We start from the raw sequence: 417,434 nt of genomic DNA, 5'->3' as shown, positions 1-417,434 counted from the left end.
ACAGATATCAATGGGGATTAAAAAAGATGACCCCTGTTCAATACAGGAATCATCTTTTGTCGGCGGCTTAACCCTTTTTTTCAAAGTGTCCTTGACGTAGGGTCCAGTTTACTGGCGGGGTCCTTTTTATTTTCCGAAAAATAAGGGTTGATGTAGGTATGAATTTGATTAATAATGAAGATTAGACGATTTTTATAGATACAAAATATGTATATTTATGCATACAATCTATTCTGAAAAGGATTATTACCATGAATTCTCGAAGGCAACTGCTTTTTTTAGTAACTTCCTTTAGTATATTGAGTATTTTAACATGCTCAAAGCTCGTTCTAACCTACTACTCGACGGGAAACGCAACGCAGACGACGTTGGCCAAGCAGTATATTACCATTGCGAAAGATATGGCTGACGGACTTGATAAATCCGCGTACGAACGTTTCCTGCAAACCAAGCAGCCGGATTCCGCCATCATTCAGTATCTCGAGGAGTACCGCTCCCGGATCCATGCTTTGTACGTCTATACCCTGCTTCTGGATGACACGGATGTAGCCAAGGTGATGCTGTCGGCGGTTCCTACTTCGTCCGAGCTGCTGCCGATTGGCTCCGCTTGCACCGTGCCGCCCAAACAGGTCAATCAGGCGAAAGACGGCTTGGTGTATTATACCGACATCATCAAGGATGAGTCGCATGGCGTCTATTTGTCAATTGGCGTGCCTATTGTCAGCGAGTCCGGGAAGCTGCTTGGCGTCATGGCCATCGATATTGATGCCAGCCAGCTGGAATCCATCAGCCAAGAGGTTATTAACAGCAACAAGGTCGTCTTCACCATCGACATTCTTTTTGCCGTCATTTTGCTGCTCGCCTTTTTCGTCCTTAGAAAATGGCACAAAACCCGGTTGAAGCAGGATCTTTACGAATCCGAGCAAATATATATTTCCGAAATGGGAAAAGTCATCGATTCCATCAAGTCCAGCCGTCATGACCGGATGAACCATCTTCAGGTTCTTCACGGCTTATTAACCTTGAAGAAGTATGACAGAGCTACGGAATATTTGAAGCAGATGGCTGCCGACTCCAGGGCTCTTGATCTATCGATGAAAATCAATAATCCCGTTGTTCTGATCTTGTTCCAGAGCAAATGGGAGCTGGCTCAATCCAAAGGCATTGAGATGCAGTTTGAGACCGATACCGATGAATTCAGCAAAATCGAATCGATGGATCTGGTCAAAATATTCTCGAACCTGCTCGACAATGCCATTGAAGCTACAGATGTTTACGAAGGCAAGCTGCCGCGGCGTATTTTAGTGACCTCCCGCTCCAAGGGCGTAAAAACCGTCTATACGGTAGAAAATCCGGCAATCTTAAACGCGAAGGATCAGAAGAACTTGTTCCACACGGACGGATATACGACTAAAGCGAATCCAAACGCGATGCGTGGCAACGGGCTGTCGATTATCGCAAAGACGGTTCATAAATATAACGGCGATATCCGCTTCCGTTATGAGAACGAAACCGTAAAGATTCAAATTACGCTCTAATAAAAAAAGGACCTTCCGTCGGAAGGTCCTTTCCTATTATTTTTTCCGCTGCCGAAGCTCCTGGTTCTGGCGTATTTTCCCTTCCATCCCCTGCTCGGTCGCTTTGTAGATCGTTACACCCTTTAAGTTGTCCGGCAAATATTGCTGACTCACGTAATGGCCGGGGTAATCATGCGGATACTTGTAACCCTCGTGACCAAGCTGCTGGGCGCCTTTGTAATGCGTATCCCGCAGATGAAGCGGCACTTCGGCTTGTCCCGCCCCCTCGATCACGGACATCGCTTTACCGATCGCAATCGCTGCCGCATTCGACTTTGGACTCTCGACCGCAAACAATATGGCCTGGGCAATATTGTATTTCGCCTCCGGCCAGCCGATCTTATGGTATGCATCCATAGCCGTTACCGCCTGCACCATCGCCTGCGGATTGGCAAGACCGATATCCTCGCTGCAGGCCACGATAAGCCGCCTGAGGAAAGTCATCGGATCCATGCCAAGCTTTTCGACCGCATAAAGAAACCAGAACAAGGCGGCATCGCTCGAGCCCCGGATACTCTTGTGGAACGCCGACAGAACATCATACTGCGTAGACGTATCCGCCCTGACGGTTGGCTTCCGGATCGATTCCTGCGCAACCTCCATCGTAATCCGGACCGAACCGTCCGGCTCCGAAGGCGTTGTTACCGCTGCGAGCTCCAGCGCATTCAGCGCGCGGCGGATATCGCCGCCCGCCATCGCCGCGATGTGCTGAAGTACCTCTTCCTCGGCATGAAGCGTCATAAAGCCAAGCCCGCGGTCCTTGTCCGTCAAAGCCCGCTTCATGGCCTCCAGCGCATGCTTCTCATTAAGCGGTTCCAGCTGGAACAGCGTTGAGCGGGACAGCAGCGCCCCGTTCACATGATGGAACGGATTCTCCGTCGTTGCCCCGATAAATATAATGATCCCCTGCTCAACGGCCGGCAGCAGCGCGTCCTGCCTAGACGTGTTAAACCGGTGTACCTCATCGAGGAACAAAATCGTTTTTTTGCCGTACATCAGCTTGTTTGTCTTCGCCGTGTCAATGACTTCCCTGACGTCCTTCACCGACGCGTCTACCGCGTTTAGCTTGACGAACTCCCCTGCCGTACGTTTCGATATAATATTCGCGAGCGTCGTTTTGCCGCAGCCCGGAGGGCCGTACAACAGGATCGACGATACCTGGTCGCCTTCTATCGCCCGGCGCAGCAGCTTGCCCGCTCCAATGATATGCTCTTGCCCGATATAGTCATCCAGCGTCTCCGGCCGCATTCGATCGGCAAGCAGTCTTGCCCGCGGCGTCTCCGCCTCCTGATAGGAGAATAAGTCCATTATGAAGTCACAACCTTTTTACCTGCATAAATACGTTACTATGATGATAGCATACTCGCACATACGTTCGCTACCACCCGGAAATGGGACTGTTGCCATATTTTTTTGTTAAAACCTAGTTAATTTGTAGGTATTACTATAATATTTCACTACTAAAGAGCCGATATAAATTACAGGAATATATTTCCTTTGTCATGCCGTGCAAAATGGATGGCAAGCCACGAGAGGGAACTTAAAGAGATAAAAAACATTAGACAGAGAGAGAGGATAAGGAGAGTTGTGTTTTGTTCAAATCTGTGAAGAGCGAATGGGAATTAGCGGTGTTCAACAGCATTTGGGTCTCTGTATGGGAGGAAAAGGGCTATGAGCTCGAGCATGCGGCACAGGTCGTCGAACGGTACCTGGCTGTAGCCGAGGATGGACAATGCGTAGGAACGTCCGAAATTAAGCCTTACCTGCCCGGCCTTAACGAGATCGATACGGTCGCTCCTTTCCATCAGCATGACAAAATCACCGAAGATCCCACCCGCGTAGCGGAAATCGATAAAATCGCAGTCTTGCAGCATCATAGAGGACAACAGCCGATCTCGGATTTATTATCTTCCGCCGTATACTGTGCCGAGAAGTACAATTTCCGCTACTTTATATCGCTGCTGGAGCCCGTATTCTACCGTGCTTTACGAATTACTTTCCGTGTTCCGATGGAAAAGGTTGGCGGCAAAACGTTCTACAAAGGAGATGACGTCATTCCCGTTATTTTCGACATGGAATCGATCTACCGAAATAAAGAACAATACAACTGGCTGGACTATCCGTCCGCCTCGCATACCAGATCTGCCAGCAGAGCCATGTAAGCATTATAAAACCACTGTGTAAAGGTAGAGATCACGACTATGACCAAAGATCAGCTTATACTCGACAAACGGAATCGTTTATTTGTAAAAATTTTATGGGGACTGCTTGCCCTGGGCCTTCTCGCCGATCTAGGTGCGGGTCTCGGGACGGATATGATTGTTCTGCTGGCTGTCGTTGGCCTTATCAGCTGCGGCCTGGCAACCTTTATGACTTACAAACGGATTATGGTCCAGTACATCATGTACGTCGTTCCGGTCATTCTAACCGCCTTAACGGTGCTGCTGATCGTATCCGATCCGCATCCGATTATAAGTACATATTTCCTCGTCTACGTTAATATTGCCGTCATGACGCTCTATGCGGATTATAAACCCATCATTTTCACAGGCGTTCTCGGCATGGGCGTCAGCACGTACATTTTCCTGGATCCCGATTTGCAGCAGCAGTTGTTCCCGAATGATTCCCTGCTCTATCTGTTCCTATATCTGATCTTTGCGACGGTCGCGCTCTCCTTCTCCGCGAAATTCAGTCAACGCCTGCAGTCCGATGTTACAAGCGAGCGGCGCGAAGCGCTGGAAGCGAAGGAGCTTACCGAAAAGGTCGTCGAGAAGCTCAAATCGATGATTCTTATTCTTGGCGAATTCAGTAACGAACAGAAAGGCACCGTCGAATCGACCGGTCAGATCTCGCGCGAGGTCACTACTACCTTTGCGGAAATGTCCGCCTCCATTGAGAAGCAGACTAGCATGGTGCTTAACGTCAGCGATTCTGCCCACACGATTGAAACGGCCGTCTCCCAGCTTCGCGAAGGCTCAACGCAATTGCAGCAATATTCCGCGGATACGGCCGTGCTTACCGTAGAAGGCAATGAGCTGATCCAGACCTTAACAACGGATGTGAACAGCGTCAAGGCGATTATCGCCCAGACCGTTTCCCTGATGGAGCAGTTGATTGAGCAGAACGAGCAAGTAAGCTCGATCGTTGGCTCGATCCGGGAGATTTCCGAGCAGACGAATCTTCTGTCCCTGAATGCGGCAATCGAAGCTGCCCGCGCCGGCGAGCATGGCCGAGGTTTTGCCGTTGTTGCCGGCGAGGTTCGCAAGCTCGCTGATAACGCGCATATTGCAGCCGGAGAGATTACGAGCATTCTGAGCACCATCCATACGTCGGTTACAGCCGTAAGCGAGCAGGTGCATCTCGGTCAGCAGGCTGTGGATACCAGCTACGAAGCATCGCAAAAGGTAGAGAGCATTATCAAGCGGATCAACAGCAATACCGAGCAGGTTAAGCAGCAATCCGATACCGTTGGCGAATCCTCTAAACAGTTGTATGACCAGTATTCCTCCATCTCAGACGAGATGACGGGCATGGCCTCCATAACCGAGCAGAATATGGCATCCGTTGAAGAGGTTTGCGCCAGCATGGAAACGCAGGATGTGAAGATCGGCCATCTCGTGGAAGGTTACGCGCAGCTCGATGTCTTGATCTCCGAGCTTAAGCAATTAGTTGAACCAACAACCAAATAACGTGAACAACAAAACCGCGAGCGGATTCCGCTTGCGGTTTTTGTTCGATTAACAGCCCCGTCCATTAATGACTTCTCATAGTAAATCGACAAAAAAATACAAAGCTTGATATAATGATTCAACATACATAGTTGCAGGTGGGCGGAATACTTATATGAGTTTATTTAAGCTGGATTTCTTGAAGAAAAATAAGAGACAAGAGGATATCCCGATTCTTTCCGAGTTGTTTAATACGTCCTTGTTTGATCATCGGTCAGACATCTTTCTGCTATTCGATCATAACGGACGGCTGACCGAAGCGAATCAGGCCTTTACGAATACATTAGGTTACACCCTGGAAGAGTTCAAGCCTATGACTTACGGTTCCCTTTTACCGGGCAATCAGCATCAACGGGCAAAGGAGCATTTCGAAAAGCTGCTGCATGGCGAAATTCAAATTTTCGAAATCCGCGTTCTTCATAAAACGGGCCAATTCATCGACTTGACGGTTACCGCTTTCCCAAGAAAGATGAACGATCAAATCGATGGTTTCTACGCCATTGCGAAGGATCTGTCGGAAATCAAATTAATGGAGCAGAGATACATTTCCCTGTTAAAAAATATGTTCAGCGCTGCCTTTATCATCGATTTGCAAGGCAACGTCCTTGACGTGAACGATGCGGCCGTTAAATTAACCGGCTACGGCAAAGAGGAGCATGTCCACTTTAGTCAATTCATTAAGCCTGGGGACCTTGAGCAAACGATGGCTTATAACCAGAGGGCTCTTGAAGGCGAAACTCTGTCTTTTCAAATTGCCATTCTTCACAAAAACGGGCATAGCGTTGATGTCATCACGACCCTCTCCCCCATTTTTATGCATGAGCAAATTACGGGCATCATTGGAATAAGCAACGATATCTCGGACGAAACAAAAAACAAGCAATTATTTCAGATTAACAAACAACGCTACGAATCCCTGTTTGAACAGAACCCCGATGCGATCTCTTATTTTGATTTGAACGGCAACTTTATGGATTGCAACTCCGCGCTTGAAAATATATTAGGCTACTCCAGAGAGGAATTATTGTATTCCAACTATAGTCACTTGATTGCCGAATATGAAAGGGATAAAGCCCAATTCTATTTCGATCAGGCACTGCAGGGCACGGTCCAGAGCTACGAACTGGAATGCCTGCATAAGCAAGGTCATCTCGTTTACATGAAACTGACAAAGCTTCCTATCAAGGTTGACAACCGTATTGTCGGGATTTATTCCATCGCCAAAGACGTCACAACAAGAAAACAAGCCGAGAACGCCCTCATCGAAGCCGAATCCAAATACCGCAGCCTGGTGGAAAAATCGATTGTTGGCGTCTACATTATTCAAAAAAATATCATCTTGTATGCCAATCCCCATCTGATAGACATGCTTGGTTATAAAGAAGCGATTATCGGAATGAGCATTTGGGACATTGTGTATCCGGACGACTACTCGTTTGTAAAACGAAACATTCAAATCCTGTATAACGAATCGGATGCCATCCGGCATCCTCTCCGCGTGTTAACGGCGGAAGGGAAAATGCTTGATGTCGAAATGTATTCCAACCGGATCATGTATCAAGGCTCCCCTGCCGTCATTGGTACCATCCTTGATGTAACGGAGCGGAAACGGGCCGAGGAATTGAATGCTTTTCTCGCCTATCACGACTCCTTAACCGAGCTGCCTAACCGTAGAAAGTTCGAAGAGATACTGGAGAATACCTTGGAGACAGCCAAGATAACCCGCCGTCATTTCGCGGTCATGTATCTCGACATGGACCGCTTCAAATATATCAATGACTCATTAGGGCATGCCGTTGGAGACCAGCTGTTGATTGCCTTTGCCAAACGGCTGCAGGAGCAGATCAGGGAGAACGATTTTGCGGCAAGAATGGGCGGGGATGAATTTACCGTCATTCTTCCGCATATCCGGGACAATAACAGCGCGATCGAGGTCGCGAGGCGTATTATCGAGAAGACCCGAGAGCCCTTTTATATCGAAGATCACGAGCTCTTTATTACAACGAGCGTAGGAATCAGCATCTATCCTAACGACGGGGACGATTCCTCTACTCTGATGAAAAAAGCCGACTCCGCTCTTTATCGGGCTAAAGACCTTGGTAAAAACGGTTATCAGATTTTCACCTCCTCGATGAACGTGCAGACCTACAAAATCTTTACGCTCGAGAAGGATCTCCGCAAGGCTATTCAACGTGACGAGCTGGTGATGTATTATCAGCCCAAGGTGAATATCCATACGGGCGAAATCGTTGGCGCGGAGGCGTTAATTAGGTGGAATCATCCTGAGTGGGGACTGATAGCACCAAATGAGTTTATACCGATATCGGAAGAAACCGGATTAATCGTGTCGCTTGGAAATTGGGTTAAGCGTACGGTATGCCGGCAAAACAAAGAGTGGCAGCTTGCGGGTCTAAAACCTATTCCGATCTCGATTAACGTAACGGCAAAACGGTTTCTATCCAAAGATATTTTGGATGCCACCCGGCAGATTTTGGCCGAGACCGAGCTGGAACCCCGTTACCTGGAGATTGAAATTACGGAATCCTCGCTGCTTGAAAATGCGGAAACGGTCATGCATACCCTTGATGCGCTGAACAAGCTTGGCGTTACCATCTCGCTTGACGACTTTGGAACGGGCTACTCTTCCTTATCCTATCTGAAACGATTCAAGCATGCGATCAACATTCTGAAGATTGACCGGTCGTTTATTCATGACCTGCATCAAGGCAGCGACGATAATGCTATTATTAGCACGATTATTCAACTCGCCCAGCATATGAACATGTCGGTTGTCGCGGAAGGGGTAGAGACCGAGGAACAGCTTCATATTCTCAAACTTCTGAAATGCGATCTGGTTCAAGGCTATCTGTTCAGCAGACCCGTGCAAGCCGAAGCGTTTGCCGAATTGCTAAAGCGCAGATTCCTGACTCCCCTTATCAAAGGAGCCGATGCCCCATTCGAGAACAGACGGGCTTATTTCCGGGTTCATCTCCCTCACCCTATCAGTGCTTTAATGACCGTCATCGAGATAAACGGCAGAAGCATTGAGCTTGGCAAAACGGAAATCGTCATCGAAAATATAGGAGCGGGAGGCTTGCGATTCTTATCTTCCATCCAGCTTGCCGTCCATCCCGGAATTCTGTTAGAGATAGAAGCTCAGCTTCTCTACAAAACCTTTAAGCTATACGGCAAGGTTGTCTGGCTAAAGGAGCCGGAACCCGGCATTTATCAATACGGCTTGGAATTCCAGATCGATGGCCATGAACGAACGCCGTTAACCCGTGTTCTCCACGCGTTATCCGTGCAGCTTATGAAGAACCCGATTGTTCCCGGCTGCAGATTCATAAAAGAAGACAGCATTCCATATCTTCGTGCCTTCTCCGACCATCGCTCCTCCCTCTAATCTCAAAAAGAACCGCAAGCGAATCCCCCGCTTGCGGTTTTCTTTCTGCCCCTCCCCCGCAGGATCTATTGGCATTGTGATTGCTTGCTATTGTTTTGGTTCGTGTGGGAATGGATTGGAAGGTAAGTATCTCCTGGAGGAGCGCAGCGTTTGCCTTTGCTGGTGATTTGCTACCTTAGACATTGTTCATGCAAATCACCAGCAACAGCAGCCGGAAGGAGATACTTTCCTGTAAATCCATCATCCCCATGCTACAAAAATAAAAAGGCTGCCCAAAAGGACAGCCTTCCCTCTATACTTCAATTCCATGCTTCGCCAAAAGATCCTGCACCACTACGCTTACCATGATAAGTCCGGCAACCGGAGGCACAAAGGCGTTGCTCGCAGGCGGCTGCTTCGCTTTGCGGATCTCCGGAGCATTCTCCGGCACGATGCGCTGCGTCACGTCTTCGCGAGGCTTCTTGGGCAGCTCGTCGGAGAAGACCACCTTCACGCCTTTCTTAATGCCGTCCTTACGCAGCTTCGTGCGTACGACGCGCGCGATTGGATCCGTATGCGTCTTCGAGATGTCCGCAACCGTGAATCTAGTCGGATCCATCTTGTTGGCGGCACCCATGCTGGAGATGATCGGAATTTTCCGCTCCAGGCATTCCTTGATCAGATGGACTTTATACGAGATCGTGTCCGAAGCATCCACGACATAATCAAGCTCATAAGCAAACAGCTGCTCATACGTCTCTTCCGTATAGAACATCCGCAGGGAGATGACATCGCATTCCGGATTAATCAGCTTAATCCGGTCGCGCATCAGATCAGCCTTCGGTTGTCCCACCGTTGTGGTGAGCGCATGAATCTGGCGGTTCACGTTTGTAATATCCACAACATCCTTATCAATCAGGATGATTCGGCCTACGCCGGTCCGGGCAAGAGCCTCGGCCGCGATGGAGCCTACGCCGCCGATGCCAAGCACGGCGACGGTACTCCCTCTCATCACGTCGAGGCCTTCCGGGCCAATCGCAAGCTCGGTACGAGAAAATTGATGCAGCATAATTCGTTGCCGCCTCCTAAAAAGAATTGTCACCTAAACAGCCTTATGGCTGTTCGTGATGATTCTTACATCGAAAGCATAAGCTTAAGCTTGCTTATTGCCTGCAGCAGCCGCTTCCGGCTTAGGCTTCAGAACAGTACGGATATGAAGCTGCTCAAGCTGCGACAGCTCGACCGGAGACGGTGCATCGCAGAGCAGGTCGGTTGCGCTTGCCGTTTTCGGGAATGCGATGGTCTCGCGCAGGTTCGTGCGGCCTGTCAGCAGCATAACGAGACGGTCGAAGCCAAATGCGATACCGCCGTGCGGAGGCGTACCGTAGTCGAATGCGTCAAGCAGGAAGCCAAACTTTTCATGCGCTTCTTCCATGTTGAAGCCAAGCGCACCGAACATTTTTTCCTGAATATCGCGCTTGTAGATACGCATCGAACCGCCGCCAACTTCGTAGCCGTTCAGAACGATATCGTACGCTTGCGCGCGGATTTGTCCCGGATCCGTCTCGAACAGGTGAAGGTCTTCTTCCTTCGGACGCGTGAACGGATGGTGAACCGCTACGTAACGTTTTGTTTCCTCGTCCCACTCGAGCATAGGGAAGTCAACCACCCACACGAACTTGAACTTGGAGTCGTCGATCAGACCCAGCTCACGGCCGACTTTCAGACGCAGGTTGCCAAGAACGTCGGCAACAACTTTTGCTTTATCGGCGGAGAATGTCAAGAGGTCGCCCTCTTCAACGTTCAGACGTTCAGTCAATGCCGCGATTTCTTCCGGCTTCAAGAATTTAACGATTGGACCTTTCCACTCGCCGTCTTTAATCGTGATCCATGCCAGGCCTTTACCGCCGTAACGGGCAGCGAACGGCTGCAGATCGTCAAGCTCTTTGCGGCTCCAATGGCCGCAGCCTTTTGCGTTGAACGCCTTCACGACGCCGCCGCCTGCCGCAACGCTTGCGAACACTTTAACGTCGCTTGTCGCAACGATATCGGTAATATCTTCGATTTCCATGCCGAAACGAAGGTCCGGCTTGTCGGAGCCGTATTTGTTCATTGCATCCGCATAAGTAATGCGTTGGATCGGAAGCTCAACCTCTACTCCAATCGTTTCGCGGAACAGGCGTGCAATCAGCTGCTCCATCATGCCGAGCAATTGATCTTGCGTCAGGAACGAAGTCTCGATGTCGACTTGCGTGAATTCCGGTTGACGGTCTGCGCGAAGGTCTTCGTCACGGAAGCAGCGAGCGATTTGGTAGTAGCGCTCAATACCGCCGACCATCAGCAATTGCTTGAAGATTTGCGGCGATTGCGGTAATGCAAAGAATTCGCCTTCGTGAACGCGGCTTGGTACCAGGTAATCACGAGCGCCTTCAGGCGTGCTTTTCGTCAGGATTGGCGTTTCAACGTCGATAAAGCCTTCACCGTCAAGGAAGTCGCGGAATACTTTTGCCGCTTTCGAACGAAGCAAGAGTGTTTTATGCATTTCCGGACGGCGCAGGTCAAGGTAACGGTATTTAAGGCGAAGCGATTCGTCTACTTCAACGCCGTCTTCAATTGGGAATGGAGGCGTCTTTGCCGCGTTGATTACTTCGATCTCCGTAACGCGGATCTCGATTTCGCCTGTTGCCAGGTTTTTGTTAACTGTTTCAGCATCACGTTCTACAACCGTACCTTTAACAGCCAGTACGAATTCGTTACGTGCACGATCAGCGATTGCCAGGGCTTCGCCGGAGAAATCAGGGTTAAATACGGTTTGCACGATACCTGTACGGTCGCGCAGGTCGATGAACAAGACACCGCCAAGGTCACGGCGGCGTTGTACCCAGCCGTTCAATGTTACTTCTTCGCCAATGTTGGCTTTTGTTAAGGTGCCGCACTGATGAGTTTTCAGCATCATAATGGATGTAACTCCCCTTTGTTATTAGTTGGATTTCAGTTCAGAAGCAAGGCTTGCAAGCGCCACAACGCGTTGCTCGCCAGTTGCCATTTCCTTCAAGGCAATCTCGCCGCGCGCAAGTTCGTCATCGCCGAGGATAGCCGTATACCGGGCTTGCAGACGGTCTGCCGATTTCATCTGCGCCTTCATTTTACGGCCCAGATAGTCCCGTTCCGCGCGGATACCGGAGGTGCGCAGCTCGTAGACCAGTCTTGTTACTTCCCGTTCTGCCGCTTCGCCCAGCGCTACCACGTACACGTCAATCTGATGAGCGTTGTCCAGCTCGGCTTGTTGATGCTCAAGCAGCATAATCGTGCGTTCAAGGCCAAGACCAAGTCCTACGCCCGGTTGATCCGGTCCGCCGATCTCGGCTACAAGTCCGTTATAACGGCCGCCGCCGCCAATCGTATCGATTGCGCCGATCCCCTCCGCTTTGTATTCGAAAGCGGTGTGCGTGTAATAATCAAGGCCGCGAACAAGTCTTGGATTAATCGAGAATGGAATGCCCATATCCGACAGGTACGTTTTTACCTTGTCAAAGTGGGTATTGCATTCCTCGTCCAAGCTGTCGAGAATCGATGGCGCCTCTTCAAAGCGGGCCTGATCGGTCTTGCAGTCGAGTACGCGAAGCGGATTACGCTCCATACGGGACTGGCAGTCCTTGCAGAGCTGCTCGCGCATCGGCATAAGGAAAGCAAGCAGCTTCTCCCGGAAGGCTGCGCGAACCGCGGGCGTGCCAACGGAGTTAATCTCCACGCGTACGCCCTTTAGACCTACCTCCGTGTAGAAGGTATACCCGAGCGCAATAACCTCCGCGTCAATCGCCGGCTCCACCGATCCAAGCGCTTCGATCCCGAATTGGTGGAACTGGCGGTATCGGCCGGCCTGCTGGCGCTCATAACGGAACATCGGGCCGATATAATACAGCTTCGAAACATCCGGTTCGCCGTACAATTTGTTCTCGACGTACGAACGGACAACGCCCGCCGTTCCTTCCGGACGTAGCGTAATGCTGCGATCGCCGCGGTCCGTGAAGGTGTACATCTCTTTCTCCACGATATCCGTCGTTTCGCCTACGCCGCGTTGGAACAGCTCCGTAGCTTCAAAGATCGGCGTACGAATCTCACGGAAATTAAAGCGTCGGCAAATGTCGCGGGCTTTCTGCTCCGCATACTGCCAGCGCTCAACTACTCCAGGCAATATATCCTGCGTGCCCGGTGACTTTTGAAAAGCCATTGCAAACCCTCCTATAAAGAATTGTCGCGTCTTTTTGCGATGATTCTTGCCTCGTAAGCGTAATCCTAAAAAGAATTGTCGCGTTTTTTGCGATGATTCTTGCTTCGTAAGCATAATCCTTAAAAAAACAACTCTTAATCACGCAAAAAACTCCCGCCCCTAACGACATGCCGTTAAAGGCTAATCGTTAGGGACGAGAGTTGAACTCCCGTGGTGCCACCCATATTCCGGACAATCCAGTCCGCTCATTAACGGTTAACGCCCGTTACACGCAGATCGGCTATTGGCAATGATCCTGCGGATCATCCGTTCACCGTCTGTTCTCCGGAAGGTCTATTCATCCTGTCACCATAAAGACGCTTGCAGCCTAGGCGCCTCTCTCTGGGTACGTGCACGGGATTACTTTGTTCCATCAACGAATCAGAATTTTATATACTGAGTCCTAATTCTAACCGTGTCGACAAAATAAGTCAATAGTCAATCACATTTCCTCAGTATGCCTCTTTTTGGACAAAAAAAAACCTGCAGCCATCGTTGCAGGTCCAGAAATTATATTTTTAAAAAGGGGGTCGAGATTTATTATAGGATAGCGATGTTAAAAAACCGTTATAAACTCATTACAGTAATATTACAAAATAGAAAGCGGTTCATTTGCGAACATTCGACTTTGAAGCAAAAAAGCTGCCCGGCAAGAGCAGCCCTTCGCTTATGTTCGACTTACATGCGTCCGCCGGGCTCTCGCCGGTTCGAAGGGAATGCGAAAAATTCCTCCGCCGTCTCCACTTGCTCCTCCAGCCTCGACATCACGATCGCTTCGCGGCGATCCGTATGAAGAAGTCTGCGGGAGGCCCGCTCCACGCCTTGTTCCTTGCGGGATTGATGCATAAGATAAGCTCCTTCTGCCAACAGATACTTGAGGCCGATTAAGCCATGCCTGTCTCTATTGTTGCCAGCCTGAGCCTATCTTACCCGCTATTTACTGCTTGCTGTCGATAATTAATGTCACGGGTCCCGAGTTTACGAGAGCAACATCCATCATCGCGCCGAAACGGCCCGTCTCAACAATCAAGCCAGCCGCACGAAGCTGCTCGTTGAACCGATTGTAGAGCGGTTCTGCCAACTCCGGACGTGCGGCAGCCATAAAGTTCGGGCGCCGCCCTTTCCTGCTGTCCCCGTACAACGTGAACTGCGAAATCGATAGAATCTGTCCGCCGACGTCAACGACGGAGAAGTTCATTTTCTCATTCTCGTCCTCGAAGATCCGCAGACCCGCTACCTTATCCGCCATCCAGCGGATATCCTCTTCCGTGTCTTCATGCGTGATTCCGACGAGAAGCACGAGACCGTTATCGATTGCCCCAACGACTTCCCCGTCGATGGTTACGCTTGCCTGCTTGCTGCGTTGCACAACTACCTTCACTGCGGGTAAACCTCCAACTAGCTGTTCATAATGCGCTGAACGGAGTAAACATCCTGAACGCGTTTGATTTTCTCTACTACAGAGGACAAATGATCAATATTACGGATAAGCACGGTCATATGAATCATGGCCATTTTGTTTTTTACCGAACGGCCCGTAACCGCCGAGATATTCGTTTTGCTCTCGGACACGGCCTGCAGAACTTCGTTCAGAAGTCCCGAACGGTCATGACCGGTGATCTCGATATCTACGCTATAGTTGGATTCAATCGAATCCTCCCACTCCACCTCGATGACGCGGTCTGCCTCTTCGCCCTCCGAATTAAACGGAATGTTCTGGCAGTCCATCCGGTGAACCGACACGCCTCTGCCGCGGGTGATATAACCGATAATCGTATCGCCCGGAACCGGGTTGCAGCATCGCGCAAAGCGGACCAGCAAGTTGTCGATTCCTTTTACCGTTACGCCATTGGTCGGTCGGTTCTTGCGGTGGCCCGGAGATTTCATCTCCTTCGGCTCGGAGGTCAGCTCAATCAGATTGGATTTCTCCGCTTCCTTGCGAAGCTTCTCCGTCAGACGCGTACAGATCTGGGCAGCTGTAATGCCGCCGAATCCGATTGCCGACATCATATCTTCAATATCGTTGAAATTGAACTTGTTCGCCACTTCCTGCAGCTTGTCGTCGCTCATCCAGGCAGACGGCTCAACGCCCAGGCGCTTCAGCTCGCGCTCGAGCAGATCGCGGCCTTTGGCCACGTTCTCCTCCCGCTTCTCGCGCTTGAACCATTGGCGGATCTTGCTGCGCGCGTGGGAAGATTGTGCAATCTTCACCCAGTCCTGACTAGGACCGTAGGAATGCTTCGACGTTAAAATCTCGATAATGTCGCCGGTCTTCAGCTTGTGGTCAAGCGGTACAATCCTTCCGTTAACCTTCGCGCCGATCGTCCGGTTGCCGACCTCCGTATGGATCCGGTATGCAAAGTCCAGCGGTACCGAGCCGGCAGGCAGCTCAATAACTTCGCCGCTTGGCGTAAATACAAATACAAGATCGGCGAAAAAGTCCATCTTGAGCGATTCCATAAATTCCGAGGCGTCGCGCGCTTCGTTCTGGAGCTCCATAATTTCGCGGAGCCAGGACATTTTGTCCTCGAAATTGTTGTTTGGCACAATCGTGCCTTCCTTGTAAGCCCAATGGGCTGCGATACCGTATTCGGAGGTACGGTGCATATCCCAGGTACGGATCTGCACTTCCGTCGGCTCCCCGTTTGGTCCGATTACCGTCGTATGCAAGGACTGGTACATGTTAGCCTTCGGCATCGCGATATAGTCCTTGAACCGACCCGGCATCGGCTTCCACAGCGTATGAATAATGCCAAGCGTGGCATAACAATCTTTAATGTTGTCTACGATAATCCGGATGGCCATCAAATCGTAAATCTCGTTAAACTGTTTGTTTTTGACGGTCATTTTCTTATAGATGCTGTATATATGCTTCGGACGGCCCGAAATATCCCCATCGATGCCCATCTCTTCGAGCTTCTCTTTAATCCGGCCGATGACATCGGAAATAAACAGCTCGCGCTCCGCCCGCTTCTTCTTCATCAGATTCGCGATCCGGTAGTATTGCTGCGGATTCAAATACCGCAGAGCGATATCTTCCATTTCCCATTTAATCGCGGAAATACCGAGCCGGTGAGCAATCGGGCAAAAGATTTCCAGAGTCTCGTAGGCGATACGCCGCTGTGCTTCCTCGGACTGGAACTTCAGCGTGCGCATATTGTGAAGGCGGTCCGCCAGCTTGATCAGAATAACCCGGATATCCTGCGCCATCGCCAGGAACATCTTCCGGTAATTCTCATTCTGCTGCTCTTCCTTCGAACGGAACTTGATCTTCTCGAGCTTCGTAAGTCCGTCGACCAGCATCGCGCAGGTTTCGCCAAAATTCGCGCGGATGACCTCAAGGTCAACTGTCGTATCCTCTACCACATCATGCAGCAGCGCTGCAATAATCGACAGTACGTCCATTTGCATATCCACGATAATTTCCGCAACGGCAACAGGGTGAAGAATGTAAGGCTCCCCTGATTTGCGCACTTGTCCGTGGTGGGCTTGGTCCGCAAATTCATAGGCTTCCCTGATGCGTACAAGATCCTGTTCTTTTATATAGGCCGACGCCTTTTCGATTAACTGCTCTATGCCCATGAATTGTCCTTTCCGAACGCTTGACTCCGATTCGCGCATTTTCCGAGTTTTCTTAATATTATGCTGGAAGTAGGCATCCGCGTCAACCTGCATCCCTCACCAAATTTCGCGCAAGGAAGCTAAACGGATTCGGCCGGAATGCGAATATGAACACGTGTACCTTCTCCTTCCGCACTCTCAATCGCCACGCCAAAATCTTTGCCGTAATAAAGCTGGATCCTCTCATGTACATTACGGATTCCGTAGCCTACGCGTTCCACACCTTCTCCGCTAAATATATGGAAAATCGTCTCCTGAGGCATGCCGTTGCCGTTGTCCGCAACGAGCAAATGGACAACCTCCCCTTCCAGATAGCCGCTCACCCGTATATCAATCTGGTCTCCGCGCCAAGCATGCTCGAGGACATTCTCTACAAAAGGCTGTACGATCAGCTTGACGGTCGTGAGTTCGACAATTTCCGGGGAAATATTATAGTCGATTCGGACCCGGTCGCCGTATTTAATCTGCTGGATGTCCATGTAAGCCCGGACCTGCTCGATTTCCTTGCCGATCGGAATAATGGTCTGACCTTCATTCAGGGACAAGCGGTAAAACTTAGCCAGGTTCATGACCATCTGATGCTGCTTTTCAACCTGCCCGAATTTGGCCAGCCGGCTGATCGAGGATAACGTATTATATAAAAAATGCGGATTGATCTGCGCTTGAAGCGTTTCCAGCTCCGCCTCTTTCTTTTTCAAATTTGTCGTATAGACCTCTTCAATCAGGTTTTGCGTTCGTTTGCCCAGCTCATTAAGCGAAGATGCAATCGTCGTAAATTCATCGTTGCCGCTGTAATGAATCCGCCGCTGGAAGTCTCCTTGACGGAAGGATTGAAGTACGGACATCACTTTTAATACCCGCCGTGAAAACGTTCTCGAGACAAAAGTCGCCATTAGCAAAATCAGTACGCAGCTCGCACTGCAAATAATCAACGTCAGCAGCTTGACCTTTTGCGTATCCTTCTCTAACACCGAGGATGGCACCATAGCCGTGAGACTCCAGTTCAGACCGGGAAGCGGTTGCCGGATAACGAGATAGTTTTTGCCTCTCCCCTCATCCCACAATTGCTCCGTCGACTGCTCTGTTGCTCCCGATGCATACAAAATATTCCGGCTGCCATCGGTAATAAACAAGGTGCTGCCTACGCCAATCTTGCGGGAATCTACGCTCTGGAACAAATCGGACAAATAGACGCTGATCCGCATAAAGCCGATCTCTTTCGGCTTTGCCGACTCCAGATCAACTAACCGCCGGAGCAGCGATATCCGTTTGTAGCGGCCGTCATCCTCAATCTGCTTCCACTGCAGCGTTTCGCCGTATTGCTCGGCCGGATATGATTTATACCAGGGCTTCTGCGTAATCCGGTTCAAATGAAGCAGATCAAAGAACTTGCCCTTCATGGCAAGAGGATCGATATTTTTGGTGTCGTAGTAAACTTCCGGCAATGTCTCGTTGCGCAAATAAACGCTCAGCCACATGCTGCGGTTCGTCGATTCGATGGTCTGCCGGAACTTCGGAAGCAGCAGCTTGGTTGTTGCTTCATAGCTTACCCAGCCCTCCTCGTAGTGGAGCAGCTGCTTCGACAAGGTTGTATCATAATAGAGAAGATCGGATAAGCGGACCGTATCCTCCAATTTATAGACGACGTTATCTTCGATTTGCTTCAATGTTCCTTTAATGGTATTCGTCGTGTTCGAACGGATCGAATCCGTCATGATGTCGCTTGCGAAATAACCAAGCAGAAAGATCGGTATAATGATCAGCATCATATAAGAGATCAGCAGCTTGATGCCAAACGGAATAAATTTGCGGGGATGATTAGTGCCAGTAAGCGGCGATTGCAACATATTAGCAGTGTCTCCTGAATTCGATTGGCGTCATTCCAAAGGTCTCTTTAAACTGCCGGCTGAAGTAAGGCATGTAGCGGTAACCCACCTGGTCAGCCACCTCATATATTTTCACCTTCGGATCCTTCAGCAGCTCTCCCGCCCTTTCCATCCGCATCGTGATGACATATTCACTGAAGCCTACACCCATCTCTTCCTTGAACATCAGACCCAAATAGTTAGGGGAAAAAGCAAACCGGTCCGCCACTTCCTTCAGCGTCAGGGAACGGTTCAGATGTTCCTTCATATAGGCGGTGACTTCTTGAATGAGCTTCGTATGCTTGCCGGGTTCAACGGAAGCGGTCTCCGGCAGCAGCTGATAACGGGGAACCGTACGTTTGGCAGCCTCCCGCCATTGCCTTTCTTCCTCTTGCTTTCTCGATACTTCATCCAGCTCCTTGGTCACATGAACCAGCGCGTCAACAAGTTCGGAGTCGTCCATCGGCTTCAGCACATAACTGTACGCCCGAAGAGACAAAGCTTGCTTAACGTAATGGAAATCCTGATACCCGCTGACGAATATCACTCTAAGTCCCGAGCAGCATTCAGTCTCCTGCGCCTTGCGCGCAAGCTCCAGTCCGGACATGCTGGGCATATGTACATCCGTAACGAGAATATCGATCTTCCCGCCCTTCAACACCTCATAAGCATCAAAGCCGTTGTTGACGGCTGCCACAACCTCAAGTCCAAGCTCTGTCCAGGGAATAAACAAACGCATGCCTTCCAGATCAAGCACTTCGTCATCCGCAATCAACACCTTATACATGAGGCATCTTCCCCCGTTCCCGCAGAGTGGTTAAGCCGTGAAACGGCAGAACCGCCCCTATGCATAGGGACGGCGCCGACCGCTTGACCAAATTATACTCCAGCATTAGCCTGGATGTTAATTGCCTTTTATGCTTTTTAAATTTTCCTGCCATTTCGTTGTCTTGTAAGCAAGCAGCTTGTCATAGCCAATCGCTCCGGCATCCTTCTGCGCTTTGTCGAGGATTGCAAGAACTTCTTCATCGCTCTTCGCGTACAGCGCTTTTGCTCTAGCTTCTTTATATAGCTCCTCGAAGGTTTGAGCGATAATGCCTTCCTCGGAATCCGGAGCCGGCGCAAGGTTGATGAATTCCGTAGCGTTCTTCTGCGTTTTCCACGTAATCGCATTTTGCCAGCGCGCTTCCCAAGATTGCTGCTCTTCAGGCAAGGTCAGCTCGAATTTCATTTTGGACGTATCGATAAAGACGGTGTTGCCGTTCCATTGGAAGTTAACCGTTGCATCCATCATTTTCGTGCGGCCTTCCACGTCGGAGGTGTAAGCATCCGTAAAGATTGGGGAACCGTCCGCGTCCGTGCCTTTCCAGTAGATGCCTTCAGGACCCCAGAACAAGGTGCGCGTGCCTTCAGGACCAGTCAGGTAATCGAGGAAAGCGAAAATTTTCTCCGGATCTTTAGCCGATTTGGTAATAACGCTTACGTTCCAGCCGAGCTGCGTGTAAGTGCCTGCCCAAATTTTATTCTTATCGAGTCCTGCTTTATGAACCGGCCATACCATCATGTAACCGGAATTCGGATCTTTCTTCTTCAGCTCGGCATCGCCAACCGCGCCGTATTCCGTTGGGCTGGCACCGGCAAATACCGCGGCCGTGCCGTTATAGGCCTGCTCCTTCACTTGATCCTTCGTTTGCGTCAGGGCATCCGGAGACATCAGCTTCTCGCGGAACAGCTTGCTTGCGAATTGCATCGACTCACGGAAGACGGGGTCAAGGAACAGCGAAGTAAGCTTATCGCCGTTAGGCACGGCACGGTTCGAAACATACGCCGGCGAGTAATCCTCTCCGAAGGCCGAATACAATACGTCTAGTCCTTGGCCGTCAATCGCCAAATCCGGGTTAAACGGCGTTACGTTCGGATATTTTTCTTTGACCATTTTCAGATAGTTGTAGAAATCATCCGTTGTTTCGAGAGCCGGCTTGCCGAGCTCCTCATAGATCTTTTTATTCAATAGATAGCCGGCGTTGCCGTTAGGCTGAGACGTATACCAGTTCGGGAACTGATAGATCTTGCCGTCTTTCGAACGCAGCATATTGATTGCTTCTTCGCCGACCCATTTCTTGAAGTTCGGATATTTATCGAGATAATCGTCAAAAGGAACCAGCATGCCCGCTTCGCGCAGCTTCTCTACATCCGCTCCGCGGTCCATCCAGATGACATCCGGAAGGTCTCCGGAAGCAATCATGGTGTTCAGCTTCTGTGCGGCATTGCCGCCCGATTGAACCGGCGTAATATCGACCTTCATATTGTCCTTAATCCATTTGGTTGCTTCATCCCCGCCCCAGGCAGGCATCGAATACCAATCGTAATGCCCGTAAAAAGAGAACTTCAGCGGCTCGCTGCCAAGCTTCCATGCTCCCGAATCGCCAGCCGTGTTCGCGGGCGACTCGCTTTCAGCCGGCTTTTGGCTGTTTGTCGCTGCCGGTTCGTTATTTGTCTTGTTTCCGTTACCGCTGGAGCATCCCGTCATTGCCAAAGTGATAGCCATTACGCTTGCTAGTCCAATCGTTGCCGATTTCCTCCATCTGCTCATCTTCATAATACCCCTCTCTCCCATGCTTTTAATTATGTTCAGCGGAAGCGGATTTGTCGATCCATGCTGCCCGGCAAGCGTATCCGTTTCACGTTGAAAACGCTGGTTGGACGCAAGCTCCCTACTCCTTCAAAGAGCCTACCAATACCCCTTTTACGAAATACTTCTGCACGAACGGATACACGGCGATAATCGGAATGGTAGCCACCATCATCGTAGCCATCGAGAGCGACTTGCTGGTCACGCTTTTCATCGAGCTGAGCCTGCTCTGGGAAGCGGAATCCAGCTGCGAGAACTGCTCGCTCATAATATTGGAATTCAGAATCTGCTGAAGCATCGTCTGAATGGGAATAAGCTTTTCCTTCGTAATGTAGAGACTTGGGTAAAACCAATCGTTCCAGTGCCCCACCGCCGTAAATAAGGCGAGCGTAGCGATAACGGGACCGGATAGCGGCAGAATAATGCGGAAGAACGTTGCCCAATAGCCGCAGCCGTCGATTTGCGCCGATTCCTCGAGACCTTTGGGAAGCCCCTGGAAGAAAGTCCGGAATATAATCATGTTCCATACGCTGATCAAACCCGGAATGATAAAGACAAGAAAGTTATCCATAAGGCCGAGACCGCGGATTAACAGGAAAGTCGGGATAATGCCGCCGCTGAAGTAGAGCGTAACAATGCAGGCGATCATATAAAACTTGCGGCCGATCAGCTCTCGCTTGGTCATGCCGTAAGCGAATATGGCGGTGAACAGAATAGAGCAGGCTGTGCCAATCACCGTCCGCATGACGGAAATATAAAATCCGTTGATAATCCGTTTGTCCTGGAAAACGATTTCGTAATTATCGACCGTAAATGCCCTCGGCCAGAAGGTAACGCCCCCAAGCGCCGTATCCATACCTTTGTTAAACGAGATTACCGCGGCGTTCCAGAACGGATAAAAGGTAAAGAAGGCGATAACGGTCAGGCTGATATAGACAAAGATCGATAAGCTTTTATCGCTTAAGCTGGATTTGATTCTCATACGCGGGCGGTCCTCCTTATGCGATTATGTGCTTGCCTTACCATAAGCTGTTGCCGGTTCTTCTTGCCAGCAGATTGGCGAACGTGAGCAAGCCAACGCTGATAACGGCCTTGAACAATCCAACCGCCGTCGCATAGGAGAAGCGCTGTCCCGTTATTCCCGTTCTGTACACGTACGTATCCAGCACATCCGATACGTCTCTTAGAACCGGATTAACGCCGAGCAGGAGCAGATCCTCAAAGCCAGCGCTAAGCAAGTTGCCGATTGCGAGAATAAGGAAGATGATGACGACCGGCATGATCGTTGGAATCGTAATCATAAATATTTGCTTGAACCGGCTTGCTCCGTCGATGGAAGCCGCTTCATACATGTTTGGGTCAATGCCGGCAATCGCGGCCAGGTAGACGATAGAGCTGAAGCCGATCTCCTTCCAGACCCCCGTCGTTACGATAATCGTCCAGAAGTATTCCGGAATGGACAGGAAGCTGATCGGTTCTTTTATGAGATGCACGGACTGGAGCAGGATATTCAGGCTGCCGTTTTCCACCGACAGGATCGACATCGCAAAGCCCGACACGATAACCCACGATAGGAAATGCGGCAAATAACTCACTGTCTGTACAACGCGCTTGAAGTACATATTCTTTACCTCGTTCAGCATAAGCGCCAGAAGGATTGGCGCCGGGAAGCCGAATAAGAGCTTCAATACGCTGATGATGATCGTATTTCGCATCACCCGCTCAAACTCAGGCGCATGGAAGAACATTTCGAAATGCTTAAGCCCCGCCCAAGGGCTGTCCAGAAACCCTTTAAAGATGCTGTAATCCTGGAAAGCGGTCAATACGCCGTACATTGGTATGTAACTGAATACGAAAATGAGCAGAAGAGCCGGAATAACCATCAACTGCAAATCCCATTGCTTAACGAACCGTACCAGCTTGGATTTGCGCTTTAGCGCTTGCTCTTTCTCTGCAACGGCTGCGGTGATCTCTGTCATTCGTTGTCCCCCTAAAAAGAATGGCAACACGTTTTTGGTTGCGTTTCTTGCTTCGCAAGCTTCAGCTAGAAGCGAGTGCCTTGCTTATATTTTAGAATCAGAGAGGGTTCGTTTCTATTTGCCGGACCAACGAAAAATGATACATTTCAATTGATTTATGTTATTTTTCATAACACTCCATTCCGATGTATGCGGTTGCAATTTAAGTCCGGAAAATGAATCCGTTTCCACCTTACATCTCTTGAAAGGTGTATGAAAACAAAAAACTGCCCCTTTCGCTCACGCGTCAGGGACAGTTAAGGTAAAGACTTGATCTTAGTAGGTTACGAGGGAGAACACTTCCACGCCTTCGAGCTTCTCGCGGCCCGTCAGGTAGGACAACTCGATCAGGAATGCGGCGCCAACCACTTCGCCGCCCAGCTGGCGGACAAGGTTCATCGATGTTGCGATCGTACCGCCTGTAGCAAGCAGGTCATCCGCAATAAGCACGCGTTGGCCTGGAGAAATCGCGTCTTTATGCATCGCCAGGCTGTCATTGCCGTATTCCAGGTCGTAGCTAGCCTGAATCGTCTCGCCAGGCAGCTTGCCGCTTTTGCGGATCGGCGCAAAACCAACGCCAAGCGCCGTTGCAAGCGGAGCGCCAACAACAAAGCCGCGCGCTTCCGGTCCTGCGATAATGTCGATTTTCAGATGTTCAACCGCTTTACGGATATCCTCGATAGCAGCACGGTATACGTCGCCATCCTTCAGAAGGGTTGTAATATCTTTGAATCTAATGCCTGGCTGCGGAAAATCGGGAATCACCCGGATGTAGTCTTTGAAATTAATATCGCTCATTCTTTTGTTCAATCCTTTCTCTACTTCCCATATCAATTATGCCATTACTTCATTTGGAACATACGGCGAACGCAGCCTTTCGGCTTCGCGTTTTGCCTCTTGATACCTCTGAGACGTACCAAGATCACGCTTTTGCGGTGCCTCAGCAACAACGAAATGAGTGCCGTCTACCGCAATAAAACCAAGCTCGAGGAATACCTCCAGCATGACGGTTATCATCTGCTCCGGCCAGCCGCATTGCCCGGATAGATAGGCCTCGATTCCTTTTGCCGGAATACGTTGTTTTCTCCTAAGCAGCTGGTATACCTGTCCGAAGTGCTCCCGTTCAGGGAATCTGGCAAGAGCTCCTCCGAAATACAGATCATGAATATGCAGCTGGGCTTTGCGCTGGCCGTTCCATTCGTTAACCGACAGCTCGCCAACGAGATCGATAGGCAGGCCTGCCTGCAGCTGATTCGACAGCTCTCCCAATCCGAACCCTACCGCATCCAGGGAAGCACGCCCGCTGCGCAGCGAGAGCTTCAAATGTCTGGCATCCTTGCCCATCGTTCGATAGTCAGACAACTCGGCGGATTGCAGCAGCAGCCTAGGAGACGGATTGCCCGCCCCAAACGGCTCGAGCAAAGCAAGCTGACCTATCGTATGCACGCTTGCGTCCCCAACCGGACAGACTAGATCAATAGCAGTCTTCGGAATCCAATCCTGCTCCGTGAGCCATTCCATTGCCAGCTCGCCAAGCTTCTCTTCGAATGCAGGCAGCTGATCGCGGTGAAGGCTCATGCCGGCCGCTGCCTGATGACCGCCGTAATGGTCCAGCAGCTCGTCGCATTCGGTTAACGCGGCATGAAGATCATAGCCTTCGATGGATCTCGCCGACCCTTTGCACATTCCGCTGTCCGGATCGATACCAAGGATAATAACCGGCTTGTAATAACGCTCCAGAATCTTGGAAGCAACAATTCCGATTACGCCAACATTCCAGCCTTCGCCAGCAAGAACGATGACGGCAGGCTCTGGTCTGCCAGCCGTCTGTGCAGCGTCCCTTTTCCCCTGCCACTGCAGTTCGGCTTCCTTCACAATCCCGTCTACGATTCGTTGTCTTTCCTTGTTAAGCACGTCCAGGGAAGAAGCTGCCCTGATGGCCTCATCGTAATCACCGGTCGTCAGCAGCTCTACCGCACGCTTCGCATGATCGAGCCGCCCCGCTGCGTTAATACGCGGCGCCATGCCAAAAGCAACGGTCGTGGACGTCACTTGGTCCAGCTCTATCCCGCATGCTTCCGATAATGCCCGGAAACCGGTATTGCCCGTATTTTGCAGCCGGGCGAGTCCAGCCCGGACCAATACCCGGTTCTCATCCGTAAGCGGCATGATGTCCGCAATCGTGCCAAGGCTGACAATATCCGTCCATTCCATTGGAGGACGCCCCATAAGAGCCGTCGCCAACTTGAAGGCTACGCCAACACCGGCTAAGCCTTTGAACGGATAAGGACAATCCTCCCGTTTCGGATTAACAACGGCAACCGCATCCGGAATCCGCTCCGGCGGTTCATGATGGTCGGTTACGACCATATCAATGCCCAGCGACTTCGCATATTCCACTTGCTCGTAAGCGCTGATGCCCGTATCAACCGTGACGATAAGACGGACGCCGTCAGCCGCGGCCAAATCAATCGCCCCGGTATTCAGGCCATAGCCTTCCAAGGCGCGATGCGGAATATAATAATCAAAGGTATAACCTAGTTCGCGGAATACATGGATCAGCAGCGACGTACTGGATACACCGTCCGCATCGTAATCCCCGTAAATACGAATGAATTCGCCATTATCCGCCGCCTGCCGAATCCGGGCAACGGCTTCCGTCATCCCAATCAGCAGATACGGATCATGCAGCCGGTCTTCCCCTCCCCGCAGGAAGGTTTCTGCCGCTTCCTTATCCTTATAGCCTCTCTGGACAAGAAGCTTGGCAACAAGAGGAGGAATTCCAAGCTGTACCGACAACCGTTCCGCCTGCTTCTCATCCTCTTTATTCCAAGGCGCCAAATTCCAGCGTGTTTTTGCCTGTATCACGCTAAAGTTTCACCCCTTTCCATTCTATTGCAGAAGCGTTGGCATTTGCTCCTGGTTCGGGTCATGATTCGATTTGTAAGGATAACCGGGATCATAAGGCTCCACATGGATCGTTACGTCCGTAACATGGCCGAACCGGGTAAGCAGCAGCTGCTTCGTCCGCTTTGCAATTTCATGGCCTTCCAATACGGAAATACGCGGATTTACACTGATCACAATATCAGCAACAACATAGTGCCCTTGCTCCTTGGCCTGAATCGATTCTACGGTAATAACCCCTTCTACCCGCTGAATCAGCTGCATCAGTATTTCCGTGTCCTCATTTTGGATCTCAGCCTTTGCATCTTTTCTTACAAATCCGGCGATCGTGCGATATCCGCTTAACATGACAATGACTGCAATTACAATTGCAGCCGCAGGATCCAAATAATACAAAGCCGGCAGCGCCGCAGCCTTCCCAAGCATAGCTCCCCCTGCTCCAACAAGCGCCGCAAGCGAGCAATACAAGCTTGAGCCGCGTTCCTTCTGGGAGAAGAACATCTCCCGTACAAGCAAACTAAGGAGAATTGCGGCAAGCGCGGTCCAGTGCGGCGGATTATCGACCCCTTCCGCAATGGAACGAATGGCTGAAATGCCAATCTCCAGGCTCGTAATCAGAAAAAACACGGCCAGGAAAACATTCGTCAGCGCTTCAGTCCGCAGCACCGCAGCCGTTTTTTTGCTTCCCTCCTGCTTACCGGACAACAAAGCAAAAGCGGCGGCACATTCTGCCGCCGTACGGAAGGCATCGGCGAGCAGCGATTTGCTGCCCGCGAGTCCGCCTACTATGCCTTTAAACAACGCCAGCGCCGCAGTTCCCCATAAGCCTGCCTGTTCAGCCGGCTTTGCCTTCGCATATCGTTGTTCGGTTGACATTTATGCCTCCAGCGTGGAATGGACGCCGGTTATGGAACAAGTCCAGCTCCCATTCCACTTTTTCATAGAGTATTTTTCTATATTTGACGTTAATGCTTATACCGCTTTTTTGGCCGCTGCTTTCGTAGACGGCTTTTGCTTGCTCTTCATAACCATCCACAGTGGAGCTGCGATACAGATCGAAGAATAAGCGCCGCTCGCAAGACCAATCATCTTCGCGAGAGCGAACAGCTTAATCGATTCGCTGCCGAAGATGAACAGACACGTCGCGATAATGAGAACGGCGAGTACCGTGTAAATGTTACGCGCCATGGTTTGCCACAAGCTTTGGTTAACAAGATCGCCGATTTGATCGGCATTTTTTGTTTTTGCAAAACGAAGATTTTCGCGGATCCGGTCGAAGATAACGATCTTATCGTTAATCGAGTAACCAATCGTTGTCAATACGGCCGCGATAAACGGCAGGTCAACCTGAAGACGGAAAATCGAGAACATGGTAATAACGACAAAGGCATCATACAAAATCGCAATGTTGGCTGCAAGCGCCATACGCCATTCGAAACGGATCATAACATAGAGCATAATCGCTACGCTCGCGATAATAACAGCGTAAATCGCTTTAACGCCAAGCTCCTGCGCGATATCCGGCGATACAACGTTTACCTCCGAAGATACATTATCACCGTATTTTGCTTTAAAAGCATCCTCGATAGCCTGTACCTTCGGCTGATCGAGAACATCGTCAAACCGAGCCGAGACCCGGTCGCCGTTTGTCCCTCCAACCGTAGGCGTAATGTCGGAATAGCCTTGCTCGGACAAAATATCTTTGGCTTCCGCCTGGGTTATCTTCTTGCCTACGAGAATATCCATGTTGGTACCGGCCTTGAAGTCAACCCCGAAGTTCAAATGGAAGATGCTGACCATCAAGATGCCGACAATCGTCAATATAGCCGAGAATAAGAAAAACTTGTTGCGGTGTTTAATAAAGTCAAACCGAACCTTTGCATTATAGAGCACGGATTTCTGCCTCCTTCACGCCGTAGTAGCCAGGTTTAGTAAAGAGGTTACTGCGGATTAGCAAGTGAATCAGCAGACGCGCCAAGAAGATGTTGGTCACGATACTTACGAGAATACTGAAAATCATCGTCAGGGCGAAGCCGCGGATGGCGCCGTTACCGATAAAGTACAATACGACGCAAGAGATGATATTCGTTACGTTCGCATCCATAATGGTACGGAACGAGTTTTTCGAACCGGCCTTCAGGGAAGACAGCAGGCTCTTGCCGCTGCGAATCTCTTCTTTGATCCGCTCGTACATAATGATGTTGGCGTCAACCGCCATACCTATACCGAGTACAAACGCCGCGATGCCCGGCAAGGTTAGCGTAGCGTTCATCAGTTCAAACACAACAACGAGCAGCCAAGTGTAGGTAATGACCGTAATACCGGCTACAAAACCAGGAACACGGAACAAGACGATCAGCAAAATCAAAATGATGATTGTGCCGATAATACCAGCGCCAACCGTATCTTCAAGCGATTTTTGTCCAAGTTTCGCGCCTACGCTTTGCGTATAGATCTCGGTCAGCTTCAGCGGCAAAGCACCGAGGTTGATCGTATCTTTCAGCTTGTTCGCTTCATCAAGGGAATAATTACCCGAGATTTGGGCCGAACCGCCTGTAATCGGATAGTTAACAGAAGGGCTGGACAGCAATTCATCATCCAAATAAATCGACAAAGTTTTGCCCGTCAGCTTTGTTGTAACGTCTTCGAACTTCTTCGCGTCTTTCAGTTTAATGGTGATCATCGGTTTGCCCAATTGGTCAAACTCGACTTTCGCACCGTTTTGCACGAAATCATTGCCTTGCAGCTCAACCGTGCCGTCCGGACCGCGGAATGTCAGATTAACCGGCTTTTTCAGCATTTCTCTGATTGCCGTTTCATCCGTGACACCAGGAATTTTCACCCGAATCCGGTTGCTGCCCTCACGGGTAATTTCAGGCTCCGTCGTACCCGTGGAGTCAATACGCTGCTCCAGGCTATGCGCCGTTTCTTTGAGCGACTCGGACGTTACCTGTTCGCCGCCTTCAAGTGGTGAGGCTTCGTACAATACCTCGAATCCGCCCTTCAAGTCAAGACCGAGCCGGATATCTTTGACAAGAGCCGGGCTCGTCCATGCGATAGCGCCAAACATGATGACAACGACCGCAAGGAAGGCAGTTAATCTCTTCCAGTTCATACGTACATAGTCCCCCTTAAGATCTCAATATTCCTATTATACTTAGGTTGTACTTGCGTGTAAAATTGCACGAAAAAAAAAGAAAACCCTTCCGTTAGAAATGGTTTCCCCGAAAAGCGCTCAGCGTCATAAAATTCATAAATTTTGTCACTTTTAAGGACAAGATATCGTTTACGATCTGATGAAGCTCCGGCTGACCGGTCTTGCTATACTTCTCGCTTACGCATTCCCAAATCTCTTTCCCCGTTACATGTTCATATCCGATGAGATGAAATTCTTCCGCCTTGCTGTTGCACAGCTGTTCGATCGCGCTGTTCAGATCCTCATCTCCCACGGCTGTCTCCTCCTTCTGGCCTTGCAAATGCCCTATTCCGATAGTGGTAACTGTCCTCCTACCTATTCGATACTGCTTGTCGATTTTCCTGCTGAATCTTTTGAATTGATAAATTTGGATGATTCATGATTCGGACATGCCGCGCATAAAGATGTACGGATACAGTAGGTGGGATTATTGAAGAGATGAGGGCGACGAATGACGAAGCAAACGTTTATAAAAGGGGCTATGATTCTGCTGGCCGCCGGCATCATTAACCGGCTGCTCGGTTTTGTTCCGCGTATTGCTCTCCCGAGAATCATCGGAGCGGAGGGCGTCGGGCTGTACCAGCTCAGCTACCCGTTCTTGACGGTTATGCTGACCGTTATAACAGGCGGCATTCCGCTGGCCATTACCAAATGGACGGCTGAAGCCGTATCTCGCGGCGACTCTACGCGGGTCAAACAAATTTTCCGGACAGCAATGGGCCTTACTATCGTACTAGCTATCGTGATGACGGCTGCGCTGCTCCTCTTCGCGAAATGGATTACGACCCATCTGCTAACCGACTCCAGGGTCTATCAGACGTTTATGGTAATGACGCCCCTGATGCTTATCATAGGAGTTTCCTCCGTCTATCGGGGCTACTTCCAAGGCATGCAAAATATGATACCTTCCGCTGCCTCGCAAATCGTTGAAACCATCATCCGCATTATCGGCTCCTTGACCTTTGCTTCCCTGCTGCTTCCGAGGGGGATCGAATGGGCTGCTGCCGGTGCCATGCTTGGGGTTGTCGCGGGAGAGATTGGCGCTCTTGCCGTTCTGCTCTGGACGTATGCGAAGGAACGCGGGAAGCCTAAGCCCGCTCCAAAACGCACATCCGCTGATCCGCCCGAAGAAAATACCCCTGTGCTTCGCCGCTTGCTTGGCTTGTCCATTCCGGTGACCGGAAGCCGGATGGTCGGATCCTTGTCTTATTTGCTGGAATCGATTCTAACCGCCCGAAGCCTCGCTGCCGCTGGGATTGCAACCGGCGTAGCCACTGCCCAATACGGCGCGCTGCAAGGGATGATCATTCCGCTGCTGCTCCTGCCAACGGCCTTAACCTTCTCGCTTGCTTCCTCCCTGGTTCCTTCTTTGTCTGAAGCGGCGGCAAAGGGAGACAAAGCGACGATCCATATCCGCATGCATCAGTCGATGCGCCTTGCTCTAGTTGCCGGAGCTCCGTTTGTTGTTGTGATGTGGCTGTTCGCCGAACCGATCTGCCGTCTGCTCTACAATCAAGCAGATATTGCCCCGATGCTCCAGCTGATAGCTCCAATCGGCATATTCATTTATTTGCAAGCTCCCTTGCAGGCTGCTCTTCAAGCGTTGAACAAGCCCGGCACAGCGCTAATGAACACCTTTGTCGGGGCTGCCGTCAAACTCGTTCTGATCGTTATGCTTGCCTCAAAGCCCGAGCTGGGCATATACGGTGCGCTTATTGCCATTAACGTCAATATCGTGCTCGTTACGGTCCTCCATGGCATCAGCGTATTGCGCTTTATTGGCTTCCATATGCAGGTGCTGGATTTCGTAAAGGTTGGAGCAGCCATGATCGTTATGGGCGCCGCCGCAAGATGGATGATGAATACCCAGCCGTTATCGCTGGAATGGATCAATCTGATGCTGGCATGCATGATCAGCGTAATCCTGTATCTGCTCTTAATGGTCTGGATGAAAATAATCGACCGTTACGATATTGCCCGCATCCCGGTTCTGGGACAATGGTTTAAATGAGAACCAACGCAAGAAAAAGCCGTGCTTCCTTGTCCGGAAGCGACCCCCTGTTCAAATAGTGGCAGGGGGTCGTTCCAGCTAGTAGCGCGGCTTTTTGTCGGTATCGATAAACAGCTTTCCTTTATGGTCAATCGTGCAAAGAAATACTTCCTTGAAATCGTGCACGCCCTGTTCCTGCAGCACATTTTTCAGCCAGAATCTGGTTTTGTCCATCTTGGCCAAATTCTCATCCTGAACTTTGCCGTCCATGATCACAGGGATCGGCAGCATTTCGAACCGGAATCGCCCCTGCGTCTGGGACTGCGGCTTTAGGATCGTTTTCTCGGCAGCTTGGTCCTTTGGTTCCTCTTGTGCCTTGTTTTCTTCTTTTTCTTTCTCTACAACCGATAATTTCCCTGTTGTCTCGAGAATGGCAAACTCAACATCAGCAACCGTGCTGATCTTGTTTTCCCTTAATTGGAGCAGCAGATCATCAAGATTATAGCGCTGCTTCCGCATAACATCACGGTTCAGCTTCCCTTTTGCAATGATGACACTTGGTTTCCCGTCAAACCATAACCGCACGGTTCGATTCTTAAGGGCGATGAAGGCGATGCCGATCTGAATGATAAGCAGAACAACCATGGGCAAAATGCCTTCCCACATCGAACGCTCTACATCCTCGATAACGATAACGGCAATTTCAGCAATCATTACGGAGATAACCAGGTCAAATACGGATAGCTTGCCAATTTCCCTTTTTCCCATAAAACGCATGATCAGAAATACGACGAAGTAAATCAATACGGTTCGGAGCAGCATGCTCCCATATTCCATCCTAACCGCCTCCTCGTTTTTGTCATGCCAGCTTCGGAACAGCACGTAAAGCTATTCTGGCCTACAGCCTGACACATCATGCGATTATCGGAGTAACGAATTTATGGGTAAATAACCTATGGTAATACAATAAAATAGATATATATGGTGGAAATAACAAGAGCAAGCAGCGTTAACGGCGCTCCGATTTTCAAGTAATCCAAGTAGCTGAAGCCTTTGCCTTCCCGCATCGCAAGTCCCGCTACGACCACATTGGCCGATGCGCCGATCAACGTTCCGTTGCCGCCCAGACAGGCTCCAAGCGACAAAGACCACCATAAAGGATTAAGATCATCGGGATTTGCAATGTTCATCTGAACTCCAAGATCCTGAATAAGCGGAATCATCGTCGCCACAAACGGGATATTGTCTATAGTCGCGGAAGCAATACCCGACACCCATAAGATCAGCATGGAGGTCTTGGTCATATCGCCGGAAGTGATCTGCAATGTGACATTTGCCAGATCCGAAATGATGTTTGTCTCCACCAGACCGCCAACAAGCATAAACAATCCGATAAAGAAAAAGATCGTTTCCCATTCCACCATGTCAAAGGCAGCCTCAGCGTCCTCCCGCTTCACCCCAATCAGCATAAGAAGCGTGGCACCGCCCAGGGCAATCGCAGCCGCTTCAACATGAATAACCGAGTGTAGAACAAAGCCGGCAATCGTCAGCAGCAGGATCGTTAAAGACTTCGCCATCAGATTACGGTCCGTGATGTTGTCCTCCGCTTTTAAGTCCATAAGCTCCTTCTTTGATTCGTCGGTTACAATCAGCTTTTTCCGGTAAATCCAGACAAGCAAAGCGATTGTAACAACCAGGATAACAAGAATTACAGGAGCCAGGTTTACAAGAAAGTCATTAAACGTTAAATTCTCGTTGGCCGAGCCAATCATGATATTAGGCGGATCACCAATTAAGGTAGCCGTTCCTCCGATATTGCTCGACAAGATTTCAGCCAGCAGGAAAGGTACCGGCGTGATTTTCAGTATCCGGGTAATCGAGAACGTAATCGGAACGATCAGAAGCACGGTCGTTACATTATCAAGAAAAGCGGAACCAACCCCCGTAAGCAAAGACAGGATAATAAAAATTTTAACCGGATCGCCTTTTGCGGTCTGCGCTGCTTTTACGGCAGCATACTGGAACACGCCTGTCTTATTCGTAATGCCAACCAGGATCATCATCCCGATCAGCAAGAAAATTGTTCCCCATTCGATGTGTTCGGTAAAAGCCAGCTTCATATCCAATACGCCAAGCACAATCATGACAACCGCACCAAATAAAGCAATGACGGTACGGTTTATTTTTTCCGTAATGATAATGGCATACGTCGTGAGGAAAATAACGACAGCAGCCGTTACCTGCCACGCAGCAGGATGGTAAATCTGTTCCAAACTAACAACTCCTTGTTTCAGCAATTCAAACAGCAAAGCACATTATACAAAAAAGTTGTAAATAACGTCCAGTCCGAGTCAAACGACAGGTCTAATCCGACCAGCTTGACCATAAGGTGTACTAATAGTCTTGTACAAGGGGGGAATAAGATGAATTCGATCAAATCGATCGCCAAGCCGCCGCGTATCGGCTCTCCGCTAATTGCAGGCGTTATATATTCGATTATTTGGCTTGCTATAGGCGCACTGTTGCTTTCGTGTTTGCTTTACTTCAGCAATATGAAGGAAAACAACCTGCCTCAGTACTCGCTTGCCGTCCATGGCTTCTCCGCTCTAGCCGGAGGTTTCGTGTCGGGTAAACGCTCCGGTATGAAAGGCTGGTATCACGGAGCCCTGCTTGGTCTCATTTACGGCATTACCGTGCTGACCATCGGTTTCCTGGCAGCGAACAGCGGATTGACCGGCAAAAGCGCCATTATGCTGCTTGCCGCTATGCTGGCTGGAGCCTTTGGCGGAATGATCGGGGTTAACCTTAAGAAATAACGGTAATGAATAATTATGCCTCTGCACATACTACACTCATGAAAAAGAAGCTGACCCTAAGGATCAGCTTCTTTTCATTTGGCATTATTCCGTTGCTGCCGGCGCGCTGTTCAGTACGGAGCTGATTGCGCTACGGTCGAACGTCATCTTAGTTGTATCGTTTACGCGAAGAACAACGATGTCGTCCGTCAGCTCAACGATTGTGCCTTGAAGGCCGCCAATCGTTTGAATTTTATCGCCCTTCTTCAGCTGGCTGAGAAGCGAGTTACGCTGTTTTGTTTTCTTCTGTTGCGGACGAATAAGCAAGAAATAGAACACCGCAAACATCAGAATAAAAGGCCAGATCATTTGGAAAATATTCGTGCTGCCTGCCTCACCTGCTGCTAAAAATGTCGTCATGGAAATTCCCCCCTTTCCCTAAAATCTAAGCTTAAAAGCCCTTCTCGTTATCGAACAGTCCATACTTGGTGAAAAATTCGTCGCGGAAATCAAGAAGCCTGTCTTCCATAATCGCCTGACGCACATCACGCATGAGCTGTAATAAGAAATGTAAGTTGTGATAGGTCGTAAGCCGGATGCCAAACGTTTCGTCTGCTTTGAGCAAATGCCGGATATACGCTCGCGAGTAGTTTTGGCAGGTGTAGCAGGAGCATTCCGGATCAAGCGGACCGAAATCCTCAGCGAATTTCGCGTTGCGTACAACAAGACGGCCTTGGCTTGTCATCGTTGTCCCGTTGCGGGCAATACGCGTCGGCAATACGCAGTCGAACATATCCACACCGCGGATCGAGCCCTCGATCAATGCGTCCGGCGAACCAACGCCCATCAAATATCTTGGTTTGGTTGTTGGCAGCTCAGGTACCGTGTAATCAAGCACTTCATACATCAAATGCTTAGGCTCGCCTACACTCAGTCCACCAATAGCATACCCCGGGAAATCCATGGAAGTCAAATCCTTCGCGCTCTGGATCCGCAGGTCTTTGTACATGCCGCCCTGCACGATTGCAAACAATCCTTGGTCATGTTTGCGGGCATGGGAGTTAAGGCATCTCTCCGCCCAACGCGTAGTGCGCTCAAGCGATTGCTTCACGTAATCATAATCAGCCGGATATGGCGGGCATTCGTCAAAGGCCATCATAATATCCGAGCCAAGCGCGTTCTGAATCTCCATCGCCTTCTCCGGAGAAATAAACAGCTTGTCCCCGTTCAGATGGGAGCGGAATTGTACGCCTTCTTCCGTAATTTTACGCATGTCGCTTAAGCTGAATACTTGAAAGCCGCCGCTGTCGGTAAGAATCGGACGGTCCCAGTTCATGAATTTGTGAAGGCCTCCTGCCCGGCCGACAATGTCATGGCCAGGGCGAAGGAACAAATGGTACGTGTTGCTCAAAATAATTTGAGCATCCATCGTTTTTAATTCTTCCGGACTCATCGTCTTAACGGTTGCCTGAGTCCCTACCGGCATAAACGTTGGCGTCTCGATAACGCCGTGCGGAGTGTGGACCCGTCCAAGACGCGCGCCGGACTGTTTGCAAACTTTAATTAATTCGTATTTTACAGCCACTAGTCATTCTTCCTGTCTACTTGGAATTATCGTGCTTGCGTAAGCTGGTGCTAATAGATAAACATGGCGTCGCCGAAGCTGAAGAACCTGTATTCTTCACGGACAGCTTCCCCGTAAGCCTTCATAATCGCATCCCGTCCGGCCAGTGCGCTGACCAGCATAACAAGCGTCGATTTCGGCAAATGGAAGTTTGTCAGCAGGGCATCTACCAGCTTAAAGTCGTATCCCGGGAAAATAAAAATATCCGTCCAGCCGTTGCAAGCCTTAATAGGTCCGCCTTCAAATCTAGCGGCTACCGTCTCGAGCGTTCTCGAGGAGGTTGTGCCCACAGCTATAATACGGGCTCCCGACGATTTGGCTTCATTTATTATTGCGGCATTTTCTTCATCCAGCTCGTAGTACTCCGAATGCATCTCATGCTCTTCAACTTTATCAACGGACATCGGCCGGAAGGTGCCCAAACCGACATGCAGGGTAATGTAGGCAAGCTTAACCCCTTTGTCGACCAGCTGCTGCAGAAACTCCTTCGTAAAATGAAGCCCTGCCGTTGGAGCTGCCGCAGAGCCCTCGTGCTTGGCGTATACGGTCTGGTAGCGTTCTCTCTCCTCCAGCCTCTCCTTGATATAAGGAGGCAGAGGCATTTCCCCCAGACGGTCGAGCAGCTCCTGGAAGATGCCCTCGTACTGGAAGCGGATCGTCCGCCCCCCCATATCGCCTTCATCCTCTACAAACGCGCGGAGAAGAGGCTCACCGCTTCCGTTGTCGCCGAACCACAACTCGGAGCCTACCTTTATACGCTTGGCCGGCTTGGCTAAAGTCTCCCAGCGGTCGCCCTCCAGCTGTTTCAGAAGCAGCAGCTCGATCTTCGCGCCTGTATCGGGCTTTACTCCTGTGAGACGAGCCGGAATGACGCGCGTGTTGTTCAGAACAAGCACATCTCCCGCTTTCATATATTCGGCGAGATCCGTAAAGGTACGGTGGGCGATTTCGCCCGTCTCTTTGTTAAGCGCCAGAAGTCTGGATGCCGTACGGTCCGCAAGAGGCGTTTGGGCAATCAGATGCTCGGGCAGTTCAAAATCAAACCAATCTACGTTCATAAATCAATCATTCCTTAGCGATGGTTACATCTTTATAGTAGTATTGCAAGATATAAGAGTAGTCATACCCTTGCTGCGCCAGACCTAACGCTCCGTATTGGGATAATCCGATTCCGTGGCCGTTCCCCGATCCGACAAAACGGAAGGAAGGATCCTTGGTTGTCGCGCGGATCTGGCTGTCTCCGTTCATAACCATAACGTTGCCGTCCGCCTGCGTGACCTTGCCGCCTGCTTGAATCATATAAACGGGCTGCGCGGAAGAAGTCTTCGTGCGGGTCGAGCCGTTAGCTCCAAGCATAGTCACCTTCGCCGTTTCGTCTACCTTAAACAACGTGCTAGGCAAACCGCCAAGCGCCGAACGAAGCACATCTGGATATTTTACATTGTAAGCCTGTCCATTGACAAGCAATTGCGTAACGCGGCCGGATGGACCTGTTGTCCCGACCTGCAAGGAAGTAATCGGACCCGTAACGCTCGCCTGCTTCGTCATCGTAGCGAGAAGCTCCGAGGACGTAAACGGACCTTTCACCCAGGACATCGCATTATTCTCGACCGCTTTGTCCAGAACGGCGACAACCGTTCCTTTATTCACTTGTCCGACTAACGTAACGGAATCTTCTACCTTCGGATTTTTCCGCACCTTGGAGCCGTCCGTATTCACGGTCATCAGCTTAACGCCAGCCGCATTCGTCTGACCCGAATCGGTCAGCAGATCCTCGCGGATATAACCGGTATCGTTATTCGGAAGAACAACGCGGTACCAGGTATACAAGCCCTTCTCCGAAGAGCTGTCCGCCGGGCTGGAAACGCTCTTCAGGTAGGCAACGGAATTGCCCCAAATTTCCGAAGCATCAGCCGTTCTGCCGCCGCCGTTCGACGAGAACAAAGCCTCAATCAGCTTGCCGTTGTACAGCATCACTTCGCCGGCCGTCTCGTCTACCGCTTGAATGGTAGAAGGCTTCTCGGTTACAGTTCCTTGATATTCCTGGCTACTTACCGTATCCACCACATTGGCGATTTGGAAGCCTGCGCCCTGGTACAACGCATACGTGCGTGCCGCTACCGCCTGTGCTTTAAGCGCTTCAAGCGGCCACGACGCGATCATCTCTCCGCCTACTACCGAATACAAATATTGCTCGAACGGCAGCTCGTTAACGACAGCCAGCTTGCCGTTAAATTCGCTAACCTCGAATTGCCCCCGGTAAGTCCGGCTGCTTCGCTCCGTCAGCTTGATCGTGCTGTCGCCGGCTGGCATAATTCGCACCTTCGCATTATTAACCGGGAACGCGTAAAGCGTAACCGGGCTGTCAGCTTTGCCGCTTAAAGTATGGTCGTTGCGTTCCAGAAGATAAGCGGAATCGTCCGCCGTCTTCAGCCCGCTGCCCGCTGCGCCGGCAGCCGTCTTAACCACATTAAGCTCAGCCGTGCTGGCGGCCGCGCCAACAAACACGGAATAACGCGCATTTGCGCTTCCGTCAGCCTTGCGTACGCCTACGAACGCATCCACACCCGCTGCGCTAAAGGCATCGGAAGCTTTTACCGCCTCCGCTTCGGAGGCGTAAGTTGTTGCGCTTTCCAGGTGGAACGGCCCTTGAATAGCCGCTTTAGCGCTGCCGATTAGCTTACTGATTGTGCTGTCCGCCGACCATTTGGTCATGGCCGCCGTAGCATCTGCCGCATTGCCGTATGTACCTTCCGCTACCTGATAGACCGTCTTACCTTTTTTCTTCAGGGACGTGATAAAGCCGCTCCCCGACAAGGCCTGCAGCCGTTTATAAACGGCAAGCGCCGTATCAAAGCTTTCCGTCTCGATTACTTTTACCTTGTAGTCGTCCTTCGCAATCCGGGATTGCACATTCGCCCCGGTATTGATCCACGGTACCGTACCCGAAGGATCGCTCATGCCTATAGTTAAACCTCCGGCAGAAGAAAATGTAGCCGCTGCCGTATTTGCCTGATATTTCCCCGGCAATTGCAGATAGATGGCAACACGAATCGTATCAAGCTGCGGAACGGCGCCAAGCGAAGGCTTGGCCCACCAAGTCGATACAAACAACAGTCCGGCGATCGTAAGCAGGGATAACCGCTTGAACGACCATCGTTGAAAATTCATCAATGATTCCCCTTTCCCTTCTCATGCTGCGGTGGCAAGTTGCATCCATTCACGGAGCAGCTTTGCTCCGTACGTCCAAACCAGTCGTATCGGCGTTTCGCGATATAACGGTACAACAAATCGCCAATCCGGCCTAAGCCGGGCAAGCGGTAAAGCGAAGCAAGCAGGCGAAAGCCTTTTATGGTGCGCAAAATCCGGACAACACCGTCAGCGCCGGCATACAGCCGGCCCTTTCCGTCTGCCACATGCATCTTCTCGTATAAGTCCGCTTCCGCAGCCTTCTCGATTCCGGGAACACGGATTTCCGCATCACCAAGCGATTGAATAGGCACAAAAATCATATCGGCGTTGGAACGGAGCTCTTGCAGCTTCTTTACCGTTCCCATGCACAAATTGCAAGTTCCGTCGTATACGACATACAGCTTTTCCCGCTCGCTCTTCATCTTCCTCACCTTTCCGGTATAGGCATGCCGAGATGACGGTAGGCCTGATCCGTTGCGATCCGGCCGCGAGGCGTCCTCTGCAGAAAGCCGATCTGCATTAGGTAAGGCTCGTAGACATCCTCAATCGTCTGGCTCTCTTCACCTATCGACGCGGCAATCGTGTCCAGGCCGACCGGACGGCCGGCAAACGTCGTCATCATAGCCAGCAGCATCTTGTGGTCGATACTATCAAGCCCTACCGGATCGACTTGCTGCAGCTCCAGCGCGGACTTCGCAATCTCGTGCGTAATGATGCCGTCTCCGCGCACCTGCGCGTAATCGCGTACCCGCTTCAATAGGCGGTTCGCAATACGCGGCGTTCCCCGGGAACGCATCGCGATTTCTTCGGATGCTTCACCGATAATGGCAATGTCAAAAATTTCAGCCGAACGGGATACGATGTAAGCCAGCTCATCCACCGTATAGAACTCCAATCGGCTGATTACGCCAAACCGGTCGCGCAGCGGCGCCGACAGGAGGCCCGCTCTCGTCGTCGCTCCAATAAGCGTAAACGGCGGCAGGTCGAGGCGGACGGATCTGGCGCTTGGCCCTTTGCCGATCATAATGTCCAGCGCGAAATCCTCCATCGCCGGATAGAGCACTTCCTCTACCGTCCGGTGAAGTCGATGGATCTCGTCAATAAACAGCACATCGCCCTCCTGCAGATTGGTCAGCAGGGCGGCAAGATCGCCGGGACGTTCGATTGCCGGACCCGACGTTGTGCGCAAGTTAACGCCAAGTTCATTGGCGATAATGTTCGACAGCGTTGTTTTCCCGAGCCCGGGAGGCCCGTACAGCAGAACATGGTCCAGCGCTTCCTTCCGCATCTTGGCTGCGTCTATATAAATCTTTAAATTTTCTTTCGCTTTGGACTGCCCGATATATTCAGCCAGATACCGGGGGCGCAGGCTTAACTCCATGGCCTGCTCATCCATCATCAGGTTAGCGGATATAATCCGATCTTCCACCCTCGCTCAGCTCCTTTGTATTAGCCTTTAAACAGCTGCTGCAAGGCACGTTTCATTAATGAATCCACCGTTTCGTCCGCGGTTACCGAAGGTGCCAGGGCGTTCCACGCCTTATCCAGCTCGGCAGCCGTATAACCAAGCGCGGAAAGCCCGTCGCGCGCTTCTTCCCAGGCAGTTCCGGCGCCTTGCTGCGCGCTTGCCGCGGAGACAGGCTGATGAGGCGCAAGCCCCGCTGCGGCAAGAAGCCCAGCATCCGTGGCAAATCCGGCCAGTTTGTCCTTAAGGTCGAGAATCATGCGCTGAGCCGTCTTTTTCCCAATGCCCGGAAGTCTCGTCAGGAACGCGATATTTTCCTGCTGAATCGCCCCGATTACGGCATCCGGGCGACCGCCGGCCAGAATGCCAAGCGCCACTCTCGGACCGATGCCCGAAACTTCGAGCAGCTTGCGGAACAAGGTCTGCTCCTCTCTCGACTCAAACCCGTACAGAAGGATCGCATCCTCGCGGACATGATGGTGAATATAAATGGTGACGGCTTCTTCCTTGCCCGCAAAGGCATACGGATTAGGCGTAAACACCCGGTAGCCGACATCCCTGACATCTAAAACGACATATTCGGATTCTACATGAGAAATAAGTCCGCGTAAAAAATCGATCATCGAAGCACCTCGTTAATTTTTTGCGACAACCCCGAAGAATGGGCATGACAGATCGCTACAGCTAGCGCATCCGCCACATCATCCGGCTTCGGTATGGCCGACAGCTTAAGAAACATTTTGACCATTTCCTGCACCTGGCGCTTCTCTGCTTTGCCATAACCTACAACGGCCTGCTTCACCTGAAGCGGCGTATATTCCGCTACCGGCAGTCCCCGCTGGGCAGCGGCCAGAATAATAACCCCTCTCGCCTGCCCTACGGCAAACGCCGTGGTTACGTTACGGTTGAAGAACAGCTTCTCCACCGCGACGGTATCCGGCTTATACTTATCCATGAGCGCAACCGCCGAGTCATAAATCTGTACAAGCCTCTCCTCTTGAGGCGTATGGGCAGCCGTCTGAATACAGCCGTATTGGACCGGCTTCAGCTTATGGCCGTCCTTATCAATAAAACCAAATCCCGCGATCGCAATGCCGGGGTCTATACCAAGAACGCGCAATCCGCCAACTCCTTTGCGGCAGTCATTACCGCTTCTTATCCGTCCATTATAGCAAAAGATGGACCATATGAGAACACGCGTTTGAGATCACAGCATGGAGGCGGAATAGCTCCGTCTATGAAAAAACCTTCCGCTGGAGAACGCGGAAGGTCAACATCCGATCAATAAGTCGGCTTCATCACTTTTTGGTTGGCGGGTATGGCAAAGTCGCTGTAGGTGGACAAAACGCTGTTATATTCATCCATATCGCCTATCTTAATACCTTCGGACAGACGGTCTACCTTATCCTGCGGCAGACTGCTCTCCATATATTTCACGTCCAACTGAAAAAAGGTCTTCACGACCTTCTCTTTTTTGGGAGCTCCTTCAAAGAGAGACAGGTAGCCTTGTTTATCCAGCCCGATATAGATATTGCCTTTGCAGGATTGCGAGAAATCTTCAATCTCCTGCTCTAGCAGCACGGTCTGACCGTCCTGCGACAGCATCGCCGTCCATTCCGGATGAGACACCAGCATACGTATCACTTCAGCGGAGGTCAATTGACCAAGCGGCTGCGTTTCCTCTCCGCAAATGTACTGGCGGTGCAGCTGAACGGCGAGCGGCTCCTCATGCTCCTGTAAAATACGGATTAGACCGGGATTGCCTTCTCCCGGTTCCTTAACAGCAGCCCCTGCCGCAGCGGCAGCCGGCGTAACGTAAAAAGCTTGTACGAGCACTGTCACTCCAATCAAGAATGATCCTAAAGTCCACATCGGACGCCGCCCCCGTCGCAGTCTTTTTTTCAATTGTTTCCATAAGCTGAACCTCATCATCATAATAATAGCCCCTTGTATTTCTTTTTGACCTAGTTTAACTCAATGCTTCCAATAATATGTACGCATAAAGCGAAACGGCTACAGCCGCACCATTTTTCGAAAAAAGCAAACAGCCCCCGCCTAAAAGAAAGGCAAGGGGCTGTTACCGGATTATGCATTAGCGGTTAATCCAAGGTTTGCTGTTGCGGTCTGTTCTTTTCGACGATTTCGGAGCAACCGAACGGATTTTAGCTATTTTGCGCGGCTTTGTTTTTTTGATTACCGCTTCGGTTACCGCTTCAATCAACTCTTCTTCCGTGCGTTTGCCTCCGCAACCGCATGGATCATTCTGCGCGCCAGCCGTTTGACCAGGCCAGTAGGAATAAGGACTAAAGCCTTGAGCGCCGGCTACTTGATTGCCGTAATAGCCGTAGCCGACAGGTCCCATGCTGGCTGGGGATACATTCGGGGCGGCATTTGGTCCAAGCGCAAGCGGCGATACATTAGATCCAAGCGCGGCTGGAGATACGTTCGAGCCTAACGCTTCAGGCGATACATTAGATCCAAGCGCAGCCGGAGATACGTTCGAGCCTAATGCTTCTGGCGAAAAATTAGATCCAAGCGCAGCTGGAGATACGTTCGAGCCTAGCGCTGCAGGAGATACATTCGGTCCCATTTCCGCCGGAGATACCATGCCCGGATGACCGTAGCCGTACCCATAATCCGGGCCAACGTTAACCGGAGATACCATTCCGCCGTAACCATAGCCATATTCCGGCCCCATGTTTGCCGGAGAAACAGCTCCCGGCCAGCCATAACCATGACCGCCTGCAGGACCAGTCATTTCAGGGCTGACGGCTGTTGGGGCGCTATTTTCACCCAGAGCTGCCGGCGATACATTCTCTGGACCAAAGCTAGCTGGCGATACCGCACCAGGCCAGCCGTAACCTGGGCCCATTTCTGCTGGCGATACTGCCGTTGGGCCGTAGCCGTAACCTGGGCCCATCTCTGCTGGAGACACCGCACCTGGCCAGCCGTAACCATGCCCCATCTCCGCTGGTGATACTGCTGTTGGACCATAGCCGTAACCTGGGCCCATCTCTGCTGGAGACACCGCACCTGGCCAGCCGTGACCTGGTCCCATCTCTGCTGGAGACACCGCACCTGGCCAGCCGTGACCTGGTCCCATCTCTGCTGGAGACACCGCACCTGGCCAGCCGTGACCCGGGCCCATCTCTGCTGGAGACACCGCACCTGGCCAGCCGTAACCCGGGCCCATCTCTGCTGGAGACACCGCACCTGGCCAGCCGTAACCCGGGCCCATCTCTGCTGGCGATACCGCCCCTGGCCAGCCGTAACCATGCCCCATCTCTGCTGGCGATACTGCCCCTGGCCAGCCGTAACCAGGCCCCATCTCTGCTGGCGATACTGCCCCTGGCCAGCCGTAACCTGGCCCCATCTCTGCTGGGGACACTGCTGTTGGGCCGTAGCCATAACCATGCTCTGGGCCGACATTTGCCGGAGATACAAAGCCGTAGCCTTGTGTTGGACTAACTGCAGCAGGGCTTACATTAGTTGGAGCTGCATTGTTGCCTAGAGCCGCGGGAGCTGCATTATTTCCAGTCGCTGCCGGGCTTACATTTTCCGCGCCAAGTACTGGAGACGCATTCTCGGAACCAAATACAGCCGGCGATACGTTACCCATGCCGTAACCGTAGCCAGGACCAGCGGCGATAGGCATTGTTCCTGGAGGGCACCATGGCCCTTCGCTTGCAGGGCTTACATTGGATCCTGGCCATCCGCCATGACCGTAACCGAAGCCAGGGCCAACTTGCATCGGAGATACCATCGGCGCCATATTGCCGTAGCCATGGTGCTGGTGGGAAGCCGCTTCTACTGCAGGAATGCCGTATTGCTTGAACAAATCCACGCTTGGCTGCAGATTAGGCTCAGCGTTGGATTGCATGATTGGCGAAACGTTTGGCTTCATATTTGGTTGAACGTTAGCTTCCATAGCAGGCTTCATATTTGGTTTCATATTCGGCTTCACGTTTGCCGCTTCTTCCGCATGCTTCGCTTTTTTACCCGGCGATTTTTGAATAGGCAGAGCTTTCTTTGCAGGCTGCTCTTTGGCTGCCGGAGCTACAGGAGTAACAATTGGCGCCGTTGGCGTTTTCTCGATCGGAGCTACCGGAGCAATAGGAGCGGTAGGCGTTTTTTGAACCGGAGCTTGAGCTGCCGGCATCTGGCCTGTTGGCTTCTTGCCAACCCAATTCTGTACGCCATGCATCAGCGACATCGGATGAAGCGGATGATGCGCATTTCCTGTACCTTGCGCGGTTACGCCGCCGCCGTTACCCTGTACTTCTGTTGGAGTAGCTGTTTTAGGTATGTTGACAATTTCGCCTGTCAGGAGCACATTCGGATTCTTAAGCTGCGGATTCGCTTTAATCATGTCTGCCAGGGGCACTCCCCAGGCTTTCGACAGCTTCCAAAGCGTATCCCCTTGTTTCACTACATGCTGATGCATAATGTCCAGTCCTCCTGTTCCGCCGCCAACCTCGTTTGCCGATGGAACCTTCAGCTTCATTCCGACATCCAGCAGATCCGGGTTCGTAATGGAAGGGTTCAGCTTTAAAATGTCTTCAATCGATACATTATGTTTCTGGGCAATGAAATACAATGTATCGCCTTTCTTTACAACGTGGATTTTCACTAGCAAAAAACCTCCTGTCACGTTCTTTGTATAACGGCACGGCGAATGCCTGCTATCAATCATTACATCCTATGCAGAACATAGGCTGGTGTCTCCACCTTCACGCAAAAAAAATAGCGCTGCCCACAAAAGGGCAACGCTATGGCTCGTCATATCGTTACAGAAGCTGCTCGTAAGTAAAGCTTGGATAGCTGCCAAGAATCCGCACCTGGCATCCAAGCGCTTCAATCTCTTCCAACGCCGAAGGCAAAAGCACCGTATCCAGCGCCATGTCGATATCGATATAAAAATAATAATTGCCCAGCTTTTTCTTCGTCGGGCGGGATTCGATCTTCGACAGGTTGATCTTCCGCCAGGCAAACGCGGCAAGCACTTGATGCAAGGCGCCCGGGTAGTCCTCAGGGAGCGTAATCAAAATACTCGTCTTCTGCTTAGCGGATTGACGTGCCGTAAACGGCTCGCTCCCAACCAGCAGGAAACGGGTAAAGTTATTATCGTGGTCCGTGATTCCCTGGCTCAGCACATCAAGCCCATTGTTGCCGGCAGCGGTCATCGTACCAATCGCCGCCCAGCCTTGGCCGGGATTTTCCTTCACGATCTTGACGCCTTCCGACGTGCTGCCAGCCGTCTCAATCTCGGCATGCGGGAGCTCGCTCCGCAAAAACTGGAGGCATTGCGCAATCGCTACCGGATGGCTGATCACTTTCTTGATTTTGCTGAAATCAACCGTACCGCCTTCTCCGGCTGCTTCGGAGCTGCGTCCGATCAAATTCTGGATCGAAGGGTATACCCATTCCGCCTGGATGGGCAGATCCACTTCATGAACCAGCCAGTCCACATGCAGATTAACGGAGCCTTCAATCGTATTCTCTATGGGAACAACGCTATAATCGCTTACACCGTTTACGGTCGACATGAACACGTCCGCAATCAGGCGATGATGCTTCCAATTCATGGATTCTCCGGCAAACAGCCGCTTCACTGCTTCATCCGATACGGAGCCCGCCGGAAGTACTGCAATCGTCTTCATCGAACAACTTCTCCTTTGATCCGTTCCATAAGACCTGGAGCAGGGGCTGCCGCATCCTCGACCGTAATCACCGGGCCTTCTCCGCCCGGCTTCAACCACATGGTCTCTGCTTCGATGCCCTCCTGCTTCAATGTGGCAAGCAGGAATTGCTCCAGCTCGGATTTGCTCTTGCTGCCAGCATCAACAAACGCGATAAGCGTAGGACCCGCTCCGCTAAGCGCAGCTCCAAGCGCGCCGTATTCAACGGCCTGCTCCAGAATGGCCGACATGCCGGGAATAAGAGGTGCCCGGTACGGCTGGTGGAGCCGGTCGCGCATCGCATGGCGGATCAGCCCAAGCTCACCGCTAGCCAGCGCCGCAACAAGAAGGGAGCTGCGTCCGACGTTAAATACGGCGTCAGCCATGCTGATTTGCGAAGGCAGGGCATGACGGGCTTTTTCCGTTGCCAGCTGGAAAGCCGGGATCGCAACAAGCGTCTCCAGCTTTGCATGCGGCGCAAGTCTTACGTAATCCGCACGTTCCCCGTCCCAGGCGGATACTACGATGCCGCCAAACAAGGATGCTCCGACATTGTCCGGATGTCCCTCCAGCTTGGTCGCAAGCTGGAACAGCTTATGATCCGTCAGAGGACTTCCGATCAGCGCATTTGCCGCAACCAGCGCGCCAACGATAGCGGAAGCGCTGCTTCCGAGGCCTCTCGCAAGCGGAATGTCGCTGTACATCGCAACATCCAGCTCCGGAACGCTTACGCCCGCTTCTTCAAATACAAGCCGAGCCACTTTATACAACAGATTCGATTTATCGGTTGGGATGCCTTGCATTTGATCGCCGTACAGCCGGAAGGTTGTAGTCTCCGCTGCCGACATCTCGATCCACGCATAGAGCGAAAGCGCCATGCCAAGCGTATCAAAGCCAGGACCCAAATTCGCCGTGCTGGCCGGCACTTTCACAATTACTCGACGATTATTCATGACGGATAAAGCTCCTTTGTTTGCTTTTGCATTAAATCCTGCCTACGAAAAGACGCCTTAGCCTTCTACACGGTATACGCTTTTCACTTTGCGGATAACGTCCAGCGACTCAAATTTCTGCAGAACTTTTTGGATTGCGGCTTTATTCGCATCATGCGTAATCACGATAATTTCGGCATCCGGATTATTCGGATTTGGCTGCTGGAGCACCGATTCCAGGCTGACTTCATACTCGGCGAAAATTTGCGTAATTTGCGCCAGTACGCCTGCGCGGTCATCCACATGCAGGAGCAGGAAATATTTCGAAGAGATTTGCTCGTCGGATTTGAGCTTCTTCTCTTTATAAGTAAGTACGCTTTGCTTGCCGTTAACGCCAAGCTTCAGGTTTTTCACTACCGCCACAAGATCGGAAACGATCGAAGTTGCAGTTGGCAGCTCGCCCGCGCCAGGACCGTAGAACATGGTCTCGCCTACCGCTTCGCCATACACGTAAACCGCGTTATATACGCCGTTAACCGATGCGATCGGATGCGATTTCTTCACCATTGTCGGCTGTACGCTGATGCTGAACTGGTCATCTTGACGCTCGGCGATGCCAAGCAGCTTCACTTCGTAGCCAAGACGCTTCGCATACAGGATATCCTCTTTCGATACCTTCGACATGCCTTGTACGGATACATCGTCAAGCGCTACCTTCGCGCGGAAGCCAAGCGTTGCGAGAATCGTCATCTTGCGCGCCGCATCCAGACCTTCTACGTCGGAGGTTGGATCCGCTTCAGCATAACCAAGCTCTTGGGCTTCTTTAAGCACATCGCCATAGGAAGCACCCTCAAGGCTCATCTTGGACAAAATGTAGTTCGTCGTCCCGTTCACGATACCCATAATCTTCGTAATCCGGTCGGAAGAGAAGCCTTCCACCAGCGTACGGATAATCGGAATACCGCCGGCAACGCTTGCTTCGTACAGGACGTCACAGCCGTGCTCCTGCGCTTTTGCCAGAATCTCCGGGCCGTGCAGCGCCATCAGATCCTTATTTGCGGTTACGACATGCTTGCCGCGGGTGAGAGCTTCCATAATGTATTCTTTCGTAGATCCAATGCCGCCCATCACTTCAACGATAACGTCGATATCCGGATTGCTGATAATCTCCCAAGGATCTTCCGTCAGCTTGTTTGCATCAATCGAAATGCTGCGGGCTTTGCTTTTATTTTGCACGAGAATTTTCTCGATAACGATCGGGGAGCCGACCTGGCTTTGCAAATCTTCCTGATGTCCTTCAACAATACGCACTACGCCAGTCCCGACTGTACCGAGACCAAGCAAACCTACCTTCACTGGCTTCATACAATTCCCTCCATCTAATCAACCTTGTCCGATAACGGCAGCTTTACGCACGCCTTCCTGGCTGCGAATGACTTCAATCAGCGTTGTTAGTTCCTCATTCAGCTGTGAAATATCTACGGATATAACGACATTGGCTAAACCCTGCAGCGGAATGCTCTGGTTCATCGTCAGCACATTCCCTTCAAGGCTTGCCACAAGAGCCAATACCTTTGATAATACACCGGATCGATGCTCCAAATCCATCGATATTGTCACGATCCGTTCTCTTTCCAGCTCCTGAAGCGCATATACGCCGTCTTTATACTTATAAAAGGCGCTTCGGCTAAGTCCTACCTTCTCTACCGCCTCATGCACCGTGGACGCCTCGCCCCGGCCAAGCATCTCTTTGACCTGGATCGTCTTTACGATGGCTTCCGGGAGCATATCCTCACGAACGACATAATAACGTTGCGTCACTATTTCGTCCTCCCTACAAAGACAGATGTTCTTCTATAATGGACATTATATAGGAATATAAGAAATGCGGCAATAGGTAACTGCGATGCTTTTCAACAAAAAAAAGACGGCCATTGGCCGTCTTTCCGCTTTTTTGCTTTATTTCATTAACCGTTATAGTCGCTGCCTTCGAAGAATTCGAACGTAAAGTCGGCAATCTGAACCGTATCTCCGTCTCTTGCGCCTTCGCGGCGAAGCGCTGCGTCAACGCCCATTTTGCGCATCATTTGCGCAAAACGCATAATCGCGTCGTACGAGTTCATGTTCATGCGCTTCAGATAATTCTCGATTCTCGCGCCCTGCACGACAAAGATCTCGTCTTCGCGGTGAATCGTAAAGCTGTCATCCTCACGCTTCTCGAAGGTGAATACTTTACGTTCCGCGACATCCTTCACTTCTTCTACGGATACTTCTTCCGGAACCGAATCCAGCGTATCAGCCGCTTTGTACAGAAGCTCCTGCACGCCTTGCTTGGTCAGCGACGAGATCGGCACGATCAGATATTCCCGGTCGCCGCGAACCTCGTCCAGCTGCTGCTTGAACAGTTCCAGATTGTCGGCCGCCTCCGGCATATCCATCTTGTTCGCCGCAATGATCTGCGGACGTTCCGACAGCTTCTCGTTGTATTTCACGAGCTCTTCGTTAATTTTGACCCAATCCTCAAACGGATCGCGGCCTTCCGTGCCTGCCATGTCCACGACATGCACGATAACCCTTGTCCGTTCAACATGCCGCAGGAATTCATGGCCAAGCCCTACGCCTTCATGAGCGCCTTCGATCAAGCCTGGAAGATCGGCCATAACAAAGCTGCGTCCGTCGCCAACGTCTACGACACCAAGGTTAGGCGTAATCGTTGTGAAATGGTACGCTCCAATCTTGGGCTTGGCACCGGACACAACCGAGAGAAGCGTCGATTTGCCTACGCTCGGGAAGCCTACAAGACCCACGTCCGCCATCACTTTGAGCTCCAGCGTTACCCAGCGCTCCTGTCCTTCTTCGCCGTTCTCGCAAATATCCGGAGCAGGATTGTTAATCGTTGCGAACCGGATATTGCCGCGGCCGCCGCGCCCGCCGCGCGCAACGACAACTTCTTGCCCGTGGCGCGTCATATCGGCGATAATTTCCTGCGTATCGTCATCCACGATGACAGTTCCAGGTGGGATACGGATGATCATATCGTCCGCGCTAGCGCCATGCATCGATTTTACTTTGCCGCGCTCGCCTGCCGGTCCTTTGAAGTGCTTCTGGTAACGGAAGTCCATCAGCGTTCTGAGGCCCTCGTCCACTCGGAAAATAACGTCGCCGCCATTTCCGCCGTCGCCGCCTGCAGGTCCGCCTTCAGGTACGTATTTCTCGCGGCGGTAAGACACGATCCCGTTGCCCCCGTTGCCGCCTTTTACAAATATCTTCGCTTTATCGACAAACATGTTTTGCCCCCGTTCAAGCGCGCCATTCCGCTTTTAATACCAATTTCCGCTGCGGATGCTCCACATCGACCGGCAATAAAGACGCGCCTTCCAACTGCTGTTTTATTTTATCCGCAAGCTGCTGCTCGCTGGTTAAGTCGCCATCGTAATAAAAAGCCATCATCAGCATCTCCTCTTCGCGGGAGAGCTGCACAGTAAGCACTGCCGGATCGCCGTATCCTGTCTTCACCGAAAATCTGTAGGCGTTGATCAGATTGATCAAGGCTTCCGCAATAGGCTTACCCCCATCCTCCAGCTCATTCAGGTAAATGCCTTCGTCCAGCTTTACCTGAAGCTGCATGGCATTAGTGAGGGTACGAAAAGATTGTATATAGCTGATCAGCGACGGAGCACCAAGCTTTGCGATTTGGCTCTCTTCCGTCATTCTAGCCCTTATTTTCTCCACGTATTCCACGGTTTTATCCAGCTTGTTCATCCGTATGTAACCAAACAATACTTGGAGATCGTTCATCCAATCGTGCCGGTGGTGATTCAGCGTCTTTACGCTGGCCGTTTGCAGCATATAGACGGTCCGTGCCAGCCTTTGTTCCTGTTCCTTGCGTTCTGTCCTGATCCAAAATACCGCAGCTGCTATTGTCCATAAGAGAAAAAGTGCAACCAGCCATACCGAAGAAGGCCAAATGAGCGCAGCCGCACCGGGCAGCACAACGGAAGCCGCTGCCGACTGTCTCGCCATTCTAATGCGATCCATCCTGATCGTTCCCACTTTCTGCTTGATTCCTAGCTAAACCAGTATAGCATGCGAATTCGGTAGCCGAAAGATCTAAAACCAAGGTGAAACGTCCTAGCTATCATAAAACTCTTGGAATTAAACAAAAGCCCCGGCCTGTTCATCAGGCCGGGGCACTTGGTGCTATTAAGCTTCTACTGCTGCGGCTACCGGAGCCAGATCAACAGGGTACACGCTCACTTTTTTGCGATCGCGTCCCAGACGTTCGAACTTCACTACGCCTTCAACCAGTGCGAACAGCGTGTCGTCTTTACCGATACCCACGTTAGTACCTGGGTGAATCTTAGTACCGCGTTGGCGGAACAAGATGCTGCCAGCGGATACGACTTGACCGTCAGCGCGTTTAGCGCCAAGACGTTTCGAATGGCTGTCGCGGCCGTTCTTAGTAGAACCTACACCTTTCTTCGATGCGAAAAGCTGAAGATCTAATTTCAACATGGTGTTTCCCTCCTTCGTTAAAGAAGTTGATCATGAATTACGACGTATTTGCCGTAAGTTTTTGCGATTGTGCCGAGCATAACGACCATCGATTCGAGCAACAACTGCACTTTGTCGTCAATTTCCTTATCCGGCTGCTCCGGAATGTCTGACGATAGCCAGCCACCCTTCATCTTAGAAGGTAATTCCACTGTCGCCAAAGCTTCGATAGCATTGACGGTTCCGACCGATACGGCCGACACCCCGGCGCAGATAATATCCTTGCCGCGGTCTGCATATTTAGCGTGTCCGGAGATCGCAAAAGATACAATCCGTCTGTCAGCGGCTCTTCGTTTCACTGTAACGGAAATCATAAGAAAGTCCTCTTACGCTTGGATTTTCTCGATTGTTACTTTAGTGAACGGTTGACGATGACCTTGCTTGCGGCGGTAGTTCTTTTTGGCTTTGTATTTGTAAACGATGATCTTTTGGCCTTTACCTTGTTTCTCGACTTTGCCGGAAACCGTAGCGCCGGAAACAACTGGAGTACCAGTTACGAGACCTTCGCCGTTAGATACTGCCAATACGCGATCAAACGTTACGCTTTCGCCTTCAGTTACGTTCAGTTTTTCGATGTAGATTACATCGCCCTCTTGAACTTTGTATTGCTTGCCGCCAGTTTCGATAATTGCGAACATGTGTTGCACCTCCTTATTGTCGAAGACTCGCCTAACCCAGGTGGCTGCAGCAAGAAGCTGCCGCGCTTAAACCCGATTGGAGCGGTTCATGCATGTCCACACAGTTATAGGATGAGACATACTAGAACATTCTATCACACTATGCCTAACCAATCAACTATTACCTAGAAATGAATCGAAGATTTCTTTCCCGTGCCGCCGCATGCCGGGCATCGCTCGTTTAACTGCCGCGCGGCGTTGTCCCTGGCCTTTCGTCTCGTTAATTCAAGAAGTCCAAGTCTTGTCCAGCCAAACACCGTGCATTTGGTCCGGTCCTTTTTCGCCCATTCCGACAATCTGGCCATAACCTTCTCCCGGTTGGACTCATTCTCCATATCAATAAAATCAATTACGATAATGCCGCCTACGTCACGAATCCGAAGCAGCCTTGCTATCTCATCCGCCGCTTCCATGTTTGTCTTGAAAACCGTATCCTCAAGTCCTGTAGCTCCAATGTATTTCGCCGTATTTACGTCAATTACGGTTAAGGCCTCCGTCTCATCCCAGACAAGTGAGCCGCCGCTCTCCAGCCGGATACGGGACGAGAAAGCCGCCTCAATCTGATCGGTTACCCCAAACCGGTCGAATAAAGAAACCTTTTCCTTCCGTGCTTCAAACAGCTTCAACCGTCCGGCAAGATGCGGTGTCATCTCCTTCAAAAGGGAGACCGCTTCGCTGTAACGGGAAGGATCGTCCAGCCATACCTCATCCATATCGTCCGTCAGCGTATCTCTTACCGCCCGCCGCAGCAGTCCCGCTTCGCGGTGCAGCTCCGCAGGCGCCTTGGCATGTTCGGCTCGCTGCAGCACGCTTGTCCACAGCTGACGCAGCTGATCAACGTCGGCCCCAAGCGATTCCTCGCATTCGCCTTCCGCCGCGGTACGCATAATGATGCCTTCTTCGCCTTGCCTCAGCCGCTCGCCAATCATCCGGATCCGCGATCTTTCGCTTTCGGCCATAATCTTCTTCGATACTCCGACATAACCGGCAATCGGCATATAGACCAGCCAACGGCCAGGCAGCGTAAAATGCGTCGTTACGCGGGCGCCTTTGCTGCCCATCGGTTCTTTCATCACTTGCACAACAAGCTCTTGACCGGGCTTTACCAGCTCCGTAATGGAGGGTTTGTGCTCCGGCTGTTTCTCCAAATGGGGATGCAGCAGATCATCTATGTATAGAAACGCGTTTTTTCCCAGACCAATATCTACGAAAGCGGCCTGCATGCCTGGCAGAACATTGACTACTCGTCCCTTGTATACATTACCGACTAATCCGCTGCTCTCTGACTGCTCCATGAAAAAATCGATAAGCCGACCGTCCATCAGCACGGCGGTCTGCAGCAGCTCGCCGTGTCCGTGCATTAACATCCGCTTCATTCCCGAATATCAACCGCCTTACTTTTTGTCATCTACTCTATTCTACACCAAGGCTCCTAAGCGAAAAAGTGGTCTATTTTACCTCTATCGAAAAAGTTCGATAACAGCCCGGTTCGGATCCGGCTCGGCCAAATAGCGGTCAACGATTTCTTTCTCGGGCACAACCTTGACGACTCGGCCTTCCAGTTCCATCAAATAAAAGAGATGGTACTGTTCACGCCATAATAGACGAACAACACCAATAATTGGTTGCTTTAAATTTACAATTATTGGTCGAGCCAGCGTGCCACGCGAGATAGCGCGGACGGCAACCCTGTCGCGGTGCATCAGGAAACGGACAAACAAAAACGGCATATTGCGGTAGTACGTCCAATTCGTCATCAGCAGGAACAAGCCAACTACAAGCAGATTAAGCTGGATGCCGGCATCCGGCCGGATTGCGGTAGACAATGCATAGCCAATCATCAGTATACTAAGGCCAATGCTGATCCACGAGGTCCATTTCATCATGGAATAGTAGTTAAAGCCATAGCTGAAGGCAGCCTGCATCAGCTTGCCTCCATCCAGGGGATAAATAGGCAGCAGGTTAAATAAGCCGATCATGAGATTTGCCTGCCACACGTAAGCAGCCCACTCCGGATCCCACCAGCCCAACTGGCCGCAGCCCCAGGCGGCTAGTCCCATCCATACATTTTGAAGAGGACCCGCGATGGCGATCAACGCATCCTGCTTGGCCGGAATGCTGCCCGCATCTTCGATCTCCGCAACGCCGCCAAAGGGAAGCAGCCTCACTTCCCGCACCGTCAAATCAAAGCCTCTTGCAACCACGACATGCCCAATCTCATGGACTAGCACGATCAGAAATAAAGTGAAGAGCTCGGCGAAATAACCGGTCACAACAGAACCAATCATGACAAGCACAAACAGCGGATGAACGGACCAGCGGATGCCCTTCCATTTAATCAATCGGAATCACGCCCACGGGATCGACGTATTGGTTATTTTGCCGCACGGCAAAATAAAGAAGACTTGGCTCCTCGCTTGTCGTTTCTTTCAGTGTCCCAATTCCGTCGCCCGCTTCGACCCAATCATTTTGTTTAACGGTTGCAGCCCCCAGCTTGCCATACACCGAATCACGGCCGTTTGCATGCTCGATCACAACCGTAACGCCGCTGCCGTTCTCCGCCTTGGATACAACCAGGACTCTGCCGGTCTCGATGGCCGATACCTGTTCCTTGGACGTGCCCGCCAGCTCAACTCCGTTCAAGAGCTCGGCAAAGGTGCGGACGATGGCACCGTCCGGAAGCGGAGACACAACAGGCAATTCCACTGCACCGTTAGCGGATTCGGCTTCTTTCGCATTATGGTTGAATATCGGAATAAAAGAAGGCGCGCCGGCAAAAGTCTCCTTATACCACGTAGCGACCGCCGTAAAATCCATCTCGTCCGTTAAAGCATTTTTGACGATGGCTTGCCCCTTCTGCGCAAGCGGCGATTCATTGTGAAAGACGCCCCAGACCGCGGCAAACAATAGAGCGGCTATAATAACTTTCCATTTCAGTTCACTGCGGAAAAACGGCCTCTTGCCGTCTCCGTTATTCGACTCGTATATCGAAGCGAAGTCTCGTCCATAGCGGCCGCCTTTTCCGTCTCCGGACTCCCAGCCCAGCCACGGATGCGGATTTGTTTTCCACAGCTTCTCCGGATCAAGCTCGTCCCCGCCGCCCGTATCCATGTGATAGGGTACTGGTAAAAAGGACTCCTCCTCGTACCTCGGAATTTGTTTTTCCTTATTCGGCCGTGCCTTGGTTGGCGCGACCAGCTGCTCTTGCCTACGCTCCTGCTGCTGCCACAGCTTGGCCTGCTTTTCCTGCTGCTCCAGCAGCTGTCTGATTTTCTCCTGACGCCGCTCTCTGATACCGTCTTTTTTACTCATCGAATAGCCTCCCTCTCGCAAGACAAGCCGGCTGCCATTGGCGCAGCCCACATTTCCTTTCTACATAAATATGTGGCCAAGCTGACAAGTATGCGAGGGGCGGCATAATCCAAAATGGCCCGAGCTTTGTCATTGCGCATTCGAATGTTCTTCCGATCGCTGTTGTCCCCGAATTTCTTCATTTTAATCCGCTTTAGCGGATGAAATTCGGGGACAAAGGCGAACGTTTCACTTCTCCAGAATCATTCGAGCTGCTCCATTTCGGCTTAGCCTAAAAAAGGAGAAAAAAAGACCGAGCAGGTTTATGTCTGCTCGGACATGGCGGTTTCTTCACGAGCTGGGCGAAAGGCTTCAGCTCTTTTTGAGATGCGGGTTAAGGCAAGGGCGGAGCATCAAATGATTCTGTAGAAGCGTAGTGGTCGCTTTTGCGAGGGGATTCCAGTCCTATTGGAATCGTTCAAGGAATCCCCGAGCAATGGCGATCGGAAGAACATTTGATGCGCAGCCCTGCCCATTAACCTGTAAAACAAAAAAGCTGGCCTATTCGGCCAGCTCGTATTTCTCTTGGTGGGCGTTAATGCTAAACAAAATACCGATACACAGCATATTGAGCAGCAGCGAGGTACCGCCGTAGCTGATGAATGGCAGCGTAATACCGGTGATCGGCATCAGCCCAATCATCATGCCGATATTTTGGAAGATCTGAAAGACGTACATGGAGGCGATCCCGATTACGATAAACGCAGCCCGATTATCGTAACATCGGAAGGCGATAAGTATCATCCTGTATATCAATAGGAAGTACAGTAATAGCAGGATCGCCGAACCTTGGAAGCCAAACTCCTCCCCGATTACGACAAAGATCGAATCGGAATAAGGATAGGGAATGAACTTCCCGTTAATCATATCGCCCTTCATATACCCGTCGCCGCTGAGACCGCCGGAACCGATCGCTATCTTGGCGTTTTCCGACTGATGCTTGTCATCGGACGATGCCTGGCTTGGGTCCAGGAACGTATTGATCCGTTTGTACCAGTGTTCCTTGTGATGGTCCTTCAGGTAAGTCTCGATCTCGGTGTTGAACATCGTAAACAAAGAGATAGACAACACGACCGCCGCAACAACCGCGGTCAAACCAACCAGCACATGGGTATACTTGACGTTCCCGATCCAGAGCATCCCCAAGACGATAACGATATAAATAATCGCGTTGCCAAGGTCAGGCTGAATCATGACGAGAAGGAACGGCAGAAACGCAAAGGCTGCAATCGGAAGCAAGTCCTCGATAAAGGTTAGCCGATCACCCTGCCTGCGGCCCATAATATAAGCAATACCGATAATGATAATGATCTTCATAATCTCGGCAGGCTGAAACAAGAAGCCGCCCGGCAGTTTGAACCAACCGGACGCGCCGTTAATGTTTGCCCCAAAGAAGAAGACCGCTATAAGCAGCGCCACTCCGATACCGTATAAAACGTACCAGCTTTTCAGTAATATGCGATAATCAAAGACGGTAGCCATAATAGCTACAAAAAAACCGGCTATATAAAAGAAGACTGTTTTCAGATCATAGTTGTGATAAAGCGGGTTGTTATGCGTAGCGCTTCTAACCAAAATGGTGCTAATGCCCATTAGGCAGAGCAGAATGGCTACGATGCCCCAGTCTATCTTTTTCAGCTTGTTTAGCACAAGGCAATCATCCTATTCCAAGAAACTTGCGGAAGCGTTTGAAGGCACCGGCCTTCTCGTCGAGCAGCATAAGCGGAACCATATCCCCCAGAATCCGGCGCGCAATATTGCGGTAAGCGATAGCGGCACGCGAAGAGGGATCCATAACCGTTGGTTCTCCGGAATTGGCAGCCTTGATAACCTTCTCGTCATCAGGGACAATACCAAGCAGATCAACGGCAAGCACTTGGCAAATTTCATCAATATCAAGCATTTCGCCGTTCTTCACCATGTTCTGGCGAATCCGGTTAATAATAATTTTGGACGGTATCTGCTCTTTCTCGAGCAATCCGATAACACGGTCAGCATCCCGAACCGCGGCATTCTCCGGCGTTGTTACAACGATCGCGCGATCCGCGCCTGCAATCGCATTGCGGAAGCCATGCTCGATGCCTGCCGGACAGTCAATAATCACGTAATCGAAATCCTTCTTAAGCTCAAGCACCATATCCCGGACTTGATCCGGCGATACGTCCTGCTTATCCTTGGTTTGGGCAGCAGGCAGCATGTACAGCTCTTCAAAGCGCTTGTCTTTAATCAAAGCTTGATTAAGCCGGCAGCGTCCTTCGGCTACATCAATCAGGTCGTAAATAATTCGATTCTCAAGTCCCATTACAACATCCAAATTACGCAATCCGATGTCGGTATCGACCATACAAACCTTTTTGCCAAGCAAAGCAAGTGCCGTACCTAAATTAGCCGAGGTCGTCGTTTTACCGACTCCACCTTTGCCTGATGTTACAACAATCGCCTCTCCCATGCATGAACACCCCTTATACCTTAATCGGATTATTGCGTAAACGGAATAATTGCGTCATTTTGTCAATCTGCATGATTCCCTCATACAAATAAGCGAATTCCATGGCTGCATCCCCGGACATCCATTCCTCCGGAGGACGGCTGATGACATCGGCAATTCGAAGCTGTGTTGGACGCATAAGCGAAGCGGCGATAATGACATCCGTTCGGCCGTTTACGCCTGCATGGGCGACACCTCTCAGTGCGCCCATTACGTATATATCTCCGCTGCACAGGATTGTACCGCCCGGATTCACATCCCCAGCTAGCAGCAGGTCACCGTCATGCTCAATTGTTTGGCCGGAACGGACAATTCCCGTTATAACATGAGGACCGGCGGGAGCCGTATTGGCCCCATCCTGCACCGCAGAGGACGATTCAATCGACTGAACCATTAAATTGCCCTGCGAGCGAATGACCGATTTGATCCGTTCCTTATCATCCTCGCCAAGCTGCCTTGTCCCAAGTTTCACATGCACGTGAACGAGCGGGCCGGTCAGCAGCTGCTGATGCGTTTTCTCCAACTTATACTGCAGCTCGTCGAGCAAAACTGCGAATTCGCACTTATCGTCGAGAAGGAACACGAGACCTTCCTTGACACCTTTTATCATAATATGCTGCTTCTCGGTCACGTCTGTCCCTCCCCAACGTAATCCATTCTTTTCGCGGTGTGCAAATTCCTGCTTTCTGCCTATAAATTATTCTTCATCCGAATCCGGATTCAGCTTCAAATGGCTTTCGAAAAGACGCCTTGCCGGTACGTAAACCGCCAGCGCAAAGACCAGTTGAAGGAACAGGCTTGGCAAAATATGTTCCATCAGCGCCCAGGCATACGTTTCTTTCGTAATCCGGAAGACCATATTTACGAAATACACAATCGTGTCGTACAAAATAGAGCCGAGGCCAACCACGGACAACGCCGTGAGCAGCGTGCTGCGCCGGCGCTCCAGCAGTACGCCGGTATAGTATCCGATAAGTCCCATGGAAAAGGCGTTAACACCCATTAAATGTCCGAAGTAGACGATATCCTGCAGAAAACCAAAGCTTATTCCGAAAAATAAAGCCCGGTGCCGCCCGCTGTATAAGGCAGCAAAAACAACGAAAACGAACATAAAATGAGGTACGATTCTTCCTGTCAGCTCAACCGGAATAAGCCAAGGCATTATGGCGCCCTCTACGATAAACAAGAGCAGCATGACTAGAATAAGACGGTTGATGCCTTTATCGCCCATCTTATTCATCTCCCGATTCCGTCGGCTGAACGACAAACACTTCGGTCAGATGATCGAATTTGGCTGCCATTTTAATCGTAGCGGTATGGGTAAGGCCAAAATCGCCGACCTGTCTGGTTTCTACCGTACCGATCACTAGACCGCGAGGGTAAACATTGCCGAGACCGGATGTAATAACCGTATCGTCAACAATCATTTTGTCGTTTTCGGCAATTTTTGTCATAATGAGGCGATCTGTTTCCTTATCATAGCTGCCTACAATACCAAACGACTCGTTCTCCCTGCCGAGAACCGTTGCCGCAATGGCGTTTGACGTTGGCGAGGTGTCATCGAGTTCCGTAAGCGGAGTTACCGTTGCCGTGTACGGACGGACATTGCTGACAAGACCAACAAGTCCGTCAATTGTCGTTACGGCCATATTGGGCTTGATTCCGTTCTTTGAACCTAGGTTTATAACCATCGTATGATTGTATGGATCGTTATCAATTGCAATAACTTGGGCAATCAAATAATTGTATTTGTACATATTCTTCTGGCGTTCCGTAAAATGAAGCTCTTCCTGCAGCCGCTCGTTCTCCTTCTGGACAAAATTGTAATTAATTTTGTCCCGCGCATAAGCAGCAGCCGTCAGCTTCAGCTGTTCATTCTCCTCATGCAGCGTCTTGAGTTCGCGAATGTCCTCAAAGAAGCCCGCTACTAATCCAGCGGGCTTGTAGAACCATTGCTGCGCGAATCCAACAGAATCGCCGAGAAACTTCTCGGGCCAAGTCAGCTCCTTGCGGTCGCTTAGTGAGAAACCGATAACCGCAATGAACAGGATTAATCCGATCATAAGCATAAACAACCGCTTATTTCTTAGCAGCTTAAACAGTTTTAATCACCTGCCCGTTCCATATCCTAACCGCTCCGGTTCTCTTATCGTTTCGAGCGGGAAGATCCGCCTTTTTTGAACAAGTGAATGTGGTCAAGCGAACGGCCTGTACCAATAGCTACGCAATCAAGCGGATTATCCGCTACAATGACAGGCATTCCTGTCTCGCGTGCCAACAGCTTGTCCAGGTTGCGAAGCAACGCTCCGCCGCCGGTAAGCACAATACCGCGGTCCATAATGTCGGCAGACAATTCAGGCGGGCATTTTTCCAGCGTAATTTTTACCGCGTCTACAATCGAATTTACCGTGTCCATCAGCGCTTCCGTAACTTCTTCCGAAGTAATAGGCAGCGTCTTAGGCAGACCCGTTACGAGGTCGCGGCCGCGAATTTCGATCGACTCGGAAACATCAAACGGAAGTGCCGTACCAATCTCCATCTTCAGCTGCTCGGCTGTTCTTTCGCCGATCATAAGATTATAGAAACGTTTGATATATTGGATAATCGCTTCATCCATCTCGTCGCCTGCTACGCGGATCGAACGGCTTGTAACGATACCGCCAAGCGAAATAACGGCAACTTCCGTTGTGCCGCCGCCGATATCAACAACCATGCTGCCTGTTGGCTCCCATACGGGAAGATCGGCACCGATTGCAGCCGCAAACGGTTCTTCGATCGTATACGCTTCGCGAGCGCCCGCTTGCTTGGCCGCATCCTCAACAGCGCGTTTTTCTACCGCGGTAATACCGGACGGTACGCAAACCATAACGTTAGGATGCTTAGGAAACAGCGATTTTTGTTTTTGCGCGGAACGGATAAAATATTTGATCATTGTTGCGGTTGTTTCGAAATCGGCGATAACGCCATCTTTCATCGGACGAACGGCACGAATGTTGCCAGGTGTTCTGCCGATCATTTTTTTCGCTTGTTCACCAACCGCTTCAATCGTTTTTGTGTCAGTACGCAGAGCTACAACAGACGGCTCTCTTACAACAATACCTTTTCCTTTTACAAATACGAGCGTGTTTGCAGTACCCAAATCAATTCCCAAATCTTTCGAAAAACCACCAAACATGTTAATGCTCCCTTCTAATTGCGACAATCCTACTTATTATATTACATGTAACCATGTTCCTTCAAACTGATAAACCTTCCATCCCCGATGACCAAATGGTCCAGCACTTCAATCCCCATCAGTTCACCAGCCTCCACAAGGCGCTTCGTTAATGTGACGTCTTCCGGGCTTGGCATAGGGTCTCCGCTCGGATGATTATGAACACAAATAATTGAAGCACTGCCGGCTTTCACGGCCGCTCGAAAAACTTCTCTTGGATGAACAAGAGACGCGTTAAGCGTACCAACCGATAACGTTTCCCGGGCAATAATATGGTTCTTCGTATTCAGAAACAGGCAGACGAAGTGCTCCTTTTTCAGGTAGCGCATCTCTTCCATCACATAGTTCGCAGCATCCTGCGGTTTACGTACCGTCACAATCTCGCCTTGTCCGCTCCGTACGATACGGCGTCCAAGCTCGATTCCGGCCCGCAGCTGGACCGCTTTTGCCGGTCCAATCCCTTTTATTGCCGTCAGCTCGCTCATGCTCATATCAAGCAAATTGCGCAAGCTTCCGCATTCTTTTAATATTTTACCAGCCAAATGCACAGCCGATTCTTGCTTTGTACCCGTACGCAGCAGAATCGCAAGCAATTCGGTATGGCTTAGCGCTTCGGCCCCATATTGCATCATGCGTTCTCTTGGTCGCTCTTCATGGGGGACATTTCGTAACAGATTGCCTTGCTCCATGTCCGTCCCTGCCTCTTCTTCCAGCTAAAATGATATGGCATTACTTGGTGTTATGTCCAAATCAAGGTCACTTCATGAAAAGTTAATCTAGAAAACCTGAATTTCATATTGAGCAAGCATGTCCGACAACAGAGACACCGGCAGGCCAACGACATTAAAATAACAGCCGTCAATCTTCTCGACCAGCGTTGCGCCAAGCCCCTGAATCCCGTAAGCACCTGCTTTATCATCGGGTTCGCCCGTTGCGATATAACGCTTCAGCACTTCATCTCGCATCGGCTTCATATAAACCTTCGTCATCCGATGCGCGGAAGTCTCGGCACCGGTCTCCGCAACCACGCAAGCCACTCCCGTATAAACTTCATGCTCCCGACCTTGAAGGCTCCGCAGCATGGACAATGCATCTTCATGGTCCTTTGGCTTGCCAAGCACCCGGCCGTCTACAACAACAATCGTGTCTGCTCCAACTACGAGAGAATGATTCTCTTCCCGGCGTTCCTTCAGAATTGCTGCGGTCGCATGCGCCTTACGAAGAGCGAGCTGCTCGACAATATGCGCAGGCGCCCAATCGGAAGGTACCGACTCGTCGGCATCAGAGGACAAAATATAAACCGGCAAGGAAAGGCCCAGCGATGCGACCAGTTCCTTCCGGCGCGGAGACGACGATGCCAGCACAAGCTGGCTGATCGGTTTAGTCGATTCATACTTGCTCAAAGTCCCACTTGCTCCTTCATTTCCGGCAGATTAACCGGTTTACATTTTACGATATAACCAAATAGCGGCTAAAGCGCCAATAATACTGAATAAACTAATTTGAACATGTACATTCAGATCCAGGCTGAGCACATACAGATCAACGGCGGGAGACCAGGTTGTATCGATTGTTTTGGTCAAAAAAGAGATTCCGGATACCGGCTCCAGCCATCGCGCAACAAGTGCGCCGGCCACTAAGCCCAGCACGAGGAAAAGCAATAAAATCCAGCCGTTTTTCTTCATTATTCAACGCCTCTCGCCATTTATTGACACCTGTTCCCTATTATACTTAGGTTCGATTTCGTTTACAATGCGTTGATCGCTTCATACCATTGTTTTTGCGTGACGACCGCGTCCATCAGCGCGTCCTGGACAGCCCACAAATGCGATTGCGACGGCTTTTTATCGTACTCCTCTAGCGATTTGGCCGCCGTATTCATAGATTGAATTAATTTTATGAGAAATGCTTTTCCGGACTCATCCGTTACGCCTGCCTGCATCGCTTTGACGCTTCCCGTCCACTTCTGATACTCTGTCTGCCAGGATTCGGCAGCGGCAGAGCTAAGCGGCGACAAGCTTGGCTGTTCAAGCTGGGTTAAGGCTAGTTCATCGAGCATGCCGATCAGGCCGATTGTGTTGTTCATAAATGCCGTTGCCGCTTTGGCGTCTCCCGCAAACGGGAACTGTTCGGGCACTTGAACGTCGATCTGCTTGATATAGACGGGAACGTCTTCGCCAAGATCATTGCTGAGGGCAAGCGCACGCCCCTTATCTATCGCCATTCCCGCATATACCCGGTAGTCGTTAGCCGTTTGCAGTCCGGCAGCAGCCAGCCCTTTATCAGACAGTTCCTTAATGGCAGCGTCTCTGCCTTCCGTGTTGCTGAATACCCCGTATTGGAGCAGCTGATACGATTGCAGCGGTATGTCCAGCTTCACCCGGCCCGCTGTCTGACTAACCGCAGGACTGGACGCGCCGCCATTCGAATTCGTTTTATCCCCGTTTGGCGACGCGCTTGGATTCGTTACGGATCCGTTAACGGGATTGGCCAGCTTATCGGAACCGGACTGATCCGGCGTATTCGTAAACAGGGATAGCAGCAAATAGCCGAACAACGCACCTGTTGCCAGCGCTCCAGCTACCGATAGAAACACTTTGATCCAGGATGGGGGCGCGGAATAATTAAGAACGGGACCGGACCAGCGGTTTGCCTTCTGTCCATTGTTATTCAGGCTCAAGTCCACGTCCAGCTCCGGATAATGCTCCAGCTCGCCCCAAGGATCGGACTGCTTCGGCATAGGCACGGCATGCGGTTCCGGCTGCACGGACTTTGGTTCGGACAGCGGGATTGACTCCGGTAATGCCGCCGGCTGCGCCTTTTGACGGGGATGCCACTGCGCGGGTCGCTGCGCCTGCTTGGCCGACGGTCCGGGCTCCGGTTGAGAATCAAGAACAACCGGGTCCTGAACATACTTAGGCTTTTTTACCGGTAGAGCGGCGGGAGCTGCCTGCATCTTCTCCGCTGCTTGAGCCGGTTTTGGTTCCGTCTCGCGAATCAGATCCTCAAGCGCGCCGACATCCTCTTGGAACGGACTCATCCATGGACTAAACGGGCTTTCCGCAGTCTCGTATTCGGTTTTGGCATAGAGAGGCACAATATTCGAAGGCTTGCCCTGTTCCCGTTCCGGGGCTTGCTGAGGCTTAGCGCTAATTTCCTTTCGGCCGTTATCTTCAACACTCTGGCCGGTGCGGTCAAATCGGTAAGTGATCCGGTTATTCTTGTTCATGTCATTCTCTCCTTGTCCCGTTCTTCTAATGCTACTCTATGAGATTCGATTGAGAATTATGATAGATTTGCCGGACTCGCTTACTAAAAAACGCCCCAAAAAACCTCGTTAGAGGCTTTCGGGGCGTTCTTCGCCATATTTGACTTATGATTTACGCTTATGATTTACGCTTTTGCTTTCAGCGTCTTCGCAAGCGCATCCGCTGTTTTCCAAATGTCGCCTGCACCCATCGTAATAACAAGATCGCCTGGAGCAACCTTGGCGGTCAAATGCTCCAATACCTCTTCTTTCGTCGGGATATAAGACGTGTTCGCATTGCTGTTTGTCTTAATCATCTCAACCAGCTTCCGGGAATGAACCCCTTCAATCTGCTGTTCGCCTGCCGGCGAGTAGATATCCGTAATGATAACCTCATCAGCCTCCGGGAATGCCCGGCTGAACTGCTCCAGCAGGAAGAAGGTGCGCGTGTAGCGCTGAGGCTGGAATACCGCAATAATACGCTTACCCGTTGCTTTTGCTGCGCTTATCGTTGCCTGAATCTCCGTCGGATGATGGGCGTAGTCGTCAATGACCAGAATGTCATTCACTTCGCCAAGCACCTGGAAACGGCGTTTCGCGCCGATAAATTCGTGAATGGCTTCAGCGACCTTATCGAATGAAAGCCCTGCCTCGAGACAGGTAATGACCGTTGCCATTGCGTTGTACACATTATGACGGCCCGGAACGGATAATTCGAGGGTGCCAAGCGTCGTACCGCGATGCGTCATTTCAAACGATACCTTGCGGTCGCCAAGGCTGATATTTTCCGCTTTATACTCGGCATCGCTGTCGATACCGTAAGTAATCAGCTTCGAGGCTGTGTCCGCATCAAGCTTCGGAAGCAGCTCGGTGATCGTCTCATCGTCCGCGCATACAATCGCCTTGCCGTCTGTCTTCACCTGGGACAGGAATTTGACATACGCTGCTTTCAGCTTGCCGAAATCACCGTCGTAGTTCTCCAGATGGTCAGGCTCAATATTAGTTACAATAGCAATGCTTGGGTGATACTGCAAGAATGAACCGTCGCTTTCATCCGCTTCCGCAACGACGTATTCGCCTTTGCCGGCTTTTGCGTTCGTTCCCACATTGACGATCTCGCCGCCGATAATATAAGTTGGATCGGCATCGCACTTTTCCATAACAAGCGCGATCATGGAGGAAGTAGTCGTCTTCCCATGCGCTCCGGCTACGGCCACGCCTTTGCCGGCATTCATGAGCCGCGCAAGCATTTGCGCACGGTGAAGCACCGGAATATTCAGCTCCTCCGCTGCCATCCGCTCCACGTTGTCTTTCGAGAGCGCTGTCGAATAAACGACAAGATCGGCGCCTTTGACGTGCTCCGCCTCATGGCCGATATAGATTTGCGCGCCTTTCGCCGCAAGCTTCTCCGTCAATTCCTGACGAGCTACATCGGAACCGGTAATTTTATATCCCATTTCTAGCATAACGCGGGCGATTGCGCTCATGCCGTAACCGCCGATTCCGATGAAATGAACATGTTCTGCCGTATTCAAAGACGGTTCACCAACCTTTTTCAGAATCCGAGTTGTACAATATGCGGGAGCGAACGTCACCTATCAAATAAAGCGTACCAGTCACAACCCCAAGGTCTGTTTCCCCGGTTAATTGTTGCAATTTGCGAAGGCCTTCGCGCCAATCCTTCTCCACGATAAGCTCAAAGGAAGACTCCGCAGGCTTCACATCGCGGACAAGATCGGCGAGAAGTTCCGCATCAAACTTGCTGCGAAAATCAGGCTCGGTCACGATAAGCGTATCCACTATTGGTAGTATATGCTTTAGAACATCCCGATGATTCTTATTCTCTACCATCGCCATCATGACATGAAGACGGTCATACCGGTAAGTCGAGCGAAGCGCCTGCACAAGCGATTCGGCGCCTTCCGGATTATGCGCTCCGTCAATCAAAATGCGCGGCGAACGGGATACCATTTCGAGACGTCCCGGCCATTTCGCCTCGCGCAGCCCGTCTGCGAGCGCGTCGTCTTCTACGATCAATGCGTAATATTGACGAAGCACTTCAAGCGTCATGACCGCAACGGCGGCATTCGTCCGCTGATGCGCGCCATTAAGCGTAATCGTGAGCGGTTCAATCGAACGGAACATGCCTTCGAAACGGAAGGTTTGCTCATCCTCTTCGCTGGACATTTCCTTGATGTTGAACTGCTCGCCTAACAGATACAGCGTACTCTTCTTCTCCGTAGCTGTCCGCTTCACAACCTCAACGACTTCAGGCTGATCCACTGCGCTTACTACCGGAACGCCAGCTTTAATAATGCCGGCTTTCTCGGAGGCTACGGCCTCAAGCGTGTTGCCAAGCCGGTCCATATGGTCATGGCCGACATTCGTAATGACGGAGATGATAGGCGTAACGATATTCGTAACGTCCATTCTTCCGCCGAGCCCTGTTTCCCAAACGACGTAATCCGGATAAGTAACGGTCGCATAGAACAGAATGGCAAGAGCCGTAGATACTTCGAACATCGTAGGCGAGCCGAACTCCGTCTCTGCCAGTTCCTCTACATGCGGCTTAAGCACATTGGCCAGACGAAGGAGAGTCTCTTCCTCAATATCCTGGCCGTTATATTGGAACCGGTTTGTGAACTTCGTAATATAAGGCGAAGTAAATGTCCCTACATCATATCCGCATTTCATCAATACGCTTGTTAAGTACGCGCAGGTTGAACCTTTGCCGTTAGTACCCGCAATATGAATAAATTTGAGCCTGCGGTGAGGGTTATTCAGTCTCTCCAGCAGCTGCTCAATACGGTCAAGACCCGGGCGGATTCCGAACGGAATAAGCCCGTTGATCCAATCGACCGCTTCCTTATAGGAACGAAGCATGCCGCTTCGTTCCGTTTCCGTTCCGTTTTCGATCATCGTAAACGTCCTTCTTCCATCAGATCATTAGCTGCGCAGCTCTTCGATACGCGCAAGAACCTTATCGCGTTTGCTTGCGTAGTCCGCCATTTTGGCGCGTTCTTCTTCAATGACTTTTGCCGGAGCCTTCGCAACGAAACCTTCGTTACCAAGCTTTTTCTCTACGCGCTCCACTTCGGAGCTCAGTGTTGCCAGCTCTTTCTCGAGACGGGCGATCTCCTGCGAGATATCGATCAGGCCCGCAAGAGGCAGGTAAAGCTCCGCACCGGTTACGATTGCCGTCATTGCTTTATCCGGAGCTGCCAGGCCAAGACCGGTCTCAAACGACGAAGTACCGCAGAAACGTCTGATAAATTCTTCGTTGCGGCTCACAATCGCCGCCTCCGCTTCGCCGGAAGGCTTAATCATCAGCTCAACCTTCTTGCTCATCGGTACATTCACTTCCGCGCGAACGTTACGAACCGCACGGATAATGTCCATGAGAAGCTCCATCTCTTTTACCGCTTCAGGCGCTTCAAGAGCTTCGTCGTATACCGGCCATGCGGCTACGGTAATCGACTCGCCTTCATGCGGCAGATGCTGCCAGATCTCTTCGCTGATGTAAGGCATAAACGGATGAATCAGGCGCTGCGTACGGTCAAGCACATAGGCCAGTACCGACTGCGTCGCGCGTTTTGCCTGCTCGTCAGTGCCGTACAGATTAAGCTTGGCAAATTCGATGTACCAGTCGCACAGATCGTCCCAGATGAAGTTGTACAAAATACGGCCGGTTTCGCCGAACTCGTAACTGTCGATCAGACGGGTCGCTTCGCGCACCGTTTCGTTCAGACGATGCAGAATCCAGCGCTCAGCCGTACCGAGATTGCTCTTAATATCGATATCGGAAGCCGTAAAGCCTTCAAGGTTCATCAGAGCGAAACGGGATGCGTTCCAAATCTTGTTCGCAAAGTTGCGGGCCTGCTCGACCTTCTCGATCCGGAAGCGCAGATCCTGACCCGGCGTGCTGCTTGTCGAGATCATGTAACGCATCGCATCGGCACCGTAGTTCTCGATTACATCAAGCGGGTCAACGCCGTTGCCAAGCGATTTGGACATTTTGCGTCCTTCCGCGTCGCGAACGAGACCATGCATCAGTACGTCCTTGAACGGAATTTGATCCGTGAATTCAAGGGCGGTAAAGATCATGCGCGCAACCCAGAAATAAACGATGTCATAACCCGTTACAAGAACATCCGTCGGGTAGTAACGTTTGAAGTCTTCCGTTTCTTCCGGCCAGCCGAGCGTGGAGAACGGCCAGAGCCCCGAGCTGAACCAGGTATCCAGAACGTCTTCGTCCTGGCGAAGCGATGTGCTGCCGCAAGCCGCGCAGGCTGTTACGTCCTCGCGGGCAACATGCATCTCGCCGCAGGACTCGCAGTACCATGCCGGAATGCGATGACCCCACCACAGTTGGCGGGAAATACACCAATCGCGGACATTTTCGATCCAGTTCAAATAAATTTTCTCGAAGCGGTCCGGTACAAAATTAACGCCGTTGCCGGATTTTTGCGCTTCGATCGCGCGTTCAGCCAGCGGCTTCATCGCTACGAACCATTGCGTCGACAAATACGGCTCAACAACCGCACCGCTGCGCTCGCTGTGGCCAACCTGATGCACGTGGTCCTCGATGCGGATGCAAACGCCTTGCTCCTGCAGATCCTTCACCAGCTTCTTGCGGCAGTCCGCACGGTCGAGACCTTGATAAGGACCCGCATGCTCGTTCATGGTGCCAGTCTCATCCATGACGATGATTTGCGGTAGGTCATGGCGCAGGCCAACCTCGAAATCATTCGGGTCATGCGCTGGCGTAATTTTTACCGCGCCGGATCCAAAATCCTTCTCTACGTATTCGTCGGCAATAATCGGAATTTCGCGGCCAACTACCGGCAGTACGATCATTTGGCCAATCAGATGCTTGTAACGCTCGTCTTCCGGATGGACCGCTACGGCCGTATCGCCAAGCATCGTCTCCGGACGCGTTGTTGCTACGGTAATATAACCGCTGCCGTTCTTGAGCGGATATTGGAGATGGTACAGATGGCCGTTCAGCTCTTTGTACTCTACTTCAATATCGGACAAAGCCGTGCGGGCAGCCGGGTCCCAGTTAATAATCTTTTTGCCGCGGTAGATAAGGCCCTTCTCATGCAAACGGACGAATACTTCGCGTACCGCTTTGGACAAACCCTCGTCCAATGTAAAACGTTCGCGGGAATAGTCCAGAGACAGTCCCATTTTGCCCCATTGCTCGCGAATCGTGCCCGCATAAAGCTCTTTCCAGTCCCACACCTGCTCCAGGAATTTCTCGCGGCCAAGGTCGTAGCGGCTCAGTCCCTGCTCGCGCAGCTTCTGTTCTACCTTGGTTTGAGTAGCAATACCCGCATGGTCGGTGCCAGGCAGCCACAGCGTGTCGAAGCCCTGCATCCGTTTGGTGCGGATAATGATATCTTGAAGGGTGAAATCGAGCGCATGCCCGATATGAAGCATCCCCGTAACGTTTGGCGGCGGAATTACGATCGTAAAAGGCTTTGCTTCCGGGCGCTGGCCCGCCTTGAAAAATTGACCCTGCTGCCAGAAGTCGTACCATTTCTGCTCAGCTGCCTTCGGATCATAAGTCGTCGGCATTGTTGTCTTGTCTGACATCTTTACATCCTCCTAAAATGAATTGCCAAACTAGGTTGTTCATCAACCGTTTGTGGTGATTCATACTTCGAAAGCATAAACCAAATGAATTGCCAAACTAGGTTGTTCATCAACCGTTTGTGGTGATTCATACTTCGAAAGCATTACCATTCCTGTCATTGCATGGATAGAAATACAAAAAAACCTTCCGCCCTTATAGCAAAGGACGAAAGGTTATCTTCCGTGGTACCACCTTTGTTCCGCACCCCTGAAAAGCAAGCACGGCACTCAAACAGATAACGGCTGCGGCCGGCTTGAAATAACGGATGAACCCGCTTCATTCAAGCAACTCCGGGGCGACAAGCGAAGCAGTAAATTCCTGCGGTACCTTTCAGCGTTACAGTCCCGCTCTCTGAAGGCTTGGCTGCTTACTCTTCCCCTTCAACGTCAATATATGTTGAAAAAAATCAGATATAGCATATTTTATCCAAGATGTCCCCGAAAGTCAACTTGCGTCTACGCCTAATTAGTGACCCATCATCATTGGCATATCGGCTTTTTCCGCGCTTGCGCCTTCCGCGCGTTTCGGTTTCGACAGCAGGAAACCTACCAATGTACCTACAACACCAACAATCGTTAGGATCAGGAATGTGTCTCCATAAGAAGCAGAAGCAACATGGGATGCAATAGCCGGTGTAATATCAGCAGGATTCTTAATTCCTTCCGCAGCCATATAATGCTCGGTGCGTCTAGCGAGAATCGTCGCAAGACCCGCTACCGCAAAGGAGGTCATTACCTGCTGGGCTGCACTTGTAAGCGAAGTTACGCGGCCAACCAGTTCAGGAGGTGCTGCTTGAATAATATGCGTATTAAGCGGCATCATCGAGAGGCCCATACCCGCTCCGAGTAAAATGAGCGGAAGAATATAAGTGCCTACCGTTGCATCGGCTGAAATGTTAGAGAGCAAGAATGCGCCAATCGTAACAATCCCAAGACCGCTCATAACAAGCGGACGGGCTCCAATCTTATCAAAGAGCTTCCCGCCGATCGGCATAAAGATCGCAGCAGCTAGCGCTTGCGGCAGCAGGATCAAGCCAGTATCAAGAGCGGAGTAGCCTTTAGCTGTTTGCAGGAACAACGGGAACAAGAACAAGGTGCCAAAGAGTGCAATTTGAGATACCCACTGAACAATGATACCTTTGGAGAAATCCGCAGACTTGAATACACGAAGTTCCAACAAAGGCTGCTTACGGTTCAATTCAACAATAATAAAGATAATGAGCGAAATGCCGCCAACAATTAGACCGGTCAAAGTTTTGGTAGAGCCCCAGTCCGTACCGCCTTCGCTGACGCCGTACGCTAGGCCTGCAAAGGCAAGCGGCGCAAAGATCATACCAAGTAGATCAAGCTGCGGAACGGATTGGCGTGCCAATGCCGGCAGTGTACGAAGACCAAGGAGTACGGCTACCGCCCCAACAGGGATATTGATAATAAAAATCCAATGCCAAGTTACATAATCAACGAGCCAGCCGGCAAGTACCGGACCAAGAGCAGGTGCGAGCAGCATCGGAATACCGATCATACCCATTACTGCGCCTTGTTTGCCCGGAGGGCTTAAGCGATAAGTAAACGCCATTGCAATCGGGGCAACCATACCGCCGCCCAGTCCTTGAATAATACGATAAATAATCAATTGCTCGGCAGTTGTCGCAAAAGCGCACAAAGCAGAGCCGATTGTGAACAATACGATCGAAGTAAGGTAAATCTGCTTCGCTCCGAAACGGTCGGACAACCATCCAGCCAGCGGAATAACAGCAGCTTGCGCCAATGCATAACCGGTAACGGTCCATTGTACAAGTGACAGCGATGCCCCGCCAAAGTCCTCACGCAATTTCGGAATTGCCACATTCATGGCTGTACCGTCAAGAATTACCATGAACATCCCCACAATGATAGCCAGAAGCGGCACCATAATGGATTTAATAGACATGGAGCTGTTTGTTGCATTTGCTTCAGTCATTATATTTCTCTCCTCCTAAATATCTTTCTCTATATATCTTTCTTGCAAAACTGCTGACGCCTTGACCTCTTCATGATCCAGCAGTAAAATGGGTAAGGCGTAAAACGACTGCGGACAATTGTCCGCTAACGTATGATACCGGACAATTGTCCGGTTGTCAATACAGCCTTGCTTTATTTATTTTTTGTTAAATTGGAGGGTGCTCGCATGAACGATAAAAAGAAGGACTCGCAAGAGGTAAGCAAGATGATCCTGCAAGCCGCCAGGTCCCTTTTCGCCGAACACGGTGTTGAAGCCGTCAGCATGCACCAGATTGCTAAATCAATTCAGATTGGACAAGGCACGTTGTACAGGCGTTATGCGAATAAATCCGACTTATGCATGGACTTAATGAATGATACCTTCGAGAGTCTGATGGAGGAAATCCGCCAGCTGCTCGAGCCGCTCGCCGATAAGCCTGTTCATGACAGACTGACGGCTGTTTTCCGTCGTCTGCTCTACTTTTCTAATGATCAGCTGGAATGGCTGAATGTGATTAAGGTCAGCAGACCTTGCAAGCCGGATGATATGGATTTCTTTGAAAGTCCGAGCTACAGGAAATTAAACCATTTGTTTTTGTCTCTCCTCCGGGAGGCACAGAGCAAGGACGAGATTATTGCACTCGTCCCCGAGTTTACGGCCCATATGATGATTAGTGCCATGGCTCCCGAATCTCTTATCTATTATTCGAAAGTGCTGGGCTATTCGATCGAACAGATTGCGGACAACTTCTGCATCACCATGCTTGATCCGCTGTTTAAATCTAATTAAAAAAGCTCCACCGTCAGCCCCGGGAGGGCTAACGGAGGAGCTTTTTTAATTATGGGATATAAAGCAGCTGACCCTCCGCAACGGAGGATTCGTTCAAGCCGTTATACAGCAGAATTTCACGGGGATTCAGGCTGTATCTGACTGCAATCGACTCCAGAGTCTCATCTCTTTGCACGATGCAGACACGGATTTTGCGGAACTCATTCTCCTCCGATTGCTTGCCAAGGAAAAGTGTTTTCCACTCGATATCGTCACCGGATGAGCGGTTTTTTGCCTGTTCGGCCTGTTTGGCTGCGACCTCGTCTGCAGCGGCCTGGCGGGCTGCCTGCTCCCGCTTGCTCGTCTGCAGCAACGTCATCAGTCCGACGTTTGGCGCCTGTTCCGGATTTTGTTCCGGCTGCTTGCTGCCTACGCCTATCCGGATCTCCTGTTTCTCGTTGTCCGGCACGCGGGGAGCCTCGGGCTGCGCCTGCCATTCCGCTTCGCCGGCCGATTCTCCGCCAAAGGATGCAAAAGCCTCCTCGTTAGGTTCATCGGCTTGCCCGGCAACCGACTCTTCCTGCCAGTCCTCTTCGCTTTCTTGCTCGAAATCGTAAGTATCTTCCCTCTTCGAAGGCGGAGGAGCCTGTGGAGGAACCATTGGCTGATAGAACGAAGCATTCTGTTGATTTACAGGTTGATAGGACTGCGGGTCAGGCTGGCTCACAGGCTGATTGACCGGCTGGCTCGATTGGAACCACTGCGAAGCAGACCAGCCGCTGTCCCTCGGCGAAGCCGAGATCGTGACGGAAGCATCCGCTTCGTCTATCTCTTCTTCCTGCTCCTCTTCTTCGAATGCCTCGAAGCTTTCTTCTTCCTCTTCTTCCTCAAACTCTTCTTCCTGTGCTCTTTGCGTTCCCGGCAGCTGGCCTGCATAGCCTGTAAAATAAGGCTGCTGGGTCACGGACTGCCATGTTTCCTGAGGCTGGGCCTCAATGTCCGATTGCGCCTCTGCCTCGAAATCGGATTCCTCATTCGAAGCCTCGCGCTCATGCACGACCGTTATCGGCTCCTCCCGCCATGCCTCTTCCGCATCGGGAAGCGGTTCAACGAGTATACCTCTAAGCGATAACACGCCGGTCACGTTAAGCGTCCGCGCGGATAATAAATCTACGTCAAAATTATCGATTTCTACCGAAATGTCGTCAAGCCGAGATACCCGGTTGAGCGGCAGCGTAATTTCGACCGGAATCCAGTGCTCCAGCGTCTGCAGGCTTCCTCCGTCCGATTGGCCGCGATACACGCCGTTTAAGAGCAGCTGCCCTTTCAGCACAGCATGATCACCCTGCTCAATCACCTGAATACGCGGGGATAGCTCAATTTCCTCCAATTCGTCAATCGCCGCTACCTCATCCGGCAAATGAATACGCTCATACAAATCAAATCGCAAGCCTTTGGATTGATCTGTCACGCGATATCCTCCCTCCCAATACCATAAATGAAAAGCAAATGCCTAAAGCTTGGGCTAAAGTTACATTCACTACTATCTATATGGCGCGGAAATAAGGCGCATGACTATCAATTTGTCCGTGCGCCTAGCTTGTCAAGAAGATTCGCAAGCCATTCGGGCTCCGCCGCGGCCGCTTCTACTGAATCACCCGTCCATGGATGAGGAAAAAGCAGCCGTTCGCCATGGAGTGCCTGATGCTGCAGCAGCCTCGTATCCCCGCCGTATAGCTTGTCGCCAAGCAAGGGATGGCCAAGATGGCTCATATGCACGCGAATTTGATGGGTTCTGCCGGTTTCCAGCTGCAAACGGACAAGAGTAGCATCCGAAAAAACGCGAATGGTTTCATAGTGGGTAATCGCCAAATCGCCGCCAGGCGTTACGCGCCTTCTTGAAGAATGATGACGGTCTTTGCCGATGGGGGCATTAATCGTACCGAAAGGCTTTTTCACCTTCCCCTGGACAACCGCAAGATAACGCCGGTCAATGCGTTTCTCGCGCATGGCTTCATCCAGCACCCATTGGGCAAGATCATTTTTCGAATACAGCACCGGACCGGACGTATCGTCATCCAGGCGGTGGATATGCCGCACGGGGAGCGGATCGCCTTGCTCAAGCAGCCATCGCGCTGCCGCTTCATCCAGTGTACCGGTCTGACCGGCATGGGACTCGTGAACCGGCATACCCGCCGGCTTGTTAAGTACAAGGCAGAAGTCATCCTCGTAGAGGACCTCTGTTGCCTGTTCCAGCAAGGAATGGCCGCTGCTGCTCTTTGCTTTGCGGTATAACGGATCCGAGACGGGGGCTATCGGCGGGAAGGCCAGGAGGCGAATTCTCTCTCCCTCCCAACCGATACCGCCAACCGAGAACAGACGGTTAATCCATTTTGCCGGAAATAAAGAACAGGCCAGCAGCCATTGCCGCACAAGATGCGGATGACTGCCGGCCTCCGGAATGGAAAGCTGCTCCGTTTGCTGCCCGGAAGCCGAATCCTTGCCTGTCGTCTCCCCGGCCAAATCCGTCGGCAGAAGCGACAGCCATTGCCCCTCGCGTCGATAAGGACGTTTATGCATGGATATCGAACCTTCCTGTTCTACGTTTTATAAGCTTGCAAGCGCCTGATCATGGACGGCAATCGTTGCGTCGATATCTTCGTCCGAATGGACGGCGGATACGAACATGCCTTCAAACTGCGAAGGAGCAATACTTACGCCCAGATCAAGCACAGCAGAAAAGTATGCTCTGAATTGTTCAAGATTAGAGGTCTTGGCGGTCTCGAAGTTAATGACATGCGTATCCGTGAAGAACGGGCATACCATCGAACCAACCCGGTTAATCGTTGTTGCAATGCCATGCTTAGCGGCATTTTTCTCAAAGCCGAGCTGCAGACGGACTGCTTGACGCTCCAGCAGCTCGTAAGTTTCTTTCGTCAGCAGCTTCAACGTTGTATAGCCGGCTGCCATCGCAAGCGGATTGCCGGACAAGGTCCCCGCTTGATAGATCGGACCGCTTGGCGCGATCATTTCCATGATCTCGCGTTTGCCGCCGTAAGCGCCGACAGGCAGGCCGCCGCCGATGACTTTGCCGAAGCAGGTCAAGTCCGGCGTAACGCCGTACAGACCTTGCGCACAGCTGTAATTGACGCGGAAGCCGGTCATGACTTCGTCAAAGATGAGCAGGCTGCCGTATTGCTCCGTCAGCTCGCGGAGCCCCTGCAGGAAGCCCGGCAGCGGGGGGACAACTCCCATATTTCCCGCTACGGGCTCGACAATAATGCAGGCAATCTCTTCGCCGAATTTTTCGAAGGCAAGCCTCACCGATTCCAGATCGTTATAAGGAACGGTAATCGTTTGGGAGGCCACGCCTTCCGGAACGCCTGGGCTGTCAGGCAGGCCAAGCGTTGCTACGCCGGAACCGGCTTTAATAAGCAGGCTGTCGGCATGTCCATGATAGGAGCCTTCAAATTTCAAAATTTTGCTGCGCTTCGTATAACCGCGCGCAAGACGCAGCGCACTCATCGTCGCTTCCGTACCGGAGTTAACCATACGGACGATATCAACGGAAGGAACGCGTTCAACGACCAGCTCGGCCATCAGCGTCTCCAGCTCGGTTGGTGCGCCAAAGCTTGTTCCTTTTTCCGCGGTTTTCTTAATCGCTTCGATAACTTCGGGATGGGCATGCCCCATGATGAGCGGTCCCCAGGAACCTACGTAGTCAATGTAGCTGTTGCCATCGATATCATAAACACGGCTGCCTTTGCCGTGATCCATATAGACGGGGTTAAGACCTACGGATTTGAAAGCACGTACCGGGCTGTTCACTCCGCCGGGAAGCACTTGCTTCGCACGGGCGAAAGCCTCTCTCGAACGGTCGTCGCGTCTGTTGCCAATCGTTTTGCTCATCCCTCGTTACTCTCCTCTCAGCCAGCGCGAAGCATCCTTCGCATGGTAAGTAATGATCAGATCCGCACCGGCGCGCTTCATGCTGATCAGCTTCTCAAGCACGATCGCCTTTTCGTCAATCCAACCGTTGGCCGCAGCGGCTTTCACCATGGCATACTCACCGCTTACGTTGTAAGCGACGATCGGGAGATCAAAGCTGTCGCGAAGCTGGCGAACGATATCGAGGTAAGAAAGGGCAGGCTTGACCATCAGCATATCCGCGCCTTCGAGCACGTCGGAATCCGCTTCGCGCAAAGCTTCACGGGCGTTAGCCGGGTCCATCTGGTACGTTTTGCGGTCGCCGAACTGCGGCGCGGACTTCGCTGCGTCCCGGAAAGGTCCGTAGAAGGCGGAAGCGTATTTAACGGAATACGACAAAATCGGAACATGGCTGAAGCCCGCTTCATCAAGTCCTTCGCGGATAGCCGATACAAAACCGTCCATCATGTTCGATGGAGCAATCACGTCCGCACCCGCTTCCGCCTGGGAAACGGCTGTACGAACGAGCAGCGACAACGAAGGATCGTTATCCACAACCGCCGTTCCCGTAGCTTCATCCAAATGCACCATGCCGCAATGTCCGTGATCGGTAAATTGGCAGAGACAAGTATCCGCCATAACGATCAGCTCAGGCGCCCATTTCTTGATCAGGCGCGTAGCTTCCTGTACGATACCGTTCGGATCATAGGCCGAAGTACCTTCAGCATCCTTATGGTCGGGCAGACCGAAGAGCATAATCGCTTGAATGCCAAGGGAAGTAATCTCGCGGATCTCCGCTTCCAGAAGATCAAGGGAGAAGCGGTATACACCCGGCATCGAGCTGATCTCTTCCTTGATGTTCGTTCCGTATTTCACGTAGATGGGGTATATAAAATCATTCGCCGTCAGAACGGTTTCGCGTACGATATTGCGCATAGCGGCCGATTGACGCAATCTGCGGTGTCTCACAATGGGAAATGCCATTTCAAATTCCTCCTTTAATTCCTGCTGGCGATGGGTATGCGATAATTGCCGATAATCAAGACGGATCTGCCTTCGAACGTTTGGTTATCTGATGTTGAACCAGCGCTTCAACCAAAGCTTCGATTGTAGCATCCTCCGGTTCAATCGTTACGGAGAGTCCGGCTTCGGAAGCCGTCTTCGAGGTTACGGGGCCAATGCTGGCCACATCGATGCCTGCCAGCTGCGCCACCGGATCCTCGAATCCGTTCCTGCGAAGCACCTCAAGCAAATTCGTTACCGTCGAAGAGCTGGTGAACGTAATCGCATGAATCTCCCGGTTGCGGATCCATTCAAACGCCTGCTCATCCTGCGAATCCGCAATCACCGTCTCGTAGACATCCAGCTCAACCGGGACAAGTCCCTTAGCCTTCAGCTCACGCGGCAAAATCTCGCGCGCGAGATCGCCTCGCGGAAGAAGAACTTTCTCCCCGGGTTTCAGCTGGCCTTCCAGCTGTTCGATTAGTCCTTCCGCCTGAAACTTGGCCGGCAGTTGATTCGCAATCAAGCCACGCTTCCGCAGAGCTTCCGCGGTCCGGGGACCAACTGCCGCAATACGGGCAGCATGGAAGCGCCGGATATCCACGTTAAACCGATCCAGCCAGTTGAAGAAATACTCCACCCCGTTCACGCTCGTAAACATGATCCAATTATAGGAAGCTGCATCCGCAAGAGCAGTACGAATCGCTTCGACAGCAGCAGCCTCCCGGGGCTCGCGCGTCTCAATCACCGGCAGCTCGCAAGGCTCGCCGCCAAGCTCTTCAATCCTGTCGGCCAGGTCGCTGGCTTGGGCCCTAGCCCGCGTGACAAGCACGCGTACGCCAAAGAGCGGCTTTTGCTCGTACCATTTCAGCTTGTCCCGCTGCAGAACTACATCGCCAACAACAATAACCGCCGGCGGCTGGAAGTTCGCCTCTTTCACGATCCGTTCAATCGACTCCAGCGTGCCGACAATCGTCTGCTGCTCCACGCGGGTCCCCCAGCGGATAAGGGCAACCGGCGTTGTTGCCGGCTTGCCGTGACGGATAAGCTGCTCGGCGATATAACCAATCTTGGCTACGCCCATCAAGAAAATAAGGGTGCCCGTCGCATTGGTCACCTTGTCCCAATGGATGGAGCGGTCGAGTTTCTCCGGACTCTCATGCCCCGTAACAATGGATAAGGAAGAAGCCAGGTCCCTGTGAGTCACCGGAATACCGGCATAAGCGGGCACCGCGATTGCCGACGTAATGCCCGGAACAATCTCGAACGAAACGCCATTCTCCTGCAGCAATTCCGCTTCTTCGCCGACACGGCCGAAGATCGTTGGATCCCCGCCTTTCAGTCTTGTTACCGTATGCCCTTCCAAAGCCAGATCAACAAGCAGCTGGTTGATCTCTTCCTGCTTCATCGTATGGCGGTCCGGAAGTTTGCCGACGTAAATTTTACGGGCCCCTTCCTTCATATATCTCAGCAGCCTTGGGCTCGCCAGGCGGTCATAAACAACAACGTCGCTTCGTCTCAGACATTCGAGTCCGCGAACCGTAATAAGCTTTGGGTCTCCCGGTCCGGCGCCTACGAGATAGACAACTCCTTTATTCATCACGTTATCCCCCGTATTCCGCCAATATGCGATCCGCACCTCTTGCTGTCAATGCCGCCGCAACATCGCGGCCCAGCTGCTCCGGATCGGTTCCCTTCCGGATTTCCTTCAGCATCACTTCTCCGTCAGGAGAGCCAACCATGCCGGTTAGCGTAAGCTCCGCGTTATCGAAGCTGTCTTCCCCAGCCTTCTTGTGCACCACGGCAAAAGCGCCGATCGGAACCTGGCACCCGCCGTTTAGCGCGCCCAGGAAGCTTCTCTCCGCGCGAACGGACAGCGAGGTTTCCGTGTCATTCAGCAAATCGAGTAGCTGGCGTACGCCAGCGTCGTCCGTACGGCACTCAATGCCAAGCGCCCCTTGTCCAACTGCCGGGATCGACAGCTCAACGGGGATAAACGCCGAGATCCGGTCCTGCCAGCCCATGCGGGTAAGACCTGCTGCAGCCAGTACAACCGCGTCAAAGCCTTCCGTCTCAAGCTTCCGGATCCTCGAATCGATATTGCCGCGGATGGAATCAAGCTCAAGATCCGGACGTATATTTTTAAGCTGGCTGGAGCGGCGCAGACTGCTTGTTCCGACACGCGCGCCGGCCGGCAGATCATCAAGCGAGCTCCCCTGCTTCATAATCAGGCAATCGCGAGGATCAACCCGTTTCGGAGTTGCGCCATTCATCAGTCCTTCCGGCAGCTCATAAGGCATATCCTTCATGCTGTGGACAGCCATGTCGATCTCGCCGTCAAGAAGGGCTTGCTCGATCTCTTTTACAAACAAGCCTTTTCCGCCAACCTTGGACAACGTGACATCCAGAATACGGTCACCCTTCGTCACGATTTTCCGAATTTCAAAATGGTAACCAAACCCGTGTCTCTCGCTGATGCGCTTCAACTCGTCAATGACTTGCCCCGTCTGCGTCAGCGCAAGCGCGCTCTGGCGTGTCCCTACCACGATTGTACGCGGTCCATTATCATGAGCTCCCATTATTGTCTTCCTCCCGTCGTCAATCCAAGGGCCTCTTTGCCCGAAGTCGTTCTACCCAAGCTTTCAGCTCAATGTCCGCATGATCCCGGAGCGGCACCTCTTCGGCGGCTAGCCTTAGAAGTGTTTCCCTCTCGCCAGGTTCAGAGACATCAGCCTTCACATAATCGCGCAGCCGTCTGAGCTGCTCCACGCTATATCCGTATTCTTCGCCGTATTGCCTTTCCAGCTCCCGTTTAAGCTTTGCAGAAAGGGCCGGACTTGCACCTGTTGCAGAGACGGCAATCAGCAGATCTCCGCGGCGTATAACCGAAGGGTTCAGAAACCCTCTTCCGGCTGCCTCATCAACCGTATTAACCAAAGCACCGGCCCGCCTGCCGTCATCCGCGATTCGTCGGTTAAGCCCGGAATCATCCGTTGCGGCAAACAGCAGGCGGGCATCTGTCGCATCTTCCGGCTCATAGGTCCGGCATTGCCACTGAAGAGATCCGCGTGCAACAAGCTCCTGCAGCCGGGCAGTAATCTGCGGACTGACAAGAATGACCGTATCCGCTCCCGCTTCCATTAGGCCTAACGCCTTGCGCTCGGCAATCCGTCCGCCGCCTATGATGACGCAGCGTTCGCCGCGAAGCTGAAGCATTACCGGGTAGTAGCCGTTCATGCGCATCCCCTCTTTTAGTGAAACGTCGACAAATAACTGGATAACAGATTAATAATCAACATAACAAATGCAATCAGATGAAGTCTTGCAAGCTGCGTGCCGGGCCGCCTTAGCATCGCCCTTTGAATGATATAATTGACGTAAAAGATCAAAGTCGCAAACGAGGTCAGCACCTTCCAGTCAAGCAGCAGCTGCGGGCGTCCTTCCGCAAGCAGCACGGTAACCGCAACCGATAAGGACATCGCAAGCAGCGGCACCCCGATTATAATCGCCCTATCCGAGAAACGTTCGATCCTATCGAGGCTTGGCAGCCTCCGCGTGAACGGGGTCCATCTTTTCCCTTTCAGCTGCTTGTGCAGGAACAGGTACATCCCCGCGAAGATGGATCCAATCGTAAGCGATGCATAAGCGCATAGCACCAAACTAATATGTACAAGGAGCAAGTCGCGCATCGCCTGCGAAACTCCAAACTGCTCATCCATTCCAGGCCGGCTGTACAAGTTAAGAGCCAGCACGGAGAAGCTGATGATGTTGACCAGAAAGACGAGAAACTCGATTTTGAAAAACTGGCTGATAACCAGGGATATCGTAACTAGCAGCCACGAAAAGCCTAGCCAATATTCAAAGGATGAAATTGCCGTTATCTCGAAATGGGTCACGAGCCGGCTCACCAGAATGACGGTTTGCAATATCCATACAAAAATAAGGAGCCCTGTTCCAATCCGCTTCGCTCTCCGGTTCGCATCCATGAAATCGGAGAAGTAAAACAGAAGGCTCAGGGCGTAAATATAAAGTATCGCGTCGTAAAGCCACTTTTGCGTAAAAAACATAAGCTTCCACCTTGCCGCCCTTCGCGATTATTCGGGTAGCGCGCTTTTATCGAAGGATGGACGCCAGTGCCGAAGCTGCCGGACGTGCAGGCATCGTTTTCTTTTTCGCTGCAGACGCCGTGTCTGCTTCAGCTTGTTTCGACTGGGCCAGCTCATCTTCAAGCGCAAACAACTTAACGAACATATCCATTGCTTCCTCGGAATGTTTCTCCCCGGCCATTTCTTTAATCCGCAGGATCGGATCTTGCATCATCTGGTTCACAATGCTCTTCGTCAGCTTGCGGATTACCTTCAGTTCATGCTCGTCCAGATCCGGCAGCTTGTTCGTCAGGCTGTTAAGCGTCTCTTCATGAATGTGGGCAGCCTTTGTCTGGAGCGCACGGATTAAAGGAACAACGCCAAGCGTCTTGTACCATTGCTCGAACTGCTCCGACTCTTGTTCAATCATCGTTTCGATCTTCTCCGCTTCCTTCCGGCGCTGCTCGAGATTGCTCGCTACAATACCTTCCAAATCGTCAATGTCGTACAGGAACACGTTCTCGACCGCGGCAATTCCCGGATCGAGGTCGCGCGGAACGGCGATATCGATCATGAACAAAGGCTTCGACTTCCGGCGCTTCATCGCCTCGGCTACCGCTTGGCGTTCCAGCACATAACCGTCCGCTCCCGTAGAGCTGATCACAATGTCCGCTTCGTGAAGCTTGCTTGCCGCGTCTTCCATCGAGCAGGCAATGCCGTTAAACTTCTCTGCCAGCTGGGTCGCGCGCTCGTACGTCCGGTTCACCACAATAACGCGGTCAGCGCCGTTCGCGTACAAATGCTTCGCCGTAAGCTCGCCAGTCTCGCCGGCGCCGATGACCATAACCGTCTTCTTGCTGAACTGGCCAAAAATCCGCTTTCCAAGCTCAACAGCCGCATAGCTGACCGATACCGCCGATTCTCCAATCGTTGTCTCCGAATGAGCACGCTTGGCCATCGTAACCGCTTGTTTGAACAGCATGTTGAACAGGGTGCCTGTCGACTTCTGCTGCTGCGCAAGCGCAAAAGCATCCTTTACTTGTCCCAGAATTTGCGTCTCGCCGATCACCATCGAATCAAGCCCGCTTGTTACCCGGAATAGATGCTCGATAGCCCTGTCATCCTCATGCATATATAAATGGCTAGTGAACTGCTCTCTAGGCAGCTTGAACCACTGCTCCATAAAGCTGCGGATATAATGCCCGCATAGATGGTGTCTGTCCACTACCGCATACAGCTCGGTACGATTGCAGGTCGCAACAATGACACATTCCATAATGCTGCTCGTGTTCATCAGCTGTTTCAATGCTTCCGGCAATTCTTTCTCGGCAATCGCAAACCGTTCTCTTACTTCAACGGGAGCCGTCCGGTAGTTCAAGCCGACTACGATAATGTGCATGCGCGTTCACCTGCCTTTCTTCAAAATTAACTTTAGAATGATTATAACATAGTTCGACAAGCCGTACGGCTTCATATTGGCTTCATTTATGAATAATGTTTGAAAACCCTCATTGCCATTATTCCCTGTTTATGCAAAGAAAATAACCATGGACCGAGGTCTATGGTTATCTCTATATCTTTTCAATTTAAAAGCTTAAACAAGCTCAACTTGTTGCATTTTTGGTTCTTCTACTTTCAACTCGCCCATGCCGCGAACAAGCTTCTTAGCATGAGTAGTCGTTGGCTTCAGTACAGCGATCATGTAGTCAATCGCAAGCTGTGGATCCACAGTTTCACCGCATGTGTAGCAGTCGAGAGCGGCGAATCCCTTCTCAGGATACGTATGAATCGAGAGATGACTCTCCGACAGCAATACAAGTACTGTTGCTCCTTGAGGCTCAAATTGTTTCGATTGCACCGATAATACGGTAGCGCCGCATGCTTCAGCAGCCTCCACCATTTGGGCTTGCAAAAATTCAGCGTTGTTCAGCAGATCAAAGTCTACTCCCCAAGTATCAACAGCAACGTGTCTTCCGAAAGTTGAATATTCCATCTTCCGGTTCCCCCTTCCTAGGAATAAAATGTTTAAAAAAATTTCATCCGCTAGGACCTACGTCATTCACTTCCCGAGGGAATAATCTCTCGCAACATAACCATGTCCTGAGTGAATCCTGGTTCCTATTTTGTTTAGACCAATGTTTTCAACGAGATTAAAAATAACATCTATTGGGCAGAATTGCAACCCTTTTTTTCGGGAAGAAACGAAAACTTTTTTCCGCTTTAATCCCGTATACACAGTATGTAGGTGAAGCGGTTTCGGTACCTTGCGAGGCGTCCATTCCGATATCATTTTTTTGTGAACAAAAGCAAAAAAAGAAGCCGCATTCAGCGGCTCCCAGGTTCAAGGCTTATCGGTTAAGCTTCAAATACAAACAACTTCTTGGTCAGCATCGCTAGTCTTTCGTCGATGCCGGCAATTTGCAGACGGTCCTTCGTTTGATTGCGCAGGTCAAGCAACTCGTTAATCGCGTTGTTGACCAGCTCGATTTCACGTTCGATCAAGCGGCTCTTGAACACACGCTCCAACTGGCCGACCGTATCCTTGTATTCGAATACGACCCGTGTGCCCGACGATGTGCTTTCAACGATTTTGCGGACGCTGCCATTTGTATAATGGTAGATCATCGTATAATGGCTGTAGATACGATTAACAACTGCGTCTCCACGGAAAGCCGTCACGGCTTTGCGCATGGCGTTGGTCAGCTTGGGGTGAATCAGGCGGCAAGAGAGTTCACATACATAGTGGTCTTGCTGACGTTCAAACGTCAGTGTGACCTCTTCCTTCCCTGCTACGTCTTCGAGAACCAGCTCCTGGTTTCCGTTATCGAGGACCTTCACGTTCATGCATACCTGCTGGTCATCGAAAAACCGAATAAATTGCTTCATCTCATCGCTCGTCAATTGCAGTTTGGCACTTACATACTCTGTGGCTAGCCGCTGAGCCATAAAAATCTCCTCAATTCTTTAAACTTGCGCTTTTGTTCTTAATGCCTAAGTATATTATACGTGATCAGAGCTTTTTATTCCTGCCGTTCAGCCTCGATATTCTCGCATATTTCTGAAAAATCCCGTAGATTTCACGAGGAACGCTGTATTTCTTGCTGTATCCTCTGCATTATAGAGGAAGTTATTGATCTATCTCCGTTATATGCCCAATCGCTCCATTAATGACCTCCCACAGCTTCTCGCGGCCAAGCCCCGTCTCCGAAGAAAACATGACCAGCGAGTCGCGCGGATCCGCCTCAAGCGTTTCTTTGATTACCTTTACATGCTTGTCCCATTTGCCTTTCGGGATTTTGTCCGCTTTCGTGCAGACGATGCAGGTCGGCACATTGTAATGCTTAAGCCAATGATACATAAGTACATCGTCCTTTGATGGAGCATGACGCATATCGATAACAAGAAGCTGCAGCTTCAGTTCCTTGCGGTCGCGAATATAAGTCTCGATCATTTGCCCGAAAAGCTCTCGCTGCGTTTTTGATACTTTCGCATAGCCATAGCCGGGAAAATCGACGAAATAGACCATGTCATTCACGCGATAATAGTTAAGCTGCTGCGTCTTGCCGGGCTGCGAGCTTGTTCTTGCCAGGTTTTTACGCAAGATCAATTTGTTAATGAGCGACGATTTACCGACATTGGAACGCCCTGCCAGAGCAATCTCTGGCAAGGCGTCAACTGGATATTGCGAAGGTCTTACTGCACTTATGATAAATTCTGATTGAGTAATTTTCATCCGATTACTGTTCCTGCTTTCTCTTCGGTGTTAGCCGGCAGCAGCGCATGCTGCAGAACTTCGTCCATATGGCTGACAGGAACAAAAGTCATTTCACTGCGTACGCTGTCCGGAATATCGCTTAAGTCGCGTTCGTTATCCTTCGGCAGAAGCACCTTTCGGATGCCTGCCCGATGAGCGGCGAGCGATTTTTCCTTCAAGCCGCCAATCGGAAGCACGCGGCCGCGCAGCGTAATCTCGCCAGTCATCGCCACTTCCTTCGATACATACCGGTTCGTCAGGGCGGAGATTAAAGCGGTTGCCATCGTTATGCCGGCAGATGGTCCGTCTTTAGGTATCGCGCCCTCCGGAATATGAATATGGATATCCTTGTTTACATGGAATTCGGGATCGATACCAAGCTCAATGGCCTTGGACCGCGTATAACTGAATGCGGCCTGCGCCGATTCTTTCATCACGTCGCCAAGCTTGCCGGTCAAGGTAAGCTTGCCGCTGCCCGGCATAACCGTTACCTCGATCACCAGCGTATCGCCGCCTACCTCGGTCCAAGCGAGGCCTGTTACGGCACCGATCTGATTCTCGACCTCGGCCGTGCCATGACGGAACTTCGCAGGTCCAAGCCATTCCTTCAGCAGCTGAGGCGTAACCGTCAACGTCGCTGCCGAAACCTCCGCGTGGGCTTGCTTTTCCTCCGTTGCTGCAGCATTATCGTCTCCACCAAAAGCCGCCTCCAGCGTATTCAGCTCGGGAGCTTCATACGGCTGACCGGCCAAATCGCCTTCGGTCCGCTCCTTGCTGCCAGCCTGCGGCTTGGAACCCTCGGATACAATATGCTTCGCGGCTTTCCGGCTCAAAGCGGCAATTTGCTGCTCCAGATTCCGCACGCCGGATTCACGCGTATATTCGCGGATCAGCTGCAGGATAACCTCGTCCTCGACGACTAGCTGATTTTCCGCCAGTCCATGCTCCCTGCGCTGCTTCGGCAGAAGGTAGCGTTCCGCGATCTGCTGCTTCTCCAGCTCCGTATAGCCCGGAATGTAGAGCACTTCCATCCGGTCTAGCAGCGGACGCGGAATATTATGCAGCGAGTTGGCCGTTGTGACAAACATCACGTTAGACAAATCGAACGGCACCTCGATGAAGTGGTCGCTAAACGTATTGTTCTGCTCCGGATCAAGCACCTCAAGCAATGCGGATGAAGGATCACCGCGGAAATCGCTTGCCATCTTGTCGATCTCGTCGAGCAGGAAGACCGGATTATAGGATCCTGCGGTCTTCATCCCCTGAATGATCCGTCCGGGCATAGCGCCTACATACGTGCGGCGATGACCGCGGATTTCCGCTTCGTCGCGAACGCCGCCCAGCGAGATTCGAACGAATTTGCGGTCAAGCGATTTGGCAATCGAACGGGCAAGAGAGGTTTTGCCGACACCAGGAGGCCCTACAAGGCAAAGGATCGGTCCTTTCATCTTCTTCACCAGCTGCTGTACCGCCAAATATTCAAGCACGCGTTCCTTCGGCTTCTCCAGGCCGTAGTGATCGTTGTTTAGGATCTCTTCCGCCTTGCTTAGGGATAAGTCGTCTTCCGTATGCTTGCTCCAAGGCAATGCTAATAACCAATCGATATAATTGCGGATCACGCCGCCCTCGGCGGAGGTTGCGGGCATTTTTTCCAGACGGTCGATTTCCTTCTCGACTTTCTCCCGCACATTGTCAGGAACTCCCGCTTCATTCAGCTGATTGCGAAGCTCCTCGACCTCGCCGGCGCGTCCTTCCTTCTCGCCAAGCTCCTTCTGGATCGCTTTCATCTGCTCGCGCAAATAATATTCCTTCTGCGTCTTCTCCATCTGCTTTTTGACGCGCTGGTTAATTTTGCGTTCGAGCTCAAGCACCTCGCGCTCATTATTCAGGATATCAAGCAGACGCTCCAGACGCTCCCGGACATCGATGGTCTCGAGAATATCCTGCTTATCCTTGATCTTCAGCGACAAATGGCTTGTAATGACATCGGCAAGCCTGCCCGGCTCATCGATATCCGATACCGCCGCAAGCGTTTCCGGCGTGACCTTCTTCGATAGCGAAATATAATGCTCGAACTGGCTGAGTACCGACCGCATAAGCGCATCCACTTCGGGATCGTCAGTCTCCGGCTCAGGAAGCTCGAGCACCGTTACTTCGTAAAACTGTTCATTAGGTACATAATCCACAACCTCTGCCCTTACAACGCCTTCAACAAGCACGCGGATCGTACCGTTTGGCAGCTTAAGCATCTGTCTGACCTTCGCAATGGTGCCGACGCGGTAAATATCGTCTTCTGTAGGCTCTTCAATATTGACTTCGGATTGCGAGCACAGAAGAATCATATGATCGTCGATCATGCATTTCTCCAGCGCCCGCACCGATTTGTCCCTTCCCACATCAAGGTGGAGCACCATGCTGGGATATACAAGCAGCCCCCTTAAAGGAAGCAGGGGAAGCCGACGGCCTTTTGTTTTTCCGGATCCCACACCAGCACCTCCAATTGTTTCGAATACCCTATTTTATCATTCCACGGAATCCGCCTGCAAATAGGGAACCCCCGAAGCGATAAAAAGATCGGAACCGACATGGTTTTCAACCTCTGCGACGACGGTTTCGCCAATTGGGAAGACATATCTGAACACCTCGTCAACCCGGTCAACCGGTATGACTTTCAGCCCTTCCAGATTCGCGAAAATCACCTGCCAGTTCTCGCGCGGAATAATGACCGTCTCCGCGCCAGCCTGGAACGCCGCTTCTACCTTCGCAAGCACGCCGCCTACCGGCTTCACGTTGCCGTGTATGCCAATCTCGCCGGTCATCGCCAGCTTGTTGTCAATCGGCACCTCTTTGATTGCGGAGGCAATTGCCGTTGCCATGGCAATACCGGCGGATGGTCCGTCGATTGGCGTGCCGCCAGGGAAGTTGATATGCAGGTCATAATCCTGCGGGTTCAGTCCGTAACGGCGGAGCATCGTCAGCACGTTTTCAACCGAACCCTTCGCCATGCTTTTCCGTCTAAGTGTCCGGGAACCGCCTCCCAGCTCTTCCTCGTCGACAACGCCGGTAATCGTATATTGGCCTTTGCCGGCAGCCGCCGGAATAGCGCTGACTTCGATTTCAAGCAATGTCCCCATATTAGGACCATACACCGCTAAGCCGTTAACGAAACCGATCTGTGGCGCTTCCGGCACTTTGCGGTCCGGACGAGGCGGAATTTGGCTGCTGTTCACAACCCATTCCACATCCGCTGCCGTGATGGCATCCCGTTTCTCGGATAAAGCGATACCGGCGGCAAGCTGAATAACGTTAACCGCTTCGCGTCCGTTCGTCGCATATTTCTTCACTACGTCCACGGCATCCGGACATGGAGCAAAGCCGATTTTTTTAACGGCGTTCTCGGCAATAGAAGCAATCTCGCTTGCGAGCAGCGGACGGAAATAAATCTCCATGCAGCGCGAGCGGATAGCCGGAGGCAGATCCTGCGGCGAACGCGTTGTAGCACCCACAAGACGGAAGTCGGCAGGCAGACCGTTTTGGAAAATATCGTGGATATAAATCGGGATATTCGCATCCTCCGAATTATAATAAGCACTCTCCAGGAATACCTTGCGGTCTTCCAGTACTTTTAACAGCTTATTCATCTGGATGGGATGCAATTCACCGATTTCGTCGATAAAAAGGATCCCGCCATGCGCCTTTGTCACCGCACCCGGCTTCGGCTGCGGAATGCCGGCTACGCCCATCGCCCCGGCTCCTTGATAAATAGGGTCGTGAACGGAGCCGATCAGCGGATCGGCAATTCCGCGTTCATCGAACCGGGCCGTAGTTGCGTCAATCTCGGTAAACTTTGCTTCGTTCAGAAACGGCGAGGAAGGATTCTTCTTCGCTTCCTCCAATACTACGCGGGCAGCCGCCGTCTTACCGACACCCGGAGGTCCGTAAATAATGACATGCTGCGGATTGGCGCTGCAAAGCGCCGCCTTAAGCGCGCGCAGACCGTCTGTCTGCCCCACGATGTCCTGCATCGCCTGCGGCCGTGTTTTCTCCGCAAGCGGCTTGGTCAGCGAGATGGAACGCAGCTTGCGCAGCTTATCCATCTCCTTGCGCGATTCCCGATCGACCGCAGAGCGGTTCGTCTTTTGATTGCGCAGCAGATTCCAGAAATATAAACCAATAACCACAGCAAAAAAGACTTGGATCAGCATCAAAACCATACTTAAACTCATTAATATCTTCTCCTCTCAAAGCGAACTATTCCGGCAAAAGAGTACGTAATTGGTAGTATTGCCCCTTGCTGCAGGGAATAATCGCTTCCGGAAGAAAAAAGAGGCATTCCTCGTCAACCGCCGATTGGGGTTGCTTCAGAATGCCTCTTTTATTAGATGGCAGAGAGTTCGTTATGCATGCGCATGATTTTTGCGTCCCGGAATTTCGCCAGTCGCTTCGAAAACGCGTACGATCTCGTCGATTTCTTTCTTAAGCTCGTTAAGAAGCTCTGCTTCCGGCACTTTGCGGATCATCTCTCCGTAACGGAACAGCATGCCTTCGCCTCGTGCACCCGCAATGCCGATATCCGCCTCGCGTGCTTCACCGGGGCCGTTAACGGCGCAACCAAGAACGGACACCTTGATTGGCACCTTCACCTTGGAGATATACTCCTCCACCTCGTTCGCGATCGAGAAGAGATCGATATCCAGGCGTCCGCAAGTCGGACAGGAAATCAGGGTTGCCGCGTTCGTAATCAGGCCAAAGGTCTTGAGCAGCTCGCGGGCTACCTTAACCTCTTCTACCGGATCCGCACTCAAGCTGATACGCACCGTGTTGCCGATTCCCATCGCGAGCAATGCGCCGATACCAGCGGAGCTCTTGATTGTCCCGGAATGAAGCGTACCGGCTTCGGTAATGCCAAGATGCAGCGGATACTTGATTTTCTCCGCAGCCATGCTGTAAGCCGCAATCGCCATCGGCACGTCGGACGCTTTCAGCGATACGATAATATCATGGAAATCCAGCTCCTCCAGAATGCCGATATGGAAGAGCGCGCTCTCCACCATCGCTTCCGGCGTAGGGTAGCCGTATTTCTCCAGCAGATGGTTCTCAAGCGAGCCGGCATTAACGCCGATCCGGATTGGAATGTTGCGTTCCTTGCAAGCCTTCACGACAGCTTCAATCTTCTCGCGGCGACCGATGTTGCCCGGGTTAATCCGGACTTTATCAATGCCGTTCTCAATCGCCAGAAGGGCAAGACGATAGTCGAAATGAATATCGGCAACAAGAGGGATATGAATCCGTTTCTTAATTTCCTTAATCGCATCAGCAGCTTCCTTATTGTTGACGGTAACCCGCACAATCTGGCAGCCTGCTTCTTCCAGTCGCAAAATCTCGGCTACTGTAGCCTCTACATCAGCCGTCTTTGTTGTACACATACTCTGAATGATGACTTCATTGCTGCCGCCAATCGTCAGGTTGCCGACTTTGACCGGCACAGTATCCTTGCGCAAATACATAAAATGATCTCTCCCATGAACGTCAAAAGTCCACCCTTTGACGAGCGAAAAAAATCCGCAGCCAAAGGGTGGAGGCGATGACGGTAATGAACTTAGGCGCTTTCTTCCTTCTTCTTGCCCTTCTTCGCAGTCAACTCCGGCATGATTTTGTCTTTTACGTTTTTCTCCGTAATAAGACAAGTGCTCACGTCGTCGCGCGAAGGGACTTCGTACATCACTTCAAGCATAATACCCTCGATAATGGCACGCAAGCCGCGGGCACCCGTGTTCCGTTTGATCGCTTCTTTGGCGATTGCTTCCAGAGCAGCAGGTTCAAAGTCCAGCTTCACGTTATCCATCTCAAGCAGCTTCTGGTACTGCTTCACCAAAGCATTCTTCGGCTCGGACAAAATACGCATCAGGGCTGCTTCATCAAGCGGCTCCAAAGTCGAAATAACCGGCAAACGGCCTACGAACTCAGGGATCAAGCCGAATTTAAGCAAGTCTTCCGGCAGAACCATGGACAGGTATTCGCCCGGCTTCAGGTCCTTTTGAACCTCGCCGGTCGAGCTGAAACCGATCACTTTTTTGCCGATACGGCGTTTGATCAGCGATTCCAGACCGTCAAATGCGCCGCCGCAAATGAACAGGATGTTCGTTGTATCGATTTGGATAAACTCTTGGTGCGGGTGCTTGCGTCCGCCTTGCGGTGGTACGGATGCAACCGTGCCTTCGAGAATTTTGAGCAATGCCTGCTGCACGCCTTCGCCGGATACGTCGCGAGTAATCGACGGATTCTCGGATTTGCGCGCTACTTTATCAATCTCATCGATATAGATAATGCCGCGTTCGGCCTTCTCCACATCGTAATCCGCAGCTTGAATGAGCTTCAGCAAAATGTTCTCAACGTCTTCGCCGACATAGCCGGCTTCCGTCAGCGAAGTTGCGTCCGCAATCGCAAACGGTACGTTCAGGATTTTTGCCATCGTTTGAGCAAGCAGCGTTTTACCCGAACCTGTAGGACCTACAAGCAGGATATTGGATTTTTGAAGCTCAACGTCTTCAATCTTGCTTTGCGAGTTGATCCGTTTGTAATGGTTGTATACCGCAACGGAAAGGGATTTCTTCGCAAATTCCTGACCGATTACGTACGAATCAAGAATAGCACGGATATCCTTTGGTTTCGGAATGTCCTTCAGATCAAGCTCTTCCTCATGTCCAAGCTCCTCTTCCACGATTTCCGTGCAGAGCTCGATGCATTCGTCGCATATATAAACGCCGGGACCGGCTACCAGTTTACGTACTTGCTCCTGGGATTTTCCGCAGAACGAGCATTTCAGCTGGCCCTTCTCATCATTGAATTTAAACATGCCTTTTCACCCCTTCGATTAAATCCTTAGGATACCGGAGTTGTTATTACTTTGTCAATCAAACCATAATTCAGAGCGTCTTCCGCGCTCATGAAATTATCGCGATCCGTATCGCGGTCGATTTTCTCGTAAGGCTGACCGGTACGCTCCACATAGATTTGATTCAGCTTTTGCTTCGTCTTCAGGATCCAGTCCGCATGGATTTTAATATCCGATGCCTGGCCGCGAACGCCGCCAAGCGGCTGATGAATCATAACTTCCGCATTCGGAAGGGCGAAACGTTTGCCTTTCGCGCCGGCTGTAAGGAGGAGCGAGCCCATGCTTGCCGCCATGCCCATACAAATCGTAGATACGTCAGGCTTAATATATTGCATTGTATCATAAATCGCCATACCGGCCGTTACCGAGCCGCCAGGCGAATTAATGTACAAATGGATGTCTTTCTCCGGGTCGTCGGCCGCCAGAAAAAGCAGCTGTGCGATAACAGAGTTTGCTACATCATCATCGATAGCGCTCCCGAGAAAAATGATTCTGTCCTTGAGCAAGCGCGAGTAAATATCGTAAGACCGTTCTCCGCGATTCGTTTGTTCAACTACGATAGGTACCAGATTCATGCGACCAACCTCTTTTCTATTATGGCTTTTTGGTTCATGTTTTCTATTGTATCACGTCAAATGATCAATGTCATTTTTCCATAATACAGTATACGGTGAGCATCGCTCGATATGTACTGAAGATCATTCTTCAGGTAAGGCTATTGCATTATGTAGGGTGAAAAGAAGGCACGTATCTGACGATGACGTGCCTTTTTTCCTATTTATTCAATTGATCTATTACGCTCCAGCAACTTCAGCTGTTTTGCTGTTTTCAACGAGGAATTCAATCGTTTTGCGAAGCTCGATGTCTTCTTTCAAGCTGTCGATTTGACCGTTTTTCTCGAAGATGTCGCGAAGCTCAGCCGCAGGACGGTTGTAAGCTTTCGACAGGGATTCGAGTTCTTCGTTTACGTCTTCTTCGGAAACCTGAATGTTTTCCGCTTTAGCGATCGCGTTCAGAACCAGGTTGTTGCGAACGCGTTTCTGTGCGTCTTCTTTCATTTGATCGCGCAGAACTTGCTCGCTTTGGCCGGAGAACTGATAGTACAGGTCGATGTTCATGCCTTGCATGCGAAGACGGTTCTCGAAATCGCGGAGCATAAAGTCAACTTCAGTGTTAATCATTGGTTCCGGCACTTCTACTTCAGCAGCTTCAGCCGCTTTTTCGATTACAGCGTTTTGCAGGTTGCGTTCCGCTTCGCCCTCTTTGTTTTCTTTCAGCTTGGAGACAAGATCCTGCTTGTACTCTTCAAGAGTGTCGAATTCGCTGATGTCTTTTGCGAACTCATCGTCAAGAGCCGGCAGATTTTTGCGTTTGATTTCATGCAGTTTTACTTTGAACACAGCTGGTTTGCCAGCCAGGTTCTCAGCATGGTAGGACTCAGGGAATGTTACTTCAACATCCTTGAAGTCGCCTGTTTGCATGCCAACAACTTGATCTTCAAAGCCTGGGATGAAAGAGTTGGAACCCAGTTCAAGGGAATAGCTTTCCGCTTTGCCGCCGTCGAATGCTTCGCCGTCTACATAACCGTCGAAGTCGATTACAGTGATATCGCCGATTTGAGCAGCACCTTCTTCAACAACAGTCAGCTCAGCGTGGCGTTGTTGCAGGCGCTCCAGTTCAGTGTTAACTTCTTCGTCGCTAACTGTCGCCTCAAAGGATGGAACTTCCAGACCTTTGTATTCGCCGAGAGTTACTTCAGGGCGAACGATAACTTTCGCTTTGAATTTGAACGATTGGCCTTTAGCGAATTGTTCAACGTCGATTTCCGGACGGTCAACAGGACGTTGCTCCGTCACTTTTACTGCTTCTTCGTAAGCTTGCGGCAACAGGATGTCAATTGCATCCTGGTACAGGCTTTCCACGCCGAAACGGGATTCGAACATTCCACGAGGCACTTTACCTTTACGGAAGCCAGGTACGTTTACCTTTTGAACGACTTTCTTAAATGCTTGATCAAGTGCTGCAGCGACTTTCTCAGCATCAACCTCAACGTCGATCGACACGAGGTTCTTGTCTATTTTTTCCCAAGTTGCTTTCATTTTATGCTTTCCCCTCCAAAATTACGCATCACGCCAATTAGTATTCGCTTCATAAACCACTCTATTATAATCAACCTTGGCCATCATTTCAAGGCTGATGATCATCTTCGTTAGATTGCTGCATGGCAGCTACCTGCCGAAGAGTCCTGCATGCCTGCTCGTAACGGAACCTCAATGGTTCGGTTATGCCATACGCCTCGCGGATATCGTCATCGTTCGCGGAGCCGTAAACCGTAAGCAGCAAGGTCAAATGGAGCGCAGCCGCATAGCTGTCGACCGTCTCGTCATCCTCCCTCTGCATCCACTGGTAGGCCGAAGTTCCATACAGAAATTGGAGACTTTCCTTCCACAGTTCCCTGGCAAAATGAGGAAGAGTCGGATCGTCCGCTTCCGTCACGGCTTCCACCCGCTCCAGAATCCGGATGACGGGCTGCGGAAAATCATCCAGCGCCAGCGGTGTCGCCTCTATATCAAGCTCCACCTTCTCGCCCATCCGGTCAAGCATGACCGAACCGGATATCTCTCGCTTCTTCAGGCATTGCAAAGCCTTGAATTGCACAGCTGGGTGAATGGTCTTGCCGCTCGAGCTCGTGAGCCAGTCCAACATGACCTGGTCCACCTCCGGCGAGTGTATGTATGCCGCGCGTTCCAGCGCCAGGATCTGCTGATCGATCATCGGATGATGCTCCATAATATAGAGCACTTGCTTGATATAAGCTTCATCCTGCTCCGGCGGGTTCAAGAGCTGCTCGCGAAAGCTCTCTTCGCTCTCTCCCTCTTCTTCGTCCGCGCCGCTTGGCATACCGGCGCCTTCGGAGCCCGGAAACGCCATTTCCAGCCAGGTAAGGAGGCTGCCCCATTCCTCGTAATGCCGTTCATCCTCACCGCGGCACTGCAGCAGGAAGCGGAGCAGATTTTTGGCTTCGCTGTATTGCTCGGATTCCAGCATGCGGGTGAGCTGAATTTGATAATGATCCAGCATCTTCGGAAATAAATATACGTTGTCTGGTGTAGTTATGGTATCACCGCCTTATCGGTCAAACCGCATCATTCGTCTGCCTGTTGCTTGCGTTCGATTATATCACGGAACCTATAAATATAAAAACTCACTTCCCTTTAGTCTTGATTTTCTATTCGCGCCTATGCTATATTTACCAAGCGAATTTGATTCACCAGTATGGTTTAAGACATTTTTAAAAAATACCACTTGCCAAGCCAATCAACTACATGCTATACTCACTCTTACGTGTCCCAGTAGCTCAGCCGGATAGAGCACACGCCTTCTAAGCGTGCGGTCGGGGGTTCGAATCCCTCCTGGGACGCCAGTTAAACAAATTACGTCGCGATTGATGACGATTTAAAACCCGCAAAAATCTTGTTAATTCAAGTGTTTGCGGGTTTTTTGTTGTCTTCGTATATACATCAAGAATACGATTGAAGTAGATAAGTTTTGAATTTATTTTGCACATTTTTTACACATGTCTACTTTGCATTTTTAGTTACTTCTATATAAGTGAGATGATCTTTAACACTTCATTCAATGGCATTCCACTCTTAACAGCTAACTCTTCACAAAAACAGCAGCAGATACATACCGGCTGCTGGCGTGCTGTTTTTAACTAACTTCCCCCGTTGACCCGTAAATAAAAAAAGCTCAAACGGAAATTATAGTTTTGAGGTGAATTCAAATAAAAAAACACTTAAAGTGTCTAACACTTTCCATTGCAGTGCTTGTCTGTTACGCGGTCATTCAAACATCTCCAACTAATGCACAACCAAAAGAGGACAAGGTTTATAAAACAACGTATGCAACAACTGAAGACATTTTCCTAGACACCATATATCCTGAACTAAATAAGTTTGTGTTAGGCCAGTATGACGCACAAGTGCATTAGTCAGAGCTCAAAATTATAGAAATTAGTCGACTAGTGAGCCCCAGCAAATTTACTAATCAAGCAAAGATAATGATTAAAGTAAATGGAGAAGATGTCCATCACTGGGGTTTAGACACAATCACTCTAAATTACGACTCCCATTATCACAACAGTGAAGTAAATAATACTAAGTACTAGGTATCTCTTGTTGCTAGCCCTAACAACCGGCATGCGATTTGCTGAATTGGTTGGTTTGACAAGGGATGATTTTGATTTCAAACGTAATGAGATCAGGATTAATAAGACTTGGGGATATACAAATACAATGCACGAGGGTTTTGGGGCAACAAAGAACGAACAATCTGTTCGTGCCATTAAAGTGGACAGCCATACTATGGAAGTCTTTAATACGTGGTTTGATCAAACACGAAACAATATTCATGGACTTGTATTCTTTAGCCCACAATCTAAATATAAGGTTATTAGCAATAATGCTGCTAACAAGGAACTTGAGAATTTGTTAATTGAACTCGGAATCGAGCCAATCAGCGTGCACGGACTAAGGCATACGCATGCCAGTGTGATGTTATATAAAGGTATTTCCATCTACTATGTGAGTGAGCGTTTGGGACATGGCGATATTGAAACAACGCTGTCTCACTATGCACATATTGTTAAAGAACTGCGGGAAAAAGATGAAAACACAACAACATCATTGTTCGAGAGAATGGCAAATTAATAAAACAAGGCAGCCGATTATGCTCAGCTGCCTTATTTTCATTCTTACTTGAATGGCATTTCTAGTTCTTTAAGTTCACTCGTAACCTGTTCTGCTTCTTCCAAATTCTTAGCAGGCGAACTTATAACAAGTTTAGACGCCCCGTCATAATTCTTAGATGTAAGTTGTTTATATAGATCAGGATCATCTACTTCAAAAGTTATTCTTTCATCTTTAGGATCAAAGAAAACCTGACCTATATACATTGCTTTACTACCCACATAGTATTTTATTCCGAATGAACTCACAAATCGTACATTATCAAACTTGATGTCACCTATTGTTAATGAACCACTAAAATTATAGTTCTTTTTATTGTAAGTCCCTTCTAGGATAATCTCTGTTTCTTTATTAAAATTATCGCCATAGATATATGCTGGACTATCCATTTTTATTTTCTGATTTGGATTTGAACAACCTATACACATTGCGGAAAGAATAGCAACCATTAATAAACTAAATATTGTTCTCACTAAAACCACTTCCTTTGTTTAAATAAAATTAAGAACAGGATTAGACCCTGTTCTTAATTTTAATTTTACTAATAATAAATTGAAAATTTAAAAAGCAACTTCCCCCCAGCGTTACGCTATAAAAGAGGATAATGAGTAAATTTTTTATTCCTATCTTAAAAGTTGAATGCTTATATCCGGATTTTCTTTTTGAATTACCTTAAGAGACGCTTAAACAATTATCATTGTTTCACCATTTAGGGAATCATTACTATTGGACCATTAGAATTAATGACTATTTATCTATTGTTAACCGTTTGTAAACATGCTGTCTTTAACTTCAGTTATTGAGAAAGTATATTTTTTTCGTATCTAGAATTAATTCAAAGGGTTAGTTTATTTTTGTCGTTTTACACACTTTTTACACATTAATTCGAAAAAACCTTGCAATTTAAAGGATAAGTTAGGCTTATCTACGTCCTCCTGGGACGCCATTTTTATGCCTATTCATAACCCGCAACACCTTGTTCATCAAGGGATTGCGGGTTTTTTGCGTTATTTTCGGACACAGCCCAATAGGAAATCCCCGTCAAGCTATATCTTCCGTTACGCTTCTACTCCACAGCTGCTAATTGAAGAGCTATTCCTTGCCATTACGTTGTTGGTTTCACGATTGGTCAGAACGGTTTTCTCATGGGTCACGCCCCAGTCCCTCATCAGTACGATAAGCGGCCTTAACGATTCGCCAAACTCGGTTAGCGAGTACTCCACCCTTGGCGGAATCTCCTTATAAATTTCCCTGTGGATGACGCCGTCGCTTTCCAATTCCCTCAATTGCAGCGTAAGCATACGCTGCGTGATCCGGGGAAACAGTCTGCGCAGCTCGTTAAAGCGTTTAGGTCCTTCCGTCAAATGGTACAGAATAACGCCTTTCCACTTGCCGCCGATGACGTCTACCGTAACGGTAACCGGGCATCCGAAATTAATGATATCCGTTTTATTATCCATGATTAAAACCCCTTTGCTTTGAAACTTGTAAGCTGTTTTCCTTGCCAGTCCTTTAGTATCTTTTTTAATACTATCACACAATATTGATATTATCCTACAAAAATGTGCGTACTTGTTGCCATGCATACGGGAATGTAAGATCTAATTTATCAACGCGTTGATCAATAACCGGATACATGGAAGGAAGGCACTAATAATGAATAACGTAAAAATAATGAATAACGTACAAAAAAAGAAAGAAATTTTGGATGCATACGCATTCCGGCATGCCACCAAGCAATTTGATCCCGACCGGAAAATCTCCGACGAGGATTTTCGGTTTATTTTGGAAACGGGAAGACTATCTCCGAGCTCCGTCGGGTTTGAGGGATGGAAATTCCTCGTCGTTCAGAACGAAGAGCTCCGGATGAAGATCCGCGAAGTTTCATTTGGCGGACAAGGACAGCTCCCTACCGCAAGCCACTTTGTCATTCTTCTTGCCCGCAAGGATGTAAGATACGATTCCAAATACGTCGAGTACATCTACAAGAATATCAAGGGCTTATCGGATGAGGCATTCAAGGCTATTCCCTCGGCGTACAAGAACTTCCAAGAGAATGATCTTCACATCCTTGATAACGAAAGAACGCTAATTGACTGGGCATCCAAGCAAACGTATATTCCGCTCGCCAACATGATGACGGCCGCTGCGCAAATCGGCATCGATTCATGCCCGATGGAAGGATACAACAAAGATAAGGTTACGGCTATTTTGAAGGATGCTGGCATCCTGGATGAGGAAGTATACGATCTGTCGGTCATGGTAACCTTCGGATATCGCGCGTCTGAGCCAAAACATCCGCAAGCCCGGCGTCCAATAGACGAAGTTGTCGAGTGGGTACATTAAGCAAGAGACCCGCAGGCGCCTTATTCTGCAAGGCGCCTGCGGGTCTCTGGTTGATTTATACGATAGCTGCGGATTTGTTCGCAACAAATTGATAAAGCTTCTCTACATGCTCGTCCGTCATTTCGCAGCTGTTGTCGTAAACAAGGATGGACGATTGCGGAATTTCCCAATGAATATCCGGTACGAAGGCTACGCGTTTCTCGAATTGCGACCAGTTATCCAGCTTCCATTGATCGCGTTCGGTCTGACGCCCGATAATGCGATTCTTCTGAAGCTCGATGTTCTCCAGCGTGACCACGATTACTTTTACGTCCACTTGCTCTCTTGTCAGACCCGCGCCCGAGATGACTTCTTCAATCCAAGCATTATTTTTAAGCTCCGCCGTAAAAGGAGAGATCATAAATACGTTTTGGCCGGCAGCCAGATTCTCGATGCAAATATCCTTGGTCGTATCGTATTCCAAATCGCGAAGGTTTTGTTTGTAGAAATCCGAATCGCGGTCGTTCTTGTCGAGCCCGTTACGTTCCAGCATCGCCTCAACGAAACGTCCCCCTACCGTATCGCGGTCCAGAAAAGCAGCCGGAATGCGTTCCGAAATTTTTCTGGCTACGGTTGTCTTGCCTGTACCTGCTACTCCTACGAAAAACACTAACTTTTGCAATGCTTGATGCCTCCACTTTAAAACTAGTTTTATCCTCCTATTGTACCACCCCTTGCCCAATAAAGGTATCACAAAGGTAACAAAATCCGTCAATTACGGACATTGCACTTACAAAAAAAAGGATAATGTTCTCCTGAGAGCGTCATTATCCCTTGTTGGTCTATTTTATAGACGGCCCGGATCCAAAATTCCCATCGCTTCTACATGCTTCCTGGTGGTCTCGGTTCCATGCTCATGTATAAACAGATAAATATCGCGGAGAATGGCATCGTAACCCGCATTCATCCGTTTATCGCTTGGAAGGTCCTGCAGCGTTCCTACCGCGTAATTGTAATGCCCGGTTATCGCCTCATCCATGCTGGATAAATCCTCGAACATCACCTGCAGCTGATTAAATTCCTCATCGTTTGCCAAAATCTCCAGCTCGTAGGAGGCCGCTCCCTGATCCCGCAAAATTTGCCCGGCCTGGACCGAGACATAATATTTTTTACGCTCATCGCCTGACATAGGTGAATACTCAGCTCCTTTTCACAAACATGCTCTTTTAGCATCCCCCGGCGGACAGACATTTTATCCCTTTTTTCCGCATATAACGGATATTATCTCTACAGGAGTCCAGCAGAAGAGAGGAATGAGATTATGTGTGGAATAACCGGCTGGATCGATTGGACCCGGGATTTAACCCAGGACAGCATCAGCCTGATCAAGATGACCGAGACATTAGCGCTGCGCGGTCCTGATGCATCGGGTACATGGATTTCATCCCACTGCGCGCTTGGCCACCGCAGGCTTAGCGTTATAGATCCCGAGAATGGCGCTCAGCCGATGATTCGGCGCTCGGGCGATGACACATATGTCGTTGTCTATAACGGCGAGCTTTACAACGCGCTTGAGCTGAGGAAAGAACTGGAGGACCGCGGTAGAACCTTTACGACCCACTGCGATACCGAAGTTCTTCTGGTGGCTTATATGGAATGGGGCAAGGCCTGCGTCGAACGGTTCAACGGCATTTTTGCCTTTGCGATTTGGGATGTTACCGAACAGGAGATGTTCCTGGCCCGCGACAGACTAGGCGTCAAACCGTTGTTCATCAGCTTTGCGGATGGACTTTTTATTTTTGGTTCCGAGCCAAAAGCCATTCTGGCCCATCCGGCTGTCAAAGCGGAGGTAGGAGCTGAGGGGTTGGCGGAAATCTTCATCATCGGTCCTGCCCGCACGCCGGGCCAAGGCGTATACAAAGATATTACGGAGCTGCTGCCGGGGCAATGCATGACGGTTACCCGTTCAGGCGTCCGCAAGACAAAATATTGGAGCCTTGAGACCATCCCCCACGAAGAGGATGTGGAAGCAACCGCCGAGCATGTCCGCGAGCTCCTGAAGGATACAACCGAACGCCAGCTTGTATCGGACGTGCCGGTTGGGACACTGCTCTCCGGCGGTCTCGACTCCAGCGCATTGACGGCGTTAGCCGTAAGTTATTACGAGCAGACCGGCCAAGGCAATGTAAACACGTATTCCGTGGATTACCGGGATAACGACAAGCATTTCAAGGCGCATGCCTTCCAGCCGAACAGCGACGCTCCATGGATTGAACGAATGGTTTCCCATCTGGATACGATTCATCATCCGATCCAGTTCGATACGCCGGAGCTGGTTGGCGCGCTGCGCGATGCGACGCTGGCACGCGATTTGCCGGGCATGGCGGACGTCGACGCTTCCCTCCTGCTGTTCTGCCGCGAGATTAAAAAAGGCGCTACCGTTGCCATTTCCGGTGAAGCGGCGGACGAAATCTTCGGCGGTTATCCGTGGTTCCACCGCGAGGAAGCGCTAAGCGCCAATACGTTCCCTTGGTCCCTTGCTTCTTCGATGCGGGCTGATCTTCTTGCGCCGGATGTTGCTTCATGGATCAAGCCGATTGATTATATTAACGACCGTTATGCGCAGGCGATTGCCGAGGTGCCTCATCTGGACGGAGAGTCCGAGACGGTACGCAAAATGCGCAAAATGTCGTACCTGAACATTACCCGTTTCATGCCTACTCTGCTCGATCGCAAGGACCGAATGAGCATGGCTGCCGGACTGGAGGTGCGGGTACCGTTCTGCGATCACCGGCTCGTGCAGTATGTCTGGAATATCCCTTGGGAGATCAAAACAGCCGGCGACCGCGAGAAGGGTATCCTTCGCCGGGCGTTACGCGGCGTGCTGCCCGAAGACGTGCTGACGCGCAAGAAAAGCCCGTATCCAAAAACGCATAATCCGAATTATCTGGCGGCCGTTAAAGGCCTGGTGCTCGATATATTAAACGATCCTTCCTCTCCGCTGCTCCCTCTCATTAATGTGAGCAAGATCAGAGAGCTCGCTGAGTCGGATTCGGCAAAATCGAATATACCGTGGTTTGGTCAGCTGATGTCCGGACCGCAGCTGTTTGCTTATTTGTATCAGGTGAATACTTGGTTGAAGGAGTATGGAGTTAGCGTGAAGTGAGTGTGAAGTGATCGTGAAGTGATAATCGCTGCGCATTCGAATGTTCTTCCGATCGCCATTGCTCGTGGATTCCTCTGATTAAATGGAATAGAGGTAGGAATCCCCTCACAAAAGCGAACACTTCGTTTCTCCAGAATCATTCGATCGCTCCGCTCACCAAACCTTTTGGGGAATAAAAAAAACGTCACCGGTTTAATCCGGTGACGTTTTTTGCATGGTTACTTATTGGAAAGCTTTTCAATCAGCTTTGCGAGAGCATTGCCGCGATGACTGATCGCCTGCTTCTCTTCCTTGGACAGCTCCGCCATCGAGCGGTTGAGCTTCGGAAGCCAGAATAACGGATCGTAGCCGAATCCGCCTTCACCGCGAGGCTTCTCGGCAATATAGCCGTCAACCGTGCCTTCCGTCTCGACAAACTCTCTGGTTGCCGGATCGTATAAAGCAAGTACGCAGACGAATTGCGCGGGGCTTAACAGCCGAGTGCCGTCCGCAAGAGGTTCGGCTGCATCCGGCGCATTCAGGCGCCTCAGCTCTTCCAGCAGCTTGGCGTTATTTGAAGCATCCGTAGCGCCTTCACCTGAATATCGAGCCGAATAGACTCCCGGTGCTCCGCCAAGCGCCGTTACACGCAAGCCGGAATCGTCGGCGAGCACGGGTACGTTAAATGCGTCTCCTGCCGCTTTCGCTTTAATCCGGGCATTGGCGGAGAACGTATCGCCGTCTTCCACGATATCCGGAAAATCCGGATATTCGTTCAGGCTGACAACCGTTCGTCCAAGCTTCGCGAAAGCATGGGCGAATTCTCTCACCTTGCCCTCGTTTTTCGTCGCGATCAATATAGGCTGTGCCACTTCGTTACCCTCCGATCCGGTCCGCGATCTCTCCCAGTACCGCACGCTGCCTCTCGATCAATTCCTCGATCCCGCCTTCTGCCAGCTCGAGCAGCTTGTTCAGCTCTTCGCGCGAGAAAGGCGAGTCTTCCCCCGTGCCCTGCAGCTCGACGAATTTGCCTTCTCCTGTCATGACCACATTCATGTCGACCTTCGCTTTGGAATCCTCGTCGTAGTTCAGATCCAGCAGCTCGCGCTCCTGGATAACGCCAACGCTAACCGAGGCGAGAAAAGCCGTAATCGGGTATTTGGCAAACTGCGTTGTTTTCGACAGCTTGTTAACGGCGAGACACAGCGCTACGAAAGCGCCCGTAATCGACGTTGTGCGCGTACCTCCGTCCGCCTGAATAACATCGCAGTCAAGGGTAATCGTCCGTTCGCCCAGCGCCTGCAGATCCACGACAGAGCGCAGCGCGCGTCCGATCAGACGCTGAATTTCCATCGTACGGCCCGACAGCTTGCCTTTTGCCGACTCCCGATGATTACGGGAATGGGTAGCGCGCGGCAGCATCGAATATTCGGCCGTAATCCAGCCCTTGCCTTGTCCCTTCATGAAAGGCGGAACCCGTTCTTCAACGCTGGCGGTACAAATGACCTTTGTCTCGCCAACCTCAATCAGAACGGAGCCTTCCGCGTATTTGTTAACACCTGTCGTTATCGTAACGGGCCGAAGCTGGTTCGGTTGCCGACCGTCTGTCCGCATTCTTTTGTTCCTCCTGAATCATTCGCTTTTGCTTATGTACTAGCCATGCAATCTATCCTATTTTACCAAAGCAGTCTGCGAAAAGCATCTTTTCCGACAAAAAACAGTCCCGACCGGTCTGAGCGACCAGTACGGGACTGCTTTTAAACTCGATGCTTTCTTAGCTTTTTATCGCATTGACATGATGCGGACGGGATACCGGCTTGCTGTAATCCACATTATTTTCGTCGGTTACCGTCTGGCCGTTCAGCGTAATTTGGACTTGGGCGGCACCGGTGTTCTCCGTAATCGACAAGACGATGGCTTCGAGCATCTCGGCCGGAGCAGGGAGACCCGTCTCAAACGCCTGATCCTTCAGATCTACCGTTACCGTATCATCCTTCTGTTTGATGCTGTTCACTTCAACATCGTTAGTAAGAACGGCCGTCAGATTCTTAGCGTTCAGCGGACCGGTAATAAGCTGTTCCATTGCCGCTTGCGCAGAGGACTCATCGGAACGGTTAATCAAACGCGTAACTGGGACATAATACTGTTCGTCATTGGCGGTTTGCGACGAGAAGTAAAGAGTTACCGGCGTGGAGTTCAAATAGTTGACTCCGTCAGCAGCCTCAAGGTTGATCCCCACGGAACGCGTAAGCGGCTCGTCAAGCGGGAAGCCGCCCTGCGGCATTTCCGGCAGCTTGGCGCCGTCGTACATCACTTCAACGCCCTTTGCTCCCATTGCCGTCAATGTCCAAGTAATGGCTTCAACGATTGTACGCTCGTCCGTTGCAGGATAATCCGTAAACGTTCCGCCAAAATCAACCGTAGCGACCTGCGTTTTTTGATCGATGTGAAGCGACTTCACTTCCGTGCCTTTTGGCAGTACCGCACGGAAATCTTCCGGCAGCTGGCTTGCGAAGCTTCCGCCGTCCACCATAATTTCGAGAGCCTTCTTGCCGGCTTCCTCTACCGCATTCTGTGTAAGCGATGCTTTCAGCGACACCGGCGCGAGGTAACCGTTGCGGTCTTCCAGATACACGGTCAGGTTGGAGTCGTCATCTTGTCCAGGCATAACAGCCTGTCCCGTATTTGTGCCGTCTACGTTACCTGTTGATGCGGTTTGCTGCGGCGGGTCGATTTCCCCTTTTGTATCCTGCGAAATCAAGCCGCATCCTGTTGCAAGAATGGGAAAAACCAGCACACCGCAAATTGCTGCACGGCGAATCCATCTTGTTTGAGTCATTGAACTTTCCTCCCAAATTAAGTTATTGCCTGCTCGGCGACTTTGTACATTTGTTGATTTGTAGTACTATGTATACGAGCCCTTCCCTTTTTTAGACCAGTTTTGTCCACAAAATCTGAGGGGGTTAACGAAATTGTTCAAACAAGTCACTTACAGCTTAAACAGCCGCGAAGTCGCGGAAGCCACCAACCAATGGCTCGACAAACGCGGGGTATCCAAAACATCTATTGCACAGCTCGTGCATTTTCTTCAGAAGGATTATTATCCCGAACTGACGTTGGACGAGTGCATCACTAACGTGGAAGCCGTTCTGTCCAAAAGAGAAGTGCAGAATGCCGTATTAACCGGCATCCAGCTCGATCTTCTGGCAGAAGAAGGCAAGCTGATGGCTCCGCTGCAAGAGATGGTTCGAAATGACGAAGGCCTGTACGGATGCGATGAAATATTGGCTCTTTCCATCGTTAACGTATACGGCAGCATCGGGTTTACTAACTTTGGCTATATCGACAAGCTGAAGCCGGGTATTCTGAAAAAGCTGAATGACAAGAACGACGGTCAAATCCATACTTTCCTGGATGATATCGTTGGAGCAATTGCCGCTGCAGCCGCAAGCCGTCTGGCTCACCGCAAGCAAGCCGGACGCGAAGAAGAAGCGGAAAGATTAAAGGAATAGAAACTGGCGAAAAAGCTGTCCTGCATTTGCGGGACAGCTTTTTCTATGACGCGGCTCCTCTCTGAACCTTTTCTATAATTTGGAATAGTTTAGTAGTAAAAGCAAAATGCGAGAGGAGTGAACAGGCAGGATGAAAGAGGAGAACGAGAAACATATCGCATGGCATAGCTCCTATATAACCCGGGAAGACAGAGAGCGCTCGAATGGTCACCGGAGCTGTATCCTTTGGCTGACCGGCTTGTCCGGTTCCGGCAAATCCACCTTAGCCGCGGCTATAGAAAAAGAACTGTATAGACAACAGTGCCGCTCTTATATTCTGGACGGCGACAATCTGCGGCACGGAATAAACCGGGACCTGGGTTTTGACCCGGAGGATCGGTCGGAGAATATCCGCAGGATTGGCGAATTAGCGAAGCTGCTTGCCGATGCAGGCATGATAACGATTGTGGCCGCGATCTCCCCCTACAGACAAGACCGGGACAACGTACGGGCAGTATGTAAACCGGGCGATTTTGTAGAGGTGTACGTGCAATGCACGGTTGAGGAATGTGAGCGAAGAGATCCAAAAGGATTGTACAAAAAAGTACGATCAGGGGAAATCAAGCATTTTACAGGCATTTCAGCGCCTTATGAGCCGCCGCTTCAGGCAGAGCTTGTACTTAGGACGGATGAACTCACCGTTTCCGACTCGGTTATCGAAGTGATGTCCTACATTCGGAGCCGGCAGCTTGATCGTGCAAGCCTGGAAAAGGAGATGGAATCATGACAAACAAGCAGCTGCTTTATTTGCATATTCCAAAAACGGCCGGTTCCTCTTTTACCCAGGCGATCACCGATAATTGTCCGAACACCGTTCATTTCCATACGCTGAAAGACGGTTTGCAATTAAGCGAACAGCTTATCGACGCGGATGCCTTATGCGGACATTTCATTTACGGCATTCATCATTTCACGAAGCGGCCTTACCGGTATATTACCATGCTCCGACATCCTCTTGAACGGACCCTCTCCCATTTTTACTTCAAATACAAAAATCCTGCATACGAAATCTCTTATGATGAAGAGCTTACCTTCGAGGAGTACGTTCTTAACCCTTACTACGATGCGGAGTACTGTAATCTTCAAGCTAGAATGATATCAGGCGAGCTCAATAACCCGTATCCGAATTTCAAAAAAGCCCGCGCTCACTTAGACAAACATTTCGCTTTTGTCGGCCTTACGGAGCAATATGACATTTCGTTATTTCTGCTTGCGCAGATCATGAACTGGAAACCGCAGTATTATCCTAAAGTCAATGTCACGCCTAACCGCCCGGCATACAGCACCTTATCCAGCGATGCCATCAAAAACGTCATTCTAAAAAACGAGATTGACCGGAAGCTGTATGAGCATGCCTGCAACCGATTTAACGAAAGCGTATTGGACTTGTCATCCGAACAAACGAATCAGCTCAAAGCCTATTTAAGAGCGGCCAGAAGTTAAAATAAAAAAGGCCTCACAACCGTGAAGCCTTCCCCTATTCCTTTATTCGGCAGTCCGGAACATGACCGTATCCGGCGTACCTGTCCGAATCACTTTCCCCCGCTTCTCCAAATAATGGAGATGGGCAATCGTCTCCGACATGGCAAAGCGCAAATTATGGGGATTCGTCCTCAAATGACCGCCAAATTGATGCTCGCATACTTCAAAAGCACTGCTTGGCTCCCTAAGCATATCCCACATTTTACTCAGCCGACGTTTATGATGCTCTTTTATTTCAAAGATCCGGTTGATAAAATCGTCAAACGGCTCCCGATGGCCGGGGAAAGCCAGCTTCACCTTGTAGCCTAACAACTCGTCCAGACTGTTTAGGAAACAGCCAAGCGGATCCTCTTCCTCACCCGGATTAAAAGCAATATTCGGCGTGATATGGGGCAATACCTGATCTCCGCATATCATGATTTCCTTATTGGGCTCGTAGAAGCACAGCTGCCCGAAAGCATGCCCCGGAGCATCAATCATCTGCCACTCCGTTCCGCCAAGCCGTATCGTTCCGCCGGCTTTCAGGTAGGTCACTTCGGGCTGCGGCGATACTTGCCGGACAAAGCCTTCCAAATTGTTCTTAATGTCGAGCGTCAGCTCATCCGGCATCCCGTGGATGGCGAAATGCGCGCGGAGCTCGTCCGCGTAAGTACTGCTCTCTCCCCACAAACGACGCGTATAACCGTGGGAACGCTCCGAGATATATACAGGCGCGCCCGTCCGCTTTTGGAAATACCCGGCAAGACCGTAATGGTCCGGATGCTGGTGCGTAAGCACAATGCGTTTGATTTGCTCCATGGTTAAACCATGGTTAAGGAATACCTCCTCCCAGGCCGCAAGCGCGTCATCCGTATGCAGACCGGGATCAATAACGGTATATGCCCCGCCGTCCTCGGGAATCAAATAGCTGTTAACCCATTTTAATGAAAAAGGAAGCGGAATTTTCGCTTGAATCCATCCGCCGTCCCATACCTTTGTCTCCACCGTCATGGATGCTGTGCCCTCCCTATACGCCATTCAACCATCGTAAACCCTGCCGACAGTCTAGTATTCGCTTAACTCCCCATGCTTACTTGTTTATCTGGCTGGAATAAGCCGGGTTGTATGATGAAGCTCGGAAATCGCCGCGGCGCCGATTCCGAACATGGCCGCACGCAATTCAAATTCAATACGTTCGAATTGTTCAATCAGCTGCTCCACGGAAACCCGGGTCTCCCCGTTTGCCGCACGGGGAAGAAGCGCCCGTCCAAAGCCGGCAATATCGGCTCCAAGCGCCATCGACTTCGCCGCGTCTACGCCATGCTGAAGACCGCCGCTTGCAATTACCGTCGTATTCGGCAGCCGGCTTTTCACTTCCCTGATGCTCTCGGCAGTCGGAATTCCCCAACCTGCGAAAGCTTCGGCCGCAAGCCTTCGCATCGGGTCATTCTGGCGGTATTTTTCTACCTGGCTCCAGGACGTGCCGCCCGCTCCAGCTACATCTATAAAGGCAGCGCCTGCCGAAGCAAGGGCTGCAGCCGTATCGGCGTCAATTCCCCAGCCTACTTCCTTAATTCCCACAGGCACGGACAATGCTCGGCATACCTCCTCAATGCGGGGCAGCAACGTGCTAAAGTTCGTATCCCCCTCCGGCTGAAACACTTCCTGCATGCTGTTCAGATGAAGGACAAGCGCATCGGCTTCCGCAATTTCCACCGCCCTGCGGCAGGCATCGACCCCATATCCGTAATTAAGCTGAACGGCGCCCAGATTTGCGATCACAGGAACGGAAGGCGCGATATCTCTTATATAAAAGGAAGCCGCCAATTCCTCTTGTTCAATTGCGGCCCTCATCGATCCCAAGCCAATCGCCCAGCCTCTTGTTTCCGCTGCTTCAGCCAGACGCCGGTTAATCGCACCTGCTTCGTTTGTGCCTCCAGTCATCGAACTGACCAGCAGCGGCGTACGCATACGGCGCCCCAGCCATTCCGTATCCAGCCTGATATCGTCAAACGCAATCTCGGGAAGGGCATTATGACGGAAACGAAATTGGTCAAATCCCGTTTGAATCCCTTCACCCGCTACGTTCTCCTGCAGGCAGATGCGGATATGCTCGCTTTTGCGTTTCGATGTGGAAGCGCTTGCCCCCGATATTTGCTCTACTGTCATATAGGGCAATCCTCCTATTTGTATAGCCAACCTCCGCTTATGCATAAATGCTAAGCATAAGCTTTAAGCTTTGCGAGAATACTTTTGTTCATCATAACCCAGCGATCAGGAGCGGAGCAAGGATAGGACAAGGTCTGATTATGTTTTTGGCGTTTGCAATCATAAAAATGAATTTTACAATCAATTTTGTTGTTAAAATGAATAATATAATTTAGAATAGAGTCAAATGAGTTAGAGGGGGCATCTTCCATGAACGTACGAATTTTTGACACGCAATTAGAGCTGGACGCCTTTGCGGCCGAGCTATTTATCGATATCGTTAAATCGAAGCCAAACGCGGTACTAGGACTTGCAACAGGATCGACACCCGTAGGCATTTATGCCAAAATGGTAGAGAAATACCGCAAAGGCGATGTATCCTTCGCCGATGTTACGACGTTTAACCTAGACGAATATGTCGGGTTGAAGCCTTACAATGATCAAAGCTACGCTTATTATATGAACAAGCATTTATTCGCTCATATCGATATACCGGATACGCAGACTTTCCTTCCAAACGGCATGGCGGAGGATCTTGATGCCGAATGCGCGCAGTATGACAGCATGCTGCTGGAACGGCAGATTGATGTCCAGCTTCTGGGGATCGGTCATAACGGCCATATCGGCTTTAACGAGCCGGATCATGCTTTATCGGGCGAAACTCACGTCGTGAAGCTGAAGGATGAGACGCGGGAAGCGAATGCGAGATTTTTCGCAAGCATGGACGAAGTGCCGGAGTACGCGATTACGATGGGCGTTGGCTCCATTCTGAAAGCAAATTCGATTGTTCTCGTGGTACGCGGCGCGGATAAAGCGGATATCGTCAAACAAGCGTTGACCGGCCCCATTACGACGGAGGTACCGGCATCCTTGCTCCAGACGCATCCTCGCGTAACCGTGCTTCTTGACCGCGAGGCGGGAAGGATGTTGGGATAATGACACAACAAGGCGGCAATTCGCTGCTCATTCATAACGTAAAGATCGTTCTGGAAGATCGGGTGACAGAAGGCAGCGTAAGCATCAAGGATGGTATTATCGCTAGCGTTAATGAAGGCAAGGAAGAGACAACGGGCTTTGAGCATGTCCTGGACGGACAAGGCGCTTGGCTGCTGCCGGGCTTCATCGATGTCCACGTACACGGCGGATTTGGCGGAGATTTCATGGATGCCAATGAAGAAAGCTATGACACGATCACGAAGTTCCATGCTTCCCAAGGAACGACCGGGATGTTGGCTACAACGGTAACGGCCTCCCAAGAAGCCATTGAAGAGGTATTCCGGGCAACCAGCGCGTATATGAAAAAAGATATGCCGTACGCCCCGCTGCTTGGCGTCCATCTGGAAGGGCCTTTTATCAGCCTCAAGTGGATTGGAGCCCAGAACCCGGCATTCCTGTCGCCGCCGCGAATAGACTGGCTGGAGGATTGGACGGCGCGTTATCCGGGCATTCTCAAGCTGCTGACGCTTGCCCCCGAGAATGAAGGCGCCATCGAAGCGATCAAATGGCTGTCCGACCATAACGTCGTTGTCGCTTGCGGTCATACCGATGCAACCTTTGAAGTGATGACGCTAGCGGCAAAAGCCGGACTTACGCATGCCGTTCATACTTATAACGCCATGCGCCCGCTTCATCATCGCGAGCCGGGTACCGTAGGCGCTGTGCTGACCGACGACCGGATTTACGCGGAGCTTATCGCTGACGGTCATCACGTGCATCCGGGAGCGATCAAGCTGCTTGCTTCCTCCAAGCCGGAGGATAAGCTTATTCTTATTACCGATGCGATCTCCGCAGCCGGAAGACCGGATGGCTTGTATGACCTTGGAGGATTGCCCGTTATCGTTCAGGATGGCGTAGCAAGACTGCAGGAAGGCAATCTGGCCGGCAGCAGCTTGACGATGATTAACGCTTTCCGCTATATGCTGGAAAATTCCGGGTTAACCGTTAATGAGATCAGCCGTTATGCCAGCGCCAACCCGGCAAGACAGCTTGGCTTGTTCGAGCGAACCGGCTCCATCGCGGTTGGTAAACAGGCAGACCTGGTGCTTGCCGAACCCGATTTCGGCAAAGTACGATCGACATGGGTAAACGGCAGACAGGTCTATTCGGCCGAGTAAGCAAAAAACAAAGAGCGGTTGAAGGAGTATGATTTCTCCTTCAACCGCTCTTTCTATTCCTGCTCTGCTGCCACATGGACAACGATCTGATGTTGCCCGGCCTTGTCCGCCAGATCTCCCGTTAACGGCACATCGGTAATAAAAGCCTGCAGCTCAGGCAGCGCAGCGATCGAGAACAACGAGGTCTTGCCAACCTTTGTCTGGTCAAACACCGCATACGTGGTATGGGAACGCTTGATAAGCGCCTTTGCAATCTGAGCTTCCTGTTCGGAATAGGTCGTAATCCCGCCGGCAGCGGATATGCCGTCCACTCCGATGAACATTTTTCCGATATTCAGATGCGCGACCATTCCTTCGCCAAGCGGCCCGCATAGCTCAAAGCTGTTATGCCGCATAATGCCGCCGGTTACGACAACCTGAACGCTGCTGCCCGCAAGCTCCATCGCGATATTGACGGCGTTCGTAACAACGGTTATCCCGCTTCTCAGCTTAAGCAGCTTTGCAATCAGATAATTCGTTGTTCCGCCCGACAAGCCAATCACATCGCCCTCTTCGATAAGCGAGGCCGCTTTGGCAGCGATACGCTCCTTCTCCAGATACGACAGCCCTTCCCTCTCCGCAAACGCCGTGTCGCGGACCGTATTCATGCCGTCATACATCGCACCGCCGATGGTTCGAATGATCGGATAAGTCGCTTCCATTTGCTCCAGATCGCGTCTAGCCGTCGCCTCCGAGCAATCAAAGCGTTCCACCAGCTCTTGAATCGTAATGCGTCCTTGCTGCTTGAGCAGCTGCAATATCGCTTCGCGGCGGCGCTGACCCTTGGATCCAGAAACGTTCGAATCTACCATTATTATCGCTCCACCCAAGCTTTGGAGGACATGCGCTGCTCAACGGCGCTCCACTCCGGAAGAGCTTCCCAGTCACCGCGCATTTGCACGACAAGCGATCCGTTGATGCTGGCCAGACCAACCGCTTCCACCGGCGTCATGCCTTTCATCACGCCAGCGAGGAAGCCCGCGCAGAAGCCGTCCCCTGCTCCAACGGTATCGACTACCTTCTCGGCCGGATAGAACGGAACGCTTACTTCTTCGCCGTTATCAAGCACGACCGTCGTGTCGCCAAGTCCTTTAATAACCGTAACCGCTTTGAGCTGTTTCAGCTTTGCCTTCACTTCTTCAAAATCATCTGTCTGGTACAGAAGCTTCAGCTCATCCCAACCTGGCAGGAAGTAATCCGCTTCTTCAGCAAGAGGGAGCAGCACTTCGCGCGCTTCTTCAATCGACCAAAGCTTAAGGCGCAGATTCGGGTCAAAACAAATCTTGATGCCGGCCTCTTTCGCAATCTGTACGGCCCGAAGCACCGTTTGCTTCGCGCTTTCGCTAAGAGCTGTTGTAATGCCCGTAATATGCAGCAGCTTGGCTCCGCGGATATAATCCGCATCCAGCTCTTCCGGAGTCATCCGGCTAGCCGCGGAATGCTTGCGGTAGTAATGAACGGCAAGACGGCCCGCCACCTGCTCGCGGAACATCATGCCGGTTGGAGCTTCATCGCTGAATTTTACGCGCGATACGTCAACGCCTTCTCCGCGAAGCGTTTTCACAATCATGCGGGCGAAAGGATCGTTGCCAAGCGCCCCGAACCAGCCTACGGAGCACCCGAGTCTTGCAAGTCCGATTGCCACGTTGCTTTCCGCGCCTCCGAAGCCTTGCTCCAGCGTTGTTGCCCGTTCCAAAGCCTTATGCTCTTGCGGCATAAACAATGCCATCGATTCCCCAAAGGTTACTACGTCTGGTGATGACTGTTGCACGATTTCTCCTCCTAAAAAGAATTACTACACAAGTAGTCCATTATAGTGACTACTGTAGTAATTCTTACTTCGTAAGCATTGACCTAAAGAATTACTACACAAATAGTCATAAAAGTGACTATTGTAGTAATTCTTACTTCGTAAGCATTGACTTAAAGAATTACTACACAAGTAGTCGTTCTCTGACTGCTGTGGTAATTCTTACTTCGTAAGCGTTGATTGTTACTTGTACATAGGGAAAGCCATGAAATAAATGACAACCACGTAAAGAACCAATACGATCAAGCTAAACGTGCGTGCTTTCGCGATATGACCCGTCGCGCTTTGTCCGTCCTGAATCGAGGATACGATACGCTTAAGCGGCTTCGACATAATGCCGGAGATAGCTGCGATAGCAAGGAACAGGATCGTTACGATAATCATCCAGGCAACGGAATAATCCGCCTGGGACATCATGTAGCCACCCGTCAGCAGCTGAATAATAAGCGCATATTGCACAATCCGGTTTGCAGATACAAGGCCGTCAGCCAGTCCGCCTTGTCCGAGGCCGGCAAGCTTTGTCGCTTTGCCAATCATGATCGGAAGGACGATATAAAAGCCCATCCCGACTGCCCCTAGCAAGTGTAAAAAGAAAAACACATCATTCATGAAATACCCTCCTGCATATGCGTAATCTACCAATAAGTATACTAAATGCCTGTCTGAAACACAAAGCCGAGCCTTAAGGAATACGGCATTTCCCAAGCATTTTCGGCAATGTTCAAGATTTCGTCTTAAAGCCGTGTTTGGCGATTACTCCATGAATGGCGAAATAGTCGACTTCCTCCGGCAGAGTATCTTTAAGAGGCCTCAGCTTGTCCCAGCCCAGCTCCCCGATGACCTGCACAATCTGGTCCTCGTACTGCTCCGGAATGATACGGCTCCACTCGAGCTCATGCCCTTCTTCCGCACAGCGGATCAAATGGCCCTCTATCGTTACCCGGCTGAGTCCACGCTCTTCCGCAATAGCCGCAGTCTCCAGACCGGCATTAAACCGCTCCAGTGTCTGAACATGGCTTGGCGTTTCCTCCGAGGATGCGGGAGGACTTGCTGCTGGCTGCCGTCTTGACGCTGCGCTAATGCTCGCCGTAGCGGTACCTTCCTCGCTTCCGGCATGCGCCTGGATAATAGCGAGCACTTCCTCGCCGTATTTGCTTGCTTTGGCCGCGCCAATCCCTTTCGTCTGCATCAGCTGCTCTTCCGTAACGGGGCGGACATCGGCCAGCTCCTTCAGCGTCGCATCAAAGAACAGCATAAACGGAGGCACATTCTCTCTTGCCGCCGCTTCCTTACGCCACTGCTTGAGGGCATCGAACAGAGGAGAAGAAGCTGCTCCTCCACCTCCCAAGGCGCTTCTGCGAACGCTGGTCCGCAGGCGCTGCATCACGGTCTCTTTGCCTTCCAGGATTGGCAGGGCGCTTGCCGTGAGCGATACGGTAGGATACTGCCCTTCGCTCATCCGGAGATAGCCTTCCGCCACCAGCCAATAGAGCCAATCGGCAATTTCCTTCTCCGGCCAATTGCTGAAAAGTCCGTAAGTTGTCAGACGATCCAGACCAAATTCAAGCAGACGTTTGTCACGCGAGCCTTTGAGCACCTTGGCCGCCATCGTAACGCCAAACCGCCCTTTCATCCGGCCTACGCAGGATAAGGCCTTCTGGGCTTCGGCTGTCCGGTCAACCAGCTCGCTTTTATCAAGACAGTTGCTGCATTTTCCGCAAGGCTCCACGCCCTTCTCGCCGAAATAATCGACAATGTATTGCTGAAGGCAGCGCTGCGTTCTGCTGTAGTTCATCATGTTATGAAGCTTGGACAGCTGGACCGATTTCCGGTATTCGTCGCCCATTCCCTGTTCAATCAGGAAACGCTGTACCTGCACATCCTGCGGTTCGAACAGCAGCACGCATTCGCTCTCCTCGCCGTCACGGCCGGCACGTCCCGCCTCCTGATAGTAGGACTCGATATCGCCGGGCATTTGCCAGTGAATCACGTAACGAACGTTGGGCTTGTCGATCCCCATTCCGAAAGCGTTGGTTGCTACCATAATGCGGAGCTCGTCAAACCGGAAACGCTCCTGCGTCTCCGCACGCTCCGTATCGGACAGCCCGCCATGATATTTACCCGCCGCAATCCCTTTTCGAACCAGCAGCTCCTGCACCTGCTCCGCTTCTTTCCTTGTAGCTGTATAGATAATGCCGGATTGATCCTCCCGCTCGCGCAAAAACTGCTGCAGGAAGTTTTTCTTGTCCCCTCCGCTTACGACCGAGAGAGACAGATTAGGCCTTGCAAAGCCGGTCACAAAAACATTCGGCTCACGCAAACCAAGCATCGCCGTAATGTCTGCGGCTACCTCCTGCGTCGCTGTTGCCGTAAATGCCGAAACAAGCGGACGGTTAGGCATCTTGCCGATCCAGCCGGCCAGCTGCCGGTAGCTTGGACGGAAATCATGTCCCCACTGCGACACGCAGTGTGCCTCGTCGATCGCAATCATCGGGATGTGAAGCTGCTCGGACAAGGTCGTAAACATAGGAGCATCGAGCCGCTCCGGAGCCACATACAGCATCTTGTACTCGCCTCGAAGCGCATTGCGCAGGATGGTCCGGTATTCCTCCGCTCCAAGAGAGCTGTTCAGAAACGCAGCTGGCACGCCAAGCCGGTTTAAAGCATCAACCTGATCCTTCATTAACGAAATGAGCGGCGAAATAACGATAGAGGTCCCGGGCATAAGCAACGACGGAATCTGATAACAGATCGACTTTCCTCCGCCTGTTGGCAGAATGGCAAGCGTATCGCGTCCCTCCAAAATCCCTTCGATAATATCCTCTTGGCCTGGACGAAACGTATCGTATCCGTAGACCTTTTTAAGCTCGCTCCGTGCCTGCTGAAGCACGTCGATTCCCCCTTCCGTAATCACAATAAGGACCCTGGCAGCTAAGTGTCAGGGTCCTCCCAAACGAAACTTTATAAGTGTATGGCCAATCGGTTAGCCCGTCACTACTTTAATTACATTTTGAACGGATTCGGCCGATTTGTCCAGAGCCGCTTTTTCCTCCGCGGTCAGTTCAAGCTCAATAACCTTCTCGATACCGTCCCCGCCGATGATCGTAGGCACGCCCATAAACAAATTGTTATAACCGTACTCGCCTTCTAGCAGGGCAATAACCGGCAGAATGCGTTTCTTATCCTTCAGGATCGCTTCCGTCATTTGAACAAGCGATGCCGCAGGCGCATAGTAGGCCGAACCGTTACCGAGCAGGTTAACAATCTCGCCGCCTCCAACGCGGGAGCGCTGTACAATCGCTTCGATACGGTCAGCCGGGATCAGCTTCTCGATCGGAATACCGCCGACATTGGAGTAACGAACGAGCGGCACCATATCGTCGCCATGTCCGCCAAGCACAAAGCCGCGCACATCTTCTACCGATACGTTCAGCTCCTGCGCGATAAAGGTGCAATAACGCGCGGTATCCAGAACGCCGGATTGGCCAATCACGCGATTTTTAGGAAAACCAAGCGTCTGGTAAGCCACATAAGTCATGGCGTCCACCGGGTTAGAGAGAATAATGACATAAGCATTGGGACTTGTAGCCTTTACGCTTTCGCATACCGAACGGACGATTCCGGCATTGGTGTTAACCAGGTCATCGCGGCTCATGCCGGGCTTGCGGGCAACGCCGGCCGTGATAATAACAACGTCGGAGTCCTTCGTGTCGTCGTAATTGGATGTCCCCGTTATGTTGGCGTCGAGACCTTGAACAGGCGTTGATTCCAGCATATCAAGCGCTTTGCCTTTTGTCGGATTCTCCAGTTGCGGAATGTCGACCAGCACGATATCGCCAAGTTCCTTCTGAGCGGCCATCAGAGCCGTGGTTGCGCCTGTAAAACCTGCGCCTACAACTGTAATTTTTCTGCGTTTAATAGCCATTAATTTAACCCTCCTATACTTGTATTAACATCTGCAATATTGCGAAAAGTCATCCAAATTAGATAGAAGATAAATGCAAAAGGCTGGTTTTATGGCAAAAAAAGAGGGGGCAAAAATGCCCCCCGCTTTTTATAAACTACATGTTTTTAATTACTTCGTCAGCAAAGGCCGAGCATTTCACTTCAGTAGCGCCTTCCATCAGGCGTGCGAAGTCATAAGTAACGGTTTTGTTGTTGATCGAAGTTTCCATACCTTTATAGATAAGGTCAGCCGCTTCTTGCCAGCCCAGATGCTCAAGCATCATAACGCCGGACAGGATAACGGAACCTGGGTTAACTACGTCTTTGTCCGCATATTTAGGCGCAGTACCATGAGTAGCTTCGAAGATCGCATGGCCAGTCAGGTAGTTGATGTTAGCGCCCGGAGCGATACCGATACCGCCAACTTGTGCAGCCAGAGCGTCGGACAGGTAGTCGCCGTTCAGGTTGAGCGTAGCGATTACGTCGAAGTCAGTAGGACGAGTCAGAACTTGTTGCAGAGCGATGTCGGCAATCGCGTCTTTTACGACGATTTTGCCAGCAGCTTCAGCTTCCGCTTGTGCTTTGTTCGCAGCGTCAGTGCCTTCAGCTTCTTTGATGCGGTCATATTGACCCCAAGTGAAAGTTTTGTCCGCGAACTCTTGCTCAGCCACTTCGTAGCCCCAGTTCTTGAACGCGCCTTCTGTATATTTCATGATGTTGCCTTTGTGAACCAGAGTAACTGTTTTCTTGCCATGCTTGATCGCGTATTCGATTGCAGCGCGAGCAAGACGTTGGGAGCCTTCTTTGGATACTGGCTTAATGCCGATACCGGAAGTTTCAGGGAAACGGATTTTGTTAACGCCCATTTCGTTTTGCAGGAACGCGATAACTTTCTTCACTTGCTCGGAGCCTTCTTGGTACTCGATACCAGCATAGATGTCTTCCGTGTTCTCGCGGAAGATAACCATGTCAACCAGCTCAGGGCGTTTAACCGGGGATGGCACGCCAGCGAAGTAACGAACAGGACGAAGGCAAGTGTACAGGTCAAGCTCTTGGCGAAGCGCTACGTTCAGGGAACGGATACCGCCGCCGATTGGCGTAGTCAAAGGACCTTTGATCGCAACGATGTATTCGCGGATTGCAGTCAGCGTATCAGCTGGCAGCCATTCGCCGAACTCGTTGAATGCTTTTTCGCCTGCGAACACTTCGTACCAAGCGATTTTTTTGCTACCGCCGTAGGCTTTCTCTACAGCTGCGTCAAGCACGCGTTTCGATGCGCGCCAGATGTCGCGGCCTGTGCCGTCGCCTTCGATGAAAGGAATGATTGGGTTGTTAGGTACTTGGAGAGTACCGTTATCAATTGTAATTTGCTCGCCTTCTGTTGGAAGGGCGTATTTCTCGAATTGTGCCATTAGAATAAATCCTCCTTAAGGGTATGTAAGCTGCGCCTTGTAATTAGCGCTGCTCGATTGGAATATATTTCGCGTTAACCGGGCCGACATAATCAGCGCGAGGGCGAATCAGACGGTTGTTTTCGTATTGCTCAAGGATATGCGCGCTCCATCCCGAAACGCGGCTGATTGCAAAGATCGGCGTGAACAGGTCGCGAGGAATACCCAATGTAGTGTAAACCGATGCCGAGTAGAAATCAACATTTGGTTTCAGACCTTTTTGGCCGGTAACCATGTCTTCGATCTTAATGGACATCTCGTACAGCTCCATGTTGCCTGTCAGTTTGCCCAGCTCGCGGGACATTTTTTGCAGGTGCTTCGCGCGCGGGTCGCCGTCTTTGTAGACGCGGTGGCCGAAGCCCATGATTTTTTGTTTGTTCGCAAGCGCGTTGTTGATATAGCTTTCAACGTTCTCCATCGAACCGATTTCTTCGAGCATCACCATTACCGCTTCGTTAGCGCCGCCATGCAGAGGGCCTTTCAGTGCGCCGATTGCGGAAGTTACGCCGGAATAGATATCGGACAATGTCGCAACGGTTACGCGTGCTGCAAATGTCGAAGCGTTAAGCTCGTGGTCAGCATGCAGGACCAATGCTTGATCCAAGGCTTTAATCGCTACTTCAGCCGGCTCTTCGCCAGTAAGCATGTACAGGAAGTTATAAGCGATCGATACGCCTTTTTTAGGAGCAATAGGCTCTTTGCCTTCGCGGATGCGGGCGAAAGCGGCAACAACTGTCGGAAGCTGAGCTTGCAGCTTGATTGCTTTCAGCTGATTCGCTTCAGGAGACATGTCGTTTGCGGATTCGTCGTACAGAGCAAGGCTCGAGACCGCTGTGCGAAGCGCTGCCATCGAGTTAGTGCCTTGCGGATACAATTTTATTTGTTCGATCACTTGCGCAGGGATAGCCGCGTATTGATCCAGCTTTTGCTGCAAGCCTTCGAGCTCGGAACGATTAGGAAGCTTGCCGTACCACAGCAGGTAGGCAACCTCTTCAAATGTCGCATTTTCTGCAAGATCATCAATATTAATACCGCGATATGTCAAGACTCCATCAATAATGGAGCTGATCGACGAAGAAGCGGCCACAATTCCTTCAAGACCTTTAGTTGCTGTCATTCGTTCTCTCTCCTCTAACTTGAAAAGTTATTCGCCAAAAATAGTAAACCTCTCGTCGCTATTAATCATAAATGATTTTATCAGCGAAGTGAACAAAACCGGACATAGAAATGCTTTATCAGCGCTATAAAGTTTTTTTTCATTCCCTTTCTTCCACAAATTTCGCACGAATTGCTCCAGACGCATTTTTCCCTATTCCACGCAAAAATACTCGCTTTCCGTAATCATATTTCAATGTGATAGAATAGAAGAAATAACTAGCACGGAGGACCACGATGACAGAACAACGAATTGGCATCATTGATATCGGCTCGAACTCAGTCCGCCTTGTCGTCTATGAGCGGACCGCCAGCGGCGCGCATCGCGTCATCGACGGAGGCAAGCGTCCTGCCCGCCTCGCAGAACGGGTTGATGACAACGGCATTCTGGCAACGGATGCGATTGCCGAGCTGCTTGGCACGCTAAACCATTTTACGATGATCTGCGCACATAACCGGACCGGACAAATCCGCGCGGTGGCGACTGCCGCTATCCGCAATGCGGCAAACCAGGCAGAAATTTTGGAAACGATTAAATCCGAAACCGGCCTTACGATAGAATTGCTAAGCGGTGAAGGGGAAGCTTCCTACGGCTTTCTTGGCATGATTAACGCCATGGATGTGCAGGACGGCTTTCTTGTTGATATCGGCGGGGGAAGCACGGAAGTATCCCTCTTTCGCGGCCGCCAGCTTGTCCAATCGGTCTCCTTCCCGTTTGGCTGCGTCAGCCTGAACCGGAAATATGCGGTAAAAGGGATGCTGAGCGAGGATGGACTTAAACGCATTGAAGCGCTGGTCGCCGAGGCCGTCAAAAACGAACCTTGGCTGACGAAATCCCCATCCCTGCCGCTGATCGGAGTTGGCGGAACCGCACGCGCTATGGGCAAAATTCATCAAGCAGTGACGAAGTACCCTTTTACCCAAACTCATAACTATCCGATGACGGGACCAGATGCGGATGCCCTGTTCCAGGAGCTGTACCAGACGCCGCTCGACAGACGCAAGAAATTCCCGGGTCTGTCCAAGGACCGCGTAGACGTCATAGTGCCTGGCATTGCGGTGCTGCGCACCTTGTTCCGCCTGCTAAAGACCAGCCATTACCGCATCTGCGGCTCCGGCCTTCGCGACGGTCTGTTCTATGCGACCCGCTTCCCCGGTCGTCCCCTTCATCAGGACGTGCTCGCATTCAGCCTGCAAAACGTAAGCGCTTTGCATCCGGCTGCGCCTAAACAGCATGTGATGCAGGTTAACCGTCTGGCACTGCAGCTCTACGATGAGCTTAGACCCGTGCATCTGCTTCCGAACCGGGCCAAAGTGCTGCTTGATGCTGCCTCCACCTTGTTCCGGATCGGCGCTTCCATTGATTATTATGAATATGCGAAGCATACGTTCTATCTCATCGTGAACTCCCATCTAAACGGGCTTGCCCACAGGGAAATCCTTATGATTGCGGCAATTGCTTCTTATAAGAGCAAAAACCGGACCCGCCAGCAGCTTCTTGAGTACAAGGAACTGTTGAGCGAATCCGATTTCGATAGTATCCAAAAGCTTGGCATTCTTCTACAGCTCGCGGCAGCGCTAGACCGCAGCGAGACGCAAGCCATCGGCCGATTGGAAGCGGTCCGGTCCGGCAGCCAGCTTTTGCTTAATCCGGTGCGTTCCGAAGGAACATTAGCGGTTGAAGCCCGGGAAGTCGAGGAGCTATCCTCCGATTTCAAAAAACTATGGGGACTAACTCCCGTCCTGGCCCTTCCCGACTATACGTAATTTTTCCACTGCGGAATTGATCTGGCTTCGAATTGACTGCGGAACGGCATCATATCGTTCTTCACATGAACGTAGGTGCCGTTTGCCTGCAGCTCGCGGGCTTTCACGTTATCGTCCAAATTAAGCTGCAGCATATTGATCAAGGTTTTGCGAAGGTTCTCGTCAAATACCGGACTCATCAGCTCGATCCGGCGCGTCAAATTCCTCGTCATCCAGTCCGCACTCGATAAGTAAACTTCTTCGTCTCCACCGTTATGGAAGTACATTACCCTTGCATGCTCCAGGAACCGGTCCACGATACTGATTACGCGAATATTATCGCTGCGTCCGGCTACGCCCGGTCTCAAGCAGCACACTCCCCGGACGATCAGGTCAATCTTGACCCCGGCTCGCGAAGCTTCGTACAGCTTATCGATCATTTCCTGATTGGACAAGGAGTTCATCTTGGCAATAATATGCGCTCCCTTGCCCTGTTCGGCGTTAACAATCTCACGGTCAATTAACCGGAACAGCTTCTCCTTCAAGTCTGTCGGAGCAACGCCAAACGCCTTCCATTCATATGGCGATGAGTACCCGGTTACCTCATTAAACAAGGCGGAGGCATCGCTGCCAATAATCGGATGGGAAGTGAATAGACCGATATCCGTGTATAAGGTTGCCGTGCTGTCGTTATAGTTGCCTGTTCCGACATGGACGTAACGGCGCAGCGTGCCCATCTCCCTGCGGACAACGAGACAAATCTTTGCATGCGTCTTGAGGCCAACAAGGCCGTAGACGACATGGCAGCCCGATTTCTCCAGCTGGCGTGCCCAGGCGATATTCCGCTCCTCGTCAAACCTTGCCTTAAGCTCCACAACCACCGTTATCTGCTTGCCGGCTTCCGCTGCCTTGGACAAAGCCTGTACAAGCGCAGATTGACCGCTGACACGGTATAAAGTCATCTTGATAGCCAGTACGTTAGGATCTTCCGCAGCCTGATCGATAAAATCATTTACCGCTTCAAACGATTCGTAGGGGTGATACATCAGCACATCGCGCTGGCGGATCACTTCGAACATATCATCCGTCTCGTCGAATTCATGCGGATACACCGGCTCAAGACGGCTGTAGCGAAGGTTGTCATAACCCGGCAGCGAGTTAGCAAATTTCATCAGGAAGCTGAGATCTAGAGGCCCGTCAATCTCAATCAAGTTATCTTCAATCTCCAGCTCTTCCTTCAACATCTCAAGCGCCATCGGATGCATGCCTCTTGCGACTTCCAGCCGCACCGGAATGCCCCAGCGTCTTCTGCGCAGCTCCTTCTCAATCTCCTCCAGAAGGTCTTCCGCCCCGTCTTCATTTAGCGTAAGATCGGCATTGCGCGTAAGGCGGAACGCATGAACGGCAAACGGAATGTAGCCGTTAAACAGGGTCGTAATATGATTTTCGATAAGATCCTCGAGCAGCACAAACTCCATCTTCTTGCTGTTTGTCCGGCCTGGCACAGGCACAAAACGCTGCAGAATAGATGGAACCTGTACGATTGCGAACAGCGGCTCATCATCCCTATCCGAATCCTCCCGCTGCAAAAGCACCGCCAAGTATAGCTCCTTCGTATGTACGAGGGGGAACGGGCGGCTCTGGTCAACGGCCATCGGCGTTAACACAGGGAAAACAATTTCCTGAAAATATTCCGACACCGCCTTGGATTGACTGGCATTCAGTTCCTTGACGGATGAAATAATAATGCCTTCCCGACCGAGACAACGGAATACTTCCCGGTATGTTTTGTATTGATCATAGACCATCTGGGTCGTCCGTTTGATCAGCCTTTTCCACAATCCGGCAGGCGTATAGCCCGTAAAATCCATCTTCGTATAGCCCGCGCGGATCTGATCCTGGATGCCGGCTACCCTAACACTCATGAATTCATCCAGGTTGCTGGATACAATGGATAAAAATTTGGCGCGTTCAAGCAGTGGATTATTCGATTCCTGTGCTTCCTGGAGCACTCTGCGGTTAAACTCAATCCAGCTCAAATCCCGGTTCACATAGTGGGACAATTGTCTTGTCATTCCTCACGCCTCCCCAATTATGCCCCTATTATGACTGATGACTATTATAGGAATATTAACGATTTGTAAAGATCAAGTTAAAGCTCCGGTTGACGCTCCGGTTGTTTCGGTCGATTGCTCCTTGCGGTTTGTTTCTTGATCAACCTCCTGAAGGTTGAAACAAACGCGCAATAGTCGCACTCGACTCGAAACAACCTCCGCTTACAGCGTAAAGATCAAACAATAAAGAGAAGAAAAGCAATTACGCCATGGACTGCAGCAAAGCATACAATTCAGGCAGACCCTTGTCCAGTCTTGCAGGCCGCCACTTCTCGTTTACCCAGACATGCTTCGTTCCGCCGGCTACAAGCCGCTCCCCCGGAAGATCCTCGTATTGATTAACAATAGCAGTATGGAATTGATCCAGACTTACCTTGCGGATTTCCGATTCAAAGGAAAGGCGCACAGGCGAAAAATCCGAAATACGCGTGCAAATCAGCACCGTATCGTCATAACGGGCCGGCAGCTCGTACCGGCACTGAAGATCCACCACCGGAAGCAGCAAGCCTTGCTGCTCGATGGTTTTATAATCATACCCCGCTGAGCGGATTAGCTCGGTACGGCCGATTTCAAACCAGGTTATGTAATTGCCATGAAAAACAACCCCCATTTGATCCGTTTCCTGATAACGAACGCGCAGAGGATGAAGGAACCATTGCTGTGACGGCATGATGAAGCTACCCCCTATATTATTACGAACTTGAGGACGAAAAAATTAGCTTTGTTTACAAAACGCAAACATAAATCGAGTATATGTATATGTATTTCCCTATACGTGAAACAAAAGCGACGGTGAATGGCTCACCCTCGCTTCTGTTCTTCTCTGCTTCTAAAGAGAAATATGAAATTCGTTCTTACAGGACTTTAGCTTGTCCGGAGTACACAACGCCAGTCTCGCCGTAGACTGTTACTTCAGTACCATCCATCAGCAATTCCGTTGCATTCGAGATGCCCAGAATAACCGGAATACCCAGGTTAATGCCGCATACAGCCGCATGGCTTGTAATGCCGCCTTGCTCTGTAATAACGGCAGCCGCTTTTTCGAAAGCAGGCATATATTCTTTATCCGTCGATACCGTAACCAGGATCGAACCCGATGTTACGCGTGCGTTTGCTTCTTCAGGCGTGCGGGCAACAACGATGCGGCCTGTAGCCGTTTGACTGCCGATGCCTTGTCCTTGAGCCAGAAGCTCGCCAACATGGTGAATCTTGATCAGGTTTGTTGTACCTGCGCGGCCAACCGGAACACCTGCCGTAATAACGATTGTGTCGCCAAGGCTGATCAAGCCAGTGCTTCTTGCGCCATCAACCGCGTTCTCGAACATAGCGTCCGTCGTTTCAGCGATTTCGCCAAGAACCGGTTTAACGCCCCAGATCAGAGCCAGACGACGCATAACCTTCTCATCGTTAGTTACCGCGATGATCGGTGCTTTCGGACGGTATTTGGATACCATGCGAGCTGTGAAACCGCTTTGTGTCGAAGTCACGATTGCTGCAGCGTTCAGGTCCAGAGCGGATACTGCAACCGCTTGGCTGATTGCTTCCGTTACGGAAGTTTTTTGAGCGTTAGCTTGTTTCGTGAAGATTTCACGGTATTCCAGAGCCGCTTCCGCACGCTCGGCAATACGGGACATTGTAGTTACCGCTTCAACCGGGTATTTACCGGCAGCTGTTTCGCCGGAGAGCATGATTGCATCCGTACCGTCGAAGATTGCGTTCGCTACGTCACTTGCTTCAGCGCGTGTAGGACGCGGGTTGCGCTGCATCGAATCCAGCATTTGTGTAGCCGTGATAACCGGTTTACCGGCACGGTTACATTTTTCGATCATTGTTTTTTGTACTAGCGGTACTTCTTCAGCCGGGATCTCAACGCCAAGGTCGCCACGGGCAACCATCAGGCCGTCGGAAACTTCCAGAATCTCATCGAGATTGTCAACGCCTTGTTGGTTCTCGATTTTGGAGATGATTTGGATGTGGCTTGCATTGTGGCGCTCAAGCAACTCGCGAATTTCAAGCACGTCGCTTGCTTTACGAACGAACGATGCCGCTACGAAGTCAATGCCCATTTCGATACCGAAGATGATATCGTTTGCGTCTTTTTCCGTGATGCCCGGAAGGGAAATCGCAACGCCGGGAACGTTAACGCCTTTTTTGCTCTTGATTTGACCGCTGTTGTTGATGCGGCAAATAATTTCAGTGCCTTGAACTTCTTCAACCGTCAGGCCGATCAGGCCGTCATCGATCAGAATAGTCGAACCTACGGAAACGTCGTTAGGAAGGTTGTCGTAAGTAATAGGCACACGGTTAATGTCGCCCAGAATCTCTTCCGTTGTCAGAGCAACGCGCTCGCCTGCTACCAGCTCAATCGGCTCTTCTTTCAGCTTGCCGAGACGAATCTCAGGACCTTTGGTGTCGAGCAGAATCGCTACGCTAGTTCCAAGCTCTTTGTTTGCGATACCGATGTTTTTAATTCGGTTGCCATGCTCTTCGAAATCGCCGTGGGAGAAGTTCAGACGTGCAACGTTCATACCCGCTTTAATCAGTTTTTTCGTGTTTTCCAACGATTCGCTGGAAGGTCCAATCGTACATACAATCTTAGCTTTACGCATGTTTAAGTATCCTCCGTTTAATGCCTGCTATAGTCATTATAGTCAATAATCAAGATCTTGAGCCGCAGCTTGTACGACAGTTTAAAACTTTTATACCTTTGCCGATTCCGTCATTTCGGGAGCTTCAGCCTCTTGCGGGGCTTGCGCAGCTTCTTGCGCTGCGGCTTCCGCTACTTGGAATTCGCCAATCTTGCGGAATTTATGGTAACGGTCTTCAATGAGTTGCTCAGGTGTCATCGGCAGAAGTTCCACCAAATGCTTCCACAGTTTCTCTTTCATCCGTTCCGCCGTGAACGCTAGATCCCGATGCGCGCCGCCTTGCGGCTCTTCTATGATGTCCTCGATCACTTCGAACTCGAGCAAATCCTTCGCCGTAATTTTCATCGCTTCGGCCGCAATATCCGCTTTGGATGCGTCCTTCCACAGAATGGAAGCCGCGCCGTTAGGGGAAATCGCGGAGTAAATTGCATTCTCCAGCATGAGTACCCGGTTGCCTACGCCAAGGGCTAGAGCCCCGCCGCTGCCGCCTTCACCGATAACGATGCAGACGATTGGCACGCCAAATCCGGCCATCTCTCTTAAGTTGCGGGCAATCGCTTCCGATTGGCCACGCTCCTCGGCCGTGTTGCCTGGATAAGCGCCCTTTGTATCGATTAAAGTAATGATTGGGCGTTTGAATTTGTTCGCTTGCTGCATAAGACGCAGCGCTTTCCGGAATCCTTCCGGATGGGGGCTGCCAAAGAAACGGGCAATATTATCCTTCGTATCTTTGCCGCGCTGATGGCCGATTACCGTGACCGGCAAGCCGTTCAGCTTCGCCAGGCCGCCGACAATCGCCAGATCATCGGCAAACAAACGGTCGCCATGCAGCTCGATAAAGTCCGTGAAGACCGCCTGAATGAAATCAAGCGAAGTCGGACGCTGGTGAAGACGCGCGATGTGCATCTTCTGCGCCGGGGTCATTTCGTTGTACAACTCTTCTTCCATCTGCTTGCACTTCTCTTCAAGACGCGTTATCTCTTCGGAAAAGTCCATGCCGTTGCTCTCAGCCAGCGTCTTCAGCGTTGCGATCTTCTCGCGCAAATCGCTGATCGGCTTCTCGAACGGAAGCATCTGTTCAGCCGCCATGGGATAATCCCTCCCTTACGGTATGCATATCCAGCAGCTTGCCAAGCGTTGTCTTCATATCCTTGCGGTGAACAACCAGGTCAAGCTGTCCATGCTGCATGTTGAACTCCGCTGTCTGGAAGTTGTCCGGCAGCTTCTGGCGAATCGTCTGCTCGATTACGATACGGCCGGCAAAGCCCACAAGCGCGCCGGGCTCGGCCAAATTGTAGTCGCCAAGACTCGCAAAGCTCGCGGAAACCCCACCCATCGTAGGATCTGTAAACACCGAAATGAACAAGCCTCCAGCCCCTTGAAACATGGAAAGAGCGGCGCTTGTCTTCGCCATTTGCATTAAGCTAAGTATACTTTCCTGCATACGGGCGCCGCCCGATGTCGAGAAAATAAGAAGGGGCAGCTTCTTCTCATGCGCCGCTTCGATTGCTCTTGTTATTTTCTCGCCAACGACAGACCCCATGCTTCCGCTGAAGAAGTCAAAGCTCATGACCGCAACAACAACCGGATGGCCGTTAATGGTGCCCTCGCCCGTTACAACGGCTTCGCGCAAATTCGGATTCTTCTGCCGCTGCTGCTCGAGCTTCCCTTTGTACCCGGGGAATTCGAGCGGGTCGACAGATTCCATATCCGCATCGTATTCAAACAAACGCCCGTCATCAAGCGTCATTCCAATCCGTTCCCAAGCACTCAGACGGTAATGATGCCCGCATGACGAGCATACCTTCAAATTCTTATCCAATTCTTTGCTGTACTGAATGGTGCCGCATTTGGAGCACTTATTCATTAGACCTTCCGGTATGTCGCGTTTAGGCCGCTCAGAAGGGATGGTCGCATACTTCTTCTTTGAAAATAAGTCCTTAATTTGCAATGTGTGACACCTCTCAAGGCGCAATAGTATAAGGTATTACGGCTGCATAATGGAGTTAAATACTTCCTGTACTTCCTCCAATTCACCCGAAGGAACCAAAATCTCATATTGCTGTTTAGACAGATTAACTGGACGGACTTTTACGAGAAAGCCTTCTTCCGTAAGCCGCTTCTTGATGTTGTCCGCGATTCTAGCGGTTGGAGCGATGTAAATGACCGTCCACATTATGGTACCTCCTGAAAACTTTGCCCGCAGCAAAGTTCGCATCTTCAAACAAGTCAATCCCGTTAAAGGCCATATGATGTCATAATGATACCACAGTCATGGCGAATCGGGCAAATGGTATCGGATGGCTTTTGGGTCCTGATGCGCGATCCTTGCTGATGCCGCCGCCGCCAGTCCTGCGACAAGATCGTCGAGAAACACGTGAATTTTCTCGCCTTTCAGATTCAGCTGACGAATAATGCCGGGCTTTACTTTATCCAAATATCCGAAACTCGTCAAGCCAATCATCCCATAAACATTCGTTATTCCTAGTGCCAAAGTCTCATCTACGCCATACAAGGACTCGTCTGTTTCCATGATAGCCTGTAGAGGTTCCGGCAGCAAACGGCGTTCGGCCAGCTCGTCAAGAGCGATCCCGGTATACAGCACATACTGCACTTCGCGTTTTTCCAAAACGGCTCTTACGCTCTCTTCGCATTCGGCCACGGTCAAATCCGCATTGTAAGGACGCTGCAGCGTATATACAATTTCCGCAATATCATCAACACTTACTCCACGCTTTTGCAACCACTTTTCGATTCCGGACGTCATGTCCATCCCTCCCGCATATGCTTGTACGTTTTCATGCAACGTAAGCCGGGAAAAAGCAGCGGCAAGCAGCCGCTTAATCCCACTTGTAACATTAATTGTATGCGGGAAGTGATAGAGTTGTGCATAAATTATCTGACAATTACGGCTCCTTGCCCAAGAAGCTGCTCAATGGCGCTGAATAATTGCGGAGAAGGCTTGGTGCGGTACGTTTCGCTTAGAGCAAGCGAACGCTGCTCCCGTTCATAGAACAGCACCGTATCCAGCTGGCCGTGATGGTCGGTCAATAGCTTCTTCAACTGCTCCAGCACGTCGGGATGCTCGCGCGAAGCGATGATCTTGATATAGACGCGCTGGCGCTTCTTCTCGCCAGCCGGGTTCGTACTGCCGGCTGGCACCGCGGGCCTTGCAGGCTGCGGTTTTCGGGTGGCCGATTCCCCCGGTGCAGCTTGAGCCTGAGCCATTCTTGCTACTGCCGGAGAAGTCTGTGCGGGAGGCGGATTGGCGCCTCCTGCCGGTCTCGAAGCACGGGAGCTCGCATGCTTCCGCATCCGCCTGACATGCTCGGCCAGCTGCTCCGCCGTTGCCGTTCCTTCCTGAATCGGCACAACATCTTCTATGATCAGCTTAAAGTCCTCGTCCTGATGCTGGACGGTAGCGTGAATAATCGCGAGACCGCCTTTCGCCAGACGATCCCCGCAGCGCTTCCATACAGCCGGGAATACAACGCCCTCAGCACGCATAACCCTGTCCTCTATTTCAATAAAGCCCATCGCATTTCCTTTTTTATTTGTAAACGGTTTAAGAGAAACCACTCTAGCTCCGATAACGGCAGCTGCTCCTTCCGCCGCTTCCCCGAGCTCTACGAACCGGTCAAGGCCAAGCGGCTCCAGCTGCTCCTCTACCGCATCCAGCGGATGGCCGGACAAGTAGAGGCCAAGAAGCTCCCGTTCCAGCTCCAGCTGCTCGCCCGTCGAATACGGCCTGATATCCGGCAGCTCGACATCCCAGTTCTGTACTTCGTCGAAGCCGAACAGCTCGATCTGCAGCTCCTCGCGTTCCTTGCGCCACTTCAAAGCGGCATCAACGGTCTCCTCGAGGGCGGCAAGCTGCTGCGCGCGGTGACCGGGCAGCGATTCAAGCGCTCCGGCTTGAATAAGCGACTCCAGCACCCGCTTGTTGACGACGCGCAGATCCACCCGGCGGCATAGGTCAAGCAGGCTGTCGAAAGGCCGTTCCCGGCGCTCTTTCTCGATAGCCTCGATAGCTTGAGTACCGACGTTTTTGATAGCCGCAAGGCCAAAACGAACGGCTCCCTCCACCGGCGTAAACGTAACGCCGCTTTCGTTCACGTCGGGAGGCAGCACCTCAATGCCCATCCGTCTGCATTCGTCAACGTATTCGGCCGTTTTCCGCTGATTGCCGGTAACGGAAGCAAGCATCGACGCCATAAACGGAATGGGATAATGCGCCTTCAGCCATGCCGTCTGAAAAGCAAGTACGCCGTAGGCTGCGGCATGGGCGCGCGGGAAGCCGTAGTCCGCAAACCGGACGATCATATCGTACACCAGATTGGCATCCTCGCTGCTATAGCCTTCGCTTACGCTGCCTTTTACGAAATGCGCGCGCTGCTCGTCGAGCACCTCCCGCTTCTTCTTCGAAACGGCGCGGCGCAGCAAATCCGCTTCGCCAAGCGAGAAGCCTGCCATGGCGGAAGCAATCTGCATAATCTGCTCCTGATAGACAATAATGCCGTACGTATCCGATAAAATCGGCTCGAGAGAGGGATGCGGATATTTGACGGGCGCAAGCCCGTGCTTGCCCTGAATGTAATTCGGAATAAACTCCATCGGACCCGGACGGTACAATGCGAGCACCGATACGATGTCTTCGAATTCGCTTGGCTTCATCTCCTTCAGTACGCGCCTGACTCCGGACGACTCCAGCTGAAAAATCCCCATCGTCTCGCCGCGCCCGAGCATCACATAGGTATCCGGATCGTTATCCGGCACTTTGCGGAAATCAATCTCCTTGCCGTATAAGCCTTTCACCCAGGAAAGCGAACGCTCCACGATGGATAGCGTTCTTAGGCCGAGGAAGTCCATTTTCAAAAGGCCAACCGCTTCGAGATGCTCCATCGAATATTGGGTCAGCGCCGTCCGCTCGCTTCCCGCCTGCAGCGGGACGTAATCGGTTAACGGACCGCCGGAGATAACAACGCCGGCCGCATGGGTAGAAGCGTGGCGCGGCATGCCTTCCACCTTCAGCGCCATCTTGATCATGGCATCGGTCCTCGGCTGCCGCTGGCAGGCTTCGCGCAGGCCTTCGCTGATCCGAAGAGCTTCCTCGAGCGTAATGTGGAGCTGATTCGGGATCATTTTCGCCGCTCGGTCCACCTCCGCGAACGGCACATTCATTGCCCGCCCTACGTCCCTGACTGCGGCTTTGGCGGCCATCGTACCAAAGGTAATGATCTGCGCCACATGCTCATCCCCGTATTTGGCCGAGACATAAGCGATTACCTCATCTCGGCGTTCGTCGTTGAAGTCGATATCGATATCGGGCATCGTAATCCGTTCCGGATTCAGAAACCGCTCGAAGAGCAGCTTGTACTTCAGCGGATCCACGTCGGTAATTCGGAGCACGTAAGCAACCAGGCTTCCCGCTGACGAGCCCCGCCCCGGACCGGTCCGGATGCTTTGCTCATGGGCAAAGCGGACGAAATCCCATACGATCAGGAAATAATCGCTGAAGCCCATATTTTCAATTACGGACAGCTCGTAAGCAAGCCTTGCCTCCGCCCGTTCCCGGAAAGCCGGATCCTCCGACCATTGCGGCAGGCCCGCATAACGGGAAGCAAGCCCGGTTCTGCAAAGCTCGGCCAAATACGCCGACGAAGTCATGCCTTCCGGCACCGGACGGAAGACCGGCAGCGCTGCCCGCCCAAACGTCAGCTCCAGCGAGCATTTGTCCGCAATTTCGGCTGTATGGCGAATCGCTTCCGGCACGTGGCGGTACAAGAGTCCCATCTCTTCTCCGCTTTTCATATACAGCTGATCCGTCCCTATCTTCATCCGGTCCGTATCGTCCACCGACTTGCCCGTTCCGATGCAAATCAGAACATCCTGCACGGCGGCATCCTCCGGCGTCAAATAATGAACGTCGTTCGTAGCCGTAAGCTTGATGCCTGTTTCCCGGGCCAATTCGATCATGGCTGCCGCGACTTTTTTCTGATCCAGCATGCCGTGATCCTGCAGCTCCAGATAGAAGTCGTCCCCGAAAATCCGCTTGTAGCGCAAAGCTGCCGCCAGCGCTTCCTCCCGGCGGTCGTGAAGCAGATGCTGCGAGATCTCCCCATGCAGACAAGAGCTCAAGCAGACCAGTCCTTCGGAATGGGCTTCCAGCACTTCCGGGTCGATCCGCGGCTTATAGTGAAAGCCTTCCAGATGGCCAATCGAGACCAGCTTCATCAGATTGCGGTAACCGGTCTCGTTTTTCGCTAGAAGAATTAAATGATAGATCGGATTGTCCTTGCGCGACCCCTTCTCGAAACGGGAACCCGCCGTAAAATACATCTCGCACCCAATAATCGGCTTGATGCCCTGTGCCAGGCAAGCTCTATAAAAAGGAATAGCTCCGTACATGACTCCGTGATCGGTAAGGGCAAGCGACTTCATCCCTAGCTCGGCAGCCCTTGCCACCAAATCGCGGATCCGGGCTGCGCCGTCAAGCAAGCTGTATTCGCTATGCACGTGCAAATGCACAAACGAGGAATCTATGTTGTTCATCCGCTGGCACCCTCTTTCGGTTCTTATTCCTTCTATTTTATCATAATAGACCGCACAGCGCCCATAGAATGGTAGTGAGGCAGCCGGACAGGCTGGACTATGCGCTAAAAGGCAGGTGTACGTTGTGAACGTCATTTTATCCAAGGCCGGGCTTGATTTTTTTATCGCCTTTGGCGTTGTTGTCGGAGGATCCATGCTGGCTGGAATCGGCTCGGTTTTTCTTCTGTTGCCCCCTACTTCCATGATGCTGAGTACGGCCGGCAATCTCAAAATATGGGCGATTGTCGCAGCCGTCGGAGGCTCTATCGATCCGATGCGCGTTATCGAAAGTAATATCGTAGAAGGGCATTTGTCGCCGGCCGTCCTTCAGATTGCTTATATTGCCATCGCTTTTCTAGGCGCCCATATGGGAACGGAATTGGTCAAGCTCATTTGCAAGGGGGCGGCTTGATGCATGCGCGTACCTCAGTTTGAGCGGTATGTCAAAGGGGTGCAGATGCTTGGCGTATTGCTGCTTGGCATGCTGCTTGGCGCAATCATCTACAACTCCATGTACCACGCCCAATTCGAGGCGTTAGTGAATCTGAAGAGCGATCTGGAGGTTAAGCTGGAGCAATCTGAAACGGAAATAAAAGGCTTAACGCAATTCAAAAATCAACATACCGTCATTAAGAGCGTCCTGCCTCGAATCGAAGAGGAAGCCGGCCAAAATACCGACCGCCCCAAGCTTGATAAAGTAACGGAAGCGGAATTAATCAAGCGGATCAAAGCGGATCTTTCCGTTTTTCTCGGGCAAAGCATTTATGAGATCGACACGGACGCCCAGCTTGCGCGCAGACTATTAAGCAACAAGATTTATACCAATGTCCTTGAAAAAGACTATTCCATCGACATCACGACAATTCTGGTCGTGGAAAACAAGCTGCAAGTATGGGTGAAAGTCCGTTTATACGCGAGACCACCTTCTTAAACGCATTTATTTCCGGTTTTGGGTGAATTCATGCTACAATAACGCCATTGAGACTACAAAAGGAGCTGTAGCAAACATGGACTCCCTCCTGCAATGGGTGTTTGCGCCGGGCATTATGATCACGCTCGCGCTTACCGTCTATTTCAGCTTTAGATCCCGCCGCTCGACGGACACGCGCGCGCGCGGCCTTCATGCATCCCGGATGAACATCAGCATGGGCTTTATGCTTATGTTTATCGCCGGCGTTCAGCTGTTCCTCTCCGGCACTTCGACGGCGCGTATCGTGATCGGGGCGATTTTCCTCGTTATCGGATTTTTCAATTTGTTTGCGGGGCTGCGTAACCATAGTATTTTTCGGACGATGCAGCAGTAGAGCGCGTTATGAAAATGGATGGCACTGCGTGGGGCGAATATTTCTTCGATCGCTGTTGGTTCCGGATTCCTCTTTGGAAGTTGTATTTGGTAAGAATCCGGTAACCAAAGGCGAGCGCTCCGCTTCTCAGAAACATTCGCCCACTCCGTGCTCTCATTTTCATAAAAGTCTACTGCTGTCCGTCCTTTGGGGCAGCAGATTGAGCCGACCTGGCATTTCGCCGGTCGGCTTTTTGGCTTGGCAGCCACTATAATGAGGATACTCATTAAATCGTGAGGTTTTTCTACGTGTAAATAAGGAGGAGAAACTCACTATTGCCTCCTTCTCTCTCAAAAGTTGGATAGAACTCCGCGGCAAGGTTCACTATTAATGAACCTTACCGACATCTGACCGCGTTATATACGGCTACAACTAGCAAAGGCATGGCAAGCCAAAGGATATCTCATCACCGACCGTGAAGGTCTCCAAGCAGAGCAGGCATTGGACAGCCTAGCAGCGAAAATGCCGTAGACAACCGCGGTACGGACGCGGAAAGTTTTCTTTTACTCAAAGTTGGCCTAGAGATTATGGTCTTCTTTTGCATATACTAAGCACATCTTACTACAGGAGGCTGATGTCAAATGATGAACCTACCGATTGTTTGTCCCATTCATTTCTCTCGGCCTATACGGAGCGCCTTCTAACCTTTTAGTTTTGGAGACGAGCCGCGGGACCGGGAGGTCCTGCGGTTTTTTTTGTGCCTTCCGCAGGGGAATCCCTGCGGTTTTTTGTTGTTTCGAAAGTCCAATAAAACGAATAAAGAGGAGCATCCGATTTGAAAAATACCGATACCTTGCAGCATCATCAACAACTTCTGGCCTACGGCTGGAATACCGATTGGAACAATAAAATGGAGCAAATGCCGGCAAGCGCGAGACAGCTGGTTCCCGCGCGCGTGATCGCCCAGCATTCCCATTCTTATCAAATCATGACGCCAGGCGGCGAGCATACGGCTACCGTTACCGGCAAATACGAATTTAATGCGGCGCTAAAAAGCGATTTTCCCGCCGTGGGCGACTGGGTTATGGCCGAAAAACTTCCGGGCGAGACACGCTCGGTTATTCATAACCTTCTGCCGCGCCAAAGCGCAATGATCCGCAAAGCAGCCGGGAGTACGGTGGATGATCAGGTCGTTGGCGCCAATATGGATTATTTGTTTATTACAAACGCACTGAATCAGGATTTTAACGTCCGCAAAATGGAACGTTACCTGATTGCCGCATGGGAAAGCGGTGCTTCACCGGTTATCCTGCTGACCAAAGCCGATCTATGCGATGATCCGGAAGCCTTTGCCGCACAGATGGAAAGCGCCGCCCCCGGCGTACCGGTGCACCTGATCAGCGCCTTGCAGAACCAGGGCAAAGAGCAGCTCCTTCCTTATCTGCAGCCGGGCAAAACCATTGCCGTCACTGGCTCGTCCGGTGTAGGCAAGTCTACTCTGCTGAACTGGCTCGCGGATGATAACATCATGGAGACTCAGGGCATCCGCGAAAACGATGCCCGCGGCCGGCATACGACAACGCATCGGGAGCTGTTCCTTCTGCCGAACGGAACGCTTGTCATGGATACGCCGGGCATGCGAGAGCTTCAGCTATGGGATGCGCAGGACGGCTTGGAGCAGGCTTTCTCCGATATCGAAGCTCTGGCTGCCAAATGCCGTTACCGGGATTGCCGTCATGAGTCAGACCCCGGCTGCGCGGTCTTGCAAGCGATTGAGGACGGAACGCTTGAAGCGAAGCGGCTTCACAACTATAGGAAGACGGCCAAAGAGCTCTCCCATCTTGCGCGCAAAGAAAACAGCCTTGCCAAAAAGGCAAAAAAAGCAGCCGGCTCCTCCTCCCGCAAGAGCGAGCGCAGAACAAAAGCGGGCGCTTGGGATTACGATTAACTTGCTGCCCCCCCTTCAGGTGTATCAAAATGAAATATACTGCATGAAGTGCAGTATATTAGCTATTTTGGAAGGTAGCTGAAGAGTTATAATGCATAGAATGCAGGATATTGTACCGATTTGAACCAATAGGGGCTGTTTTCCTTCAATATGCTGCATTCTGTGCAGGATATTCGGAACCATTGGACAGATTCGTCCCTTTATAGTGTATTTGGTGCAACGTAGCCGAAAGACAGAGCAGAACCAAAGTGAAGAGTCCAGATGAAGACTTACAAATTAAAAAGGGCTGCCAAACGAATGGCAGCCCTTTAACCTGTCTCCCTAAAGTATTAGGGAGTTTGAAAGTGGGGATGGAGGGAATGTGTCTCCTGAAGAGCGTAGCGCCTGCCTTTGTGAATCGTGAATTCTCGCATACGCGAGTTGATTCAAAAATTCACGATCACAACAGCAGCGGAAGGAGAGACATTCCTGAAATCCCCATGCCCTCCCTAATACGAATCAATCATCTGCGCCGTCATCATGGCCTTAGCCGCCAACCCCGTCTGATCGATAAGCTCGATTTCGAGCTTGGTCGCTTTGCGGCTCATCTCGAGCGCGCGGGGAACGATCGTAATCTGGCTGTCGATTTGGACCGGTTTAACGAAGAAAGCGGTCATCCCGTCAATCAGATAGTCCCGCTTGCCCGCGTCCCGGATCATCTGCCTTCCGGCCAAGGTCATCAGCGTGACTAATATCCCTTCGGACACCATGCCGAGAGATCCGGACATTTGAGGCGTAATGGCTCCTTTGTAGAGCGGAACGCCATCCACCTCATCCGCATCAAAGCCGGACCAGATGAGATCGTCGAAGGTCTCTCCGATCTCCTGCTGCTTGCCTGCAAAACGGAGAGCGTCCAGCAGCTGCTGGCGAGTGACGACCCCTAGCAGCTTACGGTGACGGTCCACAATCGGCAGCAGATCAATCCCTTCCGCCGCCATCGTATGCGCAGCTGAAGTTACCGCAATGTTAGGCGCGGCCGTGATCGGATGTCGGGTCATCAGCTTGTCGATCGAACTATCATCCGCTGAACCGGTTGCATCCTTTGAGGTCATCATGCCGACAACCCTGCCTCGGTCATCAATAACCGGGAATCGGTAATTGCCGGTCTCCCGGCTCAGCTTATGAAAGTCGAGCAGCGTATTGCCGGACCTAAGCACATCCGCCGGCCTGCTAAACGTCATCAGATCCTCAATAAGCATAATCTTGCGTTTGATAAGCCGGTCATACATTGCCCGATTAATCATCGAAGCTACGGTAAACGTATCATGCCGGGATGAAATGATCGGCAGTCCGTTCTCGTCGGCCAGCGCTTTCACTTCCTCGCTTGGCTCGAATCCGCCCGTAATCAGAACGCCTGCTCCCTGCTCCAGGGCACAGCGATGCGCGCCGCTCCGATTTCCTACAATAAGCAGGCTGCCTTCATCGATGTAGCGGAGCATCGCATCCAGCTCCATCGCACCGATTACAAATTTGTGGAGCGACTTGTCCAGCCCCGAGGTGCCGCCGAATATATGCCCTTCGACAATCTCCGCCACTTCGCCGAAGGTGAGCTGATCCAGCGCCTCGCGCCTTCTCCGGTCAATGCGGACCGTCCCGATTCTTTCCTTCGTGCTTACAAGGCCGGAAGCTTCCGCTTCCTTAATCGCTTTATAAGCGGTTCCTTCGCTGACGCCAAGCGCCTTGGCGATTGCCCTTACCGAGATTTTCTCGCCTATATCGAGCGTCTCTATATATTGCAGAATTTGTTCGCGCTTCGTGCTTGTATCCATTCCGGAAACGGATGCCACCGGCACCGCCCTCCCCCAATTAAACCTTCGTTCGTTTCATTCCATTATACCAGTCGATAGAGACGGCTGCGACCTTTAGTCCTGCATCCACATCTTCCCCGTCTGCTCCGGTACAACGATATTTGTCGAACACCTGCTGGAGGGACTGCACCGTAAATGCTTCTTGCGTTCCTTTAAATATAAAGGAGTACCAATCATAATTGATAGGTACGGGATACTTCAGCTTCAATATCGGATAATTCTCAAGGACGACCGATTGAGGAGGGATCTCCGGATATTGGCTGGAAAACAAGAAGGATCCTTTCTCGCTAAATGGCCTTGCGATCGTCTCCGACCGCAGGCTCATCTGATATTCCACATGCTGCGTACGGGGATTCACCCTGCAATTAAAGCTGCCGTGCGCCTTTGCCGATTTATTGGTCTTATGTAAAATGCGGTACGTGAACTGCACCTGAAACCGCATATGCTGATAGTAAGTCTGCACGTTTCGAAAAAACTCAAACTCATCAACCATAAGCGTTGCTCCTTGTTAAAAAGTTCCTATTTAGGAAATGATGTTAATAGGTAGAACCTTTTTACACAATTATAATAAAAAGCATAACCTTTGGTCAATGACTATAGGCACTATTTTCAATAAGGACTATAAGACGTTGTTGCCGGGATGGGAAAGCTCTATCTTAAGGCTGAGGTGACGAATGTGAACGAAATCAGCCGAAATATCGGTGAGAATATACGGGCAATACGCAAACAAAAGGGCTTCAGCCAAGAGCAGCTGGCTCTGCGGGCCGAAATAAACGGCTCTTATATGGGGCAGGTGGAACGCGGCGAGAAGAGTCCTACGGTCGACGTCTTGAGCAAAATTGCCCACGCTCTCCAATGCCCGCTTGAGCAGCTGGTCCATATGCCCGGGACACCTCACGAAGAAAGCACCTATGCGGAGAAAATCGCATCTCAGCTTCAGGGTTTATCCGTCAAGGAACAGGAAGCGGTATATAAATTCGTCAAGCAGCTTGTTCAGTTCAAAGATATCGATTAACAGACATACCCGATTACCCCATCCTCAAAAAAGCTTAGCAAATGAAAAAGCCCCCTTACGGGGGCACGCGCCTTGCCTCTATTCCTTAACCTCTTGCCCTTCGGTTCGAACCCCTGTCCACCGCCTGCTGCAGCCTGCGCTCCCAGGTATTTCTCTTCATCCGCTTGATGCGGTCCAGTTCCTTTTTCCTCTGCTCGTTCATCCAGAGCAGCGCATTCAAGTGAGCGGCAATGACGAGCAGCGCAAACAAAGTCCACACTACACCGAATATCGTCACTGCATTCCAAGGACCCGTAAGATCCAGCTTTGGCACCCCGTAGAACAGCATCGCCAAAGCAACTGCCAGATACATAATATGCCGGGCTTTTCCCCTCATTCATCTCAACTCCCGCTTCAATAGCTTTTGCTTGTCCGCACCACTATCCTATGAAGACAAACCCCCGGATATGACCGCCCCACTAATTTCTTTGGCCAATCACCAAGGAATAGATGTCCTCATATGATGAAGTAATTCGTGTAAAACACCTATGGGCCTTTATCCGCTTTTCGTCATCCTCCTGCTTGGAAGGAGATTTACACAATGCAAAAATCGAAAGTAGCCGTTCAGCTTATCAGCTCCGGCATGCTTCCGGAAGATACGATTATGCTGGGTGAAGCCTACCTGAAGCAATGGCATATTTCTCACAGCGTGTCGATCGTATTGCGGTTCGGAACATTCAAGAAGACGGTAAAGGTCATTCCGGTACTGAAGTACGACGGAATGCGCATGAACCAATCGCTTGCCAGACAGATGGGCATTCTTAGCAGCACCGCCCTTCGCCTGAGCTACGATTCCTCGTCTTCCACGCTTAGGCTTGGGCCTCTGATCGGCGTTCTGATTAGCCGTGATTATCCGAGTACGCCCGACAAACCGTTTGGCACGATTACGATGTTCTGCAAGGAATTGGTCGACGGCTGCGCGAATCAGGGGGCGCATGTTTACTTTTTCACTCCGAACCATATCTCGGGAAGCAGCGACAAGCAAATCGAAGGCTGGACCTTTTCAAACGGTTGGAAACGGGCAAAGCTTCCGCTGCCGGATGTCGTGAACAACCGCCTGACGTCCCGCAAGCTGGAAAGCCGTACTCTTGTACAGCAGTTTTTCAAAGAAATAAAGAACACTCATCATGTCAGCGTGTTTAACGAAAAGTTCCTGGACAAAATGGAAGTCTTCGATGCGCTAAAAAAAGACGATAGTGTCCGGCGCTATCTGCCGGAATCCCACTTTCTCCGCAACTATACCACGTTGAAATCGATGTGTTCCCGTTACAGCAACGTATTCCTCAAGCCGTCCAAAGGCAGTCTCGGCAAAGGCATTATCCGTGTGACAAGGCTCGAGGGAGACAGCTATCAGGCGCATTTCACAACCGGCACCGGAACAAGGCGGCAGGTATACCCGAACCTTGAGAAGCTGTTCTCGAGCATTTCGACCAAGATGAAAACCATTAAATATCAAGCCCAGCAAGGACTCAATCTAATTGAGATCCAGAAGCGGCCGGTCGACTTCCGCGCTGTGGTGCAGAAGAACGCAACAGGCAAATGGACGCTGACCTCCGTAGTGGCGCGTACCGCGAGCAGCCAGCATTTCGTCTCCAATCTCGCACGCGGGGGAACGCTCAGTACCGTTAGCGAGGCTGTCGCGCGTTCCAATATTTTCGCCGGCAAGGAAGGGGCCTCCAAACGCCTCCGAACGGCCGCTCTGACGATTGCCGAAGGAATCGATAAGCATATTCCGGCGCATTTCGGCGAGCTTGGAATCGATTTGGCGCTGGACACCAATGGCCGCGTATGGCTGCTGGAGGTTAACTCCAAGCCTTCGAAAAGCGACAACACGCCTCTCAATCAGGAAAATGACAACAAGATCCGTCCATCGGTCCGAAATGTCATACAATACTCCCGCTTCCTGTCGGGATTCTAACCGGAGGCCCTTATGAAGGCTGCGCTTGTGAGAGTAGGACTGTATGTCGCTTCCATAGAGGCCGGCGCAGGTCCGGAGAACGGCATTAAACTGCCGGAGCCGGCATTTGCGCAAATGCTCAGCGAAGCGGCCGGCCCTCTCGCCATTGACCTGTATGTCTTCTCCCCAGCCGAATACGAGGAAAAAAACGGACAGCTGAATGCCTTCCGGCTTCGCCATGGCAGCTGGGTAAAGGAACCCTGCCCGCTTCCGGATATCCTCTACGACCGCTGCTTCTATCGAACGGCTGAAGAACGCATGCTCTGCAAAGCGGTACTTGCGGCCATCCGGGAACAAAAGCCCGTGACGATCTTAAACGGAAGTCTTCCCGGCAAATGGGAGGTATACGGTACGCTTCGCCAGGACGCTCTTCTGGCGCTGCTTCTTCCTTCCACAACCAGGCTGGAACGCCCGGATACCCTATTGCGCCTTCTAACAAGCAATAACGGGGAATTGTTCCTAAAGCCATCGGCGGGCATGCAAGGCAAAGGGGCTATTCATCTGAAGCAGTCCCCTTTAACCCGCGAATGGGTTGCTGCCGGGCGGACCGGAAGCAATCTCCCGTTCCGGCTTCGCTTCAACCACTATTCTTCGTTGTCGCAATGGATCACTAGATTTATGGGGAATGCGTCTTATATCGCTCAGCCTTATCTGCAGCTGACAGACCCGGAAGGCAATCCGTTTGACCTTCGCGTGCTTGCGCAGAAAAACGGCAAGGGACGCTGGGGCGTCACCGGCTCCGCCGTCCGTGCCGGAAGCTCCGGAACCGTCACATCCAATCTTCATGGCGGCGGCACGGCAAGCCAGCCATCCGATTACTTGTCCCGTCTGTTTGGCGAAGCAAAAGCCAAGCGGATGATGAATAAAATAACAGATGCCAGCCTGCAGGCAGCAGAGAAGCTGGAAAACAACTACGGACGATTAGCCGAGCTGGGCATTGATTTCGGAATCGAACCGGACGGACGGATATGGCTACTGGAAGTAAACTCCAGGCCAGGACGTTCCTCCTTCCGGCTGTCCGGCGACAACCAGGCAGAGCGGATGTCCGTCGAGCTGCCGCTCCGATATGCCCGCCTGCTTACGCAGCGGCTTAACAAACCTTTGATCATAAACGACTCCGCAACAGGTCGGATCCAAGACAGTCAGGCAGACAAAAGGATCCGGTCTGATAACGTTCAGGAGGTTCACCCATGAGCTTGACAACTTGTAACGTCCATTTCTCGCAACAATCGGATAAAGTCATTTATTTATCCAACACGCTTCTCAAGGAGCTGAAGCTGTCCGGCAAAAAAACCGTTCATTTGAAGCTCGGCAAAGAAGTGGTAACAACAGCCATCAGGCCTGTCAGGCGCCAAGGCAATCATCTTTATCTGTCCGCCGGGGTCAGGCAATACATCCGGGTACCCAAAACCGGCAGCATCTTCGTCCATAAAAACGGCGAAAATGAAGTTCAAATCGGACCGCTCATCGGCGTATTAAGCGATTCGGGCTATAGCGAGTCGGATCGCCAGCCCTTTGGCATGAGAACAAACTTTATCAAGCAGATTATCCGGTCGGGGGACCGGAAAGCTTTCCTGTTCGGTTTTACTCCGCAGGATATCAACTGGCAGCAGGAGACGGTGCTCGGCTACTTCCTCAACTCGCAGGGCGGCTGGTACCGCAAGACCGTTCCGCTCCCCGATGTTATCTATAACCGGCTCCGGAGCCGCAAAGCGGAAACGTCCAATTATATCGGTTCGCTCCGCGAAAGGCTGCTTCGCAAGAAAATTCCTTTTTTCAACTGGGGCTTCTTTAATAAATCGGATGTGTATAAGCTGCTGGATAACGATCCTGAGGCTCTTCAACATTTGCCGGAATCCGTAGCCGCGCCAACAAGCGAGAAGCTGAAGCAGCTTTTGGAGAAGCATCATTTTGTCTATTTCAAACCAACGGCAGGCAGCCTTGGCGTCGGCATCTACCGGCTCACCTACCATCCGAAGCGCGGTTATTTCGCCCGCTATCGGAAGAGCGGAAAAAACGTCCTGCTGCGCTTCTCTTCCTTTAACAGCCTGTATAAGATGCTGCAAGCGCGTCATGGCGCAACTCTGAGCAGCTATGTCGCTCAGCAGGGCATCAGGCTAGTGGAGATTGACGGCTGCCCTCTCGACTTCCGCTTTCATATGCACAAGAACGGCAAAAACGAATGGGTACCGGCAGGCATCGGCGCGAAAAAAGCCGGCAAAGGCAGCGTAACGACCCATGTGAAAAACGGCGGTTCGCTTATGACGCCTGAGCAAGCGTTGAGCCGCGCATTTGGCGCAAAGGGCAAAGAAATCTTGGAGAATGCGAAAAAGGTCTCCATCAAAATGGCTGAGGCGATTGAGCGTAATTATCCGCACCGGCTTGGCGAGCTGGGCCTCGATATCGGCATCGACAAAGATAACGACATCTGGATGTTTGAAGCCAATGCAAAGCCGGGACGCTCAATCTTCAAGCACCCTTCCCTTGAAGCGGAAGGCCGTGCATCCGTGGAATGCATCGTTGATCATTGCTTGTACCTCAGCAAGTTTCAAGGAGGGAACAGCTAATGGAGCTAAGAGCATCGAAGAAAGAAGAGGTGTATGATCGGCCGGCTGGACGCCTGGTACTCGCCATACTGACGATTGAGAACGACGAACAGTTATTCCGGGGCAACCGGAATAACTTCGCTGACATTATAAAAACGGGCCAAGAAAAAGGATTCCTTGTCTATGTGCTCACCGTAAAAAACCTGGTCTTGAACCGTTCCACACTGCGGGGATTTGTCTATATTGAACAGAAGGATACATGGCAGCAGCGCTTGCTGCCTTTCCCGGATATAATCTACAACCGGATTCCGCAGCGCGAAGACGAAATGCTGCCTGCCGTCCGGAACAAAATCGCCGCTTGCATGCGGGATCCGCGGATCAAATTGTTCAATCCTTCCTTCTTCAACAAATGGTATTTGTTCGAATGGCTGCGCGGCAGCAAGTCGACCAAACCTTTTATCCCGGCAACCCGCAAGCTGCTAACGGCTGCAAGGCTGGAGAGAATGCTGCAAAAGCATCCCTTTCTCTACCTGAAGCCGGAGAGCGGCAAAGCCGGCAAAGGCATTATGACCGTCATGGTGCAGCCCGACAAGCCGCTTCCGTATCTGCTTAAGGTGCAGGAGAACAAAAAAAGCTCTACCTTTAGCTGCGCGGATTTTCAAAAGCTGTGGAACCGCATCAAGAAGGAATGCGGCAGCGAGCCTTATATCGCCCAGCAAGGCATTCAGCTTGCTTCCTTTAACGACCGCCGGTTCGATCTCAGGGCTCTCGTGCAAAAAAACGATCGCGGCAAATGGGATTTGACCGGCATTGGCGCAAGGGTTGCCGGCTCCTCCAGCATTACGACCCATGTCCCAAGGGGCGGTTCCATCGAAGATCCCGAGAAGCTGCTGAAAAGCTCCTTCAACGCCGATCAGGCAAGAAGGATTCTGATTAAAGCGAAGCAAACCTCGATTATGATCGCCAGACAGATCGAGAAGGGCTCCGGCTTTATGCTCGGCGAAATGTCCATGGATCTAGGCATCGATAGTCAGGGACATATCTGGTTTTTCGAAGCCAACTCGAAGCCGATGAAGTTCGACGAGCCGCATATCCGGCAGAAGTCGCTTGAGCGGATATTCCAATACAGCACCTATCTGGCCAGAATGAGAAACGAACGAATAAGGCAGGAGGCGACGAGATAATGGAACTGCAGCTGCTTACTCCCGAACAATGGGCGATAGAACGTAAGAGACTAATTGATTTTGCCGTCCGTTTCGGGGAGAAGCGACTGACGGTTGCAGCCATCCATTCCCTTCGTCGCCTGCCCCCCGAGCTGCTCTCGGAGAAGGACAGCGAGACCGTTATGGCGGTCGCGCGGATTGGCAGCCGAATAGTAGGACTTGGTTATGCCGAGGAAGCAGGCGAAACATGCTGCATCATCGTAACCCATCCCGAGGCTCGCGGCCTTGGGATCGGGTACGCGGTGATGGACGCCATTATGAAGAAGCTGGGGAAATTGACCTGTCAGGTTGCGCTCGACAACGTGCCTAGCCTGACTCTCTTCTTCCGCCTTGGCATGAAGGCGGTCTCCATGTCGACCGGACCAACCGGCAAGCCAACGCTGCGTTTCGAGTGGTCACAAGAAGAGACAAAAGGGGCTATCCCGCCGTCACTAAAATGACGTTGGGATAGCCCCTTTTGTATTCGGACTTCACCGTCCATTAATTCGAGCTTAGCTTCACGTTGCTTGCCGTTGCCCAGCTTCCGACAGGAGTTACTTCATATTGAACGCCGGCCCCAAGCTTGCCGTTATTCTGAAGCTCAAATACGCCAACGGCGCCTTTACGGGTCTGCACTTTGTATTGCGCGGTCAAGGTGGTCCCGTCAGAGCCTTTAAGGGCAATGGAACGGTAAGCGAACAGCTCGTCGCCGGGATCTGCCGTCAACGTTACGTTCAGCGTTGTATCGTTTACCTTATCGACGGCTGCGATCTCAAGCGGCTCGATGCTTTGCGCGGTAAACGTATTGTTCTTCACGGCGAACCAATCGGAAGTGACCGTATATTTCACGCCTGGCTGCAAAGTTTTGCCCGCCGGCAGACGGAATTTAGGCTCTTGCTTGCCGTCGGTCGATTGCGTAAAACCAACGTAGTTAACCGTCGTCTGCTCTCCGGTCTCGGATGTGAGGACAGCTTGTCTTGTTGCAAGCGACGAGATTATTTGCATCTGCTGGCCGTTAAGCTTATTGTTGTCATCCAACACAACGGCATCGGCACCGCGGCCGCCGGCATAAGCGGAAATAAGATAGCCGTAATCGATAACACCGCCCGAACGGAACGACTCGACTTCAAACGTATCGGAAGTAACCTGGCGTGCATTTTGAAGCTGGATCATCTCATCGCTTGCCAGAGCCGTAAAGTCCTGCTTGCCTTTATAGTTCAAGGAATACGTTGAGCCCGGCTTCATCGTCTGCACGGGAATAATATATGTCGCGATAGCTCCGGTCTTCAGGCGAGGCTGGTTAACCAGCTTAATGCCGTCGCTAAAGGTGAAATTGGCATTGGCCTGATCCGTTGTTTCGTCCGTTAGGGTAAGAGGAGCCGTGAAGGTAACCTCGAATGTGATTTTATTAAGAGCCTTGATGGATACAATCTCCGCATTAGAGGAACGGATCGCTTGTTCCGACAGGACGAGAAGCTTCGCCGCATCGCCCCGGTTCAACTCTTTGCCGTCAATCTTCATGCCAGACATCCAGTATTGGACCGATTTCGTATCCCGCTGCAGCGCTTTGGCAATATACTGGGCAGCGTCCGCGCTGGATGCCGGCTGATTAGGCCGGAAGCCTTGCGCGCTTTCGATTAGTCCGGCAGCTACAGCCGCGTCGACATAAGGGGTATACCATTTGTTACTAACGGCCTTGGAATCCGAAGCCGTCTCCAGATCAAGCGCAAGCACAATCATCTTAATAAGCTCGGCATTCGTTATTTTCTTTTCCGCGCGAATCGTTCCGTCTTCATAGCCTTGAAGCACCTTTTGGCTGACTAGCTGCTGGATCACTTGCTCTACCGATTGATCAAAGTAAGCCGAAGCGCTGGCGACCGGACCCGCAGCAGCCGCTTTCGCCTGGACGGGCAGGAGTGCTCCTCCTCCAATTAGTACCGTTAAAGCCGCGATTGCCGCCTTTTGCTGGATCTTCTTCATCATTCATCTTTCCTTTCCCGTTTAAAGTGAGTGCCTGTTCCTGAATCTATCTTAGGCCGCCGCTCTAAATTCGCTGAAAAGAAAGTATAAACAAACTATAAATTGTTCGATAACTTTTACAAAACGGCGTTAGACCGTAAAGCGGTACCCCGCTCCCCAAACGGTCTCGATAAACTGGGGATTGGACGGATCAGCCTCAAGCTTTTCCCGGATCCTTGATATATGAACGGTCACCGTCGCAATATCCCCGTTCGAATCCAGCCCCCAAATCTTCTCGAATAGCTGATCCTTGCTGAATACCCGGTTCGGATTCGTCGCCATAAAGACGAGAACTTCAAATTCCTTCGCCGTAAGAAATATCTCCTGATCATGCACAAAAACACGATGGGAGGATGGATTAATCGTCAGCTCGCGGATGCGCAGGCTGTCGTCGGGACTACTCTTCTGCCCGCTCTTAAACCGTTCGTAGCGCGCCAGATGGGCCTTGGCCCTTGCTACCAGCTCGTTGGGACTAAAAGGCTTAGTCACAAAATCGTCCGCGCCAAAGCCAAAGCCGCGGATCTTATCCAGCTCTTCGTTTTTGGCGGACACGATAAGAATCGGCACATCCAGCCGCTCCCGGATCGTCTTGCAAATCTCGAACCCGCTTATGCCCGGAAGCTGAATATCCAGTATAATCAAATCGTAATCCCCGCTTAATGCCTGCTTGAGTCCGCCCTGCCCGTCATGGCAAATCTCCGCCTCATACCCGTGCAGCGCAAAATAGTCCTTCTGTAGCTCCGCGATATAGGGATCGTCTTCCACAATTAAAATGCGCGTCATGCCGTCACCGCCTGTTATCGTTATCGCACTCGTTTGAGCGTAAAGGAAATACTCGTCCCCCGGCCAAGCTCGCTGCTCGCCCGAATCTTGCCGCCATGTCCTTCTATAATTTGCTGGGCAATGGCAAGGCCAAGCCCGCTCCCTCCGGCAACCGTCTGATTGCGCGACGGCTCCACCCTGTAGAAGCGTTCAAAAATATGAGGAATGGCTTCCTCGGGAATGCCGGGGCCATTATCCGTTATCGTAATAACCGCATCGTCCTCATCGCGATTAACCGCAATCGTAATACGCTTGGGCGGCTGATTCATATACTTGAGGCAATTATCAAACAGATTGATCAGAACCCGCTTCAGCTTCTCGCGGTCTGCAAGCACGAACAGTGGCTGCTCCGGCATGTTCTCCCAGCTTACATCCACATGCTGATTATGGAATTCGATCGACATATCATCCGCCGTATTATAGAGGAAGGAGCTTAGCTCCAGCTTCTGGAACGAAAAAGGCTCCTTCTTCAAATCCAGCTTGGAGAAGTACAGCAGCTCATTTACAAGCCGTTCCATGTCCGAAGCGCGGGTATGAATCGCCGACACGTATTTGTTCAACTTCTCTTCCGTGTTGGTGACGCCGTCCCGGATCCCTTCGGCATAACCTTTAATCGTTGTAATCGGCGTTCTCAAATCATGAGAAATGTTCGAGATCAGCTGTTTGCGGTTCTCTTCGTAATGGAGCTGCAGTTGAATCGATTCGTACAGCCTTTGCCGCATCTGATCAAAGGTTTGGACCAGCTGCCCCACCTCATCCTTCGAGGCCGCCTTCAGCTCAAACGTCAAATCCCCGTCCTTGATATGCTCGGCTGACCGTCTAAGCTGATCCAGCGGCTTAATGATTTTCCGGGTGACATAGCGGTACAGCAGAACACCTGTCAGCAATAAGATAACCGCAAACAAACCGATCAGAATCGGAAGCATTCTGCGGATGACCTGGGCGAACGGACTCCTCTCATGGATGACAAAGATGCTGCCCTTCTCCTTCGTTTCGGACGAAAAATAAAAATCAAACTTGGAATAGGAGAAAAACCGGCTTCCTGCGTTAAGCGTATTTCGGATCACGTTGTTTCCCATATCGTATTCCGGCAGGATAGACGGAAAATCAACGCCGCTAAGCGAAGGCGCCGCGTATAGAATCGAATCGTTTACGCGAACGACAAGCGCCGCCTTTTCCATCTTCAGATCGGTATTGTATTTCTCCAGCAGCTTTATGTTCTTTAATTGCTCCGGATCGTTTTTCGCCAAATACTTCAGGTCAAGAAAGAGACTCTCCTCTTCTTCGGACAGCGGATGGAGCGAATAATGAATTTTGTAAAAGTTATTGAAGCTGCGCACATCTCCCGTTACGGCAACGGACAGCAAATAGGACGACAAGACAAATAAAATAACCGATACAATTACGACCGAGGTAAACGATAGCAACAATCTGAATCGCAAGGACAATGTACATCACCGCACTCTGTATTATTTTTGCTAAGTGTAAGCTATTTCGGCATAACCTAAACGCGATTTTCAGGAATGGTGCCCATTAAAGCATAACAGAAAGGTGTAACAAGTCCCCAAACAACATCTAAACAATTTATAAACGGCAATAATCAGAAAAATGGCGTCACAGTACTTATTTCCTGTGACGCCATCTTATTCGTTATTTTAATAATGCTAAAAGTTCCGGCATGGCCTGAATGCACGCGTCCGCATCTGCCAGCTCGGAGTCGCGTCCGTATCCGGCATACGCGCAGCCGATTGCGACAAGGCCGTTGCCTTTGGCCGCTTCCACGTCCGAGGAACGGTCGCCTACCATCCAGGCCGTCTTGACCTGATGATCGCCGAGCAGCTTGGCGACGAGGTCAACCTTGCTCGCCGTCTGAAATTCGCCTGCGCTATAAAGGCCGTCGAACAGCTCCGCAATGCCTTGGAAACGCGCCACTTCTTTGACGTAAGCTTCCAGCCCATTGCTGGCCACAAACAGCTTGATGCCTTGCTCCTTCAGGCTCTTCAGCGTTTCCGCGGTTTGAGGGTACAATCTGCCTCTTCCCGCTTCCAGCTCCTCCAGCTCATATTGCACCATCAGCTCATCGGCGCGAAGACGCGCGGCTTCCGAGCTGCCCGGCATCAGCTTCCGCCAAATATCCTCGAGCAGCATGCCGAGGCAGCCAAGCAAATCATCGAGCGGAGGAGTCCGGTCGTAAAGGCCTTCTTCGCGCAAGGTACGGAACAAACGCTCGTGTACCGTTTCCAGAAGGGTTGCTGTTTCAAACAAGGTGCCGTCCATATCAAAGATTACCGCTTCCGGCCGGTCAAATTGAATCGCCATGACATTTTCCCCCTTTGAAGTCTGCCATTATCATAATGGATAGGGGGGCAAGCCGCAACCATGCAGCCAAGATTACTTCAAGCCTTCCAGCCACTTGTCGACTTGATCCGAATGGCTGTCGGCCCAGGCTTTCGCTGCCTCTTCCGGCGACTGCCCTTCCTGGATCGCAACCATGACCTCTGCCATATCGTCCGCCGTCCACGTGAATTGGTCGAGCAGCTTATAAGCATCGGACTTATCCGATTTGAGATCTTTACGGGCAACGGTATGGATGCTTTCCTCACCGCCGTACACGCCTTTTGGATCCTCCAAATATTTCAGGTCCATGTTGGCGAACATCCAATGCGGCGTCCAACCCGTCACGATAATCGGTTTCTTCGCTTCATAAGCCTTCTGCAGCTCCGTCGCCATAGCGGCCGAGGAGCTTTCGATTAGCTTCCATTTACCGTCAAGACCATAATCCTTCAGCGCTTTTTCAGTCGATTGCATAATACCGGCACCAGGCTCAATCCCGATGATCTGATAATCAACCGATTTGCCGGTGGCATCGTTGTTGAGATCTTTTATCGAGTTTTCCTTCATATAAGAAGGAATAACAAGCCCTGTTTTTGTTCCTTCCAGGTTAGGACCAAGATCCTCTACGCTGCTTCCGTACTTCTCCAAATACGAGGCATGCGTTGTCGGAAGCCAAGCCGCTACCATGGCATCGGCGCTGCCATCCGAAACTCCCGCCCACATTGGGCCCGCATCTACCTGAAGGAGCTCAACGGAATAATCCAATTTCGATTCCAGAACGTATTTGACGACATTCGTGCTTGCAATCTCCGAATCCCAAGCCACGTAAGCCAATTTAATCTTTTTCGAGTCCGTTTTCTGTGAGCAGCCTGCCAGCGCAGCCGCCAATACAATTACCGCAGTTAATGCCAATCCCCATTTTTTCTTCAACATGCTTCACCTCTAGCGTTTATTTTTTTTCACGATATGGTTAGACATCCGGTCAAGTAAAATGGCCAATACAACAATGGAAATCCCCGCTTCAAAGCCGATTCCGGTTTTCGTCTGGGTAACCGCGCGGTATACGTCGGCCCCTAGTCCTTGCGCCCCGATCATGGAAGAAATAACGACCATGGACAGCGACAGCATAATCGTCTGATTAATTCCCGCCATCATGGTAGGAAGCGCCATAGGCAGCTGGAGCTTGAACAGCTTCTGGTTAGGCGTGGAGCCAAACGCATCGGCTGCTTCCACCAGTTCAACAGGTACCTGCCGGATACCGAGATTCGTCAGGCGAATCGTTGGCGGTACCGCAAAAATAATCGATGCAATGACGCCGGGCACTACCCCAAGCGAAAAGAACGATACGGCCGGCAGCAAATACACGAATGCGGGCATCGTCTGCATTAAATCAAGCAAAGGAGTTATAATACCTTGCAAGAATGAACTTCTCGCGCACAAAATACCGGTTGGCACGCCAATGATAATGGAGAGCAAAGATGCTGTAAGCACGATGGATAACGTCTCCATGGCATGCTCCCAATAGCCTAGATTATCAATCAGCAGCAGTCCGATAAGCGCAAATGCGGCAACCTTCCATTTTCCGAGGAACCAGGCTAATGCCGTAATAATCAGAATCATAAGGATTGAAGGACTGAAGAGAAGAACATTTTGCAGAAAATCAACGATGGAGCCTATAATCAGGCGGATGAAGTCAAACAAAGGGGTAAAATGATTTTCTAACCAGCTTTCCAACGATTCAATCCAATTGCCTAACGGAAGCTTCGGAATATTATTCATCTTGCACCACCTGCCTCTGGTATTGCGTTTCCGGCAAGTGCGGCGAACACGGCTCCGCGAATGACGATGCCAAGCAGCCGGTTCGTGTCATCCGTTACCGCGAGCGGAATGCTCGAGGCTGCCATCGGTTCAAACAATTCATTAATCGGTGTTGCCGAGTCTATAGTTGGTACTTCCTTAATCAGGATATCTCCTATCGACAAATTCTCTTTCAGTGCCGCGGAAGCAAGCTCTGCCGTGATGACGCCAAGAAGCTTCTTCCCTTTATCGGTCACGTACAAGCTCGATACCCCTTGCTCCTTCATAAGCTGAAGCGCAACACGCGGACCGCGTTCTAAAGTAATCGTTGCAGGCTTCTTCATGACATGAGCAGCGGTCAACACTTTGGAGAGATCTACATCCTCTATAAATTTTTCAACGTACGGGGTAGCCGGCTTGATTAAGATCTCGTCAGGCGTACCAATCTGAACGATAACGCCGTCTTTCATTAACGCAATCTTGTCCCCGATGCGCAGCGCCTCGTCAAGATCGTGGGTAATGAAGATGATCGTTTTCTTCATGGTGGATTGCAGCTGCAATAATTCATCCTGCATGTCTTTGCGGATCAGCGGATCAAGCGCGCTAAATGCTTCGTCCATAAGCAGAATGTCCGGATCGTTGGCCAGCCCTCTGGCCAAGCCGACACGCTGCTGCATGCCTCCGCTTAATTGATCCGGATAGCTGTTTTCCCATCCGCTTAGGCCTACCAGCTGCAAAGCTTGCTCGGCCATTTGCCTTCGCGATTGCTTCTCGATTCCTTGAATCTCAAGGCCGTATTCTACGTTTTGCAGAACCGTCCGGTGAGGAAACAGAGCAAACTTCTGAAAGACCATTCCCATTTTTTTACGGCGGAATTGCCTGAGCTCTTTGGCGCTCATCTGAACGATATCCCGCCCTTCAAACAAGAGTTGACCAGACGTAGGCTCAATCAATCGATTCAACAAGCGGATTAAGGTAGACTTGCCGCTTCCGGATAAACCCATGATGACAAAGATCTGGCCTGCTTCAATCGAGAAGCTAGCCTGGTTTACCCCTACTGTCATTCTTGTTTCTTTTAGAATTCGTTCTTTCGTCCATCCCTGCTTGAGGAACTGCATCGCTTGCTCCGGATGACTCCCGAATATTTTAGTCAGTTGTTTGGCTTCGATGATGGACATACTTTCCCTCCCTATTGCTTCGTAAGCATAAGCTCACTTTATTTGGTCTGACGCCAGTTTAGGCTTTTTTACCTTAATTAGTCAACACTAATATCCGTACGTAATTTACGTACAGTTTAAACTTTACGATATAAATACTCCTGATCCCTTCCATTTCCTCCATAATGCATATGGAAATGAAAGCTTTACATTTAAATTCAGATCGGCTTACAATAACAATTGAAGTGTGACAAGGTGAGCCAGGAGGCAATTATGGACGAAAACATGGGCGGCTTAACGCCCGAGCAATCACGGTCGCTGCACGTAACCCGCCAGCGTGTGATTGACTCGATCGGAAAAAACATGGATCTTTATGGCATAACTTTATCAATTGGCCATCTGTATGGTTATATGTATTTTCAAAACGATCCCATCACTCTGGATGAAATGAGCCAGGAGATGGGAATGAGCAAAACATCGATGAGTACGGGCGTACGAACACTGATGGATTTGAAGATGATCGATAAGGTTTGGGGCAAAGGCTCGAGGAAAGACTTTTACGAGGTGGTTCCCGACTGGTACCAGAACTTTACGGACTTCTTCTCGATTAAATGGCGGAAAGCCGTGGAAAGCAACATGGTCTCTCTGCAAAAGTCATTAAAAGAGATTCACGCGCTTCAAGCATCAGATCCCGATAACAACACCTTGCAGGAAATCACTTCAGTGGACGAGCAGAAAATTAACGAAGCTCTCAAATACTACCGCTGGCTGCACCGTTTAATCGATTCGTTCGAATCCGGTGAAATATTCGATTTTATCCCGAAGGAAGACTAAATAAGAGAACCCTTTAGCGATGGGCTAAAGGGTTCTTATTCGTTTGTCGTAAGACTAAATATTTATCGTGCCTTCGATACAGGTAACGGCATAGCCGCCGATTAATATTTTTCCGTTATCCTTGAATTGAACTTCTACTCTTCCGTCCCGGCCTACGCAGCTTCCCTGAGCTGCAACATAGTTCTGAACGTTTAACAACCCGAGATTTCTAATTAACGTTGCCACGCACCCGTTACCGCTGCCGCACACGGGATCTTCATTAATTCCTTCGTTAGGGGCAAACGACCTCACTTCAAGATCAGCATTGGCCTCTTCGGTCACCAGCCCAAATACGGTTACGCCAGTTACCCCTGAAGGAATCAGCGTTGCCAGTCTCGCCATGTCAGGACGCAAGCATCGCACCTCATTGGCATCGGAAAGCTGAAGCGTAATCCAGACGGCACCAACGTCAATTTTTGCGCTTGCTTGTATGCTAGAGGCTGGAATTCCCAAGGCCTTTGAAAGCTCCGCTAAGTCACATGATTGTACGCTCTGTACATGGGGCTCCGGCAAGGAGAGGAACAGCTTGTTTTCATCAATAACTATGTGAACCAGCCCGCTCCCGCATTCCTGCACCAGGCGTCCCTCCGTGTTTGGTTTGCGGCCGCTTTGGAGCACGGCAAAGGCCGAACCGATAGTCGGATGTCCCGCAAAAGGAAGCTCGCTGTTCGGGGAAAAAATGCGCAGCCGATAGTCAGCCCGCGGGTCTGTCGGCGTGCAAACAAAGGTAGTCTCGGACAGATTCGTCCAGTTTGCGATAGCCTGCATCTCTTCCGATGACAATCCATCCCCTTCCATCACTACGGCAACAGGGTTTCCTTTAAAGCGCCTATCCGTAAACACATCCACTTGTTGAAATGGAATTGCATGGTTCATTTCTATTCTCCTCCTCATCCTATATAGATAATGACATTGGAGAGGAGAGGAATAAAGAACCATCATTCCGGATTTTTCGGCATACGGTGGTTTCTTCTAGCCGATGAGCAATTTCGCTTCAATTACATCCGCCGTCTTCTCCATCGGATAAAGGGCAGGTACATCAAGGCGAATAGGACAAGCGCAATCCCCTCTTCCGCTACCAAATAATACGGATACGGCCCCAATAAGTCTAATAGGGATGCTCCTTCAGGCTTTTCCCTAAGGAACATGTAGTTGGCGCCCAGCCAGTAATCCGTACCCCCCACCACAACGAGAAGAATGTTCAGAAAAATCATCGTAATCCAAACGGATTTCCATGTTGGCCGGAAGCTCTCAATCCATGTCATATAAAGAGGGGCAAGGATAATGGCGATATGGACAATAAAGAAGTGAAAAAAACGGAAATGCGGATACGGATAATCCAAATCCGGCGTCAACATCGCTTGCATCGCACCGCCAATACCGGCGAAAAATACAATCTGATATAGCAGTTTGCTTCGCGTAAACAACATAATAATCGCAAGCATTTGCGATATACTGCAGAGCTCAAGCGGAAGCGTATATTTAACGCTCCAAAGCCCCACGATGGCGTACCAATAATAAAGAAGAATTTGAGGTGCTAGAAGACCAAAGAGGATACTATACCGGATCATGGTTTTTACTGCAGTATTGCTCCTGATTCGGGTCCGAAAGCCATAAAGAAGAAGAGCCAGCACAACCAATGCGGCAAGCATAACGATGTGCGAGCTTGAGTAGGGAATAAATTCTTCTTCCACGTACCGTGCAAAAAACGAAGTCAAAGCTTCCCTCTCCCTTCTTGGATTACGGCTTTACTTTTGAGCAATAGGAATGGCTATCTTTGTATTATACTCCTTAATGTAATGGAATCCCTCTAACAGCAGAAATTCCGGTTTGTCCTCAGTCTGAACGGAGTAAGTCTGCTCTCTTAGAATATTCCCGTTCCCGAGATCCCATGGACGGGAGGCGGATACCGAAGCGATTGGGACTTTTTTGCCGCCAGCCTGCACAAATAAATTAGTGGTGTCCAGTATTGTGAATTCTTTTCTGGCAATGACGATATCATAGCCGCTTCCGGTTTGCGTTACGCTGCGAATCCATATCTTCTCGTTGTTGATTTTAATGGAACGGTCGGAAGGTGAAGTTAGCGGAATCGGCTTCGTTATCTTCTCGTAACCGCTGAATTTATCGAGTACGATTTCAAGCGATTCAATCTTATCCGTTGGGAGCACATCGTAACTAAACTCGAATGTAGGGCTGTTTTTTCCGTCTAACCCGCCCGACCGGTAGCCGAAGTATTCCACCTCGGTGCCATTAACAAAAAGCTTTGTTTTCCCCGGGAACATCGGGTGCCCTCCGTTATTATTCAGTTCGTAATGTCCTCTAATGACCGTTGAAGTCGGAGAAGCTATGACGGAGTCGTAATGAACCGTTCCTGTATCAACAGGCACCGCTCTCGAGACTTTCTCGTTAATGATGCTTTTCATAGCCTTGTTGGCCTCAAACTTGAAGGAGATCAGTTGTTTTTCTTGTTCGCCGCTATCCAGCCGCTCACTGAAGCTCGCTGTTAATGTTCGGGAAAACGGATTTACGGGCTCGAATTTATAAACCCCTTGGAACTGTGTTTTATCCTTGCTATAATTACCTCCGCCTTCCGTCACATTGGAATTCGTCAAAAATCCTTTTACTTTGGTTACGCCGTAACGGATAAATTCATCAGCCTTAAATGTTAAGCCCTCCGGCAGCTTGATGGTGTAATACATTAGAAAGGCATTATCGTCAGCAATAACTCCGTTTATCGTAATGACGGTGCCATCCTTGAACGTTTTGCTCTTATTAACGCTCTGTCCGTAACCCTGCTCTGCGACTTCGGAGAAGCTGAGCGAGGTTAACTCCATTCGGTTAAGCAGCTTACCTCCAATGTATGCGAATGCCGGGTATTGATACGTGGATACGATAATCAGCAGAGCCGCTGCTGCGGAAATGCTCCACATAAGAACCTTGTTATTCCTGCGTTTTTTCTCGGGAATCCGGTGGAGAGCCCGCCGCAACCGATCCTCCAATTCATCTGGAGCCTGGATCTGAATCAAATTTTGTTTGTGCCTTTGGATTTTATCCTCAATCGCTTTCATAACGATCACCTCCGATAATCCCCTTTAATTTCTCTATGCCCTGCGAAATTCTTGATTTAATTGTTCCGAGCGGAGCCCCCGTCATATCGGCAATCGTCTGATAAGGAAAGTCATGGACATAACGGAGTTCTATAGCTTCCCGCTGATGGGCATTCAGATGGGAAAGCAGCGTCTGCATATCGATCTCGGCTTCCGTGCCGCGATACGGGTTTTCTTCCGTTAACCCATTAACGGCTGCTTCCTGCTCGTCCTCAAGCGGCGTGAACTTTCCGTTCTTGCGAAGCATCGCCTTGCATCGATTAACCAGAATCGTTTTGCTCCAGCTGTAAAAAGCATCTCTCTTTTGGAGCTGATCAATCTTCTCGTATAAAGTGACAATCATATCCTCCATAGCATCCATCGCATCATGCTCGTTCCCCATGTAGGTATAGGCAAGGCGATAATATGCGTCCTGGTCGGCCATAATTAGCTGCAATAAAGCTTCTTTATTGCCATTCTGGGCTTGTCTGACTAACCGGCTTACCCTCAATGTTCTCTCCCCTTTCATAGATAAGAGCAAGCTGAGGCTTAAAAAGTTCATTTTATTTAAAAATGTTTAGGAATGAATCCGGTACATGGGGACACTGCCCTTGCATGAATCCACATTGGCATACGCTGCGGCAAAAGCAGCCGCCCCGGAATACCGGAGGAAGTAGCTGAGCTCGCTGCATTCCGGACTCCGGACTGCACTGCCGCTATTCACGGCAGCGAATATGTCATAGACGGAGGCACGATACCAACCGTTTAATTTTTACTGAGAATGTGCAATGACCGCTCGCCTACAGACGAGCGGTCCTATATTGCTAACAGTTAGTTTTGGGAAATGATAATGACCATGATGCATCATCCCTTATTTCGCTGGCTCATAATGCACGTGTACTTCAAGAACTTCCGAAGTTTTTTCAACTCATTCTCTACCTCTGTTGCTACATCATGCGCTTTATGGAAATCGAGGTTCTTATCGATTGACAGAACCACGTCAATCACAGCGTTACTCCCATAGTTCCTAGCCTTCAGATCTTTTACATCCTCAACTCCTTCAACTTGCTTCGCCGTTTCTCTAAAGTCCTGTAGAGCTGCCTCATCAAAACCGTCCGATAAATGGTGGGAGGCTTCACGGAAAATATCCCATGCCGTTTTAAGAATAAGGAGTCCAACCGCGAAAGCTGTAACGGGATCAAGCCAAGGCAGTTTGAACTGAGAACCAACAATGCCAATTACTGCGCCTATACTCACCAAAGCATCCGAGATATTGTCCTTGGCAGCAGCCATGACCGATTGGCTTTTAATTTTTCTAGCCAGACTGATATTGTAACGATAAACAACGTACATAACCGCCGCACAAAATAACCCTATCCAAACCGCAATGAAATCCGGGGATTGCTCGCTGCCTCTAAATACGGATGAAACAGCATTGATTAACACCTCTATGCCAACCGCCATCATAATAAAAGAAGCGATTAAGGAGGCGATCGTCTCCGATTTCCAGTGGCCGTACGGATGATCCTCATCAGCCGGCTTTTGAGCTAGTTTTAGACCGATAAGCACCGCTATAGAGGCTACGATATCCGTTGCATTGTTTAATCCGTATGCTTTTAATGCTTCCGATCCCGATATATTTCCTATAATCAATTTGAGCGCAGATAAACAGATGTAGGCAATAATGCTGACAATAGCTCCGCGTTCGCCTAATTTAAGGTTTTCATAACGTTGTTGCTGCTCCATGCTTCTCTAAAAACTCCCTTCGACTCATCAATGACTTTTTCAATCGTACCAGCCAAAGTTGAAGTGGGTCTAGAGAAACGTTTTTTCAATAAGCGAACATTGTAAACCGGGACAAACTATGTTTACTGGAGCAATTTTTATTGCGGTAAGGCAACATATATATATAAATGGCAGCGGATTCTGAGTCCCGCTGCCATTCTCGTATTTCAATCATCAATTCGGAAGTTCGGAAGGCACGACAAAGCCGCATATTTCAAGCCCCTGTTCATTCCGTTGCTTTAGATCCCGCAGGAAATCGATAAATCCGATACGAGGCTGCCACCCCATAACCCGTTTTGCTTCGGATAAATCATGCTGCTCAACTTCCTTAGGCAATTCGATGCCATAGCTATCCAGCAATTGGGCGCTGCCCGGAACTTGCTGTTCGCACCACTCCGCCCCTAATCGAGCAAAATCGGACCGAACATGCTCGGGCATGCCATGGCTCGTATGGATAATCGTCCGGAACAGTCCGAATTTTTCCGCAGCCGCGGCTTCGAGCGCCTTAACCGTCGCCGAAGCAATGTCCCTCCGGTCAACGCCGTTGCGCAGCAGTCTGGCTCCGAATTCCAGATACGGTCTAGGGATAAATTCATGGTAACGGAGCATTGCGATGGAGGCCCCTGTCATCTCATGATAAGCCCGGCATAGATCTTCGCCTATTACCTTGCTGACGCCATAGACAGACCCCCAGCCATAAGCCATAGATGACGCGTAAACAATAGAATTAATACCTTCTTTTCTGCATGCCTCCAATACATTGTAGGTACCGTCCACGTTAACCGCAAAAATCGTATCGTCGCTGACAGGCGGTTGATGAGCGCAATGCCAAGCTGCTAAATGAATAACTCCGTCCATCCCCCGTACGGCCTGCTGAACATCCGAGACCGTCCGCGTATCGCAACGGACAAATTCGGCTTCCCCCTCATTTATTGCCCTGGAAGGCATGACATCCGCCATTCTCACTTGATGTCCCGCTTGCAGCAGCTCCCGGCATACCGCTTGTCCCGCATTGCCGGATGCGCCAGTTACAAGTACTTTCATCGTTTGCGCCCCTCCCTATGAAATGACTAAATTTGCTCGTTTATCTTCAAATCATCCTCAGACAACAATGGCCGAACGGAGGCGGATACATTTTGAGCTGCTTGTTCCGCTGTCTTTGCTCCTGGAATCGCAACGGAAACCGCCGGATGGTTCAGCACGTAGCGGAGCGCTACCTGCGACAAGGTACGTTCATCATTCGCAAGTCCCTTAAGCGTTTCCACTTTGGCAAGGCTATCAACAAACCAAGCTTCCTTCGGCCAATTCTTCCGGATGTCGCCGTCAACAAATGTCGTTTCTCCATTAAATTTCCCCGTTAGAATTCCCATCCGCAACGGACCTCTAAGCCACCGATTGCCCATGCTCCGAAACCGATCTCAGACACTTCAATTCCCGTTTTGCCCAGCTTTCTCGTATACATAACGAACCTCCTTAGGATAGCGTTCTGCCCTATCTTAATCGAACTTGAACGATTCCGTAAGTACGCACTTTAACCATAGTTTGTTACCTTGCGGTGACTATTGGAAGGAAAATCGACTCCCTTCTTCGAATACTATTCGAAGAAATGTTCACCTAAGCATAGGAGGCAATCAGCAATGGGAAACCCTGAAATCTATGAGTGCGAGATAGAGAAGTCATTACGAATCATTGGCGGCAAATGGTCGTTTCTCGTCATTCGCGAGCTATTCTTTCATGGAACCAAAAGATTCACCGAGCTTAAGAGCGCCATTCATGGGATCAGCTCTAAATCCCTCACGGAGACGCTTCGACATCTGGAGGAAAATCAGGTCGTCATTCGCTCGATCCATGCCACCGTCCCGCCAACCGTTGAATACCGGCTGACAGCTAAAGGAGAAGCATTCAGCGGTATTTTGCTCGAGATGAAAAAGTGGGTCCGAGACTGGGCTTAATCAACCTGCCATGCAGCAGCGAGGAATACAAAAAAAGCGGCCGGCTTTTCCCGGCTGCTGTCGTGTCCCAAACCTTATTTACCCATGCGAATATTTTTGACCGTTTTTCGTTCAATGGTCAGATTCTCGTAAATTCTTTTGCCGCCGTTTCCTAACGGTGCTTGTGCCAATAAACCAACTTTGACGGTCTCATCCGCAGGCAAGGCGAAAAATCTCATCATATAGTAATTCTCGCCATCCGTGGAATAGTGGAAAGCAAAGGAATTCCCGCTCCTGCAAACTTGCAGCCAGACCGTGTTATCATCGATATTGCAGCCGTTCGCATCATCTGATTCTTCCTTCGTAACAACGCTAACAACCGCGTGAGTATCAAAATCAGTTAATTCAAAGCAAGCCTTTGCCCAATGCGTGAGATCCTTCATGACCATAATGGAAGAAGAATCGTATGTATCTTTAAATTCATGCGACACCTTCACCCGCATAACAAAATCCCCGGATATATCCGTATAGTAAAAAGGCGCATTGCATAGGGATTCCGGCGTGATCCCTTCATCTGCTACTGCTCCAGGGTTAATGAAAAAGTCGCTCTTCTCTGTTGCAAGTATCTCTATTCGGCCATCCGTTTCAATAATTTCGCTTTTGTTCATCCATTCAAAATTCATCGTTCTACCTCCAATTCATTAATGGAAATTACTTATAAAAGTAACACATTTAGTAATTAAGGGCACTATAAAAATATGAACGGTTGGTAGAGCTAAGCTTTTCCTGCAAACCGTTTGAGAACAGTAAATAACCGGGTAAGCATTCCTATAAACGATGGGAGGTGACAGCGATGAATCCATTCGAACGAAGCGCCGACCGCCGGCGCAAACAGCAGGGGAAGCGCGACAATCCGGAGGGCGTTCCAACGGAGAAAGAGTGTCTGTTCGACAAGTTTGCCAGCGAACGCACCGTTGATCCGATTCCGGTCGAGGACCAGACTATTGAGCAGCAGGACGAGAAGGAGAAAGACCGCACGAAACGGGATTCCTCCAGCGAACGCAAGTATCGTACAGGGATATGACCGGACCCGTTATCCTGACCCGTTCAGCAGTTATCGTCAGCAGGAATCCAGCCCGAGAGAAGGGCCCCTCCTGCTGGATGATTGCTAGCAGCTAACTCGCCTCCATGCTGGCGAATGATTCGCCGTGATATGGTGAGCCCTAAGCCGGCTCCTCCGGTCGAGCGATTCCTTGACTTCTCTCCCCTGTATAGCGGTTCAAACACCTGCTCCTGCTCTTCCGTTGAAAAGCCCTGCCCGGAATCGTGGATCGAAAAAGACAATCGATCCCTCTCTCTCCAATATTGAACGTAAATACGTCCGCAATCCGGTGTATGCCGAACGGCATTGTCCAGTAGATTACTTATTGCTCGCTCAAGCAGATGCGAATCTCCATGGATTACGCAGTCGTCCGGCATGGAATGGAGAAGAATGGAGATTTGCTTGGCTTCCGCTTGCGGCTCCAAGCTCTCTTTCGATTTTTGAATGATATCTCTAAAGTCCACCCGTTTTTTATTTAACTCTGCCTCCTGGTATTCCATCTTCGTAAAAGTGAAGAGATCCTCAACCAACCGATCCAATTGCGCCGATTTTTGCTTGCACACGGCTACGTATTTTGAAATTTGTTCCGGTGTTTGCGCTATGCCTTGCTCAAGTCCGTCCAAATATCCGCGTAAGGCAAATAACGGCGTCCGCAAGTCATGCGCGACGGCAGCGATGATGAACCGACGCTCTTCCTCCAGCTTCGCTTGTTTCAAATGCGAATCCTGAAGCCCGTTCACCATTATCTCAAAGCCATTCCGAACTTCGTTTATTTCCCTAATGGCCGATTGGGGCAGCTCTATGTTCCAATCGCTTCCTGCTATCTTGCGTGCTGCCAAGCCTAAGCCCTCAAGAGGCTTAAGCAGGAGCCTCCGCATTTGCATGCCCACGATAAAGAAAGCGGTCAGCAGCCCCACGAAAGCAGCTATCATGGGAACCGCATAGGAATCCGGCCGGTCCTCTCTAATATGCATGGAATTAGTAGTAATAAAAAATACTACGGCAAAGAAAATCCAAGGCAGCAGCAGAAGTAATCCTAAGCTGAGCAAGGAATGCGTACGAAGACGAAGTTTTTGCATCTTACACACCCTCGAAGCGATAGCCAACGCCCCAAATATTCATAAGCTGCTGCTGATCGGAATCAAGCTCGATCTTCTCGCGAAGACGGCTCAAATGAACGCGTACGGTTTGTTTATCCCCGATGCCCTCCCAGAACCTCTCCAGCAGCTGGTCATAAGTAAACACCTGCTTCGGGTTCTCCAAGAACAATCGTAACAGCTCGTATTCCTTCGGCGTCAGCGAGACATTCGCATGATCCACGAACACTTCTCTCGTCCTCGTATCGAGCTTAATGTAACCAAATTCGAGCACCTGATTCTTATTGGATTGGGGCTCTCCCGTACGCCGCAGAACCGCTTTTACCCGGGCAACAATCTCACCGGGCGAAGCGGTTTTGACAATATAATCGTCCCCGCCAAGCGTAAGACCGCGAATCTTATCGACATCTTCGCTGCGGGCGCTCAAAAACAATAGAGGAATGCTGCTCTCCGCCCGTATTTGCCGGCAAAGATCAAATCCATTTTGTCCCGGCATCATAATGTCCAGGATTATGCAATGAACGGTATTTTGCTGAAGGATGGTCCATGCCTCCATGGCATCGTTTGCCGTCAAAACCCGGAAATGATCATTCTCCAAAAAGTCCCTCAATAATTCAACGATACTCTGATCATCATCCACGACCAAGATGATCGGTTCTTCCTTATTCATGTTCATCCCGCCTTCACTCCAAGTATGCCCATGAACAAAAGTGTACCACCTTCGTCCCAGAAAAAACGAGCTCATCGCATATTGTGACGGTTTGTTTATTGTTTTGTGATTATTTGTGCGCCTAATTCGAGAGATTCTCCTGTTATCCTTCGGATTAGTGGCTTATACAAGGGAGGTTACGAGAAGTATTGATTAAGAATCTATCTTTCTACAAGCTGGTTGCGTGCGTTTGTACCATTTACATCCTCTATACGCTGTCCAAAAGTTACCTGATTAACCCCGGTGCGGAGACGTTCCTCATTCACAAGACGGATTTAACACGGGAGCTTAGAACGCCAGCTTGGCTAATGGTCATGTATGTTCATATCGCATTCGCCTGCATCGCAATGGCGTCGGGACTACTCAATTTCTGGTCCGGCAGTTATAAGAAATACCCCCGGTTACATCGCTTGAACGGCTACGTCTATATATCGTCTGTGTTGCTGGTAGTACTAAGCTCCGGATACATGGCCCCTTATGCCACAGGAGGAAAAATAAGCAGCATGGGCTTCAATCTGCTTAATCTGATTTGGCTGGCCGTAACAACAGCAGCGATTGTCCACATCCGGAAAAAACGGATTCCTCAGCATCGCCGGTGGATGCTCCGGAGCTACGCCTTCTGCTTTACGAATTTGCTCATTCACCTGTTCACCTTCATCCTGAACAAGATGATTGGCATAACCTATGTAACCAGCTATACGATTGGACTTTACGGGGCAATGGCATGCATTCTTGTCGCTCCGGAAGTGATTTTGAGAATCGGGAAAAGCCTATTTGAGGAGGTTTCAATAATGAATACCGCAACAAAGCGTCGGAACGATTAGCTCAGTCGCATGACAAGGTGTTTAATTTTAAGGGCGGAATGGCACAGTGGCAGGGTGAAATAGAATCGGAGAATATGGGCGGCAAATGGAGTGCGGAGAGGATTTATCACTTCATCCTAGTTTTTTTACTGCTGCTGTTTTTGCCCATTGCGTTCTTCCGTCCTTACTTCGGCTAAGCGATGAGAGGCTGGATGAAATACGGAAAGATCCCGGCATCCCCTCTCCAGGCTTAGTCCGAATTAGTTTAAGCTTTTACAATACATTTGCCGAAGTTGATCGACTAATAGTAGCGTTGCACCAAATAACCTCTAACAAGGAATACTATACGGATAAGTATGCGGATGTGCCAAAAGGAATTTGCGGCGGGCACTAATCGCTCAAGCGAGTCGATTGGCAGCCGCTTGCGGGCTCTCCTGCATCCTCGCGGCAGCACCGCCCCGAAAGGCAACTAGAATCACTATGGCAATGAGCAATACCAGACTTACAGCTCCTTTGCTATACCCCACTCCTCCAGCGGCATGCGCTGCAGAGAACCAATCCGCAAACGAAGCGCCAACAGGACGAGTCAAGATATAGGCAAACCAAAAGGCCATTACTTCCTTCATATTAAATAGCCAATAACATAATGCAGGTATAAGTAATAAGGCGAAGAACATGATTCCGGAAGCCAAATATCCTAAATGCAAGCTGGAGGCCGTTAGGTCCCCCGCAGAGGTACCCAAGGCGAATGTGGTTAGAACAGTCAACCAATAAAAAACTTCTCTCCTCCGGGTATTTATGCTGTGTATGGATAAGCTTTTTTCTTTGACATACCAGGTTAGAAGTACCGCGGCCAGCATGATAACGAAAAAGAAGGTAGAAGCCATATAGGGGATTCCAAGCCCCACTCGAACAACATCAGCTGCCGTTGTTCCAAATATGCTAACCATAATGACTACGAGCCAATACAAGCTGGCGATATACCTTTGCGCCTTGAATTAAAGAAGCATGGCTGCAATAAAAACGACTACACTTATGGGTAATGAGACTATCGGATTTAATCGTTCGAATAAATAATCGGAAGCTACTTCTCCCAATGCCGTTGTAAGGAGCTTTGTTATCCAGAAGTATAACGTGATCTCAGATACTTTCGCTAACATTTCTGCTGACTTGGATTTAAATGAGTCTTTGTACATGTACATCGATGTTTGCTCCTGTCGAAATTATAGATTGGAAGATTGTAATACATGCAAGGAATCGGTTAAAACAGTATGGCACTTTTCAGTATCCTGATTCTTACTTCGGACGGCAGCTAAAACGTTATCGATAGTGCCATCAATTTGGGTCCATGTTTTTCGAACCATTTTTCTTAGCTTAGGTTCTGAATTATCCCAACTATGTTCCAGGTCATCGGCTTCGGACTTTGCTGACTTCCGGTCATTGCTGGTGATGCTATTCTGAATGTCGTTTTCGATTTGTATAAAATCATTTAGCTGTCCACTCAAGGTTGTTTGCGAAGAATCAACTTGCGGTACAAGATTACGATTGCACCAGCTGTATCCGCCAATTCCTACAACTAACAATACAACGATTGTCGTAATGGACTGCAACCAGACCTTTTTGATACCCATACGGTGACCACCGTTCTTAACTTCCTCGGATCTCGGGATTAAATCAAGCTTAGTTACGGCCAGTAAAAGGATAACCGCCAATATAGCTATAAGAAATATTACGCTTGTTGCTGTAGCGCCGAGCTCCAAGCCGCCATTCTTCTTCGACTGGGACAATAATCTCCTAATGAAGCTCCAAGCGGCCTGGTCAAAATATACGCAATCCAAAATAACCCGAACAAAAATAAAAGAGCCGGACTTTTGTCCGCCCCTCAAATCTTAAAAAAATATTAATTCAATCATTCCGTTCATCTTTTTGGGAAAATACAAGTTATGATAGTAAAATTCAAGACAAATTGAGTACCAAAAAGAGAGGGCTTAGTATGAAAATAAAGAAAATTGGAATGGTTAGCGTTATGCTTGTTGTAATGAGTTTCGCAATGGATCCATTTTTAAAAGAAAGCTTTAAAACGGTTCATGCCTCCAGCCGAGCAACGCAAACCCGTTTAGCACCAAATCATATCGTCATTGTTGTAGAAGAGAACCACTCCTACAAGGAGATTATCGGAAATAAAAATGCCCCTTATATCAATCAACTTGTCAAAAACGGCGCCAATTTAACTAATCATTATGCGATTGAACACCCTAGTCAGCCGAACTATATTGATCTTTTCTCTGGTTCAAATCAAGGTGTAACCGATGATAAGCCATCCCATACTTTTAAAACGGATAATTTAGCTAATGAGCTTATAAAACATGGCTACACATTTGGCGGTTATTCTGAAGGATTGCCAAGTGTAGGTTTTACCGGCCCCTACGACCTTAAAACCCTGTATGCTCGAAAACATAACCCTTGGGCTGATTTCACTAACGTTTCTGCAAAAGTAAATATGCCGTTTACCTCTTTTCCAAAGGACTACAGTAAACTTCCAACTGTTTCCTTTGTTGTTCCAAATCTAAAACATGACATTCATGATGGAACAATTAAAGAAGCGGACGATTGGTTAAAGAATAACATGGCGGGCTATATTGAATGGGCAAAAAAACATAATAGCATCTTTATTCTGACCTGGGACGAAGACGATAGGAGTGCTAAGAATAAAATCCCCACTATTATGATCGGCCAAAAAATTAAACCGCAAGCCTATATAACCAAAACAAATCATTATAATATGCTGCGTACAATCGAAGACTTCTATGGATTGCCGGCACTGGGAAATAGCAAAAACGTTAAGCCCATAAATGTATGGAAGTAAAATTTAAAACAAGAAAATCTATTCGATATCAAAAAAGGCCCCGAACATGGGGGCCTTTTTCATTTGAGTGGTATTAATCCTCGTCATCATGCTCTTCATGTTCTTGGTGTTTACCATGATCGCCGTCATGGTCGTGGCCCTCGCCTTGATCATCCTCGTCTTCGTCACCTTTTTGACCTTTATTCTGGCCGTGATCCCGATCGCTGCGATTCAATTGCTTTTGCTGTTTCTTCTTTTCTTGCTCCTCTTTATGAGCCTTCTGCCACGCTTGCTGCAGTGCTTTTTTCTGTGCAATCAAAGCTTTTTTCTGCTCTTGCTTCGCGGATTGATCATTAGCTGCAAGCTGTGCCTTCTGATTATCTTGCACAGTTGATTTTACGGTTTGAGCTTTCGCATCGTCCTTTTCGGCTTCATCGTCATCTTCGAATTCAGCGTCGTCGTCTTTCTCGTCCTTAAATTTAAGTTCTTCCGGACGATCCTTCCATTTAATATCGATGTTCATTTCGACTTTAGCCGGCTCGACAGCAAAATGAGTGAACAACGCATCCATGACTTGCTGCTTATCCATGTCTGCTTGCAGCTTGAGTACTGCAAGCAGCTGCTGAATAAATTGAGTCGCTTCATTTCCCGTCAAATATTTTTTCTGATCTTCGCCGATTTTAATTTCTACCTTGGAGTCGGTCTTTGCTTCTTCCGTATCGAGCTCGATCTTAACTTTCACGTTATTGCCATCGATTTTCAACTCCAATGCTTTCAACTGTTCAAGCTGAATTGGAGCTTCACTGGTGCTCGGTTGGGCTGAAGCAGGCTTAATAACCGCAGCCGCAGCCGTCTTTGACGGGACAACGTATGTATCGCTTGCTGCCCGGTTGACCTCTTTTGTTGCGGAAGAGTCATAGTCTGCGTAGGCAACAACGCCGTAAGAAAGCATAATTGTGCTTAGTGCACCGATTAATATATAGGAAATTTTCTTCTTCAAAATGTACCTCCTCAGATTAGAACATGCATGTTTTGGTTCTTGGCAGCCAATATAGGGTTTCGTTGGATAGGCATCCTTTTTAGTCCGTATTTTAGAAAAGTCCAATAAACCGAATTTTAGCAACACAAAAAAGCCGCGATTTTCGCGGCCTTCGTGAATTCATATTTTTCTAAACATATAAGAAAATCGAAAAGAAATGACAAATCGATCCGGCGATAACAAAGAGATGCCATACCGCATGATGGTAAAGGAATCCTCTCCATACATAAAAGACGCTGCCGACGGTATAACAAACGCCGCCGATGACCAAAAACACAAGACCGCCATAGGCTAAATGATCAACTAAAGCCCCCCATGCAAAGACGATCATCCACCCCATAATGACATAACCAAGCGTAGATAGGAATAGAAACCTCTTCACAAAGAAACATTTAAACACCACGCCGCAGATCGCAAGGCCCCATACAATGCCAAACAAACTCCAACCGAGCGGACTTCTTATCGTAACGAGCAGATACGGTGTGTATGTACCGGCAATAAACAAATAAATCGATCCATGATCGAAAATTTCAAACAGATCCTTTACTTTTCCTTCCGGAAAGCTATGTAAAAGAGTTGACGACATATATAAAATAAACATACAAAACCCAAACAGCACAAACGATACGATATGCCAGGCTTCACCAATGTAACTTGCCCTGACAATAAGCAGTACCAATGCGGCAATACTCAATCCGGCACCAATGCCATGGGTGATCGCGTTAGCTGCTTCTTCTTTTTTCGAATAGACATGCGTATTAGCCATAGACTCCTCCTATTCAACTACTATAAGTTAGCTATACTATAAAAAAGAGCATTCGTCAAAAAATAAAGGCTGCCGAGCTTATCGGCAACCGTTATCCTGTTATAGCCACGTCTAAGCCTTTATGGTCCCAGAGTATATCAGGGCAACTCCTAATTCAAGCTGATATTAATTCTTCTAACAATCTTAATTTTCTCAACCACACTCCTAAATCTAACCGCATCCCAACTTAAACTAATTATGATATAGTTCTGTAAACAAATTGAACAAGGTGGTTAAAAGATTGTTAGTCAATACCGATTCTTATTACTGCATGCATTGCAAGATTATCCATTTCCGCCGACAAGGGGACCTCGTTATGACGACCGGTTGGGTATATATCGGCAGCGTCACGCACGCAGTTGGTGTTTGCAGCACCTATAAGCCGTTGCTGCCTAGCCAAGTTCATAAGTCTCACTTCGGGTTATAACAATTTTCTTAAATGATTGCCTAATCTTATCGCATCATTTGCGGCTTCCCCTCTCCTATACGGCCAAGAAAAAGCCGGTTCAGCGCATGCTGACCGGCTTCTTTTCATCTACTGAATTTTATCCGCGTAGGTTTTTAAATTTTTAATCAGATCGTCGCAGAAAGCCGCAACGTCACTACCCGTCACTTCGAGCACGCCTTTCCCCAAGGCCGCACCCTCTTCGAAAAGATCGATAATCCCGGAGAGCACTCCCATCCAGTCGGTGAGTTCGACAGGACCAACCTTGAAGAAATATTTTTGGATCTCTTTATAAACGATCTGATAATCCCGCGGGAGGGCTTTGACACGCGCCACGTGCGCACGCCATTCTTTTTTGCCTTCGATGATATCTCGTATGCTCATTTTACCCTCCTATTTACCTAGTTTTTTCGCGATACTATTGTTAAGCTGCTCACGCCATTTGTCACGGAAAGACTTTGCCCCTTCTTCGCCGGCTAGCGCCGAACAGAAGCCTTTGATATCGTCACCCAAAACCTCTCGGACACTCTGACCGTCCGCAGCTGTTTCTTCAAGCAGCCCCAGAACACCGTCAAGAATCGGCATGAGGTTGCGACCGGTAAAATCTGAATACTGGAAAAGATTAGAGTAAATTTCCTTCCATGCCGCTTGATAATCAGCCGGCAGCTTTTTGGCGCGCAATTCATAGGCTTTAAATTCTTTAGTCATGTCGCTGCCAGTGATTTTTTCCCAGAAGTTCATGGCTTCTCCTCCTTTAACTCGTTCATTTTTAATGATATGAACTCCCATTTTTCCCAGAACCTTCGCAATTCCACGCGCCCCGCGTCATTGATCGCGAAAAATTTCCGCGGCGGTCCCATGTCGGAGGGTTTCTTCGTGATCTCCACCAGCTTGTTTTTTTCAAGCCGAACAAGGATGGTGTACACCGTCCCCTCCACAACATCCGTGAAGCCAAGGGCGTTCAGCCGCCGCGTGATTTCATAGCCGTAAGTTTCTTTGCGGCTTATAATTTCAAGGATAGAGCCCTCAAGCACACCTTTAAGCATTTCCGTTAGATTTTCCAGCACAATCACTCCTTGCTATTCTGTATCACTGGTATTCAGTAACACTGACTACAACTATAAAGTAACACGCAGTAGTGGAGATGTCAATGGTCTACTGGAGGATATCCCCTTATAATGTAATTACGGTGAGCATAGCTTCTTCCCTGTCTTTGGCGGAAAATTAAAGTAAACCTAAAGAAAACGGCAGCCGTTAAGCTGCCGTTTTCTTCTTCAATGCACAGAACGGTACCGAAGGATAGAACGGAGGCCTATTCCGAATATAACGCCGGCACCGATTCCTAATAGCCCAAGCCAGACCGCTCCCAAAAAATCCTTTGAAAAAACAACGCCAATCGTCCCAATAAATGCTCCGAAAGAGAAAGGAAGTGAAGCATTTGGTTTTAGCTCTTCCCCGGCATCCTTATAGGCGTCCCAGATACCGAACATGTAGACGCAAGGGTAGAACATAAGCCACTCCATTTTTGTTTGATCAATCGTTGGAATATCTCCGTGAAAGCTCGTTATAATAACCCAGTTCAAATCCGACTTTAAGTTAATAAGAAATTCCAAGGTGATCAGCAGAATACCCTTTATATATTTACCATTAAGGAGCTGACCGAACCCTGGTAAAGCGACACTCCACAATAACGCCTCGGTGCGGGACGCTTTGGCCATTTCCTACTCCTTAATAAGCGCATTACGATCCGCTGCTTGCGGGGGCTGTTCCATCCAGTCCAAATCGATCATGGTATTGGCTCCATCCTCTACGTAATTTCCTACTTCCACGATGAATCTTGCGAATGTAGCCGCCACGTCATGTCTTGCGCTGAAGGCTAAAGAATTGCCATATGTTCGGACCCGCATGGCGAACATATCTATTTTATGGAAAAGCATTAATTTATCCGAAAATGGCGATACGGTTGAATCGGTTACGAGATGATTCATGAGCGGATGAGTCGGCAAATCGTCTTTGTGCAGTAACCTGGACAAAATATCGTATTGTTTCAGTGCGATTTCCTTCCCTCTCTTAAAGTAATTCCTAACTTGCTCCAGCTTGGCCGCTTGACAGAAGCCTACCAATACGGCACAACTGGTCGCGTTATTTTGAACGTTATCGTAAATATGGGTAATTTCCAGCGATTGAAGCGGTCGCACATCTCCGAAGAAACCGTCTAAATACCGCTGTTTTTTAACAAAATCGATTCTGTCCGGAACGGGGATATAAGGCGGTTTAATTAAAAGTCCTTTCGCATCAAGCAAATCGTTCACGTCATTAACCAATTTGATTGTTAGTGTGAGGCAATCGGTAAAAAATTCGCGGACGTCCGGCCGGCTCATTAACGGTACAGCGATGCCGTAAATACTAATCCCTGCTTTGCAGGTATACTTCAAGTAATGCAAATAAAATTCATCGGCATACAACCGGGGAGCTTCTAAATTCACGTCTTCTTCCGTGTAGCCGACCGGTACCGGATGACCCTCCCGGGTGAAAATTTCCGCTACCGTATTCGTGAAACGGTCAGCTATCTGAAGCGCTTCATTCAGAACGTTGCGAATATCCGCATCGTCCACATTTTGCAAAAAATAGCGCAGCACGCACCGGGCCATACTGTTCCCCATAAAAGTCGCCCATAACTTTCCGATTTCAGCTGAAGTTAGTTTATTCGAGCTATTTCCTTCTGTTTGGCTTTTGTTTTCGTCTTGCAGTATTTTTTGCATGGGCCACCTCTTACATGTATTAAATTTCTTATATTATTCGATTTTGAGCCGCATTAAATACGTGGGCGAGTGCATCGTTTGATTCAACCCCATACCGTCGATAAAACTACCTAATATGCGACAACGGAAAGTGACATCATTTATCCGTCGCCTTTCATATAATCTAATAGCGGCAAAAACTATGAATTACCTGAAATGATAGCTAAGGTAGAGCGAGTATAGAGAGTTGCCGTCACTAATAAGAGACACAGGAAAGGTGGAACTACATGTACGTAAGTCAAACGATGCAGCAGGTGAAAGAAGAAATGTTAAATGGAGAATGGGTGGGTAAGCTCATTCATTTGCGTGACACCACTAAAACGATTAAAGTAATACTTGAACCTATACAAGCGGGAATTGGTTTTTTAGAGTTCTATGAGGGGCTGGGGTACGGCTTTTTCAAATGGAGTCAAGGCGTAAGTGCATAGCAAACAAATCTAACTGTCAATTAAAAATAAGATGACCAAACAGGCAAGCGATCCTGATGATCGCTTGCACAACTTGCATATAAAACAAAAAGCCGCATGACTGCGGCTTTTTGTTTTATACAGACAAGCAGTTCTAAACATGTGCGGCGAGTAGGCTGTTTAAGATTTACAATGGGTCTGAAAACTTGCCTTTCCCTCTAACACATCCATTAAAAATATTTTTGATGATTCCAACTTTGCTTTTTGCTCCTGGATATGTTGAATTTTCTCCAGAACCAAGGCTTTTTTCTCCGTATAAGAATGTTCGCCTTCATTGATGAGTAGGATTAATTCCTGAATAGTAAAACCTAAGGAGAGCAGCGTTCTTACATCTTCGAGAAAGCCCACCACTTCTTTAGCATAGACGCGATAATTATTATCATCCCTCGATACAAATTGCACCGGAATCACCTGCTTGCGTTCATAGAAGCGCAAAGTGGATATTGGGAGCCCCGTCAACTTGGACACTTCACTCGCTTTCATAACCTATTTCCCTCTGAACATGAAAATAAATTTACACTTGCTATAAACCATGGTTCATAGTTCACAATAAGCACATGTTAACCAGCGACATCACAAAAGTCAAATAATCTGGTCCATCAAAAGGAGCGATCTCATGCCGAAACCTATCCCAAACAACGATTTTAACAACATCATTACTGGCCGGCGGTCCGTACGACATTATGATGAGAGCATTAAGATTTCAAAGGAAGAAATGCAGGATATCATCAAAGAAGCAAGCTTGGCGCCTTCTTCAGCAAATATGCAGCCATGGCGCGTTATCGTCGTTAATACCCCTGAAGGGAAAAATAAGCTTCAGCCACTCGTGCAATTCAATACGCGGCAAAATGATACTTCAGCCGCTATGCTTATTATTTTGGGCGATACTCAAAGCGAACGGTATGTTGAAGAAATATATAATTCAGCCGTAGAACAAGGGAAAATGCCGAAGGATTTACGCGATAAGCAAGTCACGCAAATTATGGACATGTTCCCTCTGCTGCCTAGAGAAATTAAAATCGAGATAGCCAAAATCGATGCAAGTTTATTTGCCATGCAACTGATGCTGGTTGCCCGCGCGCACGGTTATGATACCAATCCTATGGCAGGCTTTGAACGCGATAAGGTTGTCAGCGCATTCGATCTGGACGATGAACGTTATGTACCGGTCATGATTATCTCAATCGGCAAAGCCGCACAAGAGGGACATGAATCTGTGCGTTTGGATAGCGAGCAGATTACTTTCTGGCGCTGATTATAATTTGCAAGTTCAACTAGGAGCAGCCAATTTCATATAATCGGCTGTTCCTAACTAATTATTAATCACTATTAAAGGTGCTGGCGGATGCAGAACGCATTTTTGCTCCAACGTGTTTGTATCCCAGTCGTTATCAGGGACAGTTATTTTAACGATCTTTTCTCCCCAGGTTCTCGCTGCTCATACCCAGTCGGAACAAGTTCGCTTCTGCCGTTACTTCAAATTTAATTTTTGGAAATACTTCGTCCCAATCTTTTCGATATTTTTTGGTCCATATTTGTGGGTAAGCAAGATACGCTTTTAACCCAAAGCCGATAGCATCACTATTATTTTGCTGCATCTCTTTTATAGCAAGATTAATATTATCGACAATATTTTGTGCGATGCTTTGCTCAATTCGTTTTCGTTGCCCCGAATAATCATAATTTCTTTCCTGATTTTTATCTTCGCTAATACTCGCCTTTACCTTGGAGTGAATACGATAGGACAATTCACCATTCTTCACAATCGGCTTAATGCTTATATCCGCATGATTAATCGTTACGGTTAAATAGCCCCCATCTAGATGAAGGGTCTCATCATAATCACGAACCGACTGATTTAGAAGCCGGAAACCTATAGCGGATCTCCCTTCTAATTTCCCAGTCATTTTCCCATTATGAAATAGGGCAAAACTTTCGCTTCGAATATCTTCAGATTCCTGGCCTTCTATGTTTGTTTTTACCTTCTGTACATAAGGAAGAAAGACATCTTCGCCTACAGTGATTAATTTACAGACGGCTTCCTTTAGATTGATGCGTGCAGTAGCTTCAGATTGTAGTTGCTCTCTGATCGATTCTGCAGAGAAACGCTCAATACGTGTATTCGCGCTAAGCAAATCAATCGCTTTTCCTTCAGAAACGGCTATAAAAGTGGACAGTCTCTTTTCTGGTGTACGGGTAATAGCATCTATAACGGTTTCAATTCCTTCCGTTCTTACCAGTTCCTCTCCAATGATTATTACACGTCGGTGGCCGAAGAACAGATGTCGCGGGAGACTAAATTGAAGCTTGGAAACGGCATCGCTAACGGTCTTGCCTGTCTCAGTCTTAATGGTGAAAGGTTTCTGTCCACCGGATCCGCCCCCGCCACCCGTGTTCCCCATATTACCCGTAAGCGGAATAAGGACGCTGATACGAATATGATCTCCTTCTTTATCAGCCCCACCTGCCAGCACAAATGCAACGTCATTTATCTCACGGCGATCCCAGCAACCGGTCAGCAAGAGAAGCACTGCCAAACATATGCTAACAGACAACACACGTTTTAAAGTGTTTATCGTCATAACTGTATTGGTCAATCCTCCTTGCCAGCATCGGACATACCGTGAATTGGAAATCACATGGATATAATCCCCTATATACTCTAAATTATAACTTTTGCATCCCGCTCCGCGATTCCCATTACAGCATGAGTTGCTTATACAAAAAATAAAAAGCCGCGGTATAAGCGGCTTCACCTTCCTAAGACATCAGCAATCGACTATGTAGCAGTGATGCACGTCTCATGCAAGGTATTCTGTTCGAATAGTGACTGGACTAACTTATAATGAACCTGTGAAATCATTTCTTGTTGAGATACAACTCATATATGGATGTCAGTTTTCTCGCGGTTTGTCTCCAACTGAACTGCCGAATGGCATCCCGTCTGGCTTGAGTGGCAAGCTTGCGTCTGAAAATCGGTTGCGATGCTAACTTAAGAATTTGTTTTGCAAATGCTTGCGGACTACGATAGTCACTAACAAGCAGACCGTTTCGTCCATCTTTTACAATTTCAGGTATCCCGCCAATGCGTGAGGCTACAACAGGCAAGCCAGAGGCCATCGCCTCAATATTGACCAAACCAAACGCCTCATGCTGTTGAGAAGGACAAACAAAGCAACTACCCGTCCGATAAAAACCGGGCATTTGTCCACGCGTAAGATAGCCTTTGAATGCAACCGGAATACCAAGTGAATTTGCCGTCCGCTTTAAATAAGCTTTATAGGAGACTGTACCCGACCCTCCTGCAATCGATAATCGTATCGGTACTGAATTACGAGCGATCTTTACGGCTTGCATGAGTGCCGGAATACCTTTACGCGGGATCATTCTTCCTGCAAAAAGGACGTGAAACGATTTCGGTTCACCTTTAGCATTCGGAAAGTATTGATTATGGTCTACTCCAAGATAAACATATTTCATTTTATTTTTATAGGCAGGGAAAGTACGGCCTAACATCTTCATTAAGGATTTACTATTCCCTATAATTAAGCTCGCTCTTTTTAAATCTGCTTCCGCCTTCTTGCTCGTGGTCATCGGGGGAGATACAAACGTCATCGAATGCATAAATACAGAAACCGGCGTACTAGGAAACACCTTTTTTACCCTATTAACAAAGCTTGGTCTATTATCAATTTGGATGAGGTCATAATCATTATTTTTTACGCGTTGAAGTGCATTTTGAAGATAGGTTTGTTTCGAACCTCCGTCCACTCGTAAAATCGTTATATTTCCTATCACCGATTTACGCGCCATTTGCTTCCTTTTTAGACTTACTATCGTGATCTGGTGATTCGAACTGAAGTTTTTGGCAATTTGATAAATACAATGTTCTACCGATCCGCCCACCGGCGGCGGCACTGGAATTTGTTCAGGTGCAATAATCAACAGCTTCACATTTCCAACCTCCATCAAATATGACTAATCGTATTGTATGTTTACGTATCGCCATGGTTGATAGACTGTTGACCGCTGTGACTTCAATTATTTCAACTAACGGTATAAACCATGCCGCCGCGCACAAGGACGATATAGATTTAAAGATTCTCTTTGAGCCAACCGGAAACATTGGAGTTGATATTGATCCCTCTAAAAAATTAATCATTAGCTTCATAATCCTATTCTTTTTCACTACCCCAGCGAGCGCATCAAATAAGCTGAAAGAGATTAAAGCCTATGTAGATCCAGATGTTTCCGTTGCTTTAAACGGGCAATTAGTTGTTAGTAAACCAATTATATATAACAACTCCACATATGTTCCGCTTAGAGAAGTGGCGACTGCATTCGATGCAGAATTACTTTATGCTGATAAGAACAAGAAAGATATCTCTGTTGAGCGAGTCCCTGAACCAGTTGTTGAGGATAATCCGGTTCCCAACGATGATGTACAAGTTACTTTTTACAGTGGATTTGGAAGCCCACAACTATTTCATAAAGACATCCAATTTACTGTTGAATCGGTTAAGAAGGAAACCATAGAGGGTAAAATAGCTGCTTCTTTAACGATTAGCGTATTGAACAAGTCCGCTAAGGATTTTAACTTTAGCCCGAATTTGTATATAGAATTAGAAGACACCGTTGAAGAGTTTGATTTTAATAATTAGAAGTTCGAAATCGTTGGGCCAGATGCTGTGCTGCCCTCTAGCCTATCAAAGATAGTAGCCGGCAAATAGCCGGCAACTGTCGTGTTTGTTCAGAACTTCAAGTATCTGCAAAGGATGAAAGACGATTGCTTGCTTTCCCCGATCCGTCATGCCATCATCTAGAAAAGAACTATTGGCTAGCATACAGTGAAGGGGTATGGAGTCTCATATGATTCATTTCAATTCGGATACTTATCAAGTCGTATATGCGGGAGAACTCGTGCAGCTTCTGCCCAAAGAATTCGCGCTCTTCCGCTTTCTCTATGAGCATGCCGGACGCTCGTTCACCCGGGAAGCCTTGCTTGATGCCGTATGGCCGTTGGAAGCCCCGACCGACCGAACCGTGGACGACCACATCTACCGCGTTCGGAGAAAATTAGCGGGCTGGAACCATCTGCTCCGCGTGGAGACCGTCCGGGGCCAGGGCTACAAGCTCGTGCGCAGCACTCACGAGTCGAACGATAATCCTCTAAGCTACGACGAACAGTTCGCGGTGGACGTGAGGCGTTTGTTTTCCAGGTATCACAGCCTTGGCATGGGAGCGGCCATGCAGTTGTTATCGGCGAACCGTGAAGTTCTAAGCTTGCCCGGCGACCCTTATAATGACGCCTATCTGCGTTTTATTCGCGGCGATTTCGAATGGCTTCTGACGACGGACAGCGTTTCCCTCTGGCAGAAGCTTACATATGCCGTATATATCCACTCTATCATTCACCCGGAGCCCGCAGCTACGCTCCCTTACATCGTAAAGCTTCTTGGCAAAGACAACGCCAATACATTGGCATGGCGGTATGACTTGCAGCTAAGCCTCGTTCTCCTCCATACGCAAGCCGGCAGGCCGGATAATGCGCGGAAAGTTCTCGAAGCGATCCGGCAGGAGATTGAAGCGCTTGATTCCCCTAGCTTCACGGGGCTCTATCTGCTAAAGGAGACGTATCTGGCGATATGGACGGGGAAGCTCGAGACTGCGGACGCCAAGCTGCGCGAATGCGACGAGCTCCTGCTGCGTCATCCGATCAAGCGCGAGCGGGGGGCTTACCTCGTTGCAATGGCACTGTTCCTGTATAGGCAAAGCAACATTCCCGCCGCGAGACTTGCGCTGGATGAAGGGATGGAGACGCTCCGCCATACGGAGTTCCTCCCCCATCTGCTATTTAACTTAAGTACAATGCTGCGATTTCTCTCCATCCACCAATGCGATGAAGCGTATCGGCTAGCCTATCAACGGCAGTGGGACCAGCTTGCTGACCGTTACCGCTTTGAAGAGTTGCTGCCTCGAACGGAGCAGTTGCTTAAAAAGCATCTCTGATCATTCTCTGACATTTCCCTGCTAGGATTGGAATCATAACGATTTCATTCATGGGGGGTGCATCCAATGTTAAGAAAAAACCGATCGTTCGCCAAAATGTTTGCCGCCTACGGCCTCTCGGCTTTTGGCGATTATTTCGACTTTATGGCTGTTACCATTCTTCTCGGCTTCATCTGGAAGGAGGACGCGATGACAATTGCGATGCTGCCTCTATGTTTTGCCGTGCCCGGCATTGCGTTCAGCCAGTTGGCCGGAATTTTGGCGGATCGCTGGAACAAACGGAACCTGATGATCGCCACCGATCTCCTGCGCTCGGGATTAACCGTCATGCTCATCTTCGCCCCTAACGCGGGAGTTCTGCTCGGCTTGATCGCAATCCGATCGACCGCCCGCGTCTTCCACTTTCCCGCACAACAATCGATGACTCGGGCCGTTGTTGAGCCGGATCAGCTCTTGCAGGCAACCTCTATTAACGGGGCTGTGTTCCAGCTGTCCAAAATACTCGGGCCTCTGCTTGGCGCCTCCGCGGCGTCTGCATTCTCCCCTTCCGTCAGCATGGCGGTGAACGCGGTCTGCTACGTCGTGTCCGCCTTCTTGCTCCTGCTTGTCCCCGCCATGGATGGGCGGCGCGTACCGGTCGCAGCATCCGTAACCGGGAAGAAGGGAAGCTTGCGGGGCGAATGGCGAGATGGTTGGCGCCTTCTCTGGCACAGCCGCACCTTGCGAATGAGTCTTCTCTTCAGCTTGATCGGGCTGGCCGGCATCCAAATGATCGACGCCCAATTCGCGGTTCTCTTCCGCGAGATTGCCCCGGAACAACCCGATTTGATGGGCTGGCTTGTGACCGCGATCGGCGCTGGCGGACTCGCGAGTGTAACGTGGCTTCGCCGGTACCAGGAGTTTACGAGGTACGGATGGCTGCTCGGAGGAGGCGTGGCACTGATCGGCCTAATGTTCGCGGCGGCCGGCGCTTTCCGGCAAGACAGTACATTGTGGCTCATGCTGCTGGTATTTTTCATTGGAGGAATCGGTACCGGCTTTACCTCCTCGGGCATGAACTACATTCTGCAGAAAGAAACGCCACCCGAGGCCGTAGGCCGCGTCAGCGGCATATTTGATTCTTTGAGCAGCGTCATCTTCGTCATAGCTCCGCTCAGCGGGGGCGCGCTGATCGGTCTAATGGGAGCGAGCCGCACGTTCTTGACTGTCGGGCTAGCGGTTGGGATAATCGGTTTCGTCGGGATTGTGCTGCGTCGGCAGATATGGGGAATCTCGGATACTCGGAAGTCGGAGGTTTCGCACAATGCTTAAATTGATGTGTAATGTATTAAGTCAAACGGAAGTCAAAAGTGGCAAAGCCAAATTTACGCTTCCGGATCCATTGAGACCGATGAATTCCCGGATCGGCTGTCGTCTATATATACGAAGGCATAAATGAACACAAACTAATTTGACGAAGAGGTGTTTTGAAAATGGCATTAACGTCCGCATTCACGAGCTTCAACCTGCCTGTAAAAAACGTAGAACAATCGAAAACGTTCTTCACCGGACTCGGATTCGAGCTCAACCCGCAATTCCCCGAGAACGAGAATTCGGTTGCCATCGTAATCGGTGACAACCTGCAGGTCATGCTGATCAATCAAGCATTCTTTAATACGCTCACGGAGAAGGAGTCCGTCGATACGAGCAAGTATGCGCAAATGACGATCGCATTAGCCTTCGAGAGCCGGGAAAAGGTCGATGAAATCGTGAATACCGCGGTCTCCTTGGGCGGGAAATTGCACGCTGAGCCTGAAGATCATGGGTTCATGTATCATTGGGGCTTCGTGGACTTGGACGGCCATCTGTGGGCCATTAACTACATGAACATGGATGCGGCACAAGGTTAAGGTTAACGGAGAGCACGCTCGTACTAGGGTTCAAAAAGAAGACGCCGGGCATCTTCCCCGGCGTCTTATTCGCGATGATTAGTTTTGTTCGGTATAGGCTTTGAAATTGTCCATGATCGCTTGCCAGCCTGCTTGCTGGAACTCGACGGGATTGGAGCTTTCCGCGTCGAACGTTTCAATGACCTTCGTCTCATTTCCTTGATCGACGAAAGCAATATCCACTCTTCTTGCGTCTTCCATGGTGTAGCCGATCGCTTCATGCCGATTCACGACATCGTAGACGCCGCCAAAATCAAAGCCCATGCTGCCATCCTTCGCTTCCATCCGTGTCAAAAACTTGCCTCCGACCCGCAGATCGTTTTCGGCTCTCGACGCATGCCAGTCCTCGGACGCCTGATTCCATCTCGTGATGTGATCCGCCTCGGTCCAATAGCGCCCGTGAGCGTAATAAAAAAGCAGTCGATATCGGCTGCTTTCAAACTATTTCTCGGTTAATTCCAACCTTATACCTTAAATACTTTCTTGTAGCCCAGTCGGACTTGATCATCTCCACCGCTTCTCTAAACCGCAGAGAATGAATGATCTCACGCTCGCGAAGGAACTTTAAGCTGTCCTGTAAATCCACATCATCCGTCATATCGATTAGCCATTGATACGTGGCACGGGCTTTTTCTTCGGCGGCAATATCCTCATAGAGGTCCGCGATTGGATCCCCTTTTGCTGTAATATAGGATGCCGTCCAAGGTACCCCAGATGCATTAGCATAATACAAGGCACTGTCGTAATTGACATAATGCTGTCCAAGCCCCGCTTCTTCCAGCTGCCTCGGCGTTGCGTCCTTCGTCAGCTTATAGACCATCGTCGCAATCATCTCGAGATGCGCGAATTCTTAAGTACACTATAGATATAGGTAATTAAAGTCTTGTTGTTTGAAACAAGGAGGTAAGAGTATGATCACTTTCTTAATAGTAATTCAGAGATGGACAGGGAAGGGAAACCCTCTGTGTTAATGTATATTGAGATAGATGCACTGAACTCTAGGAAAAATCTTGTATAGTGTCATATATCGAATTGTTCGACGGAATTTCTTCGATAGAATTAAAAATTACGATCAACGTTGAAAATGGCCAAAAATATAACTAGTCCAACTTCTATTCTGAAGTCTTCGAATAGTAAACCAACAAGCCTGCTAATTATTACGGTCTGCGCCTTCATCCAATTATTTTCTATCCACGCAATTAATAATCTCATCTGTTTCAATCCACGCCCCTGCACGGGGAGCGACTGTTGACAAAATCGCCATAGTTATCACCAAAGCATTTTTATTCCTCCGGTATTACTGTAATACAATGTTATCGATTAACATCAAAACGCCTATGAGTCCCAGTAAAACGCCCGGTGCCTTTTCTGCCCATTCACCAAGGTAGCGCTTTAGTCTGGCTCCGAAAGTAACGCCAATTATGGTAAATGCAAAGGATTGGATAGCAATCATTATTATAGTGAGCACAATCGGTAATTGTATCAATCCGGCGGTAAAACCAACCGTTAATTCATCTAGACCGATGCCGATTGCCACCGCTATTAAGGTCCAGTTGGCTAGCGGCTGCTCGAATGCCTTACTTTGACTTTGATCCTCGTCTTTGTCGAACATAAGAAAATAGATCGCCAATACAATCAATATTAACGCACCTATTGCCGATAGTGTGCCCTTAAAATATTGTCCGAAGGCTTCTCCTATAATCATACCGGCAATCGGCATAAGGGATTCAGCCATAGCGAAAAAAAGCGCGATTTTCATCTTGTTATTTGGCTTATTTCTAAGTCCCAAAGACGAGGAAATGATTAAAGCATCGAAGCCAAGCGAGAATGTTATGACCCAAGCGAAAAACGATTCCATGATCATGCTCCTTCTTGCTTTCTTTTTACCCAATATATACATATCAGCAACCTTGTAGTACAAGCATTGAATAAGAACGCCATCGTCGTGAGAATCTAACAAAAAGATACAAAAAAAACGTCCTACAAAGGCTGGTGTTGCACAATGTTAAATAAAACCTTATGCGGAATAAGTATTGCGCTGATCACTTTGTTACTTGCCTCTCCTGTAACTGCTGATGCCTATACGGGGACTGCAAATGGAGGAAACGGCGGGCTCGGAAGTGGAATGGGAATCGAGTCGCAAGGCACACAAAATGAAATGTCCGCAAAGAGCTACGAGCTTGGTCATTCGGATCATATAAGAACAAATGCAAGGTCCAATTATGACGTCAGCGTCTACGGAACAGGTACTGGCAGCCAGTTCAGGTATATTAATGCGAACGCTGTCGGCTCAACAAATCAAATAAATACACAATCAGGCGACAGATATCATGCAACCGCAGTAACTACGACGACGAAAAATACAAGTTGGGGTTGGCTCGGATTACTGGGACTGCTGGGGCTTTTCGGAATTCGGAGCCGAAATCCAGAGCGCAACAACAGATAAGGTAGTGAAATAAGTGAGATAACGATACAGATTTCGCTCTGGCAACCGCAGGGGGATATTCGTATCGTTATTTTTTTATTCTTGGACATCCCGATGCTTACATACAATGAATCATGTTGCCTTGCCTGCCGCTATCCACCGAAAGGAGGTATGAACATGTGGGTTAAGCCCGAATTTAAAATTATTGAGATTTGTGCTGAAGTGACGGCTTATGCTTATCGGAAATAACTTGTTATGCCGGAGAAATCCGGCATCTCTTCTATAGAGGGGAGAATAGTTATGATCATTAAACTGCTAGGTTCCGCTGCAGGAGGAGGATTTCCGCAATGGAATTGCGCTTGTCCAAACTGCATAAGAGTAAGATCCGGCGATCCATTCGTAAAAGCACGAAGAAATGACTCATTGGCTATAAGCCCAGATGGTATTCATTGGGTACTGCTGAACGCAAGCCCGGATATTTGTATTCAACTGGAAGCGCACGCCTGTCTTCACCCTGGCCCTTCCTTACGTGATTCCCCGATCCAAGCAGTTCTTCTTACCGATTCGGAACTGGATCATACGACCGGGCTGCTCCAGCTCAGACAAGGGGCTTCTATTAAGGTATATGCTCCCCGCCCCGTTCTCTTCGCACTTGAAGAGGACTTTCCGGTCCGTCGAATAGTTGAGCCTTTCGCAAGCTATCAATGGGTAGAAACCATACCGGAGGAATCTTTCCCACTTTTTGGGGGACAATTAACGGTATGTCCGTTTTTTTTGAGCGACAAGCCCCCTCGATTCATCGGTGATAAACGTTCTCCGCAACAGGAACATCAAGAACGTGAAGCTTGGGTGATCGGCTATCGTATAACGGATCATGCGACTGGAGGCGTCGCCGTTTACGCGCCAGGAATCGAGACATGGTCACAGACGCTGGAGCGCCATTTGGAAGATGCCGATTGTCTTTTCCTTGACGGTACCTTCTGGCAGGGTGACGAACTTCGATCATTAGGGATATCAGAACGGGATGCATCCGATATGGGGCATCTGCCAGTTGCCGGAGCTAACGGAAGCTCTAAGCAGCTTGCACGTTTATCCGCGCGTCACAAGATCTATATTCACATTAATAACACGAATCCAATGCTGATCGAAGCTTCGCCAGAACGACGAGTGTTGACAGCTCTTGGAATTGAAGTCGGGTTTGACGGAATGGAGATGGAGGTTTGATGTTGGAATCGTATTTGTTGTCGGACGAACAATTTGTGGCCCGTTTGCGCCAGATTGGAGAGGAACACTATCATGACAAGCACCCCTATCATGTAGCTATGCATGAAGGGAAGCTATCCCCCATTCAACTCCGGGCTTGGATTGCCAATCGGTTTTACTATCAGAAAAATATTCCGATTAAAGATGCGCTAATCCTGTCCAAGCTGCCCTTCAGAGAAGACCGCCGCGAATGGATTCAGCGGATTATCGACCATGACGGCCGGGAAGACGGTGAAGGTGGAATTGAAGCTTGGATTCGCCTAGGTGAAGCCGCGGGTATACCCCGGGAAGAAATGCTGGATGAGCGCCATGTGCTGCCTGCTGTCCGGTTTGCAGTTGACGCTTATGTGAACTTTTGCCGGCTGGAGCCATGGCCCATAGCGGTTGCTTCCTCTTTGACAGAACTGTTCGCTCCTACTCTCGTCTCTAAGCGTATTGGTGTATTTGAGCAGTTGTATCCATGGATTCGATCTGAGGGGCTGGCTTATTTTCAGGCAAGGCTTCACCAAGCTCCACGTGATGCGGATCATGGACTCAAGATCGTTTTGCGTGAATGCAGAGATCGCAGTGAGCAGGAACAAGCAATTAGTGCTTTGCTCTTTAAATGTAAAGTCCTGTGGGCGTTACTTGACGCGTTAAGCTTGGCATATCCTATTGGAGAAAACCGTCTATGAGCTTATGGGCGCTGTCGGAACGTCCAAGGCTGCGTAGTCCGGGTCGCCTAAAGTACGATAAAGTCCGTCAAATAGAGCTTTTGCTGCAGCCGGAGAGGATCGTCGAGCTTAATGAAGCGGCGGGAGCGATTCTCCGGCTCTGCGACGGGCAGCGCACAATCGAGCAAATCATCGAGGAACTTGAAGCGAAGTATGGTCAATCGGGTCTTAAGGATGATATAGTCGAATTTTTCGCCGTGGCTGACGAGAAAGGATGGTTAGAGCTATGTCGGTGAGCTTTCCTTATGCCTTGACCGCGGAACTCACACATCGCTGCCCCCTTCACTGCCCCTACTGCTCTAATCCCGTTGAACTTCAGAAGAGAGAAAGCGAGCTGTCCACTAACGAATGGCTAAGCGTATTGGAACAGGCTAGCGATCTTGGGGTCGTACAGGTTCATTTCACGGGCGGTGAACCGCTGTTGCGCTCGGATTTGGAACTGCTCATCCGCCACGCCAGGGATTTAGGTCTATTTGTAAATCTCATCACAAGTGGTGTTGGATTGACGAAAGAGCGAATCCGGAAGCTATCGGAGGCTGGAATCGACAGCATCCAGTTAAGTCTGCAGGCTGCAACGGAGGAGCTTGCCGATTCGATCGCCGGTTTCAAGGCTTACGAACTGAAACGTCAGGCTGCACAGTGGATTCGAGAAAGCGGTCTTACCCTAAATATGAACGTTGTCCTTCATAGTAGTAATCTTCATCAGATCGAAGAGATTATTGAGCTTTGTGTGGCATGGGGTGCACAACGGCTTGAATTAGCAAATGCCCAATATTACGGCTGGGCTTTGCGAAATATTCATCAATTGCTACCGCGAAGCGAGCAGCTTAAGAAAGCTGAAAGAGTTTATATTCAGGCAAACGAGCGATATGGTCAACAAATAGAACTTTTATGGATCTTACCCGATTATTACGAGGATTTCCCAAAGCCCTGTATGGGCGGATGGGCTAAACTTTCTTTAACGGTTGCTCCGAACGGACGGGTTCTGCCCTGCACGGTCGCATCGGAGATTCAAAGCTTAACTTTCGAGAATGTGAAGGAACGGGAATTGGCTTGGATATGGAAGGAATCCCCCTCTTTTAACGCTTATCGAGGCTATGATTGGATGGCGGAACCTTGCAGGAGCTGCGATCGACGTGAACTGGATTATGGAGGGTGCCGATGCCAGGCCTTTTTGTTAACTGGCGACGCGCAGGCAACGGATCCTGTATGTATCCTGTCTCCTCATCGGAGAGTGATTATGGATCGAGTCGAATCAATCGAGAACGGCGAATATGAAATTCCTAACTATGCTTACCGCGGCAGGTGATCGATAGTTGAAAATATTTGATGCACACTGTGACGTTCTCAGCAAACTGCTAGAGAATCCTGAGCTTGATTTTGTCAGTGGCCAGGCAGGTCTGGACGTTACACTCGAAAGAATGCTCTCATCAGGCATCGGTGTTCAAAATTTTGCCGTGTATTTGCCCCAGCGATGGTCTGGAGAATTTAAGTATGTCTTGGAAAGCATCGACTTGTTCCACGAACGTATTCTAACCCTTCCGCAAATGCAGTTTATACGTACGAAGTCAGAGCTGCAACACTGCTTGAGTGGAGATCGAATCGGAGCGCTGCTGTCTCTCGAAGGAGTAGATGCACTTCATGGGAACTTCGCTTATCTCCGTATTCTTTACCATCTCGGCGTAAGGACTGTCGGCATAACCTGGAACCGTGCCAACTGGGCAGCGGACGGCGTGCTGGAACCAAGAAAAGGCGGATTTACTGCGGCGGGGATGGAGTTGATTAAAGAATGCAACCGTTTAGGGTTGATAATGGATGTCTCTCATCTTTCGGAGAAAGGCTTTTGGGAACTTATCGAAGCATCCCGCGCTCCCGTTATCGCTTCCCACTCTAATGCATGTGCGATTAGCCCTCGTCTTAGGAATCTGTCGGACGATCAGATTGGCTCTCTCGTACAAACAGGAGGCGTTATGGGAATCACATTTGTTCCCCCATTCGTGAGCTCAGAACAAACGGTTTCGATAGATCAAATCCTGCTTCACATCGACCACGTATGCGCGTTGGGCGGGAAGCACAATATCGGCTTCGGTTCCGATTTTGACGGAATTCAGGAATGGATCGTCGGATTAGAGCACGCGGGACACTACGAACAGCTAGTTAATCTACTATTGAAACATTATCGGGAGGAAGATGTAGAGCTCTTCGTATACGGCAACTGGTACCGATTCTATATGGAACATTTGCCGGACGATTAACTATTCACTCAGGATACTGTGGCATTCACTCTCGGGTCTGTTGGGTTCGGATGTACGAAATCGATTGGCAGCTCGTCCCCGGCCTTTAGGATCTTCTCCTGCCCGACGAATTTTGTCAGTCTAGTCTCGAAAAAGTACGGATGCTTATCCCATACATCCTTAGGCACCGTCAAAACGAACCGTCCATGCTGGTCGGGTATCGTCAAGGAATAAGGAGTCCCGGGGGGCACGTCAATTCCGGCAAGCAGGCCGGAATACGTCGCTCCCTTCGTGGTCGTGCAGACAAGCATAGGTGGCTTGTCATCAATCACCGAGCCTTCCCTAGGGAGACGAATGCTAATATCCACACTAGTATTCCGAGGAAGGATAAACACCTTGCCATCAGGCAGTACATATCGCCGGGTGCCGAGCATTACGGTAAGGTTGGTTCCCTCGTCCTCTGGCCAGTAATACATCTCGTATTTCCCTTCCGTATTAGTAGGAGTAGATTTGGCAAAGCCTTCACCTCTCTCCCGATCAATCCATACGACTGCATCCTTAATTGGATTGCCGTCGGCATCCCCCACTTGACCCGAAATCCGATACTTGTCTGCCTGGAAGAATGAAATCTTGTCCCCGGTCTCGCTCAAGATCCGAGCGTATACTTTGACCTTGTTTGGATCATTATCCGATGGTTCCACATTCATTACTTCAATCGGATGGTAAACATTGATCACGGTAGATGCTGACAAGATGGATTCCTCTTCTTTGCTCCCGATAGGCTTGTCATCGACCGTTGCCCCCTGGAGTGACGTAACACGAATGGGCGTGTTGGCGATCAGGCTAAGGTCCAATAGCAGCTCGAAAGAGCCGTCCTGGCTGGTACGTATGTTTCTTCCTCGGGTACCGGTTTGCAGGAGGGCATTCACGACTGGACGCTCACCCAAAGTCAGCTTTCCCTTGACTGCGGTTAAGTGTGAGCCGTCGCTCCTCCATGCCTTGACGACAAATGCACTCTGATCAAGCTCCATTCGAGCTTGACGGTCATTTGCATTCGCGTACGCTTCCGGACGTGAATCTATCAAGCTCAACGTTACGGCGGCCATGAGCATGCACAATAATGCTTTGGTAACTTTTTTCATATATGTAGTCTCCTATGAGGAGGCGGTCAAGCCAAGGAGCTACTCTTCCTGACTTGACCGCCAAAGTTTACTCTCGGTTATTGAGCGGAATGCCCCCCGCCTGTTTCGGCTTTGCCAGCCTGACCTTGCGTCTTATCGCCTCCAAGCCCAAATACATGAACTTTCGGCTTCGTTCCGCCGGTGGTAAAGGCAATATATTCTTTGTCATCAACTGTGAAGATAGATGGAGCAGCCTGCACGTTATCCCCGGAAGTTTGGAACGTCCAAATCACTTTACCCGCCTTAATATCGAGTGCATTGATCTTACCGTCCAGCTCGCCGAAGAATGCAATTCCCGAATCTGTGCTCGTTAAGCCTCCACGCTGTTGATCCGTTGTTTTAATCTGATAAGCTTGCTTGCCGGTATCCACGTTGATAGCTGTAACCGTTCCATATCCTTTAACGTTAGGTACGGCTTCATATGTGGTGCCGAACGCCGCCGCACCAGGAAAATCCGGAGTCCCGGCTTCTGCTTCGGACTTCGCTGATTTGTATAGTGAGGGCTCTTCAATGCCCGGTATCAAGACGTAATTCGTCGCTGGATCGTAGGATTCAGGTGCATAATTTTCCCCGCCGAGCACACCAGGATAACTGATCGTGCCTTCTGGCGTTACTTCTTTTTTATCGATCTTGGCAAAAGGAATACCATTCCAAATCGGATCTCCCGTAGCGGCATCCCAGGCGAACCATAAGCCGGATTTGCCCCCTTGTACAACCAGTTTCTTCTTCGCACCCTTTACCGTGGCGTTGATTATCATCGGAGAAGCAGCAGCGTCGTAATCCCACATGTCATGACTTACTTCCTGTTTGGCCCAGATAAGCTTTCCGGTTAACGCATTAACTGCCACGACCGAGTCGGTGTTCGGATTATCTCCTGGGCGGTTAGCACCATAGAAATCCGGAGCCGGATTTCCCGTCGCGAAGTACATCATATCGGTTTCTTCATCGATCGCAACGGGATTCCACACCGCTCCTCCTCCTTGAAACTTACTGTTCGCTAGCCAATCCTGGCCCTTCGGCGGTACAGTCCAGAATGGGGAATCCCATGCCGGCGTCAAATCGCTTGCCTTGAATGCAGCTACGAAACCTCGAATGCCGTTATCGCTACCGCTGCTGCCGATATAGATATTGCCCTTGTAGTATTGGGGAGCTGTTGTCTCATAGTATCCGTTCTCGATCGTAACCCCGTCAATATAGTCGGAAAGCTTGGTCATTTTCACTAGTTCGCCGGTCTTCTGATCTAAGGAGACGAGAGAATTATCAACGGCAAGCATAAATACTTTACCTTCACCTACGGCTACGCCGCGGTTCGCAATGATCCCTGCTTTCGAGAAACCTGCTGCTTGTTCTGCTGACGGTTTCCAATGCCATATGGTATTCCCTGTCAATGCATCTAACGCGAACACCTGGTTACCTGCTGTTGTTATGTAGATAACACCATCGATTACGACCGGATACGATTGATTTCCGTTTTTGACATCTGGGTCAAGCGTCTTCAGGTCAGCAGACCAGATGACGCCAAGATCCTTGACATTGTCGGCGGTGATTTCCTTGAACGGAACATGGCGGTTATTGGCAAGTGTATAGCCATAGGACCCCCAATTTTCAAAGGATTTACCGTGCGCGCTGGTTTCGGAAGGTGATTCCGAGGGAGTAGTGTTGTTATTGTTATTGTTGTTGTTTCCGGAACAAGCGGTTAGAACAAGCAATAATGCCAACGCCGCTCCGCTCATGGCATTCATATTTTTCACGGTTGTAACCTCCAAGTTGTGAATGTGTGATTTCGTGATTCTTAGAAATATCCAGTTTCACGCAATCTTCATTAAATATGGTATTTCCTAATTGACGTAAATTATGTAAAGGAACCAACAGAAAGAAGGTCCCTCCAAATATGAAGAGACCTTCTTTTGTAATAACTACTTTTGAGGTGTTAGGAGAATTAGCTGCTGCCCTTCTCAGGTCGTAATTCGTAGGTTGGTGCGTTCTTGGTATCTAATTCGACAACCTTTTCCTTTTCATTCTGTGTGTTATAGAACTTCCCTAGCCTCCAGCCGATCCCAACATTCACTACTGCCATCGCCGCAAATAATACAAAGTCTCCCCATGGCTCTGGAAGCATAAGATCTGCCAGTAGCCAGCCTCCGGTCACCGAGATCCCCATCAATACGCCTTTTACTTGCGATTTCATTCTAGCCATCGTATACCCTCCTCTTGAGATGTTTATGAAGCGGACCCTGAACAAGAGCTAACGTAGAGCAGGCATATTAATTCCTTTACTTGGATCTTATGTAGAGGACAAGAGCGATTATGCGGTAAATTGCAGTTCCTAAGCGACAAAATGATCTAGAATATTTCTGAGAAATAACGGACATAATTGTGACGAATAACTTCTAGGAGGAATCGTGCTCGTGAAATTAAAATCTGTAACGCTATGGATTTTTGTGCTAATTACCATAATCGCACTTAGCGCATGCTCCAAGTCGAACAACAACACCAATAATCAGAACTCCCCTGAATCATCTCAAGCACCGGCAACTAGCGGAGGAGCTACGAAGGAAATCACTGTGAATGCAGTAGACTGGTCGTTCAGCGAACCCGAAATCAAAGCTAATGTAGGCGATACATTAAAAGTCACCTTACATAACGAAAAAGGTGTACATGGGTTTCAGAGTGATGATCTTGGAGTTAGTATTAAGGACGGCGAAACAGCAACAATTAAGTTAGATAAAGCTGGGACCTATGAATTTCATTGTAGTGTCCAGTGCGGACAAGGACACGACAATATGGTTGGGACGATTATTGTCCAATAGTTTGCTCTTAATAATGGGCAGTTGATTTCTCATCAACTGCCCTTTCCTTTTACTGAATAAAATAGCCATTTGACTGTCTAAGTAGACTTCGTATATGTCGTTACATAGTATTTTATACAGATGTCTGTATGAAGACTAAAAGTCTTTTGTATCAAGACTTCTTATATGATGTGCCACATTATATAGGTTTGTTAATGAGTTGTTCTCCTCGCTTGAAATACTAAGTTGTACTTATTGATGGCTACTGTCGTGTTGTATTGAACTATCATGCCCGTTCGTAACAAAAAAGCAGCCGATATCGGCTGCTTTCAAACTATTACTCGGTTAATTCCAACCTTATACCTTAAATACTTTCTTCGTGCCCCAGTCGGACTTGATCATCTCCACCGCTTCTCTAAACCGCAGAGAATGAATGATCTCACGCTCGCGAAGGAACTTTAAGCTGTCCTGTAGATCCACATCATCCGTCATATGGATTAGCCATTGATACGTGGCACGCGCTTTCTCTTCGGCGGCAATGTCCTCATAGAGGTCTGCGATTGGATCCCCTTTTGCTGTAATATAGGATGCCGTCCAAGGAACCCCGGATGCATTAGCATAATACAAGGCACTGTCGTGATTGACATAATGCTGTCCAAGCCCCGCTTCTTCCAGCTGCCTCGCGTTGCGTCGTCGTAAATCAATAATTAATTCAACCATGCACGCAGTTTTGAAATGCGCTGCACGATAAGCCAATCCAAGATTAGCGCAGCTAGGAAGGTAACGCCTACCGGAGGGATTAACAACGCCAATACGATGACAATGACGGCGACTCCGCTCTGCAGCTTTGCATTTACCGGCTTTGTTGGTGCTCCGATTCCGGAACCTTTCGGACGGCGGCGCCACCACATGATCACACCAAGTATCGAGGAACCGGCAATTGCAATACATGCAAGAAGACATATTATTAGATTCGCAACTCCAAAGTATTTTCCTTCATGTAATGAAATCCCGATCTCAATCCATTTTGCCATTGTGCCATAATCCTTATATCGTAATGCCGAAAGCACATCGCCGCTGTACTGATCAACATGAATAGTAGCTTCATCATTAACGTTTTTAGGCCATACAGAGATCGTATAGACCCCCTTATCGTCTTGAGGAAGAGCAACGCTATAACCATCAACGATTTTTCCCTTCTGTGCAATCGCCAGTATATTTTCAATCGGCAATGCAGGAACGCCGCTCTCGCTTGAACGCGGAACAGGCAAGTTCTCCGCAGCCCATGGTACCTGCATGATGTCTTTGGTCGGAATCGTTGATTCCGGACCGCCCCACCATACGCCTGCCGGGTAGTTGCTATTAAAGGATGTTGCCGCCTTGTCGACGTATTTCCCGGTGAAGCCGGACCAAGGCAGTCCTGTGATAACAAGCATAATGATCACAAGGCTAAGCCAAAACATTGGCACTGCGTGGAGATCTCTAATCGTGGTTTTCCGACCTTTGCGGAACCGCGGAAGCAATACCCCCCATATTTTGCTCGCGCCTCTCGGCCACCACAAATAGAGGCCCGTTACAATCAGTACAATTGCCCAGCAAGCCGACAATTCGATAAGCTTATCGCCAATGGAGTTGTCTCCGGCCATCAGGCTGCCATGGAAGTCCCTAATACGCTGGGTAAAGGTTTTCGACGGGTCCAAGGATCCAATAATGGAACCGTCATAAGGATTTACGAAGACGGTAAGGTCGCCTTCGACACCGGAAATGCCGACCTCGGCGGTTCGGTCTTTGGCGAAGGAAGGCTTATAAGAGGTCAGTACGGCATCAGGATACTCCTTCTTCACTGCCTCGAGTTGGTAGGAAGGAGATATCTGGGGGGTTTGCTGTGCCTTAATGTGATATAAATGATGATACATCGCATCGTCAATTTGATCTTTGAATAAGTAAGCTCCGCCTGTAATGGCCAGAATGATAAGAAACGGCATAAAAATAATGCCGGCATAGAAGTGCCAGCGCCATATTCTGGCATACAATCCTCTACGCGCCGGCAGCTTCACAGGCGAACTCTGTTCTTTCGTTGCAAGTTCCATATGAAATACTCCCCTATTTTATTATTCTCTGTAAAATTGGTTAAAGCCGCAGGCTAATCTTTCTCTCGTGATTATCTTTTTTCAGCGAAACAATCGCTTTCCAATCTCCATTCATTGGAAGATAAACTTTGGTACGGTATTCGCCTAATCTGCTCCTCTCCATTTGCTCTTTCATTTTATGGTTCATCCCGTGCATCGACATGGAAAGATGAATTCGAACATGGTCGACATCTACCAGGTTGCCGGCTGAATCTTTAATCTCCATTTTATATTCATGGGCGGTAGTGTCGCCGCTGTTTGGAGTGTCCTTAATCGCGATGGTCAGATCATCCAGGAACGGACTTGATGAAAGCTTTGTACTGCATCCTGCTAGCACGAATACCAACAAGGAGAAGATTACTGCTGCGTGCAGCTTTATACGCTTATTCTTCATGATTTGAACCGTGGCTAATTATTTCTGCATGAATCATTCCAGTTAACCCCTAACACCTAGATTTGAAAACAGTCTAGCATGGGGACAATCTTTCACACATGACTAGAAAGAGCTATATTCAGGTAAGCCATGTCCAAAATTTGAACGGCTGTATTTAAAATAAAAAGACCGCCCGAGAGCGGTTAATCTTCTTTCAACGTTATTGAAATGTCTCTTGTACTGAGAACTTCTTGCTCTATTCCTTTATAAAGCAAGCTCATGCTAATGATAAGGATCATGTCCATAAACAAAATCGACTGGGCAGGATATTCCGCAATAACCATAACACCAAGCATGGCGCCCATCATCCCGCCCATCACGCCGGACAACAGGCCGTCCATTGAGGCAAGTGTACTGTAACTGAGTCCAGAAATATAACCTGCAAGCATTCCGAAGAGCACACCAATAATTGTCGAGTAGAACAAGTGGTTCATTAATATCCCAGCTATTGTTCCAATCACGAGACTGGAACTCATAGTGACCGTCATCGCTGCCATCATGCCCATCATTTTACTTACATGGGTTCCATTTTCACGGGCTTGTATGACGAAAGCTATCAGTACCAGCAAAACAAAAACAATGGAGGATATGCCCGTATTGATTGTGAAAGAAGTTACCCCTGAGGTACCGGCTGCCGTATCGCCGTGCTCATGTGCAAATACGGGCATTGCCGGGAACATCGTGGCGAAGCCTGCTATTCCCGCTAACCCTTTCCTCAACCATGATTTCACTATCCTTACACGCCTCCTTATAGTCATCGTATCCTTATCTGCCTGACACCGAACCATTATATTGTTCATTGCATTCATCTAGAATGACTCGAAAGAGTCACTTCAAACCACATTAATTACAATAATAACAGCCGGTCATAATGAGCGGCTGTCAGTTTCTTCGTTATTTATATCCTTGCTCGTAAGCGTATCTTGCCAATTGAACCCGATTATCCATCTGCAGCTTTTGCAATATATTTTTTAAATGATTTTTTACGGTATGTTCGGAGATCGTTAAGTTGTCTGCTATCTCTCGATTGGAAGCTCCGCGAGCAACCCAGCTTAATATTTCTTGTTCCCTAGGAGTTAATGGATCACTATAGACCTTGGGAGTCCCTTTTTGCGCGAATTCTTGCAGAATACGCAGCGCCAGCTCTTTGGATAAAGGTGCTTCATCAAAAATAACCGCTTTTAAATATTCATGCCAGGCACCGGGATTTAAATTTTTCAGGAGATATCCTTGCGCCCCTTTCTTCAAAGCTTCAAATAAGTGCGTGATATCGTCGGATACCGTAACCATAACAATCTTAACGTAAGGGAATCGAGATTTAATGAGTTTGGTTGCCTCTAAACCATCCATCCCTTTCATATTAATGTCCATCAGAATTAAATCCGGCATCCATTTCTCCGTGAGCTGAATCGCTTCCCTGCCATTCTCCGCCTCACCAACCAACTCAAAGATAGGATTTGAACTGAGAATAACCTTCATTCCCTCGCGTGCATGCATATGATCATCTACGATTAATACCCGTATTGGCTGCGTCATGGCATGGTGAGCCTCCGAACTTCGTTTCTGTATGTACTATTATTGTGCCTTAACCCAAACTGCCTAACATGACTCTTTAGAGCTAAAGACGGCATTAAATCTAGATCGTGTTCAAATGTCTGTAACATCGCTCCGTACATCTAGCTCCATAGAGCCATTATTTAGTACAGACGGGTTTTGCATAATAGATCATGAGGACAAACATTTAGGGGAATCGGATATATCCTAAGAGGCGTTATAAATAACTTATTGAGAGGAGATTTGGAATGATTTATTGGTTTGTCTTGGGAGGTTTATTTTTACTAGGCGGCACTTACGTTATGCTAAACGGCGCAAAGCTTGTGCGAGAGGATAATGAAATTCAAGACCAGCTGTCGACTGCTCAGAAACGGATTGAACAACATGAATAACATTGCAGGGGCTGTCCTTAGGACAGCCCCTTTTACTTAAATGATTCACTTAATATCACAGACTTCTAGCGTTGTTCGGCCGGAATCCCTTCGTAAATCTATGCTCCAACCCAATTCCAACGCCCTTTGTTCTAAAAAATTGAGACCGTAACTACCTTCCTTCCGGATTACCGGTAAATCCTTTTCCATTATCCGAAATCATGCACTTCCAGCCCGTTTCCAATGCATCTAATCGTATGCGAATATGATTGGCATCAACCGCATGTTTTCGAATATTATGAATGCCTTCCCGCACAAACTCAAACAATCCCGTTTGCTCTTTAATAGACAGATTGTCACCTTTGTTCAGACAGCCATTGCGATAATTTCAGAATTTCTTCGTTTGACAATCTGCTTTCAAATTTGGGCATGCCTCGCCGACCATTGGAGACAATTTGAGCAATTTCTTCCTGAGTTAACTGGTTACCAACTGTTTGCAGGTTTGGACCAGCCTTGCCCTGAAGCTCGGTACCGTGGCATGACATGCATTTTTGTTTGTAAACGACGCCTGCACCTGTATTTGGAATGATTATCCCATCACGAGGTGAACTGGCATCGGATGCTCGCCCGCATGATCCCAATAGTAAACCGGTTAAGAGGACGAGAAGAACAATACCGAATTTGAATTTACTCAACGAATGATTCCCCCCTATAGTTATTCAATTGATTCAACTGCTATTGAAGAACTCTCCTTCAAAAAAGCCCGATGAGGTCATAGAGCCATTTCAAGCTAACATGTTAAAATATCCGCGTAAAGGTTGGCAAGGGAGAGCTGGACGAATGAAAAAGAACGTAAAAATACTTGTATTGGAGAACGATCCACGTATTCGTGATATCATACAGCTGTACATGGCTCTTGAGGGTTGGTTGATGGAGGAAGCTGCTGACTGGCATGAAGCTGTCGAAAAAGCCGGTCAATCGAGCTATGACTTGGTTATTATGGAGGAAGAAACCTTCTTCAGAGAAACTACGAATAATAACATTCCCGTGAAATACGCCTTCTCTATGCCGATGCTTGTCCTGCATCCAACAAATGAGCAAGAATCCATTATTGAAGGATTTCGTTTAGGCGCTGATGATTGTCTGGCAAAACCGTTTGCTCCCATCGAGCTCATCTGCCGAATTCACGCCTTATTAAGGAGACAATCGCCAAAATCCTATTTCTCTATGTCGATGAAAATCCCATACTCCTATAAATGGAGCCTTTTGCGCGTAGTCCCCGCTGTGCATCAAATGCAATTAGGCGATCGAATTATTCCGCTTACCAAGAGGGAATTTAGTTTAATCAGCTACATGCATCGGCATATGAATCGCTTCATAAGCAGATCGGAGCTATTGGAGCAGGTCTGGGGCGAACAACAAGTAGGCTATTACCGAACTGTTGATGCCAATATTAGACGATTGCGTCACAAAATTCAGGGGATCATACCTGAATCAGGTTCATTAATTCAGACAGTCAGAGGCTCCGGTAATTGTTTATTAGCTCCATTTACAGCATTGAAATAGCATTAAGGGCCACTTTAAAAATTATGAATAAAAGAGGGATCAATCTCACTCGAAGGGGCTCTTTTATATCGCAAACAACCGCCCTTTGGTTACGGGCGGTTGTTGTAAAGATTATTCAGTTGAAATCTACATTTACTCCTTTAAAGATTTCGTTAACGCATCCAGATTGCTGTACATGATATCGATGTAATCAATGCCTTGCTTGATATCTTCCTCCGTTAATCCTTCAATCGGATTCAAAACGTCCGTCTCCGCTCCCAATTCCTTGGCAATCGTATCCGCAACCTTTGGACTTACAAGCGTCTCGAAAAAGATCGTATGAACGTTGTTCTGTTTGGCGAATTCCACGACTTTAGCCATCTCTTCGGCGCTAGGCTCTTGCTCGGGCGATAAGCCCGCAATCGGAACCTGAGTTAGGCCATATTGCTTGGCCAGATAACCAAAAGCGGCATGCTGCGTAATGAAGTCTTTTCTTTTCACTTCCGCCAGCTTCGTTTTATAAGCCTCGTCGAGCTCTTTCAATTTGGCAATGAATGCATTTGCATTGTTTTCATAATCTGTTTTATTAGCCGGATCTGCCTTGACAAGTGCATCTTTTATCGATTTCACTTCATCTTGAGCAAGTACAGGGCTTAACCACACATGGGGATCCAACGTCGATTCATGATCATGCCCTTCTGCCGCTTCGCCTTCATGCCCATGCTCACCCTCTTCTTCTACGCCTTCCATCAGGGAAATGCCGGCACTAGCTTGAACATCGACTCGATCCGGATTCGCGGTGCTTTTTAGCGCGGAGTCCACCCATTCTTCAACAATACCGTTATATACGAATACATTGGCATCCTGAATAGCGGCCATATCCTTAGCGCTTGGCTCCCAGTCGTGAGGCTCCACGCCCGAAGGCACAAGTCCTACCACATCCGCATGATCCCCCGCTATTTGCTTCGTAAATTCAACCATCGGGTAAAAGGTAGCGACTACCTTCAGCTTCTCTCCGGAGGCCGCCGCCGACTCAACAGGCGTAGCCGATGCGTTATCCGCATTTGCCGCAGTATTCGCAGCTTGGTTTGAGTTTCCGCAGCCCGACAACAGCAAGGCAGGAAAGGCCGAAATGACTAATGTTTTTTTCATCCAATTTTTCATGATTATAACTCTCCTTTTTTCTAAATAAATTTATTGATAAGTGTAAAATTTACGCTTTGATTCCGTATTTCTCACCCGGTTTCGAGCACGCAGCGTTGTCTTTTGCGCCAGTACTCCCACACCTAGAATGATAAGCAGAATAATGGCGATCGTGCCTCCCGGAGGCGTGTTTAAATGATAGGATGCCGTAAGGCCCGAGAATACGCCTACAAGCCCGGCTGCGCATGCAATTCCGATTGCGGCGCTAAAGCTTACCGCTATTCGGACAGCAAACGCCGCAGGGAGAACAACAAGCGCCGAAACAAGCAATACCCCTACAATCGGCATGGCGGAAGATACGATCATGCCGGTCATGATGCTGAATAATAACGAAATCCATTTCACCGGCAGCCCATCGGTTTTGGCCGTTTCTTCATCGAAAGAAATCTGATAAAGCGGTCGCCGGAAAAAAAAGAAGAAGATTGCTCCGACCACCGCGACGCCTATCATCTGCCATAAATCCGCCGTATTAACCGCAACAACGGATCCGAATAGGTAAGAGGATAAGCTTTTGCTTGTTCCTTTGATCAAGCTCATAAGTACAACGGCGCTTGCCAGACCGCTGACCATAATAATGGCGACGGAAACTTCGCTGAAGGATTTATAGGAACGTCGAACATATTCAACCGCAATTGCGCCCAGCATAGCAACAATAAAGCCAGCAATGGAGGGGTTTATATGCAGATAGGTTCCTGCAGCGACACCGGCAAGCGAAACATGAGACAGCATATCGGCAATTAAAGCTTGACGGCGGAGCATGAGATATACGCCTAAAGTCGACGCGAGAATAGCGATTATTCCGCCAGCCCAAAATGCCCGCTGCATAAAGTCGTAGTGCAGCATTTCCATGCGCCTTCCTCCTTTCTCGTCAGTTCAATCGTCCGATCAAGGAAGGAGCCCGCTTCGGACAACTCATGCGTCACAATAATGACCGTACGGTTGTACTGCGTAACTTGACGACGCATTTGTGTATAAAAGGACGTGCGGCTCTGCAGATCCATTCCGGCAGTCGGCTCATCCATAACAAGCAGTTCCGGCTCTCTTGCCATAGCTCGCGCGATGCAGATCCGCTGCTTCTGCCCGCCTGACAGTTCGCCAATCTTGCGTCCCCTCATCTCCCACATTCCGACATCTCGCAGCGATTTTTCCACGATATCATGATCTCTTGGTTTCAATCTCCTCAGCCAGGACCCCTCTGCATACCTACCGGATCTAACAAATTCATGCACCCTGCTTGGGAAGCCGCTATTAAATGCGACGATATGCTGCGGGACGTAACCAATCTTTAGCTTGCTTCCATCCGGGTTGTGGCCTTGAAGTTTAACCTCTCCTTTTTGTGGACGAAGCAAGCCTAAGGCCAATTTTAGCAAAGTGGATTTAGAAGAGCCGTTTGGCCCTGTAACCGCAACAAATTCACCTGCAGAGACCTGAAAGGAGACATCCTCCAGACAAGGCACGTCCGTATAACCAAATTCAACCTTATCCATCGTTAACAGAACCATGATCTTTCATTCCTTCCTTGTATTATTGCTGCACGATCTGCAATACCCATAGTATCTGATGCTGATGGTTTCAAACCCGTTAGGCATACCTGAAACTAAAGGTACATTTCCCTCTTCGAATGGGATGATTTGACCACAATGCAAGCAAATGACCTGCCGTTCAACTTCTCCTGCCCGGTTTAAGCAGGCTTTAAATCTAGCACCATCCTGCAAATAAATTTGGTCCAATATACCAAGTGCAAGCAACATCTTCAGATTCCGATACACCGTATCATAACTAATGTCCGGATGCGCGGACATTAGTTTCAAATAGATCTCTTTAGCGGAGCAATAGTGACCCGTGCTGGCAAAAATTCTTGCAATAGACTTTCTTTGTTCCGTTAAACGTAATCCTTGGCGGTTCATTGCTTCAATAATATGTTCGTAAGAATTATGCAACAACAACCCGCCCCTTATAAGTAATAATTACAGTTAACAAACAAAAAAATAAAATACTCTAAATCGTAATGTTTACGTTTTGTAGTATAGCAGGTAAACAAACAAGTATCAATATGTTCTTCGAATCTTTTAATGAATTTTGCCTCTGCCATGTCACGGATGGCAAAGGCAATAGACGTTTACTTCTTTTCCAATTCGGTAATATCCCCAAAATAGGGGTAGACGTACGGATCTTTTGGAGCATGAATCGTAGTTACTTTTCGGGTGTTTAACACAATAATTTCATTTCCATTGTATTCCTTCAGGCCAATGTTGCCAGTCAAGGTTATCCAGGTATCCTTGCTTAGGTCAGCCGCTTTGCTCCATTCTGCCATTATTCCGTAAGGCTCTGCATCCGCCGTACAGCAGGATACGGCCATACGGGAAACGGCAAACTGGTTGGCGGCCATGTTTTCTTCCCGATAAACAAAACCGCTCAAGACAACGGTTTTCCCAATAAAATTATGCCTGTACAAATCTAGGGTTGAGATATATTCAAGAAATCCTTCATCCTTCACTGTAATTATATCTTTGGTGTAAAATATTTTACCGAGATCCGAAAAGTCCTTTGTATATTCATCATACGGAAATAGATCGTCAAGGCTCGGCTTGGACGTTGTATCAGCTGTAGAAGATCCCATGCCTGATGTATTCTGAACGGATTGAGTCTTTTCAGTTGCAGCCTTCGCAGAGGGTACTGAAGCCTTCTTGATTGGCTGCTGTACGTTTTTGACAGTCAGGTTCATTCCCTTCACCGACGCTACATCGCTTCCCATAATTTTGTCGGGAAATAGAAACCCGAACAAAAGCGGAAGCAGAAACACGCTGTAAATAGCCATATTTTTCGGTAAAGAACGGGGTGGCTCATGTCCACAGTCGCAGTCTGCGTCATGCTCGTGCTTATGGTCAGAGCTTTGTAATGCCATATATACATAATAAGCGGCCAGCAGAAACAACGCGACTGCCGAATATTTAATATAAGGCATCATTCTGGGCGCCAAGTAATATTGCAGCTTATCCATTTTGACCAAATGAACGACATAGAAAGAAAATCCTCCAAGAATAACCGCGCGAATGATATGATGCACAGCTATATGCCTCTGTTCCTCCATAAACAGTTCCTCCAATTCTAATCCTGTAAGACAGACGTTACCAAAAAAGCTTCTGAACAAGCATGGAACCAACCGGAACAATAATGACGAGCAAAGCAATAATCAGCACGACAAACCTCGCCTTAAATATAGAAAGCAGCATCAAGGTTCCCTTCATATCAATCATTGGCCCGAATACCATAAACGTTAAAAGCGAGCTTGCTGAAAATGTGCCAAGGAACGAAGAAGCGACAAATGCATCAGATGTTGAACACAAGGAAAGGAAGAAGGCAAAGCCCATCATAAACAGATGGGATGTATACTCTCCTTGGCCAACGACTAGCAGCTCCGAACGTGGGATAAAGCTTTGAATAAGCGCTGCAAGTATAGAGCCGAATATGACATACTTACCCATATCGAAAAACTCGCCGCCCGCATGTCGTATCGCTTCACTAAACTTTCCGGTCTTTTTCGTGACTCGAAGTACTTTTAGAGGATTTGAAGCATTCATCGTATCCTCCGCCGTTTTCATTGGATTGCTCTTTACAAAGAAGTAGACAATAAGAGCAATAATTAAGGCTACAACCACCGCTAATCCCATTCGGGCATTTACCATCTCAAGTCTGTTGCGAAAGGCGACATAAGTAGCCGAGTAGACGATTGGATTTACGATTGGACCTGCAAGTATAAAAGCAACTCCCACATATAACGGCATTCCTTTGGCCATCAGTCTTCTGACTACCGGGATGAGACCGCACTCACAGACGGGAAACAGAATCCCCAGCAAGCAGGCGATTAGAATTCCCAGCAGCGGATTTTTAGGTATGAAGCGGCGAATCCAAGCTTCTGGTATAAATACGTGCATCAGAGAGGATACGGCTACGCCAAGGAGCAGAAAAGGCAGCGTCTCAAGAACGATGCTGATTAGCATCGTTTTAAAAGTGCTAATTCTTGCTGAGTTAAACCAAACTTCCGTACTTAACCATTCCGGATGAAGTCCAATTCCCACAATAAGCGCTAATGCGATAATATAAGTATATTCCATTCTCCAGGACAACAAGGATTTCTGATTCAAGAGAACCTCCGACTATTCGTAATGATTACGTAGTACAATTATAAAGTGCAGATAAGACCTTGACAATCTTCTTTTTCGTAATCTTTCAGAATAAAAAACGACAAAAAAATCATGGCCGCTTTACGCGCAGCCATGATTTTCGGTTAACGTGTTTCTCGATGAATCGTGTACTTTTTTAGACGCGGAGAATACTTTCTAAGTTCAATTCTTTCGGGAGTCGTACGTTTGTTTTTGCTTGTTGTGTAATTGCGATCTCCACATTCCGTGCAGGCAAGCGTAACCGTTACTCGCATATACAGTTCCCTCCTTTCCATAAGATCCGGCCTACATTATTTAAACTGCTCTTCCATTTGCACGTCCGAATGATCAGGGAACTCGTCATGCAGCAAATTCCAATCCGTCATTAATTCATCACCAGTCAATAAACATTGATCTAATTCGTTTGTGATAACCGAGCGGTTCAGATCAAGACCGATAAATACAATTTTGTTCACTCTATCGCCGTATGGCTCGTTCCAGGATTCAGCAATGGATGGATCCTCAAGCAATAGCTCCTTCTGCTCCGCTTCCGAAAGCGCCGCAACCCATTTACCTGCCGGTCCGAACTGGATAGATGGCCCCGCCTGGCTGATGTTCTGTGCCATATCGTTGCGCGTGGCGAGCCATACGATTCCTTTCGCACGTACAATTTCTTCCGGCCATTCACTCATCCAGTTCATTAATCTTTCCGGATGGAACGGCTGTGCCCGTTCGTATACAAAGGAGGAAATGCCATACTCTTCCGTCTCCGGCGTATGATGCTCCTTCGCCATTTCCTGCATCCAGCCTGCTGATTGGCTGGCCTCATCGAAATTGAACAAGCCGGTATTTAATATCTCAGCCGGATTAACTTGTCCACGGTTGGAACGAATAAATTTGGCACGAGGCTGGAGGCTCCGAAGCACCGTTTCCAGCTCCTCCAGCTCTTTCTCTTCAACCAAATCGCATTTATTCAGAATCAATACATCACAGAATTCGATCTGATCAATAAGCAGATCAACGACTTCTCGAGTATCATCCTCAGCAACCTCCTGCTTCCGGTCGAGCAATGTTTCGCCGGAGGAGAAATCACTCCAGAAACGATAAGCATCTACAACGGTAACCATGCAATCGAGCTTGCAGAATTGGGTAAGATCAATGCCCTGCTCCTCATCAATGTAAGAGAATGTCTGCGCCACTGGCACTGGCTCACCTACACCAGTCGATTCGATTAGAATATAATCAAAGCGCTGCTCCATAGCCAATCGCTCCACCTCTCGAAGGAGATCCTCCCGAAGCGTACAGCAGATACAGCCATTGGACATCTCAACCAACTTCTCGTCGGTGCGCGATAGTCCCCCTCCACCTTGAATCAAATCCGCATCAATGTTAACCTCGCTCAGATCATTCACGATTACAGCAACTCTCATGCCATCCCGGTTATTCAAAATATGATTTAAGATCGTTGTTTTTCCCGCTCCTAAATATCCGCTTAATACGGTTACAGGCAGCTTTTTTTCAAAACTCACTATAGACACCTCGTTGTTTAATTGTAATATTTACTTTTAATTAATTGTAACAATTACTATTAATTAAGTCAACACTTCTGAACTGCATAAAAAAATGGAGAGCGCATATGCTCCCCATTTCCTTTATTGACACTCTTCGCAAAGGCCATAAACTTCAAAACGATGACGCAATATTTTAAAGCTGCCGGGTAATTTGACACCAAGATCCATTGGACAATCGTCAAATGCAAGTGTTTTTTCACAATTGACACATATTAAATGATGATGGTGATGGGCATTACAGCTTTCCCTAAATTTGAGTCCGCCATCTATAAAATAAAAATGCTCAAGTACACCCATCTCGCTTAACATGCGAAGATTCCGATAAACCGTGTCGAAACTGACATTAGGATAATATTGAGATAATTGGTCATATACATCTTTCGGCGACAAATAACCGTCATGGTCGACAAATATTTGAGCTAATCTTTTTCGCTGCTCTGTAATTCTCCAGCCATTCCTAGACATCGTGTTGACCATTTCCAGTACTTTGCTGTGTTTATCCATAAGATTCTGTCCTTTCGCCTGACTTATCTATTCCTTAAGCATACCAAAAAAACAGAAAAAGTTTCAATACAATAACAGAAGCAGTCCAAAACCTGTTGAACAGATTCCGAACTGCTTTCTTGTTTTGCTATGGCTTCTGAGCGCTTATAAATAAAGGCTCACATTGCAGCTTTGCCTCTTGCAATCCATGCATCAATTTGGTTTCTTTGTCACATGCTGTCATATTAATGAAACCAGCTGCCTCCAACTCCAACGCCACATCGTTATACAGCAAACTTGAATATGGATTTCGTTTGATTATCCCTTGACGCTTGATTTTAGCCTGACGATGAGGTTTTCTCCCACTTGAAAGCTGAGATTGAGCGAAAGGGAATAAATTTCTGGCAGTCCAGTCGCCGTCCCAGATCAAAACCCGTCCACCAGATTTCAACACTCGTCGCCATTCCATAAATACAGCTTGCCGACTATCACTTAAGCTGCCCAACAGGTTGCGGCAAACCATTACATCAAATTGTTCTGCATGAAAAGGAAGATCCTCGGCGAATCCGTAAACAAAAGAGCAATCAAGACCCATTGATTTTGCTCTAAGCTCTGCAATGCGAAGCATTTCCTCTGAGAAATCAAGTCCCGTTACCCGATGTCCTAATTGTGCCAGATGAATAGCCAAAAAACCGGAACCGGTTGCTGCGTCGAGTATTTGAAGCTCCTGCTTATTACCAAGCAGAGCTTGCAGCTTTTGTTGCCACTGCTGCTGATACTCTAAAGCATTCATTAGTTTATCCATTCGTCTCGCATACTGCTGAGCACGATTATTCCAGCTTTCCCGCATTATCGTATTCATCTCTATTAGAACCCTGGCAATGGATCCTTTAATAATCGCCAGTTGCTTTCCATTTCTTCCTCAGACAACAGGGCTGCATCCAACGAACTTGTAATGGCATCTTTATCCAGCGCAATACCAATAAATACAAGCTTGGTCACCCGATCTCCCCATTTATCGTCCCAGTCCGGAGATTTGGGATACTCTTCTCCGAAATAAACACGTCGTTCATCCTCTGATAGCGAAGCAACCCATAAGCCAGCTGGCGACAACTGCCTCGATACGCCAGCTTGACTGAAGGATATGGCCATATTATTACGAGTCGCCAGCCACAAAAGCCCCTTGGACCGCACGATCTCCTTAGGCCATTTCGCCATCCATTTCAGCAGACGCTCTGGATGGAACGGGATTTTACGGTGATACACAAAGGAAGAGATTCCATATTCTTCTGTTTCTGGCGTGTGATGCTCCTTCTGAAGCTCTTGAATCCAGCCGGCGGATTGGCTTGCTTTCTCAAAATCAAAAAGCCGGGTATTAAGAATTTCCTTGGGATCGATCTTCCCATGGCTGGAACGAATCATTTTCGCCCCTGGCTGGAGTCCCCTAAGAGCAGTCTCAAGCCTAACGAGCTCTCCCTCGCTGACCATATCGCATTTATTAATAATTAATACATCACAAAATTCGACCTGGTCGGTAAGCAGATGCACGACATTTCTTGTATCTCCTTCTCCTGCCTCTTGATTGCGATCTGCCAAAGATTCTCGAGATTGGAAATCCTGCCAGAAATGATAGGCATCAACTACCGTTACCATGCAATCGAGCCGTGTATACTTCGAAAGATCAATGTTCTGGTCCTCATCTACATACGTAAAGGTTTGAGCAACCGGCAATGGCTCGCCAATCCCTGTCGATTCGATCAGGATATAATCAAATCTCTTCTCCAGTACAAGGCGTTCCACCTCCTGAAGCAGATCATCCCGCAGCGTGCAGCAAATACAACCATTGGACATTTCCACCAGACTCTCTTCTGTCCGGCTTAGGCCGCCGCCGTCTCGAATAAGATCGGCATCAATATTGACTTCACTCAGATCGTTCACAATAACCGCTACCCTCAATCCTTCTCTATTATTAAGAACATGATTAAGGATGGTTGTCTTGCCGGCACCTAGATAACCGCTTAGAACCGTTACCGGAATTTTGTCATCATGAGATTGTAAGCTCGTATCCATATTGTTGTCCTCCTTGAATTAATGCTGCCAACCGACAAGCAGCATAATGATGATTGATGATACCATTGAGGTGACCATTTGTTTTCCGGCTAGAGAGAAAGCAAACGTAAAGCCAAATTCTTTGCGTACGGTCCACAAAGTAACGAGACATGCGGTGAGCGTGGAAGCCAAATAGACGAGCACAAACAATTGTCCTGCGCTCATGGCATCCAGAAGTGCTCCTTCGCTGTGATTCAATACAAGCAGACCGTCTTTTCGAAGAATCGAGAAGATAATCGCGCTTGCTGCTTCCTCGGGAAAATGAAGCCATTGCATAGCTGGCGCTGCTAATTTAGAGAGCCCGTTCATCCATCCTGCCATTTGCAGCACGGTTGCAATGAAACAAATAAGCAGAAAGATCGGCATCGCTTGCAAGATAAATTGTTTGACAACCGTATGGACTCTCCAGCTAACTGCACGCCACTGAGGTTTTTGAAGAAAGGTTTTGGATAAATAGTACTCGCTTGGCTGCAACGTAGACTTCCGGTTCCAAATACGGTTATGTATGACGCCTACGATTCCTAATGCGAAAATATAAGGCAAGAACAGCAAAGGATAACCGGCCGAACTAAAGATAGACAATGACGCCCCGATCTGATAGCTGCAAGCTGAACCAAAGGTAATCATGGTTACGCATGATTTGCGCGTGCAGGCGCTGCAGGCACGGCTTTGGAAAACCGCAACGACATTACAGCCAAAGCCGGTTAGTATAGGAAGCAGATCACGGCCATTAAGACCAACCTTCCGCATCCAGCCATCAAGAGAGTCGGTAATGCGATCCTTTATCCCGCTCTCCTCTGTAAGAGCCGTGCTTATCCCGAGAAAAATAACGACGGGGAATGCCCACAGAAAGGAATACCACCCCAGAGTGACTATCCCGTAATCACCAATTAAAAGGGTTTGAAGCGGCGGCGGCGAATTCGCAAGCAGAGCTTTAACGGGCTCGATCACATTCCTGTCAATTACAGGTTGTAACCATGCGGACAGCAGGTACGCCAGTAATACCGGCAGAGCAAATAATAGAACGACTCCGATCAGTGAAAACGGCCGCCCCCATAGCGGGTGTTCAAGCACAGTCGTCTGCGGCTGTATGACAGGGTGCATAGGCAAAAGGCGCATTGCTTTCCGGCGTATCGCCTTGGCACTTGCTGCCGCTTGTTGAAGCTTTGTCTTGTCTAAGTCCTGCAGGCTTCTTGCATTTACCACACTGACCGGAATACCAAGCCAATCCTCATAATAACTAGCCAGTTCCGACAGACCGATCCGCGTTTTATCTGCAAAAGTTAAAATCAAAAATACCTTTTTATTCGTCAAATTCACTTCTTCAAGCAGCAATGGCAGCTCTACCTTGACATGTGTCGCTCTAACCACTAAAGCTACGATATCCGCATCGTATATGGCATTAATGGCCTCACGCGTTGTTTCGCTGTCATCTTTCATCCGAATGCCGGGCACATCAACGAGTTCAAAAGAGGAAGAAGCCCACATCCCTTTCCGAGTCATAACGGTGGACCCGCGAAAATTGCTCTCCTCTCCAGTCTCGTGACCCGTAAGTCCACGAAACAATGCGGATTTGCCGGATGATTCGAAGCCGATAAGGAGGACGGCTCTTTCTGCTTCATGAGTATGAATCAGCATTTACAGTCCTCTCCACAGCACGACAGATCGGACAGCATCATTCCTTGATCCCGATATTGCTGCAGCACGGTCGTATCGACATCCATTCGGGCAGCTATGGCTTCGGCAATGACACCAAATCTTTGGCGGAATTTATAGATGAAGCAAAACAGTAGCTGACCGTGGCTAACCGATGGTCCCGACACAAACAAACCTGGCGTAAGCGTTGATTCATCCTTTTCAGTAAGCAGCACTCCTCCTTGCGGATTCTGCTCGAACATATGCTTGATCATGGTCAAGCTGCCTTGGAAGCCGGTTGCGAGAATAGGCGGATGAGCCGTCTTCACAAAACGCTCCCCTCCTTCGATGTTCTCGCAAAAGAGAAGATAACCTCCATCCTCTGTTCGTTCGATCCAATGCACCTCATGTCCCGGGAGAAGTTGAATCTGTCCATCTTCTACGCGATTAAGCCTATCCTTCGTAAACGGTGAGAGCTCAACGCTGGGATCGCTGTTGCCTTTCTCTAACCAACGGCCATTCCGATCTATGATGGTTACCTTTTTGCCTAGCTTAGCAAGGTGTATGGCAGCATCCGCACCACTCTCATAGCCGCCAATAATGACGGTCTCATCACCGGCTATTTCAGACCACTCCCGTATGAAGCTGTTATGCAGCGCATATTCGGCTCCAGGGAAACCATCCAATCGTGGATATTGGAATTCGCCAGCAGCCCAGATCACAAATCGGCTTCGCATAACGCCGGCCGAGGTATTCAGCTCAAATCCTCCTTCCTCCAGCCGGCGCACTTCAATAACATCTACTCCTGTCTGGACCGGCAGCTCCTTGTACGCTGCCACAGCCTGCAAATAATCAGCGTAGTCTTCTCCGGAAGGATGCTCCGTACCAAGGGTATAAGCCGGCGAGGTATGAATCGCAATGGCGTTTAGATCGAGCATTCCGTACGCATTGCTAGTAAAGGACGGAGTGATCATCCGCATTTCTTTTGGCCACTGCAAGAAGGAAGAACCAATCTCTCCTCTTTCCAGAATCGTGAAATTCACCGCTCCTAGATCTTGCAGCACACAGCCCATTCCAATGCCGGCAGCGCCTCCTCCTACGATGACACAATCATAATGGTTCATTCCTGGCACCTCTTTAATTGTAATTTTTACGATTATAGATCGGAACATGTTATGAAGGCAGCAAAAATACTATCCGCCCTTGCGAGCGTAGCCATGACAGCCACCTCTTATTCGTAATTATTACACATTACACCAATACGTAACGATATGCAAGACTAACCATAATCCAAAACGAACTTGCGACGCTAAAGACCTTTTTGGGTTATGGTTATCTGCATTTTTATTTGCCACTAACTAGCTAGTACCGGTTGATACTTCGCCTCGCCGATTATACGCAACAGCAATCATGAGAGCCCCTAGAATCGAGCAAATCAAATACATATACGAATAAGAGGTCAGGTCAACGAGCGGCCCCATTGCGGCGCTTCCAAGCGATACTCCCATATCTGCCATTGCGATAAATAACCCTAGAAGCACATTTCGTTTCGCCTGTGGAAGTACAAAGGATAAATAGGTGGTTAGTGTAGGATACAGAAGCGCTTGCGAGATGCCCATCACACAAGCGCTAACATAAAACAAGATAACTCCGAAAGAGACAGAGCTGCTCATGCTTACGCCTAATGAGGAAGCGGCAACCAACAGCATGATGAGCATCATATAACCGGAATGCCACTTTCCGTCTGACGGGATTTTTTTTCTCAAGTAAAATCGGGCCGCAACAATGGTGCCTGCCTGCAGCATCAGATAAACGGCAGCGTTGCCGCTTGGAATCTCCGCTGCATACAAGGGAATAAAGGTCGTAATGGCTCCAAATATGACGGATGCGATCAACATGAGGATACTGCTTCTGAATAGATAGGGATTGCTAAACAGCTCGGCGAAGGATCGGAAAAAGGGCTGCCTCTGTACCGCCGGTTTGGAGTCAGCTCCTTGGGATCGATCTATTCGAATACTGAAGCCCGCAGCCCCGGTAAAGACAACAATAGCCAGCATCGTCCATGTGAAGGAAGACATGTTCCCTGACTGCCATATTCCCACCGCTAATAAGGGACCTATTACATTAGGTATGGAAGCGAATAAGGAATAAAGCGATATCCCCTGCGAACGCTCCTTCTCCGGCAATGCATCGATGATGCCTAGCTGAAGCGCCATCGAGAAAAAGGCTGTACAGGTTCCTTGCAGCACACGAGCGATAAAGTAGCCTTCCAGTCCGGTAAAGGTATATAGGATGAGAGCTATTCCGTTAATGATGAGGATTGCCCGCAGCACATGTACGGGTCCTCTTTGCCCAATGATGTGGCCCGCCCACGGCCGGAACAGCATCGTTGTGAACAGGTACGCTCCCATGATGATCCCGATCTCCGTGTTGCTTGCTCCCAAGGAATCGCCTTTTAAAGGAATAATAACGTTTAGAATCGAATTTGCGCTAAAATATAATACCGTTAATCCGTATAAACGCAAAAACGGCCAAGACAATGCTCCTCTCAATGCCCTGCTCCTTTCTCTCTAAGCTTATGCCATCATCATTTGCAGCATTTTCTTCGCGTACGGCGATTGAACGTCCTTCAAGTGTTCAACGCTGACGATCTCTTCGATCTGTCCTTCTTTCATGATCATCACTCGATCACAAAGAAAAGCAGCTGCCCGGATATCATGCGTAATAAAAATGTAGCCTAGCTTATCGGTTTCCTTTAGCTTCTTCAACAATTCCAATACTTGCATTTGAACAGATCCATCCAATGAGCTAATCGCTTCATCCAATACGATGCACGGGGCTTCCGTCGCGATCGCTCTTGCGATGCATACTCTCTGAATCTGACCTCCGGATAATTCATGCGGGTACTTGCTCCGGCAAGCGGGATCTAGGCCCACATGCTCCAAGAGATTATTGATTTTGCTATCGTTTGCACGGCGCCTGCCTGTTTTCGTTTGGAGCGACTCCATAATCGCCTCTTCAACCGTAAAATAAGGGTTAATGGATGACGTATAGTCCTGGAATACCGCGCTTATGGATCCCTCGAGCTGGACAAAGCCGCTGTCCGGCTTCTCCAAGCCTAACAATAATCTCCCTAATGTGGACTTGCCGCATCCGCTCTCCCCGATAATGCCCAGACATTCTCCTTGCTTGTATTGGAAGCTGATATTTTGCAAGACTTGCTGCCTTTCGCGAGAGAATAAGCCGCCCTTCTTATAGGACTTACCGACCTGATTAACCTTAATCATATGCGGGCCCTCCAACAACATTCTGGAAATGCTCATCCAGCTTCAGCTGCGAGGATACGAGAAACCGCGTATATTCATGCTTGGCTTCCGTGAACAGGATAGAGGCATCCCCCCGTTCGACAATGATGCCGTTTCTCATCACGAGAACCACATCTGCCAGCTTTCTGACCACACCCAAATCATGGGATACAAAGATCATGGAGCACCCCTTTCGCTCGCGCAATTGAGCGAGCTGTTCCATAACCTCGTATTTGGACACCGTATCTAGAGCCGATGTTGGTTCATCCGCGATAATCAGATCAGGTCCCAATACGATCGCAAGGCTAATCATGACCCGCTGAAGCATTCCCCCTGACAGCTGGTGAGGGTACTTGTTCATGACTTCCACCGGATTTTGCAGTCTTACGCTTAGCATCGCCTGCTTCATTTTCTCAACGATTTGAGCTTGGCTCCAGCCATAATGATGTTTCAGCGTATCTCTTAGATGTACGCCGATGACACTTGTCGGATCAAATGCACGCATGCCATTCTGCAAAATCATATAGATCTGCTTGCCTCTTTTCCGTCTCATCTCCGCTTCGCTAAGCTGATTTAAGCGAATCCCTTTGAACACAATCTCGCCGGATTGGCGGATCGTTTTTTTGTTGAGATTCATAATAGCCCTGCAGGTAAGAGACTTTCCGCTGCCGCTTTCGCCGACGATCGCCATGCAGCTCCCTTCCTTCATTTCAAACGAGCTGCTTGGGACTAATACTTTGTTTGTTATGGCATCCCATAGGCGTAAATTCGTTACTTGCAGAAGACTCATCTAGGTCACCTCTTTCCCTTGCAGAATCGTCTTCGCAACTCTTTGCTTTTTGTTTGCGGTAGACATTAATCTTGGGTTTAAAGCAACTTGAAGCGCATCGGTAAGGAAATTAACCGCGGATACAAATAGGATGGTCGCAATACCGGGGGCCAGCAGCAATTCAGGCCGTGAGAACATCACTTCTCTTGCCTCGTTCAACATCATTCCCCACTCCGCGGTTGGAGCTTGAACGCCTAAACCAAGAAAGGAAAAGCCGGATAACTGCAAAATCATTGAACCGAAGGCGCTGCTGGACGCTACGGCAATGTCCGGAAGCGAGACGGGGACGATATGCTTCCACATGATCCTGAAGTTGCCCCTTCCAAGCGTCCTGGAGAACTTCACGTAATCCGCATCGGCATATTGCATTACCGAGGTTCGGATGATACGCGCAAACCATGCCCATTTCATGAGGATAAAGGCGAGGAGAATATTTGTGAGACCTACCCCGAGAATGCCGATAATCGCCAAGGTGATGACATAGCCGGGGAAAGACAGAATAATATCGCAGACTCTCATCAGGAAAGCATCGATATTACCTCTGAAATAACCCGCTATAAATCCTATGATGCAGCCAATTCCTACTGTAAGACCAAGCGTAACCAATACCCAAAGAACGCTGGGCCGGATTCCGTAGATTAACCGGGATAAAATGCAGCGTCCCAAATGATCGTTTCCAAGCAAATATTCCCACGAAACAGAAGCGAATCTCAGATTCATATGAACCTCTTCCGGATCGTTTGGCGCTACCCAAGGAGCGAGTACTCCGGCTAGAATCGTGCTCGTAATGATAAACAAAGACAGACAGCCCAACTTATCCTTCAATAGATAATGAATTCGTTTCATCAGACATGTTCCCTTATTTTAGGATTTATGAACGCGTTAATGATATCTGAGAAGGTATTAACGACAACAAAGGATGCAGCTAATAGTAGAACGTAGGCTTGGATGATTGGGAAGTCTCTGCTCAAAATGGATTTGACGCTTAACATTCCAAGTCCCGGCCAAGCGAAGATATTCTCAATCACAACCGTACTTCCCAACATGATGGGAATAGCCATGCAAAACACCGAGACGGCTACCTGCAAGGAATTTCTTAAGATTCGAATCCGGATCCGGCTTTCAGGCAACCCGCATGCCCTGCCGAACAGCACATAATCTTCGTTCATATTCGTAAGCATAGAGCTCCTTACGATCCGGAAATAAATCCCGGCGTAGCTGATCGTAATAACGCTGACTGGAAGAAGATAGCTTTGAACCGAATCCATGCCATTAGTCGGGAGCCAGTCGAGCTTGACGGAGAAGTACCAGACTAACAGCGCTGCAAGCAAGTAAGAAGGCATGGACGTCAAGAAGAACGCAGCACCTCTAATGGTTCGATCGATCGTTCGCCCTTCCGTCAGTGCGCAAAGGATGCCTACTCCAATGGATACAGCAACAACCGCCACTACTGAAATCATCGTCAACTGTAAAGTGTTCCAAAAAGCCGGCGCGAGCATGGACCACACCGATTTGCCGGTGACATAGGAATCGCCGAAATCAAGCTGCAAGCAAGAGAAGAGCCAATCGAAATACCGGATAAGAAAGGGCTGATCCATTCCAAGTGCCGTTCTTGTTTCCTCAAGCAATTCCTCGGTTATTCGGGGAACGCCTTGCGCATGCAGCACAACCTCGGCCGGATCCATTGGAGAAAGCGCGTTTAACACAAAGGTGATGAAAGAAATAATGAGCAGCATCGGAAACACAAGCATGGATCTCCTAAAGATATAACGCCCCATTTGTTAACCTCCTTTCGTTTGATGAGCGACCGCGTTTAATAAAAGAAAGGGGGATTTCCCCCTTTCTAGATGGTAGATTTATTTTAAATGCATTTTTTCAAAAGGCAGCTCGTATTGGGTTTGCTTGAAAGAGATCCCTTGCAGAGCAGCAGGCGCGACGACCGTCACGCTGCCGTTTGTAATCGGAATAAACACCGCTTCGTCATGAACAATCGTTAGAATGTCCTTATACAGCGATTGGCGAGTTTCTTCATCGGTAGAGACCATCACTTCGTCGATTTTTTTGTAAAGCTCATCGGCTTGTGCGATTCCGCTTGTCGTATGTTTATAGGCTGCATCTGAAGTAAAGGATGCAATCGTGCTTTGCGGATCGTAGGCAAGCCCCCATGTCTGATTAAACAGCAAATCATATTCCCCGGTTGATCTTCGGTTAGCGATAGAGCTGGACTCTTCACCGAGTAGCTCCAATTGAACGCCAATCCCCTTCAACGTGTTCTGAAGCAGCTCGGCTTCTGCCTTTTGAGAGGAAGAGCTTGCGTCATAGTAGAGGTTTAAGATCAATTCTTTTCCGTCTTTCTTTCGAATCTGATCTCCGCCTTGCAAGCTCCAGCCCGCTTCGTCCAGCAGCTTTGCAGCCGTCTCTGTGTTATAGCCCCGTGCCTTCAGCTCAACATTGGCGTAATTGACGTTTGATGAGAACAAGGTTTCGGCAGGAGCTTCTACACCATCGAAGAGCTCTTTGCTAATTGTCTCTCTGTCAATGGAATACCAGATCGCTTCGCGAACGGCCCGATCTGCTGCTGGACTATCTTTTTTGCTGCTATTGGCCACGATCATTTTCGTATTCATCGGTTCGCTGCGTACAATCTGAAATTTTCCTGAATCTGCCAGCGTGTTCATGGCTTCAACGTCAATGCTGTCGGTTCCGCGGTCATCCGTAAATACGAAGTCGACTTCCCCTTTTTGCAGTGCCAGGAATGTTGTCTCGCCTGCCGGCAGCACTTTAGCCGTCAATTTCTTGATGGCTGGCGCGCCATTCCAATATTGCTCATTCGCTTCGAAGACAGCGTATTGATCGGTCTTGTGATCGGTAAGCTTATATGGGCCCGTACCGTTAAAACCGTTAATGCCGTCCTTCGTCCCGCCATTCATGAAATCATTCGGCGAAATAAATACATACGGTCTTGTCATGGACAATTCAAGCAAGGTGGGATAATAAGGCTCCGATAATACGAGCTCTACGGTATGCTCATCGATAACCTTGGTTTCCACGAGCTTAGCAGACAGTTTAATCCAAGCGTGTTTAGCTGCATTGCTCTGCACCGCATCGATATTTTTCTTCACGGCCTCCGCGTTAAACGGCGCCCCGTCATGGAAGGTTACGTTCTTCCGCAGATGGAAGGTGTATACTTTGCCATCCATGGAGATTTCCCACGATTCCGCCAGCAAGGGTTTAATGCCTTCCGGCGTATTCTCTACCAACGATTCGTATACAATGCCTTGCGCCCACATGGAGCCTGGATAGAGGTGAGGGTTCATGTCGTTGATGTCTTTCGCTGTAGCAAATACCAGCTCTTGTGGTGCTTCATTCTTGGTATTTTCGGTGCTGTTAGTAATGTTGTTGGAGCTGCAGCCCGCTAATAAAACTGTCACAAGCAATAAATAAATGAGAATAAACCGTTTCTTAACCATTTCCTATTCCTCCAGATCTACTTGTCAGCGAATGTCTAGCGAATTGCTCGCCGATTCTTAGCCATTCCTCTTCAAAGCTTTGAATGATGAAAGCATCTGATAATCGTTCGTCTTTTAACCTTTGAAAGGTATCCCTTACTTTGCTTTCATAGGTTGCAATAAAATTATCGAGCGTCGGAGTGCTCGACCCTGTTATTCTTGCCATACCCTGTATCATTTTGATTCTGTAATAATCTTCTTTGGGCATGCGGGGGATGTCCCAATTCCCTTCCTTGTTCACAAAGATCTGTTTAATAGGAACGGCCGAGAAATCGAAATATCTCCCCTCATGATCCGGCTCGGAGAACGGGTCAATTAATAAGGAGGCATAACGAACATATAACAAATATTCCTGATGGATGGGAGGCAAGCTCGTGAAATGATCGATCTCATGCCGGGACAAGCTCTCCAATCGTACCGGGTAGTTATCATCCGTCATAAATTTCAGAAGATTTACGGGGCTTAATTCCATCTTCTCCAGCATGATAGAGATCTCTTTCCAGTAACAGCGCATATCCCGTATGAGCTGGGAGGTGATTGGCCCTTCAGGGTAAAGCTTGTAAACGTATTTCTTCACCTCTTCTTCTTTAAAAACAACACGTAAGGAGAAATCATTCATGAACAGCGGCGGGTGAACGTACAAGGAAATATTTCTCGATTCCGCTTCGATGGGAGAACCCAGGACATCTAAGACAATGCCTATATAGCCATATAATTCACGGAATTTTCCAAGGTTGGCTGAAGCGGTCCGGGAAGATCCCGCATAGATCTTTTTCTTAACCCCGGTCGTCTTCACTTCATTGGTCGGTAGGTTCGAAGTCCAACGCGTATCGCCTAAGTACGTAGAAAAGCTGATGACTTCCGCTTCCGGTTGAATGTCCTTTACATAATGTCTCACTAAGCTATTTGATCCGAGAGTAGGCGAGATCAGCACGATGCACTTAACAGACATCAGTATCTGATCGTCGATTTGTTTGAGAGCCTCTATATAAGCATCCGTTGTTACCGTCAATATAACGGTATCCCACCTGCCCGTTACAGCTGCTAAACCATGAAAGACTTCATCAACCCGGCACCTTCCGGCCAGCTTCCGATGCTTCTCATTTTGAACGGCAACATCAATCCATTGATCGCTCTTGCTTAATGAGGAGAATAGGGAGGCGGAACGAACCGATTCCCGGCCTGCGATTGCCACCCTGCTCTTTGCATAGGTTTTTAACAAAAGGGCAGTTTGAATGCTCACTGGTCCCGTTCCTACTACCAAAACCCGATCGAGATCACTCATACAGCCCTCCTGTAGATGGCGATATCAAACACATGCTTCGGATGAAGAATGGTGCCCGTAAGCACCCACTTACGAGGATCCGTGTCTTGCTTCGGATAATTGAATAACGATTTCAATTGATTGCCATATCTCATTGCCACAACGACATGCTCATTAGTCAAGGAGTGCAGTTCGTCGAGCAGGTCGTACTTAAGGGCTACCGTTGAACTGAAGATGATATGGGTCACTTCCTTCATGTCCTCAAGCTGCGCAAGGAATTTGTTCTCCAATCGAACGTTTAAGCCATTCCCCAGCCTGTCGATCACCTTTCTGCCCAATTTAATGGCCTCCGCATCAATATCGATGCCAATCACTTCAGCCCCGGTCTGCTTAGCAATATAGAGCGGAGTCATCGGGAATGAACCGGAGCCCACTAATAAAACCTTCGAATCCGAGCTAATCTGGACTCCTCCGAATTCCTCTCTGATACTGGACTCGATATTACTGAAATATTCGGTCCCGTCGGCTTCGCCGCTTAGCAATCTGAGCGCCCGAACCTTTTCCATCATAGCAACGCATAGGGCAGAGGAATCTCTTAATTCCATGGCTAGAGATGAAAACTCGGCGATGGACTGCTGCTCAAGCCGTTCCCATTCCAGGTGGTTGTTCTCGTTAAGGATAAAAGCCGAATAGTCGTTAATCGTCTTCTCTAATTCCGAGCTATCCGGAAGTGATCCCCCGTATGACTTTGCCAGAGCAACAAACTTTCTATGGAAATCAACTAAGCATTGCTGAAATTTCGTGACTGTTTGCATCCCTTCCACTCCCTCCGGATTCGATAAAGGCTTTTCCTAACGCGACAATCCCGACAGCACCTTCTATTGCAAGACTTGTTATTCCTTGCTCGCTGTATTCAGCCGAGACAAAAATAGTACCGCCAGGCTGCGCGATATCACAAGCGACAGCGGCCTTCCTTTTCCAAGATAAATAGGAACCTATTGAAGCCGTTCCGGAGCCGCATCCTTTCTCCCATACCATGCTGTCAAGTTCCGGCAAATAAATGAGCGGATTCATCCTGCTGGATTGTGGCTCGAACAATAAGACGCCGATTAAATTAGTCCCTGGCGTTATTCCCAGCAGTCTTGCTAATCCTTCAGCTTTTTCCCTCCAGCCCAGGCTGAAGGACTCCACTTCAATGACGATATGGAAAAAGCTTTCGTACCTTACAATCGCAATGCTCAAATCCTCGCCTTCGTAATAAACCGATTTTTGCTCCACCTTGCCCGGGAGAGGCATGGTTACCCGACAAAAATACGTTTCATTCACCTTGCTCACGCGGCATGGGACTAAATGTTCCGATCCTGAGCTTTCCAATGAAAGCTCCATTATGCCGCTCGTTTGAAGTCCGTTCTCTATGGCCAAATATGCAGCCATAGCCATGCATGCATTACCGCAAAACTCACCTCCTGCCATTTGCAAGCTGCCATGGGCTCCCTGTTTGGTTGGCCTGCAAATAAAACCAACTTGTTCCGCATGAACGCTGTCGTAAGACATTAATCGTGAAGCAATGGGTATGTAGTCGTTCCTGGGATGACTTGTCGTTACAAGAATAGTCATATTTTGTGTGGGACTGACTTTCACAAAATCGATCTCCTGTTTCATTTCACCATTCCCTTTGTTTAATTGTAATAATTACGATATAAAAACATGCAATTGCTTTCCCTAACAAGGATTCCTCAATGCGAGATGAAATTCTGACTGCAATTATTTTAATTGTAATTATTACGATATGAGAATAACAGGGAATGATTATCTTTGTCAATTCATTCTTTTCAACGGAATAACCCACTTGCTCAGACCAATATAACAGGCCTCATCAACAAATACACGAACTACAAATGGGGCTAAGGCAACGGAAAACCCCAATGTATCTTAATTAAGTATCAGTTTGAACAAAAAGTGGTGTGGGATTGTTTCACTTCCCACACCACTTTTTAATTAATTTTTTATTTATGAGGGAGCTGCTGCACGTAGCTGTCGGATAAATGGAGCAGCTCAAGCGCTCTGTCGTACTCGTCCTTGGTTACGCCGCCATCCTTTGTTTCAGTTCCGTCAGAGATTTTATGATTGGTGCCGTCATCAAAGCTAATACCCGGGATATACAGGTTCTTGTTATCAATAACCGATCCGCTTGGCAGGAAGTGACGCATCGGAAGCAGCTCGGAACTTTGGTTCAGAAGGTCTTCGCCAAAGTGAATCTGATTTTGCAGGGATGCCCCCACCAAGTTCGCAACCGTAGGAAGAATATCTATTTGACCGCCAACTTGATCAATTTCGGATGGTTGAGTTACACCCGGAACGTGCATAATAAGCGGGATGTTGAACATTTCGGTATGACCGTAGTCCGTACCGAGCATTTCTTTCATCAAAGCTTTCTCGTTATCATCCAGGGAATACAGCGGCAAGCCTTGATGGTCACCGTACATGAGGACAATGCTGTCATCCCACAAACCGCTCGATTTCAGACCGTCGATAAATTGGCCAAGTGCATAGTCGGCATAATTCTGTGCTTTCAGATACCGGGTTACGAGCATGTCATCCTTGAATTCCGCCGGAAGCTCAATCCGATACTTTGAAGTAGGAATGTTGTACGGATGATGCGCACTCATTGAGATAACTTGCGCGTAGAAGGGCTTATCGGCTTGATCCATCTTCTCAAGTTCAGGAAGTGTCTTCTTATACAGCACTTCGTCCGAAGCCCCGAAGGCTACATGATCTTCATCGCCATAAAAGGCTTGATCATAAAATTTGTCCCAACCGATTGCCGAGTAGAGCTCTCTACGATTCCAGAAATCAACGGCATTCGTATGGAATGTAGCCGTTGCATAACCGTTCTCTTTCATTAGCTTTGGCAAGCTTGGCAAGGCCTTATCAACGTTTACGTCAGTTGCTGCTTTATGCTTCGGAACATACAGCGATGTGTTCACCACATATTCCGCATCGGAAGTTGTTCCTTGACCAACCATCGTATAGAAATTTTTATAGTGGGCTGTTTCTTGAACCAGCTTATTCATGTTTGGCGTAATTTCTACGCCGCCTACTTTAAGGCCAATCAGGAAGTCCTGGTAGGATTCCATTTGCAGAATAATAACGTTTTTGCCTTTTGCGGCGCCAAAGTATTTCGGTGCTGCAGGCTCTGTAATACCTTTGAGTTCATTAATCTTCGCCTGCGTGATTTGATTCATCGGGGTAAGATCTTCGTTTTCCATCATTTTGTCAACAATGTTGTATACTTCATAATCAAGCAAACCCATCTCTTCGGCCTGCTTATTCTCGTTCATGCTGGCTCGGTTAGGCCATACGTTCACAAGACATACCGTAATAGACAACGCAAATGCGGCCATCCAAAGCTTGCTTTTTTTCGGACGCATATCTACGATTTGCCGAGCTTTTTTGAATTTTGGAAGGACTAATACAACAGCAATCACAACAATATCCAGGAAAATCAGCAAATAATAAGGGTCTAACAGGGAATAAGTGCTTTCACCCACTTGGGTGACTTTATTTGCTTGTGTTAGAGCATCAGCCGTCACGATAATACCGTAATACTTATAGTACATGAGAATAGAGAAATATAAGACCGTAAACAGCAGATTAACAATCAGGTAGTAGATCATCTTGCGTTTGCTTGCGAAAAATTCGATCAAACAGAATACCGCAAAGAAGAACGGTAATTCGGTTAGAAGCGTCAGCCAAGAGAATCCATTCCCGAATACGACGTCTCGGGCCACGATACTCTTGATCAACAGGATAAGCGTGAAATAATAGAATCTTCTATTTAGAAATCTAGTTATTAAAGACACCCTTTTCATCCCCTTTCTTTTTCCTATCTGTTGCAGTTCAAGGTGCTTTCCATAGATCTATAGTAAAATCCACGTTTTCTTCCATGTATTTATAAACATCCGGTTCGTTAAGAAGCTGCATGCCAACCGACTTGCTCATAATCGCATGTAAGCTTGCGGACAAGAATTGTCTGGATGCTATCCGGAAATCGAGGTCGCGAATCTCGCCTCTCTTGTGCCTGTTCTTAAGAAATTTCTCGAATATTTCGCTCTGCTCGCGGAGCAGCATAGTTAATTGCTCGGCTTCCTCAAACCCCAGAATATCATTCTCGCGAAACAAAATCCTTGTTAAATCCATGTCTGCCGTGAACAGCTCATACAAACGACGCTTGATCGTAATCATTGCATCTCTCAAATCGAGGTCTTCGATGACGAGGCTGATTTGTTGTATTTCATTTCTGCGATGCTCAAAGCTCTCACGCAGCAGTACCGCCATGATCTCTCGCTTACCGCCCGGAAAATAATGATAAAGGATACCGTCGCCCATCCCGATCTTCCTCGTAATTTCTCTTACCGGGGTGCCATGGTATCCTTTCCTCGCAAATAGTAATTTTGCAGCCTCTAGTATTTTTTCACGTGTTTCAGCCGCTTGCTCTTTTCGGATGTTGCGAGACATCGTCGCCACCTCCAATTTCACTGAACGATCGCACAGCGGAATTTTAGCTTAATACTTGTCTGATGTCAATCGATCTGCCAAAACATCACAGAATCTCCTATCTTATTCCCTTATCCGATTTCCTATGACAGATCGTTCCGATGTAATTATTGGGGAGTATTTCAGTTGTCTTGCATTTCATTATAGCAATGCGTATATTGTTAATAGTAATGATTACTAGCTGAAGTCATGAGCTATTATTGGAGGTTTGCGTGAAAACTCTACTACAATTAAATACGATATTTCTGAGTATGATTATGGAAGCCATTCCGTTCATCCTGCTTGGCGTTATTGTCTCCGGCCTTATCCAGACCTTTGTTACCGAACGCTGGATCGCTAGAGTCATGCCAAGAAATCGATTTGCATCCACGCTTGTCGGTTGCGGAGTTGGCGTTTTTTTTCCTGCCTGCGAATGCGGGATCGTTCCTATTACGAGGCGTTTGCTAGGTAAAGGCGTCCCTCTTCATGCGGGCATCGCCTTTATGCTAACCGGGCCGATTATTAATCCTATTGTGTTATTTGCCACTTTTATGGCATTTGGGAACAGCTGGAGAATGGCATTGATCCGGGCCGGATCGGCTGTCGTAGTCGCATTTATCGTTTCTATAGTCATTTCTTATTTGTTCCCTCAGCTCCCTTTTCGCGCCTCGCATGCGAATGGCATGCAGGAAGCCGCTGCTGCGCTTGAGCCGGCGGCAGCACCAGCTGCTGCAAAACCGCCGCTCCGCACGCAATTGCTAGGTGTCATGACACACAGCATTGAAGAGTTTTTCTCGGTCGGCAAATATCTGGTGCTTGGAGCACTTATTGCCGCCGCGATGCAGACCTATATTCCAACAGCGTCGCTCATCCATCTGGGCAGCAATGCCGTAACGTCATCGCTGGTTATGATCGGGATGGCTTTTGTCATGTCGCTCTGCTCGGAAGCGGATGCCTTCATTGCTTCCTCCTTCCAGGGAAGCTTCTCCGTTGGAGCCATCTCGGCCTTCCTTGTTTTTGGCCCAATGATTGACATTAAGAACACGCTGATGTTGCTTGGTGTTTTCAAAGGCAAGTTTGTGGTGACCTTGATTGCTCTCGTCGCGACCTGCACATTGTTGGTATCGTTGCTTGTGGGGAGGTTATTCGGATGATCCGATTGTATATTTTAGGCGGTTTTGCTTTCATGCTTCTTGAAATGCATATAAGGGGCGATTTAAATAAGTATATAAACATGAGGTACTCGTATTTATCCACGAGTGCGATCATCCTGCTAACCGTTCTTTTCGCATTCGAATTCATTCGGATTTACCGCAAAGAACGCGCCGATAAGGCCGCAGCCGAGCTGAGACAACATCATCACCATCATCATCACGATCATCATGACCATCATCATGATCATAGCCATAATCACGAGCACGGACATGCTTGCGCCTGCCAAGATCATGACCATCATGACCATCACGGACATCATGGGCACGACCATCATCATTCCAAGGTCGGACAATGGTTTAGTTACGTCTTTTTGCTGATACCGATTCTGACCGGATTGTTCCTTCCTGTGCAAACGCTGGATTCCAGCTTTCTGAAGGCGAAGGGATTTTCTTTTCCGAATATTGATTACTCCGCGGACAATCCGGGCAATCATCAGTTTCTGAAGCCGGATACCAGCATTTTCTATGGGGAAGACGGTTACAAGAAAATCGCTAACAAAGAACTGGCTCAATTTACTGGCAAGGAGCAGCTGATTTTTAACGATAATGACTATTTGAAAGGATTAGAAGCCGTCTATAATCACCCTCAGGACTTTATGGGGAAAACACTCGGATTTGATGGCTTTGTCTACAAAGGAGAACAAATCGACGATACGCACTATTTTGTGTTCCGTTACGGCTTTATTCACTGTGCTGCTGACTCAGGCGTATTCGGCATGCTGGTGGAATTCCCAAAAGGCACCGATCTGAAGAATGATGACTGGGTTCATGTCGTGGGCACTTTGAGCTCTGAATTGTATCAGCCTTTCAAACAAACGATTCCCGTACTGAAGGCATCCGCATGGAATCCTATCGACTCACCTTCTGATCCGTATGTTTATCGTAATTTTTGATCTTAACTGAAAGGGAGACGATTGGTTTTGCATAACGGATATAGATGGAGATCATTTCTGGGCAAGCCCTTCTTGATTTTTTCCATCATTATGATTTTCAAAATGCTGCTCGTCTGGTTTATTGTATTTAACGGTGGAACAAAAGATTTATTTAAAATGCTTCTGACTGGCATTGCCTCCATTGGGTTTATTTTCTGCCTGATTGAATCTTTCGCTTACCGAAAAAAGCTTCTCACCTATTTGATCAGCGATCTGATTCTTACCGGCATTTACTTTGCCATTATTATGTATTACAAATATTTTGGCGTGATTGTTACTTATCACGAGCTTCGCCAGGTCAACCAGGTATCCGAAGTTAACAGCAGCGTCATTTCGCTGATGGATCCCTATTTCCTGTTTATCTTTACGGATATTGTAGCCGCCTTCGCGCTGATGGCATTCAGCCGCCGATTTCGTGCCTGGGGCAAAACGTTATCCTTCCGCGAAGGACGCAGCTGGTTTGCTGCCGGTCAGGTGCTTGCGCTTGCTGCATGCACTGCCGCCATCCTTCCGTACCGGCAGGATATGAATGAATTTCAGCAGGCTAAGAACATGGGTATCCTGAATTATGAGGTCTATGCCACCTTTGCCTCCTCCAAGGACCTGCCAATAGGCGCGGAGAAGGTTACTCCGGCGATGGTCGAACAGGAAAAAGGCAGCGCTGAGCCAGCTCAGCCTGCCTATTGGGAAGCGGCCAAAGGGAAGAATGTCATTATTATTCAGTTGGAAGCTTTCCAGAATTTCTTAATTAATCTTAAGATAGACGGCAAGGAAATTACCCCCAACATGAATAAGCTCGCGGCGGAAGGTTTCTACTTCCCGCATTTCTTCCAACAAGTTGGACAAGGCAATACGGCCGATGCCGAATACGTGGTGAACACTTCGCTGTACGTACCGCCAAATGGCGCGGCTTCCGAGGTATATGCCAATAAAGAGCTGCCAAGCATGCCGAAAGCTTTTGCCGCAAACGGCTACCAAACGGCTACCTTTCATACAAATAACGTTGTGTTCTGGAACCGTGACCAGCTTTATAAAGCTCTTGGCTGGGAGAAATATTATGATGACGGGTTCTTTGGCAAAGAAGATCCTGTGGCTTTTGGCCCATCCGATGAAGTACTGTATGCCAAGACAGTCGATGAGCTGGCACGGATGCAGCAAACCGGCAAGCCGTTCTATGTGCAATTGATCTCTATGTCCGGGCATCATCCTTTCCGGATACCGGAAAGCAAGTATAAGATGGAGCTCCCGGCCCGTTATAAAAACACGCTGGTCGGCGACTATATCGAAGCTCAGAATTATGCGGATTACGCACTTGGCCAATTTATCAATGAACTGAAGCAAAAAGGCATCTGGGACAACAGCGTTATCGTTTTATACGGTGACCATCAAGGTCTGCCGATCTATTCGTTGAACAATAACGAGAAAAAGCTGATGAAAGAAATCTATGGTCGCGACTATGCGCTGCCGGATATGATGAATATTCCGCTTATTATGTCCGTACCAAACGAAAAGTCTCAAGTATTCCCGCAGGTCGGCGGACAATCGGATATATTCCCGACGGTGTCCAACCTAATTGGCGTATCGCTCAAAGACCAGGTACATTTCGGCCAGGATCTGCTGAACCATACAACAAACATTCTGCCTGAACGTTATTACCTGCCATCCGGTTCATTCATATCTGATAAAGGTGCTTTTGTACCGGGCTCCGATTATACCGACGGCATCACGTATCCGCTCGAAGGCGGTCCGGTTACTTCGCCGCTTGATAGTAAAGCAACCTATACAGCAGCTCATCGATTGATCAGTATGTCTGACGAATATGTCGCATCGCTTCCGAAAATAAGCGATAAGGACGTCAACCCGCAGAATAACAACAAAACGGTTGAGGTAACGAAATAAAGATTTATTCAAGAAAAATGTTCATGCAGGGGCACCTGCATGAACATTTTTTTAGTGTCGTTTCAGTCGTCAAGGTACTGATTGAATAGAGCGTTAACCAACACTAGCAGCCGGGAATCAATCACATCGACAGACTTTTTATATTTATCTGTTATTTATTGATCTCTTCTCCCCAGGTTCTCACTACTCATACCAACTCGGAACAAGTTCGCCTCGGCCGTTACTTCAAATTTTATTTTTGGGAATATTTCATTCCATTCATTTCGGTATTTTTTAGTCCAGATTTGTAATTCTTCCATAAACAGCCTATTTATTAACCAATCATTAACTTTTCCTCTGGATGCCGGTAATACTGTTTGTTCGACGAGCGTGTCATAGCATATGCCATTGTAAGCGGTCCAAGACGACCTATAAACATGGTAGCAATAATGACCAGCTTTCCGGCAAAAGTAAGCTTGCTTGTTAAACCAAGCGTCATGCCCACCGTCCCAAATGCGGAAGTGGACTCGAACAAAATATCCATAAAATTGTGATCGGTATGCCGCTCAGTGATTGTAAGCAGGATTGCGCAAACAAGAACAACGCCAAGCGAAATGATGATTACAGCCAATGCTCGCAAAATAAAATCGGTCACTAATCGTCTTTTATAAATCACGACATCTTCTCTGCCCCTGACAATAGCAATGACGCTCATAATGAGAACAGCAAACGTATTCGTCTTGATACCCCCTGCTGTCGAACCCGATGAACCGCCTATAAACATCAGAATAATCATAAACAACTGTGAGGTGGGAAGCATGGCAGCAGGATCGATCGAATTGAATCCAGCTGTTCGCGTGACAACGGCTTGAAAGTAACTGGCCCATAAGCGCTCCGGCCATGATAAAAACCCGAAAGTTTCCGGATTGAGCAGCTCCATGCTTAAAATCAATACCGTTCCGCTTACGATAAGGATCGCATTAGTAGTAATTACGATTTTGCTATGCAGGGACAGATCCCTCCAATTTCTTTTTTTCAGGAGATCAAGGATTACGGTAAATCCTAGTCCACCGAAAATAAACAAAAGAGTAATAACGATATTAACCGTCGGATCGCCTACGTACCGCATCAGACTGTCCGACCATAAGGAGAAGCCGGCATTATTGAACGCCGATATGGCATGAAAAACTCCATAATAGATGGCTCTTGCTGTTCCATACTCCCCCGACCATCGCACTGCTAACACAAGCGCAGCCATGGACTCGATAACGAGCGCAATAAGAAATATGTTTACGGCTAGTCTGACCACGCCTTGCGGAGAATAGGAGTTGATGGACTGTTGAATGAGCAACCGCTCTCTTAACCCAATCTTCTTGCCGATAAGGATCGCAAACAGAACACCAAAAACCATAAACCCGAGACCGCCGATTTGAACCAGCACCAGGATGACCAACTCTCCAAAGGTTGTAAACGTTGACGGAACATCCACGACGGATAAACCCGTTACGCATACCGCAGAGGTAGCCACAAATAAGGCATCGATCCATCCGATGCTGTTACCCGAAGCCGACGATACGGGTAGAGCAAGAAGGATCGTACCGACGAAGATCAATACTGCAAAGCCAATAATAATGATTCTTGGCGCTGATATTCTTTTTCGTTTTATTAAGTCTGTCGATAAAGGAACGCTTGCTTCTTTTCCAGCCATAGTACACTCCTTACATTCATTAGCCAACCCATTCAACCTGCATCAACAACTTATGCTTCATTAGCTGCAGGACAAAATCGTTATAAAACTCTGGACGCACAATTGCACTGTACCGATGATTCGGGTATGTATAGAACAAGACATCGGTATACACGTCATCGCTTTCAAAAAAAGCTCGCACCGCCTTTAATTTCGGCAAGATTTCCTCTACATGATCAATCACTTGAAGATGAAACTCGATATCCTCGCCATTTTTGGATTCCACAATTTCAATATCCTTGTTGTTGTATTGATAAGCCAGCATAGCAAACACCTCTTTATATAAGATATCTTAAATAGACATACGCGCTGGATAATACGATAGATAAAAGCATTAACGGAAAAGCTATTTTCAAGTACGCCAGAAACTTAATCGGATAGCCTTCTTTGCCTGACATCCCTGCAGCAATCAGATTTGCGCTTGCACCAATTAGAGTTCCATTCCCGCCGAGGCAGGCCCCGAGGGCAAGACTCCACCACAATGGCTCCAAATTTTGCACACCCATACTTCCCATTTCCTGAATCATTGGGATCATAGTTGCGACAAACGGGATATTGTCCAGAAAGGCCGACGCAACTGCACTGAGCCAAAGAATCAACATGGAGGTTGCTACGGGATCGCCATGTGTCAAATTAATCGCCCTAGCAGCCAAATCCGCAATAACTCCGGTCTCCACAAGCCCGGATACAAGAGCAAACAAGCCAATAAAGAAAAAGATTGTGGTCCATTCTACCTTGCTGAAGGCATCCTCCATCCGATGTTCTCCGGTTAACAAAAGCAGAATAAAAGCTCCGGATAAGGCAACGGCCGCGGATTCAAGATGAAGAATTTGATGAAGGAAAAAGGCCAAAATCGTTAATCCCAGAATAACCAAGCTTTTTATCAAAAGTTTTTTATCCGTTATGATACCGGAGAGCTCAAGGTCCATAATATTTTGTGTCCGTTCAGGCGTCGTTTGAATCTGCTTTCGGAACAGCAAAACAAACAACAGCACGTAAACCACCATTATAATAATAATAATTGGGGTTAAATTTAAGATAAATGCACTAAAGGTAAGCTCCTTCACCGCGCTTCCGATCATGATGTTCGGAGGATCCCCAATCAACGTAGCGGTTCCGCCAACATTGGAAGCAATGATTTGAGTGATGAGAAATGGAATAGGAGTTACTCTCAATTGTCTTGTTATACTGAAGGTTACAGGGACCATCAAAAGAATGGTCGTAACATTATCCAGGAATGCTGAGCCCACCGCAGTGATTAGCGACAATACGATCATGATCCGAACGGGCTGGCCCTTCGCCATTTTTGAAGCCCATATGGCAATGTACTTAAACAGACCCGTATCTGCTGTAATCGATACGATAATCATCATGCCGATCAGCAGGCCCAGCGTATTGAAATCAATATGATGCAGCACCGTTTCCTGGTCGACGATCCCTGCCGCGACAATCACTAGTCCTCCCAGCATGGCGATGATCGTCCGATGGATTTTCTCCGTAATAATAAGTGCGTAGGCCACCGAAAAAATGACAATGGCCCAAATGGCTTGTTGTTCCATGTTGCCCTCCCATATGTGCTATTAAATAAGTATCTCCAAAAAAGACAAAAGGAGCCCACAATTGACAGGCTCCACCGGAAATTACTTATTAAATTCAGTATTTATCAAGTCTACCTAATGAATGTTATACTTGTAAAGCATTTTAGGAAACCTCATTTTCCGCCGTTGGTTTTTTCGTTTCCCCAATCCCAAGCTTTAATACAAGCGGTTTGATGGTTAAGCCCTGAACAAGCAGCGAGAATAGGACCACACTAAATGCAAGTACAAGCACATCGTCTTTCCCTGCGAACGAGTCCGGCAAGCTTAACGCCAACGCAATCGACAAGCTCCCTTTCAATCCCCCCCAGTTCAGAATGGACTTCCACGCTCTTGGAAACTCACGCAGCATCGCAACACTCGCATAAAGAGCTATGGTTCTTCCGGCCAGTACAATCAAGATGGCTCCTGCAATGATTAACCATTTATCCGAGAAGTCGACGTTCTTGATTTCAAGACCAATCATAAGGAAAATCAGAGAGTTTGCAACAAGCGTAATCACGTCCCAGAACGAATCGATATTCATTCTGGTTGTTGCAGACATCCCGATGCGTGCACCATAGCTGCCAAAGATTAGACCGCTTACGACAACCGCGATAACGCCGGAAACATGGAAATGCTCCGCGATAAAAAAGCTGCCAAAAAATAAGAGCATGGAAAAGCCGATTTCGAGCGGATAATCATCGTAAAACCGAATCAACTGCGAAAAGATCCACCCCATTACCGCTCCGATTGCAATTCCACCAAGCGCAAATTTCAGAAACAGCCATACACCGCTTCCAACCCCGGCAAAGCCCATATCGATGTAGGAAAGAAGATAAATGGATGAAATCTGAAATAGAACGACTGCGATACCGTCATTAAATAATGATTCGCCTTCTATAATCGTAACGAGTGATTTCGGCACGCCTAGCGATTTGAATATGGAAATAACGCTGATCGGATCAGTTGCGCTCATCAGAGAGGCGAAGGTAAATGCCACAACAACCGGCAGCCCAAGCCAATAATAAGAACCGGCGGCAACAAGAAGAAATGATAGTAACGTTCCTCCGAACGCTAATGCCAGCACTGGCTTACTGTGCTTCTTGAGCTGGTCAACCGGCAGCTTAAGCGTTGCGTCGCCAAGCAGAATTGGTAAAAAGAGCGAAATAATAACCGATTGAAAGACGTGAGACTGCGTAATAAAGGACTCCGCTTCCTCCAATACCGGAATATGAGTTATGCCAAGAATGAGCCCTACAATCACAAGTGCGATGGAATACGGCTGGTTTATTTTCTTCGCAATGGCAATAACAAACATGGATACGGCCAGCAGGATAAGCAGCTGAATAAGCGTTTCATTAAATAACTCCATAGGGATATCCTCCGTTTCTAACAACAACATCCATTTCAGTGTTCCTAAAGCCCTCTTTCGTCATTCACCTCTTTAGACAGGATAAATAGACAAAAGGAGCCCGCTGTTGGCAGGCTCCTCCAAACGTTCCGTTATTAATTTATCCATAATCTAACATGAACAATTGTCGGTTGTAAAGAGTTATTACAGCTCATTGATAGAAATAATGGCTTCATTTTATAGGGCTGGCCCTTTTATTCGCTGTGGTCAGCATCATACTCCTCCGGCTGGTCGGACGCAAATCGATCTCTTAAATGAACATGCCACAGTTAGATGTTTTACTATCGGTTGGTTCAATCATCGGTTCAGAGGTTAGCGGCTACCGCATGCTGACAAACCTTCACAGGGTAGATTAATTGTCAATAACAATTAAGTAACTCACGAAAGCCTCGCGCATTAGACTACTTGCCTCGCCTATGGATTGATTGCAGCTAATGGCCAGGGGCGAGCTGCATACTATCTCCTTAATGGTTTTATCATCAAGACTTGAGTTCCCAATAACCTGCAATGAATCTCTTGAAACAGCACCAACGATACCTCCATTTTCACGTTAAGACGACTCACTTTCCCTCCATATGCCCTCACCATTTACACTGGAATGTCCGTGTAATGTATCTGACTTTACTTTGTTGTGCAAGCTTATCCCATTCCTTGTGCCTGTTGGAGTTCGTGTTCCTCTGGCCGGAAATTTGTCTCCCAATTCCTTCAGATTCCGCCTCACGATGGACACCCTTGCTCTTGGCTAGTGGTTGGCCACTGCAAGCCCCCACAGCGGACTTTCACCGCCTAGTTAGTCGTCATGCGTGGTACACACAAAAACAGCAGCCGGTATCGGCTGCTGTTTGATATTCCCCGGTAATCTTAATTTCTAAACTACACCTTAAATACTTTCTTCGTCCCCCAGTCTGACTTAATCATCTCAACCGCTTCTCTAAACCTCAATGAATGAATAATCTCTCGCTCACGAAGAAACTTTAAGCCATCCTGTAAATCCACATCATCCGTCATATCAATCAGCCATTGATAGGTTGCTCGTGCTTTCTCTTCTGCTGCAATATCCTCGTACAAATCTGCTATTGGGTCACCTTTAGCCTGGATATAAGCTGCGGTCCACGGAACTCCCGAAGCATTTACATACATCATTCCATTATCATGGTTGACAAAGTTCTCTCCTAGCCCCGCTTCATCCAATTGCCTTGGCGTGGCATCCTTTGTTAGCTTGTAGACCATTGTGGCAATCATTTCCAAATGGGCAAATTCTTCCGTTCCTATATCCGTTAATAATCCTATCACTTTATCCGGAATCGAATACCGTTGATTTAAATACCGCAGCGCAGCAGATAATTCGCCATCTGCCCCGCCGTATTGCTCGATTAAGTATCTGGCCATCCTAGGGTCACATTTACTTACCTTTACGGGGTATTGCAGCTTCTTCTCATATAACCACATCCGTTAGACACGTCCCCTTTCTCAAGTGGAAATACAGGCTTAATCCGGTTTTACACTTGCCACGGCCATGGGCTTTGAGACCACTGCCAAGGATAATTCGAGAAGCTGTTCCCGAATTGAAGCATAGGCCCGTAGAGGCTTTCAAACACCTGCCTGCATTGATGCTGCTGCATCGCAAGCTGATTAAACTGCTGGATCGCCTGCGCATCATGTGGATGGGTATCCAAATATAAGGTCAATTCTACCAAGGCAAAACTTATCGCCTGAAGCTCTTCCAGCTTGCTGTAGTATTGTTCGTCCAGAACAATGCTCAAGAAAATCAACCTCCTCCAAAGAATTGCGAAGCAATTCTTACTTCGTAAGGATAAACCAAAGAATTGTCACACATTTGGCCATTTTCTTGGCCATTTGTGATAATTCTTACTTCGTAAGGATAAGCTTACAAGTAAAATTTGGATTGATAGGAGCTGTACAAAGCCGGCCAGAGCGTTCCCCGCCTTAGTGCTTCATGAATAGGGTACTGAGGCAGCCCCTGCGGCTGATACGGGATAAACAGGTTTGGCGGTAAAACATAGGTTTTTAGTTTCATCGGCGGACATGGATCACATGGACCAATAAAAGGCTCATACACATGGACCTGATTAAGCGGGTTCGTATTATTGGCGGTCTTGTACCCCTTATTTTCCTTACCCATTGCCACGTTCTCCACAGCCGCCATGTTTGCGACAGGGGCATTATTGGCTGCAGCCGCAACATTCTCTGCGTTGGCTGCATTTACTGCTGCATTAGATGCGTTTGGAGCGTTTGCAGCATTCGCTGCATTTGGAGCATTTACAGCTTGCGCAGCCAAATTGGCATTGCTCTCCACGCGGTCATTGCTCTCGGTGGTCATCCGGATATCCCTCCCTGACAATTAGACATCTCCTAAACACTGTATGCCAACAGGGCTTTTCCCCATTATTACAATTAAAAAAAATCCGGCAGAAAATGCCGGATATCTTATAATTTAATGTTTAAAATTCAACAAACATGAGCACATATTAATATCACCAAATTTGATCACAGGTATCGTAAATTCGCAAAGCACGCTTTAAGTACCCCCGAGGGTTTTCCAAAACAAATAATTTTAGCGGTGTGAGCCGATTGTTTTGTAATTAAGCAGAGAGCGGTGAATTTAATGTACGATAACAGCTATATAAGAGTGATGACATATAATATAAGACACGGAAAAGGCATGGATGGGAAAACAAGTTTGCGCCGCATAGCAGATCAAATTGCGAAAGCGCGTGCGGATATTGTTGCATTGCAGGGTGTTGACCGATTTTTACCTCGCAGCGGTTTTAAAGATCAATTGAACTGGCTGGCAAAACAGCTCGGGATGTATTTCTGCTTCTCCCCCAGTGTGAACCTCCTCATCGTCCAATATGGTAATGCCATTCTAAGCCGCTATCCGATTATTTCTAAAGATATTCAGTACATTGGCGGATCCAAAGAGCGAAGGAGCATCCTAACGGCGAGACTGCAAATAGGAGAGGAAATAGTCAGCGTACTTAATACCCATTTGGGGGTACATACCAAGGAACGGCTAAAACAGATTCCGATTCTTTTGGATGCCTTAATCAAACTAAGAAAGCCTGCGATCTTAGCTGGTGATTTTAATATGGAGATGGACGATCCTTTGATGGAACGTTTGAATTATCATTGGCAAAAAATCGCATTACAAAACAAGCTCCCTACCGCCCAGAATGGCGGAGAGGTTGACCATATCTTTGTAAACATGCCGACAGAACACGTCTCAGCCAGGATACAGTCTTCCGCCGCTTCGGATCATTATCCGGTCATTGCTGAGCTTCGCTGGAGATTAGATAATCAGGAATAGGCTTAAGCGTTCCATCATTTCGGATTGTTTTACAATAAAGAATTTTTTAACCAGGTCGGGGAAAGATATGATAAGAATGTTGTTACTGTGTAGCTTCATTCCAAAAATCATAGGAGGTGTGATATATGACTAATCACAATGACCGCGATCTACACGATTCTGACCACAACGATACGGCTGGAGTTGGAAAAGCAGCAGGAACAGTGGGCGGTGGTGTTGTTGGTGCTGTTGTGGGTTCTGCTTTAGGACCTGTAGGAACGGTTGTAGGCGGTATCGTCGGTGCAGCATTGGGCAATAAAGCTGGGGATGCCGTTGAAGATAGTGGCGAAGAAGATTCACACCGAGATTAATATCCATATACTACCCATCTATTAGATAGGTGAAAGCAGGGCGTAGAGAAATTCTTCGCCCTTTTAATGTGTTACTCTTTGCCTTTATCTTCGGCGTACTCCCCAATAAAAAAACCGGCAGAATCTGCCGGATCACTTACAGCTTAATATTAATTTTGAACAAACCTGCTTTACGGATTGCCATATAGATAATGACAACCAGCGGTCCAAGAAAGACCCCGATGACGCCCACCAGCTTAAAACCAACATACAAGCTGATCAATGCGGACAAGGAGCCAATCCCTACCGAATCGCCCAAAATCTTCGGCTCTACAATACGGCGGAATACCGTCATAAACAAGAACAGGACATAAAGTCCAATCCCGGCATACAAGTCACCGGTTATCACCAGATAAGTTCCCCATGGGACAAGCACCGTACCCGTACCCAAGATTGGCATAATATCCACGATTACGATAAGAAGGGCAATCGCAAGCGGATACTTGACATCCAGGATAATCAGACCGATTAACGAGAGGATGTAAGTTAGAGCACTCAGAATAATTTGCGAGCGAAGGAAGCCAAAGATCGACTTTTTCAAATTTTCCAGTACCTCATTGACTTGAGGCCTTGATTTCTCCTCAAACAGCGTCAGGAACGTATCTTTCATCGTATTTAGGCTAAAGCCGAACATGTATACCGCAACCAGAAAGACGATAAAGAAAATGAACATGCTCGGAATCCCGGAAGCAAAAGAAATAACGGAGGAAGACAATGAGCCTACCATACCTGTGAGCGACTTGCTCATATCGGTCAGCCAATTCTCGATTTGGCCTACGGTATCCGGCGAGAAGTTCGCATAAAGCGATCTTGCATTCTCGACCAGGTCGGTTACGTATGTACTGGCATCCCCAACATAGTTGGGTACTTTCTGCGCAAAAGCGATAAGCTCCGCGACCACCTTGACACCCAATAGCGCCATGAGTCCAATTAGGATAACCGTAAACAGGCTGCTTGAAATCGTCGAGGCTACGAGACGGTTGGTTTTAAGCCGGCGGATCAGGAACTGAGTCAGCGGCTCCAGGAAAATAGCGACAACCAGCGCAAGCAGGAACGGCGCCCCAACCGTAAACAGCAGATACAACAGGAACAACCCAAACGCAACCATGACTAACGTTTTTATCGACACTCTAACGATACCCTCCTTTCCTCCGGAAAAGTTTACGAGCCGTTATGTAAGCGGGGCTATGACTTTCGTATGAGCTTCGTCCACTATCAGCATACGCCCATTATTGAAAGTAATGTCCCCTTTTCCGCGCGGAAGCTTAAAGAATTGCTTTCTTCTGGTGGAAATCCTCATCCTTGTAATACATGTCTTTCACCAGCAGATTTGGACCGCAGCAAGCGGCCGCCGGACAATGGCAGTTCACGCTTTTGGCGAGTTTATGGTCAAGCCAGCGATCAAACAATTGGTCCAACTGCTCATCATTAATATTGCCAAATGCAGGCACATCCGAGAAGTCGGTTACAAATACTTCACCGGTAAAAAGATTCACATTCAGACGGTTGCGGCCGTCCGGATCATTACGCACCGTTACGTTCGGCTCCGAAGCCAGTCTCGACAAGAGCTTCCGTTCCTCAGGATTGTCGCTGCATTGATAGAACGGCAAGGTCCCGAACAGCATCCACACGTTCTTGTCCCTTGTATCGAGCAGTCTGCTGATCGCCCGCTGCATATCTTCCTTGGATAAGACCGGAAGATCCTTCGCGAACGAGCTAGGATACATCGGATGCACCTCATGGCGCTGACAGCCCATCTCGATAATTAACCGGTGAATCTCTTCAATCTGATGATGAGTCCGGTAATTAATCATCGATTCGGCGGATACAAGCACGCCCGCATCGCTTAAACGCTTGGCATTATCAATCATCCGGTCATACAGCTTGGCAGCCGCTTCGCGGGATACCGCATGGCCGGCCTTCGCGAAGCCAATCTGATGGAAGTCGTCCGCATTCGTGTAATTAAACGATATATGCATGACATCGAGATAAGGAGCGAGCTGCTCATAACGGCTGTACGGCAGCGTGACATTCGAGTTGATCTGCGAACGGATGCCTCGGCTTCTCGCATATTGAAGAAGCGGAACCATATACTCTTTCACGGTACGATCCGAGAAAGACGGCTCACCGCCCGTAATACTTATCGTCTCCAAATGCTTCACTTCATCCAGGCGTTTGATCATCAGCTCCAGAGGAAGCTTAGCCGGCTCCGACATCACAAGCGTATCGCCTACGGCGCAATGCTCGCAGCGCATATTACACAGGTTGGATACAGTCATCTCGACACTGGTCAAGGTATGGCGTCCATATTGCTGCAAGGATCGGATCGGATCCCAAGGATCATTAAGGGGAGATAAGGGCGTGAGGGTATTCTTTTTCAAAGCAAAATCTATCGTATTCATTAATATCAGCACCTGACTTACATGGTTAAATTGGGTATAGCTTATACCATTGTAATGTTCGAAGGGGAATGAAGCAAATGGAAATAGGTATAAAAAACGAAAAAGGAGGCCGAGCAGCCTCCTTTTCTCCTATTATATTCCCGAGGCTAAACCTACATTCGACTGCTCGCCGTTTACGCTGACAATCATCGTGCTGAGCTGCTTCGATAAATCGACCTCGTAAGGCACAGCCAGCTCTTCCCCCGCTTCGTTATAGAGCAGCCGGATAATAGGCCGGTGCGGATACGAATGGTTGAAATCGACGACAACTCCGGTCTCGCCCGTATGGATTTTGACCGTTATCCCGATCGGATAAATAGCCACCTTGTCTCTGAAGAGCTGCACCATATGCTGTTCGTATAAGGTGCCGGTGCCGGCATACAGCAATTCGATTGCTTGATGAGGCAGCATAGGCGCACGGTATACGCGGTTTGTCGTCATGGCGTCATAGGAATCAACAAGGCCGATCCACTTGGCAAAATCATGGATTTCGTCCCCTTTAATCCCGCGCGGATAACCGCTGCCGTCAACCCGTTCATGGTGCTGGAAAGCGCAATGCGCGACAATTAGCGGCATATTGGGCTCATCCTTCAGAAGCTCGAATCCGATTTTGGCGTGATTGCGCATCATCTTGAATTCATGATCGGTCAAAGAGCCCGGCTTCTTCAGCACGTCCATCGGAATTTGCGTCTTCCCTATATCATGAAGCAATGCGCCCATTCCGAGCTTCATCAATTCATCCCTTGTATATCCGTGGGCAGAGCCAAGCAATGTCGTATATACGCAGACATTCAGCGAATGCTGATAGAGATATTCGTCGACAATCCCCATGTTCATCAGCATAATCATCGCATCTTTATGATTGGACAAATCATCGATAATCATATTCATGATCTGTTTAAAAGGCTGCGCGATGTACGGGTAAGTAGCGCCTTTTTTCTGCTTCGGCAGCTCCATCATCGCGCGGAAATTCGTCTTGATCTCCTTTAAGGCGAGACTGATCGTATTTTCGCTTATAATTTCCGGAACAACGATATCATCCGTCCTCGGATCCTTAATAAACACATAATGAATACCATATTGTTCCAGACGGAAAATATGGCGACTCGTTAATTCCATGTTTTCTCCCAAGAGGACTAATCCGTCGCCCGAGAAAATCTTTTTGGCAAGTCTCATGCCAGGCTGGCATTGCGATATGGGTACCAAGCGCATGTTCCTGATCCTTCCCCTTAACAAAACGGTGTCTATACTAACAGAAAAGACTTATACATTCTTATATTCGGTCAAAACTAGCCGTATTGTTAATGTAAGGTATAAATTCGCGCTTGGCAACCATTTTATACTAAAAATTCGACAATATTCTCCATCTTTCTTGGTGGCAATCCTTAATTCCATGCCCTTCCATCAGTTCTTCGGCAAGAAGATCCCGGATAAATTCGGGCAGATAGTAGGATACCTCCGTCGCCCGTCCAAGCGACAAATAGCCGATATGGAACGTAAACATATCGATGCAGCCAACCGCGTATTCCCGCTCGTCGGAGAGCGGCTCGCCGTTAACATGAATCGACACGATTCGATGCAGCTCCGGAAGGGACGGATCATATTCGACCTCCATGCCGTCAATCGCAAGCGTCCCGAGCACCTCGCCGCGGAAGCCGTAGCCTTTGATCGGCATGCCCGTGAAGGAGGGCAGCAGCGCCTCTTCCAGCGCTGCCCGGATATTCGCGCCGCTGAGCAGCATGCGGCATGGATTAATCGGCGACGGACAGAGGGCATGCAGCTGCCCCTCCGTCACGTCGCCCTGCTGCAGGCCGCCTAGCAGCTGCCCCGTGTTCACGATGCCGATCTCGGCATCGGCATGGCGGCGCAGGCCGGCGGCCAGCAGGTTCCCGAGCGGCGATTCCCGCTCGGGGAGGGCGGGCAGCGGCGCATCCAGCCGGGCGATAACCCGGCTGAGGCGCCGCTCGCCCGCCTCGCGGTAGCCGCCGATAATCGCGGCGGCTGCGGGATGCTCCGCACAGGCGGCCATCGGCACGCATGCTGCGCGGATAATGGGGCGCTTCGTGCTCTCGTCAAGCTCGAGCTCGACGCGTCCGATCTGCTCGCCGTATTTCCCGGCGGCGCAGATTGAGGTGCCGCCGATAACAAGCGGCTCCTCGAGCAAATGATGCGTATGTCCGCCCATGATCAGATCGATGCCCGGTATTTTTTCCGCCATCTGCTTATCGACGTTAATCCCAAGGTGAGACATCACGGCTATCACGTCAACCTGCTCTCTAAGCCTCTTCACTTCTTCCCCAATGGCTTCAAGCGGATCGATCAGATCCCAGCCAAGCAACTCGTAAAAATCCGTATAACGGGCCGTAGCGGCGATGAGACCAATCCGAATGCCATTCTTCTCCGTAACCGTGCTGGGCAGCAGCCATTCCGGCAGCTTTCCGGTATCAAGCTCGCGCATATTGGCGCCAAGAATCGTAAACTTGGCCTCGCGGTATACACGCTCAAGAGTATCCTTCGAATACGTTAAGCCTTCGTTATTGCCAAGCGTCACCGCATCATAGCCGGCCGCATTCAGCAGCTCGACATTCACCATGCCGTCGCTGCCCTCGGTTTCCAATCGGATGCGGTCCATATGATCGCCGATATCCAGGCAGAGAATACGTTCGCTGCCATAGGCAGCACGCTGCTCCTCCATATAAGACATTATTCTTGCTGCATTCTCGAGACGGCTATGAATATCGTTGCTGTGCAAAATGAGAATTGATCGATTTGTGAATGTCATGCCAGCCTCCTCCGGTTCGTTACCCGCCAATTTGAGACATCCGGCGGTCGGTTGGCGTATGGGACAACGCCTCATTCGCCAGCTTAGCCGCCATTTCATGATTTTCAGGCTTCAGATCCATCGCCTTGTAGAAAATATCGCGCATCGCTTCCGGATCGCCAAGCGCCGCTTTCACATTCAGCTCATCCACCCAATACAAACAGGGCTTCATCGAACCGTCTGCCGTCAGGCGAAGCCGGTTGCAGCTCTTGCAGAAATGATCGCTGACCGGATGAATAAGGCCAAAGGATCCCTTGCCGCCTTCCATCTGCCAATCATCGGACGGGCCGTTTCCTTTTACGTTCGTACGTCTTGTAATCGCGTAGCCTTCGCGCTGTGCCGTATCCAGCACATGCGATAGCGGCAAATAATGGTTCCGCCAATTATCGTCCGCATGGCCAATCGGCATATATTCAATAAATCGGACATGCATCGGCTGCTCGTAAGCCAGCTTCAGGAACGAAGCGATTTCGTCCTCGTTAATTCCTTTGAGCAATACGCAATTCAGCTTAATCGGCGCAAGGCCAGCCCTGCCGGCTGCTTCAATGCCTTCAATTACCCGTTTCAGCTCGCCGCGGCGGGCAATAAACTTGAACCTCGCGGGATCAAGCGTATCGAGGCTTATATTGACGCGGTTTAAACCCGCAGCCTTTAAAGCTTCGGCATATTTGCCAAGCAGCATGCCGTTTGTCGTCAAAGCGATGTCCTCAATGCCCGGAATCGCCTTCAGCCTGCGGATCAGACTATCCAGATCCGGGCGGACAAGCGGTTCGCCGCCTGTAATCCGAAGCTTGGTAATGCCAAGCTCCGCTGCGGTCTGAACGACCTCCACAATATGATCGTAGCTGAGCAGATGACTCGCATCAGCGAATTCCATACCTTCCTCAGGCATGCAGTACAAACAACGCAAATTGCATCTATCCGTAACCGAAATGCGCAAATAATCGTGTTCTCTCCCGAAACGGTCCAACAATGGGGGCATGCCTCTCACTCCTTTTCTCTTCTACTAGAATAACATTTTTCACATGATTATGGTATGCTAATACGGAGTTCACCCTTAAGCGATGAGAGGTTATGTAACATGACATATACTTGGAAAATCCAATTGTTCGCCGGGCTTTCCGACCGATTCGGAAGCCCGGTTATTCAAATAGAGACAGACACTCCCTCGATGACGGTAGCGGCCCTCAAGCAGGAGCTCGCCAGCCGTTTTCCGGAGCAGGCGGATCTTGTGCGTATTTCCTTTGTGGCTTGCAATCAAACCTATGCTTCCGACGATACCGTTATTCAAGCATCGGACGAGCTTGCGGTCCTCCCTCCCGTCTCGGGCGGAGAACCGGAGCAGAATGAAGCAGACGAATCGGAATGCTCTTCTGCGGACGGCCGTTACGTCATTACGAAGCAGCCGCTGACTTCGGATGAAGTACTTGCAAAAGTTATTGTTCCCGAGCATGGCGCAGCGATTGCGTTTGTAGGAACGACGCGCGAATGGACCAATGGACAGCGCACGGTCCGTCTGGAATACGAAGCATATGCGCCTATGGCCGTACGTACGATGGAACAGGTTGGGGCGGAGATTAGTGAACGCTGGCCGGGCACGCTAACGGCGATTTCCCACCGGATCGGCGTTGTTGACCTGGCAGAGACAAGTGTCGTTATCGCTGTCTCCTCCCCCCATAGAGATGCCTGCTATGAAGCAAGCCGTTATGCCATTGAAAGACTGAAGCAGATCGTTCCGATTTGGAAAAAGGAAATTTGGGAGGACGGTTCCGAATGGAAAGGGCATCAGCAGGGCAGCCCTTGGAATCCGATCGAGCCCTTATCCAATAAATGGATGCAAATCTGAAGAGTGGTGCTAAAAGTATAGGACAATAGTCATGTTTTCACATCCCTCTTATTGCCATTACATTCATTCATTGTTACTATTATTTCATATATTCTGTACATAATTTACTATAGAGGTGCAACGATGAGGCTGCATATTTCAGATTTAAAAGAGGGAGATATCCTGCTTAAGGACACCTTTAACGGATACGGCCTGCACGTTTTGTCCAAGGGTACCGTCCTAGCGCAGAAGGATATTGCGAAGCTGTTTCAGCATCAAGTTGACTATGTTGACATTGAGGAACTGCGGACTACAGAACAACCGGTTCATCGTACGCTTGAGACTACCGTAAACCCCAAGTGGCTGCCCAATGTGCGGCCCGATTATGAGAATGCCGTCAAAGGCTTCCAGGATTTGTTCCAGAAAGCAACGGACGGTGGGGTCGTCAAGCAGGACGAGGTCGCAGCCGCCTTCCAGCCTCTTCTTAAAAATTTCCAAATGGAGCGCGATGTTGTCTCCATGCTTCTTCTGTTAAATACGGCTGATGATTATACGTATCAGCATTCTGTGCAAGTGGGCATGTTATCTTATTACTTGGCCTCATGGCTTGGTTACACGGAAATGGAAGCGCTTGAAATTTCGAAATCCGGCTATCTCCATGATATCGGCAAGAGCAGAATTCCTTCCAGCGTTCTGAACAAGCCCGCTAAACTAACCGACGAGGAATTTGAGGAAGTAAAGAAGCATACGCTTTACGGCTATGATATTATTCAACAATCGTTTGAGGACAATTCGGAGATCATGGCGGTCAGCGCTCTTCAGCATCATGAACGCAATGACGGCAGCGGATATCCGCACGGGCTGCGCGGTGACGAGATCCATCCGGTAGCCAAGCTTATTGCAGTCGTTGATATTTACAGCGCGATGATCTCCGAACGCGTCTACAAGAAAAAGCGCGACTTGTTCTTTGTTTTGAAGGAACTGTACAAGATGAGCTTCAACGAGCTGGATGCGCATACGACCCATACGTTTATCAAGCATATGATCCCTAACTTTATCGGCAAAAAAGCCGTCCTTGAATCCGGCGAGGTGGGTACCATCATTATGACCCACCCAACCGAATTTTTCCGCCCGCTTATTCAAACGGGTGAACGGTTTATCGATCTTACCGTTGACCGTGAATATGAGATCAAGGAAATTATTTTCTAAAGGATTAACTGTACGTTGAAAACGCCCGTCCATATTGGACAGGCGTTTTCTTTTTTGCATATTTTCACACAAGGCAAGATCACTAACAATTCCGCCTTCCCTCAAAAAAATACGTGCCCGGGAATCTCGGACACGTATCCTAACCATTTATTAACCGATCGAGCCTTCCATCTCAAACTTGATGAGACGGTTCATCTCAACCGCATATTCCATCGGGAGCTCTTTCGTGAACGGCTCGATGAAGCCCATTACGATCATTTGCGTCGCTTCCGCTTCGGACAATCCGCGGCTCATCAGGTAGAACAGCTGATCCTCGGATACTTTCGATACGGTTGCTTCATGCTCAAGCGTAATGTTGTCGTTCATAATCTCGTTGTAAGGAATCGTATCGGATGTCGATTCGTTATCGAGAATGAGCGTATCGCATTTAATGTTGGATTTCGATCCTTCGGAGTTGCGTCCGAACGATGCGAGACCGCGATAAGTTACTTTACCGCCATGCTTACTGATCGACTTCGATACAATCGTCGAAGTTGTGTCAGGAGCCAGGTGAAGCATTTTCGCGCCTGCATCCTGATGCTGGCCTTTGCCTGCAACGGCGATGGAAAGCACCATGCCTTTTGCGCCGCGGCCTTTCAGGATAACCGCAGGATATTTCATCGTCAGCTTGGAGCCGATGTTGCCGTCAACCCATTCCATAGTCGCATTCTCTTCCGCAACCGCACGTTTTGTAACGAGGTTGTAGATGTTTGGCGCCCAGTTCTGGATCGTTGTATAACGGCAGCGAGCGTTCTTCTTAACGAGAATCTCTACAACCGCGCTATGCAGCGAGTTCGTGCTGTAGATTGGAGCCGTACAGCCTTCTACGTAGTGTACGAAGCTGTCTTCGTCGGCGATGATCAGCGTACGCTCGAATTGGCCCATGTTCTCGGAGTTGATACGGAAGTAAGCTTGCAGCGGAACTTCGCATTTCACGCCTTTCGGAACATAGATAAAGCTGCCGCCGGACCATACCGCGCTGTTCAGAGCGGCAAATTTGTTGTCCGTACGAGGAATGATCGTGCTGAAGTATTCTTTTACAAGATCCGGATATTCGCGAAGCGCGGTATCCATGTCGGTGAAGATAACGCCTTGCTTCTCCAGATCTTCCTGCATGCTGTGATAGACAACCTCGGATTCGTATTGCGCGGATACGCCGGCAAGGAACTTTTGCTCCGCTTCAGGAATACCCAGCTTATCGAAGGTTTCTTTAATTTCTTGCGGCACTTCTTCCCATGTCTTGCCTTGTTTCTCGGACGGCTTAACATAGTATTGGATATCGCTGAAATCAAGATCAGCCATGTCTCCGCCCCAGTTAGGCATTGGCATTTTGTTGAATTGCTCCAGCGATTTCAGACGGAATTCGAGCATCCAGTCCGGCTCGCCTTTCATCTCGGAAATCGTGCGTACGATTTCCTCCGTCAATCCCTTACCGGATTGGAAGACCGCTTTATGCTCGTCACGGAAACCATACTTATAATCTTCCATTTCAGGCATTGTTCCTGGCATGGTATTCACACTCCTTCAAGTATTCGATTCGTTCTATACGTGCTTCTGCTCGATTCCTTTGCGCAATGCGTTCCACGCCAGTGTCGCGCATTTGATCCGTGCAGGGAACTTATTAACCCCGGACAAGGCTTCGATGTCTTCGTTCTCCTCGAACTCCACATCTTCGCCTTTCATCAATCCGGAGAAACGTTCGGCAAGCTCCATAGCTTCATCATAAGTTTTGCCTTTAACAGCTTCCGTCATCATAGAGGCGGAGCTTAAGCTGATGGAGCAGCCTTCTCCGCTGAATTTCGCATCGATTACTTTGCCATCCTCTACTTGAAGCTGAAGCGAGATGCGGTCGCCGCAAGTCGGGTTGTTCAAGTTGATGGTGACGGCATCAGTATCCAATGTTCCGCGGTTGCGTGGATTTTTATAATGATCCATGATGACTCGACGATATAAATCATCCAATTGCATGACCGAAGAACTCCTTTGTCCGGATGAGGCCGTCCACCAAGCGGTCGATCTCTTCCTCGTTATTGTATAGATAAAAGCTTGCTCTCGCCGTAGCCGATACATTCAGCCAGCGCATCAGCGGCTGGGCGCAATGATGGCCTGCGCGAATCGCAATGCCGTAAGAATCAAGCACGGTCGATACGTCATGAGGATGAATATCGCCCAGATTGAACGTTACAAGACCAACGCGGTTCGTTTTTGGTCCGTAGATCGTAACGTCTTCAATCGTGGACAGTTTGTCGTAGGCGTAGGCAGCCAGCTTCTTCTCATGCTTATCGATCTCGTCAAGTCCGATCTGCTCCAGGAAGTCAATCGCGGCGCCAAGTCCTACGGCTCCCGCAATAATCGGCGTACCGCCTTCGAAGCGATACGGGGATTCCTTCCAAGTTGATTCATACAAATCAACAAAGTCGATCATCTCGCCGCCGTATTCGATCGGCTCCATGTTCGACAAAAGCTCCTTCTTGCCGTACAACGCGCCGATACCGGTAGGCCCGCACATTTTATGACCAGAGAAAGCGTAGAAATCGCAATCTAAATCCTGTACGTCAACCTTCATATGCGGCGTGCTTTGCGCTCCGTCAACGACCATTACCGCACCGTTCTTGTGCGCGATAGCCGTAACTTCCTTGATAGGATTAACAACGCCAAGCACGTTCGATACGTGAGTCATCGCAACGACTTTTGTATTCGGCGTAACCGCCTGTTCCACGTCCGCCAAGGAAATCGTGCCGTCCGGCTGAAGAGGAATATACTTCAGCATCGCTCCCGTCGCTTTCGCTGCCTGCTGCCACGGAATAAGGTTGGCATGATGCTCCATCGGCGTAATGACGATCTCGTCGCCTTCCTTGCACACGGTGCGGGCATAGCTCGATGCGACTAGGTTAAGCGCCGTCGTCGTACCGCGCGTGAACACGATTTCTTCCGCCGACTTCGCATTCAGAAACTTGGCTACCTTCTCCCGTGCACCTTCGTAAGCATCCGTCGCCCGGGAACCAAGCGTGTGGACGCCGCGGTGCACATTGGAGTGATCCAGTTCGTAATAACGACTAACCGCATCAATGACGGAACGCGGCTTCTGGGAAGACGCCGCGCTGTCGAGGTAAACGAGCGGATGCCCGTTTACCTGCTGATGCAGTATCGGGAATTGCTCCCTTACCGCTTCTATATTCATCCTTCAAGCTTCCTTTCGAGCAAACGCTGAAGCTGCTCGCGTACCGCATCAATCGGAATTTCCGATACGACAGGCGCCAAGAATCCGTAAATAATCAAACGTTCAGCGTCTTGCTTGCTGATTCCGCGGGACATCAGGTAATAAACCTGCTCCGGGTTAACCTGGCCTACGCTTGCCGCGTGGCCTGCTTTAACATCATCCTCGTCGATCAGAAGGATCGGATTGGCGTCACCGCGCGCTTTCGGGCTGAGCATCAGAACTTTTTCCGTTTGCACGCCGTTAGCTTTCGTAGCGCCCTTCTCAATCTTCGTGATGCCGTTGATGATAGCCGTAGCGTTGTCTCTCATAACCGCGCGGGTTACCATGTTGGACTCCGAGCTGCGGCCGAAGTGCGTCGCTTGCGTCGTGAGGCTCATCTTCATCTCGTTGCCGCCGATGCTGATGACTTTCGCATCGGAGTTCGATCCATTGCCTTTCAGCAAGGATACCGTATCGGATACCGTGTAGCCGTCGTTCAAGTCGCCAACAACCCACTCCATTTGCCCGTCATTCTCGATAACGGAGCGGCGGAGCGTCATATCAACGCCATTCTCGGCCATATGGTGAATGGAACCGAAACGAACATGCGCGCCTGGCTTCACGAATACTTCAACAACCGAGTGATGAACGAATGGCGCATCGATCGAACCCGGTTCGGATACAACATAATCCACGTAAGTAACCGAGCTGTTGCTTTCCGCAACGATGAGAATGTGCGGAGCAAATGCAGCGTCCGCCTTGTTGTTGAACAGCACCGCTTGGAGCGGAAGCTCAACTTCAACATTCTTAGGCACGTATACGAATACGCCGCCGTTCCACAATGCTGCGTGCATGGCGGTCAGCTTGTTCTCGCCCGCGGATACCGCTTGGAACAAATATGGTTTAACGAGATCCGCATGCTCTTTGCATGCTGTCTCTAGATCTGTGAAAATAACGCCTTTAGCGGCAAGCTCTGCAGACAATTGCTTCAGAACCGCGCTCGAGTTGTGCTGAACGACGATATTCTCCGTACCTTCAGCGACCAGCTCGCGGACTACTTCCGGCAGCTCGGTAACCGAACCTACCGCTTTACCTTGCTCATATGCTCCGACAGCTGTCAGATTCCAGCGGTCGATACGCATTTTCTCCGGTTTCGGCCATTCCAATGTGCCAGCCAGCTCAGCCGCTTCACCGCGAAGATCGACGAGCCATTGCGGTTCGCCTTTGCTGCGTGCAAGCGCTTCGGCCGATTGACGGTCCGTCGGAGTCGTTAATTGTGTACTCATCCCGTTATGCTCCCTTCTCCGCCGATTAAGCTTGGCCTACTGTTTCGTCAACAATGCCGAGCTCTTCTTTAACCCAATCATAGCCTTCGTTTTCAAGACGCTCTGCAAGCTCAGGGCCGCCGGATTTCACGATGCGTCCTTGCATCATAACGTGTACGAAGTCAGGCGTGATGTAGTTCAGCAAACGTTGGTAGTGAGTAATGATCAGGAATCCGCGGTCTTCGGAACGCATAGCGTTAACACCGTTGGAAACGATTTTCAGAGCGTCAATGTCAAGGCCGGAGTCAATTTCGTCAAGAACAACGATTTTTGGCTCAAGCATAGCCATTTGAAGAATTTCGTTACGTTTTTTCTCGCCGCCGGAGAAGCCTTCGTTCAGGTAACGGTGAGCGAACTCAGGGTTCATCTCAAGCTCCTTCATTTTCTTTTCCATTTGACGGATGAATTTGATAAGCGAAATTTCGCTGCCTTCCTCACGGCGTGCGTTGATTGCGCTGCGCAGGAAGTCGGAGTTCGTTACGCCGGGAATCTCGCTAGGATATTGCATAGCAAGGAACAGGCCGGCGCGTGCTCTCTCGTCAACGCTCATCTCCAGCAGGTCTTCGCCGTCAATCGTAGCGGAGCCTTCCGTTACTTCGTATTTCGGGTGACCCATCAGCGCGGAAGCGAGAGTACTTTTACCCGTACCGTTAGGACCCATGATCGCATGGATTTCTCCGCCTTTGATTTCAAGGTTAATGCCTTTCAAAATCTCTTTTCCTTCGATCTCTGCTTTCAGGCCATCGATGACAAAATGCGTTGCCATAATATACTTATCCCTCCAAGGTTGGTAATCGGTTTTTAGGCTCATCCCTATAAAAGCTTTCCAAATGGGAATATTATAGAGTGATGAGTGATTCTCATTGATTCTCAATAATTATTTTATTATAAGTTTTGTTATTAATCAATGCGGGAACGTCCAGTGGCTAGAATTAGACGCCCTCCGAGATATCTCTTCCTATTAATGCTTGTTTGATTAATTCCACTTGCTTCTTGAATTCTTCATCCGACATAACGGGTGTCATAATCGGCTGCGGCATTCCCTCATCCAGTTTTACCCAGGATTTGCATCCGTTATAAGCAGGCTGCATCGGCAGCTCTACCGGCTCCTCCAGACGGTACACTCTCAGCAATAGCAGATGCAGCGGCTTCGTGCGCTTCCATTTGAGCCGCTCCTCGGCGAACGTATCCGTCCATATGTGGAAATCCCGGATCCGGTCCAAGGTCTCCTGGTCCGTAATCTCGATATCCTCTACCGCTTCCGCGTAGGCGTTCAGCCCCATGGACGGCATGTCGGGCGACCACCCCTGCATGGTACCCTGGATCTGCCCTTGATAAGCATCCTTCAGCAAATGCTCCTTCTGATGCTCGTATGCGGGCATTAAATAAAAGCCTTTGCTCACCAGCTGAAAATCCCGCGTCTCCTCGACAATCCCGCCCTTGCGCATAACAAGAATAAGATGCCCTTCCTGCAGCGCTTTTACCGTTACTGCCCATTCCTTGAGCGCAACCGGCTCCCGTTCGTTATTCGGCATTACACGACCCCCTTCGAATAAAAATGTGGATGATTCATGCTCCATAGAGCTTCCACGCATTGCCCGCTTGTCCTTAATCATGTAACATTATATCATTTGGAGGTATTCCAAGGCGAAATAATATCCGCTATACTATGTTGAGGAGTTTACTGGGCATTAAGACGCCTTTTCAAATACGAAACCGGAGGTGGACGAACCATGTCTGCTTATCATGCATTAACCGAACAAGAAGCGATTGAAATCGCAGGCGGCATCGAAGGCTTTTTCCCTGCAGGTGCTGAGCTTAACTGCCGTGAAATCGGCGACGGCAACTTAAATCTCGTCTTCCATATCACCGACCCGGCAAGCGGCAAAAGCCTCATTATGAAGCAGGCTCTTCCTTATGCGAAGGTTGTCGGCGAATCCTGGCCGCTGTCGCTCGACCGCGCCCGGATCGAGAGCGAGTCCCTGATTCTTCAGAACAAGCTTGCACCCGGCCTTGTGCCCGTTGTATACCGGTATGACGCCGAGCTTGCGCTTACGGTCATGGAGGATCTGAGCGATCACCTGATTATGCGCCAAGGTCTTGTCAAAGGCATCCGTTATCCGAAATTCGCGGAAGATATTTCGACCTTTATGGCAAATACATTGTTCTACACTTCGGATCTCGGCATGAACCAGCAGGATAAAAAGCAACGGGTTAAAGAGTTCATCAATCCGGATTTGTGCAAAATAACGGAAGATCTTATTTTCGACGATCCGTATACGGTGTCTTCCAATAATAATATAGAACCCGCCATCGAGGATGCCGCCGCAGCGCTCCGCGAGGATAAAGCTCTTCATCTCGAAGTTGCTCTGCTCCGCGAGAAGTTCCTGACAAGCGCGCAAGCCTTGCTGCATGGCGATCTGCATACCGGAAGCGTCTTCGCTACACCGGAATCAACAAAAGTCATTGACCCTGAATTTGCTTATTATGGCCCTATCGGCTTCGATATCGGCGCGGTTATCGCTAACCTCCTGCTGAACTATGCGGGACAAGGCCACTGGATTGCCGATGAGAAAGAGCTTGCCGATTTCCGCGGCTACCTGCTCGATACTATCCGCGATACATGGACGAAGTTCGACCGGAAATTCCGCGCTTTGTGGAACGAGCATGGCGTAGACCGTATGGCGAACGAAACGCCGGGCTATCAGGATCTGTACATGAGCCGTCTGCTTCAGGATGCGATCGGTTATGCCGGTTGCAAGGTTGTACGCCGCATTGTAGGCCTGGCTCATGTTGCCGATATCGATACCATTCCGGATGCGGCCGCACGCGAGCGCGCGCAGCGTCTTGCCCTGGAAATCGGCACTTCCCTCATTCATTTGAACCGCCGCGCGGTATCCATTGAACAAGCCATTGATGTTGTTCTGACTGCCGAAGCTAAGCAGTAACAGCCATATTGAATCAGGAGAGGAATTACAACATGACTACAGAAAATTATGCTGGCCTGCAATCCGTCATCTGGCATGACGATAAGCTGGATCTGCTCGACCAACGGCTGCTGCCGGAAGAAATCGTTTATTTGCCGCTTGTAACGCAAGAAGACGTATGGGAAGCCATTCGCCATCTGAAGGTTAGAGGCGCGCCTGCTATCGGAATTTCGGCCGCTTATGGCGTAGTGTTGGGAAGCCGCAATGCGAATTCCGCCGAGGATTGGCTTGCGGATGTGCGCAAAGCAGCTGAGTATCTGGCTACTTCGCGTCCTACTGCCGTTAATCTGTTCTGGGCGCTGGACCGGATGAAAGCCCGCGCCGAAGCTCTTGCTTCCGAAGGCCATTCGCTTGAAGCCTTGAAGCAGGCGCTGCTTGATGAAGCCATCGCCATTCAAAGCGAAGACGAAGAGACAAACCGCCTGATTGGCGAGCATGCGTTGTCCCTGTTCCAGGACGATATCGGCGTGCTCACGCATTGCAACGCGGGCGGACTCGCTACGGCGAAATACGGTACTGCGCTTGCCCCATTCTATCTGGCCAAGGAGCGCGGCATGAACATCCGCGTATTTGCCGACGAGACTCGTCCGGTTCTGCAAGGCGCGCGCCTCACGGCGTTCGAGCTGCAGCAAGCAGGCATTGACGTTACTCTCATTTGCGACAACATGGCCGGTCATGTCATGTCCAAAGGCTGGGTAAACGCCGTAATCGTAGGCACGGACCGTGTTGCCGCCAACGGAGACGTGGCGAACAAGATCGGTACGTACAGCGTGGCGGTGCTGGCGAAAGCTCATGGCATTCCGTTCTATGTAGCCTGCCCGCTCTCGACCATCGATTTGAATACCCCTACCGGGGCCGAGATTCCGATCGAAGAACGCAATGCGGAGGAGATTACGGAAGGCTTCGGCAAACGTACGGCTCCGCAAGGCGTGAAGGTCTACAACCCGGCTTTCGATATTACGCCTAACGAATACGTGACGGCCATTATCACGGAGAAGGGCATCATCGAAGCGCCATTTGACGTCAATCTTAAAAAGCTGTTCGAGTAATAACACAATAAGAGGCAGTCTCCTTGGGCGGGAGGCTGCCTCTTCGTTCATGCACTCGAGTGCTATATCATTAAGCGGAGCGCATCTGCGCCATTCATCCCGACAGTGATGCCAAGCGATTCCGCAGTAGTTGTTACGGATTCAAGAGGCGCCGCAAGCAGTTCCTCCAATGTTTTTACGCCAACTGCTCTACCCGCGATTATTTCTCTATCTTTCAGCCGATCGTTAAGCAGCCCCACATCAAGCGCTCCGCACATGATACTTTAATGAAGAAACCCGTTGGTATTACTGCGTTTTTAGCTGTTTTCTTTTTACCGAGTCACACAGAGGTCACAAACTGAGCAGACTAAATCGCTATAATTTGATCGAGCTGGCTGGCTACTTCATGCTGCATGTTTGGGGTCACGTGGCTATAGACATCAAGCGTGACCGCGATCTTGGAGTGACCAAGTCGTTCTGAGATCAGCTTCACATTCACATTCTGCTCGATCAGCATCGTTGCATGTGTATGTCTCAAGCTATGGAACGGAATGTGTGGAAGTCCACTGCCCTTAACGTCTTTGATGTATGTCTTCGTAAGGTTAGAAGGGAAGACTGTCCCGCCTGTGCTGTAATTAAAAACAACTAAATCATAGTCAACGAAGTCTTTGCCCAACTGGTTCTTAATCTCATTGATGGTCTCTTCGTAGAACTTACGATGCTCTAGAAGGAATTCTATGAGTTTATCGGGCAGCGATATTGTTCTTACGCCGGAAACCGTCTTTGCTCCGAACTTGAGTGACTTGCCATAGTTAGTTAATGTTTGATTGACCTGTAGTGTTTTCTTTTCAAAATCAATGTCTTGCCAACGTAAGCCTAATATCTCCCCTTGCCGCATTCCAGTGAACAAAGCTAGCGCATATACGATGAAATACCTGGCTTGTCGGGTGAAGGATAAGAACTCTGTTGCTTGAGCTGCTGTCCAATATTTTTGCTCGAGTTTAACCCTTTTAGGTAGCTTTGTCTTCCGCATAACGTTCTCTTTGATTATTCTATAATCAATTGCCCGGTCGAACGCTTTTTTCAGTATCGTCGTTACACGGTCGATGGTATTTCTAGCATAATTCTCCCGATGCATCGCGTTGATGAACTCTTGGCAAATAAACGCATCGAGCTTTTGCATTTTGTAATGTCCTATGCGAGGAATGATGTGATTCTTGAAATAAAGCATATTGTTGTAATGAGTTGTCTCATCAACTTCAAATTTTCTTTCAGTTTCTAACCATCTACGTAGAAAGGTCTCCACAGTAATTTTATCTAAGTTCACAAACTGGTCATCTTGGATCTCCTTCAAAAGCTTCGTCTTAGCTGCATTAGCTTCTCGTTTAGTGCTGAAGCCTTTACGCCGGACTTGCTTTCTTTTACCGTTCACGTAATGGTCGACTACAAATTCCCATTTACCTGTTTTTTCATTTAATTTAGGCTCTGCCATTTGCCGTCTCCTCCATTTTCAGTCCCTTTTAAAGAAAATGTGGAGATTCAATGTGACTTAAAAATCGTATCACATATTATCTCCACTCAATAGGACAAATTTTCGCTATTTTTTTCCTTTAAGCCAGTTTTCGAAAACTTCCGGATGTATATAGATCCTCTTGCCAAGTTGAATCACATGAAATTCTCCACTCTCAATAATTTCATAAGCTTTGTTTCGCCCGATCTTCATTCGGTTCATGATGTCTTTAACGCCCAATAATGTTTGTTCTTCACTCTTCGTTTCCATAATTAATTCACCTCACTTATCAATATTCGCTTTGAACTTGTTCTCATTCCGTGGTTTTCTCAATAGCAACAGCTATATCAAGAGCAAGAGCTAGTTTATAAAACGCCTTCCACCGAATCTTTGTATAAGTTCCCTGACTCACTTCAAGCAGTTGGTAAACCGCAAAATCCTTGACGTAATCATCTTTCATATATCGTTCTACGATTAGCATCCGTTCTTTATGGGGCAATTTCTTAACATGGCGCTCGATCCATTCGCAATAAGCTCGCCGCTGCGCTGGTTTGTCCACATTATGAACTGCAATGTTAGCCGTCTGATCACTGGTCGTACCAGTGTAACTGCGAGGCATGTCACTGTAAGATTGAGTGGTGCTGGCCTCACGCTCTTCAAAAGTAATTGTCTTGCAAATTCGATACTTCTCCAGCGCTTCCTCAACAGCTGCCTGCGTACGCCTCCGGTCCAGCCCCTCCAATTCGAAGTCGAGTTGCATAAATCACCTCATATGCGCTTCTTGTTTTAACAAATGCCATCAATGATATCTTGCTTCAATGCCATCGAATTGCAGAGGATGCGGGCGTATTCCTTAATTTCATCATACATACGATCTGACTCCGCCCGCGATTCTCTATCTTCTTTTCTAATAGCTGCAAGTTCATCTTTTATCCTGTCGATATTGGACTGTAGCTCTTCAATTTCTTGTTCTTTCTCCGTCACAATGCTGTTGGTCAATTGCCACTTAGGAATAAGTTCCGTATGGCGGTCGTGAATCATTCGCCGCAATTCATCGATCTTGCTCATGGTAGTTTCGATGATGTTACTGACAATTGGTTCGGGGAAAGGCAATGAGATGCGATAACAAGTAATGAGCCTCTTAATATTGACGTCGGTAACCATGATAATATCTTGGTACAGGTAGTAGTTCGTTTTTGAAGTAACCGTATCTGTTAAAGCGTCTTGTACAATGAGCTGGGACTGCTCAAACGCATTTGCTATCTCTATCGTTAACTCCGTATTAATCTGGTCGATGTCCTTTCGGGATGCGAAATTCAACCCCCTCACCCTCGTCATCCATCGTTCTTTAAAGTGGTTCGTAATTTCAGGTGTTTTCAATTACACAACCTCCTTGTATCTCAATATTCATTATGATTCTTCGGGAAATATCGTATATGATCTCGTTAAGCCCCATTCCTCGATAATAGATATTTCCTTACCCTCTCCCGATTCATTGTCAAAAATATCAATGTCATAATCTTGGTGCAAATTTTGAAGCCAAGATATTAATTCGGAAACCCTCACCATGCACACCGCCTATTCATTTTGTTTCCTCATCCTCAAAACCGCCCTGTTCTAACCAACAGTTTTCGCAAATATCGTCACCGCATTTTAAATCGACATACTCAAGTTGCTGACCGCATGTGTCACATTTTCCATTCAAACACCCCATGATCATGAACACCGCCTATTCATTCAGATACTAAAGCCCCGATCCGGATGAACCGGGGCCGCTTTGTCATCCCTTAATTAGAAACCACAGTCCTGCAAACGTAAGAGCCCAACATGCTAAACTGAAGAGAATCGCACCGATAAATCCCCAGTTCCAGTTTTTCATATATCAAGGGCAGCCTGGTTCTTATCGTCTTCCTTAGATTTTTCTTCCGGCGATTCGCGATGGAACTCCTCCAGACTCATTTGGGATTCAGTAATGGTGAGAAGTACATCGGAACCGGCCAGCTTGTAGAACTGGAAAGTCTCCATTGCCGAAGCATCCCCTTTAACGATGAACTCCAGAATCGTCTTCTTACCGTCCTTAGTGCTTTTTGCAAATTCAGCAGTCAGTTCAGTGTAAACGCCATCGATTTCAAGAATGACCACTGAACGTGTCATTTGGTTAAGCTCCGGACGCTTCTCGTCATCGCCCTTTACGTAGAACTGAACCAACTCCTTTTTGCTGTCCTTCGTTTGCTTATTAAAATGAGCTCTCACTTGAATTTGCATGGATAATTGCTCCTTTATATTTGGATTATTACTTACCAGGTGTTCATAACTTTCCGCTCGTAATTTAGCCATTTCTCTCGAATCTCGTTCACCTGCGCTCCAATGCGTTGGTAGCTTACGCTGAGTTGTGCGCCGATCTCACGCAATGTCAGATCCTCAAGCAGCCCTCTAACAATTTGCTGCTCTCTCGGCTTCAAAGTTACAATGAAGTCTTCGACGTATGGGATTGTTGTATCTATGGCTGGCGACCCTATGGTATCGATCAGTGTTGTCTCATCGTCATGGCTGAGTAGAGTGTTGGCCGAAAGTACATGCCATCTGTTGTATTCCAGAGCGCTCTCAGCTCTTGATAGAGGAACTTGAAACATTTCTGCAATTTCCTCTGCTGTCGCGTTTTCCACTCCTGCTCTCGCCATCCTGGTGCATAATTCCTTAACATGCACCGGAACGCGAATGGTAGTGACTTGGTTTTTATGACGGTTAATTAGGCCGACGATGCAACGCGTGGCATATGTCGAGAACTTCAGGCCGCTCGATTCTTCGAACCGTGCAGCTGCGTGTATAAGTCCCATACAGCCGGCAGAATAGAAGTCTTCATAATCAAGTGCAGGATCCCGGTTTACAAGTGCCATTCTTCTTGCATACTTGTTAACCAGCCCCATGTTCTCGGTTACTAAGTGATGGCGATCTTCCTGTAATCTCACCTTGGATACACCTTCTTTATAGTTTGCTGCACCACCGGGAAGGTTGGCAGCTTGCCGTATTTTCGTTCGTATATATCCCTTGCAAATACGATGTCCGACAGTCTCGAGGTTTGATCATGAGCGATGATAGTTAATAATTCAGATTGATTTGCGTTGTTCAGATTAATAACAACCGCCTCCTATGAAGCCTTTTCCGCAATCTTGTGGAGAACTTCTAGTTGATAGGGCTTGTATTCATCCAGCGGGAGCCCCGATTTAAGTCTGTATAAACCGAGCGAGATCTGAGCGAGCACATAAGCATCAGCGATGTTATCGGTCTTCGGATTAAATCCCCAATGTTCGGTAACAGCAGCTTTAACTAGTTCCTTGACCTGCTTGCCCTTTAGGCGCTTTTTACTTCCTTTAACGCCTGTCCATTCTGAAACATTGACGAATTTCTTGAGTTGGGTTGTCTCTGCGACATTAAAGCCTCCAACCTTCCGATCCGCAGCCAACCTAGCTGCCCAGTTACATCCACTTGAGACCTTGTTGGTATCCGCAGCCTCAAGCGCAAAGCCTTCTATTGCAACCTGGTCATCAGCATGAAGGTGTAAAAGGATTTCATCATGGAGCGTTCTGATCTTACGGGGTGTTTCTGAACCAACTCCAGTTAGCTCTTTCGCCTTAACCCAAGCTCCGGTTATGTCCAATGCAACGAATCCAGTAGTAGAGGCTGGATCAATACCTACAAACCTCATTTCTGCGCCTCCTTTGCTTTTTCTATCTCCATGATTGCTGCAAAGATTGGATATATCTGCTGCGGCACTACTGCGTTTCCGAGTGATTTAAGTCTGTCCACCCGGTTGGGAACCCCATTAGCCACTCGACCCACTTCGGGTTCAGCTGACCACTGGTTTCTGACACGCACATCGAGAGATTCACTTGCTTCCCAGATGCGATCCGTTTTTGTATCGAAGGATTGGATAAGTTCCCTCTGTCTCTGTTGTCTGAAGCTTGGGGAGTCGGGAACATCTTCACTGCTGCTGGAAGGCCATTCCTCGGTTCGTTGAGGTTGATATTCCCCCTCTTTTCTGCATCGTTGGCTCTCGGCGTTGGCCACATCTTCACTACATCGTTCAGGTTCGGACTCCAGCCTTGCTCGCGTTTTCTCTGAGCCCTCGGTCCATTCGGATCGTCCCCCGATCGATAATCCCGTGCTTGAGGCGTCGGGAGAAGTTGTACTAATCTCCCCAGCCCCACTGATCCGTCCGTCCCATTCTGATTCACTTTCCGCGGCATCCCAGTTGATGTCACCCTGAATGTATCGTTCTTCCCGATTATGGCTCCTGTTGTTCCATCCGATGCCACTGGAGTAGGCCACAATGAAAACCCTGTCTCTTCTGTGCGGGGCGTTGACGGCACAAGCCGGAATAACGAACGGCTGCGCGGTGTAACCGAGCTCTCCCAAGTCAGAAAGCACATCGTCGAGCCCCAGTGTGACGTGCCCAGCAACATTTTCACCAACAAACCAACGGGGTCTAATGGTTTCAATAAGTCGGCGTACCTCCGGCCAGAGGTGACGGTCATCTTCTTTGCCTTTTCGCTTCCCGGCATGACTAAAAGGCTGGCAAGGGTATCCTCCGTGAATAAGCTCAATTGATCCGATTCCATCAGCTTCTAACCTCTCTTTCGTTAACGTGCATACATCATCGTAAATTGGGATGTCCGGCCAATGCTTTCTCAGCACCTTCTGAGGGAATGGCTCCCGCTCGCAGAAGGCTACTGTTTCGATTCCAGCCCACTCACAGGCAAGATCGATGCCGCCGATCCCACTGAATAAACTTAATGCCTTCATATTTCCACCTTCCTCAGAACTGCCCAATGCTGTACGTCATGCGTCTTTCCGGCGTACTTGTACGGGACAAGAGATGAAGGTCGATATTTCTTCTCCATCCTATCGATGCTTGAAGCCCCTTGCTTAACCAGCGTATAGCCTCGCTTTTCTAGGTCCCTGATAGCAGCTTTCAATTCAGCTTCAGCCACCCTACGTATTGTTACCGTAAATATCTGCTGTTTGGCTGTCAGCTGTTCCGGCAGCGTGAAGACCTCGGCAAGCACTTCGCCATTATCGCCTTTGATGATTTCCTCCGGCACTGCTTGAAATATCGGGTCCGGCCGGGTCATTCGGGCTTACCCATCCGCGCCTGGCTCCACGGGATCAGCATTTCAATCTTCCGGTATTCCGGCCGTGTCTCAGCCAGCTTGGTGTTTTGCTTCTTGGTGTAGTAGAGGGCTGTTTCCTTACGGATCAACTCGTTATGTTCGTTGCACAGCGGCACAAGGGCAAAAGTAGTATGAGAGCGAAGCTTGCAACCGGGATGCTTGCACAACGGCCGAGGGGAGAGATTGTTCATTGCTTACACCTCACTTTTCCTATATTCACGTGCCACATGGCACATCTTGTCATAGAACCACATCAGCTTATCGCGCTTCTCCGGGTCGATCAGGGGATCACCGATCACGACAGCTGCGTCAGTGATTCGTTTTAGTAAATCGTTGTATTCCTCATCATTGTTTACTTGGTCAGGTATTGCCTTCGCCATCAGGCAGCACTCCGTTCCAGGTCAACGAACTTGCCATATTGCTTGAGGAAAGCCATTTCTATGGTGAAAGTGCCGACGTTCCGGCCCTTAGCGATGATAAGCTCGATGATGTTCTTCTTCTCGGTGTTCTTGTCGTAGTAGTCCTCGCGGTGCAGGAACGTAATGATGTCCGCGTCCTGCTCGATACCACCAGCTTCCTTGATGTCGGAAAGCATTGGGCGCTTGTCCTGCCGCTGTTCGACTCCCCGGCTTAGCTGGGCGAGAGCGACGATTGTAATGTCGCATTCGCGGGCCAGCAGCTTGAGGGATTTCGATACATACTCGACCTCTTCACGTTTGTCCTTGAACTTCCGGCCACCACCGATAAGTTGGATATAGTCGATGTAAACGATCAGATTCGGTTGATCCTTAACGAGCTTTTTAACCTCGCGACGGATATGCTGGATAGTCATGCCGGGCTCATCGTCGATGAAGATTGGCAGCTGGTCTAGCTCGTCACGTGCAAATGAATATTTAAGCCAGTCATCATCGTCGAAGGAGCCGCTTCGGAGTTTCGAGTGGTCAATGTTAGCCATGGTGCAGATCATCCGCTCCGTCACCTGTAACTCTGGCATTTCTCCAGAGAAGATGGCTGCTGCATAACCGTCCTTAGCCGCCTGAAGTGCGTCTCCGTTCATGTAAGCCGTCTTGCCAACAGATGGCCGCGCTGCGACGATCTCAAGCTCTTGCCGTTGATGCCCACCTGTTATCGCGTCGAGCTTCTTGCTTATGGTTCGAGCACCGGTCATACCTCGCTTCTTCTGCCGCTCTTCGATGACTTCCTCATGACCGTTCAGTACGCCGCCCATTTTCTTGAGCCCGCCGCTACTGCCCGGACGCTTCTGCATTTCCTGAAGCTCCTCGATCTTGGCAGCAGCTTTACTCAGATCAATCCTTTCAGATCCGGCATAACTCGCAAAGGAGGCGGATGCTTCACGGTTGATAAATGTCTCTCTCACGATGTATTGATAGCTCATAAAGTTGTTGGCCGTTGGGACTGAAGCTGCAAGCTCGCTGAGATAAGACATGCCGCCGATTTTCATAACATTGGAGCCCGCTCGCTGGACCAGCATAACAAGGTCTACCGTGCCCTCAATTTCATAACAGTACTGGAGGGTTTCAAGGATAAGTGCATGCCGATCGTCTGCGATGAATTCCTCCGGTTTGAGGTAGCAGTCATCCATTAGGTCCGGCTGTTTGATTAATGCGCCGAGGACGGAAGCTTCTGCTTCGTAGCTCATTCTCCAGCACCACGCTTCAGTTGCAACGGCATTGGCGTTGCTTTGTGCTCCCATTCAGCCAGAAGTCGGAACCTTTCCTGCGTCTCTTCCCTGATGAGGTTGGTCACTTCGTTCGAGGTCAATCTCACGATGTCCGCTATATCCGGGAAGAAATTGCTTGAGTCGATATGCCGGTTGAGATTCGCCAGCCCTATGGCCGCATCTACGCTTGCCAAGCGCTCCACCCATAATTCAAGAATTTGCGGATTGCGTCTGAAGTCCGGAGCTTTATTCGGGTAGGCTGCGGATGCCTTCGCCAAGAGCAGTAAAACTTGATCCCTGGTCAGCGCCGCCACCCCCTAATTGGTTTTTAAAGAAATCTAGGTTGGAATCGAATTTATTACCGGATGATTTAGCTAACCCTTCCGGATCCACTGTTGGGTAGTCCTCATAACGCTTCTGGTTTAAAAAAGTGGAAGGGTGAGGAATGTATCTCGCTTCCGTATTAAGCAGCTCGCATGTCTTTGCGAAATTAATCGTATTAGTGATGATTGCTGTATGATCGAAGTCTTCTTCCTTGGATAATTTCTTCCAAGCTTTTAATGCTGCTTGTTTCGAAATCTTTCTTGGGTAGTAAGAATAGAAATCCTCAAACTCCACATTTTCTTTAAAAGATTTCTTTAAAGAACTTTCTTTCTTTGGGGGAGGATTTTTGCCCCTCATAGTAATTACTTGAGGGGAGATTTCTTGCCCCTCATGAGGGGAGGAATCTTGCACCTCATTTTCTTCTATAGGAGGGGAGATTTCTTGCCCCTCATGAGGGGAGGAATCTTGCACCTCATTTTCTTCTATAGGAGGGGAGATTTCTTGCCCCTCATCGTAAATGTCATTCATCGAATCACCGCCTCGAGGAACATCCCATTCCTCGTAATTTTTATTGAATGCAAGCCTTCGAGCGCTCGTCTTCGTGGCAGCCTTGGTCTCGATCAGAACGTTTGCTTTAATCAGTCCGGAAACCACATGTTTGACAGTGCGCTCCGGGATCCCGGTCCTTTCATGGAGAAAGGTCAGCGACAAGTCGTGATCCTTCCGTTTCCAGCCGTAGGTGTTCCGCCAGACAACCATGATTATTCGAAATTGAGCACCGTTAAATTTGAAGTATGGTATCTGCTCCATAAGCTCGTTTGCTATACCGGTGTATTTATCAGGCTGCGGACTTGCCATCGTGCCTCACCTTCTTAGAATGGCAGCCGTTCAACCGCCCGCATCTTTTCTAGGAGGTCGGTCTTGCCAGGCGCCAATATCTCGATTGCCTTGAGCATGGCTTCTGCTGCATCAACCATCCCGTTGTCGCAGAACTGAACGTATTGCTCGAAAATGTGATCATCAGGGGTTTTCTCAGGTTGTTCGGCCGTGTAGCCGTACCGGATCGCGTCCACCAGCTTGATAGAGCCGCCTCTGCCTGCTGCATACTGTTGCAGCTTCGACAAGAAGGGAAATCCGCCGGATGGATCATTGTGTTGTAACACTCTCCAAGCGATATATGCCTTGTCGTCATTGAATGGGCTCTTAGCCAAGTATTCATCCAATGCCGCCGCAATCTCTTTAGGCAATACAACCGGTGCGGGCTGTGCTTTCTGTTCCATTTCGGCAATCTTCAGGCGTAGTCCATCCCGTTCTTTCACAACAGCAGCCAGCTCCAGCCCGGCCGCGCCAAGATCGCCAACCGCTTTTTCTTCCGTCTTTTTGGATACAGACAGGTCGGATTCCAGTTTGTAAATGTAATTGCTGATAGTAATTGCATAAGGGCTATATATGGTGTTGCTGAGCTTCAGCAATGCGTGGCAAACCAAATCTTTGATTGTCGTAGACACATGCAAAACCTCCGTTTAATAAAGTTCTAATTCCCGGTAATGCTTGATGTGCTTGATCTTCTTCGTTGACCGGCAGTAGTCGCAGGACTCGCATCTTTCTGGTTCTGCTTGTCCGCTCTTTACAGCCTTCACTCGCTCTATATGTCGCTCCACGATACCGAGCTGCTGCTCAATCGCTTCATAATCGAAATAGATGATTTCATGGTCGGGTGGGTCTTGCTTCGTCACGACAACCAAGTGAGGGATCAGCCAAACATCGCGGCCAGTAGCAAGCCGTTCAATCTCTGCATAAACCGCCATCTGCAAGGTGTAGCCATAATGGTCGAGGAAGTTCTCATACCGGTTTGCTTCCTTGTTCCAAAACTTGCCGTCAATCTCTTTCAGGGCTTTAAGATCCCCGAACATCCCGACTCCCGGCTGATAGCTGTCGATCATGATTTTCCACTGGATCCCGAATAACTCGGCTGTGAAGATGACTTCCTTTTGCCCGGCCAGCGCCTTTATTGCAGTTGGGTCGGACTCAAGGGTCTGGATCATCTTGTCACAATGCTTGAAGTTCGACTTGAGTTGCCCGGCTGTCGCTCCTCGACTGCTGTATAAGTCCGGATTGGCATCCTTGAATTCATCAAGCGTCCCCTGGTTCCATGCGTGAACGTAGTGCCCCTCGTCAAATGCCGTCTTATCAGGCCGTTCGTACAGTCCGGCGAGCTCTGCCATACTCTTTGCTTCGCAGCCGCCGTATGCGGGCAGGAAGCCTTTGAACTGGCTGACGCTCATGTATCGAAGATTAGCGGCCCGACTGAAGTAGTTATTCGGATTGAGCTTCAGTTGTGGAACCATCGTTGACCACCTCGTACTCCGCATCTACAACGTTCAGCGGGCTTGTCTGCTGTGGCGCAGTTTTTTTGTTGAAGTCAACATCTGCAGCATCCTCGAATGCTCTTGCCTGTTCGATCGTATCGAAGTCCAGTTCAATGTTTTTGCACAGCCGGCGAAGAACCGTCTTCTTATACATCTCTCCGGTGCTTACTTCCCAGGCTTTAGAGAATTTGCCGGTATCCTTGGATTTCTTGGAATAGTTCTCTTTGACATGCTCCATTTCAGCGATGCTCATTGTCTCGTAAAGCATCCCGCCATCATGGAACAAAACTACAGCGAATGCGCCGACAATGTCGCCATTGTTGAATGGAACCGGTGCAAACTGGATTGTTTGCTGACCATCCGTAATGTTTTCCTCGAAGACATCACCCGCCCGCACGAGCTTGGCATAAATGTCTTTCACCTTGCGGACGCTGTACTTTTTAGCAAGCTTGCGTTCGCCTTTGTAGTCGGTTTGGAAGTTCATCGAAGCGCCGTACGGAATCGCGTAGCATTCTTTATTAAAGAAATCGAGCCCTAGGAATGCGCCCTTCAACAGCGTCCTAGCAACGGTTGTCGGCTCGCACTTCTCGATTCCGTAAGTATCTTGGAGCACCGTCATACAGTTTTGAATGAACCGTGTTTTATTAAAGCCTTGCGGCATTGCGTCTTTCTTAGAATCAATCAGTTTTTCTAAGTTGTTGTGGATCGTAATAAGCTGGGTATTAGCGGCCATGTTAGACCTCCTCGATAATTTGGTGACAGTTCCAGCAGGTCAGAGCGTCGTATGTTCTTTGCTGTATAAAGTCCTGAACCGTCTGGATGTATACATCTGCCTGGCAGCAGGGAGAAATTTGTTCTTCCTCTTTCGCCAGCTCCGTGTTAAACTGACTTTGAATTTTTGTTGTCGTGTGGACTGCATTGGGGTAGGAGCCAATCGCAGTCTTTTTTATTGCAACGAGCTCGTCCCATGTTGGGCGGCGTTCTTGCCGTTCGCCCCATAGAGGCCGGCTGAATCGGTCAAGGTTTGGCTCATTCATTGCCGGACCCTTTATAAATGATCAAGGCAGCATGCCAGCCAACCCCATCTTCGTCTGAAAAGGACGTGAATTTGATGTCAATAATTTCAATATCAGCGATACCTGAAAGCTCTTCTAACTGCTCGTTGATCACAGTCCCAAGATCTGCTGAAGGCTTCTCCTGAACAAAGATCGTCCTAATATTCGATGCATTCCCCATTGTCATGCTTCATTCTCCTCTCTTGTGTAATAAGCAGCCGCCTCTTCCACGGTGTTCAGAAGCATCAAGCTAACATTGGAGAAGTCGAGGTTGCCCAACACCGTGCGGAAGTCTGCGTCGCAAATGGCTTCGACCCAAGACCCGCTCATTGTGCAAGAACCTTTGCATGTCCTTCGCGGATCGTCTCTTGCGCCTTGAAGTCCGCCACCATGCGAGCTGCTTCATGACCTTTCAGGATTCCAGTAGCGTAGACCGGGCCGGATGTAAGACCTTTTTCGTTGAGCATTTGAATAAGCGTCATACCCTTCATGCCCCCTTCAGTTTGTTGACGAAGTATACTTGCCCCTTGCCAGTAACCTTTGGCGTCTTGCTCACCGATACATGTCCGTCCGAATGGTTTATAGCCGTTTCCTTAATCTCGAACAGTTCAAGTTCCATTGAGCGCTGCGTCGGCATGTTGTAGTCTGTGCCCTTACGGTTGATCAGGTAGCCATTCTCACGCAACCACTCGAAGAAACGATTCTGACCGATGTCAATGCCGTTTTGCTTAAGTATCTTCGCCAGCTCGCCAACGAGGATGCTTGTCTTACTCGCGGTCACCGCTTCTGCGAACAGTACCTTTGGTTTGTCTTGGGCGGCTTGGAGCATAAGAGCTTCTTTCTCTTCTGCAAGGGTCGCTGCTAGACGTAATGCTTCAGGTAATGATTGTGGGACCAGTGGTCCGCTCAACTGCTGCCGCATCCGGTTAAACTCGCCAATGTACATTTCCTTGAAGCGAGCTGCTTCTTTGCCGGTGTATCCCATGACAAGGAAGGAGAAACCGTCTTGCGTGATGAGGTATTTTTGGTAAGTTCGGCCTCCAACGTCCTTGTAATCGATCGGCGCAAAATTGCGCTGATTAAATTCCTCACTACAATCAAGATTCCGGATGTCGCGAAGTACATCTTTATGGTTTTTGCCGAATGTCTCAGCCACTGTAAGGCTGTCAGTAACTGCTTGTCCGTTTTCGATAAACACAACTGGATTCATTTGATGACATCCTCCTCGCTAAGGTACTTTTTCAATAATTCAATTTCTTCTGAATCTAAAACATCGTTCATAATGAGGTTTTCTTTCTCAGTCATTGACTGCAGCCTCCGTTTCTTCTTTAGATGGCTCATGCGTGAGATTAATCTTGATGTTTAAAGCTGCACTGACTTTATTAATTGATACTTCATTCCAGCGACGATCACCCGATAATAGATCTGAAATATACTGGTGACTGTAACCTGATGCTTTAGCAACATCTGACCTTTTTATGCCTTGTGCTTCCATAGCCTCTTTAACCGCTTTTGAGAAATCCATGTGTTGTTCTCACCTCCATGTCCCACATTATCAAGCCATTAGCTTTATTTGCCAACACTTAAATATCCTTGATTTGCCAATAAAATCGCCTATATGCAACTATATGCTTGATTATGCTTGAATTTTCTAACTATTTTGCAACTAATAGCTGTACTCTTTCGCAAAAATAAAGCTATTAGTTTGATGTAATTTTGTGGCAAAATGTATAGCATAATACCGCAAATAGCTGTATAATATCTTAGAAATCAAATGACCAATAACAACATATAGCTTGATTAATAATTTAGAGAAGTTGAGGTGTATTTATGGAGAACCTTAATAGGATCAGGGAAATTAGAAAATCGAAGAATATATCAGGAGTAGAAGTAGCGAATAAATTAGGTATTTCAACTCAATATTTGTATGATATCGAGAAATATAAAAGAGGTTTAAGTTCAGAGATAATTAGTCAACTTTGCGATATCTTCAAAGTAACTAGTGATTATTTAATTGGAAAATCAGATGTAAATTTATACGAGGAACAAAAAAACCTCTCTTCAGATAAAGAAGAAAGGCTTCGATCCATTTTGCAATTAACAGACAAAGAAATATCAGATAAGTTTCAAGTTATTTTAGATGGAAGAGAATTAACCGATAGTGAGATCAGAATGGCCGTTGCTTTTCTTAGAACCAATCGCCAAATGAGCAATGGTAGTAGTGACAACAGTAACTCTTAATAATTCACGTATTTTTTCGATTTCTTCGTTTGTAATTTCGGAATGTGTATTCAAATTAAGTATATTTTTATCTCTAATTATCATCACCTGCCTTACAAGGAAATGCGAATTTTCGCTAATCAAATTATAGCACAAAAAATGCGAACAGTATGCGAACAAAATAGCGTACATAATATTAAATTTTACGACATTCCTCGACAAAGAAAGGGGACGTTTTGTCGATGCACTTCTCTCGAGGGGAGTGCCTGCTACAGTATTGGCTCGACAAAAGGAAACTTTCCCAGGTAGAGTTTGGAAGGCGATCAGGATGGTCTCAACGCATGATATCGCACTGGTGCAACGATGAACGGAAGATGAGTGTCGAAGCTATGTACACAGCTGCAACGATTCTCGAGATCAGAATGGACCAGCTTTACCGATGGAGGTTAGAAGCTAACGATAGCAGGCCGCGGTTAAAATAAACCGCGCTCTATCGAGCGATATAGAACTTATGAGTTCTAAAATAACCAACTTGTCGAATTTACTCGCATTTTTTTTGGAGACACAAATAGGTAAATTGTTCTATAATAAATTTTATGCTGTACTAATTTTGAGGAGGGGTGTTTCAGGGAGGTGGAAAAGTACATATGGAGGAGAACAAGGGCAGCGGTGATAACCGCACCGAAAAGTTAGATTTAGATGCTGACTTGGATCCTCAAGAACGCGCCGATCTAATTGCACTTATTAATGCAATGATGAAGAAAGACTAAAAGCGAAATTATCCAATTGATCTGCGCCCTACGATGAGGGTTAGGGCGCAGAAGGGTTAATATATAGAAGGTATAGTTTGTTAATGTAAAATATCGGATTTTTGATTCAGAATTAGTCGATGTTACATAAAATCTATGAGGGAAGGAAAGTAACAAATTAACAATCGACTATATGGACAAAGAAAATATTGTTTTGGTCATTTGAAATTTTTTTTGGGATTGTTGTATAAATAAACAAATGGTAATTGGGAATGTATTTTTGGACTTTGTGTTGACTATAGTCAAGAGTATTTTTTATAAATATTGAGCACCGATGGTCTTTGAACTAATGCAATGAAATATAGAATGCCAAATAAAGTGTTAAGTGTTCCCTCAAGCGTTATATAAAATAAAATGCTAGATAAATTGATTTTGTTTGTAGTGTCTTTCATTTTATTAATGGTTTTTTACGCTTTATTATGTGGCATAACATTATATTACGTATTAAGTATTAGCGTTATTTGCCTGGGGTCTTTCCATCAGAGTTTTCTTGGATTTAATTTAGTCGCGTTTCTAATAGATACATTAGAAAAACCCACTCATAATTTGAGTGGGTTTTCTTTTTCATTTGTAGACTTTTTTATTTTGACCATCGAATTCCGAAAAACTAAAATATTGAAATTCAAAAAGAATTGTTTAGCATTACATATTTCTATAGAGATTTTAGATTTATGATTTTGAATTAAAAGAATTTTGGATTTCTAATTTTTCATTTTGATCTATTTTCTCTTAAGTACATCCTCGATGCTCCCCTGTAGCACTCTGAACGATCTCACTCCAATATTGTAACGCCCTGCTCCGTAGATCCATACAATTGGGGCTATCTTCTTGTCACGGGGCTGCCATTCCGCCTGTTCCCACGCGCTGCTGAGGTAGTACTGTTCATAGCGGTTCAGCTTTTCGGCCATCTCCTTAGCGCTGTACACCTTGTTCTGAATCTCCACATAGAAGGGAGCGCCTTTCCAGATCATGAAGATGTCGGGCTCCGGCAGCCCCTTTCCGCCCAGTTTTGGCTCCACTTCGAATTGACGCGGTTGCTCAACACGGTGAGCCTTCTTATAGAAGTCGGCAATAGCCAAGAAGTGGCCGATCTTAGCGGAATCTTTCTTCATGCTAGCCGGCTTGGGAAAATAGAGGTACATCCTGCGCTCTTTGGATACTTCAATCTCTCCAGTTCTTCGGAGCCGCAGCAGGGCTTTATTGGCCTCCGTAACCGGGTTCTTGAGCCCGGCGAAGTGGATCTCCGCTATATCGTCCCGGGTAAGGCACCGGAAGCGCTGGAGGTTCGATATGATCGCCTTATCACGTTCTGTCATTGTAAGCCACCCCATTCAATCGGTTGTTCTTCTGGTGTCTCCTCTACAGGCGGAGAAGGCGGCAACGCCTCCGTATGGCGCTTATACGGCGCGAGGAGTGTCTTTGCCTTGGATAGTTCAAGGTAAGGCGACTGAACAAATTTAAGGCCGTCTAATTTGAACACCATTCGCCCGCGCTGGCTGTTCAGTATCTCCGCTGCCTCCCCGCTGCCAATGGTGATTTGACTGTTTATTTTGTCTTGATGCCGCAGAGCCATCCGGACTGTGAGGTTATTCTTCAGCTTGCCGTCAAGAACCTGGGCGTCCGGACGTTGCATTGAAAGGATCAGGAATACGCCGAGGGCGCGGCCGATAGCGCTGATGTCTTCGATAATGCTCATGATGTCTTTCTCCTTCTTGAGCAGCGCTACCTCGTCAATAGCCAGCACAATAAAGGGGGGCCGCTCTTTCTCCGGCAGGTCCAGGACATTCGCCAGCTCCGCTTTATCGAGCAGCTTGCCACGGTTAATTAGCTCCTTTTGGATCTTCAGCAGCATGGTATGGAGCTTTGGAGCGTCATTAACCACTTCTTCTGCAATGCCCCGGAATAAATGGAACTCTGAGCGTTTTAGATCGGCGCAGTAGAGCTTCATTCGCTCTCCTGCAGTCTTGATAAGGGTGGCGAGAATAGAGCGCACAGTGGCAGATTTTCCGCCGCCAGTCTCCCCGGCAATGAGAAGGTGCGGGAACTCAACCATGTCGTAGAATTCATCGCCGTGCCGGCTGCGGCCAACGTAGATCGGCAGGTGCAGTCCTTTCAGTTTGGGACTGATTTGCTCATAGTCGTAGTCGAACGTCACCATGTCTTGACGGTAGATGGTAAGCACAAAAGTCTTAACCTCTCCCTCGATCTCTACAAGCTCTCCAAAGGCCTGTTTGAACAGCCATAGGTGTTTATGAACATCCTCCGGATTTACGCCTTGTGGGACCGTAAAGACGGCCTGAATACGGTCCTGATATATGCTGACCCGCTGAATCTTAGGCGGAATGATGATGTCTTTCAGCTTGGTTCCAGGTGGTCGTTTGATCGTTTTAACGAGCTGCCCATCCTTGAAAACCTTCATCAACTTGCGGCGGATCACGCTGTCTGGCATCGTCCGCCAGGCCGTCCACGCGGTGTAGAGACTAGCTGCAATCCCGGCTATTTTAGCTCCAGCAATTACTCCAGTAATGCTCATGAGATCGACTCCCTTAGATGCTCGATTAGATGCCTGAGTAACAACAGCACTAGCTGCTCGAGTTTTGTTACTCCAGTAATACAAGCAGTTTTTTAATTCTAGGTTGAATTTTTGATTTTCCTAACAGGCTATTTTGAATAATGCTTATTCATTATTGCCTTATATTCACTCCAACAGATTGAGCCGTCTTCATTGGACCGGCTGTCGACCTCAGCTCGAAATGCTGCGCTTTTCCTGTCCCACTTCCGGTTAATAAGATGAATGTCCAGCTTTGCAAGTGAGTACCCGGCCAGAGCAGCGCCAGCTAAAATGAACAAGCCGCCCATTAGATATGCACCCCAAACATGTGAGCCACATAACGGACACCTTGCCACCAATAATCAAGTGCGATGTACGCCCCGGCCACATAAGAGATGACCTTCACAAATACGACTTTCCCGCCGTGACCCATTTCCTCCATCAATTTAGAAATCACTTCACTACCTAAAGCAATACCTGCGATTTGTAAAACTGGTCCAAGCACTCCCATTATTGTTCGCCTCCTGTTCTACTCCAGCAACTAGTGGAGCAGCTTTTGAAAACAGCATATGGGCACTGCTTGGTCAAATTGCTGGTTTATATCATTAGGGCTTGTATCTTTTTTAATAGATTTGTCCATCCTTGTAGAAACCAGTAATTTGGACAAGGAGCTGATGAATATGTTTAGGTTAGGAAAAACAAGGAGCCGGTTCGGCGAATTCCTAGATCAGAATGGAATAAAACAAGAAGCGATATTAAAGGAGAGTGGGCTAAACCGCGAAACAGTAACTAAGGCATGCAGGGAAGCAGATCCGAAATTGCGAGGCATAACGAAGCAGGCGCTTGTAGATGCAATAAAAAAGTTAACGGGGAAATCGGTAACACAGAAAGATTTCTGGACTTAACGGTGATGGAATAATATAGTAAACTTGTGGAAGCTCAGATAATAAATAGGGAGAGTGTACTAAATGAAAATGGGGAAAAAGTTGGTTGCCACAGGAGCAGTTGCTGCCCTGGTAGTAGCTTCGTTTGGAGCAGGTGCATATGCAGCTACTCAAAAAATCACTTTAATTGTAAATGGCACAGTCGCGAAGGCTGACCCTATTACACAGAACAACACTACTTACGTTCCACTTCGGGCAGCTGCTGAAATGCTCGGTGCTTCAATTGGTTTTGATTCCAAGACAAATACCGTCACAGTAACGAGCAAGGGGAATATTACTGTAGATCGGTATAACGTAGATGACTTTGTTGTTACGCAGTTACAAGCAAAAAATACTGAATACCTAGGTTGGGATGTTTCTGCTGAAGTGGCGAACATAAACGCCAAAACGGTATCATCCGCAACTCTCACAGCTGTTTTTTATGATGGATCTGGAAAACGTATTGGCTCCGCAGTAGCTCCCGTTTCTGATCTTAAATCAAAAGATACGAAACTAATTAACTTCTTGACCACCGACGACCTCACGGGTTATAAGACAGTGAAGTTCCAAACAAACTACGTTTTTTATAAATGATAACTGGGGTGCGATTGTGTGAGAGCAGAACTAAAACACTTTCAATCTGGTCATGTCATATATAGTGAAAAGGGATTTTCTTGGACGACTTTGTTTTTCGGTCCATTCGTCCCTTTGTTTAGAGGGGATTTAAAGTGGTTTGCTGTTATGGTGATAACTGATTTATTACTCGGAATTTTCACTGCGGGTTTTGGCCTCATTATTTCTTGGATTGCATTCGCATGCATATATAACGGTAGCCATATAAGGGATTTAGGGAAGAAAGGATATATCGAAGTTCCGTACCACAGAAATCGAAATCATAATTATCCGATGTAAACGAAAAAAGCCCACCGACCGCATAGGCCAGTGGGCTTTTCTTATTTCCTCGTTAGATCTACTCGTTTGGCTTCCTCATTCCAATTCACGCCTGCTCCTAACGCGTTCGCGACCGAGCGGACCGGAACATAGGTGATACCCGCCTTGCCGTCGTACAGGCCGTCTATGAGCTTCACACCATCAACATAGACGTCGATCTTCTCCATGGTGTACTGTTCCTTCACGGCTGCTGGAGGTTTGGTGTATTTGTCGTAGAAGGCCTTCTCCATCGCGTTGATGTCGACGTTCCCGGTAATGCCCTTTACAGCCCCGCTGGACGTGTACTGGAAGACAGACCACTTATCCCATGTGCTGTTCGCCATCGGCGTTGTTGCTCCGTAATGAGCGACCCACAGCGGCCATGAAGCGAGCTGCTTGCCGAGGTAAGTCTTTGCGAAATTGGCACCGGTATAAATCATCGTTGGATGCCCGGTAAGCCGCTCGACCTCCTGCAGCCAAGCGAAGCACCATGCGGACAGCTTGCCTGCTCCTACCTTCTCCGCATCGCCCTCTACATCGAGAACATGCGGGAAGTCGGCTTTGTAGCCCTTGACTGTATTGGCGAATTTAGTTGCCTCAGCTAAGGCGTCGTTATTCTCCGGATGCGCGTAATGGTAGTAGCCGACTGCAAGGCCGGCCGCCGCGGCTCCTTTGGCGTTCACATCGAACTTTTCGTCGAGCACTGTCTTGCCTTCAGTCGCTTTAATGAACACCCCTTGTACGCCGTCTGCTTTAACAGAAGCCCAGTTAATCGATGTTTGGTGATGAGAAACGTCAATCACCTTAACATTACTTGCCGACTTGGCTTGCATCCTTATCACCATCACCTTTCAGTTGATTGAGACGGTCTTTAATAGCCTGCGGAACCAGGATGTTGAGCTTGCCTAGATTTTCTACGATCGATAAACCTTCGCGGCCCAGGTAAAAGTAAAAGGCGATTGTCCTGAGTACCGGCTCCTGGTAGCCGAAGAGCACATCAAATTTAACGGTTAGAGCGATAACCCCGAGCACGACAATCTTCCGGACGCCGCCCCAAAGCATTGCATCGCTGTCGACCCGCTTGTCCTTGATAGCAGCAAGCAAACCAGTTACATAATCAAAAGCCATAGCGAAAAGCAATGCTTGCAAAGCAACATCCCACCCTCCTAGTGCTGCGGTAATAGTCGTCACCACAATTGCAAATATACCGCCTAATAATGATTCTTTTGGGCCCGATCCTACCGCTGCTGTCGAGATGTTAAGCAAAAGTTGTTTGATCATCAGGTTATTTCCTCCTTATAGGAAGAGCCCCGCTTAGGCAGCAGGGCTCTCATATGCCTCGTTTGTTATTGTCTGAAACTGCTCCGGCGTAATTTTTCCTGCTTCTACAAACACCCGGACCTGAGCGATAGTGTAGAATCCTCGATCGTAGTAGTTCTTGATTAATGGGTACCAGTTCACCTACAGCACTCCCTTCAGAACAAGGTTGAGAATAAGATCGGCCTGCGCCTGCTCCGCCATCTGGAGACGAAGCTGCGTGTTAGCCAACTCAAGCGTTAGCATTGCATTGGCTTCCTCTAAGGTGGGTAGCGGCGCTGGAGGCTCAAAAGGAGCGATGTCGGCCGTCATGCCGTCATCCGTGATCGTAATCGTGACCGCGCCGCCGTTGCTGTGAGACTGCCATATTTGCTCGGACAAATCCTCGTCTTCTATAATGCAGTTCCCGGAGGTTTCCGGCAGTTCATCAACAAAGGCGACCCCATTAGGAGTCGCCCCGAGCAGTTTGCCAGTTTCTTTGTCGTACTCAATTAATAATCTCAATTAGTCCACCCCGCTCAATGTGTTCGGATTGCCAACAACCAGATCACCGCAAACCGTTACGTTCCGGATATATCCGTAAGGTGTGAGGGTGTTGTAGAGTTGAATGACGCTGTTCTCCGGAAGGTATGGAGTGTCAATCGAAACAGCTACATACGTGGCCGAAGATGTGCCCAAGGACAACTCCGGATTTGATTGAACCGCGTCCGAAAGCGTGATGCCGATCCGGCCGCTAACCTGCGCTGAGTTGCCTGCGGTTGGTGAACGCACTTCTGCTTTAATCCGATACCGTCCGCCATACTTGAGCTTGATGACCTTCAATTCCATTGCGGACCCGCCGCGCTCCGTAGGCAAGGAGAGCAGCACATTGTCGCTCACATTTACGTAGTACGAGAGAGGGTCGAGATATCCCTTCGTTGCAGCGTGAGAGTTCGCTGTCGGCGTCGAGAAGTTAGCCTGCCCTGCTGCATCACGTTGGACAATCGCGTTCGCCGTAGCGGCGCTTGTTGACCCGTGAACGCTGGTCGTCTTCGCAGCATGCCCGTCATAGTCAATCCGCAGATTGTCCGCCTTGGCTTCGATGTAATCCAGCCCGAAGTCCTGAATGCCGTTACGGGTTCTAACGTCCGCGATGTCTTGCGTGTTCTGCGCTACCGTGCCACCTAGCGTTGTCTGGTATTCGACTTTGGCGTCCGTGGCGTTCGCGGTGTAGAGGTATTTGTCGAGCAGGATGTAGGTGACGAAGTAGTCGGCGGTCGGATCGTAGTTCACCTCGTCAATTGATGCGCGTTGTTTACCATTTGCCCAACTGTCAGAAACGATCTTCCAGTTGTCTTTCACTCGGTCACGGTAGGCGCCGATAATTTGGCTTGCCGTATTCTTTAATGGCGCTTTCCCGACTCCACCAGTAACAGAATTGTTTGTGTTAATTTCGTATGTTTTATAAAGCGTCGAGTACGCCGGAGTGATCTTTTCCCGCACAACCACGCCCTCAAGCAATTCGATTTGGTTGCCACCCGGAGCCAGCGCGATAGAACCCACATCGCCGGAGATGACTTCCTCGACCGAAGTAGCCAGCACGTAATCGAGCGAGTAAGGCGTGAAGCCTGCTGCCAGCGTTGACGGAACCGTTGTGACTGCGCCCGTGTTGTTCGTTGCGTTCCAGAGCGTCCATGTCTTTGTCCCGGTTCCGTCGTATGGCGTACCGAACGTGCCGTTGTTCATCTTGTAGCCGTAGAAGTATGCCTTTATCTCGCTTGTCGATGGAGTATATGACTCGCCCCAACCTGTGTCGGAATCGTTCACCGATAAAAGTACGGATGCACTAGTGTTATTGTCAACCGACACGCTATTTGCCTCTGTCCCACGGTTTAACCAAGACAATGGTTTGAAGAGTTGGCCGTTAGGCGCTTGTAAATTGACTATAGCCGGTACGGAAGTATTCGACGCGCTGATGCCGGTTAGTGGGAATGCCACTCTTTTGTAACCTGTCATATCTCCGTTCCAACCCCAAGATAACAAACCATCCAACTGCATTCCCGTTACCCAACGCTTAAGCTTGACCAACTGGCCGTCGCGGACATAAGCGGAATCCCGAATAGTGCCGTCAAGGTTAGACGCGAGGATCGCAGGCACATTGAAGTAATCGGCGTTGTATGGCTGGAATGGTGTGGCTACGCTACCTAGTTCAAGTTGCATGTTTGTGAAGGTAAACGTACCAACTCCCGTATTGCTCAAAACAATTTCAATGGATACGGTCCCGGCTGGCGTTGTAAACGTTCTGTTGCTATAGTTTCCGTTTTGGATGTTGCCTATCTGAGTACCATTAGAATCATAAAAATTGATCCTTGGGTAAACCGCTCCAGCCGTCGCAGTCGTAACTACATTCAAAATATATTGTGTAGAAGGAAGTGCGGGAACGCGGATAAAAGATGCTTGATAATCCCCGGTTGAATTTAACGTTAATTTGTACGGTTCGGTTATAGCGGCGTTAGCATGGAATGTCCATCCACCTTCCGTAAATGACGGCAAAAGATTCTTCCCAACCTTCCGCACCGCAGCGCCTTGCAGATGCTTCACGCTGTCCACGTACGGGAATTTGTCCGCCAGCTTGTCGCCGGTGTACTCGGGATCGACTCCAATCTTGTTGTATGTTGTTACATCGACTTCATAGACACGAGCCCCATCAATTAAAAAATCCAAATCGTTATTTGCGGCATTTCCAACAAAAACCCTCAGCACACTTCTGCCTGTGAATTTAACATATTTTGTTTGCCACTGATTCAACAGACTTGCATCCGCATCGGTTACAAGTGGGTTGTTCCAACCACCGCTATCTGAAATCCCCATTCGCATTGGCCCGGATACATATCTAACAGAGTTAAGGCTGATTAAGTAAACGTAATATTTGCTTGAATCAACAGTAAATCCGTCTTTTATGATATTGCCATTTTGTGTTGAAAAGGAAAGCTTTTGAGAGTATGTTCCATTTGCGGCTGTTGTGCTTATTGTACGTGTACCTTGCCCGAAGTTTGTCCATCCATCAGCAAGGCCATCACTGTTGCTATCCTTTTCAAAATTCCCATCATACCCCAGCAGATTAACCAACGTCCGCCCGTAAATCGTAACGTTCCCCGGACTCGGCCCCGTAGTACTCGCGATGTTAAGCCCGCGCTTAAGCACAAACGGGAGCGTCCCGGCAGCCGCCAGCATGTCGTGCGCGTCCGCGATGCCTTGCTCGATCTTGTTCAGGTTGCCCGCGCTCAACGGGGTGCCCACCTGCGTGACCACGCCGGGATTCGCTACTAAATCGACGCTGGAAGATGTCTCATTGCTCTTCGTAAAACGGTTGGCAAACTGTACGATCCGGTCAACCCAATTCGTCTTTTGATATACCACGTTAGACCGCCCTCCTTACATAAAATTCAACTTGCTCGTACGCTTTGAAGACCGTGCTGTCCGGCAACGTGATAACGATGTCCGCGCGGTAAAGGTGATCGCCCTTGGTCAATTCCTCCGGCCCAAGCCAGACGCTCACAATGGCAGCCGCCGCGTCCTCGATGTCACATGCCTTGGCGAAGGTGTCCCCCTTGAGCTCAACAGTCGCGCCGGTCAGGTTGATCGGATTGCCATTCTGATCGTTTATGGTAAAGCGGAACTCCATGTCCGCGCCTTGTACGATATAAGTTCCCGCCATGATTCCCGCCCCCTTATATGAAAGTGTCAACGCCGCAGGTCGCCGCGTATAACGGCTGGCCATCCCCGGCGTTGCGGTACGTGTGAAGCCAGTAAGTCACAGTAGCTTTAATCACAAGCCCCGCGACGTTGACGGCCTCGATAGTCTCGGGCACCGGGGCTCTAATGGCCTTGCTGACCAGTGTCGGGACCGCAAGCGTCTGGTTGTGCTGTGTGATGCAGGTTATCCGTCTCATGCCCGATGCACCTCAATGGTGACTGCTACGGTTAGGCTCTGCGATGCTGTCTTATTGATGATCGCGTCTGAGCTGATAAGCCCGGCATCCCCGATCAGGCCAATAGAGCGGATAGCTCCATTGCCTTCGGCTTCGGAGAAGATGGTCGTCTTCGTCAGCTGATTTCCTGCGATAACAGCCGCCGTGTCTTTCCGGGCCATTTCTCCGCTCAAGCTGGCCGCTCCCGCTGCAGGTTGCGCTCCGCTCGCAACCGCTATGCTCCCAAGGTTTGCCGCGAGATAGGATAGGACGGAATTGATTGTGCTGTCATGCACCTGTCCTGGCATATAGGCCGCCTCCTAACTGTTTGGATATAGAACGAATGTTTCTCCGCATATCGCGGCTCCGCAGTACCGGAAGCTCTGGTAAACCAGCACACCAAAATCCATCAGTAGCTTGACGTTCGTCTCCAGCCGGATGGCGTCTTCCCAATTGAACCGGACGCCTGGCGCCCATGTTTTCGTGCCGGGGTAGCCAGAAGGTGTGATGAACGCCGCCCGGATCGCCTCAAGATTCTGCTCAATCCGCTTGATGCTGGAGAGGTAATCGACGTATGTCTGCGTCCGGTTAGTTACTGATGTCAGCGACGGAATGCTGTATTGAATCGAGTTAAGGTAGGCCGCAACTTCCTTGATGTTATTCTCGATTCGATTGAAGTCCTCTGCATTGATGGAGTCGGTAGAGAGCCAGTCTAATTTAGGAGTAATCCACGCCATTAGCTGACCGCCCCCTTAGCCTCTGTCTGCGCCGTGAGGTAGCCTTGGTAGGTAATGCTATTCTTCGTGATGCGCGCCTTCAGATCGTCTCCGTAGCTGTTCTCGATGGCGATAACGTCGCCCAACTCATGTGCCGGATTCCCGCGCCAGTTGATGCTCGACTTCGCCCGGAACTGTGTCTGAGCGAGAATCCAATCCGCAACCGCCGTCGCTCCGGCAGCCGTGTTTATGAGCGTGTTCTTCTCAAGCTTCAGCGTATCTCCGCTATCCACTCCTGCGGCGCTTACGGAGCTCACGGCGGACGTATCAAGGTCCGTCCAGTAAGAGACATCTACCTGCTTAACGATGCTTTCCAGCACGAACTCAGGCTCGTCATAGGCGTTATCGAAATCAACGCGGTCAGCGACGGTAAAGTCCGTCAATCGTTTTAGCGTGATGGTGCCGCCCCGGGTGATATACACGTTACAACGACCGGCAATAGCCACCATCTGCAGCATGGTCTTGCAGTCCGTTTTCTCTGCCATCGAATTAGTGGAGACGCCGTTTAGCGAAGGATCCAGACTGTAATTCGTTATGCCGCAGGTGGCGAACAATTGAGAGGCCAGCGCGAACAGTGTTTTATCGCTTGGAGCAAGCTGTTCATAATCGTAATTCGCCATAAGGTCCAATGTGGTCCGGGCTGTGAAGGAGGCTGTCAACGCGCCTGCATCGCTGGTCCAGTCGACAAGAAAGTACCTGCCGACCGGTACATATTCGATAAGCCCGCCTTCGACCGGGACGCCGAACTCCGCATCAATTTGTTGCCGTTGCTGCAGGTATTTATAAAATCCGGTAGGAGTCAGGATGTTAAAAGCCCTGTCGCTGTTATCAACGGTGAACCGGAACTCCGGCGAAGGGAGCTGGCCACTTGTCATATCCATCTCCTCTATCAAATCGAAGGAGATAAGGGAATCGTCGGTGTACACTTCGACAATTCCGAAATCGATCTCCAGCACCCGGACACGGCGGTTGCCGACATTCCACTTGGTGATGGTGACCACAATCTTTTTATAATCCAGCAACTCGCCGTGCAGCGGAACGAGTGGAGTTGTGTTGCCTGTCATATCCACACTTGCGATTAGCGCTCCGCCCGCATCATAGGCGCTGACGTTGAAATCGACCGCGTATTCATTGTTGAACGGGTCAAAAGTGATTGATGTGCCCGCGCTCCTGTGCGTCGAATTGAAGGTAATCTCGATGGTCTGAGGAGTAGTGAACACGCCGTCCGCGCCGCAGAGCAACGTACCTACATAACCGACCTCGCCGTTGTTGGCTGGAGTCGTGTCATCGGGAAAAGAAAAAGAACCGTCTAGCCGGAAGCGGTCCTTTTCGAGTGTTGCCAGGTTCCATGTAGCGTCTCGCTTGTTGTCGATAAGCTGCGTGGTGCTGCTGATCAATGTAAGACCGCCGTTCGCCACAATGCTGCTGACGTCGCCTGCTGCAGTGATGTCTACGATATTGAAGGTGACCTTGCCGGTGACGCGTCTGGTAGGCGCGTAGATCGCTTCTTGAAAGCCTGCTGTTACTGGATACATAGCGCCTACCTACCTTTCAATAAGATTGAACTTAACGTCTTTGTAGCGGATGATTCCGTTAATATAGTCCATTGCCGGAGCCGAACGGTCGCCCGCGTAGAAGGAGGCCGTCCGGAATTGCCCGGTCTGCGGATTAAGGTACTTCACATCGAAGAAGTTTCCGGAGACGGCTTGCAGCAGCTTAGCTAGATCTGCCGCGCTCAGGTAAACCCATTGCAGATCGATTTTATCCTTGGTGGCTATGAGCTCTTTAATCATAGTCCCGCGCGCGTTCCGGTTCGATTTTACAAGGTCCTGCTTTGTCACGGTGTACCCGCCTGGAGAAGGAGTCGGCATTACGACTCCGTTTATGGTTAATAGAGGCTGGCTCAATTACCTCACCCCCCTGTTGCTACGATCATGGAGCCGCCGATTCGGCTGCTCTCTTTTTGTGTGTATGGTTGAATAACCCGGGCGAGCTCCGTGCCGCCAACCTGGATGACAATGTCTCCACCGCCACGGCTTCCGCCTTGCCCCATCTGCATAGCCGTCATGACTGCGGTGCCGAGTGCGCTGGCGATCTTGTCCGTAAACGAGGTGTTCTCGAGAGGGACAATCATCTCTGCACCAGCCTCGCCGGCAATGTAGTTGCCCATATTCGTTTTACCATCCACGATGCCACCGCGAGCGAGTTTCGGGATCTTAGGAATATGGAAGCCAAAAGACGTATATCCGAAGAGCTTTGTCACCCATTCAGGCACATCAAGCTTTATTGAGTTAATCCCTTCTATCATGGTGTTGATGCCATCAATGATCATATTAAGCGGGAATTTGACAATGCCCCACAGAGACTCAAAAACTCCCTTGAATATCGTTTGAACGCCTTCCCACGCCGTTTTCCAATCTCCCGTAAATACACCAGTGATGAAGTTCATGAGGCCAATGAAGATGTCCTTAGCGCCTTTTATTATGGTGCCGATGGATCTGAACGTGTTGTCAAACACGCTAAAGAAGACATCCCCGATATATGAAGCAAGTGGCTTCAGCACAGTATTCCAGACAGTAGTCAGCACATCGCCGAATACGTTGAATGCGGGCGCTGCATTGTTGACAATGAAGTCGCGCAGTGGCTGCATTACCTTTTGCCAAAGGAAAGTAAGGACGGCGGATACCGCTTCTACAGCCGGTCCAAACATTTCCTTCAATGCTTTGCCTAGCGGCACGAGGACGTTCTCCCAAAGGGATTTAGCTGTCCTTGACACAACGTCAAACGCGATAGCCAATTCGTCGGCAAGGACGCTGGATAACGGTCGCAGCACCCCTTCCCACAACGCCTGCATGAACTCCCCGAATGGCACAAGGACGTTCTTCCAAAGCCATTCAGCGGCAGTCTGTACGGCTTGCCAAGCTTTAGGCAGTACGTCCATAAGCCACGCCCCGAAAGGCTTCAGAATGTTGTTCCAAAGGTCTTTCATTGCGTCCGCGAACTTGTTCCAGTATTCAACGCCCTTTGTCGCCAGCCAGTCGCCCATAGGAACGAGAGCTTTCTCCCATAACCACTGAGCAGCCTCGCCGATTGCCTTAAGGATCCCGTCTACAAAGCCTTTGAATTTATCATTCGTTCGGTAGAAATAAACGAATGCCGCGACGGCAGCTGCGATTGCGATTGCGATTAGGCCGATTGGTGACATAAGAAGCGCGAATGCCGACCCGATGCTGGACATCGCGCTTGTTACACCTTTAACGATGGCTCCCCACTTGCTGATCAGGAATGCTGCCGCGAGAGCTGCACCAATGCCCGACAGTGCCGCGATAATGATGTCTTTGTGCTCCTTGATGAAGTCGGACATACTGCCGATAGCCGCCTTGACTTTGTCAGCCATAGCTTTAATCTTTTCGGATACCGCGACAGTAGATTCGGCAAACCCGCCCATATCGAGTGGAGGAATCGTTGTAGCGCCTAAGCCGCCGTCCGCAGCACCAACCCCATTATCCCCTCCACCGGTGTCGCCGGAGTTATCGTCGAGGTTGTGAGTCTCGTCAAAGCTTGCCAGATTGCTCGCGGCTTTCTTAGCGGCCTTACCGGCTGCTTTATAGGCGTCGCCGAGATCCCCGACGGCGGCGGTTTGTGCTCCTGTCACTTGCGTCTGAGCCTGTGTCTGCTTCGCCGCGCTCTTGCCGAACAGGGCTTGCGAGAACTGCGCCACAATGTTCATGACGTATAATAGCCCCTGCGCCAGCTTCGTCAGGATTGGAAGAACTACGTTCAGGATTGGTAAAAAGACTTGCCCCAGCGCCGTCTTTACGTCCTTCAAGGTTTCGGTGAACATCAGCAGTTTGGTGCTTGTATTGTCTGCCACTGTGTCTCCGTATTTCCTCGATGCTTGCTCAAGGATTGCAAAATACAGAATCTGCTGCTGCGTTTGGAAACTCAACTGAGACCACGACTTATCGCCGGCAAACCGCTTGAATGCTGCCGTAGACGTCAGCATGGATTGATTGATGTTAATGCCCAGGTCTTCAATTGCGTCCGTCTCGCCCAACAGGCCGGAACGAATGCGCTCTGTTACGTCTTGCATGCTGCGCCCCTTTGCTGATGCGACGACGCCGGCAGCCTTCAGAAGGTCTTGAGTTTTCCTCATCACATCATCCGTGCCGCTTGCAAAGCTGCTGATTAGGTTGCCAAATGTCGCTCCGTATTGAATCGCGCTCGTCCGGCCTAGCCCGAATGCCCTTGCTCCGCTCTTGGCCCAATCATCAAACGCCTTCGCGCTGGTTCCCATTTGCCGGTTAATCTGCTGGACCGCTGCTTCATAGGTCATGGCTTGCTTGGCTGCATCCTTAAACACAGCCCCGATGCCGACAGCCGCCAATGTCGCGGTGATTGCCTTCATCGCTCCGGAAACCTTGTTCTTGAAATCAGCTATGTTTTGTTGAGCCTTTTTCATTTCGTTCCGCATACCGGAGAAGTCCGCCCCGGCGCGGATCATTAGGTTTTTTACTACTGCCAAAGCGCCTACCTCCTTTCGTAGACAAATAAAAAAGGCGCTCGATTGAGCACCTAGTAAGTCGTGCCGCCGAGAGCCTCGTTTAGTCGTTTCACCTCCGCCAGCATATCTGCAGCGGTTTGTTTCTTCGCTTGTTCTTTCTTGTCTGTGCCGAACACCTTGTCCGCAGAAGGGAACTTCTTAACACGGTTGTAAAGTGCACTAAGGTAAGCACCTTCGACGTGTCGGCGGTCTTCTTTCTTCTCCCGGGCGACCCATTCCTCAATCATCATATTGAGCTCATGAGGGGTCATCTCGTCATACTCATGCACTTTTAGGCCGATCCGGAATGCCGCCCGCATCGATTCCTGCCAGTCGAAAGGGGTATCTTCAGGCGGTTCGTCGCCGTCTACTTCCCCGCCAGCTGCTCGTTTCCCTCAGTGGAAAAATCACCAAACGCATTGGAGAACGCTTTTTGCATCGCTTCGATGATATCGGAGAACTTAGGAGCTTCGTCGAGCAGGTCTTCCATTTGGTCGAGCTTAAGATCCTCGCCATTCTTTTGTGCGTCAGACAGCAGGCCGCAGTAAAGGAATTTCTCGACTTCCTCCAGATCGAAGCTGTTAGCCTCCAGGTCCTCGATGCTCTTACCTGTGATTGCGGAAAGGCGTTTCAAAGCCTTGTGGCCGTACCGCAACTCGCGAGGACGATCCAGATGGATAATGACAACATCGTTATTGTTCTTGTTTTCGCTTGGCATGAATGTTCCTCCTCAAATATATAAAAGCCGGAGCAGAAGCCCCGGCAATGGATTAGGCCGTCTTAACGACTACGACTTCGTATACTTTCGTTGTCTTGCCGGACTCTGTAGCCAAGATCGTGAGCTTTTTGCCGGCGTTCAATGTGACAGGGATTGCAGCGGACGCAGCAGCGCTGGTAAGAGTCTGCGAGAGTACACCATCAATATACAGGGTCAATGTGTGGTTAGCTGCTGTAGCAGTCACTGTAACGCTTGTTGCGGTCACGCCGCTGAATGTGTAGCTGTAGTTGCCGTTCGCAAATGCCGGTGTCAGAGCGCCCCCTGCACCTACGAGAGACAATGCTGTCAAACCGCCGGAAGGTGTAAGGCCGAGTGATGGGGCTCCAGATACTTTGATCGTTGCCTCGAAGCTGACTGCCTCCTCAAGATCGGCGCTTGTGGAGAAGCCTGTTACGACTCCATTGAACGACCAGGATGCGCCAAGGGAAGCGAATAGGATAGTATAAGTATCCGTTGTTCCGTTCTGAAAAGCTGTGTAAAGCGCGGATTGACCGCTGTCGCCGGGGTTAAAGAAACCGGAAAGACTAACTTCGCCAGCGTCCTTGAATCCTCCGATAAATTCGCGGTAACCGCCATTGCTATCCAGTGATGTTACGTCAATCGTATCTGCGGATAATTCGAGACCGCCGATAGATGTGAGCTCGGCAACATAATTGGAGCCGATTTGAATTTTTGTACCAACTGCTCTTTTTGCCACTTGGGTTCCCCCTTAATAGTAAACTTGAAATTCAATAACGCACCGGTGCAACTTCGGCGCTGATTCGTATAGCTCGACAGGCGTTTCGTATGTTAACTCCTGGATATATGGACCATCTGAACCGATCTGCCGTTGCTCAAATGATTCAAGGACTGCAATGACGGCTGCTGTAACTTGTTTCATGCTGCCGTATGTTGGGCAGATGATATTTAACTCAACTGGAACGTTTTTGCCCCCGATATACCCGTTCATGCTCTTCGTCGGCACTCCATAACTCGATTCATAGACCACGTATGGAGCCTTAGGAGCGTTCGTGGCATCAAGTGGGTATATCTTATCAGCCAGCTCAGGAACAGCGCTCAATTCGGCTGTCAGAGCCTCTTCGAATGTCATAAAATCACCCCCCTCTCATTACCTTCATGACTTCTTTGCCGGCAACCTCGACTACCTTGGCCTCAATCGCTTTAACGTTGTTTGTTATGGCATTTCGCAAGTAGCGGTAACCGGGGATGTAGCGGCCGTTTTCAGTCATGAATCCGTACTCCTGGGAGGCCGGATAGTAATAGCGGGTGCCGTCTTTGGCGTACTTCACGAATAAATCATTCTTGGCCGGATCCATCATGATGTCATAAACCTTCTTGCCAATCTTCGTCCGGCGCTCAGCCTTGAGCACAATGCCCTTTTTCAATTCGCCTGTATCTTCTGGCGCGTTCTTCCGGGCTGCTTTCAACGGAATTGTCGCGCCCGCCCGGGCTGCCTTTGTGACAACCTTCTGCGGGACGCGTTCCAATTTGTTCATCATCTTGACGAGGTCGTCCATACCATCAATCTTGAAGCCCTTGTCCTTAGCCACCGTCTACGCCTCCATTGGGAAGCGAGAGCAGATAAGCTCCAGTTTCTCACCAGTCTTCGAAAAGGTTCGGATGATGTGATAGACATTTCCCTCGTAGCACAATTGGGGCTGGTCAGCATATTCCTCCGCCCGCACTTCGAATACGATTTCCGGCTTCATGCCGGCCGCTGCAGCTTGGTAGAATTCCGACTGCCGAACTGATTTCTTATTAGCGAGTATGGGTCCAGACTTAATCGGTTCGCCTTCAACAACTTCGCCATAGCCGTTGCGCCCCTCAGTTGGCTGTAGGAGCTCGACAACATCCTTCCACATCATGACGGTGTCACCTCGACCGTATACTCCTGTGAAAGCGTCAGGTGAGCCTTCAGGGAGTCGTAGGAGGCTTGGAGCCGTTCTGAATCTGGATTGTCGAAGCCAAAGTTAGCCTTGCAGTAGACCGTCACCGCCCGCTTAATCAACGGATCGGTTAAGTCTTCTGTTTTGGCCGGGGATGCGCCAGATAAGCGCAAGTCGTTTTTAGCCGCCTCGATAAGGTCGTTAATCTCGCCATCAAATACCGTGTTGCCCCTGCTGATTCGCAGCGCCGCTTTCATTTCGTCCAGTATCGCCACGATCATCCCTCCAAGGAGAAGGGGCTGCAGCCGTTACCTGCAACCCCTAAGTCAATTAGGCGCCCTTCTTGATGATCAGCACGCCGTCAGAATCGACCAGCTTGCCGTCAGCAATGAGGATGGCCTTGTCTACCCATTGGTTAGTGTCGTGATCCAACCAGCGGTACATTTGAAGCTGCATATTGCTGTTCACGGCGTAGTCGGAAAGCTTGCAGAAGATAGCGATAACGTCGCCAGTTGCAGCGGCGTCGTACGGCTTGATAACGTCGTCTTCGACCAAGATAACCTCTTTGCCGCCGAAGCGCTCCTGTGGGCCGTCTGTGATGCCGTAATTAACGCGACCAATCGGCTGTCCGTCAGTTCCTACCATGCCGTTGATATAGCCGTCGAACGTGCCGGATGCCATGATAAACGAGCCGCCAGCGCGGTAGGAGAGAGGGATCTTCGCAAAGACTTGCTTCTGCCATGCATCCCATTTGCCGATGTCGGTCGAAGCAACAGTGATCTTTTGACCAGCAGCAACGCGAGTATCGACGGTGATACCGAGCGGCTGACCGGAGCCTGTACCTTTGATGATAGCCAAGTCCATAGCTTTGGACATTGCTTCTGCGATGAGATCGATGATTGTTGCTTCGAAGCTTTGCAAAGTAACCGTCTCAGCAAGCAGGGACGTTGCGACTTTGCACTCGAGGCCGAAATAAGTAAACGTGATGGAAGTGTTCGCAGTAACCTTCTGACGGTCAGAAGTAGCAGCTTCTGTAATCCAGGAAGCGGCAGGCTTGAGCGACAGAATAGGAATTTGTACGCCGCCTTTTACATTCAGCTTGCGGACGCGGCTGAAGATATGTCCGGTTGTGTAAAGCTTTTTGAGAATTTCGTCCAGAATTGTAGTAGGGACGACCGCCGTAGCATCAGCTACAGTTGTTTGGGCATTAGCGCGGTATTCATGACCTTGGAATTCAGGAGCCATAACACCCGTCTTGGCGTATTGCATGAAAGCATTACGGTATTCCATAGTGTTAAAGCGATCAGATACAGCAGCAGGTGCGCCAGCCGCAGCAGGGTTAGGAATCGGCGCTGCGCCAGCAGGCAGTCCCGCCATCAAGGCGTTACGAGCTTCGATTTGCGCTTTCTCAGCGTTCAATTGATCAACTTCAGTCTGCAATGCCGCGATGTCTACTTGTCCATCACCCGCCAGCAAGGAGCGGATTTCTGTCATACGAGCAAGGATTTGTTCAAGACGATTCATGGATAATTTCCTCTTTTCGTTTTAGAGTGTGTTCAAAAATAAAAGCAGCCTTTGACGTTGTTCAGCGTCACGGGCTGCTTGTTTTTCTTTTTCGACTTCCGCTTCAAAGAAGCTGCGAGCCGATATATTGGTGTCATCGTAAGCCGGAATCGAAACGGCGGATACGTCATAAACCTTTTGAATTTTCGTGATGGTACGTGTTCTGGTTGCCTGATCGTACTTATCGCCGCCGGGCGCTACCTTGAAGCGGAAGCTCATTTTGTCGACATATCCGTCATGGATCTCTTGGTGAAGTGTTCGTCCCTCAGCCGTACCACCGAGTCGCGCCTCAATCTTCAAGCCGGTATTATCAACCGCCAACTGCAAGGTGTTGTTCTTGGTGCGGGCCATTACTTTACCTTTGTGGTCGTATTGGAAAATCACATCCGACATATCAGCGCCGTCAAATGCGCGGGCGTCAATGACTTCCTTGTATTGCACGCCGGCGTGTTCGAATAGTACAGTCGGAGAATTGAATTTTGCTGCGTAACCATCAGCAATGTATCCAGGTTCTCCCTCAACCAATGCCCGCGCTTCAACGTTAAACGTTCGGATTAGGCGGTTGTCCACCATCGTCATTTTTGTCTTCACCCCCTTTCGGTGCCGTTGCCGGCTGTTTATTCACCTTGCCAAGCTGGTACTCACTGGCCTTGTCGGCGTCAATGAAGTTGAGGCTCATGATGCGCTTCTCGCCATCTTCAATCGGAGGAAGGTTGAATACTTCAAGCCCCTGATTAATCGACATCATGCCACGGTCGACCAGCGTCTCGATGATTTTAACCTTCGTGTCGTTGCTGGCGTACTGGAGTCTGTTGGCTTCGAACACGATCTCATTTCCGTGACCTTGCTCTCGTTCGCTGAACACCTTAGCGGTAAACTCAAGGCCCATCTGCAGGGCAAATGGCTCGATCATGGACTCGTAGAAGGCTCCCCACTCTGCCTCGTTGTACTTGGATTGGACGATTTTATCGTTGGTACCGAAGTAGCTGTTAACCTTGTTCTCCATCGCCATCATTTGCTTGTCATCAATCATTTTCGGATCGTTTTTAAGCTCTTGATATTCGGCTTTTGAATCAGTCGCAGCAATACCGCCATTATTGGCAGCTGACAAATAATCAGCCTGGAACTTATCGGTCTGAGCCTTCATATCTTCTGGTTTTAACATGCTGGTAAACTTCAAAATGCCCCGAATAAACGCCGATGACTTAACCGCGTTGGCTATGCCTTGATTCGTGACTGCGATAAGGTTAAGGACCGGATTCAAAGCCTTTTTATTCGATTCGCCCCACATATCGTCGTTGAAGAAGAACCGTCTCAAATGGATGATATCGAAATAAGGCGCGACGTACTGCTTGCCGTCATAAAACCGGAATCTTACATACATTTCGCCTTGGTATTCCAGCAGCTCTACGCCAGCCGAATTAAGCGGATAGAACCCCTCAATTTTGTTCATGGCATCACGGCGAACCCACACAAACACGTTGTTGCTCATTAAAAACTGAGTTGCTAACCGGTAGTAGAAGATATAGGCGTTCATGAACCGATTCGGCCTTACTTGTAGCAGCCATTCAATATTAGAATTGGTTGGCGGGCCGATCTGACCGTTTATTTTTCGAATGTGTTTCGCCTTGAGCTTGCCGACATTCCTCGCAAACGCATCGACCGTCGACCGAACCGTATCGCTGTCATACCCATCCCCGGCGAAGTCGTAGAAGGTCGGCGAGCTGTTAAGCATCTGCATCTGCGTGTACTGCTGTGGCGGCGGCTGCCTGTTTGTGCCAAATACCATCTGGAAGAATGATCGTTTCTCTTTCAATGTCTCACCTCCTTCCTAACCAAAAGCGCTTTAACCAATCTCACCCTTTTCATACTGTTGGGCAAACTGCTCAATAGGTCCGATAATTAAGCATTCCTGAATAAACTCAGGCGTTAATTCGCCAGTTACGCCAATATCAGAACCGCTATCGAATACGATAACAAAAGCATTAGATTCAATTTCTTCGATTTCCCCGTTATCGTTTGTGATTGTGATTCTAGCCACAAAAAGCCTCCTTTCTAAATTAGTGCTTTGAAGTCCGTCATCTTGTTGAACAGAACCGTATAAGCGATCAGCAGCGAGACAGTACCGTCAATCCGCGCCCTCTGGTTCTTGCCTTTAATCGGCCTGACGTTATCATTGTCATCAGACTTAACAACCGTGTTCGTCAAACACCAAAGAAGTAGTTGGTTCTTGTTGTAGTTAACCCGATTGGCACCAAGATCAGCGGCAAGCTCCTTCATTGGCTGTGATAGCGTCTGATAGCCTTGGCGGACAACCTCCATATTAAAGCCAACTTCACTCATTTCATCGACCCAATACTTGCTATTCCACGGGTCGTAACCAATCCACACCGGTGTTATGTCATATTCCTGGTGCATTCGTTGGAACCAGGCTGTCACATCCTTATAGTTAACCTTGTTGCCTTCGCAAATCGTCAGCCAGCCGCGTTCCAGATAAAGATCATAAGGGATCTTGTCCTCCGTGACCTTCTTCTCAAGCAGTTCCTCTGGAAGGAAGTATTGCTGTATGGTGTATATGGTCGGATCGTCTGGCCGCATAACGAGCAATGTGGCACAGGTAAGGTCCGTTGTACTGGATAAGTCGGCGCCGCCTACAGCGTAAGAGCCACGCAGCATCTCGATGTCATAGAGCGCATCGTTTCGAGCTTCTTCATATGTCAACCAAGCCTCAGCCGAGGTCTCAGGAATATTAAAATCTTTAGTCAGAAGGTTCTTAACCAGCATCGGGTTGGCTTTTGCCTTGGCAACCTTCGTAGCTAACTGATCGGCCTTCTTGATAGTTCCAAGCCCCGGGTTCGCCTTAGACCAGCATGCCGGGTCCTTCCATTCTTCACGGTCATCTAGCTCGTAAATGATGGGCAGGAATCGCTCATGCGGGTCTTCTTCAGGCGGATCGTCTAGCCGGTCAATCTTCTCTTTGGCTTCGTCATATTTTTGATCGTAGACGCTGCCCCGGACCGTGCCTGCCGTCGTGATCATTACAATAAGCGGTTGCTCCCGGGACGTCGTACCATCGACGATAACGTCATACAGGTTCTTGTCTTTCCATGCGTGAATCTCGTCCATCATCGCGCCGTGTACGTTCAGGCCGTCCAGCGTCTCGCTGTCGCTTCCGAGCGGCTTGAATGAGCTATCGTTGGACAGTCCGACAAGCTCGCTCACAAGAGGCTTTATGCGCTTCCTGAGCGATGGGGATTTATTGACCATACGCTTCGCTTCAAGCCAAACGAGCTTGGCCTGGTCTTTCTTCGTTGCGCAGGCGTAGACTTCCGCGCCCGCTTCCTGGTCCGCAACCTGCAGGTACAAACCGATACCGGAAGCAATCGTCGACTTGCCATTTTTCCGACCAACGACAAGAAGCACCTCGCGGTATTTGCGGGTGCCGTCAATTTTATGGATGAAGCCGAATGTCGCGGCGATAAACGCCTGCTGCCACGTCTCCAGCTCGATGGATCTGCCGCCCCATTTGCCTTTCGAGTGCTTGCAGAAGTTCTCGATAAACTCAATGGCGTGATTGGCATGCCTGGCGCTGTATTCGTAAACGGAAGCGTCGTCGTAGACGTCGGAGGCGAGCTTGCTATACATTCGGCGGACCTTCTCGCCAACCATTACCTTGCCGGCCTCAATTTGAGCCCAGTAATCAAGGATCGGGTTATGTTCAAGCGGGTAAAGCTTAAGTGCTGCGGTCATCGGCTATCAACCCATTCGTCATATCCATCGCCCTTACCATTACCAGTGCCGCCCCCACCGGCGTCCGGATCAGGCTTCGGTAAAAGGTCAGATAATTGCTTGATTATGCTCTGATAGTTCTTGTTGAGAGAGTTGTACAACTGTGCTACTGGCCGGACACGTTCGAATGATGGCGCGCCTTCCTTTTGCTTGAATTGTTCTACCGATCCGCCCTCGTTGATGTCCTGCTCGTAATCCTCAAGCGTAACGCGCATGTAGGCAGCCCGACGTATGAGCCCGGCAGCGACTATTTTCGCATCACTCGATAACTTATCGAATATCACCTTAAGTCTTTTCTCCTCGAGGGTAACTCTGGCTTTCTTCGCGCCAATCTCTTTATTCTTCTGTTTTTCCTCATCCGTCAATTTTTGCTTAGGCATTTTTTCACCTCCAATTAGACCCCCTCCCCCTCGCGCGTGACCTGTGTGTTGTTTGAATGGGGCACATCGGTCTTAGCCATCGCCTGTTCGCTTTTTCGAAAGGGGGGGTCTTGCCCTAAAATTTCGAAACGCTTTAGCTGAATGAAGTGGCGAAAAGTCAACAATTATTTTTCTTTTTTCGAAAGTTTTTTGGAATATTTTCGATTAATTCCTGAACACACCGATGATGTAGTGCATCAATAATCGTCCATTGGGATAGGTGAAGTAGGCAGCTCTATTCTCCCTTTGTGCAACCCACTTTGTAATTAAATCGTTCTCGCCTTCTGCTTCTTCAACAGTTGCATGAACATACATAGGCATTGCATTACCTGCTGCAATCATAATCGTGTAGTTTCTAAGCACGACTGAATCCTCTCCCAACAAGTATTAGGTTGCCTTGCTCATCAAACGCTGTGCCCTGTGCTGTAATAGGCTCAGTACTGCCATGGTGCTCAGTGTTGTGGCATAGCTGGCACACGTACTCCAGCAGGTCATGATTGAGCGATACGCTCGGATCGTTAATGTTCTGAGGTGTAAGGTAAACCGTGTGATGGACAATGTAGCCGGCCTCACCACACCGTTCACATAAGCCGTGTACAGATTCGATATAAGCAGCTCTACATATCCGCCATGCTTTGCTGTTATAGAACTTACGAGCCCATGGCTTCATTTGCCTTACCTAAAAGCTCAACCAACTTCTCAGCCTTAGCTAGAGCGACATCAAGCTCTGATGTATCCACGCTAATCTTGATCTCAAGCGGCGGTCTTTTTACTGCTGAACTGCAATTAGGCGGACCGAACAATTTCCCGGGTTCAAGTTCAGACAGAGGAACGATCACTTCTCTCTCCCCATTACCAATCGTTTGCAATGCTTCTTTCGAAACGATTCCTCCTGGATGCATTTTAGCCACTGAAGCGACTGCTTTTAGCAAAATTCCGCACTTAACACATGCACGTCCTTCTAAATAAGGAAGCACCCACTCGCCGCCGCATTCTATACATTCGTAGCGGATAAAAGACATAAATCCAACCCCTTTCTCAGGCAATAAAAAAAGCCACTCCGCAATGTGAGTGACTTCAAAGGATATAAAGGATATAAGGCATGACGTGCGCTTTGCTCGTCACATAAGGCATGGTAGCGCGTAGAACGCGCATTTATATTAAAAGCATACGCTCCTTTGTAACTTTGGAGATAAGAAGACAAGACCATTTTACACATGCCCCAAAATGGCGGTCAATGGGTTTTGCACAAGTTCTCCACAAACGCCGTGGAGTTTTTTATTGAGCATGCCAATTACTGAATTCCAGGAACATCAAGTTGTAATGCTTCTGCTTAATTCGAGCGCTTTTGGTTCGTTTGTAAATAACTGCGCTTCTCCTCAATTTTGGATCATTGCTTTGTTCACAGAATAAAATCACAGATTTCTTAAACTCCTTGAGAAATGTATTTGCTGCACCTGCAATAGATTCAACAATTGGCCGGAACGTAACGGTTAATTGCTCAACGACTCTTTTCAAATCTTCTTCTAAAGACATTTGCATCACCGCCTACAATGAATTTTCGTTGACCATATTGATCTAAATATCTTATAATCAAATCAAATCCGGAAGCACCGGTAATTAAGACAAAGAGCCAGCGGGAAAGCATCCAGCGTGGCTCTTTTTATTTGAAATCCACTCTTGCTATATAAGCATCCCGCATCGTCGCCATTTCACGCTTAGCCACATGCCGCTGCAACGTGATGTTATGAACGTACCCCCGCAGCCGGACCTCGTACTCTTCGCTGTCGTCGTTCTGCTTGACCTTGGTGATTTGCATCTTCAGCCGGCCAACGTTCCTGCGGCTAAGGTTGATATCATCCTCAATCAGCTCCAGAGCCCTTTTACTGGATTTGACGAATAGCTCGCTGAGCGTCATGCCCTCCGCTTTGATCTTATCCATGTTGTTCTTAACCATGTTCTTCACAAAGGGCAAAATGATGTAATCCCTGATCAAGCTGTATTCCTCGTCAGACATTGACTGGCCGTTCATTTACAATCACCTCAAAAGCGATTATATACGAACGGTTGTTTGTTGTTCAAGAATAAATGCCGATAAACTCAGACGAAGTAAGACTCAGTCATTACAAACTCGGCAAGTTTATTTTTTCCGTTACCTTTGATAAGCCTCGCAAGTTGTGTCACTAGGTTGAAGGAATTTCACCTCACAAGCCAAGGTCGGTTGCCACCCGCACGAGCAAGGCTGGCTGATCCGAGACGTTGAGCACCCACGCCGATGCTCGATTCTCAATTTAGGCATAAGAAAAGCGGCACTGGTTACTAAACAGCGCCGCCCGTTTCTCAATTTCCTATGATACAAATATACCACGGTTAAAAGCCAATGGAGCACAATTCACAAGTAATTTCAAAGCATTTTAGAAGCATTTAAAATTTAATGATCAATTACAAGAAACTTAAGCGATTTTATCTAAACCTGAAAGGGACTTTTCAAAGTTGGCAATCACACTGAATCTCGAGTCACAAGGTCACAAAAAAGGTCACAATTTTTAATCACGGTCAGATATTGTTAGTCATCCACAGAAACTTTTAAGCACGATCAAAAACGAGCGGAACGCTTGTCCATACTGGGTTTTTCAGCATTACCAACACAATAATTCTGACATGCAGATTACACATAAAAATGTGCTCCGCACATGATATATCCTCTATCCGTGGAGATGGAGAGCAGGGTTGTTTTCGGCAGCTTCACCTCAACGCCAAGCGCGGTAATACCGTCCCCGAGAGGTATAGGAACCATTCTCATCATTTTGGACACCTCCTTTACTACAGGCCATGACAGGTCAGTTCGAACCGCAACAACATTATATGCAGAAGCTGCAAAGCAGTGTTGGTTTACTTGCTTATTTTTAGGACTATGTGTCCAACCTTTTTGATGATATATTTATAAAGACATTATTAATTTTTAGTCCGGAGGAACTATGAAACCAACACAACCGGCCCGCACAAACTCATACGTATTCCAGGTTGAATTGCTCGTTGAAGGGGACAGCAACGCTGCTGCCTTGGAGAAGCTTTTGAAATCGCTTAACCAAGGCGCTTATGCCGACTATCGCATACTTAACGGAATTCAGCTCGGACAGCTTATCGATCAACGTAAAACGGAACTGCCCGGCAGCCAGCCGGTTCCCGTACCTCTGGCCGCGAAGTCAGCTGCCCAAGCAAATCCGGCTCCTGTACCTCCCGCCGCTTCCGTCGCTTCTGCCGTTCCCTCATCCGGCAATGGACTCGATTCCATCCGGGCATTTATGAAAAGCAATAAATTGATTCGCCTCATAGTGAACAAAGGACTTGGAATCAAGCTCAGCATCCCTTGCCGCATTCTAAACATAGACGAGGAAGGAAATCTGATTACGGTCTATCACGTGGACGAAAAGCAGGTCTATACGTTCAGGCTTAATGAGATCGAGGATTTCCAAGATTAATAAAAAGAAGCTGCCCTCTCGTATTGGACGAAAGGACAGCTTTTTTGTTCGTTAGAAAAATTATTGAATGTAGGCCGCTCCAAGCATTTGCTCGATGTCAGCGCTTGACACCGGAGGACTCCAGAAATAGCCCTGCATCTCATCGCAGTTATGTTTCCGTAAAAACTCCATCTGTTCTTCGTTCTCGACGCCCTCGGCAATGACCTGAATGTTCAGGTTATGCGCCATTGCGATAATAGCCGCAACAATCTCCGCGTCGCTAGGATCCTGTTGAATATCCCTTACGAAGGAGCGGTCGATCTTCAATCGGTCAATCGGGAAGTTCTTTAAGTAATGGAAGGAGCTGTAGCCCGTACCGAAATCGTCTACGCTAATGCCGACTCCCATATCCGTAAGCTCGAGCAGGCAACGGGATACGTGGCCGGTATCCATCGTCATCGATTCGGTGATTTCCAGATCAAGATATTCCGGCTTTAGCCCGGTCTTCTCCAGCACCGAAGCGACCTTAGTCGCCAGATCCTGCTGCACGAACTGACGGATCGAGAGATTGACCGATACCGGCATCGGCGGAAGGCCGGCATCCTGCCACTCTTTGTTCTGCCGGCAGGCTTCCTCCAGCACCCAGTCGCCGATCTGGACGATCATCCCGCTCTCTTCCGCGAGTGGAATAAATTCACCCGGCGGAATCATCCCTTTCGCCGGATGTCTCCAGCGGACAAGCGCTTCGACGCCTACCATCATGCCCGACACCAGATCGTATTGCGGCTGGTAGAGCAAAATAAATTCTTTGCGCTGAATGGCGCGGTACATCTCGTGCTGAAGCGTCAGCCGCTCGAAGGAAGAGTTACTCCAGCTCTCTGAGTAGAGCATGCAGTCGTTCTTGCCGCTCTCCTTCACCTTGACCAGGGCAATATCGGCTTTCTTCAGAAGCGAGTAGCCTTCATCCTCTTTGACAAGGCTGGTTACCGCTCCAAGACTGCCGGTAATATGCAGCGGGAAGCCCTTCAGCTCAAACGGCTCGTCAATGGCGTGCAGCAAGCCGCGTGACAATTCGATCAGCTGCTCTTCCGATTCGATGTCATGGAGCAGCAAGGCGAATTCATCGCCCTCCATCCGGGCTACGATTCCCTGTTCGCCGATCGCACTCGTAAGACGCTCCGCTACCTGCAAGAGCAGCATATCGCCGAATTCGCGTCCAAACGAGGCGTTAACCAGCTTAAACCGGTCCAGATCCAAATAACAAAGGCCAATCATCCGGTCATGCTCTCTGGCAAAAGCAAGGCTTTCATTCAGCCGAATATGGAATAAGGTACGGTTAGGCAGGCCAGTCATATCGTCGTAATAAGCCATGTATCGAATCCGCTCGATATTCCGCTTCCGGTCGCTCAAATCCTGGCTGACGATGACGGTTCCGATCACCTCGTCGTCTCTCAGCATTGGAGAACTGATGATTTGCAGCTCCAGCGGAAAGCCCGAACGATGCGTAATATTAATATTGCGCTGCTCCGATTTTCCTTGGAGCGCATGAGCCAGCATCTCCTGCAGGCTGCTCCTGCTTCCCGGCTCCAGCAGCGGAGCAAGCGGCTTGCCAAGCAGGTCCTGGCGTAAATAGCCCAGCGTATTGCTGGAGGCAACGTTCATCTCCATGATGACGCCATCCCGATCCAAAATCGCCAAGGGAACAGCTTCCGACTGAAGCAGTGTCTCTACGATTGGCGTATGGAAATTCCGGAATCCGATCATTTGCCCGTTCCTGGCAAACAAGATTGCCGTTATTGCAATCGCCAATACGGCAATTATTGACGAAGTCCATTCCAACACGGGGTCGGCATTCCTATACAAGGCCGCTGCACAGAATAGCACAGCCACAATAGCTATCGCAAGAGCGGCTGTCCGCAGCATGACTTGTGGCTGCGAAGCCCGATACCGTCTATTAGGCGAACCGTCCATCCGTTTCGTCACGCACCAACTTCCTTCCTCTTGTCAGGTCAAGCAAGGTTAGATTCATTATAAACGATATGGTCTGTGCGGTATAGAAATATTTACTAAAACAATAAATAATTCTTGTAGAATAAAGGCGTTTTATGTCGAAAAACAAGGCATTTCGCCATGTACGGCATGAATCTTGTAGCATTACAGACCTATATTTGACAAGTAGCATTCCTATTTCGACACAATGCGAAACGGCTGTCGCCGTCCTTGGCGGAGCGAGAGAATTTCAAAAAATAAAGGCCGCTCCATTCATCCTTGAGCGGCCTTGCCTATTCATTTGCTATGCTTTTTTTCCGGCACGCAGCGCCGCGGCCGCTATGCAGCCCCAGCCGGCCAAGAAGGCAACACCGCCAAGAGGGGTGATGGCGCCTAATATTTTAACATCGCTTAACGCGAGGACGTACAGGCTGCCGCTGAACAAAATGATCCCTGCAATAAGCAGGCGCGCTCCCACTCTCACAAGCTTGACGTCGCCAATCCGGTCGGCCAGCAAAGCGACCAGCATCAAGCCAATCGCGTGATACATATGATAGCGGACGCCGGTTTCATAGACCTCCAGCATATCCTCGGACAAAGTATCCTTCAGGCCGTGAGCGCCAAACGCCCCAAGAGCTACCGCTAATGCAGCGCCTATCGCGCCGTAAGCGAAATATTTATTAGACATCTTGTTTTCATCCCTTTCTCGTTTGTGTATAATCTTACAAGTAAATCCACTTATTACAAAGGAGTCGATCATTCTTGGAAGAACCGCGCAATCCTTCGCAGCCAGATCCGCAAACCGGCTCATCCGTAAATCCCGAGCAGCCTTATGATAATCCCTACGCATCAAGGCCTTCCCATCCTTTTGCTCCGGTCAGGGAGAATGGACCGTTGAAGCAATCGGGACTTGGCATCGCTTCCTTCATATTGGCACTCGTTACGTTATTACTTGTCGTTGGATGCGTGATCAGCGCTACTATGTTTGTGAGCAATGTAACCGGTGATGCTCAAGGGTTCCTGAATGAAGTCGAGAATATGGAAAGCGAAGGTACGCTTCCGTCTGACTTGGTACCGATTATGATCGCCGGACTATGTATTATCGCATCCATCGGCGTTGCCATTATCGGCCTGATCCTCGGCATTGTTGGCGCCGTTCAGAAAAACCGCCGCAAAGTATTTGCCATTATCGGTATCGTGCTGAACGGCCTGATCGTGCTTGGAACAGCCGGCCTTGTCATTATAGGCCTTGTCTCCGCTGCCGCGCAATCGACAATTTAGCAACAAATAAGCTGCCTTCTAAAAAAGAGGCTGTTCCCTGGGGAACAGCCTCTTCTCGTATTTCCGCTCTAATTCAGCTGGGCAGCAACGGTCTTGTTAATATCTGCAATCTTCTTCTCATAGCCCTCTATCTTCACCTGTTGATCCGTTATTTGCTTCACGACCGTGGTCAGCGTAGTAAGCGAACGAATGGAAGTTTTACCGTCATAGCCTCGCAGCGCGTACAGCAAATCGCTCCACTCCGCCGATTTTTGCTTGTTCAGCTGACTGATCGCGGACTTCGCTACGGCGATTTTCCGTTCCTCTTCGGTAATGGCGTCAAGCTGGCCGCGCAGCCGCTTCATTTTGTCGTTTGCCGATGATTTGGCCGAGCTTAACGCGCTTTGCGCGGCGCGAATCTCCTCTTTGGCGCTTTTCACCGAAATCTCCAGCAGGTCTACCTTCAGCTGTACGGCCGCGGTAAGCTCCTTGATGCCGAACTTTCGTGCCGCCTTCAGCTCCGCTTGGGCAGCTTCGTATTGATTAAACAAAGGTTGATAATAGTTCTTTAATTGCGTTACCTTCTTGTCCAGCGTATCCAGCTTTGCCTTGTCGATCAGCCGGATTTTCTGCCTAAGCTCTGACTCCTTGTCATCATTTGTTTTGGCAGTGGTCTTGAGCCGCGTATCCTTGTCTCCAATAGCGTTCTGCTGCTGGACAAAGCTTTGATACAGCGACTGGAGCTTCGCCGCGTCCGTTGACGGCAGCCCGGCTTTAGTCTTGTCGAGCTGCTTCTGCGCCGTTGCGGACAAGGAATGAACGGCCGCCTCCGCAACCGCCGCCGGGAGAATGGCAGACAGCAGCAGGGCTAACAGCAAGGCCGTGGCCGGCATTCGAAATGTCATGCGTGTAAATCCTCCTTGTGGAATATTCATAGCGGCAGCCGAAAACAAAAAAAGCACCCTTCAAACCAAGCCCAAAGGCTGGTTCGAAGGGTGCTTCCCGTTCGAATTCAAAATGGCGTTTCCGCATATGTCTTTTCACTATACGGCTTGACCGGCAAAAGTGTCAACCCATTATTTTACATCGATCGGCAAAAGCCGACTCACCTTACAGCAATGGATGTCCGGCTGTAGCCTTCCTTCGTCTTGTACACTTCGAGTGTAGCCGGGAAGGCTGCTTTAAGCTCCTGCACGTGGGAGATGACGCCAATCATCCGGCCTGAACGCTGCAGATCCACCAACGCCTCAATCGCTTTGTTGAGAGAATCCTCATCCAGCGAGCCAAAGCCTTCGTCAATAAACATCATTTCGATGGAGACGCCGCCTTGGAACGATTGAATGACATCGGTCATGCCAAGCGCAAGGCATAACGAAGCATTAAACTTCTCGCCGCCCGACATCGTCTTCACATCCCGGTTCTGGCCGGTATAGGCATCGTAGACGTCAAGGCCAAGCCCGCTTTGTTTGCCTCGCGTCTCGAGCCGGTCGCTCCGCTGCAGAACGAACTGGCCGCCGGACAAATGACGGAGCCGGACGTTTGCGGCATGCAAAATCTGTTCCAGATATTCGATAAGAATATAACGTTCGAATGAAATTTTGAGTGCGTTGTCGCCTTTAAGCATCTGGTACAGATCCAGCACCTGCTCAAGCTTCGCTTCCAGCTCCTTAACCTTAGCCGCTGCCTGATCAATAGCCGTCCTTAGCTTGCTTGCGTCCTCGGCGAACCGGGAAGCAATCTGCAGCTCATTCGCTGCTGCCTCAATCCGCACTTTCAGCTCGGCAATAGCCGTCTTCAGCGCTTCGGTGTCTGCCTGCTGCTTGCCCGATAGCTCCTGCTCCAGCTCTTCAATCCGCTTTCCAGCGGCTGCAAGGGCCGTCTTGTACGCCTCGAGCTGCTCCTTCAGCGCCCGTCTATCTTGATCCGGCAGATGAGCCTTGCGGAATGTTTCCGCGGAGCTAAACTCCGCCTTCGCAAGCTCTTCCTCAAACCGTGCGGCAGCGAGCGCCGCATTGTCCCGGGCTTCAACAAGCTGCTGCCCGGTCTGCTCCGCATGAGCCTGCTCTTCGGCAAACTTCGCGCGCATCCGCAGCAATCCATCCTGCGCCTCTTTCCAAGCTGCGGCAAGAGACTCCGCTAAGCTGCGCTGCTGTCTCAGCCGCAGCTCCATCTCTTTCGGAGAGCGGAGCTCCTCCGGAATACGCTCAAGCTCCTTCTCGAGCGCCGACTGCTTGGCGCCGCGCTCGACCGCAATCCGCTGCTGCTCCGCCTGCAGCTTATCCTTCGCTTGTTGAAGCTGCTCCAAATTCAACTCAATTTCTTCTGCACGCTGTTTCAACAGCTTGCCTTGCTCAACCTGCGCGCCTAGCCGTTCCGCTTCCTCATTCAGCTGCTTCCAGCGTTTCCGAAGCTCGGCTTGCTGCTCGGCAAGCCCCGAGGCTTCCGCCCCGTATTCCGCAAGCTCCGCCGCGCTTCCTTCCCAGCTCGAACGCGTCGCCGCCGCCTGGAGCTTCGCTTCGTTCAGCTCGCGTTCGTAACGGGATAGCTGCTCCTTCGCCTGCTGGAGCTGCTCCCTGGACGGCACGGCTTCCGCCGCAACCGCTTTTCCCGGATGCTCCTGACTGCCGCAGACCGGACAAGGCTGACCGTCATGAAGATGGGCGGCCAGCAGGCTCGCTTGCCCCTCAATCCAATTGCGTTCCAGCCGGTCATGCTCCTCGCGGATTTGGGCAAGCGATAAAGCCCGCTCTTCAATCACGGATGCATGGGAGACAAGGTCCTTCTCCAGCTCAATTAACTTGGAAATATATTTGCCTGTCTGTAGGACCTGATTTCTTTGTTCAACAACGCCCGGAAGCGCCTCGACCGCACCTTCAATCGCCTTGAGCTGCGTTGCCAGCGTCAGCTTGGCTTCCTTCGCTTCGGCGATCAGCGCCTCCGCCGACGTCAGCTTTGCCGCGCCGCTTTTCTCAGAAGCCGCCAATTGCTCGACGGCTAAGCGCTGCGCCTCCAGCGTCTGCACCGCCGGCGCCAGCTCCGCGAGGCGGTGCAGCTCGCGCTCCGCCGCCTGCCGCTCCGCGCCGCGCTCCTCCTCGCGGCGATGCCGCTCCTCGGCTGCCGCGAGCGCCTCCTTCGCGGCCTCCGCCGCCTGGAGCCGCATATCGCGGGCCTGCTGCTTCGCCGCAGCATCGCGCTCCGCGCGGACCGCCTGCTCCGCGTACGGCGCCAACTGCGCCGCGCGCTCCGCGAGCAGCAGCCGGCGCTCCCGCTCCGCATGCTCGCCGCTTTGCGCCGCGAGCCGCTCCTGCTTCGCCCGCTCGCTTGCCAGCTCCGCGAAGCGCGCGTGCAGCGCCAGCTCGCTTTGCAGCGCCCCTTCCTGCTCGCCGAGCTGCCGCTGCAGCTCTCGCTTGCCCGATTCGCCTTCCGCCATGAGCTGGCGGTAGTATGCAATCTCCTGCTCCAGCGCTTCCGACAGCTGCGCCGCATTGTACAGCTCCTGCGCCAGCGTCTGCGCAAGCTGGCTGTCTTCTCTGCGCGGCAAGTTATCCGCCGCCTGCTTCATGAAGTGGTCCACGCGGATCCTCGCTTCCTTCAGCTGGTCCCCAAGCTCCCGGTTCTGCTGCTGGAAGCGCGTCTCGAGCCGCTGGTACAGCTCCGTCCGGAATATCCGGCGCAAAATCTCTTCTTTATTATCCGTATCCGAAGTGAGCAGCTTGCGGAACTCGCCCTGCGGAAGCATCACGATCTGGTTGAACTGCTCCTTGGTTAGGCCAATAATCGTCTCCAGCTTGGCGTTGACGTCGCCGACCATAAACCGGTCCACCGCCGGTACGGCTTCGCCGCCTGTCAGCTCGTACAGCTCGGCTTTGCCGCCCGTCTCGCTTTTGTTCGTGCCCTTCCGGTGAGGAAGCTGACGGAATACCCGGTACATCCGGCGCCCCACGGCAAAATCCAGCTCAACGGCCGTATGCTTCTCGTCATCGGCGAAATGGCTCCGCAGCATGCGGGGCTCCGAACGGTCCTCGCCGCTTGCGGTACCGTATAGAGCAAAACAAATCGCGTCAAATATCGTTGTTTTGCCGGCACCGGTACTGCCCGAAATAACAAACAGGCGATGCTCCCCAAGCTCGCTAAAATCCACGGTCTCCGCATCGCGGTACGGGCCAAAGGCCGTCATCGTAATTTTGAGAGGTCTCACCTTGCTTCTCCCTCCTCTCGCAGCAATCCGCCAAACGTATCGGCGAACAGCCGTTTCTTCGGCTCATCTAGCGCTACACCCTTCACTTCGAGATAAAAGGATTCGAACAAGCTTACCGGATCGGCTTCGCTCCTCCGCACCGCCATCTCCGGGGAATCGCCGTCCTTGCCAATGCCGCGAACGGCCGTTACCCTGCGCTCCACATGGAGGGCATTCGGGTAAACCGCCCGAACCTTCTCCATCGGGAACAGGACGGGGTTGTCGTTCAGCAGCGTAACAAAGACATAATCCTCGTTCACCGGATGGGTCTCGATCTCTTCAATCGGACCGGCAATCCGCCGCATATCGCGCAGCGGCTTCAGCTCTCTTTTCTCAATCGCCACGTTGCCGTCCGCGTCCATCTCCACCACGAGGTAGCCTTTATTGTGATGCTCCTCGGAGATCGAATACTTGAGGGGGGAACCCGCGTAACGGATTTTTTCGCTTCCGACAAAATGCGCCTGATGCAAATGCCCAAGAGCGGTATAATGGAACGGTGCAAAATAGTCCGCCCGCACATGCTCGGCTCCGCCAATCGAAAGCGGGCGTTCCGAGTCGCTTGTATTAGGCTCCGCCGCACCCGTTGCCGTGACGAAAGCATGTCCCACGACAATATGTCTCGCAGCCGGATCCATATGCGAAGCAATCCGCCCCGTGATTGCGCGCATGGCTTCATCATGCGTCCGGATATTCTCGTCTTCGTAAGTAATCCGTACTTGGGCCGGGTCGGCATAAGGCACCAGATGCACATGCACCTCGCCAAACGCGTCCTTGAGCACAACCGGCTTATGTTCCGTTCTTAATCTTCCGGCGATATGAAGCCCGCGGCTTTCCATCATAGCCGTTCCGAAGTCAATCCTGTCCGGACTGTCATGGTTGCCCGAGATCGCAAGCACCGGCGTATCCAGCCCAACAACGATCCGCTCCAGCAGCTCGTCAAGCAGATCCACTGCTTCCGTCGGAGGGATAGCCCTGTCGTACAAATCGCCTGCGATAATAACGGCATCCGGCCGTTCCAGCTCTACCGCGCTTACAAATTGCTCCAGCACATACCGCTGGTCTTCCGTCATATATACACCCTGCACAAGCTTGCCTAAATGCCAGTCTGCAGTATGAAAAAATTTCACTCTATGAACATTCCCTTCCGCTACTCATGTACCTTCCGTTTTCGACACCCGTAACCGTACATATATTCGCTTTTTTCTCTCGATTTCCTTCCTGAAAATATTTCCCCCAGGCCCTATCAATGGTACATTAGTAGACGGACTTCATAGATTCAAATAGAGACGCAAAATAGGAGGATAACATGCAAACCGAACTAGAAGCACGGTCAAAACGGTCCTTGTTCAGCAACTATACGCTGCTCTTGGCCATTGTATTTGGCGGCTTTCTCATATTTGGCTTTTCGGAAAATATTAAAGGTCCCGCCATCCCGCGCATGCAGGCCGATTTCTCGCTGAACGAAGCGCAGATCGGCATGCTGCTTGCCCTTAATTCCCTCGGCTATCTGATCGCGTGCAGCTTTACGGGCTGGCTGGTAAAAAAAATCGGCATCAAGCTGACGACCCTTATCGCCTTTGGCTCAATGGTTATATCCGGCTTCTGCCTGTATTTCTCTATCAGCTATTCCACGATGGTATTGTCCTACTTCTTCATGTATATCGGCAACGGCCTGCTAGAGATCGCGCTTGCGATTCTGGCCGCGCAGATCTTTACACGAAACACCGGCACAATGATGAATCTGGCCCATTTCTTTTATGGGCTCAGCTCGATTGTCGCCCCGCTTCTGGCCGCTAATCTGATGGGAATTCATCTGTTCGGCGCAAGCTCCGAGCTTGGCTGGCGGGGCATGTACTGCTTGATGCTTTCTCTGACTTTGCTGCCGATGATTCCTACCATCTTCGCCAAAGCGCCGAAGCAGGAAGAGAAGCAAGGCGAGCGTCTGTCTCTGTGGGAATATGTACGGGATAAAGCGGCGTGGCTGCTTGTAGGCGTTCTCTCCCTTGGCGTTGTCTCCGAGATGTCCATCGGGAGCTGGCTCGTCAACTTTCTGGAGAAGGCCTATGACTGGAGCAGCGATACGTCCGCGGCTATGCTATCCGCCTTTTTCCTCTGTTTTACATTTGCGAGACTCGTGTTAGGTCCGGTCACCGATAAAATCGGTTATACGATGTCGCTCATCGTGCTGTCGGCCTTCTCCGGTCTTTGCTCGATTGCGGCTGTTATTCTTGGGGAGCCTGGGGCCTTCCTGTTTGCGGCAGCCGGCATCGGCATCGCGCCGATCTATCCGACGGTTATGGCCTTGATTGCCAGACGTTATTCGAAGGAAAGCGATACGGCTATTACGTTTACTGTGACTTTGATGGGAATTGCAACGGTTGCGGGGAACTATCTGATCGGGCTTATTATCGAGCTGTTCAAGGACGGCTTTGCGGAAGAGGCTCATCCGAAGGCGGGTCTCATTGCCGGCCTGCAAGCCGGTTATATTTTCATCGGGACATGCGCCCTGTTGTGCTCGGTCATGTCGATTGCGTTATACCGTCATTTAAAAAAACGCGGTGCCCTGCTATGAGAAAGGATAGGGTTAAACAAAAAAGATGCTGCTCCCTTCGCTGGAGCAGCATCTCTTTTTGCTTACTTTTCGGAAGCCACGGTGAAACGTTCATTTACATGAGCGGCATTCTCGGCTTCATCCACAATGGCAATCGCAAAGTCCGCGTAGCTGACATAGCTGTGGCCTTTCGAATTCACAAGCAGATGGTCTTTGCCTTGCGTATAGGAACCCGTACGCTTGCCTTCCGGATCAAAGAAAGCGGACGGGCTGACAAAGGTCCATTTCAGACCTGTCGATTGCTTCAGATCCTCAAGGTTTTGTCCTTGGTTCTTCGCCGTAGCAAGGAACATCTCAGGGAAATCAGGCGTGTTAAAGAGCTGAACCGTCTTGGCTTCGTCCACGTACAAGCTGCCTGCTCCGCCAATTACGATCAGGCGTGTATCCGTTCCCGACAATGCATCGATCAAAGCTTTGCCTGCTGTTACGTGCAGATGTTCCTGGCCAAGCGGAGCGCCAAAAGCGTTCACGACGACGTCAAAGCCTTGCAGGTCGGCTGCTGTCAGATCGAAAACTTCTTTCTCGATCACTTGAACGCCTTCCTCCGTTACCTTGGCACGGTTCCGTACAACCGCCGTTACTTCATGTCCGCGGCTAAGCGCTTCCTTCACTATAAATTGACCTGCTTTGCCTGTAGCGCCTACGACTGCAATTTTCATATAAAAAACCTCCTAAATAGAATGAAATTATTTGTTTTGATTCGTCCTTATCAGATCTGCGACCAGTTCCTCCAGGGTAATCTGCGCGAGAACACTCTCCATGGCATCCTGCGACTTCTTCAGCACAAGCTCCAGCACAACCTGAATGCTTGCTCCAACCGGACAGTCGGGATTCGGCCCTTCATGTATATGAAAAAGCTGTCCCTCCTCGACGACGTCTACCGCCCGGAAAATATCCAGCAATGTAATCTCGCTCATTTCCTTGGTCAGATACGCACCGCCGGTACCGGCCCGGACTTGAACGAGACCAGCCTTCTTCAGCTGTCCCAACAACCGTCGGATAATAACCGGGTTCGTGTTGACGCTGCCGGCAATCCATTCGGAAGTGTTGTGAGCGTCCTTGGAAATCTCCAGCAGCGATAAAATATGGACCGCTATGGAGAAGCGGCTGCTGATTTTCATGTTTGTTCCCCCTAATGCTACGATTGTTTCGGTTGACTGCTCCATGTAGTTTGTTCCTCGAATTATCATTTTCAATGGTTGGAACAAACGTACAAAGTCGCATTCAACTCGAAACAATCTCCGCCTGCCGTTTAAGCACTATTGTTGTGACAATTGTAGTTACAACTGGGGTAGAAGTCAAGGACGCTCCGCGTTGGGGCTACGTATTGTTTCGGTTGATTGCTCCATGTAGTTTGTTCCTCGGATTATAATTTTCAATGGTTGGAACAAACGTACAAAGTCGCACTTGGGCTCGAAACAACACTCCGCTGGCCGGTTTAAGAGCACGAGACCTAGCAATAAACCAAGCATACAGCCGAGACAAACCTGGCATACAACCGAAAAATAACCTTCGCTGGCCGGATCTGAATGATCGGTCGTTGTAACAATTGTAGTTACAACAAAAAGAAAAGTCAAGCAACTTATAGCAAACTGCAGTAAACTGACCATATCGTTCAGTTATACTGTATCGATTCCAACGTATATCTCTAACGACTGGCCTCATATATCCGTCCCACCAAACCAGAATTAGAGTATTGACAAAAATATTTTTATATGTTATAATAATATATTTTGCTATTTACACAATTCCCGAGAGTCTGTAATATAGTCACATGACCTCGGCCGGGTCCCCTTCATTTTGTACGAGGAGTGTGACCTTTATGCAAGCCCAACTTGCCATACTGTCCATAAGCGCCCCCGTGATGGGCGCTATCGATACCGTTTATCCGGTTCTGATCTGGGACGATCAGCATCAAATTTTGCTGGATACCGGTTATCCCGCCCAGCTACCGCAGCTCCAAGCAGCGATTGAAGCTGCTGGAGGCAGTCCAGACAAGCTTACACATATTATTCTTACCCATCAGGATATCGATCATATCGGAAATTTGCCGGAGTTAGCCTCCGGAGCAGGGATCGAAGTATGGGCACATCCGCTCGAGAAACCGTACATCCAAGGAGACAAAAGGCTTATCCGTTTCACGGACGAAGCTATCGCAAGCATCGACAGGATGCCGGACTCCGTGCCCGAATCGTTCCGCAACGGTTTAAAACGGATGATGCTGAATCCGCCTAAGGCCCATGTTGACCGGGTAGTGATCGGCGGCGAGCTTCTTCCGCTAGGCGGAGGAATTACCGTCATTGATACCCCGGGACACACGCCGGGACATATCAGTCTTTACCACGAGCCTTCCCGTACGCTAATTGCCGGAGATGCTCTGATGGTAAGAGACGGCGAGCTATATGGAGCTGACCCCGCTACCACATTAGACCCGTTAACCGCCCAAGCTTCCATCGCCGGACTGCTGGATTTTGATATTCAAACCGTTGTCTGTTACCATGGCGGACTATATAATCAGCGGGTTATGGAGCGTCTCTCCGAGCTTGCGGCACAAAAATAAAGATTACTGGCTGACCGATAGGTCGGCCTTTTTTTTACTGTGCAAAAGGATCTAGTCTTTATAATGGAGAATACTTCCAGAAACACATAGAAAGGATGTTCCAGGATGTCATACAAACCTTCATTTCTGGAGATGCTTTTGTCGCTTCTCCTTCTCATACTGGGTTTCGGCAGATAAGGGACAATCACGCTCATGAATCGTCGTTTCCTTATCGGACAGTATGGACAATTCGACTACAACAAATATGACAAGGACTATAAACACGATTTTTACGGCATTGAAGCTTGTCTATTCCAGAGCGAGCAGGATATTGAGAATCTGATCCGGGAATCTCATGCTGAAGGCTTTCGGATCGGCATTCATTTTCCTCTGCGGGCTGGGATTTCTCCCCTTAGGGATCCATTGCTTATCGCCAGGGAGGATAACGTAAGATCGGATGCTTACTCCATAGCGGAGCAAGAGCTTGCTTACATCCATTCGCGAATGCAGCCGGACTATGTGCTTTTTCATTATCCAAAGCCCGTTATTCTGGACGATCGCGCGGATTGGTCTAACTGGCGATTCGATAACCGCATGGAATACGAATTCGAAAGCGAATATGCCTTTGATGAATTTCGGAAGCATAGCGATGCTTTGTTCGAATGGTTATCCATTATGGGCGCCAAGTATGGATTTACGCCTGTCTTGGAATTTGATGCCGTGAACAGCTATGTCTATGACGACGACTATTTGCAGCGCAAGCTGGAGGAATATAGCAGCATCAAGCTTTGTCTCGATACCGCAAGACTGTACATCCAGGACCGGATTGATCCTTTTTTCCATGCCGATACCATTCTTCGCCGATACGCCAAATATGCCGCAACCATTCATTTGTCCAATGTGCAGATTGTCGAGGGACAAATTACGCAGAGCCGGACGCCCGTCCTTCCCGTTCAGCAGCCAAGCGATGGTTGGGCTCCCATTGAACGGTATTTACGGATAATCTCCAGCGAAAATCCGGATGTCAAAATCATGTTCGAGCATCGCTCGGAGCAGGTATCCGAAGAACAGCTTGAGCAGTGTTACCGCTGGGCGGGCCAGCTATTAGCGCATTGCAGCTTAACGGGGAGTCTTAATATCCCTGAAGGACCTTATGAGGCTATTTCGTCCCCCTTCAGCTGCCGTTAAGGTCCCGCAGGGACCTTAACCTGGCTCGCTTCAACTCATTTATACCTATTCGGTGCGTCTCGGCGTAACTTAAGGTCTCTGAAGGACCTTAAGTGCCTGCTTCGCTCCCCTCCAGTGGCCGTTAAGGTCCCTCAGGGACCTTAACCTGGCTCGCTTCAACTCATTTATGCCTATTCGGTGCGTCTCGGCGTAACTTAAGGTCCCTGAAGGACCTTAAGTGCCTGCTTCGCTCCCCTCCAGTGGCCGTTAAGGTCCCTTAGGGACCTTAATCTGGCTCGCTCAATGGCCTAGGCGAGGAATCTCTTCCCCGTTTATTCTCGCGACCGATTGCCCCGGGCTTGCGACAATCAGCTCAAGCAGCTCCTGATGGCTGATGCCGGTATAGATAAGCTTGCCGCCAAGTCTAGATGCCTGCTGCAAGATGAATTCTACCCCGCTCATCCGCTCAGCGAACGCAGCCAGGCTGCCGATTGCAAGCTTTTCCGCTTCATCCTGCCCCAATATTTCTACCGCTGCCGCAGCAGGCTCTCCTTGCAGACGAACCAAATTGTATTCCTCAAGCTCCTCGAAGGTATAATGTCCATGCAGCAGAATAGAAACACAAACATTTTGCACCTGACCATACAAGCCCGCTTCTTGCCTAATCCAAGTCCCTTTCGGAAGTACACCGATAATCTCTTGCTGCTCGGCATGCTCCGGGACAGGGAATAACGTCAGAATCCGGTTCTTGTCGTACAGCACCTCAGCATACTTGCTTTGATGCCGCGGATCTCCCTCCCTCCAGCCTTCCCCCGGATGGAAGAAGTAAAGCTGATTTACGCCAATCTCTCCCGTAACCGGGAACGAGACCATCCACCGGATTTGCTCGTTATCAAACTCTTTTACCCGCTCCCAAATGCCGCCGGCCGCATAGTCCTTCGTCACATAAGTATAGGAATGCAGCGGAATTTCTTCCCCGGTATCAATCTTGATGATTTGTTTGGCGACAACTTCAGGCTGGTCCCGCTCTAGCGCCCTCCGAAGAGCATCCTCCGGGGCAGTATAGCAAAGGAAGCCCGCATACTCCGTACGAGTCATACGATCCCCCAGCGGAAAATCTCCAAATTGCACATAATCATGCAAGACGTTGCGGTCAGCAGGCGCGTCATGCGGCCAGCCCCGGGAATGGGCACCAACCCAGGCGCCCTTCAGGTAAAACAGTGCTCTTTCCCGCCATAGGTAATCGAGCATCTCGGCAAGCTGCTGCTTTAACGCCGGCTCTGCCGTCTGCTCCCACGCGCAAGTAAACGCCTGAACCCAATGCCAGAACCATGGCAAAGCCCCATACTCCGGCATTCCTTGGGCCGTTACCCGCTCCATGGTGCGCTTCAGGGAAGCGATACCGTCTTCGAGCAGCTCCTGGTCCTCATAGCGCTGTCCGAATATGATCTTGGCCGCGGTATATTTTGCCTCATGGTGATGAAACAGCTGCAGCGGCTTTCTATAGAAGCCTCCTTCATAAATATGTTGGAGCGCATGCTCGAAGCCTTCCTGCAATTCCGCACTCATGCGTTGTCCATAACGCGTAAAGAAATAAACCATTAAGCTGCCCATCAGCTCAACCGGGAGCTCGTGGGCTTTCGCCAGCTCAGGGGAAGGATTCAAATTCAATGAAAAATGACCATACAGCGGCTCAGCCGGATCCTTTTGCTGAAGCTGCAGCACCCGTGCAAGCACGCCTTCCGCTTTCTTTTTCGAGTCGGCGGGGTTGTCCAATACGGATTGAATTTCTTCGTCTACCGCTGCCGCAAATAAGTAAGAGGCATAATAGAAGTTATCCCGAATATCGTGATGGAACCATAATCCGCTAGCAAGCATAGGCAAGCTCTGTGCGGATAAGGCTACAGCCTGAATGATCTCTATTTGACGCTGCTGTTGTCCGTTCATGGCTATCGTTTACTCCTCTCTATCTTACAAATATTCATTTATGTTTATTTTAGTTCATTTAATAGAAATAATCATTAGTAAAATTATATATGAACCTAATTAAACATCTCGTGACTATGGACGAGACGAGAGGCTAAGTATAGAATATTAGCAATACCAATGAGAACGGATGAACATGAAATGAACCATTTACGCCGATACGAGAGTATTATGGAGGTTCTGCTGACGCAGAAGGAAGTAACGGTTGCGGAGCTCAGCGAGCGGCTGAACGTTACGGGCAAGACGATCCGGGAGGATCTGACGAAGCTGGAGGAGCAGGGCCTGGTAAAACGGATTCATGGCGGCGCCGTACTGGCAAACAGCGATCAATTCGGCATTCTTCCGGTGAAGGAGCCGCTCGCGAAGCATGCCGACGAGAAAACGGACATCGCGGATACGGCGATGAGGTTCATCTCGAGCAATGACATTATTGCGCTGGACGGCGGAAGCACAACCCTTGAGATCGCAAAGCGGCTGAACGATTTTCCGGTAACCGTCATTACCAACGATGTCTACATCATCAGCGAGCTGGCGGGAAAAGAAAACGTCCGGCTCGTTGTCCCCGGCGGATACCGCGTCCGCAATGTTCTTGCGGGTCCGGAAGCTGTCGCTTATGTCCGTAACCTGAACATTAATAAAGCGTTTATTTCCGCCACAGGCGTTCATCTCGAGCATGGCTTGTCCGTCTATACCGGCGACTTGATCGATTTCAAGCAGGCATTGATGACAACCGCCCGCGAATGCTACGGGGTTGCCGACCATCATAAGTTTGGCCATAGCGCGCTTCGTACGTTTGCGAGGTTATCCGAATTGACAGCTCTCCTTACCGATAAAGGAATTCCGGAAGATATGGCTGCCGCATTCCGGGCAGCGGGTGTACGGGTGGAGATTTGAGAGCATCATAGCAACTTCCATTACCATCACTGTTACAATCACCGTTATCTCCTCCACTGTCAGTCATCGTACGTTGGAATTGCTCCAACGAAAGCAAGCTAAATGGAAGGCTTTGAAAGGCTGCAATGGATTTACTCCAATGAAAATGAAGAAATTCAAACAGCATAGCTCTTATGAGCTGATTTTACTGTAGTGAATCCAACGTAGAACGCATACTTAGGCAAAAATGCCTCCTTTTAATGGACTAAATCCAACGCGGCTTTGAGTCATTCATCTGTGCCATAACCACAAATAAAAAATCGCCAGCCAAATGCTCAACAGCAGCAGGCTGGCGATTTTTTATTAGTTGAATCCGCCGTTCACGCGAAGCGTCTGTCCGGTAATCCAGCGGGCTTTATCGCTGACGAGCAGCTCTACGGCATTGGCGATATCATCAGGCTCCCCAAGGCGTCCAAACGCGTTCATGCGGCGGAACGAATCCACAAGCTCCTCGGATTTGCCGTTCAGGAACAGCTCGGTCGACACCTGCCCAGGCGCGATGCAGTTGATGATAATATCCTTTGGACCAAATTCCTTTGCCAGTTGACGGGTTAACTGTTCAACAGCACCTTTAGTTGCGGCGTAGACGCTGTAAGTCGGAAGCATCGCGCCGGATACGGAGGTCGAGAAATTAATAATCGTCCCGCCGCTTGCCATATGCTTCATCGCTTGCTGGCAGGCGAAATACGTCCCTTTTACATTGATCATGAACTGCCGGTCGAACATCTCCTCCGTTACGTTCATAATCGGCGCCAGATCCATAATCCCAGCGTTATTCACGAGAATATCCACGCGTCCGAACCGCTCGAGCGTCTCCGAGAACAGTCCCTCCACATCGCTGACCTTGCCGATATCTCCGCGGATGGCAGCTGCTTCACCGCCCGCTTGCTCGATTAATTGAACAACCTCAATAGCTTTCTCTTGGTTTGAGGAATAATTAACAACGACCTTCGCGCCGGCTTCGCCGAGCTGAATAGCGATTTGACGTCCAATTCCTCTCGAAGCACCGGTGACAATTGCGACTTTTCCTTGTAAACTCATGATTCATTCTCTCCTTTATGTTTTGGTTATTTAATTGGCGTGGCTACAACATTGATTATAGGGAATGCAAGGGAAAAACCGTTAGAACAGAACCGTTCATTCCTTGCCTATTTCTCTTCGCGGATGAAAGATAAGCATAGTATAGTGAAACTCGCGCATTTATATTTTAAAATAAAAGCAATCACCTCTTCGGAAAGGAATTCACAAGCCATGGACGAAACCTTGCGAATGGAGCAGGCTTTACGGCACTTAGCGGACTTGATCCTGCGCCATGCTCCGTCAAGCGGCACATTTCCTACGACTGTTCCTAATCTGTCATTGATGCATGCCACCCATTTGTCGGAGCCGCTGGAATCCGTATATAAGCCATCCCTTTGTCTTGTAGCGCAAGGCGCAAAGACGGCTGCTTTGGGAGACGAGACTTACCGGTACGACCCGATGACTTTTGTTGTGATTGCTGCCGAATTGCCGATAATAAGCAAAATCGTGGAGGCTTCGCCCGAGGTCCCCTATTTAAGCCTGAAGCTAAGCTTCGATCCCGATGTCATTCTCGATATTGTAAAAGAAAGCAGCAGCGCCTCTGCCTCACCTTCGGATGCCTCACCGGGCATAACGATGAACCGCACGTCTCCGGGCTTGCTCGAAGCTGCCGTCAGGCTTGTTCAGCTGCTGGATACGCCGGAGGACATTCCCGTTCTCGCACCGCTTATTGTCCGCGAGATCCTGTACCGCGTACTTCAAAGCGAGCATGGCTCGCTTATCCACTCCTTTGCCATGGTCGGCAGCCATTCGCATAACATTGCGCAAGCGATTCGGATGATTAACCGGCAATATGCGGAGCCAATTGTCATCGAGCAGCTGGCCAAGAAAGCAAGCCTCAGCACTTCGGCTTTTCATAAGCATTTCAAACGCGTAACGTCGATGAGCCCGCTGCAATATCAGAAAACGCTGCGCCTGCAGGAGGCAAGACGCTTAATGCTGACGGAAACGGTGCATGCTTCGGAAGCCGCCTTCCGCGTTGGATACGAAAGCCCGTCCCAGTTCAGCCGCGAATACGCCCGGATGTATGGACGGCCGCCGATGCTGGATATACAAGAGCAACGTGCTTCAGCAATAACAGGGCCATGACGATCGATCGTCATGGCCCTGTTATTCTTGGGGATAATAGTATTTAATTTGCTTTCGTTTTCTGCAGCATTTCGTTCAGCACATCTTCCCAATACAGCTTCATCTGCTCCCGCGTAGCCGCATGGTCCAGGTTTTCCTGATGGAAGCTGACCGTTGTTTTCTCCGGATGGCCGGAGATGAGCCGGATTTGCAAGGTCGAAGGCTTCTCCCAGCCGGGTTTTGTCCACTTCAGGCGTAGCTGCTGTAAAGGCTTCACAATTCTCCATTCTCCCGCTATCCCTTCGGCGCTATGAAACGTCTCGCCCACTTCTATCGCTAAGTTCTTGACGTTGCCGATCCATAACCTCAAGCCTTCGGCCGAAGTGAGAAATGTCCAAGCTTTTTCGGGAGAAATAGGCAGCGTCCTGCGAACCCCGATTTGAAAACCGGCCGAGGCCGTTTTACCAACGATTTTCTCGGAATATCCCATTCTTCATCCTCCTCGAATTTATCGGCTTAAAGCCCGCACAAACAAATCAACGCTGGATTCCGCAAATTGCTCTCTCGTAACCTTTGTAACAGCCTCAGTCGTATACAAACGCGAGATAAAAGCCCCGTAATTCATCCACATAAACGTGATGGCCTGCGTCTCCGCATCCGTGTCGATCATTTTGCGTTGTCTTTGCATTTCCGTAAAATAATTCATCAGAAGCTCGAGCAAGACCCGGGGATGCTTCTGCGCTTTCTGCCTGATTTCAGCCAAATCATTGTCCGCCAGAACGATAAGAAACAGCTTGCGGTTGCGCTCCATCACCTCATGATACATTTCGCTTATAAGCAGCAGATCTGACCGCATATCCCATACCACTTTTTCTTGAAAGATCAGCGTCATTTCCACCGAATAATGAAAATGCTCAACAGCCTTTTCGAGCAGATTTTGCTTATTGGCGAAGTTCCGGAATAACGTCATCTCGCTAACGCCTGCCACCGCGGCAATCTCCTTGGTGGATACGCCTTTATACCCCTTCTCCGCCATCAAATCAATCGCCGCTTGCATGAGTTTTATCTTATTATCCAAAACAGCTCACCCTTACTCGCCTGTATGTTAGTACTCACTAACATTTGTTATAAGAATAGTCTCTTTGGAAAGAGATGTCAACATTTGGACCGGCAATCGCTACAACAAAAAAAGCTGTTGTTCCAACCGCTCGAGGCAGCTGGAGCAACGGCTTTTTGTGCTGTTCTTATTTGCCCTTCGCAGCCAGGAAGGCGTCGAACTGCTTCTGCTTCTCGGCGATGACCTTCTCGACGCCGGCGGATTTCAGCGCCGCGATATATTCGGGCAAGACCTTGTCGGTGTCGACCGAGCCGGTCTCCAGCGCCTTCTGGTACTGCTTGATGACGTTCGCGAGCGCGCCGACCTCCGCCTTTACGGAATCGCTGTTGAAGACGAAGCCGAGACCCGGCGACGGTTTGGCTCCCTCGTTGAACGCCTTGAACTGCTCCCATTTGTCTGGCGCCTCGGTGTTCCACACATGGTTGAGGAACTGGTTGCCGAGTTCCCAAGCGACGCCGGGGGCGTATTGGCCGGATTTATCGGTAGGCGTCATGACGTCGCCGCTGAGCGTATAATGCACGCCTTCGATGCCGAAGTTCAGCAGGTTGACGATATCCTTGTCGGTGTGAAGCAGGTTAATGAACATCATTGCCCGCTCAGGATTCTTGGACGTCGTCGAGACCGCCAGCATGGCACCCGCCGTCTCGGAGGTAGAGACCGTTTTACCGGTCAGGTAGATTTGGTCCAGCTTCCCTCCGATGCCGGCCGCATTGGCGATTTCCGCCGCCTTGCCGGGCTTGAGCGGCTCAATCGTCGAGAAGACGTTGCCGCCCTTATAGGCGTCGCCGCTCGAGAGCTGCGTGGTCGCGGCGTCCTTGTTGATATAGCCTTTCTGGAAGAAGTCGCGGGCGAGCTTCAGATAACGCTTGTAAATATCGAAGTCCTCCATCATCTTTACCGTCGTGTCGCTGTCTTCCTTCGAGATGACGCCGGGAATCGTGCCGTCGCCTAAGGAGTCGAATTCGGTCAGCTGCCCGAACGACCCGCCTTGCATATAGAGAGGAGTCATATCCGGCTTCTTCTCCTTCACCACCTTGTAGATGGCGTCCAGATCCTCCGCCGTCTTCACCGTGCTCATGTCAAGGCCCAGCTCATCGGCAATATCCTTGCGGTAGACGACTCCTCCTGCGAACGCGAGCTCCTTGTTCGTCGGTATGCCGTAGTTTTTACCGTTGATTTTGGAGCCCTCGAGGAACGATGGATCAAGCGAGCTGATAATCCCTTGGCCGTATTTGCTCAGCAGATCGCCGAGCTCCTTATAGGCGCCCTTGGCGACATTCTTCGAATAGCCGTTCCACTGCGCCGTGAATAGAATGTCTACGGGCTCGCGGGAGGCAATCATCAGGTTCACCTTGTCGTCCCATGCCCCCCAGTCGATCGGAGCGATGTCGATGGTAGCGTTGATTTTATCCGTCAAAATTTTGTTCAAAGCATCCTCCACCATCGCCTCGTCCGCCTGCGGCGGCCCTTCGTACACCAGCTTCAGCTTGTAGGGCTTTAGATCGGCCGGAGCGTCCGCGCCGTCATTCGCCGCTGCGCTGGCTCCGGCGTTGCCGGCAGACGTTTCATTGCCGCCGGAACCGGATGGCTGGTTTTTGCTGCATGCGGACATGAAGAGGGTGATAACGAGCAGGAGCAGGACAACCAGCGAAATTGTTTTTTTCGTCTGCTTCATAAAGAGATGGACCTCCCAATAGTCGATTTGTATGCTTAACCGGATTGCCGGTTACAGCCAAATGCAAGGCAGATCGTTCCGGCGGGATAGCCGGGAAGGGATTAGCCCTTCACCGCGCCGACCGTCAGGCCGCGGACGAAATATTTCTGGAAGAACGGGTAGGCGAACACGATCGGGCCGATACCAACCACGACGAGGGCCATCCGCACGGTTTCGCTGGGAAAGTTGAACATGCCGCCCGCCCTGGCAATCTCGGCCGCAGCCGTCGGATTGCTGGAGAGATACTGAATATTTGCCAGCATTTTATAGAGCAGGTATTGAACCGAGATGTTGTGATCGTTGGTGATGAAGACGAGGCTTAGAAACCAGTCGTTCCAATACGTCAGCGTCTGGAAGAGCGCCACCGTCGCCAGCACCGGCATGGAGAGCGGAAGAACGATGCGGATGAAGATCCGCAGCTCGCCGGCTCCGTCGATCTTCGCCGACTCCAGTACCGCAGCGGGTATGGTCTCCTTGAAAAAAGTCCTTACGATCAGAACCCAGAAGGAGGACACCAGAAGCGGCATAATGAGCGCCCAGAGCGTATCCTTCAGATTCAGCATCTGCACGTAGACGAGATACCAGGGAACAAGCCCCCCGGAGAAGAGCATCGTAAAGAAGACGAAGAAGGTAAAGAATCGGGCGTGCGGAAATTGGCTGCGCGATATCGGATAGGCGTAAAGCGCGATGATCAGCATGCTGAGCACCGTACCGACGACCGTAACCGTAATAGAGATTCCGTAGGAATACGCGATCTGTCCTATGTCCTTGTACAGGAAGGCATAGGCGGCTAGATTGAACTTCTCCGGGATGAATCGGTAGCCGTGCGTCAGGACGGATTTCTCGTCGGAAAACGATACGGAGAGCAGGAGCAGCAGCGGGATGACGCACAGGGCGGAATAGATGATGAAGAAGATATTGATGCCGCTTGAAGCTGCGGCGGACAACCGGTTTTTCGGATTTGAGCCCGCAGTGTTTTTATCGGAGATGGCAGCCATCCGGTTCCCTCCTAGAATAGGGCGTTGTCGCTGTTAATACGGCGAACGACCCAGTTGGATAGAAAGACGAGCGTGAAGCCTACAACGGATTGGAACAGCCCGGCGGCAGACGAGAGGCCGATGTCGCCTACGGTAAGGAACGTACGGTAAACGTAGGTGTCGATGACGTTAGTCACGGGGAACAAAGTGCCGGATTCACGCGGAACCTGGAAGAACAGTCCGAAGTCGGCGTTGAATATCCGGCCGATTTGCAGCAGGGTCATGATGGTAATAACCGGCATAATGAGAGGGATAGTAATACTCGTCATTTGCTGCCATTTGCTGGCTCCGTCGATCGTCGCCGCCTCGTAATATTCGTCGTCGATGCCGATAATCGCCGCCATATAAACGACCGTATAGTAGCCCATGCTCTTCCAGGTATTAATGAGCGGCAGGACGAACGGCCATACCTCCTTCGTGAAGTACCAGCGGACCGAGTCAAGACCGAGGGCGGGCAGAAGCGTGCCATTCAGATAGCCGTGCTCATCGCTCATGAAGCCGTAAACGAGGTAAGCGATGACCGTCATCGAGAGGAAGTACGGCAGGAACATGATCGTCTGATGCAGCTTGGACAGAAACCGGTTCTTCATCTCGTTCAACATAAGGGCGAAAGCCAGCGGGAAAATCAAATTAAGCACGATGAACGCTGAATTGTACAGCAGCGTGTTGCGTATGATGATGTACGAGTCGCTGGATTGAAACAGAAATTTGAAGTTGGAAAGGCCCGCCCAGGGGCTGTTCAGAATACCGATATCGAACCGGACCGACTTGAATGCGATTACAATACCGAGCATAGGGATGTAATTGTTGAAAATGAGCAGCAGCACCCCGGGAAGCAGCATTAAATAGAACATCCAATAGTTTCGGATCAGGTAGGTGAGCGTCCTTTTCCGCGTTCCTTTCCGCGTCTTGGCTCCCGTCGCTTGCAGCGGGGCCGCTTCCGCATTGGCCATGTTAGGTCCTCCTTGTCTATCGACTATGGGTATAATCGTACACAAAAAAAGACACCGCACTCTAGCGGCGTCGTTACCACCTTATTGCTCCGGTGACATTTTTACCTAACATTCTGGTATTTCTTGCGGTAATCTTGCGGCGTCATTCCTGTCGATCGCTTGAACTGCTTGGAGAAGTGGGAGAAGCTCGCATATCCGACAGATATCGCAATATCGCTGATTTTATGGTTCGTCAGCTTGAGCTCGGATATTGATCTTAGCATGCGCCGATCAACCATGTAGTCGGTAAGCGACTTTCCCGTCTCCTTGCGGAAAAGCCGCGACAGATAGGCAGGGTTCAAATAAACATGCCTCGCGATCTCCTCCCGGTTCAGGTCGTGCTGCAGGTTCTCTTCGATGTACGCTTGTACCTTGGCGATCGTATTGGACACGTCCTTTCCCTGTTTAACCAGGCAGTCCGATGCTTTGGCGGCAAACTGGATCGTCCATGCCTTCATGGCGCCGAGCGACTTCATCGCGTTCTCGCCGCTGTGCCATTCCTCTTCTGCATACACCGTTTCCACGGGTACGGAGCGCCGCTGCAGCACCTGAAAGACCGTGTGGACAAGCCCGAAATAGTAGCTGACCATATAGGGATGGTCGACCTGACCGAACTGGAGGCGATCGAACAAATCCTCAATGTGGCGCTTCAGCTCGCATGTCTTGCCCTGCTCGATGAGGGCCGACCATTCCTGAAAATTCGGCTGGGCGGTAATTGATTTCTTCTCCCGCTTATAGTCTGATAGACGGAATACCCGGCCGGTCTGGCAGACATTGGAGCGTTCCAGCTCGCCGAGGCTCTGAGCCCCGAAACGCAGCGAGGCGACGGGAGCTGCCTCGCCAATGTAGCAGGAGACGACGGCGTACAGGTATTCCGAGCATTTGCGGATATATTCCGTGCACCGCTCCTCAAGGGTACTCTCGTCTTCCACCGACGGCTCGTAGAGGAGGGCGAAGAGTATGCCGCCTGCGTCTTGAATAACGTGGCCGGAGCGGTCTCTCAGCAAAATGTCCGCCGCGGCGTTCTTCAGCGCGTAGGTCATAATTTCTTCGTCGCGCGCGTTCCAATCCTGCGTCCACTGCTCCACGCTGATCAGGAGCGGCTGTACGCGCTTGCCGATATCAAGCGGAATGCCGTACAGCTCGAACAGCGGCTCGAGCTTGTCCGCTGAGGCCGGGATGCGCAGTCCCAGCACGTCCTGCCACAGGCGCTCGACGAGCAGCGGAAGCTGGCGGTTCCACTGGTCGAAATAGTAGGCGTACGTCTTGAGATACGCCTCGTCCTGCTCGCGCCGGCGGACCGCTTCGACGGCTTTCTCCACGCAGCTCTTCAGCACGTCATGATCGACCGGCTTGAGCAGATAGTCGAAGCTGCCGAGCTGGACGGCCTGCTGAGCGAAATTGAAGTTGGCGTGGCCGGTCAGGAAAATGGTCTCCGTTTGAGGCGAAGTCTCGTTGACCCAGGTGAGCAGAGCGATGCCGTTCTCCTGCGGGATGTCGATGTCGGAGATCAGGACATGAATGGGGTGCCCCCTGAACACCTGCCGCGCCTCCTCGGCATCGTATGCGGTAAAAATATTCGCTAAGGGGAGGGACGACCAGTCGATCCCCTCGACAATGCCGCGGATGGCTATATCCTCGTCGTCCACTACAAGCAGGTTGTACATCGTCATTCTCCTTTCGCTTCCGGAAGCTCGGGCTCTGTCGATACCGGCAGTTTGATCGCGACGGCCGCTCCGCCGCCGTCTGTATTTCGGAAATCGATACGCGCGGCAGCGTCGTACCGCAGCTTGAGCCGCTGGATGACGTTGGCAATGCCGAGCCGGCTCGAATCCGCGGAAGGGAGACCTTGTCCCTCATTCAGCCGCTGCAGAACCTCCAAGGGAAAGCCAACACCGTTGTCCTCCACGGTAATCTGCATAAAAGGCCCGTCCTTCTCCTCGAGCAGCTCGCCGCGGACCCTGATCTCAAAAGGCTTGCGATGATTGACGAAGCCGTGGATGATCGCATTTTCCACGAACGGCTGGATCGACAGGGCGGGCATCAGACTGCCGTTCATGCAGTCGGGAATGTCATAGACGCAGCCAAGTTTGCGCGGAAAACGGAACTTCTGAATCTCGAGATAGTTCGCGATATGCTTCAGCTCCTCCTCAAGAGTGATCAGCTCCCGGTTGCTCCGCATGATGAAGCGGAAATAATCCCCCAGATGGAGCGCCATCTTTTTCACCGAATCGGTATCCTTCAGTGCCGCGAAATTATAGATGATGTTCAGGCTGTTCATATAAAAATGCGGGTTGATCTGCGCCTGCAGCTGCTTCAGCTCGATCTTCTGGGCCCTCAGCTGCTCCTCGTACATCCCGATTCGCAGGCTCTTGATCTGCTCCGCCATGTTATTGAAGGTGTTCGCGAGAAAGACGAACTCCAGCGTGTTGTTCGTCTGCAGCCGAACGTCGAGCATGCCGAGCGAAATTTTCTTCATGCCGCTGATCAGCTGCTGCAGCGGCTTGAACAGCGCGCGTCGGATAAAGAAGAGGTAGAGAGAGAAGATGAAGATGACGCCGACCGCCATCGCGTACGTCAGCAATTGGAAATAGGGAAGACCTTGCAAAATATAACTCTCGGGAATAAGGATGCTGGTCGTCATGTCGGCCACCTCGCTGGGCCGGTTCATCACCAAGTACCGCTTTCCGGTCTCCCCGTCTTTCACGAACCGGTACGGCGCGTTCTCGCGAATCAGGTCTGTCCGATTCAATTGCACATGGCTGTCCGTTCCCTGCCCGCCTAGACGGGTGCCATCCGAGCGGTAGATGGCTGCTTCTCCGATATCGCCGTGCGACCATTGAATGGACAGCTGATTGGCGATTTCCGACATGCGAATAATCGCGCCGACGTACAGTCCGGTATCAGGGACCTCGGTTACCTGCACGAGAAAATTGCCGCCCTCGATTCTTCGGTCGTACCATAGCAGCCAGCGGCCCGGCGTGCTCTCGTCCACGATGCGCCGGACGTTATCATTTAAGACGTTCTGGAGGATGCCGTACTGATTCTGGGAGCTGGTGCTCAGGATGAGTTCGTTGGAGTTAAAGAGAAAAATGGTGTCGATCACATTGTATAAGCCAATGTCGCGGTTGATTTTAAGCTGGATGCGAACCTTGGTCAGGACGTAGTTGTCGCTGCCCGGAGGGAAGGAATTGAGCACGCCTACGTCAGTATCGTAGACGCCAAGCTTGTTTAAATAGTTCGTAATGTCGTTCAGCGTCCGGTCCGTATGGTCGGCGAAGATATCCAGCGTATTCCGGTAGGTCTCGGTAACCTTGTCGCGGACGACGTTTTTTGCGTACAGATTATTGCCGATGAAGAACAGCACGCCGGGGATCATAACGACAAAAAAGCTGATGATCAGTTGGGTCTTAATCGATAGCTTCAGTACGCCTCTCCTCCTGCTCGGAAAGATATGTTCAGTCTATCAAGCGAAAGCGTTTTCAGCAAGGTGGCATTAGGCCTGTACCCATTCGCCCATTGATCCTCCTTAACGTCCTTATAAAAAAAGACAGCCAAGCATCCAAAAGATGCATGACTGTCTCTATCGATATTATTAAGGCGTCACCGGAAGCCCCTTGCTCTCCCTCATCAGCTGGAAGTAAACATCCGGCCGGACAAATACAACATCAGCGTTATCCTTGTATAGGTTCATCGCATTGACGAAGTTCTGATAGCTGACCTGCCAAGGGTTCGCCTGAATGGAGACAAAAGATGGCAACTTGCCGTCCCATTTCTTGAGACCGTCGGCAATGCCGCTTGTCAGGTCGCTCTCCGCGCTGCCGTAGGCCACGTTTAGCTCCTGGCCCGGCATCGAGTTGCCGTAGACCCCGATCGTACCGGTACCGAACTGCGAAGTAAATCCGAGCAGCGACGGGGCATGCTTGGCGAGCTTTTCAGCCACCTCCGGCTTAATCTCGCCTTTCACGTAATTCCACACGGTCAGTACGTTTAGACCCGCCTGCTTCATATAATCGTTCGTACGCTCGATAAAGCGGTCGAGCCCGTCTTCCTTCTCCCAGAAGTTCGGGTACGTGTAACCCACGCCGGACGGGCCGGAAACAAAAGCATCATTAGGCGTAGCGTTTTTGTACAAATAATTCAGCAGGCCCGGCATCGTATCGACCATCAGCGGCGAGATCGTCCAGCCAAGCGGCACCTCTCCGCGGTTCGGCGTATTCCACACGTTCCAGAAGGCATGCTCCATGTACTGCAGGTTGTCCCCGTCGCTCAAAATAAACGAGACATACACTTTATTCTCGAGCTTTGGCTTCTCCGGCGCCTTCGGCATCGCAATCGACCGCGAAGTACCGCTGAGCACGCTAAGGTTCGAGGAGAAGTCGCTGGCCACCGTCGCAAGCCCGTAATCCGACGTCTTCTTGACGCCCATCCCTTCATCCGGCCACCAGCCGAGATACAGCCCCGTCCCGTAAGGCATATCCTGCAGGAACTTATCCAGCAGCGCCGACTCACCCTCATCCGCCGGATTCAACCAGACCACTGCGGCGTCCATTCCCATTGCATAATCGCGAAGATAGGATTGGATGCCCGGGTCCAGGCCAACAATCGCTTTATGCGTCGTCTGCTTCCAATAGCGGTCATACAGATAACCGTAGACCTCCAGCTTGGAGCTGAATTTGCCGCGCAGGTCCTCGATTACTGGCAGGTTATACGGCGCTCCTGTCAGCTTATCTACGAGGGATGGCGGAGCGACAATCGCATTTTTCAGCCCTGCAATCGTAGTTGCCAGATTAATGGTATCCGGCTGCTGATCATCGTAGACGATGAGCCCCTTCAGCTCGGAACGGTATTTGTTCAGCAGCTCCCAGTTATCCTTCACCTCGGCATATTTCAGCCCCAAGTCATCAAGCAGGGCCGTACCTGTAGAGCCCCGGACATTGTCCGTATACGAATAGATGCGAGGCTTCGTCTGATTCACGACGCCTTTCAAAGAGGTGAACAATAAGTTCTCGTCTTTGCGGAGCGGCCAGAACACACCAACATCAAACAGCTTCATCGTGGATTTGCTGGTCCATAACACCTTGAATTCCAGCTCATGCCCTTCTCCCGGCGCGTTAAAAGAAAGCTCAAAGCTTTGCGACGCATTCGGCAGCCGGAAATCCCAGTTGCGGACTTCCATCGAAGCAAGAACGGCATCCGCCGTCTGGTCCCGAACCTCGAGCGTGGCGACAACGCCGTCCTCATCCGCAAAGTTATCGACCTGCATATTAAACGCAGCTTTTGTTTCTCCCGCCGGTATTTCCTTGCGCCCCGTTACGTCCAAAATCGCCTTGCCGGCAGCATCGCTTCCCGCTTCCGCCAACCAGCCGTCGCCGTCCGCTTTGCCCGTGTCATGCCCAAACGCTTCGTTCTCGGCCTGATAGTAATAGCTGTCTGTCGTATAAATGAGATCAAGTGTTTCGGCTGGGGCCTGAAACGTCGGCAAAGCCTGCTTGCTTGGCCAGCTGACCCCTTCCTTCTTCTCCGGCCATGCCAGATACGAGGATACGGCTGCAACGAGGATAACGCCCAGGGAAATGCTAATGATTTTACCTTTGCCCTTCACTCGATCTTCCTCCCCCTTGAAAATAGCCCGTTACCAAATCACCTTTACCGACACGCCGGCCGGATCATTCTCGTAACGGAAAAGCAACGTCGAGCTTCCTTCGTCCCACTTGAACTCCAGCGGCATCCGAATGGAGGTCCCCGCCGCACTAAAAGCCACGGTTCTGGGCTTGCGCGGGCATTGGAATCTGGCGGCAGCCTGAATGCCTTCAGGTCCGTAAGCCGCAAAGCTAAACCCTTCAGCGTTCTCTTCCACCCTGTCAATACGGGAAGCTGCCGCGATCAGCTGTACGCCTTCTCCCGCTTGGCTCAGGTCATAGAGCAGCGCTTGCTCGCCTGCGTGAACCGTAACCTCATCCACAACAGGAAGGCTGGCATCCAGCAGATCAACCAGCTTGCCGTAAATTTTATAAGGCTCTTCGCTCACGGACTCATCCAGCACGGCTGCAATAATGTAAGGGCCTCTGCGCAGCGCCATGCCGTTCTTTTTCTCCCAACGAAGAGAGCTCTCTGCTTTTGCAATAGCGGAGGCTACCGTCTGTCTCAGCTGCTCGCCAGCTTCCGGCAGGACTGCGCATTGCGACGGATGCAGAGGCAGGTAAGCCAGACAGCCTTTGCCCACGGCATATTCTCCCGGAGCCAGCGACGTCTCCAGACCAAGACTTGCGAATAGATGCTCCATCGGAGAAGCGAACTTCTTGCTTCCTTGATTCCACCATTCGCGGACGGTATGGAAGTCGTCGCTGCCGTCTCCGACGTAGATCAGCGTGCCGCCTTCCTTCACCCATTCCGCCAACACATTATGCAGACCGGACGATTCCGGCTTCATATATTCATAGCTGAGCAGCAGGACGCGGTAATCGTCCAGATACCCCGGGAATCTTCCCGCATTGTCGAGCTGAACCGGACGGACGGCTGCGCCATGCTTGAGGAGCGGCAGAGCAAGGCCATAAAACGGCGACCAGTCCAGCAGCTCCATAAACTCGCTGCCAAGCGCCGACGCAACCTCCGTGCCGTCGTATTTGAAGGAAGTAGCTTCCTCGCTCCAATCCGGGTGATTACGCTGATACATCGCTGAATCGGCAAGCAGCAGACCTACCTGCAAGCTGTCCGTCAGCCATTCCGCGTCCTGCCCATCCATGGTTCCAAGCACGTTTAACACCGTTTGCAGCTCCGTTGCGTAAGCAGCCGGAATTCTCTCCTTGCCGTTCCCGCCTTCTCTCGGGTACTGCCCTTGATAAATCCTTCTCGGCCAAGGACATACTTCGTAACGGCTCACATGCGGATGCAGCAGAGAAGCGACCAGCGTACGGATATAATTGCTTCGGTAATCCTTCCACGTATGCTTCGGATCGTCGGCAATCGGATCATGCAGGAACCACATTCTGCGGTCGGTGCCGCGGACAAGCTCCTGCATAATGCCGTATTCCAGATAGGCCGTCTCAAAGGTACGCTCCTTGCGGACGCCGTTGTACACATTTGGCGTTTGCGCCGTACCCGTCCATACCTGCGCGATATAGCCGTCTACCCCCGGCAGCTCAAGCAGCTTCGATTCCGGGCTGACGATCCGCCATTGCGTATAGTTGATAAGGCTATGCGTCGGCACGTAAAACCGGATCCGGCGACCGTATTTCTGCATCGCATATTCCTTGAGGGTGCTGCAGATCCGGTCAAGCGCGCGGGTATACAGATAAGCCTTCAGCTTCGAAGCGCGGTACTGCGCATCTACCGAAGCATGCGGAGCCTGCCAAGGCTCGCGGTAATAGATCTCCCATTCGCGCTTGAACGCATCCGAATAACCGCCCTCCACCCAGAACTCCGGCTCCTCCAGGTGAATCGCCTCTACGCCGGCGTCTACGGCGATCCGGATTCGTTCGGTCAGAAAATCGGCGTAAGCGATCGTTGGAACCATATAAGGGATATCCACGGAGGTGCCGTGAATGATATTTTCGTATTTTCGGTTTTTCTGCGCTTCGTCCCAATGCGGCCGGCCGTCGACCTTACCGTTCAGGTAGTCCTGATAGCCGCCCCAGGACACGCCCGTCATGAGATGAACAACATAGCCTTTTTCCTTCCACGTCCGGATCCGTTCCTGAAAATCCCCATGGATGCCATAGACCATAACGAAGTCTGTCTGCAAATCATAGGACGGATGGTAGGGTCCACCCTCCTGAAAGCCCGTTAACTCTTCCTGCCGATTCTTTCTGATCATGACTGCAACAGCCTCCTCTATCCATTCGCCTATTAGCCGAAAATAAAACAGGAGGGGGCTGTTACGCCTTCCCCCCTGATTGATTAACCGTTACTAGAGCTTCACGCGAAGCGACTTGATCTCGAACGGTTGGAACGACAGCTTCGCTCCAGCCTCACCGATCGTATTTTCCATTAGATCCACTTCCTCGACGAGCGAGACCGGAATTCCGAAACCAACCGATGTTTCGGCAAACGTTCCGGACACCTCGTACAGACGGATAATGAGATCATCCGAATCCTCGGCTTTTTTCACCGCTTCGATCATGACATGCGGATGATTCACCTGAACAAGAGAGGCAAAGGAAGCCATGCGTGCTGCTGAGGAAGAAGCCTGAGAAGGCTCGGCCACCGTCAGCGGCGTATTCAGCTCATACCCTTTGCGGTATACCTCCGCTTGGATAAAGTCTCCGCGATGCGGATAAACCGCATAGACGAATTGATGTTCCGCGCGGTCGGCCACCGGATCCGGATAGCTTGGGCTGCGAAGCAGATTGATGTCCAGCACGTTCCGTTCCGCGCTGTAGCCGTATTTGCTGTCGCTGAGCAGAGCTACGCCGTAGTCCGGCTGCGACAGGTCGATATATTGATGCGCGCATATTTCATCGCGGACAAATTCGATCATCGTATTCCTTGTTGTCGGGCGCTTCAAATAACCAAATTGAATCTCGCAGTTCACATGGTCGGACATGACCTGAACCGGGAAGGAGACGCGAAGCATCTTCTCCGATTCCTTCCAATCCGCCTTGGATTCAAATCTTACGGTTGTTGCTTCTTCATCCAGCACAATCCGCTGTACCAGCGAGGATTCCCCGAACCGGTAATGCTGCTCCAGCACCGCCTGGCCTTGCTCAACCGAGAAGGAGCTTTTTTCCAGCTTCATGCAGCCTGCCACCGTCTCCCGGTAATCCCGAGGGAAATCCCAGGCATCGCCTCTGTCGTGATACACGGTCAGCACGTTGGCCTTCTGGCCCGGCATAATCGCTTCCCGGCCTGCTGCTTTGTCGTACATCGACTCGATACTTCCGTCCTGTCCAAAACTAATTCGCAGATTCTTGTTCTCGAGAAGCTGCTCGCCTGCGAAGAGCCCGGATTGTTCCGTCCGCTCCTGGCGAAGCCCCGCCTCTGCAAGAGACGCAAAGCCCATTGCCGGCACTTTCACGGCATAACGGCTGCCCTTATGCTCTACAACCTCCTCGCGTTCCCACGGCAAAGAGTTAAAGACAACGGCTTGACCTTCACGGGCTCCCGCGAGCTCCGCAACTCTTGAATAGGTTTGCGCAATCAGCTCCAGCGTACGGCCATGCATCGCGGCATAACGCTCCAACGATTCTTCAAAGACGCGAGTAATCGATGAACCCGGCAAAATATCATGGAACTGATAGAGCAGCGTTTCCTTCCAAATTCCTTCAAGCTCCTCGGACGGGTACGCATTCTCTCCCATTGCGAGCAATAGGGAAGCCGCAAATTCAAGCTCGCGGAGCGATTTCTCCATCTTGCGGTTATACCATTTGTTCCGAGCCTGCGAGGTCAGCGTACCTTGATGCTTCTCCAGGTACAGCTCTCCGCGGTACGTCTGGAAGCGCGCTCTCTCTTCCTCAAGCTTATGGAAGAAAGACAAGGAAGACTCTTGAACAACCGGCGGCAGTCCAAGAAGATTATGTTCGCGCGACAGCCGTTCCAGATGCTCCTCGCCCGGTCCCCCGCCGCCGTCGCCGATCCCAAACAGCATCAAGGCATGCTCGGATACGTTGCGGTCGAGATAGCTGTTCTCAATCTTGGCAAGCGATCTTGGCGCGCCCGGGCTGTTGTACGTATCCTCCGGCGGAAGATGCGCCAGAACCTTGCTTCCGTCAATACCCTCCCATTCAAAGCTGTGATGAGGATGCGTGTTATACACGTTCCACGACAATTTCTGGGTCATCATATAATCGACGCCCGACTTTCTGAGCAGCTGAGGCAAGCTGGCCGCATAGCCAAATACATCCGGCAGCCACAGCACCTTCATCTCCTGACCGAATTCCTGCTGGAAGAACCGTTTGCCGTACAGGATCTGACGAACCAATGCTTCGCCGCCGGAAATATTCGTATCCGGCTCCACCCACATCGCGCCTTGTACTTCCCAACGTCCTTCCTCAATACGCTTCTTGATCCGGTCGTACAGCTTCGGATAATACTCTTTCATCCATTGATAGAGCTGCGGCTGGCTTGCGCCAAATACGTAATCCGGGTATTTCTCCATGTTCGTAAGTACGGTAGAGAAAGTGCGTGCGCCCTTCCGGATCGTCTCGCGGATGGGCCACAGCCACGCAAGGTCGATATGCGCATGGCCGATCGCGCTGACCGTCACAACGGGATCGCCGCCTTTTTTGGCAAGCTCCTTGGCCAGAATTTCTCTCGCCTGCTGAGCAGTCTCCTCATTAATCACTTGCAGCTTATGCGCCGCGTCATAGAGGCTTTGAATCAGGCGTTCTCTTCGTGCACCGTTCTCCGGCGTATGCTCGGCGAGCTCGAGAAGCACCTCGTAATCGTAATAGAGCTGCCGGATTTCCTCGTAACAGATCGCGATATCGGCTTCCTTCAAGGTGCCGCTGCGGTATCTGCCGAACAGGTCGTTGCAGCCGGCATCCGCCCACAGATCAATCTGCTGGCCTGCGGCTTCGTAGCCAAGATCAACGACGCGCTTGCCCGGCAGGCCAAGGCTGAAATCGAATTCGGAGTTGATGTTGGTTAAGCCCTGCATCGGCGAGCCTTCCTTATCGACGAGGCACAACTCACCGTTGACGTCGATTAACAATACGGCCTTTTTCCCGCTAAGAGCCTCAGGCACAATTCCTTCAAACCGGAACCAGGCGCAATCCCACAGGTTGCCCCATTTCGCGCCGGGCGTAAGCTCGACAAGCTCGCCGGAGGTCCGCTCCGCGTAAGGCACCGGCTCCTTCGTTACCCAGGCTGTTACTTTCAGCGCGGAGACAGGTTGGTAGATCGCTTCACGTATGCGGGGAAGGAGCTCCTTCGCTTTCTGCAGCTTGATTCGTTTCGTTTCGTATGGCATAAAGTCACTCCTGTGAAAAAAAGAGGACTGATTAACAGTCCTGTGGCCGGAAAACAATTAGCGTTATTGAGCATTTTCGGGAGAGTGGTATCTCTTTACGCCGCTGTTGCCCTCTGGAAATTCTGATTAGGTTTAGTTAATGGAAATTTCCTTCAGGCAAAGGCGGACGCTCCGCTCTTAAAAGAGATACCACAACTCCTTTTCTGCTCAACGATAATTTTTTTCTGGCCGTACAGGACGTGTTAAGAAAGTCCTCTTTTTAGATTTTTATTTGGTGATTTGTTCGGCTTTCTTTTGGGCGTCGTCGAGAATGGCCTTTACGTCGCCTTTGGTCATCAGCGATTTTACCACCGCGTCGCCCCATACTTGCCATACCTTGGAGTTGTCTTTCGCAAAGGTAGGAAGACCTTGGACGTTGCCGTTCATCGCTTGGTAATGCAAGTACATTTCCGGATGCTTTTGTTGATACTCAGGAGACTCGGCAACTTCCTTCAGAATCGGGGAACGAACGTTGGAGTCCGCAATCAGCTGCTGAATTTCTTTGCTGTACATTGCTTTGATATATTCGAATGCCGCATCCTTGTTCTTCGCGTCTTTCGGTACCGAGTGGAAAGCTGCGCCAATCGTTACGTTGGCAGCCGCTCCGTTAGGCGACAGAGGAATCGGCGACATGCCGCATTCCAGCTTGTTGTCTTTACACTGCTGTACTTGCCAAGGACCATCGATCAGATAAGCAATCTGGCCTTTGTTCCATGCGTCGAAATACGTGCCTTCCGTATTGTTAACCATCAGACCGGCCGGATGATCCGCGTTCAGCTCGCGGAGCAAATTAACCGTCTCTACGTTTGCATCGGAGTTGAAGGTCGGTTGGCCGTTCGCATCGGCATAAGAACCGCCGTTAATTCCGATCAGAGCGCCGTAGCGCAGGTATCCGCCGAAGTTAGGACCGGCGTAAACGCCGCCGCCATAGAACTTGCCTTTGCCCGCTTCCGTTACTTTCTTCGCATTGTCAGCCAGCTCTTGCCAGGAAGTAATCGGCTTCTCCGGGTCGATGCCGGCTTCTTTCACCAGCTTCTTATTCCAATACAGGCTGCTTACGCCAGGCTGCGAAGCAAGACCGTAAATTTTGCCGTCGTATTCCATTGGCTTCCATGCCGCAGGCGATACATGCTCACGGATATCCGCAGCCATATCGTCCGGGAACGGCTCAAGCAGCCCTTGCTGAGCGAAGCCGGGCATTTGCGTTTCGCCCACGATAATGTCCGGAACGTTTTTAGCCAGGAAGCCTGCCGTCTCTTTCTGGATCAGCGGCTCGCCCCAGCCCCAGTCTTCGGTTTTAACGCTGATATTTTTCTCATGCAGTTTGCCTGCGATAATTTTCTGGTAATGAAGCGGGAATGCCGCTACCGGATTGCCAGGCGTATAAGTAACATCAATGCCTTTGCCTTTCAATTCCTTCTCTTTCGGCGCGAACAGATCGTCCAGCTTGCCAACCCCGATCCCTACGGCCCCTTCGTTCAGAACCGTAATCGTTACCGGATTTCCCGCCGATGTGTCCGTGCTTTCCGATGGAGACGGGGAAGCAGATGCGGATTCCGCCGGCGTTGCCGAATTTTGCGGCGAGTTGGTAGCTGCCGAATTATTGCCGTTATTGTTGCCGCCGCAAGCTGATAATGAGACCGTTAATAGTGCAGTTACAAGCAAGGATGTGATCTTTTTCCTTTTCACATTGAACCCCTCCAAATTAGGATAACTGACTTCTTGGCATTAATATATCATGACTATTTGTTATATTCAATATGTTATAACAAATATTTTCTCTTAACCCTTTATACCGGTATTGGCGAGACCCTGCACAATATACTTCTGGAAGAAGAAGAAAATAAGCAGCGCGGGAACCGTCATGCCTAGACCAAGCGTAATGATAAGCGGCCAGTTCGGAATCGCCCCCGGACTTACGGCGGCCGAGGACAGCCTTGTTATCGCGGCAGGCAGCGTCTGAAGCTTATCCGAAGAGGTATAGAAGAACGGCGTTGCAAAGTCATTCCATGTCCCAAGCGCCGTTGTGATCGCAATAAACGCCATAATCGGCAGCTGCAGCGGCAGCATGATTTGAAAGATTATGCGCATGGTCCCCGCACCGTCCACCTTAGCAGCTTCATCGAGCTCGAACGGAATTTTCTCAATGGACTGCTTAACGAGGAATGCCCCCATAATATTCAAGCTTGGTCCGCCGATGAAGTATACCCACCACGTGTCGAGAATGCCGGAGCCTCCCGTAAAAATATGGTTGCCCCCTGCAAATGGAAACCGCGCAAATTCCAGATAAGTTGGAATGAGGGCAATGGTTCCCGGAATCATTTGCGTCCCCAGCAGGACAAGAAAAAGCTGGTCTTTCCCTTTGAAACGAAGCCTTGCGAACACGTATCCGGCCAGCAAAGAAGTCAGAAGCGCCCAGAAGGTGTTGTAAATCGTGCGGTAGCCGGAATTAATGAAATATTTCTGTATGCCTGCATCGGCAGAGCCGTAGAACAGAACTAAAAAGTTCTGAAGGGTTGGCGCTTTGGCAATCGGTAACAACCCGATAATGGAGCTTGTAAACTCGTCTTTCGTGAAGAAGCCGGCCAGGATCATAAAGACCAAAGGGTATAACAGGACAAGTCCGATACCCAGCAAAACCAGATGGGCAAACAGATTGCCAGGCTTCAATTGAAACGCCAGCTTTTTGGATAAGGAATCTTTCATGCTTTAGGACCTCCTTTAACCCCTTTGATCTTAATCGTTGTGCTTCTGTCCGAATTCGTCGACCAGCGGTAATAAGCGATGGTGACCGCAAAAACGATAACCGCCATAATAAGCGAGGAGGCTCCCGCCATGCCAAGGTTGAAGTCCCAGAATGCGTCGCGGTAGATGCGGAATACAAGCACTTCCGTTTTCCCGTAAGGACCGCCGCCCGTCATGAACAGCACCTGCTCGTAGATCTGAATCGCGCCAATCAAGCTTGTAATGACAATGTAAGTTGCAATCGGCTTCAAGCCCGGCAGCGTCACGTTCCAAAGCTTGCCCCAGCGCCCCGCTCCGTCGATCTCCGCCGCTTCGTACAAGGAGACGTCAACGGACTGCAGACCCGCAAGCCAGATGAGCGCCGCGCCCCCAACGCCCTTCCATACCGAGTAGACGACGATCCAGAACACGCCCCAGAAGACGGAATATTGCCACACGATGGGTTCCTTGCCGATCGATTTCAGAAAGTTATTAATAACGCCATTGTTGGTATCGAGGAGGAGATTAAAAATTTGCGTTGTCGCAACCGTTGACGTAACCGCTGGAATGTACCAGATGGACCGGTAGATTCCTTTGCCGAACAGCGGCATATTCATCAGCAAGGCTGCTCCAAAGCCGGCAATCAGGGTAATTGCGGTAACAAGTCCCCCAAGCCAGATCGATCTCCATAAGGCTTCGTAGTATAGCGGATCGTGGAAAAATCGAACGTAGTTATCAAACCAGACAAATTTCGGATGGGCCGCAATGCCGATCCAATCAAAAAATCCAAGGAAAAAGCCAAATAGCGTCGGGAACCCCGATAGGACAAGCCACCATAGAATCATTGGACTCAAGATGGCTGTCGCGATTAATGCATCTTTGTGTCTGACCGCAAACTTTTTGAGAGAGGACTTTGTTGATGCGTTTTGGACTGGCAGATGCAAAGATGCGGTTTCTACAACTTTCCTGTCGTTCATAATCATCTTCCTCCTTGCTTGTTTTAGACTTACTCAAATGCTATAAAACCTCTATACAATTAATTATATTTGTTATATCAAATTAGTCAAACAAAAAAAAGAAAACCCGCCCCCCTTGAAGTGCAAGGGAAACGGGTTTTCTCGTATGTCTCGTATGTTTTGCATGTACAGCGGCTTATGCTTTCGCTTTAGCCGTTGTTTTGCGTTCAATCAGGGTTGGCTTCAAGATTTTCTTCTCGAATTTGATCGGCTGCTTGCCTTTATTCTCGATGACTTGAAGCAGCAGCTGCACCGCTTCGGCCCCCATTTGATATTCCGACTGGTCGATATGCGTCAGCAGGCTGAACTCCTCGAGCAGCGGCGTCGGGTTGTCAAACGTCACGATGGAAATATCCTCCGGAACGCGAAGGCCAACCTCCTTGGCAATCGATAAGATCTGAACGCCAAGCGAGCAGTTAAGCGCGATATAGGCGGTCGCCATCTGATTTTTGACGAAGCGGTAGAACGGATGCTCGGCACTCATGCCTCCGCCGTTAATATGAATGTCATTCAGAATGAGCGACGGGTTAATCAACGCTTCCTTCTGTTTCATGGCTTCCTGGTAGCCTTGGATCCGTTCGTCTACGGATACCGTCATAAGCGGCGAGTCGGAGCAGATCGCAATATTGCGATGTCCCAGCTCCCACAGATGGTCAACCGCCAGCATCGTGGCCAGCGCGCTGTCCGATGCAACAACATTTGTCTCCACGCCCGGCAGGTACCGGTCAATCAAGACAAACGGGTAGTTCTGCATTTTGAGCGCGATAATCTCTTCGTTATAGACCTCGGCGTCGACAGGGAAAATAATAAGCCCGTCAACGGTGTTCTTCATCTCCCGGATAACTTCCTTCTCTTTCTCCTTGGAGTTGTTGGTCAGCATAATAACAAGCGAATAACCTTTGGCTTTAAGGCCGTCCGTTATCCCAGCTATTAAGCGAATGGCAAAATAGTCGGCAAGCACCGGGAACACGAGACCAATTTTCACTTTAGGTTCCGACTGCTCTCCGCGCGCTTCGCTTATCGGGCTGACTGCCATCTGCTTTTCCGGGATGCCTTTGACGAAGCTGCCTCTTCCCGGAATCCTGTAGATCCAACCATCCTTCGCTAGTTCAGCAAGTGCATTCACAACCGTAATCCGACTAACGTCGAATTCGTCCATCAGATCTTTTTCCGTCGGGATTTTATCGTCCTCTACGAGCTCCCTGGAGATGATCAGATCTTTGAAATGATTCTGTATTTTGATATACAGAGGCTCTCTATCTTGACTCACGCTTAATCCTCCTATCCGGACCGCAATTCATTGGTTATAACAAATATACCATGATCGGGTTTGTTAACAAAGCAGTTATTTAAACAATTGTCTATTTTCCTGTGTAGAGCAAAAACAAGGGCGCACTCCACATGCGCCCCTGTCCGTCACAGGATCTTAAATTTACTTTCCTCCGTTGACGGAAGAAACCGCTTGGAAGGCCTTCATAATGCCTTTGTCCTTCAGCACCTTCATAAAGATGCCGCCAACGACCGTCCGGTGCTGGAAGCCGATTTGACGCGCGGTAACCGTATCCGTCCAGTCGGAGAACTGTACGCGGTCTTCCGTCTCGTTCAGCATATCCCAGATCGGACTGACCAGCTCTTCGAAGTCGTTCCGGTTATCCGACAGCGCGGCCGACCAGACAAGCCAGTCGTTCTTCGTATAGTTGGCGCGGTTGTCGAGCGGCGTGCCGTAATCGTTGCTCATTTTTTTATACCAGCTAATCTCATTGTCAATCATCTCTTTGGAGAACAGCTCCGTGCCGAACAGCACATCCCAGATCAGGTTGTACTTGAGGCTCCACGTGCCTTCCGAGCCAAAAGCCAGCTTCGTATGGTCGCCATCCGCCGCAAGCTGCTCCCATTGCACGGCCATTTCCTTCGCCTTGGCCATGTAACGGCCTGCCGTTTCTTCATCGCCTTGCAGTTTCTTCAGGATCGAATAGCTTGCTACGCCCATAACCGCCTTCACGGACAGGTTCGCGTTGCGCGCAAGGTGGCCGGCGAAGTCATCCGTGCACAGCTGGTTTTCAGGATCCAGACCGAACTCGGTCAAGTAGTCCGCCCACTCGCCCAAAATATCGATATGGCTGAACAGGTAGTCGCGGTTGCCGCCGGCAATAGCAACGGAAGCCGCCATGCAAAGCATGTTGCCGCATTCCTCAACCGGCATTTGTCCCTCGCGCTGGTTCTCGCTGTATACCTGGCCGTTGCCGATCGGGTATTGGCCGATATCATGCGGCGCGAATTCGAAGGTCCAAGCATCGCTCTCCGCATATTTCAGAATCGGGCGAATCATCCCTTCCACCAGCTCCGGTGCGTACAGCAGGAACATCGGAACGGATGGGTAGCTGACGTCAACCGTAGCCATGCAGCCGTTGCTGTAGCATTCCTTGGACAGGAACAGGATCTCGCCTTCCGTATCGAGGACAAGCTTATGCGCAGCGATAGCCTGGCGATAGGATAATGCCAGCAGATCCGCATAACGGCTTCCGCCGGATTGTTCACCTTCGGCAATGATTTGTTTATCGAAAGCAGCGCAGCGCTCGAGCAGGCTCTCGTATTCCGAGAATGCGGCCGCAATCATTTCCTGCGTGCTTTGTCCGTTACGTTTCCAATAAGCTTGCAGCTTCTCGCCGAAATATTCAATCGCAATCACATCGTCGTAAGCGAGCACGGCCAGGTGTTTTTCCGTTACGGAGCCAACGCTGCCGATATTGTAGACAAGCGCCATTACCGGCTGTACGTCCGCAACAACCTGAGCTTCCGTCTGTGCCGGAGATTCGGCCAATTTCTCGTTGCGAACAAAGTTTTTGCGGATATGCGCAGGCGCTATGTAGCCGCTCACTTGATCGGATTTCTCCGCGTTCAGGTAGAAGTAACCCCAGTCAATGCGGTGGTCGTCGCCGGAACGGTTCACGGGCTCTTGCGTCTCATGAGCAATCTGCAGCGAAATCAAGCCGTCCGTTTCCTCTTTCTTGCTGATAACGGCTTGCTTGGATTGATCCACGCACCATTCGCCGGTAACGTCGAAGTAAATCTGCACGTCATGCTCCTCGCCGTCGGTCGAGCGTACTTCAAAGGCTACGTAAGAAGCCGGTCTCGACAACACGTCCAGGTCATTCAGAAGCAGCGGAGAAGTAAAGCGGACCGTCAATTCGATTCCTGCCGATTGGAACGTATAAACCGTGCTGAGCGGAGATACGGATACGCTCTTCTGCTCCATCGCCTGCGGTTCCGTGTAGTAGCGCTCAGCGTTAGGCTCTACCAGCCCTGCAAAACGTTGAACCATTCCGTCAATTCGGATCAGGCCGGTCATGCCATGCCGTTGTCCCGTCCAATGGCGGGTAAAGTCATCCGTAAGACGGTCCGCTTGGGACCATACACTGAAATAAGGATCTACCGTTACGAGAGGGACTGCAGGAGGACGAATTGCGCTCATGAAAACAACTCCTTTATCATATTAACATTTGTTATAATGGATATATTATAATGCTATATTAAATTTTATGTCAATGAGCAAAACGGGCGATGTACAGGTTTTTCTCCCTAGTGGTCTTACACACAATCCAATTCCAAGCTTGGTTCATATTCATACCTTAACACTAAGAATGAAAAGGACTGTGATTATGCCCAATCTAGCAGCTGAGATGTATTTGGAATTATTGAAGAAAACGATTCTATTTGAAATCTGGCTGGAGCATGAGCCCGGCGCCACGAAGGAGAACCGCCTTCAAGGCCTCGATTGGCCCATTATTGCGCATAGCATGATCGGCCGGATCCGGATGAACAACCTTCATATGCTGATGAACGACGTCATCGCCAACAACGTTCAGGGGGACTTTATTGAAACCGGCGTCTGGCGCGGCGGAGCATGCATCTTTATGGCGGGTTATTTGAAAGCGCATGGCGTACGGAACCGCAAGGTGCTTGTGGCCGATTCCTTCGAAGGATTGCCGAAGCCCGACCCGCAATATCCGATCGACGCAACCTCCAAGTTTCACGAACAGGACTTTTTGCGCGTTTCCTTGCCCGAGGTACAGGGTAATTTCAAAAAATATGACTTGCTGGACGACAGCGTTGTCTTCCTGAAAGGCTGGTTCAAGGACACGCTGCCTACGGCGCCAACGGAAAAAATCGCCATTGCCCGCCTCGACGGCGACATGTACTCCTCGACAATGGATGCGCTGAACAACCTCTATCCGAAAGTATCCGTCGGCGGCTACGTCATCATTGACGACTACTCCATCGGCTATTGCGCCGCAGCCGTGCATGATTTCCGCGCTGCCCATAACATCACGGACCCGCTCGTGACCATCGATATTACCGGCGTGTATTGGAAAAAGACGAAGTAAGCTGGAGGAGCAAAAAGGAGCAACCGGCGGTTGCTCCTTTTTGCTGCGACCAAAGCATATTTAGTGGACCAAATCCAACGTAGAGAGACATAGCAACAAAAAAGAGTAAATTTACTGGAGGAAATCCAATCTGCCGAGAGTCGCCCCTTACTACCTGCTTCAAGCAACTGATCTTTTCAAATAAAAAGAGGCTCCCCAGGTCATCTTAGATGACTTCGGGCAGCCCCTTTATCATGCCGCTATCTATCGTCTACAGCCTCTCACTTTTTCGCAAAGCGAGAAGTGCGTCTCCCAGCTCTACGAGCTCCTGTCTGAGCAGGATTTTATCCGTATACTTGGACGGGATCCCGTCGTATCCCCAGTAGATGCCGGCAAGTCCGCCTGCGATGGCGCCAATCGTATCGGAATCGCCGCCTTTGTTCGCCGCACGCTGCACCACATCCTCGAAGTTCTCAGCCGTAAGCAGATGATGGACAACCCATTCCATCGTGTGAACAACAAACCCGTCCGGCGGAGATGCCGACGCGGCACCGTTCAGCAGTTGTTCATAACGGGTTCCGGTTATTTCGGCTCGGATAGCAGCAGCCAGCTGTTCCCCTTCCAGCAGTCGAGCGGCAATCCGGTTATAGATGAGACAAGCTTCCGCCGCCAGCGGATCCTCATGCGTCATTTCCGATTGACGTCTCGTTACCTCTTCGATCAATGCCGCATCCCCATAAGCAAGAGCAACAGGCAAACAACGCATCAACGTTCCGTTCCCCGCCGTTTTTCCGCCGAGCAACATACCAGCCTTTCTCGCCGCCTCCGTCCAGCTTCCGTCATAGAGACCAAATACCGTCCGAATAATGTTTCCGATATCCTTCGGATGGGTAGCCTTCCACGCCATAAAATACTCACCGATCGCCTCGATCGGATCCTGCGGATTGCGCAATATCCCTTTTGCTACCGCTATCGTCATCGCCGTATCGTCCGTAATCTCTCCGGCTTCAAGCTGCCAGACGCCTCCGCCAACGATCTCCTCCAGCCAGCCATACTTGCGCCGGATTTCCGCTTCGCTCATAAACTCCGTTGTTCCGCCCAGCGCATCGCCAACCGCAACCCCAAACAAACCGCCCAGAATTCGGTTTCTCATCACCGTAACACCCCCGTCCATTCATATGGATTTCTGTATTTCTCGTATCGCCCGAGAACGGCTTTGACCTGCTGCACCCTCTCCTCCAGGCTGCCGCGAAGCGGAATAAAAGGAATCTTGCGCTCAATAAGATCTGCCACAATCTGCTTCTGGAAAGTAGACCTGTTGACCTCACCCGAGCGGTCCGGCGTATCGTCATACGGAATATCATCCTCGCAAAGGAAGACGAGGTCATATCGCGAAGCGCAGCGAACCGCCAGCTCCCCCAGCTTGGGATGAGCTTCGCCATGATAGTAGAGCGAAAACATATAAGTCGTAATCGCATTCGTATCGACAAACAGCACATCCCTTGCCTCAAGCAGCAAACGCTCCTCCCGCTCCAGATGGCCCTCCGCAATCTCGACCAGCTGTTCCAGCGTCAAGCGGCGTTCGATCTGATGCACCTCCCAATATTCCCGGCCATACTCCGGCATCCAGACGGTCTTCAGCTCTTCGGCCAAACGGGCGGCAAGCGTTGTTTTGCCGGTAGAAGGGGCTCCGAGGAATACGACATTCGTAATAAGATCCCGGTAAACGACCGGATCCACCAAGCTTTTATTTTCAAACAAACCCTCTCTCACCTTCGTGCCGGATACGGGAAACGTCTCCCGCAGCGGATCGACCTGACGATTAACCGCCCCAAGCGCTTCGCTCATATGCTCGCCGTAGAATTCGCTGGAATAGAAATGAGTAATTTTCCTGCCTCCAAGCAAACCCAAGATATAATTCTCCTGTACACGCTTGATCTCGGGCGTATCCCCGCTGTCCGACGGACCGTCCCAAGCTTCCAGCACTTCCACGGTTGGATACAGCTTGCGAATCCAGCGAGCCCGAACCGATAATGGCACCGGGGTCACCTCCGGACTGTCGTAAATAACGACAATCAGATGGTCGACTTCGCGCAGCGCCGTCTCCAACACATGCTGATGGCCGCGGTGAAACGGAGCAAATTTGCCCAGCGTCAACCCGACTTTTTCACCCGACATAGGTGTTCACCTCATCCTGCTGAGCCTGTATAGCTGAGGCTCTCCGCGCATATTCCCGCTTCCACTCCACAAGCCCCATAATCGCAATGCCGAGAAAAATAACATATAAGAACGATGTCGCGTACAGCTCCTTGTAGTAATACATCCCAATCGAAAGAACGTCTACGACGATCCAGAAATACCAGCTTTGCAGGATTTTGTACGAGAGCAGGAACTGGGCGACCAAGCTTAGTGTAGCGATAAAAGCATCCAGATAAGGAATAGACGCATCGGTATAACGCTCAAGAATGTAACCCCACGCCACTGTGAACACAACCAGGAACGCAAGTAACAGCGAAGCCATTCGCGGAGTCCAGGTTCTTGTTGGCCGAACGGCCGCCCCTTCTCGTTTAGTCATCCATACGGCCCAGCCATAAAGGCTAAGCACGAAAAAGAATACCTGCAGCGTCATATCCGCATAAAGCTTCACGTCCAGGAACATATAGAAAAAGCAGGCTACGTTGACCAAGCTAATCGGCCAGGTCCACAGCTTCTCCTTCGCGGTCAGCCATACGGCCGCCAGCCCGGTTGTTGTAGCCGCAATCTCGATGGCGCTCGACGATGTAAAATAAGCGACCGCCAGGATCGCCGCAAGCAGTCCCAGCATCGATAGATTTTGTTTCATTATGTTAATCTCCTCCTAAAATGAATGATCACCGAAATGGCCATTTTCTGGCCTATTGTGATGATTCATACCTCGTAAGCATTCGCTCATTAGCTATAAATCGAAAGCTCCGGCACAAAGCCGGTAAAACGGTACAGCTGCGCCGCACGCTGCGAATACTGATTGGATTGCTTCAAGCTTCCGTCCGCGTGGCGGACTTCTTCAATTAGACCCTTGCGGCTTTGCGTGGAGGTCACTTTGCGGATAAAATTCTTCTCTTCAAACGCCGGTACAACCGTCTGAATGATCTGATACAGTTCTCCGATCGTAAATTCCTCCGGTAAAAACTCCTTGGCGATTGGCTCAGTCACCATCTGCTGCTGAATCCGCCGGTAAGCGTCACGTATAATGTCATGATGGTCAAAAGCCAGCTCCATCTCGAGCGCTTCGCTTAGCGAGAATAGCTGCACATCCTCCGCATCGTCCGATGCCCGCCGGTCTCGCAGGTAACGTTCATTGACGAGCGCGCAAAATGCATGGTTGATCATCCAGCCCCGAGGGTCGCGACCGGGCTTGCTGTACACCTTGAGAAATTCCATGTGCACCTGTTCGACACCGGCCTCCTCCTTCAGCTCCCGGATCGCGCATTCCTCAACGGTCTCCGTCTCGCGGGTAAATCCGCCAGGCAACGCCCATTGCCCTTCAAAAGGCCATGCCTTCCGCCGAATCAGCAGCACCTGCAGCTCCCTGTTAGGAAGAGCTTTCTTTGCCGTCTCTTTCTCCTGCGAGGTAATCGTAAAGATAACAATATCCGTAGGCGCACCATCGGGAGTCCGGTAGTTGCTGGCGGAATAATTCGTTTCGTTTTCGTTCAGGTTCAAGGGTACTGGGCCTCCTCCGCAACTCATATTATCAATTTGATAATATCAATATGACATAATGATAAGAGATGTTCAAGTACTTTCTGGAAAAAAGAAATGACCGCATACGCGAAGTATGCGGTCATTTCCATTTCTTTTATTTCAAAACAATCCGTTCCTGCTCATCGGATTGCACGTAATCCAGCTCAATGGCTTTTTGAATGCCGCCGCGAATCACCCGGTCAAGCGCATTGCCAGATCGTGCGTAGCCGAGCAATTTCACAACCTGCTTGATCAAATCCTCCTGCGGCAGGCTGATTTGCGCAGCAAGGACGGCCTTCACCGCGGCTGCGACTTCCTCAAGCGGCAGCTCCTCTGCCGCCCGCCTTGCTTCTTCGGTTGCAACCCTGTACCGGTCGTAACCTGACGGTTCGCTGCCCTCCGGCCAGTAGAATACAGCTCCATCTGTGACCGTCTCCACAGGCTTAAGCCGTACAATCAGGTCGGCGAGACGTTGGTCAAGCTTAGCTCCTAGACGGGTAATTCCCCATGCCTGCAGCACCCGCTTCGCCAGCAGACTGCGGCTGATTGGTCCTTCCTCGCGGATGACCTGCCTGATCTGTCCAAGGATCAGCTCCGTCGATGCGGGAGAATAGAAGAGGTCTGTTCCAAGCGTAACCGGTTCAAGCTGGCAAGGGATATACGAAAGCGATGAATCCTGCTTACCCGTGGCTTCAACCGCTGCGGGTTCTTCCGAAGCTTCCTCAACATCCGCATCCGCAGCAGTAGAAGAAGCGGTCGCCGAATGAATCGTTACAACCGGTTCAGGAGGAGCAACCGGCACTGCCACAGGCGTTCTTTCCTTGGCTTGCTCAATAGCTCCGACCACCTGCCGGATTACATTCCCCTTGTTCTCCCACCATTCCGGACTCCATACGCGAATTAGGTTCCAGCCAAGCTGCTCCAGCACCTGCTCGCGTAAAATATCCCGGTCGCGGGCAGCCTCCGCATCCCGGTACATCGGTCCGTCAAGCAATATCCCAAGCACATATTGCCCTTTATTCACCGGATCAAGTACCCCGAGATCAATCCGGTAGCCCGACGCGCCTACATGCTGCTCCGTTTCATAACCAAGAGCCTTCAGCTCTTCGGCTAGACTGCGGTGCAGATTGGACACCAGCGAAATTTGCTCGGCAGCTGAGCTAGCCGGCAGCGCGCGCTGGCCTTTTTCCGCGTAATCCAGGAAGGCTTTGAGGCCAAGAACGCCAGGCGAGCTGATCCGGCTCGCGTTCAAATGATGCGACATTAACGTCGAGTAGACCAGCATCTCATATCTGGCACGGGATACGGCGACGTTCAGACGGCGCCAGCCGCCCTGCCGGTTCAGCGGTCCAAAGTTCAGATTCACTTTGCCGGCTGAATCCGGTCCGTACCCAACGGAGAACAGGATCACATCCCGCTCATCGCCCTGCACATTCTCCAGGTTTTTCACAAAGATGGGCTCCGGAAGCTTCGCAAATAACAGATCCAGCTCCTGATCCTGCTTCATTGCCTCCTCGAGCAGATCCTCGATCAAGGTCTGCTGCACGGAGCTAAATGTTACCACCCCAATACTGTGCTGGCGCAAGACCGGATCCTTCACTCTGCGGATCATCTCCGCCACAACCGCTTCGCCCTCCGCCCGGTTCTGCTTCGAACGTCCACGGTCGTAATAACCTTCGATGGGAATAAGAGTCACGCTGGAAACCGGCTCATCCGGAGACGGGAAGGTCATCAGCTTGTTCTCGTAATAATGCGCGTTGCTGAAGGCAATCAGGCTCTCATGCCGGCTTCGGTAATGCCAAGTGAGATGCCGCTCCGGCATGCCAAGCGCCAGACAGTCGTCCAAGATGCTTTCCATATCCTGCAGCGCTTCTTCCTCATCCGCCTCGCTTGAGTTCTTCGAGAAGAAGCTTGTTGGCGGCAGCTGCTTCGGATCGCCTACGATAACGGCTTGATGCCCTCTGGCGAGCGCTCCAACCGCTTGAGCCGTCGGCACCTGGGACGCTTCGTCAAAGATAACCAGATCAAACTTGGCGCCATTCGTATCCAAATACTGCGCAACCGAAATCGGACTCATCAGCATGCAAGGCGTCAGCCTTGGAAGTAAATTCGGGATTGTCTCGAACAGCTTGCGAATCGAGAGATTCCGTCCCCCGCTGCGAATAGCTCGCTGCAAAATACCCGCCTCGGAGCTTTGCGCGGCTTCTACCGTCATTTGCGGGATTTTGGCCGATAAGCGTGCCGCAATCTCCTGCTGAGTTAAGCTCAAATATTGCTGATCCGCGGCTCTGAACCGCTCGATCGTATCCTCGAATAATTTGCCCGAGAAGGCTTGCAGACTTTGATCTCTTGCAATCATATAGTTGGCAATGGATTTGTACAGTCCTCTCTCATAGGCGGCAATCAACTGGGCATTAGCGACCTGACCTTCCTCATACGGCGTAATAAGAGACAACAAGCCTGCTTCTACCGCTTCCGTGCGGACCCTGCGCCAAGTCGTCCATTCGCGCAGCCTCTCGATATGAGCGGACCAAAGCTTCGCTTTGTCAGCGATATAGACCAGCCACTCCCCTGCGGTCTCTGATGTCCGCAGCTTCTCGAACGGAATGCTGAGCAGCCGGGCAAGCTCCAGCTCATCCGCCTTAATCCGTTGATCAAGGCTTCCTGCTCCTTGCAGGAGGGTAATCTGAGCCTGGTCATGACGGCTATCCAGAAGGACATCCGTCATTTGCTGTCTCAAGGAATTCGCAGCAGTCCGGCTGCCGGACCATTGAACAAGCGTTGCTTGCAGCTTTTCTACCCAATCGCAGGCTGCAGCAAGCTCCTCCCATTTGCCATCCTCCGCATCCGCCCATGCCTGACCAAGATAAGGCGCCACAGCTGTCTTCATCGTCTTCAGCTTCAACTCTTCTTCCTGCCAGGCGGTTAGTTCCACGAGAGCGGGCTTAACCTGATCCTTAGCGAAGGAAGAGGAATTAGCTGCCAGGCCTTTTAGTCGTTTAAAAATACGCTTTTGCCCCGACCACTTCGGCAGGAACCATTGAAGCTCCGTCCGATCCCATTCCGCCAGTACCGACTTTGCGTCCAGCGTGGTGACTTCAGGAGTGAATCTAGCGAACACCTTCGCCCGGAGCTGATCTCTGCGCTTGCCTTGCTCGGCCGTTGCCCTCACTTGTGCCACTGCCTCTTCGACATCGGCAGCCTGAAGGAAGGCCGGCTTGATCTCGGGAACTCGGCTCGCCAGCTCGCAGAGCTGCACCAGCACCTGAAGACGCTGATAACTGAGACTATCCGCATCCACAATCAGCTTAAGGCGTTCCACAGCCTGGCTCACGGCTTCACGCAGCTGGCCCAGCAGCGGAATATACCGCTTCAGCACCTGATCGGCTTCCGATTTGATCGCTTGCGAGTAGGTAGTAAGCTCGGCATCTCTTAATGGATGAAGATGCGGCTCTCCGCAATCCGCTCCCGCGATTTGCAGGCGTGCCGCGAGATCCTTCCAGAGGATCAGCTTTCCCGGGGTTAAAGCTTCTATGGAAGCATCGTCGAAACGGACGACATCCGGAGCTTCTCCCGCCTGCTCGTACCCGGCTATCGCTTCGAATAAAGTCAGGCCGAAGGGATACTTGCGGTGAAGAGCCGATACATAACCGTTCAGCTCGTTCCTGAGCTGGAACAGACGGTCCGCTTGGCTGCTCCAGGAATCCGGTGCCGGGATCTTTTTCGCCTCAATAGCGGCAGCTAATTGATCCAGAACGGATTTTTTCGTGCTCTTATTCGAATGCAGCTCCAGGCAAAATGGACCAAGCCCAATCTGCTCCAAACGGCGCTGCACGACGGATAAGGCCGCCATTTTCTCCGCGACGAACAAGACCCGCTTCCCTTGCGCCAGCGCATTAGCAATCATGTTCGTAATGGTCTGCGATTTGCCCGTTCCCGGAGGACCATGAAGGACAAAGCTTTGACCGCCTGCCGCCGCGCGCACCGCCGATAACTGCGAGGAATCCGCGCTGATCGGAATCGATAACCGAGTCGGATGATCCAGATCAAGCGGAGTTGTCTCCTCCGGCTGCTCCGCCCATTTCAACTGGCCTTCCATCAGACTAGCCACGATTTTATTGCGGGCAAGCTTATCGGCATGCGTGCGGATATCATTCCACATGACGAATTGGCCGAAAGAGAACAAGCCCAGGTAAGCGGTCTCCTCCACATCCCATCTCGGAACCTGAATAAGCGCATGGCGGAACACATGGAATACCTGCTTCAGGGCAATGCCCTTCTCATCTCTAGGCAGAGGGTCGAGCCCGTCAATGCCGATGCCGTAATCCTGCTTCAGCATTTCCAGCAGCGTGATGTTCATCTGCGGCTCTTCGTCTCTGGCCCGGATGACATAACCTTGCCGCGAGGACTTCCGGATAATATCAACCGGAATCAAAGCAATTGGCGCATAACGAGGCAGCTCGCTGACCGGAGTCTCATACCATTTCAGAAGGCCAAGCGCCAAATACAGCGTGTTGGCCCCATTTTCCTCAAGGGAGACTCTGGCCGAACGGTACAGATGCACCATTCTTCTCTCCAGCTCCACCGCTTCCAGATCGACGCGCAGACGCTTCCGGTTGAACTCCTCTCTCAGAAGCTGAGCCAGCGGGTGATCGTTATTAATGCTCTGGTACAAATCCGCATTCCGGCCGTTGTTCTGCCAGTCGTTCGGCTTGGCAAGCAGCTGGAATTCCTCTCCGTCCGCCAGCGCGTCCTCCAAGTCACCTAATTGAGCGGTAATGACCGGAATACTCGACTTAGACAAACGGAAGTTAAGAAGCGAATTACGGAGCGTCAGATCCAGCAGCCTGCGTTCCCATAACTTCTGGCGAGGGGATTGCGACAAAGCTTCCACTTCGAGCGGTTTTTCCAAAACATCAACCAGCCCAGGCGCAGCGGCATCCGTCTCGCCGGGTGTTACCGCTTGAGGCTCCAAAATCCAGCCTTCCGGCGTAGCCGTACGAATCGGCAGCGGGCGTACCGCCGCAGACCGGGCTCTTCGAATATCCAGCACGCAGTCGAACTGGTCGGGATCCTGGAGATGTTTTTCGGCTAAGCCAACCGCTTGATCAAAGCTTGCCGTCTCTCCTTCCACGAAAGCCGTCGCTTCCACCACGCAGATCTGGTTCATACCCGAAGCGATCCGCTTCGTTAAGACGGAGATATCATCCTGCACGCTTTCCGCAAAGGTCTCCTCCTCCAGCCATAAGCCGGAGAACGCATGCCCTTTCGTGAAGACGAGCAGCGGATGCAGCCCAACCGCCTCCAGACAAGCCGTGTAGAGAAGAGACAGGTCCAGACAATTGCCCATGCGGTGCGTAAAGATCGTCTCCGGCAGACGTACGCGCTGACCAATAACTTCAAAGCTTGGAGGCGCTACGTTATACGCGATTTTCCGGTTCTGCAAAGCTGCGTAGATGGCAGCCGCTTGCGTGCGCACCTTATTCGGGTCCTTGCTCTGGTAAGCGGTGAACGAGGAGCTTCCGGTCCATTTGGCCAAAATATCTGCGGCTTCCCGGACGACCTGCGCAATATGATGATGATTCGGCATGACAAAAGCCGCCGTCAGCTCCGGCAGCACGGCAAGCCCGCTCCACTCATCGAAGGCTAATACGGCTATCGCCCCGCGTTCGCGGTAGACTTCCGAATCCCCTTGCAGAATCTGCAAAGTAAGCGTCCCAGTTAACCGTTCTGACAAATTAGCCAGAAAAGACGCCGACATCTGAAGGTTAACCGTTCCGAGATTAAGCGATTGGCCGGCAGGCAGCAGGCTGTAGCTTTTGCTCCACTCGTAAGCAAACTCCGGCTCGGCTGTAAGCCGCACCGTAAAGTTAATTAGATCCTCATCCGTATGATTATGTATTTCTATCGATCTGACGACCGGTACGTGATTTTGCTGAATGCCGTAATTGACAATCTCGCTGTAGGACCAGTCGCAGGATATACGTTTGTTATCCAAAGGCTTCGAACCTCCTTGCTCTATCAAATGATGTCAGTAGATTTACTATAGCACTTAAGAATTATTATTTCTGCTAAATTCGACATGAAAAAAGAGAGAGGTAAACTGGACCCTACAGTCTTTAGGCTGTAAGAACAGTTTTGTTCCTCTCTCTTTTTTAAACAGATCGCTCCACTATTATACTGTTACATCCCGACAATCATGTCTATAGATAAAAAATGGCAACTACAGCGTCATCGCCTGCCCGTAACGGGCCAAATACGCTTCCTTATCCTTGTAATCGGGCATGATGCTTCCGACCAGTCGCCAGAAGGATCGGTCATGGTTCATATGCGTAAGATGGCAGAGCTCATGGATAATGACATAATCGATCACTTCAACCGGTGCCATCGCGAGGCGGTAGTTGAAGGTCAGCTTTTTGCTGGAGCTGCAGCTTCCCCACTTAGTCGCCGATTCGACAATATCAATCGACTTAGGTCTGACCTTCAGCTTCTCCTGGTACAGTTTAATCCGCTCCGCTACAACCTTCTTGCAGCTTGCAAAATAAAACTTCCGAAGATTCAGCCTCAGCTCCTCTTCCGTTAAGCCTTCCGTCTCGATCAATTCATGGAGAGAATAGTATTTGCCGAGGTGAAGGAATCTCCCTTCGTCCTCATACTCCCTGGTCTTAGGCGCTGCAGCTTGCGCCTTAGCAATGGTCTGCAGCCTGCTTACGATTTCTTTTTCATGCTGCTTCACAGCCTGCCGGATCACTTCATCGCTTGTATCGTTAGGAGCCTTCACCGTAATATGCCCCATGGAATCCATCTGGAGATACAGCTTCTTCCTGACGCCATAGAGGACGTTCACGTCTATCGTGTAATTATCTAACTGAACCTTCATAGTCACCATCGTTCCTAGTCATTGTATAGGTATACAATAACACAAAGACACCCTATCAGCCGCTGTTCTTCCCGAACTTCGCTTCCGATAGGGTGTGCTTTTTACAATAATGCCTGTGTACGTGGCCACCGTTTACTCCCCGCGAACCAGTCGAAAGCCTTGATCCGGTCCAAAGCCGTTAGGCTCGAACTTGCCGCGGAAGGCCGATTCGGCGCTGCCGATATCGCCAATCCAGCCGCCGCCTTTGACGACTCGCATCGCACCTTGCGGTACATCCTGCCCGACGTACCAGTCCCAGCACCATTCCCGTACATTCCCCGTCATATCGTATAAGCCTAATTCGTTAGGCTTCTTGATGCCGATCGTTTTGGTCGTATCGTGGTTGTTCTCGATCGCAGGCCAGGTCCAGTCTCCCTCTAGATACTTGTCCCCGGCATTTCTCCAATACCAGGCGACTTCGTTCACATTATTGCTGCCGCTGTAGGTAAAGCTCTTGCTCTGCTGTCCGCCGCTTGCGGCATATTCCCATTCCGCCTCCGTCGGTAGCCGGTACCCGTTAGCTCCCTCATTGATCGTAACCGTCCATTTGAGCTGATCGTGCTCGCTCTTGTTATTCAGATCCTTCGTGTTCTTGTCTATGCTGTAATAAGGCTTAAGCCCTTCCTTCGTGCTTCTCGCATTGCAATATTCAATCACGTCGTACCAGCTGACCATCTCGACCGGCAGCTTGGCGCCGCTGAACTGGGAGGGGTTGCTTCCCATCACGTTAACCCACTCTTCCTGCGTGACCTCGTATTTGCCGATATAGAAGTCCGGGAGCTTGATGTCTTTCCCATAATAGCTCGACTTCTTATTCGCGAAAGCTCCGCCCTTCACCAGCACAAAGCTATCATCCTTGTTATTCTCCGACTTGGCGGAAGACTGAACCACGGCCTCCGCTTGAGCAGGCTGTTTCTGCGCACTCTTGTCCGGCTGCGGCTCCTCCGAGCAAGCGCTAACCAAGATTAATGCTGCTAATAGAGAGCAGGTTAAAAGCTTTCTCATCGGTTATTCTCCTTTGAGCATTCGAAATAGAGAAGGCCGCCGTCAGGGAGACCGGCCGGCCTTGGCTCTTTTTTTTTCCTATGGTAAAAAGCAATCAGGCTCTCTTAGTAACTGATCAGATTACCATACCGTTACGTTCGAGCTGCCGCTGCTTTGATAGCCTTCCGTCGCGAGGACCTGGTAGGACCAGCTGCTGCCCAGGTTCATGCCTTTGCTTGCCCAAGCGTTAACATGGTTGCTGAAGGTGATGGCGACGTTGCTGCCAGTTGCTCTCTTCGATTGACGGACGCTCCAGTATTGCGTGAAAGTAGCCGTTCCATCAATGGATGGAGCGTTGACGCGTTGTGCCGTGTAGATATCGTAAGTGCCGCCGTCGCTGCTCACCGTCCCTTTATAAGTACCGGTAGGCCGGTATGTACCCCAGCTGTCCACCACGTAGTATTCGATCAGGGAATTTCTAGTCCATCCGTAGAGAGTCAGATAACCGTTGCCGTTAGGCGCCCATACGCCTGCGTTGTAGTTAATAACACGGGAAGCAGAGCCGGTAGTCCAGCCTTTACCTACAACGAAGTTGCCGGTATTCGACCAATTCACGCTATAGTTGCCGCCGGAACCGTTAACCGCGTTCACCGTTCCGCCGCCATCCGTCCAGTTCTGCCAGTAGTCTGTTGCCGCATTTGCCGTTGCCGCGAATAAACCAATACTCATGGATGCTGCCAGTACTGCTGTCATAACCTTCTTTTTCAACTTAAACATAATCTACCTCCTGGGATTTTGATATGGCTTGTCACAACATTGTACCTACGACTTAACGTGAATCATCTCTGCGCGCTGATACTCTATGAAGTAGATTGTTATTGTGTCTGACCCTCTCTGCTAAGCTTGGCGGCCACCTCCTTCTGAACAAGATTATAAAAGGAAAACGCTTTCATTATAAGGATCAAATTAAAGGGTTATCCCCCTAGAATTTAGGCTATGTTTAAATTCTTGGGATACTAATTGAAACATATAAAAGATAAGTGTATCTTCCCGATGAAAAAATACTACAATTATTAATTGTTATTACATTTAGATTACTCGCTCATTTCCACCTTAAGAATTGCTCCAATGCATCTTCGTGTGTGGCTAGATTCTTTAAAATTTTAAAGGATTGTTGTAAATCAAAAAAACTCCATATCAATTTTAAATAGATACTGAAAAACCTATTGGATCCCAATTTCCTGTACAAACTTCCAAATCGTAGAATGTCTATATCATCAACATTTTGTAGTATCTTAACGTAAAAATTAACTGGATTAAGCATTTTCGCCTTGATAAAAATCTTAAATCCAGTAAGAAAACAACGATTAGTGTAGTACAAAAGCCCGCAAATTGATAAACACAATAATAAAAAATATGAAAATAGCCGTGGTTTAGGCCACGACTGGATCCCTAATATTCCACTTAATCAATCGCTTTTTTCTCAATTAAATCCTCATTATCATATTCACTGACGCAATCACAAGCGATGGCTTGTTCTAAACATCTAGGACATTGCTCAACATCACATCCTGGAACGTGATAATCGCCTTTCTCCCCCAAACATTCAGAACAACGTTTCCGGTTGATTTCCACCTTTCTGCCGTTATTAATTTCTTCGCCAAATCTAATCCTAGGGTAAACAGAGCCGTCTGCAAACTCATAATCTGTTATATCTCTGGATTCGATATAATTTCTTGGAAATTTCTTATGTACTTCTTGTGAGAAGTACACTATAAAGTCCGTTTGAAAAAATTCCATAAGAGATGCTTCTTCAAACCAGTATTCTTCGTCAATGCAACTATGCAATTCACAATCAAGAAACCTGAAATGAAATGATGTAATAAACTCAAACAGTACAGAGTATTTAGCCTTCAATTCATGCAGAGAGAGATCAACTTCGAAGTGCATCATTTGATTCCTTATTTCAATTGCTTTTCTTAAGGTCAAAATATCATCTTTATTTAAATCAAGTTCCATAATATTAAGCAATCTCTCAATAGCCAAAGAAAGAGAAATTGTATTTTTCGGTTTATCTATATTTTCGTATATAAGATACTTATTAGTTTGCCTGATCTTTTCTTTAACTAATAATTCAATGGCTTGGACTAAATTGATAAAAGTCATTTTCCAATTTCTATAATCAATCTCGGTAAGACGATAAAAAAGCAATGATGAGTTAATGAAATCATAGGCATTTTCAAGTAAATTCATTTTCAATCGCATCTGTACATATCTCCTATATGTTTTTACGAGATGTATTACTGTATGAGCTTACCATTTGCAAACCAAACTAATTGTGGTTTATGGGGGTTGAGTGTTTTTGTGGGAAATTCAATAAATAAACCATGTGTATAATTCAACATATTATTATGGGCAATTGTTGTGTAGCACTCCAGCTTTAAGTAATCAAAGCTCCTGTCTACTTGACTGGTTGACTTTTTAATTTCAATTATTAAAAGGTTACTTTGATTTCCCCCCCGCTTATGGATAACAATATCAGGATATACTGTCAGAACGGTGAGTTCACTATCATCAGCATATTCTTTCTTCTTGCTTATGATTTCATTCTTCATGGCAGTAACCTTATCAATCCTTATATTCTTTGAATCACGTTCTTCATCAATGTTTTTGTTATATTCACAATCAACATCCATTTCTTTAAATTCAGTTTGGAGATATAAACCAAGCCTGTGTGCAATTGTTCTTTCATTTAAATTGTGTATTAGTAGGTATACGTCACGCTCATATAGAATATCAATCGCTCTCATAACCTTTTTCTCAATAAATTTCACATTCCTTCACCTTTCATAGAGCAGAATTTTGAATTAGTTCTTTTATCCATTTGCGCAATTCTGTTAACCTCTTAACCATCTTTTTAAAGTAAATAATTAGCTTTCTACGTGTGGCGATGTTCTCTATATCGTATCATTTTCTCGGCTCGCAAATAACACCGCTGATCTTTCTTTAGTCAAGGAGCTGTTGAGAAGGGTGTTATACTTGTCCGACTCCTTCCTCCATTCTTATTATCGTTGGAATCAAGGTCAGTATCAGCTGTTCAAGTGATGAACATACCCTCTTTCTTATCTCTTATTTCATACTCAACCGCCATTTCGGTTAATGCCTTTTCTCAAGCAGCTTTATATGTGAAGTCAAATGAACAGATACGTATTATGGATAGCTATGTGTTAAGGAAATCTCGTATCAAACCAACACCTCACCTCTTTGCTCTTTCCTCACGAAGAACTCGATCAGTTGTGAATCTGAATTTGTTTTTAGCAATTGGCGTTCGTAGTTTCATTCGAATTTATCTCTTTGATGCTGAATTATATTTCTCAATTCCACTATGGAATAGGCGGGCTTACGTTTATGAAGCATTGCATGACAGTTGGGACAAACAGGCCTTAGGTCTCTAATAGGGTCAATTACATATTCACTACCAATAAGATGTAGTTCCGTTAGGTGATGAACATGAATGAAGTCCTTTCCTAAATAACCAAACACGCTTTTAAAGTTAAAACCGCAAACCATACAATTTAAGCCATAGTGTTCAATACATCTTTTTCTCGCCAAAGGGTTTCGTTCATAAACGTTGACATGTACTTGTTTTAACGCACCCTCATAATACTTTTCGGGTTCATTCACTTCCTCGGAAAGTCTCTCAGGATGATTTTCACTTAAATCATCGAAACTCCATTTGATTCTGACTTTACCGATCTCGCTGTCTTCATATTCCTTAGCAGTCCCCTTACCTAAGAAGAGAAAATTAGTATCACTACTGTCTTCTCTGACAAAAATGTAAACTGATTTATTCTGAGAGTTGATCATAGATTGTATTGATGCGTGCCTTAACTTTGAGCCATCTTTTCCAAACCAAATCAGATCATCCCCATCAAATGCATTCGGATGATCATGACCTGTTCTACCTGCGGTTCCCACGTTGGCAAATATAAAACTGTTACCGTTATAGCGTGTGTATCCAGTGTCCCAATTCCCTCCTTGTTGGGCTTCTGGAACTTTTACGATACGGTAGATGTCTTTTCTTGAGTAGTACTGACCTACTACAAGCTCATATGAATCATGTGTATTATTTTCATTTTCTACAACGGTAAAGCCTAGCCTTATAAGGAAACCGTTTGCTTCGTCACCGCCGCTAAATTCTGATGGAGCAAGTTCACTTCCATTCGCATAGAAATTTGCAATACTAAGTACATATTTAGGTGGATATTGTTGTTCCTGGTATACCAAATTAAATTTTCTAGATTCTCTTCCATCTGGAATCCCAACTTGGTCTATCTGTTCAATCGCTGAGAGTATATGATGTTGAAGTATGTTCTTTGGGATTGGCATATGAGTTTAGCCCCTTTTTTGTTGTCTGTGGTTCTTTTGCATTCAGGAAGGACCTCCCTCCCCTCCTATAATTATCAACGAAGATATATTGATTCTACTTGTCAGTTTCATATTCGGAGGTAAAATTAAGCACTGATAAACCGTTGGGCAGTTTGCCAAATTATTTACAAAATGCCTCAACGTAGTTAACCCTACCTCCTTAAACTTTATAGGCGGTACTTAAGTTTATGATTTGGGTGTATTCCTAATTAATTTTCTTTGAGCAACAGCAAAAGTATTATTAATGGAAATTTTATAAGACTAGAGGCTCAGTCACTGAGCATAGACAATCCATTTTATTTATTTTATAAGATGAAAATTCATATCAACTATTTTCAAGATACAATACTTTCTTACTATATAGTTATCATTGATTTTTACTGTTTCTCCATTAAAAGAATCTATTGTTCCTACTTCAGTTATATCTCCATCAAACCACACTTCTATCTTGCTTTGTAAATAGATACACTTTGCAATTTCTGAATCAGAGCCTATTATCCTCGGTTTCATTGTACCCTCCTATAATAAAAAAGGTGTTGCATACTACACAGCAACACCTTTAATGATATTAATTCACAACATCAAGTTCATCTAGTGAGATTACTTTGAAGCACTCTTCTATATCTCGATAGGTAAGACTTTCTTCGCTTAGGGTATTACCAATATGTTCCTTTGTAAATAAATCGAAGCCTTGGTCTTTTACTAATACTGCTCTTATTTTTCTAAGCACTCCTGCTGTCTTTAAAGCCAATTCACGAATAGAAGCGCAGTTAATATGATATAGCTCTCTTGAATGTGGCAATGCATCTTTACGAATTGAACTTTTATGACTGATTAAAATGGCATCTACGTTCGAATCTTCTGATATATTACAATTTTCTATTATCCATTTTTTATGTCCACTTGTTTGTCTACATGCATCTATATAGACCGGGTCTTTCTCATTTTCTTCAGTTTTTGCTTCAAATCCTAAGAATCTATTCCTTAATGACCATATACCATCAGGTGTTCCATCGCCAATAGGTTTACCAGAGTCAAATCCTAAATACTGTCCGAGCAGTCCCAAACCTTGCTCAAACTTCTTAGATTCATCACTCTTTATTAAATCTATAAATTGTTTCATGTTTTTTTCAAATTTTTGACCATGAAGCCCTAGCCCGCTGAGTACTGAATCAATATTTTCAATCTGAGTAGATAAATAAGGATCTACTCTAGGGACATCTTTCTCAGCAGGAATATGATGAATTAATTCTGATAGCCACGAAACTGCATTTGTGCTTCTAAGTGCTGTTGAATAATATTGTTTATCTAAGTTTGAATCAATGGGAAGGATCCCCTTGGCTAAATACGCCGCATTTCCAGCCAAATAATTCCACCAGGCACGGTAACCATCTAGTTCTCTTCCACCACTTAAATTTTCAATAACCACTTTAACTTTCTCAAGAGCACGACTTAACTCTTTCTTCCATAGCGCATATACAAAATCAACTTCATTTTCAACACTTAACACAAGCTTTTTAACCTCTGCTTTAGGCTTCTTCTCATACTCTTCACGTATTTCTGTTATTGCATCGTTAATTGAATTATAGTAGTCCTCATCAGTAATAAAATCGTTCATGAAATCAACCATTTCATCTACTGTTTCGATTTTTTCTGAGTTTTCCAAGCCGAAATCTAATTCAGCTTGGATTTCAGGATGGAATCCTACTCGATTTTCAACCTTTGCACAAAACTTCATTAATTTTGAATCAATCATTAGAACGTTTGCGAAATCATCACTTGAACGTGTACAACGACCAAGCGCTTGTGTTATTCTTGTCTTCACTAATTCGTTTAATACGGAATTAGCATTTAATCTATTCCACATAAATGCCTCTTGTAAATTAGTCGCCTCCGGCATTCCGAACACAATCTGCAATCGACAAATATCTCCCGAAAGGTCGATTCCATCATATCTATTTGTTAAGATAAGAACTGCCTTTTTTTTGGAGATGAACGAATCCAAACTATCTTCAATATCTGTAGATTGAAGAATATTAAAGCTTGGTAATTCTTTTTCAACTCTTGATTTAAAAAATTGAGCCGCTCTATTATCTGGGCATAACACCAATGCTCTGCCATGATTTTTTATTGCCTTCAATGCAACTTCAATCGACTCATCCGGATTAAACACCCTATTTGGGAATAAAATCAATCTGCGACCATTACTATACTTATCCCAACCTTTTGGGATTGGAATTTTATCAATTTTTCTTACTCCTGTAATTCTTTCAAGTTCTCCACCTTCGCCAAGAGTAGCAGACATATAGATTCTTTGTTTAGCTCTGCTAAAAGCCGAATGTGTCTGAGTTGGCGAAATAAGTGGTCTTATATTAATTTCTCCCCAAGAAAAGTACATCTGGCAGGATTCTAAATTTTCATTTATCATTGACCAAGCGTATTTAGCACTTTTCCCACAGTTTGAAATATTAGCTTCAAGAAGCTCTATTAATTGAGGAAGTTTCTCTAAGTATTTGGGATATGGAATTAGGTCATATATAGGTTTATAAAATTCCATGTCGTCATTCATAATTCTGTTGTAATGATAATCATTAATATCGTTTCTGAATAAGTCAATAATACTCTCGAAAACTTCTTTATTCTCTTTCCTCTTTATCTCAGTTGTCCAAAGAGAAGAAATATAGTTTTCAGCAGAATGAGCGTCATCAAATATAATTGTATCTGCATCGTTCAACTTTGGATTAGTATTATAAACTGCACTATATGTGGTTATAGCAATTGCCTTGTTTGTTACATAATCTCCGTATTCATCATCAGGATAGCTATTTTGTGGCCCTATTAATAAACTTGCGTTAATTCCATATTCTTTCGCTTTTGCGTAAACTTGACTTGCAAGTTGACGAGTAGGACATAAATAAAGGACTTGCTCTTGATTACATCTTCTCCGATACTCCGCAATAAGTAGACCTATTAACGTTTTACCTGTACCAGTCGGTAACTCAATTGCAATATCCTGTTTATTTTTAAAATTATTATAGTAATCACGTAAAATATCCGCTTGTTGAGACCATAGACCTTTCACATTTGGAATTTGTAGTTCTCTAAATATGGACTCAGGGTCTTTTTCTATAATTTTTCCTACTTTAGGCTTAACAAACTCGAATTTCTTCTTCTCCGTCAACAAAAACTCCCCTTTTAAATTCAAAAAGATTTGATTTACTTTGATATAATCCTATTCTATTCGACCAGAAACGAAAAGTATGTCGAAATTTGTAAACTGATAGTTTGTTTTTATTGGTTTTCAGTTATAATATGCAGGTAAGTATTGCCATTAAAAGTTATCTAATATCATTCATTACAATCAGGGAGGTACAAATCTAATGAAAAAAAAAGCCAAATCTACTTCAATCATGTATGATATTGAAGGGAATATCGTTGAATACCACAATCTTCAAGATAAAGGTCCTTGGTATCAACACGGTATAGAAAAAGAAAATGTTTTTGTCAGCAAATTTGGAGAGCAGCTTAATATTGGAATTAATCCAGAAAAAGAGCATAACGTATATGCACCTGACCTAATTCAAGGTACTAGTATTGGCGATTTAAAGACAGTAAACACACCTTTCTTTGCCGCATCACTTTATAAACTTGATCCACAATTCACTGTTACATTTAATACTACAGACCGTAGAGATTATAAAGGAAAAGAATTAGATATATATTTTTGGGTTGAATGGCTTCCAATACGCCGTGTTACTACCTATGAAGATGGGCGAGAATATGTTACAAGGGTAAATCCTATGCATGGTGTATGGTATATTCCATTTTCTCAATTAGATAAGATTTTAGAATCTGCTGATATACATGAATATAAAGAGAGAGTAGGAGATACTAACGGAAATGCAACTCATAGCTATGTGTTAGATTTACGAAACCCTGCATTTCAACAAATACTTTAGAATTACCTTACTTGATGAAATAATCAAATGATAATAAAAAATACCCTTCTCACCATAGTGAGTTGGGTATTTTCCTAGTTTCGTCCACTATTAAACCGAACGAGTTTTTCCCAATCAATATTCCCTTCGACGTCACAGAAGCCCTTAATAAATTCTAATGTGAAACGGTTAACGGCTGCATCCCAATGTTGCTTATATGACAGTAAATGCTCTTGAGGTTTATTTTTCATTAATCGAATAATTTTAAGATAAAATTCTGAATCTCCTGTTATCTCTTCCCAAAAATCTTGACCGGCCAACTCCCGGAACGCAGCAGTCTCTACATTTTTTTGTTTTTTCTTCCCGTAGCTATATCCAACTATCGGGTCAAAATGCTTCTGCAATTTACGCAATCGATTCCCAAGCGCTTTAAAATCATCTACTTGCCGCCTTTTACTTTGTGCATTAAATACACTAGTACCACTTTTTACAGCGATTGCTCTATATGTAGTTTTTGTTTCAATAGCAACATCCACACCTTCTGATGGAGAAACCACTCCACCAGAAACAAACTTAGCAAGAGGCTCAAAGAATGCATCACCGAAGATACCTTCATCACTACTGGACATGTAGGCACTCAAGAGACCTTCAACGATTTCAGATGCTTTTTGAACTCCAATTGCACGATATAAATATGGATTTTTTCTTTTTAGCGTCTGTTTTAGTTTTAGCCCTGTAATTTTATCTGTTCGCCTTTTATAAAATTCATCAAGAAGCTCTCCTATTTTCTCTTCTAATTGATGGGCATCAATCATCAATATCCCCCCACACTTCTTCTAAAAGCCAATTACTAATATACCTTTTATTGGCAGGATAAGTCTAGCACTTACGTAAAGATACTTTTTCAAAATCCTTATTTGTTAAATACACATTTCGAACAGCGATAACCAAATACCAACACTGTTCATCATACAAGCTTGAAATAAATCTTTTAGAAATTGATAATTTGTTGCAGCACGTCCTGCTTCAATTTCTAACACAGTTTCAAATTCCTTATTATAAGCATCAGCTTCAAAGGCGGTAGGCACTTATTACTGATAATACTCCGTTACTTGTTTATAAATTTATCAACGTATGCCATCAATTGTTGTGGTATAACTTAAGATTTGGGGTAAAAATGCCAGCTAATCAACTTTATGTTATCCCCTAACGTTAATTTATTCAGCCTTACCAACTGCAATTTGTTCAACAGCACTATGGTGAATTTCATTCATATTTTGATGGACGGACGTTCCACGTAGTCTTCGTGTTTTAATCATTGCTTCATTATTAGCAACTGCAATTAGCATTTGTCCAATTGCCTTACCTAGACCAATTGGCACTGCATTTCCAATCTGCCTATAACAATCACTTATACCGCCCTCTATTTTCCAATCTTCTGGAAATTGTTGAATACGTGCATACTCTCGTACCGAAAGCGGACGGTCTTGTGTTGGATGACAGAGCATGGTCGCTTTTTGCACAGGACTAGTAACTAGCGTAGGAGCTGGTTGATTGTAGTCTAAACGCCGATAAAAGCCAACTTTACCTCCACCGCTTTGATACGCGCCGCCCATTGCAATTGGTATTAGTTCTTCCGGTAAATGTCTCCAATTCCCTCCCATTGGAACTTCACGAAGAAATTTAATTCTTTCAGGCGAGAAACTTGCACAAGGGCCCACCGGTTCATTCTCCAATACCTCAATTGCATCTCGTAAAGTATTCCATCTACTAGCCGGGTCTTGGTGAATTTGAAAATGTGTTGGCTTAGGTAAGAATATATCTTCATTGTCACGAGAACCAATAATAACCAAACGCTCCCTAAATTGAGGCACTCCATAATGTGCAGCATCTAAAACACCATAAACAATTCTGTAACCTAGTTCTGTAAATGTTTCTTTGATTATCTCAAACGCAGAGCCTGGTAATTCTTCAGGTTCAAGATGCTTGTCCTCTCTATCTTTTAACGGTTTGTGTTTTAAGGGAACTGATAATAATCCTTTGACGTTTTCCATTACGAAAAATCTTGGACGAATTACCCTAATAGCCTGGATAAACTCCATAAATAAGCTGCCACGCGGGTCATTAGTCCCTAGTCGCTTTCCTGCTGTACTAAATGGTTGACAAGGTGGCCCACCAACAACTGCGAATGCTTCCCCTGGGACAAGCCCAGCTGGTTCAAGTAAAAATCGACATTCTGGGTCTTCTGAGATTAACTTTCTAATATCACCAGGTATACTTTTATGACCATTAGCTTCCGCTGTCTTAACACACCAAGGGTCGAAATCTTGCGAAATTTTTATATCCAGGCCTGCTTCACGAAGTCCTAAATCTAAGCCCATAGCTCCGCTGAACAATGATATTACGGGGTATGACATTATAAAATCTCCTTTCGAAAAAACATAAATTTTGTTGGTAGTAGTTGTTATGTTTGTTTGTCTTCACTAACGAGTTGTTATTCTATTAGTTAGTATGCATTCATTTCACTTCATTATAACGTTTCAACAAAGGAAAGCATTCGAAGATACTTTTCATCTGTGCTATCGTTGTACCAATCAGTCAGCACAGAAATAACATATTGTTTATCGAATGTTGAATCCCCTTGTTGGATTTCATCGTACCATTCATTCCACATACCGTTCTTATCATTGTATTGCATAAATGAAAGCACCGTTTTTAGATTTTTCATTCAAGTGGCACACTCCTTCACTTATTGCAGTATCCCAATATTAACTCAATGATATAAATTCGTTAGGCACTAGATTTTAAAGGCTAAATTCATCCATTGCTGAATCCATTTGGTCTTGCGTAATTCCAATGTAGCGTAATGTGATACTTGGACTAGAATGATTAAATAATTGCTGTAGCATAGCAACGTCTTTTGTTTGCTTGTAAAAGAAGTATCCAAACGTCTTACGCAATGTATGTGTTCCAATTCCCTCTGCAATACCAACCTTATTCGCAGCTTCATTGAGAATTTTATATGCTTGAACACGCCCGATTCCTTCTCTAGTTTTCCTAGATGCAAATAAACAATCATCATTATCTAACGTCTTAATGTAATCCTTAATTACTAACTGTAGGTTAGCATTAATCTTAAACCGCTTTTCCTTACCAGTCTTCTTCTCTAGAATTGTGATATGTGTCTTATCCTTGACATCACTGACTTTAAGATTAAGAATATCGCTAATTCTAAGACCCGTGTTAATTCCAAATACAAACAAGAACCAATCACGATATGAACTTTTCATTAACACATCTTTCATGTTTTCAATAATAACTCTGTCTCTAATCGGTTGAACAAATTCCATACATCAACCTCCCTTCAAACGGAACACGTTATGTATCATTAAACATAACAGTATCATACAATATGTTTCTTTATAGAGTCAATTTGATATTAAATGCATAATCCTATATAATTCAAGCTTCGCTAAGAAACATAATGATTTGCTTGTCCTCTAATGTGTATAATACAAACTAACTTACTTTTTCAATCACTTGTGTGATATATGTAGTTAATTTTCCGCTGATTGGATTTAAAAAGAAAAGATGAGGGAAGAGAAGTAGAGATTGATGAAAAAGTTTTTACGGATTTGCTCCAGTTCAACGAAAAAAACTCCTTCTCAGAATCTGATTTAGTCAGATACTGTAAAGGAGGTATTACTAGCTTTTCATGAATCCTGTGTAGCTTAACTAAGTACACAAGATTACAATCTTCAATAAAAGTATGTACATCTTTAAAAACCTATAAGAGCAAGGTTTAAAAAATGGTGCCGAGGACGGAACGAATTACGGTGTCACCCACCGCAGGATCTTAAAGTTCTGTGCTTCTGCCAGTTCCGCTAGACCCATATGAATACTACATTTGCAGCATTTGAGTTGCTTACAAGATCACAGGATCTTATAACAATTATTTATACAGTCGGTACAATCCTGTACCTTGTCAACTGTTATCAGTATACTATGACTATACCAGTATTAGTTATGCAAACGAACTTAATACCATTGCCCTTATAATCTGGCATTTATTCATGTATTCAAACAAATTACAATCGTATCGTAATACTCAACCTGATTGAGTAAACAAACCTCTTATCTGCTCGATAAGTAATAGCAATCCTCTAAGAACCTTTTCAACACTATTACTTCAACCTTATACGGGCGTCCATCATCCAAATAATATCTTCGGTACGGTGAATCTTCATTAGGTGCATTCGATTGAAATGTATAAACTTTGTGTTGAATATCAGATACTTTATCTCCATCATTCAAAGGGGTTTCCCAACATATGATTTGATGCAAATATGTTAATGAATGATTGAAGTCTTCTCCATCTGTCAATCGATACTTACATTCAACAAATCTATGTTCTATGTTATTTGTTAAATAATGAGGTTGTTCAATTAAAAGATCGTAGCCAAAGTGGGAATTTACATCAATAGCTCTCCATGTAAAAATGTTTGGCCAAACTGTAAGAAGTTGTGCTAATAACCAGATTACCGCTTGTTCACTTGTAGGTTCAGAAAATTGAAGGCTCTTTCCATCTCTTTGAACATTATAGAAAAGCTGACTTCTGGCTTTACTTACCCTTCGCTTAACGCTTATCTTTTCAAGTTCTGCTTTACGCCTACCAGCTTCTAGTTTTGCCTTCTCAGCAAACTCAAAGTATTCGTCTGTTGATAATATCTCTTCCAATAAAATTTGTTGTGCTGTTTCGATTATTTTGTTTAACAATTTTTTTTGAGTATTTTCAATCGTCGCACGATTTGCAGTTAACTCAAAAGCTTGGCAGTTTACAAAAGCATGCCATTTTGTCCATTCTGACTTTTCAGCGAATTCTTCATTCTTTCGCTGAATTGGAATAAAATCCTTACAAAGATAAATTCCATATCTATCCGACACAGTATATTGATCTCTTCCATTGTAACGACCTGGTTTGGGACGACCCGGCCATTTTAACATTTCGTTATGGATTCTTTTTGCTCCATCACCTTCTATATAGAAAACAACATCTACCTTATGTTGGGGATAGTCAATAACTGGAGCAGATTTAACCCATTTACGAACATAATGATTCTCCGGTCTGCGGTCGTCAATTAATCTTAACTCAGAGAAGTCATAACACTCATTAGGAAAAGAGTGTCCATACGGAATTTGGTCATATGTATCTTTATTAACACCTTTTAAGAACAGTTTGCAGTCAGGGATGCTGGATTTAGGTATTTGGTTCTTTATGCTGCCCCAAGCAGTAAACCATCTTATGTAATCTGTCAAGAATTCTTGCCCGAATGTGGCCGTATTATTACGATCGTATCCCCTAACAATGATAAAAGTTCCGGAGTGTAAATCATCAAGATAGTTATCTGCTTTATCTAATTGTTCTATAGTAATCTCAGGTGGTTCATCAACTCCCCGGTTTACAGCTATATTTAATTGCCGAAAAGGATCTTTTAGAGTTGCCTTATATATCTCTCCGTTTTCAAGATACTTGGTAAATACAATTACTTCAGAACTATTATAAAAAATCTTAGTTCCATGCCCTTTTTCACCGATTGCCTCTTTGTTTCCTCGCTTATTACTTCTGCCTAAATCAAAAAATAATTTCAAATCATCCAATGTCATACCCGTTCCATCATCTTTTATCTCAACAACTAACTCTTCCTCACCATATGTCATATCTGTATATGCATAAATATGAATCTGACTTGCTTTTGCATCAAGTGAGTTTGAGATAGCCTCCCGTATCATTTCCTCAGGCCGGGTAAAGTCCCTTGAGATTTCTCTAAGTTCTTTAGATACAAAGACTTGCGGTGTATAAGTAATAGTCGTCTGGATAGCCACTAATACTCTCCTCTCCACTAAACCAAATATAACATTTCCAATAAATTGATTATAATTATAATTACATTTACTTAACAAGCATAGAGTCCTAAATATTTTTAACCATTAAAGTTTATTTATCGTGAATCAAGCGATAGAATAGCACACGAGCATGCCACAATCAATTAATGGCAAGTTACTTGCCTCCCTAACTTACCGACTTTCTTTTGACCTCTCCAAAAACCTCAAAATAGTCACAATCAAATACCACAAAAAAGCAAGTAGAATATATAATTATTCCACTTGCATAATTTTTAGAAAACTGTTCAGTTTTCAATTTTATATGCTTCCTTAATGTATTTGGATCCCTATGCTTTCCAAACTCTTTTTCAGTTGAGATTCTTCTTTCATAAAACTAAAATAATCATCTAAATATAGATGCGCTTCACCTAATTCTTCTGAGAGCTTAAGCTCACCGATAATTAAACCGCTTATGACACGATGAGTTGACCAACGACCTGATGTAGGTTTTGCATTCAACAATTCTGTTGTGAACCCTATTTCTTTTAGTTCCGTTAAGTATTCATCTTCGCTTTTCATTTTCATCCCCCTCTTACATTTTTTTCTTTTAGACAATAACCCTTTTAAAGATATCACAATTCTATTTCTAAAATAAACTAAACTGTTATAAAATCTTTATATTTTGACCCGTTTTACCACTATTATTTTTCTCACGATTATACTTCATTAACGGACTGCATTAACGGAATAGCTAAATCTAATACTGAGACTAACCAGTATATCTCTGTGTCATTGAAACTCCACTTAGCATTATGGAGTTTGATGTTATTATTTAAATGCTACAGATAATAGTTCTTCGGATATTGCCTCTAAATAAAACAATTACTAAATTTACTAATTTGTAAAAAGCCAATTTTTAAAAGATCAAAAAACTCTCTCAAGTTTGAGCGAGTTTTTTGAAATGTACATAATATTAATGCGCAGCCGCCGGCCGCTCCTTCGCCTTATCCGACTCAATCGCGTTGCGAGTCGCAGCCTCTTTATCCTGGCTGAGCTCCTCGATCGACTTCGTCTTCAGGCGCGCAGCGCCCTGATAATTCTCCCGCGTTGGCAACAAGTTGCCGCTTGCCAACCGCTCCTCCGCTGCCGCGATAGCTTCCGTATACTGCGGCAGCCATTTCGCCTGCGCGACGAGCATCTCATCGGCCATCTGCCAGATCTCCTTCGGATTGCACACCGCGCCGGTGAGCGGATCCATCATCATCGCTTGGCGGAGCAGCTTGTCGTCGCCGTGGACGGCGGCTTCTACGGCCATGCGTTGGACGGAGATGCTGACGTTGCAGACGGCTGCTGGGCCGAGCGGCAGGTCGCCAACAACCGGCATGTTGATGCCGTTACGGTCGACATAACCCGGCGCTTCGATGATGGCATCGTCCGGCAGGTTGGTAATAACGCCGTTATTCACGACGTTGAAGTGACCGCGGTAGACTCGGCCAGTCTCGAGGCCTTCAATAATGTAGGAGCCATGCTCTTCGCCGCGGTTCTCAGCCGTATACTTGAACGGCTCTGCCTTCATCCAGTTCGGGAAGTCGGTCTCGAACCAGTTGCGGCCTTCGGTGCAGACGCGCAGGTAGCCGCCGGTCTCGCCGTTGATCCATACGCCAAGATCGATCCAGTCCTTGATCTCATCAGCGCGTTTGCGGTACCAAGGCACGTATTCGCTTAAGTGACCATTGGATTCGGTGGAATAGTAACCGAAGCGGCGCAGCATGTCGATGCGGACCTTTTCGGTCTGGGCGAATTCCGGCACCGATTCGAATGCCTCCAAGAGATCCCCCGTACGATCTACGCCATCCGTCTTAACCGAGATATACCACGTCTGATGGTTGATGCCCGCGCAGATGATGTCGACGTCCTTCTTCTCACGTCCCAGCGCACGAGCGATTTGGTGATGCCCGCCTTGTACGCCATGGCAGAGGCCGATGGTCCGTACACCGCCGTACTTGTTGCAAGCCCAAGTCAGCATGGCCATCGGGTTCGCATAGTTGAGAAGCAACGCATTGGGCTCTGCTACCTCGCGAATGTCCTTGCAGATGTTCAGCATCTCGGCAATGCCGCGCTGGCCGTACATGATGCCGCCCGCGCAGAGCGTATCGCCGACGCATTGGTCAATACCGTATTTTAACGGAATGTCGATATCGTACTGGAACGCTTCAAGTCCGCCAATCCGCACCACGCAGAACACGTAACGCGCATCATTAAGCGCCTCTCTGCGGTTGGTTGTGGCTTGAATCTCGATAGACAAGCCATTTTCGCTGATGTCTCTTTGGACGAGCTGCGTCACCATGTCGAGATTATGTTCGTTAATGTCTGTAAAAGCAACCTGAATATCCTTAAACTCCGGCACGGCGAGCAAGTCTCTCATCAAGCCGCGCGTGAACCCGATACTTCCCGCACCTACAAATGCCACCTTAAAACTCATAAAAAACGCCTCCTCTTCGCCTATAAGGGTGTTGTCTTTCGTTACCCTTATTCTAACAGGCGGAAAAAGAAGGCGTTTCCACATTCGCAACAGCTTGCGTTAGATGTTGTCAACTATTTCAACTTCATAATCGTTCCAGCTGGAGATCGTATTCTTGGATTTGCGGTATTCAGCAGGCGATATGCCCGTCATTTTCTTGAACAGCATGCTGAAATATTGGCGGCTGTTCAGCCCGATATGATCCGCCACCTCGATGATGGGCACATCCGTACGTGCGAGCAGCATTTTGGCTTTATCTATACGCAAGTCCACCAGATATTCATTGATGGTCTTGTTCATATTCGATTTGAAAATACGCTGGAGATACACGGGGTGAAGATTAACGGCAGCCGCAATATCCTTGGCTTGGATCGCCGTATCGTAATATTGATGAATGTATTCCGTTGCTTGCCGCACGTAATGATGGATTTGGCGCTCCGTACTATTTTTCGCCTCAACGGTAACTAACCTTCCAACGCGGACGAGCAGCTGGGACATCAGAAGATTGGTCATCATCTCGCGCCCCTGCTCCTTACCTTCCCCACCTAGATCCAGCTCAAACACGAGATTCCGCAGGTTCACCTGAATATCTTCATAGTCTCTCAGCACAATGGTATCGAGTCGCTGCTCCAGCAGTTTGGAGAACATCGGATTATGATTAGCCAGTTGGCTCATCGAGGGATAGATGCCATCGCAGGGCTGAAAACCAAACTCTACGTTCAGCATCCGGCACGGACTCCCGCTCTCGACGATCAGCCTATGCGGCACGCCGGCGTCCAGCATAATAAGATCGCCTTTGCGCATCGCGATAACGTCCTTATTCGTCTCCACCGTGCAGTTTCCGGAAATGACGTACATGAACTCCGTCCAGTCGTGCTGATGGAAGCCCATATGGAAATCCTCCCACTGCTTGTAGTAATACGCCATGATCTTGGGCCGGAAATCCCCGTCTCTCCACTTCGCCTCATAAAAGCTGTTCGTATTCATGCTTTTCCCACCTTTGCAACCGGTATAGCCTCTAAGGTCAGCATATACCTGCCGGCAAGGAAGGTCAACGCTCCCGGGTCTCCTCGCCCCATTGCTCCGGATAAATGACGAAATATCTAGTCCCCGGCTTCACGGTATAATGCTCGGTTGTAATCCCGTACAGCTTCAATCGTTCCTTCAACCTTCTATAGTAGCTGTCGAGTCTTCCTCTATCCTTCTTGTTACCGGGCTCAAGCTCCTGATGGTACCTAGCCGTAAAGATCATTTCGGAGGTACAGGACAAGCCTTCGGTAACCATTCGGAATAACACACAGACATCTCCGGCAGACATCTCCATGGCCTCGCCCCTAGCAAGCCACTCCTCTTTGCTAAAGTCCAAATAAAGATCGTAATGCAGCGGACGATGCTGATCATACACCTGCTGGAGCTGCTGCGCCGTCTTGGCCTCTTGCCAGCCGTCCGCATCCGAATGGATGTAAGCCATCACCTCGTTCCGTCCTGCCTCTATCGCTTCTATCTCGCATCTCTCTTCCGTCATATTCATGTTGCTGCTACCTCCTAGCCCTCTCCTGACTAAATCGCCTTCCGATGCAAATACCCCGCTAACCATAAGCGAGGTACTATCAATATTTAACACTTATTTCGCGAAAAAGGCTGCAGCCTTATCCCGGTGCTCGTCCGTAATATGCGAGCTGATCGCTTTATACGCAACGAAAATCGCCGTAGCATCATCCCCGTAACCGATAACCGGGAAAATATCCGGTACAAGATCGATCGGCAGAATCCAGTAAGCTAGCGCGCTGATTGCGGTAACCTTTACTTTTACCGGGGTATTGGGGTCCATCGCGCAATAGTACATCGCCACTGCTTCATGGGAGAAAGGCACCTTGCCCGCATATTTTCTAACCTTGGACCAGAAGCCTTTGTTTACGTATTTCACTTGCTCCTCGAAGTCGCCAATCTTGGCGGCCCAGGAGTCGGTGTCGACTTCTTCCTCCTGCCTTTCCGAAGGAGGTGATTCTACGCTGCTTGCAATCTCCTCATCCGACATCTCTGCAGGAAGGACATCCTCCTGAATAAGGCTTTCGTGGCATGCTTCGCATTTGGCCTGCCTGAGCTTCAAAGCTTCAACCTGATTTTTGTGCCCGCAATTTGGACATTCAACCGTAATTTCCGACATAGAGAGCCACCCTCCTATTTCAAAATAGTTCTATATTCGCTTCCCGATATACAGCTGGATTGGATGTAAGCCGGGCTGTACAAGCCCTCTTATATAATTAAACAGAAAAACCAATCTTTAGACAATTAACTTTCGTTTATTTTTGCATAAAAAATCCAGCCTTTGGGCCACAATAGCTTTTGGGTGCTAAGCGGTGCCCGACTACCAACACGAATAAAGGAGAGGTATACGTATGGCAAAGCCGGACAATCGCGCGGACAATGCAGAACATCTGCAGGAGCATATCGCTAACACGCAGCAAAATATCCAGGAGACTGAACAGTATTTGAACGAGTTCAGCTCGGAGATCAGCGGCACGGAACAAAACCAGCTCGAAGAAAAGAACGAGCGCCGGAGAGAAAGTGTTGCAGGCTTCAAAGAAGAACTGCAAGACGAACAAGGCTAAAAGGCAAAGCAAAGATGACTTCTGCATTCGTCGGAAGTCATCTTTTTCATGCTCTCAACCTATGCTATACTGTCGCTAATCCGCTATGAATCACGCATTGGCAAAGGAGCAGGCCTACATGAACTTCGATCAATGGATCGCACCCGAACAATTTAACATCAGCTCTGAGATTGAGCGCCACAAGTCGGACAAGCTTGCGCTCCGCTTGCTGGACGATCAGGGCCATACAACGCCAATTACATATAACGACCTGCTGAAGCAGGTAAACCAGCTGGCGGGCGGCTTGAACGGGCTTGGCTTGGCAAAAGGTGACCGCGTCCTCGTCATGGTCCCAAGAACTATCGAAGCGTATATGATCTACGTAGCCTGCTTGAAGCTTGGCCTTGTCATTATTCCATCCTCCGAAATGCTCCGGGCGAAGGATCTGTCCTACCGCCTCCAGCATTCCGAAGCGCGTGCGGTTATCGCATGGGCCGAAGGTGCCGCTGAAGTAGACAATATTACGGAAGAGCTGCCAGCGCTGCAGTTCCGTATTGACGCAAGCGGCGGACAATCGGGCGGCTGGATCACTCTTGGCTCTTTAATGGAAGGACAGCCCGAGGAACGCGAAGCCGAGGCTACCCACCGCGATGATATGGCGATTCTCGCTTATACGTCGGGGACAACCGGCAATCCGAAGGGCGTCGTTCACAGCCACGGCTGGGGCTACGCGCATCTGCGCATTACCGCTTCATGGCTTGGCATCCAAAGCTCCGATCTCGTCTGGGCAACCGCTGCGCCGGGCTGGCAGAAATGGATTTGGACGCCGTTCTTATCCGTGCTGGGCAGCGGCGCAACCGGCTTGATCTATAACGGTTCGTTCAGCGCAGAGCGTTATTTGCAGATCATTCAGGAGAATCAGGTTCAGGTGCTATGCTGCACGCCAACCGAATATCGCATTATGGCGAAGACGGATGGCTTATCCGATTACGATCTGTCGTCGATCCGCAGCGCCGTATCGGCCGGCGAGCCGCTTAACCAGGCCGTGATCAAGCAGTTCGAGGAGCTTTTCCGCTTCATCATTCGCGACGGCTACGGCCAGACGGAAAATACACTGCTGATCGGCAATCTGAAGGATTCCCCTATTAAGATTGGCTCCATGGGCAAGTCTATCGTTCCGGGTCTCGTCGAGATTATTGATGACGAGGGCCGTCCGCAGCCGATGGGAGAGGTCGGCAGCATTGCCGTTCATACCGACATGCCTGCCCTGTTCAAGTCATATTACAAGGATCCCGAACGTAAAGGAGCAAACATCGTTGGTTCCTACTTCATCACCGGCGACCGCGCAAGCAAAGATGAGGAAGGTTATCTCTGGTTCGAAGGCCGCGGGGACGATATTATTATCAGCTCCGGCTATACGATTGGACCGTTTGAGGTCGAGGAAGCCTTGCTCCGCCATCCATCCGTCAAGGAATGTGCGGCTGTTGCAAGTCCGGATGAAATCCGCGGCCATATCGTGAAGGCGTTTATCGTCCTGAAGGACGGCGTCACCGGCTCTCCCGAGCTGGTCAAAGAGCTGCAGAATCACGTCAAATCCGTAACGGCTCCCTACAAATATCCGCGTAAAATCGAATTCATTAACGAGCTGCCAAAAACCAACTCCGGCAAAATCCGCCGGATCGAGCTTCGCCAACGCGAGGCGTTCTTGAACTCTTAAGCTAAATAACAGCCGCTATTCAAGCCAAGCTTTTACTAAGACTTAGTTTTGAATAGCGGCTTGTTTATTACGATAGTTATTTCGCTCTTTCGCTGCAGTAAATAACGTATTCTAGGCAATCATCTATCGCACTGGTATAATTAACCTATTAAAGGACATATTCTCTACTAGCACGTTTGTAGAGGAGGACTGTTCTTGGAGGGCAAAGAGGAGGAGAAGGATGTGGCTAATAAACAAGAAACTATCAAAACAACCGTTGCCAGTGATCGTGTCGTTGAAGAAGCTATGAAAAAAGGCATGAAAAAATACGACAAGACCCTTAAAAGGTTGTCGAAAAGTTAATGTATGTACAACTTACCGCAGAGCAGATTATTCAAATTCATGATGAACAATTAAAAGTATACGGCGGCCTACCTGGTATTAAGGATAGAGGAAGACTTGATTTCATTGCTGAACAACCCTTCATGGAATCATTCTCACAAGAACTCTATCCCGGATTATTTAGGAAGGCCTCTGTTTATTTTTATACATTAGCCACCGCTCACGCATTTAACGATGCAAATAAACGCACTGCCGTCTTAACTTGTTATGTTTTTCTTACAATCCACAACCAAGAGCTAATCGCCAATGATGATGAGTTGTATGAAGTAGCTATAAAAGTCGCTACTAAAACAATGAATATAGATGAATTGAGTATTTGGCTTCAAAATAATTGCGAATGAACAAAGCCCCCAATCCTTCGAAAGGATTGGGGGCTTTGTTTTTACTGCCTTATACTTTTAACGAAAATGCCGCATTATCGAAGTTGCCGATGTATTTCTTGCCTGTCTCGCCATTGCCAGCCGAGCCGGTAAGCACCAGGTATACATCTTGGATGCCTGTCAGCTTTTGCGTCAAGGCACCACTCTCTATTTTGTACGTTCCCCAACTGCCTGCAGTTGGAGGAACGGAGATGGTACCCACGAGCGTTCCTGTCGGACTGCCGAGGCGTACTTCAACCGCAGAGTTTGCAAAGCAGTTACTCGAGTTGCTCGCATACTCAAATGCGAATGTATTAACACCTTCCGTGCCGAAGTCCATTCGTTTGTAGGCCAGCCATGCGCCGTTGAACGTGTTCTTCACTTGCAGGCCAACTCCGCCTTTACCCGGTTCCGTTCCGAGAGCAGTGCTGTTCGCCGGATTCAATGCCGTCGTCCACGCATCGTACGATTCCAGCTCCAGCTTTGCGTAATCGCTGCGAACCGGCTTGTAGCCAAAGGTTAAGCTGTCATAGTTGCCCACGTATAGGAGACTTGCAGTGGTGCTGCCCGTCAATACGATGTACAGATCCTGCTTGCCTTTGATCGTCGTATTCAGATCCGCCGTCGCCGTATTGTATTGTCCCCATGTACTACCTGTATTAGGGATCGCTACCGTCCCGACCAAGGTACCTGTTGGGCTGCCAAGCCTGATCTCTGCTTTTACATCCGCAGGAGTTCTATTGGTTGGCGCATCGTAGACGACGGATACTTGGTTCTTGCCTTTCTCCGAGCCAAAATCAACGTCTTTGAAGCCCAGCCATGCGCCTGTGTACGTATTGCCGACTGTCTGGCCGCCATTGTTGTTCTCGATCTTCATGGCTTGATTGTTAAACGTGTTCAGAGCGGTATTCCATTCGGTCTTATTCTCGAATTGAACGGTAATTTGCTCTTGCTCCGGCTGTTCCGGCTCTTCCGGCTCCTGCACGCTCAAGGAGAAGGAAGCATTATCGAAGTTGCCGATATATTTCTTGCCGGTCTCTCCGTTTGCTGCTGATCCGGTAAACACCAGATATACATCTTGAAGACCAGTCAGCTTCTGCGTCAAGCTGCCGCTTACCGTAGCATACGTTCCCCAAGCAGCCGCAGTTGGCGGTGTTGCTACCGTTCCAACCAGAGTGCCTGCCGGGCTGCCAAGACGAACCTCTACCGCAGAGTTGTTGAAGGTGTTGGTAGAGTTGCCCGCGTATTCGATCGAGAACTTATCTGCACCCTCACTGCCAAAGTCCATACGCTTGTAAGCCAGCCATGCACCGTTAAACGTATTAGCCACTTGCTGGCCAACTCCGCCTTTGCCCGCTTCCGTCTTAAGCGGCGTGTTGTTATTGCCTGTATTTACATCCGTCGTCCACTCGTCATAGCTCTCAAGCTCAAGCTTGGCGTAGTCCGTTCTAATCTTCTCATAATCGAACTTGAACCAATCGAAGTTGCCGATATACGGAAGATTGTTAGGCGTTCCCGCCACCATCACCACATAAAGCTTCTGCTGTCCGGTAAGGGTTCTCGTCAGGTTAGCTTTGGCGGTGATATAGCTGCCCCAGCCTGCATTCTTGTCTTCCATATTAACCGTACCCACGAGCTCGCCAGTCACGCTGCCGAGTCGGAACTCCAGCTTGGAGCCAGCCGGCACCTTATCCGTCGGAGCATCGTATTGGACGGTTACGTTATTGAAGCCAGTTGTGCCGAAATCAACGTTGTAAGCAAGCCATGCGCCGCCAAACGTATGGGCAACAACCGTTCCGCCGTTGCCGGCTTCCGTCTGCAGACCGCCGCCTCCGTTCGGATGGGCAGCCGAGGTCCATTCCGCACGGTCCTCGAACTGAATCTTCATTCCCGTCTCCGGCACTTCCGGTTCTTCCGGCTCATCCGGCTTCGGATCCGGCAGCGGAATCGGTTCCGGCAGCGGCTCTTCCGTTACAGGCGGCCCTTCCGGATCCGGAAGCGAACCCGGCTCCGACTGCTGCACGATTGGATCGGCCAGCCAGAGCGGCGATTCGTAGATATCTCCGTTAAATTCGTTCACAAGGTATACGTTCACCTTGTATTTGCTAGCATCTACGTTATAGATTTGCGAGATGTCGAAGCTTCCGGTCTGAACCGGTACCGCGCTGGATACCCAAGCATGTTCCTTGACGTCCATCAACTGGAAGACAACAACCGCCGAATCGGTATAATCGCCTTTAAGCGTACCTGTAACGTCTACAGCCATGTTGCCGTCTTGATGAATATCGGCATCCAGGTCATAAACATCCCACTTCACGTCCGAGGTATAAGCCTCGGTGGACAGAAGGGCTTCGCCTGCCGCGCGATTGGCCGCCGCGTTCGCTATGACTCTGACCCGAACAATGCCAGGGGCATAGTTCAGCGGTCCAACGGTTTGCGGGTTAGCCTTCGCTTGCTTCCAGGACTTGCCGCCATCGGTACTGAACTCGTAATCCGATGCGTTGTTGATGCCTTCCACAGGCGACCATCCAATCGTATTGGCTTTGTCATCAACAACCGGATGGGTTGGAGCAGCCGGAATGTTCAGCTTGCGTACCGCTTCGAGACTAAATTCGAACGCGATATCCGAGCTGGTTGCGTTAACCTGATGCACCTCTGCCGTCAATACGTTGGTACCGTCAACCAGATAAGATGGGTCGATAATAAAGCCATTCTTATCCCGCTCATCGCCAACCGTCGCATTGGCAAACGTGCTGTAGTTTACGGCGCCTGTAGGCATATTGGTACGGAAAATCTCATGTCCGTTCAAGTATAAGATTGCGCCGTCGTCGCGGATCAGGCTGCCATCCAGCTCAAGGATGCCGTCCAGATCCTTCGCGTCGAACGTTTTGCGGAAATACGTGGTTACGTACTTATTGTTGGCATTAGGTCCGTAGCTGACCGTCGTTGCCGGTTTGCCGTAGCTGTCATAGCCCAGCATCGCTTTGCCGGAGCTCCAGCTGCTGTCGTCGAAATCAACTTGCGACCAGCCTTCGCCGGCTTCCTTGCCTTTGTCGTAATAGCTCCAGGTTGATTTCTCAGGGATCAGCTGCTCATGGTTGAAGTCATTGTCCATGTCCGCGCTGTAATCAACCGTTGGAGGAGCAGCGCTGGCCTTCGCGCCCCAGCTCATGTTCGGCGTGCTGCTCATATGGAATTCAAGCGTGCCGCCAGCCATCAGATCATCGTATTTAATCCAGGACTGATTGAAGTCTTTGCCGTTCAGCTCTGCCGATTGGATAAAGCGGTTCTCGCTCGACACGTTATCCGCCTTGATCACAAGCGTCTTCCCGCTGCCCATATGCAGCTTCACTTCGGAGAAGATCGGCGAGCCGATCAGGAAATAAGCTTCGCCCGGGTTACCGGGGAATAAGCCAAGCGCGCTGAAGACGTACCAGGAGGACATGCCGCCTGCGTCATCGTCCATCGAAGACAGGTAGCCTTCCGGATCGTCGCGGTATACGCGGGATTTAAGCGGATAGGCGTAAGCCCCGTGGTTATGGTATTTCTGCGTCACGACTTCCGTCGTAAATTCTCTTGCATAGTATTGCGTCAGGTATGGATAACCCAGGTAGTTGAACAGATACGGCGCCGAGATATCTTCCTCGTTAATCGCCATATACTCGTCGATCTCGAAGAAATGCTTCAGCTGCTTCGCCATCTCGGTATTGCCGCCCATCAGCTCGGCGAGGCCGTTGATATCCTGCGGCGCGGACCAGCGGTATTGCCACAGGTTGCCCTGATAAGCATAGCGGTCAACCGCCTGAATGTCGCCGGCTCCAACCGTCGTTCCGTTAGGCGTAAAGAAGCCGGTAGGAACGCCTTTTTCATCCACCTGCGTGTGATTCCACAGCTTTTTATAAGAAAGAGCTAGCTCTTTGTACTTCTCGAACGTAGCTTTATCGCCGATCAGCTGAGCCAGCTTCATCGGGAACGATGCGCTGTTCGCTTTCTCCAGCTTGCCGGAGATCTCTCCGTCGCTGATGGAGAAGTTGTCCGCGTCAACCGCCATGCCCTTTAACGCCTTATAGACGTCAAAGTCCTGGAAGCCTTTTGCGTAAGCATCAAGAATAACTTGTCCGTTGAATTCGTTCCGGACCGTTGGACTTGGCCAGTAACCGTCACCCCATTGGGTATACGTGCCACGGGTACTGTACAGATCCACAAGCGATTTCACCATGTTGTTGTAGCGCTGCGGCTCGAACAAGGAGAACATCGCGTATTTGCGGAAGTCGTCCCAGGTCGTCCAGCCGTTGTAGTACTCGAAATCATCGCCCAGCTCGGAAGCTTGGCGGATCGTATTCTCGTCTCTGCCCGCTTTGAACGTGCCGGCCGAGCTTGTTACGTTCTTCGGGCTCAGATACGAATGGTACATTTGCGTATAGAATACGCGCTTGTTCTGCTCATCCGCATCCGTAATTTCAACCTTGTTAAGGACGTTGCTCCAAGCGGCTCTCGCTTCCTCGTGACGGGCGTCGAAATTCCAGTCCGAGTACAAGCCGCGCTCCGCTTGCGCCTGCTCCACGCTGATCGTGGACAGACCTACCTTGGCTTGAACCGTTTTGCTCTCCGCCGTGTTGAAGTTCAGCCATACGCCGCTGTTCGAGCCGCTGCGCTGAGCTACCGCGCCTACGGAATCGCCTTGCCACGAGCTGTAGGAATCAAAGTTATGATCGAATTGAATCGAGTAATAGATTGTGTAATAGCCATGTCCGCAGACGTTCTGGGACTTGATCATCCCCGTAATTTCGTTGCTGCCCGTTACCTTCAGGTTCGCATCCACCATACCCGCGTACGAGTTCGACAGATCGACCAGAACGGAGCCGGTATTGGCCGTATCCGGGAACGTATACTTGTGGAAGCCTACGTTATCGGAAGAAGTCAGCTGCACGTTAATGCCGGAGGCAAGCGTTACGCCGTAAAAGCCCGCGGAAGCCTGCTCGCTGCTTTTGTCGTATTTCTGCTTGTATTCCGCTACGTTCTTCGTGAAATCGCGCGTCTCCGGCATCATCAGGATGTTGCCGCCTCCGCCGCTGCAGCCTACGCCGCTGAAGCGAAGATGGGAGAAGCCCTTCAAGTTTTTGTTCTCGTAATAATAACCGCTGAACGCACCGCCGTCGCTGTCCGGACCAAGCGATACCAGACCAAACGGCGTTGTAGGGCCAGGGTTGGTCTGACCGTTATCGCCGAGCGTATTAATGAAAGGATCTACGTAATCGATCGGAGCCAGATTCGTCTCCGGTTCAGCCGGAATCTGATCGGCTTCAACCCCGTATACTTCCAGCTCATAGATCCGGGCGATGTTGCTGTCATACGCCGCTTTGTCGATGTAGAGACGGATGTACCGCGTAGTGAACGGAGTAACAAACCGGTCAACAATCGTCTGAGCGTTGTTCGTCACGACGTCAACGTCCGTCCATGTCTCGCCGTCGTCGCTTTTTTGAAGTCTGAAGTTTTTCGTATTCCAGAACGGGCTGTTGCCCGACTCGTTAATTGCCGCGTTCTGCAGCACCCATTCGTTAACCAAATATTCTTTGCCCAAATCAAGCTTGAGCCATTTCTTCTGGGCGGAAGTGTTATCGCACCATTTCGTATCGGTCTTTCCGTCCACGGCGTTGCTGGCGATTTCGTTCGCGTTGCACTGGCCGGAAGCCGTCGCCGTCGCGTTCATGGCCACGTTCCTGGTCGTAATTCCTTCGGCCGCAGCCGCAAATGCGGCATTTGATCCGACTGGCACCAGAATGCCGGTCAAGCACAGAACGGTCATCGCCACCGCAAAAAGCTTTTTAAACATTTGCCGGTCCTCCCTCTATCGTCTTCCTTACGGCATCAGCCGGTTGATCATAACGGCGATTTCCGCGCGTGTCAGAGCCGCTTTCGGATGGAACTGCTTGCCGTCGCCTTCGATTAAACCAAGCTTCCAAGCCTGATCGACAGCGGCGCTGGCCCAGGCTGAGATTTGTTTCTTATCCGCGAATGCCGGCGCACCTTTGCCGGTATCTTTTACCTCAAAATACGGAACGGTCCGTACAAGCGTAACGACCGCTTCTTCGCGCGTAATCGGATCATTTGGTCTAAACGATCCGCCGTAGCCCGACATGATGCCAAGCGAAGCCGCGCGCGTTACCGCATCGGTGTAATATTGGCCAGCCGGTACATCCTTGAACGAATTGGCTGCCGCCGCGTCTGCCGCTTTACCCGTGTAATCCACCGCGCGCATCATCATAGTCGCGAACTCCGCGCGCGTAATGTTGCGGTTAGGCGCATAATGCTGCTGGTCCACGCCGGAAACAATGTGCTTCGCGCTCAAGGATTTCACAGCCGCTTCCGCCCAATGGCCAGCCGGCACGTCCATGAATGTCTTGCTGTATTCCAGAATGGTATACGTCGAGAAATGACGGGCATTAAACTTGAACGTATTGCCTTCAAGCTTGCCGCCGACATAGTCAAGCTGCTTGCCGTTCACATAATAAACGCCAGCCAGACCGGAATGGATCTGCTTCGCTTGGTCGTCCGTCAGCTTAAGCGTTACTTGGGCAGGCTTGTCCAGATTATGAATCTCCGTGACGCTGCTGCCGTTGATTACTTGAATCGTTGCCGTAAGCACAACGCCCGTGGACACGTAGTCCGGGTTCGATTGAAGCGCTTGGTTAACGGCGTTCTTCGCATCGCTTGTCAGAACCGTATTTACGACAAGGCGAACCTGCGAGCTCGCCGACGTATCGGATGTCCCGATTGAACCTGCAGAGAATCGGATGGTCGAACTGCCCGAAGTCACAATCAGATCCAGATTCTTATCCTTCAGCGTCTTCAAGGTCTCAGCCGGGAAGTTCAGAGCGCTGCCCGCATCGCCAGTCGCTGCAGGCAATTCCACCGTAATGGAGCCTTGCGCGCTGTTAGCGGCGGAAGCTAAAGTGCCGCTGCCGAACATATAGCCGTCTTTGCCAAGCTCCGGCATGATGGTAGAGCCAGTCGAGTCGCCGGCATCGGCAGGAATGGTTGTTGCAGGAGGAGTCACTGTACCTCCGTTTCCATTGCCGTTACCCGGATTGGAAGGCTCCTCCGGATCCGTGCCGCCTTCGCCCAGCTTCTCTACAACCGAGAAGATCTTATTCACCGTAGATGAGCCGCTGGTTGCCGCTACTTTATAAACGCCCCAAGGAGCGAAATCCTGCGTCTCGGGAATGGTAATCGTTGCGGTATAAGTGCCGTTAGCTGGCTCAATAACATCCATATAAAAAGTTGTCTGATTCGGACGGATGATCTTCAGGACGACATCGTCCTCTGCCGTTCCGGAGAACGTAATTTCTCCGCCGCGCAGCACTTCCTTCGCGCTTATATTAAGCGCGAAGGCTGCTGCAGCCGCATAGCCGGTTGCCGGCAGGACAACAATACACAACGCCAGTAGGGCTGCCAAAACTTTTTTCACTTCACATGATCCTCTCTTTCCAGCCGTTATTGGAACAGCATCGGTCTTGCCAATTGAACCGGAGTCTCGTTCTTGCTGTCGAACTTGTTCACGACGAATACCTTAACCTTGTAATCTTCACCGGTTTCGTTAAAGTACTGCGTGATGGCAAGCTTGGTCTTCTTGAGCGGTACGGCGCTGACGAGAATCGGCTGCGGACTCTTACCCTTCATCAGCTGGAACACCACATAAACATCATCCTCATAGTCCTTCAGCTGCTCGACATTCACGCTGACCTTCAACTGCTCCTTGCGATCGATTGTTCCCGTAAGCAGGAAGGTATCCCGGGTATCGTTCTTGGTGAATGCCTTCGTCGATACGAGCGGCGTACCGGCAATAATGCCAAGCGATTCATTGGCCGCGACGCGGACCTGCACCGCTCCGGCAGCAAAGTCGCTATCGGCAATTGGCTGAGGGTTAGCCGTAGCCGGGCTCCAGGTTTTGCCGTTGTCTATGCTGTATTCGTAGTTGGTTACGGCATCGTAGCCTTTTACGTTAATCCAGCCAAAGGTGTTATGCGAATCGTCCACGACCGGAGCTGTAGGAGCAGCCGGTTGATTGCCAACGCTTGTTGCGATTTTCGCTTCGGAGTTATCGCGTTTGTTAACGGCCTTCACGACGAATTGGTAGGACTGGTCAAGGTTTGTTTTGTCTACCACGTACTGGTAGCTGTCTTGGCCTACAACCGTTGGAATGTACACGTTCCAGTTCATCCCAAGCTTGTCGTTCTTCTCGTAGATCCGGAAGCCTCTGACTCCCTCATCCTCCGGCTTGTTCCAGGTAATGGTCCGTTTGCCGTCCTCCGATTTGCTTACTTCCAACTGTTCAACCGGCTTCGGCTTCTCGTCCTCGCGTACAATCGTGTACGTATCGAACGGATCCGTCTCGCCCGTCATAAAGGAATCGATGGTGAAGCTGCTGTCCGTCATGCTGACGCCGGAGAAAATCGCCTTCTTCGGCTGCTTGAACACCGCGGCGTAGAAGCGGTCGACACCGTCTTTGACATCGTAGAACTTCGTAGCTGCCGAGTTGTTGATCATGTAGAGCGTACCGTCCGGATTCAGGGCTCTGCCTTGCCCATCCGTCTCTACGTTCTGAACCGGCTTGTTATCGTACATTTGATACGAACGCATAAACGTATGGTCATGACCTTGCAGGACAACGTCGATTCCGAGCTCGTCAAAGATCGGATACATCTTCTGACGGAGGGCCAGAATATCGCTGTCTAGCGCATGGTTGCCCACGGAATAGATCGCTTTGTGGAACGCTACGATCTTCCACTTCTTGTCCGTCTCCGCAACCTCGTGCTTCAGCCATTCAATCTCCTGCTCGAAGGATTCCTTCTGCGCATCGTCCCAGCCGATATCCATCGTGTTAAGCACCATGATGTGCGCATCGCCGTAGTCGTACGCGTACACGCTGCCCGGCGGCAGCGGATTCTTGATCGAATTGTTCGGATAGTTGAAATGGTAGTAATAGTTGTCGTTGTATGGACCTTCATGGTTGCCGACAGCTGCCATGAGCGGCAGATTCATCAGAATCGACTGCGGCTTCTTGAAGTAATCCAGCCACTGCGATTCGAGTGCGCCAGCATCCACCTGGTCGCCGGTCATCAGCAGGAACTTCGAATTCGGGAACTTCGTGATGGCTTGCTGCATCGTGTTGCCCCACACATCGTAATCCTGCGAATTGGAGCCTTGCGAGTCGGTCAGATACAAGAAGTTGAAGTTGTTCTCGTTATCGCTCTCCGTTGTAAAAGAACCCGTCTCGCTCCAGTAGCCGTCTACGCCAAGGCGGTACTTGTACGCCGTGCCCGGCGTTAATCCTTCAACCAGCACTTTATGGCTGATGAACGAGCCAGTCGTGCTGCTTGTAATTTTCAAATTCGTGAGTACCCGCGTATCCTCCGGCTTGCCCGTTACGCGGATTTTATTCGGCGAATCAAATCCTTCCGCCGCAGGCACGATCTCAACGATGCTGTCCTTCATGTTCGTTGGCGCGCTTTGCGGACGGTCGTAAGGGGTATACCAGGCAAAGGAACGGTTCGTCTTCGCGCTGCCGTAGAGCGACATTGCGATTGCGATTGGCGAGTAGTCCACGACCTCGGAGAAGTTGGAAGGACTAAACGCAAAAGCCTTAACGGCTGTTCCGTCCGCATAGTTCAAATTGCTTTGACCGTCATAAGCAAGGGAGACCGTTTGACCAGGCAGAACGATCTTCGCCAGGCTAACCGTCAAGCTTGCGGAATCCTCGCCTGCTGCAATCTGCTGTACGGATACCGGCCCGCCGTTCGCCATAACGGTAAGATGATTATTCAGGTCAGCCGGCAGCTCGCCAAGCCCGGAGAGCATATTAAGCGATACGGTTTTTCCGTCTGCGGCAACGCTTGCCGCCTTAGGACCTGTATAATCTACCGGGAGATAGAAGGCATTGCCCGGAATAATTTCCTTGGCGAGTGTTGGTGTCGACCAGCGCAGATACAGGTTGGAACCGCCAAAGTCCTCGAAATATTCGATCTTGATATCGTACTTGCGGTTGCCCTCGAGCGTAACCGGGGTGCTTGTCTGCTCTTTATCCCAATCATTCACCCAATGGTCGATCACAAGCTGGTTGTCAATCCATACCCGGAAGCCGTTGTCGCCCATCATGTAGAAGGTATAGTCACCGGACTCCGGCGGCATGATTTGGCCGGTCCAGCGCACGTTGGCGTTGTCCTCGACGCCTGTCCATCCCTTTAACACTGGATTGAGGTCCGTGAAATTAATAAGCGGATCAACGGTAGTCGCTTTATAATCGCCATAAGCAAAATTGTTGCCCGAGCCTGAGTTCAGGTAATATTCGCCGAGCAAGCCCTGGGCATCGCCCGCTGCTGCTGCCGAATCGGAGGTAGTCCCTTGATTCGTATTTTCCGGCGTTTCCGGAGCTGCTTCGCTTCGATCGAAGCCAATCGCTTCAAATTCGTAAATCCGTGCGGCGTAAAAGCCGGTATCGGCATCCACATCTCCCGGATTCGTAATGTTAAGCTTGAAGTATCTTGCCGTCACCGGCGTGTCCAGCTCATGCGTCGTTGTGTCCTCGGTGTTGCCGGCTACCGTTACGACAGGAGTCCAATTGACATTGTCATCGCTTGTCTCAATGGTAAAATCCTTCGTGTTGTACGGCTTCTCTTGGCCGCCTGCTCCGGCATGTCCAACGATAAACTTCTCTACGCTGACCTCCGTGCCGGCATCCACCTCCAGCCAATACGGATTGTCCGTCGTTGGCAGACCGTCGTTTCCTTGGAATACCCATTCACCGCTCTCTCTGTGTCCGTCAATGGCCAAGGAAGGCGCAAAAGCATCCGATACATAACCGTTTGCCGTGGCGGTTACTCCCGCTCTTGCAAACACGTTCTCGGCGGATGTTCCGGCATTAGCCTGCTGCACCATGAAATAACCGCCGGACGCTGCTACGGATGTCCACAGCGTCACGACGGCCAACATACGGTTTGTCAGCTTATAACTTCTCTTCACTCCCGATTCCTCCTACTCTACCTCATGCTTCTGCATCATAATAGAGTAGAATAATTTGGCGAATGTAAAAAACGTTTAAATAAATAGTAAATGTAAGTTATTTTCATTGATGTTTTCGGATTGTTATTCTAAAATATTTATTTGTTAATCGTTTGTATTACATATTTCATATAATTTTAGGCAGTAATATTTATTTATGAATTTAATTATCAATACTACTGTATTATATGAATCGTTTGCTTTTGGATTGAAGATACGACTTGTTCGGATAGCTATAGTCTTGGTATTTAAACATTCGATCTATAAATCACCCTATAAAATGGGATATTCCCTACTAGATGACAGGCTATAAAGGGATAGGTTTTCATCGAAAAAGGAGGCTATAAGAGGAAAAAGCCGCTGTTCAAGCGGGGCTTTAACAAGCTCCGGCTCAAACAGCGGCCTTTTGTTTATACAATGGCGTGAACGCCAAGTTTACGGTCAATCATATTTTTAATGTCTTTCACCAGCTGCACCGAAGCTTCAATCTCCACTTTACGCGTCGATACGCTTTCGATACTGCAGCCAATCGGGATGCCCTTCTCGATGCCGAATTCAAACAGCTCTTCGAAGATTTTCAGCGACAGCGCAACCGACTTGTCCAAAATATCGGTGGACTTGATCAGGTCGTTCTCCAGCCACTTCGGAATGCTGATGCCCAGCCACTTCATGAACTCGAGCGTTTTCTGCGAACCGCATGGTGCCAAGTTGAACAGAATCGGCACGGTCTCAATGCCTTGCTCTTGGCAATAATAGTAGTAGTCGGACAACATATTCTTGGATGCTTCCACATTAAAGGTGGCCTGCGAAATAAAGAACTTGCATCCGCCGTCTACCTTATCCCTGATGCGGAGATGCTCGTCGTTCTTCTTCATATGGCGCTCGGGAATAACGACACCGCCCAGCGTTAAGCGGTCGTTCAGCTTTTTGCTGAGCTCATAGGCTTCCGGCAGCTTCATCGTAGTCTGCTGCTTGCTCGAGGAAGTACCGACAAAGACCGAGAACCGGTCTTCTTCGGCATCCTGCTTCAGCCATTCCGCGAAGCTTTCTTCCGAGTTGTTGCCAACTACGCGGTAAATGATTTTAGGAACCTTCCAGTAATTCAGGTAGTTCTTGCTGTACGAAGTTGGATCCAGCGCTTCCAGGTACGGGAAAGGTCTCTCCTCATCCGTCCGGTCCGCTTCATCCTGAACGTCGTATAGGATCAGGCCGTCAATATCGAGATTTTTTAGACGCTCGTATTGCTTTTCCGATATTTCTGCCAGCTTCTCCGGGGTATGGCTTGATTTGGGCGGAGTCATGCCGTAAGTAATAATGCCCGCCTGTCTGTTCAAAATTTTATCCTTAAGCATCGTTCTTCATCCTTAACGTCCATAGTAGTAGTGGAATAATTTCTAGAATACTTCTACACTCCGCGCTAAATTCCTTCTTAAACAGTCGGATTTGTAACATTTGCTTGCTGATCCGGAATTCTGGCCATTAATCGTTCAATCGTTCCGTCAAAAGGGAACTGCCGCTCCGCAACACGCGTCTGAAGTCCGGCCAGCTCTTCCCTGACCTGCTTCATCAGCTGCTCCGAATATCCGAACTTAATCGCATTGTCGGCAAATTCGTCCTCATCTATAACCATCCATTCGCCGCCGCGCTGAACAAGGTCCAGATCGTAATCAACAAAGGATATTTCGCTGCTGTTAATTAAGGCAGGTTGGTTAATGTTGCAATAATATTCATTAATCCGGCCGTCTACAACAGCGGCGCTGACGGTAAACCAATGCTTGCTCGAGAAAAACTCGATCGACCAGTTGTTTACGGTAAACACGGATTTTTTCGTATGATGCTGAAGCTTCCTGCCGTAACGGCCAAGGACAAATACATAGCCGTCCCCTTCCTCCAGCAGATCGGTGTTCCATTCGTAATGCAGGAGATCACCATGTTTCAACGCTTTTATTTGAACCGAATTATTCACGGAACCGTCTTCCCTTCAACAATCGTTAGGTTAGGAAAGTATATCATACTTTCCGCCTATTCGTCGTTACTCATCAGCTTCCTCATATTGCCCGGTCACCTGCATTTTTCCGTTAATTAGCTCGTTGATCGTTTCATGCCACAGTACTAGATCGTCATCGAATTTGTGTATCAGGCTTAATACAACTACAGGCGAGCCCTCAATATAACGATAATAACCATCCGAATACTCGGCACCATTATCCCGATTAAAAGAATGAATGGTTTGCGTGGATGGATCAAACTCTGGATCCGTAATTTCCTCCAATTCCTGATTAGCCTCTAACATAGATGTTTCCGGATTCCACAACCAATACAAATAAGGCGTATTTGGCCCTGCTGGAATAAACGATTGAATCCGAAGATCCAAGTAGCCGTCAAAATTCATGTCTTCGACCTCTGCTCCGAGATTCATACCATCCCAGGTATCGGTTGTCTCTAGCGGAATCGATTGCACTAAGCGGTCCCCGTCGTACAGCTCTATTTTATTGGCATGATAAGTTTGGTCTTCAATATGCTCCCCTTCGGCACGGCCGTATATCTTCAGCAAATATTCCGGCATGTCCGGATGAATGCGGATATACTGATAGCGTATAACGGCTTGGGGATCTGAGGTAAAAGCATCATCAATCTCATGATCGGAAAAATAATTAATAACAGCCCGGCCTCCAAAACCGTTATGATCACGAATTTCACCTATCTGAAAATAAACCATCTGCGTACCGGTACCTTTATAACCGTCTACGAAATTTAATTCCATGCCGTATTGTCGAAGCGGATCTTCTTTAACCGTTTTGGCGGTGATGGTAACCTCCTCACCAGTCCTGCGAAACCAGCTGATCAGCTTTTTCTGCTGTTCGAATACGGTAACGCTGCCGGAAATACGCCGAATATCCGTTAAATCCAGCGTACGGATGGCTTTCTCAAGAATAGCAGGGTAATTGTCAAAGAGCATCTCCGCATAATAGCCGTCCGTTTTTACGGCGCCGCTCCTCTGCCCCATATCCTGATCGTAAGTCTTCCATTCTTTTAGCCCGCTAAGCTTAAGCTTGCCATTCACTTGCTTTGCGGTATAGAGCCAATTGAAGTCTTGCACTCTTGCCCCTTTGTCCGGGTAATCAATCTTCACCTTCTCGGTTACCTCGATCTGAATTTCATTCCCTTTGTCCGTATAGCCATAGATCGTAGAGGAAATCAGACTTTCCTTGATTTGACGCGAATACAGATCCGCAACAAGCTTGCTCTGTGCTTCGTAAAGACTGCTGCCCGGGGCCAGATAGGGCTCAACCTCGGAAAATGTATTTGTATCAATCGCCTGGACCAGCTTCTGCTGATATTGGCGAATCAAACTGTCGATTTGATCGAAGGCAGAATCCGGTGGATCTTCCTTAAATGCTATAGGTTCAGCGGTTTGTTCAGCTGCTGCCGAGGAAACCGGCACCGGCATTGATGTTGTCTCCGCATCTGCCTGATTGAAAGGACGGCTTTGACAGCCTGCAAGCAACACGCTTATTGCAATAGCCGCTGCTAATATTCTGGACATCATTAGAAAACAACTCCTATTCCGTAATCCTGCTCATCATACTACCATATAAAACCAAAAAACAGCCCCCCGTCTTAGACGAGGGGCTGGCTTATAAAGTTCCTTTAAATAAAATCTACGTACTCGAGCAGTCGCTTCAGCATAACGGTTGCTTCCGCACGGGTAGCTTTGCTGTCCGGAGCAAAATTGCCGCCCGTTTTGCCTTCGATAATCTTCGCTTCAACCGCTTGCGCGACTGCCTGCTTCGCCCAAGCTTCGATAGAAGCTTTGTCCTTGAAGGCATTCAGCTGCGAGGCAGCGCCGGCTGGTTGTTTGCCTGCAAAGACGAGAGCACGGGAGATTATAACCGCCATCTCTTCGCGGGTGATTGGAGCATTCGGCTTGAAGCTATTGCCATCGTAGCCTTTTACGATACCTGCTTTCACTGCTGCGCCTACCGCGCCCGCGAACCAATTCTTGCTGCTTACATCCTTGAAGGATGCTGCTGCTTGATCTTCGGAGATACCAAGCGCACGAACGACCATAGCCGCAAATTCAGCGCGCGTTACAACGGCATTAGGAGCAAACTTCGTATTGCTGGTGCCTTTGACAATCAGCTTGGAGGCCATCAGCTCGATATCCGTTTTCGCCCAATGCTTGCTCAGGTCGCTGAAGGTTTTGTTAAGCTGCACAACCGCATAAATACTGTTGCCATTGCGTTGAATGGTTACAATCGTATGCCCGTTCACTTTCTTAAAGGTTGCCGGTACGAATGTAAACGTGCCAGTCGCCTCGTTATACATCACGGCTGTGGAATGCGAAGCATCCAAAGTCTGGTTGATGTCGAGCGTACGGGATACGTACGTTTTGCCAAAATCATGAATTTCTTTTGTATTGCCGTTGGCTTGAAGGATGACGCTAAACTCAACCGGATTACCAATCAGCTTAACGCCGGCTTTTGCTGCCTTGTCCTTCATCGTGCCCGACAATATGCTGTCCGCTTGATTAATCTTGATTACGATCGAAGCGTCAGTGCCAATAGTCGTTGGCAGGTTAAGAGCACGAATCGGCAGATCATAGCTTGCGTTACCCATGATAACCGAAATCGTCAGATTTGGAGCTTGCTTGAGCGCGTCGAGCAGCACTCGTGCCGGCAGTTCCGCGCTTACGGCTTGCTTGGAATCTGCTTTAATGGTAACCGTCTGGCCTTTTTGTCCCGCAATCATTTTGATCGCTTCGTTCAAGGATTTAGCCGATACGGTTAACGTTTGACCGGCTGTTGTGCCGTCAATGCTGACTCCGTTGTCTGTTTGCTCCGGTTTCTTCCCTCCGTTACCGGATCCGCTAGGCACTTCCACAGGCGGCGGGGTTGTACCGGTATCGCCATTGGAACCTGTATTAAAGCTCCAAATGTCGGACAATGTCTTGCCAGAGTAAGCATCTTCGGCTGCCGCATACCATTGGTATTTGGTATTCGCCTTCAAACCGCTCCACTTCGCGGACGCCTGTTCTCCGCTTGTTACCTGATCCACCTTGCCGATCGGCTGATCGGAGTAGACGTTAACGCCCATGTAGTCGGTCGAAACCTCTTTTACCTGCGGCTTTAGATCCACATCAAGCGTAAATTCTTCTTGTTTAGTCGCATCGCTTGGATCGTAGAAGTTATAGTCGTCCATGTACGGCGAGTACGTTTTTACATACATCTTGCTATTCGCGATATCGAACTGCAGCAGCTTGATATAGCCTTGACCGCCTTCCGGACCACCTTGGTAGTCGGACAGCATTTGATAAACCTTGCGGTCTGTCTTGCCGTCGCCATTGTCATCCAGTTCGCTTACAAGAAGCTTGGAGTCATGGTAATGGCCGGAAAGGACGGCAAATACGTTTTTGTTCTTTTGTACGACTTCTTCAAAAATCTTATCCGCAATCGGAGCACGGTTGCCGGATACAAGCAGGAATTCATGGAAGTTCAGGATCGCTTTGCGGTCCGGATATTTCGCCAGCACCTCATTCATCCAGTCGATATCCGAATCGCGGATACCCCAACCCATGTATACCATAATAAAGTCATTGCCGTTTGAGGATACAAGGTCATAGTGACCGCGGTTGTTATCCAGGGAACCGCCGTAAGTCGGCTGATCCTTGAACCGGTCTTCCCCGAAGTAGTTCCAGTAGTAATCATAAGCGCCAAGCTGATGGTCAACGTCATGGTTACCGGCAAGCACGCCATAAGGAACGTTGGCGTCTTCCAGCACCTTCATGTCAGCGGAAGCACGCATCCATTGGAATTCTTGATCCGCGTCGTCGACAATGTCGCCGGTATGGATTACGTATTTGATTTTGTTCTTCTCTTTATTGTCGGCAATCCAATTCACGACATCTTCGTAAATATGCGGATAGCTTTCCGAGTAATACTGCGTATCTGACATCCAGGCAAACGAGAAATCATAGTTTTCCTGCGATACCGGCAGCTCGTCCTGCACCATTACCTGAAGCGTATGATTATCCGCGTATTCGCCTGCTGTAACCCATGCGCCAAGCGTAAAGTCTGTTGCGCCAGCTACTTTGTAATCGACGCTAATCCATTGCTGTTTGGACGGGCTCCATACATACATGCTGACTTTACGGCCTTCCAGCGACTTGCCTTTCCAGCTCAATTCAATCTGATCCGTATTCTTCACGGAAGGATCAAGCTGTACCTGGAACCGTTGATAAGGGAACTGGTCCGTGGCATCATCGGTCAAGTATTTACCGTCAGCAGCGCCGATCAGCGCATAATCTTCCGCGCTCATTGCTTTTTCACCGGCAGGAGCTACTTCCTTCGGAGGCTCGACATCCGCTGCATTGCGGAAGCCCTGGAAGCCGTCCTTATTTGCTCCGTCATACTTAAAGCCGCGGTAGAAGGAAACATCCATTTTGTCATTCGTAGGGTCCTTCACCTTTACAGCCAGAACGGGATTGATGCCTGTACCGGATGCTCCATTAGCAGGAGATACCAGTTCCGGCTTAAGCGGATTCTCGTCCGGTACGGAGAAGGTAACTTCCTTCACCGCAACATTGCCGACTTTATCGGTTGCCTGAACCTTGAATACATGCTCTCCGCCCGTAAAATCCTTGGATGCCGTTGCATACGGGATTGCGATTGGCGTCTCGTCGAGCCACACCTGCACTTCATCCACGCCGGACAACGCATCATTAGCGGTAGCGTCAATGGTGAATGCACCACGGTATTCTTTTCCGTTTTGAATCGTTGTTTTAACGGCTGGCGCGGTATTATCCACTTTCACAACCGCAGCCTTTTCTCCGTACTGGGAGTGGCTCACTTTTACGGTATGATCACCGTCAGTCAGCTTAGTTGTATCAAGAGCATAGGCCTTCGATGCAAGCAGCTCATCCGGAATAACGAAGTTGAAGTCCATAACCGGGAATTTACCGGTGCTATCGCCCATCGAGATAACGGTATCCCGATTTTTGTAACGCTCGTCGAAAATTTCCGTACCGTCCGCAAATACAAGCCTTACGTTACGTACGGTAAAATCATCCTTGTTCTCTTCCGGACGGTCATCAAACGGCGATGCCTTAGTACCTGCACGGATGGAGATAACGTTGCTTCCGCCCTTCAGGCGTTCCGCCGCGATTGGCACCGTCAGCGTTGTATAAGTATTGATCGGATCCAGGAAGATCGACAGAATTTCGTCTCCCATCGTAACGCCGTTCTTAAAGTAGTAGTTAACGCCATTCGCTTCGAAAGCGAAGTACGCATCCTGCTCAACCGCGCTGTACGTTCCATCTGTCGCTTCGTTCTGGTCAACGGACAAATGAAGCTCGGAAGCCGGCGCGTTCTCCGCAGTTGCCTTCAGCACCTTTGTCCCGGCAAGGAAATCGCCGTCCTTCACGTTAAGGCGCAGCGGCGAATGGTCCGTATTGCCAGTTACGTTCGTACGGTATTTCTCCGATGTCACTTCGTTCTGGCCGTCCGAGATCACGTAATAGTACTCAATGTAATCGCGGCCGATCAGTTCCGGCGAGTAAATCGTGTAGTGATACAGCGTATCGTCAAAGCTTTCCGCCAGGTAACGCTTTGTATATTGCGTATCCAGGTTGCTCTTGTAATAGAGAGCTACGGATTTAACGTTGTTCTCGTCATTTGCTTCCGCAACGATCGAGAGGTTTTTCGATTTGTCGATTTCCGGCGTATTCGTCAAATCCTTATAAGTAGGGCTCGTTGTATCAACCGGTGTCTTAACCGTAATAATCGGCACCTGAACCGGCGCTACGGTACCTGGCGTTGCCGCTTCCGTACCTGCGCTGTATTTGATCATCTGCGTGCTGCCGGTTGGCGAGTATTTGTAGAAAATCCCTTTGTTCGCGACAGTCTCAGCGTCGGTATCGTAATAAACAGCCGAGATTTCTGTCTTCGTATTGGTCGCAATGACGATGCCGCGTCCGCCGCCATTAGCCATGCCGTCGCTGTACATCTTGACGATATCCGTGCCTTCCGTCAGGTTCGTGCCGTAGTTAGCATTGAAATCGGCAACGGTTTTTTGCTTATTCTGGCTGTTGATGACCCAGAATACCAGCGTCTTTTTCGAAGGAATAAGCAGATCCTCCGAATCGGTTGGCCAGACCACGTCCGCATCCGGACCCGAAGCGGTGTAACGGTATTGAATCTTGTAATCTTTAAAGTTAACGGTTTTATCCGTATTATTGTAGATCTCGACAAACTCGTAGCCATCCGCCGTACCTACGTTAGTGGAGTCCGGAACAATCTCCGTCACCATCAGAGGAGGAAGCTTCGAGAAATCTACGTTGCCAAGCTCAATCGTTACCGTATAGGTGTTCGATTTGACCGTATCGATACCGTCGTTAGCTTGGATGTAGTATTGCAGCTGAGAATCGGTAAAAGCTTCCTTCGGAATGTTCGCCGAGAACACGTTGTTCTCTCCCGCCGTCATCGTCAAGGAGGCGTAATCCGCTGCATCGCCTACTTTGTAGAACAACGATGCTGTTACCGCATCGCTGTCCGGGTCAGCAATGGTTGCTTGGACCGTCAGATCGTTATCGATGCTGCCCGAAGCAGGTGCCGTATGCTCGATAACCGGCAGTTGATTAACGGCAGGAGCCGGCTGCTCCGGAAGCAAAGCCGCTTCTACCGTGCCGGGAGTTGCAGCAGTGACGCCTGCGCTGTACAGCTTCATCTGGTTCGTGCCGTCAACCGGATATTGATAGAAAATCCCTTTGTCCGCTACCGTCTGCGCATCGTTCTCGTAGAACGCTTCGGCAATTTCCTTGCCGGTCTTTGACGCGATGACGATTTTGCGCTGGCCGCCGTTAGCCATGCCGCCGCCGCCATCGATCCGGAACAGATTCGTATTCTCTACAAGGGTTGTATGATAGTTAGCGTTGAAATCATCCGCTTTCAGCTCATTGTTCGCGCCGTTCATAATCCAGAACACCACATTGCCAAGCGGAGGAATAACAGCCGTGCTTGGAAGCTCCCATGCAGCGTCCGCTGTCGCGGAGTTCGTGTAGCGATAGATCAGCTTATATTCGCTCATCGAGATTGGGCGGGTTGTATTGTTGTACACCTCTACGAACTCATAAGCATCGGAGCTGACTCCCGTCACGTTCGTGCTGTCCGGTACAAGCTCCGTAATAAGCATAGGAGGCACCTTCGAGTAGTCGAAGTTATGCTGCTCGATGGCTACCGTATAAGTGGACGACTTTACATGGTTAACCGCGTCCGCAGCTTCAATATAGTACTGCAGCTCGGTTGCCGTAAGAGAAGCCTTTGGAATAATCGCGGAAAAATCCGAGCCTCCCGTATTCGTCATCGGTACCGAAGTAAACGTTGCGTCGGACGAGTTCTTATAAAAGACCGCCGCCGTAGCCGTATCATCGGCATCCGTAATTTGTGCCGTAATAGCAAGGTCTTGTTCACTGCTTCCCTCCGTTACCGGGGAATGAGTGATAACCGGAGCCTGGTTAACCGGGCCTTCGGGGAATTGGTAGTGAACTGTCGGAATTTGTCCCTGTGCCAGTGTGCCTGGAGTTGGGGCAGACTTCACTGCAAATTTGTCGGTTGGCACGCCGCCTGCTGCCGGCAGCATGTAGTGGTCGCCGAGACCGGCGCCAACATCAGTAGCGGCTGTATAGCTGGAACTCGAAATTTCGGTTCCTTGGCTGTTTTTAATGACAACCCCACGGTCAGCCGTATTAGAGAAGCCATTGAAGCCTGTAACCTGGACGATCTGGCTGTCAGTCAAGCTTACGCCGTATTTGGCGTTAAAATCTGTAAGAACAAAGTTTTTCGGATTGTACCAGAACACCATGACCTGCTCTGGATCCAACGTCTTCTCACCAAAGCTGAACGTTGCATCCGGAGAAGCTACCGGATCCGGATAACGGTACAGGAATGTATAATCGTTCAAACGAATCGTTTTGTTCGAGTTATTGTATACTTCGAAAAACTCGTAATCATCCGTACCCGCTACGTCGGGATGAATTTCGGAGACAAACAGCTCCGGTACGGTGTTTTCTTCCGCTGCAGCAGCGATACCAATTGAAGACAGCATGCTCATCAGCATGCTTGCCAGCAGAACGCTAGAGATCCATTTCTTGTATCTCTTGCTTACCATAATAAGTAACACTTCCTTCTGATTAATATGTAGCTTGTTACATCGTGAAGTCGGAAATCAGGCGTTCGATCAGCCAATAAAGCCCCATTAAACCAACCACTGAGGAGGTCACATACGTCCACCACATCTGACGGTTGCTTGTGCTTGTGATCAGCTTCCGGATCAACCAAAGGATCGGAATGACGATCGCCAATACAACGAGCTGGCCAATCTCAACGCCAAGGTTAAAGGAGAAGAGCGGCAGGGCAATGTTGCCCGACATCGTTCCGTGCAGGATCTCCGCAAAGCCAAAGCCATGCACCATCCCGAACATCACCGTGACGGCAATCTGCTTCCCCTTCAGCTGCGGGAATCTTTTGCGGAACATATTCTCAAACGCTACGAAAACGATGCTTAACGCAATAAGAGGCTCCACGATAAGCGGCGACAACGATGCCAGATCCATCGCGGATAAGACCAACGTGATGCTATGTCCAACCGTAAAGGCAGAGACCAGCTTCAGCATCGTCCAGCCGCTAGTGCCCGAGGCAAGGATTAGCCCGCAGAGGAACAACATATGATCGGCGCCCGACCAGATATGCTCCATTCCCATTGTCACGTAATCTTTCAGGACGCTTGTCCAGGAGGATGATGTGTTTAATGGCTTCGAACCGGCATCGCCTTGAGCCGCCGCGCCCGCATCGGAACTTGCAGCGTCCGTTCCATGGTAACCTTCCATCTGCAAAATGTTATTCGAGCTGTTTATCACTTGTACGATGGACTGCTTCCCCATCCGGATCGTTGCATAGCTGCGGTGGTCGGGGTTCGTTCCGTCATAAAAGTTATATTGAACCATGTACCGGTCGACAGGCTCGGCAAAATCATAGTTGATGTCGATCTCGATCATCGGCACTTTTGCTTTTTCCGTCTGCTTGGCTTCAAGAACAACTCCCGTGCCAACCTTGTTATTGCCCGTGACGATTAGCCTGTCGTGAACGAGTGCCGTAAGCGCATCGTTTTCACTGGATAGCTCGTCTTCGGAAAGCCTGCCGTCACCGTTGCCGTCAAGCTGCGGCATAGCTTCGAGCAGTTCCCTCTCCAGCAAGAACAAGTTGTACTCCAGGCGCTTGTCCTTAACGGTAATATCCGAGAACCCCGTCGAGCTGAAATGCGCCTCGGCCGTTCCGCCCATTACGGTCAAAAGCACCCATAAAGCGGCTAGTACAACCCCGGCTTTTTTGTGTAATTTCACATGTGTCTCCTTTCTCCCTAATGCTTGGCTTCCTACTTCTCTCTATCTATCTGATGCTGGACATACTTAGCGATTATAGTTTTGAAGTGTTTGAAGAACGTAAATGATAGATGAAGAAATTATTGAGATTGAGGAAAATAGTAGAAAAGAGTCTCCGATCCCTTACCGCGCAATCGCAAGAGATTCGGAAGTAAGCAGCTGGAATGTTCGATCATACATGTGGCGATGCCTGGCTATTCGCTGATCCTTAAGGTCCCTTAGGGACCTTAAGGGCTTTCTTCCTACCCGTACTAGCCGGGTTAAGGTCCCTAAGGGACCTTAACCTCGTGAATCCGGCCATACTTGCGGGGTTACCGAGCTATTCGCGGATCCTTAAGGTCCCTTAGGGGCCTTAAGGGGTTTCTTCCTGCCCGTTCTAGCCGGGTTAAGGTCCCTAAGGGACCTTAACCTCGTGAATCCGGCCATACTTACAGCGATTCCGGGCTATTCGCAGATCCTTAAAGTCCCTAAGGGACCTTAAGGGCTATCTTCTTGCCCGTGCTAGCCGGCTTAAGGTCCCTAAGGGACCTTAACCTCGTGAATCCGGCCATACTTACCGCGTTGCCGGGTTATTCGGGATCCTTAACGTCCCCCCAGACAACTCATAAGCGGTTTTCAGCCTTTCGGGCACGTTGTTGCTTAATCGAAGGCCGTTTGAATTTGGCTGCATGGCTAATTTAGGCCTTTCGCAGCCGGATTCGCTGCTTTTGCCAGCCTGAAAGGCTGTTTTTAAGCCATGCAAGCGGCGCAGCTCTCATAGGCAAAAAAGAACCCCCTCAGGCTGGCATCCAGCCTTGCGGGGGTTCCCTCAAGCGATCGAAGAACTTAGCAGATCGCGCACATTGGTATAGTTCATCTGATGCGCGGCGGCCACGGCTTCATGGGTGACATAGCCGTCCATGGCGTTCACGCCGCGCCGGATCGGCTCGCTGCCGGCAAGCGTATCGCGGACGCCGCGGTCCGCCAGCGCCAGCATGTACGGCAGCGTTGCGTTTGTTAGTGCCGCCGTTGCCGTATACGGCACGGCACCGGGCATGTTAGCGACGGCATAATGCAGGACGCCAAATCGCTCGAATACCGGCTCGGCATGTGTCGTTATCCGGTCGATGGTCTCCACGCTGCCGCCCTGGTCAATAGCGACGTCTACAATAACCGAGCCTGCCGGCATGGCGCGGACCATGTCCTCCGTCACAAGCTTTGGCGCACGGGCGCCGGGAATGAGCACCGCGCCAATGAGAAGATCCGATTCGGCGACTGCCTCGGCGATTTGCCGGGAATGCGATGCGAGTGTCTGTACCCGGCCGCCAAACCGATCCTCCAGCGCCCGCAGTCTGTCGGCATCGCGGTCTATAATGGATACGTCGGCGCCAAGTCCAAGCGCGATTTGCGCAGCGCCTGTCCCTACTACGCCGCCGCCGATAATGGTGACGCGCCCTTTCCGCACGCCGGGAACGCCGCCAAGCAGAATACCTCTTCCCCCATGTGCCTTTTCCAGAAATTGCGCTCCTACCTGCGCCGCCATCCTTCCTGCAATATCACTCATCGGAGTTAGAAGCGGAAGCTGCCCGTTTGCGAGCTGAACGGTCTCGTACGCGATCGCGGTCACTTTATGCCGCACCAAAGCCTCTGTGAGCTCCCGCTCTGCAGCCAGATGCAAATACGTAAACAGCACTAGCCCTTCACGGAAGTGCCGGTACTCCTCCTTCAGCGGCTCTTTCACCTTCACGACCATATCCCTTGACCAAGCATCATCCGCATCCGCCACAATTATGGCTCCCGCTGCCCGATACTGTTCATCCGGGAACCCGGAAGCCGCCCCCGCTTCCGTCTCCACAAACGCTTGGTGTCCATGCTTAACTAGCTCATAAACGCCGCCGGGCGTTAGAGCAACGCGATGCTCCGAGCTTTTTCTCTCTTTCGGAACGCCAATCTCCATATACGCTCCCTCCCTTTCTCCTATCCACCTGCCACTATGCGTTACGTTGCCCGCGAATTCTATCCTCTTGTATAATGTGAGAAAACCAATATCGAGGCCTATCAAAGATGAGCGACCGCGTTTAGAGGTAGGTTTTATCGCCAAATAGAATTTCAGTTTTCAATTGATAGAATTGAGATTCCCCCACTATTCCACGTTAGGGCGGTGAATGTCCATGGTTGAAACGTTGATGCAGCTAACCGTTAGAGACATCCTGCAGCGCCCGCTGTTTCAGAAGGCTGAGACGATCGCAAGCGAAGAGGCGTTGAATCGCACCGTACGATGGGTCCACATTATGGAAGTTACCCAGATTGGCAAGCTTCTAAGCGGCAATGAGTTGATCCTGTCCACCGGCATAGGCTGGCATGACGACGAGGAGCTAAGCCTATCGTTCCTCCGGCAGCTCATCGATTCCGGTGCTTCCGGCCTCTGTATCGAGCTGGGCACCTACACCAAAAAGCCATCCGATGCCATGATCGAGCTGGCTAAACGCGAGAACTTTCCTCTCCTTTTTTTCCACGAGGAGGTTCGTTATATCGACATTACCCAAGATCTGCACGCCTACTTCATCCACCAGCATCACCGAATGGTCTATGAGCTTGAAGCGCTCTCCACCAAGCTGAACCAGCTGCTGCTCTCCGGCAAAGGCATTATGCCGCTGCTTAAGCTTCTCCACCACACGACCGGCACCCAAGTCGCTTTTTTCCCGCTAAATGCCGAAGCAGAATTTGTTCCGCATATGCCTAAAGCCAAAGCAGACAGCTTCTACGAGCAATGGATTTACGGCGAAATGTTTGCCACTCCTGACCTGAAGCGAGGTCTCGCGCACCGCCCGATCCTTGCCCTTGATCATCTATTTGCCGATTTGCTGCTGCAGTCGGAGCAGGAGCTGAGCGAATTCCAGGTTCTAGCTCTCGACCGCTGCGCTACCGCTATCGCCCAAGAAATGATGCGTACTAAATATATGGAGGAGAGACGGCGCTACAAGGATGAAATGTGGGTGACGGATTGGCTTAGCGGCAAGCATGCCGAGAAGGAAGTCCGGGAATATATCAGCTCGATCAAGCCTGCCGCCAAGCTATACGGCTTAACCGTTTGCGTATTCCGCTTAAGCTTGAAGCTGGCGGAGTGGAAGGAAGGCGAGGAGCTGCTCATTCAGAAAAACATGGTTGCCCGCGCCATCTTTGAAGGCGAAGGCTACTTCCTTCTCCCTGCCATTTTGCATGATCATATCGTCTTTGTCCTTATCGATCAGATGAAGCAGCTCAAGTGGAAGGACCGCCTTCTTCGGGCTATTGACCGTCTAAGAAAAACCGAGCACAATCCGGATTCGGCCTTGTTCGCCGGAACGTTTGGCATCGGCAAATATGTGACCGATCTGTCTCGCGCCAAGGAAGGCTACGAGTCCGCACGGGAGACGGTTGCGATTCAGACGGATATCGGATCGCTCAGCTCGCCTTTTTTCAACGATCTGCACACGTACCGGATCATATCGGGTCTTAAGAAGACCGGAATGCTGCCCGCCTTAATCGAAGAATATATCGGCCCGCTCGCGCGGTACGACCAGGAGAAAAACGGGCAGTTGCTCAAGACGCTGAAAGTATTCCTCTCTTTGTCCGGCTCCAAGCAGGATACGGCCAAGGAGCTGTTTATCGTCCGGCAGACGCTTTATCATCGGCTCGAGAAAATTGCATCGTTGCTAGGGGATGACTACCTTGTTGCCGACAAACGGCTGGCGATCGAGCTTGCGTTAAATGCTTACGAATACACCCACGGGGCGATCCAGTAGTTTAGTCGTTAACCGGCATCGTTCCAACCGGAGGAAGCCAGCTGCTTCACCACCAGATTGGACATATATTTCCGGGCATCCGCGGAGAGCAACTGCAGCACAGCGCTCTCCCCGCCGGGATGAACAAGCTCAATGGTTGCACCGCTCAAATTCTCTACTACGCTATGAATTCTGAACTGCCTGCTGATATAAGCATCCAGCTTTTGTTTCTCTTCCAAAAACTCCTGGTAAGCGGACATAAGTAAGCACCTCCGTTGAATGGTCTTCCGGCCTGCATCCCTATCGCTGCTTACAGCTGTTTAACCTGTTCCTTGGCGCCCGCATTTGCCTGCTTATATGTCGCTCGCTTCAGGAATTGCCCCGTGCCCGCTTCCCCTACAAAAGCTTGATTCCGAATCACAAACTCGCCGCGCGACAGTACGCTATCCGGCACGCCGCTCACGCGAAGCCCTTCAAACGGGTTGTAATCGACGTTCATATGATGAGTCTCCGCCGATAAAGTTCTATCCGCGGTTGGGTCAAAAATAACGATATCCGCGTCGCTGCCAACGGCAATCGTCCCTTTGCGCGGGAATAAGCCAAACAGCTTGGCGTTCCGGGTCGCGACAATCTCTACGAATTGGTTAAGCGTCAGCCTGCCTTTCGCAACTCCCTCCGAGTATAGGATAGAGAAACGATCCTCAATCACCGGACCCCCGTTTGGAATTTTACTGAAATCGCCCTTCCCCAGATCCTTCTGCCCTTTGAAGTTGAAGGAGCATTGATCGGAGCCCAGCGTTTGCAGGGAACCCGTAATAAGCGCATTCCAGAGCACCTCTTGGTGGCTCTTCTCGCGAAGCGGCGGAGACCAGACATACTTGGCCCCTTCGAAATCCGGCAGCGCGAGGTATGACTGATCGAGCACCAGATATTGCGGACAGGTCTCGCCCCATATATCAACGCCGCGGGTTCTTGCTTCGCTGATCGCCTTTACCGCTTCCGCGCAGGTGACATGCACGACATAAAGCCTTGCACCCGTAAGCTCGGCAAGAGCCGCTGCGCGTGCCGTTGCTTCGCCTTCGATAGCGGACGGCCGGGTAAGCGCATGGTAGATCGGGTCGGTATTTCCTTCGGCAAGCGCCTTCTCCACCAGAAACTCGATGACATCGCCGTTCTCGGCATGCACCATCACCATGGCGCCAAGCTCCTTGGCCGACAGCATGGTCCGGTACAACGTGCCGTCATCGGCTTGGAACACATTTTTATACGCCATAAACACCTTAAACGAGGTAATCCCTTTGTCCTCCACGATGGAAGGCAGCTCCGCCAGCACCGCGTCATTAATTTCGCTGATCATCAGGTGGAAGCTGTAGTCGATAACGGCTTTTCCGTCCGCTTTGGCATGCCATTTCTGAAGCGACTCGCTTAAAGGCTTTCCTTTGTCCGTCAAGCAAAAATCGATAATCGTTGTCGTCCCGCCAAATGCCGCCGCTCTTGTCCCCGTCTCGAAATCATCGGCCGTTACCGTCCCGCCAAACGGCATATCCAGATGGGTATGCGGATCTACGCCGCCGGGAAACACGTATTTTCCGGCAGCATCAACGATCTCCGCTCCCTCCACCAAGAGACCAAGGCCAATCTGCTTGATAACGCCGTCCTCAATAAGAATATCCGCCTGATACGTATCCGCAGCGGTTACTATCGTGCCGTTTCGTATGATTCTCGCAGCCATCGCTTATACCGCCTCCTTGCTCGCGCCGCCTGGCGCTTGATTGGAATCGCCAACTGATGCTACCGCCTTCTGGCGCTCATTCCAGGACATCGGCAGCTCGCCGGAAGGAATCTCAACCATAGAGATCGCACCTTCCACCGGACAAACGATCGAGCAAAGATTGCAGCCGACGCAATCCTCTTCCCGCACCTTTAGGTAAGCACGGCCGTCGTCCGTTGTCAGGCGCTCAATACATTGATGCGACGTATCCTCGCAGGCGATATGGCATTTGTTGCAGACGATGCAATTCTCCTCGTGAATGCGGGCAACAACTTGGTAGTTCAGATCAAGATCGCCCCAATCCGAGTAACGGGGAACGGACTTGCCAATCAGCTCGGTAACGGAGGATAAGCCTTTGTCATCCAGATAATTGTTCAGCCCGTCGATCATGTCCTCCACGATGCTGAAGCCATGATGCATGGCCGCTGTACAGACCTGCACCCCGGTAGCTCCCATAAGCATAAATTCGACCGCATCGCGCCAATTGGAGACGCCTCCAATTCCGGAGATGGGTACATTCACCTGAGCGTTACGCGCGCATTCCGCCACCATGTTCAGTGCGATGGGCTTCACCGCCGGTCCGCAATACCCGCCATGAGCGCCTTTGCCGCCTACATGCGGGATCGTGTTCCAGGTATCGAGATCCACGCCAGCCAGCGAGTTGATCGTATTGATGAGCGAGATCGCATCCGCGCCGCCGCGAACGGCCGCTATGGCGGTAGCCGTAATATCCGTAATGTTAGGCGTCAGCTTCACGATGACCGGCGTCTTTGCGGCTTCCTTCGCCCACATCGTTTGCGCTTCAACGAGATCCGGCTGCTGGCCGGAGGCCGAGCCCATGCCGCGCTCCGCCATGCCATGCGGACAGCCGAAGTTCAGCTCCAGTCCGTCGACGCCTACGGCCTCGACTTTTTTTACAATCTCATGCCACTTTTCCCGCTTCGGCTCCACCATGAGAGACACCACGACGGCATGATTCGGAAACCGTTTCTTCGTCTCGTAAATCTCCTTTAGATTCACCTCAAGCGGCCGGTCCGTAATCAGCTCGATATTGTTAAAGCCCGCCACGCGCTGCCCGTTAAAATGCACGGCCGCAAACCTCGACGAGGTATTGATAATCGGATCCCCAAGCGTCTTCCATACCGCTCCGCCCCAGCCCGCCTCGAAAGCCCGCTGCACCTGGTAGCCCGTATTCGTTGGCGGCGCCGACGCTAACCAGAACGGATTCGGCGAGGATATGCCCGCCAGATTGATACGCAAATCAGCCATCGCGTTCCCCTCCTAAAAAGAATGTTTACGCCGTCTCCTCCTGCTCCTTCACCAGCTGCCGATAGATGGCATATGCGGCTTTCTTACCCTGCTGCGCCGCCGATACAACCATCGCTTCCCCTTTCCCGTCGCCAAAAATAACATCGCCAGCCGCATAGACTTGCGGATCGGATGTTTGGAACGTAACCGGATCAATCGCTACGGTTCCCCGTTTATGCGAGAGACCAAGCTGCTCGACCAAGCCAATATGGCGCGTTTGACCAATGGCAAGAACAACCGCATCCACATCCATAAAAAACTCCGAGCCTTCCACCGGCACCGGCCGGATCTGTCCCGCACTCTCTTCAAGCTTCATCAACGTGCATTCGAGCGCCGTTACATTACCCGCCGAATCTCCAACGATCCGCTTTGGGGCGGTCAGCCATTTGAACATAACGCCGTCCTGCTTCGCAAAGTCAAATTCGAAATCGTAGGCCGTCATCTCTACGGAAGTCCGGCGGTAGACGATCGTCACCTCGTCAGCTCCAAGCCGAACCGAACACGTCGCCGCGTCAATAGCGGTATTGCCGGCACCGATAACGGCAACCTTTTTCCCCGCAATATCCGTCCGAATGGACGATTTGGTTGATTCTACGAACTCGATTGCGTCATAAACGCCCTTCAGCCCTTCGCCCTCGATGCCCAGCTTCGGCACCTTGGACATCCCGATGGCCAGGACAATCGCATCGTACTGCTGCTTAATTTCCTCAACGCTTATATCGATCCCAACCTTCACGCCCGTGCGGATCTCTACGCCAAGCTGCCTGACCTGCTCGACTTCCCACAGCGAGATTTCCTGCGGCAGCCGAAACGAGACAATGCCATACGTATCCAGGCCGCCTGCCTGCTCCTTCGCTTCGAACACCGTGACAGCAAAGCCGAATCGGGCCAGCTCCCTTGCCGCCGACAAGCCTGCGGGACCACCTCCAATAACGGCGGCTTTTTTCCCGTTGCTGCTTCCTGCCTTGAAGAAAACCTGCTCATTGTGGATAGCCCAATCGGTCGCATAACGCTGCAGATCCCCGATCATAATCGGCTTGGACGAATGATTAAGCACGCAAGCCCCTTCGCATAACTCCTCCGTCGGGCACACTCGAGCGCAGCTTGCGCCAACGGGATTCGCTTCCATAATGGTGCGGGCGGAGCCTTTCATGTTCCCGGAGGCGATCTTTTTGATAAAGGACGGAATATTGATGCCTGTCGGACAAGCCTGGATACACGGGGCATCATAGCAGTACAGGCAGCGGTTCGATTCCTCGATTGCCTCCTTGGGCTTCATTCCGGCTTTCACCTCGGCAAAATTGCGCCGCAAAGATTCTGCGGATATAAACGTTGCAGCCATCCGTTCATCCCCCTTCCCCTAGCGCTTATTATAGGTTTATGATGCTGTCGTACGTTTCCGGCCTACGGTCCCTGTAAAATTGCCAAATATTCCGCACCTCGCGGATCAGCTCTTTGTCCATCACGCCAATAACAACCTCATCCTGATTCCGGCTGCCGACAGCTACAATCGACCCGCGCGGGTCAACCAAATAAGACTGTCCGTAAAACTCTCCCATATTCCAAGGCGCCTCATACCCGACCCGATTGATAGCCGCCACGTAATACCCGTTCGCCACCGCATGAGCCGGCTGTTCCAGCTTCCATAGGTATTCCGAAGTGCCCGCTACCGTCGCGGAAGGATTAAAGACAATCTCCGCCCCGTTCAGCCCAAGCGCACGAGCACCTTCCGGGAAATGCCGGTCATAGCAGATGTATACGCCAACCTTCGCGTAAGCCGTATCAAATACCGGATAACCTACATTGCCCGGCTTAAAATAATACTTCTCCCAAAAGCCGCAGCCCCCGTCGCCTGCCGCTACATGCGGAATATGATGCTTGCGGTATTTGCCGAGGTAAGCACCGTCCGCATCTATTACCGCTGCCGTGTTATAGTAACTCGCAATGCCGTCGCGCTCATAAATCGGAAGAATAATAACGACGCCTAGCTCGCGGGCGAGCTCCTGGAACAGCTTTGTAGTTGGCCCGTTAGGAATTTCCTCAGAGGCGTCATACCATTTGGTTACCTGCTCTGCACAGAAATACGGTCCATAGAAAATCTCCTGCAGCGAGATAATCTGAGCGCCTTTGACAGCGGCTTCGCGTACAAGACGGATATGCTTCTCAATTGCCGCCTTCTTGTGCGCCTCTACCGGTTCATCGCCATGTACGTCATGGGATGCCTGGATTAATCCGATCGTTACCTTACTCATTGCTTCTCCTCCCGATTCCGCGTGCCATACGTACCGCCGACCGGTACAGCAGCTCTGCTCCCAGCGCGATATCCTCCGGAGACGAATACTCCTTGGGGTTATGGCTGATACCGTCCTTGCACCGGACAAAAATCATGCTGTAATCCGTCACGTAAGACATCGTCAGCGAGTCGTGAAACGGCCCGCTCATCAGCTCGGGCAGCTTCATCCCCATGCCGGTCGCTTCCTTCCGCAAGATGTCCTTCATCCATTCCGCACAATACCTCGGCTCGCTGTTTGTATCCACCCGGATCAAATACTGCAGGCCATGCTCATCGCAGATGTCCTGAATGGTATCCAGCAGCTGCTGCTCCCGCTCGTTCCGGCGGGAGAGAACGATATCCCGGAGGTCAACCGTAAACGTCACCTTTTCCGGGATAATGTTGCGGGAATCCGGGAACACCGACAGCGAGCCAACCGTCCCCACCGTTGAAGCCCCGTCCTCCAGACGGGCGAGGTCGTTAAGGGCGACGATCACCTTGGCCGCGCCAACCAGCGCGTCCCGCCTCATCGGCATGGGCACCGAGCCCGCATGTCCGGCAAAGCCGTTCAGCTCAACCGTCCACCAGAGCGGGCCGGAAATACCGGTTACGATGCCAATCGGCGAATCCAGCGATTCGAGCACCGGCCCCTGTTCAATATGAAGCTCCAGAAACGCGCCGATCCTACCCGCTTCAAACGTATATCCTTCAAACTCTGCCGGGTCGCAGCCAAATTCCAGCAAGGCTTCCCGGCGAGTTATGCCATTCTTGTCTGTCCGGTCAAGCTCCCCTTCCTCGAGCTTGCCCGTCATGCCGCGGACGCCAAATAATCCTTTGTTGAAGCGGCAGCCCTCTTCATCGCAAAAGGCGACCACCTCAATGTCCATCTCCGGCACAAAGCCTTTTTCCGCCATCGTCTGCACCGCTTCAATCGCTCCAAGAACGCCGATAGCCCCGTCATATCGTCCGCCGTAGGGCTGGGAATCGACATGAGAGCCAAGCATCAACACCGGTAGCTCCGGATGTTTTCCTCTGAATACGCCTATCAGATTGCCAAAAGGATCGATTCTTGCGCTCATTCCCGCTTCTTCCATCCAGCTCTTCACCTGCTCGACGCCCGCTCTGTCTTCCTTCGACAAAGCCAGCCGGCATACGCCGGTCTCTCCAATCCTTCCGATCTGCGCCAGCTCCTCGATATGCCGGTTCAGCCGTTCCGCATTAATAGTTGCGTTAAGCTCTACACTCATTTCCGTTCCCTCCCGTCCAAGTCTCCGATGACATATAAGTATGTACGAGATTTGAATTTATACGGCTAGTCAGACAGCTGCCCTCGGGTGAGGGCAGCCGTTTGATCGAAATTACCTCTGCATATGCCGCTTCCCAGCAGCCGATTGCACTGCCGCTTCGACGCCAACCAATGCGCTTCCGCCGCGTTAAGGTCCCTTAGGGACCTTAACCACCCGGCCAGCCGCAATTTTCTCGAGCTTAAGGTCCCTTAGGTACCTTAAGTCCTTCACATCCGCCACTTTCGGCGCTTTACGCTGCCACTTCTGCCGCGTTAAGGTCCCTTGGGGACCTTAACCACCCGGCCAGCCGCAGTTTTCTCGAGCTTAAGGTCCCTTAGGGACCTTAAGCCCAACACATCCGCCACTTTCGGCGCTTCACGCTGCCACTTCTGCCGCGTTAAGGTCCCTTGGGGACCTTAACCACCACGCCAGACGCAGTTTTCTCGAGCTTAAGGTCCCTTAGGGACCTTAAGTCCTTCACATCCGCCCACTTTCAGCGCTTCACGCTGCCACTTCCGCCGCGTTAAGGTCCCTTGGGGACCTTAACCAGGCAGAAGCCGCAGTTTTCTCGAGCTTAAGGTCCCTTTGGGACCTTAAGCTTCCCCCATCTCGCTAACTTTTTTCCGCGTCCGCCAGAATCGTCTTGTCTATGGCTTTGCTTAAATCCGGCGCCGCCTTGATTAATCCGTATTTGAGCGAAATATCAACCGTCCGCTGTACGGCATTATCCACGAAAGAGCCTACCTGGGCGTCCGTGAACCCTTCCGGCTTCACAAGCTTCGCCATCTCCATCAGCATGGTGGTCTGATGCTCCTTCGTTGTGCTGCCCTCTGTGACGGCCTTCATGACGATATCAACCGCCTCTTCTTGATTGGCAATGGCGTAGTTCCAGCCCTTCATCGTGGCGCGGATGGCCTTAACCGCGGTATCCCGGTTATTTTTCAGCCAATCCTCCTTTACCACCAGCGTATCCTCGAGCATCCCAACGCCCGCATCCTCAAAGTCGTACACATACAGATCCTCCGGTTTCACGCCGCTCTCCAGCACGACATGGTACTCGTTATAAATGGTAGAGATCGCCACATCCAGCTGCTTGTTGAAAAACTGATCCATCGTAAAGCCCTGCTTCACCAGCTCGACATCCTTCTGCGGATCAAGGCCGTTCTTCTCCATGAAAGCAAGTACCTGGAACTGCTGGCTTCCCGTCCACATGCCCACCTTCTTGCCTTTCATCTTCGCCGGCGCATCAATCCCGGAAGCCTTGTTGGCAACAAAGCGGTACGAGCTCTTTTGCAAAATCTGCGCCACCGAGACAAGCGGCAATCCGTTGTCCCGGTTCACCAATAAGCTGTCGAAGCTCGTTACGCCGATATCCGCCGCGCCGTTCACCACCTGCTGCTCGATAACGACATCAGGCCCGCCCGGCACAATCTCGACATCCAGCCCTTCCTGCTCGTAGAAGCCTTTTTCCTTGGCGACGAAAATCCCCGCGAACTGGGCTTGAGGCACCCATTTCAACTGAATCTTCACCTTCTTCAGAGGTTCGCTTGACTTGCCCTCGTTCGCCGAAGACTCCGATGGACTGTTATTGCCGCAGGCAGCGACCATCATTAGCGCCATTGCCATCGTCAGCGAGGTTACGGCCTTCATGACCCGGTTTCTCTTTCTCATCTACCCCATCCTCTCCCTATCGCTATCTATTTGTAAGATGAAGACATCCCCTGATGCGTAAGAAGTTATTGCGGCTTGCGCCGGGCGACATGCCATGGAATCGCGATTCTCTCGATTAGCTGAATGAGGTAATAGAGCGCGATGCCAAGCACGGCGGCGATCACAATGCAGGACCAGGCGATGGGCATATTGCCCAGCTTGATCTGATCGGATAGCAGAAAGCCCAGCCCTCTGGAGGAGATAAAAAACTCGCCAACTATCGCTCCTATGATGCCGGTTGCCATGTTGATCTTGAGTGCCGTAAAAATAGCCGGCAGAGCAATTCTGAGCCTCAGCTTGAAAAAGATGGTTAGCCTTCCTGCTGCGTAGGCGCGCATCAGCTCCAGATAGGCGGGCTCGACGGAGCGCAGTCCCTTATAGGCGCTTACCGCCATCGTGGCCATCGTCATGATGGCCACAATCGCCATCTTGGAGGCGACACCGTCGCCAAACCAGTTGTTCATAACCGGCGCGAGCGCAACGATTGGGACGGCGTTTAAAGCAGCTACTAAAGTGATGGCTCCCTTGCCCGCTTGCGGAATAAAGGAGGCTGCAATGGCAGCGAGAAGGCCAATGGCCGAGCCAATCAGGCAGCCTCCGATCATTTCCGCTCCGGTGTAGAGGGAGTAGTTCCAGAGGAGATCGCGATTTGTCTGAATCGCCTTGCCTATGGCTGACGGAATCGGCAATTGATAAAGCTCCAGGCGAAACAGCTTGTGGAACCCTTTTAGCTGCCAGAAGAAAAGAAAGAGGAGGCCAAATCCGATTGGCAGCCATAACGTGCTATGGGATTTTTTTCTTATGGAGTTTGGAGTCATGCTGCTCTTCCTCGCGTTTAGTCCTGATGAATGGTCTGCTGCTAATCTAGGCAGCGGGGGCGGGACATGGGACTGCTCCACATGAACGGCGGTCATCTCCTTCATCCTTCCCCTCCCCCTTGCGAACGGAACTCCGGCTGCCATGGAGTCCATAACCGCTCAGCCAGCGTGACTAGCAGAAACCAGATCAAACCGATAACAACGCTGATTAGAATCGTGGACCAGAACATATACACTTGCGAGTTGCCGTAGTAGAGAGAGCTGAGCATTAATACGCCAATGCCGTTTGGCGCTCCCATCAGCTCAACGATAATAGAAGCCGTAATCGCAAGAGGGGCGGACAGCTTAAGTCCGGCAAAAAGACCGGGAAGCGATGCCTTCAACCGCAGCTTGGTGTACGTCGTCCATCTAGAGGCAGCATACGAGCGCATCAGCTCCTCCTGCTCAGGCTTGATGCTCTGAAGGCCGCGCAGCATATGAATGGCTACCGGAAAAAAAGTTACATATCCCGCCATCAGCACCCTCGACATCGCAGGATCGTGGATGATGCCGTACAGGATTGGGGCTAGCCCAATGATCGGAACCATTTGCGAAGCGATCATATAGGGAGATAAGGTTTGCTCGATGGTTCTGGACAAGCTCATGATAATAGCAAGTGCAGCCCCTACCGCCGTCCCAATCAGGAATCCCAGTATCGAGTTCCCGAAGGTGATCGCGCCTTGCTCGGCTAATGTGGACCAATGCTTGATCAGAGCTTCAATGACAAGGTGAAGATACGGGAGCTTGGAGGCCGGAGCCAGTACATGAGCAATATCGGCTATGTACCAAGCCGCTGCTTCCCATAACACCAGAGCTCCCGCAACCCATATGGCGAGAACACCGCCTTGGCCGCTTTTTCTAAGCCATCCGCTCATCAATAGAATCACTCTCCTACAAAGAATTGCGAATGCAATTCTTGCTTCGTAAGCATGAACTTAAGAATTGCGAATGCAATTCTTATCTTCTGTAAGACAACCCCTCACCCTGGCCGTCATCTCGTGGAAACGTCCGGAATTACGGATATGCTCGTAGCTGCCCTCCTCCCGTTCGATGTCCAGAATCGTATGGACCCGCCCGGGATGCGCCGACATGACGATAACCCGATCGGACAGGAATACCGCTTCCGGAATGCTGTGAGTCACAAATACGATCGTTTTGTTGGTCAGCTTCTGAATGTCGAGCAGGTCAAGCTGTAGCTTCTCCTTCGTAAACTCATCCAAAGCGGAGAACGGTTCATCCATTAACAGAATCGGCGGATCAAGCGCCAAAGCTCTGGCAATCGCCACTCGTTGCTGCATGCCGCCGCTTAGCTGCCAAGGATAGTGATCCTTGAATTTGGTTAAGCCAACCATATCGATCAGACGGCTTGATATTGCTGAATATTCTGATTTCTTAAGGCCGAGCACTTCCATCGGGAGCTCGATATTATCCTTCACTGTACGCCATTCGAATAACGTTGGGCTTTGAAAAACAATCCCGAACTTTCTCTTTAAACGAACTTCGCGAGGTTCCTCTTCGCCGATCGTAATCCGGCCGCTTGTCGGCTGCAGCAGATCCGCGATTAGCCGGAGCAATGTAGATTTGCCGCAGCCCGAAGGTCCTAGCAGGGAGACGAATTCGCTTCGATGAATATCAAAGCTGACTTGCGAGAGCGCCGTCACCTCTCTGCCCTTCCGGCCGAATACCATCGACACATCCTCGATCCGTATCTCAATTTCCTTCTGGCTCTCTTGTGACAAACTCCCAACCCCCTCGCTCTATCCATATACGCGCCGCTTGTGTTGTTATGTAATATTATATAACACACTATTTGGATTACATTATACAAACTGTTTTATAAAATAGCGTGAACGTTGGACGTTATGTATAGATGCGGTTTGATGGAGGTTAGATGATGTGAGTACCGCGTTACTATACTTGCATGCTAGCTGCCGTGACAGCTTCTCGCTCTGCTCCGCTACGTTGCACATTGTGCAAGATAATAGACGTAAAACGCTCCAAGGCGAAGATTACGTTGCACGTATTACAGCATATTTTGCCTTAATAGGCCGCTCCAGCCCTCATTCTGCTCAATATCCTGCACAACGTACAATGTAGAACGAGTTACTGGGCTGTAGAGCCTCATTATGCTGTATTTCGTACAGTGTGGCGGACGAGATAGAGGCCGGTAGGGTCCTCGTACGGAACTCAATAGTCAATATGCAGTTGTCTGGCTCGTCCCGCCCTACACATAAAAAATAGAGGCTGTCCCTTTTTGGGACAGCCTCTATCCTGTAGCCTTCTATTTCGTAGAGCGGTCAACCGCCGAAATCGTAAACGTAAAGCTTAGGTCCTGATCCGCCGGGATTTGGTATTCCGGATGAACCGGAGCGCCCCAGCTATCGTCGCCGCCTACGCCCATTTGGCGTCCGGCAACCGTTACAACGGTGTAATGCGGCTGCGGCAGCTCATACCAATGAGCGGCATTTTCAAGCTCGAACGCTGTCCAAGGCGACACGTTGCATTCCACCGGAGCCGATGCTGCAGCATTCAGCTGCAGGCCAAAGCCTTGGCTGTCGGTGATGCGCACTTGGCGTACGCCGGTACGATTGCCTGTCTCTTGCGGTACCAGATACGGAGTTGGCAGGTCTTTGACCGCACGGCTGAACGTACCAAGACGCGCGCCAAAAGCTCGGTCGATGTAGTTCTCTTCCGGCCCCATTGCATACCACTCGGTCTGATCATAGTCCGCAGACAGCTTGAACGTCAGGCCAACAATCGGCACGTTCGGAAGTCCGGCCGCACCTTTGTAATCGGTCTTCACTTCAATGCTTCCGTCCGCAAATACCGTATAGGTCGTGCGTACGCGCAGGTCGGCGCTAATGCTGAAGCCGTATTCGAACGCAACCGTTGCGCGGTCGCCCGATGCGGCAACGTCCAGCTCAACCTTCAGGCATTTGCGGGCTAGACTTGCCGCATACCACAGACCGGCATCATAACCATGCGCATAACCTTTATCGTTATCCGTCTGCGCGCGCCAGAACTGCGGCACCGGCGGTGCTGCGATAAATTCGCGGCTGCCGTAACGGATTGATGCCAGCGAGCCGACGCCTTTGGAGAACTGAATCGTAAAGCCATCGCCCATTACGCCAATGTTCACGTCGCCTTCTACAACGCGAATCGTGCCTGCAGGTACGGCTTCCTCAGCAGCAACCTCGAATACGTACTCGCCAAAGGCTACTTCATGGCCGGCTTCTGCCCACAGCTCATCCTGCTTGAGCACAAGTGCGGCATGAACCGCATACTCGCCGGCAATCTTCGTTACTTCCGCTGGCAGCGAGAGCGGCACAACGTCTTCGCTTCCCGGTTGAACAGACGTTTCACCGTTCCAGCCGAATACTTCTACGCCATCGCGGTATACGCGGACCGTCAAATCCCACTCGCTTGTATTCACGAACAGGTTCTCGTTAATCACTTTAACGCCCGTACGCGAAGGAACTAGCTTCACGTTCTGATACAGGAACTTCACTTCCTGCATTTTCGGCGTTACCTTGCGGTCTGCGAATACGATGCCGTTACCGCAGAAGCTGTAGTCCGTCGGACGGTCGTTAAAGTCGCCGCCGTAAGCGAAGAACTCTTTGCCATAGCGGTCCTTGGTCATAATGGACTGATCCATGTAATCCCAGATGAAGCCGCCTTGGTACATCGGGTACTTTTGCTCCAGCTCGGTGTATTTATGCATGCCGCCAACCGAGTTGCCCATCGCATGCATGTATTCGCAGCTGATGTACGGCTTGGACGGATTGCTTTCCAGATACTCGATAATGTCCGCAGGCTTGGCGTACATTCGGCTTTCCATGTCGCTTGTCGCGTCGTATTTCCGGTTGTGGAACACGCCTTCGTAATGGACAAGACGGCTTGGATCCTTCGCATGGAAGTACTTCGTCGCGTTCAGAATGACTTCGCCCGCGTACGATTCGTTACCGCAGGACCAGATGAGAATCGAAGGATGGTTCTTGTCGCGCTCAAGCATCGACTCGGCACGATCCAGCACGGAGCCCTGCCATTCCGGCAGATTGCCCGGCACGTTCCAGGACGGTTCAACCGCGCCCATCTTCTGCCACGAGCCGTGAGATTCGAGGTTCATCTCATCAATCAGATAAATGCCGTATTCGTCGCACAGCTCGTACCATAACGTCTGGTTCGGATAATGCGAGGTACGAACGGCGTTCATGTTATTCGCTTTGATCGTGGTAATATCCCAGATCATATCTTCAGCCGTAATGGCGCGGCCTCGGCGCACGTTGAATTCATGGCGGTTAACGCCTTTGAACACGATACGTTTGCCGTTGATGTGCATCACTTTATCGATCATTTCGAAGCGGCGGAAGCCGGCCTTTTGCACAATGGCTTCAACCAGCTGTCCCTGTGCATTCAAGACGGACAAGCATACGCTGTACAAATACGGAGATTCCGCGCTCCACAGCTTTACTTCGCCCGCATCAACCGTAACCGACAGCTTGCCGTCCGCAAAAGCACCCTCGCCAGCAGCTACAACAACGCCATCCGCATCCTTCAGCTCAAGCTTCACCGAAGCACCGGCATTGCCGGCTTGCTCCAATAATTCCAGATCAACCTTCAGCGTGCCTTGCTTGTAGCTGTCATCCAGATCCGCATGGATAAACATATCTCTAATATGGATTTCCGGAACCGTGTACAGATACACATCGCGGAAAATTCCCGAGAAACGCCAGAAGTCCTGATCCTCGAGCCAAGCGCCGGAGCTGCGTTGGTACACTTCCACCGCAAGCTTGTTATCGCCTTCCTTGATAAACGGAGTCAGATCAAACTCCGAAGGCGTAAAGCTGTCTTCCGCATAACCCACGAACTCGCCGTTCAGCCATACATAGAAGGCCGATTCGACGCCTTGGAACGAAATATAGACAGGTCCGCTCATGGATTCCGGCTTGCGGAAATGCTTCACGTAGCTTCCCACCGAATTGCTGACTACCGGGATAGCCGGAGGACGAACAGCATCCAGACCGTCCCAAGGGTACATCGTATTTACATATTGCAGCTGGCCGTAGCCTTGCATCTGGATATGCCCTGGCACTTGAATATCATCCCAGCCGCTGCAATCAAAGTCTTGTTCATAGAAGTTTTCAATTCGGCTCGCCGCATTTACGGCATAGCTGAATTTCCAACCGCCGTTCAAATCCTGGCGCATCGCCATTGGCGCTTTGCGCTCCGCATCCTCCATCGCACGGTAATACCGGTGATCGGAGTGCGCGTCCAGACGGTTTACCCGGTAAACGGTCGGATCGCTGAGCCAATTGATGTCTGCCCTTGTTGCTTTCATTCTTTATGAATCCTCCCTAAAATGAATTATCACCACAATAGCCCGTTATACGGGTTATCGTGATGATTCATACTTCGAAAGCGTACGCTAATGAATTATCACCACAATAGCCCGTTATACGGGCCATCGTGATGATTCATACTTCGAAAGCGTACGCTAATGAATTATCACCACAATAACCCGTTGTACGGGCCATCGTGATGATTCATTACTTGCGAGCCTATTTTACCGATCCAGTCATTCCCGCTACAAAATGCTTTTGCATCAGGAAGAAGACAATGGCCGTTGGCAGCGTCGCAATCAGAATAACAAGCATGTTCACGCCGTAATCCGGCGAGTAGCTGGACCCCAGGTTCGAGATCAGGAGCGGAATGGTCCGTTTCTCGGGGGATTGCAGCACGACGAGCGGCCACAAATAGTTATTCCAGCTGGACATAAACGTAATAATGGCTGCTGCCGCATACGAAGTTTTCATCGTAGGAACATAAATACGGAAGAATACGCCAAGTTCGTTTAATCCATCTATTCGACCTGCTTCAAGCATTTCCTTCGGAAACATCTTTGTACTTTGACGGAAAAAGAAAATTAAGAACGCGGTCGTTACCGTTGGCAGCACGACAGCCGTCATCGTATTGATTCCGATTGCAGGGATATTCTGCGTAATCGTACCGAACATCCGGTAAAGCGGCACCATCAAAGCCGCGAATGGAATCATCATCGATAGCAGCAAGATGTTAAAGACAACGTCCTTCGCTTTGCTGCGGAAAATTTCAAAGCCGTAACCGGCCAGCGAAGCAATAAGAAGGGCAAGAATGGTTGTCGAGATCGAGATTTTCGCCGAGTTAAGCATGGCTTGCCCAAGATCAACCTGATCCAAAATTTTGTGCCAGTTCGCACCCAGACTTGAGCCGGGCATCAAAGTACCCTTCGTTACGTCAACCGATTTGTTCGTCGCGCTTATGATCATCCATATAAATGGGAAGATCGATACAATGGCCGCAATGCTCAGGAATACATAGGTGAAAATTCGTTTAGCCATTTTTATCACCTGCCAGTTTAAACTGAAGAATCGAGAAGATTACAATAAGAATAACAACGCCGTACGATACCGTCGCCGCATAACCGAAGTCAGGCGTATATTTGAACGAAAGGTTGTAAATATACTGCGACAGCGTGGTGGTCGCGTTACCCGGTCCGCCCTTCGTAATGTTCATAACCTCATCGAACAACTGAAGCGTACCAATGGTCGATGTGATCGATGTGAACAAGATGATCGGTTTGAGAAGCGGAATCGTGATCTGCGTGAATTGACGGAATGAAGATGCGCCGTCAATCCGAGCTGCTTCATAAATCGAGTTATCGATATTTTGCAGGGCAGACAGATAGAAAATCATGTTATATCCGGTCCAACGCCATGTGATGGCGATAATAATCGTAATTTTAGCCCAGAACGGGTCCGTGATCCATTGAATTGGGGCGTTGATCAGATGAAGATTCGTCAGCAAAGAGTTAATCAAGCCGTCATTGCCGAACAGGTATTTGAAAATAACGGAATAAGCAACAAGCGATGTTACAGCCGGCAGGAAGATCGCCGTACGGAAAAATCCTTTAAGTTTCAACTTGCTATCATTAAGCAGTACAGAGATAAACATGGCAAGTACGATCATAATCGGTACTTGGATAATCAGGAAAATAAACGTGTTTTTCAGTGCGGTAATAAAAGTCTGGTCTTTAAACAGCCTTGCATAGTTGTCTCCACCAACATAATGCAGGTTCGTGCCTGTACCGGTCTGGAACGATAACATCAGTGCCTTAATCATCGGGTAGAAATAAAAGGCGCAAATCATGATGACAGCAATCGCTATAAACGACCAGCCGATCGCATTGGTTCTCGCCTTAATATTCATTGCTTTTGCTTTACTCACAGCGGCAGCCAGCTCCTTCCTATCTTGAGCGTTCATAATAAAGACCTTGGAGCATGCCCCGCGGGGCACGCCCTTAAGAGATGGCGGCGGAACGCGGAGGACCATGTTCCAAGGTCAATTTCTCTCTTTATTTTACAGACGAGTCTGCTTGTGCTTGGGCGTCTTTCAATACATCGTCAATCTTCTTGCCGTTCAGGTAGTTCTGCATTTCCACAACCAGAATGTCCTCGATTGCGTAAGTGTGCATACCGTAGTTTACGCTTGGAATTTCGTTCGTCCATTTCGCAAAGTCCTGTACGATTTTTTGACCGCCGAAGAATTCGTTAGCCGCTGTATAAGCTGCGCCGGTTGTAGCCGGTTTGTAAGTACCGATTGCGCCAACGTCCGTAACGAGTTTTTGGTACAAGTCAACGTTCGAGCCGAGTGTTGCTTTCAGGAATTCGGCTGCCTGCTCTTTGCCCGGAACGTTCAGAACGTACCACGAGCTGCCGCCAAGGTTAGTTGCATGCACGGAGTTAGGCGTTTTCGCAAGCTTCGGCATTGGAGCAACCGCCCATTTGCCGGATTGCGAAGCTTCCGCTGTGATGGAAGGCGTGAACCAGTTGCCCGTAGGTACCGATGCAGCGTCACCATTGTTGTAGTTCGCTACGAATTGGCTCCAGTCGGAGTGGATTTTCACGATGTTGGCATCCATCATTTTTTTGTATACTTCGAACGCTTCTTTCATTGCTTCGTTGTTCGCAATGTTAGGCGTTTTGCCGTCTTCGTTCAGGTACCACGAACCAGCGGATTGAATCATCATGCGGATGATACCGAGGTCGTTCGGATCAAGGGAGATCCAGTCCTTGCCTGTTGCTTCTTTCACTTTTTTACCGATATCGATGTATTGGTCCCAAGTAATGTCTTGAAGATCATTAATGGTGTAACCGGCTTTCTCGAGGTAATCCGTTCTTACATAAAGACCAGCAACGCCGGAGTCGAACGGAACGCCGTAGTATTTGCCGTCAACGCTTGTAGGTCCAAGCTTGTAATCAGCAAAGTCTTTAGGGTTGATCACGCTGCTCAGGTCGTAGAACATGTCCGGGTAAGCTTGCAGGAAGCTTTGCGCGCGGTAGTCCTCGATAAGTACAATGTTAGGCAGACCTTTCGTCGTGCCGGAGCTCATGCCCGTATTCAGCTTTTGAACGATATCGTTCTGAGCGTTTTCTACAATATCAACGGTCAAATCCTTGTTAGTTGCCGCATAAGCGTCTTTCGCAAGGTTCATCGCTTTGATGTTAAAGTTAGGATCCCATGCCCAAACCGTAATTTTGCTTGCAGCTTTGCCGCCGTTTTCCGCACCCGTATTCGCAGTGTTTTTGTTGTTGTCCGTGTTGGACGAACAAGCCGACAGTGCAACTGCGCTTAGAGCAAGTACAGTGACTAATTTCTTCACTTTCAAGACCTCCGCATCTGTATATGTGTTGTAAGCGTTTTCCGGCTTACGAATCCATGATAGCATTCCCATCATGGCGCTCGTTAGAACGATCTTTACAACGAATTGTCATTTTATTATGAGTTGCTTGAAAGTGGTCTATTCGTACTAGGACAATCTTTAGAAATTTGGATCATTATTGGATTGGAGCAGCGGAATGCGAATTTTTACCCGGGTTCCTTCCCCGATTTCGCTTGTTATGGTAACCCCATATTCCTCGCCAAATAACAATTTGATCCTGTCATTTACATTGCGCACGCCAATTCCGCTGAACAGCTGGCGTCTGTTCTCCTGACTCGGGATTCCTCCATTAATATTCATGCCGTCGCCATTATCCACCACTTCGCAGACAAGAGAAGAGCCTTCCTGCGCAACCATAATGTAGATGTAGCCTTCGGATTTGTCATTAAAAGCATGGAAAAAGGAGTTCTCGATAAATGGCTGGAGCATCAGCTTCGGAATCCTGTATTTCAGGCAATCCGGACCAATGAAGTAACTGACGCGGATTCGCTCGCCGTAACGAACCTGATTGATAAACACGTAATTTTTCATATTGTCGAGCTCTTGCTGTACCGTAATCATCTCGCTGACGTTGCCGATGGCATTCTGCAGAAGCGAGATAAGAGCATTAATCGTCTCGGCCGCTTTTTCCTTGTTGCCCTGCTGGACCATAAACTTCACCGAGGCGAGCGTATTATATAGAAAGTGGGGATTAATCTGCTGCTGCAGCGCTTCCAGCTCCGCATTGCGCTGCTGCTTCTGCGTCTCTACCAGCTTGTCCACGTATTCATTCAGCTCGTCGATCATGGCATTAAAGGCAAGGCCAAGCTGGCGAGTCTCATAGCTGCCGTCCACCTTCACGTGGCGGTCGAATTCGTACTTCGAGATGGTTGAAATCTGCTTCACGAGCCGGGTCAGCGATTTGGTCAGCCGTCTTGAAATGATGAACACGATAATAACCGCAGCGGCTACAATCGCCATAACGATAAGCGCGATCTGCCTCGTATCCGTCAATTGTCCCAGGACCTGCTTCTTATCAATAACGTTCACCATGTAGAGGTCTAGTCCGGCAATATACTCCGATAAAAGAAGATGGTCTTTGCCCATAATGTGGGCATTCTTGTAATCCAGGTGCTTCTCGTCAATCTCTTTCGCATACTGAAGAAGATCCGGCGAACGCTGCCCGATCCAGTCATTGCGGTTGGAGGATACAATCGTCCCCCGGCTGTCCATTACCGCTACGTCATTGCCAAGACTCGTATTGCTGTCATAAAACCGGGCGAAATAAGGCTCGCGTACGGAAAAATAAACCATTCCATAGACGGTCCCGCTGCGATCGACCAAAGCCTTGGAGGCTACAATCGTAGGCTCGATGCCCGGCGTACCGGAGGTTTCAGCGTCGTCATAGGAATACATCAGCTTGCGAGGCTCTGCAAGAGAACGTTTCGTTATGGGATGGTTCGCAAGAGCATCGTCAGGGACAGGCCAATAGGAACGGTCCGTCGAATAACGACGTCCGTTCACTCCTGTTACCGTAATGCCTACCTCATAGGCGTCCACGCTAGATTTAATCTTGTTCATCTGCTGCCCCATCTGAAAGTAACTGCCTACCATGACGTTCGATTCGCCGCTGCCTTCGGTCAGAAACTGCTTGATCGTACCGCTCTGCGAGATTTTGTTCGCCGTCAGCACAATCGAATAATTAAACGAGTCCATGCCGTTTCGGATCTGAGCGATAATTTTCGAATTGGTAATACTGAAGGTCTCCATAAACACGCGGCTGGACACGTTCATCGTTGTCCAGGTCGCTGTAATCGATACGGCCACAATGCTCACTACCATAATGATGAACATTTTCACGAAGAGGCCGTTATATTTGAATCGGTCGAGTACTTTACTCAAAGCTATCACTCACTCATCTCAGGTTTTGTTGCCGGTAGCGGCTTGGCGACAGTCCGGTATGCTTCTTGAACACCTTGCAGAAATAGCTGTGATCCGAATAGCCGACCATCCCGCTGATCTCCGAGATCGAAGCTTCCCCTGCCCGCAGCAGCTCCGATGCTTTCTCCAATCTCACCCTATGCAAATAATCGACAAAGCCCTCGTTATGATGGGTTGAGAAATAGCTCGACAGATAGGACGGGTTAAAATGAAAATGCTTCGCCATCTCCGTCAAATTGAGCGATTCGGCGTAATGCTCGTGAATATAATCTAGCAGCCGCTTCATATTGGCATTGCCGGACTGCTCGGCTTTCTCGGCAATGCATAGCTTCGCTTCCCCGATAAACGCTGTTAGCAGCTCAGCCGCAGCATTCGCTTTTCGCGACTCTTCAATAGCTTTGAAATAATAATACTTCTTCGTCTCCAGCTGCTGCGTGCTGTAATTCATATTGCCAAGTAATACGGTAATGTTAAAAATAACATTGCTCAGAAACGACTTGAACTCAAAGACATCCGTCGTATAGTTTGTTTTGAACGCTTCCAGATGATCCAGCAAATACTCAAATGCCGTATCAAAGCGTTCGCGCTTGAACGATTCCGTAAAGCTGTTCAGGTTAAACGGCTCTGCCGCCTGCCCGGCTTCCGGGAACTCATGGAACAATAACAGATGCTTGTCCGGGAAATAAAAGGCGTAATCCATCATTTTCAGCAGGCTAGCCCTATAGGACTGTTCCAATTCCGTAATCGCCGAAAAAGGCTCGCTTACCACAACCGCCACATCCAGCTCCAGCTGATTGATCGAGCTCGCCATCGTTCTGCCCCAATAAGGCAGCAGGCTTAGCATCGTGTAATCCAGATTAAGGAGCAGCAGGATTATAGGCGCTTCGGCTTTTAGAACGTGGTAGACCAGCTGATCGGCATGGACCGCCTGTTTATCCAGCTCGCCTTGCATGGTTTGCCGGATGGCATTCACCTGCTCCTTCGTTACATTCATTCCCCGCAAGTCCACACCAAGAAGGCAGAAGGCGCTATGCGGAAAATGGTCACCAAGCTCCGCTTCAACCTGCTTGGCATCCATCTCATAACCGGATAACAGCTTCTCCAGCACCGAATCGATGGTTGGACCTTGATTCGTGGATTGCTCTTCCCCTTGCAGGGACGGAATTTTATCGGCAACAGCTTTCAGCACGTTCAACATGTGGCCGGTATCGAGCTTGGGCTTTAATATATAGTCGCGTACGCCGCTTTGAAAGGTGGAACGTACGTAATCGAAAT

At 49.6% G+C, this 417,434-nt stretch carries 385 protein-coding genes, 1 tRNA gene, 9 pseudogenes and 1 other annotated feature (1 of these 396 cut by a window edge); of the genes and pseudogenes, 77 read left to right on the top strand and 318 right to left on the bottom strand.

What is annotated here, in order from left to right; genetic code table 11:
- Together WFJ73_RS33420 and WFJ73_RS18450 are read left to right on the top strand one after the other, a co-directional pair.
- Positions 1-71 (top strand): IS3 family transposase (locus tag WFJ73_RS33420; RefSeq protein ID WP_442955964.1); only part of this gene is annotated, 71 nt, incomplete at its 5' end.
- A gap of 297 nt (positions 72-368) precedes the next feature.
- The gene (locus tag WFJ73_RS18450) at positions 369-1,538 is read left to right on the top strand and encodes a GHKL domain-containing protein (protein WP_336774440.1); all 1,170 of its coding nucleotides are present in this window, start codon (positions 369-371) and stop codon (positions 1,536-1,538) included.
- Between the two features lie 36 nt (positions 1,539-1,574).
- On the opposite strand, the gene WFJ73_RS18445 is transcribed toward WFJ73_RS18450, so the two are convergent.
- Complete coding sequence (locus tag WFJ73_RS18445) at positions 1,575-2,885, bottom strand: replication-associated recombination protein A (protein WP_336774439.1); 1,311 nt, start codon at positions 2,883-2,885, stop codon at positions 1,575-1,577.
- A 284-nt stretch (positions 2,886-3,169) separates the two neighbouring features.
- Here WFJ73_RS18445 and WFJ73_RS18440 point away from each other — a divergent pair, with 284 nt between their 5' ends.
- The 3 genes from WFJ73_RS18440 to WFJ73_RS18430 all read left to right on the top strand — a co-directional run bounded on the left by WFJ73_RS18440 (position 3,170) and on the right by WFJ73_RS18430 (position 8,708).
- Positions 3,170-3,739: a GNAT family N-acetyltransferase gene (locus tag WFJ73_RS18440; RefSeq protein WP_336774438.1), complete on the top strand. Its 570-nt coding sequence runs from the start codon at positions 3,170-3,172 to the stop codon at positions 3,737-3,739.
- Between the two features lie 39 nt (positions 3,740-3,778).
- A complete protein-coding gene (locus WFJ73_RS18435) occupies positions 3,779-5,266 on the top strand; it encodes a methyl-accepting chemotaxis protein (RefSeq protein WP_336774437.1) in 1,488 nt (495 codons plus the stop codon).
- A 154-nt stretch (positions 5,267-5,420) separates the two neighbouring features.
- Positions 5,421-8,708 (top strand): PAS domain S-box protein, encoded by a 3,288-nt coding sequence (locus WFJ73_RS18430; protein ID WP_336774436.1) that lies wholly within the window; start codon positions 5,421-5,423, stop codon positions 8,706-8,708.
- A 292-nt stretch (positions 8,709-9,000) separates the two neighbouring features.
- Here the strand turns inward: WFJ73_RS18430 and WFJ73_RS18425 are convergent, their stop codons facing one another.
- The 17 genes from WFJ73_RS18425 to WFJ73_RS18345 all read right to left on the bottom strand — a co-directional run bounded on the left by WFJ73_RS18425 (position 9,001) and on the right by WFJ73_RS18345 (position 29,449).
- A complete protein-coding gene (locus WFJ73_RS18425; RefSeq protein ID WP_127494508.1) occupies positions 9,001-9,756 on the bottom strand; it encodes a tRNA threonylcarbamoyladenosine dehydratase in 756 nt (251 codons plus the stop codon).
- An 84-nt stretch (positions 9,757-9,840) separates the two neighbouring features.
- Positions 9,841-11,643, bottom strand: coding sequence for an aspartate--tRNA ligase (gene aspS / locus WFJ73_RS18420; RefSeq protein ID WP_336774435.1), 1,803 nt, complete (start codon positions 11,641-11,643; stop codon positions 9,841-9,843).
- Between the two features lie 24 nt (positions 11,644-11,667).
- Positions 11,668-12,918 (bottom strand): histidine--tRNA ligase, encoded by a 1,251-nt coding sequence (gene hisS / locus WFJ73_RS18415; RefSeq protein ID WP_336774434.1) that lies wholly within the window; start codon positions 12,916-12,918, stop codon positions 11,668-11,670.
- A gap of 717 nt (positions 12,919-13,635) precedes the next feature.
- Positions 13,636-13,803: a hypothetical protein gene (locus WFJ73_RS18410; RefSeq protein WP_015845938.1), complete on the bottom strand. Its 168-nt coding sequence runs from the start codon at positions 13,801-13,803 to the stop codon at positions 13,636-13,638.
- A 91-nt stretch (positions 13,804-13,894) separates the two neighbouring features.
- Positions 13,895-14,338 carry a D-aminoacyl-tRNA deacylase gene (gene dtd / locus WFJ73_RS18405; protein WP_127494515.1) on the bottom strand — a complete coding sequence of 148 codons (444 nt, stop codon included), beginning with the start codon at positions 14,336-14,338 and terminating at the stop codon, positions 13,895-13,897.
- 17 nt (positions 14,339-14,355) lie between these two features.
- Positions 14,356-16,539 (bottom strand): RelA/SpoT family protein, encoded by a 2,184-nt coding sequence (locus WFJ73_RS18400; protein ID WP_127494517.1) that lies wholly within the window; start codon positions 16,537-16,539, stop codon positions 14,356-14,358.
- Between the two features lie 119 nt (positions 16,540-16,658).
- Positions 16,659-18,425 (bottom strand): sensor histidine kinase, encoded by a 1,767-nt coding sequence (locus WFJ73_RS18395; protein ID WP_336774433.1) that lies wholly within the window; start codon positions 18,423-18,425, stop codon positions 16,659-16,661.
- Between the two features lies 1 nt (position 18,426).
- Positions 18,427-19,230, bottom strand: a complete 804-nt coding sequence (locus tag WFJ73_RS18390; protein WP_336774432.1) for a response regulator transcription factor — start codon at positions 19,228-19,230, stop codon at positions 18,427-18,429.
- A 117-nt stretch (positions 19,231-19,347) separates the two neighbouring features.
- Positions 19,348-21,042: an extracellular solute-binding protein gene (locus tag WFJ73_RS18385; protein WP_336774431.1), complete on the bottom strand. Its 1,695-nt coding sequence runs from the start codon at positions 21,040-21,042 to the stop codon at positions 19,348-19,350.
- 115 nt (positions 21,043-21,157) lie between these two features.
- A complete protein-coding gene (locus WFJ73_RS18380; protein WP_336774430.1) occupies positions 21,158-22,057 on the bottom strand; it encodes a carbohydrate ABC transporter permease in 900 nt (299 codons plus the stop codon).
- Between the two features lie 37 nt (positions 22,058-22,094).
- On the bottom strand, positions 22,095-23,054 hold the full coding sequence (locus tag WFJ73_RS18375) for an ABC transporter permease (RefSeq protein ID WP_336774429.1): 960 nt from the start codon (positions 23,052-23,054) through the stop codon (positions 22,095-22,097).
- Between the two features lie 315 nt (positions 23,055-23,369).
- A complete protein-coding gene (locus WFJ73_RS18370; RefSeq protein ID WP_127494695.1) occupies positions 23,370-23,882 on the bottom strand; it encodes an adenine phosphoribosyltransferase in 513 nt (170 codons plus the stop codon).
- Between the two features lie 45 nt (positions 23,883-23,927).
- On the bottom strand, positions 23,928-25,961 hold the full coding sequence (recJ, locus tag WFJ73_RS18365; RefSeq protein ID WP_336774428.1) for a single-stranded-DNA-specific exonuclease RecJ: 2,034 nt from the start codon (positions 25,959-25,961) through the stop codon (positions 23,928-23,930).
- Between the two features lie 24 nt (positions 25,962-25,985).
- Positions 25,986-26,876 carry a cation diffusion facilitator family transporter gene (locus WFJ73_RS18360; RefSeq protein ID WP_336774427.1) on the bottom strand — a complete coding sequence of 297 codons (891 nt, stop codon included), beginning with the start codon at positions 26,874-26,876 and terminating at the stop codon, positions 25,986-25,988.
- 96 nt (positions 26,877-26,972) lie between these two features.
- The gene (gene secF, locus WFJ73_RS18355; protein ID WP_336774426.1) at positions 26,973-27,893 is read right to left on the bottom strand and encodes a protein translocase subunit SecF; all 921 of its coding nucleotides are present in this window, start codon (positions 27,891-27,893) and stop codon (positions 26,973-26,975) included.
- Positions 27,883-29,115 (bottom strand): protein translocase subunit SecD, encoded by a 1,233-nt coding sequence (gene secD / locus WFJ73_RS18350; RefSeq protein WP_336774425.1) that lies wholly within the window; start codon positions 29,113-29,115, stop codon positions 27,883-27,885. The genes secF and secD overlap by 11 nt, the downstream gene beginning before the upstream one ends.
- A gap of 94 nt (positions 29,116-29,209) precedes the next feature.
- On the bottom strand, positions 29,210-29,449 hold the full coding sequence (locus WFJ73_RS18345; protein WP_127494535.1) for a post-transcriptional regulator: 240 nt from the start codon (positions 29,447-29,449) through the stop codon (positions 29,210-29,212).
- A gap of 198 nt (positions 29,450-29,647) precedes the next feature.
- Here WFJ73_RS18345 and spoVB point away from each other — a divergent pair, with 198 nt between their 5' ends.
- Positions 29,648-31,207, top strand: a complete 1,560-nt coding sequence (gene spoVB, locus WFJ73_RS18340) for a stage V sporulation protein B (protein WP_336774424.1) — start codon at positions 29,648-29,650, stop codon at positions 31,205-31,207.
- Between the two features lie 78 nt (positions 31,208-31,285).
- Here the strand turns inward: spoVB and WFJ73_RS18335 are convergent, their stop codons facing one another.
- Positions 31,286-32,023: a DUF421 domain-containing protein gene (locus WFJ73_RS18335; protein WP_336774423.1), complete on the bottom strand. Its 738-nt coding sequence runs from the start codon at positions 32,021-32,023 to the stop codon at positions 31,286-31,288.
- Positions 32,024-32,139: 116 nt separating this feature from the next.
- Complete coding sequence (locus tag WFJ73_RS18330) at positions 32,140-33,459, bottom strand: ArsB/NhaD family transporter (RefSeq protein ID WP_336774422.1); 1,320 nt, start codon at positions 33,457-33,459, stop codon at positions 32,140-32,142.
- 150 nt (positions 33,460-33,609) lie between these two features.
- Between WFJ73_RS18330 and WFJ73_RS18325 the strand changes: the two genes are divergently transcribed.
- Positions 33,610-34,002 carry a TIGR04086 family membrane protein gene (locus WFJ73_RS18325; protein ID WP_336774421.1) on the top strand — a complete coding sequence of 131 codons (393 nt, stop codon included), beginning with the start codon at positions 33,610-33,612 and terminating at the stop codon, positions 34,000-34,002.
- An 84-nt stretch (positions 34,003-34,086) separates the two neighbouring features.
- Here the strand turns inward: WFJ73_RS18325 and yajC are convergent, their stop codons facing one another.
- The 36 genes from yajC to WFJ73_RS18145 all read right to left on the bottom strand — a co-directional run bounded on the left by yajC (position 34,087) and on the right by WFJ73_RS18145 (position 72,000).
- On the bottom strand, positions 34,087-34,401 hold the full coding sequence (yajC, locus tag WFJ73_RS18320; RefSeq protein ID WP_336774420.1) for a preprotein translocase subunit YajC: 315 nt from the start codon (positions 34,399-34,401) through the stop codon (positions 34,087-34,089).
- A gap of 31 nt (positions 34,402-34,432) precedes the next feature.
- Complete coding sequence (gene tgt, locus WFJ73_RS18315) at positions 34,433-35,566, bottom strand: tRNA guanosine(34) transglycosylase Tgt (protein ID WP_132307261.1); 1,134 nt, start codon at positions 35,564-35,566, stop codon at positions 34,433-34,435.
- A gap of 50 nt (positions 35,567-35,616) precedes the next feature.
- Positions 35,617-36,663, bottom strand: a complete 1,047-nt coding sequence (queA, locus tag WFJ73_RS18310; protein WP_336774419.1) for a tRNA preQ1(34) S-adenosylmethionine ribosyltransferase-isomerase QueA — start codon at positions 36,661-36,663, stop codon at positions 35,617-35,619.
- A 7-nt stretch (positions 36,664-36,670) separates the two neighbouring features.
- Entirely contained in the window at positions 36,671-38,776 is a 2,106-nt protein-coding gene (locus WFJ73_RS18305) for a SpoIID/LytB domain-containing protein (RefSeq protein WP_336774418.1), read from the bottom strand.
- On the bottom strand, positions 38,776-39,219 hold the full coding sequence (locus WFJ73_RS18300; protein ID WP_336774417.1) for a thiol-disulfide oxidoreductase DCC family protein: 444 nt from the start codon (positions 39,217-39,219) through the stop codon (positions 38,776-38,778). Before WFJ73_RS18300 ends, WFJ73_RS18305 begins: the two co-directional genes overlap by 1 nt.
- A 5-nt stretch (positions 39,220-39,224) precedes the next feature.
- On the bottom strand, positions 39,225-40,226 hold the full coding sequence (gene ruvB / locus WFJ73_RS18295) for a Holliday junction branch migration DNA helicase RuvB (RefSeq protein ID WP_127494555.1): 1,002 nt from the start codon (positions 40,224-40,226) through the stop codon (positions 39,225-39,227).
- 20 nt (positions 40,227-40,246) lie between these two features.
- A complete protein-coding gene (gene ruvA / locus WFJ73_RS18290) occupies positions 40,247-40,885 on the bottom strand; it encodes a Holliday junction branch migration protein RuvA (protein WP_336774416.1) in 639 nt (212 codons plus the stop codon).
- Positions 40,882-41,382: a crossover junction endodeoxyribonuclease RuvC gene (ruvC, locus tag WFJ73_RS18285; protein WP_015845963.1), complete on the bottom strand. Its 501-nt coding sequence runs from the start codon at positions 41,380-41,382 to the stop codon at positions 40,882-40,884. Before ruvC ends, ruvA begins: the two co-directional genes overlap by 4 nt.
- A gap of 161 nt (positions 41,383-41,543) precedes the next feature.
- On the bottom strand, positions 41,544-42,134 hold the full coding sequence (locus WFJ73_RS18280; RefSeq protein ID WP_336774415.1) for a BofC C-terminal domain-containing protein: 591 nt from the start codon (positions 42,132-42,134) through the stop codon (positions 41,544-41,546).
- Between the two features lie 220 nt (positions 42,135-42,354).
- Positions 42,355-44,892, bottom strand: coding sequence for a LysM peptidoglycan-binding domain-containing protein (locus WFJ73_RS18275; protein WP_336774414.1), 2,538 nt, complete (start codon positions 44,890-44,892; stop codon positions 42,355-42,357).
- A 157-nt stretch (positions 44,893-45,049) separates the two neighbouring features.
- The gene (gene pheA, locus WFJ73_RS18270) at positions 45,050-45,922 is read right to left on the bottom strand and encodes a prephenate dehydratase (protein WP_336774413.1); all 873 of its coding nucleotides are present in this window, start codon (positions 45,920-45,922) and stop codon (positions 45,050-45,052) included.
- On the bottom strand, positions 45,919-46,893 hold the full coding sequence (gene thrB, locus WFJ73_RS18265; RefSeq protein WP_336774412.1) for a homoserine kinase: 975 nt from the start codon (positions 46,891-46,893) through the stop codon (positions 45,919-45,921). The genes pheA and thrB overlap by 4 nt, the downstream gene beginning before the upstream one ends.
- Positions 46,894-46,950: 57 nt before the next feature.
- Positions 46,951-48,237 carry a homoserine dehydrogenase gene (locus WFJ73_RS18260; RefSeq protein ID WP_336774411.1) on the bottom strand — a complete coding sequence of 429 codons (1,287 nt, stop codon included), beginning with the start codon at positions 48,235-48,237 and terminating at the stop codon, positions 46,951-46,953.
- Between the two features lie 18 nt (positions 48,238-48,255).
- Positions 48,256-48,693, bottom strand: a complete 438-nt coding sequence (locus tag WFJ73_RS18255; protein ID WP_336774410.1) for an ACT domain-containing protein — start codon at positions 48,691-48,693, stop codon at positions 48,256-48,258.
- Between the two features lie 146 nt (positions 48,694-48,839).
- On the bottom strand, positions 48,840-50,159 hold the full coding sequence (gene obgE / locus WFJ73_RS18250; protein ID WP_127494573.1) for a GTPase ObgE: 1,320 nt from the start codon (positions 50,157-50,159) through the stop codon (positions 48,840-48,842).
- Between the two features lie 13 nt (positions 50,160-50,172).
- Positions 50,173-50,910 carry a Spo0B domain-containing protein gene (locus WFJ73_RS18245; protein WP_336774409.1) on the bottom strand — a complete coding sequence of 246 codons (738 nt, stop codon included), beginning with the start codon at positions 50,908-50,910 and terminating at the stop codon, positions 50,173-50,175.
- 165 nt (positions 50,911-51,075) lie between these two features.
- A complete protein-coding gene (gene rpmA / locus WFJ73_RS18240) occupies positions 51,076-51,387 on the bottom strand; it encodes a 50S ribosomal protein L27 (protein WP_015845972.1) in 312 nt (103 codons plus the stop codon).
- A gap of 17 nt (positions 51,388-51,404) precedes the next feature.
- The gene (locus tag WFJ73_RS18235) at positions 51,405-51,740 is read right to left on the bottom strand and encodes a ribosomal-processing cysteine protease Prp (RefSeq protein WP_336774408.1); all 336 of its coding nucleotides are present in this window, start codon (positions 51,738-51,740) and stop codon (positions 51,405-51,407) included.
- A 12-nt stretch (positions 51,741-51,752) separates the two neighbouring features.
- Positions 51,753-52,064 carry a 50S ribosomal protein L21 gene (rplU, locus tag WFJ73_RS18230; protein WP_015845974.1) on the bottom strand — a complete coding sequence of 104 codons (312 nt, stop codon included), beginning with the start codon at positions 52,062-52,064 and terminating at the stop codon, positions 51,753-51,755.
- A 164-nt stretch (positions 52,065-52,228) separates the two neighbouring features.
- Positions 52,229-53,479 (bottom strand): Rne/Rng family ribonuclease, encoded by a 1,251-nt coding sequence (locus WFJ73_RS18225; RefSeq protein ID WP_336774407.1) that lies wholly within the window; start codon positions 53,477-53,479, stop codon positions 52,229-52,231.
- Positions 53,480-53,563: 84 nt separating this feature from the next.
- Positions 53,564-54,445: a M50 family metallopeptidase gene (locus WFJ73_RS18220; RefSeq protein WP_336774406.1), complete on the bottom strand. Its 882-nt coding sequence runs from the start codon at positions 54,443-54,445 to the stop codon at positions 53,564-53,566.
- Positions 54,438-55,415, bottom strand: coding sequence for a M23 family metallopeptidase (locus WFJ73_RS18215; protein ID WP_336774405.1), 978 nt, complete (start codon positions 55,413-55,415; stop codon positions 54,438-54,440). Before WFJ73_RS18215 ends, WFJ73_RS18220 begins: the two co-directional genes overlap by 8 nt.
- Positions 55,416-55,955: 540 nt before the next feature.
- A complete protein-coding gene (locus WFJ73_RS18210; RefSeq protein WP_336774404.1) occupies positions 55,956-57,104 on the bottom strand; it encodes an FtsW/RodA/SpoVE family cell cycle protein in 1,149 nt (382 codons plus the stop codon).
- Positions 57,105-57,111: 7 nt separating this feature from the next.
- Positions 57,112-57,903, bottom strand: a complete 792-nt coding sequence (minD, locus tag WFJ73_RS18205; RefSeq protein WP_127494587.1) for a septum site-determining protein MinD — start codon at positions 57,901-57,903, stop codon at positions 57,112-57,114.
- Positions 57,904-57,916: 13 nt separating this feature from the next.
- Positions 57,917-58,573: a septum site-determining protein MinC gene (minC, locus tag WFJ73_RS18200; protein ID WP_442955960.1), complete on the bottom strand. Its 657-nt coding sequence runs from the start codon at positions 58,571-58,573 to the stop codon at positions 57,917-57,919.
- A gap of 66 nt (positions 58,574-58,639) precedes the next feature.
- Positions 58,640-59,173, bottom strand: a complete 534-nt coding sequence (mreD, locus tag WFJ73_RS18195) for a rod shape-determining protein MreD (RefSeq protein WP_336774403.1) — start codon at positions 59,171-59,173, stop codon at positions 58,640-58,642.
- Position 59,174: 1 nt separating this feature from the next.
- Positions 59,175-60,011, bottom strand: coding sequence for a rod shape-determining protein MreC (gene mreC / locus WFJ73_RS18190; RefSeq protein ID WP_049790071.1), 837 nt, complete (start codon positions 60,009-60,011; stop codon positions 59,175-59,177).
- Positions 60,012-60,088: 77 nt separating this feature from the next.
- Entirely contained in the window at positions 60,089-61,117 is a 1,029-nt protein-coding gene (locus WFJ73_RS18185) for a rod shape-determining protein (protein WP_127494594.1), read from the bottom strand.
- Positions 61,118-61,158: 41 nt separating this feature from the next.
- Positions 61,159-61,845, bottom strand: a complete 687-nt coding sequence (gene radC, locus WFJ73_RS18180) for a RadC family protein (RefSeq protein WP_127494597.1) — start codon at positions 61,843-61,845, stop codon at positions 61,159-61,161.
- A gap of 87 nt (positions 61,846-61,932) precedes the next feature.
- Complete coding sequence (locus tag WFJ73_RS18175; RefSeq protein ID WP_336774402.1) at positions 61,933-62,559, bottom strand: Maf family protein; 627 nt, start codon at positions 62,557-62,559, stop codon at positions 61,933-61,935.
- A gap of 39 nt (positions 62,560-62,598) precedes the next feature.
- Positions 62,599-62,841, bottom strand: coding sequence for a DUF4321 domain-containing protein (locus WFJ73_RS18170; RefSeq protein ID WP_015845986.1), 243 nt, complete (start codon positions 62,839-62,841; stop codon positions 62,599-62,601).
- Positions 62,842-62,903: 62 nt separating this feature from the next.
- Entirely contained in the window at positions 62,904-64,385 is a 1,482-nt protein-coding gene (locus tag WFJ73_RS18165) for a hypothetical protein (protein ID WP_336774401.1), read from the bottom strand.
- 164 nt (positions 64,386-64,549) lie between these two features.
- Entirely contained in the window at positions 64,550-65,938 is a 1,389-nt protein-coding gene (gene murC / locus WFJ73_RS18160; RefSeq protein WP_336774400.1) for a UDP-N-acetylmuramate--L-alanine ligase, read from the bottom strand.
- Between the two features lie 7 nt (positions 65,939-65,945).
- A complete protein-coding gene (locus tag WFJ73_RS18155; protein ID WP_336774399.1) occupies positions 65,946-67,322 on the bottom strand; it encodes a bifunctional folylpolyglutamate synthase/dihydrofolate synthase in 1,377 nt (458 codons plus the stop codon).
- Between the two features lie 27 nt (positions 67,323-67,349).
- The gene (locus WFJ73_RS18150; protein ID WP_336774398.1) at positions 67,350-70,001 is read right to left on the bottom strand and encodes a valine--tRNA ligase; all 2,652 of its coding nucleotides are present in this window, start codon (positions 69,999-70,001) and stop codon (positions 67,350-67,352) included.
- Positions 70,002-70,199: 198 nt separating this feature from the next.
- Positions 70,200-70,434: a binding site (T-box leader), on the bottom strand.
- A 72-nt stretch (positions 70,435-70,506) separates the two neighbouring features.
- The gene (locus tag WFJ73_RS18145; protein ID WP_336774397.1) at positions 70,507-72,000 is read right to left on the bottom strand and encodes an MDR family MFS transporter; all 1,494 of its coding nucleotides are present in this window, start codon (positions 71,998-72,000) and stop codon (positions 70,507-70,509) included.
- A 207-nt stretch (positions 72,001-72,207) separates the two neighbouring features.
- On the opposite strand from WFJ73_RS18145, the gene WFJ73_RS18140 reads away from it, so the two are divergent.
- Positions 72,208-72,810, top strand: coding sequence for a TetR/AcrR family transcriptional regulator (locus tag WFJ73_RS18140; protein WP_336774396.1), 603 nt, complete (start codon positions 72,208-72,210; stop codon positions 72,808-72,810).
- Between the two features lie 49 nt (positions 72,811-72,859).
- Here WFJ73_RS18140 and WFJ73_RS18135 read toward each other — a convergent pair whose 3' ends face one another.
- The 19 genes from WFJ73_RS18135 to WFJ73_RS18045 all read right to left on the bottom strand — a co-directional run bounded on the left by WFJ73_RS18135 (position 72,860) and on the right by WFJ73_RS18045 (position 95,533).
- Positions 72,860-74,260, bottom strand: a complete 1,401-nt coding sequence (locus WFJ73_RS18135; RefSeq protein ID WP_336774395.1) for a LysM peptidoglycan-binding domain-containing protein — start codon at positions 74,258-74,260, stop codon at positions 72,860-72,862.
- Positions 74,261-74,367: 107 nt separating this feature from the next.
- Positions 74,368-75,369, bottom strand: coding sequence for an RluA family pseudouridine synthase (locus tag WFJ73_RS18130; protein ID WP_336774394.1), 1,002 nt, complete (start codon positions 75,367-75,369; stop codon positions 74,368-74,370).
- A 27-nt stretch (positions 75,370-75,396) separates the two neighbouring features.
- Complete coding sequence (gene hemL, locus WFJ73_RS18125) at positions 75,397-76,698, bottom strand: glutamate-1-semialdehyde 2,1-aminomutase (protein ID WP_336774393.1); 1,302 nt, start codon at positions 76,696-76,698, stop codon at positions 75,397-75,399.
- Between the two features lie 6 nt (positions 76,699-76,704).
- A complete protein-coding gene (gene hemB / locus WFJ73_RS18120) occupies positions 76,705-77,700 on the bottom strand; it encodes a porphobilinogen synthase (protein WP_336774392.1) in 996 nt (331 codons plus the stop codon).
- A gap of 55 nt (positions 77,701-77,755) precedes the next feature.
- Positions 77,756-79,318, bottom strand: a complete 1,563-nt coding sequence (gene cobA / locus WFJ73_RS18115) for a uroporphyrinogen-III C-methyltransferase (protein ID WP_336774391.1) — start codon at positions 79,316-79,318, stop codon at positions 77,756-77,758.
- A 4-nt stretch (positions 79,319-79,322) separates the two neighbouring features.
- On the bottom strand, positions 79,323-80,297 hold the full coding sequence (gene hemC / locus WFJ73_RS18110; RefSeq protein WP_336774390.1) for a hydroxymethylbilane synthase: 975 nt from the start codon (positions 80,295-80,297) through the stop codon (positions 79,323-79,325).
- A 19-nt stretch (positions 80,298-80,316) separates the two neighbouring features.
- Complete coding sequence (locus WFJ73_RS18105) at positions 80,317-80,955, bottom strand: precorrin-2 dehydrogenase/sirohydrochlorin ferrochelatase family protein (RefSeq protein ID WP_336774389.1); 639 nt, start codon at positions 80,953-80,955, stop codon at positions 80,317-80,319.
- A 14-nt stretch (positions 80,956-80,969) separates the two neighbouring features.
- A complete protein-coding gene (gene ccsA, locus WFJ73_RS18100; RefSeq protein WP_015846000.1) occupies positions 80,970-81,785 on the bottom strand; it encodes a cytochrome c biogenesis protein CcsA in 816 nt (271 codons plus the stop codon).
- Between the two features lie 46 nt (positions 81,786-81,831).
- Positions 81,832-83,202: a glutamyl-tRNA reductase gene (hemA, locus tag WFJ73_RS18095; RefSeq protein WP_336774388.1), complete on the bottom strand. Its 1,371-nt coding sequence runs from the start codon at positions 83,200-83,202 to the stop codon at positions 81,832-81,834.
- A gap of 195 nt (positions 83,203-83,397) precedes the next feature.
- A complete protein-coding gene (gene speD, locus WFJ73_RS18090; protein ID WP_015846002.1) occupies positions 83,398-83,796 on the bottom strand; it encodes an adenosylmethionine decarboxylase in 399 nt (132 codons plus the stop codon).
- 362 nt (positions 83,797-84,158) lie between these two features.
- Positions 84,159-84,749, bottom strand: a complete 591-nt coding sequence (locus WFJ73_RS18085; protein WP_336774387.1) for a non-ribosomal peptide synthetase module — start codon at positions 84,747-84,749, stop codon at positions 84,159-84,161.
- A gap of 181 nt (positions 84,750-84,930) precedes the next feature.
- Positions 84,931-85,536 (bottom strand): ribosome biogenesis GTP-binding protein YihA/YsxC, encoded by a 606-nt coding sequence (gene yihA / locus WFJ73_RS18080; RefSeq protein ID WP_015846005.1) that lies wholly within the window; start codon positions 85,534-85,536, stop codon positions 84,931-84,933.
- Positions 85,533-88,043: an endopeptidase La gene (lon, locus tag WFJ73_RS18075; RefSeq protein WP_336774386.1), complete on the bottom strand. Its 2,511-nt coding sequence runs from the start codon at positions 88,041-88,043 to the stop codon at positions 85,533-85,535. The genes yihA and lon overlap by 4 nt, the downstream gene beginning before the upstream one ends.
- Before the next feature lie 36 nt (positions 88,044-88,079).
- Positions 88,080-89,783 (bottom strand): ATP-dependent protease LonB, encoded by a 1,704-nt coding sequence (gene lonB / locus WFJ73_RS18070; protein WP_336774385.1) that lies wholly within the window; start codon positions 89,781-89,783, stop codon positions 88,080-88,082.
- A gap of 171 nt (positions 89,784-89,954) precedes the next feature.
- Positions 89,955-91,064 carry a flavodoxin-dependent (E)-4-hydroxy-3-methylbut-2-enyl-diphosphate synthase gene (gene ispG, locus WFJ73_RS18065; protein ID WP_336774384.1) on the bottom strand — a complete coding sequence of 370 codons (1,110 nt, stop codon included), beginning with the start codon at positions 91,062-91,064 and terminating at the stop codon, positions 89,955-89,957.
- A 92-nt stretch (positions 91,065-91,156) separates the two neighbouring features.
- Positions 91,157-92,413: an ATP-dependent protease ATP-binding subunit ClpX gene (gene clpX, locus WFJ73_RS18060; RefSeq protein ID WP_015846009.1), complete on the bottom strand. Its 1,257-nt coding sequence runs from the start codon at positions 92,411-92,413 to the stop codon at positions 91,157-91,159.
- Positions 92,414-92,439: 26 nt separating this feature from the next.
- Positions 92,440-93,027 (bottom strand): ATP-dependent Clp endopeptidase proteolytic subunit ClpP, encoded by a 588-nt coding sequence (gene clpP, locus WFJ73_RS18055; RefSeq protein WP_127494642.1) that lies wholly within the window; start codon positions 93,025-93,027, stop codon positions 92,440-92,442.
- A 219-nt stretch (positions 93,028-93,246) separates the two neighbouring features.
- A complete protein-coding gene (tig, locus tag WFJ73_RS18050; protein ID WP_336774383.1) occupies positions 93,247-94,551 on the bottom strand; it encodes a trigger factor in 1,305 nt (434 codons plus the stop codon).
- Between the two features lie 88 nt (positions 94,552-94,639).
- Positions 94,640-95,533, bottom strand: coding sequence for a hypothetical protein (locus tag WFJ73_RS18045; protein WP_336774382.1), 894 nt, complete (start codon positions 95,531-95,533; stop codon positions 94,640-94,642).
- Positions 95,534-95,799: 266 nt separating this feature from the next.
- Between WFJ73_RS18045 and WFJ73_RS18040 the strand changes: the two genes are divergently transcribed.
- Both WFJ73_RS18040 and WFJ73_RS18035 read left to right on the top strand, forming a co-directional pair.
- Positions 95,800-95,876 (top strand) — tRNA-Arg (locus WFJ73_RS18040).
- 730 nt (positions 95,877-96,606) lie between these two features.
- Entirely contained in the window at positions 96,607-97,164 is a 558-nt protein-coding gene (locus tag WFJ73_RS18035; protein WP_336774454.1) for a site-specific integrase, read from the top strand.
- Positions 97,165-97,208: 44 nt separating this feature from the next.
- On the opposite strand, the gene WFJ73_RS18030 is transcribed toward WFJ73_RS18035, so the two are convergent.
- A complete protein-coding gene (locus WFJ73_RS18030) occupies positions 97,209-97,676 on the bottom strand; it encodes a hypothetical protein (RefSeq protein ID WP_336774381.1) in 468 nt (155 codons plus the stop codon).
- Positions 97,677-98,261: 585 nt separating this feature from the next.
- Entirely contained in the window at positions 98,262-98,663 is a 402-nt protein-coding gene (locus WFJ73_RS18025; RefSeq protein ID WP_336774380.1) for a winged helix-turn-helix transcriptional regulator, read from the bottom strand.
- A gap of 211 nt (positions 98,664-98,874) precedes the next feature.
- On the opposite strand from WFJ73_RS18025, the gene WFJ73_RS18020 reads away from it, so the two are divergent.
- Positions 98,875-99,549, top strand: coding sequence for an NAD(P)H-dependent oxidoreductase (locus tag WFJ73_RS18020; RefSeq protein ID WP_442955963.1), 675 nt, complete (start codon positions 98,875-98,877; stop codon positions 99,547-99,549).
- A gap of 55 nt (positions 99,550-99,604) precedes the next feature.
- Here WFJ73_RS18020 and WFJ73_RS18015 read toward each other — a convergent pair whose 3' ends face one another.
- Together WFJ73_RS18015 and WFJ73_RS18010 are read right to left on the bottom strand one after the other, a co-directional pair.
- Positions 99,605-100,210 (bottom strand): AAA family ATPase, encoded by a 606-nt coding sequence (locus WFJ73_RS18015; RefSeq protein ID WP_336774379.1) that lies wholly within the window; start codon positions 100,208-100,210, stop codon positions 99,605-99,607.
- 165 nt (positions 100,211-100,375) lie between these two features.
- Positions 100,376-100,717 carry a hypothetical protein gene (locus WFJ73_RS18010; protein ID WP_336774378.1) on the bottom strand — a complete coding sequence of 114 codons (342 nt, stop codon included), beginning with the start codon at positions 100,715-100,717 and terminating at the stop codon, positions 100,376-100,378.
- Between the two features lie 132 nt (positions 100,718-100,849).
- On the opposite strand from WFJ73_RS18010, the gene asnB reads away from it, so the two are divergent.
- Positions 100,850-102,694, top strand: a complete 1,845-nt coding sequence (gene asnB / locus WFJ73_RS18005) for an asparagine synthase (glutamine-hydrolyzing) (protein WP_336774377.1) — start codon at positions 100,850-100,852, stop codon at positions 102,692-102,694.
- 218 nt (positions 102,695-102,912) lie between these two features.
- On the opposite strand, the gene WFJ73_RS18000 is transcribed toward asnB, so the two are convergent.
- The 3 genes from WFJ73_RS18000 to WFJ73_RS17990 all read right to left on the bottom strand — a co-directional run bounded on the left by WFJ73_RS18000 (position 102,913) and on the right by WFJ73_RS17990 (position 105,512).
- Positions 102,913-103,545 (bottom strand): XTP/dITP diphosphatase, encoded by a 633-nt coding sequence (locus WFJ73_RS18000; RefSeq protein WP_336774376.1) that lies wholly within the window; start codon positions 103,543-103,545, stop codon positions 102,913-102,915.
- A gap of 4 nt (positions 103,546-103,549) precedes the next feature.
- Complete coding sequence (rph, locus tag WFJ73_RS17995; RefSeq protein WP_336774375.1) at positions 103,550-104,287, bottom strand: ribonuclease PH; 738 nt, start codon at positions 104,285-104,287, stop codon at positions 103,550-103,552.
- A gap of 160 nt (positions 104,288-104,447) precedes the next feature.
- Complete coding sequence (locus WFJ73_RS17990; RefSeq protein ID WP_336774374.1) at positions 104,448-105,512, bottom strand: GerMN domain-containing protein; 1,065 nt, start codon at positions 105,510-105,512, stop codon at positions 104,448-104,450.
- Between the two features lie 133 nt (positions 105,513-105,645).
- On the opposite strand from WFJ73_RS17990, the gene WFJ73_RS17985 reads away from it, so the two are divergent.
- From WFJ73_RS17985 to WFJ73_RS17975, 3 genes are all read left to right on the top strand, one after another.
- A complete protein-coding gene (locus WFJ73_RS17985; RefSeq protein ID WP_336774373.1) occupies positions 105,646-106,185 on the top strand; it encodes a phosphatidylglycerophosphatase A family protein in 540 nt (179 codons plus the stop codon).
- 130 nt (positions 106,186-106,315) lie between these two features.
- Positions 106,316-106,951 (top strand): adenylyl-sulfate kinase, encoded by a 636-nt coding sequence (cysC, locus tag WFJ73_RS17980; RefSeq protein WP_336774372.1) that lies wholly within the window; start codon positions 106,316-106,318, stop codon positions 106,949-106,951.
- Complete coding sequence (locus WFJ73_RS17975) at positions 106,948-107,667, top strand: sulfotransferase family 2 domain-containing protein (RefSeq protein ID WP_336774371.1); 720 nt, start codon at positions 106,948-106,950, stop codon at positions 107,665-107,667. Before cysC ends, WFJ73_RS17975 begins: the two co-directional genes overlap by 4 nt.
- Positions 107,668-107,709: 42 nt before the next feature.
- Here the strand turns inward: WFJ73_RS17975 and WFJ73_RS17970 are convergent, their stop codons facing one another.
- Together WFJ73_RS17970 and fni are read right to left on the bottom strand one after the other, a co-directional pair.
- The gene (locus WFJ73_RS17970; RefSeq protein WP_336774370.1) at positions 107,710-108,696 is read right to left on the bottom strand and encodes an MBL fold metallo-hydrolase; all 987 of its coding nucleotides are present in this window, start codon (positions 108,694-108,696) and stop codon (positions 107,710-107,712) included.
- An 87-nt stretch (positions 108,697-108,783) separates the two neighbouring features.
- Positions 108,784-109,854, bottom strand: a complete 1,071-nt coding sequence (gene fni, locus WFJ73_RS17965) for a type 2 isopentenyl-diphosphate Delta-isomerase (RefSeq protein ID WP_336774369.1) — start codon at positions 109,852-109,854, stop codon at positions 108,784-108,786.
- Positions 109,855-110,103: 249 nt separating this feature from the next.
- Between fni and nagB the strand changes: the two genes are divergently transcribed.
- Together nagB and nagA are read left to right on the top strand one after the other, a co-directional pair.
- Positions 110,104-110,829: a glucosamine-6-phosphate deaminase gene (gene nagB, locus WFJ73_RS17960; RefSeq protein WP_336774368.1), complete on the top strand. Its 726-nt coding sequence runs from the start codon at positions 110,104-110,106 to the stop codon at positions 110,827-110,829.
- The gene (gene nagA, locus WFJ73_RS17955; RefSeq protein WP_336774367.1) at positions 110,829-112,007 is read left to right on the top strand and encodes an N-acetylglucosamine-6-phosphate deacetylase; all 1,179 of its coding nucleotides are present in this window, start codon (positions 110,829-110,831) and stop codon (positions 112,005-112,007) included. The genes nagB and nagA overlap by 1 nt, the downstream gene beginning before the upstream one ends.
- Before the next feature lie 53 nt (positions 112,008-112,060).
- Here the strand turns inward: nagA and WFJ73_RS17950 are convergent, their stop codons facing one another.
- From WFJ73_RS17950 to citZ, 7 genes are all read right to left on the bottom strand, one after another.
- On the bottom strand, positions 112,061-112,858 hold the full coding sequence (locus tag WFJ73_RS17950; RefSeq protein WP_336774366.1) for a DeoR/GlpR family DNA-binding transcription regulator: 798 nt from the start codon (positions 112,856-112,858) through the stop codon (positions 112,061-112,063).
- A 2-nt stretch (positions 112,859-112,860) separates the two neighbouring features.
- Positions 112,861-113,817: a sugar kinase gene (locus WFJ73_RS17945; protein WP_336774365.1), complete on the bottom strand. Its 957-nt coding sequence runs from the start codon at positions 113,815-113,817 to the stop codon at positions 112,861-112,863.
- A gap of 222 nt (positions 113,818-114,039) precedes the next feature.
- Entirely contained in the window at positions 114,040-114,465 is a 426-nt protein-coding gene (locus WFJ73_RS17940) for a hypothetical protein (protein WP_336774364.1), read from the bottom strand.
- A gap of 112 nt (positions 114,466-114,577) precedes the next feature.
- Positions 114,578-116,746 carry a DNA helicase RecQ gene (gene recQ, locus WFJ73_RS17935; protein ID WP_336774363.1) on the bottom strand — a complete coding sequence of 723 codons (2,169 nt, stop codon included), beginning with the start codon at positions 116,744-116,746 and terminating at the stop codon, positions 114,578-114,580.
- Positions 116,747-116,839: 93 nt separating this feature from the next.
- Positions 116,840-117,781 (bottom strand): malate dehydrogenase, encoded by a 942-nt coding sequence (mdh, locus tag WFJ73_RS17930; RefSeq protein WP_201007590.1) that lies wholly within the window; start codon positions 117,779-117,781, stop codon positions 116,840-116,842.
- A gap of 136 nt (positions 117,782-117,917) precedes the next feature.
- On the bottom strand, positions 117,918-119,213 hold the full coding sequence (gene icd, locus WFJ73_RS17925; RefSeq protein ID WP_336774362.1) for an NADP-dependent isocitrate dehydrogenase: 1,296 nt from the start codon (positions 119,211-119,213) through the stop codon (positions 117,918-117,920).
- Between the two features lie 43 nt (positions 119,214-119,256).
- Positions 119,257-120,369, bottom strand: coding sequence for a citrate synthase (gene citZ, locus WFJ73_RS17920; protein ID WP_336774361.1), 1,113 nt, complete (start codon positions 120,367-120,369; stop codon positions 119,257-119,259).
- Between the two features lie 275 nt (positions 120,370-120,644).
- On the opposite strand from citZ, the gene WFJ73_RS17915 reads away from it, so the two are divergent.
- Positions 120,645-122,174: a Ppx/GppA phosphatase family protein gene (locus WFJ73_RS17915; RefSeq protein WP_336774360.1), complete on the top strand. Its 1,530-nt coding sequence runs from the start codon at positions 120,645-120,647 to the stop codon at positions 122,172-122,174.
- Here WFJ73_RS17915 and WFJ73_RS17910 read toward each other — a convergent pair.
- The 8 genes from WFJ73_RS17910 to WFJ73_RS17875 form a co-directional block, all read right to left on the bottom strand.
- A complete protein-coding gene (locus WFJ73_RS17910; protein WP_336774359.1) occupies positions 122,165-124,228 on the bottom strand; it encodes an RNA degradosome polyphosphate kinase in 2,064 nt (687 codons plus the stop codon). The two genes, WFJ73_RS17915 and WFJ73_RS17910, sit on opposite strands and share 10 nt — an antisense overlap.
- A 241-nt stretch (positions 124,229-124,469) precedes the next feature.
- Complete coding sequence (locus WFJ73_RS17905; RefSeq protein WP_336774358.1) at positions 124,470-124,937, bottom strand: acyl-CoA thioesterase; 468 nt, start codon at positions 124,935-124,937, stop codon at positions 124,470-124,472.
- Between the two features lie 184 nt (positions 124,938-125,121).
- Complete coding sequence (gene pyk / locus WFJ73_RS17900; protein ID WP_015846038.1) at positions 125,122-126,876, bottom strand: pyruvate kinase; 1,755 nt, start codon at positions 126,874-126,876, stop codon at positions 125,122-125,124.
- A gap of 90 nt (positions 126,877-126,966) precedes the next feature.
- On the bottom strand, positions 126,967-128,004 hold the full coding sequence (locus tag WFJ73_RS17895) for an acetyl-CoA carboxylase carboxyltransferase subunit alpha (protein ID WP_336774357.1): 1,038 nt from the start codon (positions 128,002-128,004) through the stop codon (positions 126,967-126,969).
- A complete protein-coding gene (gene accD / locus WFJ73_RS17890; RefSeq protein ID WP_127495451.1) occupies positions 127,994-128,866 on the bottom strand; it encodes an acetyl-CoA carboxylase, carboxyltransferase subunit beta in 873 nt (290 codons plus the stop codon). Before accD ends, WFJ73_RS17895 begins: the two co-directional genes overlap by 11 nt.
- Before the next feature lie 36 nt (positions 128,867-128,902).
- Complete coding sequence (locus WFJ73_RS17885) at positions 128,903-129,091, bottom strand: hypothetical protein (RefSeq protein ID WP_015846041.1); 189 nt, start codon at positions 129,089-129,091, stop codon at positions 128,903-128,905.
- A gap of 96 nt (positions 129,092-129,187) precedes the next feature.
- The gene (locus WFJ73_RS17880; RefSeq protein ID WP_015846042.1) at positions 129,188-129,682 is read right to left on the bottom strand and encodes a phosphatidylglycerophosphatase A family protein; all 495 of its coding nucleotides are present in this window, start codon (positions 129,680-129,682) and stop codon (positions 129,188-129,190) included.
- Positions 129,683-129,810: 128 nt separating this feature from the next.
- Positions 129,811-133,467: a DNA polymerase III subunit alpha gene (locus tag WFJ73_RS17875; protein ID WP_336774356.1), complete on the bottom strand. Its 3,657-nt coding sequence runs from the start codon at positions 133,465-133,467 to the stop codon at positions 129,811-129,813.
- Between the two features lie 124 nt (positions 133,468-133,591).
- On the opposite strand from WFJ73_RS17875, the gene WFJ73_RS17870 reads away from it, so the two are divergent.
- The 4 genes from WFJ73_RS17870 (at position 133,592) to rsgA (ending at position 136,737) form a co-directional block, all read left to right on the top strand.
- Positions 133,592-133,918, top strand: coding sequence for a YtrH family sporulation protein (locus tag WFJ73_RS17870; RefSeq protein WP_127495453.1), 327 nt, complete (start codon positions 133,592-133,594; stop codon positions 133,916-133,918).
- A gap of 3 nt (positions 133,919-133,921) precedes the next feature.
- A complete protein-coding gene (locus tag WFJ73_RS17865) occupies positions 133,922-134,437 on the top strand; it encodes a hypothetical protein (RefSeq protein ID WP_336774355.1) in 516 nt (171 codons plus the stop codon).
- Between the two features lie 76 nt (positions 134,438-134,513).
- Positions 134,514-134,810, top strand: coding sequence for a YtpI family protein (locus tag WFJ73_RS17860; protein WP_336774354.1), 297 nt, complete (start codon positions 134,514-134,516; stop codon positions 134,808-134,810).
- A gap of 814 nt (positions 134,811-135,624) precedes the next feature.
- Positions 135,625-136,737, top strand: a complete 1,113-nt coding sequence (rsgA, locus tag WFJ73_RS17855; protein WP_336774353.1) for a ribosome small subunit-dependent GTPase A — start codon at positions 135,625-135,627, stop codon at positions 136,735-136,737.
- Positions 136,738-137,225: 488 nt separating this feature from the next.
- Here rsgA and WFJ73_RS17850 read toward each other — a convergent pair whose 3' ends face one another.
- Together WFJ73_RS17850 and WFJ73_RS17845 are read right to left on the bottom strand one after the other, a co-directional pair.
- Positions 137,226-138,545, bottom strand: a complete 1,320-nt coding sequence (locus WFJ73_RS17850; protein ID WP_336774452.1) for a DRTGG domain-containing protein — start codon at positions 138,543-138,545, stop codon at positions 137,226-137,228.
- A gap of 37 nt (positions 138,546-138,582) precedes the next feature.
- The gene (locus WFJ73_RS17845; RefSeq protein WP_336774352.1) at positions 138,583-139,077 is read right to left on the bottom strand and encodes a hypothetical protein; all 495 of its coding nucleotides are present in this window, start codon (positions 139,075-139,077) and stop codon (positions 138,583-138,585) included.
- A gap of 147 nt (positions 139,078-139,224) precedes the next feature.
- On the opposite strand from WFJ73_RS17845, the gene WFJ73_RS17840 reads away from it, so the two are divergent.
- Positions 139,225-139,599: a helix-turn-helix domain-containing protein gene (locus WFJ73_RS17840; RefSeq protein ID WP_336774351.1), complete on the top strand. Its 375-nt coding sequence runs from the start codon at positions 139,225-139,227 to the stop codon at positions 139,597-139,599.
- 85 nt (positions 139,600-139,684) lie between these two features.
- On the opposite strand, the gene WFJ73_RS17835 is transcribed toward WFJ73_RS17840, so the two are convergent.
- Positions 139,685-139,975: a hypothetical protein gene (locus WFJ73_RS17835; RefSeq protein WP_336774350.1), complete on the bottom strand. Its 291-nt coding sequence runs from the start codon at positions 139,973-139,975 to the stop codon at positions 139,685-139,687.
- 204 nt (positions 139,976-140,179) lie between these two features.
- Between WFJ73_RS17835 and WFJ73_RS17830 the strand changes: the two genes are divergently transcribed.
- The 5 genes from WFJ73_RS17830 to WFJ73_RS17810 are packed head-to-tail and all read left to right on the top strand — an operon-like array spanning position 140,180 to position 145,804.
- Positions 140,180-141,556, top strand: a complete 1,377-nt coding sequence (locus WFJ73_RS17830; RefSeq protein ID WP_336774349.1) for a YheC/YheD family endospore coat-associated protein — start codon at positions 140,180-140,182, stop codon at positions 141,554-141,556.
- A gap of 12 nt (positions 141,557-141,568) precedes the next feature.
- Entirely contained in the window at positions 141,569-142,789 is a 1,221-nt protein-coding gene (locus WFJ73_RS17825; RefSeq protein ID WP_336774348.1) for a YheC/YheD family endospore coat-associated protein, read from the top strand.
- Entirely contained in the window at positions 142,786-144,162 is a 1,377-nt protein-coding gene (locus WFJ73_RS17820) for a YheC/YheD family endospore coat-associated protein (protein ID WP_336774347.1), read from the top strand. The genes WFJ73_RS17825 and WFJ73_RS17820 overlap by 4 nt, the downstream gene beginning before the upstream one ends.
- Complete coding sequence (locus tag WFJ73_RS17815; protein ID WP_336774346.1) at positions 144,162-145,325, top strand: YheC/YheD family endospore coat-associated protein; 1,164 nt, start codon at positions 144,162-144,164, stop codon at positions 145,323-145,325. Before WFJ73_RS17820 ends, WFJ73_RS17815 begins: the two co-directional genes overlap by 1 nt.
- A complete protein-coding gene (locus WFJ73_RS17810; RefSeq protein WP_336774345.1) occupies positions 145,325-145,804 on the top strand; it encodes a GNAT family N-acetyltransferase in 480 nt (159 codons plus the stop codon). Before WFJ73_RS17815 ends, WFJ73_RS17810 begins: the two co-directional genes overlap by 1 nt.
- A gap of 40 nt (positions 145,805-145,844) precedes the next feature.
- On the opposite strand, the gene WFJ73_RS17805 is transcribed toward WFJ73_RS17810, so the two are convergent.
- The 7 genes from WFJ73_RS17805 to WFJ73_RS17775 form a co-directional block, all read right to left on the bottom strand.
- The gene (locus WFJ73_RS17805; protein ID WP_336774344.1) at positions 145,845-147,326 is read right to left on the bottom strand and encodes an S-layer homology domain-containing protein; all 1,482 of its coding nucleotides are present in this window, start codon (positions 147,324-147,326) and stop codon (positions 145,845-145,847) included.
- 126 nt (positions 147,327-147,452) lie between these two features.
- The gene (locus WFJ73_RS17800; protein WP_336774343.1) at positions 147,453-148,145 is read right to left on the bottom strand and encodes a response regulator transcription factor; all 693 of its coding nucleotides are present in this window, start codon (positions 148,143-148,145) and stop codon (positions 147,453-147,455) included.
- Between the two features lie 20 nt (positions 148,146-148,165).
- Positions 148,166-149,632, bottom strand: coding sequence for a sensor histidine kinase (locus WFJ73_RS17795; RefSeq protein WP_336774342.1), 1,467 nt, complete (start codon positions 149,630-149,632; stop codon positions 148,166-148,168).
- 202 nt (positions 149,633-149,834) lie between these two features.
- Positions 149,835-150,503 carry an HAD hydrolase-like protein gene (locus WFJ73_RS17790; protein ID WP_336774341.1) on the bottom strand — a complete coding sequence of 223 codons (669 nt, stop codon included), beginning with the start codon at positions 150,501-150,503 and terminating at the stop codon, positions 149,835-149,837.
- Between the two features lie 72 nt (positions 150,504-150,575).
- Complete coding sequence (locus WFJ73_RS17785) at positions 150,576-151,451, bottom strand: glycine betaine ABC transporter substrate-binding protein (protein WP_336774340.1); 876 nt, start codon at positions 151,449-151,451, stop codon at positions 150,576-150,578.
- A 9-nt stretch (positions 151,452-151,460) separates the two neighbouring features.
- Positions 151,461-152,297: an ABC transporter permease gene (locus WFJ73_RS17780; protein WP_336774339.1), complete on the bottom strand. Its 837-nt coding sequence runs from the start codon at positions 152,295-152,297 to the stop codon at positions 151,461-151,463.
- A complete protein-coding gene (locus WFJ73_RS17775) occupies positions 152,294-153,493 on the bottom strand; it encodes a quaternary amine ABC transporter ATP-binding protein (RefSeq protein WP_336774338.1) in 1,200 nt (399 codons plus the stop codon). Before WFJ73_RS17775 ends, WFJ73_RS17780 begins: the two co-directional genes overlap by 4 nt.
- Before the next feature lie 252 nt (positions 153,494-153,745).
- On the opposite strand from WFJ73_RS17775, the gene WFJ73_RS17770 reads away from it, so the two are divergent.
- A complete protein-coding gene (locus tag WFJ73_RS17770; protein WP_336774337.1) occupies positions 153,746-154,306 on the top strand; it encodes a GbsR/MarR family transcriptional regulator in 561 nt (186 codons plus the stop codon).
- Between the two features lie 54 nt (positions 154,307-154,360).
- On the opposite strand, the gene WFJ73_RS17765 is transcribed toward WFJ73_RS17770, so the two are convergent.
- From WFJ73_RS17765 to WFJ73_RS17750, 4 genes are all read right to left on the bottom strand, one after another.
- A complete protein-coding gene (locus WFJ73_RS17765; RefSeq protein WP_336774336.1) occupies positions 154,361-155,221 on the bottom strand; it encodes a PhzF family phenazine biosynthesis protein in 861 nt (286 codons plus the stop codon).
- 122 nt (positions 155,222-155,343) lie between these two features.
- Positions 155,344-156,063 (bottom strand): YwaF family protein, encoded by a 720-nt coding sequence (locus tag WFJ73_RS17760; RefSeq protein WP_336774335.1) that lies wholly within the window; start codon positions 156,061-156,063, stop codon positions 155,344-155,346.
- 30 nt (positions 156,064-156,093) lie between these two features.
- Positions 156,094-157,413: a DUF4179 domain-containing protein gene (locus tag WFJ73_RS17755; protein WP_336774334.1), complete on the bottom strand. Its 1,320-nt coding sequence runs from the start codon at positions 157,411-157,413 to the stop codon at positions 156,094-156,096.
- Positions 157,400-157,942: an RNA polymerase sigma factor gene (locus WFJ73_RS17750; protein WP_336774333.1), complete on the bottom strand. Its 543-nt coding sequence runs from the start codon at positions 157,940-157,942 to the stop codon at positions 157,400-157,402. The genes WFJ73_RS17755 and WFJ73_RS17750 overlap by 14 nt, the downstream gene beginning before the upstream one ends.
- Positions 157,943-158,083: 141 nt before the next feature.
- Here WFJ73_RS17750 and WFJ73_RS17745 point away from each other — a divergent pair.
- A pseudogene (locus WFJ73_RS17745) lies at positions 158,084-158,200 on the top strand (short-chain dehydrogenase); the annotation flags it as partial.
- A gap of 102 nt (positions 158,201-158,302) precedes the next feature.
- Here the strand turns inward: WFJ73_RS17745 and WFJ73_RS17740 are convergent.
- From WFJ73_RS17740 to WFJ73_RS17730, 3 genes and pseudogenes are all read right to left on the bottom strand, one after another.
- Positions 158,303-159,177: pseudogene (locus tag WFJ73_RS17740) on the bottom strand (cation diffusion facilitator family transporter).
- A 213-nt stretch (positions 159,178-159,390) separates the two neighbouring features.
- Positions 159,391-160,260, bottom strand: a complete 870-nt coding sequence (locus WFJ73_RS17735) for an NAD-dependent epimerase/dehydratase family protein (RefSeq protein WP_336774332.1) — start codon at positions 160,258-160,260, stop codon at positions 159,391-159,393.
- A 26-nt stretch (positions 160,261-160,286) separates the two neighbouring features.
- Positions 160,287-160,604 (bottom strand): annotated as a pseudogene (locus WFJ73_RS17730) (aldo/keto reductase); the annotation flags it as partial.
- 249 nt (positions 160,605-160,853) lie between these two features.
- Between WFJ73_RS17730 and WFJ73_RS17725 the strand changes: the two are divergent.
- Positions 160,854-161,168: a winged helix-turn-helix transcriptional regulator gene (locus WFJ73_RS17725; RefSeq protein WP_127495480.1), complete on the top strand. Its 315-nt coding sequence runs from the start codon at positions 160,854-160,856 to the stop codon at positions 161,166-161,168.
- Positions 161,169-161,242: 74 nt separating this feature from the next.
- Here the strand turns inward: WFJ73_RS17725 and WFJ73_RS17720 are convergent, their stop codons facing one another.
- Positions 161,243-161,830: a DUF1349 domain-containing protein gene (locus WFJ73_RS17720; RefSeq protein WP_336774331.1), complete on the bottom strand. Its 588-nt coding sequence runs from the start codon at positions 161,828-161,830 to the stop codon at positions 161,243-161,245.
- Between the two features lie 170 nt (positions 161,831-162,000).
- Here WFJ73_RS17720 and WFJ73_RS17715 point away from each other — a divergent pair, with 170 nt between their 5' ends.
- Positions 162,001-162,231, top strand: coding sequence for a hypothetical protein (locus WFJ73_RS17715; RefSeq protein ID WP_336774330.1), 231 nt, complete (start codon positions 162,001-162,003; stop codon positions 162,229-162,231).
- 23 nt (positions 162,232-162,254) lie between these two features.
- Here the strand turns inward: WFJ73_RS17715 and WFJ73_RS17710 are convergent, their stop codons facing one another.
- Positions 162,255-163,328 carry a sensor histidine kinase gene (locus WFJ73_RS17710; RefSeq protein ID WP_336774329.1) on the bottom strand — a complete coding sequence of 358 codons (1,074 nt, stop codon included), beginning with the start codon at positions 163,326-163,328 and terminating at the stop codon, positions 162,255-162,257.
- A gap of 1 nt (position 163,329) precedes the next feature.
- Entirely contained in the window at positions 163,330-164,016 is a 687-nt protein-coding gene (locus WFJ73_RS17705; protein WP_336774328.1) for a response regulator transcription factor, read from the bottom strand.
- A gap of 188 nt (positions 164,017-164,204) precedes the next feature.
- On the opposite strand from WFJ73_RS17705, the gene WFJ73_RS17700 reads away from it, so the two are divergent.
- A complete protein-coding gene (locus WFJ73_RS17700) occupies positions 164,205-164,879 on the top strand; it encodes a DUF2306 domain-containing protein (RefSeq protein WP_336774327.1) in 675 nt (224 codons plus the stop codon).
- 377 nt (positions 164,880-165,256) lie between these two features.
- On the opposite strand, the gene WFJ73_RS17695 is transcribed toward WFJ73_RS17700, so the two are convergent.
- From WFJ73_RS17695 to WFJ73_RS17675, 5 genes and pseudogenes are all read right to left on the bottom strand, one after another.
- Positions 165,257-165,472 (bottom strand): hypothetical protein, encoded by a 216-nt coding sequence (locus WFJ73_RS17695; protein ID WP_336774451.1) that lies wholly within the window; start codon positions 165,470-165,472, stop codon positions 165,257-165,259.
- 27 nt (positions 165,473-165,499) lie between these two features.
- Positions 165,500-165,829: pseudogene (locus WFJ73_RS17690) on the bottom strand (hypothetical protein); the annotation flags it as partial.
- Positions 165,830-165,856: 27 nt separating this feature from the next.
- Positions 165,857-166,018, bottom strand: a complete 162-nt coding sequence (locus tag WFJ73_RS17685; protein ID WP_336774450.1) for a hypothetical protein — start codon at positions 166,016-166,018, stop codon at positions 165,857-165,859.
- Positions 166,019-166,081: 63 nt separating this feature from the next.
- Entirely contained in the window at positions 166,082-166,618 is a 537-nt protein-coding gene (locus WFJ73_RS17680; protein WP_336774456.1) for a hypothetical protein, read from the bottom strand.
- Positions 166,588-166,680 (bottom strand): hypothetical protein, encoded by a 93-nt coding sequence (locus WFJ73_RS17675; protein WP_336774326.1) that lies wholly within the window; start codon positions 166,678-166,680, stop codon positions 166,588-166,590. Before WFJ73_RS17675 ends, WFJ73_RS17680 begins: the two co-directional genes overlap by 31 nt.
- A gap of 171 nt (positions 166,681-166,851) precedes the next feature.
- Here WFJ73_RS17675 and WFJ73_RS17670 point away from each other — a divergent pair, with 171 nt between their 5' ends.
- Positions 166,852-167,724, top strand: coding sequence for an alkaline phosphatase family protein (locus tag WFJ73_RS17670; protein ID WP_336774325.1), 873 nt, complete (start codon positions 166,852-166,854; stop codon positions 167,722-167,724).
- A gap of 73 nt (positions 167,725-167,797) precedes the next feature.
- On the opposite strand, the gene WFJ73_RS17665 is transcribed toward WFJ73_RS17670, so the two are convergent.
- The 7 genes from WFJ73_RS17665 to WFJ73_RS17635 all read right to left on the bottom strand — a co-directional run bounded on the left by WFJ73_RS17665 (position 167,798) and on the right by WFJ73_RS17635 (position 172,754).
- The gene (locus WFJ73_RS17665; protein WP_336774324.1) at positions 167,798-168,703 is read right to left on the bottom strand and encodes a YusW family protein; all 906 of its coding nucleotides are present in this window, start codon (positions 168,701-168,703) and stop codon (positions 167,798-167,800) included.
- A 169-nt stretch (positions 168,704-168,872) separates the two neighbouring features.
- Positions 168,873-169,508, bottom strand: a complete 636-nt coding sequence (gene trhA / locus WFJ73_RS17660) for a PAQR family membrane homeostasis protein TrhA (RefSeq protein ID WP_336774323.1) — start codon at positions 169,506-169,508, stop codon at positions 168,873-168,875.
- Between the two features lie 574 nt (positions 169,509-170,082).
- The gene (locus tag WFJ73_RS17655) at positions 170,083-170,376 is read right to left on the bottom strand and encodes a DUF1048 domain-containing protein (protein ID WP_336774322.1); all 294 of its coding nucleotides are present in this window, start codon (positions 170,374-170,376) and stop codon (positions 170,083-170,085) included.
- Positions 170,377-170,385: 9 nt separating this feature from the next.
- Entirely contained in the window at positions 170,386-170,733 is a 348-nt protein-coding gene (locus WFJ73_RS17650; protein ID WP_336774321.1) for a DUF1048 domain-containing protein, read from the bottom strand.
- A complete protein-coding gene (locus WFJ73_RS17645; RefSeq protein WP_336774449.1) occupies positions 170,730-171,038 on the bottom strand; it encodes a PadR family transcriptional regulator in 309 nt (102 codons plus the stop codon). The genes WFJ73_RS17650 and WFJ73_RS17645 overlap by 4 nt, the downstream gene beginning before the upstream one ends.
- Positions 171,039-171,266: 228 nt before the next feature.
- A complete protein-coding gene (locus tag WFJ73_RS17640) occupies positions 171,267-171,710 on the bottom strand; it encodes a hypothetical protein (RefSeq protein ID WP_336774320.1) in 444 nt (147 codons plus the stop codon).
- A gap of 3 nt (positions 171,711-171,713) precedes the next feature.
- Positions 171,714-172,754, bottom strand: a complete 1,041-nt coding sequence (locus WFJ73_RS17635) for a DUF3231 family protein (RefSeq protein ID WP_336774319.1) — start codon at positions 172,752-172,754, stop codon at positions 171,714-171,716.
- A gap of 266 nt (positions 172,755-173,020) precedes the next feature.
- Here WFJ73_RS17635 and WFJ73_RS17630 point away from each other — a divergent pair, with 266 nt between their 5' ends.
- Positions 173,021-173,221, top strand: coding sequence for a hypothetical protein (locus WFJ73_RS17630; RefSeq protein ID WP_336774318.1), 201 nt, complete (start codon positions 173,021-173,023; stop codon positions 173,219-173,221).
- Positions 173,222-173,380: 159 nt separating this feature from the next.
- Here WFJ73_RS17630 and WFJ73_RS17625 read toward each other — a convergent pair whose 3' ends face one another.
- Complete coding sequence (locus WFJ73_RS17625) at positions 173,381-173,743, bottom strand: MerR family transcriptional regulator (RefSeq protein ID WP_336774317.1); 363 nt, start codon at positions 173,741-173,743, stop codon at positions 173,381-173,383.
- 133 nt (positions 173,744-173,876) lie between these two features.
- Between WFJ73_RS17625 and WFJ73_RS17620 the strand changes: the two genes are divergently transcribed.
- Positions 173,877-174,515, top strand: a complete 639-nt coding sequence (locus WFJ73_RS17620; RefSeq protein WP_336774316.1) for a nitroreductase family protein — start codon at positions 173,877-173,879, stop codon at positions 174,513-174,515.
- 151 nt (positions 174,516-174,666) lie between these two features.
- Here the strand turns inward: WFJ73_RS17620 and WFJ73_RS17615 are convergent, their stop codons facing one another.
- Together WFJ73_RS17615 and WFJ73_RS17610 are read right to left on the bottom strand one after the other, a co-directional pair.
- Positions 174,667-175,857, bottom strand: coding sequence for a Ger(x)C family spore germination protein (locus tag WFJ73_RS17615; RefSeq protein WP_336774315.1), 1,191 nt, complete (start codon positions 175,855-175,857; stop codon positions 174,667-174,669).
- Positions 175,858-176,119: 262 nt separating this feature from the next.
- Positions 176,120-177,214 carry a glycosyltransferase family 4 protein gene (locus WFJ73_RS17610; protein WP_336774314.1) on the bottom strand — a complete coding sequence of 365 codons (1,095 nt, stop codon included), beginning with the start codon at positions 177,212-177,214 and terminating at the stop codon, positions 176,120-176,122.
- Positions 177,215-177,282: 68 nt separating this feature from the next.
- On the opposite strand from WFJ73_RS17610, the gene WFJ73_RS17605 reads away from it, so the two are divergent.
- The 4 genes from WFJ73_RS17605 to WFJ73_RS17590 all read left to right on the top strand — a co-directional run bounded on the left by WFJ73_RS17605 (position 177,283) and on the right by WFJ73_RS17590 (position 181,158).
- Positions 177,283-177,921 carry a hypothetical protein gene (locus WFJ73_RS17605; RefSeq protein WP_336774313.1) on the top strand — a complete coding sequence of 213 codons (639 nt, stop codon included), beginning with the start codon at positions 177,283-177,285 and terminating at the stop codon, positions 177,919-177,921.
- 208 nt (positions 177,922-178,129) lie between these two features.
- Positions 178,130-179,269, top strand: a complete 1,140-nt coding sequence (locus WFJ73_RS17600) for a winged helix-turn-helix domain-containing protein (protein ID WP_336774312.1) — start codon at positions 178,130-178,132, stop codon at positions 179,267-179,269.
- A gap of 66 nt (positions 179,270-179,335) precedes the next feature.
- Positions 179,336-180,580, top strand: a complete 1,245-nt coding sequence (locus WFJ73_RS17595; RefSeq protein ID WP_336774311.1) for an MFS transporter — start codon at positions 179,336-179,338, stop codon at positions 180,578-180,580.
- Positions 180,581-180,741: 161 nt separating this feature from the next.
- Complete coding sequence (locus tag WFJ73_RS17590; protein WP_336774310.1) at positions 180,742-181,158, top strand: VOC family protein; 417 nt, start codon at positions 180,742-180,744, stop codon at positions 181,156-181,158.
- Positions 181,159-181,236: 78 nt separating this feature from the next.
- Here WFJ73_RS17590 and WFJ73_RS17585 read toward each other — a convergent pair.
- The 3 genes and pseudogenes from WFJ73_RS17585 to WFJ73_RS17575 all read right to left on the bottom strand — a co-directional run.
- Positions 181,237-181,593 (bottom strand): annotated as a pseudogene (locus WFJ73_RS17585) (SRPBCC domain-containing protein); the annotation flags it as partial.
- Positions 181,594-181,633: 40 nt separating this feature from the next.
- Positions 181,634-182,047, bottom strand: a pseudogene (locus WFJ73_RS17580) (manganese catalase family protein); the annotation flags it as partial.
- Positions 182,048-182,494: 447 nt separating this feature from the next.
- Positions 182,495-183,055 carry a manganese efflux pump MntP gene (locus tag WFJ73_RS17575; RefSeq protein WP_336774309.1) on the bottom strand — a complete coding sequence of 187 codons (561 nt, stop codon included), beginning with the start codon at positions 183,053-183,055 and terminating at the stop codon, positions 182,495-182,497.
- Positions 183,056-183,199: 144 nt separating this feature from the next.
- Between WFJ73_RS17575 and WFJ73_RS17570 the strand changes: the two genes are divergently transcribed.
- From WFJ73_RS17570 to WFJ73_RS17545, 7 genes are all read left to right on the top strand, one after another.
- Positions 183,200-183,643 carry a WGxxGxxG family protein gene (locus WFJ73_RS17570; protein WP_336774308.1) on the top strand — a complete coding sequence of 148 codons (444 nt, stop codon included), beginning with the start codon at positions 183,200-183,202 and terminating at the stop codon, positions 183,641-183,643.
- Positions 183,644-183,736: 93 nt separating this feature from the next.
- A complete protein-coding gene (gene pqqA, locus WFJ73_RS33415) occupies positions 183,737-183,871 on the top strand; it encodes a pyrroloquinoline quinone precursor peptide PqqA (protein WP_442955959.1) in 135 nt (44 codons plus the stop codon).
- Between the two features lie 51 nt (positions 183,872-183,922).
- Positions 183,923-184,846 carry a pyrroloquinoline quinone biosynthesis protein PqqB gene (pqqB, locus tag WFJ73_RS17565; RefSeq protein WP_336774307.1) on the top strand — a complete coding sequence of 308 codons (924 nt, stop codon included), beginning with the start codon at positions 183,923-183,925 and terminating at the stop codon, positions 184,844-184,846.
- The gene (pqqC, locus tag WFJ73_RS17560; RefSeq protein ID WP_336774306.1) at positions 184,846-185,559 is read left to right on the top strand and encodes a pyrroloquinoline-quinone synthase PqqC; all 714 of its coding nucleotides are present in this window, start codon (positions 184,846-184,848) and stop codon (positions 185,557-185,559) included. The genes pqqB and pqqC overlap by 1 nt, the downstream gene beginning before the upstream one ends.
- Entirely contained in the window at positions 185,556-185,834 is a 279-nt protein-coding gene (gene pqqD / locus WFJ73_RS17555; RefSeq protein ID WP_336774305.1) for a pyrroloquinoline quinone biosynthesis peptide chaperone PqqD, read from the top strand. Before pqqC ends, pqqD begins: the two co-directional genes overlap by 4 nt.
- Positions 185,825-186,907, top strand: a complete 1,083-nt coding sequence (pqqE, locus tag WFJ73_RS17550; protein ID WP_336774304.1) for a pyrroloquinoline quinone biosynthesis protein PqqE — start codon at positions 185,825-185,827, stop codon at positions 186,905-186,907. The genes pqqD and pqqE overlap by 10 nt, the downstream gene beginning before the upstream one ends.
- A gap of 7 nt (positions 186,908-186,914) precedes the next feature.
- On the top strand, positions 186,915-187,853 hold the full coding sequence (locus WFJ73_RS17545) for a dipeptidase (RefSeq protein ID WP_336774303.1): 939 nt from the start codon (positions 186,915-186,917) through the stop codon (positions 187,851-187,853).
- Between the two features lie 8 nt (positions 187,854-187,861).
- Here the strand turns inward: WFJ73_RS17545 and WFJ73_RS17540 are convergent, their stop codons facing one another.
- The 3 genes from WFJ73_RS17540 to WFJ73_RS17530 form a co-directional block, all read right to left on the bottom strand.
- Positions 187,862-188,974, bottom strand: a complete 1,113-nt coding sequence (locus WFJ73_RS17540) for a carboxypeptidase-like regulatory domain-containing protein (protein ID WP_336774302.1) — start codon at positions 188,972-188,974, stop codon at positions 187,862-187,864.
- 77 nt (positions 188,975-189,051) lie between these two features.
- Positions 189,052-190,755: a pyrroloquinoline quinone-dependent dehydrogenase gene (locus WFJ73_RS17535; protein ID WP_336774448.1), complete on the bottom strand. Its 1,704-nt coding sequence runs from the start codon at positions 190,753-190,755 to the stop codon at positions 189,052-189,054.
- Between the two features lie 197 nt (positions 190,756-190,952).
- Complete coding sequence (locus tag WFJ73_RS17530) at positions 190,953-191,210, bottom strand: hypothetical protein (RefSeq protein WP_336774301.1); 258 nt, start codon at positions 191,208-191,210, stop codon at positions 190,953-190,955.
- 211 nt (positions 191,211-191,421) lie between these two features.
- Here WFJ73_RS17530 and WFJ73_RS17525 point away from each other — a divergent pair, with 211 nt between their 5' ends.
- Positions 191,422-191,823, top strand: coding sequence for a cupredoxin domain-containing protein (locus WFJ73_RS17525; protein WP_336774300.1), 402 nt, complete (start codon positions 191,422-191,424; stop codon positions 191,821-191,823).
- Between the two features lie 336 nt (positions 191,824-192,159).
- Here the strand turns inward: WFJ73_RS17525 and WFJ73_RS17520 are convergent.
- The 5 genes and pseudogenes from WFJ73_RS17520 to WFJ73_RS17500 all read right to left on the bottom strand — a co-directional run.
- Positions 192,160-192,480: pseudogene (locus WFJ73_RS17520) on the bottom strand (manganese catalase family protein); the annotation flags it as partial.
- Between the two features lie 29 nt (positions 192,481-192,509).
- Complete coding sequence (locus WFJ73_RS17515) at positions 192,510-193,892, bottom strand: PepSY-associated TM helix domain-containing protein (RefSeq protein WP_336774299.1); 1,383 nt, start codon at positions 193,890-193,892, stop codon at positions 192,510-192,512.
- Between the two features lie 40 nt (positions 193,893-193,932).
- The gene (locus WFJ73_RS17510) at positions 193,933-194,280 is read right to left on the bottom strand and encodes a FixH family protein (RefSeq protein ID WP_336774298.1); all 348 of its coding nucleotides are present in this window, start codon (positions 194,278-194,280) and stop codon (positions 193,933-193,935) included.
- A gap of 227 nt (positions 194,281-194,507) precedes the next feature.
- Positions 194,508-195,095 carry a hypothetical protein gene (locus tag WFJ73_RS17505; RefSeq protein ID WP_336774297.1) on the bottom strand — a complete coding sequence of 196 codons (588 nt, stop codon included), beginning with the start codon at positions 195,093-195,095 and terminating at the stop codon, positions 194,508-194,510.
- 163 nt (positions 195,096-195,258) lie between these two features.
- Complete coding sequence (locus WFJ73_RS17500; RefSeq protein ID WP_336774296.1) at positions 195,259-195,900, bottom strand: response regulator transcription factor; 642 nt, start codon at positions 195,898-195,900, stop codon at positions 195,259-195,261.
- A gap of 266 nt (positions 195,901-196,166) precedes the next feature.
- Between WFJ73_RS17500 and WFJ73_RS17495 the strand changes: the two genes are divergently transcribed.
- Complete coding sequence (locus tag WFJ73_RS17495) at positions 196,167-196,310, top strand: hypothetical protein (RefSeq protein ID WP_336774295.1); 144 nt, start codon at positions 196,167-196,169, stop codon at positions 196,308-196,310.
- A 335-nt stretch (positions 196,311-196,645) separates the two neighbouring features.
- On the opposite strand, the gene WFJ73_RS17490 is transcribed toward WFJ73_RS17495, so the two are convergent.
- Positions 196,646-196,984, bottom strand: coding sequence for a c-type cytochrome (locus tag WFJ73_RS17490; protein WP_336774294.1), 339 nt, complete (start codon positions 196,982-196,984; stop codon positions 196,646-196,648).
- Between the two features lie 145 nt (positions 196,985-197,129).
- Here WFJ73_RS17490 and WFJ73_RS17485 point away from each other — a divergent pair, with 145 nt between their 5' ends.
- Positions 197,130-197,855 carry a response regulator transcription factor gene (locus WFJ73_RS17485; RefSeq protein WP_336774293.1) on the top strand — a complete coding sequence of 242 codons (726 nt, stop codon included), beginning with the start codon at positions 197,130-197,132 and terminating at the stop codon, positions 197,853-197,855.
- Positions 197,856-197,987: 132 nt separating this feature from the next.
- Here the strand turns inward: WFJ73_RS17485 and WFJ73_RS17480 are convergent, their stop codons facing one another.
- The 24 genes from WFJ73_RS17480 to WFJ73_RS17365 form a co-directional block, all read right to left on the bottom strand.
- The gene (locus tag WFJ73_RS17480; RefSeq protein WP_336774292.1) at positions 197,988-198,998 is read right to left on the bottom strand and encodes a metal ABC transporter substrate-binding protein; all 1,011 of its coding nucleotides are present in this window, start codon (positions 198,996-198,998) and stop codon (positions 197,988-197,990) included.
- Between the two features lie 30 nt (positions 198,999-199,028).
- Entirely contained in the window at positions 199,029-199,886 is an 858-nt protein-coding gene (locus WFJ73_RS17475; protein WP_336774291.1) for a metal ABC transporter permease, read from the bottom strand.
- Positions 199,832-200,539 (bottom strand): metal ABC transporter ATP-binding protein, encoded by a 708-nt coding sequence (locus WFJ73_RS17470; protein ID WP_248757649.1) that lies wholly within the window; start codon positions 200,537-200,539, stop codon positions 199,832-199,834. The genes WFJ73_RS17475 and WFJ73_RS17470 overlap by 55 nt, the downstream gene beginning before the upstream one ends.
- 6 nt (positions 200,540-200,545) lie before the next feature.
- Positions 200,546-200,977, bottom strand: coding sequence for a Fur family transcriptional regulator (locus WFJ73_RS17465; RefSeq protein ID WP_336774290.1), 432 nt, complete (start codon positions 200,975-200,977; stop codon positions 200,546-200,548).
- Between the two features lie 179 nt (positions 200,978-201,156).
- A complete protein-coding gene (locus tag WFJ73_RS17460) occupies positions 201,157-202,128 on the bottom strand; it encodes a TIGR03943 family putative permease subunit (RefSeq protein ID WP_336774289.1) in 972 nt (323 codons plus the stop codon).
- 37 nt (positions 202,129-202,165) lie between these two features.
- A complete protein-coding gene (locus WFJ73_RS17455) occupies positions 202,166-203,182 on the bottom strand; it encodes a permease (protein WP_336774288.1) in 1,017 nt (338 codons plus the stop codon).
- 143 nt (positions 203,183-203,325) lie between these two features.
- Positions 203,326-203,475 (bottom strand): 50S ribosomal protein L33, encoded by a 150-nt coding sequence (gene rpmG / locus WFJ73_RS17450; protein ID WP_248757658.1) that lies wholly within the window; start codon positions 203,473-203,475, stop codon positions 203,326-203,328.
- Between the two features lie 36 nt (positions 203,476-203,511).
- On the bottom strand, positions 203,512-204,732 hold the full coding sequence (locus WFJ73_RS17445; protein ID WP_336774447.1) for a GTP-binding protein: 1,221 nt from the start codon (positions 204,730-204,732) through the stop codon (positions 203,512-203,514).
- A 120-nt stretch (positions 204,733-204,852) separates the two neighbouring features.
- Complete coding sequence (locus WFJ73_RS17440; protein WP_336774287.1) at positions 204,853-205,275, bottom strand: Fur family transcriptional regulator; 423 nt, start codon at positions 205,273-205,275, stop codon at positions 204,853-204,855.
- Between the two features lie 127 nt (positions 205,276-205,402).
- On the bottom strand, positions 205,403-206,116 hold the full coding sequence (locus WFJ73_RS17435) for a class I SAM-dependent methyltransferase (protein ID WP_336774286.1): 714 nt from the start codon (positions 206,114-206,116) through the stop codon (positions 205,403-205,405).
- Between the two features lie 5 nt (positions 206,117-206,121).
- Positions 206,122-207,324 (bottom strand): GTP-binding protein, encoded by a 1,203-nt coding sequence (locus WFJ73_RS17430; RefSeq protein ID WP_336774285.1) that lies wholly within the window; start codon positions 207,322-207,324, stop codon positions 206,122-206,124.
- 18 nt (positions 207,325-207,342) lie between these two features.
- Positions 207,343-209,001, bottom strand: a complete 1,659-nt coding sequence (locus tag WFJ73_RS17425) for a nucleoside recognition domain-containing protein (RefSeq protein ID WP_336774284.1) — start codon at positions 208,999-209,001, stop codon at positions 207,343-207,345.
- A complete protein-coding gene (locus tag WFJ73_RS17420) occupies positions 208,995-210,122 on the bottom strand; it encodes an NAD(P)/FAD-dependent oxidoreductase (RefSeq protein WP_336774283.1) in 1,128 nt (375 codons plus the stop codon). Before WFJ73_RS17420 ends, WFJ73_RS17425 begins: the two co-directional genes overlap by 7 nt.
- 234 nt (positions 210,123-210,356) lie before the next feature.
- Positions 210,357-211,550 carry a staphylopine family metallophore export MFS transporter CntE gene (cntE, locus tag WFJ73_RS17415; RefSeq protein ID WP_336774282.1) on the bottom strand — a complete coding sequence of 398 codons (1,194 nt, stop codon included), beginning with the start codon at positions 211,548-211,550 and terminating at the stop codon, positions 210,357-210,359.
- Between the two features lie 24 nt (positions 211,551-211,574).
- On the bottom strand, positions 211,575-212,285 hold the full coding sequence (locus tag WFJ73_RS17410) for an ABC transporter ATP-binding protein (RefSeq protein WP_336774281.1): 711 nt from the start codon (positions 212,283-212,285) through the stop codon (positions 211,575-211,577).
- Positions 212,278-213,093: a staphylopine uptake ABC transporter ATP-binding protein CntD gene (gene cntD / locus WFJ73_RS17405; RefSeq protein ID WP_336774280.1), complete on the bottom strand. Its 816-nt coding sequence runs from the start codon at positions 213,091-213,093 to the stop codon at positions 212,278-212,280. The genes WFJ73_RS17410 and cntD overlap by 8 nt, the downstream gene beginning before the upstream one ends.
- Positions 213,094-213,978: a staphylopine uptake ABC transporter permease subunit CntC gene (gene cntC / locus WFJ73_RS17400; RefSeq protein WP_336774279.1), complete on the bottom strand. Its 885-nt coding sequence runs from the start codon at positions 213,976-213,978 to the stop codon at positions 213,094-213,096. It abuts the gene before it with no gap.
- On the bottom strand, positions 213,978-214,910 hold the full coding sequence (gene opp1B, locus WFJ73_RS17395) for a nickel/cobalt ABC transporter permease (protein ID WP_336774278.1): 933 nt from the start codon (positions 214,908-214,910) through the stop codon (positions 213,978-213,980). Before opp1B ends, cntC begins: the two co-directional genes overlap by 1 nt.
- A 78-nt stretch (positions 214,911-214,988) precedes the next feature.
- Entirely contained in the window at positions 214,989-216,602 is a 1,614-nt protein-coding gene (cntA, locus tag WFJ73_RS17390; RefSeq protein WP_336774277.1) for a staphylopine-dependent metal ABC transporter substrate-binding lipoprotein, read from the bottom strand.
- Positions 216,595-217,926 (bottom strand): opine metallophore biosynthesis dehydrogenase, encoded by a 1,332-nt coding sequence (locus tag WFJ73_RS17385; RefSeq protein WP_336774276.1) that lies wholly within the window; start codon positions 217,924-217,926, stop codon positions 216,595-216,597. Before WFJ73_RS17385 ends, cntA begins: the two co-directional genes overlap by 8 nt.
- Positions 217,923-218,720 carry an SAM-dependent methyltransferase gene (locus WFJ73_RS17380; RefSeq protein WP_336774275.1) on the bottom strand — a complete coding sequence of 266 codons (798 nt, stop codon included), beginning with the start codon at positions 218,718-218,720 and terminating at the stop codon, positions 217,923-217,925. Before WFJ73_RS17380 ends, WFJ73_RS17385 begins: the two co-directional genes overlap by 4 nt.
- Positions 218,683-219,567 carry a diaminopimelate epimerase gene (locus WFJ73_RS17375; RefSeq protein ID WP_336774274.1) on the bottom strand — a complete coding sequence of 295 codons (885 nt, stop codon included), beginning with the start codon at positions 219,565-219,567 and terminating at the stop codon, positions 218,683-218,685. Before WFJ73_RS17375 ends, WFJ73_RS17380 begins: the two co-directional genes overlap by 38 nt.
- Positions 219,568-219,911: 344 nt before the next feature.
- Positions 219,912-221,777: an LTA synthase family protein gene (locus WFJ73_RS17370; RefSeq protein WP_336774273.1), complete on the bottom strand. Its 1,866-nt coding sequence runs from the start codon at positions 221,775-221,777 to the stop codon at positions 219,912-219,914.
- Between the two features lie 28 nt (positions 221,778-221,805).
- Positions 221,806-222,423 (bottom strand): TetR/AcrR family transcriptional regulator, encoded by a 618-nt coding sequence (locus tag WFJ73_RS17365; protein WP_336774272.1) that lies wholly within the window; start codon positions 222,421-222,423, stop codon positions 221,806-221,808.
- A gap of 251 nt (positions 222,424-222,674) precedes the next feature.
- On the opposite strand from WFJ73_RS17365, the gene WFJ73_RS17360 reads away from it, so the two are divergent.
- From WFJ73_RS17360 to WFJ73_RS17350, 3 genes are read left to right on the top strand one after another with little or no spacing between them, the layout of a single operon-like run.
- The gene (locus tag WFJ73_RS17360) at positions 222,675-223,595 is read left to right on the top strand and encodes a permease (protein WP_336774271.1); all 921 of its coding nucleotides are present in this window, start codon (positions 222,675-222,677) and stop codon (positions 223,593-223,595) included.
- On the top strand, positions 223,592-224,548 hold the full coding sequence (locus WFJ73_RS17355) for a TIGR03943 family putative permease subunit (protein WP_336774270.1): 957 nt from the start codon (positions 223,592-223,594) through the stop codon (positions 224,546-224,548). Before WFJ73_RS17360 ends, WFJ73_RS17355 begins: the two co-directional genes overlap by 4 nt.
- A gap of 27 nt (positions 224,549-224,575) precedes the next feature.
- Entirely contained in the window at positions 224,576-226,486 is a 1,911-nt protein-coding gene (locus tag WFJ73_RS17350) for an LTA synthase family protein (RefSeq protein WP_336774269.1), read from the top strand.
- A gap of 313 nt (positions 226,487-226,799) precedes the next feature.
- Here WFJ73_RS17350 and WFJ73_RS17345 read toward each other — a convergent pair whose 3' ends face one another.
- From WFJ73_RS17345 to WFJ73_RS17315, 7 genes are all read right to left on the bottom strand, one after another.
- A complete protein-coding gene (locus WFJ73_RS17345) occupies positions 226,800-228,173 on the bottom strand; it encodes a TrkH family potassium uptake protein (RefSeq protein WP_336774268.1) in 1,374 nt (457 codons plus the stop codon).
- Between the two features lie 19 nt (positions 228,174-228,192).
- The gene (locus WFJ73_RS17340; RefSeq protein ID WP_336774267.1) at positions 228,193-228,477 is read right to left on the bottom strand and encodes a hypothetical protein; all 285 of its coding nucleotides are present in this window, start codon (positions 228,475-228,477) and stop codon (positions 228,193-228,195) included.
- Between the two features lie 13 nt (positions 228,478-228,490).
- Positions 228,491-229,771: an ArsB/NhaD family transporter gene (locus tag WFJ73_RS17335; RefSeq protein ID WP_336774266.1), complete on the bottom strand. Its 1,281-nt coding sequence runs from the start codon at positions 229,769-229,771 to the stop codon at positions 228,491-228,493.
- A 142-nt stretch (positions 229,772-229,913) separates the two neighbouring features.
- Complete coding sequence (locus tag WFJ73_RS17330) at positions 229,914-231,161, bottom strand: cation:proton antiporter (RefSeq protein ID WP_336774265.1); 1,248 nt, start codon at positions 231,159-231,161, stop codon at positions 229,914-229,916.
- 912 nt (positions 231,162-232,073) lie between these two features.
- Positions 232,074-232,649 (bottom strand): manganese catalase family protein, encoded by a 576-nt coding sequence (locus WFJ73_RS17325; RefSeq protein WP_336774264.1) that lies wholly within the window; start codon positions 232,647-232,649, stop codon positions 232,074-232,076.
- Positions 232,650-232,699: 50 nt separating this feature from the next.
- Positions 232,700-232,963: a spore coat protein CotJB gene (locus WFJ73_RS17320; RefSeq protein ID WP_336774263.1), complete on the bottom strand. Its 264-nt coding sequence runs from the start codon at positions 232,961-232,963 to the stop codon at positions 232,700-232,702.
- A gap of 125 nt (positions 232,964-233,088) precedes the next feature.
- Positions 233,089-233,238, bottom strand: coding sequence for a spore coat associated protein CotJA (locus tag WFJ73_RS17315; protein WP_336774446.1), 150 nt, complete (start codon positions 233,236-233,238; stop codon positions 233,089-233,091).
- Positions 233,239-233,826: 588 nt separating this feature from the next.
- Between WFJ73_RS17315 and WFJ73_RS17310 the strand changes: the two genes are divergently transcribed.
- The gene (locus WFJ73_RS17310; RefSeq protein ID WP_336774262.1) at positions 233,827-234,528 is read left to right on the top strand and encodes an endonuclease/exonuclease/phosphatase family protein; all 702 of its coding nucleotides are present in this window, start codon (positions 233,827-233,829) and stop codon (positions 234,526-234,528) included.
- 125 nt (positions 234,529-234,653) lie between these two features.
- Positions 234,654-234,878, top strand: coding sequence for a glycine zipper domain-containing protein (locus tag WFJ73_RS17305; protein WP_336774261.1), 225 nt, complete (start codon positions 234,654-234,656; stop codon positions 234,876-234,878).
- A gap of 136 nt (positions 234,879-235,014) precedes the next feature.
- On the opposite strand, the gene ytvI is transcribed toward WFJ73_RS17305, so the two are convergent.
- From ytvI to moaA, 5 genes are all read right to left on the bottom strand, one after another.
- Positions 235,015-236,046, bottom strand: a complete 1,032-nt coding sequence (ytvI, locus tag WFJ73_RS17300; protein WP_336774260.1) for a sporulation integral membrane protein YtvI — start codon at positions 236,044-236,046, stop codon at positions 235,015-235,017.
- Between the two features lie 136 nt (positions 236,047-236,182).
- A complete protein-coding gene (gene yfkAB / locus WFJ73_RS17295) occupies positions 236,183-237,319 on the bottom strand; it encodes a radical SAM/CxCxxxxC motif protein YfkAB (RefSeq protein ID WP_336774259.1) in 1,137 nt (378 codons plus the stop codon).
- Positions 237,320-237,451: 132 nt separating this feature from the next.
- A complete protein-coding gene (locus WFJ73_RS17290; protein ID WP_336774258.1) occupies positions 237,452-238,570 on the bottom strand; it encodes an HD-GYP domain-containing protein in 1,119 nt (372 codons plus the stop codon).
- A gap of 130 nt (positions 238,571-238,700) precedes the next feature.
- A complete protein-coding gene (locus WFJ73_RS17285) occupies positions 238,701-240,140 on the bottom strand; it encodes a bifunctional metallophosphatase/5'-nucleotidase (protein ID WP_336774257.1) in 1,440 nt (479 codons plus the stop codon).
- 19 nt (positions 240,141-240,159) lie between these two features.
- Positions 240,160-241,161, bottom strand: coding sequence for a GTP 3',8-cyclase MoaA (moaA, locus tag WFJ73_RS17280; protein ID WP_336774256.1), 1,002 nt, complete (start codon positions 241,159-241,161; stop codon positions 240,160-240,162).
- 99 nt (positions 241,162-241,260) lie between these two features.
- Here moaA and WFJ73_RS17275 point away from each other — a divergent pair, with 99 nt between their 5' ends.
- Both WFJ73_RS17275 and WFJ73_RS17270 read left to right on the top strand, forming a co-directional pair.
- Positions 241,261-242,025 (top strand): molybdenum cofactor biosynthesis protein, encoded by a 765-nt coding sequence (locus WFJ73_RS17275; protein WP_336774255.1) that lies wholly within the window; start codon positions 241,261-241,263, stop codon positions 242,023-242,025.
- Positions 242,026-242,148: 123 nt separating this feature from the next.
- Positions 242,149-243,213 (top strand): HD-GYP domain-containing protein, encoded by a 1,065-nt coding sequence (locus WFJ73_RS17270; protein WP_336774254.1) that lies wholly within the window; start codon positions 242,149-242,151, stop codon positions 243,211-243,213.
- 150 nt (positions 243,214-243,363) lie between these two features.
- Here the strand turns inward: WFJ73_RS17270 and sufB are convergent, their stop codons facing one another.
- The 6 genes from sufB to WFJ73_RS17240 all read right to left on the bottom strand — a co-directional run bounded on the left by sufB (position 243,364) and on the right by WFJ73_RS17240 (position 249,311).
- Positions 243,364-244,761 (bottom strand): Fe-S cluster assembly protein SufB, encoded by a 1,398-nt coding sequence (gene sufB / locus WFJ73_RS17265; RefSeq protein WP_116394326.1) that lies wholly within the window; start codon positions 244,759-244,761, stop codon positions 243,364-243,366.
- A gap of 33 nt (positions 244,762-244,794) precedes the next feature.
- On the bottom strand, positions 244,795-245,220 hold the full coding sequence (sufU, locus tag WFJ73_RS17260) for a Fe-S cluster assembly sulfur transfer protein SufU (RefSeq protein WP_116394325.1): 426 nt from the start codon (positions 245,218-245,220) through the stop codon (positions 244,795-244,797).
- Positions 245,207-246,433 carry a cysteine desulfurase gene (locus tag WFJ73_RS17255; RefSeq protein ID WP_336774253.1) on the bottom strand — a complete coding sequence of 409 codons (1,227 nt, stop codon included), beginning with the start codon at positions 246,431-246,433 and terminating at the stop codon, positions 245,207-245,209. Before WFJ73_RS17255 ends, sufU begins: the two co-directional genes overlap by 14 nt.
- A complete protein-coding gene (gene sufD, locus WFJ73_RS17250) occupies positions 246,430-247,737 on the bottom strand; it encodes a Fe-S cluster assembly protein SufD (protein ID WP_336774252.1) in 1,308 nt (435 codons plus the stop codon). The genes WFJ73_RS17255 and sufD overlap by 4 nt, the downstream gene beginning before the upstream one ends.
- Before the next feature lie 25 nt (positions 247,738-247,762).
- Positions 247,763-248,542 carry a Fe-S cluster assembly ATPase SufC gene (gene sufC, locus WFJ73_RS17245; RefSeq protein WP_015846171.1) on the bottom strand — a complete coding sequence of 260 codons (780 nt, stop codon included), beginning with the start codon at positions 248,540-248,542 and terminating at the stop codon, positions 247,763-247,765.
- Positions 248,543-248,708: 166 nt separating this feature from the next.
- Positions 248,709-249,311: a DUF1802 family protein gene (locus WFJ73_RS17240; protein WP_336774251.1), complete on the bottom strand. Its 603-nt coding sequence runs from the start codon at positions 249,309-249,311 to the stop codon at positions 248,709-248,711.
- A 198-nt stretch (positions 249,312-249,509) separates the two neighbouring features.
- On the opposite strand from WFJ73_RS17240, the gene mtnK reads away from it, so the two are divergent.
- Together mtnK and mtnA are read left to right on the top strand one after the other, a co-directional pair.
- Entirely contained in the window at positions 249,510-250,724 is a 1,215-nt protein-coding gene (mtnK, locus tag WFJ73_RS17235) for an S-methyl-5-thioribose kinase (protein ID WP_336774250.1), read from the top strand.
- A 32-nt stretch (positions 250,725-250,756) separates the two neighbouring features.
- The gene (gene mtnA / locus WFJ73_RS17230) at positions 250,757-251,812 is read left to right on the top strand and encodes an S-methyl-5-thioribose-1-phosphate isomerase (RefSeq protein ID WP_336774249.1); all 1,056 of its coding nucleotides are present in this window, start codon (positions 250,757-250,759) and stop codon (positions 251,810-251,812) included.
- 62 nt (positions 251,813-251,874) lie between these two features.
- On the opposite strand, the pseudogene WFJ73_RS17225 reads toward mtnA, so the two are convergent.
- The 24 genes and pseudogenes from WFJ73_RS17225 to WFJ73_RS17110 form a co-directional block, all read right to left on the bottom strand.
- A pseudogene (locus WFJ73_RS17225) lies at positions 251,875-252,072 on the bottom strand (DUF1805 domain-containing protein); the annotation flags it as partial.
- 86 nt (positions 252,073-252,158) lie between these two features.
- Complete coding sequence (locus WFJ73_RS17220) at positions 252,159-253,283, bottom strand: site-specific integrase (protein ID WP_336774248.1); 1,125 nt, start codon at positions 253,281-253,283, stop codon at positions 252,159-252,161.
- A 105-nt stretch (positions 253,284-253,388) separates the two neighbouring features.
- Entirely contained in the window at positions 253,389-253,571 is a 183-nt protein-coding gene (locus WFJ73_RS17215) for a helix-turn-helix domain-containing protein (protein WP_336774247.1), read from the bottom strand.
- A 43-nt stretch (positions 253,572-253,614) separates the two neighbouring features.
- Complete coding sequence (locus WFJ73_RS17210; RefSeq protein WP_336774246.1) at positions 253,615-254,061, bottom strand: ArpU family phage packaging/lysis transcriptional regulator; 447 nt, start codon at positions 254,059-254,061, stop codon at positions 253,615-253,617.
- Between the two features lie 26 nt (positions 254,062-254,087).
- Positions 254,088-254,681, bottom strand: coding sequence for a hypothetical protein (locus tag WFJ73_RS17205; protein ID WP_336774245.1), 594 nt, complete (start codon positions 254,679-254,681; stop codon positions 254,088-254,090).
- Positions 254,682-255,176: 495 nt separating this feature from the next.
- Positions 255,177-255,566, bottom strand: a complete 390-nt coding sequence (locus tag WFJ73_RS17200; protein WP_336774244.1) for a hypothetical protein — start codon at positions 255,564-255,566, stop codon at positions 255,177-255,179.
- A 32-nt stretch (positions 255,567-255,598) separates the two neighbouring features.
- Positions 255,599-256,270, bottom strand: a complete 672-nt coding sequence (locus WFJ73_RS17195; RefSeq protein WP_336774243.1) for a sigma-70 family RNA polymerase sigma factor — start codon at positions 256,268-256,270, stop codon at positions 255,599-255,601.
- Positions 256,271-256,449: 179 nt separating this feature from the next.
- Positions 256,450-257,007 carry a hypothetical protein gene (locus WFJ73_RS17190; protein WP_336774242.1) on the bottom strand — a complete coding sequence of 186 codons (558 nt, stop codon included), beginning with the start codon at positions 257,005-257,007 and terminating at the stop codon, positions 256,450-256,452.
- On the bottom strand, positions 257,004-258,104 hold the full coding sequence (dcm, locus tag WFJ73_RS17185; RefSeq protein ID WP_336774241.1) for a DNA cytosine methyltransferase: 1,101 nt from the start codon (positions 258,102-258,104) through the stop codon (positions 257,004-257,006). Before dcm ends, WFJ73_RS17190 begins: the two co-directional genes overlap by 4 nt.
- A complete protein-coding gene (locus WFJ73_RS17180) occupies positions 258,101-258,433 on the bottom strand; it encodes a hypothetical protein (RefSeq protein ID WP_336774240.1) in 333 nt (110 codons plus the stop codon). The genes dcm and WFJ73_RS17180 overlap by 4 nt, the downstream gene beginning before the upstream one ends.
- Positions 258,430-258,663, bottom strand: a complete 234-nt coding sequence (locus WFJ73_RS17175) for a hypothetical protein (protein WP_336774239.1) — start codon at positions 258,661-258,663, stop codon at positions 258,430-258,432. The genes WFJ73_RS17180 and WFJ73_RS17175 overlap by 4 nt, the downstream gene beginning before the upstream one ends.
- Positions 258,664-258,666: 3 nt before the next feature.
- Positions 258,667-258,852 carry a hypothetical protein gene (locus WFJ73_RS17170; RefSeq protein ID WP_336774238.1) on the bottom strand — a complete coding sequence of 62 codons (186 nt, stop codon included), beginning with the start codon at positions 258,850-258,852 and terminating at the stop codon, positions 258,667-258,669.
- On the bottom strand, positions 258,852-260,132 hold the full coding sequence (locus tag WFJ73_RS17165) for a replicative DNA helicase (RefSeq protein ID WP_336774237.1): 1,281 nt from the start codon (positions 260,130-260,132) through the stop codon (positions 258,852-258,854). Before WFJ73_RS17165 ends, WFJ73_RS17170 begins: the two co-directional genes overlap by 1 nt.
- Positions 260,129-260,431 (bottom strand): hypothetical protein, encoded by a 303-nt coding sequence (locus WFJ73_RS17160; protein ID WP_336774236.1) that lies wholly within the window; start codon positions 260,429-260,431, stop codon positions 260,129-260,131. Before WFJ73_RS17160 ends, WFJ73_RS17165 begins: the two co-directional genes overlap by 4 nt.
- Entirely contained in the window at positions 260,400-261,335 is a 936-nt protein-coding gene (locus WFJ73_RS17155) for a replication protein (protein WP_336774235.1), read from the bottom strand. The genes WFJ73_RS17160 and WFJ73_RS17155 overlap by 32 nt, the downstream gene beginning before the upstream one ends.
- Positions 261,336-261,349: 14 nt before the next feature.
- Positions 261,350-261,985, bottom strand: a complete 636-nt coding sequence (locus tag WFJ73_RS17150; RefSeq protein WP_336774234.1) for a hypothetical protein — start codon at positions 261,983-261,985, stop codon at positions 261,350-261,352.
- Between the two features lie 15 nt (positions 261,986-262,000).
- Positions 262,001-262,825: a PD-(D/E)XK nuclease-like domain-containing protein gene (locus WFJ73_RS17145; protein WP_336774233.1), complete on the bottom strand. Its 825-nt coding sequence runs from the start codon at positions 262,823-262,825 to the stop codon at positions 262,001-262,003.
- A complete protein-coding gene (locus tag WFJ73_RS17140; RefSeq protein ID WP_336774232.1) occupies positions 262,794-263,579 on the bottom strand; it encodes a RecT family recombinase in 786 nt (261 codons plus the stop codon). The genes WFJ73_RS17145 and WFJ73_RS17140 overlap by 32 nt, the downstream gene beginning before the upstream one ends.
- 1 nt (position 263,580) lies before the next feature.
- Positions 263,581-263,883, bottom strand: a complete 303-nt coding sequence (locus WFJ73_RS17135) for a hypothetical protein (protein WP_336774231.1) — start codon at positions 263,881-263,883, stop codon at positions 263,581-263,583.
- Positions 263,876-264,088 (bottom strand): hypothetical protein, encoded by a 213-nt coding sequence (locus WFJ73_RS17130; RefSeq protein WP_336774230.1) that lies wholly within the window; start codon positions 264,086-264,088, stop codon positions 263,876-263,878. The genes WFJ73_RS17135 and WFJ73_RS17130 overlap by 8 nt, the downstream gene beginning before the upstream one ends.
- Positions 264,085-264,231, bottom strand: a complete 147-nt coding sequence (locus WFJ73_RS17125) for a hypothetical protein (RefSeq protein WP_336774229.1) — start codon at positions 264,229-264,231, stop codon at positions 264,085-264,087. Before WFJ73_RS17125 ends, WFJ73_RS17130 begins: the two co-directional genes overlap by 4 nt.
- Positions 264,228-264,383, bottom strand: a complete 156-nt coding sequence (locus tag WFJ73_RS17120; protein ID WP_336774228.1) for a hypothetical protein — start codon at positions 264,381-264,383, stop codon at positions 264,228-264,230. The genes WFJ73_RS17125 and WFJ73_RS17120 overlap by 4 nt, the downstream gene beginning before the upstream one ends.
- A gap of 5 nt (positions 264,384-264,388) precedes the next feature.
- The gene (locus tag WFJ73_RS17115) at positions 264,389-265,111 is read right to left on the bottom strand and encodes a Rha family transcriptional regulator (RefSeq protein WP_336774227.1); all 723 of its coding nucleotides are present in this window, start codon (positions 265,109-265,111) and stop codon (positions 264,389-264,391) included.
- 87 nt (positions 265,112-265,198) lie between these two features.
- On the bottom strand, positions 265,199-265,426 hold the full coding sequence (locus WFJ73_RS17110; protein ID WP_336774226.1) for a helix-turn-helix domain-containing protein: 228 nt from the start codon (positions 265,424-265,426) through the stop codon (positions 265,199-265,201).
- A gap of 305 nt (positions 265,427-265,731) precedes the next feature.
- On the opposite strand from WFJ73_RS17110, the gene WFJ73_RS17105 reads away from it, so the two are divergent.
- From WFJ73_RS17105 to WFJ73_RS17095, 3 genes are all read left to right on the top strand, one after another.
- Complete coding sequence (locus tag WFJ73_RS17105) at positions 265,732-266,142, top strand: helix-turn-helix domain-containing protein (RefSeq protein WP_336774225.1); 411 nt, start codon at positions 265,732-265,734, stop codon at positions 266,140-266,142.
- A 221-nt stretch (positions 266,143-266,363) separates the two neighbouring features.
- Positions 266,364-266,603, top strand: coding sequence for a helix-turn-helix domain-containing protein (locus WFJ73_RS17100; RefSeq protein WP_336774224.1), 240 nt, complete (start codon positions 266,364-266,366; stop codon positions 266,601-266,603).
- A 165-nt stretch (positions 266,604-266,768) separates the two neighbouring features.
- Positions 266,769-266,891 carry a hypothetical protein gene (locus WFJ73_RS17095; RefSeq protein ID WP_336774223.1) on the top strand — a complete coding sequence of 41 codons (123 nt, stop codon included), beginning with the start codon at positions 266,769-266,771 and terminating at the stop codon, positions 266,889-266,891.
- Positions 266,892-267,649: 758 nt separating this feature from the next.
- On the opposite strand, the gene WFJ73_RS17090 is transcribed toward WFJ73_RS17095, so the two are convergent.
- From WFJ73_RS17090 to WFJ73_RS17080, 3 genes are all read right to left on the bottom strand, one after another.
- Positions 267,650-268,246, bottom strand: a complete 597-nt coding sequence (locus tag WFJ73_RS17090; protein WP_336774222.1) for a hypothetical protein — start codon at positions 268,244-268,246, stop codon at positions 267,650-267,652.
- Positions 268,243-269,463 carry an FtsK/SpoIIIE domain-containing protein gene (locus tag WFJ73_RS17085; protein ID WP_336774221.1) on the bottom strand — a complete coding sequence of 407 codons (1,221 nt, stop codon included), beginning with the start codon at positions 269,461-269,463 and terminating at the stop codon, positions 268,243-268,245. Before WFJ73_RS17085 ends, WFJ73_RS17090 begins: the two co-directional genes overlap by 4 nt.
- Before the next feature lie 325 nt (positions 269,464-269,788).
- A complete protein-coding gene (locus WFJ73_RS17080; RefSeq protein WP_336774220.1) occupies positions 269,789-269,992 on the bottom strand; it encodes a hypothetical protein in 204 nt (67 codons plus the stop codon).
- Between the two features lie 457 nt (positions 269,993-270,449).
- Here WFJ73_RS17080 and WFJ73_RS17075 point away from each other — a divergent pair, with 457 nt between their 5' ends.
- Positions 270,450-270,998, top strand: coding sequence for a stalk domain-containing protein (locus tag WFJ73_RS17075; protein WP_336774219.1), 549 nt, complete (start codon positions 270,450-270,452; stop codon positions 270,996-270,998).
- A gap of 359 nt (positions 270,999-271,357) precedes the next feature.
- Here the strand turns inward: WFJ73_RS17075 and WFJ73_RS17070 are convergent, their stop codons facing one another.
- From WFJ73_RS17070 to WFJ73_RS16920, 30 genes and pseudogenes are all read right to left on the bottom strand, one after another.
- Positions 271,358-272,167, bottom strand: coding sequence for a GH25 family lysozyme (locus tag WFJ73_RS17070; RefSeq protein WP_336774218.1), 810 nt, complete (start codon positions 272,165-272,167; stop codon positions 271,358-271,360).
- Positions 272,145-272,615, bottom strand: coding sequence for a phage holin family protein (locus WFJ73_RS17065; RefSeq protein WP_336774217.1), 471 nt, complete (start codon positions 272,613-272,615; stop codon positions 272,145-272,147). Before WFJ73_RS17065 ends, WFJ73_RS17070 begins: the two co-directional genes overlap by 23 nt.
- A gap of 33 nt (positions 272,616-272,648) precedes the next feature.
- The gene (locus tag WFJ73_RS17060) at positions 272,649-272,795 is read right to left on the bottom strand and encodes an XkdX family protein (RefSeq protein WP_336774216.1); all 147 of its coding nucleotides are present in this window, start codon (positions 272,793-272,795) and stop codon (positions 272,649-272,651) included.
- Positions 272,796-273,155 (bottom strand): hypothetical protein, encoded by a 360-nt coding sequence (locus WFJ73_RS17055; protein WP_336774215.1) that lies wholly within the window; start codon positions 273,153-273,155, stop codon positions 272,796-272,798. It abuts the gene before it with no gap.
- Complete coding sequence (locus tag WFJ73_RS17050; RefSeq protein ID WP_336774214.1) at positions 273,156-275,438, bottom strand: accessory Sec system protein Asp3; 2,283 nt, start codon at positions 275,436-275,438, stop codon at positions 273,156-273,158.
- Between the two features lie 613 nt (positions 275,439-276,051).
- Complete coding sequence (locus tag WFJ73_RS17045; protein ID WP_336774213.1) at positions 276,052-276,348, bottom strand: hypothetical protein; 297 nt, start codon at positions 276,346-276,348, stop codon at positions 276,052-276,054.
- A 13-nt stretch (positions 276,349-276,361) separates the two neighbouring features.
- Entirely contained in the window at positions 276,362-276,583 is a 222-nt protein-coding gene (locus tag WFJ73_RS17040) for a hypothetical protein (protein WP_336774212.1), read from the bottom strand.
- On the bottom strand, positions 276,580-276,909 hold the full coding sequence (locus WFJ73_RS17035) for a hypothetical protein (RefSeq protein WP_336774211.1): 330 nt from the start codon (positions 276,907-276,909) through the stop codon (positions 276,580-276,582). The genes WFJ73_RS17040 and WFJ73_RS17035 overlap by 4 nt, the downstream gene beginning before the upstream one ends.
- Before the next feature lie 12 nt (positions 276,910-276,921).
- On the bottom strand, positions 276,922-277,338 hold the full coding sequence (locus WFJ73_RS17030) for a hypothetical protein (protein ID WP_336774210.1): 417 nt from the start codon (positions 277,336-277,338) through the stop codon (positions 276,922-276,924).
- Positions 277,338-278,912 (bottom strand): hypothetical protein, encoded by a 1,575-nt coding sequence (locus tag WFJ73_RS17025; protein ID WP_336774209.1) that lies wholly within the window; start codon positions 278,910-278,912, stop codon positions 277,338-277,340. Before WFJ73_RS17025 ends, WFJ73_RS17030 begins: the two co-directional genes overlap by 1 nt.
- A gap of 9 nt (positions 278,913-278,921) precedes the next feature.
- Positions 278,922-279,284, bottom strand: coding sequence for a DUF6711 family protein (locus WFJ73_RS17020; protein ID WP_336774208.1), 363 nt, complete (start codon positions 279,282-279,284; stop codon positions 278,922-278,924).
- 5 nt (positions 279,285-279,289) lie between these two features.
- Positions 279,290-281,902: a phage tail protein gene (locus WFJ73_RS17015; protein ID WP_336774207.1), complete on the bottom strand. Its 2,613-nt coding sequence runs from the start codon at positions 281,900-281,902 to the stop codon at positions 279,290-279,292.
- Positions 281,903-281,952: 50 nt separating this feature from the next.
- Positions 281,953-282,240 (bottom strand): hypothetical protein, encoded by a 288-nt coding sequence (locus tag WFJ73_RS17010; RefSeq protein ID WP_336774206.1) that lies wholly within the window; start codon positions 282,238-282,240, stop codon positions 281,953-281,955.
- Positions 282,241-282,287: 47 nt separating this feature from the next.
- Positions 282,288-282,638 (bottom strand): hypothetical protein, encoded by a 351-nt coding sequence (locus tag WFJ73_RS17005; protein WP_336774205.1) that lies wholly within the window; start codon positions 282,636-282,638, stop codon positions 282,288-282,290.
- Positions 282,639-282,690: 52 nt separating this feature from the next.
- Positions 282,691-283,395, bottom strand: a complete 705-nt coding sequence (locus tag WFJ73_RS17000) for a phage tail tube protein (RefSeq protein WP_336774204.1) — start codon at positions 283,393-283,395, stop codon at positions 282,691-282,693.
- Between the two features lie 12 nt (positions 283,396-283,407).
- Complete coding sequence (gp17, locus tag WFJ73_RS16995; protein WP_336774203.1) at positions 283,408-283,788, bottom strand: tail completion protein gp17; 381 nt, start codon at positions 283,786-283,788, stop codon at positions 283,408-283,410.
- A 4-nt stretch (positions 283,789-283,792) separates the two neighbouring features.
- Positions 283,793-284,248 (bottom strand): HK97-gp10 family putative phage morphogenesis protein, encoded by a 456-nt coding sequence (locus WFJ73_RS16990; RefSeq protein ID WP_336774202.1) that lies wholly within the window; start codon positions 284,246-284,248, stop codon positions 283,793-283,795.
- Positions 284,249-284,251: 3 nt separating this feature from the next.
- Positions 284,252-284,563: a phage head completion protein gene (locus tag WFJ73_RS16985; protein ID WP_336774201.1), complete on the bottom strand. Its 312-nt coding sequence runs from the start codon at positions 284,561-284,563 to the stop codon at positions 284,252-284,254.
- Positions 284,560-284,865, bottom strand: a complete 306-nt coding sequence (locus tag WFJ73_RS16980; protein ID WP_336774200.1) for a head-tail connector protein — start codon at positions 284,863-284,865, stop codon at positions 284,560-284,562. The genes WFJ73_RS16985 and WFJ73_RS16980 overlap by 4 nt, the downstream gene beginning before the upstream one ends.
- A gap of 49 nt (positions 284,866-284,914) precedes the next feature.
- Positions 284,915-286,108: a phage major capsid protein gene (locus WFJ73_RS16975; protein WP_336774199.1), complete on the bottom strand. Its 1,194-nt coding sequence runs from the start codon at positions 286,106-286,108 to the stop codon at positions 284,915-284,917.
- Between the two features lie 21 nt (positions 286,109-286,129).
- Entirely contained in the window at positions 286,130-286,726 is a 597-nt protein-coding gene (locus WFJ73_RS16970) for an HK97 family phage prohead protease (protein WP_336774198.1), read from the bottom strand.
- Positions 286,689-287,963, bottom strand: coding sequence for a phage portal protein (locus tag WFJ73_RS16965; protein ID WP_336774197.1), 1,275 nt, complete (start codon positions 287,961-287,963; stop codon positions 286,689-286,691). Before WFJ73_RS16965 ends, WFJ73_RS16970 begins: the two co-directional genes overlap by 38 nt.
- A 30-nt stretch (positions 287,964-287,993) precedes the next feature.
- The gene (locus WFJ73_RS16960; protein WP_336774196.1) at positions 287,994-288,188 is read right to left on the bottom strand and encodes a hypothetical protein; all 195 of its coding nucleotides are present in this window, start codon (positions 288,186-288,188) and stop codon (positions 287,994-287,996) included.
- A gap of 14 nt (positions 288,189-288,202) precedes the next feature.
- The gene (locus tag WFJ73_RS16955; protein WP_336774195.1) at positions 288,203-289,897 is read right to left on the bottom strand and encodes a terminase large subunit; all 1,695 of its coding nucleotides are present in this window, start codon (positions 289,895-289,897) and stop codon (positions 288,203-288,205) included.
- A complete protein-coding gene (locus WFJ73_RS16950; RefSeq protein ID WP_336774194.1) occupies positions 289,894-290,316 on the bottom strand; it encodes a hypothetical protein in 423 nt (140 codons plus the stop codon). Before WFJ73_RS16950 ends, WFJ73_RS16955 begins: the two co-directional genes overlap by 4 nt.
- A 204-nt stretch (positions 290,317-290,520) precedes the next feature.
- Entirely contained in the window at positions 290,521-290,718 is a 198-nt protein-coding gene (locus WFJ73_RS16945) for a hypothetical protein (RefSeq protein ID WP_336774193.1), read from the bottom strand.
- A gap of 287 nt (positions 290,719-291,005) precedes the next feature.
- Positions 291,006-291,377 (bottom strand): hypothetical protein, encoded by a 372-nt coding sequence (locus WFJ73_RS16935; RefSeq protein ID WP_336774191.1) that lies wholly within the window; start codon positions 291,375-291,377, stop codon positions 291,006-291,008.
- Positions 291,378-291,633: 256 nt separating this feature from the next.
- Positions 291,634-291,891 carry a hypothetical protein gene (locus WFJ73_RS16930; RefSeq protein ID WP_336774190.1) on the bottom strand — a complete coding sequence of 86 codons (258 nt, stop codon included), beginning with the start codon at positions 291,889-291,891 and terminating at the stop codon, positions 291,634-291,636.
- A 127-nt stretch (positions 291,892-292,018) separates the two neighbouring features.
- Positions 292,019-292,387 (bottom strand): hypothetical protein, encoded by a 369-nt coding sequence (locus WFJ73_RS16925; protein WP_336774189.1) that lies wholly within the window; start codon positions 292,385-292,387, stop codon positions 292,019-292,021.
- Positions 292,388-293,038: 651 nt separating this feature from the next.
- Positions 293,039-293,161: pseudogene (locus WFJ73_RS16920) on the bottom strand (DUF1805 domain-containing protein); the annotation flags it as partial.
- A 172-nt stretch (positions 293,162-293,333) separates the two neighbouring features.
- On the opposite strand from WFJ73_RS16920, the gene WFJ73_RS16915 reads away from it, so the two are divergent.
- Entirely contained in the window at positions 293,334-293,837 is a 504-nt protein-coding gene (locus tag WFJ73_RS16915; RefSeq protein ID WP_336774188.1) for a hypothetical protein, read from the top strand.
- 60 nt (positions 293,838-293,897) lie between these two features.
- Here WFJ73_RS16915 and WFJ73_RS16910 read toward each other — a convergent pair whose 3' ends face one another.
- Together WFJ73_RS16910 and WFJ73_RS16905 are read right to left on the bottom strand one after the other, a co-directional pair.
- Positions 293,898-295,799: a putative bifunctional diguanylate cyclase/phosphodiesterase gene (locus WFJ73_RS16910; RefSeq protein ID WP_336774187.1), complete on the bottom strand. Its 1,902-nt coding sequence runs from the start codon at positions 295,797-295,799 to the stop codon at positions 293,898-293,900.
- A gap of 310 nt (positions 295,800-296,109) precedes the next feature.
- Positions 296,110-296,493 carry a DUF423 domain-containing protein gene (locus WFJ73_RS16905; RefSeq protein WP_116394315.1) on the bottom strand — a complete coding sequence of 128 codons (384 nt, stop codon included), beginning with the start codon at positions 296,491-296,493 and terminating at the stop codon, positions 296,110-296,112.
- 74 nt (positions 296,494-296,567) lie between these two features.
- On the opposite strand from WFJ73_RS16905, the gene WFJ73_RS16900 reads away from it, so the two are divergent.
- The gene (locus WFJ73_RS16900) at positions 296,568-297,086 is read left to right on the top strand and encodes a hypothetical protein (protein WP_336774186.1); all 519 of its coding nucleotides are present in this window, start codon (positions 296,568-296,570) and stop codon (positions 297,084-297,086) included.
- 68 nt (positions 297,087-297,154) lie between these two features.
- Here the strand turns inward: WFJ73_RS16900 and WFJ73_RS16895 are convergent, their stop codons facing one another.
- The 3 genes from WFJ73_RS16895 to WFJ73_RS16885 form a co-directional block, all read right to left on the bottom strand.
- Positions 297,155-297,970: a hypothetical protein gene (locus tag WFJ73_RS16895; RefSeq protein ID WP_336774185.1), complete on the bottom strand. Its 816-nt coding sequence runs from the start codon at positions 297,968-297,970 to the stop codon at positions 297,155-297,157.
- 200 nt (positions 297,971-298,170) lie between these two features.
- Entirely contained in the window at positions 298,171-301,263 is a 3,093-nt protein-coding gene (locus tag WFJ73_RS16890; RefSeq protein ID WP_336774184.1) for an SMC family ATPase, read from the bottom strand.
- Positions 301,260-302,429, bottom strand: a complete 1,170-nt coding sequence (locus WFJ73_RS16885) for an exonuclease SbcCD subunit D (RefSeq protein WP_336774183.1) — start codon at positions 302,427-302,429, stop codon at positions 301,260-301,262. Before WFJ73_RS16885 ends, WFJ73_RS16890 begins: the two co-directional genes overlap by 4 nt.
- A gap of 179 nt (positions 302,430-302,608) precedes the next feature.
- On the opposite strand from WFJ73_RS16885, the gene WFJ73_RS16880 reads away from it, so the two are divergent.
- Positions 302,609-303,874, top strand: coding sequence for an MFS transporter (locus WFJ73_RS16880; protein ID WP_336774182.1), 1,266 nt, complete (start codon positions 302,609-302,611; stop codon positions 303,872-303,874).
- A 62-nt stretch (positions 303,875-303,936) separates the two neighbouring features.
- Here the strand turns inward: WFJ73_RS16880 and WFJ73_RS16875 are convergent, their stop codons facing one another.
- Both WFJ73_RS16875 and WFJ73_RS16870 read right to left on the bottom strand, forming a co-directional pair.
- Positions 303,937-304,572, bottom strand: coding sequence for an NAD(P)-dependent oxidoreductase (locus WFJ73_RS16875; protein ID WP_336774181.1), 636 nt, complete (start codon positions 304,570-304,572; stop codon positions 303,937-303,939).
- 27 nt (positions 304,573-304,599) lie between these two features.
- Positions 304,600-305,034, bottom strand: coding sequence for an Rrf2 family transcriptional regulator (locus WFJ73_RS16870; RefSeq protein ID WP_116394308.1), 435 nt, complete (start codon positions 305,032-305,034; stop codon positions 304,600-304,602).
- A gap of 701 nt (positions 305,035-305,735) precedes the next feature.
- Between WFJ73_RS16870 and WFJ73_RS16865 the strand changes: the two genes are divergently transcribed.
- Together WFJ73_RS16865 and WFJ73_RS16860 are read left to right on the top strand one after the other, a co-directional pair.
- The gene (locus tag WFJ73_RS16865; protein ID WP_336774180.1) at positions 305,736-306,473 is read left to right on the top strand and encodes an MBL fold metallo-hydrolase; all 738 of its coding nucleotides are present in this window, start codon (positions 305,736-305,738) and stop codon (positions 306,471-306,473) included.
- Between the two features lie 192 nt (positions 306,474-306,665).
- Entirely contained in the window at positions 306,666-307,640 is a 975-nt protein-coding gene (locus WFJ73_RS16860) for a sugar phosphate isomerase/epimerase (protein WP_336774179.1), read from the top strand.
- Positions 307,641-307,919: 279 nt separating this feature from the next.
- Here WFJ73_RS16860 and WFJ73_RS16855 read toward each other — a convergent pair whose 3' ends face one another.
- Positions 307,920-309,566: a hypothetical protein gene (locus WFJ73_RS16855; protein WP_336774178.1), complete on the bottom strand. Its 1,647-nt coding sequence runs from the start codon at positions 309,564-309,566 to the stop codon at positions 307,920-307,922.
- Between the two features lie 180 nt (positions 309,567-309,746).
- Between WFJ73_RS16855 and WFJ73_RS16850 the strand changes: the two genes are divergently transcribed.
- The gene (locus tag WFJ73_RS16850) at positions 309,747-310,499 is read left to right on the top strand and encodes a DeoR/GlpR family DNA-binding transcription regulator (RefSeq protein ID WP_336774177.1); all 753 of its coding nucleotides are present in this window, start codon (positions 309,747-309,749) and stop codon (positions 310,497-310,499) included.
- Between the two features lie 342 nt (positions 310,500-310,841).
- Here the strand turns inward: WFJ73_RS16850 and WFJ73_RS16845 are convergent, their stop codons facing one another.
- Entirely contained in the window at positions 310,842-311,579 is a 738-nt protein-coding gene (locus tag WFJ73_RS16845) for an SDR family oxidoreductase (RefSeq protein ID WP_336774176.1), read from the bottom strand.
- 210 nt (positions 311,580-311,789) lie between these two features.
- On the opposite strand from WFJ73_RS16845, the gene WFJ73_RS16840 reads away from it, so the two are divergent.
- Positions 311,790-312,707 carry an AraC family transcriptional regulator gene (locus WFJ73_RS16840; protein ID WP_336774175.1) on the top strand — a complete coding sequence of 306 codons (918 nt, stop codon included), beginning with the start codon at positions 311,790-311,792 and terminating at the stop codon, positions 312,705-312,707.
- Between the two features lie 43 nt (positions 312,708-312,750).
- Here the strand turns inward: WFJ73_RS16840 and WFJ73_RS16835 are convergent, their stop codons facing one another.
- The 15 genes from WFJ73_RS16835 to WFJ73_RS16765 all read right to left on the bottom strand — a co-directional run bounded on the left by WFJ73_RS16835 (position 312,751) and on the right by WFJ73_RS16765 (position 335,706).
- Positions 312,751-313,176 carry an SRPBCC domain-containing protein gene (locus tag WFJ73_RS16835; protein WP_336774174.1) on the bottom strand — a complete coding sequence of 142 codons (426 nt, stop codon included), beginning with the start codon at positions 313,174-313,176 and terminating at the stop codon, positions 312,751-312,753.
- Positions 313,177-313,194: 18 nt separating this feature from the next.
- Positions 313,195-313,743 (bottom strand): TetR/AcrR family transcriptional regulator, encoded by a 549-nt coding sequence (locus tag WFJ73_RS16830; RefSeq protein WP_442955962.1) that lies wholly within the window; start codon positions 313,741-313,743, stop codon positions 313,195-313,197.
- A gap of 187 nt (positions 313,744-313,930) precedes the next feature.
- Positions 313,931-315,415: an ABC transporter substrate-binding protein gene (locus WFJ73_RS16825; protein ID WP_336774172.1), complete on the bottom strand. Its 1,485-nt coding sequence runs from the start codon at positions 315,413-315,415 to the stop codon at positions 313,931-313,933.
- A 164-nt stretch (positions 315,416-315,579) separates the two neighbouring features.
- Positions 315,580-316,515 (bottom strand): carbohydrate ABC transporter permease, encoded by a 936-nt coding sequence (locus tag WFJ73_RS16820; protein WP_336774171.1) that lies wholly within the window; start codon positions 316,513-316,515, stop codon positions 315,580-315,582.
- Between the two features lie 11 nt (positions 316,516-316,526).
- Positions 316,527-317,507, bottom strand: coding sequence for an ABC transporter permease (locus WFJ73_RS16815; protein WP_336774170.1), 981 nt, complete (start codon positions 317,505-317,507; stop codon positions 316,527-316,529).
- Positions 317,508-317,608: 101 nt separating this feature from the next.
- Positions 317,609-319,213, bottom strand: coding sequence for a response regulator transcription factor (locus tag WFJ73_RS16810; protein ID WP_336774169.1), 1,605 nt, complete (start codon positions 319,211-319,213; stop codon positions 317,609-317,611).
- A 2-nt stretch (positions 319,214-319,215) separates the two neighbouring features.
- Entirely contained in the window at positions 319,216-320,925 is a 1,710-nt protein-coding gene (locus tag WFJ73_RS16805) for a sensor histidine kinase (protein ID WP_336774168.1), read from the bottom strand.
- A gap of 216 nt (positions 320,926-321,141) precedes the next feature.
- Entirely contained in the window at positions 321,142-323,151 is a 2,010-nt protein-coding gene (locus tag WFJ73_RS16800; RefSeq protein WP_336774167.1) for a GxGYxYP domain-containing protein, read from the bottom strand.
- Positions 323,152-323,181: 30 nt separating this feature from the next.
- A complete protein-coding gene (locus WFJ73_RS16795; protein WP_336774166.1) occupies positions 323,182-325,362 on the bottom strand; it encodes a hypothetical protein in 2,181 nt (726 codons plus the stop codon).
- A 93-nt stretch (positions 325,363-325,455) separates the two neighbouring features.
- Positions 325,456-328,455: an alpha-mannosidase gene (locus WFJ73_RS16790; protein WP_336774165.1), complete on the bottom strand. Its 3,000-nt coding sequence runs from the start codon at positions 328,453-328,455 to the stop codon at positions 325,456-325,458.
- Positions 328,456-328,722: 267 nt separating this feature from the next.
- Positions 328,723-330,183: an extracellular solute-binding protein gene (locus tag WFJ73_RS16785; RefSeq protein ID WP_336774164.1), complete on the bottom strand. Its 1,461-nt coding sequence runs from the start codon at positions 330,181-330,183 to the stop codon at positions 328,723-328,725.
- A gap of 93 nt (positions 330,184-330,276) precedes the next feature.
- Positions 330,277-331,200: a carbohydrate ABC transporter permease gene (locus WFJ73_RS16780; RefSeq protein ID WP_336774163.1), complete on the bottom strand. Its 924-nt coding sequence runs from the start codon at positions 331,198-331,200 to the stop codon at positions 330,277-330,279.
- Positions 331,197-332,195: a carbohydrate ABC transporter permease gene (locus tag WFJ73_RS16775; RefSeq protein WP_336774162.1), complete on the bottom strand. Its 999-nt coding sequence runs from the start codon at positions 332,193-332,195 to the stop codon at positions 331,197-331,199. Before WFJ73_RS16775 ends, WFJ73_RS16780 begins: the two co-directional genes overlap by 4 nt.
- A 175-nt stretch (positions 332,196-332,370) precedes the next feature.
- Positions 332,371-333,504: a GntR family transcriptional regulator gene (locus tag WFJ73_RS16770; protein WP_336774161.1), complete on the bottom strand. Its 1,134-nt coding sequence runs from the start codon at positions 333,502-333,504 to the stop codon at positions 332,371-332,373.
- A gap of 162 nt (positions 333,505-333,666) precedes the next feature.
- On the bottom strand, positions 333,667-335,706 hold the full coding sequence (locus WFJ73_RS16765) for a glutaminase family protein (RefSeq protein ID WP_336774160.1): 2,040 nt from the start codon (positions 335,704-335,706) through the stop codon (positions 333,667-333,669).
- 187 nt (positions 335,707-335,893) lie between these two features.
- Between WFJ73_RS16765 and WFJ73_RS16760 the strand changes: the two genes are divergently transcribed.
- Positions 335,894-336,619, top strand: coding sequence for a TylF/MycF family methyltransferase (locus WFJ73_RS16760; protein ID WP_127492902.1), 726 nt, complete (start codon positions 335,894-335,896; stop codon positions 336,617-336,619).
- A 250-nt stretch (positions 336,620-336,869) separates the two neighbouring features.
- Here WFJ73_RS16760 and WFJ73_RS16755 read toward each other — a convergent pair whose 3' ends face one another.
- From WFJ73_RS16755 to WFJ73_RS16695, 13 genes are all read right to left on the bottom strand, one after another.
- Positions 336,870-337,751 (bottom strand): ADP-ribosylglycohydrolase family protein, encoded by an 882-nt coding sequence (locus WFJ73_RS16755; protein ID WP_336774445.1) that lies wholly within the window; start codon positions 337,749-337,751, stop codon positions 336,870-336,872.
- On the bottom strand, positions 337,751-338,776 hold the full coding sequence (locus WFJ73_RS16750; protein ID WP_336774159.1) for an AAA family ATPase: 1,026 nt from the start codon (positions 338,774-338,776) through the stop codon (positions 337,751-337,753). The genes WFJ73_RS16755 and WFJ73_RS16750 overlap by 1 nt, the downstream gene beginning before the upstream one ends.
- Complete coding sequence (gene pnuC / locus WFJ73_RS16745; protein ID WP_336774158.1) at positions 338,766-339,440, bottom strand: nicotinamide riboside transporter PnuC; 675 nt, start codon at positions 339,438-339,440, stop codon at positions 338,766-338,768. The genes WFJ73_RS16750 and pnuC overlap by 11 nt, the downstream gene beginning before the upstream one ends.
- Positions 339,441-339,529: 89 nt before the next feature.
- Positions 339,530-340,327, bottom strand: coding sequence for an NUDIX domain-containing protein (locus tag WFJ73_RS16740; RefSeq protein ID WP_442955958.1), 798 nt, complete (start codon positions 340,325-340,327; stop codon positions 339,530-339,532).
- Positions 340,328-340,436: 109 nt separating this feature from the next.
- Entirely contained in the window at positions 340,437-346,319 is a 5,883-nt protein-coding gene (locus WFJ73_RS16735; protein WP_336774156.1) for a DUF3320 domain-containing protein, read from the bottom strand.
- A gap of 225 nt (positions 346,320-346,544) precedes the next feature.
- Complete coding sequence (locus WFJ73_RS16730) at positions 346,545-347,201, bottom strand: M48 family metallopeptidase (RefSeq protein ID WP_336774155.1); 657 nt, start codon at positions 347,199-347,201, stop codon at positions 346,545-346,547.
- 132 nt (positions 347,202-347,333) lie between these two features.
- Positions 347,334-348,245 (bottom strand): formylglycine-generating enzyme family protein, encoded by a 912-nt coding sequence (locus tag WFJ73_RS16725; protein WP_336774154.1) that lies wholly within the window; start codon positions 348,243-348,245, stop codon positions 347,334-347,336.
- Between the two features lie 120 nt (positions 348,246-348,365).
- Positions 348,366-349,001: a glycoside hydrolase family 11 protein gene (locus tag WFJ73_RS16720; RefSeq protein WP_336774153.1), complete on the bottom strand. Its 636-nt coding sequence runs from the start codon at positions 348,999-349,001 to the stop codon at positions 348,366-348,368.
- A 687-nt stretch (positions 349,002-349,688) separates the two neighbouring features.
- Positions 349,689-350,489, bottom strand: coding sequence for a hypothetical protein (locus WFJ73_RS16715; protein ID WP_336774152.1), 801 nt, complete (start codon positions 350,487-350,489; stop codon positions 349,689-349,691).
- Positions 350,490-350,524: 35 nt separating this feature from the next.
- Entirely contained in the window at positions 350,525-351,058 is a 534-nt protein-coding gene (locus tag WFJ73_RS16710; RefSeq protein ID WP_336774151.1) for a hypothetical protein, read from the bottom strand.
- Positions 351,059-351,560: 502 nt separating this feature from the next.
- Entirely contained in the window at positions 351,561-352,613 is a 1,053-nt protein-coding gene (locus tag WFJ73_RS16705) for a DUF3427 domain-containing protein (protein WP_336774150.1), read from the bottom strand.
- Positions 352,614-352,952: 339 nt separating this feature from the next.
- Positions 352,953-353,162 (bottom strand): hypothetical protein, encoded by a 210-nt coding sequence (locus WFJ73_RS16700; RefSeq protein ID WP_336774149.1) that lies wholly within the window; start codon positions 353,160-353,162, stop codon positions 352,953-352,955.
- A 58-nt stretch (positions 353,163-353,220) separates the two neighbouring features.
- A complete protein-coding gene (locus WFJ73_RS16695) occupies positions 353,221-355,833 on the bottom strand; it encodes a DEAD/DEAH box helicase (RefSeq protein WP_336774148.1) in 2,613 nt (870 codons plus the stop codon).
- Between the two features lie 199 nt (positions 355,834-356,032).
- Here WFJ73_RS16695 and WFJ73_RS16690 point away from each other — a divergent pair, with 199 nt between their 5' ends.
- Complete coding sequence (locus WFJ73_RS16690) at positions 356,033-356,611, top strand: hypothetical protein (protein WP_336774147.1); 579 nt, start codon at positions 356,033-356,035, stop codon at positions 356,609-356,611.
- A 74-nt stretch (positions 356,612-356,685) separates the two neighbouring features.
- Here WFJ73_RS16690 and WFJ73_RS16685 read toward each other — a convergent pair whose 3' ends face one another.
- The 11 genes from WFJ73_RS16685 to WFJ73_RS16635 all read right to left on the bottom strand — a co-directional run bounded on the left by WFJ73_RS16685 (position 356,686) and on the right by WFJ73_RS16635 (position 367,161).
- Positions 356,686-357,405, bottom strand: a complete 720-nt coding sequence (locus WFJ73_RS16685) for a PmeII family type II restriction endonuclease (protein ID WP_336774146.1) — start codon at positions 357,403-357,405, stop codon at positions 356,686-356,688.
- A gap of 105 nt (positions 357,406-357,510) precedes the next feature.
- Positions 357,511-357,678, bottom strand: a complete 168-nt coding sequence (locus WFJ73_RS16680; RefSeq protein ID WP_336774145.1) for a hypothetical protein — start codon at positions 357,676-357,678, stop codon at positions 357,511-357,513.
- 129 nt (positions 357,679-357,807) lie between these two features.
- Positions 357,808-359,007, bottom strand: coding sequence for a DNA cytosine methyltransferase (locus WFJ73_RS16675; protein WP_336774144.1), 1,200 nt, complete (start codon positions 359,005-359,007; stop codon positions 357,808-357,810).
- 113 nt (positions 359,008-359,120) lie between these two features.
- Entirely contained in the window at positions 359,121-359,318 is a 198-nt protein-coding gene (locus WFJ73_RS16670; protein WP_336774143.1) for a hypothetical protein, read from the bottom strand.
- Between the two features lie 76 nt (positions 359,319-359,394).
- Positions 359,395-359,940 carry a site-specific integrase gene (locus WFJ73_RS16665; RefSeq protein WP_336774142.1) on the bottom strand — a complete coding sequence of 182 codons (546 nt, stop codon included), beginning with the start codon at positions 359,938-359,940 and terminating at the stop codon, positions 359,395-359,397.
- Positions 359,941-360,724: 784 nt separating this feature from the next.
- On the bottom strand, positions 360,725-362,473 hold the full coding sequence (locus WFJ73_RS16660; RefSeq protein WP_336774141.1) for an ATP-binding protein: 1,749 nt from the start codon (positions 362,471-362,473) through the stop codon (positions 360,725-360,727).
- 330 nt (positions 362,474-362,803) lie between these two features.
- Positions 362,804-363,052, bottom strand: a complete 249-nt coding sequence (locus WFJ73_RS16655; protein WP_336774140.1) for a hypothetical protein — start codon at positions 363,050-363,052, stop codon at positions 362,804-362,806.
- A 394-nt stretch (positions 363,053-363,446) separates the two neighbouring features.
- Complete coding sequence (locus WFJ73_RS16650; protein ID WP_336774139.1) at positions 363,447-364,955, bottom strand: alpha-glucosidase/alpha-galactosidase; 1,509 nt, start codon at positions 364,953-364,955, stop codon at positions 363,447-363,449.
- A 99-nt stretch (positions 364,956-365,054) separates the two neighbouring features.
- On the bottom strand, positions 365,055-365,981 hold the full coding sequence (locus tag WFJ73_RS16645; protein ID WP_336774138.1) for an AraC family transcriptional regulator: 927 nt from the start codon (positions 365,979-365,981) through the stop codon (positions 365,055-365,057).
- Positions 365,982-366,045: 64 nt separating this feature from the next.
- Positions 366,046-366,525, bottom strand: coding sequence for a hypothetical protein (locus WFJ73_RS16640; protein ID WP_336774137.1), 480 nt, complete (start codon positions 366,523-366,525; stop codon positions 366,046-366,048).
- A 93-nt stretch (positions 366,526-366,618) separates the two neighbouring features.
- Positions 366,619-367,161: a YkvA family protein gene (locus WFJ73_RS16635; protein ID WP_336774136.1), complete on the bottom strand. Its 543-nt coding sequence runs from the start codon at positions 367,159-367,161 to the stop codon at positions 366,619-366,621.
- A 232-nt stretch (positions 367,162-367,393) separates the two neighbouring features.
- Here WFJ73_RS16635 and tlp point away from each other — a divergent pair, with 232 nt between their 5' ends.
- From tlp to WFJ73_RS16615, 4 genes are all read left to right on the top strand, one after another.
- A complete protein-coding gene (gene tlp, locus WFJ73_RS16630) occupies positions 367,394-367,606 on the top strand; it encodes a small acid-soluble spore protein Tlp (RefSeq protein ID WP_336774135.1) in 213 nt (70 codons plus the stop codon).
- 118 nt (positions 367,607-367,724) lie between these two features.
- Positions 367,725-369,302, top strand: coding sequence for an acyl-CoA synthetase (locus tag WFJ73_RS16625; protein ID WP_336774134.1), 1,578 nt, complete (start codon positions 367,725-367,727; stop codon positions 369,300-369,302).
- A 195-nt stretch (positions 369,303-369,497) separates the two neighbouring features.
- On the top strand, positions 369,498-369,644 hold the full coding sequence (locus tag WFJ73_RS16620; RefSeq protein WP_015846226.1) for a hypothetical protein: 147 nt from the start codon (positions 369,498-369,500) through the stop codon (positions 369,642-369,644).
- A complete protein-coding gene (locus WFJ73_RS16615; protein WP_336774133.1) occupies positions 369,644-370,024 on the top strand; it encodes a type II toxin-antitoxin system death-on-curing family toxin in 381 nt (126 codons plus the stop codon). The genes WFJ73_RS16620 and WFJ73_RS16615 overlap by 1 nt, the downstream gene beginning before the upstream one ends.
- A 49-nt stretch (positions 370,025-370,073) precedes the next feature.
- Here WFJ73_RS16615 and WFJ73_RS16610 read toward each other — a convergent pair whose 3' ends face one another.
- The 9 genes from WFJ73_RS16610 to ald form a co-directional block, all read right to left on the bottom strand.
- The gene (locus WFJ73_RS16610) at positions 370,074-375,875 is read right to left on the bottom strand and encodes a GH92 family glycosyl hydrolase (protein WP_336774132.1); all 5,802 of its coding nucleotides are present in this window, start codon (positions 375,873-375,875) and stop codon (positions 370,074-370,076) included.
- Between the two features lie 27 nt (positions 375,876-375,902).
- Positions 375,903-377,510 carry an S-layer homology domain-containing protein gene (locus WFJ73_RS16605; protein WP_336774131.1) on the bottom strand — a complete coding sequence of 536 codons (1,608 nt, stop codon included), beginning with the start codon at positions 377,508-377,510 and terminating at the stop codon, positions 375,903-375,905.
- Between the two features lie 26 nt (positions 377,511-377,536).
- Entirely contained in the window at positions 377,537-381,061 is a 3,525-nt protein-coding gene (locus tag WFJ73_RS16600; protein ID WP_336774130.1) for a PA14 domain-containing protein, read from the bottom strand.
- A gap of 449 nt (positions 381,062-381,510) precedes the next feature.
- Positions 381,511-382,452 carry a methylenetetrahydrofolate reductase gene (locus WFJ73_RS16595; RefSeq protein ID WP_015846231.1) on the bottom strand — a complete coding sequence of 314 codons (942 nt, stop codon included), beginning with the start codon at positions 382,450-382,452 and terminating at the stop codon, positions 381,511-381,513.
- A 77-nt stretch (positions 382,453-382,529) separates the two neighbouring features.
- Positions 382,530-383,066: a DUF402 domain-containing protein gene (locus tag WFJ73_RS16590; RefSeq protein ID WP_336774129.1), complete on the bottom strand. Its 537-nt coding sequence runs from the start codon at positions 383,064-383,066 to the stop codon at positions 382,530-382,532.
- A 66-nt stretch (positions 383,067-383,132) separates the two neighbouring features.
- Complete coding sequence (locus WFJ73_RS16585) at positions 383,133-384,650, bottom strand: XAC2610-related protein (protein ID WP_336774128.1); 1,518 nt, start codon at positions 384,648-384,650, stop codon at positions 383,133-383,135.
- Positions 384,651-384,751: 101 nt separating this feature from the next.
- On the bottom strand, positions 384,752-391,264 hold the full coding sequence (locus tag WFJ73_RS16580; protein WP_336774127.1) for an S-layer homology domain-containing protein: 6,513 nt from the start codon (positions 391,262-391,264) through the stop codon (positions 384,752-384,754).
- A 37-nt stretch (positions 391,265-391,301) separates the two neighbouring features.
- Positions 391,302-392,495 carry a HupE/UreJ family protein gene (locus WFJ73_RS16575; protein ID WP_336774126.1) on the bottom strand — a complete coding sequence of 398 codons (1,194 nt, stop codon included), beginning with the start codon at positions 392,493-392,495 and terminating at the stop codon, positions 391,302-391,304.
- An 847-nt stretch (positions 392,496-393,342) separates the two neighbouring features.
- Positions 393,343-394,470: an alanine dehydrogenase gene (ald, locus tag WFJ73_RS16570; protein WP_336774125.1), complete on the bottom strand. Its 1,128-nt coding sequence runs from the start codon at positions 394,468-394,470 to the stop codon at positions 393,343-393,345.
- 214 nt (positions 394,471-394,684) lie between these two features.
- Here ald and WFJ73_RS16565 point away from each other — a divergent pair, with 214 nt between their 5' ends.
- Entirely contained in the window at positions 394,685-396,298 is a 1,614-nt protein-coding gene (locus WFJ73_RS16565; protein ID WP_336774124.1) for a PucR family transcriptional regulator, read from the top strand.
- Between the two features lie 8 nt (positions 396,299-396,306).
- Here the strand turns inward: WFJ73_RS16565 and WFJ73_RS16560 are convergent, their stop codons facing one another.
- The 16 genes from WFJ73_RS16560 to WFJ73_RS16485 all read right to left on the bottom strand — a co-directional run.
- Positions 396,307-396,537: a hypothetical protein gene (locus WFJ73_RS16560; protein WP_336774123.1), complete on the bottom strand. Its 231-nt coding sequence runs from the start codon at positions 396,535-396,537 to the stop codon at positions 396,307-396,309.
- Positions 396,538-396,587: 50 nt separating this feature from the next.
- Positions 396,588-398,009 (bottom strand): dihydropyrimidinase, encoded by a 1,422-nt coding sequence (gene hydA, locus WFJ73_RS16555; RefSeq protein WP_336774122.1) that lies wholly within the window; start codon positions 398,007-398,009, stop codon positions 396,588-396,590.
- A gap of 3 nt (positions 398,010-398,012) precedes the next feature.
- Positions 398,013-399,317 (bottom strand): NAD-dependent dihydropyrimidine dehydrogenase subunit PreA, encoded by a 1,305-nt coding sequence (gene preA / locus WFJ73_RS16550; RefSeq protein WP_336774121.1) that lies wholly within the window; start codon positions 399,315-399,317, stop codon positions 398,013-398,015.
- Positions 399,318-399,342: 25 nt separating this feature from the next.
- The gene (locus WFJ73_RS16545; protein ID WP_336774120.1) at positions 399,343-400,698 is read right to left on the bottom strand and encodes an NAD(P)-dependent oxidoreductase; all 1,356 of its coding nucleotides are present in this window, start codon (positions 400,696-400,698) and stop codon (positions 399,343-399,345) included.
- 28 nt (positions 400,699-400,726) lie between these two features.
- Positions 400,727-401,608 carry a nitrilase-related carbon-nitrogen hydrolase gene (locus tag WFJ73_RS16540; RefSeq protein ID WP_336774119.1) on the bottom strand — a complete coding sequence of 294 codons (882 nt, stop codon included), beginning with the start codon at positions 401,606-401,608 and terminating at the stop codon, positions 400,727-400,729.
- Complete coding sequence (locus tag WFJ73_RS16535) at positions 401,601-402,875, bottom strand: M20 family metallo-hydrolase (protein ID WP_336774118.1); 1,275 nt, start codon at positions 402,873-402,875, stop codon at positions 401,601-401,603. Before WFJ73_RS16535 ends, WFJ73_RS16540 begins: the two co-directional genes overlap by 8 nt.
- A gap of 651 nt (positions 402,876-403,526) precedes the next feature.
- Positions 403,527-404,585, bottom strand: a complete 1,059-nt coding sequence (locus WFJ73_RS16530) for an ABC transporter substrate-binding protein (RefSeq protein ID WP_336774117.1) — start codon at positions 404,583-404,585, stop codon at positions 403,527-403,529.
- 65 nt (positions 404,586-404,650) lie between these two features.
- On the bottom strand, positions 404,651-405,547 hold the full coding sequence (locus WFJ73_RS16525) for an ABC transporter permease (protein ID WP_336774116.1): 897 nt from the start codon (positions 405,545-405,547) through the stop codon (positions 404,651-404,653).
- Entirely contained in the window at positions 405,544-406,356 is an 813-nt protein-coding gene (locus tag WFJ73_RS16520) for an ABC transporter permease (RefSeq protein WP_336774444.1), read from the bottom strand. Before WFJ73_RS16520 ends, WFJ73_RS16525 begins: the two co-directional genes overlap by 4 nt.
- A 60-nt stretch (positions 406,357-406,416) precedes the next feature.
- Positions 406,417-407,220 carry an ABC transporter ATP-binding protein gene (locus WFJ73_RS16515; protein ID WP_336774115.1) on the bottom strand — a complete coding sequence of 268 codons (804 nt, stop codon included), beginning with the start codon at positions 407,218-407,220 and terminating at the stop codon, positions 406,417-406,419.
- A gap of 542 nt (positions 407,221-407,762) precedes the next feature.
- Positions 407,763-410,819, bottom strand: coding sequence for a glycoside hydrolase family 2 TIM barrel-domain containing protein (locus tag WFJ73_RS16510; protein WP_336774114.1), 3,057 nt, complete (start codon positions 410,817-410,819; stop codon positions 407,763-407,765).
- A 220-nt stretch (positions 410,820-411,039) separates the two neighbouring features.
- The gene (locus WFJ73_RS16505; RefSeq protein ID WP_015846249.1) at positions 411,040-411,858 is read right to left on the bottom strand and encodes a carbohydrate ABC transporter permease; all 819 of its coding nucleotides are present in this window, start codon (positions 411,856-411,858) and stop codon (positions 411,040-411,042) included.
- Positions 411,851-412,726 carry a carbohydrate ABC transporter permease gene (locus tag WFJ73_RS16500; RefSeq protein WP_336774443.1) on the bottom strand — a complete coding sequence of 292 codons (876 nt, stop codon included), beginning with the start codon at positions 412,724-412,726 and terminating at the stop codon, positions 411,851-411,853. The genes WFJ73_RS16505 and WFJ73_RS16500 overlap by 8 nt, the downstream gene beginning before the upstream one ends.
- Before the next feature lie 145 nt (positions 412,727-412,871).
- Positions 412,872-414,179, bottom strand: a complete 1,308-nt coding sequence (locus WFJ73_RS16495; RefSeq protein ID WP_336774113.1) for an ABC transporter substrate-binding protein — start codon at positions 414,177-414,179, stop codon at positions 412,872-412,874.
- 159 nt (positions 414,180-414,338) lie between these two features.
- Positions 414,339-416,120, bottom strand: coding sequence for a cache domain-containing sensor histidine kinase (locus tag WFJ73_RS16490; RefSeq protein WP_336774112.1), 1,782 nt, complete (start codon positions 416,118-416,120; stop codon positions 414,339-414,341).
- 13 nt (positions 416,121-416,133) lie between these two features.
- Positions 416,134-417,434, bottom strand: partial view of a response regulator transcription factor gene (locus WFJ73_RS16485; protein WP_336774111.1) — the 3' portion only. 268 nt of this gene lie beyond the right edge of the window; only the last 1,301 of its 1,569 coding nucleotides appear in the window; its start codon lies beyond the right edge, outside the window; it ends in the stop codon at positions 416,134-416,136.

The sequence above is a fragment of the Paenibacillus sp. MMO-58 genome (assembly GCF_037146255.1).
Lineage (GTDB): Bacteria > Bacillota > Bacilli > Paenibacillales > Paenibacillaceae > Pristimantibacillus.
This window is presented reverse-complemented; position numbering and strand designations above follow the sequence as displayed.

Coding starts and splice junctions, on each gene's coding strand:
- WFJ73_RS18445 (WP_336774439.1), bottom strand. CDS start 2,885: ATGGACTTATTCTCCTATCAGGAGGCGGAGACGCCGCGGGCAAGACTG.
- WFJ73_RS18435 (WP_336774437.1), top strand. CDS start 3,779: ATGACCAAAGATCAGCTTATACTCGACAAACGGAATCGTTTATTTGTA.
- WFJ73_RS18430 (WP_336774436.1), top strand. CDS start 5,421: ATGAGTTTATTTAAGCTGGATTTCTTGAAGAAAAATAAGAGACAAGAG.
- WFJ73_RS18425 (WP_127494508.1), bottom strand. CDS start 9,756: ATGCTGCATCAATTTTCTCGTACCGAGCTTGCGATTGGCCCGGAAGGC.
- aspS (WP_336774435.1), bottom strand. CDS start 11,643: ATGATGCTGAAAACTCATCAGTGCGGCACCTTAACAAAAGCCAACATT.
- hisS (WP_336774434.1), bottom strand. CDS start 12,918: ATGGCTTTTCAAAAGTCACCGGGCACGCAGGATATATTGCCTGGAGTA.
- WFJ73_RS18410 (WP_015845938.1), bottom strand. CDS start 13,803: ATGCATCAATCCCGCAAGGAACAAGGCGTGGAGCGGGCCTCCCGCAGA.
- WFJ73_RS18400 (WP_127494517.1), bottom strand. CDS start 16,539: ATGGGCATAGAGCAGTTAATCGAAAAGGCGTCGGCCTATATAAAAGAA.
- WFJ73_RS18395 (WP_336774433.1), bottom strand. CDS start 18,425: ATGTTGCAATCGCCGCTTACTGGCACTAATCATCCCCGCAAATTTATT.
- WFJ73_RS18390 (WP_336774432.1), bottom strand. CDS start 19,230: ATGTATAAGGTGTTGATTGCGGATGACGAAGTGCTTGATCTGGAAGGC.
- WFJ73_RS18385 (WP_336774431.1), bottom strand. CDS start 21,042: ATGAAGATGAGCAGATGGAGGAAATCGGCAACGATTGGACTAGCAAGC.
- WFJ73_RS18380 (WP_336774430.1), bottom strand. CDS start 22,057: ATGAGAATCAAATCCAGCTTAAGCGATAAAAGCTTATCGATCTTTGTC.
- WFJ73_RS18375 (WP_336774429.1), bottom strand. CDS start 23,054: ATGACAGAGATCACCGCAGCCGTTGCAGAGAAAGAGCAAGCGCTAAAG.
- WFJ73_RS18360 (WP_336774427.1), bottom strand. CDS start 26,876: ATGTCAACCGAACAACGATATGCGAAGGCAAAGCCGGCTGAACAGGCA.
- secD (WP_336774425.1), bottom strand. CDS start 29,115: ATGAACTGGAAGAGATTAACTGCCTTCCTTGCGGTCGTTGTCATCATG.
- spoVB (WP_336774424.1), top strand. CDS start 29,648: ATGACGAAGCAAACGTTTATAAAAGGGGCTATGATTCTGCTGGCCGCC.
- WFJ73_RS18335 (WP_336774423.1), bottom strand. CDS start 32,023: ATGGAATATGGGAGCATGCTGCTCCGAACCGTATTGATTTACTTCGTC.
- WFJ73_RS18325 (WP_336774421.1), top strand. CDS start 33,610: ATGAATTCGATCAAATCGATCGCCAAGCCGCCGCGTATCGGCTCTCCG.
- yajC (WP_336774420.1), bottom strand. CDS start 34,401: ATGACGACATTTTTAGCAGCAGGTGAGGCAGGCAGCACGAATATTTTC.
- queA (WP_336774419.1), bottom strand. CDS start 36,663: ATGAACGTAGATTGGTTTGATTTTGAACTGCCCGAGCATCTGATTGCC.
- WFJ73_RS18305 (WP_336774418.1), bottom strand. CDS start 38,776: ATGAATTTTCAACGATGGTCGTTCAAGCGGTTATCCCTGCTTACGATC.
- WFJ73_RS18300 (WP_336774417.1), bottom strand. CDS start 39,219: ATGAAGAGCGAGCGGGAAAAGCTGTATGTCGTATACGACGGAACTTGC.
- ruvA (WP_336774416.1), bottom strand. CDS start 40,885: ATGATCGATTTTTTACGCGGACTTATTTCTCATGTAGAATCCGAATAT.
- WFJ73_RS18280 (WP_336774415.1), bottom strand. CDS start 42,134: ATGTGGACTTTAGGATCATTCTTGATTGGAGTGACAGTGCTCGTACAA.
- pheA (WP_336774413.1), bottom strand. CDS start 45,922: ATGAAGACGATTGCAGTACTTCCGGCGGGCTCCGTATCGGATGAAGCA.
- thrB (WP_336774412.1), bottom strand. CDS start 46,893: ATGAATAATCGTCGAGTAATTGTGAAAGTGCCGGCCAGCACGGCGAAT.
- WFJ73_RS18260 (WP_336774411.1), bottom strand. CDS start 48,237: ATGAAGCCAGTGAAGGTAGGTTTGCTTGGTCTCGGTACAGTCGGGACT.
- obgE (WP_127494573.1), bottom strand. CDS start 50,159: ATGTTTGTCGATAAAGCGAAGATATTTGTAAAAGGCGGCAACGGGGGC.
- WFJ73_RS18245 (WP_336774409.1), bottom strand. CDS start 50,910: ATGGATCGCATTAGAATGGCGAGACAGTCGGCAGCGGCTTCCGTTGTG.
- rpmA (WP_015845972.1), bottom strand. CDS start 51,387: ATGTTGAAATTAGATCTTCAGCTTTTCGCATCGAAGAAAGGTGTAGGT.
- WFJ73_RS18235 (WP_336774408.1), bottom strand. CDS start 51,740: ATGATTTCCGTTACAGTGAAACGAAGAGCCGCTGACAGACGGATTGTA.
- rplU (WP_015845974.1), bottom strand. CDS start 52,064: ATGTTCGCAATTATCGAAACTGGCGGCAAGCAATACAAAGTTCAAGAG.
- WFJ73_RS18225 (WP_336774407.1), bottom strand. CDS start 53,479: ATGAAGCGGATGTTAATGCACGGACACGGCGAGCTGCTGCAGACCGCC.
- WFJ73_RS18215 (WP_336774405.1), bottom strand. CDS start 55,415: ATGAGTAAAAAAGACGGTATCAGAGAGCGGCGTCAGGAGAAAATCAGA.
- minD (WP_127494587.1), bottom strand. CDS start 57,903: ATGGGAGAGGCGATTGTTGTAACATCAGGCAAAGGTGGAGTCGGTAAA.
- mreD (WP_336774403.1), bottom strand. CDS start 59,173: ATGGGCGATAAAGGCATCAACCGTCTTATTCTAGTCATGCTGCTCTTG.
- mreC (WP_049790071.1), bottom strand. CDS start 60,011: ATGCTTATGATCGGATTAATCCTGTTCATTGCGGTTATCGGTTTCTCA.
- WFJ73_RS18185 (WP_127494594.1), bottom strand. CDS start 61,117: ATGTTTGGTGGTTTTTCGAAAGATTTGGGAATTGATTTGGGTACTGCA.
- radC (WP_127494597.1), bottom strand. CDS start 61,845: ATGGAGCAAGGCAATCTGTTACGAAATGTCCCCCATGAAGAGCGACCA.
- WFJ73_RS18170 (WP_015845986.1), bottom strand. CDS start 62,841: ATGAAGAAAAACGGCTGGATTTTATTGCTTTTCCTCGTGCTGGGCTTA.
- WFJ73_RS18165 (WP_336774401.1), bottom strand. CDS start 64,385: ATGAACAAGAATAACCGGATCACTTACCGATTTGACCGCACCGGCCAG.
- WFJ73_RS18155 (WP_336774399.1), bottom strand. CDS start 67,322: ATGATCGAAAACGGAACGGAAACGGAACGAAGCGGCATGCTTCGTTCC.
- WFJ73_RS18150 (WP_336774398.1), bottom strand. CDS start 70,001: ATGTCAGACAAGACAACAATGCCGACGACTTATGATCCGAAGGCAGCT.
- WFJ73_RS18145 (WP_336774397.1), bottom strand. CDS start 72,000: ATGACTGAAGCAAATGCAACAAACAGCTCCATGTCTATTAAATCCATT.
- WFJ73_RS18140 (WP_336774396.1), top strand. CDS start 72,208: ATGAACGATAAAAAGAAGGACTCGCAAGAGGTAAGCAAGATGATCCTG.
- WFJ73_RS18130 (WP_336774394.1), bottom strand. CDS start 75,369: ATGCATAAACGTCCTTATCGACGCGAGGGGCAATGGCTGTCGCTTCTG.
- hemL (WP_336774393.1), bottom strand. CDS start 76,698: ATGAGCAAAACGATTGGCAACAGACGCGACGACCGTTCGAGAGAGGCT.
- hemB (WP_336774392.1), bottom strand. CDS start 77,700: ATGGCATTTCCCATTGTGAGACACCGCAGATTGCGTCAATCGGCCGCT.
- cobA (WP_336774391.1), bottom strand. CDS start 79,318: ATGAATAAAGGAGTTGTCTATCTCGTAGGCGCCGGACCGGGAGACCCA.
- hemC (WP_336774390.1), bottom strand. CDS start 80,297: ATGGGAGCTCATGATAATGGACCGCGTACAATCGTGGTAGGGACACGC.
- WFJ73_RS18105 (WP_336774389.1), bottom strand. CDS start 80,955: ATGAACGGCTACTACCCGGTAATGCTTCAGCTTCGCGGCGAACGCTGC.
- ccsA (WP_015846000.1), bottom strand. CDS start 81,785: ATGTTTTTTACGCAAAAGTGGCTTTACGACGCGATACTTTATATTTAC.
- hemA (WP_336774388.1), bottom strand. CDS start 83,202: ATGCACATTATCGTAGTCGGCTTGAACTACCGGACGGCTCCCGTTGAA.
- speD (WP_015846002.1), bottom strand. CDS start 83,796: ATGGAATATTCAACTTTCGGAAGACACGTTGCTGTTGATACTTGGGGA.
- WFJ73_RS18085 (WP_336774387.1), bottom strand. CDS start 84,749: ATGGCTCAGCGGCTAGCCACAGAGTATGTAAGTGCCAAACTGCAATTG.
- yihA (WP_015846005.1), bottom strand. CDS start 85,536: ATGAAAATTACTCAATCAGAATTTATCATAAGTGCAGTAAGACCTTCG.
- lonB (WP_336774385.1), bottom strand. CDS start 89,783: ATGAGTTTAAGTATGGTTTTGATGCTGATCCAAGTCTTTTTTGCTGTG.
- ispG (WP_336774384.1), bottom strand. CDS start 91,064: ATGTATTTGCGCAAGGATACTGTGCCGGTCAAAGTCGGCAACCTGACG.
- clpX (WP_015846009.1), bottom strand. CDS start 92,413: ATGTTTAAATTCAATGATGAGAAGGGCCAGCTGAAATGCTCGTTCTGC.
- clpP (WP_127494642.1), bottom strand. CDS start 93,027: ATGAATCTGGTACCTATCGTAGTTGAACAAACGAATCGCGGAGAACGG.
- tig (WP_336774383.1), bottom strand. CDS start 94,551: ATGAAAGCAACTTGGGAAAAAATAGACAAGAACCTCGTGTCGATCGAC.
- WFJ73_RS18045 (WP_336774382.1), bottom strand. CDS start 95,533: ATGCTGGATCATTATCAAATTCAGCTCACCCGCATGCTGGAATCCGAG.
- WFJ73_RS18025 (WP_336774380.1), bottom strand. CDS start 98,663: ATGGATAATAAAACGGATATCATTAATTTCGGATGCCCGGTTACCGTT.
- WFJ73_RS18010 (WP_336774378.1), bottom strand. CDS start 100,717: ATGTCAGGCGATGAGCGTAAAAAATATTATGTCTCGGTCCAGGCCGGG.
- asnB (WP_336774377.1), top strand. CDS start 100,850: ATGTGTGGAATAACCGGCTGGATCGATTGGACCCGGGATTTAACCCAG.
- rph (WP_336774375.1), bottom strand. CDS start 104,287: ATGCGGACAGACGGTCGGCAACCGAACCAGCTTCGGCCCGTTACGATA.
- WFJ73_RS17990 (WP_336774374.1), bottom strand. CDS start 105,512: ATGACTCAAACAAGATGGATTCGCCGTGCAGCAATTTGCGGTGTGCTG.
- cysC (WP_336774372.1), top strand. CDS start 106,316: ATGAAAGAGGAGAACGAGAAACATATCGCATGGCATAGCTCCTATATA.
- WFJ73_RS17975 (WP_336774371.1), top strand. CDS start 106,948: ATGACAAACAAGCAGCTGCTTTATTTGCATATTCCAAAAACGGCCGGT.
- WFJ73_RS17970 (WP_336774370.1), bottom strand. CDS start 108,696: ATGACGGTGGAGACAAAGGTATGGGACGGCGGATGGATTCAAGCGAAA.
- fni (WP_336774369.1), bottom strand. CDS start 109,854: ATGACAGTAGAGCAAATATCGGGGGCAAGCGCTTCCACATCGAAACGC.
- nagB (WP_336774368.1), top strand. CDS start 110,104: ATGAACGTACGAATTTTTGACACGCAATTAGAGCTGGACGCCTTTGCG.
- nagA (WP_336774367.1), top strand. CDS start 110,829: ATGACACAACAAGGCGGCAATTCGCTGCTCATTCATAACGTAAAGATC.
- WFJ73_RS17950 (WP_336774366.1), bottom strand. CDS start 112,858: ATGGTAGATTCGAACGTTTCTGGATCCAAGGGTCAGCGCCGCCGCGAA.
- WFJ73_RS17940 (WP_336774364.1), bottom strand. CDS start 114,465: ATGAATGATGTGTTTTTCTTTTTACACTTGCTAGGGGCAGTCGGGATG.
- mdh (WP_201007590.1), bottom strand. CDS start 117,781: ATGGCTATTAAACGCAGAAAAATTACAGTTGTAGGCGCAGGTTTTACA.
- icd (WP_336774362.1), bottom strand. CDS start 119,213: ATGGCACAATTCGAGAAATACGCCCTTCCAACAGAAGGCGAGCAAATT.
- citZ (WP_336774361.1), bottom strand. CDS start 120,369: ATGACAGCAACTAAAGGTCTTGAAGGAATTGTGGCCGCTTCTTCGTCG.
- WFJ73_RS17915 (WP_336774360.1), top strand. CDS start 120,645: ATGACAGAACAACGAATTGGCATCATTGATATCGGCTCGAACTCAGTC.
- WFJ73_RS17910 (WP_336774359.1), bottom strand. CDS start 124,228: ATGACAAGACAATTGTCCCACTATGTGAACCGGGATTTGAGCTGGATT.
- WFJ73_RS17905 (WP_336774358.1), bottom strand. CDS start 124,937: ATGCCGTCACAGCAATGGTTCCTTCATCCTCTGCGCGTTCGTTATCAG.
- pyk (WP_015846038.1), bottom strand. CDS start 126,876: ATGCGTAAAGCTAAGATTGTATGTACGATTGGACCTTCCAGCGAATCG.
- WFJ73_RS17895 (WP_336774357.1), bottom strand. CDS start 128,004: ATGGCGGCTGAACAGATGCTTCCGTTCGAGAAGCCGATCAGCGATTTG.
- WFJ73_RS17885 (WP_015846041.1), bottom strand. CDS start 129,091: ATGTGGACGGTCATTTACATCGCTCCAACCGCTAGAATCGCGGACAAC.
- WFJ73_RS17880 (WP_015846042.1), bottom strand. CDS start 129,682: ATGACGTCCGGAATCGAAAAGTGGTTGCAAAAGCGTGGAGTAAGTGTT.
- WFJ73_RS17875 (WP_336774356.1), bottom strand. CDS start 133,467: ATGAACAACATAGATTCCTCGTTTGTGCATTTGCACGTGCATAGCGAA.
- WFJ73_RS17865 (WP_336774355.1), top strand. CDS start 133,922: ATGCGCGTACCTCAGTTTGAGCGGTATGTCAAAGGGGTGCAGATGCTT.
- WFJ73_RS17860 (WP_336774354.1), top strand. CDS start 134,514: ATGGACTCCCTCCTGCAATGGGTGTTTGCGCCGGGCATTATGATCACG.
- WFJ73_RS17850 (WP_336774452.1), bottom strand. CDS start 138,545: ATGGATACAAGCACGAAGCGCGAACAAATTCTGCAATATATAGAGACG.
- WFJ73_RS17845 (WP_336774352.1), bottom strand. CDS start 139,077: ATGGTTGATGAGTTTGAGTTTTTTCGAAACGTGCAGACTTACTATCAG.
- WFJ73_RS17840 (WP_336774351.1), top strand. CDS start 139,225: ATGGGAAAGCTCTATCTTAAGGCTGAGGTGACGAATGTGAACGAAATC.
- WFJ73_RS17835 (WP_336774350.1), bottom strand. CDS start 139,975: ATGAGGGGAAAAGCCCGGCATATTATGTATCTGGCAGTTGCTTTGGCG.
- WFJ73_RS17830 (WP_336774349.1), top strand. CDS start 140,180: ATGCAAAAATCGAAAGTAGCCGTTCAGCTTATCAGCTCCGGCATGCTT.
- WFJ73_RS17825 (WP_336774348.1), top strand. CDS start 141,569: ATGAAGGCTGCGCTTGTGAGAGTAGGACTGTATGTCGCTTCCATAGAG.
- WFJ73_RS17820 (WP_336774347.1), top strand. CDS start 142,786: ATGAGCTTGACAACTTGTAACGTCCATTTCTCGCAACAATCGGATAAA.
- WFJ73_RS17815 (WP_336774346.1), top strand. CDS start 144,162: ATGGAGCTAAGAGCATCGAAGAAAGAAGAGGTGTATGATCGGCCGGCT.
- WFJ73_RS17810 (WP_336774345.1), top strand. CDS start 145,325: ATGGAACTGCAGCTGCTTACTCCCGAACAATGGGCGATAGAACGTAAG.
- WFJ73_RS17805 (WP_336774344.1), bottom strand. CDS start 147,326: ATGATGAAGAAGATCCAGCAAAAGGCGGCAATCGCGGCTTTAACGGTA.
- WFJ73_RS17800 (WP_336774343.1), bottom strand. CDS start 148,145: ATGACGCGCATTTTAATTGTGGAAGACGATCCCTATATCGCGGAGCTA.
- WFJ73_RS17790 (WP_336774341.1), bottom strand. CDS start 150,503: ATGGCGATTCAATTTGACCGGCCGGAAGCGGTAATCTTTGATATGGAC.
- WFJ73_RS17785 (WP_336774340.1), bottom strand. CDS start 151,451: ATGTTGAAGAAAAAATGGGGATTGGCATTAACTGCGGTAATTGTATTG.
- WFJ73_RS17780 (WP_336774339.1), bottom strand. CDS start 152,297: ATGAATAATATTCCGAAGCTTCCGTTAGGCAATTGGATTGAATCGTTG.
- WFJ73_RS17775 (WP_336774338.1), bottom strand. CDS start 153,493: ATGTCCATCATCGAAGCCAAACAACTGACTAAAATATTCGGGAGTCAT.
- WFJ73_RS17770 (WP_336774337.1), top strand. CDS start 153,746: ATGGACGAAAACATGGGCGGCTTAACGCCCGAGCAATCACGGTCGCTG.
- WFJ73_RS17765 (WP_336774336.1), bottom strand. CDS start 155,221: ATGAACCATGCAATTCCATTTCAACAAGTGGATGTGTTTACGGATAGG.
- WFJ73_RS17755 (WP_336774334.1), bottom strand. CDS start 157,413: ATGAAAGCGATTGAGGATAAAATCCAAAGGCACAAACAAAATTTGATT.
- WFJ73_RS17735 (WP_336774332.1), bottom strand. CDS start 160,260: ATGAAAGTACTTGTAACTGGCGCATCCGGCAATGCGGGACAAGCGGTA.
- WFJ73_RS17725 (WP_127495480.1), top strand. CDS start 160,854: ATGGGAAACCCTGAAATCTATGAGTGCGAGATAGAGAAGTCATTACGA.
- WFJ73_RS17720 (WP_336774331.1), bottom strand. CDS start 161,830: ATGAATTTTGAATGGATGAACAAAAGCGAAATTATTGAAACGGATGGC.
- WFJ73_RS17715 (WP_336774330.1), top strand. CDS start 162,001: ATGAATCCATTCGAACGAAGCGCCGACCGCCGGCGCAAACAGCAGGGG.
- WFJ73_RS17710 (WP_336774329.1), bottom strand. CDS start 163,328: ATGCAAAAACTTCGTCTTCGTACGCATTCCTTGCTCAGCTTAGGATTA.
- WFJ73_RS17705 (WP_336774328.1), bottom strand. CDS start 164,016: ATGAATAAGGAAGAACCGATCATCTTGGTCGTGGATGATGATCAGAGT.
- WFJ73_RS17695 (WP_336774451.1), bottom strand. CDS start 165,472: ATGGCCTTTTGGTTTGCCTATATCTTGACTCGTCCTGTTGGCGCTTCG.
- WFJ73_RS17685 (WP_336774450.1), bottom strand. CDS start 166,018: ATGTTAGCGAAAGTATCTGAGATCACGTTATACTTCTGGATAACAAAG.
- WFJ73_RS17670 (WP_336774325.1), top strand. CDS start 166,852: ATGAAAATAAAGAAAATTGGAATGGTTAGCGTTATGCTTGTTGTAATG.
- trhA (WP_336774323.1), bottom strand. CDS start 169,508: ATGGCTAATACGCATGTCTATTCGAAAAAAGAAGAAGCAGCTAACGCG.
- WFJ73_RS17655 (WP_336774322.1), bottom strand. CDS start 170,376: ATGAGCATACGAGATATCATCGAAGGCAAAAAAGAATGGCGTGCGCAC.
- WFJ73_RS17650 (WP_336774321.1), bottom strand. CDS start 170,733: ATGAACTTCTGGGAAAAAATCACTGGCAGCGACATGACTAAAGAATTT.
- WFJ73_RS17645 (WP_336774449.1), bottom strand. CDS start 171,038: ATGCTTAAAGGTGTGCTTGAGGGCTCTATCCTTGAAATTATAAGCCGC.
- WFJ73_RS17640 (WP_336774320.1), bottom strand. CDS start 171,710: ATGGCCAAAGCGTCCCGCACCGAGGCGTTATTGTGGAGTGTCGCTTTA.
- WFJ73_RS17635 (WP_336774319.1), bottom strand. CDS start 172,754: ATGCAAAAAATACTGCAAGACGAAAACAAAAGCCAAACAGAAGGAAAT.
- WFJ73_RS17630 (WP_336774318.1), top strand. CDS start 173,021: ATGTACGTAAGTCAAACGATGCAGCAGGTGAAAGAAGAAATGTTAAAT.
- WFJ73_RS17625 (WP_336774317.1), bottom strand. CDS start 173,743: ATGAAAGCGAGTGAAGTGTCCAAGTTGACGGGGCTCCCAATATCCACT.
- WFJ73_RS17620 (WP_336774316.1), top strand. CDS start 173,877: ATGCCGAAACCTATCCCAAACAACGATTTTAACAACATCATTACTGGC.
- WFJ73_RS17600 (WP_336774312.1), top strand. CDS start 178,130: ATGATTCATTTCAATTCGGATACTTATCAAGTCGTATATGCGGGAGAA.
- WFJ73_RS17595 (WP_336774311.1), top strand. CDS start 179,336: ATGTTAAGAAAAAACCGATCGTTCGCCAAAATGTTTGCCGCCTACGGC.
- WFJ73_RS17590 (WP_336774310.1), top strand. CDS start 180,742: ATGGCATTAACGTCCGCATTCACGAGCTTCAACCTGCCTGTAAAAAAC.
- WFJ73_RS17575 (WP_336774309.1), bottom strand. CDS start 183,055: ATGGAATCGTTTTTCGCTTGGGTCATAACATTCTCGCTTGGCTTCGAT.
- WFJ73_RS17570 (WP_336774308.1), top strand. CDS start 183,200: ATGTTAAATAAAACCTTATGCGGAATAAGTATTGCGCTGATCACTTTG.
- pqqA (WP_442955959.1), top strand. CDS start 183,737: ATGCTTACATACAATGAATCATGTTGCCTTGCCTGCCGCTATCCACCG.
- pqqB (WP_336774307.1), top strand. CDS start 183,923: ATGATCATTAAACTGCTAGGTTCCGCTGCAGGAGGAGGATTTCCGCAA.
- pqqC (WP_336774306.1), top strand. CDS start 184,846: ATGTTGGAATCGTATTTGTTGTCGGACGAACAATTTGTGGCCCGTTTG.
- pqqD (WP_336774305.1), top strand. CDS start 185,556: ATGAGCTTATGGGCGCTGTCGGAACGTCCAAGGCTGCGTAGTCCGGGT.
- pqqE (WP_336774304.1), top strand. CDS start 185,825: ATGTCGGTGAGCTTTCCTTATGCCTTGACCGCGGAACTCACACATCGC.
- WFJ73_RS17540 (WP_336774302.1), bottom strand. CDS start 188,974: ATGAAAAAAGTTACCAAAGCATTATTGTGCATGCTCATGGCCGCCGTA.
- WFJ73_RS17535 (WP_336774448.1), bottom strand. CDS start 190,755: ATGAATGCCATGAGCGGAGCGGCGTTGGCATTATTGCTTGTTCTAACC.
- WFJ73_RS17530 (WP_336774301.1), bottom strand. CDS start 191,210: ATGGCTAGAATGAAATCGCAAGTAAAAGGCGTATTGATGGGGATCTCG.
- WFJ73_RS17515 (WP_336774299.1), bottom strand. CDS start 193,892: ATGGAACTTGCAACGAAAGAACAGAGTTCGCCTGTGAAGCTGCCGGCG.
- WFJ73_RS17500 (WP_336774296.1), bottom strand. CDS start 195,900: ATGACGCAGCCAATACGGGTATTAATCGTAGATGATCATATGCATGCA.
- WFJ73_RS17495 (WP_336774295.1), top strand. CDS start 196,167: ATGATTTATTGGTTTGTCTTGGGAGGTTTATTTTTACTAGGCGGCACT.
- WFJ73_RS17485 (WP_336774293.1), top strand. CDS start 197,130: ATGAAAAAGAACGTAAAAATACTTGTATTGGAGAACGATCCACGTATT.
- WFJ73_RS17480 (WP_336774292.1), bottom strand. CDS start 198,998: ATGAAAAATTGGATGAAAAAAACATTAGTCATTTCGGCCTTTCCTGCC.
- WFJ73_RS17475 (WP_336774291.1), bottom strand. CDS start 199,886: ATGGAAATGCTGCACTACGACTTTATGCAGCGGGCATTTTGGGCTGGC.
- WFJ73_RS17470 (WP_248757649.1), bottom strand. CDS start 200,539: ATGGTTCTGTTAACGATGGATAAGGTTGAATTTGGTTATACGGACGTG.
- WFJ73_RS17460 (WP_336774289.1), bottom strand. CDS start 202,128: ATGGAGGAACAGAGGCATATAGCTGTGCATCATATCATTCGCGCGGTT.
- rpmG (WP_248757658.1), bottom strand. CDS start 203,475: ATGCGAGTAACGGTTACGCTTGCCTGCACGGAATGTGGAGATCGCAAT.
- WFJ73_RS17440 (WP_336774287.1), bottom strand. CDS start 205,275: ATGGATAAACACAGCAAAGTACTGGAAATGGTCAACACGATGTCTAGG.
- WFJ73_RS17435 (WP_336774286.1), bottom strand. CDS start 206,116: ATGAATACGATAATGCGGGAAAGCTGGAATAATCGTGCTCAGCAGTAT.
- WFJ73_RS17430 (WP_336774285.1), bottom strand. CDS start 207,324: ATGGATACGAGCTTACAATCTCATGATGACAAAATTCCGGTAACGGTT.
- WFJ73_RS17425 (WP_336774284.1), bottom strand. CDS start 209,001: ATGCTGATTCATACTCATGAAGCAGAAAGAGCCGTCCTCCTTATCGGC.
- WFJ73_RS17420 (WP_336774283.1), bottom strand. CDS start 210,122: ATGAACCATTATGATTGTGTCATCGTAGGAGGAGGCGCTGCCGGCATT.
- WFJ73_RS17410 (WP_336774281.1), bottom strand. CDS start 212,285: ATGATTAAGGTTAATCAGGTCGGTAAGTCCTATAAGAAGGGCGGCTTA.
- cntD (WP_336774280.1), bottom strand. CDS start 213,093: ATGAGTCTTCTGCAAGTAACGAATTTACGCCTATGGGATGCCATAACA.
- cntC (WP_336774279.1), bottom strand. CDS start 213,978: ATGAAACGAATTCATTATCTATTGAAGGATAAGTTGGGCTGTCTGTCT.
- opp1B (WP_336774278.1), bottom strand. CDS start 214,910: ATGGGGCGTTATATCTTTAGGAGATCCATGCTTGTGTTTCCGATGCTG.
- cntA (WP_336774277.1), bottom strand. CDS start 216,602: ATGGTTAAGAAACGGTTTATTCTCATTTATTTATTGCTTGTGACAGTT.
- WFJ73_RS17385 (WP_336774276.1), bottom strand. CDS start 217,926: ATGAGTGATCTCGATCGGGTTTTGGTAGTAGGAACGGGACCAGTGAGC.
- WFJ73_RS17380 (WP_336774275.1), bottom strand. CDS start 218,720: ATGCAAACAGTCACGAAATTTCAGCAATGCTTAGTTGATTTCCATAGA.
- WFJ73_RS17375 (WP_336774274.1), bottom strand. CDS start 219,567: ATGAAACAGGAGATCGATTTTGTGAAAGTCAGTCCCACACAAAATATG.
- WFJ73_RS17370 (WP_336774273.1), bottom strand. CDS start 221,777: ATGAAAAGGGTGTCTTTAATAACTAGATTTCTAAATAGAAGATTCTAT.
- WFJ73_RS17365 (WP_336774272.1), bottom strand. CDS start 222,423: ATGTCTCGCAACATCCGAAAAGAGCAAGCGGCTGAAACACGTGAAAAA.
- WFJ73_RS17355 (WP_336774270.1), top strand. CDS start 223,592: ATGATCCGATTGTATATTTTAGGCGGTTTTGCTTTCATGCTTCTTGAA.
- WFJ73_RS17345 (WP_336774268.1), bottom strand. CDS start 228,173: ATGGCTGGAAAAGAAGCAAGCGTTCCTTTATCGACAGACTTAATAAAA.
- WFJ73_RS17340 (WP_336774267.1), bottom strand. CDS start 228,477: ATGCTGGCTTATCAATACAACAACAAGGATATTGAAATTGTGGAATCC.
- WFJ73_RS17335 (WP_336774266.1), bottom strand. CDS start 229,771: ATGGAACAACAAGCCATTTGGGCCATTGTCATTTTTTCGGTGGCCTAC.
- WFJ73_RS17330 (WP_336774265.1), bottom strand. CDS start 231,161: ATGGAGTTATTTAATGAAACGCTTATTCAGCTGCTTATCCTGCTGGCC.
- WFJ73_RS17325 (WP_336774264.1), bottom strand. CDS start 232,649: ATGTGGTTATATGAGAAGAAGCTGCAATACCCCGTAAAGGTAAGTAAA.
- WFJ73_RS17315 (WP_336774446.1), bottom strand. CDS start 233,238: ATGAAACTAAAAACCTATGTTTTACCGCCAAACCTGTTTATCCCGTAT.
- WFJ73_RS17310 (WP_336774262.1), top strand. CDS start 233,827: ATGTACGATAACAGCTATATAAGAGTGATGACATATAATATAAGACAC.
- WFJ73_RS17305 (WP_336774261.1), top strand. CDS start 234,654: ATGACTAATCACAATGACCGCGATCTACACGATTCTGACCACAACGAT.
- yfkAB (WP_336774259.1), bottom strand. CDS start 237,319: ATGAATACGATAGATTTTGCTTTGAAAAAGAATACCCTCACGCCCTTA.
- WFJ73_RS17290 (WP_336774258.1), bottom strand. CDS start 238,570: ATGCGCTTGGTACCCATATCGCAATGCCAGCCTGGCATGAGACTTGCC.
- WFJ73_RS17285 (WP_336774257.1), bottom strand. CDS start 240,140: ATGACATTCACAAATCGATCAATTCTCATTTTGCACAGCAACGATATT.
- moaA (WP_336774256.1), bottom strand. CDS start 241,161: ATGCCCCCATTGTTGGACCGTTTCGGGAGAGAACACGATTATTTGCGC.
- WFJ73_RS17275 (WP_336774255.1), top strand. CDS start 241,261: ATGACATATACTTGGAAAATCCAATTGTTCGCCGGGCTTTCCGACCGA.
- WFJ73_RS17270 (WP_336774254.1), top strand. CDS start 242,149: ATGAGGCTGCATATTTCAGATTTAAAAGAGGGAGATATCCTGCTTAAG.
- sufB (WP_116394326.1), bottom strand. CDS start 244,761: ATGCCAGGAACAATGCCTGAAATGGAAGATTATAAGTATGGTTTCCGT.
- sufU (WP_116394325.1), bottom strand. CDS start 245,220: ATGCAATTGGATGATTTATATCGTCGAGTCATCATGGATCATTATAAA.
- WFJ73_RS17255 (WP_336774253.1), bottom strand. CDS start 246,433: ATGAATATAGAAGCGGTAAGGGAGCAATTCCCGATACTGCATCAGCAG.
- sufD (WP_336774252.1), bottom strand. CDS start 247,737: ATGAGTACACAATTAACGACTCCGACGGACCGTCAATCGGCCGAAGCG.
- sufC (WP_015846171.1), bottom strand. CDS start 248,542: ATGGCAACGCATTTTGTCATCGATGGCCTGAAAGCAGAGATCGAAGGA.
- WFJ73_RS17240 (WP_336774251.1), bottom strand. CDS start 249,311: ATGCCGAATAACGAACGGGAGCCGGTTGCGCTCAAGGAATGGGCAGTA.
- mtnK (WP_336774250.1), top strand. CDS start 249,510: ATGTCTGCTTATCATGCATTAACCGAACAAGAAGCGATTGAAATCGCA.
- mtnA (WP_336774249.1), top strand. CDS start 250,757: ATGACTACAGAAAATTATGCTGGCCTGCAATCCGTCATCTGGCATGAC.
- WFJ73_RS17220 (WP_336774248.1), bottom strand. CDS start 253,283: ATGGCAGAGCCTAAATTAAATGAAAAAACAGGTAAATGGGAATTTGTA.
- WFJ73_RS17215 (WP_336774247.1), bottom strand. CDS start 253,571: ATGGAAACGAAGAGTGAAGAACAAACATTATTGGGCGTTAAAGACATC.
- WFJ73_RS17210 (WP_336774246.1), bottom strand. CDS start 254,061: ATGCAACTCGACTTCGAATTGGAGGGGCTGGACCGGAGGCGTACGCAG.
- WFJ73_RS17200 (WP_336774244.1), bottom strand. CDS start 255,566: ATGCAAATTCAAGTGAGAGCTCATTTTAATAAGCAAACGAAGGACAGC.
- WFJ73_RS17190 (WP_336774242.1), bottom strand. CDS start 257,007: ATGAGGTTTGTAGGTATTGATCCAGCCTCTACTACTGGATTCGTTGCA.
- dcm (WP_336774241.1), bottom strand. CDS start 258,104: ATGAAGGCATTAAGTTTATTCAGTGGGATCGGCGGCATCGATCTTGCC.
- WFJ73_RS17180 (WP_336774240.1), bottom strand. CDS start 258,433: ATGACCCGGCCGGACCCGATATTTCAAGCAGTGCCGGAGGAAATCATC.
- WFJ73_RS17175 (WP_336774239.1), bottom strand. CDS start 258,663: ATGAACAATCTCTCCCCTCGGCCGTTGTGCAAGCATCCCGGTTGCAAG.
- WFJ73_RS17170 (WP_336774238.1), bottom strand. CDS start 258,852: ATGGCGAAGGCAATACCTGACCAAGTAAACAATGATGAGGAATACAAC.
- WFJ73_RS17165 (WP_336774237.1), bottom strand. CDS start 260,132: ATGAGCTACGAAGCAGAAGCTTCCGTCCTCGGCGCATTAATCAAACAG.
- WFJ73_RS17155 (WP_336774235.1), bottom strand. CDS start 261,335: ATGGCAAGTCCGCAGCCTGATAAATACACCGGTATAGCAAACGAGCTT.
- WFJ73_RS17145 (WP_336774233.1), bottom strand. CDS start 262,825: ATGGTTCCACAACTGAAGCTCAATCCGAATAACTACTTCAGTCGGGCC.
- WFJ73_RS17140 (WP_336774232.1), bottom strand. CDS start 263,579: ATGGCCGCTAATACCCAGCTTATTACGATCCACAACAACTTAGAAAAA.
- WFJ73_RS17135 (WP_336774231.1), bottom strand. CDS start 263,883: ATGAATGAGCCAAACCTTGACCGATTCAGCCGGCCTCTATGGGGCGAA.
- WFJ73_RS17130 (WP_336774230.1), bottom strand. CDS start 264,088: ATGACAATGGGGAATGCATCGAATATTAGGACGATCTTTGTTCAGGAG.
- WFJ73_RS17125 (WP_336774229.1), bottom strand. CDS start 264,231: ATGAGCGGGTCTTGGGTCGAAGCCATTTGCGACGCAGACTTCCGCACG.
- WFJ73_RS17120 (WP_336774228.1), bottom strand. CDS start 264,383: ATGACGCTTATTCAAATGCTCAACGAAAAAGGTCTTACATCCGGCCCG.
- WFJ73_RS17115 (WP_336774227.1), bottom strand. CDS start 265,111: ATGAATCCAGTTGTGTTTATCGAAAACGGACAAGCAGTTACTGACAGC.
- WFJ73_RS17110 (WP_336774226.1), bottom strand. CDS start 265,426: ATGGATTTCTCAAAAGCGGTTAAAGAGGCTATGGAAGCACAAGGCATA.
- WFJ73_RS17105 (WP_336774225.1), top strand. CDS start 265,732: ATGGAGAACCTTAATAGGATCAGGGAAATTAGAAAATCGAAGAATATA.
- WFJ73_RS17100 (WP_336774224.1), top strand. CDS start 266,364: ATGCACTTCTCTCGAGGGGAGTGCCTGCTACAGTATTGGCTCGACAAA.
- WFJ73_RS17095 (WP_336774223.1), top strand. CDS start 266,769: ATGGAGGAGAACAAGGGCAGCGGTGATAACCGCACCGAAAAGTTAGAT.
- WFJ73_RS17090 (WP_336774222.1), bottom strand. CDS start 268,246: ATGACAGAACGTGATAAGGCGATCATATCGAACCTCCAGCGCTTCCGG.
- WFJ73_RS17085 (WP_336774221.1), bottom strand. CDS start 269,463: ATGAGCATTACTGGAGTAATTGCTGGAGCTAAAATAGCCGGGATTGCA.
- WFJ73_RS17080 (WP_336774220.1), bottom strand. CDS start 269,992: ATGGGAGTGCTTGGACCAGTTTTACAAATCGCAGGTATTGCTTTAGGT.
- WFJ73_RS17075 (WP_336774219.1), top strand. CDS start 270,450: ATGAAAATGGGGAAAAAGTTGGTTGCCACAGGAGCAGTTGCTGCCCTG.
- WFJ73_RS17070 (WP_336774218.1), bottom strand. CDS start 272,167: ATGCAAGCCAAGTCGGCAAGTAATGTTAAGGTGATTGACGTTTCTCAT.
- WFJ73_RS17065 (WP_336774217.1), bottom strand. CDS start 272,615: ATGATCAAACAACTTTTGCTTAACATCTCGACAGCAGCGGTAGGATCG.
- WFJ73_RS17045 (WP_336774213.1), bottom strand. CDS start 276,348: ATGGCGGGAACTTATATCGTACAAGGCGCGGACATGGAGTTCCGCTTT.
- WFJ73_RS17040 (WP_336774212.1), bottom strand. CDS start 276,583: ATGAGACGGATAACCTGCATCACACAGCACAACCAGACGCTTGCGGTC.
- WFJ73_RS17035 (WP_336774211.1), bottom strand. CDS start 276,909: ATGCCAGGACAGGTGCATGACAGCACAATCAATTCCGTCCTATCCTAT.
- WFJ73_RS17030 (WP_336774210.1), bottom strand. CDS start 277,338: ATGGCGTGGATTACTCCTAAATTAGACTGGCTCTCTACCGACTCCATC.
- WFJ73_RS17025 (WP_336774209.1), bottom strand. CDS start 278,912: ATGTATCCAGTAACAGCAGGCTTTCAAGAAGCGATCTACGCGCCTACC.
- WFJ73_RS17010 (WP_336774206.1), bottom strand. CDS start 282,240: ATGCGGGCGGCATTCCGGATCGGCCTAAAAGTGCATGAGTATGACGAG.
- WFJ73_RS17005 (WP_336774205.1), bottom strand. CDS start 282,638: ATGCCAAGCGAAAACAAGAACAATAACGATGTTGTCATTATCCATCTG.
- gp17 (WP_336774203.1), bottom strand. CDS start 283,788: ATGACATTCGAAGAGGCTCTGACAGCCGAATTGAGCGCTGTTCCTGAG.
- WFJ73_RS16985 (WP_336774201.1), bottom strand. CDS start 284,563: ATGATGTGGAAGGATGTTGTCGAGCTCCTACAGCCAACTGAGGGGCGC.
- WFJ73_RS16980 (WP_336774200.1), bottom strand. CDS start 284,865: ATGATCGTGGCGATACTGGACGAAATGAAAGCGGCGCTGCGAATCAGC.
- WFJ73_RS16975 (WP_336774199.1), bottom strand. CDS start 286,108: ATGAATCGTCTTGAACAAATCCTTGCTCGTATGACAGAAATCCGCTCC.
- WFJ73_RS16970 (WP_336774198.1), bottom strand. CDS start 286,726: ATGACGATGGTGGACAACCGCCTAATCCGAACGTTTAACGTTGAAGCG.
- WFJ73_RS16955 (WP_336774195.1), bottom strand. CDS start 289,897: ATGACCGCAGCACTTAAGCTTTACCCGCTTGAACATAACCCGATCCTT.
- WFJ73_RS16950 (WP_336774194.1), bottom strand. CDS start 290,316: ATGCCTAAGCAAAAATTGACGGATGAGGAAAAACAGAAGAATAAAGAG.
- WFJ73_RS16935 (WP_336774191.1), bottom strand. CDS start 291,377: ATGTCTTTTATCCGCTACGAATGTATAGAATGCGGCGGCGAGTGGGTG.
- WFJ73_RS16930 (WP_336774190.1), bottom strand. CDS start 291,891: ATGTCTTTAGAAGAAGATTTGAAAAGAGTCGTTGAGCAATTAACCGTT.
- WFJ73_RS16925 (WP_336774189.1), bottom strand. CDS start 292,387: ATGAACGGCCAGTCAATGTCTGACGAGGAATACAGCTTGATCAGGGAT.
- WFJ73_RS16915 (WP_336774188.1), top strand. CDS start 293,334: ATGAAACCAACACAACCGGCCCGCACAAACTCATACGTATTCCAGGTT.
- WFJ73_RS16905 (WP_116394315.1), bottom strand. CDS start 296,493: ATGTCTAATAAATATTTCGCTTACGGCGCGATAGGCGCTGCATTAGCG.
- WFJ73_RS16895 (WP_336774185.1), bottom strand. CDS start 297,970: ATGACATTTCGAATGCCGGCCACGGCCTTGCTGTTAGCCCTGCTGCTG.
- WFJ73_RS16880 (WP_336774182.1), top strand. CDS start 302,609: ATGCAAACCGAACTAGAAGCACGGTCAAAACGGTCCTTGTTCAGCAAC.
- WFJ73_RS16875 (WP_336774181.1), bottom strand. CDS start 304,572: ATGAAAATTGCAGTCGTAGGCGCTACAGGCAAAGCAGGTCAATTTATA.
- WFJ73_RS16870 (WP_116394308.1), bottom strand. CDS start 305,034: ATGAAAATCAGCAGCCGCTTCTCCATAGCGGTCCATATTTTATCGCTG.
- WFJ73_RS16865 (WP_336774180.1), top strand. CDS start 305,736: ATGCAAGCCCAACTTGCCATACTGTCCATAAGCGCCCCCGTGATGGGC.
- WFJ73_RS16860 (WP_336774179.1), top strand. CDS start 306,666: ATGAATCGTCGTTTCCTTATCGGACAGTATGGACAATTCGACTACAAC.
- WFJ73_RS16855 (WP_336774178.1), bottom strand. CDS start 309,566: ATGAACGGACAACAGCAGCGTCAAATAGAGATCATTCAGGCTGTAGCC.
- WFJ73_RS16850 (WP_336774177.1), top strand. CDS start 309,747: ATGAACCATTTACGCCGATACGAGAGTATTATGGAGGTTCTGCTGACG.
- WFJ73_RS16845 (WP_336774176.1), bottom strand. CDS start 311,579: ATGAGTTTACAAGGAAAAGTCGCAATTGTCACCGGTGCTTCGAGAGGA.
- WFJ73_RS16840 (WP_336774175.1), top strand. CDS start 311,790: ATGGACGAAACCTTGCGAATGGAGCAGGCTTTACGGCACTTAGCGGAC.
- WFJ73_RS16835 (WP_336774174.1), bottom strand. CDS start 313,176: ATGGGATATTCCGAGAAAATCGTTGGTAAAACGGCCTCGGCCGGTTTT.
- WFJ73_RS16830 (WP_442955962.1), bottom strand. CDS start 313,743: ATGCAAGCGGCGATTGATTTGATGGCGGAGAAGGGGTATAAAGGCGTA.
- WFJ73_RS16825 (WP_336774172.1), bottom strand. CDS start 315,415: ATGTCCGCATGCAGCAAAAACCAGCCATCCGGTTCCGGCGGCAATGAA.
- WFJ73_RS16820 (WP_336774171.1), bottom strand. CDS start 316,515: ATGGCTGCCATCTCCGATAAAAACACTGCGGGCTCAAATCCGAAAAAC.
- WFJ73_RS16815 (WP_336774170.1), bottom strand. CDS start 317,507: ATGGCCAATGCGGAAGCGGCCCCGCTGCAAGCGACGGGAGCCAAGACG.
- WFJ73_RS16810 (WP_336774169.1), bottom strand. CDS start 319,213: ATGTACAACCTGCTTGTAGTGGACGACGAGGATATAGCCATCCGCGGC.
- WFJ73_RS16805 (WP_336774168.1), bottom strand. CDS start 320,925: ATGATCCCCGGCGTGCTGTTCTTCATCGGCAATAATCTGTACGCAAAA.
- WFJ73_RS16795 (WP_336774166.1), bottom strand. CDS start 325,362: ATGATCAGAAAGAATCGGCAGGAAGAGTTAACGGGCTTTCAGGAGGGT.
- WFJ73_RS16790 (WP_336774165.1), bottom strand. CDS start 328,455: ATGCCATACGAAACGAAACGAATCAAGCTGCAGAAAGCGAAGGAGCTC.
- WFJ73_RS16780 (WP_336774163.1), bottom strand. CDS start 331,200: ATGAAAGATTCCTTATCCAAAAAGCTGGCGTTTCAATTGAAGCCTGGC.
- WFJ73_RS16775 (WP_336774162.1), bottom strand. CDS start 332,195: ATGAACGACAGGAAAGTTGTAGAAACCGCATCTTTGCATCTGCCAGTC.
- WFJ73_RS16765 (WP_336774160.1), bottom strand. CDS start 335,706: ATGAGCGCAATTCGTCCTCCTGCAGTCCCTCTCGTAACGGTAGATCCT.
- WFJ73_RS16760 (WP_127492902.1), top strand. CDS start 335,894: ATGCCCAATCTAGCAGCTGAGATGTATTTGGAATTATTGAAGAAAACG.
- WFJ73_RS16755 (WP_336774445.1), bottom strand. CDS start 337,751: ATGAGAAACCGAATTCTGGGCGGTTTGTTTGGGGTTGCGGTTGGCGAT.
- WFJ73_RS16750 (WP_336774159.1), bottom strand. CDS start 338,776: ATGTCGGGTGAAAAAGTCGGGTTGACGCTGGGCAAATTTGCTCCGTTT.
- pnuC (WP_336774158.1), bottom strand. CDS start 339,440: ATGAAACAAAATCTATCGATGCTGGGACTGCTTGCGGCGATCCTGGCG.
- WFJ73_RS16740 (WP_442955958.1), bottom strand. CDS start 340,327: ATGAGTTGCGGAGGAGGCCCAGTACCCTTGAACCTGAACGAAAACGAA.
- WFJ73_RS16730 (WP_336774155.1), bottom strand. CDS start 347,201: ATGAAGGTTCAGTTAGATAATTACACGATAGACGTGAACGTCCTCTAT.
- WFJ73_RS16725 (WP_336774154.1), bottom strand. CDS start 348,245: ATGAGAAAGCTTTTAACCTGCTCTCTATTAGCAGCATTAATCTTGGTT.
- WFJ73_RS16720 (WP_336774153.1), bottom strand. CDS start 349,001: ATGTTTAAGTTGAAAAAGAAGGTTATGACAGCAGTACTGGCAGCATCC.
- WFJ73_RS16715 (WP_336774152.1), bottom strand. CDS start 350,489: ATGCGATTGAAAATGAATTTACTTGAAAATGCCTATGATTTCATTAAC.
- WFJ73_RS16705 (WP_336774150.1), bottom strand. CDS start 352,613: ATGCCAATCCCAAAGAACATACTTCAACATCATATACTCTCAGCGATT.
- WFJ73_RS16700 (WP_336774149.1), bottom strand. CDS start 353,162: ATGAAACCGAGGATAATAGGCTCTGATTCAGAAATTGCAAAGTGTATC.
- WFJ73_RS16690 (WP_336774147.1), top strand. CDS start 356,033: ATGAAAAAAAAAGCCAAATCTACTTCAATCATGTATGATATTGAAGGG.
- WFJ73_RS16685 (WP_336774146.1), bottom strand. CDS start 357,405: ATGATTGATGCCCATCAATTAGAAGAGAAAATAGGAGAGCTTCTTGAT.
- WFJ73_RS16675 (WP_336774144.1), bottom strand. CDS start 359,007: ATGTCATACCCCGTAATATCATTGTTCAGCGGAGCTATGGGCTTAGAT.
- WFJ73_RS16670 (WP_336774143.1), bottom strand. CDS start 359,318: ATGAAAAATCTAAAAACGGTGCTTTCATTTATGCAATACAATGATAAG.
- WFJ73_RS16665 (WP_336774142.1), bottom strand. CDS start 359,940: ATGGAATTTGTTCAACCGATTAGAGACAGAGTTATTATTGAAAACATG.
- WFJ73_RS16655 (WP_336774140.1), bottom strand. CDS start 363,052: ATGAAAAGCGAAGATGAATACTTAACGGAACTAAAAGAAATAGGGTTC.
- WFJ73_RS16650 (WP_336774139.1), bottom strand. CDS start 364,955: ATGAGTTTTAAGGTGGCATTTGTAGGTGCGGGAAGTATCGGGTTCACG.
- WFJ73_RS16645 (WP_336774138.1), bottom strand. CDS start 365,981: ATGAATACGAACAGCTTTTATGAGGCGAAGTGGAGAGACGGGGATTTC.
- WFJ73_RS16640 (WP_336774137.1), bottom strand. CDS start 366,525: ATGAATATGACGGAAGAGAGATGCGAGATAGAAGCGATAGAGGCAGGA.
- WFJ73_RS16635 (WP_336774136.1), bottom strand. CDS start 367,161: ATGTCGGAAATTACGGTTGAATGTCCAAATTGCGGGCACAAAAATCAG.
- tlp (WP_336774135.1), top strand. CDS start 367,394: ATGGCAAAGCCGGACAATCGCGCGGACAATGCAGAACATCTGCAGGAG.
- WFJ73_RS16625 (WP_336774134.1), top strand. CDS start 367,725: ATGAACTTCGATCAATGGATCGCACCCGAACAATTTAACATCAGCTCT.
- WFJ73_RS16615 (WP_336774133.1), top strand. CDS start 369,644: ATGTATGTACAACTTACCGCAGAGCAGATTATTCAAATTCATGATGAA.
- WFJ73_RS16610 (WP_336774132.1), bottom strand. CDS start 375,875: ATGTTTAAAAAGCTTTTTGCGGTGGCGATGACCGTTCTGTGCTTGACC.
- WFJ73_RS16595 (WP_015846231.1), bottom strand. CDS start 382,452: ATGCTTAAGGATAAAATTTTGAACAGACAGGCGGGCATTATTACTTAC.
- WFJ73_RS16585 (WP_336774128.1), bottom strand. CDS start 384,650: ATGATGTCCAGAATATTAGCAGCGGCTATTGCAATAAGCGTGTTGCTT.
- WFJ73_RS16580 (WP_336774127.1), bottom strand. CDS start 391,264: ATGGTAAGCAAGAGATACAAGAAATGGATCTCTAGCGTTCTGCTGGCA.
- ald (WP_336774125.1), bottom strand. CDS start 394,470: ATGGAGATTGGCGTTCCGAAAGAGAGAAAAAGCTCGGAGCATCGCGTT.
- WFJ73_RS16565 (WP_336774124.1), top strand. CDS start 394,685: ATGGTTGAAACGTTGATGCAGCTAACCGTTAGAGACATCCTGCAGCGC.
- WFJ73_RS16560 (WP_336774123.1), bottom strand. CDS start 396,537: ATGTCCGCTTACCAGGAGTTTTTGGAAGAGAAACAAAAGCTGGATGCT.
- hydA (WP_336774122.1), bottom strand. CDS start 398,009: ATGGCTGCGAGAATCATACGAAACGGCACGATAGTAACCGCTGCGGAT.
- preA (WP_336774121.1), bottom strand. CDS start 399,317: ATGGCTGATTTGCGTATCAATCTGGCGGGCATATCCTCGCCGAATCCG.
- WFJ73_RS16545 (WP_336774120.1), bottom strand. CDS start 400,698: ATGGCTGCAACGTTTATATCCGCAGAATCTTTGCGGCGCAATTTTGCC.
- WFJ73_RS16540 (WP_336774119.1), bottom strand. CDS start 401,608: ATGAGTAAGGTAACGATCGGATTAATCCAGGCATCCCATGACGTACAT.
- WFJ73_RS16535 (WP_336774118.1), bottom strand. CDS start 402,875: ATGAGTGTAGAGCTTAACGCAACTATTAATGCGGAACGGCTGAACCGG.
- WFJ73_RS16530 (WP_336774117.1), bottom strand. CDS start 404,585: ATGAGAAAGAGAAACCGGGTCATGAAGGCCGTAACCTCGCTGACGATG.
- WFJ73_RS16525 (WP_336774116.1), bottom strand. CDS start 405,547: ATGAAGGAGATGACCGCCGTTCATGTGGAGCAGTCCCATGTCCCGCCC.
- WFJ73_RS16520 (WP_336774444.1), bottom strand. CDS start 406,356: ATGAGCGGATGGCTTAGAAAAAGCGGCCAAGGCGGTGTTCTCGCCATA.
- WFJ73_RS16510 (WP_336774114.1), bottom strand. CDS start 410,819: ATGAAAGCAACAAGGGCAGACATCAATTGGCTCAGCGATCCGACCGTT.
- WFJ73_RS16505 (WP_015846249.1), bottom strand. CDS start 411,858: ATGGCTAAACGAATTTTCACCTATGTATTCCTGAGCATTGCGGCCATT.
- WFJ73_RS16500 (WP_336774443.1), bottom strand. CDS start 412,726: ATGAATATTAAGGCGAGAACCAATGCGATCGGCTGGTCGTTTATAGCG.